387 protein-coding genes, 8 tRNA genes, 10 pseudogenes and 2 riboswitches (1 of these 407 only partly in view) are annotated in these 454,320 nt (G+C 71.9%); of the genes and pseudogenes, 155 read left to right on the forward strand and 250 right to left on the reverse strand.

Features of this window, described 5'->3' with window-relative positions:
* On the reverse strand, positions 1-518 hold the 5' portion of the coding sequence (gene recG / locus ACIPPS_RS00680; RefSeq protein ID WP_401425158.1) for an ATP-dependent DNA helicase RecG. 1,717 nt of this gene lie to the left of the window's left edge; the window shows 518 of its 2,235 coding nt (coding positions 1-518); it begins with the start codon at positions 516-518; its stop codon lies off the left edge, out of view.
* Between the two features lie 164 nt (positions 519-682).
* Here recG and ACIPPS_RS00685 point away from each other — a divergent pair, with 164 nt between their 5' ends.
* Together ACIPPS_RS00685 and ACIPPS_RS00690 are read left to right on the forward strand one after the other, a co-directional pair.
* On the forward strand, positions 683-2,494 hold the full coding sequence (locus ACIPPS_RS00685) for an HSP90 family protein (protein ID WP_401425160.1): 1,812 nt from the start codon (positions 683-685) through the stop codon (positions 2,492-2,494).
* Positions 2,491-5,628, forward strand: a complete 3,138-nt coding sequence (locus ACIPPS_RS00690) for a tetratricopeptide repeat protein (RefSeq protein ID WP_401425162.1) — start codon at positions 2,491-2,493, stop codon at positions 5,626-5,628. The genes ACIPPS_RS00685 and ACIPPS_RS00690 overlap by 4 nt, the downstream gene beginning before the upstream one ends.
* Positions 5,629-5,683: 55 nt before the next feature.
* Here ACIPPS_RS00690 and ACIPPS_RS00695 read toward each other — a convergent pair whose 3' ends face one another.
* A complete protein-coding gene (locus tag ACIPPS_RS00695; protein ID WP_401425164.1) occupies positions 5,684-7,264 on the reverse strand; it encodes a DAK2 domain-containing protein in 1,581 nt (526 codons plus the stop codon).
* A gap of 238 nt (positions 7,265-7,502) precedes the next feature.
* On the opposite strand from ACIPPS_RS00695, the gene rpmB reads away from it, so the two are divergent.
* Positions 7,503-7,688 (forward strand): 50S ribosomal protein L28, encoded by a 186-nt coding sequence (gene rpmB / locus ACIPPS_RS00700; protein ID WP_003957616.1) that lies wholly within the window; start codon positions 7,503-7,505, stop codon positions 7,686-7,688.
* 215 nt (positions 7,689-7,903) lie between these two features.
* On the opposite strand, the gene thiD is transcribed toward rpmB, so the two are convergent.
* Both thiD and ACIPPS_RS00710 read right to left on the reverse strand, forming a co-directional pair.
* Complete coding sequence (gene thiD, locus ACIPPS_RS00705) at positions 7,904-8,686, reverse strand: bifunctional hydroxymethylpyrimidine kinase/phosphomethylpyrimidine kinase (protein WP_401427137.1); 783 nt, start codon at positions 8,684-8,686, stop codon at positions 7,904-7,906.
* 59 nt (positions 8,687-8,745) lie between these two features.
* Positions 8,746-9,708, reverse strand: a complete 963-nt coding sequence (locus tag ACIPPS_RS00710; RefSeq protein ID WP_401425167.1) for a thiamine-phosphate kinase — start codon at positions 9,706-9,708, stop codon at positions 8,746-8,748.
* A 185-nt stretch (positions 9,709-9,893) separates the two neighbouring features.
* On the opposite strand from ACIPPS_RS00710, the gene ACIPPS_RS00715 reads away from it, so the two are divergent.
* Together ACIPPS_RS00715 and ACIPPS_RS00720 are read left to right on the forward strand one after the other, a co-directional pair.
* Positions 9,894-10,127 carry an Lrp/AsnC family transcriptional regulator gene (locus ACIPPS_RS00715; protein WP_017947604.1) on the forward strand — a complete coding sequence of 78 codons (234 nt, stop codon included), beginning with the start codon at positions 9,894-9,896 and terminating at the stop codon, positions 10,125-10,127.
* Between the two features lie 23 nt (positions 10,128-10,150).
* Positions 10,151-10,645, forward strand: coding sequence for a DUF3515 domain-containing protein (locus ACIPPS_RS00720; RefSeq protein ID WP_401427139.1), 495 nt, complete (start codon positions 10,151-10,153; stop codon positions 10,643-10,645).
* An 86-nt stretch (positions 10,646-10,731) separates the two neighbouring features.
* Here the strand turns inward: ACIPPS_RS00720 and ACIPPS_RS00725 are convergent, their stop codons facing one another.
* From ACIPPS_RS00725 to ACIPPS_RS00735, 3 genes are all read right to left on the reverse strand, one after another.
* Positions 10,732-11,871, reverse strand: coding sequence for a D-alanine--D-alanine ligase family protein (locus tag ACIPPS_RS00725; RefSeq protein WP_401425169.1), 1,140 nt, complete (start codon positions 11,869-11,871; stop codon positions 10,732-10,734).
* Positions 11,872-11,963: 92 nt separating this feature from the next.
* Positions 11,964-12,965 (reverse strand): NAD(P)H-dependent glycerol-3-phosphate dehydrogenase, encoded by a 1,002-nt coding sequence (locus ACIPPS_RS00730; RefSeq protein WP_401425172.1) that lies wholly within the window; start codon positions 12,963-12,965, stop codon positions 11,964-11,966.
* The gene (locus ACIPPS_RS00735) at positions 12,962-13,714 is read right to left on the reverse strand and encodes a lysophospholipid acyltransferase family protein (RefSeq protein ID WP_401425174.1); all 753 of its coding nucleotides are present in this window, start codon (positions 13,712-13,714) and stop codon (positions 12,962-12,964) included. The genes ACIPPS_RS00730 and ACIPPS_RS00735 overlap by 4 nt, the downstream gene beginning before the upstream one ends.
* Before the next feature lie 163 nt (positions 13,715-13,877).
* Between ACIPPS_RS00735 and cofC the strand changes: the two genes are divergently transcribed.
* Both cofC and ACIPPS_RS00745 read left to right on the forward strand, forming a co-directional pair.
* Complete coding sequence (gene cofC / locus ACIPPS_RS00740) at positions 13,878-14,540, forward strand: 2-phospho-L-lactate guanylyltransferase (protein WP_401425176.1); 663 nt, start codon at positions 13,878-13,880, stop codon at positions 14,538-14,540.
* Positions 14,541-14,550: 10 nt separating this feature from the next.
* A complete protein-coding gene (locus tag ACIPPS_RS00745) occupies positions 14,551-14,760 on the forward strand; it encodes a hypothetical protein (RefSeq protein ID WP_401425178.1) in 210 nt (69 codons plus the stop codon).
* Between the two features lie 162 nt (positions 14,761-14,922).
* Here ACIPPS_RS00745 and ACIPPS_RS00750 read toward each other — a convergent pair whose 3' ends face one another.
* The 4 genes from ACIPPS_RS00750 to leuC all read right to left on the reverse strand — a co-directional run bounded on the left by ACIPPS_RS00750 (position 14,923) and on the right by leuC (position 18,088).
* Entirely contained in the window at positions 14,923-15,588 is a 666-nt protein-coding gene (locus ACIPPS_RS00750; protein WP_401425180.1) for an HU family DNA-binding protein, read from the reverse strand.
* 143 nt (positions 15,589-15,731) lie between these two features.
* The gene (locus ACIPPS_RS00755; RefSeq protein WP_031013922.1) at positions 15,732-15,959 is read right to left on the reverse strand and encodes a hypothetical protein; all 228 of its coding nucleotides are present in this window, start codon (positions 15,957-15,959) and stop codon (positions 15,732-15,734) included.
* A 104-nt stretch (positions 15,960-16,063) separates the two neighbouring features.
* Positions 16,064-16,657 carry a 3-isopropylmalate dehydratase small subunit gene (gene leuD, locus ACIPPS_RS00760; protein ID WP_401425182.1) on the reverse strand — a complete coding sequence of 198 codons (594 nt, stop codon included), beginning with the start codon at positions 16,655-16,657 and terminating at the stop codon, positions 16,064-16,066.
* 6 nt (positions 16,658-16,663) lie between these two features.
* Positions 16,664-18,088: a 3-isopropylmalate dehydratase large subunit gene (leuC, locus tag ACIPPS_RS00765; protein WP_401425184.1), complete on the reverse strand. Its 1,425-nt coding sequence runs from the start codon at positions 18,086-18,088 to the stop codon at positions 16,664-16,666.
* A gap of 140 nt (positions 18,089-18,228) precedes the next feature.
* Here leuC and ndgR point away from each other — a divergent pair, with 140 nt between their 5' ends.
* Positions 18,229-18,945, forward strand: a complete 717-nt coding sequence (ndgR, locus tag ACIPPS_RS00770) for an IclR family transcriptional regulator NdgR (protein WP_366834024.1) — start codon at positions 18,229-18,231, stop codon at positions 18,943-18,945.
* Positions 18,946-19,079: 134 nt separating this feature from the next.
* On the opposite strand, the gene ACIPPS_RS00775 is transcribed toward ndgR, so the two are convergent.
* The 9 genes from ACIPPS_RS00775 to ACIPPS_RS00815 form a co-directional block, all read right to left on the reverse strand.
* Positions 19,080-19,152, reverse strand: a tRNA-Glu gene (locus tag ACIPPS_RS00775).
* Positions 19,153-19,195: 43 nt separating this feature from the next.
* Positions 19,196-19,267 (reverse strand) — tRNA-Gln (locus ACIPPS_RS00780).
* A gap of 30 nt (positions 19,268-19,297) precedes the next feature.
* Positions 19,298-19,370, reverse strand: a tRNA-Glu gene (locus tag ACIPPS_RS00785).
* A 61-nt stretch (positions 19,371-19,431) separates the two neighbouring features.
* Positions 19,432-19,504, reverse strand: a tRNA-Glu gene (locus tag ACIPPS_RS00790).
* 43 nt (positions 19,505-19,547) lie between these two features.
* Positions 19,548-19,619 (reverse strand) — tRNA-Gln (locus ACIPPS_RS00795).
* A gap of 94 nt (positions 19,620-19,713) precedes the next feature.
* Positions 19,714-20,436 carry an HAD family hydrolase gene (locus tag ACIPPS_RS00800; RefSeq protein ID WP_401425186.1) on the reverse strand — a complete coding sequence of 241 codons (723 nt, stop codon included), beginning with the start codon at positions 20,434-20,436 and terminating at the stop codon, positions 19,714-19,716.
* A gap of 116 nt (positions 20,437-20,552) precedes the next feature.
* Positions 20,553-22,025, reverse strand: a complete 1,473-nt coding sequence (gltX, locus tag ACIPPS_RS00805) for a glutamate--tRNA ligase (RefSeq protein ID WP_401425188.1) — start codon at positions 22,023-22,025, stop codon at positions 20,553-20,555.
* The gene (locus tag ACIPPS_RS00810) at positions 22,018-22,803 is read right to left on the reverse strand and encodes a fumarylacetoacetate hydrolase family protein (RefSeq protein WP_401425191.1); all 786 of its coding nucleotides are present in this window, start codon (positions 22,801-22,803) and stop codon (positions 22,018-22,020) included. The genes gltX and ACIPPS_RS00810 overlap by 8 nt, the downstream gene beginning before the upstream one ends.
* A 79-nt stretch (positions 22,804-22,882) precedes the next feature.
* Complete coding sequence (locus ACIPPS_RS00815) at positions 22,883-23,071, reverse strand: hypothetical protein (RefSeq protein ID WP_401425193.1); 189 nt, start codon at positions 23,069-23,071, stop codon at positions 22,883-22,885.
* Between the two features lie 538 nt (positions 23,072-23,609).
* Here ACIPPS_RS00815 and ACIPPS_RS00820 point away from each other — a divergent pair.
* The 8 genes from ACIPPS_RS00820 (at position 23,610) to ACIPPS_RS00855 (ending at position 34,093) form a co-directional block, all read left to right on the forward strand.
* Positions 23,610-27,350, forward strand: a complete 3,741-nt coding sequence (locus ACIPPS_RS00820) for a nitrate- and nitrite sensing domain-containing protein (protein ID WP_401425195.1) — start codon at positions 23,610-23,612, stop codon at positions 27,348-27,350.
* 9 nt (positions 27,351-27,359) lie between these two features.
* Positions 27,360-27,773: a roadblock/LC7 domain-containing protein gene (locus tag ACIPPS_RS00825; protein WP_030325548.1), complete on the forward strand. Its 414-nt coding sequence runs from the start codon at positions 27,360-27,362 to the stop codon at positions 27,771-27,773.
* A 141-nt stretch (positions 27,774-27,914) separates the two neighbouring features.
* A complete protein-coding gene (locus ACIPPS_RS00830) occupies positions 27,915-28,322 on the forward strand; it encodes a DUF742 domain-containing protein (RefSeq protein WP_401425197.1) in 408 nt (135 codons plus the stop codon).
* The gene (locus ACIPPS_RS00835; protein ID WP_401425199.1) at positions 28,303-28,884 is read left to right on the forward strand and encodes a GTP-binding protein; all 582 of its coding nucleotides are present in this window, start codon (positions 28,303-28,305) and stop codon (positions 28,882-28,884) included. The genes ACIPPS_RS00830 and ACIPPS_RS00835 overlap by 20 nt, the downstream gene beginning before the upstream one ends.
* A 341-nt stretch (positions 28,885-29,225) precedes the next feature.
* A complete protein-coding gene (locus ACIPPS_RS00840; RefSeq protein WP_401425201.1) occupies positions 29,226-32,465 on the forward strand; it encodes a nitrate- and nitrite sensing domain-containing protein in 3,240 nt (1,079 codons plus the stop codon).
* Positions 32,466-32,472: 7 nt separating this feature from the next.
* Complete coding sequence (locus ACIPPS_RS00845) at positions 32,473-32,886, forward strand: roadblock/LC7 domain-containing protein (RefSeq protein ID WP_005311461.1); 414 nt, start codon at positions 32,473-32,475, stop codon at positions 32,884-32,886.
* A gap of 93 nt (positions 32,887-32,979) precedes the next feature.
* Positions 32,980-33,531, forward strand: a complete 552-nt coding sequence (locus ACIPPS_RS00850) for a DUF742 domain-containing protein (RefSeq protein ID WP_401425203.1) — start codon at positions 32,980-32,982, stop codon at positions 33,529-33,531.
* Positions 33,512-34,093: an ATP/GTP-binding protein gene (locus ACIPPS_RS00855; protein WP_050791473.1), complete on the forward strand. Its 582-nt coding sequence runs from the start codon at positions 33,512-33,514 to the stop codon at positions 34,091-34,093. The genes ACIPPS_RS00850 and ACIPPS_RS00855 overlap by 20 nt, the downstream gene beginning before the upstream one ends.
* 186 nt (positions 34,094-34,279) lie before the next feature.
* Here the strand turns inward: ACIPPS_RS00855 and ACIPPS_RS00860 are convergent, their stop codons facing one another.
* The 3 genes from ACIPPS_RS00860 to ACIPPS_RS00870 all read right to left on the reverse strand — a co-directional run bounded on the left by ACIPPS_RS00860 (position 34,280) and on the right by ACIPPS_RS00870 (position 40,334).
* Positions 34,280-34,492, reverse strand: coding sequence for an acyl-CoA carboxylase subunit epsilon (locus ACIPPS_RS00860; RefSeq protein WP_401425206.1), 213 nt, complete (start codon positions 34,490-34,492; stop codon positions 34,280-34,282).
* Between the two features lie 14 nt (positions 34,493-34,506).
* Positions 34,507-36,090 (reverse strand): acyl-CoA carboxylase subunit beta, encoded by a 1,584-nt coding sequence (locus tag ACIPPS_RS00865; RefSeq protein ID WP_401425208.1) that lies wholly within the window; start codon positions 36,088-36,090, stop codon positions 34,507-34,509.
* Between the two features lie 401 nt (positions 36,091-36,491).
* Positions 36,492-40,334: an endo-alpha-N-acetylgalactosaminidase family protein gene (locus tag ACIPPS_RS00870; RefSeq protein ID WP_401425209.1), complete on the reverse strand. Its 3,843-nt coding sequence runs from the start codon at positions 40,332-40,334 to the stop codon at positions 36,492-36,494.
* A 220-nt stretch (positions 40,335-40,554) separates the two neighbouring features.
* On the opposite strand from ACIPPS_RS00870, the gene ACIPPS_RS00875 reads away from it, so the two are divergent.
* Both ACIPPS_RS00875 and dnaN read left to right on the forward strand, forming a co-directional pair.
* The gene (locus tag ACIPPS_RS00875; RefSeq protein WP_401425211.1) at positions 40,555-41,166 is read left to right on the forward strand and encodes a YceI family protein; all 612 of its coding nucleotides are present in this window, start codon (positions 40,555-40,557) and stop codon (positions 41,164-41,166) included.
* A 126-nt stretch (positions 41,167-41,292) separates the two neighbouring features.
* The gene (dnaN, locus tag ACIPPS_RS00880; protein WP_401425212.1) at positions 41,293-42,483 is read left to right on the forward strand and encodes a DNA polymerase III subunit beta; all 1,191 of its coding nucleotides are present in this window, start codon (positions 41,293-41,295) and stop codon (positions 42,481-42,483) included.
* A 162-nt stretch (positions 42,484-42,645) separates the two neighbouring features.
* Here the strand turns inward: dnaN and ACIPPS_RS00885 are convergent, their stop codons facing one another.
* Positions 42,646-43,986 (reverse strand): hypothetical protein, encoded by a 1,341-nt coding sequence (locus ACIPPS_RS00885; RefSeq protein ID WP_401425213.1) that lies wholly within the window; start codon positions 43,984-43,986, stop codon positions 42,646-42,648.
* An 84-nt stretch (positions 43,987-44,070) separates the two neighbouring features.
* Positions 44,071-45,687: a citramalate synthase gene (cimA, locus tag ACIPPS_RS00890; RefSeq protein WP_401425215.1), complete on the reverse strand. Its 1,617-nt coding sequence runs from the start codon at positions 45,685-45,687 to the stop codon at positions 44,071-44,073.
* Positions 45,688-46,198: 511 nt separating this feature from the next.
* On the opposite strand from cimA, the gene ACIPPS_RS00895 reads away from it, so the two are divergent.
* A complete protein-coding gene (locus tag ACIPPS_RS00895) occupies positions 46,199-46,909 on the forward strand; it encodes a hypothetical protein (RefSeq protein WP_401425218.1) in 711 nt (236 codons plus the stop codon).
* A gap of 29 nt (positions 46,910-46,938) precedes the next feature.
* Here the strand turns inward: ACIPPS_RS00895 and ACIPPS_RS00900 are convergent, their stop codons facing one another.
* Complete coding sequence (locus tag ACIPPS_RS00900) at positions 46,939-47,568, reverse strand: TetR/AcrR family transcriptional regulator (protein ID WP_401425221.1); 630 nt, start codon at positions 47,566-47,568, stop codon at positions 46,939-46,941.
* Between the two features lie 170 nt (positions 47,569-47,738).
* Between ACIPPS_RS00900 and ACIPPS_RS00905 the strand changes: the two genes are divergently transcribed.
* Positions 47,739-48,098, forward strand: a complete 360-nt coding sequence (locus ACIPPS_RS00905) for a hypothetical protein (RefSeq protein ID WP_401425224.1) — start codon at positions 47,739-47,741, stop codon at positions 48,096-48,098.
* 50 nt (positions 48,099-48,148) lie between these two features.
* Here the strand turns inward: ACIPPS_RS00905 and ACIPPS_RS00910 are convergent, their stop codons facing one another.
* Genes ACIPPS_RS00910 through ureA form a run of 3 tightly spaced genes read right to left on the reverse strand, consistent with a single transcriptional unit; the run spans position 48,149 to position 51,557 of the window.
* Positions 48,149-49,165, reverse strand: coding sequence for an agmatine/peptidylarginine deiminase (locus ACIPPS_RS00910; RefSeq protein WP_401425227.1), 1,017 nt, complete (start codon positions 49,163-49,165; stop codon positions 48,149-48,151).
* An 11-nt stretch (positions 49,166-49,176) separates the two neighbouring features.
* Positions 49,177-50,859: an urease subunit alpha gene (locus tag ACIPPS_RS00915; RefSeq protein ID WP_401425230.1), complete on the reverse strand. Its 1,683-nt coding sequence runs from the start codon at positions 50,857-50,859 to the stop codon at positions 49,177-49,179.
* On the reverse strand, positions 50,859-51,557 hold the full coding sequence (gene ureA, locus ACIPPS_RS00920) for an urease subunit gamma (protein WP_401425232.1): 699 nt from the start codon (positions 51,555-51,557) through the stop codon (positions 50,859-50,861). Before ureA ends, ACIPPS_RS00915 begins: the two co-directional genes overlap by 1 nt.
* Positions 51,558-51,693: 136 nt before the next feature.
* Between ureA and ACIPPS_RS00925 the strand changes: the two genes are divergently transcribed.
* On the forward strand, positions 51,694-53,115 hold the full coding sequence (locus ACIPPS_RS00925; RefSeq protein WP_401425234.1) for a cytosine permease: 1,422 nt from the start codon (positions 51,694-51,696) through the stop codon (positions 53,113-53,115).
* Between the two features lie 136 nt (positions 53,116-53,251).
* Here ACIPPS_RS00925 and ACIPPS_RS00930 read toward each other — a convergent pair whose 3' ends face one another.
* The 4 genes from ACIPPS_RS00930 to ACIPPS_RS00945 all read right to left on the reverse strand — a co-directional run bounded on the left by ACIPPS_RS00930 (position 53,252) and on the right by ACIPPS_RS00945 (position 56,677).
* Positions 53,252-54,358: a branched-chain amino acid aminotransferase gene (locus ACIPPS_RS00930; protein ID WP_401425236.1), complete on the reverse strand. Its 1,107-nt coding sequence runs from the start codon at positions 54,356-54,358 to the stop codon at positions 53,252-53,254.
* Between the two features lie 243 nt (positions 54,359-54,601).
* A complete protein-coding gene (locus ACIPPS_RS00935; protein WP_401425238.1) occupies positions 54,602-55,642 on the reverse strand; it encodes a 3-isopropylmalate dehydrogenase in 1,041 nt (346 codons plus the stop codon).
* A gap of 104 nt (positions 55,643-55,746) precedes the next feature.
* Entirely contained in the window at positions 55,747-55,881 is a 135-nt protein-coding gene (locus tag ACIPPS_RS00940; protein ID WP_401425240.1) for a hypothetical protein, read from the reverse strand.
* A gap of 253 nt (positions 55,882-56,134) precedes the next feature.
* Positions 56,135-56,677: a GNAT family N-acetyltransferase gene (locus ACIPPS_RS00945; RefSeq protein ID WP_401425242.1), complete on the reverse strand. Its 543-nt coding sequence runs from the start codon at positions 56,675-56,677 to the stop codon at positions 56,135-56,137.
* Positions 56,678-56,793: 116 nt separating this feature from the next.
* Between ACIPPS_RS00945 and ACIPPS_RS00950 the strand changes: the two genes are divergently transcribed.
* Positions 56,794-57,684, forward strand: a complete 891-nt coding sequence (locus tag ACIPPS_RS00950; protein WP_401425244.1) for an alpha/beta fold hydrolase — start codon at positions 56,794-56,796, stop codon at positions 57,682-57,684.
* Here the strand turns inward: ACIPPS_RS00950 and ACIPPS_RS00955 are convergent.
* The 3 genes from ACIPPS_RS00955 to ACIPPS_RS00965 all read right to left on the reverse strand — a co-directional run bounded on the left by ACIPPS_RS00955 (position 57,674) and on the right by ACIPPS_RS00965 (position 60,615).
* Positions 57,674-57,910: a hypothetical protein gene (locus ACIPPS_RS00955; protein WP_401425246.1), complete on the reverse strand. Its 237-nt coding sequence runs from the start codon at positions 57,908-57,910 to the stop codon at positions 57,674-57,676. The two genes, ACIPPS_RS00950 and ACIPPS_RS00955, sit on opposite strands and share 11 nt — an antisense overlap.
* 116 nt (positions 57,911-58,026) lie before the next feature.
* Positions 58,027-59,658 carry an L-glutamate gamma-semialdehyde dehydrogenase gene (pruA, locus tag ACIPPS_RS00960; protein ID WP_401425248.1) on the reverse strand — a complete coding sequence of 544 codons (1,632 nt, stop codon included), beginning with the start codon at positions 59,656-59,658 and terminating at the stop codon, positions 58,027-58,029.
* A gap of 30 nt (positions 59,659-59,688) precedes the next feature.
* Positions 59,689-60,615, reverse strand: coding sequence for a proline dehydrogenase family protein (locus ACIPPS_RS00965; RefSeq protein ID WP_401425251.1), 927 nt, complete (start codon positions 60,613-60,615; stop codon positions 59,689-59,691).
* Positions 60,616-60,798: 183 nt separating this feature from the next.
* Here ACIPPS_RS00965 and ACIPPS_RS00970 point away from each other — a divergent pair, with 183 nt between their 5' ends.
* From ACIPPS_RS00970 to ACIPPS_RS00980, 3 genes are read left to right on the forward strand one after another with little or no spacing between them, the layout of a single operon-like run.
* Entirely contained in the window at positions 60,799-61,911 is a 1,113-nt protein-coding gene (locus ACIPPS_RS00970; RefSeq protein ID WP_401425253.1) for a PucR family transcriptional regulator, read from the forward strand.
* A gap of 35 nt (positions 61,912-61,946) precedes the next feature.
* Positions 61,947-63,098 (forward strand): DUF1266 domain-containing protein, encoded by a 1,152-nt coding sequence (locus tag ACIPPS_RS00975; protein ID WP_401425255.1) that lies wholly within the window; start codon positions 61,947-61,949, stop codon positions 63,096-63,098.
* A complete protein-coding gene (locus ACIPPS_RS00980; RefSeq protein WP_401425257.1) occupies positions 63,095-64,267 on the forward strand; it encodes a DUF1266 domain-containing protein in 1,173 nt (390 codons plus the stop codon). Before ACIPPS_RS00975 ends, ACIPPS_RS00980 begins: the two co-directional genes overlap by 4 nt.
* 69 nt (positions 64,268-64,336) lie before the next feature.
* Here ACIPPS_RS00980 and ACIPPS_RS00985 read toward each other — a convergent pair.
* The 7 genes and pseudogenes from ACIPPS_RS00985 to ACIPPS_RS01015 form a co-directional block, all read right to left on the reverse strand.
* Positions 64,337-64,499 (reverse strand): annotated as a pseudogene (locus ACIPPS_RS00985) (helix-turn-helix domain-containing protein); the annotation flags it as partial.
* Positions 64,500-64,588: 89 nt separating this feature from the next.
* Positions 64,589-66,178: a phosphoglycerate dehydrogenase gene (gene serA / locus ACIPPS_RS00990; protein ID WP_401425259.1), complete on the reverse strand. Its 1,590-nt coding sequence runs from the start codon at positions 66,176-66,178 to the stop codon at positions 64,589-64,591.
* A 237-nt stretch (positions 66,179-66,415) separates the two neighbouring features.
* Complete coding sequence (ilvC, locus tag ACIPPS_RS00995; protein ID WP_401425261.1) at positions 66,416-67,417, reverse strand: ketol-acid reductoisomerase; 1,002 nt, start codon at positions 67,415-67,417, stop codon at positions 66,416-66,418.
* Positions 67,418-67,537: 120 nt separating this feature from the next.
* Complete coding sequence (gene ilvN / locus ACIPPS_RS01000) at positions 67,538-68,062, reverse strand: acetolactate synthase small subunit (RefSeq protein ID WP_215065241.1); 525 nt, start codon at positions 68,060-68,062, stop codon at positions 67,538-67,540.
* Positions 68,063-68,094: 32 nt separating this feature from the next.
* Entirely contained in the window at positions 68,095-69,945 is a 1,851-nt protein-coding gene (locus tag ACIPPS_RS01005; protein WP_401425263.1) for an acetolactate synthase large subunit, read from the reverse strand.
* Between the two features lie 217 nt (positions 69,946-70,162).
* Positions 70,163-73,063 (reverse strand): putative bifunctional diguanylate cyclase/phosphodiesterase, encoded by a 2,901-nt coding sequence (locus ACIPPS_RS01010; RefSeq protein ID WP_401427143.1) that lies wholly within the window; start codon positions 73,061-73,063, stop codon positions 70,163-70,165.
* Between the two features lie 481 nt (positions 73,064-73,544).
* Positions 73,545-74,507, reverse strand: a complete 963-nt coding sequence (locus ACIPPS_RS01015) for a 2-hydroxyacid dehydrogenase (RefSeq protein WP_401425265.1) — start codon at positions 74,505-74,507, stop codon at positions 73,545-73,547.
* Positions 74,508-74,582: 75 nt separating this feature from the next.
* Here ACIPPS_RS01015 and ACIPPS_RS01020 point away from each other — a divergent pair, with 75 nt between their 5' ends.
* Both ACIPPS_RS01020 and ACIPPS_RS01025 read left to right on the forward strand, forming a co-directional pair.
* Entirely contained in the window at positions 74,583-75,584 is a 1,002-nt protein-coding gene (locus ACIPPS_RS01020) for an aldo/keto reductase (protein ID WP_401425268.1), read from the forward strand.
* 280 nt (positions 75,585-75,864) lie between these two features.
* On the forward strand, positions 75,865-77,004 hold the full coding sequence (locus ACIPPS_RS01025; protein WP_401425270.1) for a PQQ-dependent sugar dehydrogenase: 1,140 nt from the start codon (positions 75,865-75,867) through the stop codon (positions 77,002-77,004).
* A 21-nt stretch (positions 77,005-77,025) separates the two neighbouring features.
* On the opposite strand, the gene ACIPPS_RS01030 is transcribed toward ACIPPS_RS01025, so the two are convergent.
* The 5 genes from ACIPPS_RS01030 to ACIPPS_RS01050 form a co-directional block, all read right to left on the reverse strand.
* Entirely contained in the window at positions 77,026-80,061 is a 3,036-nt protein-coding gene (locus tag ACIPPS_RS01030; protein WP_401427145.1) for an AAA family ATPase, read from the reverse strand.
* 32 nt (positions 80,062-80,093) lie between these two features.
* A complete protein-coding gene (locus tag ACIPPS_RS01035) occupies positions 80,094-80,273 on the reverse strand; it encodes a hypothetical protein (RefSeq protein ID WP_401425272.1) in 180 nt (59 codons plus the stop codon).
* 161 nt (positions 80,274-80,434) lie between these two features.
* Entirely contained in the window at positions 80,435-80,986 is a 552-nt protein-coding gene (locus ACIPPS_RS01040) for a hypothetical protein (protein ID WP_401425275.1), read from the reverse strand.
* Between the two features lie 66 nt (positions 80,987-81,052).
* Positions 81,053-83,311, reverse strand: a complete 2,259-nt coding sequence (locus tag ACIPPS_RS01045; protein WP_401425277.1) for an MMPL family transporter — start codon at positions 83,309-83,311, stop codon at positions 81,053-81,055.
* A gap of 192 nt (positions 83,312-83,503) precedes the next feature.
* Positions 83,504-85,582 carry a phosphocholine-specific phospholipase C gene (locus tag ACIPPS_RS01050; protein ID WP_401425279.1) on the reverse strand — a complete coding sequence of 693 codons (2,079 nt, stop codon included), beginning with the start codon at positions 85,580-85,582 and terminating at the stop codon, positions 83,504-83,506.
* Positions 85,583-85,873: 291 nt separating this feature from the next.
* On the opposite strand from ACIPPS_RS01050, the gene ACIPPS_RS01055 reads away from it, so the two are divergent.
* The 3 genes from ACIPPS_RS01055 to ACIPPS_RS01065 all read left to right on the forward strand — a co-directional run bounded on the left by ACIPPS_RS01055 (position 85,874) and on the right by ACIPPS_RS01065 (position 88,751).
* A complete protein-coding gene (locus tag ACIPPS_RS01055; protein WP_401425281.1) occupies positions 85,874-86,968 on the forward strand; it encodes a polyprenyl synthetase family protein in 1,095 nt (364 codons plus the stop codon).
* Positions 86,969-87,111: 143 nt separating this feature from the next.
* The gene (locus ACIPPS_RS01060; protein ID WP_401425283.1) at positions 87,112-87,975 is read left to right on the forward strand and encodes an ABC transporter ATP-binding protein; all 864 of its coding nucleotides are present in this window, start codon (positions 87,112-87,114) and stop codon (positions 87,973-87,975) included.
* Positions 87,972-88,751: an ABC transporter permease gene (locus ACIPPS_RS01065; protein ID WP_401425286.1), complete on the forward strand. Its 780-nt coding sequence runs from the start codon at positions 87,972-87,974 to the stop codon at positions 88,749-88,751. The genes ACIPPS_RS01060 and ACIPPS_RS01065 overlap by 4 nt, the downstream gene beginning before the upstream one ends.
* 111 nt (positions 88,752-88,862) lie before the next feature.
* Here ACIPPS_RS01065 and ACIPPS_RS01070 read toward each other — a convergent pair whose 3' ends face one another.
* From ACIPPS_RS01070 to ACIPPS_RS01120, 11 genes are all read right to left on the reverse strand, one after another.
* On the reverse strand, positions 88,863-89,114 hold the full coding sequence (locus ACIPPS_RS01070) for a hypothetical protein (protein WP_401425288.1): 252 nt from the start codon (positions 89,112-89,114) through the stop codon (positions 88,863-88,865).
* Positions 89,115-89,273: 159 nt separating this feature from the next.
* Complete coding sequence (locus ACIPPS_RS01075; RefSeq protein WP_401425290.1) at positions 89,274-90,344, reverse strand: hypothetical protein; 1,071 nt, start codon at positions 90,342-90,344, stop codon at positions 89,274-89,276.
* A gap of 247 nt (positions 90,345-90,591) precedes the next feature.
* Positions 90,592-92,103 (reverse strand): Asp-tRNA(Asn)/Glu-tRNA(Gln) amidotransferase subunit GatB, encoded by a 1,512-nt coding sequence (gatB, locus tag ACIPPS_RS01080; RefSeq protein ID WP_401425293.1) that lies wholly within the window; start codon positions 92,101-92,103, stop codon positions 90,592-90,594.
* A 16-nt stretch (positions 92,104-92,119) separates the two neighbouring features.
* A complete protein-coding gene (locus ACIPPS_RS01085) occupies positions 92,120-92,362 on the reverse strand; it encodes a hypothetical protein (protein WP_401425295.1) in 243 nt (80 codons plus the stop codon).
* Positions 92,359-93,852 (reverse strand): Asp-tRNA(Asn)/Glu-tRNA(Gln) amidotransferase subunit GatA, encoded by a 1,494-nt coding sequence (gene gatA, locus ACIPPS_RS01090; protein ID WP_401425297.1) that lies wholly within the window; start codon positions 93,850-93,852, stop codon positions 92,359-92,361. The genes ACIPPS_RS01085 and gatA overlap by 4 nt, the downstream gene beginning before the upstream one ends.
* A gap of 4 nt (positions 93,853-93,856) precedes the next feature.
* Complete coding sequence (gene gatC, locus ACIPPS_RS01095) at positions 93,857-94,153, reverse strand: Asp-tRNA(Asn)/Glu-tRNA(Gln) amidotransferase subunit GatC (protein WP_015036350.1); 297 nt, start codon at positions 94,151-94,153, stop codon at positions 93,857-93,859.
* 82 nt (positions 94,154-94,235) lie between these two features.
* Complete coding sequence (locus tag ACIPPS_RS01100) at positions 94,236-96,377, reverse strand: putative bifunctional diguanylate cyclase/phosphodiesterase (protein WP_401425299.1); 2,142 nt, start codon at positions 96,375-96,377, stop codon at positions 94,236-94,238.
* A gap of 249 nt (positions 96,378-96,626) precedes the next feature.
* Positions 96,627-98,807 carry an NAD-dependent DNA ligase LigA gene (gene ligA / locus ACIPPS_RS01105; protein ID WP_401425302.1) on the reverse strand — a complete coding sequence of 727 codons (2,181 nt, stop codon included), beginning with the start codon at positions 98,805-98,807 and terminating at the stop codon, positions 96,627-96,629.
* 32 nt (positions 98,808-98,839) lie between these two features.
* Complete coding sequence (locus ACIPPS_RS01110) at positions 98,840-99,853, reverse strand: methionine synthase (RefSeq protein WP_401425305.1); 1,014 nt, start codon at positions 99,851-99,853, stop codon at positions 98,840-98,842.
* A 27-nt stretch (positions 99,854-99,880) separates the two neighbouring features.
* Entirely contained in the window at positions 99,881-100,579 is a 699-nt protein-coding gene (locus ACIPPS_RS01115; RefSeq protein ID WP_401425307.1) for an SDR family oxidoreductase, read from the reverse strand.
* 7 nt (positions 100,580-100,586) lie between these two features.
* On the reverse strand, positions 100,587-101,150 hold the full coding sequence (locus ACIPPS_RS01120; RefSeq protein WP_401425309.1) for a TIGR00730 family Rossman fold protein: 564 nt from the start codon (positions 101,148-101,150) through the stop codon (positions 100,587-100,589).
* A gap of 125 nt (positions 101,151-101,275) precedes the next feature.
* Between ACIPPS_RS01120 and ACIPPS_RS01125 the strand changes: the two genes are divergently transcribed.
* Complete coding sequence (locus ACIPPS_RS01125) at positions 101,276-102,070, forward strand: alpha/beta fold hydrolase (protein WP_401425311.1); 795 nt, start codon at positions 101,276-101,278, stop codon at positions 102,068-102,070.
* Positions 102,071-102,103: 33 nt separating this feature from the next.
* On the opposite strand, the gene mnmA is transcribed toward ACIPPS_RS01125, so the two are convergent.
* Positions 102,104-103,231, reverse strand: coding sequence for a tRNA 2-thiouridine(34) synthase MnmA (gene mnmA, locus ACIPPS_RS01130; RefSeq protein ID WP_401425313.1), 1,128 nt, complete (start codon positions 103,229-103,231; stop codon positions 102,104-102,106).
* Positions 103,232-103,292: 61 nt separating this feature from the next.
* On the opposite strand from mnmA, the gene ACIPPS_RS01135 reads away from it, so the two are divergent.
* Positions 103,293-103,943, forward strand: a complete 651-nt coding sequence (locus tag ACIPPS_RS01135; protein WP_401425316.1) for an N-acetylmuramoyl-L-alanine amidase — start codon at positions 103,293-103,295, stop codon at positions 103,941-103,943.
* Positions 103,944-104,017: 74 nt separating this feature from the next.
* On the opposite strand, the gene ACIPPS_RS01140 is transcribed toward ACIPPS_RS01135, so the two are convergent.
* From ACIPPS_RS01140 to ACIPPS_RS01190, 11 genes are all read right to left on the reverse strand, one after another.
* Complete coding sequence (locus ACIPPS_RS01140) at positions 104,018-105,181, reverse strand: cysteine desulfurase family protein (RefSeq protein WP_401425319.1); 1,164 nt, start codon at positions 105,179-105,181, stop codon at positions 104,018-104,020.
* A 117-nt stretch (positions 105,182-105,298) separates the two neighbouring features.
* A complete protein-coding gene (locus ACIPPS_RS01145) occupies positions 105,299-106,147 on the reverse strand; it encodes a thioesterase family protein (protein ID WP_401425321.1) in 849 nt (282 codons plus the stop codon).
* A 23-nt stretch (positions 106,148-106,170) separates the two neighbouring features.
* Positions 106,171-106,848, reverse strand: a complete 678-nt coding sequence (locus ACIPPS_RS01150; RefSeq protein WP_401425323.1) for a trimeric intracellular cation channel family protein — start codon at positions 106,846-106,848, stop codon at positions 106,171-106,173.
* A 153-nt stretch (positions 106,849-107,001) separates the two neighbouring features.
* A complete protein-coding gene (locus tag ACIPPS_RS01155) occupies positions 107,002-108,192 on the reverse strand; it encodes an ABC transporter ATP-binding protein (RefSeq protein WP_401425325.1) in 1,191 nt (396 codons plus the stop codon).
* Entirely contained in the window at positions 108,189-109,292 is a 1,104-nt protein-coding gene (locus ACIPPS_RS01160; RefSeq protein ID WP_401425328.1) for an ABC transporter ATP-binding protein, read from the reverse strand. Before ACIPPS_RS01160 ends, ACIPPS_RS01155 begins: the two co-directional genes overlap by 4 nt.
* Entirely contained in the window at positions 109,289-110,287 is a 999-nt protein-coding gene (locus ACIPPS_RS01165) for an ABC transporter permease (protein ID WP_401425330.1), read from the reverse strand. Before ACIPPS_RS01165 ends, ACIPPS_RS01160 begins: the two co-directional genes overlap by 4 nt.
* Before the next feature lie 125 nt (positions 110,288-110,412).
* Positions 110,413-112,176 carry an ABC transporter substrate-binding protein gene (locus tag ACIPPS_RS01170; protein ID WP_401425333.1) on the reverse strand — a complete coding sequence of 588 codons (1,764 nt, stop codon included), beginning with the start codon at positions 112,174-112,176 and terminating at the stop codon, positions 110,413-110,415.
* Between the two features lie 105 nt (positions 112,177-112,281).
* Entirely contained in the window at positions 112,282-113,286 is a 1,005-nt protein-coding gene (locus ACIPPS_RS01175; RefSeq protein ID WP_401425336.1) for an ABC transporter permease, read from the reverse strand.
* 310 nt (positions 113,287-113,596) lie between these two features.
* The gene (locus ACIPPS_RS01180) at positions 113,597-114,385 is read right to left on the reverse strand and encodes an enhanced serine sensitivity protein SseB C-terminal domain-containing protein (protein ID WP_401425338.1); all 789 of its coding nucleotides are present in this window, start codon (positions 114,383-114,385) and stop codon (positions 113,597-113,599) included.
* A gap of 40 nt (positions 114,386-114,425) precedes the next feature.
* On the reverse strand, positions 114,426-115,166 hold the full coding sequence (locus tag ACIPPS_RS01185; protein ID WP_401425340.1) for an enhanced serine sensitivity protein SseB: 741 nt from the start codon (positions 115,164-115,166) through the stop codon (positions 114,426-114,428).
* A 105-nt stretch (positions 115,167-115,271) separates the two neighbouring features.
* The gene (locus ACIPPS_RS01190; protein ID WP_401425342.1) at positions 115,272-115,943 is read right to left on the reverse strand and encodes an AAA family ATPase; all 672 of its coding nucleotides are present in this window, start codon (positions 115,941-115,943) and stop codon (positions 115,272-115,274) included.
* A 141-nt stretch (positions 115,944-116,084) separates the two neighbouring features.
* A riboswitch (glycine riboswitch) is annotated at positions 116,085-116,187 on the forward strand.
* Positions 116,188-116,347: 160 nt separating this feature from the next.
* On the opposite strand from ACIPPS_RS01190, the gene gcvT reads away from it, so the two are divergent.
* The 4 genes from gcvT to ACIPPS_RS01210 all read left to right on the forward strand — a co-directional run bounded on the left by gcvT (position 116,348) and on the right by ACIPPS_RS01210 (position 120,763).
* Positions 116,348-117,490: a glycine cleavage system aminomethyltransferase GcvT gene (gene gcvT, locus ACIPPS_RS01195; RefSeq protein WP_401425345.1), complete on the forward strand. Its 1,143-nt coding sequence runs from the start codon at positions 116,348-116,350 to the stop codon at positions 117,488-117,490.
* Positions 117,491-117,578: 88 nt separating this feature from the next.
* Positions 117,579-117,956 carry a glycine cleavage system protein GcvH gene (gene gcvH, locus ACIPPS_RS01200; RefSeq protein WP_401425348.1) on the forward strand — a complete coding sequence of 126 codons (378 nt, stop codon included), beginning with the start codon at positions 117,579-117,581 and terminating at the stop codon, positions 117,954-117,956.
* A gap of 24 nt (positions 117,957-117,980) precedes the next feature.
* Complete coding sequence (gene glyA / locus ACIPPS_RS01205) at positions 117,981-119,240, forward strand: serine hydroxymethyltransferase (protein WP_401425350.1); 1,260 nt, start codon at positions 117,981-117,983, stop codon at positions 119,238-119,240.
* 152 nt (positions 119,241-119,392) lie between these two features.
* Entirely contained in the window at positions 119,393-120,763 is a 1,371-nt protein-coding gene (locus ACIPPS_RS01210) for an L-serine ammonia-lyase (RefSeq protein WP_401425352.1), read from the forward strand.
* Positions 120,764-121,305: 542 nt separating this feature from the next.
* Here ACIPPS_RS01210 and ACIPPS_RS01215 read toward each other — a convergent pair.
* From ACIPPS_RS01215 to ACIPPS_RS01245, 7 genes are all read right to left on the reverse strand, one after another.
* Positions 121,306-121,524, reverse strand: coding sequence for an EF-hand domain-containing protein (locus ACIPPS_RS01215; protein ID WP_401425354.1), 219 nt, complete (start codon positions 121,522-121,524; stop codon positions 121,306-121,308).
* Between the two features lie 119 nt (positions 121,525-121,643).
* Entirely contained in the window at positions 121,644-122,831 is a 1,188-nt protein-coding gene (locus ACIPPS_RS01220; RefSeq protein WP_401425356.1) for a YncE family protein, read from the reverse strand.
* Entirely contained in the window at positions 122,831-123,604 is a 774-nt protein-coding gene (locus tag ACIPPS_RS01225; RefSeq protein WP_401425358.1) for a polysaccharide deacetylase family protein, read from the reverse strand. The genes ACIPPS_RS01220 and ACIPPS_RS01225 overlap by 1 nt, the downstream gene beginning before the upstream one ends.
* 373 nt (positions 123,605-123,977) lie before the next feature.
* Complete coding sequence (locus ACIPPS_RS01230; protein WP_401425361.1) at positions 123,978-124,481, reverse strand: ATP-binding protein; 504 nt, start codon at positions 124,479-124,481, stop codon at positions 123,978-123,980.
* Between the two features lie 105 nt (positions 124,482-124,586).
* Complete coding sequence (locus ACIPPS_RS01235; RefSeq protein WP_401425363.1) at positions 124,587-125,354, reverse strand: enoyl-CoA hydratase/isomerase family protein; 768 nt, start codon at positions 125,352-125,354, stop codon at positions 124,587-124,589.
* A 77-nt stretch (positions 125,355-125,431) separates the two neighbouring features.
* Positions 125,432-126,676: an Ig-like domain-containing protein gene (locus ACIPPS_RS01240; RefSeq protein WP_401425366.1), complete on the reverse strand. Its 1,245-nt coding sequence runs from the start codon at positions 126,674-126,676 to the stop codon at positions 125,432-125,434.
* Positions 126,677-126,840: 164 nt separating this feature from the next.
* A complete protein-coding gene (locus tag ACIPPS_RS01245; protein WP_401427147.1) occupies positions 126,841-128,010 on the reverse strand; it encodes an Ig-like domain-containing protein in 1,170 nt (389 codons plus the stop codon).
* 217 nt (positions 128,011-128,227) lie between these two features.
* On the opposite strand from ACIPPS_RS01245, the gene glgX reads away from it, so the two are divergent.
* Positions 128,228-130,450, forward strand: coding sequence for a glycogen debranching protein GlgX (gene glgX / locus ACIPPS_RS01250; protein ID WP_401425368.1), 2,223 nt, complete (start codon positions 128,228-128,230; stop codon positions 130,448-130,450).
* Positions 130,451-130,530: 80 nt separating this feature from the next.
* On the opposite strand, the gene ACIPPS_RS01255 is transcribed toward glgX, so the two are convergent.
* Genes ACIPPS_RS01255 through ACIPPS_RS01270 form a run of 4 tightly spaced genes read right to left on the reverse strand, consistent with a single transcriptional unit; the run spans position 130,531 to position 134,221 of the window.
* Positions 130,531-131,196 carry a response regulator gene (locus ACIPPS_RS01255; RefSeq protein ID WP_401425370.1) on the reverse strand — a complete coding sequence of 222 codons (666 nt, stop codon included), beginning with the start codon at positions 131,194-131,196 and terminating at the stop codon, positions 130,531-130,533.
* Positions 131,189-132,547, reverse strand: coding sequence for a sensor histidine kinase (locus ACIPPS_RS01260; RefSeq protein WP_401425372.1), 1,359 nt, complete (start codon positions 132,545-132,547; stop codon positions 131,189-131,191). Before ACIPPS_RS01260 ends, ACIPPS_RS01255 begins: the two co-directional genes overlap by 8 nt.
* Positions 132,548-132,575: 28 nt before the next feature.
* A complete protein-coding gene (locus tag ACIPPS_RS01265; RefSeq protein WP_401425375.1) occupies positions 132,576-133,319 on the reverse strand; it encodes an ABC transporter permease in 744 nt (247 codons plus the stop codon).
* Complete coding sequence (locus tag ACIPPS_RS01270) at positions 133,316-134,221, reverse strand: ABC transporter ATP-binding protein (protein ID WP_401425377.1); 906 nt, start codon at positions 134,219-134,221, stop codon at positions 133,316-133,318. The genes ACIPPS_RS01265 and ACIPPS_RS01270 overlap by 4 nt, the downstream gene beginning before the upstream one ends.
* Positions 134,222-134,418: 197 nt before the next feature.
* On the opposite strand from ACIPPS_RS01270, the gene ACIPPS_RS01275 reads away from it, so the two are divergent.
* The 6 genes and pseudogenes from ACIPPS_RS01275 (at position 134,419) to ACIPPS_RS01300 (ending at position 142,056) form a co-directional block, all read left to right on the forward strand.
* The gene (locus tag ACIPPS_RS01275) at positions 134,419-136,191 is read left to right on the forward strand and encodes an ABC transporter ATP-binding protein (protein WP_401425379.1); all 1,773 of its coding nucleotides are present in this window, start codon (positions 134,419-134,421) and stop codon (positions 136,189-136,191) included.
* On the forward strand, positions 136,188-138,212 hold the full coding sequence (locus ACIPPS_RS01280; RefSeq protein ID WP_401425381.1) for an ATP-binding cassette domain-containing protein: 2,025 nt from the start codon (positions 136,188-136,190) through the stop codon (positions 138,210-138,212). Before ACIPPS_RS01275 ends, ACIPPS_RS01280 begins: the two co-directional genes overlap by 4 nt.
* A 568-nt stretch (positions 138,213-138,780) precedes the next feature.
* On the forward strand, positions 138,781-140,811 hold the full coding sequence (locus ACIPPS_RS01285; RefSeq protein WP_401425383.1) for a M4 family metallopeptidase: 2,031 nt from the start codon (positions 138,781-138,783) through the stop codon (positions 140,809-140,811).
* Positions 140,812-140,902: 91 nt separating this feature from the next.
* A pseudogene (locus ACIPPS_RS01290) lies at positions 140,903-141,093 on the forward strand (response regulator transcription factor); the annotation flags it as partial.
* Between the two features lie 23 nt (positions 141,094-141,116).
* Positions 141,117-141,185, forward strand: a pseudogene (locus tag ACIPPS_RS01295) (hypothetical protein); the annotation flags it as partial.
* A gap of 88 nt (positions 141,186-141,273) precedes the next feature.
* Positions 141,274-142,056: a sensor histidine kinase gene (locus ACIPPS_RS01300; protein ID WP_401425386.1), complete on the forward strand. Its 783-nt coding sequence runs from the start codon at positions 141,274-141,276 to the stop codon at positions 142,054-142,056.
* A gap of 78 nt (positions 142,057-142,134) precedes the next feature.
* Here the strand turns inward: ACIPPS_RS01300 and ACIPPS_RS01305 are convergent, their stop codons facing one another.
* From ACIPPS_RS01305 to ACIPPS_RS01335, 7 genes are all read right to left on the reverse strand, one after another.
* Positions 142,135-143,343: an alginate lyase family protein gene (locus ACIPPS_RS01305; protein WP_401425388.1), complete on the reverse strand. Its 1,209-nt coding sequence runs from the start codon at positions 143,341-143,343 to the stop codon at positions 142,135-142,137.
* Positions 143,344-143,458: 115 nt separating this feature from the next.
* Positions 143,459-146,053, reverse strand: a complete 2,595-nt coding sequence (gene glgP, locus ACIPPS_RS01310; RefSeq protein ID WP_401425390.1) for an alpha-glucan family phosphorylase — start codon at positions 146,051-146,053, stop codon at positions 143,459-143,461.
* A gap of 139 nt (positions 146,054-146,192) precedes the next feature.
* Complete coding sequence (locus ACIPPS_RS01315; RefSeq protein ID WP_401425393.1) at positions 146,193-147,527, reverse strand: FAD-dependent monooxygenase; 1,335 nt, start codon at positions 147,525-147,527, stop codon at positions 146,193-146,195.
* Positions 147,524-148,738 carry a monodechloroaminopyrrolnitrin synthase PrnB family protein gene (locus ACIPPS_RS01320; RefSeq protein WP_401425395.1) on the reverse strand — a complete coding sequence of 405 codons (1,215 nt, stop codon included), beginning with the start codon at positions 148,736-148,738 and terminating at the stop codon, positions 147,524-147,526. Before ACIPPS_RS01320 ends, ACIPPS_RS01315 begins: the two co-directional genes overlap by 4 nt.
* Positions 148,739-148,906: 168 nt before the next feature.
* Complete coding sequence (locus ACIPPS_RS01325) at positions 148,907-150,331, reverse strand: MFS transporter (protein ID WP_401425397.1); 1,425 nt, start codon at positions 150,329-150,331, stop codon at positions 148,907-148,909.
* 436 nt (positions 150,332-150,767) lie between these two features.
* Positions 150,768-152,180, reverse strand: coding sequence for a 4-hydroxyphenylacetate 3-hydroxylase family protein (locus tag ACIPPS_RS01330; protein WP_401425399.1), 1,413 nt, complete (start codon positions 152,178-152,180; stop codon positions 150,768-150,770).
* 144 nt (positions 152,181-152,324) lie between these two features.
* Positions 152,325-153,305 carry an AraC family transcriptional regulator gene (locus ACIPPS_RS01335; RefSeq protein ID WP_401425401.1) on the reverse strand — a complete coding sequence of 327 codons (981 nt, stop codon included), beginning with the start codon at positions 153,303-153,305 and terminating at the stop codon, positions 152,325-152,327.
* Between the two features lie 116 nt (positions 153,306-153,421).
* On the opposite strand from ACIPPS_RS01335, the gene ACIPPS_RS01340 reads away from it, so the two are divergent.
* The 5 genes from ACIPPS_RS01340 (at position 153,422) to glgB (ending at position 162,462) form a co-directional block, all read left to right on the forward strand.
* Positions 153,422-154,363 (forward strand): SDR family oxidoreductase, encoded by a 942-nt coding sequence (locus ACIPPS_RS01340; RefSeq protein ID WP_401425403.1) that lies wholly within the window; start codon positions 153,422-153,424, stop codon positions 154,361-154,363.
* A 328-nt stretch (positions 154,364-154,691) separates the two neighbouring features.
* Positions 154,692-156,677 carry an alpha-1,4-glucan--maltose-1-phosphate maltosyltransferase gene (locus ACIPPS_RS01345; RefSeq protein ID WP_401425405.1) on the forward strand — a complete coding sequence of 662 codons (1,986 nt, stop codon included), beginning with the start codon at positions 154,692-154,694 and terminating at the stop codon, positions 156,675-156,677.
* Complete coding sequence (treS, locus tag ACIPPS_RS01350) at positions 156,674-158,383, forward strand: maltose alpha-D-glucosyltransferase (RefSeq protein WP_401425407.1); 1,710 nt, start codon at positions 156,674-156,676, stop codon at positions 158,381-158,383. The genes ACIPPS_RS01345 and treS overlap by 4 nt, the downstream gene beginning before the upstream one ends.
* 241 nt (positions 158,384-158,624) lie before the next feature.
* Positions 158,625-159,968, forward strand: coding sequence for a maltokinase (locus ACIPPS_RS01355; protein WP_401425409.1), 1,344 nt, complete (start codon positions 158,625-158,627; stop codon positions 159,966-159,968).
* 223 nt (positions 159,969-160,191) lie between these two features.
* Positions 160,192-162,462, forward strand: coding sequence for a 1,4-alpha-glucan branching enzyme (gene glgB, locus ACIPPS_RS01360; protein WP_401425411.1), 2,271 nt, complete (start codon positions 160,192-160,194; stop codon positions 162,460-162,462).
* Positions 162,463-162,626: 164 nt separating this feature from the next.
* Here glgB and ACIPPS_RS01365 read toward each other — a convergent pair whose 3' ends face one another.
* A complete protein-coding gene (locus tag ACIPPS_RS01365; RefSeq protein ID WP_401425413.1) occupies positions 162,627-164,861 on the reverse strand; it encodes a HelD family protein in 2,235 nt (744 codons plus the stop codon).
* Positions 164,862-164,993: 132 nt separating this feature from the next.
* Between ACIPPS_RS01365 and ACIPPS_RS01370 the strand changes: the two genes are divergently transcribed.
* A complete protein-coding gene (locus tag ACIPPS_RS01370; RefSeq protein ID WP_401425415.1) occupies positions 164,994-165,611 on the forward strand; it encodes a DUF6817 domain-containing protein in 618 nt (205 codons plus the stop codon).
* 59 nt (positions 165,612-165,670) lie between these two features.
* Here the strand turns inward: ACIPPS_RS01370 and ACIPPS_RS01375 are convergent, their stop codons facing one another.
* The 3 genes from ACIPPS_RS01375 to ACIPPS_RS01385 form a co-directional block, all read right to left on the reverse strand.
* Positions 165,671-166,063, reverse strand: coding sequence for a thioredoxin family protein (locus tag ACIPPS_RS01375; protein ID WP_401425417.1), 393 nt, complete (start codon positions 166,061-166,063; stop codon positions 165,671-165,673).
* Positions 166,064-166,067: 4 nt separating this feature from the next.
* On the reverse strand, positions 166,068-166,460 hold the full coding sequence (locus ACIPPS_RS01380; protein ID WP_361434646.1) for a MerR family transcriptional regulator: 393 nt from the start codon (positions 166,458-166,460) through the stop codon (positions 166,068-166,070).
* A 69-nt stretch (positions 166,461-166,529) separates the two neighbouring features.
* Positions 166,530-167,063, reverse strand: a complete 534-nt coding sequence (locus tag ACIPPS_RS01385; RefSeq protein ID WP_401425420.1) for an Lrp/AsnC family transcriptional regulator — start codon at positions 167,061-167,063, stop codon at positions 166,530-166,532.
* Between the two features lie 44 nt (positions 167,064-167,107).
* Between ACIPPS_RS01385 and ACIPPS_RS01390 the strand changes: the two genes are divergently transcribed.
* The 3 genes from ACIPPS_RS01390 to ACIPPS_RS01400 all read left to right on the forward strand — a co-directional run bounded on the left by ACIPPS_RS01390 (position 167,108) and on the right by ACIPPS_RS01400 (position 170,684).
* Positions 167,108-168,001, forward strand: a complete 894-nt coding sequence (locus ACIPPS_RS01390) for an NAD-dependent epimerase/dehydratase family protein (RefSeq protein ID WP_401425422.1) — start codon at positions 167,108-167,110, stop codon at positions 167,999-168,001.
* On the forward strand, positions 168,001-169,032 hold the full coding sequence (locus ACIPPS_RS01395; RefSeq protein WP_401425425.1) for an aldo/keto reductase: 1,032 nt from the start codon (positions 168,001-168,003) through the stop codon (positions 169,030-169,032). Before ACIPPS_RS01390 ends, ACIPPS_RS01395 begins: the two co-directional genes overlap by 1 nt.
* 194 nt (positions 169,033-169,226) lie before the next feature.
* Positions 169,227-170,684: a glycoside hydrolase family 16 protein gene (locus ACIPPS_RS01400; protein WP_401425427.1), complete on the forward strand. Its 1,458-nt coding sequence runs from the start codon at positions 169,227-169,229 to the stop codon at positions 170,682-170,684.
* A 337-nt stretch (positions 170,685-171,021) separates the two neighbouring features.
* Here ACIPPS_RS01400 and ACIPPS_RS01405 read toward each other — a convergent pair whose 3' ends face one another.
* Positions 171,022-172,395: a cation:dicarboxylate symporter family transporter gene (locus tag ACIPPS_RS01405; RefSeq protein WP_401425429.1), complete on the reverse strand. Its 1,374-nt coding sequence runs from the start codon at positions 172,393-172,395 to the stop codon at positions 171,022-171,024.
* Between the two features lie 123 nt (positions 172,396-172,518).
* Between ACIPPS_RS01405 and ACIPPS_RS01410 the strand changes: the two genes are divergently transcribed.
* The 4 genes from ACIPPS_RS01410 to ACIPPS_RS01425 all read left to right on the forward strand — a co-directional run bounded on the left by ACIPPS_RS01410 (position 172,519) and on the right by ACIPPS_RS01425 (position 176,629).
* A complete protein-coding gene (locus tag ACIPPS_RS01410) occupies positions 172,519-174,294 on the forward strand; it encodes an ATP-binding protein (RefSeq protein ID WP_401425431.1) in 1,776 nt (591 codons plus the stop codon).
* On the forward strand, positions 174,291-174,989 hold the full coding sequence (locus tag ACIPPS_RS01415; RefSeq protein WP_401425433.1) for a response regulator: 699 nt from the start codon (positions 174,291-174,293) through the stop codon (positions 174,987-174,989). The genes ACIPPS_RS01410 and ACIPPS_RS01415 overlap by 4 nt, the downstream gene beginning before the upstream one ends.
* Before the next feature lie 216 nt (positions 174,990-175,205).
* Positions 175,206-175,814 (forward strand): helix-turn-helix domain-containing protein, encoded by a 609-nt coding sequence (locus tag ACIPPS_RS01420; RefSeq protein ID WP_401425435.1) that lies wholly within the window; start codon positions 175,206-175,208, stop codon positions 175,812-175,814.
* A 32-nt stretch (positions 175,815-175,846) separates the two neighbouring features.
* A complete protein-coding gene (locus tag ACIPPS_RS01425; protein WP_401425437.1) occupies positions 175,847-176,629 on the forward strand; it encodes a tyrosine-protein phosphatase in 783 nt (260 codons plus the stop codon).
* 81 nt (positions 176,630-176,710) lie between these two features.
* Here ACIPPS_RS01425 and ACIPPS_RS01430 read toward each other — a convergent pair whose 3' ends face one another.
* Together ACIPPS_RS01430 and ACIPPS_RS01435 are read right to left on the reverse strand one after the other, a co-directional pair.
* A complete protein-coding gene (locus ACIPPS_RS01430) occupies positions 176,711-177,550 on the reverse strand; it encodes an RICIN domain-containing protein (RefSeq protein ID WP_401425439.1) in 840 nt (279 codons plus the stop codon).
* Positions 177,551-177,777: 227 nt separating this feature from the next.
* Positions 177,778-178,803, reverse strand: a complete 1,026-nt coding sequence (locus ACIPPS_RS01435; protein ID WP_401425441.1) for an ATP-dependent 6-phosphofructokinase — start codon at positions 178,801-178,803, stop codon at positions 177,778-177,780.
* Positions 178,804-179,062: 259 nt separating this feature from the next.
* Here ACIPPS_RS01435 and pta point away from each other — a divergent pair, with 259 nt between their 5' ends.
* The 3 genes from pta to pyk all read left to right on the forward strand — a co-directional run bounded on the left by pta (position 179,063) and on the right by pyk (position 183,918).
* Positions 179,063-181,153, forward strand: coding sequence for a phosphate acetyltransferase (gene pta / locus ACIPPS_RS01440; protein ID WP_401425444.1), 2,091 nt, complete (start codon positions 179,063-179,065; stop codon positions 181,151-181,153).
* The gene (locus ACIPPS_RS01445; protein WP_401425447.1) at positions 181,150-182,373 is read left to right on the forward strand and encodes an acetate kinase; all 1,224 of its coding nucleotides are present in this window, start codon (positions 181,150-181,152) and stop codon (positions 182,371-182,373) included. The genes pta and ACIPPS_RS01445 overlap by 4 nt, the downstream gene beginning before the upstream one ends.
* Positions 182,374-182,487: 114 nt before the next feature.
* Positions 182,488-183,918 carry a pyruvate kinase gene (gene pyk, locus ACIPPS_RS01450; RefSeq protein ID WP_401425449.1) on the forward strand — a complete coding sequence of 477 codons (1,431 nt, stop codon included), beginning with the start codon at positions 182,488-182,490 and terminating at the stop codon, positions 183,916-183,918.
* Positions 183,919-184,061: 143 nt separating this feature from the next.
* On the opposite strand, the gene ACIPPS_RS01455 is transcribed toward pyk, so the two are convergent.
* From ACIPPS_RS01455 to ACIPPS_RS01470, 4 genes are all read right to left on the reverse strand, one after another.
* Positions 184,062-185,366, reverse strand: a complete 1,305-nt coding sequence (locus tag ACIPPS_RS01455) for a hypothetical protein (protein WP_401425452.1) — start codon at positions 185,364-185,366, stop codon at positions 184,062-184,064.
* Positions 185,356-185,958 (reverse strand): DUF6114 domain-containing protein, encoded by a 603-nt coding sequence (locus tag ACIPPS_RS01460; protein WP_401425454.1) that lies wholly within the window; start codon positions 185,956-185,958, stop codon positions 185,356-185,358. The genes ACIPPS_RS01455 and ACIPPS_RS01460 overlap by 11 nt, the downstream gene beginning before the upstream one ends.
* 110 nt (positions 185,959-186,068) lie before the next feature.
* On the reverse strand, positions 186,069-186,722 hold the full coding sequence (locus ACIPPS_RS01465; protein WP_401425456.1) for a DUF6230 family protein: 654 nt from the start codon (positions 186,720-186,722) through the stop codon (positions 186,069-186,071).
* Positions 186,723-187,305: 583 nt separating this feature from the next.
* Positions 187,306-188,280, reverse strand: coding sequence for a tetratricopeptide repeat protein (locus ACIPPS_RS01470; protein WP_401425459.1), 975 nt, complete (start codon positions 188,278-188,280; stop codon positions 187,306-187,308).
* A gap of 263 nt (positions 188,281-188,543) precedes the next feature.
* Here ACIPPS_RS01470 and ACIPPS_RS01475 point away from each other — a divergent pair, with 263 nt between their 5' ends.
* Complete coding sequence (locus tag ACIPPS_RS01475; protein ID WP_401425461.1) at positions 188,544-189,173, forward strand: TetR/AcrR family transcriptional regulator; 630 nt, start codon at positions 188,544-188,546, stop codon at positions 189,171-189,173.
* A gap of 45 nt (positions 189,174-189,218) precedes the next feature.
* The gene (locus ACIPPS_RS01480) at positions 189,219-189,632 is read left to right on the forward strand and encodes a PPOX class F420-dependent oxidoreductase (protein ID WP_401425464.1); all 414 of its coding nucleotides are present in this window, start codon (positions 189,219-189,221) and stop codon (positions 189,630-189,632) included.
* Positions 189,633-189,757: 125 nt separating this feature from the next.
* On the opposite strand, the gene ACIPPS_RS01485 is transcribed toward ACIPPS_RS01480, so the two are convergent.
* The 4 genes from ACIPPS_RS01485 to ACIPPS_RS01500 all read right to left on the reverse strand — a co-directional run bounded on the left by ACIPPS_RS01485 (position 189,758) and on the right by ACIPPS_RS01500 (position 192,608).
* On the reverse strand, positions 189,758-191,458 hold the full coding sequence (locus tag ACIPPS_RS01485) for a methylmalonyl-CoA mutase (RefSeq protein ID WP_401425466.1): 1,701 nt from the start codon (positions 191,456-191,458) through the stop codon (positions 189,758-189,760).
* 72 nt (positions 191,459-191,530) lie between these two features.
* Positions 191,531-191,863, reverse strand: coding sequence for a DUF3817 domain-containing protein (locus ACIPPS_RS01490; RefSeq protein WP_401425469.1), 333 nt, complete (start codon positions 191,861-191,863; stop codon positions 191,531-191,533).
* Between the two features lie 55 nt (positions 191,864-191,918).
* Positions 191,919-192,428, reverse strand: coding sequence for a MarR family winged helix-turn-helix transcriptional regulator (locus ACIPPS_RS01495; RefSeq protein ID WP_401425472.1), 510 nt, complete (start codon positions 192,426-192,428; stop codon positions 191,919-191,921).
* 9 nt (positions 192,429-192,437) lie between these two features.
* Positions 192,438-192,608, reverse strand: a complete 171-nt coding sequence (locus ACIPPS_RS01500) for a hypothetical protein (RefSeq protein ID WP_401427234.1) — start codon at positions 192,606-192,608, stop codon at positions 192,438-192,440.
* Positions 192,609-192,617: 9 nt separating this feature from the next.
* Here ACIPPS_RS01500 and ACIPPS_RS01505 point away from each other — a divergent pair.
* Positions 192,618-193,207 (forward strand): annotated as a pseudogene (locus tag ACIPPS_RS01505) (helix-turn-helix domain-containing protein); the annotation flags it as partial.
* 21 nt (positions 193,208-193,228) lie between these two features.
* On the forward strand, positions 193,229-194,248 hold the full coding sequence (locus ACIPPS_RS01510) for a glycoside hydrolase family 6 protein (RefSeq protein ID WP_401425474.1): 1,020 nt from the start codon (positions 193,229-193,231) through the stop codon (positions 194,246-194,248).
* Positions 194,249-194,475: 227 nt separating this feature from the next.
* Here ACIPPS_RS01510 and ACIPPS_RS01515 read toward each other — a convergent pair whose 3' ends face one another.
* The 5 genes from ACIPPS_RS01515 to ACIPPS_RS01535 all read right to left on the reverse strand — a co-directional run bounded on the left by ACIPPS_RS01515 (position 194,476) and on the right by ACIPPS_RS01535 (position 199,820).
* A complete protein-coding gene (locus ACIPPS_RS01515; protein WP_401425477.1) occupies positions 194,476-194,901 on the reverse strand; it encodes a hypothetical protein in 426 nt (141 codons plus the stop codon).
* A gap of 155 nt (positions 194,902-195,056) precedes the next feature.
* Positions 195,057-197,012, reverse strand: a complete 1,956-nt coding sequence (locus ACIPPS_RS01520; RefSeq protein WP_401425479.1) for a galactose oxidase-like domain-containing protein — start codon at positions 197,010-197,012, stop codon at positions 195,057-195,059.
* Between the two features lie 3 nt (positions 197,013-197,015).
* Positions 197,016-198,983, reverse strand: coding sequence for a glycosyltransferase family 2 protein (locus ACIPPS_RS01525; protein WP_401425481.1), 1,968 nt, complete (start codon positions 198,981-198,983; stop codon positions 197,016-197,018).
* A gap of 202 nt (positions 198,984-199,185) precedes the next feature.
* Complete coding sequence (locus tag ACIPPS_RS01530) at positions 199,186-199,479, reverse strand: MTH1187 family thiamine-binding protein (RefSeq protein WP_401425483.1); 294 nt, start codon at positions 199,477-199,479, stop codon at positions 199,186-199,188.
* Positions 199,476-199,820, reverse strand: coding sequence for a DUF3817 domain-containing protein (locus ACIPPS_RS01535; RefSeq protein ID WP_401425486.1), 345 nt, complete (start codon positions 199,818-199,820; stop codon positions 199,476-199,478). The genes ACIPPS_RS01530 and ACIPPS_RS01535 overlap by 4 nt, the downstream gene beginning before the upstream one ends.
* A gap of 121 nt (positions 199,821-199,941) precedes the next feature.
* Between ACIPPS_RS01535 and ACIPPS_RS01540 the strand changes: the two genes are divergently transcribed.
* The 4 genes from ACIPPS_RS01540 (at position 199,942) to ACIPPS_RS01555 (ending at position 202,611) form a co-directional block, all read left to right on the forward strand.
* Positions 199,942-200,580, forward strand: a complete 639-nt coding sequence (locus ACIPPS_RS01540) for an AIM24 family protein (protein ID WP_401425489.1) — start codon at positions 199,942-199,944, stop codon at positions 200,578-200,580.
* A complete protein-coding gene (locus tag ACIPPS_RS01545) occupies positions 200,580-201,230 on the forward strand; it encodes an AIM24 family protein (protein WP_401425492.1) in 651 nt (216 codons plus the stop codon). The genes ACIPPS_RS01540 and ACIPPS_RS01545 overlap by 1 nt, the downstream gene beginning before the upstream one ends.
* Complete coding sequence (locus ACIPPS_RS01550) at positions 201,227-202,015, forward strand: AIM24 family protein (RefSeq protein WP_401425494.1); 789 nt, start codon at positions 201,227-201,229, stop codon at positions 202,013-202,015. Before ACIPPS_RS01545 ends, ACIPPS_RS01550 begins: the two co-directional genes overlap by 4 nt.
* Before the next feature lie 119 nt (positions 202,016-202,134).
* A complete protein-coding gene (locus ACIPPS_RS01555; protein ID WP_401425496.1) occupies positions 202,135-202,611 on the forward strand; it encodes a MarR family winged helix-turn-helix transcriptional regulator in 477 nt (158 codons plus the stop codon).
* Between the two features lie 147 nt (positions 202,612-202,758).
* Here the strand turns inward: ACIPPS_RS01555 and ACIPPS_RS01560 are convergent, their stop codons facing one another.
* Positions 202,759-204,204 (reverse strand): ATP-binding protein, encoded by a 1,446-nt coding sequence (locus ACIPPS_RS01560; RefSeq protein ID WP_401425498.1) that lies wholly within the window; start codon positions 204,202-204,204, stop codon positions 202,759-202,761.
* Positions 204,201-204,869, reverse strand: coding sequence for a response regulator transcription factor (locus ACIPPS_RS01565; RefSeq protein WP_401425500.1), 669 nt, complete (start codon positions 204,867-204,869; stop codon positions 204,201-204,203). Before ACIPPS_RS01565 ends, ACIPPS_RS01560 begins: the two co-directional genes overlap by 4 nt.
* A gap of 122 nt (positions 204,870-204,991) precedes the next feature.
* Here ACIPPS_RS01565 and ACIPPS_RS01570 point away from each other — a divergent pair, with 122 nt between their 5' ends.
* Positions 204,992-205,738, forward strand: a complete 747-nt coding sequence (locus tag ACIPPS_RS01570; RefSeq protein ID WP_401425503.1) for a PepSY domain-containing protein — start codon at positions 204,992-204,994, stop codon at positions 205,736-205,738.
* Between the two features lie 63 nt (positions 205,739-205,801).
* On the opposite strand, the gene meaB is transcribed toward ACIPPS_RS01570, so the two are convergent.
* Both meaB and ACIPPS_RS01580 read right to left on the reverse strand, forming a co-directional pair.
* Positions 205,802-206,758, reverse strand: coding sequence for a methylmalonyl Co-A mutase-associated GTPase MeaB (gene meaB / locus ACIPPS_RS01575; RefSeq protein ID WP_401425506.1), 957 nt, complete (start codon positions 206,756-206,758; stop codon positions 205,802-205,804).
* Positions 206,759-206,784: 26 nt separating this feature from the next.
* Positions 206,785-207,987 (reverse strand): acetyl-CoA C-acetyltransferase, encoded by a 1,203-nt coding sequence (locus ACIPPS_RS01580; protein WP_401425508.1) that lies wholly within the window; start codon positions 207,985-207,987, stop codon positions 206,785-206,787.
* Between the two features lie 137 nt (positions 207,988-208,124).
* Between ACIPPS_RS01580 and mce the strand changes: the two genes are divergently transcribed.
* The 7 genes and pseudogenes from mce (at position 208,125) to ACIPPS_RS01615 (ending at position 218,062) form a co-directional block, all read left to right on the forward strand.
* Positions 208,125-208,565, forward strand: coding sequence for a methylmalonyl-CoA epimerase (gene mce / locus ACIPPS_RS01585; protein WP_401425510.1), 441 nt, complete (start codon positions 208,125-208,127; stop codon positions 208,563-208,565).
* 214 nt (positions 208,566-208,779) lie between these two features.
* Positions 208,780-213,105, forward strand: coding sequence for a polarized growth protein Scy (gene scy / locus ACIPPS_RS01590; protein ID WP_401425512.1), 4,326 nt, complete (start codon positions 208,780-208,782; stop codon positions 213,103-213,105).
* Between the two features lie 114 nt (positions 213,106-213,219).
* Positions 213,220-214,158 carry a cellulose-binding protein gene (locus ACIPPS_RS01595; protein ID WP_352191692.1) on the forward strand — a complete coding sequence of 313 codons (939 nt, stop codon included), beginning with the start codon at positions 213,220-213,222 and terminating at the stop codon, positions 214,156-214,158.
* Between the two features lie 90 nt (positions 214,159-214,248).
* Complete coding sequence (locus tag ACIPPS_RS01600; protein WP_401425516.1) at positions 214,249-215,214, forward strand: ABC transporter ATP-binding protein; 966 nt, start codon at positions 214,249-214,251, stop codon at positions 215,212-215,214.
* Between the two features lie 3 nt (positions 215,215-215,217).
* Complete coding sequence (locus ACIPPS_RS01605) at positions 215,218-215,997, forward strand: ABC transporter permease (protein ID WP_401425518.1); 780 nt, start codon at positions 215,218-215,220, stop codon at positions 215,995-215,997.
* A 122-nt stretch (positions 215,998-216,119) separates the two neighbouring features.
* Positions 216,120-217,252 (forward strand): annotated as a pseudogene (locus ACIPPS_RS01610) (ABC transporter ATP-binding protein); the annotation flags it as partial.
* Positions 217,253-217,282: 30 nt separating this feature from the next.
* Positions 217,283-218,062: an ABC transporter permease gene (locus tag ACIPPS_RS01615; protein ID WP_401427150.1), complete on the forward strand. Its 780-nt coding sequence runs from the start codon at positions 217,283-217,285 to the stop codon at positions 218,060-218,062.
* A gap of 98 nt (positions 218,063-218,160) precedes the next feature.
* On the opposite strand, the gene ACIPPS_RS01620 is transcribed toward ACIPPS_RS01615, so the two are convergent.
* Positions 218,161-218,487 carry an ATP/GTP-binding protein gene (locus tag ACIPPS_RS01620; protein ID WP_401425521.1) on the reverse strand — a complete coding sequence of 109 codons (327 nt, stop codon included), beginning with the start codon at positions 218,485-218,487 and terminating at the stop codon, positions 218,161-218,163.
* Positions 218,488-218,684: 197 nt separating this feature from the next.
* On the opposite strand from ACIPPS_RS01620, the gene ACIPPS_RS01625 reads away from it, so the two are divergent.
* Positions 218,685-219,719, forward strand: a complete 1,035-nt coding sequence (locus ACIPPS_RS01625) for an LLM class flavin-dependent oxidoreductase (RefSeq protein WP_401425523.1) — start codon at positions 218,685-218,687, stop codon at positions 219,717-219,719.
* Positions 219,720-219,824: 105 nt separating this feature from the next.
* Here the strand turns inward: ACIPPS_RS01625 and ACIPPS_RS01630 are convergent, their stop codons facing one another.
* Complete coding sequence (locus ACIPPS_RS01630) at positions 219,825-220,217, reverse strand: SCO5389 family protein (RefSeq protein ID WP_315892763.1); 393 nt, start codon at positions 220,215-220,217, stop codon at positions 219,825-219,827.
* Positions 220,218-220,445: 228 nt separating this feature from the next.
* Here ACIPPS_RS01630 and nucS point away from each other — a divergent pair, with 228 nt between their 5' ends.
* Positions 220,446-221,117: an endonuclease NucS gene (nucS, locus tag ACIPPS_RS01635; protein WP_401425525.1), complete on the forward strand. Its 672-nt coding sequence runs from the start codon at positions 220,446-220,448 to the stop codon at positions 221,115-221,117.
* Between the two features lie 80 nt (positions 221,118-221,197).
* On the opposite strand, the gene ACIPPS_RS01640 is transcribed toward nucS, so the two are convergent.
* The 3 genes from ACIPPS_RS01640 to ACIPPS_RS01650 all read right to left on the reverse strand — a co-directional run bounded on the left by ACIPPS_RS01640 (position 221,198) and on the right by ACIPPS_RS01650 (position 225,302).
* Positions 221,198-223,729, reverse strand: a complete 2,532-nt coding sequence (locus ACIPPS_RS01640; RefSeq protein ID WP_401425527.1) for an ATP-binding protein — start codon at positions 223,727-223,729, stop codon at positions 221,198-221,200.
* Positions 223,730-224,003: 274 nt separating this feature from the next.
* A complete protein-coding gene (locus ACIPPS_RS01645) occupies positions 224,004-224,327 on the reverse strand; it encodes an STAS domain-containing protein (RefSeq protein WP_401425529.1) in 324 nt (107 codons plus the stop codon).
* Between the two features lie 126 nt (positions 224,328-224,453).
* Positions 224,454-225,302 carry a 3-hydroxyacyl-CoA dehydrogenase family protein gene (locus ACIPPS_RS01650; RefSeq protein ID WP_401425532.1) on the reverse strand — a complete coding sequence of 283 codons (849 nt, stop codon included), beginning with the start codon at positions 225,300-225,302 and terminating at the stop codon, positions 224,454-224,456.
* 247 nt (positions 225,303-225,549) lie between these two features.
* Here ACIPPS_RS01650 and ACIPPS_RS01655 point away from each other — a divergent pair, with 247 nt between their 5' ends.
* On the forward strand, positions 225,550-226,122 hold the full coding sequence (locus ACIPPS_RS01655) for a cob(I)yrinic acid a,c-diamide adenosyltransferase (RefSeq protein WP_401425534.1): 573 nt from the start codon (positions 225,550-225,552) through the stop codon (positions 226,120-226,122).
* Here ACIPPS_RS01655 and ACIPPS_RS01660 read toward each other — a convergent pair.
* Positions 226,039-226,680 carry a hypothetical protein gene (locus tag ACIPPS_RS01660; RefSeq protein WP_401425537.1) on the reverse strand — a complete coding sequence of 214 codons (642 nt, stop codon included), beginning with the start codon at positions 226,678-226,680 and terminating at the stop codon, positions 226,039-226,041. The two genes, ACIPPS_RS01655 and ACIPPS_RS01660, sit on opposite strands and share 84 nt — an antisense overlap.
* A gap of 155 nt (positions 226,681-226,835) precedes the next feature.
* Between ACIPPS_RS01660 and ACIPPS_RS01665 the strand changes: the two genes are divergently transcribed.
* From ACIPPS_RS01665 to ACIPPS_RS01675, 3 genes are all read left to right on the forward strand, one after another.
* Positions 226,836-228,056, forward strand: a complete 1,221-nt coding sequence (locus ACIPPS_RS01665) for a sensor histidine kinase (protein ID WP_401425540.1) — start codon at positions 226,836-226,838, stop codon at positions 228,054-228,056.
* On the forward strand, positions 228,044-228,694 hold the full coding sequence (locus tag ACIPPS_RS01670; protein WP_401425542.1) for a response regulator: 651 nt from the start codon (positions 228,044-228,046) through the stop codon (positions 228,692-228,694). The genes ACIPPS_RS01665 and ACIPPS_RS01670 overlap by 13 nt, the downstream gene beginning before the upstream one ends.
* Positions 228,695-228,877: 183 nt before the next feature.
* Positions 228,878-230,728 carry a glycosyl hydrolase family 18 protein gene (locus tag ACIPPS_RS01675; protein WP_401425545.1) on the forward strand — a complete coding sequence of 617 codons (1,851 nt, stop codon included), beginning with the start codon at positions 228,878-228,880 and terminating at the stop codon, positions 230,726-230,728.
* A 66-nt stretch (positions 230,729-230,794) separates the two neighbouring features.
* Here the strand turns inward: ACIPPS_RS01675 and ACIPPS_RS01680 are convergent, their stop codons facing one another.
* The 25 genes from ACIPPS_RS01680 to ACIPPS_RS01800 all read right to left on the reverse strand — a co-directional run bounded on the left by ACIPPS_RS01680 (position 230,795) and on the right by ACIPPS_RS01800 (position 256,701).
* Positions 230,795-231,241 carry a DUF2550 domain-containing protein gene (locus tag ACIPPS_RS01680; RefSeq protein ID WP_401425547.1) on the reverse strand — a complete coding sequence of 149 codons (447 nt, stop codon included), beginning with the start codon at positions 231,239-231,241 and terminating at the stop codon, positions 230,795-230,797.
* Positions 231,242-231,385: 144 nt separating this feature from the next.
* Complete coding sequence (locus ACIPPS_RS01685; RefSeq protein WP_137993315.1) at positions 231,386-231,760, reverse strand: F0F1 ATP synthase subunit epsilon; 375 nt, start codon at positions 231,758-231,760, stop codon at positions 231,386-231,388.
* A 123-nt stretch (positions 231,761-231,883) separates the two neighbouring features.
* Complete coding sequence (atpD, locus tag ACIPPS_RS01690; protein WP_361959601.1) at positions 231,884-233,326, reverse strand: F0F1 ATP synthase subunit beta; 1,443 nt, start codon at positions 233,324-233,326, stop codon at positions 231,884-231,886.
* On the reverse strand, positions 233,326-234,243 hold the full coding sequence (locus ACIPPS_RS01695; protein WP_401425551.1) for a F0F1 ATP synthase subunit gamma: 918 nt from the start codon (positions 234,241-234,243) through the stop codon (positions 233,326-233,328). Before ACIPPS_RS01695 ends, atpD begins: the two co-directional genes overlap by 1 nt.
* 20 nt (positions 234,244-234,263) lie before the next feature.
* A complete protein-coding gene (gene atpA / locus ACIPPS_RS01700; protein ID WP_401425553.1) occupies positions 234,264-235,862 on the reverse strand; it encodes a F0F1 ATP synthase subunit alpha in 1,599 nt (532 codons plus the stop codon).
* Between the two features lie 132 nt (positions 235,863-235,994).
* Complete coding sequence (locus tag ACIPPS_RS01705) at positions 235,995-236,810, reverse strand: F0F1 ATP synthase subunit delta (protein WP_401425555.1); 816 nt, start codon at positions 236,808-236,810, stop codon at positions 235,995-235,997.
* A complete protein-coding gene (locus tag ACIPPS_RS01710) occupies positions 236,807-237,352 on the reverse strand; it encodes a F0F1 ATP synthase subunit B (protein WP_401425558.1) in 546 nt (181 codons plus the stop codon). The genes ACIPPS_RS01705 and ACIPPS_RS01710 overlap by 4 nt, the downstream gene beginning before the upstream one ends.
* A 41-nt stretch (positions 237,353-237,393) precedes the next feature.
* Positions 237,394-237,660 (reverse strand): ATP synthase F0 subunit C, encoded by a 267-nt coding sequence (gene atpE / locus ACIPPS_RS01715; RefSeq protein ID WP_401425560.1) that lies wholly within the window; start codon positions 237,658-237,660, stop codon positions 237,394-237,396.
* Between the two features lie 94 nt (positions 237,661-237,754).
* A complete protein-coding gene (gene atpB / locus ACIPPS_RS01720) occupies positions 237,755-238,564 on the reverse strand; it encodes a F0F1 ATP synthase subunit A (protein ID WP_401425563.1) in 810 nt (269 codons plus the stop codon).
* 225 nt (positions 238,565-238,789) lie between these two features.
* A complete protein-coding gene (locus ACIPPS_RS01725; RefSeq protein WP_401425566.1) occupies positions 238,790-239,206 on the reverse strand; it encodes a hypothetical protein in 417 nt (138 codons plus the stop codon).
* 265 nt (positions 239,207-239,471) lie between these two features.
* A complete protein-coding gene (locus ACIPPS_RS01730; RefSeq protein WP_401425568.1) occupies positions 239,472-240,797 on the reverse strand; it encodes an MraY family glycosyltransferase in 1,326 nt (441 codons plus the stop codon).
* A gap of 106 nt (positions 240,798-240,903) precedes the next feature.
* Positions 240,904-242,151 carry a serine hydroxymethyltransferase gene (gene glyA, locus ACIPPS_RS01735; protein WP_401425571.1) on the reverse strand — a complete coding sequence of 416 codons (1,248 nt, stop codon included), beginning with the start codon at positions 242,149-242,151 and terminating at the stop codon, positions 240,904-240,906.
* A gap of 120 nt (positions 242,152-242,271) precedes the next feature.
* Positions 242,272-242,916, reverse strand: a complete 645-nt coding sequence (locus ACIPPS_RS01740) for a protein-tyrosine-phosphatase (RefSeq protein WP_401425573.1) — start codon at positions 242,914-242,916, stop codon at positions 242,272-242,274.
* Positions 242,913-243,560: an L-threonylcarbamoyladenylate synthase gene (locus ACIPPS_RS01745; protein ID WP_401425576.1), complete on the reverse strand. Its 648-nt coding sequence runs from the start codon at positions 243,558-243,560 to the stop codon at positions 242,913-242,915. Before ACIPPS_RS01745 ends, ACIPPS_RS01740 begins: the two co-directional genes overlap by 4 nt.
* 74 nt (positions 243,561-243,634) lie before the next feature.
* Positions 243,635-244,480: a peptide chain release factor N(5)-glutamine methyltransferase gene (gene prmC / locus ACIPPS_RS01750; protein ID WP_401425578.1), complete on the reverse strand. Its 846-nt coding sequence runs from the start codon at positions 244,478-244,480 to the stop codon at positions 243,635-243,637.
* A 37-nt stretch (positions 244,481-244,517) separates the two neighbouring features.
* Positions 244,518-245,594 carry a peptide chain release factor 1 gene (gene prfA, locus ACIPPS_RS01755; RefSeq protein WP_401425580.1) on the reverse strand — a complete coding sequence of 359 codons (1,077 nt, stop codon included), beginning with the start codon at positions 245,592-245,594 and terminating at the stop codon, positions 244,518-244,520.
* A gap of 99 nt (positions 245,595-245,693) precedes the next feature.
* A complete protein-coding gene (gene rpmE, locus ACIPPS_RS01760) occupies positions 245,694-245,912 on the reverse strand; it encodes a 50S ribosomal protein L31 (protein WP_137993330.1) in 219 nt (72 codons plus the stop codon).
* A 165-nt stretch (positions 245,913-246,077) separates the two neighbouring features.
* Positions 246,078-247,169, reverse strand: coding sequence for an LCP family protein (locus ACIPPS_RS01765; RefSeq protein ID WP_401425583.1), 1,092 nt, complete (start codon positions 247,167-247,169; stop codon positions 246,078-246,080).
* A 205-nt stretch (positions 247,170-247,374) separates the two neighbouring features.
* Positions 247,375-249,411, reverse strand: a complete 2,037-nt coding sequence (gene rho, locus ACIPPS_RS01770; protein ID WP_401425585.1) for a transcription termination factor Rho — start codon at positions 249,409-249,411, stop codon at positions 247,375-247,377.
* A 383-nt stretch (positions 249,412-249,794) separates the two neighbouring features.
* Positions 249,795-250,712, reverse strand: a complete 918-nt coding sequence (gene thrB / locus ACIPPS_RS01775; RefSeq protein WP_362003829.1) for a homoserine kinase — start codon at positions 250,710-250,712, stop codon at positions 249,795-249,797.
* Between the two features lie 269 nt (positions 250,713-250,981).
* A complete protein-coding gene (thrC, locus tag ACIPPS_RS01780; protein WP_401425589.1) occupies positions 250,982-252,052 on the reverse strand; it encodes a threonine synthase in 1,071 nt (356 codons plus the stop codon).
* A 6-nt stretch (positions 252,053-252,058) separates the two neighbouring features.
* Positions 252,059-253,351 carry a homoserine dehydrogenase gene (locus tag ACIPPS_RS01785; protein WP_401425591.1) on the reverse strand — a complete coding sequence of 431 codons (1,293 nt, stop codon included), beginning with the start codon at positions 253,349-253,351 and terminating at the stop codon, positions 252,059-252,061.
* 132 nt (positions 253,352-253,483) lie between these two features.
* On the reverse strand, positions 253,484-254,875 hold the full coding sequence (gene lysA / locus ACIPPS_RS01790; protein WP_401425593.1) for a diaminopimelate decarboxylase: 1,392 nt from the start codon (positions 254,873-254,875) through the stop codon (positions 253,484-253,486).
* Positions 254,876-254,886: 11 nt separating this feature from the next.
* Positions 254,887-256,101, reverse strand: coding sequence for an ArgS-related anticodon-binding protein NrtL (nrtL, locus tag ACIPPS_RS01795; RefSeq protein WP_401425595.1), 1,215 nt, complete (start codon positions 256,099-256,101; stop codon positions 254,887-254,889).
* Between the two features lie 141 nt (positions 256,102-256,242).
* Positions 256,243-256,701: a response regulator gene (locus tag ACIPPS_RS01800; protein WP_401427152.1), complete on the reverse strand. Its 459-nt coding sequence runs from the start codon at positions 256,699-256,701 to the stop codon at positions 256,243-256,245.
* Between the two features lie 168 nt (positions 256,702-256,869).
* Between ACIPPS_RS01800 and ACIPPS_RS01805 the strand changes: the two genes are divergently transcribed.
* A tRNA-Arg gene (locus ACIPPS_RS01805) sits at positions 256,870-256,941 on the forward strand.
* Positions 256,942-257,597: 656 nt separating this feature from the next.
* Here the strand turns inward: ACIPPS_RS01805 and ACIPPS_RS01810 are convergent.
* From ACIPPS_RS01810 to ACIPPS_RS01870, 13 genes and pseudogenes are all read right to left on the reverse strand, one after another.
* Positions 257,598-258,970 (reverse strand): annotated as a pseudogene (locus ACIPPS_RS01810) (tyrosine-type recombinase/integrase).
* Entirely contained in the window at positions 258,967-259,137 is a 171-nt protein-coding gene (locus ACIPPS_RS01815; RefSeq protein ID WP_401427154.1) for a helix-turn-helix transcriptional regulator, read from the reverse strand. Before ACIPPS_RS01815 ends, ACIPPS_RS01810 begins: the two are co-directional and overlap by 4 nt.
* Positions 259,134-260,512: pseudogene (locus tag ACIPPS_RS01820) on the reverse strand (replication initiator). Before ACIPPS_RS01820 ends, ACIPPS_RS01815 begins: the two are co-directional and overlap by 4 nt.
* Before the next feature lie 108 nt (positions 260,513-260,620).
* A complete protein-coding gene (locus ACIPPS_RS01825) occupies positions 260,621-260,923 on the reverse strand; it encodes a SpdD-like protein (protein ID WP_401425597.1) in 303 nt (100 codons plus the stop codon).
* Between the two features lie 20 nt (positions 260,924-260,943).
* Positions 260,944-261,099 carry a hypothetical protein gene (locus tag ACIPPS_RS01830; RefSeq protein ID WP_401425599.1) on the reverse strand — a complete coding sequence of 52 codons (156 nt, stop codon included), beginning with the start codon at positions 261,097-261,099 and terminating at the stop codon, positions 260,944-260,946.
* Positions 261,100-261,114: 15 nt separating this feature from the next.
* Positions 261,115-261,294 carry a mobile element transfer protein gene (locus ACIPPS_RS01835; RefSeq protein WP_401425601.1) on the reverse strand — a complete coding sequence of 60 codons (180 nt, stop codon included), beginning with the start codon at positions 261,292-261,294 and terminating at the stop codon, positions 261,115-261,117.
* A gap of 13 nt (positions 261,295-261,307) precedes the next feature.
* Positions 261,308-262,015 carry a DUF2637 domain-containing protein gene (locus tag ACIPPS_RS01840; protein ID WP_401425603.1) on the reverse strand — a complete coding sequence of 236 codons (708 nt, stop codon included), beginning with the start codon at positions 262,013-262,015 and terminating at the stop codon, positions 261,308-261,310.
* A gap of 86 nt (positions 262,016-262,101) precedes the next feature.
* On the reverse strand, positions 262,102-263,469 hold the full coding sequence (locus ACIPPS_RS01845; protein ID WP_401425605.1) for an FtsK/SpoIIIE domain-containing protein: 1,368 nt from the start codon (positions 263,467-263,469) through the stop codon (positions 262,102-262,104).
* Between the two features lie 5 nt (positions 263,470-263,474).
* Positions 263,475-263,823: pseudogene (locus ACIPPS_RS01850) on the reverse strand (hypothetical protein).
* 185 nt (positions 263,824-264,008) lie between these two features.
* Entirely contained in the window at positions 264,009-264,830 is an 822-nt protein-coding gene (locus ACIPPS_RS01855) for an integrase (protein WP_401425607.1), read from the reverse strand.
* Positions 264,827-265,678 (reverse strand): sigma-70 family RNA polymerase sigma factor, encoded by an 852-nt coding sequence (locus ACIPPS_RS01860; RefSeq protein WP_401425609.1) that lies wholly within the window; start codon positions 265,676-265,678, stop codon positions 264,827-264,829. Before ACIPPS_RS01860 ends, ACIPPS_RS01855 begins: the two co-directional genes overlap by 4 nt.
* Before the next feature lie 175 nt (positions 265,679-265,853).
* On the reverse strand, positions 265,854-266,243 hold the full coding sequence (locus ACIPPS_RS01865; RefSeq protein WP_401425611.1) for an ATP-binding protein: 390 nt from the start codon (positions 266,241-266,243) through the stop codon (positions 265,854-265,856).
* A 96-nt stretch (positions 266,244-266,339) separates the two neighbouring features.
* On the reverse strand, positions 266,340-267,194 hold the full coding sequence (locus ACIPPS_RS01870; RefSeq protein WP_401425614.1) for a helix-turn-helix domain-containing protein: 855 nt from the start codon (positions 267,192-267,194) through the stop codon (positions 266,340-266,342).
* Positions 267,195-267,655: 461 nt separating this feature from the next.
* Between ACIPPS_RS01870 and ACIPPS_RS01875 the strand changes: the two genes are divergently transcribed.
* Together ACIPPS_RS01875 and ACIPPS_RS01880 are read left to right on the forward strand one after the other, a co-directional pair.
* Positions 267,656-268,231 (forward strand): hypothetical protein, encoded by a 576-nt coding sequence (locus ACIPPS_RS01875; RefSeq protein WP_401425616.1) that lies wholly within the window; start codon positions 267,656-267,658, stop codon positions 268,229-268,231.
* A 249-nt stretch (positions 268,232-268,480) separates the two neighbouring features.
* Positions 268,481-269,728 (forward strand): hypothetical protein, encoded by a 1,248-nt coding sequence (locus tag ACIPPS_RS01880; protein WP_401425618.1) that lies wholly within the window; start codon positions 268,481-268,483, stop codon positions 269,726-269,728.
* Between the two features lie 128 nt (positions 269,729-269,856).
* On the opposite strand, the gene ACIPPS_RS01885 is transcribed toward ACIPPS_RS01880, so the two are convergent.
* Positions 269,857-270,453: a hypothetical protein gene (locus ACIPPS_RS01885; RefSeq protein ID WP_401425621.1), complete on the reverse strand. Its 597-nt coding sequence runs from the start codon at positions 270,451-270,453 to the stop codon at positions 269,857-269,859.
* Positions 270,454-271,023: 570 nt separating this feature from the next.
* A complete protein-coding gene (locus ACIPPS_RS01890) occupies positions 271,024-271,971 on the reverse strand; it encodes a restriction endonuclease (RefSeq protein ID WP_401425623.1) in 948 nt (315 codons plus the stop codon).
* 338 nt (positions 271,972-272,309) lie between these two features.
* On the opposite strand from ACIPPS_RS01890, the gene ACIPPS_RS01895 reads away from it, so the two are divergent.
* Positions 272,310-272,807 (forward strand): hypothetical protein, encoded by a 498-nt coding sequence (locus ACIPPS_RS01895; RefSeq protein ID WP_401425626.1) that lies wholly within the window; start codon positions 272,310-272,312, stop codon positions 272,805-272,807.
* Positions 272,808-273,175: 368 nt separating this feature from the next.
* Positions 273,176-274,267, forward strand: a complete 1,092-nt coding sequence (locus tag ACIPPS_RS01900) for a hypothetical protein (protein WP_401425628.1) — start codon at positions 273,176-273,178, stop codon at positions 274,265-274,267.
* A gap of 59 nt (positions 274,268-274,326) precedes the next feature.
* On the opposite strand, the pseudogene ACIPPS_RS01905 reads toward ACIPPS_RS01900, so the two are convergent.
* The 11 genes and pseudogenes from ACIPPS_RS01905 to ACIPPS_RS01955 all read right to left on the reverse strand — a co-directional run.
* A pseudogene (locus ACIPPS_RS01905) lies at positions 274,327-274,738 on the reverse strand (site-specific integrase); the annotation flags it as partial.
* Between the two features lie 356 nt (positions 274,739-275,094).
* Complete coding sequence (locus tag ACIPPS_RS01910; protein ID WP_401425630.1) at positions 275,095-276,627, reverse strand: HNH endonuclease; 1,533 nt, start codon at positions 276,625-276,627, stop codon at positions 275,095-275,097.
* Between the two features lie 228 nt (positions 276,628-276,855).
* The gene (locus ACIPPS_RS01915; RefSeq protein WP_401425632.1) at positions 276,856-277,629 is read right to left on the reverse strand and encodes an NADase-type glycan-binding domain-containing protein; all 774 of its coding nucleotides are present in this window, start codon (positions 277,627-277,629) and stop codon (positions 276,856-276,858) included.
* Between the two features lie 633 nt (positions 277,630-278,262).
* Positions 278,263-278,823 (reverse strand): phage tail protein I, encoded by a 561-nt coding sequence (locus ACIPPS_RS01920; protein ID WP_401425634.1) that lies wholly within the window; start codon positions 278,821-278,823, stop codon positions 278,263-278,265.
* On the reverse strand, positions 278,820-280,784 hold the full coding sequence (locus tag ACIPPS_RS01925; RefSeq protein WP_401425636.1) for a putative baseplate assembly protein: 1,965 nt from the start codon (positions 280,782-280,784) through the stop codon (positions 278,820-278,822). The genes ACIPPS_RS01920 and ACIPPS_RS01925 overlap by 4 nt, the downstream gene beginning before the upstream one ends.
* Entirely contained in the window at positions 280,784-281,206 is a 423-nt protein-coding gene (locus ACIPPS_RS01930; protein ID WP_401425639.1) for a GPW/gp25 family protein, read from the reverse strand. Before ACIPPS_RS01930 ends, ACIPPS_RS01925 begins: the two co-directional genes overlap by 1 nt.
* Positions 281,203-281,514, reverse strand: coding sequence for a PAAR domain-containing protein (locus ACIPPS_RS01935; RefSeq protein ID WP_401425642.1), 312 nt, complete (start codon positions 281,512-281,514; stop codon positions 281,203-281,205). Before ACIPPS_RS01935 ends, ACIPPS_RS01930 begins: the two co-directional genes overlap by 4 nt.
* A 131-nt stretch (positions 281,515-281,645) precedes the next feature.
* Complete coding sequence (locus tag ACIPPS_RS01940; RefSeq protein ID WP_401425645.1) at positions 281,646-283,424, reverse strand: VgrG-related protein; 1,779 nt, start codon at positions 283,422-283,424, stop codon at positions 281,646-281,648.
* Positions 283,421-284,140, reverse strand: a complete 720-nt coding sequence (locus ACIPPS_RS01945) for a LysM peptidoglycan-binding domain-containing protein (RefSeq protein ID WP_401425647.1) — start codon at positions 284,138-284,140, stop codon at positions 283,421-283,423. The genes ACIPPS_RS01940 and ACIPPS_RS01945 overlap by 4 nt, the downstream gene beginning before the upstream one ends.
* 36 nt (positions 284,141-284,176) lie before the next feature.
* Positions 284,177-284,602, reverse strand: a complete 426-nt coding sequence (locus ACIPPS_RS01950; RefSeq protein ID WP_401425649.1) for a phage tail protein — start codon at positions 284,600-284,602, stop codon at positions 284,177-284,179.
* Between the two features lie 71 nt (positions 284,603-284,673).
* Positions 284,674-286,740: a hypothetical protein gene (locus tag ACIPPS_RS01955; RefSeq protein ID WP_401425651.1), complete on the reverse strand. Its 2,067-nt coding sequence runs from the start codon at positions 286,738-286,740 to the stop codon at positions 284,674-284,676.
* Between ACIPPS_RS01955 and ACIPPS_RS01960 the strand changes: the two genes are divergently transcribed.
* Positions 286,733-287,425, forward strand: coding sequence for a hypothetical protein (locus tag ACIPPS_RS01960; RefSeq protein ID WP_401425653.1), 693 nt, complete (start codon positions 286,733-286,735; stop codon positions 287,423-287,425). The genes ACIPPS_RS01955 and ACIPPS_RS01960 overlap by 8 nt on opposite strands.
* Before the next feature lie 675 nt (positions 287,426-288,100).
* Here the strand turns inward: ACIPPS_RS01960 and ACIPPS_RS01965 are convergent.
* The 8 genes from ACIPPS_RS01965 to ACIPPS_RS02000 all read right to left on the reverse strand — a co-directional run bounded on the left by ACIPPS_RS01965 (position 288,101) and on the right by ACIPPS_RS02000 (position 298,061).
* Positions 288,101-288,259: a DUF6760 family protein gene (locus ACIPPS_RS01965; protein ID WP_018492281.1), complete on the reverse strand. Its 159-nt coding sequence runs from the start codon at positions 288,257-288,259 to the stop codon at positions 288,101-288,103.
* On the reverse strand, positions 288,256-288,768 hold the full coding sequence (locus tag ACIPPS_RS01970; RefSeq protein WP_401425655.1) for a hypothetical protein: 513 nt from the start codon (positions 288,766-288,768) through the stop codon (positions 288,256-288,258). The genes ACIPPS_RS01965 and ACIPPS_RS01970 overlap by 4 nt, the downstream gene beginning before the upstream one ends.
* Positions 288,765-289,205, reverse strand: coding sequence for a phage tail protein (locus ACIPPS_RS01975; protein WP_401425658.1), 441 nt, complete (start codon positions 289,203-289,205; stop codon positions 288,765-288,767). The genes ACIPPS_RS01970 and ACIPPS_RS01975 overlap by 4 nt, the downstream gene beginning before the upstream one ends.
* 22 nt (positions 289,206-289,227) lie before the next feature.
* Positions 289,228-290,784: a phage tail sheath family protein gene (locus ACIPPS_RS01980; RefSeq protein ID WP_401425660.1), complete on the reverse strand. Its 1,557-nt coding sequence runs from the start codon at positions 290,782-290,784 to the stop codon at positions 289,228-289,230.
* 123 nt (positions 290,785-290,907) lie between these two features.
* The gene (locus tag ACIPPS_RS01985; protein WP_401427156.1) at positions 290,908-293,223 is read right to left on the reverse strand and encodes an AAA family ATPase; all 2,316 of its coding nucleotides are present in this window, start codon (positions 293,221-293,223) and stop codon (positions 290,908-290,910) included.
* A 59-nt stretch (positions 293,224-293,282) separates the two neighbouring features.
* Positions 293,283-294,035: a DUF4255 domain-containing protein gene (locus tag ACIPPS_RS01990; RefSeq protein ID WP_401425663.1), complete on the reverse strand. Its 753-nt coding sequence runs from the start codon at positions 294,033-294,035 to the stop codon at positions 293,283-293,285.
* Positions 294,032-297,214 carry a hypothetical protein gene (locus ACIPPS_RS01995; protein ID WP_401425666.1) on the reverse strand — a complete coding sequence of 1,061 codons (3,183 nt, stop codon included), beginning with the start codon at positions 297,212-297,214 and terminating at the stop codon, positions 294,032-294,034. The genes ACIPPS_RS01990 and ACIPPS_RS01995 overlap by 4 nt, the downstream gene beginning before the upstream one ends.
* Positions 297,215-297,416: 202 nt before the next feature.
* On the reverse strand, positions 297,417-298,061 hold the full coding sequence (locus ACIPPS_RS02000; RefSeq protein ID WP_401425669.1) for a response regulator transcription factor: 645 nt from the start codon (positions 298,059-298,061) through the stop codon (positions 297,417-297,419).
* A gap of 192 nt (positions 298,062-298,253) precedes the next feature.
* On the opposite strand from ACIPPS_RS02000, the gene ACIPPS_RS02005 reads away from it, so the two are divergent.
* Positions 298,254-299,591, forward strand: a complete 1,338-nt coding sequence (locus ACIPPS_RS02005) for a hydrolytic protein (RefSeq protein WP_401427159.1) — start codon at positions 298,254-298,256, stop codon at positions 299,589-299,591.
* Between the two features lie 227 nt (positions 299,592-299,818).
* Here the strand turns inward: ACIPPS_RS02005 and ACIPPS_RS02010 are convergent, their stop codons facing one another.
* Entirely contained in the window at positions 299,819-303,031 is a 3,213-nt protein-coding gene (locus ACIPPS_RS02010) for an AfsR/SARP family transcriptional regulator (RefSeq protein WP_401425671.1), read from the reverse strand.
* Positions 303,032-303,249: 218 nt separating this feature from the next.
* Between ACIPPS_RS02010 and ACIPPS_RS02015 the strand changes: the two genes are divergently transcribed.
* Positions 303,250-304,065: a hypothetical protein gene (locus ACIPPS_RS02015; RefSeq protein WP_401425673.1), complete on the forward strand. Its 816-nt coding sequence runs from the start codon at positions 303,250-303,252 to the stop codon at positions 304,063-304,065.
* A 94-nt stretch (positions 304,066-304,159) separates the two neighbouring features.
* Here the strand turns inward: ACIPPS_RS02015 and ACIPPS_RS02020 are convergent, their stop codons facing one another.
* Positions 304,160-305,269 carry a Ku protein gene (locus ACIPPS_RS02020; RefSeq protein WP_401425675.1) on the reverse strand — a complete coding sequence of 370 codons (1,110 nt, stop codon included), beginning with the start codon at positions 305,267-305,269 and terminating at the stop codon, positions 304,160-304,162.
* 69 nt (positions 305,270-305,338) lie between these two features.
* Here ACIPPS_RS02020 and ligD point away from each other — a divergent pair, with 69 nt between their 5' ends.
* The 7 genes from ligD (at position 305,339) to ACIPPS_RS02055 (ending at position 314,691) form a co-directional block, all read left to right on the forward strand.
* Entirely contained in the window at positions 305,339-306,223 is an 885-nt protein-coding gene (gene ligD, locus ACIPPS_RS02025; RefSeq protein WP_401425677.1) for a non-homologous end-joining DNA ligase, read from the forward strand.
* Entirely contained in the window at positions 306,220-307,146 is a 927-nt protein-coding gene (locus ACIPPS_RS02030) for a DNA ligase (RefSeq protein ID WP_401425679.1), read from the forward strand. Before ligD ends, ACIPPS_RS02030 begins: the two co-directional genes overlap by 4 nt.
* Before the next feature lie 184 nt (positions 307,147-307,330).
* Positions 307,331-309,427 (forward strand): PBS lyase, encoded by a 2,097-nt coding sequence (locus ACIPPS_RS02035; RefSeq protein ID WP_401425682.1) that lies wholly within the window; start codon positions 307,331-307,333, stop codon positions 309,425-309,427.
* Between the two features lie 269 nt (positions 309,428-309,696).
* Positions 309,697-310,497: a hypothetical protein gene (locus tag ACIPPS_RS02040; protein ID WP_401425684.1), complete on the forward strand. Its 801-nt coding sequence runs from the start codon at positions 309,697-309,699 to the stop codon at positions 310,495-310,497.
* Entirely contained in the window at positions 310,494-311,789 is a 1,296-nt protein-coding gene (locus ACIPPS_RS02045; RefSeq protein WP_401425686.1) for an ATP-binding protein, read from the forward strand. The genes ACIPPS_RS02040 and ACIPPS_RS02045 overlap by 4 nt, the downstream gene beginning before the upstream one ends.
* A 56-nt stretch (positions 311,790-311,845) precedes the next feature.
* Positions 311,846-313,225 carry an FtsW/RodA/SpoVE family cell cycle protein gene (locus tag ACIPPS_RS02050; RefSeq protein WP_401425688.1) on the forward strand — a complete coding sequence of 460 codons (1,380 nt, stop codon included), beginning with the start codon at positions 311,846-311,848 and terminating at the stop codon, positions 313,223-313,225.
* A complete protein-coding gene (locus ACIPPS_RS02055; RefSeq protein ID WP_401425690.1) occupies positions 313,222-314,691 on the forward strand; it encodes a penicillin-binding transpeptidase domain-containing protein in 1,470 nt (489 codons plus the stop codon). The genes ACIPPS_RS02050 and ACIPPS_RS02055 overlap by 4 nt, the downstream gene beginning before the upstream one ends.
* 110 nt (positions 314,692-314,801) lie before the next feature.
* Here the strand turns inward: ACIPPS_RS02055 and ACIPPS_RS02060 are convergent, their stop codons facing one another.
* Together ACIPPS_RS02060 and ACIPPS_RS02065 are read right to left on the reverse strand one after the other, a co-directional pair.
* On the reverse strand, positions 314,802-315,710 hold the full coding sequence (locus tag ACIPPS_RS02060) for a hypothetical protein (protein ID WP_401425692.1): 909 nt from the start codon (positions 315,708-315,710) through the stop codon (positions 314,802-314,804).
* Positions 315,711-315,788: 78 nt separating this feature from the next.
* Positions 315,789-316,898, reverse strand: coding sequence for a ferritin-like domain-containing protein (locus ACIPPS_RS02065; protein ID WP_401425694.1), 1,110 nt, complete (start codon positions 316,896-316,898; stop codon positions 315,789-315,791).
* Between the two features lie 190 nt (positions 316,899-317,088).
* Here ACIPPS_RS02065 and ACIPPS_RS02070 point away from each other — a divergent pair, with 190 nt between their 5' ends.
* From ACIPPS_RS02070 to ACIPPS_RS02085, 4 genes are all read left to right on the forward strand, one after another.
* Complete coding sequence (locus tag ACIPPS_RS02070; RefSeq protein WP_401425696.1) at positions 317,089-318,024, forward strand: diiron oxygenase; 936 nt, start codon at positions 317,089-317,091, stop codon at positions 318,022-318,024.
* 62 nt (positions 318,025-318,086) lie between these two features.
* On the forward strand, positions 318,087-318,809 hold the full coding sequence (locus ACIPPS_RS02075; protein WP_401425698.1) for a TetR/AcrR family transcriptional regulator: 723 nt from the start codon (positions 318,087-318,089) through the stop codon (positions 318,807-318,809).
* A 25-nt stretch (positions 318,810-318,834) separates the two neighbouring features.
* Positions 318,835-319,104 (forward strand): hypothetical protein, encoded by a 270-nt coding sequence (locus ACIPPS_RS02080; protein ID WP_401425700.1) that lies wholly within the window; start codon positions 318,835-318,837, stop codon positions 319,102-319,104.
* 78 nt (positions 319,105-319,182) lie between these two features.
* The gene (locus ACIPPS_RS02085) at positions 319,183-320,553 is read left to right on the forward strand and encodes an NlpC/P60 family protein (protein WP_401425702.1); all 1,371 of its coding nucleotides are present in this window, start codon (positions 319,183-319,185) and stop codon (positions 320,551-320,553) included.
* A 218-nt stretch (positions 320,554-320,771) separates the two neighbouring features.
* Here ACIPPS_RS02085 and ACIPPS_RS02090 read toward each other — a convergent pair whose 3' ends face one another.
* From ACIPPS_RS02090 to ACIPPS_RS02110, 5 genes are read right to left on the reverse strand one after another with little or no spacing between them, the layout of a single operon-like run.
* Positions 320,772-322,007, reverse strand: coding sequence for a styrene monooxygenase/indole monooxygenase family protein (locus ACIPPS_RS02090; protein ID WP_401425704.1), 1,236 nt, complete (start codon positions 322,005-322,007; stop codon positions 320,772-320,774).
* A gap of 49 nt (positions 322,008-322,056) precedes the next feature.
* On the reverse strand, positions 322,057-322,734 hold the full coding sequence (locus ACIPPS_RS02095) for a GTP-binding protein (protein WP_401425706.1): 678 nt from the start codon (positions 322,732-322,734) through the stop codon (positions 322,057-322,059).
* Positions 322,715-323,134, reverse strand: a complete 420-nt coding sequence (locus tag ACIPPS_RS02100; RefSeq protein ID WP_401427162.1) for a DUF742 domain-containing protein — start codon at positions 323,132-323,134, stop codon at positions 322,715-322,717. Before ACIPPS_RS02100 ends, ACIPPS_RS02095 begins: the two co-directional genes overlap by 20 nt.
* 5 nt (positions 323,135-323,139) lie before the next feature.
* The gene (locus ACIPPS_RS02105) at positions 323,140-323,637 is read right to left on the reverse strand and encodes a roadblock/LC7 domain-containing protein (protein ID WP_401425708.1); all 498 of its coding nucleotides are present in this window, start codon (positions 323,635-323,637) and stop codon (positions 323,140-323,142) included.
* Positions 323,634-326,771, reverse strand: a complete 3,138-nt coding sequence (locus ACIPPS_RS02110) for a nitrate- and nitrite sensing domain-containing protein (protein WP_401425710.1) — start codon at positions 326,769-326,771, stop codon at positions 323,634-323,636. The genes ACIPPS_RS02105 and ACIPPS_RS02110 overlap by 4 nt, the downstream gene beginning before the upstream one ends.
* Before the next feature lie 374 nt (positions 326,772-327,145).
* Between ACIPPS_RS02110 and ACIPPS_RS02115 the strand changes: the two genes are divergently transcribed.
* A complete protein-coding gene (locus ACIPPS_RS02115) occupies positions 327,146-327,919 on the forward strand; it encodes a hypothetical protein (protein ID WP_401425712.1) in 774 nt (257 codons plus the stop codon).
* 113 nt (positions 327,920-328,032) lie between these two features.
* Here ACIPPS_RS02115 and ACIPPS_RS02120 read toward each other — a convergent pair whose 3' ends face one another.
* Positions 328,033-328,527: a MarR family winged helix-turn-helix transcriptional regulator gene (locus ACIPPS_RS02120; protein ID WP_401425714.1), complete on the reverse strand. Its 495-nt coding sequence runs from the start codon at positions 328,525-328,527 to the stop codon at positions 328,033-328,035.
* Positions 328,528-328,737: 210 nt separating this feature from the next.
* Here ACIPPS_RS02120 and ACIPPS_RS02125 point away from each other — a divergent pair, with 210 nt between their 5' ends.
* Complete coding sequence (locus ACIPPS_RS02125; protein WP_401425716.1) at positions 328,738-329,565, forward strand: lysozyme; 828 nt, start codon at positions 328,738-328,740, stop codon at positions 329,563-329,565.
* 272 nt (positions 329,566-329,837) lie between these two features.
* On the forward strand, positions 329,838-330,722 hold the full coding sequence (locus ACIPPS_RS02130; protein ID WP_401425719.1) for a lytic polysaccharide monooxygenase: 885 nt from the start codon (positions 329,838-329,840) through the stop codon (positions 330,720-330,722).
* Positions 330,723-330,737: 15 nt separating this feature from the next.
* On the opposite strand, the gene ACIPPS_RS02135 is transcribed toward ACIPPS_RS02130, so the two are convergent.
* From ACIPPS_RS02135 to rph, 3 genes are all read right to left on the reverse strand, one after another.
* The gene (locus ACIPPS_RS02135; protein ID WP_401425721.1) at positions 330,738-331,382 is read right to left on the reverse strand and encodes a DUF5701 family protein; all 645 of its coding nucleotides are present in this window, start codon (positions 331,380-331,382) and stop codon (positions 330,738-330,740) included.
* 394 nt (positions 331,383-331,776) lie between these two features.
* Positions 331,777-334,185, reverse strand: coding sequence for an endopeptidase La (lon, locus tag ACIPPS_RS02140; protein ID WP_401425724.1), 2,409 nt, complete (start codon positions 334,183-334,185; stop codon positions 331,777-331,779).
* Positions 334,186-334,402: 217 nt separating this feature from the next.
* Complete coding sequence (gene rph / locus ACIPPS_RS02145) at positions 334,403-337,045, reverse strand: rifamycin-inactivating phosphotransferase (RefSeq protein WP_401425726.1); 2,643 nt, start codon at positions 337,043-337,045, stop codon at positions 334,403-334,405.
* 428 nt (positions 337,046-337,473) lie between these two features.
* On the opposite strand from rph, the gene ACIPPS_RS02150 reads away from it, so the two are divergent.
* From ACIPPS_RS02150 to ACIPPS_RS02200, 11 genes are all read left to right on the forward strand, one after another.
* On the forward strand, positions 337,474-338,115 hold the full coding sequence (locus ACIPPS_RS02150; protein WP_401425728.1) for a GNAT family N-acetyltransferase: 642 nt from the start codon (positions 337,474-337,476) through the stop codon (positions 338,113-338,115).
* A gap of 140 nt (positions 338,116-338,255) precedes the next feature.
* The gene (locus ACIPPS_RS02155; protein WP_401425731.1) at positions 338,256-338,819 is read left to right on the forward strand and encodes a hypothetical protein; all 564 of its coding nucleotides are present in this window, start codon (positions 338,256-338,258) and stop codon (positions 338,817-338,819) included.
* Between the two features lie 180 nt (positions 338,820-338,999).
* Complete coding sequence (locus ACIPPS_RS02160; protein WP_401425733.1) at positions 339,000-339,572, forward strand: RNA polymerase sigma factor; 573 nt, start codon at positions 339,000-339,002, stop codon at positions 339,570-339,572.
* Complete coding sequence (locus tag ACIPPS_RS02165; protein ID WP_401425735.1) at positions 339,569-340,687, forward strand: zf-HC2 domain-containing protein; 1,119 nt, start codon at positions 339,569-339,571, stop codon at positions 340,685-340,687. Before ACIPPS_RS02160 ends, ACIPPS_RS02165 begins: the two co-directional genes overlap by 4 nt.
* 59 nt (positions 340,688-340,746) lie before the next feature.
* Positions 340,747-341,526 (forward strand): ABC transporter ATP-binding protein, encoded by a 780-nt coding sequence (locus tag ACIPPS_RS02170; RefSeq protein ID WP_401427164.1) that lies wholly within the window; start codon positions 340,747-340,749, stop codon positions 341,524-341,526.
* Positions 341,523-342,845, forward strand: a complete 1,323-nt coding sequence (locus ACIPPS_RS02175) for a hypothetical protein (protein ID WP_401425737.1) — start codon at positions 341,523-341,525, stop codon at positions 342,843-342,845. The genes ACIPPS_RS02170 and ACIPPS_RS02175 overlap by 4 nt, the downstream gene beginning before the upstream one ends.
* Positions 342,842-343,468 (forward strand): hypothetical protein, encoded by a 627-nt coding sequence (locus ACIPPS_RS02180; protein WP_401425739.1) that lies wholly within the window; start codon positions 342,842-342,844, stop codon positions 343,466-343,468. The genes ACIPPS_RS02175 and ACIPPS_RS02180 overlap by 4 nt, the downstream gene beginning before the upstream one ends.
* Positions 343,469-343,725: 257 nt before the next feature.
* Positions 343,726-344,391, forward strand: coding sequence for a spermidine synthase (locus ACIPPS_RS02185; protein ID WP_401425741.1), 666 nt, complete (start codon positions 343,726-343,728; stop codon positions 344,389-344,391).
* A gap of 59 nt (positions 344,392-344,450) precedes the next feature.
* On the forward strand, positions 344,451-345,188 hold the full coding sequence (locus ACIPPS_RS02190; RefSeq protein WP_401425743.1) for a response regulator transcription factor: 738 nt from the start codon (positions 344,451-344,453) through the stop codon (positions 345,186-345,188).
* The gene (locus tag ACIPPS_RS02195; RefSeq protein WP_401425746.1) at positions 345,185-346,282 is read left to right on the forward strand and encodes an ATP-binding protein; all 1,098 of its coding nucleotides are present in this window, start codon (positions 345,185-345,187) and stop codon (positions 346,280-346,282) included. Before ACIPPS_RS02190 ends, ACIPPS_RS02195 begins: the two co-directional genes overlap by 4 nt.
* A gap of 280 nt (positions 346,283-346,562) precedes the next feature.
* Positions 346,563-350,399, forward strand: a complete 3,837-nt coding sequence (locus ACIPPS_RS02200) for a multifunctional oxoglutarate decarboxylase/oxoglutarate dehydrogenase thiamine pyrophosphate-binding subunit/dihydrolipoyllysine-residue succinyltransferase subunit (protein WP_401425748.1) — start codon at positions 346,563-346,565, stop codon at positions 350,397-350,399.
* An 86-nt stretch (positions 350,400-350,485) separates the two neighbouring features.
* On the opposite strand, the gene fxsT is transcribed toward ACIPPS_RS02200, so the two are convergent.
* The 7 genes from fxsT to ACIPPS_RS02235 form a co-directional block, all read right to left on the reverse strand.
* Positions 350,486-353,512 carry an FxSxx-COOH system tetratricopeptide repeat protein gene (gene fxsT, locus ACIPPS_RS02205; RefSeq protein WP_401425750.1) on the reverse strand — a complete coding sequence of 1,009 codons (3,027 nt, stop codon included), beginning with the start codon at positions 353,510-353,512 and terminating at the stop codon, positions 350,486-350,488.
* A 58-nt stretch (positions 353,513-353,570) separates the two neighbouring features.
* The gene (locus ACIPPS_RS02210; protein ID WP_401425752.1) at positions 353,571-354,848 is read right to left on the reverse strand and encodes an aKG-HExxH-type peptide beta-hydroxylase; all 1,278 of its coding nucleotides are present in this window, start codon (positions 354,846-354,848) and stop codon (positions 353,571-353,573) included.
* A 72-nt stretch (positions 354,849-354,920) separates the two neighbouring features.
* Entirely contained in the window at positions 354,921-355,124 is a 204-nt protein-coding gene (locus tag ACIPPS_RS02215) for a hypothetical protein (RefSeq protein ID WP_401425754.1), read from the reverse strand.
* Positions 355,125-355,289: 165 nt separating this feature from the next.
* Positions 355,290-358,520: an SAV_2336 N-terminal domain-related protein gene (locus ACIPPS_RS02220; protein ID WP_401425757.1), complete on the reverse strand. Its 3,231-nt coding sequence runs from the start codon at positions 358,518-358,520 to the stop codon at positions 355,290-355,292.
* A gap of 7 nt (positions 358,521-358,527) precedes the next feature.
* Entirely contained in the window at positions 358,528-359,535 is a 1,008-nt protein-coding gene (locus tag ACIPPS_RS02225) for an AAA family ATPase (RefSeq protein ID WP_401425759.1), read from the reverse strand.
* A gap of 112 nt (positions 359,536-359,647) precedes the next feature.
* On the reverse strand, positions 359,648-361,960 hold the full coding sequence (locus ACIPPS_RS02230) for a trypsin-like peptidase domain-containing protein (RefSeq protein WP_401425761.1): 2,313 nt from the start codon (positions 361,958-361,960) through the stop codon (positions 359,648-359,650).
* A complete protein-coding gene (locus ACIPPS_RS02235; protein WP_401425763.1) occupies positions 361,957-362,475 on the reverse strand; it encodes a CU044_2847 family protein in 519 nt (172 codons plus the stop codon). The genes ACIPPS_RS02230 and ACIPPS_RS02235 overlap by 4 nt, the downstream gene beginning before the upstream one ends.
* 96 nt (positions 362,476-362,571) lie before the next feature.
* Here ACIPPS_RS02235 and ACIPPS_RS02240 point away from each other — a divergent pair, with 96 nt between their 5' ends.
* On the forward strand, positions 362,572-362,763 hold the full coding sequence (locus ACIPPS_RS02240; protein ID WP_401425766.1) for a DUF6104 family protein: 192 nt from the start codon (positions 362,572-362,574) through the stop codon (positions 362,761-362,763).
* A 63-nt stretch (positions 362,764-362,826) separates the two neighbouring features.
* Here the strand turns inward: ACIPPS_RS02240 and ACIPPS_RS02245 are convergent, their stop codons facing one another.
* The gene (locus tag ACIPPS_RS02245; RefSeq protein ID WP_401425770.1) at positions 362,827-363,642 is read right to left on the reverse strand and encodes a hypothetical protein; all 816 of its coding nucleotides are present in this window, start codon (positions 363,640-363,642) and stop codon (positions 362,827-362,829) included.
* Between the two features lie 150 nt (positions 363,643-363,792).
* On the opposite strand from ACIPPS_RS02245, the gene ACIPPS_RS02250 reads away from it, so the two are divergent.
* Together ACIPPS_RS02250 and ACIPPS_RS02255 are read left to right on the forward strand one after the other, a co-directional pair.
* Positions 363,793-364,680, forward strand: coding sequence for a DUF4097 family beta strand repeat-containing protein (locus ACIPPS_RS02250; RefSeq protein WP_401425773.1), 888 nt, complete (start codon positions 363,793-363,795; stop codon positions 364,678-364,680).
* Position 364,681: 1 nt separating this feature from the next.
* Positions 364,682-365,704, forward strand: a complete 1,023-nt coding sequence (locus tag ACIPPS_RS02255) for a helix-turn-helix transcriptional regulator (protein ID WP_401425775.1) — start codon at positions 364,682-364,684, stop codon at positions 365,702-365,704.
* Positions 365,705-365,751: 47 nt separating this feature from the next.
* Here the strand turns inward: ACIPPS_RS02255 and ACIPPS_RS02260 are convergent, their stop codons facing one another.
* From ACIPPS_RS02260 to ACIPPS_RS02270, 3 genes are all read right to left on the reverse strand, one after another.
* A complete protein-coding gene (locus ACIPPS_RS02260) occupies positions 365,752-367,146 on the reverse strand; it encodes a cellulase family glycosylhydrolase (protein ID WP_401425777.1) in 1,395 nt (464 codons plus the stop codon).
* Between the two features lie 66 nt (positions 367,147-367,212).
* On the reverse strand, positions 367,213-368,178 hold the full coding sequence (locus ACIPPS_RS02265) for a zinc-binding dehydrogenase (protein ID WP_401425779.1): 966 nt from the start codon (positions 368,176-368,178) through the stop codon (positions 367,213-367,215).
* Between the two features lie 258 nt (positions 368,179-368,436).
* Complete coding sequence (locus ACIPPS_RS02270) at positions 368,437-369,645, reverse strand: NADP-dependent malic enzyme (RefSeq protein WP_401425781.1); 1,209 nt, start codon at positions 369,643-369,645, stop codon at positions 368,437-368,439.
* Between the two features lie 539 nt (positions 369,646-370,184).
* Here ACIPPS_RS02270 and ACIPPS_RS02275 point away from each other — a divergent pair.
* Genes ACIPPS_RS02275 through ACIPPS_RS02285 form a run of 3 tightly spaced genes read left to right on the forward strand, consistent with a single transcriptional unit; the run spans position 370,185 to position 372,882 of the window.
* A complete protein-coding gene (locus ACIPPS_RS02275) occupies positions 370,185-371,147 on the forward strand; it encodes an ABC transporter substrate-binding protein (protein WP_401425784.1) in 963 nt (320 codons plus the stop codon).
* Between the two features lie 29 nt (positions 371,148-371,176).
* Complete coding sequence (locus ACIPPS_RS02280; RefSeq protein WP_401425786.1) at positions 371,177-372,124, forward strand: amino acid ABC transporter permease; 948 nt, start codon at positions 371,177-371,179, stop codon at positions 372,122-372,124.
* The gene (locus ACIPPS_RS02285; protein ID WP_401425789.1) at positions 372,121-372,882 is read left to right on the forward strand and encodes an amino acid ABC transporter ATP-binding protein; all 762 of its coding nucleotides are present in this window, start codon (positions 372,121-372,123) and stop codon (positions 372,880-372,882) included. The genes ACIPPS_RS02280 and ACIPPS_RS02285 overlap by 4 nt, the downstream gene beginning before the upstream one ends.
* Before the next feature lie 65 nt (positions 372,883-372,947).
* Here ACIPPS_RS02285 and ACIPPS_RS02290 read toward each other — a convergent pair whose 3' ends face one another.
* Positions 372,948-373,712, reverse strand: coding sequence for a class I SAM-dependent methyltransferase (locus ACIPPS_RS02290; RefSeq protein WP_401425791.1), 765 nt, complete (start codon positions 373,710-373,712; stop codon positions 372,948-372,950).
* A gap of 94 nt (positions 373,713-373,806) precedes the next feature.
* Here ACIPPS_RS02290 and ACIPPS_RS02295 point away from each other — a divergent pair, with 94 nt between their 5' ends.
* A complete protein-coding gene (locus ACIPPS_RS02295) occupies positions 373,807-374,439 on the forward strand; it encodes a CGNR zinc finger domain-containing protein (protein WP_401425793.1) in 633 nt (210 codons plus the stop codon).
* Here the strand turns inward: ACIPPS_RS02295 and sodX are convergent.
* Positions 374,340-374,777 carry a nickel-type superoxide dismutase maturation protease gene (gene sodX, locus ACIPPS_RS02300; RefSeq protein WP_401425795.1) on the reverse strand — a complete coding sequence of 146 codons (438 nt, stop codon included), beginning with the start codon at positions 374,775-374,777 and terminating at the stop codon, positions 374,340-374,342. The two genes, ACIPPS_RS02295 and sodX, sit on opposite strands and share 100 nt — an antisense overlap.
* A gap of 152 nt (positions 374,778-374,929) precedes the next feature.
* On the opposite strand from sodX, the gene sodN reads away from it, so the two are divergent.
* Complete coding sequence (gene sodN, locus ACIPPS_RS02305; protein ID WP_401425797.1) at positions 374,930-375,325, forward strand: superoxide dismutase, Ni; 396 nt, start codon at positions 374,930-374,932, stop codon at positions 375,323-375,325.
* Between the two features lie 258 nt (positions 375,326-375,583).
* Here the strand turns inward: sodN and ACIPPS_RS02310 are convergent.
* A pseudogene (locus ACIPPS_RS02310) lies at positions 375,584-376,537 on the reverse strand (helix-turn-helix transcriptional regulator); the annotation flags it as partial.
* Positions 376,538-376,672: 135 nt separating this feature from the next.
* Here ACIPPS_RS02310 and ACIPPS_RS02315 point away from each other — a divergent pair.
* Complete coding sequence (locus ACIPPS_RS02315) at positions 376,673-377,068, forward strand: RidA family protein (protein WP_401427167.1); 396 nt, start codon at positions 376,673-376,675, stop codon at positions 377,066-377,068.
* Positions 377,065-377,217, forward strand: a complete 153-nt coding sequence (locus tag ACIPPS_RS02320) for a hypothetical protein (RefSeq protein WP_401425800.1) — start codon at positions 377,065-377,067, stop codon at positions 377,215-377,217. The genes ACIPPS_RS02315 and ACIPPS_RS02320 overlap by 4 nt, the downstream gene beginning before the upstream one ends.
* Before the next feature lie 83 nt (positions 377,218-377,300).
* Here the strand turns inward: ACIPPS_RS02320 and ACIPPS_RS02325 are convergent, their stop codons facing one another.
* Positions 377,301-377,954 (reverse strand): GNAT family N-acetyltransferase, encoded by a 654-nt coding sequence (locus tag ACIPPS_RS02325; protein WP_401425803.1) that lies wholly within the window; start codon positions 377,952-377,954, stop codon positions 377,301-377,303.
* A complete protein-coding gene (locus ACIPPS_RS02330; RefSeq protein ID WP_401425806.1) occupies positions 377,951-378,907 on the reverse strand; it encodes a LysR family transcriptional regulator in 957 nt (318 codons plus the stop codon). Before ACIPPS_RS02330 ends, ACIPPS_RS02325 begins: the two co-directional genes overlap by 4 nt.
* A gap of 226 nt (positions 378,908-379,133) precedes the next feature.
* Between ACIPPS_RS02330 and snpA the strand changes: the two genes are divergently transcribed.
* Positions 379,134-379,790, forward strand: coding sequence for a snapalysin (gene snpA / locus ACIPPS_RS02335; protein ID WP_401425809.1), 657 nt, complete (start codon positions 379,134-379,136; stop codon positions 379,788-379,790).
* 156 nt (positions 379,791-379,946) lie between these two features.
* The gene (locus tag ACIPPS_RS02340; protein WP_401425812.1) at positions 379,947-380,405 is read left to right on the forward strand and encodes a group II truncated hemoglobin; all 459 of its coding nucleotides are present in this window, start codon (positions 379,947-379,949) and stop codon (positions 380,403-380,405) included.
* Positions 380,406-380,446: 41 nt separating this feature from the next.
* Here ACIPPS_RS02340 and ACIPPS_RS02345 read toward each other — a convergent pair whose 3' ends face one another.
* Genes ACIPPS_RS02345 through ACIPPS_RS02355 form a run of 3 tightly spaced genes read right to left on the reverse strand, consistent with a single transcriptional unit; the run spans position 380,447 to position 381,887 of the window.
* Positions 380,447-380,866 (reverse strand): DUF6304 family protein, encoded by a 420-nt coding sequence (locus tag ACIPPS_RS02345; protein WP_401425815.1) that lies wholly within the window; start codon positions 380,864-380,866, stop codon positions 380,447-380,449.
* 43 nt (positions 380,867-380,909) lie between these two features.
* Positions 380,910-381,278: a hypothetical protein gene (locus tag ACIPPS_RS02350; RefSeq protein ID WP_401425817.1), complete on the reverse strand. Its 369-nt coding sequence runs from the start codon at positions 381,276-381,278 to the stop codon at positions 380,910-380,912.
* A gap of 27 nt (positions 381,279-381,305) precedes the next feature.
* Positions 381,306-381,887 carry a dihydrofolate reductase family protein gene (locus tag ACIPPS_RS02355; RefSeq protein WP_401425820.1) on the reverse strand — a complete coding sequence of 194 codons (582 nt, stop codon included), beginning with the start codon at positions 381,885-381,887 and terminating at the stop codon, positions 381,306-381,308.
* Positions 381,888-382,006: 119 nt separating this feature from the next.
* Between ACIPPS_RS02355 and ACIPPS_RS02360 the strand changes: the two genes are divergently transcribed.
* Positions 382,007-382,582: a TetR/AcrR family transcriptional regulator gene (locus tag ACIPPS_RS02360; protein ID WP_401425822.1), complete on the forward strand. Its 576-nt coding sequence runs from the start codon at positions 382,007-382,009 to the stop codon at positions 382,580-382,582.
* A 111-nt stretch (positions 382,583-382,693) separates the two neighbouring features.
* Here the strand turns inward: ACIPPS_RS02360 and ACIPPS_RS02365 are convergent, their stop codons facing one another.
* Complete coding sequence (locus ACIPPS_RS02365; protein ID WP_401425825.1) at positions 382,694-383,737, reverse strand: family 2 encapsulin nanocompartment cargo protein polyprenyl transferase; 1,044 nt, start codon at positions 383,735-383,737, stop codon at positions 382,694-382,696.
* Between the two features lie 100 nt (positions 383,738-383,837).
* A complete protein-coding gene (locus ACIPPS_RS02370) occupies positions 383,838-385,253 on the reverse strand; it encodes a family 2B encapsulin nanocompartment shell protein (protein WP_401425828.1) in 1,416 nt (471 codons plus the stop codon).
* 287 nt (positions 385,254-385,540) lie between these two features.
* On the opposite strand from ACIPPS_RS02370, the gene ACIPPS_RS02375 reads away from it, so the two are divergent.
* Together ACIPPS_RS02375 and ACIPPS_RS02380 are read left to right on the forward strand one after the other, a co-directional pair.
* A complete protein-coding gene (locus ACIPPS_RS02375) occupies positions 385,541-386,131 on the forward strand; it encodes an N-acetylmuramoyl-L-alanine amidase (protein WP_401425830.1) in 591 nt (196 codons plus the stop codon).
* Between the two features lie 82 nt (positions 386,132-386,213).
* Entirely contained in the window at positions 386,214-387,128 is a 915-nt protein-coding gene (locus ACIPPS_RS02380; protein ID WP_401425833.1) for a 1-aminocyclopropane-1-carboxylate deaminase/D-cysteine desulfhydrase, read from the forward strand.
* Positions 387,129-387,279: 151 nt separating this feature from the next.
* Here the strand turns inward: ACIPPS_RS02380 and ACIPPS_RS02385 are convergent, their stop codons facing one another.
* On the reverse strand, positions 387,280-388,875 hold the full coding sequence (locus ACIPPS_RS02385; RefSeq protein ID WP_401425836.1) for a Na+/H+ antiporter: 1,596 nt from the start codon (positions 388,873-388,875) through the stop codon (positions 387,280-387,282).
* Between the two features lie 47 nt (positions 388,876-388,922).
* On the opposite strand from ACIPPS_RS02385, the gene ACIPPS_RS02390 reads away from it, so the two are divergent.
* The 3 genes from ACIPPS_RS02390 to ACIPPS_RS02400 all read left to right on the forward strand — a co-directional run bounded on the left by ACIPPS_RS02390 (position 388,923) and on the right by ACIPPS_RS02400 (position 390,796).
* On the forward strand, positions 388,923-389,183 hold the full coding sequence (locus tag ACIPPS_RS02390; RefSeq protein ID WP_401425838.1) for a UBP-type zinc finger domain-containing protein: 261 nt from the start codon (positions 388,923-388,925) through the stop codon (positions 389,181-389,183).
* Positions 389,184-389,432: 249 nt separating this feature from the next.
* Positions 389,433-389,846: an anti-sigma regulatory factor gene (locus ACIPPS_RS02395; protein WP_401425841.1), complete on the forward strand. Its 414-nt coding sequence runs from the start codon at positions 389,433-389,435 to the stop codon at positions 389,844-389,846.
* Positions 389,843-390,796, forward strand: coding sequence for an RNA polymerase sigma factor SigF (locus ACIPPS_RS02400; protein ID WP_401425844.1), 954 nt, complete (start codon positions 389,843-389,845; stop codon positions 390,794-390,796). Before ACIPPS_RS02395 ends, ACIPPS_RS02400 begins: the two co-directional genes overlap by 4 nt.
* A gap of 161 nt (positions 390,797-390,957) precedes the next feature.
* Here the strand turns inward: ACIPPS_RS02400 and ACIPPS_RS02405 are convergent, their stop codons facing one another.
* Positions 390,958-391,371 carry a hypothetical protein gene (locus ACIPPS_RS02405; protein ID WP_401425846.1) on the reverse strand — a complete coding sequence of 138 codons (414 nt, stop codon included), beginning with the start codon at positions 391,369-391,371 and terminating at the stop codon, positions 390,958-390,960.
* A gap of 176 nt (positions 391,372-391,547) precedes the next feature.
* Between ACIPPS_RS02405 and ACIPPS_RS02410 the strand changes: the two genes are divergently transcribed.
* The gene (locus ACIPPS_RS02410; RefSeq protein WP_401425849.1) at positions 391,548-392,516 is read left to right on the forward strand and encodes a diacylglycerol/lipid kinase family protein; all 969 of its coding nucleotides are present in this window, start codon (positions 391,548-391,550) and stop codon (positions 392,514-392,516) included.
* 317 nt (positions 392,517-392,833) lie between these two features.
* Entirely contained in the window at positions 392,834-393,091 is a 258-nt protein-coding gene (locus ACIPPS_RS02415; protein ID WP_003953983.1) for a WhiB family transcriptional regulator, read from the forward strand.
* Between the two features lie 171 nt (positions 393,092-393,262).
* On the opposite strand, the gene ACIPPS_RS02420 is transcribed toward ACIPPS_RS02415, so the two are convergent.
* Positions 393,263-394,729, reverse strand: a complete 1,467-nt coding sequence (locus ACIPPS_RS02420; RefSeq protein WP_401427169.1) for a sensor histidine kinase — start codon at positions 394,727-394,729, stop codon at positions 393,263-393,265.
* 341 nt (positions 394,730-395,070) lie between these two features.
* On the reverse strand, positions 395,071-395,724 hold the full coding sequence (locus ACIPPS_RS02425; protein ID WP_401425851.1) for a TetR/AcrR family transcriptional regulator: 654 nt from the start codon (positions 395,722-395,724) through the stop codon (positions 395,071-395,073).
* 84 nt (positions 395,725-395,808) lie between these two features.
* Here ACIPPS_RS02425 and ACIPPS_RS02430 point away from each other — a divergent pair, with 84 nt between their 5' ends.
* Positions 395,809-396,567 (forward strand): SDR family oxidoreductase, encoded by a 759-nt coding sequence (locus ACIPPS_RS02430; RefSeq protein ID WP_401425853.1) that lies wholly within the window; start codon positions 395,809-395,811, stop codon positions 396,565-396,567.
* Between the two features lie 459 nt (positions 396,568-397,026).
* A complete protein-coding gene (gene nagB, locus ACIPPS_RS02435) occupies positions 397,027-397,812 on the forward strand; it encodes a glucosamine-6-phosphate deaminase (RefSeq protein ID WP_401425856.1) in 786 nt (261 codons plus the stop codon).
* Between the two features lie 85 nt (positions 397,813-397,897).
* Here nagB and ACIPPS_RS02440 read toward each other — a convergent pair whose 3' ends face one another.
* The 4 genes from ACIPPS_RS02440 to ACIPPS_RS02455 form a co-directional block, all read right to left on the reverse strand.
* On the reverse strand, positions 397,898-399,415 hold the full coding sequence (locus ACIPPS_RS02440; protein WP_401425858.1) for a glycoside hydrolase family 3 protein: 1,518 nt from the start codon (positions 399,413-399,415) through the stop codon (positions 397,898-397,900).
* A gap of 9 nt (positions 399,416-399,424) precedes the next feature.
* Positions 399,425-400,294 (reverse strand): carbohydrate ABC transporter permease, encoded by an 870-nt coding sequence (locus tag ACIPPS_RS02445; protein WP_401425861.1) that lies wholly within the window; start codon positions 400,292-400,294, stop codon positions 399,425-399,427.
* Positions 400,291-401,280, reverse strand: coding sequence for a carbohydrate ABC transporter permease (locus ACIPPS_RS02450; protein ID WP_401425863.1), 990 nt, complete (start codon positions 401,278-401,280; stop codon positions 400,291-400,293). Before ACIPPS_RS02450 ends, ACIPPS_RS02445 begins: the two co-directional genes overlap by 4 nt.
* A gap of 75 nt (positions 401,281-401,355) precedes the next feature.
* A complete protein-coding gene (locus ACIPPS_RS02455; RefSeq protein ID WP_401425866.1) occupies positions 401,356-402,636 on the reverse strand; it encodes an extracellular solute-binding protein in 1,281 nt (426 codons plus the stop codon).
* Positions 402,637-402,919: 283 nt separating this feature from the next.
* On the opposite strand from ACIPPS_RS02455, the gene ACIPPS_RS02460 reads away from it, so the two are divergent.
* The 6 genes from ACIPPS_RS02460 (at position 402,920) to ACIPPS_RS02485 (ending at position 410,018) form a co-directional block, all read left to right on the forward strand.
* Positions 402,920-403,684 carry a GntR family transcriptional regulator gene (locus tag ACIPPS_RS02460; protein ID WP_401427171.1) on the forward strand — a complete coding sequence of 255 codons (765 nt, stop codon included), beginning with the start codon at positions 402,920-402,922 and terminating at the stop codon, positions 403,682-403,684.
* Positions 403,685-403,798: 114 nt separating this feature from the next.
* Positions 403,799-404,053 (forward strand): DUF3311 domain-containing protein, encoded by a 255-nt coding sequence (locus tag ACIPPS_RS02465; RefSeq protein WP_401425868.1) that lies wholly within the window; start codon positions 403,799-403,801, stop codon positions 404,051-404,053.
* A complete protein-coding gene (gene mctP, locus ACIPPS_RS02470; protein WP_401425871.1) occupies positions 404,050-405,675 on the forward strand; it encodes a monocarboxylate uptake permease MctP in 1,626 nt (541 codons plus the stop codon). The genes ACIPPS_RS02465 and mctP overlap by 4 nt, the downstream gene beginning before the upstream one ends.
* A 104-nt stretch (positions 405,676-405,779) precedes the next feature.
* Positions 405,780-406,283 (forward strand): GNAT family N-acetyltransferase, encoded by a 504-nt coding sequence (locus ACIPPS_RS02475; protein ID WP_401425874.1) that lies wholly within the window; start codon positions 405,780-405,782, stop codon positions 406,281-406,283.
* 70 nt (positions 406,284-406,353) lie between these two features.
* Positions 406,354-406,492, forward strand: a riboswitch (cobalamin riboswitch).
* A 128-nt stretch (positions 406,493-406,620) separates the two neighbouring features.
* Complete coding sequence (locus ACIPPS_RS02480) at positions 406,621-408,999, forward strand: ribonucleoside-diphosphate reductase subunit alpha (RefSeq protein WP_401425876.1); 2,379 nt, start codon at positions 406,621-406,623, stop codon at positions 408,997-408,999.
* Positions 408,999-410,018, forward strand: coding sequence for a ribonucleotide-diphosphate reductase subunit beta (locus ACIPPS_RS02485; RefSeq protein WP_401425879.1), 1,020 nt, complete (start codon positions 408,999-409,001; stop codon positions 410,016-410,018). The genes ACIPPS_RS02480 and ACIPPS_RS02485 overlap by 1 nt, the downstream gene beginning before the upstream one ends.
* Before the next feature lie 102 nt (positions 410,019-410,120).
* Here the strand turns inward: ACIPPS_RS02485 and def are convergent, their stop codons facing one another.
* From def to ACIPPS_RS02525, 8 genes are all read right to left on the reverse strand, one after another.
* Entirely contained in the window at positions 410,121-410,750 is a 630-nt protein-coding gene (gene def, locus ACIPPS_RS02490) for a peptide deformylase (RefSeq protein WP_401425881.1), read from the reverse strand.
* 83 nt (positions 410,751-410,833) lie between these two features.
* On the reverse strand, positions 410,834-411,814 hold the full coding sequence (locus ACIPPS_RS02495; protein ID WP_215065589.1) for a hypothetical protein: 981 nt from the start codon (positions 411,812-411,814) through the stop codon (positions 410,834-410,836).
* Positions 411,815-411,893: 79 nt separating this feature from the next.
* Positions 411,894-413,216, reverse strand: coding sequence for a metal-dependent phosphohydrolase (locus ACIPPS_RS02500; protein ID WP_401425884.1), 1,323 nt, complete (start codon positions 413,214-413,216; stop codon positions 411,894-411,896).
* The gene (locus ACIPPS_RS02505; protein WP_401427173.1) at positions 413,213-414,841 is read right to left on the reverse strand and encodes an HD-GYP domain-containing protein; all 1,629 of its coding nucleotides are present in this window, start codon (positions 414,839-414,841) and stop codon (positions 413,213-413,215) included. Before ACIPPS_RS02505 ends, ACIPPS_RS02500 begins: the two co-directional genes overlap by 4 nt.
* 143 nt (positions 414,842-414,984) lie before the next feature.
* Positions 414,985-415,284 carry a mycothiol system anti-sigma-R factor gene (gene rsrA / locus ACIPPS_RS02510; protein WP_362429149.1) on the reverse strand — a complete coding sequence of 100 codons (300 nt, stop codon included), beginning with the start codon at positions 415,282-415,284 and terminating at the stop codon, positions 414,985-414,987.
* The gene (locus tag ACIPPS_RS02515) at positions 415,281-415,937 is read right to left on the reverse strand and encodes a sigma-70 family RNA polymerase sigma factor (protein WP_315891252.1); all 657 of its coding nucleotides are present in this window, start codon (positions 415,935-415,937) and stop codon (positions 415,281-415,283) included. The genes rsrA and ACIPPS_RS02515 overlap by 4 nt, the downstream gene beginning before the upstream one ends.
* A gap of 240 nt (positions 415,938-416,177) precedes the next feature.
* Entirely contained in the window at positions 416,178-416,813 is a 636-nt protein-coding gene (locus ACIPPS_RS02520) for an alpha/beta family hydrolase (RefSeq protein ID WP_401425888.1), read from the reverse strand.
* A gap of 155 nt (positions 416,814-416,968) precedes the next feature.
* On the reverse strand, positions 416,969-417,784 hold the full coding sequence (locus tag ACIPPS_RS02525; RefSeq protein ID WP_401425890.1) for an SOS response-associated peptidase: 816 nt from the start codon (positions 417,782-417,784) through the stop codon (positions 416,969-416,971).
* Positions 417,785-417,835: 51 nt separating this feature from the next.
* Between ACIPPS_RS02525 and ACIPPS_RS02530 the strand changes: the two genes are divergently transcribed.
* The 4 genes from ACIPPS_RS02530 (at position 417,836) to ACIPPS_RS02545 (ending at position 421,313) form a co-directional block, all read left to right on the forward strand.
* Positions 417,836-418,522, forward strand: coding sequence for a M50 family metallopeptidase (locus ACIPPS_RS02530; RefSeq protein WP_401425892.1), 687 nt, complete (start codon positions 417,836-417,838; stop codon positions 418,520-418,522).
* A 29-nt stretch (positions 418,523-418,551) separates the two neighbouring features.
* Complete coding sequence (gene aroA / locus ACIPPS_RS02535; protein ID WP_401425894.1) at positions 418,552-419,880, forward strand: 3-phosphoshikimate 1-carboxyvinyltransferase; 1,329 nt, start codon at positions 418,552-418,554, stop codon at positions 419,878-419,880.
* Positions 419,881-419,883: 3 nt separating this feature from the next.
* Entirely contained in the window at positions 419,884-420,897 is a 1,014-nt protein-coding gene (rsgA, locus tag ACIPPS_RS02540) for a ribosome small subunit-dependent GTPase A (RefSeq protein ID WP_401425897.1), read from the forward strand.
* 92 nt (positions 420,898-420,989) lie between these two features.
* Positions 420,990-421,313, forward strand: coding sequence for a DMT family transporter (locus tag ACIPPS_RS02545; protein ID WP_401425899.1), 324 nt, complete (start codon positions 420,990-420,992; stop codon positions 421,311-421,313).
* Here ACIPPS_RS02545 and ACIPPS_RS02550 read toward each other — a convergent pair.
* Complete coding sequence (locus ACIPPS_RS02550) at positions 421,205-421,879, reverse strand: TetR/AcrR family transcriptional regulator (protein ID WP_401425901.1); 675 nt, start codon at positions 421,877-421,879, stop codon at positions 421,205-421,207. The genes ACIPPS_RS02545 and ACIPPS_RS02550 overlap by 109 nt on opposite strands.
* Positions 421,880-421,985: 106 nt before the next feature.
* Here ACIPPS_RS02550 and hisN point away from each other — a divergent pair, with 106 nt between their 5' ends.
* From hisN to ACIPPS_RS02565, 3 genes are all read left to right on the forward strand, one after another.
* Positions 421,986-422,786 (forward strand): histidinol-phosphatase, encoded by an 801-nt coding sequence (gene hisN, locus ACIPPS_RS02555; RefSeq protein WP_401425904.1) that lies wholly within the window; start codon positions 421,986-421,988, stop codon positions 422,784-422,786.
* 163 nt (positions 422,787-422,949) lie between these two features.
* Positions 422,950-423,351 (forward strand): cyclic nucleotide-binding/CBS domain-containing protein, encoded by a 402-nt coding sequence (locus ACIPPS_RS02560; RefSeq protein WP_401425907.1) that lies wholly within the window; start codon positions 422,950-422,952, stop codon positions 423,349-423,351.
* A gap of 234 nt (positions 423,352-423,585) precedes the next feature.
* Positions 423,586-424,005, forward strand: a complete 420-nt coding sequence (locus tag ACIPPS_RS02565) for a Fur family transcriptional regulator (protein WP_401425909.1) — start codon at positions 423,586-423,588, stop codon at positions 424,003-424,005.
* Positions 424,006-424,126: 121 nt separating this feature from the next.
* Here the strand turns inward: ACIPPS_RS02565 and ACIPPS_RS02570 are convergent.
* The 4 genes from ACIPPS_RS02570 to ACIPPS_RS02585 form a co-directional block, all read right to left on the reverse strand.
* A tRNA-Met gene (locus tag ACIPPS_RS02570) sits at positions 424,127-424,200 on the reverse strand.
* Between the two features lie 60 nt (positions 424,201-424,260).
* Positions 424,261-426,105, reverse strand: coding sequence for a sel1 repeat family protein (locus tag ACIPPS_RS02575; RefSeq protein WP_401425911.1), 1,845 nt, complete (start codon positions 426,103-426,105; stop codon positions 424,261-424,263).
* A 205-nt stretch (positions 426,106-426,310) separates the two neighbouring features.
* Positions 426,311-426,384: transfer RNA gene (locus ACIPPS_RS02580), tRNA-Met, on the reverse strand.
* 52 nt (positions 426,385-426,436) lie between these two features.
* Positions 426,437-429,472 (reverse strand): UPF0182 family protein, encoded by a 3,036-nt coding sequence (locus ACIPPS_RS02585; RefSeq protein ID WP_401425914.1) that lies wholly within the window; start codon positions 429,470-429,472, stop codon positions 426,437-426,439.
* 135 nt (positions 429,473-429,607) lie between these two features.
* Between ACIPPS_RS02585 and ACIPPS_RS02590 the strand changes: the two genes are divergently transcribed.
* Complete coding sequence (locus tag ACIPPS_RS02590) at positions 429,608-430,162, forward strand: PPA1309 family protein (RefSeq protein WP_401425917.1); 555 nt, start codon at positions 429,608-429,610, stop codon at positions 430,160-430,162.
* Between the two features lie 120 nt (positions 430,163-430,282).
* On the opposite strand, the gene ACIPPS_RS02595 is transcribed toward ACIPPS_RS02590, so the two are convergent.
* From ACIPPS_RS02595 to ACIPPS_RS02610, 4 genes are all read right to left on the reverse strand, one after another.
* Complete coding sequence (locus ACIPPS_RS02595) at positions 430,283-431,371, reverse strand: PDZ domain-containing protein (protein WP_401425919.1); 1,089 nt, start codon at positions 431,369-431,371, stop codon at positions 430,283-430,285.
* Between the two features lie 72 nt (positions 431,372-431,443).
* Positions 431,444-431,674, reverse strand: a complete 231-nt coding sequence (locus ACIPPS_RS02600; protein WP_401425921.1) for a hypothetical protein — start codon at positions 431,672-431,674, stop codon at positions 431,444-431,446.
* A gap of 195 nt (positions 431,675-431,869) precedes the next feature.
* The gene (locus ACIPPS_RS02605; RefSeq protein ID WP_401425923.1) at positions 431,870-432,331 is read right to left on the reverse strand and encodes a molybdenum cofactor biosynthesis protein MoaE; all 462 of its coding nucleotides are present in this window, start codon (positions 432,329-432,331) and stop codon (positions 431,870-431,872) included.
* Positions 432,332-432,491: 160 nt separating this feature from the next.
* Complete coding sequence (locus ACIPPS_RS02610) at positions 432,492-433,601, reverse strand: SDR family oxidoreductase (protein WP_401425925.1); 1,110 nt, start codon at positions 433,599-433,601, stop codon at positions 432,492-432,494.
* Positions 433,602-433,811: 210 nt separating this feature from the next.
* On the opposite strand from ACIPPS_RS02610, the gene ACIPPS_RS02615 reads away from it, so the two are divergent.
* Entirely contained in the window at positions 433,812-435,263 is a 1,452-nt protein-coding gene (locus ACIPPS_RS02615; protein ID WP_401425928.1) for a zinc-dependent metalloprotease, read from the forward strand.
* Complete coding sequence (locus ACIPPS_RS02620; protein WP_401425931.1) at positions 435,260-435,781, forward strand: NUDIX hydrolase; 522 nt, start codon at positions 435,260-435,262, stop codon at positions 435,779-435,781. Before ACIPPS_RS02615 ends, ACIPPS_RS02620 begins: the two co-directional genes overlap by 4 nt.
* 136 nt (positions 435,782-435,917) lie before the next feature.
* Here ACIPPS_RS02620 and ACIPPS_RS02625 read toward each other — a convergent pair whose 3' ends face one another.
* The 4 genes from ACIPPS_RS02625 to ACIPPS_RS02640 form a co-directional block, all read right to left on the reverse strand.
* Positions 435,918-436,673, reverse strand: coding sequence for an AIM24 family protein (locus ACIPPS_RS02625; protein WP_401425933.1), 756 nt, complete (start codon positions 436,671-436,673; stop codon positions 435,918-435,920).
* 19 nt (positions 436,674-436,692) lie between these two features.
* Positions 436,693-437,373: an AIM24 family protein gene (locus ACIPPS_RS02630; protein WP_401425936.1), complete on the reverse strand. Its 681-nt coding sequence runs from the start codon at positions 437,371-437,373 to the stop codon at positions 436,693-436,695.
* A 13-nt stretch (positions 437,374-437,386) separates the two neighbouring features.
* Positions 437,387-439,015, reverse strand: coding sequence for a TerD family protein (locus ACIPPS_RS02635; RefSeq protein WP_401425938.1), 1,629 nt, complete (start codon positions 439,013-439,015; stop codon positions 437,387-437,389).
* 113 nt (positions 439,016-439,128) lie between these two features.
* Positions 439,129-439,704 carry a M48 family metallopeptidase gene (locus ACIPPS_RS02640; protein WP_401425940.1) on the reverse strand — a complete coding sequence of 192 codons (576 nt, stop codon included), beginning with the start codon at positions 439,702-439,704 and terminating at the stop codon, positions 439,129-439,131.
* Between the two features lie 214 nt (positions 439,705-439,918).
* Here ACIPPS_RS02640 and ACIPPS_RS02645 point away from each other — a divergent pair, with 214 nt between their 5' ends.
* Both ACIPPS_RS02645 and ACIPPS_RS02650 read left to right on the forward strand, forming a co-directional pair.
* Entirely contained in the window at positions 439,919-441,070 is a 1,152-nt protein-coding gene (locus tag ACIPPS_RS02645) for a TOMM precursor leader peptide-binding protein (protein WP_401425942.1), read from the forward strand.
* Positions 441,071-441,111: 41 nt separating this feature from the next.
* A complete protein-coding gene (locus ACIPPS_RS02650; protein ID WP_401425945.1) occupies positions 441,112-442,545 on the forward strand; it encodes an ABC1 kinase family protein in 1,434 nt (477 codons plus the stop codon).
* Between the two features lie 22 nt (positions 442,546-442,567).
* On the opposite strand, the gene ACIPPS_RS02655 is transcribed toward ACIPPS_RS02650, so the two are convergent.
* From ACIPPS_RS02655 to ACIPPS_RS02675, 5 genes are all read right to left on the reverse strand, one after another.
* A complete protein-coding gene (locus ACIPPS_RS02655; RefSeq protein WP_401425947.1) occupies positions 442,568-442,750 on the reverse strand; it encodes a hypothetical protein in 183 nt (60 codons plus the stop codon).
* 122 nt (positions 442,751-442,872) lie between these two features.
* Entirely contained in the window at positions 442,873-443,196 is a 324-nt protein-coding gene (locus tag ACIPPS_RS02660) for a hypothetical protein (protein WP_401425950.1), read from the reverse strand.
* Positions 443,193-443,561 carry a WhiB family transcriptional regulator gene (locus ACIPPS_RS02665; protein ID WP_401425952.1) on the reverse strand — a complete coding sequence of 123 codons (369 nt, stop codon included), beginning with the start codon at positions 443,559-443,561 and terminating at the stop codon, positions 443,193-443,195. The genes ACIPPS_RS02660 and ACIPPS_RS02665 overlap by 4 nt, the downstream gene beginning before the upstream one ends.
* 172 nt (positions 443,562-443,733) lie before the next feature.
* The gene (locus tag ACIPPS_RS02670) at positions 443,734-444,108 is read right to left on the reverse strand and encodes a hypothetical protein (protein WP_401425954.1); all 375 of its coding nucleotides are present in this window, start codon (positions 444,106-444,108) and stop codon (positions 443,734-443,736) included.
* Positions 444,109-444,279: 171 nt separating this feature from the next.
* Positions 444,280-446,487 (reverse strand): ATP-dependent DNA helicase UvrD2, encoded by a 2,208-nt coding sequence (locus ACIPPS_RS02675; protein ID WP_401425957.1) that lies wholly within the window; start codon positions 446,485-446,487, stop codon positions 444,280-444,282.
* Positions 446,488-446,632: 145 nt separating this feature from the next.
* Here ACIPPS_RS02675 and ACIPPS_RS02680 point away from each other — a divergent pair, with 145 nt between their 5' ends.
* Positions 446,633-446,875, forward strand: coding sequence for a mycoredoxin (locus ACIPPS_RS02680; RefSeq protein ID WP_149547526.1), 243 nt, complete (start codon positions 446,633-446,635; stop codon positions 446,873-446,875).
* Positions 446,876-446,997: 122 nt separating this feature from the next.
* Here the strand turns inward: ACIPPS_RS02680 and nudC are convergent, their stop codons facing one another.
* The 4 genes from nudC to ACIPPS_RS02700 all read right to left on the reverse strand — a co-directional run bounded on the left by nudC (position 446,998) and on the right by ACIPPS_RS02700 (position 454,223).
* Positions 446,998-447,945 (reverse strand): NAD(+) diphosphatase, encoded by a 948-nt coding sequence (nudC, locus tag ACIPPS_RS02685; protein ID WP_401425961.1) that lies wholly within the window; start codon positions 447,943-447,945, stop codon positions 446,998-447,000.
* A 35-nt stretch (positions 447,946-447,980) separates the two neighbouring features.
* Positions 447,981-449,414 (reverse strand): dipeptidase, encoded by a 1,434-nt coding sequence (locus ACIPPS_RS02690; RefSeq protein WP_401425964.1) that lies wholly within the window; start codon positions 449,412-449,414, stop codon positions 447,981-447,983.
* A gap of 10 nt (positions 449,415-449,424) precedes the next feature.
* Positions 449,425-453,204 carry a UvrD-helicase domain-containing protein gene (locus ACIPPS_RS02695; RefSeq protein WP_401425966.1) on the reverse strand — a complete coding sequence of 1,260 codons (3,780 nt, stop codon included), beginning with the start codon at positions 453,202-453,204 and terminating at the stop codon, positions 449,425-449,427.
* Positions 453,205-453,383: 179 nt separating this feature from the next.
* Entirely contained in the window at positions 453,384-454,223 is an 840-nt protein-coding gene (locus tag ACIPPS_RS02700; protein ID WP_401425969.1) for a hypothetical protein, read from the reverse strand.
* Between the last annotated feature and the right edge of the window lie 97 nt (positions 454,224-454,320).

Consider the following 454,320-nt stretch of genomic DNA (forward strand, 5'->3'; position numbering starts at 1 on the left):
ATGGTCCAGGACTCCAGCTGCTTGCAGGCGGGGTAGATCGGCAGGAGTTCGTTCGCGAACGCCTTGACCGTCTCGTCGCTGCTCTCGGCGTCCAACAGCTTGTACTCGGGGTGGGTGAGCTGGAGCTTGCGGTTGAAGACCCCGACCTTGCCGGCGAACATCCCGCGCCGGCCCGGCAGCAGCTCCTTCTGGTGGAAGTGGACGCCCCGGCCGAAGAAGACGAGCTGCATCCGGCCGCTGCCGTCGGTGATCGTGACCTCCAGGCGCTGGCCCTTGCCCCGGCCGCCCTTGTTGAACGTCAGCACGCGGGCGTCCGCCACCTGCGCGACCACCGTGACGTGCTCGTCCAGCGGCAGGTCGGCGAGGGCGGTGAGCTCGCCGCGCTCGGCGTACCGCCGGGGGTAGTGGTGGAGGAGGTCCCCGACCGTCCGCAGGTCGAGGTGGTCGGCCATCACCTTCGCGGTGGCGGCACCGAGGAGCTTCTTCAGGGGTTCGTCGAGCACTGGCACGCCTTCCATTGCACACCACCGCACTGACACCCGTCCCGCAGGCTGTGCAAATCCCCTGGTCACGTCGGCGCCGTGACGCCTAGGATGACGCCCACCCTCCCCGCTCCGCGATCACCGCCCGCCGGGATCGCCCGACCCGCGCCGTCGCTCGTCCCCCCACCGGCGCAGCGACGATGACTGCTGATCAGACACCGCACACCTTCCAGGTCGATCTGCGCGGACTCGTGGATCTCCTCTCCCACCACCTCTACTCGAGCCCGCGGGTCTACCTGCGCGAGCTGCTGCAGAACGCCGTCGACGCGATCACCGCGCGCCGCGCCGAGCAGCCCGACGCCCCCGCCCGGGTCCGGCTGTACGCCGACGGCGCGGGCCTGCGCGTCGAGGACAGCGGCATCGGGCTGACCGAGCGGGACGTGCACAGCCTGCTCGCCACGATCGGCCGCAGTTCGAAGCGGGCGGACGCGGCGGGCATCGCGAGCGCGCGGGCCGAGTTCCTCGGCCAGTTCGGCATCGGCCTGCTCGCCTGCTTCGTGGTCGCCGGCGAGATCCGGGTGGTCAGCCGCAGCGCCCGGACGCCCGCCGAGCCGCCGGTCGAGTGGACGGCCCGTGACGACGGTTCGTACACCGTCCGTACGCTCCCGGACGGCGCGCGTACCGAGCCGGGCACGACCGTGCACCTCACCGCGCGCCCGGGCTCCGGGGAGTGGCTGACCGAGGAGCGGGTGCTCGCGCTCGCCCGGACCTTCGGTTCCCTCCTCCCGTACGACGTACGGGTCGGGGACGAGCGGGTCACGGAGCTGCCGGCGCCCTGGGACCGGGCGTACCCGAGTCCGGCCGCCCGGCGGGTCGCGCTGGCCGGCCACTGCCGCGAGACGTTCGGCTTCACCCCGCTCGACTCGATCGACCTGGACCTGCCGCTGGCCGGGATCCGGGGCGTGGCGTACGTGCTGCCGTCGGCGGTCAGCCCCGCCCAGCGCGCCGGGCACCGGGTGCACCTGAAGGGCATGCTGCTCACGGAGCGGGCCGACGGGCTGCTGCCCGACTGGGCGTTCTTCGTCCGCTGCGTCCTCGACACGGACAGCCTGCGGCCGACGGCCTCGCGCGAGTCGCTGTACGAGGACGAGACGCTGGCCGGCGTACGGGACGCGCTGGGCGCGGCCGTACGGGAGTGGCTCGGCGGGCTCGCGGCGGGCTCCCCGGAGCGCCTGGAGGAGTTCCTGGCCGTGCACCACCTCGGGGTGAAGTCGCTGGCCCGGCACGACGGTGAGATGTTGCGGCTGATGCTCCCGTGGCTGCCGTTCGAGACGACGGACGGCCGGCTCTCCCTCGAGGAGTTCGCCCGCCGCCACCCGGTCGTGCACTACACCCGGAGCGTCGAGGAGTACCGGCAGGTCGCCGCGATCGCGACCGCGCAGGGCATCGGCGTGGTCAACGGCGGCTACACCTACGACACGGAGCTGGTCGAACGGCTCCCCGAGGTTCTTCGGGGCACCGCCGTCGCCGAACTGGACGCCGACACCGTCACCGCCCATCTCGACTCCGTCGACCCGGCGCAGGAACTGGCCCTGTCGGCGTTCCTGTCGGTGGCGCGCGCCACGCTGGATCCGCTGGGCTGCGACGTGTCGCTGCGCTCCTTCCACCCCCTGACGGTCCCGGCGCTGCACCTGGACGACCGCGCGGCCCGGCACGAGCAGGCCCGGGCGGAGGCCGAGGAGCGGGCGGACGACCTGTGGGCCGGGATCCTCGGCTCGCTGCGCGGCAGCGCGCCGAGGGCCCGGCTGGTGCTCAACCACCTGAATCCGGTGGTCCGCCGGATCGGCGCGCTCGACGACCGGGAGCTGGCCGGGACGGCGGTCGAGGCGCTGTACGGACAGGCGCTGCTGATGGCGCAGCGGCCGCTGCGGCCGGCCGACTCGGCGCTGCTCAACCGGGCGTTCGCGGGACTGCTCGCGTGGGCCACCCACCACGGGGAGAACGAGGCATGACCCTGACCTTCGAGGCGCTGCGTGAGGCCCTGCGGGAGAACGCCCAGCAGCCGGAGGGGCCGGCCCGCAACGCGCGCGCGGAGCGGCTGCTGGTGGAGGCGGAGCAGCTCGGCGAGCCGCTGGCCGTCATCGAGGCGCTCGGGCACCAGCTCCAGGCGTACAACTACAGCTCCGAGAAGGCGAAGATGTTCGTGCCCTTCTCGCGGCTGCTGCGGATGTGGGACGACAACCCCGCGGACTTCGACGCGTACGAGACGCACACCCTGCACTGGGTCTTCAAGTGGGTCTCCAGCGGCATGCTCGACCAGCCGCACATCCCGCTGGCGTCGATCGAGAAGTGGCTCGCCGAGATGGAGCACCGCTACCGGCTGGCGGGCCACTCCGAACGGGCTGTGCGGCAGGGCGAGTTCCGGGTGGCCCGGCACATCGGCGACCTGGCGCGCGCGGAGCGGGCGTACGGGGCGTGGCTGGCGGCCGACCGGGACCGGATGGCCGACTGCCACGCGTGCGAGCTGCACGGTCAGGGCGGGTGGGCGGCGGAGCGGGGCGAGGACGAGCAGGCCCTGCGGATCTGGGGGCCGGTGCTCGCGGGCGAGCACAGCTGCGCGCACGAACCGCACGCGGTCCTCGCCTCCTCGCTGCTGCCGCTGGTGCGGCTCGGACGGGGAGACGAGGCACGGGTGAACCACCTGCGCGGCTACCGTCTGGTGCGGCCGATGGAGAGCATGCGCGGCGCGGTGGCGGACCACATCGAGTTCTGCGCGCTGACCGGGAACGAGGCGCGGGGCATGGAGCTCCTGGCGGAGCGGCCGGCGTACTTCACCGACGGCGGCGACCCGGACAGCCGGCTGGACTTCCTGTCCGTGACGGCGCTGCTCATGGACCGGCTGGTCGCGCTGGGGCTCGGCGGGCAGTCGGTGCCGGGTCCCGCGCGGGAGACGGGCGAGGCGTGGACCGCCGCCGAACTGGGCGCCCACGCGCGCGTGGAGGCGCTGGCGCTCGCCCGGCGCTTCGACGAGCGCAACGGCACGGGGCGGGTGAGCGAGCGGGCGCGGGCCCGGATGGACGCGGCGCCGCTCCTCGACCGGCTGCCGCTGGGGGTACGGGCGGCGGGACCGGTCGCGGTGCCGGCGGCCTCCACGCGCGCGGTGGAGCCGCGCGACCTGCTGGCGGAGGCGCGGCGCCTGTCGGCTCGGCGGAACCCGGCGGCGCGCGCCGCGTGGGAGGCGGTGGCCGCGTCGGCGGACGTCGAACTGGACGTGCTCGGCCGCGCCGAACTGGACGACCACCGGGCCATGGCCATGGCACAGGGGCCGGCGGAGTCGGTCCGGCTGTTCCTGCGCGCGGCCGAGGGCTACGAGACGGCGGGCGCCCCCGGCGAGGCCCAGGCGGCCCGCGCGAGGGCCGCGTTCGCCCTCGCCCTGGACGACCACGCCTCGGAGGCCACGTCGACGCTGGAGGAGGCGATCACCCGCCTCCGCACCCTCCACACGGAGGGCGCGGCGACCCCGCGACAACTGGCGGGGGCACTGCTGACCCGGGTACGGCTGGGACTTCTGCGGCTTGAGGACGAGGACGCGGCGGCTGAGCGACGGGGAGAGGAGGCGGTGGCCGCCGAGCTTCGCGAGGAGGCCGTGGCTGCCGCGCGGGGCGAGAGGACGGACGCCGCCGCGCGGGGCGAGAGGGCGGACGCTGCCGAACCCGGCGAGGGGGCCGGTGCCGCCGAACCCGGCGGAGCGGCCTGGGCCGCCGGGCCCGGCGAGGGGACGGACGCTGCCGAACCCGGCGAGGGGGTCGGTGCCGCCGAACCCGGCGGAGAGGCCCGGGCCGCCGGGCCCGGCGAGGAGGCCGTGGCCGCCGGGCCCGGCGAGGAGGCCACCCCCGCCGGGCCCGGCGGGGGTGGCGCGGCTGTCGACGCCCTCGGGGACGCGCTCGACGCCTTGTTCGCGTTCGCCTCCGCGCACGGCGGGGATCCGCTGGTGACCGATCGGGTCGCCGAGGCCGAGTCCGTACGGGGTGACCTGGCCGCGCGCGCCGGGGACGCCGAGGAGGCTGCGCGCCGGTACGCGTACGCCGCCGAGCTGTACCACGGGGCCCAGCTGCCCTGGTTCGCCGTCGAGCCCGAGGCCCGGCTCTCCCGGATCGCCCTGCGGATCGGTGACCTGGAGACCGCCGAGCGCGCCGCGCGGGCCGCCCTCGACCACGGTGTGGACCACGCCGGGGCCGCCGGGCAGTCCCGCCTCCGCCTGCAGCTCGCCGAAGTACTCGGCTCGGTCGGGCGGTTCGGCGAGGCGGCCGACCACGCCCTGGAGGCCGCGCACTGGGCCGACGAGGCGGGCGAGAGCCGGGGCATCGGCGCGTACGCCCGGCACCAGCTGGGCGGGTGGCTTCTGCGCGAGTCCCGAGTCGAGGAGGCCGCGGCGGTCCTGGAGTCGGTGCTGCCCGACCTCTCCGTGGACGAGCACGGCGACGGCATGGTGGTGCAGACGCTGTGGTGGCTCGGCGAGTGCCTGGTGACCCTGAACGAGCCCCGTTCGGCGGCCGAGCAGTGGCTGCGGGCGGCGGAGCTGGCCAAGGAGTGGCCGGAGCAGCGGGACCACGCGATGCTCGCGAACCTGGCCGGTCAGGCGCTGCTCCAGGCGGAGCTGCGGCCGGAGGCGGCTTCGGCGTACGAGCGGGCGGGCGAGCTGTGGCGCGGACTGGGCGACACGGCCGCGTACGTCAGGACCCTGCGGGTCCGGGCCTGGATCGCCGGCGCGGGCGGTCCCGGGCGGGCGCTCATGGACGCGGCGGCGGAGGCGTGCGGCGCGGACGTGGCGGCGCGGGGGGACACGTACATCCAGGCGGCGGAGCTGCTCGGGGACGGGGAGGTGGACGCCGGGGAGCTGGGCGTCGCGCTGTCGTACGCGACGCGGGCGGCGGCGGAGTTCACCTCGGCCGGTCCGGAGTTCCGCGACCGCCGGACGGCGGCGGAGCTGCTCGCGGCGTGGCTCCATGTCCGCCGACAGGACGGGGCGGCGGCGGCCGAGCTGGCCCGGGGAGTGCTCGCGCAGTACGGCTCCGCTCCGGAGGACGAGGCGGCGGCGGAGCGGCGGGCCGAGGCGGAGGCGGTCCTGGAGCGCGTCGGTTCGTGACAGGTGGGTGGGGGACGAGGGCGACGTCCCCCACGCCCCGGTGGGTCGTCCGGGTCTACTCGACGCCGATCAGCAGCGCCGGCGCGCCCCTGCCCGCGCTGTAGGTCGTCGTGTCCACCGCCAGGTACGTGTCGCGGACGTGCCGTTCCAGGGCGGGCGCGAGGGTCGGCGGGGTGGCGTCCGAGACGATCAGGGTGACCAGTTCGCCGCCGGCCGAGAGCATCCGGTCCAGGACCGTGCGGGCCGTCGTCGTCAGGTCCTGGCCGATCACCGCGACGTCGCCCTCGATCAGGCCGAGGATGTCGCCGGCCTGGCAGACACCGGCCGAGGTGAAGGACTGGTGTTCGGCGACGGCCAGTTCGGCGTACCGGGTCGACCCCGCCGCCGCCGTCATCGCCACGACGTCCTCGTCGAAGCGCCGGTCCGGCTCGTGGACCGCCAGCGCCGCGATGCCCTGGACGGCCGCGCGGGTCGGGATCAGGGCGACCCGGACGCCCTCCGCGCGGGCCTGCTCGGCGGCGGCGCCCGCGGTGTGCCGCAGGTCGGTGTCGTTCGGCAGCAGGACGACCTCGCACGCGTGGGCCCGCCGGATCGCGTCCACGAGCTCCCCGCTGGCCGGCGGCTCCCCCGGCCTGGCCAGCACGGTCGTCGCGCCGGCCTCCGCGCAGAGGCCCGCGAGCCCCTCCCCCGGGACGACCGCCACGACCGCCCGCCGCAGCCGTTCCCGTACCTCCGGGGCACCGGCGAAGTGCGTGATGCGGATCCGGTGCGGACGGCCCGCCTCCACGCCGGCCTCGATCGCGGCGCCCGCGTCGTCGACGTGCACGTGCACGTTCCACAGCCCGTCGCCGCCCACGACGACCAGGGAGTCGCCGAGGGCGTCCAGCCGGGCGCGCAGCCGCTCCACGGCGGCGTCCTCCGCCTCCAGGAGGTAGATCACCTCGAAGGCCGGGCCGCCCTCGGGGGCGCAGTCCTCGGACGAGACCAGGGGGACGGAGACGGCGGCCGGCCGCACCTGCGCCTCCCCGGACACGGCTTCCACCAGCGCTCCGAGGACGGCCACCAGACCCCGTCCGCCCGCGTCCACGACGCCGGCGCGCTCCAGGACGGCCAGTTGTCCGGGGGTCGCCTCCAGGGCCGTCCTGGCCCCCTCGTACGCCCCCCTGGCCACCGCCACCAGGTTCCCGCCGCCCTCGCAGGCGCCGGCCGCCGCGCTCGCGACGGTCAGGATCGTTCCCTCCACCGGGTGCGCCACCGCCTCGCGCGCCGCGCGGGCGGCCGCTGCGAGCGCGCGGGCCAGGTGATCCCCGTCACGGCCGTCGGCGAGCACGGACGCCATGCCGCGCAGCAGCTGCGAGAGGATCGTCCCGGAGTTGCCCCGGGCCCCGATCAGGGCGCCGTGGGCCATGGCGCGCACGGCGTCCGCCGCGTCCGGGTCGTCCGCCGCGAAGACCGCCTCGACGGCCTGGGCGGCGGACTCGACCGTCAGGTAGAGGTTGGTGCCGGTGTCCCCGTCGGCGATCGGATAGACGTTGATCGCGTCGATCTCCTCGCGCTCCCGGCCGAGCGTCTCCAGCGCCCGTACGCACCAGGCTCGGACCGCTGCGGCGTCGAGGATCTGCGGGGCTTCCGGCAACGGGTGGTCCTCCTGCTAGCGGCGTCTGCGGTGGGCTCACCGCAGGGTAGACCCGGTCGTGACCTGGGGCGGGGGCGGGGGCCGCGGTGACCGTGGTAGTTTCGTTCTACGGGAGCAGCCGTTGTATGCTGCTTCGGTTGCCCGGCGAGAGTCGGGCCATTCCCCCGGCAAGCCACTTCAGAACTCTGATTCCGGTGCGCCGGATTTCACTGTAAATCTGAAGTCTTTGGAGTGACCCGTGGCTGCCAACTGCGACGTCTGCGGCAAGGGGCCGGGCTTCGGCAACAACATTTCGCACTCGCACCGCCGTACGTCTCGTCGCTGGAACCCGAACATCCAGCGTGTGCGTGCCGTGGTCGGTCGGACGCCGAAGCGGCTCAACGTCTGCACCTCGTGCATCAAGGCCGGCAAGGTCTCGCGCTAAGTGATGCTCCCCGCGTCAGCGGGGAAGATCCCGCCGACGCTTCGTCGTAGCGCAGCCCCTGCGGTTGCCTTGAAGGGCCGGTTCACCTCGGTGAACCGGCCCTTCGCCGTACCCGGACGCGGAAGGCCACAGGGCCTGACCCGAAGGACCGGCCCCTCACAAGCGCCTGCACCGAGGACCGGCCCCTCAAGGACCGGCCCCCGAAGCACCGGCTCCTAGCCGCGCAGCCGCCAGCCGTGGTCGACCGGGCCGATCCCCGCGCCGAGCGCGAAGCCGGCCGCGATCGCCCCCGTCACGTACTCCTTCGCCTCCCGCACCGCCTCCGGCACGGCCAGCCCCTTCGCGAGGCCCGAGGCCACCGCCGAGGCGAGCGTGCAGCCGGTGCCGTGCGTGTGCCGGTTGTCGAGGCGCGGCGCGCGCAGCCACAGCTCCTCGGTGCCGTCGGTCAGCAGATCGACCGCCTCGCCCTCGAGGTGCCCGCCCTTGATGAGGGCCCAGCGCGGCCCGTACGACAGGATCGCCGCCGCCGCCTCCCGCAGATCCGCCTCCGAGCCGACCCGTACGCCCGTGAGCTGCGCCACCTCGTCCAGGTTGGGTGTGGCCACCGTGGCGACCGGCAGCAGCTTCGTCCGTACGGAGTCGAGCGCCGAGGCCGCCAGCAGCGGGTCGCCGTGCTTGGAGACCCCGACCGGGTCCACGACGACGGGCGCCCCGGTCCCCGCGAGGAGTTCGGCGACCGTCTCCACCAGCGGGGCGGACGCGAGCATGCCGGTCTTCACCGCCTGCACGCCGATGTCGTCGACGACGGCGCGGTACTGGGCGCGTACCGCCTCCTCGGGCAGTTCCCAGGCGCCCCGTACGCCCAGCGAGTTCTGCGCGGTGACGGCGGTGATCACGCTCATGCCGTGGACGCCGAGGGCGAGCATCGTCTTCAGGTCGGCCTGGATCCCGGCGCCGCCGCCGGAGTCGGACCCGGCGACGGTCAGCACCAGGGGCAGCGGCGCGAACGGGGGCGCGGGCGGAGACGGGGGCGCGGGCGGGGGCGTCGGTCGCGGGCTCACTCGTGGCCGCCGAAGTGGTCCCAGCCGCCCTTGGTGTGCCAGGGCGCCCCGTCCACGGTCACCTGCGGCAGCGCGGAGGGGTTGAGGACCTCGCCGATGACCTTCCAGCGGGCCGGGAGCTTCACGTCGGGCGAGAAGGTGGCGACGATGGCGTGGTCCTCGCCCCCGGTCAGCACCCACTGCAGCGGGTCCACGCCCACGGCCTGGCCGATGTCGTGCATCTGCGTCGGGATGTCGATGAGCCCCGAGCGCAGGTCGATCCGGACCTTGCTGGCCTCCGCGATGTGCCCGAGGTCGGCGATGAGTCCGTCGCTGACGTCGCACATGGCGGTGGCGCCGAGCCCCGCCGCCGCGGGGCCCGCGTGGTACGGCGGCTCGGGCCGCCGGTGCGCCTCGACGAAGGCGCGCGGGGAACGGAAGCCGCGGGAGAGCACCGCGTAGCCGGCGGCGGACCAGCCGAGCCAGCCGGTGTACGCGACGACGTCGCCGGGCTGCGCCCCGCCCCGGGTCACCGGGTCGTGGTTGCGCAGGTCGCCGAGGGCGGTGATGGCGACGGTGATGGTGTCGCCGCGCACGACGTCACCGCCGACGACGGCCGCGCCCGCGACCTGGCACTCGTCCCGCAGGCCGTCCATCAGCTCGGTCGGCCAGGTGACCGGGAGTTCCGCCGGGACGACCAGGCCGAGCAGGAGCGCGGTGGGGACGGCGCCCATCGCGGCGATGTCGGCCAGGTTCTGCGCGGCCGCCTTGCGGCCGACGTCGTACGCCGTCGACCAGTCGCGGCGGAAGTGACGTCCTTCGAGGAGGATGTCCGTACTGGCCACCACGCGCCGGTCGGGCGCGGAGACGACCGCGGCGTCGTCGCCGGGTCCGATCCGTACCGCCGGGGTGGAGGTGAGCCGGGAGGTGAGCTCCCTGATGAGCCCGAACTCCCCCAGCTCTCCTACTGTGCCCTTCACCGCGTCTCACCTCGTGTTGTCGTGCGGTAACGTCGATCAGACCGTCGAGTGACCGTCAACTGTTGTCCTGACTACGCCACACTGTGGGCGCCTCGGGGCGCGCAGGTCTCCCCGCGGCCCGCGGCGACGCGGTACCGTGGCGTCCCTTTCTCCCACAAGATCCTCGTGGCCGCCCTGGAGGTTCCGTGGTACAGGCGTACATCCTCATCCAGACCGAGGTGGGCAAGGCGTCGACCGTCGCCGACACCATCTCCAAGATCCCGGGAGTGATCCAGGCGGAAGACGTGACGGGCCCGTACGACGTCATCGTCCGCGCCCAGGCAGACACGGTCGACGAACTGGGCCGCATGGTGGTCGCCAAGGTCCAGCAAGTGGACGGCATCACGCGGACCCTCACCTGCCCGGTCGTGCATCTGTAGCCCCCGTCTACCCTTGGCCGGTGATGTCTTCCCACCGGCCCTTCGGCCTGCCCGCCGCCGTCGCATCCGCCCTGGTGCTGCTGGCCGTCGCGGGCTGTTCCTCCACGGACGCCGAGGCCTCGGTCCCGGTTCCCAGCCCACCGGCCGGGGAAGCGGCCCTCTGCCAGGCCTTGGCGAAGGAGCTTCCCGACACGGTGGCGGGGCTGGAGCGCAGCGATCCTGAGCCGGACTCCGAGCTGACCGCCGCGTGGGGGGATGCCGCGATCGTACTGCGCTGCGGAGTCCCCCGGCCCGAAAAGATGAGCGATCCGCAGTCGCAGGGCGTCGCGGTGGGCGGTGTGCGCTGGATGCTGGAGCGGCCGGAGGGCGGCGGACCCCGGTTCACCTCGGTGTACCGCGAGACGTACGTCGAGGTGAGCCTGGCGGAGCGGTACGTCCATGACGCCGGCCCGCTCGCGGATCTCGCCGCCCCCGTGCTGAAGGCCGTTCCCTGCGCGCTCGACCCCGAGTGCGCGTAGGTCGTGTCCGGAAAGTATGGCCGTCCGCCCGCAGGGCGGGGCCAGACGTTCCGGACACGGCCTAGGGCTCGTCTCTGGCGCAGGACCTAGCGCAGGCCCGTGGAGCGGTTCAGCGCGGCCTGGATCAGCCGGTCGACCAGCTCGGGGTAGCTGACGCCGCTCTCCTGCCACATGCGCGGGTACATGGAGATCGGGGTGAAGCCCGGCATCGTGTTGATCTCGTTGATCACGAAGTCGCCGTCCTCGGTGAGGAAGAAGTCGGCGCGGACCAGACCCTCGCAGGAGACGGCCTCGTACGCGGCGACCGCGAGGCGCTGGACCTCGGCGGTGGCCTCGTCGCCGATCGGCGCGGGGACGATCCCGGATGCCGAGTCGATGTACTTGGCCTCGAAGTCGTAGAAGTCGTGGTCGGTGACGGGCGGGATCTCGGCCGGCACGCTGGCCCGCGGGCCGTCCTCGAACTCCAGGACGCCGCACTCGATCTCGCGGCCGCGCAGGAGCGACTCCACGAGGATCTTGGGGTCGTGGCGCCGCGCCTCCTCGATGGCCTCGTCCAGGCCGGAGAGGTCGTCGACCTTGGTGATGCCCATCGACGAGCCGCCGCGGGCGGGCTTCACGAAGAGCGGCCAGCCGTGGTCGGCGGCGAACTCGACGATCTTCTTGCGGGCGGCCGCGGGGTTCTGCTCCCACTCGCGCGGCCGGATGACCTCGTACGGGCCGACGGGCAGCCCGAAGGAGGTGAAGACCCGCTTCATGTACTCCTTGTCCTGGCCGACGGCGGAGGCGAGGACGCCCGCGCCGACGTAGGGGACGCCGGAGAGCTCCAGCAGGCCCTGGAGGGTGCCGTCCTCGCCGTACGGGCCGTGCAGCATCGGGAAGACGACGTCGACCTCGCCGAGGGCCTTGGGCACGGAGCCCGGCTCGGCGTACACGACCTCGCGGTTGGCCGGGTCGACGGAGAGGACGACGCCGCCCTGCTCGGACTCGGTGAGGTCGGCGACGGTCGGCAGGGAACGCTCGGCGATCGCCATCCGCTCCGGGGCGTCGGCGGTCAGCGCCCAGCGCCCGTCGGTGGTGATGCCGATGGGCAGCACGTCGTACTTGGTCCGGTCGATGGCGCTGAGGACGGCGCCGGCCGTGACGACGGAGATGGCGTGCTCGGAGCTGCGTCCGCCGAAGACGACGGCCACGCGCGGCTTGCGGGTGCTCTGGGTGTTCTCGCTCATAACGCGTTGAGCGTACCTTGCGTGTTCGACGCGGTTGAGAGCCCCGGCCGCCGCGCGCGCGTCCGGCGTAGTGCGCGCCCCGGCGGGGTCCGTCAGCGGCGCTCGGGCTTGGCGCTGCGCGACATCAGTTCCTTGAGGGCGACGATCGGCGGCTTGCCTTCGTGGACGATCGAGACGACCGTCTCGGTGATCGGCATGTCGACGCCGTGGCGGCGGGCCAGATCGAGCACGGACTCGCAGGACTTGACGCCCTCGGCGGTCTGCTTGGTGGCCGCGATGGTCTCCTCAAGGGTCATTCCGCGGCCCAGGTTGGTGCCGAAGGTGTTGTTCCGGGAGAGCGGCGAGGAGCAGGTGGCGACCAGGTCGCCGAGGCCCGCGAGACCGGCGAAGGTGAGCGGGTCGGCGCCCATGGCGAGGCCGAGCCGGGTCGTCTCGGCGAGGCCGCGGGTGATGAGGGTGGCCTTGGAGTTGTCGCCGAGCCCCATGCCGTTGGCGATGCCGACGGCGAGCCCGATGACGTTCTTCACCGCGCCGCCGAGTTCGCAGCCGACGACGTCGGTGCTGGTGTACGGGCGGAAGTACGGGGTCATGCAGGCGGCCTGGAGCCGCTGGGCGACCGATTCGTCGGCGCAGGCGACGACGGCGCCGGCGGGCTGCCGGCCGGCGATCTCCTTGGCCAGGTTGGGGCCGGTCAGGACGGCGACGCGCTCGGCGGGCACGTCGGCGACCTCGATGATGACCTCGCTCATCCGCTCGGCGGTGCCGAGTTCGACCCCCTTCATCAGGGAGACGAGGACGGTGTCGGGGGCGAGCTTGGGGGCCCACTCGGCGAGGTTGGCGCGCAGGGTCTGCGAGGGCACCACGAGGACGGTGAAGTCGGCGTCGCGGGCGGCCTCGGCGGGGTCGGTGGTGGCCCGCACGTTCGCGGGGAGTTCGACGCCCGGGAGGTAGTCGGGGTTGGTACGGGTGGTGTTGACGGCCTCGACGAGTTCGGCGCGGCGGCCCCAGAGGGTCACCTCGCACCCCGCGTCGGCGAGCACCATGCCGAAGGCGGTGCCCCATGATCCGGTTCCGAATACGGCTGCCTTGGTCACTTCATGCCCTCCCCGGCGGCCTTGCGCCGCTGTTCCAGCCGGGCCTTGCGGTGGTCGTACGGTTCGGCCGGCGCCTGCTCGCCGCGGACGTCCTCCAGGAGCGCGGTGATCGAGGCCATGATGACCTCCGTCGCCTCGCGCAGCACCTCGGGCGTGGGCTCCTGGTCGTAGAAACGTGCCAGGTCGACGGGCGGGCCGGCCTGCACGATCAGTGTCTTGCGGGGGAACAGGCTGAGCTTGTTCTCCTTGGCGTACGGCGGCATCGCGAGGTTGGCGCCCCACTGGGCGACCGGGATGACCGGGGCCCGGGTGAGCAGCGCGACGCGGGCGGCGCCGGTCTTGCCGGCCATCGGCCACATGTCGGGGTCGCGGGTGAGGGTTCCCTCGGGGTAGAAGGCGACGCACTCGCCGCGCTCGATGGCGTCGACGGCGGCCCGGAAGGCGTCCAGGGCGTTGGTCGTCTCGCGGTAGACGGGGATCTGTCCGGTGCCGCGCAGCATGGTGCCGACGAACGATCCCTTGAAGAGGCCGGCCTTGGCGAGAAAACGCGGGACCCGTCCGGTGTTGTACTGGTAATGCGCGTAGGACAGCGGGTCCAGATACGAGTTGTGATTGACGGCGGTGATGAATCCGCCGTCGGCCGGAATGTGTTCCGTTCCGCGCCAGTCCCGCTTGAACAGAACCACCAGGGGGGGTTTGGCGATGACCGCCGCCAGGCGGTACCAGAAGCCGATTCTGCGGCGGGACACTCGTGCACCTTCCTCTGGGACTGGCGTGCAGGGGGTCAAGTGTCGCCCCGTGCTCCTGGTCTGTCGAGGACACGGTACGCCCCCGGCCCGGCGGCGCCGTCGGGCACCGGACCTTTCGTTCCGCGGGACGCGGGGGCCTGCCGTCGGGTCACAATGGGCCGCGATGAACATCGATCCGGACGACGGCTGGTCCCTGATCGTCCCCCTGAAGCCCCTTGCGCGGGCGAAGAGCAGGCTCGCCGCGGTCGCCGGGGCGCTCCTGCGCCCGCGCCTCGCGCTGGCGTTCGCGCAGGACACGGTGGCCGCGGCGCTGGAATGCGGGCGGGTGCGCGATGTGGTGGTCGTCACGGACGATCCGGCGGCCGCGGCGGCGCTGGCCGCGCTGGGGGCGCGGATCGTTCCCGACTCCCCCGGCGCGGGGCTCAACGCGGCGCTGACGCACGGGGCGCGGACGGTACGGGAGGCCCGGCCGCACGCGCGCGTGGCGGCGCTCAACGCGGATCTGCCGGCGCTGCGCCCGCACGATCTCGCCCGGGTCCTGGAAGCGGCCGGACAATTCCCGCGCGCATTTCTCGCGGACGCCGCCGAAATAGGTACGACATTCCTCTCGGCGGGGCCGGGGGCGCAATTGACGCCCGCTTTCGGGGGCGCTTCGCGGCACCGGCATTTGTCGTCGGGCGCGGTGGAAATACGGTTGGCCGGGGTGGATTCCGTACGCCGGGACGTGGACACCGGTGAGGATCTGGCGGCGGCGCTCGCCCTGGGGGTGGGGCCGTGGACGGCCGCCCACTGGGACGGCACGGCCGGTGATCGCGCGGCCGGATAGGCTGCGGCCCATGCAGGCGACCGCGTACACGTACGACCCCGAGACCCGCAGCGGCAGTGTGCTGCTCGACGACGGCACCCCGGTGGAGTTCGGGGCCGAGGCCTTCGACGCCGGGGGGCTGCGGCTGCTGCGTCCGGGGCAGCGGGTGCGGATCGAGACGGCGCCCGGCGCCGGGGACGCGGGATTCACGATCACGCTGGTGACGCTGCAGACTCTCTGAACGAGCCGATTCGTCGGCCAACGGGCCGATGTGTTCGGGCCAACGGGCCGATTCGTACGGGCCGACTGGGCCGAACAGGGTGCGGACGCGCCGCGGGCCGGCCTCCCCGAGGGGAGCCCGGCCCGGCGTGTGAGTGGCCCTTGGCCCTTGTGCCGCTTACTCCTACTTCTTCGCGGCGGCCTTCTTGGCGGTGGTCTTGCGCGCCGTCGTCTTCTTGGCGGGCGCCTTCTTCGCCGTGGCCTTCTTCGCCGGCGCGGTCTTCTTGGCGACGGTCTTCTTGGCCGTGGTCGTCGTCTTCTTGGCCGGGGACACCTTCTTGGCCGTCGCCGAGGTCTTCTTGGCCGCGGCGGTGGTCTTCTTGACCGTGGCCTTCTTCGCGGCCGTGGTCTTCTTGACCGCGGTCTTCTTCGCGGGAGCGGTCTTCTTGGCCGCCGCCTTCTTGGCGGTGGTGGCCTTCTTGGCCGCGGCCTTCTTGACGGTCGCGGAAGCGCCGCCCGTGAGGCTGCCCTTGGGCGCCTTCTTGACGGAGACCTCGCCGCCCTTGGGGAGCTTCTTCGAGCCGCTGACCAGGTCCTTGAAGCCCTGACCGGCGCGGAAGCGCGGCACCGAGGTCTTCTTGACCCGGACGCGCTCACCCGTCTGCGGGTTGCGGGCGTACCGGGCGGGGCGGTCGACCTTCTCGAACGAGCCGAAGCCGGTGACCGAAACTCGGTCCCCGCCGACCACGGCACGCACGATCGCGTCCAGGACCGCGTCGACGGCGTCCGCGGCCTGCTGACGGCCGCCGACCTTGTCGGCAATCGCTTCTACGAGCTGCGCCTTGTTCACGTCTTCCCCTTCGGAGACATTGCCAGAACGAAAGTGTTCAAGCTTTTTCGCACGTTAGGCATGTATATACCGCAAATCAAACACGAAACGGGCTAATCACCCTAGTGCCGCAACGCAGAAGTGCCGTTGCGGAGTTCCTGGTGTCAGTCGTCTTCAGGGAATCGGCCCTCGTCGAGGTCCTTCATCAACCGGTCCAGACGCGTTGCCGCGTCCGCTAGATCGTGCTTCGCCGCTGCCGTGACGACCAGCAGCTTCCGGGACAGCGCCATCCTTACGCCCTCCGGGACTTGCAGTGCGCGCACCCTTGTGTGCGCTTCCTTCAATCGGGCGGCGACTGCCTCGTAGAGCTCGAGTTGGCTGTCGCGTTCCATGCACCGATTGTGCCATCTAGGGCGAGTTGTCGCCCGACGGGGTCTCAACAAGCGACTGCGCCCCCCACCGGAAGGTGGGGGGCGCAGTCGTGGAAAAGCGCTGCTCAGACCGTAATTGTACGGGGTTTGTGGGCCGGCCTGGCCGCCTCGTAGGCCGCGATGTCGGCTTCGTTCTGAAGGGTGAGGCTGATGTCGTCCAGCCCGTTCAGGAGCCGCCAGCGGGCGTTCTCGTCGAGCTCGAAGTCGGCGTCGATCCCGGCGGCGAGTACCTTGCGCTGCTCCAAGTCAACAGTGATTTCGGCCGTCGGGTCGGCCTCCGTCAGCTCCCAGAGCGCGTCGACGACCTTCTGGTCGATGACGACGGTCAGCAGACCGTTCTTCAGCGAGTTGCCGCGGAAGATGTCAGCGAAGCGGGAGGAAATGACGGTCTTGAAACCGAAGTTCTGGAGCGCCCAGACGGCGTGCTCGCGGGAGGAGCCCGTACCGAAGTCGGGACCGGCCACCAGGACCGAGGCTCCCTGCCGCTCGGGGCGGTTGAGCACGAACTCGGAGTCCTTGCGCCAGGCCTCGAAGAGCCCGTCCTCGAAGCCGTCGCGGGTGACCTTCTTCAGCCAGTGCGCGGGGATGATCTGGTCGGTGTCGACGTTGCTGCGGCGCAGCGGGACGGCCCGGCCGGTGTGCGTGGTGAAAGCTTCCATGGTTCCTCAGACCCCCGCGGGCGTAGCGACGTCGGACAGATCGGCCGGGGAGGCCAGATGGCCCAGTACGGCGGTGGCGGCGGCGACCTGGGGAGAGACCAGGTGGGTCCGGCCACCCTTGCCCTGCCGGCCCTCGAAGTTGCGGTTGGAGGTGGACGCGGAGCGCTCACCGGGCGCCAGTTGGTCGGGGTTCATGCCCAGGCACATCGAGCAGCCCGCGTGCCGCCATTCGGCGCCGGACTCCTTGAAGACCTTGTCCAGGCCCTCCTCGACGGCCTGCAGGGCGACCCGGACCGAGCCGGGAACGACCAGCATCCGCACCCCGTCGGCGACCTTGCGGCCCTCCAGCAGGGCGGCGGCGTTGCGCAGGTCCTCGATGCGGCCGTTGGTGCAGGAACCTACGAAGACGGTGTCGACCTTGATGTCGCGCAACGGCTGCCCGGCGGTCAACCCCATGTACTCCAGGGCCTTTTCGGCGGCCAGGCGCTCCGAAGCGTCTTCGTACGAAGCCGGGTCGGGGACGCTCGCCGAAAGCGGCGCGCCCTGGCCGGGGTTGGTGCCCCAGGTGACGAACGGCGCCAGGGAGGCGGCGTCGATGACGACCTCGGCGTCGAAGACCGCGTCCTCGTCGGACTTCAGGGTCTTCCAGTACGCGACGGCGGCGTCCCAGTCCTCGCCCTCGGGGGCGTGGGCGCGGCCCTTCAGGTACGCGAAGGTGGTCTCGTCGGGGGCGATCATGCCCGCGCGGGCGCCGGCCTCGATCGACATGTTGCAGATGGTCATCCGGGCCTCCATCGAGAGCTTCTCGATGGCGGAGCCGCGGTACTCCAGGATGTAGCCCTGGCCGCCGCCGGTGCCGATCTTGGCGATGATCGCCAGGATCAGGTCCTTGGCGGTGACGTCCTCGGGCAGCTCGCCGTCGACCGTGATCGCCATGGTCCTGGGGCGGGCCAGCGGGAGGGTCTGGGTGGCCAGGACGTGCTCGACCTGGCTGGTGCCGATGCCGAACGCCAGCGCGCCGAACGCGCCGTGCGTGGAGGTGTGCGAGTCGCCGCAGACCACCGTGGTGCCGGGCTGGGTCAGGCCCAGCTGGGGTCCCACGACGTGGACGACGCCCTGCTCCACGTCGCCCAGCGGGTGCAGGCGGACGCCGAACTCGGCACAGTTCTTGCGCAGGGTCTCCAACTGCGCGCGGGAGACGGGGTCGGCGATGGGCTTGTCGATGTCGAGGGTCGGGGTGTTGTGGTCCTCGGTGGCGATGGTGAGGTCGAGGCGCCGCACCGGCCGGCCGTTCTGGCGCAGGCCGTCGAACGCCTGGGGGCTGGTCACCTCGTGCAGCAGGTGCAGATCGATGAAGAGGAGGTCGGGCTCGCCCTCGGCGCGCCGGACGACGTGGTCGTCCCAGACCTTCTCCGCGAGTGTCCTACCCATCGCTTTCCCTCCGGCCGGCGTGATCGCCGACACAACTAGAGACCCGTTTCGCGAGCCGTTGTGCGGCCGCCTCACCAGAGTGACAAGTTCCGGGCGAAATTGAACTTGCGTTTCACAGAGTGAGACGTGAATATCGTTTCATGGACAACTCTAGCGGCGTAGGCGTTCTCGACAAGGCAGCCCTTGTCCTGGGCGCTCTGGAGTCCGGTCCGGCCACCCTCGCAGGTCTGGTCGCGGCGACGGGACTCGCACGACCCACGGCACATCGACTCGCCGTGGCACTGGAACACCACCGGATGGTGGCGCGGGACATGCAGGGCCGGTTCATCCTCGGACCGCGCCTGGCGGAGCTCGCCGCCGCGGCCGGTGAGGACCGCCTGCTCGCCACGGCGGGCCCGGTACTGACGCATCTGCGCGATGTCACCGGCGAGAGCGCGCAGCTCTACCGGCGCCAGGGCGACATGCGCATCTGTGTCGCGGCCGCCGAGCGGCTGTCCGGACTTCGGGACACCGTCCCGGTCGGCTCGACGCTGACGATGAAGGCCGGCTCCTCGGCGCAGATCCTGATGGCCTGGGAGGAGCCCGAGCGGCTTCACCGCGGCCTCCAGGGGGCCCGCTTCACGGCGACGGCCCTCTCGGGCGTACGGCGCCGCGGGTGGGCCCAGTCGATCGGCGAGCGGGAGCCGGGCGTGGCGTCCGTCTCCGCGCCCGTGCGCGGCCCGTCGAACCGCGTGGTGGCCGCCGTGTCGGTCTCCGGGCCGATCGAGCGCCTGACGCGCCACCCGGGCCGTATGCACGCCCAGGCGGTCATCGACGCGGCCGCCCGCCTCTCCGAGGCGCTGCGACGCACCGGCTGATCGCCCTGCCCCTCTGTTCCCCTGTTCGTCCCGGCCCACCGCTTCAACGCCGCAGCGGTGGGCCGGAGTTGTGTCCGGACGGCCGCGAACAGCGAAGAAGCCCTCCCCCGAAGGGAAGGGCTTCTTCGATCGTGTACCCCCGACCGGATTCGAACCGGCGCTACCGCCTTGAGAGGGCGGCGTGCTAGGCCGCTACACAACGGGGGCCTTGCGGATGAGATCCGCGGTACGTGCAGATGAGCTCTGCGAGCTGGCCTACCAGGACTCGAACCTAGAATGACGGTACCAGAAACCGTAGTGTTGCCAATTACACCATAGGCCATTGTGGTCTAGACCAAGAGGTTCAGACCAGTACCCCCGACCGGATTCGAACCGGCGCTACCGCCTTGAGAGGGCGGCGTGCTAGGCCGCTACACAACGGGGGCCCTAGCGATCCTGCATCGGGTTCACCGGGTGCGACCCAGGTGATCCCGCGGGAAGGATCTGTACCCCCGACCGGATTCGAACCGGCGCTACTGCCGTGAGAGGGCAGCGTGCTAGGCCGCTACACAACGGGGGCTTTGCGGATGAGATCCGCGGTACGTGCAGATGAGCTCTGCGAGCTGGCCTACCAGGACTCGAACCTAGACTAACGGAACCAGAAACCGTCGTGCTGCCAATTACACCATAGGCCATCAAAACGCGATCCCCCGCGAAGGGGATCTTGTTCCGGTGGTGCTCCGGAGGGTTTCTGCCTTTCGGCTTGCTCCCCTCGGCGCAGGAAGAACATTACCCGAAGGTGTCCGGCGCTCCAAAACGGGTATCGCCGCGCAGCAGGGCGGGCAGCTGGTGGAGGTCGGTGATCCGGGTCAGCTCGGGCCGGCCGCCGGCGCCGAGCCGGTCCAGCCAGATACCCCGCAGGCCCGCCCCGTCGGCGCCGGTGGCGTCGATGTCCGGATGATCTCCGACGTACGCCACCTCGCCGGGGAGCAGGCCGAGGGCGTCGCAGGCGGCGTGGAACGCCTCGGCGGCGGGCTTGGCCACCCCGAGTTCGGCCGCGCAGACGACCACCTCGAAGCGGTCCCGTACGCCGAGCACACGCAGCTTGCGGTCCTGGTTGTGGATCGAGGAGTTCGACAGGACGGCGTGACGGTACTCACGCGCGAGCAGGTCCAGCACGGGGACGGTGTCGGGGAAGAGCTCCCAGGCCGCCTCGTAGTGCGCGACGTACCGCCCGAACCAGGCGTCGGCCTCGCCGGCCGCGAGACCCGGCGCCCCGAGGAACTCCCGGACCCGCTCGCGTCGCTGCTCCTGGAAGTCCACGCCACCGGCCTCGAACCGCCGCCAGTGGACGACGGTGAGCTCCTGCCACCGCCGCAGCGCCTCCTCGACGGTGCCGAACCCCTCCACGAGCCCCTCGGCGGTGAGATGGCCCCGCATGCCGGTCAGATCGGCGCGTGCGTAGTCGAACAGCGTGTCGTCGACGTCCCAGAGCACCGCGCGGATGGCCATGGGCCCACGGTACGCGGCCGCGGCCCGGACGAGCAGGGAATGCGGCAGTCCTGCGGAGTCGACGATGCCCGGCACCCCTGAGGGGGGCCGGGCATCGATCGCGTACAGCAGATCCGTTACGCCGCCAGCTTCGCCAGGGCCGCGTCGATGCGGGTCAGGGACTTCTCCTTGCCCAGGATCTCCAGGGACTCGAAGAGGGGCAGGCCGATCGTGCGGCCGGTGACCGCCACGCGGACCGGGGCCTGGGCCTTGCCGAGCTTCAGGCCGTGCTCCTCGCCGGCCGCCAGGACCGCGTTCTTGAGCGACTCGGGGTCGTTCCAGTCGGCCGTCTCCAGCTTGGCGCGGGCGGTGGTCAGCAGGGCCGCCGGCTCGCCCTTCATGGCCTTGTCCCACGAGGGCTGGTCGAAGACCGGCTCGGGCAGGAAGAGGAAGTCCACGTTGGCCGTGATGTCGGAGAGGACCGTGACGCGGGTCTGGGCGTACGGGGCGATCCGCTCCCAGGCCGACGCGTCGAAGTCCTCCGGGGCCCAGTTGGCGTGCGGGGCCTGGAGCCAGGGCTCGCAGGCCGCGGCGAAGGCCTTCACGTCCAGCATGCGGATGTGGTCGGCGTTGATCGACTCGGCCTTCTTCAGGTCGAAGCGCGCCGGGTTCGCGTTGACGTCCGCGATGTCGAACTTCTCCACCATCTGCTCGATGGTGAAGATGTCCTCGTCCGCCGAGAACGACCAGCCCAGGAGGGAGAGGTAGTTCAGGAGGCCCTCGCGCAGGAAGCCGCGCTCCCGGTAGAGGTTGAGGGAGGCCTGCGGGTCGCGCTTGGAGAGCTTCTTGTTGCCCTCGCCCATCACGTACGGCAGGTGGCCGAAGGAGGGGATCTCCTTGGCGACGCCCAGCTCGATCAGCGCCTTGTAGAGCGCGATCTGGCGCGGGGTGGAGGAGAGCAGGTCCTCGCCGCGCAGGACGTGGGTGATCTCCATCAGGGCGTCGTCGACCGGGTTGACCAGGGTGTACAGCGGGGCGCCGTTGGCGCGCACGATGCCGTAGTCCGGGACGTTGTCCGGCGTGAAGGTGAGCTCGCCGCGGACCAGGTCGGTGAAGGTGATCGGCTCGTCGGGCATCCGGAAGCGGACGATCGACTCGCGGCCCTCGGCGCGGTAGCGCTCGATGCGCTCGGCGCTCAGGTTGCGGCAGGTGCCGTCGTAGCCGGAGGGCTTGCCGGCCAGGCGGGCGGCGTCACGGCGGGCCTCCAGCTCCACGGCGGTGCAGAAGCAGTGGTACGCGTGGCCGGCGGCGAGCAGCTTCTCCGCGACGTCCCGATAGAGGTCCATCCGCTGCGACTGGCGGTACGGCTCGTGGGGGCCGCCGATCTCCGGGCCCTCGTCCCAGTCGAGACCGAGCCAGCGCATCGAGTCGAGCAGCTGCTGGTACGACTCCTCCGAGTCGCGCGCCGCGTCGGTGTCCTCGATACGGAAGACCATGGTGCCCTGGTTGTGCCGGGCGAAGGCCCAGTTGAACAGGGCGGTGCGGACCAGGCCCACGTGGGGGTTGCCGGTCGGGGAGGGACAGAAACGGACGCGGATCGCGTTAGCCACGCTTGATCACCTTGTTGGTGAGAGTGCCGATGCCTTCGATGGTGACGGCGACCTCGTCGCCGACGTTGAGGGGGCCGACCCCGGCCGGAGTGCCGGTGAGGATGACGTCGCCCGGGAGCAGCGTCATGGCCTCGGTGATGTGGACGACCAGGTCCTCGATGGAGCGGACCATGTCGCTCGTCCGACCGAGCTGGCGCTGTTCGCCGTTGACCGTCGCCTGGATGGTGAGGTCGCTCGCGTCGAGGTCGGTCTCGACCCAGGGGCCCAGCGGACAGCTGGTGTCGAAGCCCTTGGCCCGGGCCCACTGCTTCTCGCGCTGCTGCGCGTCGCGCGCGGTGACGTCGTTGGCGCAGGTGTAGCCGAAGATGACGTCCTTGACCCGCTCGCGCGGAACCTCGCGGCACATACGGCCGATGACCACGGCCAGTTCGGCCTCGTGGTGCAGTTCGTTCGAGAAGGAGGGGTACTCGATGGCGTCGCCGGGGCCGATCACGGACGTGGTCGGCTTGAAGAAGGCGACGGGGACGTCCGGGACCTCGTGGCCGAGTTCGGCGGCGTGCTCCGCGTAGTTGCGGCCGATGGCCACGACCTTGTTGGGGAGCACGGGCGGCAGGAGCCGTACCTTGCTGAGCGGGACCTTCGTGCCGCTGAGCTCGAAGTCGGTGTACGGGATGCCCTTGATGATGTCGAGGACCAGGCCGCCGGACTCGACGGTTCCCTCGCCCTCGACGGCGCCGAAGGCGACATTGCCGTCGATGGAGAATCTGGCGATGCGCACGAGTGCTGTCGCCCCTCACTTGGTACTGGCTGGAGTCTGACGCTCCAGGCTAACGCGGTGAGGGGCGGCCGCCGTCGTATTACTGTGCGGCGGGGACGGCCTCGGGGGCGGTCATGAGAACCGTGCGGCGCGGGTTGGCCGTCTGCGTCGGGAGATCGAGCGCGTGCTCCGGCTGCGCGCCGCGGCCGAGCAGCTCGGCGTCCTCGAGGTGGGCGAGGGTGGTGCGGCGGGGGTTGGCCGTGGAGCGGAGCAGCATCGTCGTCTTCATCGGTCGCCTTTACAGAGCGGTCGGTTTGTAAAGCGTCAGGCTAAACGTGTCATTCCCTTCGAATGCATGGGGGAGGCATCGGTTCGTGTGTGAGTTTGCTCACGACTGCGCCGACATTCCCGGCATTACGGACCGCCATGGGGGGTCACGGAAACGGACAATGCACCACTGAATGCTGCATTCCGCTCCTGATCATCGCGACTGGGACACCCCGACCACGTGACTCTTTGGAGGTAATACGTCCGATTCCTCCATGATCATCTTCTACATGGGGTGACATGCTGTGCACGGGTTGTCATGCCGTTCGCGCCCCGACACGCGGCCCTTGTTGGAGATCCGGCACTGTGCTGGAATTCCACGCACCGCCGCGGTTTGGAGCCGGCGCGCAGGGGGCGCAACGCAGCGCCGGGTGAGCGGCGGGGAAGGGGGAACTGCGCCGGTCATCGACGACCACCACTGGGGCGCATTCGCGTCCCGAGACGCCGACACCGTCCTCCGTTCACGCGGAAGGGCGCCTGGTCCAGAGGTTGCGACGCTAGTGCAGGGACGATTCAAGAGGGACAGCGCTGCTGCCGAGCAGGAGCCTCGCGCCGGAACCGACCGCGCCCAGAATCCGGGCCAGGGTCCGGCGGGCGAAGGCGGTGACGCTTCCGCGCGCAACGGCGCCGCGAACGCCGCCTCCGAGTCCACCGCCCCGGCCGCCAAGAAGCCCCGGGGCGAGAACGAGGTCGGGCCGCGAATAGCCCTGCGCAACTGGCGCATCTCGACGCGTCTGGTCGCCCTGCTGACCCTCCCCGTGGTCGCGGCCACCAGTCTCGGCGGCATCCGCATCAGCGAGTCGCTCCAGGACATGGAGCAGCTCGACCACATGCAGCTGCTCACCAAGCTGACCGAAGAGGCCACCGACCTCGCCAAGGCCCTCCAGGCCGAGCGCGACCTGTCGGCCGGTCCCCTCGCCAACGGCAAGTCGGCCAACGACTACCAGGTCGCCAACCCGCGCAAGACCACGGACCGGGCCCAGAAGGCGTTCATGGACGCCACCTCGGAGATCCCGGCCACCGAGGGCGACGAGGCGCTGCAGAGCATCCGCCAGAACGTCAGCCAGATCGCCTCCCAGGTCGTCCAGATCGGCGGCATCCGCCAGGAGGCGTACAAGGCCGGCGTCGCGCACTCGGTGACGGTCGAGGCGTACAGCCGCCTCATCCGCTCGCTGCTCAGCCTCTCCCAGGACATGGCGCAGGCGACCAGCAACCCCGAGATGATCAAGCGGACCCGGGCGCTCGCCGCCTTCTCCTCCGCCAAGGAGTACGCCTCCGTCCAGCAGGCGATCATCGCCTCCGCGCTCCCCTCGAACGACAGCCGGGCCGGCAAGCTGGAACCGGGCGACCGCCTCTACGGCTACGCGGCCCAGCAGGGCGAGAAGGTCGAGCTCAAGCAGTTCCAGACCATCTTCGAGTCCGCCGGCGGCGACGCCGACCAGCTGACCAGCTCGCTGACGAGCGGCAACCCCTCCATCGACTCCGCGGACAAGTACGCGGACCGGGTGCTGTCCATCGACTCGGGCATGGCCGGCCGTGCCAAGCGCGGTCACCTGAACTTCACCGACGAGTACGGCACCAAGATCAACGCCATGACCGTCATCGAGGCCGACCTCCTCGACAAGATGGAGACCAAGGCCCGTGAGCTGCGCGCCGAGTCGCAGCGCGAAGCGATCATCAACGGTGCGCTGATCCTCATCGTCCTCGGCGTCTCCCTGGTCGGCGCCTTCGTCGTGGCCCGGTCCATGATCCGCTCGCTGCGCCGGCTCCAGGACACCGCCACCAAGGTCGCCCAGGACCGTCTGCCCGAGCTCGTCAAGCAGCTCTCCGAGTCGGACCCGCAGGACGTCGACACCTCCGTCGAGTCCGTCGGTGTGCACTCCCGGGACGAGATCGGCCAGGTGGCCGCGGCCTTCGACGACGTGCACCGCGAGGCCGTCCGCCTCGCCGCCGAGCAGGCCCTCCTCCGGGGCAACGTCAACGCCATGTTCACCAACCTCTCGCGCCGCTCGCAGGGCCTCATCCAGCGTCAGCTCTCGCTCATCTCCGAACTGGAGTCCCGCGAGGCCGACCCGGACCAGCTCTCCTCGCTCTTCAAGCTCGACCACCTCGCGACCCGCATGCGCCGTAACGGCGAGAACCTCCTCGTCCTCGCCGGTGAGGAGCCGGGCCGCCGGTGGACCCGGCCGGTCCCGCTGGTCGACGTGCTCCGTGCCGCCGCCTCCGAGGTGGAGCAGTACGAGCGGATCGAACTGGCCGCCGTGCCCGCGACCGAGGTCGCCGGCCGCGTGGTCAACGACCTCGTGCACCTCCTCGCCGAGCTGCTGGAGAACGCCACGTCGTTCTCCTCGCCGCAGACCAAGGTCCGGGTCACCGGTCACGCGCTGCCCGACGGCCGTGTGCTCGTCGAGATCCACGACACCGGCATCGGCCTCTCCCCCGAGGACCTCGCCGCGATCAACGAGCGGCTCGCCTCGCCGCCCACCGTGGACGTCTCCGTCTCCCGCCGCATGGGTCTGTTCGTGGTCGGCCGCCTGTCCCTGCGACACGGCATCCGCATCCAGCTGCGCCCGTCGGACTCCGGCGGCACCACCGCGCTCGTCATGCTCCCGGTCGACGTCGCCCAGGGCGGCAAGAAGCCCGCGCCCAAGCCGGGTGCCGGTGGCCAGGGCGCGATGCCGCAGGCTCCGTCCGCCCCGGGCGGCCGGCTGACCGGCGGTCCCGGCTCGGCCGGCGGCCCCGGAAGCGGTGCGCGTCCGGGCCTCGGCGGCGCGCCGACGGGGTCGGCCGCCGGCCGCCTCGCCGCGGGTGCGGGCCAGGCGCGCGGACAGGTCGGCGCGGGCAGCGGTCCGCGTGCGGCGCTGCCCGGCCGGGACGGCGTACCGCGTCAGAACGGTCCGCAGGACCGGTCGCAGGGCCAGACTCCGCAGCAGCCCCAGCCCCAGCAGCAGCCTCAGAACGCGCAGACCGCGCAGATGCCGCAGATATCCCAGGACCCGCAGCAGCAGCAGCGGCCGGGCCTCGGCGCCGGTGGCTTCGGCGGGGCGCAGAGCGCCATCCCGTCGCGTACGGACGTCTGGGGCGGCCAGCAGAGCCAGGGCCGAAACGCTCCGGGCCAGCACAACCCGGGCCAGGGCCAGCACCCGCAGCAGGGCCAGCAGCCGCAGCAGCAGCAGCAGCCCCAGGGCAACCAGGGCCAGGGCAACCAGGGCCAGCAGGGCGGCTTCCCGCGCGCCGAGCTGCCCGGGGGCAACCCGCAGCAGCGGACGCAGTCCACCAGCTGGGGCAACGACCAGGCGCAGCCGGCCCGCCGCCCGCAGCAGGACATGTCGCCCCTGGACGCCCCGCGCGGTCACGAGGAGCCGGAGAGCACGGGCCAGTTCTCCCGTCCGGGAGCGCCTCAGGGCCCCGGCTCCACGGGCCAGTTCCCCCGCCCGGACTTCGGTCAGCAGCAGGCCCCGCAGCCGTACCAGCCCGGAGCGCAGGACCCGGCGTCCACCGCCCCGTTCCCGCGCCCGGACTTCGGCCAGCCGCAGCAGGCCCCGCAGCAGCAGGCCCCCCAGCCGTACCAGCAGCAGGCCCCCCAGGCCCCGGCTCCGCGTCAGCGCGGCGGCGGCAACGGTGGCGACTACGGTGCGCCCCGCCCGGCCGGCAACCTGCCCCAGCAGCAGCCCCAGTCCCAGCAGCCCCAGCTCCAGCAGCCCCGCCAGCCGGAGGCGCTGCCGCCGGCCGGCAGCTCGGCCAACGCGCGTACCCCGCTGTACGACACGCTGGAGACCAACTGGTTCAACCAGACCCAGGGCGGCCAGGGTCAGGGCCAGGACGGCTACGGCCAGCAGGGTCAGGCCCCCCAGGGTCAGGCCCCGGCCGCACCGCAGCAGCCCGCTCCCCAGCGCCATCCCGCCCCGCAGGGCGGCGGCGCCGGTGGCCAACAGGGCGGGCCCGCCTCCTGGCGGACCTCGCCCAACGACGAGCTCGTGCGCCAGGCCGAGCGGGTCCGTAAGCCGGCGGCCGGGGGGATCACCACCTCCGGGCTGCCCAAGCGCGTTCCGCGCGCGAACCTCGTACCCGGGACCGCACAGGAGCAGGCCCACACGGCCGGCCCTCAGGTCTCGCGTGCACCCGATGACGTCCGTGGCCGGCTCACCAATCTGCGCCGCGGCATCCAGCAGGGCCGCCAGGCGGGCAACTCCACCACGGGCACCTTCCACACCGGCCCCACCCACCAGCAGGAGCGTTAGTTGAGCGCGATGAGCCAGGCGGCGCAGAATCTGAACTGGTTGATCACCAACTTCGTGGACAACACCCCAGGGGTGTCCCACACGGTGGTGGTCTCCGCCGACGGTCTGCTCCTTGCCATGTCGGAAGGATTTCCCCGCGACCGCGCCGACCAGCTGGCGGCGGTCGCGTCCGGACTGACCTCGCTGACCGCGGGAGCGTCCCGGATCTTCGAGGGCGGACCCGTCGCCCAGACGGTCGTGGAGATGGAGCGCGGCTTCCTCTTCCTGATGTCGGTCTCCGACGGTTCCTCGCTGGCCGTGCTCGCACACCCCGAGTGCGACATCGGCCTCGTGGGCTACGAGATGACGCTGCTGGTCGACCGGGCCGGCAGCGTCCTCACCCCGGATCTCCGCGCGGAGCTCCAGGGCAGCCTGCTGCACTAGACCCGTACCGTTGCACGTAGCGACAGGGCGGTACGCCCCTCCGTACCGCCCTGGGCACCAGAAACCGTCCGGCCGCCCCCTTCGGCCCCCCACCGGCCCCATCAGACGACATGAACGCGTGCCGTCACGCCCGGAGGATTCATGACCCCGCCCCCCGCCTCTCACGATCCGTACGGCGCCTCCCTCGACGAGTCGTACGGATATGAGGGCGACCAGCCGCTGGTCCGGCCCTACGCCATGACCGGCGGCCGGACCCGGCCGAGGTACCAACTCGCCATCGAGGCCCTGGTCAGCACCACGGCCGACCCGGCGCATCTCGCCACCCTGCTCCCCGAGCACCAGCGGATCTGCCACCTGTGCCGTGAGGTCAAGTCGGTGGCGGAGGTGTCGGCGCTCCTGTCGATGCCGCTCGGTGTGGCCCGCATCCTCGTCGCCGACCTGGCGGAGGCGGGCATGGTGGCGATCCACCAGCCGGGCAACGGAGAGGCCGGCGGCACGCCGGACGTGACACTGCTGGAAAGGGTGCTCAGTGGACTTCGCAAGCTCTAGCGGCGGTGCGGCCCGTTCGACCACCAGCGCGAAGATCGTGGTGGCGGGTGGCTTCGGCGTGGGCAAGACCACGTTCGTCGGCGCCGTCTCGGAGATCGACCCGCTGCGTACCGAGGCCGTCATGACGTCGGCATCGGCCGGTATCGACGACCTCACGCACACCGGGGACAAGACCACCACGACGGTGGCGATGGACTTCGGCCGTATCACCCTGGACCAGGACCTGATCCTGTACCTCTTCGGTACGCCGGGTCAGGACCGCTTCTGGTTCATGTGGGACGACCTGGTGCGCGGTGCGATCGGCGCCGTGGTCCTGGTCGATACGCGCCGTCTCGCCGACTGCTTCCCCGCGGTCGACTACTTCGAGAACAGCGGTCTGCCGTTCGTCATCGCCCTCAACGGCTTCGACGGCCACCAGCCGTACAACCCGGAGGAGGTCCGCGAGGCCCTCCAGATCGGCCCGGACGCCCCGATCATCACCACCGACGCCCGCCACCGCGCGGACGCCAAGAGCGCGCTGATCACGCTCGTGGAGCACGCGTTGATGGCACGTCTCAAGTAGGAGAACGCGTACGGAAGTTGTCGTACGGCCTTCGGGAGGCGGTCTGTGTCCTTTGCCACGGCCCGCCTCCGCGTTCATAACGTTTCGACAGAGAATTACGGCGCCACGGCCACCCGACGCATCCGATCGGTACCACTGCGCTCACATGAGCCCCGTCATTTGGCGGGGCTCGTTCTTTATGCCCGTTTTATCTGGCCCGTGGGCGGGTGGAACCGCATGCTCAGGGCTGTTTGGAAGGGAGCCCTTTCACGTGCTGCAATTCATGAACTCCCGAGTAGTACGGCCCTGAACGAAGAAACACGGCACAACGTAGGTGCCGACGCCGAGAGGTTGTTGGTCGAGTGAGGCGAAGCAAGGAAAGCTCCGCGGAGCAGCAGGCGCGAGGCAACTTCACGCCGCCTGCGCGCATGATGGCGTCGCCCGACGCCGCAGCGGTGCCCGCGACGCCGACGGCCGCGAGCGCCAAGGGGAGCTCCAGCAAGCTGTCGCCGCGCAACTGGCGGGTACCGACCAGGCTGAACGCCATCCTCCTCATACCCGTGCTGGTCGGCCTGGTCATGGGCGGGTTCCAGGTGAACGGGGCCATCAACACCTGGCAGGAGGCGCAGAACGCCGAGAAGACGGCGCTGATCGTGCGCGCCGCATCGGAGTACAGCCAGGCGCTGCTCGACGAGCGTGACCTCACCGCCGCTCCCCTGCTGACCGCCCGGTCCGCGGAGGACCGCAAGAGCGACGAGGTCACCCAGGCGTACGCCGCCACCGACGCCGCCAAGGTCAAGTTCGACCAGGCCGTCAAGAACATGCCGGAGGGCGAGGGCCTGGAGCGCCGTCTGCGGCTGTTCCAGGACGAGGAGCCCAAGCTCGAGAAGCTCCGCCAGGCCGCCTACACCGCGGCCCTGGACCCGGTGAACACCCAGCTCGGCTACACCTCCGTCCAGCACTACCTGATGGAGTTCTCCAACGAGCTCGGTCTCGGCACGACCAACGTCACCGCCTACGGCCGCACGCTCTACGCCATCCAGCTCGCCAAGGGCGCCGAGTCGCTCCAGCGCTCGATCGGCACCCAGCTGCTCGTCCGGCCCAGCCAGAAGGACGCGGTCTTCGCGCAGCAGTCGGTCGCGCTGAACTCGTACAACTACCTGGAGCAGATCGCCCTCGGCGAGTACAACTCCGGCGGCACCCAGGCGGACGTGGACCGGCTGAAGCAGGTCATGTCGGAGAAGGCCGCCGAGGGTGAGAAGAAGATGCAGGCGGCCGGCATCACCCTTCCCAAGGGCGCCGACGGGTCGGTCTTCACCGGGATGGCCAAGGAGATCGGTTCCGCCGAGGACGCCGACGCGATCAAGGACCTCCGGAAGAAGGGCATCACGCCCGAGACCTGGATGGCGGTGGCCACCGGCAAGTTCGACGGCTACACCGAGATCGAGAAGGAGCTCGTCGACAAGGCCGTGGCCGAGGCCGCCGACATCTCCTCGGACGCCCAGACCGACGCGTACGTCATCGGCGGCATCGTCGTCATCGCGCTCCTCGCCGCCTTCATCATCGCCGGCCTCATGGCCCGCCAGATGAGCCGCGCGATGCGCGAGCTGCGCACCGCCGCCTTCGCCGTCGCCGAGCAGCGCCTGCCGATGCTGGTCGACCAGCTCTCCCGGACCGAGCCGGGCCGCGTGGACACCCGCGTGCAGCCCATCCCGATCGACACCCAGGACGAGATCGGCGAGGTCGCCCGCGCCTTCGACCAGGTGCACCGCGAGGCCGTCCGGCTCGCCGCCGAGCAGGCCATGCTGCGAGGCAACGTCAACGCGATCTTCACCAACCTCTCGCGCCGCAACCAGTCGCTGATCGAGGGCCAGCTGACCCTCATCACCGACCTGGAGAACAACGAGGCCGACCCGGACCAGCTGGAGAACCTCTTCAAGCTGGACCACCTGGCCACCCGTATGCGCCGCAACGGCGAGAACCTCCTCGTCCTCGCCGGCGAGGAGCCGGGCCGCCGCTGGGACCAGCCGGTGCCGCTGGTCGACGTGATGCGTGCCGCCTCCTCCGAGGTGGAGCAGTACGAGCGCATCGAGCTGGCCGGTGTCCCGGAGGCCGAGATCCACGGCCAGGCCGTGACCGACCTCGTGCACCTGCTCGCCGAGCTCCTGGAGAACGCCACCACGTTCTCCTCCCCGCAGACCAAGGTCCGCGTCACCGCGACCCGGCTGCCCGACGGCCGCGTGATGGTCGAGATCCACGACAAGGGCATCGGCCTCACCGCCGAGGACTTCGCGGACATCAACCACAAGCTGGCCAACCCGCCGACCGTGGACGCCGCCGTCTCGCAGCGCATGGGCCTCTTCGTGGTCGGCCGCCTCGCGGACCGGCACGGCATCCGCGTCCAGCTGCGCCCCTCGGGCGAGCAGGCCGGTACGACCTCGCTGGTCATGCTGCCCGACGCGATCACCCACGGTGGCGGTGGCGAGCAGCTGCCCGAGAACGACTTCACGGTCTCGCAGATCATCCCGCAACAGCAGCAGCACGCCTTCGAGCCGGTGCAGCCGCAGATGCGCACCGCGGCCGAGCTCGGCTTCGACGACTCGCGCTACGAGGAGCCCGCGGACGACCGCCAGCTCGACCCGGTGAACCGTTCGCTGATGCGCGAGGAGCGCAGGGCGGCCCTGGAGTCGCAGGCGCAGGGCGGCGAGCGTCCGCTGTTCCGGGACGAGGTCGACCCCGCGCACCAGGGCTACGCCCAGCAGGAGCAGGGGTACGGGCAGCAGGAGTACGCCCCGCAGGAGCAGGAGTACACCCAGGAGTACGCGGGCGACTTCGGCCAGCCTCAGCAGGCCCAGCAGCACGAGGGTTACGACTACTCCCAGCAGGGCTACGACGGTTACGCCCAGCCCGCCGGCGGATACCCCGAGAACGGTTATGCGGAATCCGGCTATCCGGTCCAGGAGACCGAGCAGGCCTCGTACGAGCACGCCTACGAGCCCCAGGGCCAGCAGGCGGAGTGGCCGGGTCAGAGCACCTATCAGGGCGGCTACGAGCAGAGCTACGGAGCGGAAGCGGAATCTGCTCCCAGCGCTCCCGAAGCGGCCTCCGAGCGCGTAGGCTTCGACCGTCCGGGTTCGGCGTCGAACCCCACCCCGGACGCCGGCCACGCGCTGACCGACGCGGGTCTGCCGCGCCGCGGCAGCACCGCCGCGCAGGGCCCGCAGCCCACGCGGCAGACGGCCCAGCAGCCGGTCCAGCAGCCGGCGCAGCAGCCGGCGCAGGCGCAGCAGAACGAAGCCGACGGTTCCGACGCGTGGCGCTCGACCAACGACGAGCGCTGGCAGCGGGCCGAGAAGCTCCGCGACCCGAAGGCGGGCGGGGTCACCTCCTCCGGACTGCCGAAGCGGGTCCCCAAGGCCAATCTGGTCGAGGGCACGGCGGAGCAGACCCCTCAGGGCGGCCCCCAGGTCTCCCGCACTCCTGAGGACGTCCGGGGCAGGTTGAGCAACCTGCGCCGCGGTGTCCAGCAGGGACGCAGCGCGGGGACGGACACGAACGGATCGGGCCTCGGCCCGGGCAGTACCTACAACCAGGAGCGTTAGTGTGAGCATGAGCCAGGCGGCGCAGAATCTGAACTGGTTGATCACCAACTTCGTGGACAACACCCCCGGGGTGTCCCACACGGTGGTGGTCTCCGCCGACGGACTCCTGCTGGCGATGTCCGAGGGGTTCCCCCGGGACCGCGCCGACCAGCTGGCGGCCGTCGCCTCCGGACTGACCTCGCTGACCGCGGGCGCCTCCCGGATCTTCGAGGGCGGTGCGGTCAACCAGACGGTCGTGGAGATGGAGCGCGGCTTCCTCTTCATCATGTCGATCTCGGACGGCTCCTCGCTGGCCGTGCTCGCACACCCCGAGGCCGACATCGGTCTCGTGGGCTACGAGATGGCTCTGCTGGTGGATCGTGCGGGCAGTGTCCTGACGCCTGACCTCCGGGCGGAACTGCAGGGAAGTCTTCTCAACTAACAGACAGACAGTGCGTTTCACGCCACCGCCCCGTAAGGTGCGGTGGCGCGGCTCCACAGGGACATGGACCGCGAGGCAGTCGGAGGAGGAGACGTGGGGACACCCCCGGGCGGACACCCGTACAACGGTTTTGACGCGCATGCGCAGGGAGAAGGCGCGCAGAACCGGTTCAACTTCCCCTCTGCCCCCAGCAGCAGACAGGGCGCGCAGCAGCCCTACCAGCAGCCGCAGCAGCAGCAGCCGACGGGTGCGCCCGCGGCTCAGCGGAACCCGGGCGGCTCGGGCTCACGCCCGAGCGGGAACCACAACCCGCTCGTGCGCCCGTACGCCATGACCGGCGGCCGGACCCGGCCGCGTTACCAGCTCGCCATCGAGGCGCTGGTCAGTACGACGGCCGATCCGTCCCGGCTGCAGGGGCAGTTGCCCGAGCACCAGCGGATCTGCCGACTGTGCTTCGAGATCAAGTCGGTCGCTGAGATCTCGGCACTTCTCTCCATCCCCCTCGGCGTTGCCCGGATTCTCGTCGCCGACCTGGCCGAGGCCGGACTTGTCGCCATCCACCAGCCCGGCGGCGACGAGGCCGCCGGCGGTCAGCCAGACGTGACACTGCTCGAAAGGGTGCTCAGTGGACTTCGCAAGCTCTAGCGGCGGCGCGGCCCGTTCAACCACCAGCGCGAAGATCGTGGTGGCGGGTGGCTTCGGCGTGGGCAAGACCACGTTCGTCGGCGCCGTCTCGGAGATCAACCCGCTGCGTACCGAGGCCGTCATGACGTCTGCGTCCGCGGGCATCGACGACCTCACGCACACCGGCGACAAGACGACGACGACTGTCGCGATGGACTTCGGCCGTATCACCCTGGACCAGGACCTGATCCTGTACCTCTTCGGTACGCCGGGTCAGGACCGCTTCTGGTTCATGTGGGACGACCTGGTGCGCGGCGCCATCGGCGCCGTCGTGCTCGTGGACACCCGCCGTCTCGCCGACTGCTTCCCCGCGGTCGACTACTTCGAGAACAGCGGCCTGCCGTTCGTCATCGCCCTCAACGGCTTCGACGGCCACCAGCCGTACAACCCGGAGGAGGTCCGCGAGGCCCTCCAGATCGGCCCGGACACGCCGATCATCACCACCGACGCCCGCCACCGCGCGGACGCCAAGAGCGCGCTGATCACGCTCGTGGAGCACGCGCTGATGGCCCGCCTGCGGTAGGCGAGTCTCCCAGGGACTGTCCCGTACGAAAGGGCCCGCGGCACCGTCACGGTGCGGCGGGCCCTTCGTCGTACCGGGGCGGCGCGGGAGGCAGCACGAAGGCCCCGTCTCCGGGTGGAGACGGGGCCTTCGACGGGGCCTCGACGGCGGGGCCCTCGACGGCGGGGCCCTCGACGGCGCTGAGGGTCAGCCCTGCCAGGAGTGGGAGGGGCGGAAGCCCGACTGGCGCTCCAGGCGGCGCCAGCCGGCCGTGGAGCGGCCGTGGCGGGAGACCGAGGCGTCGTCGGCGGGCTGGGCGGCCGCGCGGGCCAGGAGGACCGCGGTGATGGCGGCCAGCTCCTCGGGGTCGGCGTGGCCCTTCTCGACGCGGAGAAGGTTCGCTGTGGCAGGTGTGGTCACGTCTGTGGCTCCTCTTACTGAGGCGGGTTGCCGTGCTTGCGGGACGGCAGGTCGGCGTGCTTGGTGCGGAGCATGGCGAGCGACCTGATGAGGATCTCCCGCGTCTCCGCGGGGTCGATCACGTCGTCGACCAGACCGCGCTCCGCGGCGTAGTACGGGTGCATCAGCTCGGCCTTGTACTCCTTGACCATGCGCGTCCGCATGGCGTCCGAGTCCTCGGCCTCCGCGATCTGCTTGCGGAAGATGACGTTGGCGGCGCCTTCGGCGCCCATCACCGCGATCTCGTTGGTGGGCCAGGCGTACGTCAGGTCGGCGCCGATGGACTGGGAGTCCATGACGATGTACGCGCCGCCGTACGCCTTGCGCAGGATCAGGCTGATCCGGGGCACGGTCGCGTTGCAGTACGCGTACAGCAGCTTCGCGCCGTGGCGGATGATTCCACCGTGCTCCTGGTCGACGCCCGGGAGGAAGCCGGGTACGTCCAAAAGGGTGACAATCGGAATATTGAAAGCATCGCACATCTGCACGAAACGGGCGGCCTTCTCCGAGGCCTCGATGTCCAGCACACCGGCCAGCGACTGTGGCTGGTTGGCGACGATGCCGACGACCTGGCCGTCCAGGCGGGCCAGCGCGCAGATGATGTTGCGGGCCCAGCGCTCGTGGATCTCCAGGTAGTCGCCCTCGTCGACGAGCTCCTCGATCACCTTGTGCATGTCGTACGGACGGTTGCCGTCCGCCGGTACGAGGTCGAGCAGGACGTCCGAGCGGCGGTCCGCCGGGTCCTCGGAGGCCGTGGTCGGCGGGTTCTCGCGGTTGTTCTGCGGCAGCATCGACAGGAGGTAGCGCACCTCGGCGATGCAGGTCTCCTCGTCGTCGTACGCGAAGTGCGCGACGCCGCTCGTCTCGGCGTGCACGTCCGCGCCGCCGAGGCCGTTCTGGGTGATCTCCTCGCCGGTGACCGCCTTGACGACGTCCGGACCGGTGATGAACATCTGCGAGGTCTCACGGACCATGAAGACGAAGTCGGTCAGCGCCGGGCTGTACGCGGCGCCACCGGCGCACGGGCCGAGCATCACCGAGATCTGCGGGATGACACCCGAGGCGCGCGTGTTGCGCTGGAAGATCCCGCCGTAGCCGGCGAGCGCCGAGACGCCCTCCTGGATCCGGGCGCCCGCGCCGTCGTTCAGGGAGACCAACGGCGCGCCCGAGGCGATCGCCATGTCCATGATCTTGTGGATCTTGGTGGCGTGGGCCTCGCCCAGCGCGCCGCCGAAGATCCGGAAGTCGTGGGCGTAGACGAAGACCGTGCGGCCCTCGACCGTGCCCCAGCCGGTGATGACACCGTCGGTGTACGGCTTCTTTGCCTCCAGGCCGAAGCCGGTGGCGCGGTGCCGACGGAGCTGCTCGACCTCGTTGAAGGAACCCGGGTCCACCAGCAGCTCGATGCGCTCACGAGCGGTGAGCTTGCCCTTGGCGTGCTGCGCCTCGGTCGCCCGGTCGCTCGGCCCGCGCCGGGCCTCCTCGCGCAGGGCGTGCAGTTCGGCCACGCGGCCTCGGGCGTCGGTCGGCTCGCTCGGGATCTGGTCCACAACGGTCATGTACCGACCCTACGAAGTCGAGCAAGCAAATCCCGCCGTTGACTCCGTACAGTCTCCCGCATCGAATCCTGGTGGAGTAAGACAGAACCATGTTCGAGTCGGGCCGAGTCGACAGCCGAAGACCCCCTGCTTTTGTCGGGTCCCCACATAGCCACCTGGCGGCGATGTATGGATCCCCGACGGTGGACCGAGCGGCGAGGGCGGCGACGACGGCGACGACGGACCGGCGCGCTCGCGCGGGGGCCGTGGCCATCAGGCGCCCCACCGTACCGGCTCGGCACCGTACCGGCTCGGCACCGTACCGGCTCGGCACCGGCGTCGTGGCCGGTGCCGAGCCTGGGCGCGCGGCGGTGCGGGGGCGGCGGCGGCCGTGATCAGGCGCGCCGCCTGCCCCCTTCCCCTCAACCGGCGCAGTGGAAGCGGGCGTTCCCCCAGTCCGCGTGGTCGTTGCCGTTGCCGTCGCCGCCGTCCGCCACCACCAGCTCGACCGAGGAGGCGCCGGTGACGTCGGCGGTGAGCGACCAGGCACGGTCCGACGCCTTCAGGACCGGCGACGCCACCTTCTCCGTACCGTCGGCGAGGACGCTGAACCGGACGGTGCCGCGGCTGGTCTGGACGTCGTCCACACCGACCTCGGCGGTGAAGGAGGTGCACTTCCCGCCCAGGTAGTAGCGGACCGTGGCCGGCGCGTGGGTGCCCAGGCCCTTGGCGTACGTCACTCCCCCGATCCTGAGCGGTGCGCCGTCGCCGGTGCCCGTCTCGCCGTTGGAGCCGTCGCGCTCGACCGGCCCCCAGCCGTTGGTGGCCGAGGTCCAGTCCAGGTCGCTCGCCCAGCTGTCGGCGGTGGGCGGCGGGGGCAGCGTACGGACCGTGGTGGTGGCGGTCAGTTTCCGCGCCTCTCCCCCGACGGTGTACGTGAGCGTGGAGCCGAGGGTGTACGGCCGGTAGGCCGCGTCCACCGGGGGCGTCACCTTCCAGGTGGCGGTCGCCTCGGCGCCCGCCGCGACCGTCCCGAGCGCCACGGGGGCGTCCGGTTCGGCGGTCCAGCCCTCCGGCAGCTCCAGGGCGGCCGTCGCACCGGGGACCGCGCTCGACTCGTCGTTGGCGAAGGTGGCCGTGACCTGGTTCGGGCGGCCCGGCTCCAGGGTCTCCGGGGCGGCCAGCGCGAGGGTGCCGCAGGCGGCCTTCTCGGAGGCCGGGCCCAGATCGGTGACGGTGAAGGCGTCCAGGACGAAGTCGGCGCCCTCGGGCGCGTCGGCGCGCTTGCGCAGTCCGGTCCAGGTGTCGCCGCAGCCGGCGGTCACGGTCTCGGAGAACTGCCCGGTGGTGCGCTGCTGCCCTAGGGGCGTACGCCGGGTCTCCACCGGGCTGCCGTTCGTCCGGTCGTAGCCGGTGACCCACTCGTAGGCGCCCGCGTGGCTGGACTGGTAGGCGTACGCGATCCGGTAGCTGTGTCCGTCCTTCAGGGGGACGGTCCAGGGCGCGGTGCGGTAGACCAGGCCGCTGTTCTCGTCGTGGGACTTCAGCGACTCGGCGCCGCCGATGACGTCGTCGATCAGCTTCCCGTTCCAGCCTGACTGGGTGTAGGGGGCGTGCAGCTGGGCGATGTGGGTGCGCGGGTCGGTCGTCCCGCCGGAGTCACCCTTCAGGAAGGGGCCCCAGCCCTGGTCGACGGCCTCGAAGTCCTCGTACACGAGGGCGCCGGCCCGGGTGGCGGGGTTGTTCGCGACGATCCGGACGTCGTCGATCCGGACCTTGGCGGTGGAGCCGCCCGCCGCCTCGACCTTCAGGGTCGTGGAGCCCGCGCGGGCGGTGAAGGTGACCTTGGCGCGCTGGAGGCGCGTGCCGTTCCAGTCGGAGGCGGCGACCTGGTCCTGGAGCGCCGAGCGGGCGACGGTGACGGACCGCCCGCCGACGGAGAGCGTGGTCGGGCGGGTCTTCCCCGGCTCGACCTCGATCAGCGCGGAGGCGGTGTAGCGGGTGCCGGGGGCGAGGCCGGTGATCCGCTGGCTCACGGACGTGGGGGCGGAGCCGGTGAGCGCGGCGCTGTTGCGGCCCTGCTCGTCCGTGTCGCGAGCGACCGTGCCGCTCTTCGACCAGGCCTCGAGCCGGGCGTCGTTGAAGCCGGGGTCGTCGACCGGCGTGCCCTGGCCCCAGCGCGGGTCGCGGGGCTCGGGGGCGCGGTCGGGGTAGAGGACGTAGGGCTGTCCGGCGACGGCGTCGAGCGTGACGGTGCCGCCGCTCGGCCGGACGGTCCCGGCCTTGACACGGCCGTTGTCGGTGAGCCGGTAGACGCTGTACGAACGAGCGCCGCCGGGCACGGCCCAACTCGTCGTCCCGCCGGTCTTGTTGTAGTGGTAGAGCTTCTTCCCGCCGTCCCAGGGCAGCAGGTAGTTGTCGCCGTCGAGGACCTTGCGGCCGTCCTCGTAGAACGTGCGCGTGCCGTTCTCGACGGTGCCGCGCACACCGCCGGTGAAGGCGATGTCGTTGCCGTTCCAGCGGGTGATGCGCTCCTGCTGGAGGTACTTGGCGGGCAGGTTCTTCTGCCAGATGTTGGCGTAGAAGTGGTTCCAGTCGGTCTCGCCGGTCCAGCCCTCGAAGTCCTCCAGGGCGGTCTGGCCGAGGACCGGGTGGTTGTTCCAGACGTCCTTCTCGCCGTTGCGGATGAAGCGGACGATCTGCGAGTTGAGGCCCTTGTTGGTGGCGCCGCCGTAGTTCAGGTCGTTGGCCCAGTGGGACCAGAGCGAGGCCCGCTCGAACTTCTCGGACCATTCGGTGGCGACGTTCCAGCCCTGGGACTGCACGGCCCGCATCGTCTTGTCGGCGATCCAGCCGTGCGTGTAGTAGACGTCGATGTAGAGCATCGACAGGTTCGGGTCGGTCTCGTCGCGGAGCTGCTGGAAGCGGCGGGCGAGGTCGCCGCTGTTGATGTCCCGGCGCTGGTCGATGTAGTAGCTCTGGTTCAGCCAGTTCCAGCCGGGCCTGCTCTTGTCGACGAGCGTCTCGCTGAAGTTCTTCGCCTCGGGGTACGACTCGGTGGCGTTGACGTGGACGCCGAAGCCCGCGCCCCACTTCCTGCCCTCCTTGAGGAGGGTGTTGAGGTCGGCGAGGCCGCCTGCCCGCTTGTTGTAGTTGCCGCCGTAGTCGGGGTGGGCCGAGTCGTGGCCCTCGGAGCCGTACCCCTTGAGCAGGGCGAACTGGCCGAGTCCGTCGGTGGCGAGGGAGATCCGCTTGACGTCGTCGAGGGTGCGCAGGAAGGGGTGGGTGGCGTGGGACGCGAAGTTGAAGGGGATGTGGGCGATCACCCGGTCCGGGGTCGCCTCGCTGCCCGGGGCCTTGATCCCGATGGCGGGGAAGGCGAGCGCGCCGTCCTGCCAGTCGGTCCTGCCGTCGGCGTTGGCGTCGGGGGTGACGACGACCTTGGCCCAGGGGAGGTCGGCGCCGCTCTCGGGGGCGGGGGCGCCCTCGCCCCGGTAGGTCCACTGGCCGGACCAGACGCCGACGCGGGTCTCGGTGCCGGCCTTGCGGGCCTGGTGCCAGAAACGGGCGCCGTCGCGGGCGCTCTGTCCCGAGGGCTTGTCGTACGAGGAGTTGGACTCGACGGCGGCGGCGAGGGAGGCGGTGTTGACCAGGGCGTAGCTCGCACCGGTGGGTGCCGCCTCCGCCGGGGTGGCGGCGGTGATGTCGGCGAAGACGTCCGCGGTCCGGGTGGAGTCGGGGTCGAGCCGGGTGAAGGCGGTCTCGGCGCCGGCCTCGGAGGAGCCGACGGAGACCAGGTCGTGCCCGGGTATGTCGATCGTGCCGACCCGGAAGGCCGCGGTGTCGCGGACGGCGGTCACCTGGAAGGTGGTGGTCCGGTCGCTGACGCCGAGCCGGGCGTCGATCTCGACGCCGGGCAGGCCGGGGAAGGCCAGCGTGTACGCGGCGGAGGAGGCGGTCAGGGCGGGGGCGCCGGTGGCGCGGACGGCGTGGGCGGTGCCGTTGAGGACGATCTCGGTGACCGGGGCCGTACTGCCGAGGAGGCGGGCGCCGGTGGCACGGTCCGTGTACGACAGGACGCGCGGGAAGTCCTGGGCCACGGCGACGGAGAGCCGGTCGGAGCGGATCAGGGCCTCGGCGGCGGCCTCGGCTCGCGCGGGCGCCTTCGTCTCGGCAAGGGCGGGACCCGGCAGGGCGAACACGGCGGACGAGGCGACGGCGATCGCGCAGGCGGCACGGATGCTTCGCGAGTTGGGGAGGGGCATGGGGACTAGTTGGGCCCCCGGGCGGCGCACCGTCAACGAGATCACCGGCCGGGGGCCCCGGCAGTCCAACAACCCCCTTCGGTTAGTCCAAGCGGGTGGACATCCGCCAGAGATGTTGAACATTGAACGGAATAGCGCTACGGTGGTTCTCGTTGAAGGTTCAACGAACTGGAACTCCACCCGGGGTTCCCTCCGGAACTCCGTCCCCAAGGAGCACGTCATGGGCATCTTCGGCCGCAAGAACACCGACTCCACCACCGCCGTCGCCACCCTCCCCGTCGACCCGGCGCTCGCCGCGCTGACCGGCGAGTACGCGATCGACCCGGCGCACAGCAGCATCGGCTTCACCGTCCGTCACGCCATGGTCACCAACGTGCGCGGCGGCTTCGCCGAGCACGAGGGCACCCTGAAGCTGGACGGCGAGAACCCGCACGCCTCCACCGCCTCGATCGACGTCACGATCGCCTCCATCGACACCGGCATCGCCGACCGTGACGGACACCTGCGCAGCGGTGACTTCTTCGACGCCGAGCAGTTCCCGCTCATGACCTTCCGCTCCACCGAGGCCGAGCAGCTGGGCGGCGACAAGTACCGGATCACCGGCGACCTCACGATCAAGGACGTGACGAAGCCGCTCTCCATCGACCTGGAGTTCAACGGCTCGGCCACGGACCCGTTCGGCAACGAGCGCGTCGGCTTCGAGGGCTCGGCCGAGATCCTGCGCTCCGACTGGGGCCTGACCTGGAACGCGGCGCTGGAGACCGGCGGCGTGATGGTCAGCGACAAGGTGAAGCTGACCTTCGACATCTCCGCGATCAAGGCAGCCGCCTGAGCCTGCGCGCGCCCTGCGCGACAGCGACGAAACGAGCGCGCCCGCCTCTCCGTTCCGACGGAGGGCGGGCGCTCGGCGTTCTGGTCGCGGGCGTCGTTGTCAGTGGTCGCCGCTAGCGTCGGCGGCATGGAATTTCGCATCGACAGCGGCGAGTTGGCCGACGCCGTCGCCTGGGCCGCCCGCGTCCTCCCCGCCCGCTCTCCAGTGCCCGTGCTCGGCGGGCTGCTCCTGGAGGCGTCGGACGGGCGCCTCCGCGTCTCCGGTCTGGACTACGAGGCCTCGGCCCGCATCGAGGTCGAGACGGAGACGGTACGGGAGGGCAGGGCGCTGGTCCTCGGGCGGCGGCTGCTCGACATCTGCAAGGTGCTGCCGCGAGGGCCGGTGGGGTGCGCGATCGAGGGGGCGCGGCTCTCGGTGACGGGCGGGGACGCCCGCTTCGGCCTCTCGCTGCTCCCGCTGGACGACTATCCGGCGCCGCCCGAGCTGCCCGCTTTCCGGGGCGTGGTGGACGCCGTGGCGTTCGCGGCGGCGGTCGGGCAGGTGGCTGTGGCGGCAGGCCGGGACGACTCGCTGCCGGTCCTGACGGGGGTACGGCTCGCCCTGGACGGCACGACGATGACGCTGGCCGCGACCGACCGGTACCGCTACGCGGTGCGGACGCTGGAGTGGAAGCCGGAGGACGAGGGCGACGCGGAAGTGGCCGGCGGGGGCGAGGGACCGGGCGTCGTCGGCGGGGGCGACGCGGACGTCGTCGGCGGGGGCGAGGGGGAGGCGACCGCCGGGAGCGCGGATGTCGTCGTGCCCGCGCGGCGCCTTGTCGAGATCGCCCGCTCGCTGACCTCGGCGGGACCGGTCCGGCTCGCCCTGGACGGCGGCTCGATCGGCTTCGAGAGCGAGGGCACCCGCACGACGACCCGGCTGCTCGACGGCCGGCTCCCCCGCCACGACAAGCTGTTCGCGCTCGGCGAGCACGCCGTCGCCGTGACGCCGCGAGCCCCGCTGGTGGAGGCCGTGAAGCGGGTCGCGGTGGTGGCGGAGGGCGACAGTCCGGTCCAGCTCGCCTTCACCGGGGACGCCGTGCACCTCCAGGCCGGGTACGAGGACGACGTGGCCTCGCAGCGGCTTCCGGCGGCCCTGGAGGGCGCCGAGGCGATGACGGTGGCGTTCAACCCGGGGTATCTGCTGGACGCGCTCGGCTCCTTCGGCACCGACACGGTCCGCTTCCACCTGCTGGGCGCGGGGCAGCGCGCACTGATCACGGACCGGGCGGACGGCGTCCACCAACACCTGCTGATGTCGGTGAAGCCGCTGGTGTAGCCCCGGCGTGCGGCCCGGGCCGCGGGTGGCTCCCGGGTGAGCCCCGGCCGCACCGATGGAGCTTCGCGCGCTTCGCGCGCTTCGCGCGCCCGGTCGCGCCGATCGAGGTTCGCTCGCGCGGTCGCGCCGATCGAGCTTCGACCGCGCGGCCGGGCGCGGCGGTCAGAACCCGCCACCGCCGAAGTCGCCGCCGCCGCCTCCGAAGTCCCCGAAGCCACCGCCCCCGTCCCCGCCGCCGAAGTCGCCGGAGTTGAAGTCGCCCCCGGAGAAGTCGCCGCCCTGGAACTCCCCGCCGCCGTACTCACCGGCGTAGGCAGGGGTGGCGAGCATCGAGCCGAGCATGGTGCCGACGAGCAGGCCGGGGAGCATGCCGCCGCCGAAGTAGCCGCCGGCCCAGGGGCCGTACGCCGGTCCCGCCTCCCAGTACGGGCGGCGGCCGGCGTCGGTCTCGACCGTACGGGCCAGCGGATCCTGCCCGTCGTCGAGGCGGGTGGCGTCGGCGGCGCAGACCGGGACCTCGCGGGCGGCGCCGCCGGACGGGGTCCAGGTCCGGTCCTCGACGGACGGGCCGTGCCGCGGGTCGAAGAAGCAGGGCGGCCGGCGCTCGGGCAGCCGGCGGGACTCGCGGCGGGCGGCGAGCACGGCGAGCGCGTAGCGGCCGTCCTCCAGGGCCTGGGTCACGCCCCGGACGTCGTGCGGGTGCGTGGCGGAGCCCATCAGCGACTTGGCCTTGTCGTACGAGTCGAGCGCGTGTTCGTAGTCGCCGCGCATCGCGTCGTCGGCGCCGGGCTCGGCGGGGTGGAAGTCGAGGCGTTCGAGCTCCTCGCCGAACGCGGTGATGTCCTCGTCGACGACCACGCGCAGCTTGTCGAGCGCGTCGCGCTGCTCGGCCTCCTTGCGGAGCCGGTTGCGGCGGACGATGGTGTACGCACCCGCGCCTCCGGCGGCGACGACCGCGCCGAGCGTGATCAGGCCGCCCACCGGGACGCCGTCGTCCGCGCCGGTCGAGCCCCAGGAGGAGGGGGCGCTCCCGCGCAGGGTCGGCAGGGCCTGGTCCACGAAGTTGTTCAGCTCGGTGGCGGTGTCGACCCCGGGCTGGCGCACGGAGGTGACCAGGTTGTCCACGGCGTCCGCGGACATCACCCGGCGGTCGGCGGCCGCGTCGAACCCGTCTCCGAGCCGGACCGCGTACAGCCCCGTCACCCCGGTCTGGGTGCGCAGGTTGCGCAGCAGGTTCTCGGGCGGGTACTCGCTGCTCGCGGGCAGCACCGCGATGAAGAGCGGCTTGTCCGCGTCCTCGATCTTCTGGGCGAGGGCGCTCGCCTGGGACGTCGAGAGCTGGTCACGCGCGCCCGGATCGACGTACACCGGCCCCTGCTTCAGGGCCGCCCCGGCGTCGGATATCCCGGTGGTCCCGGCCCCCGCGGAGGGGGCCAGGACCAGGAGCAGCAGCATGGCCAGCCCGGCGAGGGCCGACAGAAGGTGGAACGGCCTGGTCCTCATACCATCGAAAGTACCCCGAAAGGGTGTATGCGAGACATACAGCACCCCAGGTTGTGACGTGGAGGGACGTTCCCCGCTCGGGCTCTACTCGGCGGGGTCGATCCCCACCCGCAGCAGCCCGTACGTGTACGCGTCCTCCAGCGCCTGCCAGGACGCGGCGATCACGTTCTCCCCGACGCCGACCGTCGACCACTCCGCGTTGCCGTCGCTGGTGGTGATCAGGACACGGGTCGTGGACTCCGTGCCGTGACGGCCCTCCAGGATGCGGACCTTGTAGTCCACCAGCTCGAACTTGGCGAGCTGGGGGTAGATCCGCTCGAGACCGACCCGCATCGCGCGGTCGAGGGCGTTGACGGGGCCGTTGCCCTCGGCGGTGGCGACGATCCGCTCGCCCTTGGCCCAGAGCTTCACGGTCGCCTCGTTGGCGTGGGTGCCGTCGGGCCGGTCCTCGACGATCGCGCGCCAGGACTCCGTACGGAAGTAGCGGCGGGCCCGGCCCTCGGCCTCCTCGCGGAGCAGCAGCTCGAAGGAGGCGTCCGCGGCCTCGTAGGTGTAGCCCTTGAGCTCGCGCTCCTTGACCCGCTCGACGACCCGGCCGACGAGCGCGCGGTCGCCGCCGAGGTCGACGCCCAGCTCCTTGCCCTTCAGCTCGATGGAGGCACGGCCCGCCATGTCGGAGACGAGCATCCGCATGGTGTTGCCGACGAGCTCGGGGTCGATGTGCTGGTACAGGTCCGGGTCGACCTTGATCGCGGAGGCGTGCAGCCCGGCCTTGTGGGCGAAGGCCGAGACACCCACGTACGGCTGATGCGTGGAGGGCGTCAGGTTGACGACCTCGGCGATGGCGTGCGAGATCCGGGTCATCTCCTGGAGCGCGCCCTCGGGCAGCACCCGCTTGCCGTACTTGAGCTCCAGGGCGGCGACCACCGGGAAGAGGTTGGCGTTGCCGACGCGCTCGCCGTAGCCGTTGGCGGTGCACTGGACGTGCGTGGCGCCCGCGTCGACGGCGGCGAGCGTGTTGGCGACGGCGCAGCCGGTGTCGTCCTGGGCGTGGATGCCGAGCCGGGCGCCGGTGTCGGCGATGACGGTGGCGACGACGGCCTGGACCTGGGCGGGGAGCATGCCGCCGTTGGTGTCGCAGAGGATCACGACGTCGGCGCCGGCCTCGGCGGCGGCGCGGACGACGGCCTTGGCGTACCGCGGGTTGGCCTTGTAGCCGTCGAAGAAGTGCTCGCAGTCGACGAAGACGCGGCGGCCCTGGGCGCACAGGTGGGAGACGGTGTCGCGGACCATCTCCAGGTTCTCGTCCAGGGTGGTGCGCAGGGCCAGCTCGACGTGCCGGTCGTGCGCCTTGGCGACCAGGGTGATCACGGGGGCGCCGGAGTCGAGGAGTGCCTTGACCTGCGGGTCGTCGGCGGCGCTGCCCCCGGCCCGGCGGGTCGCGCCGAACGCGACGAGCTGCGCGTTCCTGAACGAGATCTCCTGCTGGGCGCGGGCGAAGAACTCCGTGTCGCGCGGGTTGGCGCCGGGCCAGCCGCCCTCGATGAATCCGACGCCGAAGTCGTCGAGGTGCCGCGCGATGGTCAGCTTGTCCGCGACGGTGAGGTTGATGCCTTCACGCTGCGCGCCGTCGCGCAGCGTCGTGTCGAAGACATGGAAGCTGTCGTCGAGGCGCGAGCTCTCGTCGGTCTCCGTGGTCATGGCTCTGATGGCTCCTGTCGGATGTGGCTCCGGAAGGTCTGGATCCACTTGCCCCCATTCTCACGCGCTGTCCGCTTCCGGCGGTGGTGGGGCCGGAAAACGAAAAAACCCCTCGCGGGTGCGAGAGGTCTGCGCGCGGGTCTGGGGCACGGTGTTCACTGCCGCGGGGGTGAAGGCGCGGTTCAGTGTCCACTGCGGACCGGCGCGCTGCTGCCGATAATCATCGTGTGAGCAAGCACGCGGGCAGTCTGCCACATCTGTACGGGTGACGGGATCGCGGTCTCAGGATGCGGGCGGTGGTCCGGTGGTAGGCCTCTTGCGTATGAGCACCTCACCCCCTTCCGGTCCACCGGCGGGACCACCTCGCGGGCCACTCGGCCCGGGTTCGGGGGGCGGCACCGTCCCGCCCGGCCCTCCCGGCCCCCCGGATCCTCCCGGCCCCGCCGACCGGCCCGAGCCCCCTCCCCGGGACTTCCGACGCCGCCGCACCCTCGTGCTCGCGGGGGCGGGCGTGGTCGTCGCCCTCGGCCTCGCGGTGGCGCTGGTGGCGCTGCTGCGCGGCGGTGACGGGGACGGCGGCGGGTCGGCGTCCTCGCCGCGCGTCAGCTCGCCGGGCGTGGCGGCGGAGGTCCCCGACGAAGCGGCCCGGGCGAAGGCCCAGACCCTCGCGGCCGGGGTGGCCATGGACGCCCCGGACTGGGGGCCCGGCTACGAGCGGGCGGAGCAGTACCAGAACGATCCCGCGCCGGAGTTGGAGGTCAAGTCGTCCTGCGAGATCTTCGACCAGACCGGCCGGAAGGGGACCCTGGCCGCGGTCCGCCGCTCGGTCCGGCAGCCGACGACCGGGCTGCTCCACCACACGGAGGTGCGGGTGTTCGCCGACGCGGCGACGGCGGAGTCGTACATGAGCGATGTGGAGAGCGGGACGCGGCGCTGTCAGGAGCAGACGAGCGGCAAGGTCCGCTTCGCCGACGTGCGCCAGGCCGGGGCGCCCGACGTGGCGGGGTACGACGCGATCGTCGCCGAGGACGGGCGGCAGGTCACCGACGAGAACGGCGCGAAGAGCGACTACCCGTACGTGCTGTACACGGGCCGCTCGGGCGCGGCCACCCTCTCCGTCTTCGCCTTCGGCGAGGCAGCCGCCGGCCAGGCGCCCCTCACCGAGCGGGCGACGGGCGCCCTCCAGAAGCTCCAGCGGCGCCTGGAGGCCGCCTCGCGGTGACCGGCCCGGGCGGCACGGGCGGCACGGGCCTACGGCTGCGGCGCCGCCAGCAGCGTCTGGGCCACGAACTCCCGTACGTGCGAGAGCACCTGCTCGCGCCCCGTGCCCGGGATGCCGACCGCCACATGGACGCTGAAGCCGTCGAGGAGGGCGCGCATCCGGGTCGCGTGGCGGTCGGGGTCGACGGGGCGGAACTCGCCCCGCGAGACCCCCTCGGCGATCAGCGCGACCAGGTCCCGGTGCCAGGCGCCCTCGATCGCGGCCTGGCGGGCGCGGGCGTCGTCGTCGGCGTTCTGGGACCGGTTCCAGACCTCCAGCCAGAGGGTCCAGTGGGGGTCGCGCGGGCCGCGCGGGACGTAGACGTCGATGTATCCGTGGAGCCGCTCGCGGGCGCTCCCGGGCCGGGAGAGCAGCGCGCTGCGCTCGGCGCCGAGCCGGCCCTCGCTCCACTCCAGGGTCTGCAGCAGCAGCTCGTCCTTGGTGCGGAAGTAGTAGAGCAGGTGCCCGCTGCTCATCCCGACCTGGCGCCCTAGCCCGGCCATGGTCAGCCCGTCGAGCCCGCGCTCGGCGATGGTGTCCATGGCGGCGGCGAGCAGCTCCTCGCGGGGAGGGGCCGCGTTGTTACGGCGGCGGGGAGGCGCCGGGTCGGTGCTGGTCACTCGTATGTTCTACCCGATCTCGGCTCGGACGGTCGCCGCAGTGTCCCGCGCGGTACGAAGCGGGTCACAGGCCGCGCCGTCCCATGATCCGAACACCCTTGCAGAAAACGGCACTTACCCGCTTATGATCACGGCGCAGCAGCTCGACGCAGCCAGTCACAGGGGGAATCATGAGCATCCGTAAGAAGGCCGCCACCACGGTCGGCGCGCTGGCGCTGGCCTTCGCCGGCGTCCTCGGCACCGCCGGTCAGTCCTTCGCCGGCGCCAATGGCCAGCAGCTGGTCTTCGCCGACGTGCGCGGCGACACCTACTCGGTCTACCTGGTCGGCACGAACCAGAACGGCCAGCGCGCCGACATCTGCTTCAACACCCCGGGCAGGACCACCTACGTCGGCGGCTGGTGGTGGAAGGGAACGGTCAGCTACATCGGCTGGGCGGGTGCCAACTGCGTCGGCGCCAGCCGTGGCTCGTTCAGCGCGACCATCCCCACCTACCAGACCGACACCGACTGGTACACGATCCACAACTGATCCGGCCGGGATCGGCCCCCGCCCACGGGCGGGGGCCGGTCCCGTCGTTCCTAGACCTTCGGCTGCTGCTGCGTGATGCAGTGGATGCCGCCGCCGCCCGCGAAGATCGCGCGGGCGTCGACCAGCGTCACGATGCGCTCCGGGAAGAGCCGGCGGAAGATGCCCGCCGCGATCTCGTCGTTCGGGTCGTCGAAGCCGCACAGGACCACTCCGCCGTTGCAGAGGTAGTGGTTGATGTACGAGTAGTCGACCCAGTCGCCCTCCTCGTCCTTCAGGACGGTCGGGGCCGGGATCTCCACGACCTCCAGCTGTCGTCCCCGGGCGTCCGTCGAGCGGCTGAGGATGTCGACGTACATCCGCGACCGCTCGTGGTCCGGGTGGGCCGGGTCCTGCTGGCTGTGGACGACGACGACACCGGGCCGGGCGAAGGCGGCGACGATGTCGACGTGGCCCTGGGTGCCGTAGAGGCCGTAGTCGCCGGTCAGGCCGTGCGGGAGCCAGATCGCCTTGGTCGTGCCGAGCTTGGCGTGGACCTCCGCCTCGACCTCCGCACGGCTCCACTCCGGGTTCCGGCCCGCGCCGAGCTGGACGGTGTCGGTCAGCAGGACCGTTCCCTCACCGTCGACGTGGATCGCGCCGCCCTCGTTGACCAGCGGGCTGCTCAGCACCGGGACGCCGACGAGGTCGGCGACATGGCGGGCGATCTTGGAGTCGTGCTCCCATCGGGCCCAGTCCTGGGCGCCCCAGCCGTTGAAGACCCAGTCCACGGCGGCCAGTCGCGTGCCGTCGGTGACGAAGGTCGGGCCGATGTCGCGCATCCAGGCGTCGTCCAGGTCGCGCTCGACCAGGTCGATGGCGTCGCCGAGCAGCGCCCGCGCGGAGTCCAGCTGGCCGGGGCCGGCCACCACGGTGACCGGCTCGAAGCGGCGTACGGCGCGGGCGACGGACGCCCACGCGGTGCGGGCCTCGGCCAGCTCCTCGTCGTTGGTGAACGTGGGGTTGGGGCCGGGCCAGGCCATCCACGTGCGCTCGTGCGGGGCCCACTCGGCCGGCATTCGGTAGGTCATGGGAGAGGTCCTCAGAGGAAGTAGAGACGGTTCAGGGAGATGGAGTCGGCCGGTTCGGAGCGGATCGGGTCGCCGTCCAGCGACACCAGTCCGGTCCGGCCGTCCACCCCCACCTGGCCGATGCGGCTGTTCAGGAGCAGGTCGCCGGGGCCGATGCCCCGGGTCCCGCGGACGGCGACGCGGCGGCGCCTGGTCGGCATCCGGTCGGAGCCGAGGTCGACGGCGGCCTGCGCGACGAAGGCGACCGAGATGTCGGCCGGGGCCGCTCCGTGGGCGCCGAAGAGCGGCCCGAGGACGAGCGGTTCGCAGGTGTCGGTGGCCGCGTTCGGATCGCCCACGACCCCCCACGCGGGGAAGCCGGACTTCAGCACCATCTGCGGCTTGGCACCGAAGTACTGCGGCCGCCACAGCACGATGTCGGCCATCTTGCCGACCTCGATCGAGCCGATCTCGTGGGCGAGGCCGTGGGCGATCGCCGGGTTGATGGTCAGCTTGGCCATGTAGCGGAGCACGCGCGCGTTGTCGTCGTGCTCGCCGTCGCCCTCCATGGGGCCCAGCTCGGCCTTCATCTTCCCGGCCATGGCGAAGGTCCGGCGTACGGTCTCGCCGGCCCTCCCCATCCCCTGCGCGTCGGACGAGGTGATCCCGATCGCGCCGAGGTCGTGCAGGACGTCCTCCGCCCCCATCGTCCCGGCCCTGATCCGGTCGCGCGCCATCGCGGCGTCGCCGGGCAGGTCGGTCTTCAGGTCGTGGACGGAGACGATCATCCCGTAGTGCTCCGCCACCGCGTCCCGGCCGAACGGCAGCGTGGGGTTGGTGGACGAGCCGATGACGTTCGGCACGCCCGCCATCTTCAGCACGTTCGGTACGTGTCCGCCGCCGCAGCCCTCGATGTGGAAGGCGTGGATCGTCCGGCCGTCGAGGACGTTCAACGTGTCCTCGACGGACAGGCACTCGTTCAGGCCGTCGCTGTGCAGCGCGACCTGGACGTCGTGCTCCTCGGCGACCCGGAGAGCGGTGTCCAGGGCCCGGGTGTGGGCGCCCATGTCCTCGTGCACCTTGAAGCCGGACGCGCCGCCCTCGGCGAGGGCCTCCACCAGCGGGGCGGGGTGCGAGGACGAGCCGCGCGCCAGGAAGCCGATGTTGACCGGCCACGCGTCGAACGCGCTGAAGGCGTGCCGGAGGGCCCATGGCGAGTTGACGCCAACCCCCCAGACAGGACCGAACTCCTGTCCGATGATGGTGGTGACACCAGAGGCGAGGGAGGCCTCCATGATGCGCGGGGACAGCAGGTGGACATGGGTGTCCACGGCACCGGCGGTGGCGATGAGCCCCTCGCCGGAGACGATCGACGTGCCGGTGCCGACGACGACGTCGACACCGTCGAGGGTGTCCGGGTTGCCGGCCCGCCCGATGGCGTGGATCCGGCCCTCGCGAATACCGATGGAGACCTTGCGGATGCCCTGGACGGCGTCGATGACGAGGACGTTGCTGATCACGACGTCACAGGTCTCGCGGACGGCCGCCGCCTTGAGGTGAAGCCCGTCACGGGCGGTCTTGCCGAAGCCCGCCAGGAACTCGTCGCCGGGCTTCTGCGAGTCCGACTCCACCCGGACGACGAGCCCGGAGTCACCGAGGACGACCCGGTCGCCCGCGCGCGGTCCGTGCACCGATGCGTACTCGTACGGGTCCATCACTCGCCCTCCTTCGTGAGCTGTACGCCCAGGTAGCCGCAGGCGGCGGCGCGCCGCAGGGCCTCGTCCTTCGCGCCGGGCGCGTCCAGCGGGCCGTCGACCAGGCCCGCGAAACCGATGGCGATCCGCTCGCCGCCGATCGGCACGAGACCGACCTCCGCCTCGCCGCCCGGGTCGAAGCGGAAGGAGGAGCCGGCGGGGACGGCGAGACGCATGCCGTAGGCGGCGGCGCGGTCGAAGTCCAGGCGCGGGTTGGCCTCGAAGAAATGGAAGTGGGAGGTGACACTGACCGGCACGGTCGCCGTGTTGCGGACCGGGAGGAGCAGCGCGGGGAGCGGCTCGTCCTCGGTGGGGCCCGGCAGCAGCGCGCCCGGGGCGGCGTCGCCCAGGGAGGGGCCGCCGATCGGGTCGGAGACGACCGCGAGCCGCGAGCCGTCGTCGAAAACGGCCTCGACATGCACTTCGGTGACGACATCGGCCACCCCCGGCAGCACGTCGTCGGGGCCCAGCACGGACCGGGCGGCGTCGATCGCCTCGGCGAGCCGTCGGCCGTCGCGGGCCGCCTCGCAGACCGTGTCCGCGATGAGGGCCGTCGCCTCCGGCACATTGAGCCGAAGGCCCCGGGCCCGGCGGGCCCGCGCGAGTTCGGCGGCGCCGAAGAGCAGCAGCCGGTCGCGTTCCGTGGGGGTCAGTCGCACGTCCACACACCTCCTGTTTGAGCGACACTCTAAACGTTGAATGCTGCGTATCCAAGCATTGACGTACGCGTCAGTAGTACGTCACATTGAGCGTCACTCTAAATCCTGTCCGCCCGCTTGCCCCGCAGGAGCACCTATGCCGATCGAACAGCGCGGAGTCGACACCATCCCCGAAGCGGAACGCACCAGCGGCCCGCGTGACCTTCTGGCGATCCTCCTCGGATCGAACCTCTGCCTCGGAGTCGTCGTCTTCGGCTGGCTGCCGGTCTCCTTCGGCCTCGGCCTGTGGGCGTCGGTGACCTCCGTGGTCGCCGGCACCCTCGTCGGTGTCGCCGTGACCGCCCCGCTCGCGCTGGTCTCGCTGCGCACCGCGACGAACCTCTCGACCTCCAGCGGCGCCTTCTTCGGCGTGCGCGGCCGGCTCGTCGGCTCGGTGGTGGGGCTGCTGCTCTCCCTCGGCTACACGGCCCTGACACTGTGGATCGGCGGGGACGTGGTGGTCGGCACGCTCGCCCGGCTGACCGGCCTGCCCTCCGGCGGGGCCACCCACGCGGTGGTCTACGCGGTGCTGGCCGCGTGCACGGTCGTCGGCGCGGTGTTCGGCTACGGTCTGCTGCTCCGGCTCAGCAAGGCGCTCGCGATCGGGATGACCCTGCTGCTCGGCCTGGGCCTGGTCGCCTACGGGGGCGACCTCACGGTGGCCCCGGTGGCCGACACCCCGTACCTGCTCGGCTCGTTCTGGCCGACGTGGGTGCTGGCGGCGGTGGCGGCCGGGCTCAGCGGCCCGGTCGCGTTCATCACGCTGCTCGGCGACTACACCCGCTACATATCCCCCGCGCGCCACAGCTCCAGGACCGTCTGGAGGACCACCTGTCTGGGGCTGGTCGCCGGCCTGCTGATCCCTCAGCTCTTCGGTACGTACACCGCGTTGGCCGCGCGGGGCGCCCTCGACTACGCGGGCCCGCTCGTCGCGGCCTCCCCCGCCTGGTACGTGGTGCCGCTGCTGCTCGCGGCGACCGCCGGCACGGTCGGCAACGCGGGCCTGATGCTGTACTCGATGGGCCTGGACCTGGACGCGATCCTGCCCCGGGTGTCCCGGGCCCGGGCCACGCTGGTGGTGGCGGCGGTGGCGACGGCCTTCGTCTTCCTCGGCCACTTCGCCTCGGACGCGCAGTCGGCGATGACCTCGTTCGTCCTGCTGCTGACGGCGATCGGTACGCCGTGGGCGGTGATCACGCTCATCGGGCATGCCCGCTGCAAGGGCGCGTACGACCCGGAGGCGCTCCAGGTCTACAACCGCCGGGCGCGGGGCGGCGCGTACTGGTTCACGGCCGGCTGGCACCCGCGCGCCACGGTGTGCTGGGTGCTCGGCGCGGCCACGGGCCTCGCCGCCGTGTCGACGCCGCTCTACGAGGGGCCGCTGCTCGCTCTCACCGGCGGGATCGACTGCAGCTTCGTGCTGTCGGGAGTGGTGGGCGGGCTGCTGTACGCGGTGCTGACGCCGCGCACGGCGACGGTGGCGGACGTGCGGCCGAAGCCGGAGGCGGTCGCTTCCTGACCCCTCCCGGTCGCCGGGCCCGGCGACCGGCGGACACGCGGCGGCCCCCGGGCGGAGCACCTGCTCGCACCCGGGGGCCCGAAAGCGCCTGGCACAACCGGCGTCTGGCCCAACCGGCGTCTGGCCCAACCGGCGACTAGCCCAGCTGGTGGGTCCAGCCGTGGACGTCCTCGGACTTGCCCGTCTGGATGGCGAGCAGCGCGTCGCGGAGCCTCATCGTGACGTCGCCGGGCCGGCCGTCCGACTGCTGCCACTCGCCGCGCGCCGACTTCACCGTGCCGACCGGCGTGATGACCGCGGCCGTGCCGCAGGCGAAGACCTCGGTGAGGGTGCCGTTCTCGGTGTCGGCCTTCCACTGGTCGATGGAGACCCGGCTCTCCTCCGACGCGTAGCCGAGGTCCTTGGCCAGCTGGAGGAGCGAGTCACGGGTGATGCCCGCGAGCAGGGAGCCGGTCAGCGTCGGCGTGACGATCTTCGGCTTCTCGTTGGCCTCGGCCCCGTAGACGAAGTACAGGTTCATGCCGCCGAGCTCCTCGACCCACTTGTGCTCCACGGCGTCGAGGTAGGCGACCTGGTCGCAGCCTCTCGCGGCCGCCTCGGCCTGGGCCAGCAGGGAGGCCGCGTAGTTGCCGCCGGTCTTGGCGTCGCCCATGCCGCCCGGGACGGCGCGGACGCGGTCCTCGGAGAGCCAGATCGAGACGGGCTTCACGCCACCGGGGAAGTACGGACCGGCCGGCGAGGCGATGACGACGAAGAGGTACTCGTTCGCCGGCCGCACCCCGAGGCCGATCTCGGTCGCGATCATGAACGGGCGCAGGTAGAGCGACTCCTCGCCACCGTGCGCCGGAACCCACGCCTTGTCCTGCTGGACGAGGACGTCGCAGGCCTCGATGAAGGTCTCCACGGGCAGCTCGGGCATGGCCAGCCGGTGCGCGGAGGCCTGGAAGCGCCGGGCGTTGGCGTCCGGGCGGAAGGTCGCGACGGTGCCGTCGGGACGGCGGTAGGCCTTCAGGCCCTCGAAGATCTCCTGCGCGTAGTGCAGGACGTTCGTGGCAGGGTCGAGCGAGAGCAAGCCGTACGGCACCAGCTGGCCGTCGTGCCAGCCCCGGCCCTCGGTCCAGCGGATGGTCACCATGTGGTCGGTGAAGTGGCGGCCGAATCCGGGGTTGGCCAGGATCGCCTCGCGCTCCGCGTCGGACAGCGGGCTGGAGGAGGGCTTGAGCTCGATCGTGGGCGTCGTCATGAGTGCTAGTCCTTCACCGGTTGTGTGTGACGGACCGCGCTCACGCCGCTATCAGTGCTCTGCTAGGACGTCCGAGCTTTACCGCATGCCGCGGCCCCACGTTCGATTATCGCCCGTGGGGACCTGTGCACGAAAACGGTGTGGTGCGGTCCAGGGTTTGATGGTGGCACCCTGCGACCGCATAGGTACAGCCGCCGGGTGTCTGATGCGACCCGGCGGCTGTGTGACGTTCAGTCGACGGGGTCAGCTCGCTACGCGTACCGCGAGCGCGTCGCCGATCTCTTCCGTCGTACGGACGGAGTCGCCGCGCTCGGTCAGGTCGGCCGCGACGGCGGCCTCGACGCGGGCGGCCTCGGCCTCGTGGCCGAGGTGGCGCAGGAGGAGGGCGACAGAGAGCACGGTGGCCGTGGGGTCGGCCTTGCCCTGGCCCGCGATGTCCGGCGCGGAGCCGTGCACGGGCTCGAACATGGACGGGAACTCGCCGCTCGGGTTGATGTTGCCGGAGGCGGCGACGCCGATGCCGCCGGAGACGGCCGCGGCGAGGTCGGTGATGATGTCGCCGAAGAGGTTGTCGGTGACGATCACGTCGAACCGCTCGGGCTGCGTGACGAGGAAGATCGTCGCCGCGTCCACGTGCAGGTAGTCGGTGGTGACCTCGGGGAACTCCTCGGCCACCTTGGTGAAGATGTTGGTCCAGAGGTGACCCGCGTACGCCAGGACGTTGTTCTTGTGGACCAGCGTCAGCTTCTTGCGCGGGCGGGCCTGGGCGCGGGCGAAGGCGTCGCGGACGACGCGCTCGACACCGAAGGCCGTGTTGACGGAGACCTCGGTGGCGACCTCGTGCGGGGTGCCGGTGCGGATCGAGCCGCCGTTGCCGGTGTACGGGCCCTCGGTGCCCTCGCGGACCACGATGAAGTCGATCTCGGGCTGGCCCTTGAGCGGGGTCGACACGCCGGGGAGCAGCTTCGAGGGACGCAGGTTGACGTGGTGGTCGAAGAGGAAGCGCAGCTTCAGCAGGAAGCCGCGCTCCAGCACGCCGGACGGGACCGACGGGTCGCCGATCGCGCCGAGCAGGATGGCGTCGTGCTGCTTGAGGGCTTCGACGTCGGCGTCGGTGAGGGTCTCACCGGTGGCGTGGTAACGCTTGGCGCCGAAGTCGTACTCCTTCGTCTCCAGCTTCACGTCCTGCGGAAGCGCGGCAGCGAGGACCTTGAGGCCCTGGGCCACGACCTCCTGGCCGATGCCGTCGCCGGGAATGACTGCGAGATCGATGCTGTGAGACATGTCGGCACCCTACTCCTCGTCCCAGCGACTGACATGCGACGTCCAGGATGTGGACCCGTTCGGCCGCTCCGGGGCGCCGACTCCTCGCCCCGGAGCCGCGGCTTCTAGTGTCCGGTCGATCCGCCGTTGTCACGGCGGTCGAGGGCGCGCTGGAGCGCGGCGGCGGCGTTCTTGCGAGCGTCGTCGGTGCTCGGGCGGGCGACGGAGTGGCGGACTCGGCGGGCGGTCTCAGCGGCCATGGGGGATCGACTCCTTGAGATCAGTGGTGATCGAAGGCGCCGGAAGGGGCGGGGAGCGGGCCCGCAGGGGTTGCCTGCACGGGGGCAGCGCGCTCACGACCGCCATTCGCTGATGGAGCGAGACGTTCGGCTCCTCCCAAGCTAGGACAGCCGGCCTCATCTGTCTCCACGATTACTCGGACTTCCTACTATCTGAGACGGCGCGCGGGTCGGACCGACCACCGGCCGGCCCGCGGCTCCCGCACCGGCCCCCTCAGAGCACGTCGCCGTCGCGCCAGTCGAAGACGAGCGCGACGGCGGGGGCCGGCAGGGTGCGGCCGCCCGCCGGTCGGACGTAGACCGAGCCCTCCTCCTCGGGCAGGTGGACCACCCCCGCGGGCGCGAGCGCCTCGATCCGCCCCTCCCAGGCACGCCAGCCGCGCGCCGTGTAGAGCGCGGCGCCGTCCTCGGAGGCGGAGAGCGCGCCGAACACGTACGCCCCGTCGATCACCCGCTCCAGCTCGGCCATGACGAGCCCACCCAGCCCCCGCCGACGCCGGTCGTCGCGCACGCCGACGCCCTCGACGTACCCGACGCGGTACGAACGCCCGTCGTGGAGCACCCGCCGCATGATGACGCTGCCGTGGGCGGCGACACCGCGCTCGTCCTCGATCCAGGCGTGGACGCCACCGAGGGCGTGGTCCCAGTCCTCGTCGGAGAAGCCGCCCCGGAAGGCGGCATCGAGCATCTCGCGCACGGCGCGCAGCCGCCCCGCGCCGAGTTCATGGGTGGGGGCGACACGCAGGGAGTCCGTCATGCGCCCCAGTCTGACGCACACCCCTCCTCCCTAACCCCTCAAGAAACATTGACAGGTTAGCCAGAGGCCTGCTTGACTCGCCGCATAACCAGTCAGTCGCACTCAAGGGGTTAGACATGACGATCAGGGCGCAGGTCCACCACCGCACCACCACCGTCCGGGGGCACGAGATCTTCTACCGGGAGGCGGGCCCCGTCGACGCGCCCGTCCTGCTCCTGCTGCACGGCTTCCCGACCAGTTCGCACATGTTCCGCGACCTGATCCCGCGCCTCGCCGACCGCTTCCGCCTCATCGCCCCCGACCACCTCGGCTTCGGCCGCAGCGCGGCGCCGCCGGCGTCCGCCTTCCCCTACACCTTCGCCGCACTGGCCGCCCTCACGGCGGAGTTCACCGAGGCCCTCGGCCTGGACCGGTTCGCCCTCTACGTCCAGGACTACGGCGCCCCCATCGGTCTGCGCCTCGCCCTCGCCCACCCCGAGCGCGTCACCGCGATCGTCACCCAGAACGGCAACGCGTACGAGGAGGGGCTCGGGGCCGAGGCCTGGGCGCCCGTCCTCGCGATGATCGCCGACCGCACTCCGGAGACCGAGAGGCCGGTCCGCGCGATCCGCTCCCTCGACGGCATCAGGTGGCAGTACGAGACGGGCGTCCCGGCCGCGTTCCGCGACCTGCTGAGCCCCGACGCCTGGCACCACGACGCCGCCCTGATGGCCCGCGAGGGTCAGGACGGCATCCAGCTGGACCTGATCGGCGACTACGGCTCCAACGTCGAGCTCTATCCCGCCTTCCAGGAGTACTTCCGCGCGACCCGCGTTCCCCTGCTCGCCGTCTGGGGCGAGGGCGACGAGATCTTCGTCCCGGCGGGCGCCCGGGCGTTCGGCCGCGACCTCCCCGACGCGGAGATCCACCTCCTGCCGACGGGCCACTTCGCCCTGGAGACGCACGCGCCCCGGATCGCCGAGCTGATCGGTGACTTCCTCGCGCGGCGCCTCCCCGTCAGGCCGTAGCCTTCTCCAGGTCGTCGGCCACTCGCCGCACCCAGTCGGTGAAGGCCTCCCGGGGGTGGTCCTCGCCCGCGCACAGGGCCGCGACCTGCGCGTCCGTGAGCCGCTCGGGCCCCGGCACGGTCAGCAGCCGCTGCAGCTCCTTCATCAGGGACGTCATCCGCAGCGCGTCGAGATGCTCGATCGCGTCGACCCCGTGCCCGGGGCCGAGAGTCGTCGAACCAGGCATGTCGTCCTCCTCGTCGAGCAGCCCCCTCCCAGCAGCGTAAGCCCCCCGCATGAGAACCGCCCCCGTCCTGGGTTGGGGGTCCAGGAGGAGGGCGGTGATCGGGGGGAGCTACGGCATCAGCCCATGTGCGGGTAGCCGTACTCGGTCGGCGGGACCAGGGTCTCCTTGATCGCGCGGGTCAGCGTCCAGCGCATCAGGTTCTGCGGGGCGCCGGCCTTGTCGTTCGTGCCGGAGGCGCGGCCGCCGCCGAAGGGCTGCTGGCCGACGACGGCGCCGGTCGACTTGTCGTTGATGTAGAAGTTGCCCGCGGCGAAGCGGAGCTTCTCCATCGCGTCGGCCGCGGCCGCACGGTCACCGGCGATGATCGAGCCGGTCAGCGCGTACGCCGACACCGACTCCATCTGCGCCAGCATCTCCTCGTACCTGTCGTCCTCGTAGACGTGGATCGCGAGGATCGGGCCGAAGTACTCGGTCGTGAAGACCTCGTTCTCCGGGTCGGTGCACGCGATGACCGTCGGACGGACGAAGTAGCCCTCGGAGTCGTCGTAGGTGCCACCGGCGACGATCGTGCAGGTCTCGTCGGCCTTCGCACGGTCGATCGCGGCCTTGTTCTTGGCGAACGAACGCTCGTCGATGACGGCGCCGACGAAGTTCGTCAGGTCGGTGACGTCACCCATCTTGATGCCGTCGACCTCGGCCGCGAACTCCTCCTTGAAGCCGTCGTTCCAGAGGGAGGCCGGGACGTACGCACGCGAGGACGCGGAGCACTTCTGGCCCTGGAACTCGAAGGAGCCGCGGGTCAGCGCGGTCTTCAGGATGGCGCGGTCGGCGCTCGGGTGGGCGACGACGAAGTCCTTGCCGCCGGTCTCGCCGACGATCCGCGGGTACGAGCGGTAGTTCTCGATGTTGTTGCCGACCGTCTTCCACAGGTGCTGGAAGGTCTTGGTCGAACCGGTGAAGTGGATGCCGGCCAGGTCGCGGTGGTTCAGGGCCACCTCGGAGACGGCGATGCCGTCGCCGGTCACCAGGTTGATGACACCCTTGGGCAGACCGGCCTCCTCCAGGAGCTCCATGAGGAGCACGGCGGAGTGGGTCTGGGTCGGGGACGGCTTCCAGACCACCACGTTGCCCATGAGGGCGGGGGCGGTGGGCAGGTTGCCCGCGATGGCCGTGAAGTTGAACGGCGTGATCGCGTAGACGAAGCCCTCCAGCGGGCGGTGGTCCAGTCGGTTCCACACGCCCGGGGAGTTCGCCGGCGGCTGCTCGGCGAGGATCTGCCGGGCGTAGGCGACGTTGAAGCGCCAGAAGTCGACGAGCTCGCAGGGGGTGTCGATCTCGGCCTGCTGCGCGGTCTTGGACTGGCCCAGCATGGTGGAGGCGGCCAGCGTCTCGCGCCAGGGGCCGGCGAGCAGCTCGGCGGCGCGCAGGATGATCGCGGCGCGGTCGTCGAAGGACATGCGCCGCCAGGCCGGGGCGGCGGCAAGCGCGGCGTCGATGGCGTCCTGGGCGTCCTGCTGGGTGGCACCGGCGAAGGTGCCGATGACGGACTTGTGGTTGTGCGGCTGCACGACGTCGACGCGCTCGCCGCCACCCATGCGCTTGACGCCACCGATGGTCATCGGCAGCTCGCGCGGGTTGTCGGCCAGCTCCTTGAGCTTCGCCTCAAGACGGGCGCGCTCGGCGGAACCGGGGGCGTAGCTGTGCACCGGCTCGTTGACCGGAGCGGGGACCTGGGTCACAGCGTCCATGAGTCTCGTAACTCCTTGTGAGGGGTGGGCTCAGCCCTTGGTGAGGATGGAGCGGGCGAAGAAGAGGAGGTTGGCCGGCTTCTCCGCGAGGCGCCGCATGAAGTAGCCGTACCAGTCGGTGCCGTACGCGGTGTACACACGCATCCGGTGGCCCTCGGCGGCGAGCCGGTTCTGCTCCTCGCTCCGGATGCCGTAGAGCATCTGGAACTCGTACTCGTCCAGCTTGCGCCCGGCGCGGCGGGCGAGCTCCTGACCGATGGAGATCAGGCGCGGGTCGTGGGAGCCGATCATCGGGTAGCCCTCGCCCTCCATCAGGATCTTCATGATCCGGACGTAGGCCTTGTCGATCTCGGGCTTGTCCTGGACGGCGACGGAGGCGGGCTCCTTGTAGGCGCCCTTCACGATCCGCACGCGGGAGCCGTTCGCGGCGAGGCGACGGGCGTCCTCCTCGGTGCGGAAGAGGTACGCCTGGATGACGCAGCCGGTCTGCGGGAAGTCCTTCCGGAGCTCCTCGTGGATGGCGAACATCGAGTCGAGGGTGGTGTGGTCCTCGGCGTCCAGGGTCACCGTGGTGCCGATCTCGGCGGCGGCCTCGACGACCGGGCGGACGTTGGCGAGGGCCAGCTCGTGGCCTCCGTCCAGCGCCTGGCCGAACATCGAGAGCTTCACGGACATCTCGGCGCGCTCGCCGAGGCCCAGCTCCTTGAGGCGGCCGATGAGCTCCAGGTACGCGTCGCGCGCGGCGTGGGACTGCTCGACGGTGGTGATGTCCTCGCCGACGACGTCGAGGGTGACCTCAAGACCGCGGCCGGTGATGTCCTGGACGATCGGGATGACGTGCTCGACCGTCTCGCCCGCGATGAACCGGTCGACGACCTGCTTGGTCCCGGGGGCTGCCGACACGAAACGGCGCATCTTGTCGCTGCGGGACGCGGCGAGGATCACGGGACCCAGCACGGGGACCTCCAGAAGGGCAGGGGTGACGAAGGGTGCCTACCCGATCTTTCGTATCCAATCGGGAACAGCACGGAGAACCACCGTGAAACCTAAGGATCGCTCCGATCCTGTGCCATCGACAGCTGTCACGCATCCGTGCGCGGCATCTCATACATATGTCTGAAGGGGTGCGAGAATGGCGCGGTGAAGGGCGATTACCAGGAACTGGTGGACGAGATCTCGGCGCTGCTCGGCGCCCCCGCGACGCTGGAGAACCGCGATTTCGGACTGATCGCCTTCGGCGCCCACGACAGCGACGACGACACGGCGATGGACCCCGTCCGGACGCGGTCGATCCTGACCCGGAAGTCGACCCCGGCGGTCCGCGCCTGGTTCGAGGGGTTCGGCATCACCCGCGCGACCGGCCCGGTCCGCATCCCGGCGGCCCCGGACGCCGGGGTGTTCCGGGACCGCGTCTGCCTGCCGGTACGCCATCGTGGCGTGGTCCTCGGGTACGTCTGGCTGCTCGACGCCGAGCCCGGGCCCACGCACGCCCAGCTCACCGCCGCGATGGAGGTCGCCACCCGGATCGGCGGCCTGCTCGCCGACGAGGAGCGCGCGGGCGCCGACCTCTCGCGCGAGCTGCGGGCCGCCCTGACGGCCGAGCGCGGCTGGCAGTACGACATGGCCCTGGCGGCGCTCCGGGCGGCTCTGGGGCCCAGTGCGGACGGTCTGCACACCGTGGTCTGCGTGACGCCCTGGCGGGGCGAGGCCCCCTCGATCCGGGGGGTCCCCGGCGCGGCGGCCGTCACCACCCTCCCGGAAGGCGAGACCCTCGCGGTCCTCGTACGCCTGCGCACGGCGGAGGACCTCTCCCCCGCCCATACGGCGGCGGAGCGGCTGCGCGCGAACACTCCGGCCGGTATCGCCACCCCCCGGCGGGGTCTCACGGAGCTCCCGGCGGCCTGGCGGGAAGCCAGCACCTCGGCCCGTGCGGCCGCGGCGCAGCCGAAGCTCGGCCCGGTCGCCGAATGGGCCGGGATCGGCCCGTACCGCCTCCTCGCCGCGCTGTATCACCCCGAGATCGACCCCGCCGTCGCGCCGCTGCTCGCACCCGCGCACGCCGAGCTGGCGCGCACAGCCGAGGTGTTCCTCGACCACGCCGGCCAGGCGGGCCGTACGGCGGCCGCTCTCGGCGTCCACCGCCAGACCCTCTACTACCGGCTGTCCCGGGTCGAAGAGCTCACGGGTCTGGACCTGGACGACGGCGAGGACCGCCTTCTGCTCCACATGTCCCTGAAGTCGGCCCGCCTCTAGTCGGGGCCGCCGGCTCCGGTTTATAGGATCTCCCCATGACCACGGGGAGTTGGGCTGCGCCGCCGACGTACACCGAGCAGCTGCTGTACGAGGCAGGGGCGCGCGGGGACCGGACGGCCGTCCTGGACGTCCTCGGGCAGGCCCGCCTCTACGTGCTCCTCCCGCGGCTGCACGCCGACGCGCCGGGCTACACCCCGCCCCTCCCCAGCCGCCGCGACAAGGCCGCACGGCGCACCGTCGTACCGGTGCTCACCGAGGGCATGCTGCCGCCGTGGCACCCGGACTGGGTGTTCAAGCAGACCACCCTGGACAAGCTCGCCGCCGCCTGGCCGCAGGACCGATGGTGGCTCGCGGTCAACCCGGACACCCCGTTCGCGGCCGCCGTGCCGGCCAAGGCCGCCGACCGGCGGGCCTGGCAGGAGTCGGCCGCGCAGGGCGGTGGGCCGGCGCGGCTACGCCTGCTCACCCACGCCGGTGAGCCGCTGCACGGCCCGGTCGCCCACGCCCTCGCGCTCGGCGCGCACCTCGCCGTGCTCAACGGCCTGGTGTGGAACCGGCTCGGCGCCCAGTACGAGGACTACGCCACGGATGTCGCCCGGCTGCGGTCGCCCTGGGCCGTCCACCACCGCGCGGACTTCCGCGACCGGCTGCGGACCCTGATCGCCACCCGGCTCGTCGGCCGGGTCCCGGAGGCCGTCCTGGGGATGCGGCGCCGTCTCACCGCACGCCTTGGCCACCCGCCGTCCGACGCGCAGTGGGCCTCGATGGTCACCGTCGACTTCGAGCGGGACGACCCCTACGGCGGGGACCTGGCCGAGGCCACGGAGTTCCTGCGCCGGATCACGCACTACGAGGGGCGGTTCCGCGTCGACGGCGTCCTCCCGCCGGGCGGCCGGGTCGACACCCTCGCCGCCTTCGACCACGGCCGCGCGGTGAACGTCGTACGGCTGGCGCTCGGCGCCCGCTACTGCGATCCGCAGGAGGCGGAGGACTCCCTGCTCCAGGTCCTCGAACCGGCCCGGCGGGCGTACGGCTCCTGGACCGACTTCTCGCTCGGCTATCTGCTGGCCCGGCTGATCCACTTCGACGAGGGCGACCCCGAGCCGATGTACCAGGAGTCCCTGGCCATCCACCGCGCCCTCACCCACGACCCGTCGAGCCCCTACCGGAACATCCCGTGGTCATGAACTTCCGCCGCAAGCCCGCGCCGCAGGGCGCCCCATGGATCCCGCCGTCCGAGACCGAGCAGTTGCTGCACGAGGCGGTGCTGAGCGGCGACCTCAGAGCGCAGCTGCGCGTCCTCGCAGGGGCCGAGCTCTTCATCGGCGCCCCCAGGGCGGAGGTGGACGCCCAGCCGGACACCGTCTGGTGGCGGCCCCAGCAGGCGCCGAAGGGGCTCCTCGTCCGGCCGGTCGTCACCCGCGGCATGCTGCCGCCCTGGCACCCGGACTGGGTCTTCCACCAGGTCACCCTCGGCTGGGCCGCCGAGTTCGGCTGGCGCGACCCCCGGGTCCTGCTCGCGGTCAACGGCGGCACCCCCGGGGAGCTGCTGCTGTCCGCCACACCGGAGCGGCGCGCGTGGTGGCTGCGCGCGTACGCCGAGGAGGAACGGGGTTCGGGCAACCGCTTCGTCGCCCTGCGGGGCGGCCCCCTGCACGGGCCGCTCGCCTTCGGCCTCGCCTGTGGCGTCCATCTGGCGTTCGGCAACGGCGTCCCGTGGAACGACGTCGGCTCGGTCTACACGGGGTACACCCACGAACTCGACTCGCTCCGCGACAGCTGGGGCGTCACCGACCGCGACGGCTGGCGCAAGCAGTTGGACGCGCTGCTCGACGGGCGCAACAGCCCGCCGGAGCCGGACTTCGTCCTGCGGGTCCGCGAGGAGCTGCGGGTCGCCCGGGGCGCCGTCCCGTCCCCCGACGTGTGGCGCGAGACGGCCGCCGGGCACGCCCAGGACATGGGCGCGAGCCCGGGGACGGTGCGTCACATCGAGGCGCTGGTACGGCGGGTCCTGCGCTACGAGTCCCGGTTCCGCGCCGAAGGGCTGCTGCCGCCGGACGGGCAGGTGCGCAAGACGGTCGCGTACGACTACGGCCGGGCGGTGAACATGGCCCGCTGGGGCCTGTCGGCCCGCTTCTGCGCGCCCCCGGAGGCCGAACAGGCGATCGTCCACGCGGGGGCGCTGGCCCGGTCGGCGTACGGGTCGTGGGAGGAGTACTCGGCCGGTTACGCGCTCGGGCGGGTGCTGCGTTTCGACGGGGAGGAGTACGGCCGGTTCCACGAGGAGAACGTGGCCGCGCACCGCGTCCTGACGGAGCACCAGGGCAGCCCCTGGCGCAACGTCCCCTGGCGCTGAGCCTCGGGGGCGGCGGAACCGGCTACCGCTCCCCCATCAGCACCTTGAGCCGGGTCGGCCGGCAGCGGCGAACACCTGCTGGAGCAGGGCGTCCTTGGAGCCGTGGTGGAAGCCGATCGAGGCGAGGTCGGTGCCCGAGGCGGCGACGATGTCGCGGGCCGTCGTGCGGGCGTACCCCTTCTCCGAGAGGCAGCGCTTGGCCCCGGTCGAGGAGGTCGTCCTTGTGTCCCATGACAGCACTGCACCCGGCCGCCGGACAGTCGTGTAAGACGCTTGTCCAGCGGCCGGGTACGTGAGGCTCCGGCTCCCGGGAGCCCGGGATCAGACCAGGTTGACCGAGCGGGCCGAGGCCGCGCCGATCTCCTCCGCGATCTCGGTGAGCACCACCGGCGGGACCGTGTCGTCCACGGTCAGCACGACGAGGGCCTCGCCGCCCTCCTCCGCGCGCGCCACCTGCATGCCCGCGATGTTCAGACCGGCCTCGCCGAGGATCCGGCCGACGGTGCCGACGACACCCGGGCGGTCCTCGTAGCGCAGCACCACCATGTGGTCGGCGAGGGCCACGTCCACGTCGTACTCGCCGACGGCGACGATCTTCTGGAGGTGCTTGGGGCCGGCCAGTGTGCCGGAGACCGCGACCTCCTCGCCGCTCGCGAGCGTGCCGCGCACGGTGACCACGTTGCGGTGGTCGGGCGACTCGCTGGAGGTCGTCAGCCGGACCTCGACCCCGCGCTCCTGCGCGAAGAGCGGGGCGTTGACGTACGACACGGTCTCGTCGACGACGTCCTCGAACACGCCCTTGAGCGCGGAGAGTTCGAGCACCTTCACGTCGTGCTGGGTGATCTCGCCGTACACCTCGACGTCGAGCCGCGCCGCGACCTCGCCCGCGAGCGCGGTGAAGATCCGGCCGAGCTTCTCGGCGAGCGGCAGACCGGGCTTGACGTCCTCGGCGATGACACCGCCCTGCACGTTGACCGCGTCCGGGACCAGCTCACCGGCGAGCGCGAGGCGCACCGAGCGGGCGACCGCGATGCCGGCCTTCTCCTGGGCCTCGTCCGTGGACGCGCCGAGGTGCGGGGTGCAGACGACCTGGTCGAGCTCGAAGAGCGGGGAGTCCGTGCAGGGCTCCTTCGCGTACACGTCGAGGCCCGCGCCGGCGACCCGGCCCTCCTTGAGCGCCGAGTACAGCGCCTCCTCGTCCACGATCCCGCCGCGCGCGGCGTTGACGATCCGGACGGACGGCTTGACCTTGTGGAGCGCCTCGTCGCCGATGAGACCGAGGGTCTCGGGGGTCTTCGGCAGGTGGACGGTGATGAAGTCGGCGACCTCGAGGAGCTCGTCCAGGGTCAGCAGCTTCACCCCCATCTGGGCGGCGCGGGCCGGCTGCACGTAGGGGTCGTACGCGACGATCTTCATGCCGAACGCGGACATCCGCTGGGCGACCAGGACGCCGATGCGGCCGAGGCCGACGACACCGAGGGTCTTCTCGCTGAGCTCGACGCCCGTGTACTTGGAGCGCTTCCACTCGCCGTTCTTCAGCGCGGTGTTGGCCTGCGGGATGTTGCGCGCGGTGGCGACCAGCAGACCGCAGGCGAGCTCGGCGGCGGTGACGATGTTGGAGGTCGGCGCGTTCACGACCATCACGCCCGCCTTGGTGGCGGAGGAGACGTCGACGTTGTCCAGACCGACACCGGCACGGGCCACGACGCGGAGCTTGTTGGCCGCGGCGATCGCCTCGGCGTCGACCTTGGTCGCGGAGCGGACCAGGATCGCGTCCACGTCGGCGATGGCCGGGATCAGCTCGGCGCGGTCCGCGCCGTTGCAGTGCCGGATCTCGAAGTCCGGGCCCAGGGCGTCGACGGTGGCGGGCGACAGCTCTTCAGCGATGAGTACGACGGGTTTCGAGCTCACGTGAGTCCTCACAGATCCAGTGCGGACGGCCGTCCCGACGGCCGCAGGCGGTGGAGGGGGCTTGCCGCGTGAAAGCGCACGACGCTGTGGGCCTGAACGCGAATGTTGTTGAGAGTGTAGTGCTGGTAAGGCGCTGTTCATGCGCCTCGTTGGAAGGATCACCCGTCCGTGGTTGGACGGGGTGTCCAACGATGTGGACGGGGGCCGGACGCTCTGTCCGGCCCCCGTCCCGAAGGCTTACGCCTCCTCGTCGTTCACCCAGCTCATGAGCTTGCGCAGCTCCTTGCCGGTGGTCTCCAGGAGGTGCTGCTCGTCCTGGGTCTTGTACTCGTTGTACTTCTTCAGACCGCCGTGGTACTCGTCCATCCAGTTCTTGGCGAAGGTGCCGTCCTGGATCTCGGTGAGGACCTTCTTCATCTCGGCCTTGGTGGCGTCGGTGATGATGCGCGGGCCGGTGACGTAGTCGCCCCACTCGGCGGTCTCCGAGACGGACCAGCGCATCTTCTCCAGGCCGCCCTCGTACATGAGGTCGACGATGAGCTTCAGCTCGTGCAGGCACTCGAAGTAGGCGATCTCCGGCTGGTAGCCGGCCTCGACCAGGGTCTCGAAGCCCGCCTTGACCAGCGCGCTGGCGCCACCGCAGAGGACGGCCTGCTCGCCGAAGAGGTCGGTCTCGGTCTCCTCGGTGAAGGTCGTCTTGATGACACCCGCACGCGTGCCGCCGATGGCCTTGGCGTAGGAGAGGGCCAGGGCGAAGGCGCTGCCCGTGGCGTCCTGCTCGACCGCGGCGATCGCGGGGACGCCGCGACCCTCCTCGTACTGACGGCGGACGAGGTGGCCCGGGCCCTTGGGGGCGACGAGCGCGACGTCGACGCCGGCCGGGGGCTTGATGAAGCCGAAGCGGACGTTGAAGCCGTGCGCGAAGAAGAGGGCGTCGCCGTCCTTCAGGTTCGGCGCGATCGACTCCTCGTAGACCTGGGCCTGGATCGGGTCCGGGATCAGGATCATGATGACGTCGGCCTCGGCGGCGGCCTCGGCGGGCGTGACCACGCGCAGACCCTGCTCCTCGGCCTTGGCCTTGGACTTGGAGCCCTCGTGCAGACCGACGCGGACGTCGACACCCGAGTCACGGAGCGACAGCGCGTGGGCGTGGCCCTGGCTGCCGTAACCGATCACCGCGACCTTGCGGCCCTGGATGATGGACAGGTCGGCGTCGTCGTCGTAGAACAGCTCGGCCACTGGGAATCTCCTTGATGTGCTGGTGTTGCGTCCCACCGTACGGCGGGGAGCGGGAGGAAGGTTTTCGGGTCTCGCCAGGCGGACCGCCGTCGTGGACGGACGGTCAGCCGGGGTCGACGGTCAGGCGCTGCGGTCGAGGGCCCGCAGGGAGCGGTCCGTGATGGACCGCGCACCACGCCCTATGGCGATCGTGCCGGACTGCACGAGCTCCTTGATGCCGAACTGCTCCAGCATCTTGAGCATCGCGTCGAGCTTGTCACTCGAACCGGTGGCCTCGATGGTGACGGCCTCGGGAGAGACGTCCACGGTCTTGGCGCGGAACAGCTGGACGATCTCGACGATCTGGGAGCGGGTCTCGTTGTCGGCGCGGACCTTCACCAGGACGAGCTCGCGCTGGATCGCGGCGCTGGGCTCGAGTTCGACGATCTTCAGGACGTTGACCAGCTTGTTGAGCTGCTTGGTCACCTGCTCCAGGGGCAGGTCCTCGACATTCACCACGATCGTGATGCGGGAGATGTCGGGGTGCTCGGTGACACCGACGGCGAGGGAGTCGATGTTGAACCCGCGGCGCGAGAAGAGCGCGGCGATCCGGGCGAGGATGCCAGGGGTGTTCTCCACCAGGACGGAGAGCGTGTGCCTAGTCATGTGCGTCGTTCCTCTTCCTACGGCTCTCGGTCTCAGTCGTCTTCGTTGTCGCCGAAGTCGGGGCGGACGCCCCGGGCGGCCATGACCTCGTCGTTGGAGGTGCCGGCGGCGACCATCGGCCAGACCTGGGCGTCCTCGTGGACGATGAAGTCGATCACGACCGGGCGGTCGTTGATGGCGTTGGCCTCTTCGATGACCTTGTCCAGGTCGGCCGGGTCCTCGCAGCGCAGCGCGACACAGCCCATGGCCTCGGACAGCTTGACGAAGTCGGGGACGCGGGTGCCCTTGTTCGCCTGGATGTCGTCGGGACCGGAGTGCAGGACGGTGTTGGAGTAACGCTGGTTGTAGAAGAGGGTCTGCCACTGGCGGACCATCCCGAGGGCGCCGTTGTTGATGATGGCGACCTTGATCGGGATGTTGTTGAGCGCGCAGGTGACCAGCTCCTGGTTGGTCATCTGGAAGCAGCCGTCGCCGTCGATCGCCCAGACCGGGCGGTCCGGCATGCCGGCCTTGGCGCCCATGGCGGCGGGGACCGCGTAGCCCATGGTTCCGGCGCCGCCGGAGTTCAGCCAGGTGGCCGGCTTCTCGTAGTCGATGAAGTGGGCGGCCCACATCTGGTGCTGGCCGACGCCGGCCGCGTAGATGGTGTCGGCGGGGGCGAGCTGGCCGATGCGCTGGATGACCTGCTGCGGCGAGAGGCTGCCGTCCTCCGGCATGTCGTAGCCGAGCGGGTAGGTCTCGCGCCAGCGGTTCAGGTCGCTCCACCAGGCGGTGTAGTCGCCCTTGTTGCCCTCGCTGTGCTCGGCCTGGACGGCCTGCACCAGGTCGGCGATGACCTCGCGGGCGTCACCGACGATCGGGACGTCGGCGGTGCGGTTCTTGCCGATCTCGGCCGGGTCGATGTCGGCGTGGACGATCTTGGCGAAGGGGGCGAAGCTGTCCAGCTTGCCGGTGACGCGGTCGTCGAAGCGGGCTCCGAGGGCGACGATCAGGTCGGCCTTCTGCAGCGCGGTGACGGCGGTGACCGCACCGTGCATGCCCGGCATTCCCACGTGCTGCGGGTGGCTGTCGGGGAACGCGCCCAGCGCCATCAGGGTGGTGGTGACGGGGGCGCCGGTGAGCTCGGCGAGGACCTTCAGCTCGGCGGTGGCGCCGGCCTTCAGGACGCCGCCGCCGACGTACAGGACCGGCCGCTTGGCGGCGTTGATGAGCTTGGCCGCCTCGCGGATCTGCTTGGCGTGCGGCTTGGTCACCGGGCGGTAGCCGGGCAGGTCGGTCTGCGGCGGCCAGCTGAAGACCGTCTTCGCCTGCAGGGCGTCCTTGGCGATGTCGACCAGGACGGGCCCGGGACGGCCGGTGGAGGCGATGTGGAAGGCCTCGGCGATCGTCCGCGGGATGTCGTCGGCCTTGGTGACCAGGAAGTTGTGCTTGGTGATCGGCATCGTGATGCCGCAGATGTCCGCCTCCTGGAAGGCGTCGGTGCCGATCGACTTCGACGCGACCTGGCCGGTGATCGCGACGATCGGGACGGAGTCCATGTGGGCGTCGGCGATCGGGGTGACCAGGTTGGTCGCGCCGGGACCGCTGGTCACCATGCAGACGCCGACCTTGCCGGTGGCCTGGGCGTAGCCGGTGGCGGCGTGGCCCGCGCCCTGCTCGTGGCGAACGAGGATGTGGCGCACCTTCTGCGAGTCCATCAGCGGGTCGTAGGCCGGGAGGATGCAGCCACCGGGGAGGCCGAAGATGGTGTCCGCCCCCACTTCCTCGAGAGAACGGATGAGGGACTGCGCACCCGTGACGTGCTCGACGGTGGTGGCGGACTGTCCGCCGTTACGGGTCCGCGGCTGCGGATGGTGCCCGGTGGCCTGCTCGGTCATCAGCATTCTCTTCTCGAGGCAGAGGGTTTTTGCGAGTGTTTTGCGAGGGTTTGGCGGGAGCCGGTGCAACAAAAAACCCCTCGTGCCGGGAGGCAAGCGAGGGGAGCGCGTCGGATGCGTTCAAAGCCGGGCTGTCGTGGCCCTGGCTTCAGCCGACGCGCTTTCCAAGTACGAGAATTCGGGTGCGCATGGCACTGACCCTCTCCCCGACGCACTACCAGTGTCAAGTGGGTGGGACAGGCGTCTCATTATTTGAGCGGATCGAGGGACGCGGCACGCCGTTGGCGAGCGTCGCGCCGCTGCCCAGCGTCGCGCCGTTGCCGACGGGAACCGCCGCGCCGCCGGGGAGCGGGTACTCGTCGCGGACCAGGGCGCGACGGAGCCGGTACTCGTCGAGCGGACCCGAGAAGGCCACGCCCTGGCCGTGGGTGCAGCCCATGGCGCGCAGGGCGAGGACCTGCTCGGGGACGTCCACCCCGTCGGCGACGGACTGGAGTCCGAGGTCGGAGGCGATGCGGAGCAGTCCGCTCGTGATCTTGCGGAGCCGGGCGGATTCGACCACCCCCTCGACGAGGCCCCGGTCCAGCTTCAGGACGTCGACGGGCAGGCGGCGCAGGGCGTTGATCGCCGCGTAGCCGCTGCCGAAGCCGTCCAGGGCGATCCGTACACCCAGGCGGCGCAGCGCGACCAGGCGCTGTTCCAGGTCGTCGAAGGAGACTCGGGGGTCATTGTCCGCCAGCTCGATCATCAGGGAGCCGGAGGGGAGCCCGTGGCGGGTCAGCAGCGCCTCCACGGAGCCGAGGGGCAGGGAGCGGTCGAGCAGCCGGCGGGCCGGGAGCCGGACGGAGACCGGTGTCCGGTGGCCGAGACCGGCGCGCTCGGCTGCCTGCTCGACGGCGTGCTCCAGGAGCCAGCGGCCGAGCTCGGCGATGCGGTCGCCGTCCTCGGCGACCCGCAGGAACTCGGCGGGGGTGAAGAGGATGCCCTGTGCGGAGCGCCAGCGGGCCTGGGCGGCGACGGCGGTGATCCGCCCGGTGGCGAGGTCCACCACGGGCTGGTGGAGCAGGGCGAACTCGCCGTCGTCCAGTGCGGTGCGCAGCCGGCTGGCCAGCTCGGTCCTGCGGACGATCTCGGCCTGCATCTGCGGGGCGTACATCTCGACGCGGTCCTTGCCCGCGGCCTTGGCCCGGTACATGGCCAGGTCGGCGTTGCGCAGCAGGTCCCCGGCGCTGATGCCGGGCTCGGCGAAGGCGACGCCGATGGAGGCGGCGACCCGCACCTCGTTCCCGCCCTCGACGCGGTACGGCTGGGAGAGCGTGAGGCGCAGCCGGTCGGCGATCTCGTGGACCTGGCACTCTCGGGCGACGCGGTCCCGCGAGCCGTCGCCCAGGATGAGCGCGGCGAACTCGTCGCCGCCGAGCCGGGCGGCGGTGTCCCCGGCCCGGACGGAGTCCTGGAGGCGGCGGGCGGCCTGGACGAGCAGTTCGTCCCCGGCCTGGTGGCCGAGGCGGTCGTTGACGGCTTTGAAGCCGTCCAGGTCGATGAAGAGCACGGCGGTGCCGGGGTCGGAGGCGCGGCGGCCGGCGAGGGCCTGGCGGACGCGCCGGGTGAACAGCGCGCGATTGGGCAGGTCGGTGAGCGGGTCGTGCTCCGCGTTGTGCTGCAACTGGGCCTGGAGGCGGACCCGTTCGGTGACGTCCCGGCTGTTGAAGATCAGCCCGCCCTGGTGCCGGTTGACGGTGGACTCGACGTTGAGCCAGTCGCCGCGGCCGGAGCGGAAGCGGCACTCGATCCGGGTGGTCGGCTCCTCCGAGGGGGGAGCGGCGAGGAAGCGGCGGACCTCGTGCACGACCCCGCCGAGGTCCTCGGGGTGGATGAGGGAGGCGAGCTCCTCGCCGATCAGGTCCTCGGCCTCGCGGCCGTAGACCCCCGAGGCGGCCGGGCTGACGTAGCGGAGTATGCCGGTCGGCGCGGCGATCATGATGACGTCGCTGGAGCCCTGCACCAGGGACCTGAAGTGGTTCTCCTTCTGGGCCAGTTCGTGGGTGAGGGCGATGTTGTCGAGGAGCATGATGCCCTGGCGCACGACCAGGGCGAGCACGACCGTGCAGCCGGTGAGGACGACGACGCGGTCCACCCGGCGGCCCTCGACCACGTTGTACAGGATGCCGAGGGTGCAGACGGCGGCGGCGAGGTACGGCGTGAGCGCGGCCAGCGAGCCCGCGACGGGGCGGCTGTGGTGGCGCTGGGCGCGCGCGGTGACGGCGCCCGGGACGGGGCGGCTCGCGCCCCAGGGGGCGTACGCGAGGAGCAGCGAGCCCGCGAACCAGCCAGCGTCGAGGAGCTGGCCCGAGGTGTAGTTCTCGCGGAGCAGCGGGGAGGTGAAGAGGGCGTCGCACAACACGGTGAGGGCGAGGGCGGCGATGGCCGTGTTCGTCGCGGAGCGGTTGAGCTGCGAGCGGCGGAAGTGCAGGGCCAGGACCATGCTGACGAGCACGATGTCGAGCAGCGGGTACGCCAGGGTGAGCGCGGCCCTGGCCACGCTCTCGCCCTGGAAGTGGGCGGTGTGCGCGAGGGCGAGGCTCCAGGAGAGCGTGAGCAGGGAGCCGCCGATGAGCCAGGCGTCGAGGGCGAGGCAGACCCAGCCGGCCCGGGTGACCGGCTTCTTGGCCAGGACCAGCAGGCCGACGATCGCGGGCGGGGCGAAGAGCAGGAAGAAGAGGTCGGCCAGGGACGGGCTGGGCACGTCCTCGCGGAGCACGACTTCGTACCAGCCCCAGATGGCGTTCCCGGCGGCGGCCATCCCGGAGGAGAAGGCGAAGAGCAGCCAGGCGGGGCGGAAGCGGTTCTCGTGCACGCGCGCGTAGAGGAAGCAGGAGACGGCGGCGGCGAAGGCGGCGGCGCTGAGGCCGAAGTCGCCCATGACCAGGGCGAGCCGCTCGGAGCCCCAGCCGAGAGCGGCGCCGGTCGCGTACCCCGCGCAGATCAGCCCGAGGACGACCTGGGTGACGATCGCGGGGATCCCGGAGCGCACGGGCCCGCGCCGGGCCTGCCCGGGCCCGGGGAGGGCACCGCCGCCGCCCGCGACGTGACCGCGCTCGATCAGCGCGCCGGGGGCGTTCACCGACCTCGCCGCCCTTCCGTGCGCGCGGTCACGGCCGGCTCCCCGTCCGGAGGTGCCGGGGGCGCCGCCCTGGGTCCCGTGCGCGTCGGCACCCGGGGGTCCCGTAACGCGATCGGTGCCCGGTTCCGCGTCGGCGCCGCGCCGGTCGGTCTGGGCGGGGAGGGCGGTCGCGCCCCTCTGCCCGCGGCGGCGGGCGCCCGGCGAGGGCGGCCCGGTGTCGTCGTCGCGCGCGAGGGTCGTCGACGGCGGTCCCGCCGCGTCGGATCGTCGGTCCATCGGCCGTACATCACCCGTCGCCCCCCTCGGAATCTGGTGACCCGTCACTTCGCTCCCCGGCGTCAGCTCGTACTCGACGCAAGTCCCCCGCTTCGGGACGATACACCAGGACCGTCACTCAGGGACAGGGTTGCTGTACTCTCCGTGACTGCCTGGGAGTTCACGGCGGGCGCACCGAGGGGGCGCGCGGGCCCGGCCCGGCGGTTCAGGTGGTCCGGACCACGTTCGCCGGCCGCTCCCCCGCCACGAAGCGGGTGAGTTGGGCGGCGATCAGCCGCTTGGCCCGGGGCATGAACGCCGAAGTGGAACCGCCGACATGGGGACTGACCAGAACACCGGGAGCGTGCCACAACGGGTGGCCCGACGGCAGCGGTTCGGGGTCGGTGACGTCGAGCGCGGCGGTGATCCGGCCGCTCTCGACCTCCTTGAGCAGAGCGGCGGTGTCCACCACCGGACCTCGGGCGACGTTCACCAGCAGGGCGCCGTCCCTCATCCGGGCGAGAAAGCCCGCGTCGGCGAGGTGCCGGGTCTCGGCGGTGAGCGGAGTGGAGAGCACGACCACGTCGGCCTGCGGCACCAGGGCGGCCAGCTCCGTGAGGGGCTGGACGGGACCGCGCTCCGTGGTGCGTGCGGAGCGCGCGACGCGCACCACCCGCGCGCACTCGAAGGGCGCGAGCCGGTCCTCGATGGCGGCGCCGATGGACCCGTACCCCACGATCAGGACGGACTTGTCGGCGAGCGCGGGGTAGAAACCGGCCCGCCACTCCTCCTTGTCCTGGCCGCGCACGAACCCGGGGATTCCCCGGAGCGAGGCGAGGATCAGGGCGAGGGTGAGCTCGGCGGTGCTGGCCTCGTGGACGCCCTTGGCGTTGCACAGGTCCACGCCCGGGCGCAGCGAGCCGAGCCCGGGCGTCACGTGGTCCGTGCCGGCCGAGAGCGTCTGCACGACACGGACCGCGCTCATCCCGGCGAGCGGGCGGACGGCGATCTCCGTGCCCTTCATGTACGGGACCACGTAGAAGACGCAGCGCGCCGGGTCGGCGGGAAAGTCCGGACCGCCGTCCCAGAAGCGGTAGTTCAGGCCGGACGCGCCCGGTTCGGGAAGCCCGTCGATCTCGTCGGCCGGAATCGGAAGCCACACGTCAGCGGTCGTCTCATCGAGTGTCATGACCGGGAGGCTATGCGAAGAATCCCGGCCGCCATTGGTTACTTTGGGGGACGGCACAGGGAGGGGTACCGGCAGGTGGAGCGCAGGACTATCGGGGCGGCGGCGCTCGACGTGGGCGCGGTCGGCCTGGGCTGTATGCCGATGAACTGGGCCTACAGCTGCTCACAGCAGCGCGGCGACCGGTCGCTGCGCACGGTGCACGCGGCGCTGGACGCCGGGGTGAGCCTGCTCGACACCGCCGACATGTACGGGCCGTTCACCAACGAGCTGCTGGTGGGGCGGGCCTTGAAGGGGCGCCGGGCGGAGGCGTTCGTCTCGACCAAGTGCGGTCTGCTGGTGGGCGATCAGCACGTGGTGGCCAACGGCCGTCCCGGGTATGTGCGCAGGGCCTGCGACGCGTCGCTGCGGCGGCTGCAGACGGACGTGATCGATCTCTACCAGCTGCACCGGGCCGATCCCGAGGTGCCGGTCGAGGAGACCTGGGGCGCGCTGGCCGACCTGGTGTCCGCGGGCAAGGTGCGGGCCCTCGGTTTCTGCGCGGTCGGGGCGCGGGCGGCCCGGCGCGGGACGGCGGTCGATGTGTTCGAGGGAACGATTCGGCAGCTGGAACGGATCCAGCAGGTGTTCCCGGTGAGCGCGGTGGAGGCCGAGCTGTCGGTCTGGTCGCCGGAGGCGCGGGCACGGCTGCTCCCGTGGTGCGAGGCGCGGGGCGTGGGGTTCCTGGCCGCGATGCCGCTGGGGAACGGGTTCCTGACCGGGACGCTGACGCCGGGTGGCGGTTTCGAGCCGGACGACCCGCGGGCCCGGCACCCCCGCTTCACCGCCGAGATGATGGCCGCGAACCAGCCGCTGGTGGCGGGGCTGCGGCGGGTGGCGGCGCGGCACGGGCAGGGCGTCACTCCGGCGCAGGTCGCGCTGGCGTGGGCGCTGGCGCAGGGGCCGCACGTGGTGCCGATCCCGGGCGCGAAGCGGGAGTGCTGGGCGGTGGAGAACGCGCGGGCGGCCGAGCTCGTGCTGACGGCCGCGGACCTGGCGGAGATCGCGGGGCTGCCGGGACCGCGCGGATCGTGGGACTGAGGGGCGGGCCGTAGGGCGGAGGCCGCAGGGCTGGAGGCGCGGGCCGCGGGGCGGAGACTGCGGGGCCGCGGCGATGAGAGGCGGGCCCGCGGGGCTGGAGGCGCGGGCCGCGGGGCTGGAGGCGCGGGCCGCGGGGCTGGAGGCGCGGGCCGCGGGGCCGCGGGACTGGAGGCCGCGGATCGGGGGGCTGCGGGCGCGGACGGGAACCTTCTCGGGCCCGGCGGTGTATCAAGGGTAGGGAGCGCCGCTTGAAGGGATCGGGACCGTGGGCCGAGCTTTCGTGGGAGCTGTGGGAGCCGCCGCCGTACTGGGGCTGCTGACCGGGTGTACGTCGGACGGGGGCGGGGGCGGGGCGTCACCGCCCTCCCCGTCCACCTCCGCCTCGGCGTCGGCGGAGGCGTCGGCGTCGGCGTCGGCGTCCGGGACGGGATCGGGGCCGCCGGGCGCGCCGGGCTCCGTGCGCGTCGCCGGGACGCTGACCGAGGACCTGGAGTCGCCGTGGGGCGTGGCCGCCCTGCCGGACGGTGACCTCCTCGTCGCCTCGCGCGACGAGCGCACGATCACCCGCGTCGACGCGCAGACCGGGCGGAAGACGCCGGTCGGCGAAGTGCCGGGGGTGGCCCCCGGCGGAGAGGGCGGGCTCCTGGGCCTCGCCGTGCGGGACGGCCAGGTCTACGCGTACCTGACGGCCGCGTCGGACAACCGCATCGTCCGCATGCCGTACGGAGGCGGGGCAGGGGACCGGCTCGGCGCGGCGCAGGTGGTCCTCTCGGGCATCCCGAAGGGGACCGTGCACAACGGCGGGCGGATCGCGTTCGGCCCGGACGGGATGCTCTACGCGGGGACGGGCGAGCGGGGCGAGACGGGGCTCGCGCAGGACCGCGGGTCGCTGGGCGGCAAGATCCTGCGGATGACGCCGGAGGGCCGGCCGGCGCCGGGCAATCCGTTCCCGGACTCGGTGGTCTATTCGTACGGGCACCGCAATGTGCAGGGCCTGGCCTGGGACGCGGACGGGCGGCTGTGGGCGGCCGAGTTCGGACAGAACACCTGGGACGAGCTGAACCGGATCGAGGCCGGGAAGAACTACGGCTGGCCGGCCGTGGAGGGCATCGCGAAGGAAGCCGGCTATGTGGACCCGGTGGCCCAGTGGCGGACGGACGAGGCCTCGCCGAGCGGCATCGCGTACGCGGAGGGCGCGATCTGGATGGCGGGGCTGAGGGGCGAGCGTCTGTGGCGGATCCCGGTGTCCGGAGCGGAACGCTCCGGGGATCCCGAGGCGTTCCTCGTGGAGGAGCACGGCCGGCTGCGCACGGTCCTGGCGGCGGGTGACGGCCGGCTCTGGCTGACGACGAGCGAGACCGACACCCGGGGCACGCCCGGACCCGGCGACGACAAGATCCTCCGGCTGGAGGTGCGGTAGGGGACGACGGGGCGGTGTCCCCTAAGGCGTCGGTTCCAGGAGGCGGAGGCGGTGGGTGAGGGCGGCGGCCTCGCCCCGGCCGGAGACGCCGAGCTTGGCCAGGATGTTGGAGACGTGGACGCTCGCCGTCTTCGGGGAGATGAAGAGCTCCTCGGCGATCTGGCGGTTGGTGCGCCCGGCGGCGACCAGGCGCAGGACGTCCTGTTCCCGGGGTGTCAGGCCGAAGGCGTCGTCGTCCGGCGCCGGTTCCGGGGCGCGGTCCGGGGGGTTGAGCGGGAGGCGGGCGCGGGCGGCCAGGAGCTCGACGTCCTCGCGCAGCGGGTGCGCGGCGAGGCGGACGGCGGTGGAGTGGGCCTCGCGGAGCAGTGCGGCGGCCTCGTCGCGCCGGCCGCCCTCGGCGAGCAGGGCGTCGGCGAGCCGGTGGCGGGCGAGGGCGAGGAGGTAGGGGCGGTCCAGGGGCTCGTAGGCGGCGACGGTCTCCGTCCAGCGGTCGACCCGGTGGCGGCCCTCGGCGCGGTCCAGCTCGGCGGAGGTGTGGCGGGAGTACGCCTCCCAGACGGGCGCCGGGGCCGCCAGGCCGCGCGCGCAGCGGCGGAGCAGGGCGAGGGTCTCGGCCCGGCCCTCCTCGGCGGCGGGCAGGCCGACCGCGTCGGCCTCGGCGGTGGCGGCGCTGAGGAGCAGCGGCCAGGCCTCGCGGTGGGTGCCGGGCGGGAAGCCGGTGTCGACGGCGGTGGCGAGCACGGTCCGTACGTCCTGGATCCGGCCTCCGGCGGCGGCGATGCTCAGTTCCACCTGTCGTCTCGGGACGACGTACTGCGGCATGGGGTCCGAGTCGCCCAGGTACTCACGGGCGACGTCCAGTTGGGCGGCGGCCGTGGTGAGCTCGCCCCGGGTGACGGCGAGTTGGGCGAGGCGGAGGGCCGCGGAGCCGCGCGGCTTGGAGCTGTTCCCGAAGCGCTCCAGCCACTCGCAGTTGCGCTGTGCCTCGTCCCAGAGCCCCAACGAGAGCTGGGACTCGGCCTGGTTGGCGCGGATCCAGCCCTGGCTGTCGAGCAGACCGTGGGTGCGGGCGAGGCGGAGGCCCTCCTCGGTGACGTCGACGGCCTCGCGGGAGCGGCCGAGGTTCTCCAGGACGTGGGAGAGGTTGACGTGGGCGCGGGAGCACTCGTGGAACAGGCCGAGGGCGCGGGTGCGGTCGCGGGTCTCGTACATGGTGGCGAGCCCGGCCTCGCGGTCGCCGGCGCTGACCTGGAGGGTGCCCAGGGTCAGGCGGGCGCCGAGTTCGATGGCCTCGTTCTTGACGAGCCGGGCGTACTCCACGGCCCGTTCGGCGGCGGCCAGGCTCTCGGGGCCGGGCCTGTGCAGCATGCCCCAGCCGGCGGCCACGACGAGGACGCGGGCGTGGACGGCGGACGGCGGGAGCCCCTTGACGAGTTCCTGGGCGGTGGCGATCTCGGCCCAGCCGTCGGAGCGGCCGAGGCCGGAGACGATGCGGGACCGCTCGCACCAGAACCAGGCGGCCCGCAGCGGGTCGCTCCCGCCGCCTTCCTCGGCGGAGTCGAGGAGCCGCAGCGCCATCTTGCCGATCTTCAGGGCGCGTTCGCGTGCGCCGGAGAAGCGGGCGGCGATCGCGGCCTCGGCGAGCAGGTCGAGATAGCTCAGCGGGGTGGTGGTGGGGTCGCAGCCGCACGCGGGGTAGGCCTCGACGTAGTCGATGGGCCGCAGCGAGTCGCGGACCGCGGTGGGGACCTCGTCCCACAGCTCCATGGCCCGCTCCAGCAGGCTCAGTTGCTCGGCGTGGGCGTAGCGCTTGCGCGTCTCGACGGAGGCGCGGAGCACGGCGGGCAGCGCCTTGGCGGGGTCGTGGGCGTGATACCAGTAGGTGGCGGTCCTGGTCACCCGTTCGTCGGCGCGGACCAGCGCGGGATCGGCCTCCAGGGCCTCGGCGTACCGCCGGTTGAGGCGGGAGCGCTCGCCGGGCAGCAGGTCGTCGCTGACGGCCTCGCGGACCAGGGAGTGCCGGAAGCGGTAGCCGTCGCCGTCGGGGACGGCGAGCAGGATGTTGGCGCCGACGGCGGCCCGGAGCGCCTCGATGAGGTCGTCCTCGGAGAGCCGGGCGACCGCAGCGAGCAGCGCGTACTCGACGGTGGAGCCGCCCTCGGCGACGATCCGGACGACCCGCTGGGCGTCCTCGGGCAGCGTCTCGACCCGGACGAGCAGCAGATCGCGCAGGGAGTCGCTGAGGGCGCCGGGGGCGCAGCCGGCCTCGTGGGAGACGACGAGCTCCTCGACGAAGAAGGCGTTGCCGTCGGAGCGGTCGAAGACCTCGTCGACGAGGCCGGCGTCCGGTTCGGCGGCGAGGATGCCGGTGAGCTGACGGCGTACCTCGGCGCGGGTGAAGCGGGCGAGTTCGATGCGGCGGATCGTCCGCAGCCGGTCGAGTTCGGCCAGCAGGGGGCGCATCGGGTGACGGCGGTGGATGTCGTCGGAGCGGTAGGTGGCGACGACGACGATGCTGCCCCGGCGCAGGGTGCGCAGCAGGTAGGTCAGGAGGTGCCGGGTGGACGCGTCGGCCCAGTGGAGGTCCTCCAGGACGAGCACGATCGTACGGTCGTGGGCGAGGCGCTCCAGGAGCCGTACGGTCAGCTCGAAGAGGCGGGCGGTGGAGTCCTCGTGGGACGGCTCGTGGCTGCCGACGTCGCCGAACTCCGGGAGGAGCCGGGCGAGTTCCCCCTCCTGGCCGGCCGCCGCCGCGGCCAGTTCGTCGGGGAGGCGGCGGCTCAGCGCGCGCAGGGCCGTGGAGAAGGGCGCGAACGGCAGCCCGTCCGCGCCGACCTCGACACAGCCGCCGACGGCGACGTACGCGCCCCGGTCGCAGGCCGCCGCCACGAACTCCTCGACGAGCCGCGTCTTGCCGACGCCGGCCTCGCCGCCGACGAGCAGCGCCTGGGGCTCGCCGGCGGTGGCGCGGGCGAGGGCGTCGGTCAGGGCGGCGATCTCACCGGCCCTGCCGACGAACACGGGACTGACTGACCTGGTCTCCACGGCGCCGAGCATCGCACAGCCGTCCGGTCCTGCGCCCGGAAGGGTCACGCGGCCCGGGCGAAGCGGCTGCGTACCGGCCCCACCCGCCCCTCCGTATCGTGATCGCCGGACCGGGCGGCCTCGGCGGCCCGCCGCGCCGTGACGGCCTGCCGGGTCAGGCGCTGGGCGGCGGCCTCACGGACGAGCTCGGCGTGGTGCAGGCGGTTCATCTCGTACGCGAACATGTCGTTCTCCCCTGGTGTCGGTATCGCTCCGTGCGATGCCTCCACTCTCGTGGGCCAGGGGGTACGACCACATCGGGCGAGTGCCGCATGTTCGGGGTACGGGGGTCCTTAGGGGGGCCGCGGCGGGGACCTAGGCGGACCCGGGGCTTCCCGCGGACGATCTAGGGTGCGGTCGGGAGGCTCAGGAAGAGGTCGAAGTACATCCCCGTCGACAGGAACACGCCGATCGCGCCCAGGACGGCACCGGCGACGGCCACGGCGCGGACCCAGGCCGGCCGCTGCGGGCGGACCAGGACGAGCACGGCGACGATCAGGGCGAGGAGTGCGAAGACGCCGTTGACGAGGGCGGTGGCGTGCCAGGCGTCGGCGTAGATCTCGTTGATCTGCTGGGCGGCCGTGCCGCCCTGGGCCTTGATCTGGCCGACGAGCGTCTCGCGCTCGCTGCTGACCTTGCCCACCCAGGTGCCGGTGAGGGCGGCGAGCCCGAGCCCGACGGAGACGACGGCGGCGGCACCCGCGCCGATCCCGTCCCCGGCGGCGACGGCCGGAACGTCCCCGGCCTCGTCCGGCTCGTCGGCGTCGTCGAGCTCGTCGTCCAGCTCGCCGTCCAGCTCCCTGTCCCGCGTCTCGTCCGACTCCTCGACCGGTTCCACGGTCTGCGCCGCGTCGGCCCGCTCGTCGGTCCCGTTGGTCTTCTCCGTCTTGATAGTCATGCGCCGCACGCTAGGTGCCGCGTATGAGAGGCGTCTTAAGACGGGGTATCCCACGGCCGGGACGCGTCAGGGCGTCTTCTCCTCCACGACCGTCACCGTGACGCGCTGAGCCGGTATGGCGGCCTCGGTCACGTCCACCGTCGTCGCCTCGTCGCGGGCGTCGGCGGCGGCCCTGCACTCGGGCGGTTCGATGCTGATGCGGGGCATACGGCGGTCGAGCCAGCGCGGCAGCCACCAGTTGGCGCCGCCGAGCAGGTGCATGAGGGCGGGGACGAGGAGGGTGCGCAGGACGAAGGCGTCCAGGGCGACGGCCGCCGCCAGGGCGATGCCGAACATCGCCACGACCCGGTCGCCGGAGAGCACGAAGGCGAGGAAGACGGAGATCATGATGACCGCCGCCGAGTTGATCACGCGGCTGGTCTCGGCGAGCCCGACCCGGACCGCCCGTCGGTTGTCGCCGGTCTCCAGCCACTCCTCGTACATCCGGCTGACCAGGAAGACCTGGTAGTCCATGGAGAGCCCGAAGAGCACGGACACCATGATCACCGGCAGGAAGGGTTCGATCGGTCCCGCGCTGCCGAGGCCGAGCAGCTCGCTCCCCCAGCCCCACTGGAAGATCGCGACGACGATGCCGAAGGCGGAGGCGACGGCGGCCACGTTCATCAGCGCGGCCTTCAGCGGGATGCCGATGGACCGGAAGGCGACCAGGAGCAGCAGACAGCCGAGGGCGACGACGACGCCGACGAAGAGCGGCAGCTTGCCCACGATGATCTCGGCGAAGTCGTCGTACGAGGCGGTGACCCCGCCGACGTGCACGTCGAGCGAGGTGCCCCGCTCGGCCGTGGGCAGCACGTCCGCGCGCAGCCGGTCGACCAGCTCGCTGGTGGCCTTGGACTGCGGTGAGGAGTCCGGTACGACGGTCAGGACGGCGGTGTCCCCCGCGCTGTTGTACGCGACCGGGGAGACCGACTCGACGCCCTTGGTGTTCGCCAGCGCGGTCGGCAGCTCGCCGAGCGCGACCCGGTCGTCGGCGCCGTCGATCTGGGCGACGAGGGTGAGCGGGCCGTTGACGCCGGGCCCGAAGCCGTCGGCGAGCAGGTCGTAGGCCTGCCGGGTGGTGGCGGTGGCCGGGCCGTTGCCCTGGTCGGAGGTGCCGAGGTGGAGCGCGAAGGTCGGTACCGCGAGGACGCCCATGACGATGGCGGCGACCAGGCCGAGCAGCTTGGGGTGGCGCTCCACGAAGGCGGACCAGCGGGCGGCGAAGCCGGTCGGCAGCTCGGGCTGCGGCCCGTGCTCGGCGAGCTGTCGGCGCTCGCGCCGCGACAGCGCCCGCATGCCGATGAGGGAGAGCAGCGCCGGGAGGAGGGTGACGGACGCGGCGACCGTGAGGACGACGGTCAGCGAGGCGGCGATGGCGACGCCGTTGAGGAAGCTGAGCCGCAGTATCAGCATGCCGAGCAGCGCGATACAGACGGTGGCGCCCGCGAAGAGGACGGCCCGGCCGGTGGTGGCGACGGCGATCCGCGCGGATTCGGGCACCGGGAGCCCGCGTTTGAGGCCCTTGCGGTGGCGGGTGACGATGAAGAGCGCGTAGTCGATGCCGACGCCGAGGCCGATGAGCATGCCGAGCATGGGGGCGAAGTCGGCGACGGTCATCACATGGCCGAGGAGCACGATCCCGGAGTACGCGATGCCGACGCTGACGAGCGCGGTGGCGATGGGGAGCGCGGAGGCGGCGAGCGAGCCGAAGGCCAGGAAGAGGACGAGGGCCGCCACCACGACGCCGACGGCCTCGGCGACATGGCCGCCGGAGGCCTCGGTGAGCGCGACGGCGCTGCCGCCCAGCTCGACCCGGACGTTCCCGTCGGCGGCGGAGCGGGCCGTGTCGACCAGGTCCTGCGCCTGGGACGCCGGGATGTCGTCGGCCTGCTCGTGGAAGGTGACGGCCGCGAAGGCGGTGTGCCCGTCGTCGCTGATCTGCGCCTGGCCGGCGGGCCCGGAGCCGTAGGGGGAGACGACGGAGGCGATGCCGGGCAGGTCGGCGACGTCCTGGAGCATCTCGGTCATGCGCGCTTCGACGCCGGCGGCCCGGACGCTGCCCCGGTCGGTGTGCCACACGATGGTGTTGCCGTCGCCGCCGGTGCCGGGGAAGCCCTGTTCGAGGAGGGTGGTGGCGCGGCCGGACTCGGTGCCGGGGGCCTCGTAGTCGTTGGAGTACGCGGAGCCCGCGAGCGACGCCCCGGCGGCGGCGCCGCCCAGCACGGTGAGCCAGAGCAGAACGGCGACGAGGCGGTGCTTGATGCACCACCGTGCGATGGCTGCCAAAGGACCTGCTCCCTGGTGATGGTTCGTGGATCTTTACCGGGAAACGGCCCGAAAAGAACGCATGACCTACAGGAATCAACTCTCGCAGCACAAAGAGATCAATAACCCCATTGGTGTCGATACTCACAGCGCCGCGCGGCAGCTCGGGACGTTGGACCCGGGCCCCACGCGGACGCCGCGGACGGTGGGTGATCAGCCGGAGACGCTCGCCCGCCCGTTCTCGATGTGTCCCATGAGCCGTCGGCGGAAGCCGCCCGGGGCGGTCACCTCGAGGTCGTACCAGCCGTGCGCGTCGGCGGCCGAGTGCACGAGGGTACGGCTCCGGCCGGGCTTCACCGTGACCGTGCGGGTCCAGTCGCGCAAGTCGTCCTCGTCGACGTAGCCGACCGGCCGGACGGTGAAGGTGACCCGCTGGGTGCCGGTGTTCCGGACCGTGAGATGCAGGTCGCGGTCGTGATGGTCGATGGAGGAGGCGAGGTCGGCGCCGCCCGCCGCCGGGCCCTCGAACTCGCGGCGGAAGCCGTTCGGGCCGGTGACCGTGAACCGGTAGTGATCACGCGTGAGGGGCACCGCCCACTGCGCCGCGCCCTTGACGTCCTGGTGCTGGGGGACGGCGAACTCACCGGCGTACGGGTAGAGCGCGAAGTGCGCGGAGCCCTTCCCGGAGTTCTTCAGGTCGACGGTGACCCGGCCCGCGCCGACCCGCGCCTGGGCGTCCGGCTGGTAAGGCAGCGGGCGGGCGGGGCGGGTGCCCGGCTCCTGGACCGGCATCTTCTGGACCGACGGGGGCTGCGGCCGCCAGCGGCCGGAGAACGGCGGGATCGGTCCTGGTTCCTCGACCGCCGGCTGCCGGTGGGCGCGCCGGAAGTCGAAGGCTGAGGTCAGATCACCGGTGACGGCGCGCCGCCACGGGGTGATGTTGGGCTCCTCGATGCCGGTGAGCCGCTCCAGGAAGCGGATCACCGAGGTGTGGTCGAAGGTCTCGGAGCAGACGTAGCCGCCGACCGACCAGGGCGAGACGACGAGCAGCGGGACCCGGATGCCGAGGCCGGTGGGCAGGCCCTGCCAGCGCTCGTCCGTGGTGCCGGCGGGCGGGACCGGCGGCGGCACGTGGTCGAAGAAGCCGTCGTTCTCGTCGTAGTTGATCAGCAGCACGGTGTGGCGCCAGACGTCCGGGTGCGAGCCGAGGGCGTCGAGCACCTTGTAGACGAGGGAGGCGGAGGCGATCGGCGAGGAGGAGCCGGGGTGCTCGGAGTCGACCGCGGACGGCACGAGGTAGGAGACCTCGGGCAGCGTCCCGGCGGCCACGTCGGCGCGGAAGGCGTCGGCGAGCTTCCCGGACTCGACGCGGCGCAGGCCCCGCTCGAAGAGCGAGCGCTCGGCCTTCGTGAGGGTGGCGACTCCGTCCTCCAGGGCGGCGAGCAGCCTGGCCCGCTCGGCGGCGTCCTCGGTGTCGCGGACGGCGGCGTAGAAGGACTCCATGAAGGTGTGGCCGCCGGTGGGGGCGAGGGCCTTGCGGGCGATCTTCTTGAAGGAGGTGAAGAACTCGATGTTGTTGTCGGTGAAGTTCTCCCACTCCGTGTACGTCTTCCAGCTCCGCCCGGCCGCTTCGAGGCGCTCGGCGTAGGTGGGCCAGGGGTAGCCGGGGTGGGTGCCCTCGGCGTACGCGGCGTTGGTGACGGCCCGGCTGCCGTCGGCCTCGTGCCCGGTCCAGCCGGACCAGAGGTGGTTGCGGTTGGGGCTCGTCGAGGTGTGGGTGGAGGAGTGGTAGGCGTCGCAGACGGTGAAGGTGTCGGCGAGCTCGTAGTGCAGGGGGATGTCCTGGCGGTCGTAGTACGCCATCGTCGCCGCGGTCTTGGCGGAGACCCAGCCGTCCATCCAGCCGTCGTGCCAGGCCTTGGCGCCACCGCTCCAGGAGTGGTCGAGGTCGCCGATGTACTGGAGGTCCTTCTTCTGGGTCTCGGCGGCGCCCCGGATCGGGAACGGCAGCACGGTCCGGCCGAGGGGGGCGGGCTGCTCGAAGACCGGCCTGCCGGAGGGCAGCTCGATCGCGTTGCGGTCGCCGAAGCCGCGGACACCGCGCAGCGTGCCGAAGTAGTGATCGAAGGAACGGTTCTCCTGCATGAGGATCACCACGTGCCGTACGGCCGACATGCCTCCGGCCGGCGGTCCCGCGGCGATCGCCTCCTGGAGCGACGGCGGGAGCAGCGAGCCCGCCGCGGCGGCGCCGAGCGCGCCTCCGCCCAGGGCGAGCACCTTGCGGCGGGACATCCGGGACTTCTCGGGGGACAAGACCGACCTCCAGTCGACGGCCCAATGGTTCGTCGTCGAGCCATTGGTGGTTCCCGGGGGACGGTAGTGAGGCCGGGTGACGCAGAGAAGACCTGACGCCGACGCGATGACGAACGTCCACGTACCGACCCCGAGGAGTCCCAGCGCGAGGCTCGGGCTGCGACGGGCGAAAATCCGCCGATCGGATCGACTCGATCACTACGGGTGATCTTCGCGTCGATTTGATCGCTGAGCGTGACAGACGCCAGTTCGCCTCGCTTAGCTGGTGCCATGCGATGCGAGCAGATGCACCTGGCCTCCGGCGGGCCGGCCGTGGTCGACACGGTGCCGCCGTCCCCGTCCGTCGAGTCCGTTCTCCGTGAGGCCCGTTCCCTCCTGGCTCCCGCCCTGCGGGACGCCATCGACGGCCTCCCGGGGCCGGAGGCCCGGATCGCGCGCTATCACCGGGGGTGGTGCGAGGCCGACGGGAGCGAGGTGCCGTCGTCCGGGGACGACGTGCGAGGCGGGAAGGCCGTACGGCCCGCGCTGGTGTTCCTGGCCGCCCGGGCGGTCGGCGGGCTGCCCGAGAGCGCCGTTCCGGGCGCCGTCGCCGTGGAGTTGGTCCACGACTTCTCCCTGCTGCACGACGACGTGATCGACGGCGACCCGTTGCGGCGCCACCGGCCGGCCGCCTGGACGGTGTACGGGGTCCCCTCGGCGGTGCTCGCCGGGGACGCCCTGCTCGTGCAGGCCCTGCGCGTTCTGGAGGCGGCGCCCGAGCCGCTCGCCGACGCGGCGGTGCGCGAGACGATGGCGATGCTCGCCGACCTGACGTTCGGGCAGAGCCAGGACGTGGCCTTCGAGAAGGTCGGCAGCGTCGGCGTGCGCCAGTACGTGGACATGGCGGCGGGCAAGACCGGCGCCTTGATGGGGTGCGCCTGCGCCCTGGGCGGGATTCTCGCGGGAGCCGACCGTGAACGCGTCGTCGGGCTGCGGGAGTTCGGCCGCTGCCTCGGGGTCGCCTTCCAGTGCGTGGACGACCTGCTGGGCATCTGGGGCGACAGCTCGCGCAGTGGCAAGCCGGTCGGAGCGGATCTGGCGGCACGGAAGAAGTCCCTGCCCGTCGTCGCCGCACTCGCCGACGAGCAGCACCCGGCGGGCCGGGGCCTCGCCGCCCTCTACGCGCAGCAGGCGCCGCTCAGCGAGGCGGAGATCACGCTCGCCGCCGACCTGGTCGAGGAGGCCGGCGGCCGGGAGGCGACCGAGCAGGAGGTGACGCGGCAGACGGCCGCCGCGATGCGGGCCCTGTCGCGCGCGCGGCCGACCGCCGAGGTCTACCGCCAGATGCACGAACTGGCCATGCTGCTGACGCGCCGCGACCGCTGAACGGCGTGACGGCGCCCGGGACACGGCCTCCTGACGGCACGGCAGAAGTACGCACCTCTGGGCGCATCGGGATTTTCCCAACAAAGGGCGATACCGGTACGTTCAGGCGAAGGTAGCGGCGCCGTGCGGACCGCCGGCGCTTCATGCGACATCACACGAGAGGGCGGGATGTGTCCGGGCCCCCAGCCGTCAGCGTGTACGGCCTGTACGTCACACGCGGCAAGCACACCCTGCTGCACGACATTTCGTTCACCGTGCCCCGAGGCGCCATCGTCGGCCTGCTGGGCCCCAGCGGCTGCGGGAAGACGACGCTGCTGCGCTCGGTGGTGGGCATCCAGCCGAGCTCGGGCGGGCACGTCCAGGTCCTGGGCTTCCCGGCCGGCTCACCCGCGCTGAGCTGCCGGGTCGGGTACGTGACCCAGGCGCCGTCGGTCTACCCGGACCTGACGGTCCTGGAGAACCTCCGGTACTTCTCCGCCGCGCTCGGGATGCGGGGCTGGCGGCGGGAGAACGCCGTGGTCCGGGTCGTGAAGGAGGTGGACCTCGCCGAGTACGCCGACAAGCCCGTCGCCCGCCTCTCCGGCGGCCAGTACTCCCGCGTCTCGCTGGCCGTGGCCCTGCTGGGCACGCCCGACCTGCTGGTCATGGACGAACCGACCGTGGGGCTCGACCCCCTGGTCCGCCGCGAACTGTGGGAAGCCTTCAAACGTCTCGCCGAGAACGGAACCACTTTGCTCGTCTCCAGCCACGTCATGGACGAGGCGGACCGCTGCGACCGGCTGCTGCTCATGCGCGGTGGCCGGCTGCTCGCCGCCGCGAAGCGCGAGGACCTGCTGAGGCACACCGGCTGCGTCGGTGTCGAAGAGGCCTTCATGCATCTGGTGACCACCGCCGCGCGGGCGGAGGCCGCCCCGCCCGCGCTCGTGGAGCGCATCCCCTCTCCCCTGATCAGCGACGTACAGCCCGACCCCGACCGCCCCTACTTCGCGACGGAGTCCCGCAGGTGAGCGCGGATCACCCCTCGGCGCCGCAGCTGCGGGGGCGCCCGCTGCCGTTCTCGCCGAGCATCACCGCCGCCACCGCCCAGCGCGTGCTCCAGCAGATCTCCCGCGACCGGGGCAGCGCCGCGCTCATGCTCGTCATCCCGTGCATGCTCATGGTGCTGCTCAAACTGATGTTCACGGACGCCGAGGAGTCCTTCGAACGCGTGGGGCCCCAGGTCTTCGGCATCTTCCCGGTCATCGTGATGTACCTGGTCGCCTCCGTGTCGACGCTGCGCGAACGGACCTCCGGGACCGCCGAACGGCTGCTGACGCTGCCGGTGCAGCGGCTCGACATCGTCTTCGGCTACAGCCTGGCCTTCGCGTTCCTCGCCCTGATCCAGGCGGTGCTCTCCACCCTCCTCGCCGTCGGCCCCCTGGGGCTCGACATCAAGGGGCCGGCCTACCTCCTGATGGTGATCGCCATGCTCGGCGCCCTGCTGGGGCTGGCGCTCGGCCTGCTCGTCAGCGCCTTCGCGCGCAACGAGTTCCAGGCGGTGCAGTTCCTCCCGGCGGGGGTCCTGCCCCAGTTCCTCGTGTGCGGACTCTTCGTACCGAGGGAGGAGATGCACGGCTCGCTCGACGCCCTGGCCCAGGTCATGCCGATGACGTACGCCGTCCAGGCGGCGACCGAGGCCGCCACGCACGAGGGCGTCACCGGCGTCTTCGTCCGCGACGCCGTCCTCATCCTGCTCTGCGTGGTGGGCGTCCTGGTCGCCAGCGCGGCGACGCTCAAGCGCTGAGAGGCGCACGCCCGGGGCGCGGGGCACGACGAACGACGGGTGGGGTACGGACCGAAGTCCGTACCCCACCCGTCGTTCGTCGCGAGGACCTCGTGCCGCCCCGGCGCGGGGTCAGAAGCCGCCGACGCCGCCACCGTTGGAGGTGTTCCAGCCGAAGCCCACGCTGCCCTGGCTCGGGATCGCGAACGGACCGAACTGGATCGGGCGGCCACCGCCGTGGCCGTGGCCGTAGTCGCCGTCGCCCACCGAGGCGGAGTGCGACGAGGGGGCGGACGGGGCGGCGTGGGCCGAGGCGGCGGCGCCTCCGGCGACGAGCGCGGAGGCGGCGACGGTCACGACCGCTGCGCGGCGCAGAATGGACATGAAATGACTCCGATGGAATGGAAGGGGGGTGGTCGATTCAATTCACCACCCTATCCACAGGACAGGGCGAAGAATCGATAAAGCCGGCCGAATTCCCCCCAAGGGGCCAGCGCAAATAACCTGATCGCCCCGTCGATAGGGGAATCTTTCATAGGCATTTCAGAGCAGATGGTCGTCCCACCACCAGGCGACGGAAGGCGCCTCGGAAAGGGGCCGGCCGCTGCCGTCGGCGGGGGCCGGCGCCCAGGCGAGCGGGGCCTCGTCCATGGGGTCCGGCACATGTCCGAGGCTCAGATAGCGCGGCACCCGAAGGCCCCACTCCGCGTTGCCGCGAATGCCGAAGCGCAGGCCCTGGAGGTAGCTGCTCAGCTCGACCCCGGCGCCCGGCCGCACCCGGTCGTGCAGCTGGAGGAACCGGGTCAGGACCCGGTCCCTGATACGGGTGGCGGCGTCCACGGCCTCCTGCAACGTCAGGTCCCGGTGGCGCATGAGCACCGTGTAGAGGTTCTGGTCGGCGTGGCCACGGGAGAGCTCCTTGCGCAGCGAGTGCCGGTCGTTGTCGAGGGCGGCCACCAGGATGGCCATCTCCGTCAGGGCGCGCACCGCCGGCCGGTTCAACTCCGCCTGCGGCACCTCAAGACCCGTCGCGAGCTCCAGCAGCGCGAACGTCGGCTCCCCGCCCGACGAGAGCAGCCGCATGGCCAGGTACTCGTCGAGGTCCGGCATACGGCCCGCCGCCTCGTTGCCGATCTGCCAGCACACCCCGGACAGCCACGCGCGGTGGGCCGCCGTGAACCGGCGCACCTGGGTGGGCGTGCCGAAGGACCGGAAGCGGCCGACGATGTCCTGCAACGGCGCGACGAACCGTTCGCCGCCGTCGGCCGCCGACGGCGCCTCCGCGGCCCGCTGCACGGCTCCGGCGAGCGCGTTGAACCGGTCGGGACGGCTGCTCAGCGGGCCGTTGTCGCAGCGGGCGTCGTCGAACGCGAATCCCCAGTACACCCAGAGCGACGTCGCGAGCAGCCGGTCGTCGTCGGCGACCGGCGCGAACCGGGCGAAGAAGTCGGTGCTGTGCGTCGCCACGACCCACGCCTCCTCCTCCCGCGAGGCGCACATGCCGCTGTCCCTGATCCACCGCACGGCCTGCGCGTCCACGGCGCGTACATGACGGTGGATCGCGGACTCCAGCGGACAGTAGAGATCGGGAAGAACGAGATCGGAAAGAGCCATGGGCACGGAGATCTCCTCGCAGTCGAATAGGGTTCGCCCCCTATGCTCTGCCGCCGCATCACGCAGCCATGATCCATCCACCCGTTTCCCTTACCGAAACCCTCGAACAAGGGAATAGCGGAATGCCGTTGACGGGAATACCGTCGGCGGAAACACCGTCGCACCGGGCGCGCGAACGACGCGAAAGGGCGGCGCCCCGAGTCGTAGGACCCGGGGCGCCGCCCTCGTACGCGTACGAGACGCCGGCTCAGCCCTCGCTGACGCCCAGCTTCTCCAGGATCAGGTCCTTGACGCGCGCCGCGTCCGCCTGACCGCGGGTGGCCTTCATGACCGCGCCGACCAGCGCGCCGACCGCCGCGACCTTGCCGCCGCGGATCTTGTCGGCGATGCCCGCGTTGGCCGCGATGGCCTCGTCGACCGCCGTGCCGAGCGCGCCCTCGTCGGAGACGACCTTCAGGCCGCGCTTCTCGACGACCTCGTCCGGACCGCCCTCACCGGCGAGCACGCCCTCGATGACCTGACGGGCCAGCTTGTCGGTCAGGTCGCCGGAGGCCACCAGCTCGGTCACCCGGGCGACCTGCGCCGGGGTGATCGGCAGCTCGTCCAGGGCCGTGCCCGACTCGTTGGCGGAACGGGCCAGCTCGCCCATCCACCACTTGCGGGCCTGGTCCGACGGAGCGCCCGCGTCCGTGGTCGCGACGATCAGGTCGACCGCGCCCGCGTTGAGGATCGACTGCATGTCGTGCTCCGACACGCCCCACTCCTCGCGGAGCCGGTTGCGGCGCACGCGCGGCAGCTCGGGCAGTCCGCCGCGCAGCTCCTCGACCCACGTACGGGCCGGGGCGACGGGGACGAGGTCGGGCTCCGGGAAGTACCGGTAGTCCTCGGCGTTGTCCTTGATCCGGCCGGAGGTGGTGGAGCCGTCGTCCTCGTGGAAGTGACGGGTCTCCTGCACGATCGTGCCGCCGGAGGTCAGTACGGCCGCGTGGCGCATGATCTCGTAGCGCGCCGCGCGCTCCACCGAACGGAGCGAGTTGACGTTCTTCGTCTCCGAGCGGGTGCCGAAGGTCGTGGTGCCGTGCGGGCGCAGCGACAGGTTCACGTCGCAGCGCATCTGGCCCTTGTCCATCCGCGCCTCGGAGACGTCCAGCGCGCGGATCAGCTCCCGCAGCTCGGCGACGTAGGCCTTGGCGACCTCGGGGGCCCGCTCGCCCGCGCCCTCGATGGGCTTGGTGACGATCTCGATGAGCGGGATGCCGGCCCGGTTGTAGTCGAGCAGCGAGTGCGAGGCGCCGTGGATCCGGCCCGTCGCGCCGCCGATGTGCGTCGACTTGCCGGTGTCCTCCTCCATGTGGGCGCGCTCGATCTCCACGCGGAAGATCTCCCCGTCCTCCAGCTGGACGTCCAGATAGCCGTTGAAGGCGATCGGCTCGTCGTACTGCGAGGTCTGGAAGTTCTTCGGCATGTCCGGATAGAAGTAGTTCTTCCGGGCGAAGCGGCACCACTCGGCGATCTCGCAGTTCAGCGCGAGACCGATCTTGATGGCCGACTCGACGCCGATCGCGTTGACGACCGGGAGCGAGCCGGGCAGACCGAGACAGGTGGGGCAGGTCTGCGAGTTGGGCTCGGCGCCCAGCTCGGTCGAGCAGCCGCAGAACATCTTGGTCTTCGTACCGAGTTCGACATGGACCTCCAGGCCCATGACGGGGTCGTACGCAGCGAGCGCCGCGTCGTACGACAGCAGTTCAGTGACGGTCACGGTGAGACTTTCCCTCTCAGCCCAGCAGGACGTCGTCGTCGCCCAGGCGCTTCAGCTCCCGGTAGAGGATCGCCAGGCCGGTGATGATGGCGGCGGCGGACACGGCGGAGTCGATCAGCCGCAGCATGTCGTTGTCGTTGCGGGCCATCCTGGCCTGCTTCGCGACGCTCACCGCACCGAAGGCGGTGGTGGCCAGCGAGACGTAGACGCCGGTCTTGGACTTCTTGAAGTTCTTGGCCTTCTTTGCCATGGCACTCATAGCGACGGAGCCTCCTCAAGCAGCGGGTGACCCCACTTTTCCACGAAGGCGGCCTCGACGGCGGCCCCGACCTTGTACAGCCGGTCGTCCTTCATGGCGGGGGCGATGATCTGCAGGCCGACCGGCAGGCCGTCCTCCGGCGCGAGACCGCAGGGCAGCGACATGGCGGCGTTGCCCGCCAGGTTGGTCGGGATGGTGCACAGGTCCGCGAGGTACATCGCCATCGGGTCGTCGGCGCGCTCGCCGATCGGGAAGGCGGTGGTGGGCGTCGTCGGGGAGACGATCACGTCCACCTGCTCGAAGGCCTGCTCGAACTCGCGGGTGATGAGCGTACGGACCTTCTGCGCCGAGCCGTAGTACGCGTCGTAGTAGCCGGAGCTGAGCGCGTACGTACCGAGGATGATGCGGCGCTTGACCTCGTCGCCGAAGCCGGCCTCACGGGTGAGGGCGGTGACGTCCTCGGCCGAACGGGTGCCGTCGTCGCCGACGCGCAGGCCGTAGCGCATGGCGTCGAAGCGGGCGAGGTTCGAGGAGCACTCGGACGGCGCGATCAGGTAGTAGGCCGAAAGAGCGAGGTCGAAGGTCGGGCAGTCCAGCTCGACGATCTCGGCGCCCAGCTCCTTGAGGAGCTCGACCGACTCGTCGAAGCGCTGCACGACACCGGCCTGGTAGCCCTCGCCGCGGAACTGCTTGACGACACCGACGCGCATGCCGGCGACGGAGCCGTTGCGGGCCGCCTCGACGACCGGCGGGACCGGGGCGTCGATGGAGGTCGAGTCCAGCGGGTCGTGCCCGGCGATGGCCTCGTGCAGCAGCGCCGCGTCCAGGACCGTACGGGCGCAGGGGCCGCCCTGGTCGAGGGAGGACGAGAAGGCCACCATGCCGAAGCGGGAGACGCCGCCGTAGGTCGGCTTGACGCCGACGGTGCCGGTGACGGCGGCGGGCTGGCGGATCGAGCCGCCGGTGTCCGTGCCGATGGCGAGGGGGGCCTCGTACGCGGCGAGGGCGGCGGAGGAGCCACCGCCGGAGCCACCGGGGATCCGGGTGAGGTCCCAGGGGTTGCCGGTGGGGCCGTAGGCGCTGTTCTCGGTGGAGGACCCCATGGCGAACTCGTCCATGTTGGTCTTGCCGAGGATGACGACGTCGGCGGCCTTCAGGTTCTTCACCAGGGTGGCGTCGTACGGCGGGATCCAGCCTTCGAGGATCTTCGAGCCGACGGTCGTCGGCATGCCGGAGGTGGTGAAGATGTCCTTGAGCGCGAGGGGCACACCGGCGAGCGGGCCGAGCTTCTCGCCCTTGGCGCGCTTCTCGTCCACGGCGCGGGCCTGGGCGAGGGCGCCGTCGCGGTCGACGTGCAGGAAGGCGTGGACCTTCTCGTCGACGGCCTCGATCCGCGCCAGGTGGGCCTCGGTCACCTCGACGGCGGTCAGCTCGCCGGAGGCGACCTTCGCGGCGATCTCGGCGGCCGTGAGCTTGATGATGTCCGTCATGTGATTAGTCCTCCCCCAGGATCTGCGGCACCTTGAAACGCTGCTGCTCCTGGGCCGGGGCGCCGGAGAGCGCCTGCTCGGGGGTGAGCGACGGACGGACCTCGTCCGCGCGCATGACGTTCGTCAGCGGCAGCGGGTGGGAGGTCGGCGGTACGTCTTGGTCGGCGACCTCGGAGACGCGGGCGACCGCGCCGATGATGTCGTCGAGCTGACCGGCGAAGTGATCGAGCTCTTCGCCCTTCAGCTCCAGACGCGCCAGCCGTGCGAGGTGGGCGACCTCCTCGCGCGTGATGCCAGGCATGCGATCCTCACGGGTGAGTTTGATGGTGTTGGCCCAATCCTATGGGGACCGCACCGCCACCCGTGAAACGGTCGGCCTCGCGCTACTGCACCACCTGGCCCGAGGGGTGGTCGAGGTCCACCGGCGCGGCCGCCTCGGCGGCCTCCAGGGCCGCCAGCTCGGAGGGACGGCGCCAGCCGTGCTCGCCGCGGGCGCGCAGCCAGGCCGTGGCCTCGGCCGGCGGCATCGCGGCGGCGACCAGCCAGCCCTGGACGGCGTCGCAGCCCAGGTCGCGCAGGCGCTCCCAGGTCTCGTCGTCCTCGACGCCCTCGGCGACCACGAGCAGGCCGAGCGAGTGCGCCAGGTCGAGCGTGCAGCGGACGATCTCCGCGTCTTCCGCGTCCACGGCGAGCCGGGCGACGAAGGAGCGGTCGATCTTCAGTTCGCTCACCGGCAGCCGCCGCAGGTGGACCAGGCTGGAGTACCCGGTGCCGAAGTCGTCCAGGGACATCTTGACGCCGTGGCCGGTCAGGCCGGCCATGGTGTCGGCGGCGCGCTGCGGGTCCTCCAGGAGCACGTGCTCCGTTATCTCCAGCTGGAGCGCTCCGGCCGGGACGCCGTGGCGCGCCAGGCGGGCGGCGACGGCTCCGGCGAAGCCGGGGGTGTGGACGTCTCGGGGCGAGACGTTGACGGCCACAGGAACGTTCAACCCCTGGGCGCGCCACCGGGCCACCTGCGCGAGCGCGGTCTCCAGGACGTACTCGGTCAGGTGGGGCATCAGGCCCGAGGACTCGGCGATGGCGATGAACTCGTCCGGGGGGACCCGGCCGCGCTCCGGGTGCACCCAGCGCACCAGGGCCTCCAGGCCGGCGACCTGTCCGTCGAAGCGGACCTTGGGCTGGTAGTGGAGCTCGACCTCGCCGGCGTCCAGGGCGCGGCGCAGGTCGCCGAGGAGTCCGAGCCGGTCGGGGGTGTTGGAGTCGCGCTTGGACTCGTACACCTCCACGCCCGTACGGTCCCGCTTCGCCTGGTACATCGCGACGTCGGCGCGGCGCAGCAGGCCCTCGGCGTCGAGCGCGTGGTCGGGGAAGACGGCGACACCGGCGCTGGCCTCCAGGACGAGGGTGAGCCCGTCGAGGTCGAGCGGCGAGGAGAGCTCGGCGACCAGGTGGCGGGCGACGCGCTGGGCGCTGGTGGTGGAGTCGGCGGTGGGGAGCAGGACGGCGAACTCGTCCCCGCCGAGCCGCGCGGCCTCCGCTCCGCGCGGCAGGGCGACCTTGAGCCGCTCGGCGATCTGGAGGAGGAGGCGGTCTCCGGCGAGGTGCCCGAGGGTGTCGTTGACCGATCGGAAGCGGTCCATGTCGATCAGGACGAGCGCGGAGCGGACGCCCTCGCCCTCGGCCTCCTCCAGGGCGGTCCAGGCCCGCTCCAGGAGCCACTGCCGGTTCGGCAGGCCGGTGAGCGGGTCCTTCAGCTGCTCCTCGGCCCGGGCGCGGGCGATCCAGAGCGTGGAGTCGAGGGCGATGAGCGGGACGGCGAAGAGCGGCAGCAGCAGCGGCTGGGAGACGGCGACGACGCAGATCAGCGGGGCGATGCCGAGCAGCGCGACGGCGATCAGGCCCTGCCGGAGCAGGGCGGTGCGGGCGACGGTGGGCAGCCCGCCGCCCTGCGGCGAGAGGGCGTACCAGAGCAGGAGCCGGGTGACCACGAGGTAGGTGCCGGCGGCGAGCGCGACTTCCGGGATGTCCGCGATCCCCCAGTCGGGGGGCTGCCAGGGCTGCTCGACGGTCGGCACGTCGCCGAAGGCGGCGAGGACCAGGGCGGCCCCGCCGACGCCGAGGACGTCCACGGAGCCGTGCAGGAGGCCCTGGCGCCAGCGGTGGCGGCGGGCGGCGCCGACGAGCAGGACGACGGCCATCGAGACGAGGCCGGCGGGCACCCAGCCGTGGAGGAGCAGGACGGCGAGGGTGAGGGCGGCGCCGGAGCCGGTACCGCCCCACCAGCGGTCCCGGCCGAGGGCGACCAGGTGGCCGACGATGAGCCCGGTGAGAACGGCGAGGGACCAGCCCTCGGCGCCGCCGGGGAAGAGTCCGTGTCCCGCGCTCACCGCCCGGTAGATCCCGGTGGCGAGCATGGCGGCGGCGAGGCCGACGGCGACGCCGGGCAGCCCGGCGGAGATCGCCCCGCGGGCCGCGCGGCCCCGTGCCCTGGAGAGCGGGGCGGCGGCACTCTCGGTCGGTTTCATTCCGTCCCTCTCACAGCCGGCGGTGCCGTCGCAACGCGATGGGCCGTTGTCATGCCGCCACGACCGGCAGAGCCCCGCGCAGCCGTGCGCGACAGACGCACGGTCTCAACACTAGGCCGCGGAGGGCTCCGACGGGCAGCGCTCTCCATGTCTTGCCCGAATGCGACCGGCCCACCCGTAACGATCTGGTATGCGCCGAACGGGTGACGCAGGAGGGGTCGGTGGGGCCCCTGCGCCGACCCCGTCCGCCTACCCCTCGATCGGGACGGCGACCTCCCGAGCGGCTTCGGGCCCTTGTTCGAGCAGGACCGTGAAGCCGTCCTCGTGCAGAACCGGAACCTTCAGCTGCATCGCCTTGTCGTACTTCGAGCCCGGGTTCTCGCCCACGACGACGAAGTCGGTCTTCTTCGAAACGGAACCGGTCACCTTCGCGCCGCGGCTCTGGAGGGACTCTTTTGCGCCATCCCTGGTGAAGTTCTCCAGCGTGCCGGTGACGACGACGGTGAGTCCTTCCAGCGGACGCGGGCCCTCGTCCTCGCCGGCGCCCTCCTCCTCCAGAGTGACCCCGGCCGCACGCCACTTGCGCACGATCTCGCGGTGCCACTCCTCGGCGAACCAGTCCTTCACGGCGGTGGCGATGATCCCGCCGACCCCGTCGGCCGCCGCCAGCTCCGCCTCGGTCGCCTGCTCGATCCGCTCCAGCGAGCGGAACTCGCGGGCGAGCGCCTGGGCGGCGACCGGGCCCACATGGCGGATGGAGAGGCCGTTGATGAACCGGGCCAGCGGACGGGACTTGGCCGCCTCGATGTTCGCCAGCATGGCAAGCGCGTTCTTCTTCGGCTCGCCCTTCTGGTTGGCGAAGACCGTGACGACCTTCTCCTCCCCGGACTTCGGGTCCCGCTTGGGCAGACCGCTGTCCGGGTCGAGGACGTACGCCTTGATGGGCAGCAGCTGGTCGATGGTGAGGTCGAAGAGATCGCCCTCGTCCACGAGCGGCGGGTCGGCGGGCTCCAGCGGGCGGGTGAGCGCGGCGGCGGCCACCGAGCCGAAGTTCTCGATGTCCAGGCACTCGCGGCCGGCCAGATAGAAGAGCCGCTCCCGCAGCTGGGCGGGACAGGTCCGCGCGTTCGGGCAGCGCAGATCGATGTCGCCCACCTTCATCGCCTTGAGCGGCGTCCCGCACTCGGGGCACTCGGCGGGCATCACGAACTCCCGCTCGCTGCCGTCCCGCAGGTCCGCGACCGGGCCGAGGATCTCCGGGATGACGTCACCGGCCTTGCGCAGCACCACCGTGTCGCCGATGAGCACGCCCTTGGCCTTCACCACCTCCTGGTTGTGCAGGGTGGCGAACTCGACCTCGGAGCCGGCCACGGTGACCGGCTCGACCTGGGCGTACGGAGTGACCCGGCCGGTCCGGCCCACGCCGACCTTGATGTCGATCAGCTTGGTGTTGACCTCCTCCGGCGCGTACTTCCACGCGATGGCCCAGCGCGGGGCGCGCGCGGTGGAGCCCAGCCTGCCCTGGAGCGGGATCTCGTCGAGCTTGACGACGACGCCGTCGATCTCGTGCTCCACGGAGTGCCGGTTCTCACCGAAGTACGCGATGAACTCCCGTACGCCCTCCAGGGAGTCGACCACCTTGTTGTGCCGGGCGGTCGGCAGGCCCCACTCGCGGAGCAGGTCGTACGCCTGGCTGAGGCGGTCGATGGCGAAGCCCTCGCGGGCGCCGATGCCGTGAACGACCATGCGCAGCGGGCGGGTCGCGGTGACCTTCGGGTCCTTCTGCCGCAGCGAACCGGCCGCCGCGTTGCGCGGGTTGGCGAAGGGCTTGTCGCCGGCCTCGACCAGCCGCGCGTTGAGCCCCTCGAACGCCTCCATCGGGAAGAAGACCTCGCCCCGGATCTCGACCAGCGCCGGGACGCGTTCGCCGCGCAGCCGGTCCGGGATGTCGGCGATCGTACGGACGTTGGGCGTGATGTCCTCGCCGGTGCGGCCGTCACCGCGGGTGGCGGCCCGGGTCAGCCGGCCGTCCTCGTACGTGAGGTTGACCGCCAGGCCGTCCACCTTCAGCTCGCACAGCAGGTGGTAGTCGGGGGTGCCGACGTCACGGGCGATCCGCTCGGCCCAGGCGGCCAGTTCCAGGTCGTCGAAGGCGTTGTCGAGGGAGAGCATGCGCTCCCGGTGCGCGACGGAGGTGAACTCCGTCTCGTACTGCCCGGCGACCTTCTGCGTGGGCGAGTCCGGCGTGCGCAGCTCGGGGTGCTCCTCCTCCAGCGCCTCCAGGGCACGCAGGAGCTTGTCGAACTCGCCGTCGCTGATGACCGGCTGGTCCTTCACGTAGTACCGGAAGCGGTGCTCCTCGATCTGCTCGGACAGATCCGCGTGCTTCTCCCGTGCCTCGGCGGGCAGGGCCCCCTGTTCGACTGCCACCGTTCCTCGTCCTCCCGTTGCCTCAGACCCCGTCACTCAGGGTTGTCCGCGAGCGATCTCGCCGCCCGGCCGCAGTGGGCGAGGGCCGCGCGGGCGTAGGCGGGCGAAGCGCCCGCGAGCCCGCACGTCGGGGTGACCACGACGGACTCGGCGAGAGTCCCCGGATTCAGCCCCAGCCTGCGCCACAGCGTCCTGACACCCATGACGCTACCGCCCGGGTCGGACAATGCCGTGTCGGTGGACGGCACCACGCCCACGAAGAGCTTGGTGCCGGACTCGACGGCCTCACCGATCTGCTCCTCGTCACGTTCGGTGAGCAGCCCGAAGTCGAACGAGACCGCGTCGACCCCGGTGCGCCGCAGGAGCCCGAACGGCACGTCGGGGGCGCAGGAGTGGACGGCGACCGGGCCGTCGTGGACCGCGATCACCTCGCGCAGGGCGCTCTCGACGACCTGCCGGTCGACGGCGCGGTAGGTGCGGTAGCCGCTGGCGGTACGGACGTGGCCGCGCAGGACGGCGGTCAGGGAGGGCTCGTCGAGCTGGAGGACGGGCCGGGCGCCGGGGATCCGCTTGCGGAGCTCGGCGAGGTGGACGCCGAGGCCCTCGGCGAGGGAGCCGACGAGGTCACGGCAGGCGCCGGGGTCGCCGAGGGCGGCCTCGCCACCGCGCAGTTCGAACGCCGCCGCGAGCGTCCAGGGGCCGACGACCTGGACCTTGAGCGGGCCTTCGTAGCCCTGCGTGAACTCCTCCAGGGCGTCCAGGTCCTCGCCGAGCCAGGACCGGGCGCGCCGGGTGTCCCGGCCGGGCCGGTCGCTGACCCGCCAGCCGCTCGGCTCCACGTGCGCGTACATGTCGACGAGCATCCCGAGGGTCCGGCCGATCATGTCGGCGCCAGGTCCGCGCGCGGGCAGCTCGGCGAGGAAGGGGAAGTCCTCGAAGGAGCCCGTGACGGTCCTGGCGGCCTCCCGGGCGTCACCCCCGGGCAGGGAGCCGACGCCGGTGGCGGGCCCCCAGGGGAACGTGGGCGTCTCGCTGGTCTCGGTCACGGTGCCTTCTTCCATGTCTGCGGTGTCCTACCGTCCCGGACGGACCGTCAGGTCGTTGATCTCCGCGTCGCGCGGCAGGTCGACGGCGGTGATCAGGGCGGTCGCGACCGACTCGGGGTCGATCCACCGGGAGGCGTCGTACTCCTTGCCCTCCTGGGCATGGACCTTCGCCTGCATCGGGCTGGCGGTGCGGCCCGGGTAGACCGAGGTGACCCGCACCCCGTTCGCGTGCTCCTCGTGGCGCAGCGAGTCGGCGAGCGCCTTCAGGCCGTGCTTGGAGGCGGCGTAGGCGCTCCACTCGGCGTGGGCGTTCAGCCCGGCGCCGGAGTTCACGAAGACGACGTGGCCCTGGGAGACCCGCAGCTGCGGCAGGAGGTGCCGGGTCAGCTCGGCGGGGGCGATCAGGTTGACGTTGAGCTGGTGGCGCCAGGTCTTGGGCGTGAGTTCGCCGACCGGTCCGAGGTCGACCACGCCCGCGATGTGCAGCAGCGTGTCGACCCGCTCGGGCAGGGTCTGGTGCGAGAACGCCCAGGAGAGCCGGTCGGGGTCGGCGAGATCCCCGACGAGGGTCCGGGCGCCGGGGAACTCGGCGGCGAGCTCCTTGGCCCGCCCGGCGTCGCGCGCGTGGAGCACGAGTTCGTCCCCGCGCGCGTGCAGCCGCCGGGCGACCGCAGCGCCGATGCCGGAACCTGCCCCGGTGATCACATGAGTAGCCATGGGCACCATGGTCCCATCACCGAGGGGCGGCGCCCGCGCCACCGGCCCCGGAGATCACATCCTCCAGGTGGGCCAGCGCGGACGCGGCGTCGTCCGCGAAGAAGACCAGGTCGGCGAGGGGAAGCGGCAGGAAGCCCTCCTCCTCCATGCGCCGGAACTGGAGCTTCAGGCCGTCGTAGAAGCCGGCCGTGTTCAGGAGGACCACCGGCTTGGTGTGCCTGCCGTGCTTGCGCAGCTCCAGGACGTCGGTGGCCTCGTCGAGGGTGCCGGTGCCGCCGACCATGATCACGACGGCGTCCGACTTGGCCAGCAGGAGGGCTTTGCGCTCGGCCAGGTCCTTGGCGAAGAGCATCTGGTCCGCGCCCTCGCGCGCCTTGCCGGCCAGGAAGTCGACGGAGACGCCGACGAGTCGGCCGCCCGCCTGCTGGACGCCGTCCGCGACGACCTTCATCAGCCCGGCGTCGGAGCCGCCCCACACCAGCGTGTGGCCCGCCTTGCCGAGGCGTTCGGCGAAGTCGCGGGCGGGGCCGGTGTAGCGCTCGTCGAGATCGGCCGCGGAGAGGAAGACGCAGATGTTCATGGCTCCCACCGTAGGGCAGCCACAGCGCCACCCTGACACCCTCCCTGACCTGGGATTTCAAGATTCTTTCCCGAACTTCCCCGCCGCGCCGATGAGTTCCGGGAGCGGTCGAGGTCAACACCCTCATGGACGAGACGAGCGGCACGCTGAGCAGGGTCCGGGGGCGGGTCAGGTCCGCGGACGGGACGGGAATCGCGTACGAGCGGCGCGGGGAGGGCACGCCGGTGATCCTGGTGAGCGGCGCGCTGTGCACGGGCGAGGCCGAGCGGCCGCTGGCCGACCTGCTCGCCTCGCGCTTCTCGGTGGTGACGTACGACCGGCGGGGGCGCGGGCGGAGCGGGGACACCGGACCGTACGGCGTGGAGCGGGAGATCGAGGATCTGGCCGCCCTGATCGGCGAGGTGGGCGGCCGGGCGTGCGTGCACGGCGTGTCGTCCGGTGGGGCGCTGGCGCTCGCCGCCGCCGAGGCCGGGCTGCCGCTGGAGCGGCTCTCGGTCTTCGAGCCGCCGTTCTCGGCGGAGGCCGGGGCCCGGGAGGCGTTCACGGCGCGGCGCCGGCGGCTGGCCGGTCTGCTGGAGCGGGGGCGGCGGGGTGCCGCCGTGGACCTGTTCCTGGCGGAGGCGGCCGACGTGGCCGAACCGGTGCGGGGGCTGCCGCGACTGGAGGCGGTCGCGCACACCCTCGCGTACGACCACGCGGTCCTCGGCGACGGGACCGTGCCGGCCGCGCGGCTCGGCCGGATCCACGCGCGCGTGCTGGTGGTCGACGGCGGTGCGAGCCCCGCCCGGACCCGGCGCGCGGCCCTCGCCGTCTCGACGGCCCTCCCCCGCGGCCGGCACCGCACCCTGACGGGCCAGACGCACCTGGTGGCCCCGCACGTCCTCGCGCCGGTCCTGGAGGACTTCTTCGAGGAGGAGTGAGCCGGGACGGCGCGGAGGGGGCCCGAACGGTCGCTACGCCGTCGCCGGCTCCGTGCGCCGTGCCGTCGTCGCGATCGTCGCCGAGCCCACCACGCGCGTGCCGTCGTACAGCACGATCGCCTGCCCCGGGGCGACACCCCGGACCGGCTCGTCGAAGGCGACCGTCAGCTCGCCGTTCTCCAGTGCCGCCGTGACCGGCGTCTCCCCGCCGTGGGCGCGCAGCTGGGCGGTGTAGCGGCCGGAGCCCTCGGGGGCCGTGCCGCACCAGCGGGGCTTGATCGCGGTCAGGCCGGTGACGTCGAGCGCCTCGACCGGGCCGACCGTGACCGTGTTGTTCACCGGTGAGATGTCCAGGACGTAGCGCGGCTTGCCGTCCGGCGCCGGGTGACCGATCCGCAGGCCCTTGCGCTGGCCGATGGTGAAGCCGTACGCACCCTCGTGGGTGCCCACCTTCTCCCCGGACTCGTCGACGATGTCGCCCTCCGCGCGGCCGAGCCGGGACGCCAGGAAGCCCTGGGTGTCCCCGTCGGCGATGAAGCAGATGTCGTGGCTGTCGGGCTTCTTCGCCACCGCGAGGCCGCGCCGCTCCGCCTCCGCCCGGATCTCGTCCTTGGTGGTGAGCGTGTCGCCGAGGGGGAACATCGCGTGCGCGAGCTGCTTCTCGTCCAGGACACCGAGCACGTACGACTGGTCCTTGGCCATGTCGGAGGCCCGGTGCAGCTCGCGCGTACCGTCCTCGTTCAGCTGGACCGTGGCGTAGTGGCCGGTGCAGACCGCGTCGAAGCCGAGCGCGAGCGCCTTGTCGAGCAGCGCCGCGAACTTGATCTTCTCGTTGCAGCGCAGGCACGGGTTGGGCGTGCGGCCCGCTTCGTACTCCGCGACGAAGTCGTCCACGACGTCCTCGCGGAAGCGCTCGGCGAGGTCCCAGACGTAGAAGGGGATGCCGATGACGTCGGCGGCCCGGCGGGCGTCGCGGGAGTCCTCGATGGTGCAGCAGCCGCGCGCACCGGTACGGAAGGACTGCGGGTTGGCCGAGAGCGCGAGGTGGACGCCGGTCACGTCGTGCCCCGCTTCGGCGGCGCGGGCGGCGGCGACGGCGGAGTCCACACCGCCGGACATGGCGGCGAGGACACGGAGGCGGCGGTGAGGAGTCTGAGTCATAGCCCTACCAGGGTAAGGGGCCACGGGAACCACGGTCGCGTGAGTAAGCGTTGTCCTGCACATGGGGAGCGAGAAGAAGCGGGGGGTGGGGCGGCGAGCCGTCCTGCTCGGGGGCGGCGCGGCCGTCCTCGGTACGGCGGCGCTGGCCCGCGACGAGCTGGCGCGCGTCTGGTGGCGGCTGCCTGGCACGGAGCGGGACCGCGTCGAGGGCGAGCTCGACCACAAGGGCGCGGACTGGTCGGCGGCCTCGCGGGCGAACTGGCGGCGGGCCGACCGGCCGGCCGACTTCACGATCGACCGCGTGGTGATCCACGTGGTGCAGGGCAGTTACGCGTCCGCCCTGAAGGTCTTCAAGAATCCGGGGCACGGCGCCGCCACGCACTACGTGGTCCGCGAGGACGGCCACGTGGCGCAGATGATCCGCGAGCTCGACGTGGCCTTCCACGCCGGGAACCGGGAGATGAACGAGCGGAGCGTCGGCATCGAGCACGAGGGCTTCGTCGACCGTCCGCAGGACTTCACGGCGGCGATGTACGCCTCGTCGGCGCGGCTGACGGCCGGGATCTGCGCCCGGTACGGCATCCCCGTCGACCGGGAGCACATCATCGGCCACGTCGAGGTGGAGGGGACCGACCACACGGACCCCGGCCCGCACTGGGACTGGGACAGGTACATGAAGCTGGTGCGGGAGGCGTCGAAGAAGCCGGTCTGAGGCTCGGAGGCTTCCGGGAGAAGCCGGTCTGAGGCTCGGAGGCTTCCGGGCCCCAGGACCGGGGGCCGGGTCGCCTACACCAGGCCCGCGGTCCTCGCCCGTTCCACGGCCGGGCCGATGGCCTGGGCGACGGCGGCCACGTCCTCCTTGGTGGAGGTGTGGCCGAGGGTGAAGCGCAGGGTGCCCCGGGCGAGGTCCGGGTCGGTGCCGGTGGCCAGCAGGACGTGGCTGGGCTGGGCGACTCCGGCCGTGCAGGCGGAGCCGGTCGAGCACTCGATGCCCTGCGCGTCGAGGAGCAGGAGCAGGGAGTCGCCCTCGCAGCCGGGGAAGGTGAAGTGGGCGTTGGCGGGGAGCCGGTCGACCGGGTCGCCGCCGAGGATCGCGTCGGGGACGGCGGCGCGGACGGCGGCCACCAGCTCGTCGCGGAGGGCGCCGACCTCACGGGCGTACTCCTCGCGGCGCTCGGCGGCGATCCGGCCGGCGACGGCGAAGGAGGCGATGGCGGGCGCGTCCAGGGTTCCGGAGCGGACGTGGCGCTCCTGGCCGCCGCCGTGCAGGACGGGTACGGGGCTGTACTCGCGGCCCAGGAGCAGCGCGCCGATGCCGTACGGGCCGCCGATCTTGTGGCCGGAGACGGTGAGGGCGGCGAGGCCGGAATCGGCGAAGGAGACGGGGATCTGGCCGAAGGCCTGGACCGCGTCGGAGTGCAGGGGGACGTCGAACTCGCTCGCCACGTCGGCGAGTTCGCGTACCGGCATGATCGTGCCGATCTCGTTGTTCGCCCACATGACGGTGGCGAGCGCGACGGTCTCCGGCTCGCGGGCGATCGCCTCGCGCAGCGCCTCGGGGTGGACGCGTCCGTACCGGTCGACGGGCAGGTACTCGACGGTGGCGCCCTCGTGCGTGGCCAGCCAGTCGACGGCGTCGAGGACGGCGTGGTGCTCGACAGGGCCGGCCAGCACCCTGGTGCGGGCGGGGTCGGCGGCGCGGCGGGCCCAGTACAGGCCCTTCACGGCGAGGTTGTCGGCCTCGGTGCCGCCGGAGGTGAAGACGACCTCGCTGGGCCGCGCGCCCAGGGCGGTGGCGAGGGTCTCACGGGCCTCCTCGACGGTCCGCCGGGCCCGCCGCCCGGCCGCGTGCAGGGAGGAGGCGTTGCCCGTGACGGCGAGGTGGGCGGTCAGCGCCTCGATCGCCTCGGGGAGCATGGGCGTGGTCGCGGCGTGGTCGAGGTAAGCCATGATTTCTTGATTCTACGAGGGCGCGGGGGCGCGACCGATGCGCGCCCCCTGGCGCCCACGCGTCGGCACCCTCTCGCGCCCCCACCGGGGGCCACCGGCTCCCGTCGGCGTCGGGGTTCAGGACCTCGGCGCACGGGCGAGTTGGCGGGACTGGGCGACCAGGCGGTCGGCGCTGTCCCAGACCTCGGCGTCCTCCTCCAGGAAGCCGCCGGCGAGGTTACGGGTGGTGATGGCGACCCGCAGCGGGCCCGGGGCGGGGCGGCAGCGGACGTGCGTCGTCAGCTCGACGGTAGGCGTCCAGCCCTTCAGGCCCAGCTCGAAGGAGGTCGGCGGCAGCGCGTCGACGGTGAGGAGCAGCGAGAGCGCGTCGGGCTCGCGGCCGTCGGCGAGGGCGAACCAGCCGCGCATCTCGCCCTTCCCCGACGGCGCGCCGATCGCCCAGCCGACGGTGGCCGGGTCGAGCTTGATGGCGAGGCGGTCGGTGATGGCGCTGGAGCCGGGGATCGGCGGCCGGGGGCCGTCGGAGGGGCCGAAGCACTGCTCGACGGGGGCGATGGCCGGCGGTGCGGCGGACGTCCGTACCTCGTCGGAGAGCGCGTCGAGGTCGCCGTAGGAGGCGAGGACGCGGATGCGCTCGACCTCGGTGCCGTCCTCGGCGTACTGGAAGAGGGAGGCCTGGCCGGTGGAGAGGGTGCGGCCGGTGCGGACGGTCTCGGTGCGGATGACCGCGGGGCCGGGCACGGACGGCGTGAGGTAGTGCGCCGAGATCGTGAACGGGTCGGGGTGCGGGAGGTGGTCGCCGAGGGCGCGGCCGAGCAGGGCGAGGAGGTAGCCGCCGTTGACGGCGCTGATGATCGTCCAGCCGGCGGAGAGGTCGGCGTCGTAGACGCCGGGGGCGCGGAGGGTGACGGCGGTGTCGCGGTCGAACTCGCTCGTTCCCGCGACCGTCTCGAGGCTCGTGCTCATGGTTCCGACGGTACAGCAGGAGGCTACTGAGCGGTAGCTTTTTCCGGCTCCTCGCGGGCGGAGGAACGGCGGTTCCAGGCGCGGGGGGCGCGCCAGTGGAAGCGCATGGCGAGGAGGCGGAGCACGAAGGCGGTGAGGACGGCGGCAGCGGTGGTGAACGTGTCGAGGGCGTCGAAGCGGATGCAGAGGACGACCATCGTGGCGCCGACGATGGCGGGCACGGCGTAGAGGTCGCGGTCCCAGCGCAGGAGGGAGGGGACCTCGTTGGCGAGCACGTCGCGCAGGACACCGCCGCCGACGGCGGTCGCGACGCCGAGGGCGGCCGAGGAGGTGAGGCCGAGGCCGTACTCGTACGCCTTGGTCGTGCCGGTCACGCAGAAGAGGCCGAGCCCGGCGGCGTCGAAGACGTTCACGGCGGCCTGGGTCCGCTCGACCTGCGGATGGAGGAAGAAGACGAGGACGGTGGCGACGAGCGGCATGAGGAAGTAGCCGAGATCGGCGAAGGCGGCCGGGGGCACGGCGCCGATGATCAGGTCGCGGAGGAGGCCGCCGCCGAGGGCGGTGACTTCGGCGAGGACGGCGATGCCGAAGACGTCGAAGTTCTTGCGGACGGCGAGCAGGGCGCCGGAGATGGCGAAGACGAAGATGCCGACGAGGTCGAGGGCGTGTTGAACGTCGGGGCTGAACAGATCGTGAACCACGGCGACCATTGTGACGGGTGAGGCGGGGGTCGACCGCCGGGCAGGGCGAGGCCCCGCGCGCGGCGCCGCGCCCCCGCCGGAAGGCCTACGGTTGGGTGCGGGTGGGGCCGGGGCTCTGCCCCGGCCCCCCGCGTGCGGCGGCCGCGCGCCGCGTCACTCCTTGGCCGCGCCGCCCTGCGACGGCGCCTCGCCGTCCGACGTCGCCTCGCCGTCCGACGTCGCCTCGCCCTCCGACGGCACGTCGCCCTCCTCGGCCGGGGCCTGGGCAGGCGCCGGTGCCGGTGCCGGCGACGGCTTCGTGATCGTCACCTCCACCGACTCCCTCGCCGACGGCACCGTCACGCCCTCCGCGTTCTCCGGGTGGTGGCACGCGACACGCTGGCCCGGGCGGAGTTCGACGAGCGGGGGTTCGGTGGTCTTGCAGAGCTCCGTCGCCTTCCAGCAGCGGGTGTGGAAGCGGCAGCCCGGGGGCGGGGCGATCGGCGAGGGGACGTCGCCCGTGAGCAGGATGCGCTCGCTCTTCGCACCCTTGCGGCGGGGGTCCGGGATCGGGACCGCCGACATCAGGGCGCGGGTGTACGGGTGCATCGGGGCCTCGTACAGGGACTTGCGGTCCGCCAGCTCGACGATCTTGCCGAGGTACATCACCGCGATCCGGTCCGAGACGTGCCGGATCACCGAGAGGTCGTGGGCGATGATCACGTACGTGAGGCCCAGCTCGTCCTGGAGGTCGTCCAGCAGGTTCACCACCTGCGCCTGGATCGAGACGTCCAGCGCCGAGACCGGCTCGTCCGCGACGACCAGCTTCGGCTTGAGGGCCAGGGCCCGCGCGATGCCGATGCGCTGGCGCTGGCCGCCCGAGAACTCGTGCGGGTAACGGTTGTAGTGCTCCGGGTTCAGGCCGACCAGGCCGAGGAGACGCTGGACCTCCTTCTTGACCCCGCCCTCCGGCTCCACGCCCTGGAGGCGGAACGGCGCCGAGACGATCGAGCCGACCGTGTGGCGGGGGTTCAGCGAGCCGTACGGGTCCTGGAAGATCATCTGGATGTCGCGGCGCAGCGGACGCATCTTGGCGACACCGAGGTGCGAGACGTCCACGCCCTCGAACTCGATCCTGCCGCCCGTCGGTTCGAGCAGCCGCGTGATCAGCCGGCCCATCGTCGACTTGCCGCAGCCCGACTCGCCGACCACGCCCAGCGTCTCGCCGGGGAACACCTCGAAGTCGATGCCGTCGACCGCCTTGACCGCCCCGGCCTGTCGCTGCAACAGCCCCTTCTTGATGGGGAAGTGCTTCACCAGGTTCTCGACCTTGAGAAGGGGCTCGGTGCTCTTGTTGTCGGTCACAGCTTCGGCGCAATCTCTTCGGTCCAGATCCGGGTCCGCTCCTCGCGCGACATGTGGCACGCGGAGTGGTGACGGCTGCCCGTCTCCTTCAGCTCGGGGCGCTCGGTGCGCGTGATGCCGCCCTTGGGCACGTCCGCGTACGGGCAGCGCGGGTTGAAGGCGCAGCCGTTGGGGACGTTGATCAGGCTGGGCGGGTTGCCCTTCACCGGGATGAGCCGCTCGGTCTGCTCCCGGTCGATCCGCGGCATCGAGCCGAGCAGCCCCCAGGTGTAGGGGTGCTGCGGCTCGTAGAAGACCGCCTCGGCCGGTCCGCGCTCCACGCACCGGCCGCCGTACATCACGAGGATGTCGTCGGCGACCTCGGCGACCACGCCGAGGTCGTGCGTGATGATGACGACCGCCGAGCCGAACTCCTTCTGCAGGTCCCGGATCAGGTCGAGGATCTGCGCCTGCACGGTCACGTCGAGCGCGGTGGTCGGCTCGTCCGCGATGAGCAGTTCGGGGTTGTTGACCAGCGCCATCGCGATCATCGCGCGCTGGCGCATACCGCCGGAGAACTCGTGCGGGTAGCTGGAGAAGCGCTTGGCCGGCTCGGGGATGCCGACCCGGTCGAGGAGTTCGACGGCCCGCCGCTTGGCGGTCTTCTTGTCGACCGGGTGGTGGACCCGGTACGCCTCCACGATCTGCGCGCCGACCGTGTAGTACGGGTGCATCGCGGAGAGCGGGTCCTGGAAGATCATCGCCATGTCGCGGCCGCGCAGCCTGCGGACCTCTTCGGGGTCGGCGGTGAGCAGCTCGCGCCCGTTCAGCCAGATCTCGCCGGAGATCCGGGCCCTCTGCCGGCCGTACTGGCCGACGGTGTGCAGGCCCATGATGCCGAGCGAGGTCACCGACTTGCCGGAGCCGGACTCGCCCACGATGCCGAGGGTCCTGCCCTTCTCCAACTGGAAGGAGAGCCCGTCGACGGACTTGACCAGGCCGTCGTCGGTCGGGAAGTGGATCTTCAGGTCGCGGACGTCGAGGAAGGCCGCGGACGGGGCGTTCCCGGCGGCGACCGGTTCGCCCAGGGCCGCGCCCGTCGTGGTCAGCTTGTCCGTCATGCGAGCCTCACTCGGGGGTCGATCACCGCGTACAGAAGGTCCACCACGAGGTTGGCGAGGACGACGGCGGCCGCGGTGATGAGCGTGACCGCCATGATCAGCGGAAGGTCACGCTCGGTGACTCCCTTGATCGCCATCTGGCCGAGGCCCTGGAGGTTGAACGCGGTCTCGGTGAGGACCGCGCCGCCGACGAGGGCGCCGAGGTCCATGCCGAAGATGGTCAGGATGGGGGTCATCGTGGAGCGCATGGCGTGCTTGCCGAGCACGACCCGCTCCGGCAGACCCTTGGCCCGTGCCGTACGGATGTAGTCCTCGCCGAGGACCTCCAGCATGGTGGCGCGGGTGAGCCGCGCGTACATCGCCGCGTACAGGAACGCGAGGGTGATCCAGGGCAGCAGCAGTCCGCCGAACCAGCTGCCGAAGGACTCGCCGATCGGGGTGTAGGAGGCGTTGAGCCAGCCCAGTTGGGTACGGAAGATCAGCATCGCCAGCATGGCGGTGAAGAAGATGGGGAGCGAGACACCGGCGAGGGCGGTGACCATCGCGGCGCGGTCGACGAGGGTGCCCCGCTTGAGCGCGGAGACCACACCGGTCGAGACGCCCATGACCAGCCACAGCACGGCGGCGCCGAGGACCATGGAGATGGTGACGGGGAACGCGTCGACCAGCATCGTCGAGACGTCCTGCTCGGTACGGAACGAGTACCCGAAGCAGGGTGCCTCGCAGTGGATGGTGCTGCCTCCGCCGGTGTAGTCGCGACCGACGAAGATTCCCGAGACGAAGTGCCAGAACTGCACCAGGATCGGCTCGTCCAGGCCCAGCTTCTGCCGGACCGCTTCGATGGAAGCCGGATCCGCCTGCTTGCCGACGAACATCACGGCAGGATCGCTGCCGGTCATCTTGGGGATGAGGAAGAAGATGCTGAGCGTCGTCAGGGTGACGACCAACAGCATCACTACGACGGCGAACAGCCGTCGGACGAGATATGCAAGCATGCGGTCGGCCGACCGGTGGCGGGGGATCCCGATCGGGATCCCCCGCCACCGTGAGCGGCCATCACCTGCCCTTCGGACCTAGCGGCGGGTGGTGCGCCGTTGGAGCGGGTGGATGGAGACGCGGGTTACTTCACGACGCCGAGCGACGCGTAGTCGTAACGGCCGTTGTACGCGTCGGCCGTGTAGACGTTGGTCAGTCGCGAGGAGCGCCAGATGATGTTCTTCTCGTGGGTGAAGGGCAGGTACACCGCGGCGTCCGAGACCTTCGTGTTGATCTGCTTGTAGAGCTCGCCGGCCTTGACCGGGTCGGTCTCCTTCAGCGCCTGGTCGAACAGGCCGTTGACGGCCGGGTCGTTCAGCTCCGAGAAGTTGTTGTTGCCGCTCTGGAGGATGAAGCGGCCGTCGACCAGCGGCTGCAGGAAGCCCTGGCCGGACGGGAAGTCGGCGCCCCAGCCCATGATGATGATGCCGTAGCCCTTGTCCTTGACGACCTTCGGCGAACCGATGATGCCGGAGGTCTGGGCGCCGTCGAACTGGTCGATCTGGGCGTCGATGCCGACGGCCTTCAGCGACTGCTGGAGGGACTCGGCGGTCGCGATCTCGATCTTCTTGTTGTTGCGGACCGCGATCGTGGTCTTGAAGCCGTTCGGCTTACCGCACTTGGCCAGCGCCTCCTTGGCCTTGGCCAGGTCCGGCTTGCCCGCCAGCTTGCCGTACGGGTCGGCCTTCGGGTCGGCACCCTTGATCGCCGGCGGCAGCATGTTGGTGGCGATGTCGCCACCGGCCTGCGGGCCACCACGGGCGGTCTGGAGGGACTTGGAGTCGGCCGCGTAGATGATCGCCTTGCGGCACTCGACGTTGTCGATGACCGTCTGCGGGAAGACCGCGTAGCGGATGAAGCCGGTCTGCGGGTTGTCCGCGTTCTCCTTGTGCTGCTGGAGCACCTTGGCGCGGGCCGCCGCGCCGACACCGGTGGCGTTGATGTCGAGGTCGTACTCGCCCTCGACCAGACGGTTGTCCATGTCGTCGGCGTTGGTGGTGAACTTGACGCTGATCTTGTCCGGCAGCGCCTTGCGGACGGTGTCCGTCTTGGCGTCCCACTTGTCGTTGCGGACCAGCAGCATCGACTTGTTGGGGGTGTACGACTGCCACTTGTACGGGCCGGAGGAGAAGGGCTTCAGGCCGTACTGGGCCTTGGTGTCCTTGTCCTGGCGGACCGGGGAGGCGGCGGGCATGGCCAGCATCTGGAGGAAGTCACCGTTGGCGACCGGCAGCTTGAAGATGATGGTCTTGTCGTCCGGGGTCTCGATCGCCTTCAGGCCGAGCTTGTCCGGGGTGGTGTCCTTGTAGGGACCCTTGTACTCCATCTTCGGGTCGAGGACCTGCTGGAGGTAGATCGGGCCGCCGGAGATGACGTCCTGGGCCCAGATGCGCTCGATGCCGTACTTGATGTCCTTGGAGGTGATCGACTTGCCGTCCTCCCAGGTGACCCCGTCCTTCAGGGTGAAGGTGTAGGTGAGGCCGTCGGCCGAGACCTTGCCGGTGTCGGTGGCGAGGTCGGACACCAGCTCGGTGGAGGCGGCGCCCGGCTCGGCCTTGAAGGTGACCAGCTGGCGCGTGTAGTAGCGCGCGAAGTCCCACACGAAGCCGTAGTAGCCGCGCTGCGGGTCCCACGAGTCCGCCTCCTGCGAGCCGATGAACTTCAGCTCGCCGCCCTTCTTGTCGGAGGGGTTGGCGACCTTGTTCACGGCGGCGTTGAAGCCGGGTGCGCCGGACTTGCTCTTGCCGTCGCCGCTGCCGCCGCCACACGCGGTGGTGACGACCATCGTGGCCGCGGCGAGCAGCGCGCCCGCGGCGATTCTGCGCCGCTGTGAGCTGTTCAGAGTCATGGTCTCGCAACCTCCGGAATAGTGGCGGCCGTTACGGCGGTCCGCCGGTGTTGATTGCCTCCTGTCAACAGCGGCAGGGGCGGGTCTGTGCGGGCTGGCAGGCGGTCAGCGAGCGGCCTTCGGGTCGAGCGCGTCCCGCACGCCGTCGCCGAAGAGGTTGAACGCCAGAACGGTGATGAAGATGGCGAGGCCGGGGATCACCATGAACAGGGGGTCCGACTCGTAGGTGGAGATGGCCGTCGACAGCATCTGGCCCCAGGACGCGGTGGGCGGCTTCACACCCGCGCCGAGGAAGCTGAGGGCCGCTTCGGTGAGGATGTTGGTGGGGATCATGAGGGTCGCGTAGACCATGATCGGGGCGATCAGGTTGGGCAGCAGCTCCCGGCGCAGGATGTAGAGGCGGCCGGCGCCCAGGGAGCGGGCGGCCTCCACGTACTCGCGGTTGCGCAGCGAGAGGGTCTGGCCGCGGACGATCCGGCCGACGTAGGGCCAGCCGAAGAAGCCGATCACCACGACCAGCGCGCCGATGCGGACGCCCGAACCGGAGAATCCGAGCATCTCGTTGGGGAGCACGGAGACCAGCGCGATGGTGAAGAGCAGCTGCGGGAAGGCGAGCATGACGTCCATGACGCGGCTGAGCGCCGCGTCGACCCAGCCGCCGAAGTAGCCGGCGACGACGCCGAGGATCGTGCCGAGGACGACCGCGAACATCGCCGAGAGGAAGGCGACGAGCAGCGAGATCCGGGCCCCGTAGACGATGCGGCTGAAGACGTCGCGGCCGTTGACCGGCTCGACCCCGAGCAGGAAGTCGGAGCTGATACCGCCGTAGGGGGCGATCGGGGTGCCGAAGAGCGGGTCGATCTGGTCCTCGTGGAACTCGTCCGGCGGGTGGCCGAGCAGGCCCACGATGACGGGCGCGAGGAGCGCGACGACGACCAGGAAGACCACGATCGCCCCGCCGGCCAGCGCGAGCTTGTCCCGCTTGAGCCTGGTCCAGGCGATCTGCCAGGGGGAACGCCCCTCGATCGTCTTGCCCGGCGGCGCCGGGGGCACGGCATCGACGGCGGCGGTCGACTCGGCCGCACTCGTCTCGTGCAGTGGTGCCGTCATCGTGCTGAGGACCCCTCTCGGCCGCCGGTAGCCGGCCCTTGCCCGCCGCGGGTAGCGGCTTGGTGGAACAACTGCGGGGCATCGGCCAGGAGGCCGAACGCCCGGTGTTCCGGGGAGTCTTCAATGTGGCCGCGATCACCCGCCAGACCTCACGGTGAATGTTTGCTCAACCGTGATGCGGTTCGTTGCCTTCCGTTATCCGGACTCTGTGATCGCGTCAGCGGACCATCTCGCCCACTATTCGGCCAGAACGGACATGTGCCCCAACCCCCCTGTGACAGGGGTGAATTGGGGGGACGGAGCGGACGTATCAGTACGTGCGGGGCACGGCCGGGGGGTAGCCGTAGCCGGGGGCCTGCGGGGTCGGCGCCACATGGGCGTCGCGGTCGTAGAACGGCCGCGTGTTGGCCCGCAGCCACATCGCGACGGGGTCGTACGGGTCCGACATCGCGACCGTCGAGACGGGCAGGCCGTCGGGGACGGCGGAGACCGTCTGGCGCATCATCGCGCGCACCGACTCCACGGAGGCGGTGGAGGTGTCGTACAGGTCGAGGCCGATGGCGAGGTACGGGGAGCCGAGCGCGGGCTGCACCCAGGCCCTGCGCAGCGCCCGTACGGACGGGGTGCGGTGGGCGTTCTGGGTCAGCAGGGCGTAGAACTGGGGGATCTCCAGGGCGGGTTCGGAGAGCCGCAGCGGTCCGGCCGGCATCCGGTCGAGACCGGTGGCGATCCGGCGGAGGTCGGCCCAGGGGATGCCGACGCCGCCGTTGGTGTCGTGCGGGTTGAGCCAGACGCCCACCCGGTCGGGGAAGAGGCCGCCGGCGATCTCGCGGCCGGTGACCACCTCGTGGGCGCGGTTCCAGCCGGAGGCGGCGAGCTCCTGGGCGGAGGTGACGCAGGGGGCGTACCCGAAGCCCTCGACGTCCATGTGGCCGTACTGGGCGTCGGGCGAGCCGGGCGTGCCCTGCCAGAGCAGCATCCAGACGCTGCCGTCGGCGAGGGCGTGCAGCAGCTGCTCGTACGCGTCGTAGCGCCCGGGTGCCACCTGGCGCAGCATGTGCTCGACCTGTCCGGCCGCAGCCGTGCCTGACGCGCTCACCCTGGTTCCCGCCCCTCTTCCGTCCACCGCACCAGCTTAATTACCGGGAGGCCCGCTGATAGAAGGGGCGCACCCGCTCCTGCATCCAGTCGCCGACCGGGTCCTGTGCCACGTCGAGCAGGATGAGGTTGACCGGCCAGGCCACCTCGACCCGGCCGAGGGCGCGGCCCAGCGCGTCCAGCGGGGCGTTCCGGTCGACGCCGTCCCAGGTCACGAGCTCGACGCCGATGAAGAGGGCCGGTTCGGTGCCCTCGACGCTGGCGAGGGCGCGGCGGGCGGAGAGGACGACGCCGGTGGCGTCGAACTCGGCGGCGGCGACGGTCAGGAAGTCGACCGGGTCGTCCTGCCAGTCGGGCTCGAAGAGCCGGACCCGGCCGCCGCTCGCGGGGCCGTCCAGCGGGGTGCGGCCGACCCGGCAGAGCTCGGCGACGGCCGGCGGGGGCAGGGGGGCGCCGACCGTGCCGCCGGGGTTCACGGCGATGCCGAGCTGCGGGGGCAGACCGCGGGCGAAGTCACGGGCGGGGGCGACGGTGAAGGACATGTGGCTGCCGACGCAGGCCATGAACTGCTGCTCGGAGCTGAAGACGGGGACGTACGGCAGCCCGTCGATCTCCAGCGTGGGCAGGTCGAGGTCCCGGCTCTCGGGGCTGCCGCCGTTGGGCAGCGGCACCCAGACGGGGCTCCGGCCGAGGACCTCGACGAGGCGGCCTCCGGCGGAGGGGTTGCCGAGCGAGGCCGCCAGGACCTCCTCGAGCTCGTTTCCCGGCCACGTCACGTCCACGGTTTCCGATTCCCCTGTCTCGCGGGCCCTGGTCACGGCAGCCTGGTCAGGCGCCCTCGGGGCAGAACCCTAACGCCGCCCCGAGGCCCCCGTGGCCAAAAGGGCTCAGTGGACGGATCGGAAGGCGATCGTCCGCAGAGCCCCGGCGGCGTCCCGGTCGAGCAGGGTCGCCGAGGCGCAGCCGCGGGGCAGACGGCCGGACTCCACCGAGCCGAGGAGCCGGCCGACGGCCCGGCGGTGGCGCGCGAAGGCGTACCCGGAGACGCCCCGGCCGCGCTCGCGCTGGCCCGCGCGGGCGGCGTCGGGGGTGACGTCGAGCAGGATCAGGTGCAGGGCGGTGCCCCGGCGGCGGGCCTCGCGGGCCAGCCAGTTCCGCACCCAGGACTGGGTGCCGCAGTCGTGGACGACGACGCTCCGCCCGGAGCGCAGCGCGCGCCGCAGCCCGGCGTAGTGGGCGAGCCGGGCCAGCGGGCGGTAGACCGCGTACGGCAGGAGGGCGGGGAGCCTGGTCTCCCAGCGCTCACGGGCGTCCTGGGAGTCGATGCCGAGGCCCTGGGCGGCGCGGCGCATCAGCGTCGACTTGCCGCTTCCGGGCAGCCCGGAGACCACCACGAGGTCCCCCGCGGTGAAGGCGAGCGTCCGGGGGCCGCGGCCGCCGCGCTCGCGCAGGTCCCGCAGCAGGGGCGCGGCGGTGCGACGCCGCCGGGTCCGGGCGCGGGCGCGCGGAGCCGGTATCCCCGTGCCCGTGGCATAGGCCCCGCTGTGCTGGATCGTCATGGTCTCTTCCCCCTGTCGGGTCCCGAGGACCCCTTCCCCACAAAGTGTAAAGAAGGGGTAATCAGTCACAAGCGATTTGCCGATCGGACCCCGCGTGCAATGATGTGCGCGCCAAGCGCACACAACCTCATACCGGCCGCTCGAATCCGCGCGGGAGAGTCCCGGAACCACCACGGTGGGCCCCGGGCGCCGAAGGAGCAAGACCCTCCCTTGAATCTCTCAGGCCCCGTACCGCGTGGATGAGGCAGATCTGAAAAGCGGGACGCCGTGTGGCGTTCCCACCCAAGGTGCAAGCCGATCTCTCGGTGACGAGATGCTCTCGGTGAACCTCTCAGGTTCCATGACAGATGGGGAGGACGTCCTCGCCCGTCATGTTTTCCGCCCTTGGGATCCGGGAGCCACCCATGAGCACGTCTGCCCCCCGTCTGACCGCCCTCGATGCGCTGCATCGCTCCCTGGGCGCGACCATGACCGACTTCGCCGGCTGGGACATGCCGCTGCGCTACGGCAGCGAGCGCGACGAGCACAACGCCGTCCGCACGAAGGCGGGCCTCTTCGACCTCTCCCACATGGGTGAGATCACCGTCACCGGTCCGCAGGCCGTCGAGCTGCTCGACTTCGCGCTGGTGGGCAACATCTCCACGGTGGGCGTGGGCCGCGCGCGCTACACGCACATCTGCCAGGAGGACGGCGGCATCCTCGACGACCTGATCGTCTACCGGCTCGGCGACACCGAGGCCGGGTCTCCTCACTACCTGGTCGTCGCCAACGCCTCCAACGCGCAGACCGTCCTCGACGCGCTGACCGCGCGGGCCGCCGGCTTCGACGCCGAGGTGCGCGACGACCGTGACGCGTACGCCCTGCTCGCCGTCCAGGGCCCGGAGTCCCCCGGCATCCTGAAGGCGCTGACCGACGCCGACCTGGACGGTCTGAAGTACTACGCCGGCCTCCCGGGCACGGTCGCCGGGGTCCCCGCGCTGATCGCCCGTACCGGCTACACCGGCGAGGACGGCTTCGAGCTGTTCCTGAAGCCGGAGCACGCCGAGGGTGTCTGGAAGGCGCTGACCGAGGCGGGCGCCCCGGTCGGGCTGATCCCCTGCGGCCTCTCCTGCCGTGACACGCTCCGCCTGGAGGCGGGCATGCCGCTGTACGGGCACGAGCTGACGACCTCGCTCACCCCGTTCGACGCGGGGCTCGGCCGGGTCGTGAAGTTCGAGAAGACGACCAACGAGGGCCGCTTCGTCGGGCGTGAGGCGCTGGAGAAGGCCGCCGAGCGTGCCGAGACCGCCCCGCCGCGCAAGCTCGTCGGCCTGGTCGCCGAGGGCCGCCGCGTCCCGCGCGCCGGCATGGCGGTCGTCGCCGACGGCCAGGTCGTCGGCGAGGTCACCTCCGGCGCGCCGTCGCCCACGCTCGGAAAGCCGATCGCGATGGCATACGTGGACGCGGCGCACGCCGAGCCCGGCACGCAGGGTGTAGGTGTGGACATCCGCGGCACCCACGAGCCGTACGAGGTCGTGGCGCTGCCCTTCTACAAGCGCCAGAAGTGACGTTTCCCACCCCTTCACGTCTCACCTCGCGTCTCATCCCGTAAGACCCGCGTACACCAGCACTCCCCCGATCCAGGAGAATCACGACATGAGCAACCCCCAGCAGCTTCGCTACAGCAAGGAGCACGAGTGGCTGTCGGACGTCGTCGACGGCGTCGCGACGGTCGGCATCACGGAGCACGCGGCGAACGCCCTCGGTGACGTCGTCTTCGTGCAGCTCCCGGAGGTCGGTGACACGGTGACCGCGGGCGAGTCCTGTGGCGAGCTGGAGTCCACCAAGTCCGTCAGCGACCTGTACGCGCCCGTGACCGGCGAGATCGTCGAGGCCAACCAGGACGTCGTGGACGACCCCTCCCTGGTGAACTCCGCCCCGTTCGAGGGTGGCTGGCTGTTCAAGGTGCGCATCACGGACGAGCCGGGCGACCTGCTCTCCGCCGACGAGTACACCGCCTTCACCGCCGGCTAACCGAGACCCCGTAGGGATCGATTCATGTCGCTTCTGAACACCCCTCTCCACGAGCTGGACCCCGACGTCGCCGCCGCCGTCGACGCCGAGCTCCACCGCCAGCAGTCCACCCTCGAGATGATCGCCTCGGAGAACTTCGCTCCGGTCGCGGTCATGGAGGCCCAGGGCTCGGTCCTCACCAACAAGTACGCCGAGGGCTACCCGGGCCGCCGCTACTACGGCGGCTGCGAGCACGTCGACGTGGCCGAGCAGATCGCCATCGACCGGATCAAGGACCTGTTCGGCGCCGAGTACGCCAACGTCCAGCCGCACTCCGGCGCCTCCGCGAACCAGGCCGCGCTCTTCGCGATCGCCCAGCCCGGCGACACGATCCTGGGCCTGGACCTGGCGCACGGCGGTCACCTGACCCACGGCATGCGCCTGAACTTCTCCGGCAAGCAGTTCAACGTGGTCGCGTACCACGTGGACGAGGCCGGTCTGGTCGACATGGCCGAGGTCGAGCGCCTCGCCAAGGAGCACCGCCCCAAGGTCATCATCGCGGGCTGGTCCGCCTACCCGCGTCAGCTGGACTTCGCCGAGTTCCGCCGGATCGCCGACGAGGTCGAGGCGTACCTGTGGGTCGACATGGCCCACTTCGCGGGCCTGGTCGCGGCCGGTCTGCACCCGAACCCGGTCGAGCACGCGGACGTGGTCACCTCGACCACGCACAAGACGCTCGGCGGCCCGCGCGGCGGCATCATCCTCGCGAAGAAGGAGTTCGCGAAGAAGCTGAACTCCTCGGTCTTCCCCGGTTTCCAGGGCGGCCCGCTGGAGCACGTGATCGCGGCCAAGGCCGTCTCCTTCAAGATCGCGGCCTCCGAGGAGTTCAAGGAGCGCCAGCAGCGCACGCTGGACGGCGCCCGGATCCTGGCCGAGCGCCTGGTCCAGGACGACGTCACCGCGCACGGCGTCTCGGTCCTGTCCGGCGGCACGGACGTGCACCTGGTCCTGGTGGACCTGCGCAACTCCGAGCTGGACGGCCAGCAGGCCGAGGACCGGCTGCACGAGGTCGGCATCACGGTCAACCGGAACGCGATCCCGAACGACCCGCGTCCCCCGATGGTCACCTCGGGTCTGCGCATCGGTACGCCGGCGCTGGCCACCCGCGGTTTCTCCACCGAGGACTTCGCCGAGGTCGCCGACGTCATCGCGGAGACCCTGAAGCCCGGCTTCGACGCCGACGCCCTGAAGGCCCGGGTCGTCGCGCTGGCCGAGAAGCACCCGCTGTACCCCGGCCTGAAGTAATTTCGTACGCTTTAGTTCCAGGTTCTGTTCGTACGAAAGCTCCGGGGCACCGCGCACACTGGACAGTGAGCGCGGTGCCCCACCCCCTTTTCCCGCTCAGCTCTGCACCACCCCGGCAGACAACGGCGTCAGCCCCCCACAAGGAGTTCTCCGTGGCCATCTCGGTCTTCGACCTGTTCTCGATCGGCATCGGCCCGTCCAGCTCCCACACCGTGGGCCCGATGCGCGCGGCCCGGATGTTCGCCCGCCGCCTGAAGAACGAGGGGCTGCTCGCCCACACCGCGTCGATACGGGCCGAGTTGTACGGCTCGCTCGGCGCGACCGGCCACGGCCACGGCACGCCGAAGGCCGTCCTGCTCGGCCTGGAGGGCGACTCCCCGCGCACGGTCGACGTCGAGGCGGCGGACGACAAGGTCGAGCGGATCAAGGCGAGCGGCCGGATCAACCTGCTCGGCGCGCACGAGATCCCCTTCGACTTCGACGAGGACCTGATCCTGCACCGCCGCAAGGCGCTGCCGTACCACGCCAACGGCATGACGATCTTCGCGTACGACGCGGCGGGCGCGCTGGTGCTGGAGAAGACGTACTACTCGGTCGGCGGCGGCTTCGTCGTGGACGAGGACGCCGTCCAGGGCGAGAACCCGATCGTTCCGGACGACACGGTCCTGAAGTACCCCTTCCGGACGGGCGACGAGCTGCTCCGTCTCGCGAAGGAGACCGGTCTGTCGATCTCCGCGATGATGATGGAGAACGAGAAGGCCTGGCGTACCGAGGACGAGATCCGCACGGGCCTGCTGGAGATCTGGCGGGTCATGCAGGCCTGCGTCTCGCGCGGCCTGTCCCGTGAGGGCATCCTGCCCGGCGGCCTGAAGGTCCGCCGCCGCGCCGCGAACACCGCCCGCAAGCTGCGCTCCGAGGGCGAGCCCGCGGCGCTGGCGATGGAGTGGATCACGCTCTACGCGATGGCCGTGAACGAGGAGAACGCGGCGGGCGGCCGCGTGGTCACCGCGCCGACGAACGGCGCGGCGGGCATCATCCCGGCGGTCCTGCACTACTACATGAACTTCGTGCCGGGCGCCGACGACGAGGGCGTGGTCCGCTTCCTGCTGGCGGCGGGCGCGGTCGGCATGCTCTTCAAGGAGAACGCCTCGATCTCCGGCGCCGAGGTCGGCTGCCAGGGCGAGGTCGGCTCGGCCTGCTCGATGGCGGCCGGCGCCCTCGCCGAGGTCATGGGCGGAAGCCCGGAACAGGTGGAGAACGCGGCCGAGATCGGCATGGAACACAACCTGGGCCTGACCTGCGACCCGGTCGGCGGCCTGGTCCAGATCCCGTGCATCGAGCGCAACGGCATGGCGGCGGTCAAGGCGGTCACGGCGGCGAAGATGGCCCTGCGCGGCGACGGCAGCCACCTGGTCTCGCTGGACAAGGTCATCAAGACGATGAAGGAGACCGGCGCGGACATGTCGGTCAAGTACAAGGAGACGGCGCGCGGCGGTCTCGCGGTGAACATCATCGAGTGCTGAGGCGGTAGGCCCTGACCAGCGCGTTTCGTTCCTTCGGCGCTGTCAGGGCCTTTCCTGCTTACGCGGCGGAAAGTCCCTGGGACAGACGTGAAGGTGTCCTTCGGGCACAGCGGATCGAACAACTGTGACCTCAGCCGTTCGGCAAGTCTGGCGTCACCGAGCCCGTCGGTGAATGGCTCCATGTCCCGGGAGCCCAGAGCGGGAACGTACAGCCATCGCTCGGGATCGTCCGCCCCCTCGTCCTCAAACCAAGTCTCCGGCTCGTCCGTGAACACCAGCCAATCGGGTCCGTCTGTCCACAGGTCGACCGGAATCGGGCACAGGAGGGGTATCCGCGCCTTCCGTGACCGTTCGCAGCCGGTGCGCAGAGCGCCGCGTTGCGGACCCCCCGCCCAGGAGACGCGGCGTCTCGCGGTGAACATCATCGAGGGCAGAGGACGCGCGGGCGCCTCGGTTCGTGGTCCGGTGCGGCGGGGTCCGGGCGGGCGGCTCGTCGTGTGCGTACGCACAAAGGACTCGCCGCCCGTCCCGTCACGGAGGGGTCAGGCCGCCTTGCTGAGGTGCGCCCAGAACTCGTCCCAGGACAGCTTGCCGTCGTTGTCGGCGTCCCGCTGGTTGATGAGCGCCTCGGCGACCGTCTCGGTGACGTTGAAGTCACCCAGCTGGGCCATGACGCTCTTGTACTCGGCAGCGGTGATGAGGCCGTCCCCGTCCATGTCGAACCGCTCGAACGCCTTGCGTGCCGACTCGATGTCCGCCACTGATTCCGCCCCTTCTCGATGCTTCGATGACGAGGGTCAGATTATCGGGCGGCCCGCCGCGGCCCGGCGCCGGGCCTTGACGGTTCGTCGCCGGCTGAGCGCCCCCGCCCGGGGATGGCTCAGCGGAAGACGCCCGTGTGGCCGAGGGAGTAGCGGCCCGGTTGGGGGTAGACCGCCAGGCCGTGCGGGCCGCCGCCGACCGGGATGCGGGCCAGTTGTTCGCCGGTCGTCGTGTCGATCGCGTACACCTCGGAGTCGTAGCGGCCGGAGAGCCACAGCACCTTGCCGTCGGCCGAGACGCCGCCCATGTCCGGGGAGCCGCCGTCCGGCAGCCGCCACTTCTTCGTCAGTCTGTCCTGCCCGAAGTCGAAGACCGAGACGGAGCCCTCGCCGCGGTTGGGGATGTACATCTCCTTGGAGTCGCGGGAGATGTAGAGGCCGTGGGCGCCCTTGCCGGTCGCCATCAGCCGCGGGGTGGTGAACTTCTCGCCGTCCAGGACCCACACGCCGTGGGCCATCATGTCGGCGATGTAGAACGTCTTGCCGTCCGGGGAGATCTTCACGTCCTGCGGCATCGCGCCCTCGAAGGGCAGCTTCTGCTGGCCGATGACCCGCATCTTCTCCGTGTCGACCTTGAGCAGCTCGCCGGAGAACTCGCAGGAGACGACGAAGTACCGGCCGTCGGCGGAGAAGTCCGCGTGGTTGACGCCGTAGCACGAGACCGGGACGGTCTTCCGCCGCTCCATCGTGTGCGGGTCGCGGAAGACCAGCTCGCGGTCGAGGGAGGCCATGACGACGGCGTACTTCCCGTTCGGCGTGAAGTACAGGTTGTACGGGTCGTGGACCTCGACGGGCTTGCCGGCGGCGCCGGTGGCCGGGTCGATCGGGGTGAGCGTGTGGCCGCGGTTGTTGTTGACCCAGAGGGTCTTCAGGTCCCAGGAGGGCACGACGTGCTGGGGCTGGTTGCCCACCCGGATCGTCTCGATCACCCGGTACGTGGCCGGGTCGATGACCGAGACGGTGTTGGAGTTGGTGTTGGGGACGTAGACCCGGCTGGGGAAGCCCTTGACGACGGGCGAGAGCTTCCCCGGCCGGTCGGCCGCGTAGATGTCGTTCGGGTCGAGGACCGGCGGCATGCCCGGCAGCCCGGCGGGCGTGGCCTTCTTCGGTACGGCGGGAAGCGCCGCCGCCTCCTCCCGGCCGCCGCCCCCGGCCTCGGGGGCCGGGTCGGCGGCGCCGCACCCGGCGAGCGCGGCGAGCAGCGCGGCGGCGAGGAGACTCTTCGTACGCGTGGTGAGGGACAGCATCAGGTCAGCAGCTCCGTGGTCGTCACCGCGCGCAGACCGCGGCGGTCGAGGTCGGCGAGGAGGGGCGGCAGCGCGGCGAGGGTGTCCGCGTAGCCGAAGTGCAGGCTCACCACGGAGCCGCCCCGGACCTGCCCGGCGACGTTGCGGACGACGGCCGGGGCGCCGGGCGAGGTGAAGTCGAGGGAGTCGACGTCGTACGAGAGGACGTGCGGGTACCCGGCCCGTCGCGCGGCCCGCCGGACGGCCTCGGTCGCGTGCTGGGTCTTCGAGGGCCGGAACCAGGTGCCGATGGAGCCGGTGAGGCGGCGCAGCCGGGTCGCGCAGGCGGCGATCTCGGCGTGTGCCTCGTCCTCGGTCATCGCGTTGACGTCGAGGTGGCGCTGGGTGTGGTTGCCGAGGTCGTGGCCGCCGTCGAGGACGCGGCGGGCGAGGTCGGGGTGGGCGTCGAGCCACTCGCCGACGGCGAGGACGGTGACCCGGGCCCCGCCCTTCTCCGCCTCGGTGAGCACGGCGCGGGCGAGGCCGGGGTCGCCGTGGCCGTGGAAGGTGAGGGCGACGCGGGGACGGTCGCGCGGGCCGCTGACGATCTCGGCGGGCAGCCCGGGGAAGCGGCGGGGCGCCGGGGCGTCCGGCGGCCTGGGGGCGGGCGCGGGACCGCGGGGCGCGGGGCGGGTCTCCGTGTCGCAGCCGGTGGTGAGGGCTCCCGCGGCGGCCCCCGCGAGGGCGGCCGCCGCACCTGCCCGGAGTGCGCCACGACGGTCGGTGAGGATCACACGCCCATTAAAATGGCGAACTGTCCGGAAAGTAATGATTGAGCCAATTCAGGACGTTTGCTGGTCTGTACCAGGTGTCCGACATGCGGACGCGGGCATCAAACAATCGATGAACGCCATACTTATTCACCATTTACAAGGTCGGTGCTGTACGTCACCAACGATTCATTGGTGAACTGTGGCGATTTGACCGATTTTGACCCGGTAGGGTCTTTTGGCGGCAAGGCCACCTGTCTGCCATAGTCGGAACCACGACCCCCATTGACCCGGGCCAGGTCGTCTTCGGCACCGTGGGTACACACCCCCCCGACCCGCGGCGCCCCATACACAGAAGCCCCCGCACGGGGGCTTCTGTGTTTTCCGGTGCCGGCCGTCAGCGGTCGGAGACGCGCATCTCGAACCAGGTGGTCTTGCCGCGCGGCTGCAGATCCACGCCCCAGCGGTCGGAGAGCTTGTCGACGAGGAAGAGGCCGCGGCCGCTGATGTCCATCTCCTGCACCGGCATCAGACAGGGCAGGCCGCGCGAGGGATCGCGGACCTCGACCCGGATCCAGCCCCGGCGGCGCAGCAGCCGGAGCGCGAAGACCCGCGCGCCGGTGTGCCGGACGGCGTTGCCGACGAGTTCCGAGACGAGGAGCACCGCGTGCTCGGCGATCTGCGGGGTCAGGCCCCACTGCCGGAGCACCACGCACTGGGTGAGCCTGCGGGCGACGGCGGCGGACTCGGGACGGGACGGCAGCCGGACGTCGTCCTCGGCTGGATTTCCGTACAACTCCAGCGCCTGGAGGGCCTGTTCGTCCTCGACTGTCGGTACCCACCGTGCGGCGGTCGCACCGCCGTGCTGCCGCGGTTGCTCCACACCCTCCAGGCCCGCCATGCCCCCATCATGGCCGCACGGACGGGGGCGCGTGGCCGTTCCGGAGGAATCCGTACCCCGGAAACGACAAATCCAGGGGATCCCTCCGGCATATGCCGGTGGCGATCAGACGAACTTCGCCTTGCCCGGGCCCTCCTCGACGAAGCTCCGCATCCCGCGCTCGCGGTCCTCGGTCGCGAACAGACCCGCGAACCAGGTGCGTTCGATCGCGAGGCCGGTGTCGATGTCGGCCTCCAGACCCTGGTCGACCGCCTCCTTCGCGGCGCGCAGGGCGAGGGCGGGGCCCTGGGCGAGCTTCGAGGCCCAGGCGTGCGCCTGCTCGTACACCTCGGCGGCCGGGACGACACGGTCCACCAGACCGAGTGACAGCGCCTCGTCGGCCTTGACCATCCGGCCGGTGAAGATGAGGTCCTTCGCCTTGGAGGGGCCGACCAGGCGGGAGAGCCGCTGGGTGCCGCCGGCGCCCGGGATGAGCCCGAGCAGGATCTCGGGCTGGCCGAGCTTGGCGTTGTCGGCGGCGATCCGGTAGTCGGCGCAGAGCGCCAACTCGCAGCCGCCGCCCAGGGCGTAACCGGTGATCGCGGCGACGACGGGCTTGGGGATCCGGGCGACCGCGGTGAAGGCCTCCTGGAGCGCGCGCGACCGCTTGACCATGGCCGCGTGGTCCATGACCTGCATCTCCTTGATGTCCGCACCGGCGGCGAAGACCTTCTCGCCGCCGTACAGGATCACCGCGCGCACGTCGTCGCGGTCGCCCGCCTCCTGGGCCAGCTCGCGCAGCCGGTCCTGGACGGCGATGTCGAGGGCGTTCATCGGGGGCCGGTCGAGGCGGATCGTGCCGACGCCTTCGACGACTTCGAGGTTCACAGTCATGAGGGCAGGTTAGCCGCCGTTAACGCGACGGGACCCGGTGCCGTTGGTCACAGCACCGGGTCCCGCGGGGGTGAGACCTACTTGATCCACTCCGACCAGGACATGTTCCAGCCGTTGAGGCCGTTGTCCGGCTGGATCTGCTTGTCCTTCGAGTTCTTCACGACGACCACGTCACCGATGAGCGAGCGGTCGTAGAACCAGGCCGCCGGGGTGGAGCCGTCGCCCGCGCCGCGCGCGTCGCGCAGACCGACGCAGCCGTGGCTGACGTTGGAGGAGCCGAAGGTCCCGGGCGAGGCCCAGTAGTTGCCGTGGACGAAGGTGCCCGAGGTGGACAGGCGCATCGCGTGCGGCACGTCCTTGATGTCGTACTCACCGCCGAAGCCGACCGTGGCGCCGTTCATCCGGGTCACCTTGTACTTCTCGCTGATGACCATCTGACCGTTGTACGTGGTCGTGGACGGCGCGCCCGCGGTGATCGGGATCGTCTTGATGATCTTGCCGTCGCGCTCGACCTTCATGGTCTTGGCGCTCGCGTCGACCGTGGAGACCTGGCGGCGGCCGATGGTGAAGGAGACCTTCTTCTTCTGCTTGCCGTAGACACCGGGGCGGCCCTCGACGCCGTCCAGGTTCAGCTCGACGGTCACCTTGGTGCCGGCGGCCCAGTACTCCTCCGGGCGGAAGTCCAGGCGGTCGTTGCCGAACCAGTGGCCCTCGATCTCGACCGCGGGAGTCGCGGTCACCTTGATGGCCTTCTCCACGGCCTCCGGGTCGGTGATGCCCCGGGTGAAGCGGATGGAGACCGGCATGCCGACGCCGACGGTCGAACCGTCCTCCGGCGTGTAGTGACCGATGAAGGTGTTCTTCGGGACCAGCGTGGTGAAGGTGGTGTCCTTGGCCGACTCACGGCCCTCGGCGTCCTTCGCGATCGCGTGGACCTTGTACTCCGTACCGGCGGCCAGGTGGCCGACGGGCTGCCAGCTGGCGCCGTCCGCCGCGATCTTGCCCTCGACCTCGGCGCCCTTGGTGTCCGCGACCGTGACCGTCGTCAGCTTGCCCTGCTCGGCCGTCACCTTCAGCGCGCCGCTGGTGGCGACCGACTCGGCGCCGTCCTTCGGGGCGATCGTCACGACCGCCTGCGACGCGGCGATCTCCTGCTTGCCGCCGCCGTCCTGGCCGGCCCCCTCGCCGCCCTTGCCGCCGGGGGCGTCACCACCGCCGCACGCGGTCAGCACCAGGAGCAGCGCTCCCGTCGCCAGCGCCCCGAGGCGGATGCCGCGGCGCCTGTGTCCGGTGGTCCCTCCGGATATCGGCTGCCCGTTCACTATGGTGTTCTCCCCTCGCACGACCCGGCATCGCCTGGGCCCCACCCCCGTGCACATCCTTACGCGCACACGGCGTTAGATAATCACACCGGAAGACACGAAAGTTCCACGCGAATGTCACCGTTCAGTCCCAGTTCGCACGGGGTGCGGGCAGCCGCTCGGGGTCACCTCAGGGTCGAACCCGCCTTCCACTCCTCCCAGTCCATGTTCCAGCCTCCGAGGCCGTTGTCGGGAGCGACCTTTCGGTCACGGGAGTTGACGACCTCGACCACGTCGCCGACCAGCGTACGGTCGAAGAACCAGCCCGCCGGGGAGTCGGGGCTGCCGCCCTTCTCGTCGCGCAGACCGACGCAGCCGTGGCTGACGTTGGCCGAGCCGAAGGTGGAGGGCGTGGCCCAGTAGTTGCCGTGCAGGAAGGTCCCCGACTCGGTGAGCCGCATCGCGTGCGGCACGTCCTTGATGTCGTACTCCCCGCCGAAGCCGACCGTCCGGCCGTCCATCCGCGTCACGTCGTACAGCTCCGTGACGACCATCTTCCCGTTGTACGTCGTGGTCTTCGGCGCCCCTGCCGTGATCGGCAGCGTCGCCAGCAGATCGCCGTCCCGGCGCACCTCCATGGTGTGCTCGGCCGCGTCGACGACGGAGACCTGGGAGCGGCCGACGGTGAACCCGACCCGCTTGCTCTGGATGCCGTACACCCCCGGAGCGCCCTCGACGTCCCGCAGGGCGAGGTCGACGGTCACCTTGGTGCCGGGGCGCCAGTACTCCGCCGGGCGGAAGTCGAGCCGCTCCCTGCCGAACCAGTGGCCGACGACCTCGACCGGCGGGTCGGAGGTGACCTTGATGGCCCGCTCGACGGCCTCGCGGTTCTGGACCGCGCGGTTGAAGGAGAAGGAGACGATCATGCCGGTGCCGACAGTGGAACGGTTCTCCGGCTTGAAGTAGCCGATGAAGCGGCGCTCGGGCACGACGGTGGTGAAGGTGGTGTGCCGGGCGGAGCGACGGCCGTGCCCGTCGAGCGCCACCGCGTCCACGCTGTACTTGGCCGCGAGGGCCAGCCGGGAGTCCGTCCTCGGCCGCCAGCGCAGCCCGTCCTCGCTGATCTCACCGGGCACCTCGGCCCGCTGGGCGTCCTCGACCTGGACGACGGTGACCCGTTCCAGCCGTCCGCTGTCGACCCTGACCTCGATCGGCCCCTCGGCCGGTACGCCCTTGCTGCCGTCCTCCGGGCTGACCCGGATGACGTCGCCCGGAGCCCGCGCCTTCCCGGGCAGGGAGAGGTCGATCCCACCGCCGCCTTCACCCGTGCCGGTGCAGCCCGCCACACCCGCCATCAGTGCCGCCACCACGAGGGCGCGGCCCGCCCGCTTCCATACAAGACTCACGCCCAGCCCAACGACGGCCACCCTCCGGGGGAAACGTGCGTGCGGGTCATGTTGGGAGTACGGCCGTACGGGCAGAACAGGTGGGAGGACTACGCGCGGGGACTCGCGGCCGGGACGCCGCGGGTCCGTGCCGCGCGGGCCCCGACGAGCCGCGGGAGGCCGACAGGTGTCGAGCGCAGCCGAGCAGGAGGCGCAGGCGGTACGGGACGAAGGGGCGCTCCTGCCTGCCCCGGAGCGAGCCCGGCCGGTGGTGTGGCCCGGTGCGCCCACCCCCTTGGGGGCGCGCTGCCGGATCGGGCCCGACGGGGTCGCGGGCACGAACTTCGCGCTGTGGGCCGGCGGGGCGGAGGCCGTCGAGCTCTGCCTCTTCGACGCGGGCGGGGCCGAACGGCGGCTGCCGCTGTCCGAGCTGACCCACGAGATCTGGCACGGTTTCGTGCCCGGGGTGGGCGCGGGGCAGCGGTACGGCTTCCGCGTCCACGGCCGCTGGGACCCGTGGACGGGGGCCCGCTGGAACCCGGCCAAGCTGCTCCTGGATCCGTACGCCCGCGCGGTCGACGGCGACTTCGCGCTGCCGGCGGAGGTCTACGGACACGTCCGCGACTGGCCGCAGCAGCATGTGGCCGACACCGTGCGGGACGACCGGGACTCGGCGCCGCACGTGCCGAAGGGGATCGTCGTCCTGGACGACGACGACTGGGCGGACGACCGCAGGCCGAAGACGCCGTGGCCGGACTCGGTCATCTACGAGCTGCACGTGAAGGGCTTCACCAAGCTCCACCCGGGCATCCCCGAGGAGCTGCGCGGCACGTACGCGGGGCTCGCGCACCCGGCGGCCGTCGAGCATCTCGTACGGCTCGGGGTGACGGCCGTGGAGCTGCTGCCGGTACACCAGTTCGCGCACGAGGACCATCTGCTGCGTCGCGGACTGCGCAACTACTGGGGGTACAACTCCATCGGCTACTTCGCCCCGCACGCCGGCTACTCCTCCTCGGGGACCACCGGGCAGCAGGTCGGCGAGTTCAAGCGGATGGTGCGGGCGCTGCACGCGGCCGGGATCGAGGTCATCCTCGACGTCGTCTACAACCACACGGCCGAGGCGGGCGAGCTGGGGCCGACGCTGTCGCTGAAGGGCATCGACAACCGGGGCTACTACCGGCTCCAGTCCGACGCCCGCCGGTACGCCGACTACACCGGCTGCGGCAACACCCTGCACGTCGTGCAGCCGCAGGTGCTGCGGCTGATCACCGACTCGCTGCGGTACTGGGTGACGGAGATGGGGGTCGACGGTTTCCGCTTCGACCTGGCGGCCGCGCTCGCCCGCTCGATGCACGACGTCGACATGCTCTCGCCCTTCCTCGCGGTCATCGCCCAGGACCCGGTGCTGCGCCGGGTGAAACTGATCGCCGAGCCGTGGGACGTCGGCAACGGCGGCTACCAGGTGGGCGCCTTCCCGCCGCTGTGGACGGAGTGGAACGACCGCTACCGCGACGCCGTACGGGACTTCTGGCGCGGCGCCCTGCCCGACGTACGGGACCTCGGCTACCGGCTCTCCGGATCGAGCGACCTCTACGCGTGGGGCGGGCGGCGGCCGTACGCCTCGGTCAACTTCGTCACCGCGCACGACGGCTTCACGCTGCGGGACCTGGTGACGTACGAGCGGAAGCACAACGAGGCCAACGGGGAGGGCAACCGGGACGGCACGAACGACAACCGGGCCTGGAACTGCGGGGCCGAGGGCGAGAGCGACGACGCCGAGCTGGGCGCGTTGCGGCTCCGGCAGCTGCGGAACCTGCTGACGACGCTGCTCCTGTCGACCGGGGTGCCGATGCTGGTGGCGGGCGACGAGATGGGGCGCACGCAGGGCGGCAACAACAACGCCTACTGCCAGGACAACGAGACGAGCTGGCTGGACTGGTCGCTGCCCGAGGACCCGGGGCGGCGCGAGCTGCTCGCCCTGACCCGGCGGCTGCTCGCGCTGCGTCACCGCCATCCGGTGCTGCGCCGTCGCGCGTTCTTCTCCGGCCGTCCGCAGGGCGCCGACGGGCTGCGGGACCTGGCGTGGTTCACGGCGGACGGCACGGAGATGACGGAGTCCGACTGGTACGCCCCTGCGGCCACGCTGGGCCTCTACCTCTCGGGCCGGGACATCCCGGGGCGGGACGAGCGGGGCGCGCAGGTCACCGACGACAGCTTCCTGGCGATCCTGCACGCGGGGCCGCGCCCGGCGGAGTACCGGCTGCCGGGCCCGCCCTGGGCGGAGTCGTACGAACTGGTCCTGGACACGGCCCTGGAGGACCAGACGCACCCCCCGGAGAGCGTGTACGCGGGTGGGGCGGGGGTGACGGTCGGGGCGCGGTCGGTGTGGCTGCTGCGGGTCAGGGGGTGAGGGGGCGGTCGGAGAAGTGAGGGGGCTATCGGGGGGTGAGGGACGGCCGGGGGTGAGGGACGGCCGGGGTCCGCCCGGCGTCAGGCGCGGCCCAGGATGCCGCGCTCGTACGCCACCGCGACGGCCGCCGCCCGGTCCTTGGCGTCCAACTTGGCGTAGATGTGCGTCAGATGGGTCTTCACCGTCGCCTCGCTGATGAACAGCTCGGCGGCGATGGCGCGGTTCGACGTGCCCTTGGCGACGAGTTCGAGGACCTCGCGCTCGCGGGCGGAGAGCGAGGTGTCGACGGGCGCGGCGGGGGTGCGGACACGCGAGACGAGCCGGGAGGCGACGGCCGGGGAGAGCACCGTACGGCCCTCGGCTGCCGCCCGGACCGCCGCGAACAGCTCCTCGCGGGGCGCGTCCTTGAGGAGGTAGCCGGTGGCGCCCGCCTCGATCGCGGGGAGGGTGTCCGTGTCGGTGTCGTACGTGGTGAGGACGAGGACCCGGGAGCGGGCGCCGCGCCGGGCCAGTTCGGCGATGGCGTCGACGCCGTTGCCGCCGGGCATCCGCAGGTCCATGAGGACGACGTCCGGGTCGAGGCGGAGGGCGAGTTCGACGCCCCGGACGCCGTCCGGTGCCTCGCCGAGGACCAGGAAACCGGCGTCGTCCCCGGTCGTGGCGGCGGTGAACATCCCGCGCAGCCCGTCCCGTACGACCGGATGGTCGTCGACGATCAGCAGCGTGATGGGGGTGCGGTCAGCCATGGTGCACCAACGGTACGCGGGCGGAGACGGCCGTGCCGTCTCCGGGTGCGGTCTCCACGGTGACGCAGCCCGCGAGGCGTTCGGCCCGGGCCCTCATCCCGGGGAGGCCGAAGCCGCCGTCGGCCGTGCGGGCCGGGACGGCGCCGGGGTCGAAGCCGTGCCCGTCGTCCCGTACGTCGAGCGTGATCTCGTCGCCCATGTACGAGAGGGTGACGCCGGCTCGGGAGGCCCCGGAGTGACGCTCGGCGTTGGCGAGGGCCTCCTGGGCGATCCGCAGCAGGGTGGCGGCGACCTCGTCGTGGAGCGGCTCCGCGGTGCCGGTGACGGTGAACCGGGTGGTGATGCCGGTCCGTTCGGACCAGGTGGCGACCGTGTGCTTCAGCGCCTCGGGGAGCGTGTCGTGCTCCAGGGCGACCGGGCTCAGGTTCCGCACCGAGCGGCGGGCCTCGCCGAGGCTGTGGCGGGCGAGGTCGGCGGCGCGCTGGACGTGGACGCGGGCGAGGGCCGGGTCGGGGGTGACGGTGACCACCTGCAGCTGGGCGATGATCCCGGTCAGGCCCTGGGCGATGGTGTCGTGGAGCTCGGCGGCGAGCCGGCGCCGCTCATGGGCGACGCCCGCCTCGCGGGCCTGGAGGAGGAGTTGCGCCTGCAGCGCGGCGTTCTCGGCGAGGGCCTGTTCGAGCCGGGCGTTGGTGCGGGCGAGTTCGGTGATGGTGGCGGCGCGCTCGGCGGCCTTCTCGGCCTCCTTCGTCCCGAGGTGGGAGAAGACCATGGCCAGGCAGGCGTTGAGGGCGAAGAGGCCGCCGAAGGCGAACCAGTTGAGGAGCGAGGCGGGCGGCAGGCCGCCGGACTGGGCGCCCGCCAGGATGGCGGCGGTGCACAGCAGCCCGACCCGGGCGAGCCGAGGGGGCAGGAGGTGCGGGGCGTCGAAGTAACCGAGGCAGGCGAAGACGGAGAAGAACGGGTTGAGCCAGGTGAGCGCGAAGGCGAGAGCGGTGCGCGAGGCGAAGTAGAGGACGGACGCGGTGCTGGGCGCCCCGGGGACGAACTGCGGCGGGGCGGGGGTGGTGGACGGGGTGGTGGACGGGGCGGTGGCGGTGGGCGAGGCGTCCTCGCGCGGTGCGGCCGCCTCGCGCGAGGCGTTCGCGTGGAGCGTGTGGTGGCGGTGCAGCTCCCAGGCCGTCTGGAGGGCGAGCACGGCCACGACGAGGACCGCGGCCACGACCGTCTCCGTACCGTCCATGAACAGGTCCGCCGCGCCGACGGCGAGGACCAGGGCCAGGGCCAGCAGGCCGTACGGGCCCCAGCGGAAGAACTGCTGCCAGCGTTCCTCGACCGTCTTCCCCGCCACCGCCACCGCCACCGTCTCCCCCGTACCGTCACTCCCAGCGGAACCACCGGGCCGCCGTGGCGGTGAGCAGCACCGTCCACAGAGCCATGATCCCGAGCGCCGCCCCGTCGGGCCACCCCCCGGCGGTCGCCGCGTCGAGGGCCGCCGAGGCCGCGCCGAACGGCGTCAGCTGGACGATGCGCTGCAACGCGTCGGGCATGGCCTGGACCGGGACCCAGACGCCGGCCGTGAACATCGCGGGGAAGGCGGCCGTCGCCCCGACGGCGGAGGCGATGCCCTGCGTACGCGAGACGGCGCAGACGGCGGCGCCGATGGCGAGACTGCCGGCGATCGCGAGCAGCAGCGCGAGGAGGTGGGCGGGAACGTTCTGGGGCAGCCGGACCCCGAAGGCCAGCCTGCCGACGAGCACGACGAGCACGGAGGAGACCAGCGCCGCCACGCCGTGCAGGGTGAGCTGGGCGGTGAGGAGCGCGGCCGGGCGGACCGGGGTGGTCGACATCCGGCGCAGGATGCCGCGTTCGCGGTAGCCGGCGAGGACCGGGGGCATGGCCTGGAGTCCGGCCATGATCATGGCGAAGAGGACCGCGACGGGGACGTAGAGGTCGATGACGCGACGGCCCCCGAGGTCCTCGGACACCTCGCGGAAGGACGGGATCAGACCGAGGACGACGAGCAGGACGGTGGGCGAGACCATCACCCAGAACAGCGTGCCCGGTTCGCGGGTGAAGAGCCGGGTCTCGGTCCTGAGGACCGTGGTGGTGGCGGCGCTCATCGGTGGTCGGCTCCTGTCAGGTCGAGGAAGGCGTCGTCGAGGGTGGCGTCGACGACCCGCAGCTGTCCGGCGGTGACGGCGCACTGCGCGAGCAGCCGGACGAAGGCGTCGACGGTCGCGTCGGTGCCGGTGACGACGGTCCGGCCGTCCTTCGTGTCGACGGAGGCCGCCTGCGGCAGGGCGCGGAGTGCGGCCGGGTCGAGCGGGGTCTCGGCGGCGAACGAGATCACCTTGGAGGCGGCGGCCCGGCCGATCAGCCCGGCCGGGGTGTCGAGCGCGGCGACGCGCCCCCGGTCGATCACGGCGATCCGGTCGCAGAGCCGCTGGGCCTCCTCCATGAAGTGGGTGACCAGCAGGACGGTGACGCCGCCGGCCCTGATGTCCTCGATGAGGGTCCAGGTGTCGCGCCGGGCCCGCGGGTCGAGGCCGGTGGTGAGCTCGTCGAGGACGACGGCGCGCGGGTTGCCGACCAGGGCGAGGGCGATGAAGAGCCGCTGCTTCTGACCGCCGGACAGCTTCCCGAACCGGGCCCGGAGATGGGCGTCGAGCCCGAGGCGCTCGGCGAGGGACCGCCAGTCGGCGGGCCGCTCGTAGAAGGAGGCGTACAGCTCCAGCGCCTCCCGTACGGTCAGTTTGGCCTGGAGCGCGCTCTCCTGGAGCTGCACCCCGAGGATCCGGGTGACGTCGTCGTGCCGGGCGACGGGGTCGTACCCGCCGACCCGCACGGTCCCGGCGTCGGGGGTCCGCAACCCCTCGACGCACTCGACGGTCGTGGTCTTGCCGGCTCCGTTGGGGCCGAGGATTCCGAAGATCTCCCCCTCGGCGACCTCGAACGAGACGCCGTCGACGACGGTCCTGTCGCCGTAGGCCTTGCGCAGGCCCTGAACTTCGATCATTGGCATGCCCCAAGGCTGGCCCCGGGGGCCGTCCGAGGGCATCGGCCATCCCGCTCGAAGCGCGGTCAACCGATCGGTTGACCGCCGGTACGACCCGGGGCGCGGCCCGGCACGACCCGGCACGGCCCGGCGCGGCACGGCCCGGCCCGGCACGTGGAAAACCACATGAGCGGTGTCAGTGGTGAACCGTAGGCTCGGTCGTGATGCCCGGAGAAGATGCACCCACCAAGAAGTCCGCCGTGCGCACCCTGCTGCGCCTGTGGCCCTACGTCCGCCCGGTACGGGGGCGGTTGGTCTCGGCCGCCGTCGTCGCGATCGTCGCCTCCTGCCTCTCGCTCGTCATCCCGCTCGTCCTGGAGTGGATGGTGGACGGTCCCGTCGCCGCCGGGGACCCCGGCGGGGTGTGGCTCGGCGCGGTGTACCTGCTGCTGCTCGGCATCGCGGAGGCGGTGCTCTTCGGCTTCCGCCGGTGGCTGGTCGCCCGGCCGCTGGCCGGGGTCGAGGCCCGCATGCGGGCCGATCTGTACGGCCGGGCACAGCGGCTGCCGATCGCCTTCCACGACCGGTGGGCGTCGGGCCAGCTGCTCTCGCGCGGCACGACCGACCTGATGCTCGTCCGGATGTTCCTCGCCTTCCCGCTGACCTTCCTCGTCGTGAACGGCGTGACGATCCTGGCCGGTTTCGTCCTGCTGCTCGGCCAGGACTGGACGCTCGGGCTGGTACTGCTCACCCCCGTCGTCCCGCTGGTGGTCCTCTGCTCGCTCTTCGAGACGAAGTACGCGGTCGTCGCGCGCCGCGCCCAGGACCAGGTCGGCGATCTGACGACCGTGGTCGAGGAGAGCGTCCTCGGCATCCGGATCGTGAAGGGCTTCGGTCGCCACCGCAGCCAGGCCCTCGCCTTCCGCGCGCTCGCCGAGCGCCTGCGCGGCACGGAGCTGGTCAAGGCGCGGCTGCTGGCCGGGATCTGGGCGCTCATCACGATCATCCCCGAGCTGGCGATCGGCGCCGCGCTCGTGCTCGGCACCGTCCAGGTCGCCGACGGGCGGCTGTCGGCGGGCACGCTCGTCGCCTTCCTGTCGACCGCGCTCGCGCTGCGCTGGCCGGTGGAGTCGATCGGCTTCCTGCTGGCGATGAGCCAGGAGGCGGCGACGGCGACGGAACGGTACTTCGAGGTGATGGACGAGCCGGAGGAGACGCCGGGCCCGCCCGCCGCGGGACCGGGATCCCGGGACGGGGTCCGGTTCGAGAACGTCACCTTCCGCTTCCCGGACGCGGCCCCGGACGCCCCTCCCGTGCTGGACCGCGTCGATCTCCACATCCGGCCCGGCGAGACCCTCGCCCTGGTCGGCGGGACCGGGTCCGGCAAGACGACCCTCACCGCCCTCGTACCGCGTCTGCACGAGGCGACCGGCGGACGCATCCTGCTCGACGGCGAGGACATCACGCGCATGGAGCGCGCACGGCTGCGGGAGCTCGTCGCGGTCGCCTTCGAGGAGCCGACCCTCTTCTCGGCGAGCGTCGGCGAGAACGTCCTGATGGGCGCCGCGGAAGGAGCCGGCGAACCCGAGCTGTGGCGCGCGCTCGCCGTGGCCCAGGCGGACGGCTTCGTCGCGGCGCTGCCCGAGGGGGCGGCCACCCAGGTCGGCGAGCAGGGGCTGAGCCTCTCCGGCGGCCAGCGCCAGCGCCTCGCCCTGGCTCGCGCGGTCGTCGGCAGGCCCCGCTTCCTGGTCCTCGACGACCCGCTCTCCGCCCTCGACGTCCACACCGAGGCCCTGGTGGAGGCCGCCCTGCGCGAGGTCCTGCGGGACACCACGGCCCTGGTCGTGGCCCACCGGCCGTCGACGGTGCTGCTCGCCGACCGGGTGGCGCTTCTGTCGGAGGGCCGCGTCGCGGCGGTGGGCACCCACCACGAACTGCTCCGGAGCAACGCCGAGTACGCCTGGCTGATGTCGGGCGAAGGGGCTGAGACACGATGACCGGTCCGAACCCGACCCCGGAGACCGGGCCCACCAAGACCGGGCCCACCGAGCCCGCCAAGACCGGGCCCACCGAGCCCGCCAAGACCGGGCCCACCGAGCCCGCCAAGGCCGGGCCCGTCGAGGCCGGTCCGGTCACCACCGCCAAGACCGGTCCGGTCACCACCGCCAAGACCGGCCCGGCCACCACCGCCAAGACCGGCCCGGCCACCACCGCCAAGGCCGGCGGCGACCCCTTCGACCAGGACGACCTGCCCACCGCCCCCGGCGCCACCGGGGCCCTGCTGCGCTCGCTGCTCGCCGCGCACCGGGCGCGGGTGGTCGTCGCCGCGCTCCTGCTGCTGCTCCAGCAGGCCGCCTTCCAGGCCGGGCCGTTGCTCGTCGCGTACGCCATCGACCGGGGTGTGCCGGCCTTCCGGGGCGGGGACCACGGGCCCGTCGTGGCCGTCGCCGCCGGGTACCTGGTCTGCGCGGTGGCCGGCGGGCTCCTCCAGTACCTCTTCCTGCGCGGGGCCGCCCGCGTCAACCAGGACGTCCTGCTCGATCTGCGCGGCCGGATCTTCCGGCACGCGCAGGTGCTCAGCGTCGACTTCCACGAGCGGTACACCTCCGGCCGGCTCATCTCGCGGTCGACCACCGACGTCGAGTCGCTGCGTGAGCTGCTCTCCGAGGGGCTCCAGGAGCTGATCGGTGTCGTCCTCGCCTTCGTGTACATCTCGGCGATGCTGCTCTGGCTCGACCTGGGCATCGGCGGGGTCGCCGTCGCCTCCTTCGTCCCGCTGTATCTGCTGGTACGGCTCTACCAGCGGCGCTCCGCCGTCGTCTTCGCCGAGCGGTCCACCGCCATCGCGGGCGTGATCGTGAAGTTCGCGGAGACGATGAACGGGATCCGGCCGGTACGGGCGTTCCGCCGGGAGCGGGCCAACGACGCCGAGTTCGGCGCGCTCAACCAGCGGCACGAGCGCTCCAACGGCGACGCGCTCCTGGAGATGGCCCGGTACGTCGTCGGCTCCCGGCTCGTCGCGAACACGGCCGTGGCGGGCATGTGCCTGTGGGGCGCGTACCGGGTGGCGGGCGGGACGCTGGAGCTGGGCGTGCTCGCGGCGGCGGTGCTGTACATGCGGCGGCTGTACGACCCGATCGACCGGCTGGGGATGTTCCTCAACTCGTACCAGTCGGCGGCCGCCTCCCTCGCCAAGATCGCGGGGCTGCTCGCGCAGGAGCCCGGTGTCCCGGAGGCCGTCGCGCCGAAGGAACTGCCCGCGGCCCGGGGCGGGCGCCCCGGCCGGGAGGTCGCCTTCGACGGGGTGCGGTTCGCGTACCGGACCGGGGGCGAGGTGCTCCCCCGCTTCGACCTGACCATCCCGGCGGGGCAGACGGTCGCGGTGGTCGGCTCCACGGGCGCCGGCAAGTCGACGCTGGCCAAGCTCCTCGCCCGTTTCTACGACCCCACGGAGGGGCGGGTGCTCCTCGACGGCGTCGACGTCCGCGAGCTGGCGACGCCGGACCTGCGGCGGGGGGTGGTGATGGTGACCCAGGAGGCGTTCCTGTTCTCCGGGACGGTCGCCGAGAACATCGCGATCGGGCGGCCGGACGCGAGCCGGGAGGAGATCGAGCGGGCCGCGAAGGCGATCGGCGCGCACGACTTCGTCGTGGGGCTCCCGGACGGCTACGACACCGACGTACGCAAGCGCGGCGGCCGGATCTCCGCCGGTCAGCGGCAGTTGGTGGCGTTCGCCCGCGCGCTGCTCGCCGACCCGGCGGTGCTGATCCTGGACGAGGCGACCAGCTCGCTGGACGTGCCGGGGGAACAGGCGGTGCAGCGGGCCATGGGCACCGTGCTCGCGGGCCGTACGGCGGTGGTGATCGCCCACCGGCTGTCGACGGTGGAGATCGCGGACCGGGTGCTCGTGATGGAGGCCGGCCGGATCGTCGAGGACGGCCTGCCGACGGACCTGGTCCGCGACGAGGGCCGCTTCGCGACCCTCCACCGGGCGTGGCGGGACAGCTTGGTGGGGTGAGCGGCGGACGGGTCGCGGGGCGGCCGGGTCGCGGGGCGGCCGGGTCGCGGGGCGGCCGGGGTGGGGCGGGTCGGGGTGGGGCGGGTCGGGGTGGGGCGGGTCGGGGGCGCCGTCCGCATCGATGTCCAAGGAGTGGCCATCGCCCACGCCCGGGAGCAGCCGGCGGGGCCGGGGGACCTCCGACGGCGGGTCGAGGGGGCGGAACGAGCCACGCCATGACGCGATCTCGGGCGGGGCGCCTCCCCCCTGCTCAGCGGTCCGCGCGGCGGCGCGGACGTCGAGCTCGACCTGGAGACGCTCGTCGGTTTCGGGCCGCTGGGAACGCTGGACGGCATCGCGGCCATGATCGACGAAACGTCCGGTTAACGAACCCCACGGTTCGGGCTCCGGACGATTTCCGGCCAACTTGTTGACGCGCTCCTGACAGGACCCCGTCACGACTGCCACTCTCTCCCCCGGCTCTTCGCACCGCAGTTCGGCGCTTCACCCGTACGTGCTCCACAGCTCTGTTTGCCCTGCCCGGACGTTCACCCAGCCGTCCGGTACCCCCCTCGCAAAAGGAGTCTGCGTGAGATCCACGCCCAGCCGTCGCCTCACCGCGACCGGCGCTCTGATCGCTGCCGCGGCCATGATCGCCGTCGGTGTCCAGTCCGGTACCGCCTCCGCCGACATCGGCTGGCCCGCCGCTCCGAAGGCCCAGGCCGCCGGCACGTCGGCCAACCCGGGCAAGCTGCCGGTGGACCTCTCCCCCGCCGAGCGGACCGCGCTGATACGCGCGGCCGACGCGGACAAGGCGGCCACCGCCAAGTCCCTCGGCCTCGGCGCCCAGGAGAAGCTCGTCGTCCGCGACGTGGTCCAGGACCGCGACGGCACGACCCACACGCGCTACGAGCGCACCTACGCCGGACTCCCCGTTCTCGGCGGCGACCTGGTCGTCCAGGAGAGCAAGGCCGGCGTCACGCAGGGGATCACCAAGGCCTCTCGCGCGGAGCTCAAGAACGTCGACACCACCGCCGACGTCGCCCCGGCCGCCGCCGAGAAGCAGGCGCTCGGCGCCGCCGCGGCGGAGGGCTCGAAGAAGACCGCCGCCGAGCGCGCCCCGCGCAAGGTCGTCTGGATGGCGCAGGGTTCGCCCGTCCTCGCGTACGAGACCGTCGTCGGCGGCCTCCAGCACGACGGCACCCCGAACGAGCTGCACGTCGTCACCGACGCCACCACCGGCAAGAAGCTGTACGAGTGGCAGGCCGTCCACACCGGTACCGGCAACACGCAGTACAGCGGCCAGGTGACGCTGGGCACCGCGCCCTCGTTCACGCTGACCGACACCGGTCGCGGCAACCACAAGACGTACAACCTCAACCGCGGCACGTCCGGCACCGGGACGCTCTTCTCCGGCGCCGACGACATCTGGGGCGACGGCACCGCCACCAACCCGGAGACCGCCGGCGCGGACGCGCACTTCGGTGCGGCCGTCACCTGGGACTACTTCAAGAACGTGCACGGCCGCTCCGGCATCCGCGGTGACGGCGTCGGCGCGTACTCCCGGGTCCACTACGGCAACGCGTACGTCAACGCCTTCTGGCAGGACTCCTGCTTCTGCATGACGTACGGCGACGGCGCGGGCAACACCAAGCCGCTCACCTCGATCGACGTGGCCGCGCACGAGATGTCCCACGGCGTCACGTCCAACACCGCCGGCCTGGTCTACAGCGGTGAGTCCGGCGGCCTGAACGAGGCGACCTCCGACATCTTCGCGGCGGCCGTCGAGTTCTACGCCAACAACGCCCAGGACAAGGGCGACTACTTCGTCGGCGAGAAGATCGACATCCGCGGCAACGGCACCCCGCTGCGGTACATGGACAAGCCGAGCAAGGACGGCTCGTCCAAGGACGCCTGGTACTCGGGCATCGGCGGCATCGACGTCCACTACTCCTCGGGCCCGGCGAACCACTGGTACTACCTGCTCTCCGAGGGCAGCGGCGCCAAGACCGTCAACGGCGTCAACTACGACTCGCCGACCTCCGACGGTCTGCCCGTCACCGGCATCGGCCGGGACAAGGCCTCGCTGATCTGGTTCAAGGCCCTCACCACGAAGTTCGCTTCCAACACGAACTACGCGGGTGCCCGCACCGGTACGGTCGCGGTCGCCACCGAGCTGTACGGCGCCGGCAGCCCCGAGGTCCTGGCCGTCGAGCACGCCTGGGCCGGCATCAACGTGGGCGCACGCCCCGGCGGCGGCAACCCGCAGCCCGGCAAGGTCTTCGAGAACGCGGCCGACGTGTCCATCCCGGACAACGGCGCCGCGGTGACCTCCACGGTCAACGTCACCGGCATCACCGGCAACGCCCCGTCGACGCTCAAGGTGGACGTGAACATCGTCCACACCTACCGCGGTGACCTCGTCGTCGACCTCCTCGCCCCCGACGGCTCGGTCTACAACCTGCACAACCGGGCCGGCGGCAGCGCCGACAACATCGTCCAGACCTTCACCGTGAACGCCTCCTCCGAGGTCGCCAACGGCGCCTGGAAGCTCCGTGTCCAGGACAAGGCCTCGGTCGACACCGGGTACATCAACAGCTTCAAGCTGACCTTCCCGTAAAGCCCCTGGTGGGATAGGCGGAAGACAGCCGGCGGACGCCCGGAGGGAACCTTCCCTCCGGGCGTCCGCGCGTCTGCGTAGGCTGACGCGCATGATCCGGGTGCTGCCGGCCGACGACGAGACGATGATCCGGGCCGGGTGCTGGCGATCCTCGCCGCCGATCCGGGGATCGAGGTGGTCGTGGAGGCCGGGGACGGCCGGGAGGCCGTCGAGCCGGCCCGGCGGCATCTGCCGGACGTGGTCCTGCTCAGGCGGCCGTCGCGGACCGGGAGCGGGTGCGCGAACGGTCGCGGATCGCGGGCGACATGCACGACTCGCTCGGCCACGACCTCGCCCTGATCGCGCTGCGGGCCGCCGCTCTGGAGGTCGACCCGGGGGTCGGCGCCCGGCAACAGGCGGCGGCCGGGGAGCTGCGGGTGGCCGCCGCCGGGGCGACGGCCCGGCTGCGGGGACATCATCGGCGTGCTGCGCGCGGACGAGGAGGGCGCCGGGGAGCCGGCCGCCCCGACGGCCCCGGTCGGGGAGACGGTCGAGGAGGTCGTGGAGCGGGCCCGGGCGTCCGGGCTGCGGGTGGAGCTGACGCGCCGGGGGCCGGACGGCGGGACCCCGGCGATGGCCGACCGCGCGGTGCACCGCCTGGTGGTGGAGTCCCTCACCAACGCGGCCGAGCACGCCCCGGGCGCCCCGGTCCGGGTCGCCCTGGAGCGCACGGCGTCGACGGTGACGGTGGCCGTCTCCAGCGGCCCGGCCGCGCGCCCGGCCGGAGGGGAGCCTCCCGCCCGGCCCGCCTCGGGAGGCACCGGTCTCGTCGGGCTGGACGAGCGGGTGCGGCTCGCCGGGGGGCGGTTGACGCACGGGGCGCGGGCGGACGGCGGGTTCGTCGTGCGGGCGGTGCTGCCGCTGGAGCCAGGGGCCCTCGCCCCGGAGGCCGTACGGCCCCCCGCGCCCACCTCCGTACGGGAACGGGACCGGGCGGCGCGGGAGGTGCGGCGGGGGCTCGCCCAGGCCGTCTGGATCCCCCTGGCGCTGGTCGCCGCGCTCGGTGTCGTCATGCTGGTCTTCGGGCTGTGGACGCAGTCCCGGTCCTTCCTTGACCGGGACGACTACGCCGGGCTGCGGGTCGGCGACGCGCTCTCGGCCGACGCCGAGCGGCTCCCGCCGCACCCCCTGGACGGGCCGCCCGCCGGTGCCCCGCCCCCGAGCCGCCCGGCATGGACCACTGCCTGTACTACCGGGCGGCGATGACGGCCTCGGTGCCCGTCTACCGGCTCTGTCTGGTGGACGGGCGCCTCGCCGACAAGGCGGTCGTCGGCTGAGCGGGCCTCAGTTCGGGTTCGCCGCGTGGGTCAGGGTCTCCCAGGAGACGAAGTAGGCGTCGGTGCCGGAGGGCCGGTGCCCCTCGGTGTAGGTCCTGGTGTGGGTCATGGCGATCCCCATGCGGCCGGCGAGCGCGTTGTAGCCGACCTCCGTCACGCGTCCGAGACCCTTCTTCACCGTGCCGCCGCAGAGCCAGGACGGCACCGCCGTGCCGTTCTCGTACCTCGTGTGGAAGCCGAGCGCGTGCCGCAGCCGCTCGGAGACCTGGGGGTAGAGGTCCGCGCCCTGGATCCGGCTGGTCTCGGCGGTGTGGACGGCGGCCGCGAGGCCCCAGCCGGTGTGGCCGAAGTCCCGGCAGGTCTCCTGGGTGATGCCGTCGGCGAAGGTGGACTGGCCCTGCCAGTACGCCACGATCTCGTCGCGGGTGTCGATGGCGCTGTTCGGCGGCGGCTTCGGCGTCGAGCCGTCCGAGGTCAGGTAGATGTACGCGGGGACCCGGCCGAGATAGGTCCTGACCGCCTTGTCGTAGGCCGCCCGGTCCTCCAGGTGGACCGCGATGCCGATCGCGGCCTCGGTCATGATGAGTTCCCAGTTGCCGTTCTTCGTCGCGGCGCCGTTGATCACCTCGGGCAGGTAGACGTCGCGCAGCATGGTCGCGAAGCGGCCGGAGCCGGCCCAGCCGCCGGTGTAGGTGTGCTTGATGATCTCGGCGGCGCGGGGCCAGGAGGAGCCCGCCCAGCCCGTCTGGAGGGGCGCGTTGGAGTTGGTGTGGTCCTTGATCACGGCCGACCAGGCGTCCATGATCTCGATCGCCTTCCTGGCGTGCCGCTCGTCCCGGGTGATGTACCAGGCCAGCGCCTGGGTGTACGCGGCGACCGCGTCCTGCCGCTCGTCCGTGCAGCCGTTGTCGGGGTTGGAGGACGAGCCGCACTCGACGACCGCGCGCGGCTTGGCGGCGCGGGTCAGGGAGGCGTAGGGGCTCGTGGTCATCTGGTCGTACGCGGCCTTCCAGGGCTGCGCGCCCGCCAGCACCTTCGCGCGTACGAAGTCGAGTTGGGGACGGGAGACGACGACGCCGGGGTGGGTGAACGTCGCGGGCGCGGCGGGGGCCGCCGCCGCCACGGCCTCGGCCGGGGCGGGCGCGGCGACCGTCGTGGCGGGTACGGAGACGGCGACGGCCGCCGCCAGGGTGAGGACCAGGGCTCTGAGGCGCATGTGGGGGGTGCCTTCCGTTCCCGTATGTGAACGCCGGACGGAGTAGTGAACTCCGCGTCGAACGAGGAACGTAAGGGCACCCCATGGACACGTCAAGGCCCCGGTCTCGGTCGGCTCACCTCAGGAGCACGCCCGCCCCCTTCCCCGTCGCCTCGGCCGGCAGGGTCACCAGGCCGAGTTCCGCCGCCGAGGCGAGCAGCGGATGGGCCGGCAGCACCCGGACGGTGCAGCCGAAGGAACCCGTGCGGTCCAGGACGAGGGCCCCCTCGAAGAGCAGGCTGCCCTCCAGGTCGGGGCCGCCCGCCGGCTTCAGCACGCAGACCCGGGTCTCCACGAGCGCGTCGTCGGGGGTGACCCGGCCGGCCACCGCCTGCACCTCCACGTCGTCCGGGCCCAGGTCGCCGAGCGCCACCCGCACCCGTACCGCCGTCGTCGCACCGAGCTCGGCGTCGGCCAGGTCCTCGCCGAGCTCCCCCACCTCGATGTGGTCGAGGGCGACCTTCGGCCAGCCGCCCCGCACCCGGGACTTCCACGCCGCCAGCTCCCGCGCGGCCGCCGGGGCCAACGCCCGGTGGGCCAGGGCGGCCGGGGCGTACAGCTTCTCGACGTACTCCCCCACCATGCGGTCGGCAAGCACCTTCGGGCCGAGGTCCCGCAGCGTCCGCCGGACCATCTCCGTCCAGCGGACCGGCACCCCGTCCGCGCCCCGGTCGTAGAAGCGGGGCGCCACCCGGCGCTCGATCAGCTCGTAGAGCGCGGCCGCCTCCAGGTCGTCCCGGCGCTCCTCGTCCGTCGCCGCCGCCCCGTCGGCCGTGGGGATCGCCCAGCCGAAGTCCGGCTCGAACCACTCGTCCCACCAGCCGTCCAGGACGGAGAGGTTGAGACAGCCGTTGAGGGCGGCCTTCATCCCGCTAGTGCCGCACGCCTCCAGCGGGCGCAGCGGGTTGTTCAGCCAGACGTCGCAGCCGGGGTAGAGCTTGCGCGCCATCGCCATGCCGTAGTCGGGCAGGAAGACGATCCGGTGCCGCACGCGCGGGTCGTCGGCGAACCGCACCAGCTCCTGCACCAGCCGCTTCCCGCCGTGGTCGGCCGGGTGCGCCTTGCCCGCCACCACGAGCTGCACGGGCCGCTCGGGGTGCAGCAGCAGCGCCCGCAGCCGGTCCGGGTCGCGCAGCATCAGCGTGAGCCGCTTGTACGAGGGGACCCGGCGGGCGAACCCGATGGTGAGCACGTCCGGGTCCAGGACCCCGTCGGTCCAGCCGAGTTCGGCCGCCCCGGCGCCGCGCTGGCGCCAGGAGGCCCGGACCCGTTCCCGTACCTCGGTCACGAGCTGTTCCCGCAGGGTCCGGCGCAGCTCCCACAGCTCCCGGTCGTCGGCCTCCTCGGCGCGGCGGCCGACCTCGGGAGCCGTCCAGGTCGGCGCGTGGACGCCGTTGGTGATCGAGCCGATCGGCACCTCCTCCGGGTCGAACCCCGACCACAGCCCGCCGAACATCGCGCGGCTGACGGAGCCGTGGAGGGTGGAGACGCCGTTGGCCCGCTGGGCGAGCCGCAGGCCCATGGCGGCCATGTTGAAGAGGCCGGGTTCGCCGCCGAGCGGGGTCTCGTCGCCGAGGGCGAGGATCCGGCCGACGTCGACGCCGGGCAGCTCGCCGTCCTCGCCCAGGTGACGGGCGACGAGGCTCCGCTCGAAGCGGTCGATGCCGGCGGGGACGGGCGTGTGGGTGGTGAACACCGTCCCGGCCCGGACGGTCTCCAGGGCCGCGTCGAAGGGGAGGCCGCCCCCCGCGAGTTCCCGGATGCGTTCGAGGCCGAGGAAGCCCGCGTGGCCCTCGTTGGTGTGGAAGACCTCGGGGGCGGGGGTGCCGGTGAGCCGGCAGTAGGTGCGCACGGCACGGACGCCGCCGATGCCGAGCAGCATCTCCTGGAGCAGCCGGTGCTCGCTGCCGCCGCCGTACAACCGGTCGGTGACCTCGCGTTCGGCGGGCGCGTTGCCCTCGACGTCGGAGTCGAGCATCAGCAGCGGTACGCGGCCCACCTGCGCGGTCCAGATGTGGGCGTGCAGCCCGCGGCCGCCGGGCAGCGCGAGGGTCACCCGGGCGGGGGTGCCGTCGCTCTCACGGAGCAGGGTGACGGGCAGCTCGCCCGGGTCCAGGACGGGGTAGTGCTCCTGCTGCCAGCCCTCACGGGAGAGCGACTGGCGGAAGTAGCCGTGCCGGTAGAGCAGGCCGACGCCGACGAGCGGGACGCCGAGGTCGCTGGCGGCCTTCAGATGGTCGCCGGCCAGGATGCCGAGACCGCCGGAGTACTGGGGCAGGGCCGCGGCGACCCCGAACTCGGGCGAGAAGTAGGCGACGCAGTCGGGCAGCCGCGCACCGCGCGCCCGCTGCTCCTGCTGCTCCTGGTACCAGCGGGGGGCGTTCAGATAGTGGTCGAGGTCGTCGGCCGCGGCGCGCAGCCGGTCGAGGAACTCCTGGTCGCCGGCGAGCGCGGTGAGCCGGGCGGCGGAGACGGAGCCGAGCAGCCGGACCGGGTCGAGGTCGTCGACGCGGCCGGCGGCCGCGCGGTCGGCGGGGTCGCCTTCGACGGAGCGGAAGAGCTCCCGGGTGGGGTCGTGCCAGGACCAGCGCAGGTTACGCGCCAGGTCGGTCAGGGGTCGCAGGGTGTCGGGGAGGACGGGACGCACGGTGAATCGACGGATTGCCTTCACGCGTTCCACCTTCGCAGGCGAGTACGGAGCGGAGCCGACGCACCACGCTGTGCAGCCGGTCGTTGCATCCACCGAAGGTAAGGCACCGCGCTCTCCCGGGCCACGGCGCGCGGGGTCGTGCCGCGGCCCGGGAGGGGCGTCAGCGCTCCGCGCCGACCGGCAGTTCCCCGGGCCGCACCTCGTACGGCGAGCCCTGGTTGACCTGGACCGGGTCGGCGGCGCCGGTGGCGGCGTAGCGCGCGGCGATGTCGGCCAGCTCGGCTGCGGGAATCACCTGGTGGATGTCGGTGAAGCCCTGCGGGGCCCGCTGGTGCGCCAGGTTGATGACGACCTCGGGACCGAAGCGCCGGTTGGCGCGCTGGAGTTCGGTGGTGACGGGCCTGCGGGCCGCTTCGTAGGCGGCGAGGGCCTCGGTGGGGTCGCGATGGAGCGCGAGGGAGTGCGCGAGGGCGCGCGCGTCGAGGATGGACTGCGAGGCGCCGTTGGAGCCGACCGGGTACATCGCGTGGGCCGCGTCGCCGATGAGCGTGGTCCGGCCGTGGGTCCAGCGTGCCAGGGGCTCGCGGTCGACCATCGGGTACTCGTGGGCGGTGGTGGCGGCCCGGAGCACCTCGGGGACGCTGACGCCGGCGAACTCCCAGCCCTCGTAATGGTGCAGGAACGTGTCCACAGGGACCGGCCGGTTCCAGTCGCCGAGGTGGCGCTCGTCCGCCGCCTCGGCCGGCCGGGCGAGGGCCCAGTTGACCAGGACCTCGCGGAACGGCCCGGAGGGCGGGCTCATCGGGTAGACGACGGCCTTCTGCCGGTCGTCGCCCGCGATCAGCATGAAACCGCCGACGGACCGGGCGGGCATCCGGGAGACCCCCCGCCAGATCAGCGTCCCGTTCCACGGCGGGGCGCCCTCGCCCGGGTTGAGCGACGCCCGAACGGCCGAGCGGATGCCGTCGGCGCCGACGAGCACGTCCGGTTCGAGGGACGCCCGGCCCCGGACGGCGCCGTCGCGGTGGACCAGCTGGATGCGCGGCCGGCCGTCGGGCAGCGGCTCCACCCCGGTCACCCGGACGCCGGTCACCAGGGCGGCGGCGCCGAGCCGTTCCCGTACCGCCTCGGCCAGGACCGCCTGGAGGTGGGCCCGGTGGATGGAGAGCTGGGGCCAGCGGTAGCCGGCGCCGAGACCCCGGGGTTGCCGGGAGATCAGGCCGCCGGAGCGGTGGTAGTAGCGCAGTTCGCGGGTGCGCAGCGCGCCGGCTTCCAGGCGGGGCAGCAGGCCCAGCGCGTCCAGTTCGCGGACGGCGGGCGGCATCAGGTTGAGCCCGGCGCCGACCGGGCGGCTCTCGCGGACGGACTCCACGACGGTGACGCGGTCGAATCCGGCGGCCTGCAGGGCGAGGGCGGCGGTCAGCCCGGCGATGCCGCCGCCGGCGACGACGATGTGGAGCGGTCCGGCGCCTGGGGAGGGGGTCGGGTCCGTCATCGGGATCCCCCTCGATGCGCCGGGGCGTGCGCCGGGACGTGCGCCTCGGCCGGGGCATGGACGTGCGCCCGGACGGAGGAGCGCACGTGCGCGCCGTGGGCCCCCGACGCGCCCTGCGCCGCGCGCCGCACCAGCGTCTCGTTGTCCCTGGTCAGGTCCAGTATCGAGCGCAGCAGGGCGACGGGCGCGCCGCCGCTGCCCTCCTCGTACAGCCGCACCTCGTCCGCGTAGGCCTTCCGGGCGATACCGATGTGGCGGGCGCGGAAGGTCTTGAGGATCTTCAGGACCCGGCCGAGCGCGAGGGCGGAGGCGGCCAGTTGCGGAGGCAGCCGGTGGCCGCTCTCCCAGCTGACGGCGGCCGAGAGCTTGCTGACGGCGGAGATCCCGCCCCGGTGCCGGGCGTGGAAGGCCCGCCACGACGGCAGGCTGTACGGGACGGACTCGTCGAGGAACGCGTCGTACGCCGGGTCGGACCGGTCGCACTGCCAGAGCGTCAGGTCCACCAGCCAGAGGGGGACCTGGGCGGCGGCCGGGCCGAGGTAGTCGCGCCCGGCGACCTCCACCTCCTCGAAGTACGGGCGCAGGGTCAGCGCGAAGTACTCCGGGCTGACGTGGGCGACGGTGAAGTCGATGGCGTCGACGATCGACTGGACGTGGTGGGCGATGCGGTCGAGGGCGACCGCGAAGCCGGGGTCGTACGGTTCGAGCGTCGCGAGCCGCCCACAGCTGTCCAGGGCCGCGACGAGGCCCGGGAACGCCATCCGGACGGCGTCCTGGAGCCGGGCCTCCATGGCGTCACCGGTGTACATGCGCTGGCGCGGGCCGAGCGGATTCCAGGTCGTGTAGTGGTGGACGGTGTCTCGCGGCACCATGTCCGTGCGCCGCCCGAGCAGTTCGAGGATCGGCAGCACCTCCGGCACGGCGGCCGTGGGCTGGGTGCCGTGCCGTTTCAGCGATCCGAGCAGGATGCCGAGGTCGCGCATCGCGGCGAGCGCGTCGATCACGCTCCACTCGGCGGCGAGCTCGCGTTCCGGGACGAGGGCTCGCAGGGCGACGGTCAGCGCGGCCACATCCTCGCGCTCGTTCATGCCGGGCAGTGCGGCGAGCAACGCGTCGGCGCCGAGCGGGTCGGCGGAGCGTATGTCGGCTATGCGGTAACGCGGGTCGCCGCGTTCCTCCAGCCGGGGCGCGACAAGGTCGTACAGGGCCAACGGAAATGCCCCCTCTTTTTCGGGGCTCGTTCACCTCCGGGCGCCTCGCGCGGACGTCGTCGGTCGCTCGTGCGGGGGTCCCGACGTTCCTCGGGACCTGCACGATCTTCCGGTTCGACACCCGCGGCGCCCTTCGGCTCACTCGCCGGGTCTACGTGGTCACCGTGCTCACCGTGGTTCGGTCACGCGTCCCTGGCGTGGCGGCGCCGGGGTGGGCGTGGGCAGGCGCAAGCGTAGGGAGGTCACCGCCGCGACGGCGGCGCAGGCCCCACCGACGAGCAGAGCGGCCCGGAAGCCGTCGGTCTGGGCGGCCGCTGTGGCCGATTCCGTACGGGTGGCGGCGACGGCCACCAGGACGGCCAGTCCGAGCACGGAGCCGAACTGCTGGGCGGTGTTGACCAGTCCGGAGGCGAGCCCGGTCTCCTCGGGGGCGGCGTCGGCGGTGGCGGCCACGTTGGTGGTGACCATGACCAGCGGCAGGGCCGCGCCGAGGAGCAGGCTGGGCGCGAGGACGGTGGTGAGGAACGTGCCGTCGGAGCGGAGCGCGAGGGCGAGCCACACCGTGCCGGCGCACAGCAGCGTGAAGCCGAGGGTCATGGTCCGGCGCAGGCCGACGCGGAAGATGAGCCGGCCGGTCTGCGGGGCGACCGCGACCACCACCAGGGAGAGCGGCAGCAGCCCGAGGCCGCCGCCGAGGGGCGCGTACCCGAGGACGCTCTGCAGATAGAGGCTCACCAGGAAGAACATCGGGAACAGCGTCATCTGGGCGAGGGCGCTGAGGACGTTGGCGAGGCGGAGCGCGGGGCGGGCGAGCACCGCGGGCGGCACGAGCGGCCGCGCGGCGCGGGTCTCGACCACGGCGAAGACCGCGAGGAGGAGGAGTCCGGCGCAGCCCGTGCCGAGCGTGGGCGCCGAGAGCCAGCCGTGCCCGGCGGCGCCGACGAGGGCGTACGCGACGAGGGCGAGACCGACGGTGACGGTGAGGGCGCCCGCGAGGTCGAAGCGGTGGCCGGCGTCGGTCTTCGGGGTACGCCCGTCCAGGAGGCGCAGCACGAGGACGCCGAGCAGCAGCGCGGCGAGGACGTTGAGCCAGAGGGTGGAGCGCCAGCCGAGGAGGTCGGTGAGGACGCCGCCGAGCACGGTACCGAGGACACCGCCCAGGCCGCCCATCGCGGCGAACGCGGCGAGCGCCCTGTGCCGCGCGGGCCCGTCGGGGAAGAGGACGAGCAGCAGGGCGAACGCGGCGGCCGCGGCGAACGCGGCCCCGACGCCCTGCGCGGCCCGGGCGGCGACCAGGACACCCGCGTCCGGCGCGAGGCCGCCGAGCGCGGAGGCGGCGGCGAGGAGCCCGAGCCCGGCGAGGAACACCCTGCGGTGTCCGAGCAGGTCGGCGGCGCGTCCGCCGAGGAGCAACAGCCCGCCGAAGGCGATGAGATAGGCGTTGGCCACCCAGGACAGCTCGGCGGAGCCCGCCCCGAGGTCCTTCCCGATGGAGGGCAGCGCGACGTTGACGATCGCGGTGTCGAGGATCAGCAGCAGCTGGGTCGCGGCGAGCAGTGGGAGGACGCCACGGGGTGCGCGCTCGCCGTTCACGCGACGCCCCCCACAGCCCTGGAGCCCCCGCCCGAACGGGCCCGGCGCCGACCCCAACCAGGGTCCGACTCCGCACGGCACACCACCGCACCCGAACCCGCCCGACACCGACCCCAACCAGGATCCGACTCCGCACGGCACACCACCGCACCCGAACCCGCCCGACACCGACCCCAGCCGGGGTCCAGGGCCCGCCGGTACGCCGCGGTGACGGAGCCGGAGCCGGTGCCGGTCGCACGGTGGCCGGTCGTCGGCCGGTCGGACGCGGACGGGGACGTGTTCCGCCTGCCCCCCGGCAGGCGGAACGCCCCGTGCCGGCCGATCACCCGGCACGCGCCCGGCACCGACGCGCGCGCTCCGGGCACCGCGGCCCGCTCCTCCTCGCCCCGGCCGGGCCCCGCGGCCCGCCCCGGCACGCCCGCCGCCCCGCGCCGCCTCACTTCGTCGTGCCCAGGTCGTAGCCGGCCAGGCAGGTGCGCGCCAGGTCCTCGCAGGCGTCGGCGCCGCCCGCCCAGGTCTGCATCGTCAGGTAGACGTGCGGGGCGCCCTGGTAGAAGCGTTCGTACTGTTCGTGCCGGCCCGCGAACTCCGAGCCGAGGGCGTCCCAGGCCAGCTTCAGGAGCTTGAGCCGGTCCTCCGCCGGGTCGCCGGGCGTGCGGACGTACCGGCGGAGCAGCGGGCCCAGTTCGGGGTGGAGCAGGTCCCGGCCGCTCGCCGGGGTCTGGACGATCGCGCCGCCCGCCAGCAGCTTGATGTCCGCGACCGCGCGCGGGTACAGCTCACCGGCCATGATGCGCTGCGCGAAGGAGATCTCCTGACCGGGCCGCACCCCGCCGCGACCGCCGCCGACCGGCTCCCAGGACGCCTCCGCGCCGAGGACGAACGCCTTGGCCTGGGCGACCGTCCCGAGCAGCCGTCCGATCGCCTGCGTGACCTGCGGGATCCGGTCCGTGCCCTGGGAGCGGGTGAGGAGGATCGCGAGGCCGGTGAGGAACTCCAGCTTGGTCCAGAAGCGCGTCGACGACTGGTGGGTGAAGTGCAGATAGGCCGGGGTCTCCCACCACATCGCGGCCGTCGCGGTCACGTCCCGGTAGGTCAGCACCCGATCCCACGGCACGAAGACGTCCTCGCAGACGAGCAGCGCGTCGTTCTCGTCGTACCGGGAGGAGAGCGGGTGGTCGAAGACGGACCGGGCGCGTTCCTCGTAGGAGGTACGGGAGATCAGCTTGACGCCGGGGGTGTCCACCCGTACGGAGAAGGAGACGGCCCGCTCGGTGTCCTCCGGCGCGAGCGGCTCGATCGTGCCGACCAGGATCTCGTCGGCGAAGACCGCCCCGGTGCCGATGGTCTTGGCGCCCCGCACGACGATCCCGCCGTCGCGCTCGGCCACCACCCGTACGCCCTCGCAGGCCGGGTCGGTGATGGTGAACGCGCCGTAGAGGCCGCCCTCCGCGAGCCTGCGGTGGTAGGCGAGGGCGTTCTCGGCGCCGTCGAAGCCGTCGGTGGTGAAGACCTCGGGAGCGGCGGCGAAGCCGGCCGCCCCTGACGCCATGTAGTCGGGGGTACGGCCCAGGAAGCCGTAACTCGCCTCCGCCCAGACCTTGTACGCCCGGCGGCGGGCGACCAGGTCCTCGTAGGAGCGGGGCACGGCGTACGCGCGGTGCACTCCGCCCGACACGAGCACCGGCGTGTGCGCGGAGTCGTGGGCGAGGTCGAAGAGTCCGGCGAAGGAGACCGCGGTGGCCCGGAAGGCGGGGTGCGCGGTGACGTCCTTGATCCGCTCCCCGTCGAGCCAGATCTCGCGCCCGTCGCGCAGCGCCTCCAGATACTCCTGCCCGGACCTCGTCACGGTGATATCGCCTCTCCTCGTACGTCATGGCTGGTTTGCCGGTCCTGAGCCTTCACGGCCAGGGACGCACGAGGCAATGAACGACCGTCCAGCGGTCCTTAAGAACCGGCCAGACATCTGCCGCCGACGCGGCTTTTGTACGGATCAGGCGGCGTGGCACATTCCGGCGCGGTACTCCCCCGGTGTCATCCCGAACCATTTGCGGAACGCGAGGTGGAATCCGACGGCGCTCTGGTAGCCGACCCGGGAGGGGACGGCGGACTGCGGCAGGGAGGTCTCGGAGAGCAGCCGGGCGGCCTCCTGCATCCGCCGCGAGGTGAGGTGGCGGGCCGGGGACTCGCCGACGAGCTCGCGGAACGCGGCGGTGAAAGCCGAGCGGGACATGCCGACCTCACGGGCGAGCGAGTCGATGGTCCAGGGCTGGGCGAAACGGGTGGCGATCATGACGACGGCCTGGCTGATGCCGGGGTGGCGCAGCAGCGGAAGCGACGTCGGGTTGTCGGCGAGGTCGCGCAGCAGCGGCCTCAGCGCGAGGACGAGAGCCATCTCGAAGGCACGCAGCGTGATGAGCCGGTCGCCGGGTCCGACGGGCCGGTCGGGCGAGGCGAGCAGTCGCAGGGTGTCGCGGAGCAGCGGTTCGCGGTCGACCTGGGCGCCGTCGAGGACGAGCGCCCAGGGCAGGGAGGTGTAGAGCCCGCTGGCGGCGCTGGCGTCGTAGTGGAGTCCGGCGCACAGCAGCCGGCTCACGGCGCCGGAGCCGTCGATACGGATCTCCCCGGAGGTGCCGGGCCTGCGCTCGGGCAGCACGGCGCGCAGCGGTACGCCCTGGCGCTCCGGCCGGTCGGAGAGCCGGTGGGCGCTGCCGGTCGGGAAGACGATCAGGTCGCCCGCGTTCAGCTCCAGCGGGGTGCGGCCGTCGCCGGTGATCCAGCAGCCCCCCTCGACGATGTAGTGCAGCACGGCGCAGCTCTGCTCGGCGTCGCCCTCGATCGCCCAGGGCGCGCGGACGTGCCACCGGCTGTCGAAGACGCCGGTGAGGCGAAGGGGTTTGAGCAGTTCGCTGAGGAGGTCCTCGGCCTCGTCTTCCTCACGCCGGTCGTCACGGTCGGTTGCCACGGTGTCCATGGACGATCCTTCAACTTCCGCCCCGGTTTGTTAATTGAACGGTGTGAGCCGCCGCCGCCAGCCTGAGAGAGACGTCACGGCAGCCACCACACCCTACCGAAGGGCCTCTACGACACATGTCCAGTCAGATTCCTATGAGGGTCGCGGTCGTGGGAGCGACCGGTTTCCAGGGGGGCGCGATCGCGCGTCTGCTCGTCGAGCGGCACCACCGGGTGCGCACGCTCACCCGGCGCCCCGCGGGCGACCGGCCGCCGCTGCCCGGTGCCCTGTTCGTGGCGGGCGACCTGGCCAGACCCGCGGACGTGCGGCGGCTCTTCGAGGGGACGACGCACGGAGTGGTGACGATGCCGCTGGTCTACGAGCCGGAGCGGATCCGCGCCTACGCGCGGAACGTGGCGTTCGCGGCCCTCGCGGCCGGAACCGTGCGCCTGGTCCTCAACACCAACACCCGGGTCCCGCACGGTCCGACCTCGGTGGCCGCGTTCGAGACCCGGCGGATCGCCGAGGAGGAGCTGCGGAACAGCGGCGTCCCGCTGGTCGTCGTACGCCCCCCGGTCTATCTGGACAACCTGTTCTCGCCGTGGAACGGCCCGGCGCTGGTGAACGAGGGCGTCCTGGCCTATCCGCTGCCGGCGTCCACGCCGACGGCCTGGCTGTCCCACCGGGACCTCGCGGAGGCGGTGCACGCGGCGCTGACCGTCGAGGGCCTGGAGGGCCGCACCTTCGACATCGGCGGGGCGCGCTCGCTGACGGGTGAGGAGCTGGCGGCGGCTTTCAGCCGCGGCCTCGGCCGGGCGGTGCGGTATCTCCAGCTGCCGCCGGAGGTGTTCGAGCGGGGGCTCGCCCAGCTGCTGGGTCCGGAGACCGCGGCGGGCGTCGCGGGGATCTACCACTACATGGCGACCGGCGCCGACCCGCTGCTGCTCGCGGCGGACGACGGGGTGTCGGCGGACGTGCTCGGGGCGCGGGCGGCGCCGGTGGAGGAGTGGGTGACCCGTCAGCCGTGGCAGATGTGGTCCGGCGACACGGAGGAACAGTCGCCGTCGCCCCAGGGCTGACTTTCCGCCAGAAGACGAGAACCGGTCTCGACCCGACAGGGACGGGGCCGGTTTGCTGTCTCCGGGCACATGTCCGTACTACGCACGAGTAGGTAACAAAGCGCCGGATTGCCCACCCGAAACAGGTGGAAGGCTCCCCCGGTACACCCCGAGACACCCCGTACGTACATCCCGTACGACCCCCGTACGTACACCCGTAGACCCGCCATCCGAGTGAACGCGGACAGGAGCGGCCATGCCCGCAACCCGCCAGCCGTCGACGGAGCTACAAAGAGCGCACCACCACCCGCACCCCCGTACCCCCTCAGGTGATGCTGTGAAACCGCTCATGGGACGCATTCCCGTACTGGACGTCCAACCGCTGGTCGACTGCGGCCGCCGCCCCGCGAAGGCGGTGGCAGGCGAGACCTTCGAGGTCACCGCCACCGTCTTCCGCGAAGGCCACGACGCCGTCGCCGCCAATGTGGTGCTGCGCGGCCCGTCCGGCCGTCCAGGCCCCTGGATCCCGATGCGTGAACTGGCCCCCGGTACCGACCGGTGGGGCGCCGAGGTCACGCCGGACGCCGAGGGGCTCTGGACGTACTCGGTCGAGGCGTGGAGCGATCCGCTCGCGACCTGGCGCCACACCGCGAAGATCAAGATCCCGGCGGGGATCGACTCCGAGCTCGTCCTCGCCGAGGGCGCGGAGCTGCACGAGCGTGCCGCGAAGGGCGTCCCGAAGAAGGGCGGCGGCCGGGAGGCCGTGCTGGCGGCGGCCGACGCGCTCCGGGACGAGTCCCGCGGCGCCGCGGCCCGGCTCGCGGCGGCTCTCGCCCCGCAGGTGACCGAGCCCCTCGACCGGTACCCGCTGCGCGAACTGGTGAGCGCCTCGCCGAAGTTGCCGCTCCGGGTGGAGCGCGAGCGGGCGCTGTTCGGCTCCTGGTACGAGTTCTTCCCGCGCTCGGAGGGCGTGAAGAAGGTCCGGGGGAAGACCGTCCCGGGGACGTTCCGCACCGCCGCCGAGCGGCTGCCGGCGATCGCCGCGATGGGCTTCGACGTCGTCTACCTCCCGCCGATCCACCCCATCGGCACCACGCACCGCAAGGGCCCCAACAATGCGCTGGTGGCCGGTCCGAACGACGTCGGTGTGCCGTGGGCGATCGGCTCCCCGGAGGGGGGCCACGACGCGGTCCACCCGGACCTGGGCACCATCGAGGACTTCGACGCCTTCGTGGCGCGCGCCCGGGAGCTGCGCCTGGAGATCGCGCTCGACTTCGCGCTCCAGTGCTCGCCCGACCACCCGTGGGTGGAGAAGCACCCGGAGTGGTTCCACCACCGCCCGGACGGCTCGATCGCCTACGCGGAGAACCCGCCGAAGAAGTACCAGGACATCTATCCGATCGCCTTCGACCAGGACATGAAGGGCATCGTCGCCGAGACCGTCCGGGTGCTGCGGCACTGGATGGACCACGGCGTACGGATCTTCCGCGTCGACAACCCGCACACCAAGCCGGTGGTGTTCTGGGAGCGGGTGATCGGCGAGATCAACGGCACCGACCCGGACGTGATCTTCCTGGCGGAGGCGTTCACCCGGCCCGCGATGATGCGCACCCTCGGCACGATCGGCTTCCAGCAGTCGTACACGTACTTCACCTGGCGCACCACCAAGGCGGAGCTCACCGACTACGTGACCGAGCTGTCCGGTGACGCGGCGGCCGCCATGCGGCCGAACTTCTTCGTGAACACCCCGGACATCCTGCACGCCTACCTCCAGCGGGGCGGCAGGCCGGCCTTCGAGGTGCGGGCGGTGCTCGCCGCCACGCTCTCGCCGACCTGGGGCGTCTACGCCGGCTACGAGCTGTGCGAGGCCACCGCGCTGCGCGACGGCAGCGAGGAGTACCTCGACTCGGAGAAGTACCAACTCCGGCCGCGCGACTGGGAGTCGGCGGAGCGTTCCGGCGCCACGATCGCGCCCCTGATCACCACGCTCAACCGGCTCAGGCGCCGCCACCCGGCGCTGCGGCGGCTGCGGAACGTCCACTTCCACGCGACCGACAACGACGCGGTGATCGCGTACAGCAAGCGCTCGGGTTCGAACACCGTTCTGGTGGTCGCCAACCTCGATCCGCACCACACCCAGGAGGCCACGGTCTCGTTGGACATGCCGGAACTCGGCCTCCACTGGCACGAGACCGTGCCGGTGCGCGACGAGCTCACCGGCGAGACCTATCACTGGGGCAGGGCCAACTACGTGCGCCTCGAGCCGGGCGTCACGCCCGCGCACGTCTTCGCCCTGCGACCGTCCCCGCCGACCGGAGGGTCACCCACATCATGACCGTCAACGAACCTGTCCCCGACACCTTCGAGGACACGCCCGCCAAGGACCGTGACCCGGACTGGTTCAAGAGGGCCGTCTTCTACGAAGTGCTCGTGCGCTCCTTCCAGGACAGCAACGGGGACGGCGTAGGCGACCTCAAGGGCATCACGTCCCGCCTCGACTACCTGCAGTGGCTGGGCGTCGACTGCCTCTGGCTGCCGCCGTTCTTCAAGTCCCCCCTGCGGGACGGCGGCTACGACGTCGCCGACTACACCTCCGTGCTGCCGGAGTTCGGCGACCTCGCCGACTTCGTGGAGTTCGTCGACGCGGCGCACCAGCGCGGCATGCGCGTGATCATCGACTTCGTCATGAACCACACGAGCGACGCGCACCCGTGGTTCCAGGAGTCACGGACCAACCCCGACGGGCCGTACGGCGACTACTACGTCTGGGCCGACGACGACAAGCAGTTCCAGGACGCCCGGATCATCTTCGTCGACACGGAGACCTCGAACTGGACCTTCGACCCGGTGCGCAAGCAGTACTACTGGCACCGGTTCTTCTCCCACCAGCCGGATCTCAACTACGAGAACCCGGCGGTGCAGGAGGAGATCCTCTCGGCGCTGAAGTTCTGGCTGGACCTCGGCATCGACGGCTTCCGGCTCGACGCGGTGCCCTACCTGTACCAGCAGGAGGGGACCAACTGCGAGAACCTCCCGGCCACCCACTCCTTCCTCAAGCGGGTCCGCAAGGAGATCGACGACCACTACCCGGACACGGTGCTCCTCGCCGAGGCGAACCAGTGGCCGGAGGACGTGGTCGACTACTTCGGGGACTTCACCTCGGGCGGCGACGAATGCCACATGGCGTTCCACTTCCCGGTGATGCCGCGGATCTTCATGGCGGTACGGCGGGAGTCGCGCACCCCGGTCTCCGAGATCCTGGCCAAGACCCCGGCGATCCCGGACGGCTGCCAGTGGGGCATCTTCCTGCGCAACCACGACGAGCTGACCCTCGAGATGGTCACGGACGAAGAGCGCGACTACATGTACGCGGAATATGCCAAGGATCCCCGGATGCGCGCGAACATCGGCATCCGACGGCGGCTCGCCCCGCTCCTCGACAACGACCGCAACCAGATGGAGCTGTTCACCGCGCTGCTCTTCTCGCTGCCCGGTTCGCCGGTGCTGTACTACGGCGACGAGATCGGGATGGGCGACAACATCTGGCTCGGCGACCGGGACGGCGTACGGACCCCGATGCAGTGGACGCCGGACCGTAACGCGGGCTTCTCGTCCTGCGATCCCGGTCGGCTCACGCTGCCGGCCATCATGGACCCGGTCCACGGCTACCAGGTGACGAACGTGGAGTCGGGGATGGCCTCGCCGTCCTCGCTGCTCCACTGGACGAAGCGGATGATCGAGATCCGTAAGCAGAACCGGGCCTTCGGGCTCGGCTCGTACACGGAACTGCCCTCGTCCAACCCGGCGGTGCTGGCCTTCCTCCGGGAGTCCGACGACGACCTGGTGCTCTGCGTGAACAACTTCTCGCGGTTCGCGCAGCCGACCGAGCTGGACCTGCGGCAGTTCGCCGGGATGAGCCCGGTGGAGCTGATCGGGCAGGTGCGGTTCCCGGCGATCGGGCAGTGGCCGTACCTGCTGACGCTGGCCGGTCACGGCTTCTACTGGTTCCGCCTGAAGAAGAGCCGATCGACGGGTTCCTGACACCGCGTCAGCCAACTGCCCGGGGTGGAGCGGGTTTCCCCCGCGCCACCCTGGGCACTGTGACCCACACACAGTCGATTCAGGTCCATACGGGCCTTCTTGTCGGGCCCATACGGATCTTCCCCATCCGACACGTCCCGCACATCCGGACAGCCGAAGCCGCCATCCGGGACACTCTGCGCATTTGAACTCGATTTCTGCGAACTCGAATGTGCGCCCCCCGGGGAAAGGACGCGTTGCCATGCCGGAGACCGCATCCACCACCCGGGCCCCGGCCGCCCTCCTCCCGTCTCTCGCTCCCCTGCTCCATGAATGGCTGCCTCGGCAGCGCTGGTTCGCGGGCAAGGGCCGCCGGGTCACCGGATTCACACTGGAGGCGGCCACCGAGCTGCTGCCGCTGGACGGCACGGGCCCCGGGCTGCTGCACCTGTTGGTCCGGGTCGAGCAACCGGGCCGCCCGACGGGCGCGCCCGCGGATTGCTATCAGATCCTGCTCGGCGTACGCACCCAACTGCCGCCCCGCCTCGCCCCCGCCCTGATCGGACGGATCCGGCAGGGGCCACTGGCCGGCCGGGCGCTCTACGAAGGGCTGCGCGACCCGCGGCTCGCCGGGCTGCTCTACGAGCGGCTGCGCACCCCGGGCCGGATCGGCCCGCTCACCTTCCAGGGCACGTCCGAGCTGCCCGCGTCCCTGGCCCCCCGGGTCCTGGACGCCGAGCAGTCCAACTCCTCGCTCGTGTACGGCGATACGTACATCCTGAAGATCTTCCGACGGGTCAGCCCCGGGGTGAACCCGGACCTGGAGCTGCCGCTCGCGCTCTCCCGCGCGGGGTGCGCCCGGGTACCGGCACCGGTGGCCTGGTTCGAGTCCGGCGCCAGCACCCTCGGCGTCCTCCAGCCGTATCTGGCCGACTCGCGCGACGGCTGGCGGCTCGCCCTGGACGCGCTGGCGGCGGGCCGGGAGTTCACGGACGAGGCCCACGCGCTGGGCCGGGCGACCGCGGAGGTGCACCTCGCGCTCGCGACGGCGCTGCCGACGGAGCGGCTGCGCCGGACGGAGAGCGAGCACCTGGCCGCCGAGATGGACCAGCGGCTGCACGCGGCCGCCCAGGCGGTGCCGGCGCTGCTGCCGTACGTGCCGGGGCTGCGGTCGGTCTTCGCGGCGGCCGGCGAGGGCTCCGGGCACCTCCAGCGCATCCACGGCGACCTCCACCTGGGGCAGACGCTCCGGGCCGCGGACGGCGGCTGGGCGGTGATCGACTTCGAGGGCGAGCCCGCGAAGCCGCTCGCCGAGCGCTGCCGGCCCCAGCCGGCGGTCCGCGACGTGGCGGGCATGCTCCGCTCCTTCGACTACGCGGCACGCACCCACCGCCCGTGGAACGCGGAGTGGGCGACGCGGTGCAGGGCGGCGTACTGCGAGGGCTACGCCTCGGCGTCGGGCACGGACCCCCGGTCGGACCCGGCGCTGCTGCGCGCCTACGAGACGGACAAGGCGGTCTACGAGGTCCTCTACGAGGCCCGCCACCGCCCGGACTGGCTCCCGGTCCCGATGTCGGCGATCGAACGCCTGGCGGGCAAGGAGTGACTCCGGCCCGCGCCCCGCTGGGGGGCGTCCCGCCGATCCGCCCGGACCGGAGAGCGGCGCCCCGGGCCGCCGGGTGCCCGGCACGCTCGACGAGGCGCCCCCCGGGGCGCGAGGCCCGTTCGGCCGAGTTTCCTGTGCGGGGGCAGCCGCGTTGCGGTTGCGTGGGAACCGGCGCATTTTCCTCCGCCCCTCACCTTCCGACACCCTTGCAGGAGGCATCCCCGTGACCGCCCGATCCGCTCGCAAGACGGCAGCGCCCCCGGCCAAGACGCCCGCCCCCCGGGCCGCCCAGGAGGCCGTACGCAAGGCGCCGGCGCTGGACCCCGGGGACCGCGCGCGGCTGCTCGCCGGCGAGCACCACGACCCGCACGCCCACCTCGGCGCGCACCCCGTCCGCGGCGGCGTCGCGATCCGGGTCCTGCGCCCGTACGCCCGCGAGGTCGCCGTGCTCGCCAAGGGCAGGCGCGTCGCCCTGCACGACGACGGCGACGGCTTCTTCTCCGGACTGCTGCCCCTGCTGCGCAAGATCCCGCCGTACGAGCTCCGGGTCCGCTACGACGGCGACGAGCTGCCCGTGGAGGACCCGTACCGCTTCCTGCCCGCCCTCGGCGACCTGGACCTGCATCTCATCGGCGAGGGCCGGCACGAGGAGCTGTGGAAGGCGCTGGGCGCCCGGCCGATGGTCCACCAGGGCGTCGCCGGCACCCGGTTCACGGTCTGGGCCCCCAACGCCCGGGGCGTACGCGTCACCGGTGACTTCACCCACTGGGACGGCACGGCCCTGCCGATGCGCTCGCTCGGCGCGACCGGCGTCTGGGAGCTCTTCGTGCCCGGGATCGGCGAGGGCGCGGTCTACAAGTTCGACATCACCCGCCCCGACGGCTCCCACACCCTGCGCGCCGACCCGATGGCCCGCCGCGCCGAGTGCCCGCCGAACACCGCCTCCGTGGTCACCGACTCGTACCACGAGTGGGACGACGCCCGGTGGATGGCGAGCCGCGGGGACCGCCCGCACCACGAGGCCCCGCTCTCCGTCTACGAGCTCCATCTCCCCTCCTGGCGCCCCGGGCTGACGTACCGCCAGCTCGCCGAGCAGCTTCCGGCGTACGTCCGCGATCTCGGCTTCACGCACGTGGAGTTCATGGCCGTCGCCGAGCACCCCTTCAGCGGCTCCTGGGGCTACCAGGTCACCGGCTACTTCGCCCCGACCTCCCGCCTCGGCACCCCCGACGACTTCAAGTACCTCGTCGACGCCCTGCACCGGGCCGGGATCGGCGTCCTGATGGACTGGGTGCCGGCGCACTTCCCGCGCGACGACTGGGCGCTCGCCGAGTTCGACGGCCGGCCGCTGTACGAGCACGAGGACCCGCGCCGCTCCGCCCACCCGGACTGGGGCACGCTGGAGTTCGACTACGGCCGCAAGGAGGTGCGGAACTTCCTGGTCGCCAACGCGGTGTACTGGTGCGAGGAGTTCCACATCGACGGCCTGCGCGTGGACGCGGTCGCCTCGATGCTCTACCTCGACTACTCCCGCGAGAACGGCGAGTGGCTGCCGAACGAGTTCGGCGGCCGGGAGAACCTGGACGCGGTCGCCTTCCTCCAGGAGATGAACGCGACGGTCTACCGGCGCTGCCCCGGCGTCATCACCTTCGCCGAGGAGTCGACGGCCTGGGACGGCGTGACCCGGGCGACCGACCAGGTCGGGCCCGGCGGCTTCGGCGGGCTCGGCTTCGGCATGAAGTGGAACATGGGCTGGATGCACGACTCCCTCGGCTATGTGGCGAAGGAGCCGGTGCACCGCAAGTACCACCACAACGAGATGACGTTCTCGATGGTGTACGCGTACAGCGAGAACTACATCCTGCCGATCTCCCACGACGAGGTCGTACACGGCAAGCAGGCGCTGGTGTCCAAGATGCCCGGCGACTGGTGGCAGCAGCGCGCCAACCACCGCGCCTACCTCGGCTTCATGTGGGCCCACCCCGGCAAGCAACTCCTCTTCATGGGGCAGGAGTTCGCCCAGGGCGCCGAGTGGTCCGCCGAGCACGGCCCGGACTGGTGGCTGCTCGACCCGGCCTACGGCGCGGCGGCCGACCACCGGGGCGTACGGGACCTGGTGCGCGACCTGAACACCGTGTACGGCGCGACCCCGGCGCTCTGGGAGCGCGACACCTCCCCCGAGGGTTTCCAGTGGGTGGTCGGCGACGCCGCCGAGGACAACGTCTTCGCCTTCCTCCGCTACGACGCCGAGGGCGCGCCGCTGCTCGCGGTCTGCAACTTCTCGCCCGTCGTCCGGCACGACTTCCGCCTCGGCGTCCCGGACACGTGCGCGGCCTGGGCGGAGGTCCTGAACACGGACGCGGCGCGGTACGGCGGCGGGGACGTGGTGAACACCGACCCGGTGAAGACCGAGTCGGTGCCGTCCCACGGCCGCTGCGCGAGCGTACGGCTGACGCTGCCGCCCCTGGCGACGGTCTGGCTCAGGCCGGCGTGACGCGGGGCTGAGTCCAGGCCTGGCCGGCTCAGGCGTGGACTCGGGGCGGTCCGGGCTCAGGCCTGGGCTCGGGCCCGCTCCACCGGGGCCTGGGCTCGGGGCCGTCCGCCTCAGGCCTGGGCTCGGGCCCGCTCCACCGGGGCCTGGGCTCGGGGCCGTCCGGCTCAGGCCTGGCTGATGATGCCCAGTCGCTGAGTGGCCCGGGTCAGTGCCACGTACAGGTCGTTGATCCCGTGCGTGGCGCCGGCCCGGATGCCGTCCGGGTCGACGACCAGGACCGTGTCGAACTCCAGCCCCTTGGCCTGCCGGGGGTCGAGCAGGACCACCGGCCGGGTCAGGTCGGGGGCGTCTCCCCAGGAGGCCTCCGGGAGCGCGGCGGTGAGCGCACCGTGCAGCTCCGGCGGGGCGATCACGGCGAGGCGGCCCTCCTCGCGGGTCTCGGCGGCGACCGCGTCGGCGGCCTCCTTCACCGGGTCGTCGACCGTCCGCCGCCAGGGCTCGACGCCCGTGGAGCGGACCGAGCGGGGCGGCTCGAAGCCCGGGTCGGCCTCGCGCCGGACGTCCGCGGCGACCGCCATGATCTCGGCGGGGGTGCGGTAGTTGACACCGAGCCGTACGAGCTCCCAGCGGTCCTGCACGTACGGCGTGAGGATCTCCTGCCACGCGCCGACGCCCGCCGCGTCGCCGGTCTGCGCCGGGTCGCCGACCAGGGTCATCGAGCGGGTCGGACTGCGCCGCATCAGCAGCCGCCAGGCCATCGCCGACAGCTCCTGCGCCTCGTCGACGATGATGTGGCCGAAGGCCCAGGTGCGGTCGGCGGCGGCGCGTTCGGCGGCGCTGCGGTGGTCGGTCTCCTCGTGCCGCTCGGCGAACCGCTCGGCGTCGATGATGTCGTGCGCGGCGAGGACCTCCGCGGCGTCCTTGTCCTGCTCCTCCTTGTCCTCGAACTCGTAGGTCCGTGAGGCGTACGAGACGTCGAGGACGCCCTGGGCGTACTGGATCCGCTTCTCCCGCTCGGCCTCCTCGGCGGCGCGGGCCGCCGAGTCGTCGACGCCGAGGAGTTCGGCGGCCTCGTCGAGCAGCGGGACGTCGGCGGGGGTCCAGGGGCCGTGCTCGCGCCGGATCGCGGTGGCGTCCGCCTCGTCGGCGAGGTGGGTCGGCCCGGCGAGGTAGTCGGCGAGGAAGGTCTCGGGTGTGAGGGCCGGCCAGAGGGTGTCGACGGCGGCGTGGACGTCGGCGTTGGCGGCGATGCCCTTGGCGAGCAGGGCGATGTCGTCGGGGCCGAGGAAGTTGGGGCCGCCGTAGGGGTCGGCGCCGATCCGGTCGGCGAGCTGCGCGGCCAGCGCGTCGAGGATGTGGAAGACGAAGTAGGGGCGGGCGAGATTGTGCGGCAGGGCCGTCTCGCGGGCCCTGTGGCGGGCCTCCAGGGCCATGTCCCAGTCGATGACGAGGTCGCCGTCGTCGTGCGGGACGACCAGCGGCTCGCCGCGCTCGGGGACCTGCTGCCGGTCGCGTACCGCGTGCGCGAGCGCCTCGGCCATGGCGGCGGCGCCCTTGACGGCGGCGGCGCGCGGGGTGTCCGTACCGGTGGCTCGGACGCCGGGGAAGAGTTCGGCGGGGGTCGCGAGCAGCACGCCGGTCTCGCCCAGCGAGGGCAGGACGTTGCCGATGTAGCCGAGGAAGGCGGGGTTGGGGCCGACGATCAGGACGGCGCGCTTGGCGAGCTGCTCGCGGTGGGCGTAGAGGAGGTACGCGGCGCGGTGCAGGGCCACCGCGGTCTTGCCGGTGCCGGGGCCGCCCTCGACGACGAGGACGCCGCGGTGCGGGGAGCGGATGATGCGGTCCTGCTCGGCCTGGATGGTCTGCACGATGTCGTGCATGCGGCCGGTGCGGGCGGCGTCGAGCGCGGCGAGGAGGACCTCGTCGGCGTCCCGGTTCTCGTGCCCGGTGCGGGTCCGGTCGCCGAGGTCGAGCACCTCGTCGTGCAGGGCGGTGACCGTCCGGCCCTGGGTGGTGATGTGCCGGCGGCGGCTGAGGCCCATCGGCTCGTAGCCGGTGGCGAGGTAGAAGGGCCGCGCGACCTCGGCGCGCCAGTCGACGACGAGCGGCGCGCGGTTCGGGTCGTCCTCGCGGATGCCGATCCGCCCGATGTGGTGGTCGCGCCCGTCCCGGAAGACGAGCCGCCCGAAGCAGAGCCCGGTCTCCCCCGCGTCGAGCGCGGCGAGCACCCCGCTCTGCTCGGCCACCAGGACGTCCCGTTCGAGGCGCCCCTGGTTGCCGACCCAGGGCGCCTTGAGCGCCCGGCCGACGGCGGCCTCGGCCCGGTCCCTCAGGTCGTCGAGTCGTGCGTAGAGCTGTGTGATGAATTGCTGCTCTTTCCGAAATTCCTCGGTTGACAATTCGACTCCCGACGCGATACAGTGCCTTTAGTGAACTTCTCCGTGTCTTTGTCGTGCGTACACACGGAACCTCTGAATATACGCGATGGATAACCCCGACTGTCAATTCTAGTCGGGGTATTTTTGTGTGCCATGGGGAGAGACGAGGCACGCGACCTGCTGATCGCCCGCGGCGCGGGAACGCTGGACCACCCGGGCGGCACACTCCTCGCCCACCTGGACCGCGTCGAGGCCCGGCTGACCGCCTGGGGCGCCCGGGACGAGCTGCGGCTCGCCGGACTGTGCCACGCCTTCTACGGTACGGACGGTTTCGCCGAAAAACTGCTGCCGCTGGAGCGGCGGGCGGAACTGGCGGCGGCGATCGGGGCCGAGGCGGAGGGGCTCGTCCATTTCTACGCGTCCTGCGACCGGGAATTCTCGTACCCCCGCCTGGCGGCACCGGACGGCCTCTTCCGGGACCGTTTCTCCGGGCGGACGTACATGCCGACGACCCGGCAGCGGGCGGACTTCGCCGAACTCACGGCGGCGAACGAACTCGACGTCCTGAACGAGAACCAGGACCTCCGTGCCCGCCACGGCGGCGCGCTGCTGCGGCTCTTCACCCGGTGGCGCGGGCTGCTCACGGAGGACGCCTGGCACGCGGCGCGCGAGGGCCTCGCCCTGAGGGGCCCGGAGCGCGCCGCGTATCTGCGCGGGCTCGCCCGCGGGGACGTCGTCCGCGGTGACGACCTGGACGGGCACGCCCCGTAGGAGGGCGCGCGCTCACGGTCGGGGCCACAGCGTCGACGTGACCAGCCGCCGGACACGACCTAGGCGCGGGCCGGGGGCAGTACGTCCTCCAGTTCCTGAAGGAGGCGGCGCTTCGGGCGGGCGCCTACCAGGGACTTCACCGGCTCGCCGGCGGTGAAGAGCATCAGGGTCGGGGTGGCGAGGACGCCGTAGCGGATCGTCGTCTCCGGGTTGTGGTCCACGTCGATCTGGACGATCTTCAGCCTGCCCCGCTCCTCCTCCGCGACGGCCTGGAGCACCGGCTTCAGCTGGCGGCACGGCCCGCACCAGTCCGCGGTGAACTTCACCAGGACCGGCAGCTCCGCGCCGAGGACCACGGTGTCGAAGTCCTGGTCGCTCACGTCCGCCACGCCCGTCACGTCCGTCACGTCCGCCACGCCCGTCACGTCCGTCACGTCCGTCACATCGGTCATTTCCTCAGCCTCCGAGTTCACATGTGGGTTCCGGGCCGCCGGGCAGCTCCGCCTCGGCCCGCAGCAACTGCGCCGCGACCTGTGCGCGTACCGCCTGGAGCTGGTCGACGAGGGCGTCCAGCTCCGCCAGCTTGCGGCGGTACACGTCGAGGGAGGCGGGACACGCGTCCCCCGCCGGGTGACCGGCCCGCAGGCACTCCACGAACGGCCGGGTCTCCTCCAGTTCGAACCCGAAGTCCTGCAGGGTCCTGATCTGCTGGAGGAGGCGCAGGTCGTCCTCGTCGTACGTGCGGTAGCCGTTCTCCGTGCGCCGGGCGGCCAGGAGACCTCGGGACTCGTAGTAGCGCAGCGTCCGCGTGGTCGTCCCGGCCCGCTCGGCCAGCTCCCCGATTCGCATGTCCTCGAACGTACGCCTTGACGCCGACGTCAAGGCAAGGCGCCTACGTGGCGGCGCTCGCGCCCCGGCTCATGACCCGCCGCCTTCTCCCGGGGGGAGAAGCGCTTTGCGCTCCACCGGGGACGACAGGACGATCGAGGTCGTCGTCCGGCCCAGCGCGGAGGTCTGCTCCAGGATCTCTTCGAGGTGGATGGTGTCCGTCACCGCGACCTTGAGGATCCAGCAGTCCTCGCCGACGACGTGGTGGACCTCCAGGATCTCCGGCCGGGCGGTCAGCTCCAGCGTCCTGGGGTGCTTGAGGGTGTAGCCGCCGTGCGGGCTGACGCGGATGAAGGCCTGGATGCCGTAACCGAGCCGGACCGGGGAGACATGGGCTCCGTAACCGGTGATCGCCCCGCAGGCCTCCAGTCTGCGCACCCGCTCGGTGACGGCCGCCGGGCTCAGCCGGACGCGCCGGCCCAGCTCGCTGAGCTTGATCCGGCCGTCCTCCTGGACGAGCCCCAGAATCTGCCGGTCGATGGCGTCGAAAGCCCCCACCAACGTTTCGTTGGCGGCAGAACGCAGATGCCGTGGTTCCTTCGGCGCAGCGACCGGGACTCCCATGTTTCCCCCTTCAACTGGCGAACGTTCAACGCGACCATGGTCGCATGGACATTCTGATCATCGGCGGAAACCGCTATTTCGGGAAGCGACTGACGACCCGTCTCCTGAATGCCGGCCACACCGTGACCCTGCTCAACCGGGGTTCTTCGGCTACGCCGGAGGGGGCAAGTCGTCTCGTCGCCGACCGGAACGACGAAGCCGCCCTGGAAATCGCGCTGGGTGTCCGGAATTTCGATGTCGTCGTCGACCAGGTCTGCTACACCCCGCGCCAAGCCGCCGTCGCACGGCGGGTTTTCGGCCGCCGCACCCGGCGTTATGTGATGACGTCGACGGTCGAGGTGTACGCGGACGAGGACTCGGCCGCGCCCGTACGCGAGGAGGCGGTCGATCCGCGTACCGTCGCCGTCGATCTCGATCTCCCCTGGGACGAACCGGAGTTCCTCGACGCGCACTACGGAGAGGGAAAGCGGCAGGCGGAGGCGGTCTTCGCGGCCGATCCGCCGTTCCCGTACACGGCGGTGCGGGTCGCCCACGTGCTGGGCGGCGCGGACGACTTCACCGGACGGGTCGAGCACTACGCGGAACGCGTCCGGGCGGGCGTGCCGATCGCCGTACCGGCGGTGAACCACCCGGCCACCTATGTGTACGTGGAGGAGATCGCGGAATTCCTGGCGTGGACGGTGGAGTCCGATTTCACCGGGCCGGTCAACGCGCATTCCCACGGCACGCTCACCACCGCCGAGATATGCGCCGAGATCGAGCGCCGGGTCGGCGGCCGTACCGAATTCCAGGTGGTGGACGCCGGCGAGGTCTCGCCCTTCTCCTTCGCCCGCTCGTACGGAATGGACAATGCGCGCGCCACGGCGCTCGGTTTCTCCTTCCGCCATTCCCGGGACTGGCTGGGCCAGGCCCTTTCCGAGACGCTGGAGGCGCGCTGATGCGGTACCGCATGATCGGGGACGTACGGGTCGGGGCGATCGGGCTCGGCGCCATGCCGCTCTCCATCGAGGGGCACCCGGACGAGGGCCGCGCCCTGGCGACCGTCCACGCGGCGCTCGACGCGGGCGTGACCCTGCTCGACACGGCGGACTCGTACCACCCGCCCGGCGGCGAGCCGGGTGCCGGCGAACTCCTGGTCGCGCGGGCCCTGGCCACGTACGGGGGTCGTGGCCGAGGCCGGGGGACCGACGACGTCCTGGTCGCGACGAAGGGCGGGCGCGGGCGGTCCTCCGACGGCGGCTGGACGGTCGACGGCCGGCCGGAGCACCTGCGGCGGGCGGCGCAGGCGTCGGCGCGACGGCTCGGGGTCGAGGCGATCGGGCTCTACCAGCTCCACAAGCCGGACCCGGCCGTGCCGTACGCGGAATCGCTGGGCGCGCTGGCCGAGCTGCTGGACGCGGGCACGATCCGGCTGGCCGGGATCTCGAACGTGGACGTCGATCAGATCCGGCTCGCCCGGGAGATCCTCGGCGCGCGACTGGTCTCCGTGCAGAACCGTTACTCCCCCGCCGTGCGGACGGCGGAGGCGGAGCTGAGGCTCTGCGCGGAGCTCGGGATCGCGTTCCTGCCGTGGAGCCCGCTGGGTGGGATCTCGCGGAGCTCGCTGGACGGGGTGTCACGGGGCTCGCTGGACGGGGTGTCGCGGAACGGGGCGCCGCAGGGCGGGGTGTCACGGGGCGGGGCTCGGCAGGGTGGGGATCGGCGGGGCGGGGTGTCACGGGGCGGGGCTCGGCAGGGCGGGGTGTCGGATCTGGTCGAGGACCCGGAGTTCGGGGCGTTCCACCGGGTGGCGCGGGCGCGGGGGGTGAGCCCGCAGCGGGTGGCGCTGGCGTGGCTGCTCGCGCGGTCGGAGACGGTGCTGCCGATCCCGGGGGCGAGCCGGGCGGAGACGGTACGGGATTCCGCCGGGGCGACCGAACTGGTGCTGGATACACGGGAGTTGGTCGAACTGGACGCTCGGCGGAGGTGAGGCTGGTCCTCGGCGGGGGCGTTCGGCGGGCGCGTTCGGCCGGCCTTCGACGGCCGCTCGGCAGGCGTTCGGCAGGCGTTCGGTAGTCGTTCGGTAGTCGAAGGCACCGAACCCATTGACGGGGTCGGTGTCTCCATCTACAAAAGCATGCTGAGAGCGCTCTCAGGCGCTCGTCCCCCACGGAGGTGTTCTCCTTGAGCCGCGTCCGACGCACCCCTCTCCTCGCCTCACTCCTCGCCGCCGCCCTCGCCGCCGGCGCCCTCGTCGGCCTGGGCGTGGCCGGCACCGCCAGCGGTGCCGTACCCCCCGCGCCCGGCTGGTCGCTCCAGTGGAGCGACGACTTCAACGGCCCCGACCGCGCCCTCCCGAACGCCGCCGAATGGCAGATCGACACCGGCCACGGCTATCCGGGCGGCCCCGGCAACTGGGGCACCGGAGAGATCCAGAACTACACGTCGAGCCCCGACAACGTGCGCCTCGACGGCACCGGGAACCTCCGCATCACCCCGCTCAAGGACGGTGCGGGGAACTGGACCTCGGGCCGGATCGAGACGAAGCGCGCCGACTTCAAGGCCCCCGCGGGCGGCACGCTGCGCATCGAGGGCCGGATTCAGATGCCGAACGTGACAGGTGCGCAGGCCGCCGGGTACTGGCCCGCCTTCTGGGCCCTCGGCGCGCCCTACCGGGGCAACTACTGGAACTGGCCCGCCATCGGCGAGTTCGACATCATGGAGAACGTCAACGGCCTCAACTCGGTCTGGGGCGTCCTGCACTGCGGCGTGAACCCCGGCGGGCCGTGCGGTGAGACCACCGGCATCGGCGCCAGCCGGGTCTGCCCGGGCGCGAGCTGCCAGTCCGCCTTCCACACGTACCGCTTCGAGTGGGACCGCTCGACCTCCCCCAACGAGCTGCGCTGGTACGTGGACGACCAGCTCTTCCACAGCGTGAACGAGACCCGCGTGGGCGCTCAGGCCTGGGCCGACATGACCAGCCACGCGGGCTACTTCCTGCTGCTCAACGTGGCGATGGGCGGCGCCTTCCCGGACGCCCTGGGCGGCCCGACCCCGACCGCCGCGACGGTGTCCGGCCGGCCGATGCTCGTCGACTACGTGGCGGTGTGGACCAAGGGCGGCGGCACGACCCCGCCGACGACTCCGCCGCCGACCACTCCCCCGCCCTCGGGCTCCTCGCAGCTGTACCTGCGGACGGGCGCCGGCGCCGGTGACGCCCAGGCGGCCGCCTCGACGGCGACCCTGGCCTCGGCCGGCGGCGGTAACCACGACGGCGCCCCGGCCAACCCGCAGGTCTTCACCTCGGGTCCGATCACGCGCACGTACAACGGCGGCGCGACACAGTTCGACCTCTTCGTGGACGCGGGATCGGTCATCGCCAACGGGCAGCAGGTGCGGGTGAGTTACGACCGGACCGGCGACGGGAGCTGGGAGCGCGTGGAGACGTACACGTACTTCGCGACCGATCCGGTACCGGGCTACGAGCACTACACGCAGGCACGCGGCCTGAAGTCGGCGACCGGCAGCCACGGCAACCTGTCGAACGGGCGGGTCCGCGTCGAGGTGTGGAACGCGATCGGCAACGGGCCGAGCACGGTCGGCGTGGGGAACCAGTCGGTGGTCCGGATCCCGTTCTCGTGATCCTGGATCCATGATCTCGGATCCGATATCCAATATCCCGGATCCGGATCCGGATCCGGATCCGTCAGTGACGCAGAAAGGGGCGCCCCCGGCCGCGCGTGCGGCCGGGGGCGGCCCCGTACCCCGGAGCCCGGATCCGGCTCAAGGCCCGGGAGCCGGGGCGGTCTTCGGATTTGACAGCTTGGATCCAATATCCATGATCCGGGATCCAATATCCGGTTCCAAGGCCCTGGATCCGGATATTGGATCCGAGATATCGGATCCACACGACCATGGATCCGGGATCATGGATCACGGACCATGGATCCGATATCCAACAGCCGGTCTCCGACGCGGCTCAGACGCTCGCGCCGGCCTTCTTCTCGTCGTCGTCCGACCGCTGGTCCGGCACGGGCGAGTCCTCGTCGGACTCGGGCAGCGGTCCGTGGTCGTCGACCAGGGTCTTCTCGTCGAAGGGCACCCGCCCGGCGAGCACCTCGGCGACCCGCTCCTTGTCGATCTCCTTGGTCCACGTGCCGACGAGGACGGTGGCGACGGCGTTGCCCGCGAAGTTCGTCAGGGCGCGGGCCTCGCTCATGAAGCGGTCGATGCCGACGATCAGGCCGACGCCGTCGACCAGTTCCGGCCGGTGCGACTGGAGGCCGCCCGCGAGGGTCGCCAGGCCGGCGCCGGTGACACCGGCGGCGCCCTTCGACGCGATGATCATGAAGACGAGGAGCGAGATCTGCTCGCCGACCGAGAGCGGGTTGCCCATGGCCTCGGCGACGAACAGGGAGGCCATCGTCAGGTAGATGGCGGTGCCGTCCAGGTTGAAGGAGTAGCCCGTGGGGACGGTGATGCCGACGACGGGCTTGCTGACGCCCATGTGCTCCATCTTCGCGATCAGCCGGGGCAGCGCGGACTCGGAGGACGAGGTGGAGAGGATCAGCAGGAACTCACGCCCCAGGTACTTCAGCAGCGCCAGGATGTTGACGCCCGCGACCAGCCGCAGCAGCGCGCCGAGCACCACGAAGACGAACAGGGCGCAGGTCACGTAGAAGCCGATCATGATGACCGCGAGCGACTTCAGGGCGTCGACTCCGGTCGCGCCGACGACCGCGGCCATGGCGCCGAACGCGCCGACCGGGGCGGCCCACATGATCATGGCGAGGATGCGGAAGACCAGCCGCTGGATGTGCCCGATCCCGCGCAGCACGGGCTCCCCCGCCCGCCCCATCGCCTGGAGCGCGAAGCCCGCGAGGAGGGCGACGAGCAGGGTCTGGAGGACTTCGCCCTCGGTGAAGGCGGAGACCAGCGTCTTGGGGATGATCCCGAGCAGGAAGTCCACCGTGGACTCGCTCGTCCCCTCCGCCTGCTGGGCGCCCGCCGCCGCGACCTCCTTCGTCAGGTGGAGGCTGGAGCCGGGCTCCAGGATGTTGCCGACGACCAGGCCGATGGCCAGGGCGACGGTCGACATCACGAGGAAGTACCCGAGCGCGAGCCCGCCGACGGCTCCGACCTTCGCCGCCTTGCGGACCGAACCGACGCCGAGCACGATCGTGCAGAAGATGATCGGCGAGATCATCATCTTGATCAGGTTGACGAAGCCGGTGCCCAGCGGCTTGAGCTCGACGGCGAAGTCCGGCGCCACGAAGCCGACCGTGACGCCGAGGATCACGGCTCCGATGACGGCGATGTACAGATAATGGGTGCGGTCCCGCTGTGCGGCCACGGGGTCCTCCTCGTGCTGATGGGTGTCCACGTCCCGGTGGATCCCCGCGACTATCCATCAGCCTGTGACCCGGGTCACGGTTACGTTCGTTTCGTTCACGACCGAACTGTCACACTGGCCCGCATGCGCATACCCGCCCCCCGGCCCCGCAGCCTCGCCGGCCAGCTCTTCGCGATGCAGGTCGTGCTGGTGGCGGCGATCGTGGCCGGGTGCGCGGTCTTCGCGTACCTCACCGACCGCGCGCAGGCCGAGGAGACCGCGCGCCGCCAGTCCACCGCGACCGCGACGGCCGTGGCGGCCTCCCCGTCCGTGCCCCGGGCGCTGCGCTCCCCGGACCCGACGGCGGTGCTCCAGCCGTACGCCGAGTCGGTACGGAAGCGGACCGGCGTCGCCTTCGTGGTGATCATGTCCCCGGACGGCACGCGCTGGTCGCATCCGGAGCCGGGCGAGATCGGGCGGACGTACCAGGGCCACACGGAGCAGGCGCTCCAGGGGCGGACCTTCTCCGAGACGCACAGGGGCGTGCTCGGGCGCTCGGTCCGTACGGTGGCGCCGGTGTACGAGGGCGGCCGGGTGGTCGCGCTCGTCAGCGCGGGCATCACCATCGAGAAGATCAGCGAGCAGGTACGGGAGCAGGTCACGGCCCTGCTGGGCATGGCGGGGGCGGCGCTCGCGCTCGGCGGAGCCGGTACGTACGTCATCAACGCGCGGCTGCGGCGGCACACGCACGGGATGAACGCGACCGAGCTGAGCCGGATGCACGACTACCACGAGGCCGCGCTGCACGCGGTGAGCGAGGGCCTGGTGATGCTGGACGGGCAGCGGCGGATCGCGCTGATCAACGACGGCGCGCGGGAGCTGCTGGGTCTGGACGCGGAGGTCGTGGGCCGGTCGGCGGCCGACCTCGGCCTGCCCGTCTCGCTGACCAGCGCGCTGCTCGCCTCGGAGCCCCGGGTGGACGAGCTGCATCTGACGGCGGAGCGGGTGCTCGTGGTGAACACCCGGCCGGTGGTCGGCGGGGAGCGCCGGGGAGCGGTGGTGACGCTCCGGGACCGTACCGAACTCCAGGCGTTGACAGGTGAGTTGACCTCCGAGCGGGGGTTCACGCAGGCGCTCCGCTCGCAGGCGCACGAGGCGGCGAACCGGCTGCACACGGTCGTCTCGCTGATCGAGCTGGGCCGGGTGGAGGAGGCGGTCGGCTTCGCCACGGCGGAGCTGGAGCTGGCCCAGGCGCTCACCGACCGGGTCGTGGACGCGGTCGGCGAGCCCGTTCTGGCGGCGCTGCTCCTCGGCAAGGCGGCGCAGGCCAACGAGCGGGGTGTGGAGCTGGTCCTGACCGAGGACAGCCGCATCGACGACGGTCTGCTGCCGCCGGAGATCCCGTCGCGCGACCTCGTGACGATCCTCGGCAACCTGATCGACAACGCGGTGGACGCGGCGAGCGGCACCCCGCACGCGCGCGTGGCGGTCACCGCCCGGACGTGCGACGGCGAGCTCCTCCTGCGGGTCTCGGACACCGGGCCCGGGATCGAGGCGGGCGACCGGGACGCGGTCTTCGACCGGGGCTGGTCCACCCGCGGCCCGGCCCGCGGCCTCGGCCTGGCCCTGGTCCGCCAGGCGGCCACCCGCGCCTCCGGCACGGTGACCCTGACGGACACCCCGGAGGGCGGCGCGGACTTCACCGTACGGCTGCCCCTGACACCTCCTGCCGACCCGGGGACCCCGTCGACCGACGCCGCGATCCCGTCGACCGACGCCGCGATCCCGTCGAGCGACGCCGCGATCCCACCGGCCGGACCCGCCGCCCCTGGTACCGAGCACGGCGCCGGGCCCCCCGCGCCCCGCCCCGCCCCCGCAGCCGAGCCCGCCCCCTCCCCCGCCCCGGAGGTCTCCCGATGAGCCAGAGCCAGAGTCAGGGCATCCGGGTGCTGGTCGTCGAGGACGACCCCGTCGCCGCCGACGCGCACGCCCTCTACGCCGGGCGCGTGTCCGGGTTCACCGTGGTCGGGATGGCGCACTCGCGGGCCGCCGCCGTACGGGTGCTCGACCGGACGCCCGTCGACCTCATCCTGCTCGACCTCTACCTCCCCGACGGCCACGGCCTCCAGCTGCTCCGCTCCCTGCGGGCCGGCGGGCACGCGGCCGACGTCATCGCGGTGACCTCGGCCCGCGATCTCGCGATCGTGCGCGAGGGGGTGTCCCTCGGGGTCGTCCAGTACGTGCTGAAGCCGTTCACGTTCGCGACGCTGCGTGACCGACTCTCCCGGTACGCGGAGTTCCGCGCCGCCGCCGGCGAGGCGTCCGGTCAGGACGAGGTGGACCGGGCCCTGGCCGCGCTGCGCGCCCCGCAGCCCGCCTCGCCCCCCAAGGGTCTGAGCGCGCCGACCCTGGAGGCGGTCACCCGTACCCTCAGGGATGCCCCCGACGGGATGACCGCGACCGAGGCCGCCACGGCCGTCGGCATCTCCCGGATCACCGCGCGCCGCTACCTGGAGCACCTGGTCACGGACGGCCGCGCCGCGCGGGCTCCGCAGTACGGTCAGGTCGGCCGGCCGGAGCTCCAGTACCGCTGGATCACGACGATCGTCCGCTGACCGGACGGCGCCGTCCGGTCACCGACCGATGAAAGATCATTACGGATGGTTACCGTCGGGTTCCCACGTTTCTACGACTTCTGGCCTTGGGTGAACACACCGTAGCCAATCGTCACGATACGCACCTACGGTGTCGGCGTGCACCACACCCCTCCCTCACCTCCTCCCCCTCCCTTCAACGCGCTCGCCGCACGCCGGCTCCGTGAGGGTCTCGGCATGGCCCCGGGTCATGTCGCCTATGGTCTCCGCGCGCAGTACGGACTCGCCGTCGCCCCCGAGACCGTCGTCGCCTGGGAGCGTGGACGCCTCACCCCGTCCACCCAGGAACTCACCGCGCTCGCGGGTGTCCTGTGGTGCGCCCCCGGCGAGCTGATCGCCGACGCCACCACCCTGCGCGAGCACCGGATCGCCCGGGGGATCTCGGCCGACGAGCTCGCCCGGCGGGTGAGCATCGACACCCCCGGCTATCTGCGGATGGAGGAGTCGGGCCGCTGGCGCGGCAACGAACGCCAGACCGCCGCCCTCGCCGAGGCCCTCGGCCTCGGCCCCCGGGAGCTCCTCCAGGTGACCGGCCGGGCCGACGAGCTGGCGGCGCTGCTGCGGGACGCCGCCACGACGCGCTGGCAGGCGTACGTCCGGCCCGTCGTGAAGCTGTTGCCCCTGCCCAAGCGCGTCCTTGAGCCCGCGCTCCAGCGGTTGCACACCGACTACCACGCCAAGATGGCGGCCACGAGCAGCTGGGGAGCCTCGGGCGGCAGCGGCGACGCGGGCCGCGAGTACCTGGACGGGATCGTCGCCCACTTCTGGGACGCCGTCGGCCCCTAGGGGCCCGGCCCGCCGCCCTCTAGGGTGGCGACGTGAGACGACACCTCCCCTTCGACCACCTCCACAACTTCCGTGACCTGGGCGGCTATCGGACCGCCGACGGCGCGACCGTCCGCTGGAACGTCCTCTACCGTTCCGACTCCCTGGCCAAGCTGCGCGGCCCCGACCTGGGCCGCTTCCGCGCGCTGGGCGTGAGGACCGTGATCGACCTGCGCTACCCGTGGGAGATCGACGCCAAGGGCCGGCTGCCCGAGGGCCCGGAGACCGACGGCACGGCCTGGCACAACCTGAGCATCGAGCACCGCCCGTACGACCAGGCGGAGATCGACCCCGCCCTCGACCCGTGGCGCTACCTCGCCGACCGGTTCGCCGAGGTCGCTGCCGACGGCGCGGCCGAGCTGCGCGAGGCCCTGGAGGTCGTCGCGGCGGCGGACGGCCCGCTCGTCTTCCACTGCGCCTCCGGCAAGGACCGTACGGGTCTGCTCGCCGCCCTGCTGCTCGGCCTGCTCGACGTCTCCGACGAGCAGATCCTCGACGACTTCGCCCTGACCGAGCTCGCCACCGCGCGCCTCGTCGCCGACTGGCACGCCGCCCACCCGGGACGGGAGCTGCGCTGGCCCGGGTACGGGCGCGCGCCCGCCGAGATCATGCGGCTCGTCCTCGCGGACCTGCGCGCCGGCTACGGATCGGTGTACGGGTACGTCACCGGGCACGTCGGGCTCGACCCGGCCGTGGTCGACGCGCTGCGCGAGCGTCTCCTGGAGCCCACGCCCGTCACGGCCGCCAGCGGAGCCCACGCCCGTCACGGCCGCTAGCGGAGCCCGCGCACGTCACGCCCGCTAGCGGCGGTCGCGCACGTCGCGCCCGCTAGCGGCGGTCGCGCACGTGACGGCCCGCTAACGGCGGTCGAAGCTGAAGAGCTGGCCGCCGCCGTCCGCGCGGCAGGGCGCCTGCGCCAGCTTCGCCCACGCGACGGCCCGGTCCCCGACGACGCTCACGCAGGAGTCCGGGGCGGCCGAGCGCACGGGGACGATGCGGTAGCCGGTGACCGGACTGCCGAAGGGCTCTAGACGGAACGTTTCGACGCGGCTCGGGTCGCCGCACTCGGAGTCCTCGAAGGCGGCGTCCGGGATCCGGCCGCCGGCGGGGATGCCCGAACAGCCGGGGCCGTGGTCCGGGTGGTCGGAAACGATTCGCCACGTCCCCGGGCCGCGCTCCTCGAGGGAGTAGCGCGGGACGTCCGCGCCCTCGCACGGACGCTGATGGATCTGGCCGCTGCGTCCGCCCCTGCGCTCGTTGAGGCAGAGGTCCGGGCCGATCACCCGTATCCGTACGTCCCCGGCGGCGGGCGCGGTGACGGCCCTCGGGCGGTCGGCGCTCCCGTCCCGCACCAGGGCGCCGACCACGCTGGAGGTGGCGAGGACGAGCCCGGCGACGGCGACGAGGGCGACGAGCGTCCGGCGCAGGCGGGAGTGCGGCCCGGGGGGCTCGCCATCGAACTCGGGATCGGAATCGAACTCGGAATCGTCAGGGGAATCGGGATCGAAACCGGGGCCGTAGCCGGGCCCGGGCCCGGTTCCGCGAACGAGGCCCCTCGCGCCGGCGTCCTGGGATCCGGAGGCCGACCCCGGCGCGGCCTCCGGCGCCGTCGGCCAGGCCGTGCCCGCCTCCCCGTCCGCGCACACGGCCTCGCGCGGGTCGGGTGCGCGGCCCCCGGCGGCGTGTCCCTCGGTCATGCGTCCTCCCCGACCCTCCCCCGGACGGGGTGGGGACATGTCCGGGACGGGCCCAAGCCTTGTTGATCCGGGTGTGCAACTCAAGAGTCGAATTCGGCAATTCCGGTCGGCGCAGCGGCCTCACCGCAAACGAGCGGGCGCCGACCGCCCACGAGGGACGATCGGGGCCCGCTCACCCCTCAGGACTGCTCAGGACTCATGCAGGACCGATGTCCCGCCCGGCCGGGTCAGAAGACCGACTCCGCCTCCGACATCCGAGCCGCCGGTACGGTCTTCAGCTGCGTCACGGCCTCCGCCAGCGGCACCATGTGGATGTCCGTGCCCCGCAGCGCCGTCATCCTGCCGAACTGGCCCCGGTGCGCGGCCTCCACCGCGTGCCAGCCGAAGCGGGTCGCGAGCACCCGGTCGTACGCCGTCGGCGTGCCGCCGCGCTGGACGTGACCGAGGATGACCGGCCGGGCCTCCTTGCCCAGGCGCCGCTCCAGCTCGACCGCGAGCCGGTTGCCGATGCCCTGGAAGCGCTCGTGACCGTACTGGTCGATCTCGCCCTTCTGGTACTCCATGGAGCCCTCGGCGGGGTGCGCGCCCTCGGCGACGCAGACGACGGCGAACTTCTTGCCGCGCGCGAAGCGCTCCTCGACCATCTTGACCAGGTCGTCGACCTGGAAGGGCCGCTCGGGCAGGCAGATGCCGTGGGCGCCGCCGGCCATGCCGGACTCCAGGGCGATCCAGCCGGCGTGGCGGCCCATCACCTCGACGACCATCACGCGCTGGTGCGACTCGGCGGTGGTCTTCAGACGGTCTATGGCCTCCGTCGCGACGCCCACGGCCGTGTCGAAGCCGAAGGTGCGGTCGGTGGAGGAGATGTCGTTGTCGATCGTCTTCGGTACGCCGACCACGGGCATCCCGGCGTCGGAGAGCAGCCGGGCGGCGGTCAGGGTGCCCTCGCCGCCGATCGGGATGAGGACGTCGATGCCGTACTTCTTCGCCAACTCCGGGGCGGACTCGGCCGCTTCGGCCAGCCGGTTGCGCTCCAGACGGGCCGAGCCGAGGATGGTGCCGCCGCGCGCGAGGATGCCGCTGACCGCGTTGAGATCGAGCGGGCGGACGTGCCCGTCCAGGAGACCCTTGAACCCGTCCTCGAAGCCGATGACTTCGTCGTTGTGGCCGGTGAGCGCCCGGTGCACGACCGACCGGATCACTGCGTTCAGGCCAGGGCAGTCGCCGCCTGCGGTGAGAACTCCGATGCGCATCGTGCTGTGTCTCCTGCTCGGTAGTGGTACATGTGAGCTCTGTCGATTCTCCCACGCCCGGCATGGCGCCCGCGCCCCCTGCGGCTCCGCGCGCCGGGGTTCTGGGGCCTTTCGTCCCCCCTTTTCCGGGCCGTTCGTCCGGCCTGCGCCCTATCCACCCCCAGAGGTATTGTCAAGGGGGTATTGCTACCCCTGCGGGGATTTTTGAACACACTCGGTTGACGAGACCGGGCGGACAGGACTGGACAGGAGCCACGGCGTGACGCGCAGCGTGTACGTGACCGGGATCGACCGCGGAGACGGCCGGCAGGTGGTCGAGCTGGGAGTCATGGAGCTCCTGACCCGCCAGGTGGACCGGGTGGGGGTGTTCCGGCCCCTGGTGCACGACGGCCCCGACCGTCTGTTCGATCTGCTGAGGGCCCGCTACCGCCTCTCCCAGGACGCGTCGACGGTCTACGGCATGGACTACCACGAGGCCTCGGCGCTCCAGGCCGAGCGGGGCACCGACGAGCTGGTCTCCCGACTCGTCGACCGCTTCCTCGCGGTGGCCCGCGACTACGAGGTCGTCCTCGTCCTCGGCACGGACTTCGCCGCCACCCAGCTCCCCGACGAGCTGGCTCTCAACGCGCGCCTCGCCAACGAGTTCGGCGCCTCGGTGATACCCGTGGTCGGCGGCAAGGACCAGACCGCCGAGTCCGTACGCGCCGAGGCCCGCAACGCCTTCCGGGCGTACGACGGGCTCGGCTGCGACGTCCTCGCGATGGTCGTCAACCGGGCCGCGGGCGAGGACCGGGCGATGATCGCCGAGCGACTCTCGGCCCGGCTCCCGGTGCCCTGCTACGTGCTCCCCGACGAGCCCGCGCTCGCCGCGCCCACGGTCGCCCAGATCACCCACCACCTCGGCGCCTCGGTCGTCCTCGGCGACGACGCGGGCCTGGCGCGCGACGCGCTCGACTTCGTCTTCGGCGGCGCCATGCTGCCGAACTTCCTGAACGCGCTGACCCCGGGCTGTCTGGTGGTCACCCCCGGGGACCGCGCCGACCTCGTCGTGGGCGCCCTCGCGGCGCACTCGGCAGGCACCCCGCCGATCGCCGGAGTGCTGCTCACCCTGAACGAGCGGCCCAGCGAGGAGATCCTGACCCTGGCCGCCCGGCTGGCGCCCGGCACGCCGGTCATCTCCGTCCCCGGCAACAGCTTCCCGACGGCCGCAGAACTCTTCTCCCTCGAAGGCAAGTTGAACGCGGCCACCCCCCGCAAGGCGGAGACCGCGCTCGGCCTCTTCGACCGGCACGTGGACACCGCCGATCTGCTGAAGCGGATCTCGCTGGCCCGCAGCGGCCGGGTCACGCCGATGATGTTCGAGCACGAACTCCTGGAGCAGGCCCGCGCCGACCGCCGGCGCGTGGTCCTCCCCGAGGGCACCGAGGAGCGCGTCCTGCGCGCCGCCGACGTGCTCCTGCGCCGCGACGTCTGCGACCTGACCCTGCTCGGTGACGTCGAGGTCATCCGGAAGAAGGCGGCCGACCTCGGCATCGACCTGTCCTCGCCGGCCACCCAGCTGATCGACCCGCAGACCTCCGAGCTCCGCGACGGCTTCGCCACGAAGTACGCCGAGCTGCGCGCGCACAAGGGCGTGACGGTGGAGCTGGCGTACGACGTCGTCTCGGACGTCAACTACTTCGGCACCCTGATGGTCGAGGAGGGCCTCGCCGACGGCATGGTCTCCGGCTCGGTGCACTCCACGGCAGCGACGATCCGCCCGGCCTTCGAGATCATCAAGACCAAGCCGGACGCGTCGATCGTCTCCTCCGTCTTCTTCATGTGCCTGGCCGACAAGGTGCTCGTCTACGGCGACTGCGCGGTCAACCCGGATCCGAACGCGGCGCAGCTGGCCGACATCGCCGTGCAGTCGGCGGCCACCGCGGCCCGCTTCGGTGTCGAGCCGCGGATCGCGATGCTCTCGTACTCCACCGGCACCTCGGGCTCCGGCGCGGACGTCGACAAGGTCCGCGAGGCGACGAAGCTGGTACGGGACGCCCACCCGGAGCTGCGGATCGAGGGGCCCATCCAGTACGACGCGGCGGTCGAGCCGTCCGTGGCCGCGACCAAGCTGCCCGGGTCGGAGGTGGCCGGTCAGGCGACCGTACTGATCTTCCCCGACCTCAACACCGGCAACAACACCTACAAGGCCGTGCAGCGCTCGGCCGGTGCGGTGGCGGTCGGCCCGGTCCTGCAGGGCCTGCGCAAGCCGGTGAACGATCTCTCGCGCGGCGCGCTCGTCAGCGACATCGTCAACACGGTCGCCATCACGGCGATCCAGTCCCAGGTCCCCCAGGAGCCCACCGCATGACCACCCCCACCTCCACCCCCACGCGCGTCCTCGTCCTCAACTCCGGCTCGTCGTCGGTGAAGTACCAGCTCCTCGACATGCGGGCCGGCTCCCGTCTGGCCCTCGGCCTGGTCGAGCGGATCGGCGAGGAGACCTCCCGCCTGGTCCACACCCCGCTCCTGGGCGGCGAGAGGCGCGAGAAGAGCGGGCCGATCTCCGACCACGCGGCGGCGCTCAAGGCGGTGGCCGAGGAGCTGGCGGCGGACGGCCTCGGGCTCGACTCCCCCGAGCTGGCCGCGATCGGCCACCGGGTGGTGCACGGCGGGCTCCGGTTCACCGCGCCGACCGTGATCGACGAGGAGGTGCTGGCCGAGATCGAACGGCTGGTGCCGGTCGCACCGCTGCACAACCCGGCGAACCTGACCGGCATCCGCACGGCGATGGCGCTCCGCCCCGACCTGCCGCAGGTCGCGGTCTTCGACACGGCGTTCCACACGACGATGCCGGAGTCCGCGGCCCGGTACGCGATCGACGTGGAGACGGCGGACGCGCACCGCATCCGCCGGTACGGCTTCCACGGCACCTCGCACGCCTATGTGTCGCGCGAGACGGCGAGGCTGCTCGGCAAGGAGCCGGAGCAGGTGAACGTGATCGTGCTGCACCTGGGCAACGGCGCCTCGGCCTCCGCCGTCCGGGGCGGTCGGTGCGTGGACACCTCCATGGGCCTGACCCCGCTGGAGGGCCTGGTCATGGGCACCCGCTCGGGCGACATCGACCCGGCGGTCACCTTCCACCTCAAGCGGGTGGCGGGCATGTCGGCGGACGAGATCGACGTCCTGCTCAACAAGAGGTCCGGGCTGGTCGGGCTCTGCGGCGACAACGACATGCGTGAGATCCGCCGGCGCGTCGACGAGGGCGACGAGCGGGCGGCGCTCGCCTTCGACATCTACGTCCACCGGCTGAAGAAGTACATCGGCGCCTACTACGCGGTACTCGGCCGGGTGGACGCGGTCGCGTTCACGGCGGGTGTCGGCGAGAACGCGGCCCCGGTACGGGAAGCTGCGATCGCGGGCCTGGAGGAGCTGGGCCTGGCGGTGGACGCCGACCTCAACGCCGTACGGTCCGACGAGGCCCGGATCATCTCGCCGGAGTACGCGCGGGTGGCGGTCGCCGTGGTGCCGACGGACGAGGAGCTCGAGATCGCGCGCCAGAGCTACGCCTTGGTGACGGCGGCCGCCTGAGAAACGGCTCCGATCAAGGCCTCGACACGTGAACGCTTGAGCGACCCCGCGCCCATTTGTACTTTCCACCAGACGGAATATTCCGCAGTGAAACAAACCGATAGGATCCGCCTCATGCGCCGTTCCAAAATCGTCTGCACGCTGGGCCCCGCCGTCGACTCGTACGAGCAGCTGAAAGCGCTCATCGAGGCCGGTATGAACGTGGCCCGATTCAACATGAGCCACGGGACCCAGGCCGAGCACCAGGAGCGGTACGACCGTCTCCGCAGGGCGGTGGCGGACACCGGCCGCGCCGTGGGCGTGCTCGCCGACCTCCAGGGCCCCAAGATCCGTCTGGAGACCTTCGCGGAGGGTCCCGTCGAGCTGGTGCGCGGTGACGAGTTCACCATCACCACCGAGGACGTCCCGGGTGACAAGTCCATCTGCGGGACCACGTACAAGGGCCTGCCGGGGGACGTCTCCAAGGGCGACCAGATCCTGATCAACGACGGCAACGTCGAGCTGCGGGTCGTCGAGGTCGAGGGCCCGCGGGTGAAGACCGTGGTCATCGAGGGCGGTGTCATCTCCGACCACAAGGGCATCAACCTGCCCGGCGCGGCGGTGAACGTCCCGGCCCTGTCCGAGAAGGACGTCGAGGACCTGCGGTTCGCCCTCCGGATGGGCTGCGACATGGTCGCCCTCTCCTTCGTCCGCAACGCCGACGACGTCAAGGACGTCCACAAGGTGATGGACGAGGAGGGGCGCCGGGTCCCGGTCATCGCCAAGGTGGAGAAGCCGCAGGCGGTCGAGAACATGGCGGCCGTGGTCGACGCCTTCGACGCGGTCATGGTGGCCCGTGGCGACCTCGCGGTGGAGTACCCGCTGGAGAAGGTCCCGATGGTGCAGAAGCGCCTCGTGGAGATGTGCCGCCGCAACGCCAAGCCGGTCATCGTCGCCACCCAGATGATGGAGTCGATGATCACCAACTCGCGCCCCACGCGCGCCGAGGCCTCCGACGTGGCCAACGCGATCCTGGACGGCGCGGACGCGGTCATGCTCTCCGCGGAGTCCTCCGTGGGCGCCTACCCGATCGAGACCGTGAAGACGATGTCGAAGATCGTCGCCGCGGCCGAGGAGGAGCTGCTCTCCAAGGGCCTGCAGCCGCTCGTGCCCGGCAAGAAGCCGCGTACGCAGGGCGGCTCGGTGGCCCGTGCGGCCTGCGAGATCGCCGACTTCCTGGGCGGCAAGGCGCTGATCGCCTTCACCCAGTCCGGCGACACCGCGCGCCGCCTGTCCCGCTACCGGACGATCCAGCCGATCCTGGCCTTCACCACGGACGAGTCCACCCGCAACCAGCTCACCCTGAGCTGGGGCGTGGAGTCCTTCCTGGTCCCGTTCGTGGAGACCACGGACGCGATGGTCGACATCGTGGACGCGGAGCTGCTGAAGCTCCAGCGCTACAACGAGGGCGACACCATGGTCATCACCGCCGGCTCGCCCCCCGGCGTCCCCGGCACCACGAACATGGTCCGCGTCCACCACCTGGGCGGCGGCGACAACGCCTGACGCTCCGCCCGCGCGCGCGTGCCTGTGTACGCACCCGGCATGACGAGGGCCCCCGTCCGGATCGGACGGGGGCCCTCGTCATGTGCGGCTCCCGGAAGGGTCGGGGCGAACGGCCGCTCGGGTCGAGCGGCCGGTCAGGTCGGTCAGTTCGGCTCGATCGTGTTGCGCAGGCCCGGGACCTTGAGGGTGCCGCCGAACTGGCCCGCCTGGATGACCTCCACGTTCGTGAAGAAGGCGAACGGGACGTCGAGCGGCGGCGGGGTCTGCGGGTTGAAGGTGATCGGGATCAGACCGAAGAGGTTGCCCTTCAGCTGCTCCGTGTACATGGTCACCGTGCCGTTGGTGATGGTCGACGTCGAGCCCTTGTCCGAGCGGACATGGCCCGTGCGGCCCTCCGAGTGCACCGTGAGCTGGTGCAGGTCCTTGATGTCGACCCCGCTCGCGGTGAACTTCAGCGCCTTCTTGACCTTGCCGCTGCCGGTCTTCACCTCGACGATGCCGTGGTACTTCAGCCCCTTCAGCGTGAGCAGGGAGCTCTCCAGCTTCCACGGGTCGTCCGGCAGGAGCGGGATGCCCGGCTCCAGCTCGGCCGCCGCGAGCGCCTCGGGGTCGGGCTCGGGGCAGGGGAAGCGCGGCTTGGCGCCGTCGGGTATGTCCTCGTCCTTCTTGGCGTCGAGGCCCTTGGCGTCCTCCGGCAGCTCCTCGACCTTGGCACCCACCTCGCCCGCGGCCTTCTCGATGGCGGCCTTGGTCCTGTCGACCGGGCCGTCCTCGTCCGTGGTCGCCTTGCCCGCCTTGTCGTCGGGCTGGGCGGTCGAGGGCTTGGTCGTCGACGGCTCCGACGGCTCCGCCGGCTTGGTGGCCGTGGTGGTCGGAGTCGGCGTCGGCGTGGGTGTCGCGGTCGGCGACGTGTCCGGCCCGTCGAAGAGGTCCTTGATCTTGTCGCCGAGACCCAGCGGGTCGAGCGGGTTGACGCTCTTCGTCGCCGTCGGGGTGGGCGTCGGTGCCGGGGACTTCTGCTCGGTGGCCGCGCGCTGCTCCGTCGTGGCCGTCGCCGAGGGGCTGGCGGTCGGCTCGGGCGACTCCGTCTCCCCGGTGGCCTCCGGCTTCGGGGACTCGGACGCGCCCGTGCTCTCGCTCGCGCTCGCCGTGGGCTTGGGCGTCTCGGCGGGCTTCGTCGTCTCCTCCGTCACCGGCTCGTCCGAGCGGGTGACGCACGGACCGGGCGCGAAGGGGATGTCCTTCTCGTCGGCGAGGGCGAGTCTGGGTGCCATACCCATGCCCATGAGGACCGCGGTCGGCATGGCGGCCAGGGCCATCGCCTTGCCCGCGGGTCCCTGGATCTTGTTCAGCAGCGACTTGCGCGGTGCCGCGTGCCGCGGACCCCTGCGAGCCACGGTGGCGCCGTCCGCAGCCGACTGCGCCGACTGTGTGTCGTCACCCCGCACTGTTCCTCCCGCCGTTGGCGTCGATCGTCGTTTCGGTCGCCCGCACACCCTCAGGGGCACGCTGCTCGGGGAACGGGCTCTTCCCGAAGTCGACCGCCTGGGTCTCCTCCGGCGCCTCGGCCCCCTGCGGCCGGCCGTCGTACTCGTGCTCGTACTCGCCCTCCAGGGCCTCCGGCTCGGCCTCGGCCCTCTCCTCCACCGGGGCGCCCGGCGCCCACGCGATCGACATCCCGCCGCCGATCAGGGAGAGCAGGAATCCGATGACGAAGCCACCGAAGTTCGAGACGGGGATGGAGACGAGCCCCAGCACGATCGCCGCGACACCCGCGAACACCCGGACGATGGGCTGGTACCACATCGTCAGACCCAGGGTGACGAGCAGGACGCCGATGATCAGCGCGCCGGCTCCGGCTGTCGTCGCGATGGCGATCGTCATGTTGCCGAGTCGCATGTCGCCGTACGGGAGATACGCGATCGGTACGCCGCCGAGGATGGTGAGGAGCCCCGCCCAGAAGGGGCGCGTGCCCCGCCAGGCGCGGAAACGGTTCCTGATCGGGCGGACTCCGCGGGAAGCAGTGGACTCGGCGCTCATGGAAAACAGCTCCCTGGAAGCGGTGTTGCGTAAGAAAGGTGGAGAACGGTCATACGGGACCGGGGTGGGTGGGGCCGCACGGGGCGGCCCCACCCACCGGGGCACACGTCCTACTCGGTGAAGCACTCCTTGGGAGCGCCCGTGTGCAGCTTCAGCTTCAGGTCGGGGAGCTTGAAGGTGGCGGCCGTGGTCGCCCATGCCTTCTGCTCGACATCCGTCAGCGTGGCGTTCTCGGCGCGCTGCGAGAAGCCGTACGGGTTGGCCGTGGTGCCGGGCTGGATGCCGGGCTTGCCGTCCTTCTTCGGGAGCGCACCCGCGGCCACACCGATGTCGATGTTGCCGAACTCGGCGTCCGCCTCCAGCGAGGAGACGTCGAGGTAGATGTCCTTCGCGTAGACCGGCTTGTTCTTCTCGGTACCGGCGCGCAGCTCCAGCGAGACGTTGCCGAGGAACGGCACGTTCGGCGTCACCACGGACTGGCACATGTCGGTGATCCAGGCCTCGGAGAAGCCCGAGACGCCGACCGGCTTGGCGAACGGCTTGCCTTCGAGGTCCTTGCCCGAGACGACATTGCCGTACTGGACGAAGTCCTTACCGACAAGGCTGTCGGCCTTAACCTTGAACTCCTGGCCGGAGATGCTGAAGGACGCGGCGAGCGCGCCCTGAGCCAGGCCGACACCGATCGCGGCCGTCGCGGCCACACTCGGCACCATGACGACGGCGAACCGCTTCCATCTGGTCCCGCCACGAACCTGGGACTTCATGAGAATCCTCCTTCTCGGACGTACATCTCCGGATGGGCCCAGGGCCCGTCCTGGGATGGGAGAAGTGCTACGTCCTCGGGAAGGAGCGCCGAACACCGGGCGCACGGAGCGTCCGACTTCACCGGCGATCACCCCCGAGCGACAACCACTGGCCACGCCTTGCGCGCAACCTCTTGGACAGGCCCTGCCGGTGAGGGCAGGAACCCCCCTGTCCACGGCCGGCGCCACTGTCGCCGACCCGCCCGGTGGGGACCCTCGCCGCTGACCCGGCTGGTTGCCGGGTGGTGCGGTATCGGACCGAGCGTCGCCGATCGTGGTCCATTCCCGGCGCCCGCACAAGGGGGTTCGTTACTCGCTAGTAACGGGTGGATAACCTCGCCACGACAGCGCGATGCCGCGCGGCCACACAGGGTGCAGCCCGCGGCAGCGGCAAAGCGGGATAGTCGTAGAGGAACCCGGACACAATCACGGGTTCGATTTACTGCAAGTAACAGCGGCCGCGATTACCAAGTTTTGGTAAAGCGCGGCCGCGTTATGTCACTGTGATGCCGAATCGGCGCCCTTCCCGGTGGGAAGGAACGGGTCAGAACAGCACCCGCGCGAGGGCCTGACGGGCCGTCGTGACCCGGGGGTCCTCCGGTCCGATGACCTCGAACAGCTCCAGGAGCCGCAGCCGCGCCGCGTCCCGCTCGTCACCGGCGGTCCGCCGCACGGCGTCCACGAGACGGCTGAAGGCGTCCTCGACATGACCGCCCACCAGGTCCAGATCGGCGGCCGCGATCTGCGCGGCCGCGTCGCCCGGGTTCTCGGCCGCGTTCTTACGGACCGCCTGGGGGTCCATGTCCTGCACCCGGGCGAGCAGTTCCGCCTGGGCCAGACCGAGCTTCGCCTCCGGGTGACCCGGGTCGTCGGCGAGCACGTTCTTGTACGCCTGGACCGCACCGGCCAGGTCTCCGGCGTCCAGCGCCACCATGGCCGCCTCGAGGAGGGCGTCGTACGGACCGGCCGGCACCGGGGCCTGGTCGGCGGCGACGTCGGCGTCGGCGTCCGGGTCGACGGCGATCCCCGTGAGGCCGAAGCGCTCCTCACCGACCTGGATCAGCTGGTCCAGGGTCTGACGGATCTGGGCCTCGGGCGCGGCGCCCTGGAAGAGCGGGAGCGCCTGGCCGGCGACCACCGCGAAAACGGCCGGAATTCCCTGGATGCCGAACTGCTGCATCAGCATCTGGTTGGCGTCGACGTCGACCTTGGCCAGCAGGAAGCGGCCTTTGTACTCGGCGGCGAGGCGCTCCAGCAGGGGGCCGAGCTGCTTGCAGGGCTCGCACCACTCGGCCCAGAAGTCGATGACGACCGGGACCTCGGCCGAGCGCTGGAGGACATCGCGCTCGAAGCCGGCCTCGTCGACATCGATCACCAGGGCAGAGGGGGCGACGGCCGACGGGCCACCCTGCCGGGCGGCCTCGGCACGTGCCTGCTCCGCCTTCGCCTTGGCCTCACCGGCCGCCTTCACCGCGGCGAGGTCGACGACGCCGCTCATGGACATGTTTCTGGGCTGCATGAGTACATCCTCCCCCTTCCGCGCGCGTCACCGGTACGTGATGGCCGAACCGTGCACCACGTGCGCGGTTCTCGTTCTGTCGCGCCGGGTCCCCACCTGGCGCATGTGGTCGTCGCTGGGGCGGACCGAGAAGGTCGATCACACCTTTCGCTACGGGTCGTAGCGTAACTGTCCCCGTCGGCCCAGGGGAAGGACTCTCCGGTGAACTGGCTCACATCGCACGCCTCTGGCGCACTACCTACCGGCGGGTATGGTCGACCTCCATGTGCAGCCGCCCCCGTCCCCGAAGCCGTACCGGACGCCCCCGCAGCGTCGAGGCCGATGCCGCGATCCTCGACGCGACGCGGGCGGCGCTGGTCGAGCTGGGCTGGTCGAAGCTGACGATGGGCGATGTGGCGGGCCGGGCGGGAGTCGCCAAGACCACCCTCTACCGGCGCTGGGCGAGCAAGAACGAACTCGTCGTGGACGCCGTCGCCGTCCTCTTCGACGAACTCGAACTGCCCGACCTGGGTTCCCTCCAGGCCGACATCGAGCACGTGGTCCTCCAGTTCGCCGCGCTGCTCCAGCGACCGGAGACCAAGACCGCGCTGATGGCGGTGGTCGCGGAGTCCACCCGGGACGAGCCGCTGCGCGAGCGCATCCGCGCCTCCATCGTCGACCGGCAGAAGCGGCTGGTCCTCGAAGGCCGCCAGCGCGCCCAGGAGCGCGGCGAACTTCCCTCCGACCGGGACCCGGAGTCCGTCGACTCCACGGACGACCTGATCTTCGACGTGATCGCCGGAGCGGTCGTCCACCGCGCCCTGGTGAGCGCGGAACCGGTCGACGCGGCCTGGGTCCAGCGCTTCACGGCCCTGCTGATCGGCGGTCTCGGCGCGGCGGCGGCCACGACCTGAGGCAACACCGCCGCCAAGGAGTGCGGTCACCCTAGGGTGGCGGGCGTGACGATCACTCTGAACAGCGCCGTGCGCGCGCTCCTGGACGCCCCCAACCCCGCGATCCTGGCCACCGTCCACCCCGACGGGTCCCCGCAGACCTCGGTGGTCTGGGTGTCGAGGGACGGCGACGACCTGCTGATCTCCTCCCAGGCCGGCCGCCGCAAGGTACGGAACATCCAGGCCGACCCCCGGGTCAGCCTGACCGTGTACGACCAGAAGGACCCGCAGCTGTACGCCGAGATACGGGGCACCGCCACGGTCACCGAGGACATCGGGCGGGCCATGGCCGTCGCGATCGAGGAGCAGTACGAGGGCCCCGGCTCGGGCCAGGGCTACCTGGACCTGCCGCCGGAGGTGGTGCGGGTGGTCGTCCGCGTCACGCCGACGAAGGTGGTCGGCACCGCGGCCCAGCGGTAGCCCGGGCGGCAGGGGCGGTACGGGGGAGGCGCTCCGCGAAGGGGCGGTACGAAAGGGCGGTACGCGTAGGGGCGGTACGGGAGGTTCCGTACCGCCCCTACGCGCGTCTGCCCGTGCGCGTGCGGCTAGAAGCCCGGGGGCTCCGTGTAGATGCCCCACTCCTCGCGCAGGACGTCGCAGATCTCGCCGAGCGTGGCCTCCGCCCGTACCGCGTCGAGCATCGGGCCGATCATGTTCGAGCCGTCGCGGGCCGCCGCCAGCATCGAGTCCAGCGCGGCGCGCACCCGAGCGTCGTCGCGGCGGCCCTTGCGCTCGCCGAGGACCCGGACCTGCTCCCACTCGACCTCGTGGCTGACCCGCAGGATCTCCAGGTCGCCGGTGACCGAGCCGTGGTGCACGTTGACGCCGACGACCCGCTTGTCGCCCTTCTCCAGGGACTGCTGGTACTGGAAGGCGGACTCGGCGATCTCGCCGGTGAACCAGCCGTCCTCGATGCCGCGCAGGATGCCGGAGGTGATCGGACCGATCGGGTGCCGCCCGTCCGGGTGGGCCCGGCGGCCGCGCTCCTTGATCTGGTCGAAGATCCTCTCGGCGTCGGCCTCGATGCGGTCGGTGAGCTGCTCGATGAACCAGGAGCCGCCGAGCGGGTCGGCCACGTTGGCTACGCCCGTCTCCTCCATCAGCACCTGCTGGGTGCGCAGCGCGATCTCGGCGGCCTGCTCGCTGGGCAGCGCGAGGGTCTCGTCGAGCGCGTTGGTGTGCAGCGAGTTGGTGCCGCCGAGGACGGCCGCGAGGGCCTCGACCGCGGTCCGTACGACGTTGTTGTACGGCTGCTGGGCGGTGAGGGAGACGCCGGCGGTCTGGGTGTGGAAGCGGAGCCACTGGGCCTTGTCGGTCTTGGCGCCGTAGACCTCCTTCATCCAGCGCGCCCAGATCCGGCGGGCGGCGCGGAACTTGGCGATCTCCTCGAAGAAGTCGAGGTGCGCGTCGAAGAAGAAGGAGAGGCCAGGAGCGAAGACGTCGACGTCCAGGCCGCGGGAGAGGCCGAGCTCCACGTAGCCGAAGCCGTCGGCGAGGGTGTACGCGAGCTCCTGCGCGGCCGTCGCCCCGGCCTCGCGGATGTGGTAGCCGGAGACGGAGAGCGGCTTGTAGGCGGGGATGCCCTGGGCGCAGTGCTCCATCAGGTCGCCGATGAGGCGCAGGTGCGGCTCGGGCTGGAAGAGCCACTCCTTCTGCGCGATGTACTCCTTGAAGATGTCGGTCTGGAGCGTCCCGTTGAGGACGGCCGGGTCGACACCCTGGCGCTCGGCGGCGACCAGGTACATGCAGAAGACGGGCACGGCGGGCCCGGAGATGGTCATCGAGGTGGTGACGTCGCCGAGCGGGATGTCCTTGAAGAGGACCTCCATGTCGGCGGCGGAGTCGATGGCGACCCCGCAGTGCCCGACCTCGCCGAGCGAGCGCGGGTCGTCCGAGTCGCGGCCCATCAGGGTCGGCATGTCGAAGGCGACCGAGAGCCCGCCACCACCGGCGGCCAGGATCATCTTGTACCGCTCGTTGGTCTGCTCGGCGTTGCCGAAGCCGGCGAACTGGCGGATGGTCCAGGTCCGGCCGCGGTACCCGGTGGGGTGCAGGCCGCGGGTGAAGGGGTACTCGCCGGGCCAGCCGATGCGCTCGAAGCCCTCGTAGGTGTCGCCCGGCCGGGGGCCGTAGACGGGCTCCACGGTGTCGCCGGAGAGCGTGGTGAAGTCCGCGTCGCGCTTGCGGGCCTTGTCGTACCGGGCCTGCCAGCGACGGCGGCCCTCTTCGATGGCGTCAGCGTCCATGCTTCGAATTTACTAGGACGTCCTAGTAAATGTCGATGGGAAACCTCCGCACATGTGTGCGGAGGTGGGGTGTCAGGCCTTGACCGGCTCCGGCCGCGCGCCGCTGACCAGCGGAAGCGTCTCGCGGACGACCTTGCGCTCGACGAAGAAGGCGGCGAACGGAATCGTGCCGGACAGCAGCACCCACAGGAGCTTGCCGAACGGCCACTTCGCCTTGGAGCCCAGGTCGAAGGCGAAGATCAGGTAGATGATGTAGAGGACACCGTGGGCCTGGGAGACCGCGAACGTCACGTCCTCGCCCATCTCGAACCCGTACTTGAAGATCATGCAGGTGCACAGCACGAGCAGCATGACGGCGGTCACGTACGCCATGACGCGGTAGCGGGTCAGCACGCTGGATTTCATGCCGTCGAGCGTAACGGCCCGTTCCGGGCGATCTTCGGGCGGGTCGGGCTCCCCGTCAGGACTCGTCGAAGTCCTCGGCCGAGACCCGCAGCGGGCGGAGCATCGCGAAGATCTCGGCGCACTCCTCGGCGTCGTAGGCCCCGAGTCCGAAGTCCATCGCCATCAGGTCCCGGGTGGCCGCCTCGACCACTTCGCGGCCCTTGCCGGTGATGGACGCGAGGGTGCCGCGGCCGTCGTTGGGGTTGGGCCGCTTGTCGACGAGACCGGACTTCACCAGCCGGTCGACGGTGTTGGTGACCGAGGTCGGGTGGACCATCAGCCGCTCACCGATCTTGGACATCGGCAGCTCACCGGCCTTCGAGAAGGTGAGCAGCACCAGCGCCTCGTACCGCGCGAAGGTCAGTCCGTACGGCTTGACGACGGCGTCGACCTCCGCGAGCAGGATCTGATGCGCGCGCATGATCGAGGTGATCGCGGCCATCGAGGGGACCGGCCCCCAGCGCTTCTGCCAGAGTTCGTCGGCGCGGGCGATGGGGTCGAAGGGGAGACTGAGCGGCTTCGGCACGCGTCGACCTTACCCACTGGTCACATGCCGGTCAGCCCCGTCTCGCACTTCGGTCGCCCGCACTCCCAGGAGGACGGCGCCGAGGCAGAGGGTGCCGAGGCAGAGGTTGCCGAGGATTCCCGTCGCGGCGACGACGAGGTGGACGGGGAGGAACTCGGCGGCGAGGCCGGCGGCGGCCATGCCGGCCCCCAGGCCGCCTGGGAGGCCCTGGTCGCGCCCGACTGGCCCCCGGCTGAGGGCGCTCCTGGAGGCCGATGGGGCCCACCATGCGCGCAGGCTCGCGGAGGGCGGCCTCGAGCGGCTGCTGGCTCCATCCCGGTTTCGGCTGGGGCGCCGACAGCGCGACACTCACCGTCGCGTACCCGGGCGAGCACGTCCGCGCGCTCGACGGCCAGGGGCTCGTCCTGATGCCGGTCTTCACCTGGCCCGACGTGGTGAGCGGCTTCGACCCGCCCTGGCAGCCGACCGTCGTCTGTCCGGCGCGCGGGATCGGCGGCCTGTGGAGCGAGGCCACCCGCGACCGGACCCCCGACGCCCTCGACCGGCTGCTCGGCCGGGCCCGCGCCGACGTGCTGTGCGCGCTCGACGATCCGGCAGGCACGACCGCGCTCGCACACCGGCTCGGCCTCGCCCCCTCCTCCGTCTCGGCGCACCTGTCCGTCCTGAAGGACGCCGGCCTGCTGACCTCCCGCCGCTACGGCCACCAGGTGCTCTACGAACGCACGCCGATCGGCATGGCCCTGACGGGCTCCCCGGTGTCGCACCCCACCCCCGGGTGACCGTTATGTCACGATGACGCGGTGTCCCGCCGCACCTCCACCGCAGCCACCCTGGCCCTCGTCACCGCGCTGCTCCTGACCGGATGCGGTGGTCCGGACGAGTCCGCCGGTACCCCTGCCGCAACGCCCACCGCGCGCGGCGAGGCGGCGCCGGCCGTCGGCGGCTCCCCCTTCTGGGTCGACCCGGACAGCGACGCGGCCCGGCAGGTGCGGGCGTACGAGGCGGAGGGCCGCACGGAGGACGCGCGGCTGATGCAGCGGATCGCGGAACGGCCGGTCGCGGACTGGCCGGCCGGCGACGATCCCGTACCGGACATCAGCAGGGCGGTGCGCGGGGCCGCCGCCGACCGGCGGACCGTGGTCCTCGTCGCGTACAACATCCCGCACCGGGACTGCGGGCTGTACTCGGCGGGCGGCTCGCACGACGGCCAGGCGTACCGCGCCTGGGTCGACTCCTTCGCCTCCGCGATCGGGGACGCGCCCGCGATCGTCGTCCTGGAGCCGGACGCGCTGCCGCACGTCGTGGACGGCTGCACGCCCGCCCAGCACCACGACGAGCGCTACCGGTTGCTCTCCGAGGCGATCGACCGGCTGAAGCGGCAGCCGGGCACCCGGGTCTACCTGGACGCGGGCAACCCGGCCTGGATCGACGACCCCGGCAAGCTGGTGGAGCCGTTGCGGCGGGCCGGGATCGCCCGGGCCGACGGCTTCTCGCTGAACGTCTCCAACTTCCAGACCGACGCCGCCGTGAAGGGCTTCGGTGCCACGCTCTCCGGCCTGCTCGGCGGAGCGCACTTCACCGTCGACACCAGCCGCAACGGCGACGGCCCCCTCCCGGGCGACAGGGAGGAGGCCTGGTGCAACCCCCCGGGCCGGGCCCTCGGCGTACCGCCCACCGACCGCACCGGCGACGCCCGCGTCGACGCCTACCTGTGGATCAAACGCCCCGGCGAATCGGACGGCCCCTGCCGAGGCGGCCCGGCGGCCGGCACCTGGTGGCCGGAGTACGCCCTGGGCCTCGCCCGCCGCGCGAAGGCGTAGAGGCTCACTCGTCCGCTGCTCGCCTCAGATCCGAGACGGCGAGGCGAACCGAGACCGAACTGCCAGGGTTCAGTCGGCGTCTCCCATGCCTACGGCCGCGCCGAGGGAGGAATCGGGGGACCTCCCCAGCGGGGTCGATCGGATCGACGGCGTACACCCAGGAACCCGGTTTGGCCGCCACCTCCGCACGTACCGCGTCGGTCACCGGCGGTACAGCCGTCTTTGGATCACTTGTCTCCGTGCCTCCTGCGTTGCTCGCTCAGATCGCTCTGCTCGACCACATAGGAGAGCCGTCCATGATCCGCAGTCGGCACACCGTCAAATATGTCGACGGTTGCCGGCCGACCGGACAGCGGCCATCGATGGGCCCGCCTGCCGCCGCCCATGTCCAAGGCCATCCTGCTGGGGTAGACGTCCCGGCACGCACCCTCGATCGCGGGCTTCAGCCCTTCGCGTTCCAGGTCGGTTCGCACGCGGGCCAAGGCCTCGAAGAAGTTCCACGCCGTGTGCTCCGACGCCTTTACCCCGTAGGTGATGCGGACGGTGTAGTCGGTGCCTGCGCACTCGCCGACGAGTCTCGCCACCGTGACATCCTCGTCGGAGGCAAGGACGATCTCTCTGTCGTACAACACTTCCGCGTACAACTCGCTCATCTACCGCCCCCCGGCGCATGCCGATCCTCGTGGGTCACGGGTCGCGCGCTCGGAGCGCGACGGCACGCACCGGAGGGCTCGTACACCCCGGCCGTCGAACAGCCCCCGGAATCATGCCATGTTGACCCCCTCCCCGTTCTGGCGTGTGTCCGGCGTCAGCCCACCCGGACCCACTTCGCCTCGGAGTAGGCGCCGTTCTCGTCCGTGACGAAGAGCATGTACCAGCCCGGCGGCAGCAGGGTGCGGTCGTCGGGGAGTTCCATCGTGACCGCGTCCTTCGTCCTCGTCAGGCCCAGGGCCACCGAGCGTTGTTCGACGTCGGTGGTGTGGGTGACCGCGCTGGGGCGCATCAGCCGGGCCGTGGTGATGCGGGGCGCGTCCTTGGTCCTGAACGTCAGCCGGCCGTTCTTGTCCGGTTCCTGCGGGCCCTCGCCCAGGGCGGGGCGGGCGGCGCCGGCCCGGAACAGGGCGGGTGGGGTGAAGATCTCGATCCGCTGCTCGAACGTGCCCAGCTTGGTGTTGGCCTTGTCGGCGTACAGCGGGTCGGAGCCGAAGGTGGCGACCCGGCCGTCGGGCAGCAGCAGCGCCTCGGAGTGGTAGTTGCGGCCGACCACCGGATCGGCGGCGGCCGTGAAGGCGTTGGCCCGGGGGTCGTAGAACTGCGACCTGAGGATGTCGCTGCCGCCCGCGCCCCGGTACTGCCTCGAGCCGCCGGTCGTGAAGACGGTGTCGTCGGGCATGAGGACGCTGCTGAGGTAGCGCGTGCCCTGCGGCAGCGCGGGGCCGTCCCTGAAGGCCGGGGTGCGCCGGGAGAGGTCGATGATCGAGGTGCGGGCGGTCGACTTCGCGGACTCGCCGACCCCGCCGCCGCCGAGCACCATCACCTTCTGGTCCTGGGCCGGCGGCAGCATCAGGGAGGCGGAGGTCTCCAGCTGGTCGGGGTCGGTGAGCCCGCCGAGCTTGGTGAAGGCGTTCGTCCTCAGGTCCCACAGCCCCGGCTCGCGGCCCTTCTCCGCCGGGCCGTAACCCGCGTTGGAGCCGGTGTACAGCAGCTTGCCGCCTTTGGTGAGGAAGAGGGCCGGGTAGGTCGGGAAGTAGCGGAACGGGCCCTTGGCCCACTTCTTGGTCGTCGGGTCGTAGATCTCGTTGTCGCCGGGGACGACGTCACCGACGTCGTTGAGTCCGGAGACGGCGAGGACCTTTCCGTCGTCGAGGGTGACCAGCGTCGGGTACCAGCGGGCGTCCTTCATCGGCGCGACGGGGATGTACCTCTCCGCCCGGGGGTCGAACTCGTACGCGCTCCTGATCCCCTGGAAGTCCTGCTTCTCGGTGGTGAGCCGCTGGGCGAGGCCGTAGACGTTGTCGGCGTCGGCGCCCTTGAGGCCGACGACCTCGTACTGCGCGGCCTGCGTGGTGAGCGCCTGCGGGCCCTCCTTCCTCGCCTCGACGAAGACCCGCGCCTCGGCGGCCGTCACCTTGGTCGTCCAGGGCTTCATCTGCCCGCTCGTGAAGTACGAGACCTCGAACTCGCGCGTGGCCTTGGGGACCGTGACGTCGAACTTCGACACGTACTCCACCCCGGACGGGGAGCGGAAGACGGTGCCCTTCCTGAGGGTGACGGCCTTGTCGGGGCTCTCGTTCTTGACCCGCATCCCGCCGCCGGCGCGCTTGACCTCTCCCTCGAGGATCTCGTAGCGGGCCGTGCCGCCGGCCACCAGGAGACGGCCGTCGGCGAGTTGGGTGTGGCCGGAGCAGAAGAAGTCCTCAGGGGTGGGGATCTTCTTGAAGGTGTTCTTCGCCGGGTCCCACAGGACGGTGTCGAAGGTGCCGGAGTCGAACTTCTTCTGATCGTTTCCGGAGCCGGCGATGAGCAGCACCTTGCCGGTGTGCAGCAGCGCCGCGTGGATGACGTTGACGCGGTACGGGGCGGGGACGTCGAGCGGCGCCCAGGAGCCGAACCGTTTCTTGTAGCCAGGCTGGGCGATCTTGTGCGCATGGTACTTCTCCTCGACGAAGGAGACCGCGGCGGGAGCGTTGAGCGCCACGAGGACCACGACGGCGCCGCCGCCGAGCAGCGTCTTCCTGCGGCTCTTCGCCGACCGGTGGACCATGACTCAGCTCCCTCCGCTCGTGGTGGGCGCGGGAGCCGTCGCCGCGGGCGGGTGCGCGGCGGTTGGGGCGGGGGCAGCCACGGTGGCGGTGACGGTGACGGCTGGGGCGGGGGCAGCCGGGGCAGGGGCGGCTGGTGCGGGGGCGGCCGCGGTGGCCGTGACAGAGACGGCTGGGGCGGGGGCGGTGACCGCCGGGACGGTGGTGGTGACGACGGGCTCCGTGACGACGGGCTCCGTGACGGCGGGCGCCGTGAGGGGGACGCGGGCGCGAGCCCGGGCCCGCCGACCGCGCCGGCCGCCCCGTTCGCGCAGCACCGTCCAGCTCCAGACGGCCATCGGGGAGAGGGCGACGGCCAGGGCCAGGACCGCCCAGACGCGCATCGCCGCGTGGGTGTGCCGGAAGAGGACGGAGACGAGCAGCGAGACGGTCAGGACCGACGCCCAGAAGATATGGATACGGAAGGTGAAGACCCGGTCGGGGCTGGCCTCGCCGCCCTTGGGGGTGACCACGAAGCTGCCGCGGGTGCGCAGCACCGCGGAGCCGAGGGACATCACATAGATCGGCGCGGAGAGCGCGGACATCGCCATGCCGGCCAGCCCGCCCGAGCCCTCGGGCTCGTGCGGTGAGACGTTGTGGCGCCGGTTCCAGAGGTAGAGCCCGATCTGGAGGGCGACCGCGTCGCTGTAGATCATCAGCCAGACCGAGGAGGAGACCTGGGTCCCGGACGCGCCGAACCAGAGGAAGAGGACGCAGCTGAGGATGCCGAGGAGCCAGTTGACGGCGGTCATCGGGTAGTAGACGAGCATCAGCGTGTAGTTGAGGAAGCGGCCCGGCGGGATCCGGAAGGGAGCCCTCCAGTACTGCTTGATCAGCGTCTCGTACGTGCCACGGGACCAGCGCAGCTGCTGGGTGAAGAAGTCGGTCCAGGAGGCCGGTCCCTCGCCGACGGCGAGCACGTCGGGGGTGTAGACCGAGCGCCAGAAGCGGCCGGTGTCGGGGTTCCTCCTCCGGTGCAGCTCGAAGCCGGTGGCCATGTCCTCGGTGACGGAGTCGTACAGTCCGCCGACCTGGAGGATGGCGGAGACCCGGGCGACGTTGTTGGTGCCGACGAACATGGGCGCGCGGTAGCGGTTGCCGGCCCGCTGGATCAGCGCGTGGAAGAGGAACTGCTGGGACTCGGCGGCCTTGGTGACGGGCGAGGTGTAGTTGCCGTACACCTGGGGTCCGACGACGAAGGCGACGTCGGGGTCGCGGAAGTAGCCGAGCATGCGCTCCAGGAAGTTCGGGAGCGGTACGTGGTCGGTGTCGACGGAGGCGAAGAAGTCGTACGCGTCCGCGTGCGTCGCGAGCCAGGCGTTGTAGTTGCCGTGCTTGGTGCGGGCCTTGTGGACGCCCTTCACCCGGTTCCACTCGGGGACGCCGGCCCGGGTGAAGTGGTGGACGCCCAGTTCGGCGCAGACCGCCTTGGCCCGCGCGTCGTCGCCCTCGTCCAGGAGCCAGACGTCGAGCCGGCCGTCGTGCCGGAGCCGTACGGCGCCTTCGAGGGTGCCGCGGACCATGGCGAGCGGTTCCTTGCCCGGGACGTACGTGGTGAGGAAGGCGACGCGCGTCCCCTTCTCCGGGTACACGGGTATGGGGTCGCGCGCGACCATCGTCGCGTGCGCGATCGAGGTGACGTTCACCAGCATGAAGAGGCAGATGAGCCCGATCGACACGAGCATCACGGCGTCGAGCCCGACGAGCCATCGGTCACCGCCCTCGCGGACGGTCCAGTGGCTGGGCCAGACGAGGTAGACGAGCAGCAGCGCGGAGAGCACCGGCGCCAGGCTCATGAGGAGGACGGCGCGGATGCGGTGCGGCTCCTTCGCGAGCAGGCTCCGGTACCGCACCGTGTAGGCCCCGGTGTCCGGCTCCGTCAGCGGACCGGCGAGTCGGCTGTAGGTGTCGTAGTCGTACCCTCCCGGCCCCACGGTGCCTCCCGCTGTCGTCGGACAGGTCGATACCCACGAGAAGGGAGGGGGACCGGCGTGTCGACCGGGGTCGTCCGACCGGGTTGTCCTCGCCGCGCGTACGGGTGAGCCCCCGGCCCGGAGAGGGTCGGGGGCTCGTCGGCGCGGTAGGGCGGCCCGGCCCGGAGGGAGTCGGGGGCTCGTCGGCGCGGTAGGGGCGCGGTCAGCCGTTCAGGTGCCGTTCGACGGTGGCGACCTTGGAGGCGAGGCCGTCCGTGACGCCGGGCCGGATGTCGGCCTTGAGCACGACGGAGACCCGGGGGGCGCGTGCCTCGACGGCGGCGACGGCGCGCTTGACGACGTCCATGACCTCGTCCCACTCGCCCTCGATGGAGGTGAACATCGCGTCGGTGCGGTTCGGCAGCCCCGACTCCCGCACGATGCGGACGGCGTCGGCGACGTACGCGCCGACCTCCTCGCCGACCCCGAGCGGCGTGACCGAGAAGGCGACGATCATGCCTTCACCGTGGCCTCGCGACGGGCGCGGGAGGCGATCACGGCGTCCGTGGCCTCGCGCTTGAGCTTGCGCTCGGCGAAGAAGCCGCCGAGCGGCAGCACGGAGAGCACGAAGTAGAGCGCGGCGGTCTTGAACTGCCACTTCGTGCGGTTCCAGGCGTCCAGCCAGAACAGCACGTACAGGATGAAGAGGACGCCGTGGATCGCGCCCATCACCGGCACGGCGTTGAAGTCCGTGGTGCGCTTGAGCACCGAGCAGACCAGCAGCAGCAGGAACGAGACGGCCTCCGGGGCGGAGACGAGTCGGAGGCGGTGGAGGGATGAGGCGGTCTTGATGTCCACGGGAGGGGTCACCTTCGTTCGATCCTGCGTACGTGATCTTGTGAACGGATGCACAAGGGCCCGTCCATTGTGCACGGCGACTTTGCTGTCTCTTTATCCGGGGGCCCCGTAATCTCGCTCCGTGGCTACGTTCCGACTCCAAGGCAGCAAAGTGCTCGCCGTCTCCATGACCGGCGACGGCGTCAAGGCGAAAAACGGCTCGATGGTCGCGTACGACGGCCAGATGGCCTTCAAGAAGATGTCCGGCGGAGGCGAGGGCCTGCGCGGCATGGTCACCCGCAGGCTCACCGGTGAGCAGATGGAGGTGATGGAGGTGAAGGGCCAGGGGACCTGCTGGTTCGCCGACCGCGCCTCCGAGATCAACCTCGTCTCGCTCCACGGCGACAAGCTCTTCGTCGAGTCGAGCAACCTGCTCTGCACGGACGCGGGGCTGCGCACCGGCACGAGCTTCACCGGTCTGCGCGGCGGCGCGACCGGCAACGGCCTCTTCACCACCACGGTCGAGGGCACCGGACAGGCGGCGATCATGTCCGACGGCCCGGCGGTGGTGCTGCGGGTGACTCCGCAGTACCCGCTCTCCGTCGACCCCGGCGCGTACGTCGCCCACCAGGGCAACCTCCAGCAGAGCTTCCAGTCCGGTGTGACGTTCCGCACGTTCCTCGGCGAGGGTGGCGGTGAGGCGTTCCAGATCCGCTTCGAGGGCGACGGGCTCGTCTACGTCCAGCCGAGCGAGCGGAACACGATCGGGGGCGACGTCTGATGCCGTTCCGCGAGATCAACTCGAAGATGGTCGAGGCCCAGCTGATCCCCGGGCAGCGTATGTTCAGCCAACGCGGCGCGATGCTGGCGTACCGCGGCGAGGTCACTTTCACGCCGAACATGACCGGCGGCCAGGGCGGCGTGATGTCGATGATCGGCCGCCGGGTGGCCGGCGAGGCGACGCCGCTGATGACGGTCGAGGGCAACGGCACGGTGATGTTCGGGCACGGCGGCCATCACATCCAGGTGATCCGGCTGACCGGCGACACCCTGTTCGTCGAGGCCGACCGGCTGCTCGCCTTCGACGGCACCCTGGAGCAGGGGACGATGTTCATGGGCTCCCAGGGAGGGGTCATGGGCATGGTGCGCGGCCAGGTGACCGGCCAGGGCCTGTTCACCACCACCCTGAAGGGCCATGGCGCGGTGGCGGTGATGGCGCACGGCGGGGTGATCGAGCTGCCGATCGCTCCCGGGCGCCCGGTCCATGTGGACCCGCAGGCGTACGTCGCGCACCACGGCGACGTACGGAACAAGCTGTCGACCGCGCTGGGCTGGCGCGACATGGTCGGGCGCGGCTCCGGCGAGGCGTTCCAGCTGGAGCTGAGCGGCAACGGTGTGGTGTACGTGCAGGCGTCGGAGGAGAAGCTGTGAGCGCGCCCGTGATCTTCGATCCCCAGTCGCTCCCCTCGGACGACAACGTCAATCCGTACACCTTCTGCGTGGAGCTCAAGGGCTCCCAGTGGTTCCTGCAGAAGGGCAAGATGATCGCCTACTACGGGCGGATCGACTTCAACGGCATCGGCCACGGGCGCCTGGACCGCCTGGTCCGTACGTCCTTCCACTCGCCGCTGCACGCGAGCGACTGGGTGGTGGCGGAGGGCAGCGGCAAGATGCTGCTCGCCGACCGGGCCTTCGACGTGAACTCGTTCGACCTGGACGAGGGCAATCTGACGATCCGCTCCGGCAACCTGCTGGCGTACCAGCCCACGCTGGCGCTGAAGCAGTCGATCGTGCCGGGGTTCGTGACGCTGATCGGCACGGGCAAGTTCGTGGCGGCGTCGAACGGCCCGGTGGTCTTCATGGAGCCGCCGATGCGGGTGGACCCGCAGGCGCTGGTCGGCTGGGCGGACTGCCCGTCCCCGTGCCACCACTACGACCACGGCTACATGACCGGTGTGATGGGCGGCGTCCGGGCACTGACCGGGATCGGCGGCACCTCGGGCGAGGAGCACCAGTTCGAGTTCGTGGGAGCGGGTACGGTACTGCTCCAGTCGACGGAGCTGCTGATGGCCGACCGGGCGATCGGTGCGGTGGGCGGGCAGCCCGGCGTCCCGGGCGGTGTCCCCGGGGCGCATGGTTCCGGCCAGGGGGCGCACGGTTCGGCACCGCGCCTTCCCGGACAGCTCGGAGACCTCCAGCGGCGCTTCGGGCTGTAGCCGGTAGTCTGCGGAGGGTGACGCCTTCGAACGTCTGCACCCCGTACGTCGGGCTCGGGTGCGCGGCGTCACACCTCCCGACTTCGTCCAGTATTCAACTTCTTAGGTAGAATCCATACATGGAGACCGAGACGGCCACCCCCTGGCTCACCGACGCCGAACAGTGCGCGTGGCGCACCTACCTGGACGTCTTCCGGATGCTGACGCACCAGCTGGAGAAGGACCTCCAGCCGTTCGGCCTGACCATGAACGACTACGAGATCCTGGTGAACCTCTCGGAGTCGGCCGAGCGACGGCTGCGGATGAGCGACCTCGCCACGGCGACCCTGCAGTCCAAGAGCCGCCTCTCGCACCAGATCACCCGCATGGAGAACGCGGGGCTCGTCCAGCGCGCCAACTGCGAGTCCGACCGGCGCGGGCTGTACGCGGTCCTCACCGACCTCGGCATGGACACGATGCGCAAGGTGGCGCCGCACCACGTGGAGTCCGTGCGCAAGCACTTCATCGACCAGCTGACCCCGGAGGCCCTCGGCGACCTCCACGAGTCCCTGAAGCCCGTCGCGGAGCAGCTGCGGGGCCGCCGGGGCAAGCCCTGACCCGCACGAATCACCAGGCACCGCCCAGGGGGTGTCCGGAAAGCACGGCCAGGCCAGACCTTCCGGACGCTGCCCAGGGAGTGTCCGGAAGGTCTGGCCGTCCGCCCGCAGGGCGCCGCGAGCCAGGCCAGACGTTCCGGCCACGACCTAGCCGTCCAGGGGCAGTCGCAGCTCGAACCGCGCGCCCCCGGACGGTTCCGCGGCCGTCGCGGTGAGCTCCCCGCCGTGCCGGCGGGCCACGTCACGGGCGATGGCGAGGCCGAGCCCCGCGCCGCCCTCGTCCCGCGTCCGGGCGTCGTCGAGGCGGACGAACCGCTCGAAGATCCGCTCGCGCTCGGCGGCGGGCACGCCCGCGCCGTCGTCCGAGACGGCCAGCAGCGCCCGCCCGCCGTCCTCGCGGACCGTCACGGTGATCCGGGACCGGGCGTGGCGCCGCGCGTTGTCCAGCAGGTTCGTCACCACCCGCGCCAACTGGCCCCGGGACCCGGCCACTTCGACGCCGTCCTCGGCCTCGACGCGTACCACGATCCGGTCACCGGGCCTGTCGCCTGGCCTGTCCCCTGACTGTTCGGCCACCGTCTCCCGCACGAGCGCCCCGAGCCCGATCCGTGTCCGTCCCGCCTGCTCCCCCGCGTCGAGCCGGGCGAGCAGCAGCAGATCGGTGGCGAGCCGCTGGAGGCGCACCGTGTCCTCGACCGCGCCCGGGACGTCGAGCAGCTCCGGATGGGCGGCGCCCACCTCCAGCTGGGTGCGCAGCGAGGCGATCGGGCTGCGCAGCTCGTGCGAGGCGTCGGCGACGAAACGCCGCTGCCGCTCCACGGAGGCCTCCAGGGCCGCGAGCGTCTCGTTGGTGGTCCGGGCCAGTCTGGCCACCTCGTCCCCCGTGCCGGGCTCCGGCACGCGGCGCCCCAGATCCTCGGAGGCCGTGATGGCGGCCATCTCCCGGCGGATGTCCTCGACCGGGCGCAGGGCCCGGCGGGTCACCAGCCAGGTCACACCGGCCACCACGAGCAGCAGCACCGGAAGTCCGATGAGCATGACCGTCGTCGCGGTCCTCACGGCGTCCCGCTGGGTCTCCAGGGGGGCGCCCGCGTGGACCACGACGGTCTCGCCCCGTGCGTCGGTGACCTCGACCTCGGCGAAGCGGTACGCGGCCTCGTCGCCGTCCATGGTGGCCCGGCCGGTGCTGTGCCGGGTGGCCTCGCCCAGCTCCCCGGTGCCGGGGTCGTCCGCGTCCGGCTCGTCGTCGCGGTCCGCCCCGGGCTCCGGGACCGGGGTGACACCGGGCGTGCCCGTGCCGCTGATCCGCTCCAGGTCCTCGCTCGCCGCGAGCACCCGCCCGTCCTCGTCGACGACCTGGACCGGGTGGTCGGAGCCGTCGGGGAGCTGGAGTCGCCGGTACGGCGTTCCGGCGGCGATCTGCGCGCCGATCTCGCGCACGGTGCCGTCGGCCTGGGCGTCCGCCTGGTCGGCGAGGTTGTCGCGCAGCGACAGCAGGACGGCGATGCCGGCGGCGACCAGGGCGACGGCCACGACCAGCGTGGCGCCGAGGGTGGCCTTGGCGCGGACCGAGGTGAGGCGCCGGCCGGTCACCGCGCCTCCAGGCGGTAGCCGGCGCCGCGCACGGTCCGGATCAGGGAGGCGCCGAGCTTGCGGCGGAGCGTACTGACGTACACCTCGACGATGTTCGGGTCGCCCTCGTAGGCGAAGTCCCAGACGTGTTCGAGGATCTCGGCCTTCGACACCACCTCGCCGGCGCGCAGCGCGAGCTGCTCCAGGACGGCGAACTCCCGGGTGGTCAGCGGGACCTCCTCCTCGTCCCGGTGCACCCGGTGGGCGGCCGTGTCCACGCGCAGCCCACCGAGGTCGAGGACCGGGGAGGCGGTGGCGCCCGCGCCGCGTCGGCGGCGCAGCAGCGCGCGGACCCTGGCGACCAGGACGACGTACGAGAACGGCTTCGTGAGGTAGTCGTCGGCGCCCGTGTCCAGGCCCTCGGCCTCGTCGTACTCGCCGTCCTTCGCGGTCAGCATCAGGATCGGCACGTCGTCGCCGGCGGCGCGCAGCGCGGAGCAGACGCGGTAGCCGTTCATGCCGGGCAGCATGATGTCGAGCACGATCAGGTCGTACGGCGCCTCGCCCGCCCGGTGCAGCCCTTCGAGGCCGTCGTGGACGACGTCCACGGCGTAGCCCTCGGCGGTCAGGCCCTTGGCCAGGGAGAGGGCCAGCCGCTTCTCGTCCTCCACGATCAGGATCCGCATGAGGACAAGGTTCGCGCATGGAACCTGAAGAAGCCTTCAGGTTGCTTCAGGGTGCCTTCAGGTCGGGTCGCGCACAGTGGTGCCCGTCGAACGAACCATCCACCGAACCGGAGGATTCCCTCATGAAGCGCACCCATGTCATCGCCACCGTCGCCGCGGCCGCCGTGGCCCTCGGGGCCGTCGGGGGAACGACGGTCGCCTTCGCGGACGACAGGCCCGGCGACGACACCGCCGCCGGCGGGAAGGCGACGGTGACGGCCGTTCAGGCGATCGACACGGCTCTCGAGGCGCGGCCCGGCACGGTGGTGTCCGCGGATCTCGACGGCGACGACGACCACGCGTGGGAGGTCGAGGTGCTCGGCAGGGGCACGACCGCGTACACGGTCCACGTGGACGCCACGACGGGCAAGGTCCTGAGCCGGGAGACCGAGGACGACGCCGACGACAACGACGAGCGGACCGCCCTGAAGGGCGCGACCGTGGACGCCCGCGAGGCCGCCGGGGCCGGCGGGGCGAAGGGCTTCGTCACGTCGGTGTCCCTGGACGACGATGACGACGACCGCGCGGCCGCCGCCTGGGACGTGGAGACGACCAAGGGCGACTGGCAGGTCGACCCGAAGACGGCCGCCGTCACGGCGGACCGGGACGACTCCGACGCCAGGACGGACGACGCCAGGACGGACGGCACCAGGACGGACGGCACCAAGGCGGACGACGACCGTACGGCCGAGGGCCGCGCGGACGGCGACCGTACGGCCGGGGACCGCGCGGACGACGACACGACGGACGACGACCACGCGAACGCCGGCAAGCCGGGCACCGACCACGCGGACGACGACCAGGCGGACGACGACCACGACGACGCCTGACCCTCCCGCGGCCACGTCACCGGGGCCCGGTCGTGGTCGCGCGACCACGACCGGGCCCCGGTGTCACGCGCCCGTCAAGCTCGCGACCAGCTCGTCGGAGGCCGCGTACGGGTCCAGTTCGCCCGCCACGATGCGCTCCGCCAGCGCGTCCAGGCGCCGGTCGCCGTGCAGGTCGCCGATGCGCTCGCGCAGCGCGGTGACGGCGATCGTCTCGACCTCGCGCGCCGACCGAGCCCGGCGCCGCTCCGCGAGCACGCCGCGCTCCTCCATCCACGCCCGGTGCTTCTCCAGCGCCTCGACGACCTCGTCGATGCCCTCGCCCCGCGCCGCGACCGTCTTGACGATCGGCGGCCGCCAGTCGCCCGGCCCGCGCGACTCGCCCAGGCCCAGCATGTGGTTCAGCTCGCGGGCCGTGGCGTCCGCGCCGTCCCGGTCCGCCTTGTTGACCACGTACACGTCGCCGATCTCCAGGATGCCCGCCTTCGCGGCCTGGATCCCGTCACCCATGCCCGGCGCCAGCAGCACCACGGACGTGTCGGCCTGGGAGGCGATCTCCACCTCCGACTGACCGACACCGACGGTCTCGACGACGATCACGTCGCAGCCGGCCGCGTCCAGGACGCGGATCGCCTGCGGCGCGGCCCAGGCGAGCCCGCCCAGATGGCCGCGGGTGGCCATCGAGCGGATGTAGACGCCCGGGTCCGACGCGTGCTCCGACATCCGGACCCGGTCGCCGAGCAGCGCGCCGCCGCTGAACGGGGAGGAGGGGTCGACGGCCAGGACGCCGACCCGCTTCCCCGTCCGGCGGTACGCCGCGACCAGCGCCGACGTCGAGGTGGACTTGCCCACACCGGGCGAACCGGTCAGGCCCACCACGTACGCGCCGCCGGTCAGCGGGGCCAGCGCCGCCATCACCTCGCGCAGCTGGGGGGACGCCCCCTCCACGAGCGAGATCAGCCGGGCCACCGCACGCGGGCGGCCCTCCCGTGCCTGGGCGACGAGTTCGGGGACGTCCACCATGTGCCGATGCTCCTTGCTCGACGGAACTACTTGCCGGGTACGCGAACGACGAGAGCGTCGCCCTGGCCACCGCCGCCGCACAGCGCCGCCACGCCGACACCGCCGCCGCGTCGCTTGAGCTCCAGGGCCAGGTGCAGCACGACACGGGCGCCGGACATGCCGATCGGGTGGCCGAGCGCGATCGCGCCGCCGTTGACGTTCACCTTTTCCGGGGTCACCCCGAGGTCCTTCATTGACTGGACGGCGACCGCCGCGAAGGCCTCGTTGATCTCGATCAGGTCGATCGCGTCGAGACCCAGTCCCTCCTTCTCCAGGGCGTGCCGGATCGCGTTGGAGGGCTGCGACTGGAGCGAGTTGTCCGGGCCCGCCACGTTGCCGTGGGCGCCGATCTCGGCGATCCACTCCAGGCCCAGCTCCTCCGCCTTCGCCTTGCTCATGACGACCACGGCGGCGGCGCCGTCGGAGATCTGCGAGGAGGTGCCGGCGGTGATCGTGCCGTCCTTGGCGAAGGCCGGGCGCAGCTTGCCGAGCGACTCGGCGGTGGTCTCGGGGCGGATGCCCTCGTCCTTGGCGAAGACGACCGGGTCGCCCTTGCGCTGCGGGATCTCGACCGGGGTGATCTCGGCCTCGAAGACGCCGTTCTTCTGCGCGGCGGCGGCGCGCTGGTGCGACAGCGCGGCGATCTCGTCCTGCTCGGCGCGCTGGATGCCGAGGCGGGTGTTGTGCTTCTCGGTCGACTCGCCCATGGCGATCTTCTCGAAGGGGTCGGTCAGACCGTCGTACGCCATGGCGTCGAGCATCTCGATCGCGCCGTACTTGTACCCCTCGCGGGACTTCGGGAGCAGGTGCGGGGCGTTGGTCATCGACTCCTGGCCACCGGCGACGACGATGTCGAACTCACCCGCGCGGATGAGCTGGTCGGCGAGGGCGATGGCGTCGAGACCGGAGAGACAGACCTTGTTGATGGTCAGGGCGGGCACGTTCATCGGGATGCCCGCCTTGACGGCGGCCTGGCGCGCGGGGATCTGCCCGGCACCCGCCTGGAGCACCTGCCCCATGATCACGTACTGCACCTGGTCGCCGTCGATGCCGGCCCGGTCGAGGGCGGCCTTGATGGCGAATCCGCCCAGGTCGGCGCCGGAGAAGGAGGTGAGCGAGCCGAGCAGACGGCCCATGGGCGTGCGGGCGCCCGCGACGATCACTGAGGTGGTACCGGTCGTTCCAGACATGAGGCGCAGCCCCTTGGGATGAGGAGTGAACGAGGGTTTACCTTCAATGTACTGAGCGGTACCGCGCACGGTCACCGGCCCGTCGGTGTGACGGCGCGCACGTTGCGTAACCACCGCTCCGGCGCTGCACTGGATGCATGCTGACGCGAATCGACCACATCGGGATCGCCTGCTTCGACCTCGACAAGACGGTGGAGTTCTACCGCGCGACCTACGGATTCGAGGTGTTCCACTCCGAGGTGAACGAGGAGCAGGGCGTCCGCGAGGCCATGCTCAAGATCAACGACACCTCCGACGGCGGCGCCTCGTACCTCCAGCTCCTGGAACCCACCCGGGAGGACTCCGCGGTGGGCAAGTGGCTGGCCAAGAACGGCGAGGGGGTGCACCACATAGCGTTCGGCACCGCCGATGTCGACGAGGACGCCGAGGCCATCCGCTCCAAGGGCGTCCGGGTCCTCTACGACGAGCCGAGGACCGGTTCCATGGGCTCCCGCATCACCTTCCTCCACCCCAAGGACTGCCACGGCGTACTGACCGAACTGGTCACCTCCGCCGACCCCTCCGCAGCGGAGCACTGACCTCCGGATTCCTGGCCCGGTAGAGTGGGCGACTCCGGGCCGGGGCCGGTCGGGGCCGCATGCCCATGCGGCGTCGAAGTCGGGGTATCCGATCTGCCACGATTCCCCGGGGGGCCGTTCTCCGGGGAACGGTTCTCGTTGGAGTGTTGCGACCAGGGTTGGGGTCTCCCCTGCTCGAACGCGTTGAGAGCTCGGGGAAGGATGGGACCGCGCAGTGCGGGGCTACGAACGCCAGGAGAGCCACCGAGCTGAAGACGACCATCTCTCGCGGTTCGAAGCCGAGATGGACCGGCTGAAGACCGAGCGGGAGAAGGCCGTCCAGCACGCCGAGGACCTCGGTTACCAGGTCGAGGTGTTGCGCGCCAAGCTCCACGAAGCGCGCCGCACCATCGCGTCCCGCCCCGCGTACGACAGCGCGGACATCGGCTACCAGGCCGAACAACTCCTGCGCAACGCGCAGGTCCAGGCCGAACAGCTGCGCCAGGACGCCGAGCGCGAGCTGCGTGACGCCCGCGCCCAGACCCAGCGCATCCTGCAGGAGCACGCCGAGCACCAGGCCCGGCTCCAGGCCGAGCTGCACGCCGAGGCCGTCCAGCGCAGGCAGCGTCTCGACCAGGAGCTCGCCGAGCGCCGGCAGACCGTCGAGGCGCACGTCAACGAGAACGTCGCCTGGGCCGAACAGCTGCGCGCCCGTACGGAGTCGCAGGCCCGCCGCCTCATGGAGGAGTCCCGCGCCGAGGCCGAGCAGGCGCTCGCCGGCGCCCGCGCCGAGGCCACCCGGCTCGCCGAGGAGACCCGCCAGCGGGTGGGGTCGGAGGCCGAGACGGCCCGTGCCGAGGCCGAAGCGATTCTGCTGCGCGCCCGCAAGGACGCCGAGCGTCTCCTCAACGCCGCGTCCACGCAGGCCCAGGAGGCCACCAGCCACGCCGAGCAGCTGCGTTCGTCGACCACGGCGGAGACCGAGCAGGCCCGGCAGCAGGCCACCGAACTCTCCCGCGCCGCCGAGCAGCGGATGCAGGAGGCCGAGCTCCGGCTCCGCGAGGCCCGCTCGGAGGCCGAGAAGGCGCTCGCCGAGGCCAAGGAGGCGGCCGCCCGGCAGCTGTCGTCGGCGGAGTCCGTCAACGAGCAGCGCACCCGTACGGCGAAGGCGGAGATCGCCCGGCTCGTCGCCGAGGCCACCAAGGAGGCCGAGAGCCTCAAGGGCGAGGCCGACGAGAAGCTGCGCGAGGCCACCGCCGAGGCCGAGAAGCTGGTCTCGGAGGCCGCCGACAAGGCCCGTACGGTCGCCGCCGAGGACTCGGCCGCCGCCCTCGCCAAGGCGGCGCGGACCGCCGAGGAGGTCCTGACCAAGGCGTCCGAGGCCGCCCAGGAGACCACCCGCAAGGCCTCCGAGGAGGCCGAGCGCATCCGCCGCGAGGCCGAGGCCGAGGCGGACCGGCTGCGCGACCAGGCCGAGGAGCAGGCCGACGAGCTGCTCGGTTCGGCCAAGGACGACACCAAGGAGTACCGCGCCAAGACCGTCGAGCTGCAGGAGGAGGCGCGCCGGCTGCGCGGCGAGGCCGAGCAGCTGCGGGCCGAGGCGATCGCCGAGGGCGAGAAGATCCGCGGCGAGGCCCGGCGCGAGGCCGTCGGCCAGATCGAGGAGGCGGCCAGCACCGCCGAGGAGCTGCTGACCAAGGCCCGTACGGACGCCGACGACCTGCGCGCGAGCGCGGGCGCCGAGGGCGAGCGGGTCCGCTCGGAGGCCATGGAGCGCGCGCAGACGCTGCGTACGCAGGCCGAGGAGACGCTGGAGCGCACCCGCGCCGAGGCCGAGCGGATGCGGGCGGAGGCCGAGGAGCAGGCCGAGTCGGTACGGGAGGCGGCCGAACGGGCCGCGACCGAGCTGCGCGAGGACGCCGAGCGCGCCGCCGCCGCCCGCCGCGAGGAGGCGGCCGAGGAACTGACCCGGCTGCACACCGAGGCCGAGACACGGGTGGAGAGCGCCGAGCAGGCGCTGACCGACGCCCGTGCCGAGAGCGAGCGGCTGCGGCGCGAGGCCGCCGAGGAGACCGAGCGGCTGCGCACCGAGGCCGCCGAGCGGATCCGTACGCTCCAGGCGCAGGCCGAGCAGGAGGCCGAGCGGCTGCGTACCGAGGCCGCGTCGGACGCGTCGACCGCGCGGGCCGAGGCGGAGGCGTCGGCCGTACGGCTGCGCACGGAGGCGTCGACGGAGGCCGAGCGGCTGAAGTCGGAGGCCCAGGAGACCGCCGACCGGCTGCGGGCCGAGGCCGCGGCCGCGGCCGAGCGGGTGGCCGCCGAGGCGGCCGAGGCGCTGGCCGCCGCGCAGGACGAGGCCAACCGGCGGCGCCGGGAGGCCGAGGAGACCCTCGAGTCGGCCCGTTCCGAGGCGGACCGGGAGCGCGAGCACGCCCGCGAGCAGTCCGAGGAGCTCCTCGCCTCCGCCCGTAAGCGGGTGGAGGAGGCGCAGACCGAGGCGCAGCGCCTGGTCGAGGAGGCGGACCGGCGGGCCACGGAGATGGTGTCCGCGGCCGAGCAGACGGCCAAGGAGGTACGCGACTCCGTCGCCGGTCTCCATGAGCAGGCCGAGGAGGAGATCGCCGGCCTGCGCAGCGCCGCCGAGCACGTGGCGGAGCGCACCCGCACGGAGGCGCAGGAGGAGGCGGACCGGGTCCGCGCCGACGCGTACGAGGAGCGGGAGCGGGCGACCGAGGACGCGAACCGGGTCCGCACGCGCGCCCAGGAGGAGTCGGAGGCCGCGAAGGCGCTGGCCGAGCGGACGGTCGCGGACGCGATCGCCGAGTCGGAGAAGCTGCGCACGGACACGGCCGAGTACGCCCAGCGGGTACGGACCGAGGCGTCGGACGCGCTGGGGTCGGCCGAGCAGGACGCGGCGAGGACCCGCGCGGACGCCCGCGAGGACGCCAACCGGATCCGTTCCGAGGCGGCGGCCGAGTCCGAGCGGCTCACCACCGAGGCGGAGGAGCTCGTCGCGCTCGCCCGCACGGAGGGCGAGCAGATCCTGGACGAGGCCCGCAAGGCGGCCGACAAGCGGCGCGCGGACGCCGCCGAGCAGGCGGACACGCTCATCACGGAGGCCGCGGGCGAGGCCGAGCGGCTGACGGCGGAGGCGGAGGCGCTGCGGGCCGAGGCCGCGCAGCTGAAGACGGACGGCGAGGCGCACGCGCAGGCGCTGCGGGTCGCCGCGCTCGCCGACGGCGAGCAGGTCCTGGACGAGGCGCGCAGGGCGGCCGACAAGCGGCGGTCGGACGCGGCCGAGCAGGCCGACGCGCTCATCGGCGAGGCCACGCGCGAGGCCGACCGGATCACCGCGGAGGCGGTGGCGCTCCTGGAGTCGACCGAGCAGGACGCGCAGCGGCTGCGGACCGAGGCCGAGCAGGTCAAGGCGGACGGCGAGGCGCAGGCGGAGGCGCTGCGGGCCGCCGCGCGCGCGGACGGCGAGCGGGTCCTCGACGAGGCCCGCAGGGCGGCCGACAAGCGGCGCGCGGACGCCGCCGAGCAGGCGGACACGCTCGTCCGCGAGGCCACGAGCGAGGCGGAGCGGATCACCGCGGAGGCGGCCGACGAGGCGGAGCGGCTGCGGGCCGAGGGCGCGGAGACCGTGGGGCAGGCCCAGCAGGCCGCCGAGCGGATCCGGGCGGAGGCCGAGCGGGTCAAGGCGGACGCCGAGGCCGCCGCGGAGCAGATGCGTTCCGAGGCGCGCGAGGAGGCCGACCGTACGCTCGACGAGGCGCGCGAGGCCGGCGCGAAGCGCCGTTCGGACGCGGCCGAGCAGGCCGACCAGTTGATGGCGAAGGCCCAGGAGGAGGCGCTGCGCGCCACCACCGAGGCCGAGGCGCAGGCGGACACGATGGTCGGCGCGGCCCGTCAGGAGGCCGACCGGATCGTGGCCGAGGCGACGGTCGAGGGCAACTCGCTGGTGGAGAAGGCCCGTACGGACGCGGACGAGCTCCTGGTGGGCGCGCGCAGCGACGCGACGGCCATAAGGGAGCGGGCGGAGGAGCTGCGGGTCCGTATCGAGGGCGAGATCGAGGAGCTGCACGAGCGGGCGCGGCGCGAGACGGCCGAGCAGATGAAGACGGCCGGCGAGCGGGTCGACAAGCTGGTGAAGGCCACGGAGGAGCAGCGGGCCGAGGCCGAGGCGAAGGCCAAGGAGCTGGTCTCGGACGCGAGTTCCGAGGCGAGCAAGGTCCGGATCGCCGCGGTGAAGAAGGCCGAGGCGCTCCTGAAGGAGGCCGAGCAGAAGAAGGCGTCGCTCGTCGCGGAGGCGGAGAAGCTCAAGGCGGAGGCCGAGAGCGAGGCCGAGGCGATGATCTCCGAGGGCAAGCGCGAGCTCGATGTGCTCGTGCGCCGTCGCGAGGACATCAATGCCGAGATCTCCCGTGTCCAGGACGTCCTCGAAGCGTTGGAGTCTTTCGAGGCACCGTCCACAGGGGCGAAGTCCGCCGGTGCGATGGACGCCAAGGCGGGTGTTGCGGCGGGGGCGACACGTTCGAGTGGCAAGTCGTCCGACGGCTAGCCACTCAAAAGGCTGGACATTCTCCAGATCAAACGGGCATCCGCTCGATGACACGCCGCTTCGGCCCCTAGGATTCCCCCTAACACCTCACCGGTCTCATTCGACAGGAACCCCATGAGCGACACTTCCTCCCCCTTCGGCTTCGAGCTCGTGCGGCGTGGTTACGACCGCGGTCAGGTGGACGACCGCATTACCAAGCTCGTCGCCGACCGTGACAGTGCTCTGGCCCGAATCACCTCTCTGGAAAAGCGCATCGAGGAACTCCACCTCGAGACGCAGAACGCCCAGGCCCAGGTCACCGACGCCGAGCCGTCGTACGCCGGGCTCGGTGCGCGCGTCGAGAAGATCCTCCGCCTCGCCGAGGAGGAGGCGAAGGACCTGCGCGAGGAGGCCCGTCGCGCCGCCGAGCAGCACCGCGAGCTGGCCGAGTCGGCCGCCCAGCAGGTGCGCAACGACGCCGAGTCGTTCGCGGCGGAGCGCAAGTCCAAGGCCGAGGACGAGGGCGTTCGGATCGTCGAGAAGGCGCAGGGCGAGGCCAACTCGCTGCGCGCCGAGGCGCAGAAGGACGCGCAGTCCAAGCGCGAGGAGGCGGACGCCCTCTTCGAGGAGACCCGCGCCAAGGCCGCCCAGGCCGCCGCGGACTTCGAGACCAACCTGGCCAAGCGCCGCGAGCAGTCGGAGCGCGACCTGGCTTCGCGTCAGGCCAAGGCCGAGAAGCGTCTCGCCGAGATCGAGCACCGCGCCGAGCAGCTCCGCCTGGAGGCCGAGAAGCTCCGTACGGACGCCGAGCGTCGGGCCCGTCAGACGGTGGAGACCGCGCAGCGCCAGGCCGAGGACATCGTGGCCGACGCGAACGCCAAGGCCGACCGGATCCGCTCGGAATCGGAGCGCGAGCTCGCGGCGCTGACGAACCGCCGCGACTCCATCAACGCCCAGCTGACCAACGTCCGCGAGATGCTGGCGACGCTGACCGGTGCCGCCGTGGCGGCCGCCGGTTCGCCGATCGACGACGAGCCGGCCACCCGTGGTGTCCCGGCCCAGCAGACCCGCTAGTCAGCCTTCTCGGTAACGAGTCGGCGACGCGTCGAGAAACCCTCCGTCATTCCGGTGGCGGAGGGTTTTTCGCGCCCGTAGGTTGTACGCATGATCGAGCTCGAGGCCCTGACGAAACGGTTCGGATCGAAGACGGCGGTCGACCATCTCTCCTTCCAGGTACGGCCGGGCATGATCACCGGCTTCCTCGGGCCCAACGGCGCGGGCAAGTCGACGACCATGCGGATGATGCTCGATCTGGACAACCCGACGAGCGGTACGGTCCGCATCGACGGCAAGCACTACCGCGAGCTCCAGGAGCCGCTGAAGTACATCGGGGCGCTCCTCGACGCGAAGGCCATGCACGGCGGCCGGTCGGCGTACAACAATCTGCTCTGCCTCGCCCAGTCGAACCGGATTCCGCGGAGCCGGGTCGGCGAGGTGCTCGACCTGGTCGGTCTGACGTCGGTCGCGAAGAAGAAGTCGAAGGGCTTCTCCCTCGGCATGGGCCAGCGGCTCGGAATCGCCTCGGCGCTGCTGGGTGATCCCGAGATCCTGATGTTCGACGAACCCGTCAATGGTCTGGACCCCGAGGGAATTCACTGGATCCGCAATCTGATGAAGGCGCTCGCCGCCGAGGGCCGGACGATCTTCGTTTCCAGTCATCTGATGAGTGAAATGGCACTGACGGCCGATCACCTGATCGTGATCGGGCAGGGAAAGCTGCTGGCCGACACCTCGATGGCGGATTTCATCCACCAGAATTCGCGGAGCTATGTCCGGCTGCGGTCGCCGCAGCAGGAACGGCTGCGGGACCTCCTGCACGCCAACGGCTACACGCCCGTCGAGGCGGGGAACGGCACGCTGGAGGTGGACGGCGCCACCACCGAGAAGGTCGGTGAACTGGCGGCCGAGCACCGGCTCGTCCTGCACGAGCTGAGTTCGCAGCGCGCCTCCCTGGAGGAGGCGTTCATGCAGATGACCGCCGGCGCGGTGGAGTACCACGCGCACGGCACGGACGTGCACGGGGCGGCCGCGCCCGGCCCCCGCTGGGGCGACACCACCAAGGGAGCCTGAACGATGGCAGCGGTATCGGCGGTCCTCCAGTCGGAGTGGACCAAGATCCGGACGGTCTCGTCGACGGTCTGGACCCTGGCGAGCGCGCTCCTGGTGACGGTGGCGATGGGCGCGGCCCTCAGCGCGCTGCTGAAGTCGACCTTCAGCGATCTCTCGGAGGCCGAGCAGGCGACCTTCGACCCGACCTTCGTCAGCTTCTCCGGGATGATCCTCGGCCAGCTGGCCATGGTGGTCTTCGGTGTCCTGGTGGTCGGCACGGAGTACAGCTCGGGCATGATCCGTACCTCGCTCGCGGCCGTGCCGCAGCGGGCGACCTTCATCTTCTCCAAGATCGCGGTGGCGGGTGCGCTCGCCCTGGGCGTCGGTCTGGCGACCAGCTTCCTGTCGTTCTTCCTGGGACAGGCCCTGCTCGGCGAGCACCGTACGACGCTCGGCGCGGACAACGTGCTGCGGGCGGTCGTCGGCGGCGGGCTCTACATGGGGCTGATCGCGATCTTCTCGATGGGTGTGGCGACGATGCTGCGCTCCTCGATGCTGTCGCTCGGCATCCTGGTGCCCTTCTTCTTCCTGGTCTCGCAGATCCTCTCGGCGGTCCCGAAGGCCAAGGAGGTCGCGCTCTACTTCCCCGACCAGGCGGGCTCCAAGATCATGCAGGTGGTGCCCGACGCCATGAACACGGAGGAGGCGCCGTACGGCCCCTGGGGCGGTCTCGGGATCATGCTGCTCTGGGTGGCCGCCGCGTTGCTGGGCGGCTACCTGGTCATGAAGAAGCGGGACGCGTAGCGCGTCCCTGACGATTTCCGCTTGGCCGGAACCGTCAACCCCTGGATAAGCTCCTAGCTCATACGGGGGCCAGGCCGTCGGCCGGCGGCCCCGACGACCTGACCTGTCGATGGGGCTGGAGAATGATCGAGGCAGTCGGCCTGACGAAGCGCTACGGCGCCAAGACGGCCGTGTACAACCTTTCCTTCCAGGTGAGGCCGGGTACCGTCACCGGCTTCCTCGGCCCCAACGGTTCCGGCAAGTCGACCACGATGCGCATGATCCTCGGGCTGGACCGGCCCACCTCGGGCCATGTCACGATCGGCGGCCACCCCTTCCGGCAGCTCCCGAACGCGCCCCGCCAGGTGGGTGCGCTGCTCGACGCCAAGGCCGTGCACGGCGGGCGGAGCGCCCGCAGCCATCTGCTGTCGCTCGCCCAGCTCGCCGGGATCCCCGCGCAGCGGGTCGACGAGGTGCTCGGGGTCGTCGGGCTCCAGGACGTGGCCAAGCGCCGCTCCAAGGGCTTCTCGCTGGGCATGGGGCAGCGTCTGGGCATCGCCGCCGCGCTGCTCGGTGACCCGCAGGTGCTGCTCTTCGACGAGCCGGTCAACGGTCTCGACCCCGAGGGCATCCTCTGGGTCCGCAACCTCATGAAGAAGCTCGCCGCCGAGGGGCGGACGGTCTTCGTCTCCAGCCACCTCATGAGCGAGATGGCGCTGACCGCCGACCACCTGATCGTGATCGGCCGGGGCCAGCTGCTGGCCGACATGAGCGTCAAGGACTTCATCTCGGCGAACTCCGCGGACTTCGCCCGGGTTCGCACCCCGCAGACGGAGCCGCAGCAGCGGGAGAAGCTGACGGCGACGCTGATCGAGGCCGGCGGCCGGGTGATGTCCGAGCCGGACGGCGCGCTGCGGGTGACCGGTCTGGCGCTGCCCCGGATCAGCGACCTGGCGCACGACGCGGACGTACGGCTCTGGGAGCTCTCCCCGCACCAGGCGTCGCTGGAGGAGGCGTACATGCGGATGACGCAGGGCGCCGTGGACTACCGCTCCACCGAGGACCAGCTGGCGCACCTCCAGCAGCCGCAGCCGCAGCACCTCCAGCAGCCGGCGCCGCCGGTGGTGCAGGACGTCCCGCAGCAGGGCTGGTACGCCCCGCCGCCGCCCGGACAGAACCCGTACGCGACGCAGAGCGAGCAGCCCGCCCAGAACGCCGAGGACGCCCGATGACCGCCCCCACTCCCCCTCCCGCTCCCACCGCGGCTCCCACTCCGCTGCCGTACTCGTACGTCTCCCCCATCCCGGTGCGCCGGGCGCACCTCGGGGACGCGCTGGCCTCGGAGTGGACCAAGATCCGCTCGCTGCGCTCCACGATGTGGACGCTGGGTGTGATGGTGCTGCTGATGCTGGTCGTCGGTCTCGGCGTCGCCGGGGTCGTGGCCACCGCCTCGGAGGTGCCCCCGCCGCAGGAGTCGGCGCTCGCGCTCGGCTTCTTCGGTGTGCTGCTCGGCTCGATCTGTGTGATCACGCTCGGGGTGCTGACCATCGCATCGGAGTACGGCACGGGCATGATCCGGACGACGCTGACCGCCTGCCCGAGCCGCGGCCGGGTGCTGACGGCCAAGGCGATCGTCTTCTTCCTGCTCGTCTTCACGATCACGACCGTCACGGCGACGGTGGTGGCCGTGGCACAGGTGGCGATGGTGCCCGCCGCCGCCGAGCCCACCTCGGGCGAGTGGCTGCGCGCGACGGTCGGCGTCGGCCTGTTCCTGGCGCTGCTCGGCCTGCTCTCGCTCGCCGTCGGCGCGATCATCCGGCACTCGGCGGGCGCGATCACGATCATGATCGGCGTGCTGCTGCTGCCGCTGGTGGCGGCCATGTTCATGTTCTCGGATTCGCTGGCCACGCTGCAGGACTGGCTGCTCGACTACGCGGTGCCGAGCCAGCTGATCGCGCTGTACGCGGGGAAGTCGGCGGTGGGCCAGTCCGGCCCCGCGGGATGGGACCCGGTGTGGATCATGGCGGTCATCGTGGCGGCGGTGATGGGCGGGGCGTACGCCCTGCTGAACAGCCGGGACGTCTGACCACCGCCGACACAGGATCCTGAATATCGGATCTCGGATACTGAATCTGGGATATCGGATCCTGGATATCGGATCCAATATCCCAGATTCAGTATCCGCTAGTACTTCGGCGCGTTACGGGACCGCTGCACCCTCGTGGTGCGGCGGTCCTTCGCGTTCCAGCAGGCCTTGTGCCAGTGGCGGCGGTCGTCCACTCCCCCGTACTCCGGCCAGGCCACCACGTGCGGCGCGCCGCCCGGGATCTCCTGGTCGCACCCGGGGCAGCGGTAGCGCTTGCCCGGGGAACTCGCGCCGGCCACGTGCCGGACGTACCACTCCTCGCCCTGCCAGGTCTCGCTGCGTTGTGAGCCGCCGTACCGGTCGTCCGCATCACCCTGACGATCGGGCTTCTCGCCGCCATGGGGGCGGTTGCGACGCGGGGACACCTGATCACCTCACGGGGCCGGGAACACAGAACGCTTTCTCCAGCCTACGGGCCGCGACGGAGTGACCTTCCCACCCGCCGAGCCGAGTTAGCGGAAAATCGCAACAACTTCCGTCATGCCCGTGCCTTTGGCACGTGTCAGACGTTGATGCCGGTACGAGGGGGAGAACCGCGTCGGCCGCAAGGAGGCAGAAGGCGATGCGCGTGGGTACGTTTGTTCTGGCCGCCCAGTTCCCGGGCCAGGGGCAGGGAGAGGCGCTGCACCGGGCGGTGCGGACCGCCGAGGTCGCCGAGGAGGCGGGGCTCGACTCCGTCTGGCTGGCCGAGCACCACTTCGTTCCGTACGGAGTCTGTCCGTCGGCCGTCACGCTGGCGGCGATGCTCCTGGGCCGCACCCGCCGGATCCGGGTCGGTACGGCGGTGAGCGTGCTGCCGACGGTCCATCCGGTCGCCCTGGGCGAGCAGGCCGCCCTGCTCCACCTGACCTCCGGAGGCCGCTTCACGCTCGGCGTGGGCAGAGGCGGACCGTGGGTCGACCTGGAGGTGTTCGGCGCGGGCCTGCGGGCGTACGACGAGGGCTTCCCCGAATCGCTCGACCTGCTGCTGCGCTGGCTGACCGAATGCCGGGTCTCCGCCGAGGGAGAACGATTCGCCTTCCGCGAGGTGGCCGTGGTCCCCCGCCCCGGCGAGCTGATCGGCGGGGACGCGTCGCCCGAGGTCGTGGTCGCCTGCACCTCCCCCAGGAGCGTCGAGCTGGCCGCCCGGCGCGGGCTGCCGATGCTGCTCGGGATGCACTGCGGCGACGAGGAGAAGGCCGAGATGGTGGCCGCGTGGGAACGTTTCTCCCGGGACGCCGGCCGCACTCCCGACGAGATCGCGCGGATCGGCGCGAACCATGTCTCGGCGGGCGTCGCCCAGCTCGCCGACGGTACGCGCGAGGCGTCCGAGGCGCTGGTGAAGGCGATGCCCGGCTGGCTGAAGCAGGGACTCGACGCCCATGTGACCGTGGACGGTCGGCACCGCTCGATGCGGGACCCCGTCGCGTACACGGAGCTGCTGTGCGGGCTGCACCCCGTGGGCACGCCGCGGCTCGCGGCCGACCGTCTCGCGGCGACCTCGGAGCGTACGGGCATCACCCGCTTCGCGCTGCTCGCCGAGGGCACGGGCGACCTCGCGGCCACCGAGGAGAACGTACGGCGGCTCGGAGCCGAAGTGCTCCCGCAGCTGGTCTGAGTCCATGGGACCGGGTCGTGCCGGGACGGGTGGCGATGCCGCCGCTCCGCATCTCTCGCATCGTTCGCGTCTCCCGCGATGCGCAGCGGCGGCACCCACCATGCCTCAGCAGTCGCGCAGTTCCGGCGACTGGTTGAGCAGCTGGCCCCGTACGGAGGTGAAGCGGGCGAGCCGCTCGTCCACCGCGGAGTCCAGCGGGAACACCGCGACGCGGTGGCAGTTCTGGAAGGCCAGACGCACCCCGAAGTGCCGCTGCAGCGCACCGCGGATGGCATCACTCGCGAGTGCACGCAGCAGCTGACCACGTGCCTGCTCGTTCGGCGGCGGCGTCTGGTTGTCGGCGAACTCGCCGCCGTCGACCTTCAGCTGGGCCACCAGAGAGCTGATCATCTCCCATGCGTAGGGCAGGGAGGTCCGGACGCAGTCGACGAAGTCGGCTTCGTCGACCTCGCCTCGCTCGGCCTGTTCCAACAGCGCCGGTGAGACGTCGAGCGACATGGGTTCTCCTCTCGCGACCCCGACGGGCGGGGTCTTACGGGCAGGGATGAAGGACCCCCGTGCGACACGCTGCGTGCACGGACGGCGACCTCCTGCTTCCACGGTAAGCGCGCGGTCCGGAGCGCACCAGGAGATTGGGAGCACAACCGGCCAATAAGTGACCCCCGTCCGGCGGGCGTTAAGAGCCGAATCGCGCGGAAGAGCGTGCGTCTTGTAGCGTTGCCGACCATGCGTCTCGTCATCGCCCGCTGTTCCGTGGACTACGCGGGCCGGCTCACGGCCCACCTGCCCTCCGCTCCCCGTCTGATCCTGGTCAAGGCAGACGGCAGCGTCTCCATCCACGCGGACGACCGGGCGTACAAACCGCTCAACTGGATGTCGCCGCCGTGCACCCTCAAGGAAGGGGTCGACGGTGAGACCGGCGTCTGGACCGTGGTGAACAAAGCGGGCGAGAAACTGATCATCACGATGGAGGAGATCCTCCACGATTCCTCGCACGAGCTGGGCGTGGACCCGGGCCTCATCAAGGACGGCGTGGAAGCGCACCTCCAGGAGCTCCTCGCGGACCGCATCGAGACCCTCGGCGAGGGCCACACCCTGATCCGCCGCGAGTACCCGACCGCCATCGGCCCGGTCGACATCCTGTGCCGGAACGCCGACGGTGCGACGGTCGCGGTGGAGATCAAGCGGCGCGGTGAGATCGACGGCGTGGAGCAGCTGACGCGCTATCTGGAGCTGCTGAACCGCGACCCGCACCTCGCGCCGGTGAAGGGCGTCTTCGCGGCCCAGGAGATCAAGCCGCAGGCGCGGGTGCTCGCGACGGACCGCGGCATCGACTGCGTGGTGCTGGACTACGACGCGATGCGCGGCATCGAGGACGACAAGCTGCGGCTGTTCTGACCCTTCGTACGGTCGTACGCGTACGGCCCCGGGTGCGGTGAGCGCGCCCGGGGCCGTCGTGTGTCGCCGTCGCGGCCGCGTCAGGCCGGGTTGCCGGTCGGGGTGTCGCCCGAGGCGGAGTTGCTGGCGGGCGGGTCCGGGGTCTCCGTGGTGGTCGGAGGCGTGGTGGTGGGCGTCGGGTCGGTCGGCGTCGGTGACGTCTTGGTCGGCGTCGGAGTCGGCTTGGGTGTCGTCGTCCGCGTCGGGCTCGTCGTCGGGCGCGGGGACGTCCTGGTCGGGCTCGGGTAGGCCGTAGTCGGCGCCGTCGTCGTGGGGGTGCCGGAGGTCGGCGTGGAGGGGGTGGCCGAGGTGGTGGCCCTGCCCGGGGAGGTGGAGACGGACGGGGTGGGCGAGGCGCTGCCGGAGGGACGGTCCGTCGCGTCCTCGGCCGGCTCCTCGGCCTCCAGGACGGGGTCGCCGGTCTCCTCGTCGGCCGTGCGGTCGGAGGTGACACGGCCGGTGCCCGGGTCCTCGGCGTCGCCGGAGGTGGCCCCGATGGTCACGACGGTGCCGAGCACGGCGGCCAGGAGCGCCCCGGTACTGACGGCGACGATGTTGCGGCGGGCCCCGGCGATGACGCCGGCGCGGCGGCCCCGCTTCGTGGCGCCGTCACTCGCGAGGGTGTCCGGGCGGGTGATGAGGGTCGGGCCCACGTCGGCGAAGTCCGGGAAGGCGGGGACGGGGGACGGTGTGGCGGCGGGCCGGGCGGCCGGCGGGGCGATGGCCTTCGGGACGCCGCGCGGCGGGGAGACGGGCCCGTCGGGGCGCGCGGCGGCAGGCGCGACGCCGTCGTGCGACGGGCCGCCGGCGCGGTCGGCGACCAGGGCGAGCGCCCGGCGGCCGGCGACGGTGCCGCGCTTGTCGGCGAGGACGCCGCGCATGCCGATCGACGCCTCCAGTTCGGCGCGGGCCCGCTCCAGGTTTCCGGCGCAGAGCGCGAGGACGCCCAACTCGTGGTGGAAGTAGGCCTCTTCGGCGACCTCACCGGCCAGCCGAGCGGCCTCCTGGCCGCCGCGCAGGACCCGCTCCCAGGCGCCCCAGTGGAGTCCGGCGGCGAAGGCGGGCGCGGCGCTGCGGGCGAGCAGGACGGCGGCGGCGGGGTGGTCGGGGTCGGCGCCGGGCACGAGCGCGGCCAGGGCGGCCAGCACGGCGTCGGCCTCGGCGACCGCGCGGGCCGGGGTGACGGAGGGGTGTCCGGCCCACCAGGCGTAGTGCTGGGCGACGGTGTGGGCGCGGGTGGTGGCGTCCTCGTCGTAGCCGTGGGCGAGGAGCTGGGTGAGGACGCCGGCGGCGAGGCGGTAGCGGGTGCCGACCGGGGAGAGCAGGCCGCAGGCCAGCAGCTCGCCGAGGGCCGCGTCCGCGTGGGTGTCGCCGACGAGCGCGGGCAGGTGGGCCTGGTGCGGCACCTCGCCGCCGAGGGCGACGGCGAACCGCAGGGTGTCCTGGGCGGAGCGGCTGAGCCGGGAGGCGAGCAGGGCCGCGGGGGCGGCGCCCTCGCCGAGGCTCGGCAGCGGTATCTCGCGCAGCTCGATGTCGGCGGGGTCCGGCGGGGAGGCGGCCTCGTCGGCCGGGCCGAAGGCGTCGTCGAGGGCGCCGAAGGCGTCGAACTCGGAGGGGACGGCGCCTTCGTGGGCGGCCGCCCCGAACGCGTCGAACTCGGCCGGGGTGACCCGGAGCCGGTCGCGCTGCCGGAGCAGGGCGCCCGCCTGGGCGAAGCGCAGCGGCAGGCCCTCGGACTCGAACCAGAGGTCGCCCGCCCAGTTGGCCTCGTCGTCGGTGAGCGGCCGGTCGACGGTGCGTTCCAGGAGTTCGAGGGACGCGGCGCGGCCGAGGCCGGCGAGGGCGAGCTCCTCGATGTGGGCGTCGGCCGACGGCGCCTGCACCTCGGGGGTGGCGGCCAGCAGGAAGGCGCACTCGGGCGCCGCGGTGAGCAGCTCGTCCAGGGGCGCGCCGCCGAACTCCAGGTCGTCGACGAGGACGACGGCGCCGATGTCGCGGACCAGGTCGAGCAGGCCCGGGCGGTCGGGCCGGTGGTCGGGAGTGTGCCGGACGGTGCTGAGGAGCTCGTACAGCAGCTCGGTGGGGGTGCGGTGGTGGCCGGAGAGGCGGACGACGCCGTCGGGCGCGAGGTCGGCGCAGTCGGCGGCGACCGCGTCGAGCAGGGCGGTGCGCCCGGAACCGGCGGGGCCGGTGAGCCGGACGGAGCGGCCGCGCGCGAGGAGCTGGACGAGCCGCTCGTGCTCCTCCTGCCGTTCGAGCAGCGGCAGCCGCGGGGCGGCGGGACCCGCCGGTACGGGCGGGGTGGCCGCGCGGGCGGCCTCGGCGCGCTCCTGCGCGGTGCGTCGGCGGGGCGGCTCGGGCTGCTCGCCGGGCGGACAGGTCTCGATCTCGCTGCCGTCGACGGGGTTGACGGTGAGCAGCAGGTCGCCGGAGACGAGGCGGGCGGTGCGGACGCGGGCGGCGGGTGCGGCGGCCGGTCCGCGGTCGGCGGCGGGGCCGCCGCGGCCGTCGCGGACGTCGTCGCCCTCGGTGTCGTGGCCGAAGTCTTCCGGCCCCCGGTTCATCGGGTCCATGGTCAAAGCCCCCCAAAAGCGGTGCGTGCGGAAGCCCCTCCGGCCTATCTGCACGCGCGCTGTCGCTTCTGGTCCGGTGCCCGCCGGGTGGGTTCGTCAATGGGCGGGCGACCGAACCCTAGACCTTCTTGGAGTATCCCGGAACATCCGGGGTGCCGCCCGGACCAAGACGTCACGGTCCGTCGAGGATTGGCCCGGGTCGCCGGTTTCGCACAGCGGCTTCACAACCGGTCCGGCGCGGACGCGCGGGTCCGAGGACGACGGGGGGGCGCCCTCAGACGCGGGGCAGCGAATCCGCCGCGAGTCCGCCCTCGATGGCGAGGATCCGGTGCAGCCGGGTCGCCACGAGGAGGCGCTGCATCTGGGGCGGCACCCCGCGCAGCACGAGCCGCCGTCCGCAGCGGCCCGCCCGCCGGTGTGCGCCCATGATGACCCCGAGTCCGGTGGCGTCCCAGGAGTCGAGACCGGTCAGGTCGAGCACGAGGTCGCCGACTCCGTCGTCGACGGCCGAGTGCAGGACCGTACGGGCGTCCGCCGCGCTACGGACGTCGAGGCGGCCCCCGACGACCAGCTCGACATGGTCGCCCCTGATGTGCATATGCGCTCCCCGGGAGTGCTCCGTCTTTGCAACAACTGACTGCCGTTGGCGCAGAAGCGTTGCGCCTTGTAAGCGAACTGATACCGAATTCACCCTGTGGGGTGATGGCCGCAGGGCCGTCGGTGATCAGTGCTCGTAGAAGCCCTGCCCGCTCTTGCGGCCGATGTCACCGGCGTCCACCATCCGGCGCATCAGCTCCGGCGGTGCGAACTTCTCGTCCTGCGACTCCGTGTAGATGTTGGAGGTCGCGTTCACGAGGATGTCGATGCCGGTGAGGTCCGCGGTGGCGAGCGGGCCCATGGCGTGACCGAAGCCCAGCTTGCAGGCGATGTCGATGTCCTCGGCGGTGGCGACGCCCGACTCGTACAGCTTCGCGGCCTCGACGACGAGCGCCGAGATGAGGCGCGTGGTGACGAAGCCGGCGACGTCGCGGTTGACGACGACGCAGGTCTTGCCGACCGACTCGGCGAACTCCCGCGCGGTGGCGAGGGTGGCGTCGCTGGTCTTGTAGCCCCGGACGAGCTCACAGAGCTGCATCATCGGGACCGGCGAGAAGAAGTGGGTGCCGACGACGGCCTCCGGACGCTCCGTCACCGCGGCGATCTTGGTGATCGGGATGGCGGAGGTGTTGGACGCGAGGACCGCGCCGTCCTTGGCGACCTTGTCGAGGGCGCGGAAGATCTCGTGCTTGACCTCGAGCTTCTCGAAGACGGCCTCCACGACGACGTCGGCGTCGGCCACCGCGTCGAGTTCGGTCGTGGCGGTGATCCGGCCGAGCGCCGCCTCCGCGTCCTCGGCGGCCAGCTTGCCCTTGGCGACGAAACGGTCGTACGACGCCTTGATGCCGTCGGTGCCGCGGGTCAGTGCGGCGTCGGTGACGTCACGCAGGACGACGTCCCAGCCCGCCTGGGCCGAGACCTGCGCGATTCCCGACCCCATGAGTCCGGCTCCGATGACGGCGAGCTTCCTGGCCACGTCTTCCACCCCTCCACACCTGTTCACTTCTGGCTCCTCGGCGGAGATTAGCGGGCGTAGGGCGGGAAGTGACCGTGAAGTAACGCGCGTCACGCCTGGTTTGACGGACGTCACACTCACGACAGGCCGGCTACCCCCGTACGGCGTACGTGAGGAGGGCGGCGGTGTCCGTGAGGAGGGCGGTGGTGTCCGTGACGGTCGGCACACGGACCCGTCCGGGGGCCGGGGCGTCACTAGGCTGGGTCCCATGGTCAATCTGACGCGTATCTACACCCGTACCGGCGACCAGGGCACCACCGCCCTGGGCGACATGAGCCGGACCGCCAAGACCGATCTGCGGATCTCGGCGTACGCCGACACGAACGAGGCCAATGCCGTCATCGGTACGGCCGTCGCCCTCGGGCAGCTCGACGAGGACGTCGTGACGGTCCTCGTCCGGGTCCAGAACGACCTGTTCGACGTCGGCGCCGACCTCTCCACCCCGGTCGTCGAGAACCCGAAGTACCCGCCGCTGCGGGTCGAGCAGAACTACGTGGACAAGCTGGAGGCGGACTGCGACCGCTTCCTGGAACGGCTCGACAAGCTGCGCTCCTTCATCCTGCCGGGCGGTACGCCCGGTGCGGCCCTGCTGCACCAGGCGTGCACGGTGGTCCGGCGCGCGGAGCGGTCCACCTGGGCGGCGCTGGAGGTCCACGGCGAGACCATGAACCCCCTGACGGCGACCTACCTCAACCGGCTATCGGACCTGCTCTTCATCCTTGCCCGGACGGCGAACAAGGCCGTCGGCGACGTGCTCTGGGTCCCGGGCGGGGAGCGCTGACTCCGGCCTGCGCTCCGCTTCGCCCGCCGGCGCCTTCTTCGGCCAGATCGCGTAGCTGAGCGCGATCAGGCCGTGGATGCCGGCCGTCCGCCAGGCGACGTGGATCCAGCCGCGCAGCGAGTCGGCGTTGCCGTCGTCGCCGACGTACCAGATCGCGAGCAGCAGCAGTCCGGAGGCCACCGCCGCCGCCGTCACCGAACCCAGCCAGACCTTGCCCTCGTGGCGGGCGCGCGCCATGCCGTGGCGCGGCGGCTTCACGGGCGGCGGTCCGCCGCCGAGACGGTGGGCGGCGTGCCCGTCGAGCCACTTCACGGTGCGGTGGCCGTGACCGACGGTGTAGCCGATGTACACCGCGGCGAGCCCGTGGCGCCAGCTCGGCTCGGCCCCGTCCTTGAGGTCCATCGCGGTGACGACGAACAGCAGGACCTCCAGGAGCGGCTCGCACAGCAGCAGGGCGAGACCCGTCCGGGGCATCTTCAGCAGATAGCGGGTGGCGAGACCGGCGGCGAGCAGGACCCAGAAGCCGACTTCGCAGATCACGATCAGCGTGACGATCACGGCGGCACTCCCTTTCGTACGACCCTTCCAGCCTCCCGTGGCGGCGGGCGCGGATCGTCGTCGCCAGTGACGACGTACGTCTACATCCTTCGGCGGAGGACCGGATCGGCCCGGGCGTCGAGGCCCGCGGGCTCCCTGGCGTGTTGGATGGACACGTGACACTCCCCCGCCCCCACCGTGACGACCTGCTGATCGCCGCGGGTGGTCTCGCCACAGGCCTGCTGATGTGGGGCTTCGGGCTGCACCTGCAGACCGGCCGCCTGATCGACGCACGGTGGGTGACGCTGATCCCGCTGTGCGTCATGGCCGCCATGGAGACCCTGCGCCGCTCGATGCCGCAGACCGCCCTGGTCGTCGGGACGCTCGCCCTCGTGGCGGACCAGTTCACCCCCGGCAGCCTCGTCACCGCGCTGATGTTCACGGACCTGGTCTACGCGGCGGTGGTCTACGGCACTCCGGCCTCCGCCCGGCGTATCCCGTACACGACCGGGCTCATCACCATCGGGGTGACGATCGGCTTCCTCGTCTGGTGGCAGAACGCCATCGCACTGCTCGTCGGCGTGATCTCGGGCATGGTGTCGTTCCTGCCCGCGATGACGGGCGCGGTCGTACGCAACCACCGCCAGGCCGCCGACGCCGCGCGGCTGCGTGCCGAACAGACCGCGCTGCTCGCCGAGATGGACCGTACGCACGCGGTGGTGGCCGAGCGGGCCCGGATGGCGCGGGAGTTGCACGACATGGTCGCCAACCACCTCTCCGCCATCGCGATCCACTCCACGGCCGCGCTGTCCCTGGACGACACGGCCACCACCCGGCAGGCGCTGACCGTGATCCGGGAGAACAGCGTGGAGGGGCTCGCGGAGATGCGCCGCCTCATCGGGCTGCTGCGGGACAGCAGCGGGGACGCCGAACCGACGGCCGCGCCGACCCTCGACGGCCTCGACGCGCTGGTCGGCCAGGCCAGGGCCAGCGGGGAGCCGAGCGGGCTGACGTTCACGCTGGGCGACGCCCGGTCGCGGGCGGGTGGTCCGCTGCCGGCGCCGGTCGAGCTGGCCGCGTACCGGATCGTGCAGGAGTCGCTGACCAACGCCCTGAAGCACGCGGCGCCGGGTGAGGTACGGGTGGAGCTCGACCGGCGTCGGGACGGGGCCCTGACCGTCGCGGTGACCAGCGCGCTCGGCGGACAGCGGCAGTCCGGGCCGCGGGCGCCCGGCTCGGGTGCGGGCCTTGTGGGGATGGAGGAGCGGGTGGCGCTGCTGGACGGCGAGTTCGAGGCCGGTCCCGTGACGGCGGACGACGGCCGGAGACAATGGCGGGTGCGGGCGGTCCTGCCCGTGGGGACGAGCGACAGGGAGCCGCAGGCATGGTTCGGGTGATCGTGGCCGAGGACCAGAGCGCGGTCCGGGCGGGACTCGTCCTGATCCTGGGCAGCGCGCCGGACATCGAGGTGGTCGGGGAGGCGGCGGACGGTGAGCGGGCGGTGGAGCTGGCCCGGGAGCTGCGCCCCGACCTGGTCCTGATGGACGTGCAGATGCCGCGGATGGACGGCGTGACGGCCACCCGGCGCGTGGTGGCGGAGGGTCTGGCCGACGTGCTCGTGCTGACCACCTTCGACCTGGACGAGTACGTCTTCGGGGCGCTGCGGGCCGGGGCAGCCGGCTTCCTGTTGAAGAACACCGAGGCGAAGGACCTGATCGAGGCGGTACGGACGGTGGCGCGCGGGGAGGGCCTGATCGCCCCGGCCGTGACCCGCCGGCTGATCGCCGAGTTCGCGTCCCCGCGCACCCCGGTGCGCCGGCCGGGCGCACCGGACCCGGCCGTGCTGGACGCGTTGACGCCCCGGGAGCGGGAGGTGCTCGCGGCGCTGGCGCAGGGTCTTTCGAACGCGGAGACCGCGGCGCTGCTCGACATGGCGGAGGCAACGGTGAAGACGCACGTCAGCAAGGTCCTGGGGAAGCTGGACGTCCGCAGCCGCGCGCAAGCGGCCGTACTGGCAAGGGAGTTGGGCGTCTGACGGGGCGTCTGACCCACCCGACGCCCACCGGCGGACCACCCGGCGCCCACTCCGCGCCCACGCACCGCCGACTTTGGTCTGGACCTCTTGACGATTGGTCCAGACCTTCCTAGTCTCGCGGAGCGCGCGCACGTTCACGGACCACCACCTCCGCATTGTCCGTCCGCAACTTGAGGAGCACCGTTGAGCACTCAAGCACCGACGCGCAGAACAGGGTTCAGACACCGGGCCGCAGCCGGTCTCACCGCCCTGATCCTGCCCCTGGCCGCCATGGTCGGCCTCGCCGCACCCGCCGAGGCCGCGACCGCGGCCACCGCCACGTACACCAAGGTCTCCGACTGGGGCTCCGGCTTCGAGGGCAAGTGGACGGTGAAGAACACCGGCACCACGTCGCTCTCCTCCTGGACCGTCGAGTGGGACTACCCCTCCGGCACCGCCGTCACCTCCGCCTGGGACGCCACCGTCACCAGCTCCGGCACCCACTGGACCGCGAAGAACGTCGGCTGGAACGGCACCCTCGCCCCCGGCGCCTCCGTCTCCTTCGGCTTCAACGGCTCCGGCTCCGGCGCCCCCAGCGGCTGCAAGATCAACGGTGCCTCGTGCGACGGCGGCAGCCAGCCCGGCGACAGCGCGCCGTCCGCTCCCGGCACGCCGGTCGCCTCCGACGTCACCAACACCTCGGTGAAGCTGACCTGGACCGCCGCCACCGACGACAAGGGCGTCAAGAACTACGACGTCAAGCGCGACGGCACCACCGTCGCCACGGTCACCGGGCTCACCTACACCAACAGCGGGCTGACCGCCGGCACCGACTACAGCTACACGGTCGTCGCCCGCGACACCGCCGACCAGACCGGCCCGGCCAGCGGCGCGGCGAGCGTCCGCACCACGGGAGGCGGCGGCGGCAACCCGCAGCCCGGCTCGACCGTGAAGCTCGGCTACTTCACCAACTGGGGCGTCTACGGCCGCAACTACCACGTCAAGAACCTGGTGACGTCGGGCTCCGCCCCCAAGATCACGCACATCAACTACGCCTTCGGCAACGTCCAGGGCGGCAAGTGCACCATCGGCGACGCCTACGCCGACTACGACAAGGCCTACACCGCCGACCAGTCCGTCGACGGCAAGGCCGACACCTGGGACCAGCCGCTGCGCGGCAACTTCAACCAGCTGCGCAAGCTCAAGGCCCAGTACCCGCACATCAAGGTGCTGTGGTCGTTCGGCGGCTGGACCTGGTCCGGCGGCTTCGGCCAGGCCGTGCAGAACCCGACCGCCTTCGCGCAGTCCTGCTACGACCTGGTGGAGGACCCGCGCTGGGCCGACGTCTTCGACGGCATCGACCTGGACTGGGAGTACCCGAACGCCTGCGGCCTCACCTGCGACACCAGCGGCCCGGCCTCCTTCAAGAACATGATGCAGGCCATGCGCGCCAAGTTCGGCACCACCAACCTGGTCACGGCGGCCGTCACGGCCGACGGGTCCTCCGGCGGCAAGATCGACGCCGCCGACTACGGGGGCGCCGCGCAGTACATGAACTGGTTCAACGTGATGACGTACGACTTCTTCGGTGCCTGGGCGGCGAAGGGTCCGACGGCCCCGCACTCCCCGCTGACCTCGTACCCCGGCATCCCGCAGGCGGGCTTCAACTCCGCCGACGCGATCGCCAAGTTCAAGGCGAAGGGCGTCCCGGCCAACAAGCTGCTGCTCGGCATCGGCTTCTACGGCCGCGGCTGGACGGGCGTCACCCAGTCCGCCCCGGGCGGCACGGCGACCGGCCCGGCGGCCGGCACGTACGAGCAGGGCATCGAGGACTACAAGGTCCTGAAGAACTCCTGCCCGGCCACCGGCACGATCGCCGGTACGGCCTACGCGCACTGCGGCTCCAACTGGTGGAGCTACGACACCCCGGCCACGGTCACGTCCAAGATGAGCTGGGCGAAGAACCAGGGCCTGGGCGGCGCGTTCTTCTGGGAGTTCAGCGGTGACACCAGCAACGGCGAGCTCGTCGGCGCCATCAACAGCGGCCTGAACTGACAGCGGGCCCGGAAAACGCGGCGGGGACGGTGCAGCACACCGTCCCCGCCGTCGTACGTGTTCGTGTCAGGCCACATTCACCCTCTGGCCGGGAGGCGCCGCCTCCAGCCAGGCGAGGAAGCCGGTCAGCGCGTCCTCGCTCATCGCCAGCTCCAGCCGGGTCCCCCGGTGCATACAGCCCTGGATCACGGCGTCGGAGAGGAGCGCGAGCTCCTCCTCGCCCTCGGGCATCCGCCGCTCCAGGACCTCGATGGCCGAGCGCTCCAGGACACGGCGGGGGCGGGGCGCGTACGAGAAGACGCGGAACCAGGCGATCTCGTCACCGCTGTAGCGGGCGACGCCGTACACCCAGCCCTTGCCGGCGGTGTCCGGCTCGTCCGGGACGTTCCAGCGCAGGGAGCAGTCGAAGGTGCCACCGGCACGCTGGATCAGCCTGCGGCGCAAGCCGAAGACGAAGAGCCCGATCACCACCAGTGCGACGACCAGTCCGCTCAGGAGCAGAGCGAGGAACATCTTCACCGACCTCCTCGCTGCGTCCCGTGACCGGCTTCGCCGGCGTAACCGAATACAACCTGCATCTGCATCGCCTCAGCCGCGACACGGTCTGGATGATTCCAGCCGTGCCGCGGCTGAGGGCACAACTCTCGGCGCGGTCCGCTAGCGAACCGCTACCGCGCGCAGACGGACGTCGGCGCGCCGCTCGGCGGCCGCGTCCGACTCCGACTTCGCGCGCTCCAGCGCACGCTCGGCGCGCTGGGCGTCGATCTCGTCCGCCAGCTCGGCGATCTCCGCGAGCAGAGACAGCTTGTCGTCGGCGAACGAGATGAATCCACCGTGGACGGCGGCGACGACGGTCGCGCCCTCACTGGTACGGATGGTCACCGGGCCCGACTCCAGCACACCGAGCAGCGGCTGGTGGCCGGGCATGACGCCGATGTCGCCGGAGGTGGTACGCGCGATGACCAGGGTGGCCTCGCCGGACCAGACACTCCGGTCCGCGGCGACCAGCTCGACGTGCAGCTCAGCAGCCAAGGGTGGCTCCTCGGGTCACCACCCGGCGGTACTGCCGGGTGTTGGGGTCAATTCTAATGGGCGTGAAGAGAGGGGCGGGACCGGCCCGCGCGGGACGGCCCGCCCCTCTCATGAGCACGGGGCTCAGGAGACGCCGAGCTCCTTGGCGTTCTTCTTGAGGTCCTCGAGCCCACCACACATGAAGAAGGCCTGCTCGGGGAAGTGGTCGTACTCACCGTCGCAGATCGCGTTGAACGCGGCGATCGACTCGTCGAGCGGAACGTCCGAACCGTCCACGCCGGTGAACTGCTTCGCCGCGTGGGTGTTCTGGGACAGGAAGCGCTCGACACGCCGGGCGCGGTGGACAACGAGCTTGTCCTCCTCGCTCAGCTCGTCGATACCGAGAATCGCGATGATGTCCTGGAGGTCCTTGTACTTCTGCAGGATTCCCTTGACGCGCGTGGCGGCGTCGTAGTGCTCCTGCGCGATGTAGCGCGGGTCCAGGATCCGGGACGTGGAGTCCAGCGGGTCCACGGCCGGGTAGATGCCCTTCTCGGAGATCGGACGGGAGAGAACCGTCGTCGCGTCGAGGTGGGCGAAGGTGGTGGCCGGAGCCGGGTCGGTCAGGTCGTCCGCGGGGACGTAGATCGCCTGCATCGAGGTGATCGAGTGACCACGGGTCGACGTGATGCGCTCCTGGAGGAGACCCATCTCGTCGGCCAGGTTCGGCTGGTAACCCACTGCGGAGGGCATGCGGCCGAGCAGCGTGGAGACCTCGGAACCGGCCTGGGTGAAGCGGAAGATGTTGTCGATGAAGAACAGCACGTCCTGCTTCTGCACATCGCGGAAGTACTCCGCCATGGTCAGACCGGCGAGGGCCACGCGCAGACGGGTGCCCGGGGGCTCGTCCATCTGGCCGAAGACCAGCGCGGTCTTGTCCAGAACGCCGGCCTCCTCCATCTCCACCATGAGGTCGTTGCCCTCACGGGTGCGCTCGCCGACGCCCGCGAAGACCGACACACCGTCGTGCAGCTTGGCCACACGGACGATCATTTCCTGGATCAGAACGGTCTTGCCGACACCGGCACCACCGAACAGACCGATCTTTCCACCCTTGACGTACGGGGTGAGAAGGTCGACGACCTTCAGGCCGGTCTCGAACATCTCGGTCTTCGACTCGAGCTGGTCGAACGCCGGGGCCTTGCGGTGGATCGTCCAGCGCGGGGCGTCCGCGACGGTGGAGGCGTCGTCGTTCAGCACCTGACCCAGCGTGTTGAACACGCGGCCCTTGGTGACATCGCCGACCGGCACGGTGATGCCGGCGCCGGTGTCCACCACGGGGGCCTGGCGGACCAGACCGTCGGTGGGCTGCATGGAGATGGTGCGGACGATGCCGTCACCGAGGTGCTGGGCGACCTCGAGGGTCAGCGTCTTGGTCGCGCCCTCCTCGGCCGGGTCCGGAACCTCGACGTTCAGCGCGTTGTAGATCTCCGGCATCGCGTCGACGGGGAACTCCACGTCGACGACCGGGCCGATGACCCGGGCGACGCGGCCCGTGGCGGCGGCCGTCTCAACAGTGGTCGTCATTACTTGTCACTCCCCGCGGTCGCGTCGGCCAGGGCTGCGGTGCCACCGACGATCTCGCTGATTTCCTGGGTGATTTCGGCCTGGCGGGCCGCGTTGGCAAGTCGGGAGAGGTTGTTGATCAAGTCTCCCGCGTTGTCGGTCGCCGACTTCATCGCACGGCGCGTGGCGGCGTGCTTGGAGGCAGCCGACTGGAGCAGCGCGTTGTAGATCCGGCTCTCGACGTAGCGCGGCAGCAGGGCGTCGAGGACGTCCTCCGCCGACGGCTCGAAGTCGTACAGCGGACGGAGCGTGTCCTGCTCGCCCGCCTCCTTCGCCACCTCGTCGAGGCTGAGGGGCAGCAGCCGGGCCTCGACCGCCGTCTGCGTCATCATCGAGACGAACTCGGTGTAGACGATGTGGAGCTCGTCCACGCCGCCCTCAGCGGTGTCCTTCTCGATCGCCTCGATCAGCGGAGCCGCGATCTTCTTGGCGTCCGCGTACTCCGGCTGGTCCGTGAAACCGGTCCACGAGTCGGTCAGCTTGCGCTCACGGAAGTTGTAGTGCGCGATGCCACGACGGCCGACGACGTAGATGTCGACCTCGCGTCCCTCGCTCTCCAGCTTCCTCGTCAGCGCTTCCGCCGCCTTGATGGCGTTGGAGTTGAAGGCGCCGGCCAGACCGCGGTCGCTCGACAGGAGCAGGACCGCGGCGCGGGTCGGGTTCTCCACCTCGGTGGTCAGCGAGTGCTTGTCGTTCGCACCCGTGGCGACCGCGGTGACCGCGCGGGTCAGCTCGGTCGCGTACGGGGTCGACGCCTGCACCTTGCGCTGCGCCTTGACGACGCGCGAGGCGGCGATCATCTCCATCGCCTTGGTGATCTTCTTCGTCGCGGTGACGGATTTGATGCGACGCTTGTAGACCCGGAGCTGCGCTCCCATGAGTCAGGTCCCTTCCGTCGTCACTTCGAGACGTTGACGGCAGCGGAAGCGTCGTCGCCCAGCAGCTTCCCGTCAGAGGTCTCGAACTGCTTCTTGAACTCCGCGATGGCGTCACCGACGGACTGCAGGGTGTCGTCCGACATCTTGCCGCCCTCACGGATGGAGCTCATGAGACCCGCGTGGTTCTGGCGCAGGTACGCGAGGAGCTCGGCCTCGAAGCGACGGATGTCGGCGACCGGGACGTCGTCCATCTTGCCGGTGGTGCCGGCCCAGACGGAGACGACCTGGTTCTCGGTGGGCATCGGCTGGTACTGAGCCTGCTTGAGCAGCTCGACCATGCGCTGTCCACGCTCCAGCTGCGCCTTCGACGCGGCGTCCAGGTCGGAACCGAAGGCGGCGAACGCCTCCAGCTCACGGAACTGGGCCAGGTCCACACGGAGGCGACCGGAGATCTGCTTCATCGCCTTGTGCTGGGCGGAGCCACCGACACGGGAGACCGAGATACCGACGTTCAGGGCCGGACGCTGGCCGGCGTTGAACAGGTCGGACTCCAGGAAGCACTGGCCGTCGGTGATGGAGATGACGTTGGTCGGGATGAACGCCGACACGTCGTTCGCCTTGGTCTCGACGATCGGAAGACCGGTCATCGAACCGGCACCCAGCTCGTCCGAGAGCTTCGCGCAGCGCTCGAGGAGACGCGAGTGCAGGTAGAAGACGTCACCCGGGTAGGCCTCACGGCCCGGCGGGCGGCGCAGCAGCAGCGACACGGCGCGGTAGGCGTCGGCCTGCTTCGACAGGTCGTCGAAGACGATCAGGACGTGCTTGCCCTGGTACATCCAGTGCTGACCGATGGCGGAGCCGGTGTACGGCGCCAGGTACTTGAAGCCGGCCGGGTCGGACGCCGGGGCGGCGACGATCGTCGTGTACTCGAGCGCGCCGGCCTCTTCCAGGGCGCCGCGAACGGACGCGATGGTCGAGCCCTTCTGACCGACGGCGACGTAGATGCAGCGGACCTGCTTGTTCACGTCGCCCGAGCGCCAGTTGTCACGCTGGTTGATGATCGTGTCGACGCACAGCGCGGTCTTGCCGGTCTGACGGTCGCCGATGATCAGCTGACGCTGGCCACGGCCGACCGGCGTCATGGCGTCGACGGCCTTGTAGCCGGTCTCCATCGGCTCGTGCACCGACTTACGGGCCATAACGCCCGGGGCCTGCAGCTCGAGGGCGCGGCGGCCCTCGGTCGCGATCTCGCCGAGGCCGTCGATCGGGTTGCCGAGCGGGTCGACGACGCGGCCGAGGTAGCCCTCGCCGACACCTACGGAGAGAACCTCACCGGTGCGCTGCACCGGCTGGCCCTCCTCGATACCGCTGAACTCGCCGAGGACGATCGCACCGATCTCGCGCTCCTCGAGGTTGAGGGCGAGACCGAGGGTGCCGTCCTCGAACTTCAGCAGCTCGTTCGCCATGGCCGAGGGAAGACCCTCCACCTTGGCGATGCCGTCGCCGGCCAGGCTGACCGTTCCGACCTCCTCGCGCGAGGCCGCGTCCGGCTGGTACGACTGGACGAAGTTCTCCAGCGCGTCCCGGATCTCCTCCGGCCGGATCGTGAGCTCCGCCATCTGGGTTCCCTGCTCTCCTTGTTGGGCCCGAAGTTTTCTTGGGGGTCTGGGGGCCGACCCCCAGGAATCTTCTGCGATGTGCACGGCCCAACCGGGCCGCTGATCATGCTTGTGTGTGGCTGGCAGCTGTCGTCAGCCGGCCAGTCGCCGGGACGCCTCGTCGAGGCGCTCCGCGATGGTTCCGTTGATGACCTCGTCACCGACCTGCACCGAGATCCCGCCGAGGACCGCGGGGTCCACGTCCAGGTTCAGGTGCATCTGGCGGCCGTACAGCTTGGCCAGAACGGCACCGAGGCGCTGCTTCTGCTGGTCCGACAGCGGCACCGCCGTGGTGACGACGGCGACCATCCGGTCCCGGCGCGCCGCGGCGAGCTTGGAGAGGGACTCGAGTCCCGCTTCCAGGCTACGTCCCCGGGGCTGGGTCACGAGACGGACGACCAGACGCTCGGTGACCGCGTTGGCCTTGCCGCCGAGCAGGCTGCGCAGCAGCTCGCTCTTGGCGCTCGCCGTCGCGGCCTTGTCCGTCAGCGCCGAGCGGAGCTCGGTGCTGGAGGAGACGATCCGGCCGAACCGGAACAGCTCGTCCTCGACGTCGTCCAGCGCGCCGGCCTTCTGCGCCGCGGTGAGGTCGGCGGTGTTCGCCAGCTCCTCGACCGAGTCGACCAGGTCCCGCGAGCGGGACCAGCGGGAACGCACCATGCCGGAGACCACGTCGGTGGTCTCTCCGCCCACCTGACCGCCGAGCAGCCGCTGGGCGAGCTCGGCCTTGGCCTCGCCCGCCTGCGCCGGGTCGGTCAGGACCCGACGCAGCGAAACCTCGCGGTCGAGCAGCGCGGTGACGGAGGCCAGCTCGCCCGCGAGCTTCGCCGCGTCGACCGAGGTGTTGTCGGTCAGCGCGTCGAGGGACTCCCGTGCGGCGGCCAGTGCTTCACGGCTCGCTCCGTTCATCGGACGGCCTCGGCCTTCTCCTCGAGCTCATCGAGGAAGCGGTCGATCGTGCGGCTCTGGCGGGCGTGGTCCTCGAGGGACTCGCCGACCAGCTTGCCGGCCAGGTCGGTGGCGAGCTTGCCCACGTCCTGACGCAGCGAGGTCGCCGCGGCCTTGCGGTCGGCCTCGATCTGCGTGTGGCCGGCCGCGATGATCTCCTCGCGCTGGCGCTGGCCTTCCGCCTTCATCTCCTGGATGATCGCGGTGCCCTGCTCCGTCGCCTCCTGGCGAAGACGCGCGGCCTCATGGCGGGCCTCGGCGAGCTGGGCCTTGTACTGCTCCAGCACACTCTGGGCCTCGATCTGGGCCGACTCGGCCTTCTCGATGCCACCCTCGATGGCCTGCCGACGCTCGTCCAGAACCTTGTTGATGTTCGGGAGGAGCTTCTTGGCGAGGAAGCCGAAGACGATGACGAAGGCGATCAGGCCGATGACGAGCTCGTCAAGATGCGGGATCAGAGGAGGCTGGGGCTCCTGACCCTGCGCAAGAAGCAGAGCGTTCACATCAGTGCCTTCCGTAAAAAGGTTTGGGCTGTCGGTCCGATTTACTGGTAGACGAAGCCCATGACGATGCCGATGAGGGCGAGCGCCTCACAGAAGGCGAAGCCCATGATCTGGTTGGTGCGGATCAGACCGGCGGCCTCGGGCTGGCGGGCGAGGGCCTGCGTGCCGTTACCGAAGATGATGCCGACGCCGACGCCGGGGCCGATCGCGGCGAGGCCGTAGCCGATGGAGGCGACGTTGCCGACGAGGGTGGTCTTGGCGCTGTCACCGGGGGCGGCGAGGTTGATCATTTCGAGAGCAGCGGACATGCCGTTACTTCCTTCTCTTTCAATTACCCGGTGGGGGTTGGCCACCGGACGACTGTTGGATTGGGGGTGCAGCTGATTCCCTTGCGGGAGTCACTCAGTGGTGCTCGGCGAGAGCGCCCTGGATGTAGCTGCAGGCCAGGAGGACGAAGACGTACGCCTGGACGGCCTGGATGAAGAGCTCGAAGGCCGTCATCACGAGGACCATCACGAACGAGGCGCCGGCGTAGACGAAGCCCAGGCCGTTCATGAGGTACCAGGTGGCCAGCGAGAACATCACGATCAGCAGGTGACCGGCGAACATGTTCGCGAACAGTCGCACCGCGTGCGTGAAGGGCCGGATGATCAGGTTCGAGAAGAACTCGAGGACGACGACCATCGGGAGGATCGCACCGAGGGACTTGTCGTAACCGACGATGTTCTTCCAGCCGCCGACGAAGCCGTGCTTCTTGAAGGTCAGCGAGATCCACATGACGTACACGATCAGCGCGAGACCGGCCGGGAAGGCGATCAGCGAGGTGACCGGGAACTGGGCGAGCGGAACGATCGACCAGAGGTTCATGATCCAGACGAAGAAGAACAACGACACCATGAAGGGGACGTACTTCTCGCCGTCCTTCCGGCCGATGATCTCGTAGACGATGCCGCGGCGGACGAAGTCGTAACCGGCCTCGCCGACCATCTGCATCTTGCCGGGGATCAGCTTGGGCTTGTTGAAGGCTGCCCAGAAGAACCCGACGACCACGATGGAGCCGAGGACGGCGAGCAGCATCGGCTTGGTGATGTCGATGCCCCCCACCGTGGCGACGGGCTCGTACATGAACGTGTGCAGGCCCGGCGCCGGGAAGCCGCATCCACTGAAGATGTGGCAATCCGGGTCGAAGGCAAGCGTCTGGTCAGCACTCACCGCGGGCTCCTTCAGCGTGGCGCATAGGTACGGCAACCTCGTTGTGTCGGCGCGGCACGCAGCCGCGGGTCGGCACTGGACTGGTCTTACGGATTAGGGGGCGGCGGTTCGGCGTAGAGCCTCGCGCTGGGACAGGCGTCAGCTCACATGCCCGCGCCCGCAGTGCCGCAGTTGGCACCGGACGATAGCAGGAAGCCGAACGAGCCTTTATCCCGGCCCTACCCTTCACTTCGACGACCCCGTGTTCTTGGGGTCGTCGATGTACATGATCTTGGCCTTCATGTAGGCACGCGCCTGCGCGGCGATCCAGACGAGGGTCACCGCGAGCGTGGTGAAGGCGAAGGCCTTGAAGTCGAAGAACGTCGTGTCCTTCAGCAGGAACATCAAGACGAAGAGGAACAGCAGCTGGGTCGTGTAGAGCAGAAGACCCATCGCCTGGAACAGGTGCGGGTACGACTTGGCCGTCCGCTGGAGCACCACGAGCCCGATCCCCATGAAGGCGATCACGACCGCGCAGCCGATGACGGCGCCGATCGCACCCTTCCCGCCGGCGACCACTCCACTGATGACCGCGGCGACGGCGCCGGTGGCTGCAGCGGGAAGGGCAGCTGACAGAAGGATGCGTGCGTCGTTGGACGGCATGGCGGTGTCTCCGCTTTTGCTTGGTGGGGGCGATGGTGTCGTCAGGGACGAGCGTAAGCCCGGTCCGAGGTGTGTCTCGGGGCCAACGGACCGTCGCACTACGGTCTTTCGGCTCTGTCGCCGGGTCTCGTGAACCGTATCACAAACTATTTGAATAGGTCTTTACCCTCATGGTGTGCTGACTGTCACACATGAGAGCTACAGCGCGCGTGTGTGCAGGACAACAGGGGGTTGTGTCTGCTAATGCGAGCCGATGTGGCATTCGTCAACTTGGCGTTCCGGCCTTCCGCCGGTCGGTGAACCGCGAACGGTGGCCGATCGCGGTGGCTCCGTTGACCCCGGCCGGCACCGGTACGCGCTCCTCCACCGGCTCCTCCGCGGCGGCGGACGCGACCGGGGCGAGGGCCTCCGGGGCGAGGGCCCTGCGGCGCCGGTAGCGCGGCGGGACGAAGGACTCCGCCCAGCGGGGCGCCCGCGGCGTGAAGCGGGGCAGCAGGAGCAGCACCAGGCCGATCGCGCTCAGGAAGACCACCCCGAGCACGATCCACATCGACGTCGAGTGCACCGAGTACGCCAGCGTCCCGAACGCGATCAGCGCCGACCAGAAGTACATGATCAGGACGGCCCGGCTGTGGGAGTGCCCGATCTCCAGGAGCCGGTGGTGCAGGTGCCCCCGGTCCGCCGCGAACGGCGACTGTCCGTTCCAGGTGCGGCGCACGATGGCGAGGACCAGGTCCGCCATCGGGATCGCGATGATCGTGAGCGGCAGCAGCAGCGGGATGAAGACCGGCAGCGCGGCGTGGGTCGCCTCACGGGTCGAACCCTCGAAGATCTTCAGTACGTCGGCGTCGACCTGGCCGGTGATCGAGATCGCCGAGGCGGCCAGGATCAGGCCGATCAGCATCGATCCGGAGTCGCCCATGAAGATTCTGGCGGGATGCATGTTGTGGGGCAGGAAGCCCAGGCACATGCCCATGAGGATCGCCGTGAAGAGCGTCGCCGGGGCCGCCGCCTCGATCGTGTAGCCGTACCAGAGCCGGTACGCGTACAGGAAGAAGGCCGCGGCGGCGATGCAGACCATGCCGGCCGCCAGGCCGTCCAGTCCGTCGACGAAGTTCACCGCGTTGATGGTGAGCACCACCAGGGCCACGGTCAGCAGCGTGCCCTGCCCCTTGGTGAGCGCGACCACGCCGACGCCGGGGATCGGCAGCCACAGGATCGTCAGGCCCTGGATCACCATCACACCGGCGGAGATCATCTGCGCGCCCAGCTTGATCAGCGCGTCCAGCTCGAACTTGTCGTCCAGGACACCGATCAGCCAGATCAGGGCCGCGCCCGAGAGCAGCGCGCGTGGCTCGTTGGAGAGCTCGAAGACGCTGTTCAGGTTCTGCAGGTGGTCCGCCACGAGCAGCCCGGTGCACAGGCCGAAGAACATGGCGATGCCACCGAGCCGCGGAGTCGGTTCTCGGTGTACGTCGCGGGCACGGATCTCCGGCATCGCCCCGGTCGCGATGGCGAACTTCCGCACCGGACCGGTCAGCAGATAGGTCACCGCGGCCGTGACACAGAGCGTCAGCAGGTAATCACGCACGGGCTGCCCCACAGGAATCGCTGGCCATCTCAGCCCCACACCCTAGCCGTGCTGTCCATGTGCTTGAGGACATACGAGCCGCCCGGATGGTTGCGGTCCGGCTTCGTCACCGGCCGTACGGGGGAAATCGCCCGGCAAGATCACGTACTTCCGCACGTACCCGGGCCGTCTCCTCCGCGTCGTCCCGGAGCGCGATCGTGAACCACGCGGCGATCCGCGCCATCTCCGCGGCGCCCATCCCCTGGGTGGTGACGGCGGCGGTGCCGAGGCGGATGCCACGCCCGTCCCCGTACGGCAGGGCGCACGTGTCCAGGACCATCCCGGCGGCCGCGAGAAGGGCCCGCGCGGTGCGGCCGTCGACCCCGAGAGGAGCCGGATCCGCCGTGATGAGGTGGGTGTCCGTGCCGCTCGTGGTGACGGCGAAGCCCTCCGCGGTGAGCGCGTCGGCGAGGACCCGGGCGTGCGCGACCACCTGATGGGCGTACGTCGTGAAGGCCGGCGTCGCCGCCTCCCCGAAGGCGACGGCCTTGGCCGCGATGGTGTGCATCTGGGCCCCGCCCTGGGTGAACGGGAAGACCGCCCGGTCGACGCGGCCGGCGAGCTCCTCGCCGCAGAGGATCATCCCGCCGCGCGGTCCGCGCAGCACCTTGTGCGTGGTGGCGCACACCACATCGGCGTACGGGACGGGGTTCGGGGCCGCTCCCCCGGCGACGAGACCCATGGGGTGCGCCGCGTCGGCGATCAGATAGGCGCCGACCTCGTCGGCGATCTCGCGGAAGATCGCGTAGTCGAGGTGGCGGGGGTAGGAGATCGAGCCGCAGACGATCGCCTTGGGGCGGTGGTGCCGGGCGAGGGCGGCCACCTGCTCGTAGTCGACGAGACCGGTCTCGGCGTCGACGCCGTAGGGCACGAAGTCGAACCAGCGGCCGGAGAAGTTGGCGGCCGAGCCGTGGGTGAGGTGGCCGCCGTGGGCGAGGCCCATGGCCAGGACGGTGTCTCCGGGCCTCAGAAGGGCCGCGTAGGCGGCCAGGACGGCCGAGGAGCCCGAGTGGGCCTGGACGTTCGCGTGCTCGGCTCCGAAGAGCGCCATGGCCCGTTCCACGGCGATCCGCTCGGCGGCGTCCGCGAACGCGCAGCCGCCGTGGTGACGGTCGCCGGGATAGCCCTCGGCGTACTTGTTGGCGAGCGGGGAGCCGAGGACGGCCAGGACGGCGGGCGAGGTGAAGTTCTCGGCGGCGATCAGCTGGAGGCTGTCGCTCTGCCGGCGCGCCTCGCCGAGCAGCACGTCGGCGACCTGCGGGTCCTGCCGGCGCAGGACGGCGAGATCCTCTTCGGGTGGAGCGGTGACCGGCATCTGTGGCTCCAGGCGCGTGGGCTGGCCTTCAGCTCCAATGTAGGCGCGCGGGAGGACGTCTGCCCGACGGTCACCCGCCGCCTGCTCCGACTGGCCCTACGGCCGCGCCCTGTCCGTCGCTCAACGGCGCGTGGGCACTCCCGTCAGCGCCGTCACCACGGGATCCAGGGCCGTGTTGATCTCCTCGCCGATGGAACGGAAGAACGTGATCGGAGCGCCGTACGGGTCGTGGACCTCGTCCGCCTCGGCGGTCGGGGCCAGCAGCCACCCGCGTAGAGCCGCCGCGGCACGCACCAGCGCACGCGCGCGTTCGACCATGCCGTCGCCCAGCGGGTCGGGCAGCGTCGCGGGATCTATGGCCCGCACGAGACGGGTGAACTCCTTGAGGGTGAAGGTGCGCAGACCCGCCGAGTGCCCCATCGAGATGACCTGCGCCCGGTGGTCCCGGGTCGCCGTCAGGACCAGGTCCGCGCGGATGACGTGCTCGTCGAGGAGCTCGCGGCCGACGAAGCCGCTGTAGTCCGCGCCGAAGTCGGCGAGGACCAGCTCCGCGTTGGCCTCCATCGGGGCCCCCTCGTGGCCCCAGGTGCCCGCGCTCTCCACGATCAGGCCGCCGCCCCGGGGGTCGCCCAGGCGGTCGCTCAGGGCATGGCGGGTCAGCCGCTCGGTGATCGGCGAGCGGCAGACGTTGCCGGTGCTGACGTGGAGGATGCGGAAGGAACTGCTCTCGTGCCCCGCTATGCCACGCCCCTCAGGGGCGGTCAATTGGCCACCTCGAGGTCGGGTACGACCTTCCGGAGCTCCTCCGGGGAGAGCGCGCCGGCCCGCAGCAGCACCGGCACCTTGCCCGTGACGTCCACGATCGAGGACGGCACGATGCCGGGCGTCGGGCCGCCGTCGAGGTAGACGGAGACGGAGTCGCCGAGCATGCCCTGGGCCGCGTCGCAGTCCTCCGGGGACGGGTGTCCCGTGAGGTTGGCCGAGGAGACCGCCATCGGGCCGACCTCGGTCAGCAGCTCGATCGCGACCGGGTGCAGCGGCATCCGGATCGCCACGGTGCCCCGGGTGTCGCCGAGGTCCCACTGGAGCGAGGGCTGGTGCTTGGCGACCAGCGTGAGCGCGCCCGGCCAGAAGGCGTCGACGAGCTCCCACGCCTGCTCGGAGAAGTCCGTGACGAGCCCGTGCAGCGTGTTCGGGGAGCCGATGAGGACGGGCGTGGGCATGTTGCGGCCCCGGCCCTTGGCGTCGAGCAGGTCCGAGACCGCCTCCGCGGAGAAGGCGTCCGCACCGATCCCGTACACGGTGTCGGTGGGCAGCACGACCAGCTCGCCGCGGCGCACGGCGGACGCGGCCTCGCGCAGACCGGTCACACGGTCGGTCGCCTCGTTGCAGTCGTATCGCCGAGCCATTTAGCGGGCCTCCTCGTACACAAGCGTGGTCAGGGCAGTGCGGGTCAGAGCGGTGCGGGTGAGGGCGGGGCGGCTCACGGCATCGCCTTGCGGGCGGTCGCGAACCGCGGGCGGTTGTTCAGGTCCGGGTGGTCGGCGGCGTCCGCCCAGCCCGACTCCTCGTTGAAGATCCACGGCACCTGGCCGCCCTGGGTGTCCGCGTGCTCGATCACGACGAGGCCGCCCGGGCGCAGCAGCCGGTGCGCGGTGCGCTCGATCCCGCGGATCGTGTCGAGGCCGTCCTCGCCGGAGAACAGCGCCATCTCCGGGTCGTGGTCGCGGGCCTCGGGAGCGACGTACTCCCACTCGGTGAGCGGGATGTACGGCGGGTTGGAGATGACCAGGTCGACCTGGCCGTCGAGCTCGGGGAGGGCGGTCAGCGCGTCGCCCTGATGGACGGTGACCCGTGAGCCCCGCGCGTTCTTGCGGGTCCACACCAGCGCGTCGTCGGAGAGCTCGACGGCGTGCACGCGCGAGCGCGGCACCTCCTGCGCCATGGCGAGCGCGATGGCGCCCGAGCCGGTGCACAGGTCGACGATCAGCGGCTCGACGACGTCCATGGCGCGCACGGCGTCTATGGCCCACCCGACGACCGACTCGGTCTCGGGCCGGGGCACGAAGACGCCCGGCCCGACCTGGAGCTCCAGATAGCGGAAGAACGCCCGGCCGGTGATGTGCTGGAGCGGCTCGCGGGCCTCGCGGCGGGCGACCGCCTCCCAGTAGCGGGCGTCGAAGTCCACGTCCTTGACGTTGTGCAGCTCCCCCCGCTTGACGCCGTGCACGAACGCGGCGAGCTCCTCCGCGTCGAAACGCGGAGAGGGAACGCCGGCGTCGGCCAGCCGCTGGGTGGCCTGGGCCACCTCGGCAAGCAGCAGGTTCACGCTGGTCCTCCGTGGTACGGGGTGGGGCTTACGGAACTTACGCCGCGGCGAGTTTGGCTGCAGAGTCGGCGTCGACGCAGGCCTGGATCATCGAGTCCAGGTCGCCGTCGAGCACCTGGTCCAAGTTGTACGCCTTGAAGCCGACGCGGTGGTCCGAGATCCGGTTTTCCGGGAAGTTGTACGTCCGGATCTTCTCGGACCGGTCGACGGTACGGACCTGGCTGCGACGGGCGTCGGCGGCCTTGGACTCGGCCTCCTCCTGCGCGGCGGCGAGCAGCCGGGAGCGCAGGATACGCATGGCCTGCTCCTTGTTCTGGAGCTGGCTCTTCTCGTTCTGGCAGGAGGCGACGATGCCGGTCGGCAGGTGCGTGATGCGGACCGCGGAGTCGGTCGTGTTGACGGACTGACCGCCGGGACCGGACGAGCGGTACACGTCGATGCGCAGGTCGTTGGCGTGGATCTCGACGTCGATCTCCTCGGCCTCGGGGGTCACGAGGACACCGGCCGCGGAGGTGTGGATCCGGCCGGCCGACTCGGTGGCGGGCACGCGCTGCACGCGGTGCACCCCGCCCTCGTACTTCAGCCGCGCCCAGACGCCCTGACCGGGCTCGGTCGCGCCGTTGCCGCCCTTGGTCTTCACGGCGACCTGGACGTCCTTGTAGCCGCCGAGCTCGGACTCGGTGGAGTCGATGATCTCGGTCTTCCAGCCCACGCGCTCGGCGTAGCGCAGGTACATCCGCAGCAGGTCGCCGGCGAACAGGGCGGACTCGTCGCCGCCCGCGCCGGCCTTGATCTCCAGGATGACGTCCTTGTCGTCGCTGGGGTCGCGCGGGACGAGCAGCAGCCGCAGCTTGTCGGTCAGCTCCTCGCGCTGCTTCTCCAGCTCCTTGACCTCGGCCGCGAAGTCGGGGTCGTCGTGCATCAGCTCGCGGGCGGTCTCGATGTCGTCACCGTTCTGCTTCCACGAACGGTAGACGGCGACGATCGGGGTCAGCTCGGCGTAACGCTTGTTCAGCTTGCGCGCGTTGGCCTGGTCCGCGTGGACCGAAGGGTCAGCGAGCTTCGTCTCGAGATCGGCGTGCTCACCGATCAGTTCCTCGACCGCCTCGAACATCGGGGGCTCCTGGTTTTCGTACGAACGGGCTGCGGGGACGGCAAAGCGCCGGTCCGGTAGCTCCCGGGGGGAGCGACCAAGGACCGGCGCAGTGACGTGCTACTTCTTGGCCGCAGCCTTGCCGAAGCGGGCCTCGAAGCGGGCGACGCGGCCGCCGGTGTCGAGGATCTTCTGCTTGCCCGTGTAGAACGGGTGGCACTCGGAGCAGACCTCGGCACGGATGGTGCCGTCGGTCAGCGTGCTACGAGTGGTGAACGACGCGCCACAGGTGCAGCTGACCTGGGTCTCGACGTACTCGGGGTGGATCTCGCGCTTCAAGGTGTCTCCTAGTTTCGGGAGGGCTCCGGGTCGCCGTGCGGGATGCACCTGCGTGAACCGGGGCCGACGTACCAGTCTGCCAGGACCGGCCGTATCTCCCAAAACCGGGTCCGTGGTGAAACTATTCCGGGCCGGGTACGGCGCCTGGCGCGGCCGGCCCGGGGGCTATCGCACGACGCCGTCGGCCTTGCCGGTGGCGGCGTCCTCGGTGGCGGCGGCCGGGATCGGCCTGTCGCCCTTGAGCGCCTGCCAGACCTGCTGGGACTGGGCCTGGAGCGGGAGGACGCGGTTCGGGTCGGCGGGGTCGTACCGGACCGGCATCGTGACCATGTGGACGTCCTCGGAGCCGAGCTTGCCGAGCCCCTGGGCGAAGCTCCTCAGTTCGTTGACCGAGTTGAGCTCGGAGTCGGTGGTGATCGCCTTGGTGGCGGTGTCCGCGACGTCGAGGAGCTTCTTCGGGTTGGTGAGGACGCCGATGTCCTTGACCTGGTCCATGAAGGCCTTCATGAACGCCTGTTGGAGCTGGATGCGGCCGAGGTCGCTGCCGTCGCCGACGCTCTTGCGGGTGCGGACCAGGCCGAGCGACTGCTCGCCGTCGAGGGTGTGCGTGCCCGGGGCGAGGTCCAAATGACTCTTGGTGTCCTTGATGGGCGCGGTCGTGGTGATCTCCACGCCGCCGAGCTTGTCGATCAGCTCCTTGAAGCCGGTGAAGTCGACCTCGATGTAGTGGTCCATGCGGATCCCGGACATCGACTCGACGGTCTTCACGGCGCAGGCCGGTCCGCCGACCTCGTACGCGGTGTTGAACATGGCCCGCTTGTCGGCGCGGACGGCGGCGCCGCGCTCGTCGGTGCAGGCGGGGCGGTCGACGAGGGTGTCGCGCGGGATGGAGACGACGCTGGCCTTCTGGTGACCCTCGTAGACGTGGACGACCATCGCGGTGTCCGAGCGGGCGCCGCCCTCGTCCTTGCCGTAGGCGCCGTTGTCGCCGGAGCGGGAGTCGGAGCCGAGCACCAGGATGTCCATCGAGCCGTTGTCGACGTTCTTGGGCCGGTCGGTGCCGAGCTGGGCGTTGATGTCCACGCTCTTCAGGTTGCCGTCGAGCTTGACGTAGGCGTAGCCGAGGCCGGAGCCGCCGACCACGACGATCGCGGCGGCGCTCCAGGCGGCGACGGTCACCGCGCGTCGGCCCTTGGCGGGCTGCTTGCGGCGGCGGCCGCTGCCCCGTATTCGGCCGCCCTTGTTCTGCTCGGTCATCTCGATACCCCAGGTCTATGGTTCACCTTCTGTGACGGCGAAGCACCCGAAAGGGTTGCATACGAACCTGAGAGGTTTCGCAGAGCGACGCTCCACAACGCATCGCGCCCACCGTGCGGGGCACGGTGGGCGCGATGGTTTGTCCAGGTCACGGCAGGGTCACGGCCCCGAGGCCGGTTCCGCGCCGTGTGACTGAGGTCTCGCCTCAGTCGTTGTTCCCGCCAGGAGTCGTCTTCTGGATCTGGAGCAGGAACTCACCGTTCGACTTCGTCTGCTTGAGCTTGTCGAGCAGCAGCTCGATCGCCTGCTGCTGGTCGAGGGCGTGCAGCACACGACGCAGCTTCCAGGTGACGGCGAGCTCGTCGCTGCCGAGCAGGATCTCTTCCTTACGCGTGCCCGAGGCGTCGACGTCGACGGCCGGGAAGATGCGCTTGTCGGCGAGCTTCCGGTCGAGCTTGAGCTCCATGTTGCCGGTGCCCTTGAACTCCTCGAAGATCACCTCGTCCATGCGCGAGCCGGTGTCGACCAGCGCGGTGGCCAGGATGGTCAGCGAGCCGCCGTCCTCGATGTTCCGCGCGGCACCGAAGAAGCGCTTCGGCGGGTAGAGCGCGGTCGAGTCGACACCACCGGACAGGATGCGGCCGGAGGCCGGGGCGGCGAGGTTGTACGCGCGGCCCAGACGGGTGATCGAGTCGAGCAGGACGACCACGTCGTGACCCAGCTCCACGAGGCGCTTGGCGCGCTCGATGGCCAGCTCGGCGACGGTGGTGTGGTCCTCGGCCGGACGGTCGAAGGTCGAGGAGATGACCTCGCCCTTGACCGACCGCTGCATGTCGGTGACCTCTTCCGGACGCTCGTCGACCAGGACGACCATCAGGTGGCACTCGGGGTTGTTGTGGGTGATCGCGTTGGCGATCGCCTGCATGATCATGGTCTTGCCGGTCTTCGGCGGGGCCACGATCAGGCCTCGCTGGCCCTTGCCGATCGGCGACACGAGGTCGATGATCCGCGTGGTCACCACACCCGGGTCGGTCTCCAGACGGAGCCGGTCCTGCGGGTAGAGCGGGGTCAGCTTGTTGAACTCGGGGCGACCGCGGCCGGAGTCGGCGGCCATGCCGTTCGAGGAGTCCAGGCGCACCAGCGCGTTGAACTTCTCGCGGCGCTCGCCCTCCTTCGGCTGGCGCACGGCGCCGGTGACGTGGTCACCCTTGCGCAGGCCGTTCTTGCGGACCTGGGCGAGCGAGACGTACACGTCGTTCGGGCCGGGCAGGTAGCCGGAGGTCCGGATGAACGCGTAGTTGTCGAGGATGTCGAGGATGCCCGCGACGGGGATCAGGACGTCGTCGTCGGCGACCTGCGGCTCGCCGGTCGCGAAGTCCTCACGGCCACGACGGCCACGACGGTCGCGGTAGCGGCCGCGACGGCCACGACGGCCGCCCTCGTCGTCGAAGTCGTCCTGCGGGCCGGTGTTCTGCTGCTGGCCGCCGCCCTGACGCTGCTGACGCTGGCCGCCCTGGCCACCGCCGCCCTGCTGGTCGTCGCCCTTGCCGCCACGCTCGCGGCGGTCGCGCTGACGCTCGCCGCGGTCACGGCGCTCGCCCCGCTCGCCGCGGTCACGGCGGCCGCGGCCCTCGGCGGTGTCGGCGGCGCTCTCGGCCTTGGCCTCGGCGGACGCGTCCGTACGGGACTCGGTTCGGGAGTCCGTCCGGGTGTCGGCCTTGGTGTCGGTCTTGACGGCCTGGGCGGTCTCGCCCTTGGCCTCGCCCTCGGGGCTGCCGGCGGGCGCGGTGGCGCGACGACGGCGGCGCTCACCGGCCGGCTGGTCGTCGGAGGCCGGCTGGCCGGGGATGTCGATCTGCTGCTGGGCGACGGCCTGCTCGGCCTTCTCCGCCTTGGGGGCAGCGGTCTCGGCGGCGCTCTCGGCCGTACGGGCCTTGGAGGTGGCGCGGCGCTTCGGCTTGGTCTCAGCCGTGTCGGCGGCGGCCTTGGCGGGGGCGGACGTACCGCCGCCGGCCTGCGCCTCCTTGATGACCTCGATCAGCTGGCTCTTGCGCATCCGCGCGGTGCCCCTGATGCCGAGGCCGGACGCGACCTGCTGCAGCTCGGCCAGGACCATGCCCTCGAGGCCGGTGCCGGAGCGGCGGCGCCGTGCGGTGGTGCCAGTGGCAGCACCTGCGGCGGGCGCGGAATTGTCGACGGTGTTGTCGGCAGTCACGCCCATCAGATCGGTGGTGTCGCTCACGAAGGGTCCTTCCCTGGAGCGGACGTCGGCCATCTGGCTCGGCGACCGGTTGTGCTGTCCGACAACGGTCCTGGCTTGTGGTCCGTGTCGGGGCGGTGGTCCCGCCGGGTACGGCGGAAGAGAAAAAACGTGCTTGGGTCCGGCCCGAGGCCCCCTGCTCGGCCCTCACACAGGATGAGCGAGGGGTGTCGTGCCGGTTCCGGAGCGTGCTCGAAACTGCTCAGGCAGGCTGCTCAGGCAGTTGGGGAGGCTCCCGGAAGAATCGGTGGTCCCGGATGGGGACACTCAGCACCGCGCCACAAAGGCGCCGGGTGCTGACTTGAGGTTAACACTACCGGCTCCAACAAACATTCCCCCTCTCCCTCACCGGCAATCACGTGTCCCTATGGCGCCAGCGGCAGGACACTCGCTCCGGACACATCGAGGTCGAGCCGGTTCGCGGCCCATCCCTCGCCCGCCAGTCGGGCGACCTTGTCGGCCGACCCGTGTTCGGCCAGCGCGAGCACCGTGGGTCCCGCGCCGGAGATGACCGCGGGGACTCCGTCCGCCCGCAGCCGGTTCACCAGGGCGATGCTCTCCGGCATCGCGGGGGCCCGGTACTCCTGGTGGAGCCGGTCCTCGGTGGCCGAGAGCAGCAGTTCGGGACGGCGGGTGAGCGCCTCCACGAGGAGCGCGGCGCGACCGGCGTTGGCGGCGGCGTCGACGTGCGGGACGGTGCGCGGCAGCAGGCCGCGGGCGGTCTCGGTCAGTACGGGCTTCCCGGGGACGAAAACCACCGGAACGATGGAATCGGAGGGGTCCATCCTGATCGCCCGCGCGGCGCCGGACTCGGTCCAGGCGAGCGTGAAGCCGCCGAGCAGACAGGCGGCGACATTGTCGGGGTGTCCCTCGATCTCGGTGGCGAGTTCGAGGAGGGCCGCCTCGTCGAGGCGGCTGTCGCCGCCTATCGTCACGGCGCGGGCGGCGACGATGCCGGCGCAGATGGCGGCGGAGGAGGAGCCGAGGCCGCGGCCGTGCGGGATGCGGTTGGCACAGACGACCTCGAGACCGCGCGGCTGTCCGCCGAGCAGGTCGAAGGCGGTACGCAGGGAGCGTACGAGCAGGTGGCTCTCGTCGCGCGGGAGCGTGTCGGCGCCCTCTCCGGCGATGTCGATGTGCAGCCCGGAGTCGGCGACCCGGACGACGACGTCGTCGTAGAGACCCAGCGACAGGCCGAAGGCGTCGAAGCCCGGACCGAGGTTGGCGCTGGTGGCGGGAACGCGCACCCTTACGGCGGCGGCGCGGAACGCGGGACCGGCCATCGCTCGATGACTCTCCTTGACTTGCGACTACGGGTTTTCAAGAGAAGTACACGGAAACCCGGGGGCCGCTTCTGCCTCGGGGGCGACAACGGCAACGACACCGCGCATATGCAACGGGGCGGGTTCGGTACAGCCTATCGAAGGAAGGTTCTGTGGCGACATAGGGCGCACAGGAGGCGCACGATGCGTGTCGCAAGCCTTCCTGTGCGCCTATGTACGTTCCTGATCGGGTTTCACCCCGATGGGAACCCCCGGGCGAGGGGGTCGGATCAGGCCAGGCCGAGGCGCTCGGCCGCGGCGGCCGCGTCGACCGGGACGGTGACCGGCTGCGGCGCGCCGGCGACGGCCCAGTCGGGGTCCTTCAGGCCGTTGCCGGTGACGGTGCAGACGATCCGCTGCCCCGGGTCGACCTTGCCCTGCTCGGCGGCCTTCAGCAGACCGGCGACGGACGCGGCGGAGGCGGGCTCGACGAAGACGCCCTCCTGCGCGGCCAACAGGCGGTAGGCGCGCAGGATCTCACGGTCCGTCACCTCGTCGATGAAGCCGCCCGACTCGTCGCGCGCGGCGATCGCGTAGTCCCACGAGGCCGGGTTGCCGATACGGATCGCGGTGGCGATCGTCGACGGGTCCTTGACGATCTCGCCGCGCACGAGCGGCGCGGAGCCGGAGGCCTGGAAGCCCCACATGCGCGGGGTGCGGGCGGCGAGGCCGTCGGCCGCGTACTCCCGGTACCCCTTCCAGTACGCCGTGATGTTGCCGGCGTTGCCGACGGGCAGGACGTGGATGTCGGGGGCGTCGCCCAGCATGTCCACGATCTCGAAGGCGGCGGTCTTCTGACCCTCGATACGGACCGGGTTGACGGAATTGACCAGCGCGACCGGGTAGTTGTCGGAGAGCGCGCGGGCCAGGTCGAGGCAGTCGTCGAAGTTGCCGTCGACCTGGAGGATCTTCGCGCCGTGCACGAGGGCCTGGCCCATCTTGCCGAGCGCGATCTTGCCCTGCGGGACGAGGACGGCGGACACCATGCCGGCGCGTACCGCGTAAGCCGCCGCGGACGCCGAGGTGTTGCCGGTGGAGGCGCAGATGACGGCCTGCGCGCCCTCCTCCTTGGCCTTGGAGATGGCCATCGTCATGCCGCGGTCCTTGAAGGAACCGGTGGGGTTGGCGCCCTCGACCTTGAGGTGCACCTCGCAGCCCGTGCGCTCGGAGAGGACCTGAGCGGGAACGAGCGGCGTGCCGCCCTCACGGAGCGTGACGACCGGCGTCGTGCCCGTGACCGGAAGACGGTCCCGGTACTCCTCGATGATGCCGCGCCACTGGTGGGTGCCCTTGCTGGTCATGGGTCCTTACTCCCCTTCAACACGCATGATGCTGGCGACACCGCGCACGGTGTCGAGCTTGCGCAGCGCCTCGACGGTCCCGGAGAGGGCGGCGTCGGGCGCGCGGTGGGTGACGACGACGAGGGAGGCCTCGCCGTCCTTGCCCTGCTGGCGCACCGTATCGATCGATACGCCGTGCTCGGCGAAGACCGTCGCGACCTGGGCGAGTACGCCAGGCTTGTCGGCCACGTCGAGGCTGATGTGGTACCGCGTCACCACGTCGCCCATGGGGCTCACGGGCAGCTGGGTGTACGCGGACTCCCCGGGGCCGGTGGCCCCGTCGAGCTTGTTGCGGCACACGGCGACCAGGTCGCCGAGGACGGCGGAGGCCGTCGGGGCGCCGCCGGCGCCGGGGCCGTAGAACATGAGCTGCCCGGCGGCCTCGGCCTCGACGAAGACCGCGTTGTAGGCCTCGCGGACGGAGGCGAGCGGGTGGCTCAGCGGGATCATCGCGGGGTGCACGCGCGCGGTGACGGACTCGCCGTCGGCGGCCCGCTCGCAGATCGCGAGCAGCTTGATGGTGCAGCCCATCTGCTTGGCCGAGGCGAAGTCGGCGGCGGTGACCTCGGTCATGCCCTCGCGGTAGACGTCGTCGAGACGTACGCGGGTGTGGAAGGCGATCCCGGCCAGGATGGCGGCCTTGGCGGCGGCGTCGAAGCCTTCGACGTCGGCGGTCGGGTCGGCTTCGGCGTACCCGAGCGCGGTGGCCTCGTCGAGGGCCTCGCTGTACCCGGCACCGTTCGAGTCCATCCGGTCGAGGATGAAGTTGGTGGTCCCGTTGACGATGCCCATGACGCGGTTGATCTTGTCGCCGGCGAGGGATTCGCGCAGCGGCCTGATCAGGGGAATCGCCCCGGCGACGGCGGCCTCGTAGTAGAGGTCCTCGCCGTGCTCCTCGGCGGCGGCGTAGAGGCTCGCGCCGTCCTGGGCGATGAGCGCCTTGTTGGCCGAGACGACGGAGGCGCCGTGCTCGAAGGCGGTGGTGATGAGCGTACGGGCGGGCTCGACGCCGCCGATGACCTCGACGACGACGTCGATGTCGCCCCGTTTGACCAGGGCGGTGGCGTCGGTGGTGATCAGCTCGGCGGGGATGCCCGCGCGGACCTTGTCGGGCCGGCGGACCGCGACGCCGGCGAGCTCGACCGGGGCGCCGATGCGCGCGGCGAGGTCGTCGGCGTGCGTCGTCATGATGCGCGCCACCTCTGAGCCGACCACTCCACAGCCCAGCAGCGCCACCTTCAGCGGACGCGTACGCATCATCCGACCTCGTTTCTCGTACTACTTCGTATCTCTACGGTGGGACCAGTCTCACTCACCGGACGAGGGTTTCTGTCCCTCGTCCGGATCCTGAGATATCTCGGGGGTTTGGGGTGCCCCTCCATAAAACCAGCATCACCCGACGTCGAGACGCAGGAGATCTTCCTCCGTCTCACGCCGGACGATGACGCGCGCCTCGCCGTCGCGGACGGCGACGACGGGCGGGCGGAGGGCGTGGTTGTAGTTGCTCGCCATGGACCGGCAGTACGCGCCGGTGGCCGGGACGGCGACCAGGTCGCCGGGCGCGATGTCGGCGGGCAGGAACGCGTCCCGTACGACGATGTCGCCGCTCTCGCAGTGCTTGCCGACGACGCGGACGAGCATCGGCGCCGCGTCGCTGACGCGCGAGACGAGGGCGACGCTGTACTCGGCGTCGTACAGCGCGGTGCGGATGTTGTCCGACATGCCGCCGTCGACGGAGACGTACGTACGCAGCCCTTCGAGGGGCTTGACGGTGCCGACCTCGTACAGCGTGAAGGCGGTCGGCCCGACGATGGCGCGGCCGGGCTCGACGGAGATGCGCGGGGTGGCGAGCCGGGCCGCGTCGCACTCGCGGGCGACGATCTCCTTGAGGGCCTTGGCGATGTGGTGGGGCTCGCGGGGGTCGTCGTCGGAGGTGTACGCGATGCCGAGGCCGCCACCGAGGTCGATCTCGGGGAGCTCGACGCCGTGCTCGTCGCGCACCTCGGCGAGCAGCTGGACCACACGCCTGGCGGAGACCTCGAAACCAGCCATGTCGAAGATCTGGGACCCGATGTGGGAGTGGATCCCGATGAGCTCGAGCCCGTCGAGGCTCAGCGCCCGGCGCACGGCCTCGGCGGCCTGCCCGCCGGCGAGGGCGATGCCGAACTTCTGGTCCTCGTGCGCGGTGGCGATGAACTCGTGGGTGTGCGCCTCGACGCCGACGGTCACCCGGATCTGGACGCGCTGGCGGACGCCGAGGGACTGGGCGACGTGGGCGACGCGGACGATCTCCTGGAAGGAGTCGAGCACGATCCGCCCGACGCCGACCTCGACGGCACGCCGGATCTCCTCCTCGGACTTGTTGTTCCCGTGGTAGGCGATGCGCTCGGCGGGCATGCCGGCGGAGAGGGCGGTGGAGAGCTCGCCGGCGGAGCAGACGTCGAGGTTGAGCCCCTCCTCGGTCAGCCAGCGGACGACGGCGCGGGAGAGGAAGGCCTTCCCGGCGTAGAACACGTCCGCCTCCTGGCCGAAGGCGTCGGCCCAGGCGCGGCAGCGGGCGCGGAAGTCGGCCTCGTCGAGGAAGTAGGCGGGGGTCCCGAACTCCTCGGCGAGCGCGGTCACGCTGAGCCCGCCGACGGTCGCCTGTCCTTCGTCGTTACGGCTCACGGTCCGAGCCCAGACCTTGGGATCGAGCGCGTTGAGATCGGCCGGCGGGGCGCTGTAGTGCCCTTCGGGGAGGACATCGGCGTGACGGGGCCCGGCGGGGTGGGCGGAACGGCTCATGTCTGCATCTTTCAAATCTGGTCGGGTGCGCTGATGCCGAGCAGGGAGAGGCCACCGGCGAGCACCACCCCGGCGGCTTCGGCGAGCGCGAGCCGGGAACGGTGGGCGGCCGAGGGTTTCTCGTCGCCGAGGGGCAGGACGGTGTGCTGGAAGTCGAGCAGCGCGTCGGCGACGACTTCGAGGTGCCGGGCGACCCGGTCGGGGGCGCGATGGCGGGCGGCGACCGCGAGCACGGCGGGGTGATCGCCGAGGGCACGGAGGAGGGGGTCGCCGAGGGGGTGGGGCGGGGTGTCGGCCGGGGGCTGGGGAGCGGGGTCGACCGAGGGGCCGGCCGGGGCCTCGGCCTGGGGAGCGGGGGGCGTCTGGGCCGGGAGCTCGGGCGGGGGCCCGGCCGGGTAGTCGGCCGGCGTCGCGGTGGGGGCTTCGGCCTGGTGGGCGCGGGGTTGCGGCGGCCGGCTTCCGAACCCCAACCGCGCGGCGTTCCGGGTCAGGCCGCGCGCGCGGGCGTGGGCGTACCGGACGCGGAAGAGGGGGTTGCTCTCGTGCTGCCGCAGGAGCAGGTCGTCGAGGGGGGCCCGATCGTGTGCGGCGGCGCAGAGCAGCCCCCAGCGGGCGGCGTCGCGCCCGAAACGCCGGAGGAGTTCGGTGGCGGTGTACGGGACGGGGAGCGGGGCGATGTCGGTGGCCAGGCGGCCCCGGGCGTCCTGTGCCTCGATCCGTACGCCGAGGTCGGCCCAGGCGGGGTCGGCGGCGTCCTCGCACGCGGTGCGCACGGCGTACCCCTGGCTCACCAGGATGCGCCGCACGGCGTCGGCGGTGACGGCGGCCCGGACGTCGGCGCGGTGGACGGGCTGGGCGACGTCACCGGTGGGCGCCAGGCGGCCGTACCGGTCGCCGCGCCGAAGGATCTCGCGCACGAGGTCGTGCCGGGCGTCGCGGCGCAGGGTGAAGTTGAGGAAACCGGGCCCGGTGATGTCGACGGCGGCGATCCCGGGGCTCGGGTGGAGCCGGTCGCGGAGGATCGCGGCGACGTCGAGGGGCGGCCGGTGGGCGGCGCGGGCGAGGGTGAGGGCGACGTTGCTGGCGTAGTCACCAAGGCCGCCGGGGCGAGGCCGCTCGACCCGGACGACGTCGGGCACCTGGTCGCCGGCGACCGTCAGCGCACCGTCATCGACCGCGCTGCGCACGGCGCGCAGCACGGTGAGGGAGAGGTCCGCGGGGGTCACGGGACAAGCGTAGGGGAGAAGGGGGGTCGGAACGCGAACCGGTTTCGCGATGCGGTCACCGCGGCCACTGGGGAGTGCCCGGAAAGTATGGCGGTCAGCCCGCAGGGCGTCGCGAGCCAGGCCAGACTTTCCGGACACGACCTAAGGGCAGGTGCCGGCGCGTCCGACCCCGTGTCTGCCATCGACCCCCGACGGCCCCTCCTGTCCGCCACGCCGCTGCCCGGGCTCCCGCCCGTCGCGGTGCATGAGCTTGCGTACGACGCGTACGAGCTCGGCCGGTTCGAAGGGCTTGGCGAGGAACGCGTCGACGCCGACGGCGACGCCGCTGTCCGTCTCGTACTGGGTGCAGGCACTGACGATGGCGACCGGCAGATGACGGGTACGCGGATCGGACCGCAGTCTCTCGGCGGTACGCAACCCGTCCAGCCGGGGCATGACGACGTCGAGGGTGACGACATCAGGCTGGACCTGATGCACGACATCCAGACACTCGGCACCATCGGCCGCGGTCACGACCTCGAAGCCCTCAAGCTCGAGATTGACCCTGATCAACTGCCGGATCACCCGGTTGTCATCGACAACGAGCACCCGACCGGACATGCCTGACACACCACGAGAGTAGGTCGCGGGGAGTGGCTGCGTCCGGGTTTTGCCCACTTCCGACCCGTGAGGGGGAACGAGGGCCCGGTGACGCCACGGAAATACCTGTTCACAGCCACGGCTCGGATGCTGGTAGGGTTCTACCCGTCGCCGCCGAACGCGGCGGACGCCCCCGTAGCTCAGGGGATAGAGCAACGGCCTCCGGAGCCGTGTGCGCAGGTTCGAATCCTGCCGGGGGCACTTCGCAGGAAGTGCCAAAAGACCCCGTGATCAGCGGAAACGCTGAATGCGGGGTCTTGTTGTGTGTGCAGGCGGGTGCAGCGCTGAGCGGCCGTATGTCGAGGTCTGTGGACGAGACGTGGACGGGATCTTGATGCATCGCCGCAGGTGAGAACGCGGAGGTGGCGACTGCCTAACATCGCCATGCGGCCAGCGAGCAGGGACGTCATGGATGCCGTCGATGCAGGCAATGCCGTCGCTCCGCAAAAGGCCACTCCTGCGAGGAAAGGATCTCAGGCGGAGCGGAGGAGACCGGCGTACGGACACGCGTGCGTCGGCAACTCGCTTGCGGCCTATGCCTGTTCGTCTGACCAAACGCCGAACTGGCAAGGTTCGCATCGTTAGACTCCCTCGCGACGGCGGCCAGCGACGGAGCATACGGAGGATATGGATGAGCGCGAGCGGGACCCGCACTTGCTCTTGGTGCGGCGAGGGAGGGCACGACAGGCGGTCGTGCGACGTCTCCCCCAACGCTGGGAAGTGCAGCGTGTGTGACTACCGCGGGCATGACAAGCGCAACTGCCCGCGCAAGTGAGGAAGCATCACCGCAGCTAAGGCTCGCAGCGAAGAAGGCCCCAGACGATATGCCTGGGGCCTTAGTGATGGGACGGAACGGCTTACTCGTATTCGCGGAGTAGTTCCTCGATGCGCCGGTTGGCGACGTCCTGACGACCATCGAGGCACTTCGCGTAGCGGGTCAGCAGCACCTCGACGCTGTTGCCGGCGCGCTCGGCCACCTCGGTGGGATCGACGCCCGCGTTGAGCCAAGTCGACAGCGCCGAGTGGCGAAGGTCGTACGGCCGGCTCGCAAGCGGAGAGGCCGCGGTGGCCGGCGGAAGCGCGAGGAACCGGGCTTCCTGCCACACACGGTAGTAGGTGGAAGACGGAACCACAGAGCCCTTCTCGCTGAAGAACAGGCGCCCGTCGGCCGCCGTTCCGAAGGTGCTCAGATGCTCGCGTAAGACGGCGACGAGGTGGGGCGGGATTGGCACCCGGCGGACGTCCTCGGTCGGTCGATTCTTCAACCCGCGGTCATCGTGGGTCTCCCCCGAGTCGGTCCACCGCCGACCCACGGAGGGGCGTGTCCGATGAAGCACAGCGGAGCCCCAACCTCGCCCGGGAAGAACCAAGTCGGTTTCGACCAGGCCGACCGCTTCAGCCGGCCGAAGGCCACCGAAGTACATGGCGGCAAAGAAGCCGACGAGTCGACGACCACGGGCACGCTGATACCCACCCACGTATGAGACAGCCGCCAGGAGGTTGCGAGCCTGCTCGGGATTGGCGACAACTCGAGGGTCGACCTGGTTGGACACCTTCGGCTTCTGCCAGCGAATGGCCGCGATCGGATTCTCACGCAGCTCCCCAAGGTCCACCGCGTAGCTCGCTGCATTCACAAGCGTTCGACGCTTGCGCCTCACGGTTTCCGCTGCCGCCGCAGTTCCGTCGAGCTTGAGTTTCAGAGCGTCGAGCACCGCCCGGGCGATGGCGGGTTCGGCCAGATCGGCGAGCGGCCGGGAAGCCTTGGACACCCAGTGAAGGACGTTGCGCACTTCGTCGGGTACCTCTCGACCATCTGGGCCCGGCATCACGAAGGCCCAGTTGCGCAGCGCTCGACGGATCAGCTCATCAGCCGGTCGGCCAGGGTGCTCAGTGAGAAGTTCCACTGTCACGCAGTGAGCGATTCGTTGATGCCGTCGCGCGTATTGGGGGCGGCATGTGGCCACTTCATCGCGAGGTACCTAAGAGCGAAGTCGTACCACGATACGACCGACTTCTTGTCCTCCATCGACCCCGGGAGACCGGACTCCGTGTCGAACTCCTCGCCATCCCTCATCGCGCGCATGAGCTTCGTACGGTAGTGATCGGCAAGCGCCTTGGTGCGGAAGGAATCCGAGAAGACGTCCCCCGCGACTGACCAGCGGACACCGTACGAAGGTGTCTTGGTATCACGCTTGCGGACACCCCACACCTTCACCGTGAGGGACTTCACGCCGCCACCTCCAGCCGCCGAAGCCACGAGGCGAAGTCGCTCCGCCAGACTCGGAGCTCTCCATTGGGGAGCTTGAACGCGGCCGGCCCCTGACCCAGCTCGCGCCAGCGGTAGAAGGTTCGCCGGGACACCCCGCCCAGCTCGGCGAGGATCTGCGGCACGGTCATGAGTTCGTCACGCCGACGGTCCACAGCGGGGCTCCTTTCGAGTGGTCGTACGACGCGTTCGCGAGACGTTGCATGCCATGGGCTAGGAGGTGCTCCGCGGACGTCCAGCCAGTGCCGGCGAAGCGCCAGTGGGAGAGGACCAGGACGGTGTCCGGGTCGGGCAGCGGGTGGCCCGCCTCGGCGGCACGTTCGCGCGTGAGCGCTTCGTTGTGGTCGGCGCGTTCCTTGCGGAGGGCGCCGAGGGTGACGGAGTAGGCGCGAGACTTGGTGGAGAAGTGGCCGCGGAAGCCGAGCATGTGGGCCCACCTGCGCAGACGCAGGTCTTCCAGCTCGGGACGCCCGCCGAGGCGCCAACAGGTGAGGATCATCCGGCGGGCGTGGTCGGTGACCTTGGTGCCGATCAGGTCCGTGACCGGGTTGCGGTGGGGCGGCCCAGGGTTCCGGCGGTCTCGGCGCCCTTGGTGGCGTACTTGGCAATGTACGCGGCGACGGCACGGCTGGAGAGTTCCGAGGTGCCCGTGAAGTCGGCGGAGCGGATGGGCCGGATGTCGAGCTGTTCGCCGAACCGAAAAGCGTGCGGACGGCCATCGAGGACCGGGCCGGGAGCCTCGGCGAGGCGGGCCGCCGAGCGGATCGCGTCGGTGAGGAGTCCGGCCGTCGCCCAGGCCGGTGGGGCGTCCTCGGCGCCGTCCGGGCCGTCCAGGCGGATCACGGCGTGGAAGTGGACGGCACCTCGCCGCTGATACTCGGCGACCTTGGCGTACGAGACCTTGAGGCAGTCGCGTAACGCGGAGCGGGCGACGCCGGCGCGGGAGGCGAGCTGCTGGCGCAGGTAGGTGGCGAACCGGCTCCAGAGCGCACCGGCGTGCGCGTTCCACAGGACGGCGGCGCGGTAGTCGTACCGCTCCGGGTCGAGCGGGGTACCCAGCACGGCATCCCCCTCCGGGTGGAATCGGCCGCAGCGGCACCGGCCACCGGCGGGCCGGTTGTGGACGGGACCGAAGGAAGGGGCGGTGAAGGTGGCGAAGACACGTGGGTGACCGGAGACGGCCGGACCGATGCCCTTGCCGCCGCTCAGCCCGGCGGTGACGAGGTGGAACGTGTCCCTGCGGTACGTCTCGGCGCAGGAGGCGCACCGGGTGACCCGGCGGTTGTTGCAGCGGATGAGGAGCTGACCGGCGGGAAGGCCACGACCGGTGATCTCACGGACGATCTCACCCGTGGCGGTCTGGACGTCGAGCCGGTGGCCCTCCATCCGTACCGGCCTCTCGCAGCCGCCGAGGCGCTGGATCTGCCGGGCGTAGCCGCCGAGATCACCGTGCCGGGCGAGGCTTGCCAGCTGGTGGATGGCTCCGGTCGGAGCCGTGGGACGCATGTGCGGGTTCCTCCTGACGTGGTCGGCTGTTCGGGATGGGACGTCCGGACCCTCACCTGTCGAGGGGGCTAGACAGTGAGGGCGGACCGGACGGACAGAGCCGGAGAATCAGCGCTGGTGGTGGAGAACGGAACGAGTGACGACGGCGCAGACGGCTACGGAGGCGGCCGTGACAGCAACGGCGAGGAGCATGGAGACCAGCACGACGCCGACCACCAGGACCGCGGCGGTGCCGGCGCCGACGACAGCGAGCGCAGCACCGGGGGTGAATCGGCCGGCCAGGCGGCCCGCGGGCACCGGAGTCGGCTGAGCTCGGGCGGCCGGGACGACGCCGGTTGGCTCGACGGGGGCGGTGAGGGGGGAGACCAGGCCGGTCGGCTGGGGCATGGTCGGGACCTTCGGACGGAACATGAACGGGGCTCCTTCCACGGCTACTTGACGAGGGAGTTGACGAGGGGGGCGAACAGGCTGTCTGCGAGGAGGTAGCCGCCGAGCAGCAGGGCAGCGACGAGCCACCAGGGCGGGCGGATGAGCTTGATGCCCAGGACCCCGACACAGAGCAGGGCGAGCCACAGCGGAACGTTCATGGCGGTGATCTCCTGTCAGGCGGAGCAGCGGTGGGTGCGAGCGGCCAGCTCGGCGGCGGCACGGCTGTCGTACTCGGCGGAGAAGTCGCAGCGGGGTGCGGTGCAGGCGGCCAGGTGGCGGTTCCTGCCGCGCTCAACGTAGGAGGCGACGTTCACGGGGCCGATCCGGCGGACGTTGCGGAAGCGCCGGTGCATGGTGGTGCTCCTCTCAGATGTGGGCGGCTACGGACGCGGTCATGGACGGGGGCAGGCCGAGACGGGCTCGTAAGGCATCGGGGTCGGCGGGGCGGCCGGTGGCCGAGCGGTGTTCCTCGGCCAGGGCCCGGACGCGGTCGACGAGGGCGGGCGGCAGGGCGACGGCGGGAGCCGGGGGCGGGGAGCTGACCTGTACGGCGGTGGCCGGCTTGGGGGCGGCCTCGGATTCGGCGGACGCTGCCGCAAGTGCGTCCCGGTCGGGTGCGTCGACGGCGGCCGGGTCGGGGCTCGGCTCCAAAGCCGCGTCCGCCGCCGCCATGGACGGAATCGCGGCCGTCTTCTCGCCGCGCGGCGCGTGGGCCAGGAGCGTGCCGCCGAAGAAGGCGACAGCAGGCCAGCCCGCGACCACGACGCGGAGTGAGTCGGGAACGTGCTCCAGGTCGAGGAGGCCGGCGGTGGCGACGTTGGCACCGAGCGACGCCGCCAGGGCTACCAGGAACCACAGCCGCGGTACCCCGGCAGCCTGCCCGGCCCGCTGCGCTTGGCGCATCCGACGCCAGGCCGCGACCAGCAGCAGGTCGACGCTGACGGGATAGGCCCACGCCTTCCACCCGCTCTGCCCGGCCGCGGCAGCGAGGTCGTGCAGGTGGGAGAAGGAGAGCGCACCCGCGATGACGGCTTGCACGATCACGGGGTCCACACGGGCCAAGGAGACTCGCATCGGCTCGGATTCCTTCCGGTTTCAGGCATGGGCGGGGTACGGACATGGCGCGAGGCGGTCACCCCGGCCGTGCGGGAGTGACGCGGCTACTCGGTCACCGGGCGAGCGGCGGGCGCGGTGGAGGCCGGAGAGGACGGCCCGGCGGACTCTGCGGCGACGACGGGCCGGAAGGAGTCGAGTCGGGGCAGTTCCGGTGCAAGGTCGGATGTGGCACGGCAGACGGCCGCCGCGTCGTCCAGGGTGAGACGAGGTGAGCGCACGCGGGACCAGCCGCCGGAGGAATCGCCGACGATCGCGACGCCGGGTCGTTCGGCCGGGATGGACGTGGCGGCCAGTGCGGCTTCGGGAGAGATGTCGGCCAGCGCCATGTTCGCCGAGGACTCGTCGTTGACCCGGTGGCAGACGCGGCCGGTCAGCTGGGCACGCAGCATGGTGGCGCCTTTGCCGAGTTCGGAGCCGAAGCGCTGCCCACACACCTCCAGGTAGATGCCGGCGGCGCGGCCGAGCTGGGCGAGGCGGATGAGCTTGGTGACCATGGCGTCCCTCCGCTTTTCGTCGTCCTTGTTGGCGGCAAGAAAGAGTTCCGCGACCTCGTCCACGACGACCACCACCGGCACCGGCCGTACAGCTTCCGGCAGCCCCCACACGTCCGAGGTGAGCACGGCATCCGGACCGACCCCGCCGCCGAGGCCGATGAGCCGGAAGCGAGCCTCCATCTCGTCCAGCAGCACGTCGAGGAGATCGTTCGCCCGGTCCGGAGTGTCGGCGAGCGCGGACAACCGGGCCGCGAACGGCGCCAGCTCGACGCCCCATTTGCAGTCGATGCCGACGAGCACGACCGGCTGCCGGGCCAGGCCGCACACCAGGTTGCGCAGGTAGACGGATTTGCCAGACTGTGTGGCACCCAGAATCAGCTCGTGAGGCACCGTCCGGAAGTCTCGTACGTGCCACTGGCCGTCCTCCCGCAGGGCCAGCGGCAGGCGGAGCGGATCGGTCACCAGGTGACGCCGAGCGGGCCGTACCTCGGCGAGCACGTCCCAGCCGACCAGCCGCAGTTCGAGGCGCCCCGGCTTCGTGGGCCGCACGTGGACGGCATGAGCACCCCAGGCGTGCCGTAGCCGGTCGGCCGAGGCGGCGAAGTCCTCGGGTGCCTGCCCGGCCGCCATGCGCAGCCGCATCACGAGCCCGGACCCGGTCGGCCGCGGTAACGACCGGCGAGGCGGTACGGGAGCCGCCTGCCGACCCACCATTCGGGCCGTGGCCCGGCGGATGGCAGAGGCCGGAACCGTCAGGCCGCAGGCGTCCATCGTCGTCCGGTACGAGACGAGCACCCGTAACGCGACGACCGGGTACCCGACGAGCCACCAGAACAGGACCGGCACCCGTCGGCGAACCACCAGCAGCACGACCGCGACCGCCAGGGCAGGGAGCAGCACCCGGATTGTGTCGGACATAGCGATCAACCCTGGACCGAGGCCGAGGCGTTGACCATGACCGCGTCCGCCCGGTAGGCGATGCCGTGACGGGTGCGCCCGCCGAACTCGCTGTCCCAGGGCCGTGCGACCAGGCCCGACAGGACGACCGGGGCACCCATGACCAGGCCCTCGCCGATGCCCTGTTCGGGAACGGTGACCTTGACCATGTCCGAGCCGCCGGCCGCGATGAAGACCAGTTCCAGGACCATGAGCCGCTGGTTGGTCACGGGGGTCGACGGCAACCTCGCCGGCCTGCCGGTCCCTCACCTTGACCTCGGGCAGCTTCGTGACGAGCAGCGTCGCGGCTGAGGTGTCCACGGGAATAACTCGCATTGTCTGTACCTCGCTTGGCTGTTGGCACCTTTGCAGTCCGGCGCCATCCGATCTGGATACCCCCCCTAGACAGCAAAGGGAGTAAACCGCCCCGACTGTCTAGGGGGGTTGACGGTAAAGGTAGCCGACGACCCATCAACTGTCTAGGGGGGTATACGACGACGGTTCAGAGCTGGCGCGAGTCGCTACGGCAGGGCCCAGTACAGGACGGTCGCGTCGTCGTGCGCCTTGCCGCGCGGCCAGCGCCGACCCTCAGGGTCACCGTCCTCGGCCTCACGCACACGGCGGATCAGCTCATCCGGACCGGATGATGCCACGAGGGTCAACGTCTCTCGCCAGTCGGCGAGTTCGAAGCGGTCGACCAAACGCGTGGCGCCGTCGCTCAGCAGGGTGGCGGAGGCCAGGGAGGCCACTGACACCACCCCGGTGAAGGCGTGTGCGGCTGCCTCCGGGTCGGGGCCGGCGATCCAGAAGCCGTCCGGCCGGTTGCGGAGGCCGGTCAGGACGTCGCGGTACTCGGCGAGCGCGGCGGAGTGCGCGGGTGAGCCGGTGGGCAACTGGTCGACCGGGCCGCGCAGCCGCTTGCCGACCTCGTCCAGGCGACGGTCTGTCACCACCCTCACTCCCCCGTCGCTGTGGCCGAGAAGAAGGGAGGAGTCACCGAGGACGAGGTACTCCAGGACTTCCCCGGCGATTCGCGCGGCGACGACCGTACTGGTCGGACTGGCCGGGTGCGCCAGATCGCAACTGTCTGCGTGCAGGGACCGGACGACGCCGATCGAGTCGGCCAGACAATCGGCCAGCGGCCGGGCAGGCTCCGCCGTGATGCTGCGGAGCAGCAGGCTGCCCAGCGTCCCGGAGAACCAGGCGACACCATGCCGGCACCCGGTCTCGGCCTCGCCTACGCCGGCGCCGTCGAGGAGCACGGCGGCTCCGGGAGCGGCGGCGGCGAAGTCCTCGTTCTCGCGTTCCGGGTCGGCGGGCAGCGTGGCGAGGGCAACCCTCACGCCGTCGTCTCCTCGTCGTGCCGGTAGAGCGGGCAGAGCAGTTCCGCGGACAAAGGTTCGCTGGTGTCAGGGTCGTACTCGACACCTACGAGCGTGGAGAAGCGGTGATCGCCCACCTGCCCCCACAGCGTGTTCAGGTCGTTGGCGAGCAGCTGCACGACGCCAAGGGAGCCTTGTGTGTGGATGCCGGCGATGGCGAGCAGCGAGCCTTCGCCGTCAGGGCGTGACAGCCTGCCGAGGTATCCGACGTCGTACGGCTGGGCCGGGTCGCTGTCCTGCCCCGACCGGTACACAGTGCCGGTCCGACGGTCCACCACCGTCCAGGGCCCGTCTTCGGCTTCCTCCCAGCTCAGCACCGGGTCCTGCGCGTACGTGTCCCACATTTCCTGGGACATGCGCGGTCCGCAGACGACGACCAGGCCGTCACGGTCGAGGTCGATCGCCCCGCTCACCGGTACGTGCTCCGAGGTGACGTCGATCCCGTACGACCGGGCCAGGTCCTCCAGCCTCTTGCCGGAACTGACGTCATCCACGGCGACGACCGTCCGACCCCGTTCGTCGTCTCGCCGCAGCGGGGTGGCGATGGTGACGGCACCCCGGCCGAGGAAGGCCCCTTCAGGGGCAGGCCCGGTGTGCCGGATCTGGTGGATCCGCCCGCGGCTCAGTCCGGCCTTGGTGGCGATCTGCGCGTACGACAGCCCTTGAGCGTGGAGGTCCTGCACCACTCGCCGGCGGAGGCGAGCCAGCTCCGTCACCTCTTGCTGCGCGTCGGCCAACCGTGTCGTGACCTCGCGCAGGAGCAGGTACGGATCATCGATCGACATGATCCGTCGCAACTCGTCCGACATGACCTCACCTCCAAGCAGTAGCCAGGAGTCTAGGGCCCTAGACGGAAGGGGCGGGAGGCGCCGTCCCGTACGAACACCGACCACGTAGAACAGGCTCCGCCTCCGAGGTACACCCCGAGGGCTCATCTACGGCCACCCGTACCGCGACCGCCGACCCTGGTCGAGCGTCGCGGGATCACACACCCTCCCGCGCCAGGTCGGCCCAGACGGAGCGCCTGTCGGGCCAGTTCTCCACTCCCCAGTCCTTGGCGCAACCCGCGATCAGCAGGAGGCCGCGGCCGCCCTCCTCTTGGTCGGTCACGTCACAGAGATGCGGCTCGCGGTCGCCGCCCTGGTCGATCACTTCGATCCGCACGAGATCGTCCTCGAAGCCGACGACCACGAGGAACCACCCGCCGAGCGCTCCGCTCAGCGAGTGCCGTACGGCATTGGTCGCCAGCTCACTTACGACCAGGACGGCATCGTCGACGGAGGCGTGGCCGGCGACGAGGGAGGCGACGAAGTGACGGGCTTGGGCCACTTCTCCGGCTACACCAGGGAAGGCACGGCACCACTCGGTACGCATGGAAGACTCCTTGTCGGCGTCTAGGGGGCTAGACATCACAAGGAAAGAGTATTCCTGCCCGGCGAGTCGATCCAGGCATCTTGAGGAATTATTCCTCTACGGATGAGATAGGCGCCCCAGATCGCGGAAGTCCTTCATCACCCGCAACAGGAGTTCCCTCGCCTCACCGCCGAAGACGGCCGCGTGCTCGAAGCGGCCGAACGTCTCTTCGTACTCGGCCACCTCGCCAGGCTCGCCCGAGACGCGCTCACTGTCGAACGTCTCGATCACCACGGATCGCTGATCGCACAGAGTGAATCCGTGCCGCGGCAGAAGCGGCACCGGCCGGCACCAAGGGATGACCCCGAGGCGGACCGTACTCAGGCTTTCGACGGCCAGAAGTCGGTCGAGCTGAGCAAGCATCAGCTCCGGGCTCCCCGGCCACGTCCGCAGGACGGCTTCCGTGATCACGAAGACCGACTCGCGCCCCGGCTCGTACAACAGGCTCTGACGTTCGACACGATCGGCGACAGCACGGCCAACTGCGTCCGGCGCCGCATCGGGTGCACTGGCGAAGACGTGACGGGCGTACTCCGCGCTCTGGAGCATGGCCGGCAGAACCACACACTGAAACGACCGCACCAAGCGAGCGGACCGCACAGCTTCATCGACGATCGCGCCGGACTGCGAGGCATCGCCGGCTGCCCGATCCGAGGAGTCCGCGGCGGCTTCGACCGCAACCAGGAGGTCACGCACTTCGCGGGCGGTCGCATCATCAAGGCCAAGAGCGCCGCACAACCGGTCCAGCACATCGAGGCTCGGAACCATGCGCCCGTTCTCGACCTTGGACACGGTCGGCTGCCCAACCCCAGCCCGCTGCGCCAGCACGGCACCTGTCATGCCAACCCCGGTACGCAGCCCCCGAAGGCGCATCCCGAGCACCTTCATCCGCTGCTGCCGCTCACTCCCCATACCCAGGGTTCTACACCACCGGTCCGGCAGGGACCGGGCGAGCGAGCCTCAATGATCACCTGAGACACAGAGCGTGATTCAAATTTTCTCTACTGGTTCAAGGCACTCGCCGCGCACGGCGCGGCGCGTGCGGCCCGTCGTCCGGGCCGCCGCTCCTGTCTTCGCCCCGCTCCGGCCCGGCCGCCGGCCGCACGCCTGACGGCTCGGGTTGATGGGTGGTGAACCCCTCTGTGGCTGGGGCGGTCGGCTCCACGGCTTTAGGCAGCCACTTTGGGGCGAGCCTCTAAGATCATGGCCCCAACGTCGTGCTTTACCGGGCAGGTCCGCAGACTGCCCGACGCGCCGGAAGCTTACGGGGCCATGATCACTCGCCCCAAAGCAGCTCCAGCCCAAAGCCGCTCCACCGACCGCGTGGTCCCGCTACCGTTCTGCGAACAGCGGCGCATCCAAGGGGCGGGGTCATGGAACACATCACAGCAACATTCATCGTCAAGCTGATGGATCACCCCACGTCAGAGCCCGATGAAGTCTGGATCCTCAGTGTCGACAGCTTCGAGATGGCTACCGAAGAAGTGATCAAGGAACTTCAGGCTTTGACGTGGCTTCCCGATGCCGAGTACCCGCTCATGAGCCACATCAGCGTGCGGCACGGGATCACTAACTGGGGTGCCTCCTCAACGTTCGCCGAATTCGTCCTGGAGATGGGTGCTGGCGGCCTCGGTGGAGTGGAGGCTGTAGCAGTCACAGCGGCCATCAGATCCCTCTACGGTAAGTTTCGAGGCCGTTCGCAGGGGGATCACTGGGGCGACATGATCCCTGAAGACACCGCCGCTGCGGAGGCGAAGAGGCGCATCGCCGCCCAATACGAGGTTGAGGCTGAAACCCTCACTCTGTCTCGCTCGGAAACTGATGCGGCGAACAAGACCTTCGATTTCACCTTTACCCATTCCGACGGCAGGTCATTTGGTGCCCAGGTGGGAGTCCTCAGAGACTCGCCCACCTGCATGCGCATATGGCGGCAAGCAACCAGCGACTGAGTACGCCTTGCCAGTCACTTTCCAGATCGGTCGGCGAACACCGACCAACGCCGGACATTCCCACCTCTGGAGGGGTGCGTCCAAGAGGGCGTTTGACCTAATCGAAAGCTTATGAGCGCAGGGGCGATCGGTGATTCCCAAGCTCAGAGCGCGGATTTCCCTCCGACCATGCAGCGAAGCAGACGTCCCCTGAATGCTGGCCGGCGGTCCCCGACGTAGCAACACGGGTCTCACAGGAGAGAAACACCCTTGAACGAGCAGACCTTCGCCGACATGGCTAGCGAACTCATGCGCTCCGCACTTGATTCCTGGCGAACGGGCAACCGCCGTTTCGCCGTCTTCCATGCTGGGCTGGGATGCGAGCACGCCCTCAAGGCCCTCCTGGCGCACCGCAGTCCCCTGCTGGTGGCCGACAGTCAGACGGACCAGGCGCTGCGATTCCGCGCTCTTGGCCTGGATGACAAGGACGGCGTCAAGCCATTGACCGAGGCGCGCACCATCAGCATGGAACGCGCCTTCAAGGACGCCACAATCTTTATGCAAGGGCGAATGCCGATCACCAAGCAGCAGTTCGACCCGCTCGTACAGTCCCGTAATGGACTAACTCACTTGGCGTGGTACAACACGAAGGTCACGAAGCAGGCCGTCACCGCCGGCATTGCCGTAGCCGAAGCTGTCCGCGCTGAACTCGAGATTCCGCCTGCCGCCTTCTGGGGTGACTACGAGACAGTATTTAACGACCTGGCCAGGGTAACTGCGATGCCCACCCCGGTCGCACCGATACCCACTCTGGAAGCCGCTGCCGAATCGCTTGCACAACAGGAAATGGAACATGCCCGCCGCGCAGTGACCACCGCAGCTATCGTCGCCCAGGACACGGTTAATTTCGGGTCCGCCAATCGATCCAGCGAAGAGCAGCTGGCCGCCGGTCAGGCCTCTGGCCGCACCGCCTTGTGGACCGCGCTCCAGACCACCGGAATGCGCGCCCAGGACCAGACGACCGCACTACTCGAAGCACACTGCATCCTCCCGCTCGCCCCTAGCTCTGATCAAATGAACGGGCAAAGCCCCGCTGTGTACGTTCGGGCACATGATGCTGTCGTTGTGAAAGCCCTTGTCTCCTCCTCGGTCTACAAGGCCTTCGCTGATGCCTGCGAGGAACACGAAGTCCTACGGGAGGCTTTGCCCAGCATCCTGAGCCGCAAGGGCCACACCGTCTTCCGCCCAAACCAGTGCGAAGACTTCTTGTACTGGGTGGAGTGTCATGCGTGCGAGAAGCTCGCGAACGTATACGGGCGCACAGTGCAGGACTTCTGCGGCTGCGACGACCCCAGCGTCTGGGAATTCATCGGCGGCGAGTGCCCTGACCACCCTGGCAGCATGATCAGCACTGATCAGGCAGAGCTGTACCACTGCCCCACCTGCTCCTTCACACTCACCCACGAAGACGAACTCAAGGAAGTCGGCATCCCCCTCTTCCTCGAACGAAACGCGTAGTTCGACGCTGCGGTGCAGAACCTCTTCCGCGTGCCAGCTGCGGGGAACCCGCCAGCTCCAGGGGCGGCCGGTGAAGACGGCGGACGTACTCGCGCCCGCAGCGCTGTGCGAGTCTGCCCCTGTCGCTGCTACCGGTTGCGCCGCCCTTCAGCCGCTTCCTCAAATGAAATACGGCGCACCTCTTCCGCGTACTCCCACGCCTCCTTGTAGCGCAGGTAGCGGCCATTTGGCTCCGGTAGTGCCACGTCGCAACGACGCCAAGCGAACACGCACTCAAGCAAGTGATGGATCGTCCCCTGCATGAGCCACTCGCGACTTCGTCGGTAGGGGCCGAGCTCGACCCACTCCCAATCATGAATCCAACCCAGACCATCGGTGAGCAACGTTCGTAATTGCTCATCTCGCACTTCGAGCGCGGCAACGCGCGCTGGCTCCAGATATTCCAGCAGTTCCTGCGCCCAAGATTGTTCAGCGGCGAGGAGCTGGTCGTACTCAGCCGAGGCGTAGTCATTCAATGCAGAGTCAGGCGGCATCTTTCGCACGTGGCCTAAAAGCGCAGTGAGTGCATGGGCGTTCGCTGCGACGGTGGCAATCCGCCCCGTCTCCTCTCGCACTAGGCGGGCGTCCTCAAGCTGTTGCTTCTGTGCCTGATGAGTCGAGAGGTATGAAGTTGCGGCGCCCACGAGTACGCCCACCAACCCTGTGAGAGGTGTAAGCCAGTCCATCCACTCAGTGTTGCCGACGCCTCACCGCGGCGAGAGGAGAACGGAACAGGACGCCTCAGCAGAGTAGCTCCAGCGGCTACCCCGCGAGCACGTCGCATTGAGGGGCAGTCAGCCGTACATTGCGTTCCTATCTGGTGGTGCCGCGCGTGCCAGATCTGTGCCAGGTCGAGCGGTCAGCCACGGTCACTGGAGGGCCACCGAGGTGGTAGCGCCCGTCGGCAGCCGTCGCAGCACGCAGGCTCGCTGAGCTGGGATGACGGCTGGGAGGTCGCTGCCAGGCGGTCGGGGCAGCAGAGCAGCACCCTTGAGCCTGCCCCGGAAGACCCGTCCGATCGAACTCCTAGAGCGGTGGTGGCCGGACCATTCGCCGTCCAAGGAAGGGTCGCCTCCCTGTGGAGGAGGGCCCAGAAGGCTGCGTGAAGCTCTTACGCAGCCATCCGTGTGACATTTAGGCAATCGACACTGGGCGGTGAGTCGCGTCCCAGGCCAGCGACCGGACAACACAAGCGGATGAAGGGCAGTGCTGCCACCTGCTCCTGGTGCCGTCCGGCCCGGCAAGATGCAGAATGCTCAGTCCGACTCAGAGAGCATCTTGGAGACGGGTAGGAAGCAGTGCCCTGTCTCGCTCGCGTGCCGCTTCTTGCGGCGCATCAGCTCGTCCAGGCGAACGCGTTGGTCAAGCACAGCCATGAAGTCGCCCCCATCCATCGTGATGAACGGCGTACTGAGGCTGTAGACAGCCAGGGCGTCCGAAGTGAAGTTACTCATGCTGACGTAGAGGCCCAGGGTGTTCTTGCCCTTGCGCTCAATGTTGCTTTTGAAGACGTCCAGCTCGCGGCGCCCGATGGCCTCCTTCCACCACTTGGCTTCGAGGACGTAGTGGTCAGTGTCGAAGGAGAAGGCACCATCGATCTGCTCATGCTCCAAGCTGTATGCCGCCCGCGGCTCCAGGTCGTACAGGGCGAAGAGCTCATTGAGGAAGTCCTCGAAGTCCCTCCCCCGCTGCTGCGGGTTGGCAGCCGAGTGCATCACGATGAACCGTTGCTTCAGCTCCTCATGAGCCTGGGCAAACGCTCGACCGTCCTGGGCCTGCTTGGCGCTCTCCGCGATGGCGACCGCGTGTGCCTCATGCTCCGCGATGACCTCACGCTGCTTCGCAGTCCAACGCCTCAACTCCGCTACAGCCGCAGTAGCTTTGGCAACCTTCTCCTCCGCATCTTGCTGAGAAGCCAGGTTAGGGAAGGTCTCCAGGTCGGCGATATCGAGCATGAGGGCGACTGTCAGGTCGAGGTACCGGGCTTCATTGGCTTGTAGCAGGTTGACCAACTGACCGGAGACTTCCCGTTTCGTGGACGACGGGAAGCTCAGCTGCGCCAGGAGCTCGCTGTGGTCCTTCAGCATTGCCCGGACGTACAGCTCAAAAGGGTCCTTGTTCCAGTAGATCGTGGTCAACGCCTCGACCAGTGCGGTGTATGCGGCCGGCCGGATGGCCTTACTGCGGTTGTTGGGCTGCGGCAACGTTCCCCTCCCCCTTACGCACAATGACCGACCCATCACGGTACCGCGCGATCAGTCGATGACCAGCCTGTATGACAGGGTTTGATCCGGGAGAGCTTCTACCCTGCGCCGGCGCCGCAGTGATCTTGGTCAGGCTGACATACACACGTGTCATCGAGGCACCGGACGCAGCACCCATGCCCGCCTCAGCACGTACCCCCGATCCATCAGGAACCCTGCCGGGCCACGCTCGATCGGACTTACCGAGGGATCCTCAAACTGGGTGTGCCCGAGGAACTTCCCAGCCTTCGTCGGCAAACTGAGCTCCTCGTCCGCCGGGGCGGGGAACGATGAGCACCATGACGAGCGATGACGACAGGGAAGCAGCGAAGCGCTTGGCTGGTCAGGCGAACGAAGTAGGGCGGGTGTCTGGGCAGAGGCACTGGCGCAAGATGTTGCGGCGGGTGAGCCGCGGCCGGCTTGGGCGGCGGAGTGGATGGACGAGCGTTCCAGAGTTAGACACCCCATGGCAGGACACGATCTCCGCTGAGCGGGGCGACGACTGGCGTCAGCGGGCAGCCAACCTGGATGGTGACTTCGCGTTCAGCGTCGACTATCAGGTCTGCCAGCGCTGTCGGCTTGGGTGGGTCGAGCAGCCCTACACGCTGCCGGAGTATCAGAGATGCGGTCTGGCTTCCGCCGGCCTCGCCGCGCTGCGGATCGAGCTTCCAGGCTTGTCATGGCACACCCTGGGTGGGCACCTACGCGATTCCAAGGGATTCTGGGCAGCCATAGGAGCCGACGTACCCGGTGGGTATCAGCAGCGCGGCCCCTGTGCCCACGTCACCACCGGGTGACGTCCTACAACGCCTGCCGCGAGGTGCGGCCTATTCGTGGACCGACAGGGCTTGGAATGCCACTCGTAGGTCGCTGACCTGCGGAGACTCGTGGGACGCACGGGGCCTCCGGAGCCGTGTGCGCAGGTTCGAATCCTGCCGGGGGCACTCCAGCTCAGACAGCGTGATCAACCCGCTGACCTGCTGAAGTGCCGAAGATGAAGGGCCGGACTCAATCTCACTGAGTCCGGCCCTTTGTCGTTGTCTGGCACTGGTCGTGCGTGAGTGGTGCGTGGATCACGCTCGCCGCGCAGCCGGCCCATGCCACGCATCTGCGTCAATGCCGAACCCCGGTGACAGAGTTGCCCATGAAGGGTCAGGATCTCCCCATGGCGCACCAGCAGGTTGAACCGTACGTGTGGCCCCGATGGCTTGGCAGGCCGGAGGCGGGGCTTCGGTTGGTCTACCTCGACCTGAACCACTGGATCAGCCTCGCCAAGGCCGCCACGGGCCACAAGGACGGGGACCGATACCGCGAGGCACTCAAAGTGGTGCGCGCTGCCGCGACTTCAGGTACCACCGTCTTCCCGCTGTCGTCGACCCACTACATGGAGATGTCCAACATCAAGGACCCCAGGCAGCGGGCCGACATCGCGATGGTCATGGAGGAGCTGTCAGGTTTCAGAACAATCCTTTCGCGAACCATCATTATGCGATTCGAGCTGGAAGAGGCCCTGCAGGACTACCCGCAAGTCCGGGGGCCACAGATGCAGCGCGTTCCACTGCTCAACTTCGGCGTGGGCCCCTCCCTGGGAATTCGCGGCGGGCTACAGATCCGTTCTTCTGACGGCACTGACGTCACAGCAACCACTCGGCAAAAGTGGCCCGGCGGCCCCTCAGCATTCGACGCCTGGAAAAGGGACGCCGAGCTGTATGCAGAGAGAGCTATCCTGCGTGGTCCTTCAGACGAAGAGGTCCCTGCACTGAAGGCCCGCGGATGGGACCCAACCGTGGCCCGCACGACCGCCGAGAAACGAGCGGAACAGGAACGCGATCAAGGACGCCGCTTGGATGCCGACCCTCGGTGGCGTAAGGGCCGCCTCCGCGACGTAGTGTCGGCACGCTACTTGCTGATTGAGTTGCGCAACGCCCTCAATGAGTCTCTTGGGGCCCGAGGAATCCAGATCGAGGACGCTTTCCCAAACAGGGAGTCCGCTCGACACTTTGTGGCGAAAATGCCGAGTGCGGACGTGGACGTCACCCTCACCACTGCCGCACACAGGAATCGCGACAAGAGTTGGAAAGTAAACGACATCTTCGATATCGACGCACTCAGTATCGCTGCCCCCTATTGCGATGTCGTAGCGACAGAGCGCCACGCATCCAGCGTCCTGAATGCGGCGAAAATCCCGGGCAAGGCTGGAACAAGAATTGTGCCCACCCTTTCAGATCTCGTCACGATCCTCAATGAGACATCATGAGAGCCGCCGAGCGTAGCCAGACCAGGACCCCGTTATGCACTTCGCCCGGGTGCGGTCATCTACCAGTCCATGGACTCCTCGATCTTGCGGTTGTTTAGCTGCTCGTGCCCGTCGATGCACCCTTCATATCGTCGGTGGATAACCTCGGGTGAGTTGCCCGCCCGTCGTGCCACCTCAGCAACCGGGACACCAGCATTCAACCAATTTGTGATGCAGGTGTGCCGCAAGTCGTACGGCCCGTGCGCCAGTGGGGAATTGACCTTGTCTGGTGGGAGAGCCACAGGACGAGCTTCCTGCCAGGCCCTCCAGTAGCTGGACGTCCCGAGGACACCACCGCGCTCGTTCGCGAAGAGTCGGCCATCCCTCGCCGTGCCGTACTCCGCTATGGGGCCCCCATCCGGTGTCGGGCAGGTAGCAGTCCTTCTCTATGAGCCCGACCGCTTCGGCCGGCCGCATCGCCGCGTAGAGCTTGATGGAGGATCAGGGCCTCTGCGCGACCGGATTCATCGCGTCAGGGCATGCCACCCCAGGTCCGAAAGGACCAGGTCGAGGACCGCTTCGCGTGCCCTCGCAATCCCACTTCTTGGCGGGCTGGAGGGCCGGCGCCATGGGACCCGGCGCTGCCGTCGGCCCTTGCCGAACAGGGCGTCCGCGCCACGCTCGTTCAGGTGACGGAGAAGCATGAGGGCGGCCGCCGAGGGCTGCTGCCCCTGCAGGCAGACCAGAGCGGGCCCCGCATCACGGAGGGGGCCGAAGATCTCTGGCTGACTTCCGCCATGCCGGAGGCGGCCATCGGGGAGCCAGGGGCGGCGCGCCCCTGGCCTTGCTCAGTCGTTCTTTCCGCAGAGCACCCTGTGGTACTCGACGTGCTCCGGTTCGATCCGATGCCGGGGGTGGAATCGCAGCTCGTACAGGAACTCGTCGTCCCTGGTACGGCGCACCTTCCATTCCGGATCTATGTAGATGGCGAGCCGATCGAACTGCCTGTGGTGGTTGGGGCACAGACACAGCATGTTGCTGAGCTGATCGGGACCGTCGTGCGGACTGCCGATGCCCTGGATGTGGGCGGCTTCGCTGTAGTGGCCGAAGAGGTCCTCCAACGGCTCCGAGCAGACCTGGCAGGTGTCCTGGTGCCACCGCTTGACCTGCCTGATCAACTCCGGGTTCCGTTCGGGGCGCATCCCCTTGGTCAGGCGGCGCTTCACCGGTCCGGCGACGCCTTCGGCCACATCGGTGGTGTCGTCCACGGGCTCCTCGATGTGCCCGCTGGCGCTGAGATAGCCGCCCAGCCCGACGCGATCAAGAACGAGTGGTCGAACCGCAGTCGGGAAGTACATCGAACTCAGCACCTTGACCGCCTCGGCCCGGATGCGTGCCTTACGCAGCCGGCGTGCGGCTTCGCTCACGAACCCTGCCTTGGCTCCCGCCATGCGAAGAGCCCCGGGGCCCGGATCCTTGATGCCGTCCGCGACACCGTGCACCTCCCAGACGCCGCTGCTGCGCAGGCGGGAGAACGGGTAATGAGGAGTCACCTGGGAGCCTTCGCCTCCGAACTCCGCGAGCAGAGCGCCGACCTCGCGCTCGAACACGTCCCAGGGCGCGAGCCTTTCCTCGCCGGCTGCCACGCGGCCGATGGACCAGAGCAGCGCCAGCGGCTTGTGCGGGGAGGGGCCATCCTGCGCGGTGTGCGTCCGCAGGGTGCGGAAGGCATGGAGGAGCGCTTGCCTCTCCAGCTTGGACTGCGGCTCGGTCTTCGGCTTCCGGGGTGCGGGCACCACGCCGGCCGTGGTCGGCGAGGACCACGGCGCACCGTGCTCGTTGATGAAGGCGAGGCGCCTCTCGGCGGATTCCAGGCGCAGACCACGCAACGCGCCGTTGATCCCGAAGGCAGCCAGCGCAGGCCTCGCGTCAACGTCGAATTCGACCACGTCTCCGAGAGCGATCATGTGCTCCCAGGTGGCGCCGTCCTCCTCGTCCTTGCCCCAGAGCGCTTCGGCGAGATGCGTGTTCCAGAACTTCGCCGTGATCGTGGCTCTCGCGATGAACTTCCACTGGTTGTAGAAGAGCACTTCGTCACCGACCCGGCAGCCCAGCAGCGCTCGCCCCTTGGCGTTCCCCTCGGACGCGGCAGGGGTCGCACCCCAGAACCGTGCGGCAGTGCCCTCCGGGAAGAGCTCTGTCAGCTTTGCCGCTTCCCCGCCCAGAACGTCCGCATAGTCCGCGAGCTTCACACCTACCTGGACCGTGTGCCGGAAGTGCGCGCGCCCGCCCTTCCGGATGCCTCGAGGCTGCAACAGCCACTGGATTCCGCCTGTTGCGGCCGCTCCCCCGTCGTACCGCCCCGCCCCGTTGATCGTCATGATGACGAGACTAATCGGGCGCGCTGACAACATCACCGGACTTGATCGATTCCTGCCAAATAGGAGTCAGGGAGGCCGATGCCGTCGCGGCGTCTGCCCGGTATCCACGTCTCGCCTTACTCTGCAGCGCGACCGGCCGCCCTCCAGTCGACGTCGCCGCTCTTCTCGATCCCCCATAGCGCAGGGTCGGCCACCCGGAGACGTCTGCGAAGGGCGCGAACTGGACGATCAGCTTCTCTTGAAGAACTCGACCTCCGCGACGGCTATGTGGCGGCCCTTCGAGAAGCCCGCTGTTTCGCGGGGGGTGAGTTGGATCGAGACGACGTCGCTGTAGCCCGTCTGGATCGTCTGGGGGCCTGGTTTGTCGGCCAGGGTGACGGTCTTTCTGTGGATCCTGCCGTCCGACGACGTCACCACCAGGTCCGCCTTCGTCGGGCGGGCCTGGTTGCGGAAGGTCTCCGGTTTCTTCGAGACGCCCGTGTGGATCACCACCGCCACCAGGCGGAACGGCGAGCGGAAGGTGAACGTCATCGAGTCGTCGAGTGCCGGCGCGCCCCAGTACGTGTTGCTCAGGCCGTCCGTCGCCAGTGCCGCCCCGTGGCCGGGTGCCGAGGCGTCGGCCGCGACCGACGTCGGGGTCGTCGGGGTCGCCTTGCCCAGCTTGTCGCGTACGTCCTCGTACACCCAGCGGCCCGCCGGGATCAGGAAGTAGCCGCCCACCACCAGGCCCACGAGGACCAGGACGATGATCAGGCGGCGCAGGAACTGCCCGGAGCCCGCCCGCACCTTGCGGCGGAACGGCCACACCGTTCGCCACCAGGGCAGGGGCGCCACCGGCGCCGCCTGGCTGAGCGGGGTCGCACACCGGCGGCAGAAGCGGCGGCCCCGGGCGTTCCGTGTGCCGCAGGACGGGCACGGCAGGCCGTCCTGCGGCTCCTCCGACGCCGTCGGCCGCACCTTCGGGCGCTGCGCCACCGGTTTCGCCGGCTGCACCGCCCCCACCGGGGATCGTTCCTCCGGGTCTTCCGCCGTCGGCTGTGGCGTCGGTCGCGGCAGGGGGCGTGGCGCCGTGGGGGTGCGGGGCGTGGGGGGCGTCGGTGGGGGCGTGGGGGGCGCCGTCGGCCTCGGTGGGGGCGTGGGCGGGTGGGCGCGCCTGCGCTCCGGCTCCTCCTCGGCGTTGTCCGGCTCCGTCTCCTGCGGGAGTGGGACCCGGACGTCGGGCAGTGCGTTCGCCGGGAGGTCCGGCAGTGCGTCCGTGGGGAGTTCCGACGTGAATCCCCTCAGCAAACCCCTCAGGAAGCCCGGCTGCGCCTCCTCCGGGAGCTCCCTCCGGAGGTCCGCAGGGACGTCCGGAGGTGCGTCCAGCGGGGCGTTCAGCGGTGTGTTCGGCGACGCGGCCAGGAGGGTGTTGAGGGGGGTGCTCGGGGGGAGTTCCGGGGGGGCCGGTGGGGGTGGTGGGCGGTGGTCGCCGCGTTCGGACGGAGGCTCGGAGGGGGCCTCGCGGGTTTCCCTCCGGGGGGACGTGGGGCTGCTGGGCGTCGGCTCGTCCGACCAGCCCACGTACGCGCCGCAGTTGCCGCAGAAGTCGTCCGTCGCGCCGTTCACCGTGCCGCAGTCGGGGCAGGTGCGCATGGGTCAGCTCCCTTCCTCGGGTGGGCCGGGGAGGATCTCCACCCGGCAGGTGAGGTGGACCGGGCAGGAGGACATGACCACCTCCAGGACCTGGTGTGCCGTGATCGTCCGGGAGTCCGTCGGCCAGGCCCTGACCAGGAGTTCGCCCGCCGGGGCCGGGGGGAGCTCCGAGTCCGGGGTGTTCGACCAGGTCGCTCCACCGCCGTCGACGATCTCCGCCTCCGCCCCCAGGCAGAGCCGCAGACGCTCCACCAGGCCTCGGCGGGTGCCGCGCCAGCGGTGGAGTTCCATCGCCCGGGCCACCACCGTGCGGGCCAGCTCCTCCGGCCACTCCTCGTCCAGGTCCACCCCGACCCAGGTCGCGAGCCAGTGCAGGAAGTCCGGGGGTGTCAGAGCCGGGTCGAAGTACGCCGGGAGGTTGTCCAGCGTCGACAGGACCGGGGCCAGGACCGTGTCCAGGCCCGCCGTGAAGCGTTGCGCGAGGTCGTCGTCCGCGTACAGGGCCGGCAGCAGGGCGCCGATCGGGTGGCGGCTCGGCAGGCCGGGGATCGCCGCTCTGGTCACGCGCCGCCGCCCAGGTCCCCGGGGGCCACGACCACCTGGTGCTGGTACGAGAAGACCAGGGCGTTGCGCGCCACGTCGATCCGCTCCACCGGGGTGCCCCGGCGGCCGGTCACCGGGTCGGCCGGGAAGAGCCGGACCTCCTCCACCAGGGCGTTGCGCGCGGCCCGTTGGAGGACCGCGAAGACCTCGCCGTACTGGACGGGCCTGCCGAAGGGCCAGCCCCTGCCGTCCGCCCCGCCGTGCAGCGGGTTCAGGTGGCGGAACAGCGCGTCCAGCGCGGCCTCCCGCACCCGGTCCACGTCCTGGGGCTCGGCGATCATCCGGGCGACCACCGTGACGCCCTGGTAGGCCGGCGGTTCCACGACCAGGCGCGTGCCGACCAGGCGGCGCTCGTCCAGCGTCGCCGTGATCGCCGACAGGACCTGGTCGGACGGGATCAGCTGCTCGAAGCGGAGGCGGTCGTCGCCCTCGTCCGCCACCGCGTCCGGGACGATCAGCACCCGTACCGCGCCGCCCTCCCCCGCCACGGCCGGCAGGCAGCGGACCCGCTTCACCGAGGGGGCCGCCTCCCGGGCGATGAACTCGTAGTCCTGGGCGGTCACCGCCCGGTCCCGTACCCGCAGCACGTGCGGGGCCCGTACCTTCGCGTTGTCGACGGTCTCGCCGTCCACCCCGCCGCGCGCCGCCTCCCGGTTCTCGACCCGGGCGATGTACGGGACGGAGCTGCGCAGCACCGAGATCGCGCCGCGCGCCACGTTGCCGGCCGCGCCGCCGCCCGTGCGGTAGCGCGGGACCCGCACCTGCGCGCCCTGGTCGGGGACCGCGCCGTAGGTGCGCAGGGTGCCGTCCGGTTCCCGCAGCGCGGGCGGGAAGGTGAACTCGCCCGTCGTGGCGTCGACGACCACGTGCCGGTCGGCCGGGGACGAGTCGCCGAAGTGGGCGACGGGGGTCCAGGTCTGCCAGCCGTCGGCCGAGGAGACCTCCACCACCGGCGGTTCGCCGTCGAGCAGGAGCGGCGGGCGGGGCAGCCGGAACCGCTGGCCGGCCACCCCGTCGGAGGCGCCCAGCAGGGTGTCGTGGACGGCCTCCGCGTGCTCCACCGTCATCGTGCCGCCGACGGTGAACACCTCCGCCTCGCGGACGGTCGGCGACTCCGAGTAGAACGGCTGGCCCTTCTCCGGGGCGATGACCCGGCAGCGCAGCCAGCCGGCCCGGTGGCCCGCGACCACGGAGGCGGTGTGCCCCGCCGGTACGTACACGATGATCTCGCCCGGCCGGTTGAGGCCGCCCGTGGTGTCCGGGCCCGTCTCGCACCGCACCCAGCGGGCGCCGTCCCAGGCCTCCCACACGAGCGGCGGCTGCCGGGGGTCGACGCCGACGCCCTCGACCTGGCTGTCGAGGCGGACGGCGACGATGCAGTGCGGCACGGCCGTCGGCAGGCCGAACAGCAGCGCGTCGCCGGGGGCCGGGGAGGCCTGGAAGCAGGGGATGTCCCGGCCCTCGCCGAGCGCGGTCGTCCGGTCGGTCTGCTCGCCGCCCGCCCAGGCGGTCACCAGGCGCACGAGGGAGCTGGGCACGATGGGCAGGTCGGCGACGGTGCCGAACACCACCGCGTCCTCCGTCTCGCTCCGTACGGTCGCCACCTCGATGCCCGCGCGCAGCATCACCGTGTCGGGCTGGGGCGCGGACAGCCAGAAGTCGACCTCCGCCGTCGCCGCCGTCGGCGGGAAGAGCGTGACGCCCAACAGGTCGAGGAAGGCCATGTAGTTCTTGTCCGGCACCCGGTTCAGCCGGTAGAGCAGCTGGTCGACCATGTACGCGAAGGTCTCGATCAGGGTGACCCCGGGGTCCGACACGTTGTGGTCGGTCCACTCGGGTGTCCGCTGCTGCACGTACCGCTTCGCCTCGTCGACCAGTTGCTGGAACCGTCGGTCGTCCAGGTGGGGTGAGGGCAGGGCCATCAGCGTCCTCCTGCCTCGTCGGAGCCCTCGGTGGAGGGGATGGAGTAGAAGGGGAAGACGAGGTTCCGCAGGTCGTTGGTGGACCGCACGGTGTACCGGACGTCGATGTAGAAGGTGCCCTCGTCGACGGCGTCGAACGCGACGACCACGTCCTCCACCTCGATCCTCGGCTCCCAGCGTTCCAGCGCGATCCGGACCTCGTGGCCGATCCGGCCGGCGGTCTCGCCGTCGCCGGGCGCGAAGACGTAGTCGTGGATCCCGCAGCCGAACTCGGGGCGCATCGGGCGCTCGCCCGGCGCGGTGCCGAGGACCAGCCGGATGGCCTCCTCGATCTCCCGGTCGCGCTCGACCATGCCGATGCCGCCGGTCGGGCTCACCCGGAGGGGGAAGCCCCAGCCCCGGCCGATGAACTGCTCGCTCACACCGGCCCCCCGATGACGACGTTGAACGCACCGGTCACGATCTGCGCCCCGCAGGTCGTCTGGTCCCGTGCGCAGGCCGCGGGCAGCCCGCCGATCAGTACCGCTCCGGTCACGGCGACGCGCGGGTTCGGCATGATCACGTTCCCCGGGCCGAGGTAGGCGTGCGCCGCACAGGCGTGCAGGCTTCCGGTCACCGCGGCCGGCTTGCCGCCGATGAGCACGGTGGGGACCATGACGGCGCCGGGCGGCGGGGTGCCGATGACACCGCCGTGGGCCGTGGGGTCTCCGACGCGGGCTGCGGGAGGCATTCGCTTTCTCCTTGCTGAGGGTGGCGCGGTCGTGGTGGGTGGGGGCCGCGGTGGGAGCGGGACGTGCTTCGTACGGGCGGGTGATCGCGGGACGTGCTTCGTACGGGCGGGTGATCGCGGTCGCTGTCACGTCAGTTGAGGCGGATCATCCTTGCCTTGATCGTCGCCAGCAGTCCGCCGTCGACCGTGACCCCCGTCTTGCCGTTGATGTTCACCGACCTGCCGTTCAGGTCGATCGTCCCCGTGCCCGCGTCGAGCGTGATGCCCCGCGGCGTCAGCGTCACCGAGCTCAACGCCCGTCTGCCGCCCGGTCCGAACACCGTGAGCTCGATCTGGTGGAGGCGTTCGTCGAGCTTCACCTCGAGTCGTTTGTCGCCACTGGCCAGGCGTACCCCGGACGTGCCGCGAGGGGTGTCGAGCAGTTCGAGGCGGTGGCCCGAACGGGAGACCAGCGAGCGGCGTTGGACCTTGCCGCTCGTCCTGTCGACCAGCGGGACGTCGTGCGGGGACGGCTTGTCCACGCCGTTGTAGAGGCCGCCGAGGACGTACGGGCTGTCGAGGAGGCCCTGCTCGAAGCCGACGAGCACCTCGTCGTTGACCTCCGGGCTGAACACCCCTCCCCCGCCCTGGCCGCCCCACTGGACGGTCCGTACCCAGTCCGTCACGTACGTCGCGTCGAGCCAGGGGAACCGCAGCTTCACCCAGCCGCGCTGGCCGCCGCCCGTCTCGCGGATGTCGGTGACCACGCCGATCGCCAGACCCGGCATGCGCGGCCCGCGCGCGGGCGCGTTCCCGCCGGTGGCGAGGCCGGTGACCGAGCGGTCGGGCGAGGAGCTGACGACGACGGTCGTGCGGTAGCCGCCCTGCGGCTCCAGGACGTGGTGGGCCGAGGTCGCCGTGTACCGCCCGGAGAACTCCTTGCCCACGTTGCCCAGGGCGACCGGCTTGCCGGCCCGCAGCTTGGGGTTGCCCTCGGCGACGGCCTCGATCTCACCGAACCCGGCGCTCACCGACGCGGCGACCGAACCGGCCACGGCCGTCGTCTCCGCCTGCGTACGGTACGGGGTGTCGGTGACCGTGACCTTGGCGGACGGGCCGAACTTCGACGCCACCGAGGGGCTCATGCCGGGGGTGACGGTGGTGGAGCGGACGGCCGGCCGGGTGGCCACCAGCGGGGTCTTGGTGGTGACGTTCCAACCGCGCACCTCGACGTTGCCCGCCCCGTCGGCGCCCGTCAGGACGGCCCGCAGGGCCAGCAGGTTGCGGCCGTACTCCAGGACCATCGGGCTGCGGGTCGCCGGAGTGGACGGGGCGGGGGCCGACGCGGCCGGCGTCGGCTTGACGAACTGGAGCAGCCCCTTCTCGTCGACCCGCACATGGGCGCCGCTCTCCCCCGCCAGGTACTGGAGGAAGTCCCAGTCGGAGACGTTGGGCTGGGACAGCTGCTGGTGCGTGACGGGCGCGGCCTCGATCGTGCCGCAGGCCAGCCCCGCCCCGGCGGCGACCTTCCGGACGATGTCCGCCGTCGTCATGTTCCGGTACGCGACGACCTTGCGGCCCCGCTGGAGCCGGTGCGCCTTGGAGTACGCCCGGATCACGGTGAACGAGCCCGTGGTGTCGGTGTCCAGCTCCAGGGCCGTCACCTCGCCGGTGAACAGCCGCTCCCTGGCCTTGCCCTGGACGGTCACGACCGAGATCTTGAGGGGCGTGCCGATGGTGATGCCGGTGGCGGTGAGCAGTTCGTGGTTCGGGTCGCGGTAGGTCAGCAGCGCGGTGTCCGGCAGTCCGACGTTCTCGTCGACCACGCAGCTCACCAGCTGTGCGATCCAGGCGGGCGGCAGCTCGGCGGGCGCCTCGACGATCGGGTCCGCCGCGAACGACCGGCCGCCCCGCTCCTCCGTGGAGTTCATCGCTCCTCCTCCGCTGTCCCGTCGGCGGTGCCGGGCACGATCAGTTCCGAACCGGGTACGAGCACCATGGGGTCGTCGATGCCGTTGGCCTCGGCGATGGCGCGCCAGGCGGTGGCGTCGCCGTACTCCCGCCAGGCGAGCAGCGGCAGACTGTCGCCGGCGACGACACGGTGCGTACGGCGTGCCTCGCGCGAGCCCGACGTCGGGTTCTGGCCCGGGGCGTCGACGCTCGCCTCCTCGATGGAGAGCGAGCAGGTGGCGCGCAGCGGCTTCCCGTCGACGTCGAACAGGGTGTAGTTGACGGACAGGTTGGACAGCACGCCGTCGAACGAGGTCGTCTTCGACGTGCCCCACTCGAACCGCACCCAGGGGCTGGCCGGGGTCTTGCGGGCGAGGCTGGCCTTGGTGGGCACACAGGCCACCATCATCTGCTGCACGGCCTTCTCGACGGAGTTGTCGTGCTTGGCCGTCCCGTCGAGGAAGACCTCCAGGGAGAGCGAGCGCGGTCCGCTGCCGACGAACTCGGGCAGGGCCGACTGGCCGGCCATCCGGGAGGGCGTACGGCGCCACTCGGTGGTCTTGCTCAGGGACAGGCTCGACGGGTTGAACTGCAGCTTGACGCGGGCGAGGGTGCCGCCCGGCTTGGCGCCGACCTTCGCGGGCGGCTCCATGATCGTCAGCTGGGCTCGGGCGCGACTGGCTCGGGCGGGTGCCATCTCGTACGTACCTCCTCTCGTGGACGGTGCCGGATGTCAGGACGGGCGCAGGCCCTCGTGGGCGATCTCCAGCGTCTCGATCGCGGCCTGCGAGTTGGCCGGGTCGAAGGACGGGCCCTGCCAGCGCACCGGGACGATGCCGAGCACCTGCCAGCTGACGATCCGGCTGAGGTCGGGCCTGAGCGCGACGATCTCGCCGTCCTTGGGCTCGACGCGCTGGATGATCTCGTCGAGCCAGCGGGCGATCTTGGCCGTGTCCGCGGTGACCGGGCGGGACAGGGTGATGTTGGACCAGGTGATCCGGCCGGGCAGCTGCCAGGTGAAGCCGTTGTTGCCGCCCTCCGCGTACTGCTCCATCTCCACCTCGGCGCCCAGACCCGAGCAGGTGTGGAAGGCGCCCAGGTCGTTGCCGCCGATCGCGAGCCGGAAGAACACGCTCGTCGCGACGATGCTGTCCGTCATCTCTCTCTCCTTGCCCCCGAGGGGGCGCGTTCTGTGTGCCGGGTGTGGTGCGGGTGGCGGCTCGGGGTGGGTCAGCGGCGGTTGTCGTAGGGGCGGCCGGTGCGTTCCCGTCCGCGGCGCATCTCGGCCCGGAGCAGTCGGGCCACCGGGTCGATCAACTGCCGGGCGAGTTCGTCGAGTTCACGGCCACCCTTCGGGGAGGTGGTGGGCGTGTCGGTGGACGGGGCGTTCTTGGCGGGGGCGTGGGCGGTGCCGGCGGCCTGGGCCGGGGAGGCGGAGCGGGCCACCGGGGTCACCGGGACGCCCTGCAGGCCCGCGTCGGCCATCCGCTGGACGGCCTTGGCCTGGAGCCGCTCGGGGGCGGCGGGGCGCGCGACGACCGGGGGCGCGGGCGGCTCGGCGACGGCCCCGGCGCCCCGCGTGTACGTCAGCGGCTGGGCGGCCAGGCGCTGTACCGGGGCGGTGGCCCGACCCGCGGCCGGGACGCCGGTCGACGAGGACGCGCTCTGGTCGAGGCGTACGACGGGGACGGCCGGGGTGGTCCGGGCGGTCGGGGCCGTCGGGGTGGACGGGGTGGTCGGGGTGGTTCGGGCGCTGCCGGCTCCGGGGGGTGCCGAAGCTGCTGCCGGGTCCGGCGCGGTGGCGCGTTGGACCGGCGGGAGGGACCCCGGGGCCGACCGCACGGCGTGCGGGGAAACGACGGAGGGCGCCGGCCGCAGCCGGGCGAGCAGGCCGCGCCCGGGCGGTGTCGGGCCCCCGGCGGCCCCGGTCGGGCGCGGGGCACGGGCGGCGCGCTGGACGGCCGGCTGCGGCGCGGGAGGCGCCGGGGAGGCGGGAGCGGGGGCCGCCACCGGGTCGGGCGGGAGGTCCCTGCGCCAGGTGGCCGCGACCACCGGGCGGGCGGGGGCCCCGGACGCCGAGGGCGTGGGCGCCGACGCCGAGAAACCGGCGGGGGCTCCCGTACCGACGACCAGCGGTCGGTCGGCGAGAAGGCTGCGCGTGCGCTGGACGAGGGGGACGACGGGGGCGCTCGCGCGGGCCGCCGGGGTACGGGACGTGGAGTCGGCCCGGTCGGCGGGGCCGGGGGCGGGGGTCCGCTCGACGGTCGGTCCGGACGACGCGTCCCCCGACGACGAACCGCCGGACGAGGGGGCCGAACCCTTCTCGACCGCACGCGACACCGGGATCAGCGGCTCGGATCGCGCCGTCGAAGGAGCCGCGAGCGGAACCCTCGGAGCGGCCGAACGCTCCTCCGCCGCACGGGAGTCGGTGCCGGTCGACGGTCCCTGTGCCCGGGTCCCGGTGGTGGGTCCACCGGCGGGGCCGGGTGTCCCCTCCATCGCGCGGGACACGGTCAGCGGCTCCGGGTGGGCGTCCGCCGGATGCGCGAGCGGGACGGGGGTGGAACGCGGCGACGGGGCCACCGCGTCGGGTGCCCGCTGCACCGCCGGGGTGCCCGAGGGCGCGGGGGTCGATCCGGTCGAGGAGGGCTCCGGGGCGCCGGGGGTCGGGCCGGTCGCCGTCTGCTCGGCGGGGCGGGAGCCGGCCACCAGAGGGTGCGGGCGGGCGTCCGGACCCGTGTCCGGGGTGCCGAAGCGGGGGCGTACCGGCGCCGTGGTGTCCACGGACGGGGGCGTGGGCGCGCCGGCCCGGTTCGGGAGCGTGCGGCGCTGGACGGCTGCCGGGCCGCCGAGCAGGGGGGCCGCCGTCGGGGGGAGTTCGCGGAGCGGGGCGCCGAGGCCGGAGCGGGCCGGCCGGGGCGGGGCGGTCTTCGTCGGCGTCTCGGGCGGCGCGGGCGCGGGCTCGGGCTCGGGCTCGGGCTCGGCCATCCTGCGCATGACCGGCATCGCCTGCGCCTCGCCGCCCGCCCCTGCCGGGGTCGGGGTGGCCGGAGTCGGGGCGGTCGGGGTCGGGGGCGACGTGGTGCCGGCGCCGATCCGCCGTGCCGTGGCGGGCAGTTCGCCGATCGGTTCGCCGAGGCCCGGGCGGACCGGGGGGCGCGGGGCCGGGGCCGCCGAGGCCGGGGCCGCCGAGGCCGCCGGGGCCGGCTTCTTCTGTACGGGGCTCCCGCCGGGAGACGGAGAGGTCGCCCGGTCGGCGGCCGGGGCCGGTGTGCGCGGCGGTACCGCGGTGAGCACACGCGGTGCCATGGCCGGGCGGCGGGCCACGACCAACGGGGCGGCGACCGGGCGCGGGCGGACAGGCGCCGGCCGGGTCCGCCGAGGGGTGGCGGACGATGCGGAGGGGCGGGGCGAGGAGTCCGTGGCGGAGCCGCCCGGATCGGACGGCCGCGCTGCCGCGCCGACGACGGGCAGCGCGCCGGACGCGGGGCTCGCGGGCGTCACCGGGGTCGCGGACGAGGCCGGTGTCTCGGACCCCGTACGACGGGACACGACCAACGGGTCGGACACCGACGGCGTGACGGACGGCAGGACCGACGGCGTACCGGACGGACCGTTCCCGCCCGTGCCCGGCCCGGACGCCGCCGGGCCGCCGGAACCCGCACCCAGAACGGGCGCGGCCGGCGTGGGCGTCACGGGGGTCACAGGCGTCACCGGGGTCGCGGATGAGCCCGGCGCCTCGGAGCCCGTACGACGGGACACGACCAACGGGTCGGACACCGACGGCGTGACGGACGGCAGGACCGACGGCGTACCGGACGGACCGTTCCCGTCCGTCCTCGGCCGGGCTCCGTCCGGGCCCGGGCCCCGACCCGCGCCCAGGACGGGCGCGGTCGGCGCGGGGCCGCCGGGTTCCGCCGGGGCGGGAGGCGGCGCCGCCTGCCGTGGGCCGCCGGACGGCGTCGGTGTCTCGGGTCCCTGACCGGCCGTACGACGGGAGACGACCAGCGGATCGGCGGTCTCGGGCCGGGCACCCGCCGCCGGTGCGGCGGATCGCCGGACCGGCGCGGCGGATCTCTGGACCGGACGCCCGGAGCCCGCCCCCGGGCCGCTCGGACCCGTGCCGGCCGGACCGCTCGGGCCTGCGTCCGGGCGGCCCGCCTCCGGTTCCGCGTCCCCGCCCACCGCGCGCAGCAGCAGCGGGCCGCCGCCCTCGACCGGTGTCGGGCGCGAGGCGCTCGCCGGGCGGGCGACGCCGTGGATGAGGCCGGCGGGCGCGGACGGCATGAGGCCGTGGCCGAGCTCCGACGTGAGCGTGGGGTTCTGCCACGCGGAGAGCCCCGAGCGGAACCGGAGGCCGTCGCTCACGCCCAGGGTCGAGCGGGCGATGGTGAGGGGCGGCGAGGCGACCTCGCGCCAGCCCCCGTCCCAGTCCGGCCGTCCGGCCGGGGCCTCGGGCGAGGCGGCCCGAGCGGACTCCCGTACCACCGCGTCCCGGGCGGCGGACCCGGACGCCGAAGCCGAGGCGGACGCCGACGCAGACGCCGACGCCGACGCGGACGCCGACGCCGAGGCGGACGCCGAAGCCGACCCGGAAGCGGACGCCGATGCGTCGTCGTCCCGCCGGAACCTGTCCCAGAAGCCCATGGCCCTCACCTCACCCGCCCTCGTTCACCCGTGTGTTGATCCGCGCGATCTCCCTCACCCACTGCTGTCGTTCCGCGTGGGTGAGGTCGAGGATGTCCTCGCGCTGCCAGTGGAAGTGGTAGGCGACGTACGCGATCTCCTCCCGCAGCCGGGGAAGGGCGTACGTCACGATTCCCCCAGGCGCCCGCCGGAGAGGTCCACCTCGAACGAGTCGTGGCAGTGCGGGCAGGTCACCGCGGCGTGCGTGTGGCCCTCGCTGTTGATCCGCCGGTAGAAGTCCTGGAGGAAGGCGACGTCCGTCGCGTACATGCGCTCCACGACCCCGGCGTGCACGTCGGTGATCGTGCCCAGCTGGGTGATCACCTGGCTGAGCAGCACCACGCTCAGGTACGCCGGGTTCTCCTTCACCCGCAGGTCGATCTGCGGACGCAGCTCGTCCCGGGCGGTCGCCAGGCGCATCGAGCCCGTGCGGTGGACCGTGCCCTCGTCGTCGACGTACCCGCGCGGCAGCTCGAAGGTGAACTCCGTGCGGAGCTCCTCGCGTTGCCTCGAGGGCGCCGAGGCGGGCGGCGGGGCCGCGGCCGGGGCGGCCGCCGGAGCGGCCGCCGCGCGTTCCGCGGCCGCGGCGGCTTCGAGGAGTTCCTCCAGGCCGCCCGAGGTGACCGTCCTGCGCCTCATTCGATCACGATCTCCTCGAACGTGATGGTCACCGTCTCGGTGGCGGCGCTGGACTCGCCGGCCTTGAGCGAGGGGCCTTCCCACTTGCTCGCCCAGCCCTGCATCAGCTGGATGCGCCGGACGGTCTCGCCGGCCGCGTCCTTGATCTCGATCGTGAGGTTCTGCCGGGCGCTGTCGACGGCGCCGTTGTCCAGCGTCTCCTTGATCCACTTGGTGAACTCGGTGCTCTTGTCCATGCCGCGGGTGATCGTCACCTCACCGGCCTGTCGGGCACCGGGCTGCTTGCGGATCAGGAGCTTGCCGTCGGGGGTCACCTGCCGGACCTCGACCACATCCTCCTCCATGGTCATCCCGCTGATCTCCTGGATGGACTCGACCATGTAGCCGCCCAGCTGGACGCCGAAGATATGAGTGGAAAGAGCGTCGCCCTCTGCCATGACTGCTTGTCACCTTTTCCTGTTACTCGTTGACGAGGCTGGTGCTGTCGGAGAACTGCGAGAGCCGGAAGATCACGAACTCGGCGGGCTTCACCGGAGCCACCCCGATCTCGCAGATCACCTGGCCGAGGTCGACCGACTCCGGCGGGTTGTTGTCCCGGTCGCACTTGACGTAGAACGCCTCCGACGCGGTGCTCCCGAAGAGCGCGCCCCGACGCCACTCCTCGCTGAGGAAGGCGGTGACGTTCCGCCGGATGCTGGACCAGAGCCGGTCGTCGTTCGGCTCGAAGACCACCCACTGGGTGCCCAGGAGGATCGACTCCTCCAGGTAGTTGAAGAGCCGGCGGACGTTCAGGTAGCGCCAGGCCGGGTCCGAGGAGAGGGTGCGGGCGCCCCAGATGCGGATGCCGCGGCCCGGGAAGGCGCGCACGCAGTTCACACCGATCGGGTTGAGCAGGTCCTGCTCGCCCTTGCTGAGACGGATCTCCAGGTCGACCGCGCCGCGGATGACCTCGTTGGCCGGGGCCTTGTGCACACCGCGCTCGCCGTCGCTGCGCGCCCAGACACCCGCGACGTGGCCGCTGGGCGGGACGGTGGTGTTGCGGCCGGTGGCCGGGTCGAAGACCGAGATCCAGGGGTAGTACAGGGTGGCGTAGCGCGAGTCGTAGCCCGCCTCGTCCTGGCGCCAGGTGCGGATCTTCTGCGCGTTCATGTTCGGCGGGGAGTCCAGGACCGCGACCCGGTCGCCCATCTGCTCGCAGTGCGAGATGACGGCGAGCTGCACGGTCCTGACGCCCTCGGCGTCGATGTCGCCGCGCTGGTGGGCGCTCATCAGGTCCGGCACCGCGACCATGGTGATCTCGTCGATGGCCTCCAGACCGGCGAAGCCGGTGCGGGCGGAGGCGTCTCCGACGTACTCGTTCGGGTCGAGCCGGCCGACACCCCCGCCGGGGGTCTGGGTGGCCGGGGCCGCGGCCGGGGCGGCCCGCAGCGTGAAGGTCTGCTTCTCGGGCCGGGTCTGGGCCGTGCCGGGCTGCTCGGCGACCTCGATGAGCTTCGACTCGCGCACCTGGTTGAGCAGGTAGCCCTTGACGTTCTTGCGGACGGAGACCTCATACGTCTCCGCCACCTTGCCGCCCTGGCGGACCAGCAGCTTGAAGCGGTCCTCCGGCGGGTTCTCGCCGTCGGCGTCGGCGATCTCGACCGAGACCTCCGCTCCGGCACCGGCGCGGGCCGACACCAGGAAGCCGCCGATGGCGGTGGGCGCGGGCGACGGGAGGGCGGCGGGCGTGGTGCCGTCGGCCTGGTCGGCCGCCGGGCCGCCGACGCGGACGACGTACGCCGTACCGCCGCCGTTGGCGAAGTAGCCGTAGACGGAGTGGGCGAGGTAGGTGCCCTCCGTGAAGCCGCCGAACGTCTGGACGTACTGGTCCCAGTTGGTCACCAGCGTCGGACGGTGGAAAGGCCCCTGCTCCGCGAACCCGACGAAGGCGGCAACCGCGGTGCCCACACCTTCGATCGGCCGCGCACCGGACTGCACCTCCTCCACGTACACGCCCGGGGTCAGGTACGACGGCATACTCGCTCCTTCAAGTGGCCACTGGGTCACCAACGAGTCTCACTGCCGTGATGTGCCTGGTCATAGGCCCGGAGGTCCCCGCCGAAGGGCAAGGGCGCTGCCTGAACGGGCAGGTGGGCTGCCTCAGCCGATCACCGCCGCGCGGTCGCTGTGCAGCCAGGGTCCGAACTCGCTCTCCAGGACCAGCCGGCCGAGCTTGCGGTACTCCTGGAGCACCGCGGAGACGACCTGCGCCATCCCCAGAGGCCTACCCGCCTCGGCCGCGAGATACGCCGCCGTGACCGCACAGGCTCGGATCGAACCGCCGGCGAGCTCGAAGCGGTCGGCGCAGAAGGCCAGATCGAGGTTGTCGTCCCGGGGCATCTCGGGACCCAGGCAGCGGTCCCAGAGCGCGAGCCGCTGCCGCGCGTCGGGGATGGGGAAGTCGGCGATGACGTCGATCCGGCGGGTGAACGCCTCGTCCAGGTTGGCCCGGAGGTTGGTGGTGAGGACGGCGATACCGTCGAAGGACTCCATCCGCTGGAGCAGGTACGCCGATTCGATGTTGGCGTTGCGGTCGTGCGCGTCCTTCACCTCGGAGCGCTTGCCGAAGATCGCGTCCGCCTCGTCGAAGAGCAGGACGCCGTTGACCTCGGAGGCCTCGACGAAGATCCTTTCCAGGTTCTTCTCCGTCTCGCCGATGTACTTGTCGACGACCGTGGAGAGGTCCACCACGTAGAGCTCCATGCCGAGTTCGGCGGCGACGACCTCCGCCGACATCGTCTTGCCGGTGCCGGACTCGCCCGCGAACAGGGCGATCACTCCGCGTCCGCGCCCGCCGCCGGGGCGCATCCGCCACTGGCCGAGCACCTGGTCGCGGTGGCGGGCGCGCAGGGCGAGTTCGCCGAGCTGGCGGCGGGTGGGCGGGGGCAGCACGAGGTCGTCCCAGCCGACGCCGGGTTCGATGCGGCGGGCGAGGCGTTCGAGGCCGGCGCCGTTCTGGCCGCGGACGGCGGCCCGCAGGTCCTGCGGGCCGACCGGGCGGCGCTCCGCCGCCGCCGCGCGGACGGCGACCGTGGCGGCCTTGCGCACCTGCTCGGCGTCGAGACGGTACGAGGCGACGGCCGGGCCGAGGTCGTCCTCGGCCGGCACGGCGACGGGCGTACGGACCGTCCGGGCGGCCTCGGTGAGCGCGTGGCGCCACTGGGCGACCCGGCGGTCACCGGTGGGCGGGCCGACGGTGAAGGGGACGGGGCTCTCGCGCGACCACAGGGGGTCCCAGTTCTTGGACCCGTGGGTGATCAGCGGCACGCCGGTCGTGGTCGCGCACAGGTCGCGCAACCAGCGTGCCCGCTCGGGGCGTTCGGGTTCGAGCGCCTCGATCGGGCCGACGACGACTCCGCCGCCGGACAGCCGGGCCTCGGTCGCGAGGAGCTGCGGCACCCGGGCGGCGTCGGCGTCCATGGCGAGCGCCGACACGTCGAGGACCAGCGGCCGGCGACCGGCGGCGGCGAGCGCCTCGACGGCGACCCGGCCTGCGTCCCCGCCCCTCGCCCGGACATGGACCGGGCCGCGGCCGGTGGTGGCGGCCCGGGCGACCCGCAGCGCCGTGGTCTCGTACGGTCCCGGGCCGGCGGAGCCGGTGTCGAGGAGACCGGCGAGCCGGGCGTCCGGCTCGTCGTCGCCGAGCAGATGGGCGGCGACGCGGTCGGGGACCCGGAGCGTCCTGGAGAGGAACGGCCGGTCGGGCTCCGTGATCTCCAGGAGACCGCCCGCGACGAGGGGCGCGGTGGCGGAGAAGCGGAACCGTCCCCGGCCCGCGACGGGCAGCCCGCACAGGTCGAGGGCGAGGCCGATCGTCGGGCGCCGCCGGGTGAGGTCGTCGTTGAGGTAGCCGTACAGCGCCTCGAAGCGGGCGTCGACGTCGGGGGCGAGGGCGACGAGGAGCAGCTCCTCGTCCACCGGGGAGAGCGCGAAGGCCTCGGCGAGCCGGCGCAGCCGGGAGCCGGGGGCCGCGGGCGTCTCCCCGCCGGCCGCCGCGAACGGGTCCGCCGGGTCGCCCCTGTCGGCCGGGCGGGTCCCGCCCACCCGGCCGACGCCGGAGACGGAACCGGCGTCGGAGACGGAATTGGCGTCGGGGGCCGAGTCGGCGCCGCGCGGCGGGTCAGCCGGCTCCACGCCGGAGACGGAACCGGCGTCGGGGACGGAACCGGCACCGGACCCGGCGTCGGGGACGGAACCGGCACCGGACCCGGCGGCCCGGTCGGTCGCGGGCAGGTAGGCGGCCGGCGCGCGCAGGATCCGTTCCGCGCCTTCCGGGGTGAGGTACTGGCCCCGGTAGGGGTCGTCGGGGGTCGGGTCGGTCGCGTGGCGGGCCGCCACCGCGTCGCGGACCCGCAGCTCCACGCGGGCCAGCCGCTGCCAGAGATACGTAAGCCCGGCCGGGTCCCCGTCCACCACGTCCGCGTCCCCGTTCCCCTCACGCGTCACGTCCACGTACGTCCGTACGTCGTCCTGGATCACCGCACCGGCCCCCGACGGCGGCGGGCGGCCTCCGAGCTGCCGGCGCGCTCGGTGGTGGCGCCCCGCTCGGGCCGCTCGGCCGGGTCGGGCCGGTCGCGGCGGGCCGCGAAGCCGTGTGTGCCGGGGTCGGAGACGCCGTCGTAGCGCAGTCGGCGGTCCGGCTCGGCCGTCGTCGTGTCGGTCGTGCCGGCGGTCCGTACGACCAGACCGTCGGTCACCGGCGGTGCGGCGGCCACGCGTTCGCCGGCCATCGGCGCCAGGACCCTCAGGTCGATCGAGGCCTTGAGCTCGCCGCCGAGGGCCGACCACACGTCACCGGCCGAGCGGCCCTGCTGGGCGCCGCCGGCCACCTCGATGGGCACCGCGAGCCCCATCTGGACCAGGGTCCCGGTGTGCAGCCGGGAGGGCAGCACGTCCGTGCGGGCCAGGCAGCGGAGCACCTCGGAGAGCAGCCGGTGCTCGTCCTGCGGCCGGTTGGTCCAGGCCGTCACCAAGTAGGTGAGGTCGAACCAGCGGGGCGGGGTGCGGCGGGCCACCGTCATGCCGTGCTCGTCGTACTCGTCCACCGTGCCGGTCCGCCGCCTGCCGACGTCCTCCCTGATGTCGTAGAGGAAGACGCTGATCGTGGGGGCGTTGCGGCGCGCCGCCCACTCCCGGGTGGGCGGGTCGAAGACCAGGTCGACCCCGCTCTCCGTGAGGCCCGACTCGGTGAGCAGCAGGCGGACCCCCTCGTCGATCTCGTGGATCACCGGCGCGCCACCTCGTCCGGCGGGGCGACGTTGCCGGTGACCACCAGGAAGGGTGTGGTGACCGGGGAGAACCCGGCTCCCTTCGCGGTGATGATCCGCGGTCCGGTCTGGTCCTTGGCGAGGATCAGCAGCTGGGCGATGAAGGTCCCGTCGGCGCGGGGGACGGTGGGCACGGCCGCCGCGGTGATGCCCGGCTTCCAGCTGAGCGTCACCGGTGTGCCGGGCGGGAAGTCCTTGCCGCGCACGGAGGTCACGAAGCCCGGCTTGCCGATGGGCGGGACGGCGATGATCTTCGGCTGGAGGATCCGGATCCGCCGGGTGGCGGTGTTGTCGGAGAGGTCGGCGTCCGTGCCGGAGGTGGTGATCCGGCCGTTGACGGTGGCCGTCAGCGCCTTGTCCGGGGACAGCACGATCGTCACGACGGTGGAGGCTCCGGGCGCGAGGTCGCCGAGGGCGCACACACCGTCGACGCAGCCGGCGGGCGCCTTCCCGGCCGGGATGGTGCCGGGCAGGCCGAGCCGCAGGGACAGGCCGGTGGCGAGCGCCTCACGGCCGTTGCGGACGGTGTACGTGACGACCACCCGGCCGCCGACGTAGCCCGGTTCGGGCTGGGCGGTGACGGTGAGCCCCGGGCCGGCCTTCGGCGCGGGCGGCGGCGGGGTGGGCTTCGGCGGCGCGGGGGTCGGCGTGGTCGGCGGGGTCGGTGTCGGCGTGGTCGGGGTCGGCGTCGGCGTCGGGGGCAGCGGGGCCTCCTCGACGGGGACGAGGGTCCGGGTCGCGTTGTCGTCCGGGCTGCGGTCGATGACGGCGCCCGTGACGGACCAGTCGAGGGCCTGTTCGCCGGGGGTGAGGCCGGTCAGCCGCACGGTGATGGTGACGTTCTCGCCGGGGGCGAGGGCACCGAGGTCGCACTGGGGCGAGCCGGGCTCGCACCGGCCCTTCGACGGGGTCATCCCGTCGAGGCGCACGCCGGGGGGCACGACCGCGGTGAAGGTGGTGCCGGGGGCGGCGGACGGGCCCTGGTTGGTGACGGTCACGGTCACGGTGCCGGTCTCGCCCTCGGTTACCGGGTCGGCCGTGGGCGGCGCGGTCACCGTGAGGTTCACGGACTGCTGGTACGCGGGCTCCTTCTGACGGCCCGGCAGGGCGGTGGTCAGCGGGGTGACCGCGCCCGTCGCCACCTCGACGGTGGACAGGGACTCCGGCGAGTTGGCCGCGAGGGCCCGGCGGGAGCTGAAGACGAGCCGGCTCGCGTCCGGCGACCAGGCCACGTCACGCGCCTGGAAGGGGCCGGTGGCGGAGGTGTCGGGGACCTCCCGGCGGCAGCCGTCCGGGTCTCCGCTCCGGCCGGTCGGCAGGAGGACCTGGCAGGCGCCGTCGCCCAGGTCGGTCAGCAGGACGCTGTTGCGCTCGTTGACGCGGCCGCCGCCGTCCTTGCGGTTGAAGGCGAGGCGCTTGCCGTCGGGCGAGAACGCGGGGCTGTCGTCGATCACCTGGCAGGTGCCCGGGCAGAGTTCGGCGCTCAGGTTCCGCTGCCGACCGAGGTCGTTCACCGGCACGGTCCAGATGTGCTTGTTGCCGCCGACGCCGTCGATCACCTGGTTACGGGTGAAGGCGAGGGTCGTGCCGTCCGAGGACCAGGTCGGCTGGGCGTCGCCACCGGTCTGGCCCGCGGGCGGGCGGACCTCGTCGACGAGGTCGCCGGTCGTGGCGTCCGCGATGAGGATGCGGCCGGGTCCGGACGCGCTGCCGACACCACCGGGCGAGGTGCGGGTGAAGGCGAGGAGCTTGCCGTCGGGTGAGAAGGTGGGGTCGGTGTCCCAGTCCTTCTCGCCGCGTCCGGCGAGCGGCACGCGGGTGGGGGCGGAGCCGTCGGCGCCGGTCAGATGGATCTGCTCGATCCGGCCGGTCTCGGGGTCGCCGTCGAAGCGGGTGACGACGATCCGCCGGCCGTCGGGGGTGTAGTTCTGCCGCTCGGTCCACGGGTCGTAGCCCGCGGCCGGGTTGAAGAGCGGGTCGGCCGCCGGGTCGGTGTTCGTGCGGGCGGCCGGGTCCTCCCGGAGGACCTTGAACCCCAGGTCGCGCGGGTCGGAGCCGTCCGGCCGCACGTCCTGGAGGTGGACGTGGGAGCGGGCCTCGGGGGTGATGCGGGTGACGACGACGGAGCCGCCGTTCTGGGGGCCGAGCCAGGTCGGGGAGTCGACGAGGCGGTCCTCGTAGAGGACGACCTGCGCCGTGGTCGTGGAGTGGGCGACGGCCCGGTAGACGGTGTCGTACGGATTGGTGCAGCCGCAGGGCCCGTTGATGCTGAGGAAGAGGATGGTGTCGCCGTCGGGCTGCCAGGCGGCGGCCCTGGTGTTCCAGCCGCCCTGCTCGCCCGAGAGGAGCGGGCCGTCGGCGCCCTGGCCGGACGTCACCCGCAGCCGGGGTCCGCTCTCCGCGCCGCCCGGCGCCAGGGTGAGGGTGTAGGCGACGAGGTCGCGGTTGACGGTGTCGTCGACGGGGTTCCACGCGGGGTCGTCGGCGTCGCCGGCCGGGCCGTCGCTGATCCGCTCGGCACTTCCGCCGTCCAGCTGGCGCCGGAAGATCTGCCGGCCCCGCAGCGGGTCGGCGTCGCTCGCGTACGCGATCCTGGCGCCGTCCGGCGAGACGGTCGGCGCGGTCTCGTTCACGGGGGTCTCGGTGAGGGGGCGCGCCCCGTTCCCGTCGGTGCCCACGATCCACAGGTCGCGCTGGGTGCCGCCGAGACCGGGTTCGGCGGAGTCGAACACCACGAACCGGCCGTCCGGGGTGAGTTCGGGGTTGGCCGCGTCGCGGTCGGAGGTCAGCTTGCGGATGCCGCCGGCGGCGTCCCGCAGGTACACCTGGGGACGCACGCCGTCGCGCAGACTGGTGAAGACGACCTGGTCCCCGCGGGCGGAGGCCTCGGTGTCGTAGTGGGCCGGGCCGGGGCCGAGCAGCGGTTCGCTGGTGGCCGGCGCGGTCCCGGTGACCCGCCCCATGGAGCGGTGCTCGGTGCCCGCGTAGGCGATGCGGCCGATGTCGTCCGCGGCCTCCGCCGCGCGGGCGGGGGTCGCGGCCTGCGGCGAACTCACCGCGAGCAGGGGCACCATCACCGCCAGGGCGACGGCCAGTCGGCCCACCCGGATACGGCCCGCCGGGCGTGGGGTGCCGGTCACGTCCACCTCGCAGTATGAGAACAGTTCACCGTGGTCGAGCGTCACAGTCCCCGGCGGGCGGCGACAGGCCGCGAGTACCCGCACCGGGGGAAGCGTCCGCTGCTCTTTCGGGCACTCGTACGGGCCCGGGGGCTCGTACGAGTCCGGGCCGGCGTCCCCCGGGTCCGGGCCGGCGCCGCGGCGGGCGTCCGGGGCGGTCGCGTCATATGAGCCCGTGGCGCATCGCGTAGCCCACCGCGTGGGCGCGGTTGCGCAGTTGGAGCCGCGTGGTGACCTCGTGCAGCACGTTCTTGACGGTGCGTTCGGAGTACGAGGTCTTCTGCGCGATCTCCACGGTGTCGAAACCCTCGGACACCAGCCGGAGCATGTCCGCCTCACGGGTCGTCAGGGTCGACAGGGTAAGCCCGCGCGGGTCGAGCACCGTCCGCTGCAGGCTGCTGACATGGGCGAGCAGCTTGCCCAGCAGGTCGCCGGGGAGCACACCCTCGCCCTTCGCCAGCGCCGTGACCAGGTGGACCAGCCGGTCCTGGTCGGCCTCGGCGCGGCGCAGCACGGCAGCCACCGAGCACTCGATCATCGTCTGCAGGGCCCCGGCCTCGAACTTCCCCACGACGAGCCCGGTGCTCGTGGAGGTGTTGCGCTGGAGGCGGCGCAGCAGTTGCACGGTCGAGTCGTCGACGGTGTCGACCACGACCAGGGTGGCCCTGGCCTTGTCGGCGTCCGCCTCGGGCAGCAGCTCCACCTCGGGGCGCCGCCGCAGCTGCTCGATGATTCCCGCTTGCAGGATCAGGTCCTCGGCGTAGACCGAGACCGACACCCTGGCATCGCACTGATCACTGTTCGTCATGTGTTCCACCCGTTTCTCGGAGTCCGCCGGCCGGTAGGTGTGCGGCCGGCGGGTGTTTCAGTTGGGGCGCTCGGCTGTGCGCCGATGGTCCTCGGGGGCATCGGGGCTGCCCGGTCGTTGTCCCCCGCGCCCCTCGTGCGGGGCGCGGTCGCGGCCTAGGTTCCCGGGGTGACCACTTCTGCCGAACTCGTAATGCCGACCGTGACGGTCTCGCCCGGCGGCGAGGCGACGACCACCCTGAACGTCCGCAACGACAGCGACATCGTCGAGGCGTACACGTTCACGGTGGTCGGTGAATGCGCCGCGTGGAGCACCGTCGAACCGGCCCGTGTCTCGCTGTATCCCGGCACCTCGGAGACGGTCACGGTGCGGCTCGCGCCGCCCCGCTCCTCCGAGGTCCGTGCCGGGGAGAAGCCGCTCGGCGTGCGTGTCCTGCCCGTGGAGCACCCCGAGAACGTCGTGGTCCCGGAGACCACGGTGACCGTGGAGGCGTTCCACGAGATACGCCGGGAGCTGGAGCCCCGCCGGCGGCGCGGCTGGCTCGGCGCGCGCTACCGGATCGCCCTGCGCAACCAGGGCAACACCCCGGTCTCGCTCGCGCTCTCCAGCCGCCAGGCCGGCGAGGAACTGACCCTGCGCACCACCCCGCAGCGGCGGCGCCTCGAACCCGGCGAGTCCGCCGAGGTCGGCCTGAAGGCACGGGTCCGCTCGCTGGTCTGGTTCGGCGAGCCCGTGAGTTGGCCGTTCGAGATCGAGGTCGCCGACGCGGCCGAGGCCGAGGCCGAGCAGGTGGCCGACGCCGGCGCCGGGGAGTCGCCGAAGAGCGACGAGCCTCCGGTCGCGCGGTCGGCCGTGCAGCCCGCCCCTGCCGGGGTGGTCGAGGGCGAGTTCGTCCAGCTGCCCCTCCTGCCGAAGTGGCTGCTGATCCTGCTCGCGCTGATCCTGGCGCTGCTGGTCGCCTGGTTCGCGCTGGTCCGGCCCGCGGTGCGCAGCGCCGCGAAGGAGGCCGCCACCACCGCGCAGCGGGAGGAGGCCGCGAAGCAGGAGGAGCAGGCCAGGCAGGAGGAGCAGGCCAAGCCCAAGCCCAGCGAGAACCCCGGTGGTCAGGGCGAGGGTTCCGGCGGGCAGGGCGACGGCGGCAGCGGTACGGGACCGGGCGGCACCGGGCGGGGCGAGCAGAGCTCGGCGACGATCGACGTGCTGACGGGCGCCGGCGGCAAGAAGGCCGGGACGTACAAGGTGCCCGAGGGCAAGGTGTTCGGGATCACCGACATGGTCGTGGCGAACTTCCAGGGCGACGAGGGTGTCATCACGATCTCGTTCGGAGAGCGGAAGATCACCACCATCGCGCTGGAGACGTTCCGCAATCAGGACTACCACTGGGTCACCCCCATCGACATCCCCGAGAACTCGACCGTCACCGCCGAGGTGACCTGTGCGAAGCCGGGCACGCCGGCCACCGGGCAGCAGGCCTCCGGCTGCCACGAAGTGCTGAACGTCAGCGGTGTGCTCCGCGACCTCCGACCGTAGAAACGGAACGCAGGGCAGTTTTGTTCGACGAATCGGGGACAGAATGCCCTGATCTGCGGAGTCGTCCGGAAAGCATCGAACAAATCGGTCTTCCGGCACCCGCATCGGAGAACGCCGTGGCTGGTTCCTTTCGCCGGCCACGGCACCTCCCCCCTGCTTCCCCGATCGGTACGAAGCAGCAGGGTAGGCAGGGCCCAGTGCCGAAAAAGTGACGTCCGCCCGATGCCTCAACGGGGGCCTCCGGACGGGCCGTCGACGGCTGCTGGAGACGCCGGACGCGCGAGCCGTTCCCGCACCTGGCGGGCGTCGGGGTGGCCCAGGTGCTCGAAGAGTTCGGCCGCTTCGCGCCAGGCGACGGCAGCGGCCTCCGGGTCGCCCGCGCCCGCGTGGCTGTCGCCGATGTGCGTGAGCGTGTCGGCCTGGAGACTGAGGTCACCGATGTCCCGGTAGAGGGCGAGCGCCTTCCCGTACCCCGCGAGGGCCTCGCGGTACTCCCCCCGGTGGTGCCGGGCGTAGCCGAGGCTGTCCCAGGCGGCCGCCTCGCCGTTGCGGTTGCCGTTCCGCCGGTGCAGGACGACGGCCCTACCGCAGTCGTCCAGCGCCTGTTCGTAGGCGCCGGTCAGGATGTGGGTCCAGCCGATCTCGTTGAGGACGGCCGCCGCGCCCGTGCGGTGCCCGGACCCCGCGTACAGCTCGGACGCCAGCCGGTAGTGCTCCAGCGCCTGCGCGTGGCCTCCGGTGGAGTTGCTGAGAAAGGCCAGATTCCGGTGGGCGGTGGCCCGCAGGTCCGGCTCGCCCGCGGCGGTGAAGCCGTCCAGGGCCCGCGACAGCGTCTCGTGGGACTCCTCGTACCGGCCCAGCCGGCAGTACGCGAACCCCAGCGCGCGCAACGCGTACGCCTCGCCCAGGGAGTCGCCGGCCGACCGGGCGGCCCGCAGGGCACGTTCCTGGATCTCCCGCTGCTCGTCCCAGCGGCCGGCCCGGTCGAGGAAGAGCTCCAGGGTCGCGGCGAGACGCCAGCAGAGCCCGTCGCGGTCGCGGTCGGCCCTGTCCTGTGCGTCGCGTTCGCCTGCGCGGTCGCCCTCGCGCCCGGCCCTGCCCTCGCCGTCGCGCCCGGCCCGGCGCTCGCCGTTGCCGTCGCCCTCGCAGCCGTGCTCGCGCTCGGTGTCCGCGGCGGCCCGCTCGACGGCGGCCAGCAGCACCTGGCGCTGTCGGTGCAGCCACTGCGCCGCCTGCCGCTCCCGGGTCAGCTCCTCCGGCACGACACCCTCGCCCGGAGGCGGCAGCGGGACGCGGTCGCGGTACGGGGCGAGGAGGGCGTCGGCCGCCTGGGCACTGTGCAGATGGTGCTCGACCAGACGGCGCCGGGCCCGCGCCCGGGCCCGCTCGTCGTCCCGGACGAGGCTCAGCTCCTTGGCGTACGTCCGCAGCAGCTCGTGGCAGGAGAAGCGGCCGGGCGCGTCCTCCGACAGCAGGTGGCTGTCGACGAGTTCGCCGATCTGACGGCGGGCGTCCCTGACCGGCACGCCGGCGAGGCTCGCGGCGGCGTGGACGGAGAGCTCCGGACCCGAGTGCGCGCCGCCGAGCAGCCGGAACAGCCGGGCGGCGGCGGGGCTGAGCGCGCGGTAGGACCAGGAGAAGACGCTACGCGCGTCACCCCTTGCGTCGCTGCTGGTGAAGGCGTCCAGGGTGCCCCGGGTCGCGCGCAGTTCCTCGGCCATGTCCTCCAGCGCGAACCGGGGGTTGATCAGGGCGCGCGCGCCGACGATGGCGAGGGCGAGCGGCAGGTGTCCGCACAGCTCGATGATGTCCTCGGCCGCCGCGGGCTCGGCCGCGACCCGTGCCTCGCCGAGGCGCCGGGTCAGGAACTCGATGCCCTCCGCGCGGGAGAGCACCTCCAGCCCGATGAAGCGGACGGTGTGGGTGACGACGAGGCCGTCGAGGCGGTGCCGGCTGGTGATGAGCGTCAGACAGCCGGCCGCGCCGGGGAGCAGGGGTCGTACCTGCTCGGAGTCGCGCGCGTTGTCCAGCAGGATCAGGAGCCTGCGGGGTGCGAGCAGGCTGCGGTAGAAGGCAGGGAGCGCCTCGGGGCGGTCGGGAACCCGCTGCGGCGGGACGCCGAGCGCGGAGATGACCTCGCGCATGACGTCGGGGGCGGCGAGCGGCGCCATGGTCGGGTGGAAGCCGCGGAGGTTGACGTAGAGCTGGCCGTCGGGGAAGCGGTGCGCCACCTGGTGGGCCCAGTGGACGGCGAGCGTGGTCTTGCCGACGCCGGCCATGCCGCTGATCGCGACGATGGAGGCGGGGGCGGCGGTCGCCTCGGGGGCGGCGTCAGTGTCGACGAGGGTACGGGAGAGCTCCAGTTCGCCGGCCCGCCCGGCGAAGGTGGCGATGTCGGCGGGCAGTTGGGCCGGCAGGACCGGGGGAGCGACGTCCGCCAGGGGCCCGACCGCCGCGTCCCGCTCCCCCACGGTCGCGCCATCGGCGCCTTCGGAGCCTTCGGCGGGCACGGCGGGGAGGGACGGCGCGGGCATCGTGACCGGCCGGGCGGGCACGGCCGGCGCGGTGGGCGCGGTGGGCGCGCCGGTCACGCTGGACGCACCGGTCACGCTGGACGCACCGGGCGCGCCAGGCGCACCGGACGCACCAGGCCCATCGGACACCACCGACGGTCCGACCACCGGCACCGCCTGTCGTAGGACCCGGTCGTGCGCCGCGCGCAGTTCGGGGCCCGGGTCGACGCCGAGTTCCCGCGCCAGTCGGGAGCGGACCGACGCGTGGACCGTCAGGGCCTCCGCCTGCCGGCCGAGCGCGGCGAGCACGGTGATCAGCCGGGCGTGCAGCGCCTCGTCGAACGGGTAGTGGTGCGCCGCCTGGTGGAGCAGCGACAGGACCCGTTCGCCGTGGCGGTGGTCCGTCGCCAGGGCCACGTCGGCGGCCTCCTTGACCGCGGCCAGGTACTCGTGGTTGAGCGCGGTGAAGAGCGGGTGCGCGGCCACCCTCGGGGCCAGTCCGGTGCCCGCGAGCCCGCCCCACATCCCGAGCGCGTCGACGAGGAGGCCCACGCCCCTCGCCCGGTCGCCGCCCGTGATGGCTCGCCGGGCGTCCTCGCGCAGGGACCGGAAGTGCAGCAGGTCCAGCTCGCCGGCGTCGACCCGCAGGCGGTAGCCGCCGGCTCCGCGCAGCAGGCGGCGGGCGTCCGCCCTGCTGGGCAGCTCCGGCTCCAGGAGCCTGCGGAGCGCCCCGACATGGCGGTGGATCACGTTGACCGCGCTCCCCGGCGGCTCCTCCCACAGGGCGTCGATCATCTCCTGCGGAGTCAGGAGCCGGCCCGCCCGCGCCAACAGCAGCGCCAATAAGGCCTGTTGCTTGGGAGGCCCCAAGGGCAGCTCGGTGTCCCCCCGCCAGACCCGCACCGGCCCCAGGATCCGGTAATGCATGCTGTCGCCTCTCTCAGCGATGCCGACGGCCGCGACGGGGCCCCCGTGGCACCGGTCACGCAACCTGTCGGACCCGGTCGCGAAAGAACGCTGGTCGCACCGGTGTTCGCCTACGCTACGCGGCGGATCGGCCTCCTCCGCAACGGGGCGCGACCATGGCGTTTCCGTCACGTAACCTTTTGCCCTCCGGCCCCCCGGAGAAGAGAGAGACCTCACACATGGGCACGCTGCTTTACGTCACCGACCTCGGCTACCAGGCGCGCGGCAGGCGGTACTGCGACGAGGACATCTGGCTCTCGGGGCGGTTGCGCGAGGAGTTCGACGTGGCGCTCTGCCATCCGCTCGACGCGGCCGCGTTGATGCACCGCTTCGACGCGGTCGTCGTCCGCAACAGCGGGCCCGTCCTGCACTACCAGGAGGCGTACGACGCGTTCACCCGCGCGGCCCGGGAGAGCGGTGTGCGGGTGTTCAACTCGCTGACGGGCAAGGGTGACATGGCCGGCAAGGACTACCTCCTGACCCTGTCGAGGGAGGGGTTTCCGGTCATTCCCACGGCCGGCCGCCGTGAGGAGTTCGACCGGCTGCCGGATGCGGCGCAGTACGTCGTGAAGCCGCTGCTGGGCGCGGATTCGGTGGGCCTGCGGTTCGTGGAGCGGGAGCGGCTCGCCGAGGTGGACCCGGCCGGGATGCTCGTACAGCCGCGCATCGACTTCGCGTACGAGGTCTCGTTCTACTTCGTCGGGGACGCCTTCCAGTACGCGCTGTACGCCCCCGACCCGGAGGCGCGCTGGATCCTCGAACGGTACGAACCGACCGACGCGGACCTGGAGTTCGCGCGGCGGTTCGTGGAGTGGAACGACCTCGCGTACGGCATCCAGCGGGTGGACGCCTGCCGGGCGCCGGGCGGGGAGCTGCTGCTCGTGGAGCTGGAGGACCTCAATCCGTACCTCTCGCTCGACCTTGCCGGGGAGGCGGAGCGGGAGGCGTTCGTCGACGCGATGACGTCGTCCCTGCGGGAGCTGCTGAAGGCGTAGGGGTGCGCCCGGCGCCCGGCAACGGGCAACCGGTGCCCCGACGCCCGGCACCCCGCACCCGGCCGCCGACCGCCGGGCACCCCCCGCTCGCCCGCTACGCCGACCGCTTGCGCGGTGTCGCCTTCCTGGCCGACGCCGTGGCCTTCTTCTCGGTCGCCTTCGCGGTCGTCTTCTTCGCCGTGGTCTTCTTGGCGGCGGCGGTCTTGGCGGTGGACTTCGTCGTGGCCTTCTTCGCCGTCGCCTTCTTCTCGCCCTCCTTGGCGCCCGCCCCGGCCGTCCTGGACGTCGACTTGCGGGCCGGGGCGGTCGTCTTCCTGGCCGCCGTCTTCGCCGTGGACTTCCGCGCGCCCGTCTCCTTCGGGGCGCGCGGCGCGCTCTTGCGCGACGTCAGCTCGGTGACCTCGGCGACATCTGCGCCCTCCCCACGGGCCTCCTTCGCGGCGCGGACGCTGCTCTCCAGGGCCGCCATCAGGTCGATGACCTGGCCGCCGCCCGCCGCCTCGGGCTCCGGGGGCGCCACCGCCGCGCCGCCCTCCGCCTTGGCCGCGATCATCTGCTCGACCGCCTCCCGGTAGTCGTCGTGCAGGGTATTGATGTCGACCTCGCCGAGGGTGGCCATCAGGGCGTCCGCCAGGTCGAGTTCGGCCTCCCGCACCGCGACGGGGTTCTCCGGGGCCACCCCTTCGGGCGCCCGGATCTCGTCCGGCCAGAGCAGTCCGTGCATGGCGATCACGTCGTCCACGACCCGGAGCATCCCGAGCCGCTCCCGCCCGCGCAGCGCGTACTTGGCGACGGCCACCTTGTCGCTCCGCTTGAGCGCCTCGCGCAGCAGCGTGTACGGCTTGGCGGCCGGCACCCCGCTCGCCGAGAGGTAGTACGCGGTGTCCATCTGGAGCGGGTCGATCTCGCCGGCCGGCACGAAGGCCACGATCTCGATCGTCTTGGCCGTCGGCAGCGGCAGCGCCGCCAGGTCCTCGTCCGTGATCGGGATCATGGTCCCGTCGGACTCCTCGTACGCCTTGCCGATCTCCGCCTGGGAGACCTCCTCGCCGTCCAGCTCGCACACCTTGCGGTAGCGGATGCGGCCGCCGTCGGTCTGATGGACCTGGCGGAAGGAGACGGACCGGCTCTCGGTGGCGTTGACGAGCTTGATCGGGATGCTGACCAGGCCGAAGGATATGGCGCCGTTCCAAATGGATCGCACGGTTCATCCCTTTCCAAGGTCTTTGTCGCACTACGTATGCGTTTGCCGGATTCGTGGGATTCTCATGGTATGACGCCGATCACGGAGGTGGAGGGGCGGCGCCTCCCGCTGAGCAATCTGGACAAGGTCCTCCACCCGGCCACCGGCACCACCAAGGGCGAGCTGCTCCACTACTACGCCACCGTCGGGGCGGCGATCCTGCCCCATCTGCGCGACCGGCCGGTGTCCTTCCTGCGCTATCCGGACGGCCCCGAAGGGCAACTCTTCTTCACCAAGAACCCCCCGCCCGGCACACCCGCCTGGGTGAAGACCACCCCGGTCCCCCGCTCCGACGACCCCCGCGCCCGGCAGGTGATGATCCAGGACCTCGCGTCGCTGATGTGGGCGGCCAACCTGGTGGTGGAGTTCCACACCCCCCAGTGGCGGGCCGACACCCCCGCCGTCGCCGACCGCCTCGTCCTCGACCTCGACCCCGGGCCGCCCGCGACCGTCGTGGAGTGCTGCCGGGTGGCGACCTGGCTGCGCGAGCAGCTCGCGGCGGACGGCCTGGAGGCCTTCGCGAAGACCTCCGGCTCCAAGGGTCTGCACCTGCTCGTCCCGCTGGAGCCGACCCCGTCCGAGCAGGTCTCGGCGTACGCGAAGGAGCTGGCCGTCCGGGCCGAGGCGGACCACCCCACGCTGGTCGTCCACCGGATGGCCCGGGCGCTGCGGCCGGGCAAGGTCTTCGTCGACTTCAGCCAGAACGCGGCCGCCAAGACCACCGCCACCCCCTACACCCTGCGTGCCCGCACCCGGCCCGCCGTCTCCGCGCCGGTGACGTGGGAGGAGGTCGAGGCGTGCGACGCGCCCGAACGGCTCGTCCTTCTGATGGACGACATCGCGCCACGTCTGGAGCGGTACGGGGATCTGCTCGGGCCGCTCCTCGACCCGGACCGGGCCGGGGTCCTGCCGTGACCCCGGCCCCCGTGACCGGCTCCGGCGGCCCCGCCGACGGCCCCGTCCTGCGCCCGCCCGTCGACGTGATGCGCCCCCGCCCGGCGGACGAGATCCCCGCGCAGGGGACCACGCCCGGAGGGTTCCAGTACTCCCTCAAGCTGGACGGATTCCGCGCCCTCGCCTTCGTCCTGGAGGGGGGCAGGGTGGTGCTCCAGTCGCGCTCGCACCGGGACCTCGCCCCGGAGTTCCCCGAGATCGCTGCCCATCTGGGCGCCCACCTGCCGGTCGGGACGGTCCTGGACGGGGAGCTGTGCGCCTACCGGGACGGGCGGCTGAGCTTCACCGACCTGCTCCGCTCGGCCGGCGACCGCAGGCGGTCGGGCGTCCCGGTCTCGTACATCGCCTTCGACGTCCTCGCGGTCCCCGGGCGGGACGTCCGGGCCCTGCCGCTCGCCGAGCGCTGGCGGCTGCTCGGAGCCGTCCTCGCGGAGATCGCGCCGCCCGTGCAGCGCGTCCTCGCGACGCCGGACGAGGAGACCGCCCGGGGCTGGTTCCGCGATCTGCGGCCCGTGGGCGTCGAGGGGATCGTGGCGAAGGCGCTGCGCTCGCCGTACCGGGCGGGCGAGACCTGGTCCTGGCGGAAGGTGCGCCACACGGACACCCTCGACGGCACGCTCCTCGCGCTGGTCGGCCCGGTGGACCGGCCCCGGGCCCTGGTCGTACGCCTTCCCGACGACCGTACGGTGACCACCTCGCCCAAGCTCACCCCGGCGCAGGCCCGCGAGGTCGGCGGGCTCGCGGCGGGCCGCCTCGGGGAGCCCGTGAACGACCCCGAGCACGGTCCGGTGACCCTGCTCGCCGAGCCGCTGCCGGTGGAGCTGCTCCAGCTGTCGGGCCGGCAGGAGACCGCCCGTTTCGTGCGCGTACGGTCCGACGGCTAGGCGGTCGGACGAGTCCCTCCGCCCCGCCGGACGGACCAACTCCGGGCCCCGTTCCCGTGGATGGCGCAAAGCGAGCGGCCCGAGGGCCCTTCGGAGACCGCGTCCGCTCAGCGGGTCCTGGTTCACGGTGCGGTGGTGCACACTTGCTGCCTGGTACAGCGCTCACGGGGAAGGCGGCGGCCGCATGCTGACGGGGATCGAGGAGGTCGACTGGGCCTCGCTGGGGCATGCCTACGGCCCGGCCGACGATGTACCGGGGATGCTGCGCGGACTCGCCTCGTCCGACCCGGCCGAACGGGAACTCGCCCTCGACGGGATGTACGGCGCGGTGCACCACCAGGGCGACGTGTACGACTCGACGCTCGCCTGCATCCCCTTCCTGCTCGAACTCGTCGCCGACCCGGCGGTCCAGGACCGGGGCGGCATCGTGGAGTTGCTGACCAGCGTCGGCGGGATCGACCTGAGCGGCGAGGAGGAGCTGGACGAGCTCGACACCGACGACGAGGAGTGCATCCCCGCCGCGAACTACGCGATGGCCGCCGCCGCCGTCGCGGCCGGCGCCGACGTCTTCCTCGGCCTCGTCGGCGACCCGGACCCGGAGGTCCGCCTCGCCGCCCCCTGCGCGCTCGCCTCGCTCCACCCCGACCCGGCCCGCGTGCTGACCCTGCTGCGGGAGCGGCTGACCGTCGAGCGCGACACGGAGGTGCGGCTCGCCCTGGTGGAGGCGGTGGGGCGGATCGCGCGGCGGCACGAGTCGCTGCGGGACGAGACCGTCGACTGGCTGGGCTGGCTGACGCGGGCGGCCCAGGCGCCCGGGCTGCGGCTCGCGGCCCTCGCGCAGCTGGCCCGGTGCGCCCCCGGCGAGGTCCCGGACGACGTGGTGGAGCGGGTGACGCGGCTCCTGGACGAGGTGCGGACCGCGCCGCCCGAGCCCGACGCCCGGCAGCTGGGCGGGCCCGGCGCCGCCGGGCAGGTGCGCGAGCTCTTCGAGGAGCGCTCCACCGGCCGCCCGACGCCGTGGACCGACGAGCTGATGCGGACCCTGCACACCGCGCTCGACGACCGGGTCGAGGAGCGGACCGCGCTGATCCTCGCCCAGCTGCGCAGCCCCGACCGGTGCCAGCGGCTGGACGCGATCTGGCTGTGCGGGGGGCTGATACGGGTCTGGCGCGGCCGGTACGAAGAGGTGGTGCGGCTGGTCGGGGCGCAGCTCGCCGACCCCGAGCCGAGACTCCGCGAGGCCGCCACCGCCTTCCTCGAAGGCCTCTTCGAGCTGACCGGACCCGCCACGGACGCGCTCGCGGCACGGCTGGCGCGCCGGCCGGAGAGACCCGAGCGGCCCGAGTGGGCCGAACGGCCGGAGGGCGCGCCCGGCGCGCCGGACGGTCGCGCCAGGGCGCTGCTCGCCCTCGCCCGCTCCGGGGACGCCCGGGCCGTGCCGCTGCTCGCCCGCGCCCTGGTGGAGCCGGACGTGCGTCGGGATCTGCTCTACGCCGTGCCCACCCTCGGCCCTGCCGCCGCGCCGCTCGCGCCGCTGCTGCGCCGCAGGCTCGCCCGGGTCGAGCTGGACGACCGGTTGTACGAGCACGCGGCGCCGCTGCTCTTCGCCCTGGCGTCGGTCCGGGGTGTGCAGGCGGTGCCGGAGGTCCTGCGGGTGCTGCGCGGGGCGCCGCCGAACCGGCGGGACTGGGTGCAGGAGGCGGCGCTGACGACCCTGGCCGCCTTCGGGCCCGCCGCGCGGGCGGTGATCCCGGACGCGCGGGCGCTGCTGGAGAGCGAGGCGGCGGCGGTCTCCGCGCAGGCCGCGCTCACGCTCTGGTCGGTCGAGGGCGACCGGGAGGCCGTGCTGCCGACGCTGGTGGCCTGGCTGGGTCCGGACGCGACGGCGCCCGACCGGTGCGCGGCGGCCCGGGCGCTGGGCGCGATCGGCCCGGCGGCGGCGCCCGGCGCGGCCGGCCTGTTCCCCGGGCTCGCCTCGCGCGACCTGTGGGTGCGGGTGCGCAGCGCGGCGTCCCTGTGGCGGGTGTCCGGGGACACGGAGGCGTCGCTCCCGGTGCTGCTCGCGGCCTGGGAGGAGAACCGGCACGCGCGTGTGGACATCGCGGAGTGCCTGGCGGAGATGGGCCCCGCGGCGGCGTCGGCGCGCTGGGTGATCCGTACGGAACTGGACCGGCGGCGGCGGCACAACGTGCGCGAGAGCGGCTACAGCAGCCATGACGTCCACGAGGACGAGAAGCTGCTGACCTTCTGCCGAGCGGCGCTCGACCGGATGGACCGCTAGGGGTGTCCGGCGCCGGACCGGTGCTGTGACGGATTCGTCGCGGCGTCTACGGCTTCCTGTTACAAGGCCGCAATAGCGGACATTTACCGTCGAACCCATCAGCTGACGACGGCCGCCTTCGGGGTCCGCGCGATCCAGCAGGTCGACAAAAAGGACTTCCCTGCGAATAAGGTCTAGGGGAAGACCGGCCGCCCCGAGCCGTGCCTGATCCCTCCTCGCCGACCTCGCGCGACAGTCGGTCGCGGGGAGCGCACCACCCGAGGAGCAGAGTGAGGAAGCGCGGACTGCCGTTCGTCGCCGCCGTGGCCCTGGCCGTGGCGGCGCCGTTCGCGCTGTCCGGCTGCGGCACCGAGGGCGAGCTGCAGAGCGCCGGAGCCACGCCCACCGCCGTCGGGCCCGTCCGCCTCTGGCCCGGCCTGCCGCCCGCGACCGCGCCGCCGCTCGACTACGGCGAGACCGACACCGAATCCGTCCCCGGGATCGACGTCCCCGGCAACGACGTCCGCAGGGTCGACGCCGTCGCCGTGGTCGAGGCCGAGGTGCGGGCCCACCCCGACACGTACTCCGGCGCCGACGGCATGTACCAGGAGACCGCCCGGCAGATCTCCCGGTGCGCCGAGGAGCCGGCGAAGTGCCCGGTCATGCGGCCGTACTACCGCGACCTGACCGGCAACGGCCGCGACGAGCTGATCGTCGGCATCACGATGCCCGACCAGCAGGTCGGCGTGCGGGTCTACCTCGCCGAGAACGGCGGGCTCACCCGGATCATGTCCACCGTGGACCAGGTGATCAGCGTGGAGCTGGCCGGCCGCGACCTGATCGTGCGGGCAGCCTCGGCGGGCATTCCCGGGTACGAGTACCGCACGGCCTGGTCCTGGGACGAGCAGCAGGGCGCGATGCTGCCGACCCGGGACGAGATCGTCCGCGTCAAGCCCGTGGGGCCGTCCGCCTCCCCGGCGCCCGAGCCCCGGCTCGTGAAGCCCTCGGCCGAGCCGCCGCCGCCGGGCTCCTCGCCCACGCCCGCGCCCGCCCCCTCAGCCTCCGACGACCCGTTCGTGGAACCCTCGTGACGGCGCGGCGCGCGCGCCGACGGCCCCGCCTGCCGGCCTGGACCGCCACGCTCACCTGGAAGTCGGCGGTCTTCATCACCGTCATGTGCTGCGCCCTGGCGGCGCTGCTCGGCGTCCTCGTCCATGTCTCCGTCGCGGGCCAGACGGTCGACGACTTCCGCGAGCGGGCGCTGACCCGGCTCACCACCGCCTCCCGCGCCTACGAGGCCGGCGACCCGCTCCCCCGGGGCGCCGGGATCGACCCCGAGGGACTGCCCGAGGAGCTGCGCGCGCTGGCCCTGCGCGGCCAGCGGGGCACGGTCGTCGAGGACCACCGGGGCCGGCCGACGATGTGGGCGGCGGGCCCGGCCGACAGCCGCGCGCTCGCCGTGCGGGTGGACTACTCCACGGGCTCGGAGATCATCGACGGCCTCGACCGGTCGATCCTCGGCTCCTCGGTCCTCGCGATCGGGGCGACCCTGCTGGTGGGCGCGTTCGCGGTCACCCGGGTCACCCGGCGGCTGCATCTGACCGCCCAGGTGGCCCGGCGGATCAGCGCGGGCGACCTCGACGCGCGGGTCGACGATCCCCGTACGAAGGACCCCGCCCGCCCGCAGGACGAGGTGGCCACGGTCTCGGGGGCGCTCGACACGATGGCCTCCTCGCTCCAGCGCAAGCTCCAGACCGAGCAGCGCTTCACGGCGGACGTCGCGCACGAGCTGCGGACCCCGCTGACCGGTCTGTCGGCGGCGGCCGAACTCCTGCCGGAGGGGCGGCCGTCGGAGCTGGTGCGGGACCGGGTCAAGGCGATGCGCTCGCTGACCGAGGACCTCCTGGAGATCTCCCGGCTGGACGCCCGCAACGAGACCGTGGATCTGGCGGTGCACGACCTCGGCGCGATCGTCGAGCGGGTGGTGCGGGTGTCCGGCACCGCGACGGAGGTGCGGATCGTGCGGGACACGACGGTCGAGACCGACCGGCGCCGCCTGGAACGGGTGCTCGGCAACCTCGTCGCCAACGCGCACCGGCACGGCGCCCCGCCGGTGGTCCTGACCGTGGACGGCGCCCTCGTCACCGTACGGGACCACGGCCCTGGCTATCCCGAGTACCTGCTGGCGAGCGGCCCGCAGCGGTTCCGTACCGAGAGCGGCGGCAAGGGCCACGGACTCGGGTTGACGATCGCGGTCGGCCAGGCCGAAGTGATCGGCGCGCGGCTGGTCTTCGCCGGGGCGCCGGACGGCGGCGCCGAGGCGCGGCTGACGCTGCCGGAGTACGTGCGGTTGGCCGAGCCGGGCGAGGATCCGGAGGCGTGACGGCACACCGTCACACATAAGGGATATAAGCCATATCGCTTGCTACGTTGCGACCCATGACCGCAACGACGGCGGACGCTCGCCCGCCCGGGCTACGCGTCCCGAAGCGCCGCGGCGTGGAACTCTCCCTCCTCCTCTGCGCCGTCCTCATCTCCGTCCTCGGCTACGTCGACGTCGGCCTGGCCCGCAGCGGCGCGGTGCCGCCGGACGCGCTGCGCTACGGGGCCGGTCTCGGCGGTCTCGCGCTCCTGGCCCATCTCGCCGTACGGTTCCGGGCGCCGTACGCCGATCCGCTGCTGCTGCCGATCGCGGTCCTGCTCAACGGCCTCGGCCTGGTGCTGATCTACCGGCTCGACCTGGAGACGCCGAAGGACCAGGCGGCCCTCCCGCAGTTGGTCTGGTCGGCGCTCGGGGTGGCGCTCTTCGGCGCGGTCGTGGTGCTGCTGCGCGACCACCGGGTGCTCCAGCGGTACGCGTACCTGTCCATGGCCACCGCCCTGTTCCTGATGCTCGTGCCGATCTTCTTCCCGGCGGTCAACGGGGCGAAGATCTGGATCCGACTCGGCGGACTCTCCTTCCAGCCGGGCGAGTTCGCCAAGATCCTGCTGGCCGTCTTCTTCGCCGCCTACCTGGCGGCCAACCGCAACGCCCTCGCGTACACCGGCCGCAGGATCTGGCGGCTCCAGCTGCCCACCGGCCGGGTGCTGGGGCCGATCGCGGCGATCTGGCTGCTGAGCGTCGGTGTCCTGATCCTGGAGCGGGACCTCGGCACCTCGCTGCTCTTCTTCGGCCTCTTCGTGATCATGCTGTACGTGGCGACGGGCCGGACCGGCTGGATCGCGGTCGGGCTGCTCCTGGCGGGCGTCGGGGCGTTCGCGGTCGGCTCGCTCGAACCGCATGTCCACAGCCGCGTCGAGGACTGGCTGAATCCTTACGCCTCCATCGAGGCGGGCGACGGGCCGAGCCAGCTCGCGCAGTCGCTGTTCGCCTTCGCGGCCGGCGGGATGCTCGGCACCGGCCTCGGCCTCGGCCACTCCGTCCTCATCGGCTTCGCCGCCAAGTCCGACTTCATCCTCGCGACGGCGGGCGAGGAGCTGGGCCTTCTCGGACTGACCGCCCTGTTCCTGCTCTACGGGCTGCTCGTCGCGCGCGGCTACCGGGCCGGGCTCGCCCTGCGCGACCCCTTCGGGCGGCTGCTCGCGATCGGCCTCGCCTCCATCCTGGCCCTCCAGGTCTTCGTCATCGCCGGCGGGGTGATGGGCCTGATCCCGCTGACCGGCATGGCGATGCCGTTCCTCGCGCAGGGCGGCTCCTCCGTCGTCACCAACTGGATCATCGTGGCGCTGCTGATCCGGGTCAGCGACTCGGCCCGCACGCCCCGCCCGGAGCTCGTCGAGACCGGGATCATCGCGCCGATCGTGGAGGACGCCCGGTGATCCCGTACATCCGGCGCGCGGCCGGGCTCTGCCTGGTCCTGCTGGCGGCCCTGCTGGTCAACGCGGCCCGGGTGATGATCTTCCAGGCCGAGTCGCTGGACGAGAACCCGGCCAACCGGCGGGTGGCGATCGCCCGTTGGGGCGAACCGCGCGGCGAGATCGTGGTCGGCGGCCGGCCGGTGACCGGCTCGCGGGACAGCGGACAGCAGCTGCGCTACGAACGGACCTACACCCAGGGCCCGTTGTACGCGCCGGTGACCGGCTTCGCCTCGCAGACGTACGGCACGACCTTCGTGGAGCACGCCGAGGACGGTGTCCTCGCCGGCACGGACCCGATGCTGGCGCCGTTCCCGTTCTGGAGCGACCTCACCCGGGGGCGGCTCGCCGGCGGCGACGTGGTGACGACGATCCGGGCGTCGATGCAGGAGGCCGCGTACCGGGGCCTGAACGGCAAGCGCGGCGCGGTGGCGGCGGTCGAGCCGTCCAGCGGGCGGATCCTGGCGCTCGTCTCCTCCCCCTCGTACGACCCGGGCGAACTGTCCGGGACGGGCGCCGGGGTCAAGGGCTCCTGGGCCCGGCTCACCGCCTCGCCGCACCAGCCGATGTTGAACCGGGCGATCCGGCAGACGTATCCGCCCGGCTCCACGTTCAAGATCGTGACGGCGGCGGCCGCGCTCGACGCGGGCGTGGTGCGGGACGTCGAGGCGCCCACGGACACCCCCGACCCGTTCGTCCTGCCCGGGACCCGCCAGACGCTCCCGAACGCGGCCACCGGGTGCGCGAACGCGTCCCTCGCGTACGCGCTCCAGTGGTCCTGCAACACGGTGATGGCGGGGCTCGGGGTGGACGTCGGGCTCACCTCGATGACGGAGGCGGTCGAGAGGTTCGGCTTCAACGACACCGGTCTGACGATCCCGACGTGGGTGGCCAGGTCGAACTTCGACCACGAGATGAGCGACGACCAGCTGGCGCTCTCCTCGATCGGCCAGTTCGACACGACGGCGACGCCGCTGCAGATGGCGCTGGTGGCGGCGGCGGTCGCCAACAACGGGGAGATCGCGCACCCGTACCTGGTCGAGCGGACGACGACGGCCGGCGGCACGACGGTCGACACGACCGGCCGGCGCAGCTACCGGCAGGCGATGCGCCCCTCGACCGCGACCCAGCTCCAGCGGCTGATGGTCCGGGCGGTCGAGGAGGGCACGGGCACCAACGCGGCGATCCCGGGGGCGACCGTCGGCGGCAAGACGGGCACGGCCCAGCACGGCCTGGGCAACACGGGCACCCCGTACGCCTGGTTCATCGCCTGGGCGCAGGCGTCGGACGCGGCCCAGCCGGCGGTGGCGGTCGCGGTCGTCGTCGAGGACGCCGAGGCCAGACGTACGGAGATCAGCGGCGGCGGCAGCGCGGCGCCGATCGCCCGGGCGGTGATGGAGGAGGCGCTGCGCCCGAAGGAGCAGCCGTAGCGGCGCTCCCGGCCCGACCGGCGGCCGATCGGCTCGCGGCCGGAGCGGGTCTCACGGCTCGCCCACCGGCCGATCGCCTCGCGGCCGCAGCGGCGCTCGTGACCCCGCCGCTAGCCGATCGGCTTGCGCATCTCCGCGCGGACCTTGGCCGTCGTCTCGGCCAGCTCGGCCAGGTCGACGTCCTGCGGGTCGGCGGTGGCCGACTCGGGGGTGACGACGGCGACGAAGGAGGCCGTGTTGTCGTCGCCCCAGGCGCACATGGGCAGGGTCGCGGTCCCGGTGGCGTCCTTGGTGGTGGTGACCTGGCAGCTGACGGTGACGCCGTGCCCGGCCGGCTCGAAGTCCTTCGGCGGGACCGCGACGGTGGTGCCCTTGTCCTTCGCGGCGCCGCTGAGGATGGACGCGCGGGTGGCGGCCGGGTCCTTGAGCCTGCCGTGGAAGCCGGAGACGACGAGAACCGCGCTGTCCTTGCCGGTGTACTGCGCGATGGCCGCCTTGACGTCCCTGACCGACGGGTCGAAGGTGTCCTCGACCTCCTTGCCCTCGGTCTTGGAGGCATCGTTGGTCAGTGTGAACGTGCCGTCCAGGAGGGTCTTGGGCACGACGAGCCGGTGCGTCGCCTCCGGGAACTCGCCGGTGACCCCGGCCCCGTCGAGGACGAGCTTCCCGGCGTAGCCGAGGCCCGCGACGACGGCCAGGGAGCCGACGACGATCCCGACGATCAGCCCGGTCCGCTTCTTCTTCGGCGGCTGCCCCATCGACGGCTGCCCCCAGCCACCGGCGCCGGGGGCGCCGTACTGCTGGGGTCCGCCGTACTGCTGAGGTCCGCCGTACTGCTGGGGGACACCGGGCTGCTGCGGGTGGCCGGGCTGTTGCGGGACACCGGGCTGCTGGGCGTAGCCGGGCTGCTGCGGGTACCCCTGCGGCGGCGCGCCGTACGGGCCGGGCTGCTGCGGGGGCGGTACGGGACCGCCGTACGGGTGGTGGGGCGGCTGGTTCGGTGGTGGCGGCATGCTCATGCCGCGCACGGTACGTCACCCGTATGACGGCCGGGAGTCCCAGGGGCCGTTCCCGGCCCCGCGCCGGCCTCCCCCGCGCTACGCCTCCCCCGCGCCCTGCTCGATCGCCTCCGTCACCTCCGCCACCCGCTCCCGCTCCTCCGCCGCGAACCGCTCCCGGTCCAGCGCCTCCGCGATCTCCTCGTCCTGGGTCATGAGCAGGTCCAGGTTCGAGTCGCCGAGGTCGAAGACGCCCATGTCCAGATAGGCCTTCTGCAGGCGTTCGCCCCAGAGACCGATGTCCTTGACACAGGGGACGATCCGGCTGAACAGCAGCTTGCGGAAGAGGTGCAGGAACTCGTTCTGCTCGCTGAACTCCTCCGCCTCCTTCCGCCCGATGCCGAAGTTCTCCAGGACCTCCACCCCGCGCAGCCGGTCGCGCATCAGGTAGCAGCCCTCGATCACGAACTCCTCGCGCTCGCGCAGTTCCGCGTCCGACAGCTGCTTGTAGTAGTCGCGCAGCGCCATCCGGCCGAAGGCCACGTGCCGGGCCTCGTCCTGCATCACGTACGCCAGGATCTGTTTGGGGAGCGGCTTGTCGGTGGTGTCGCGGATCATCCCGAAGGCGGCGAGGGCCAGGCCCTCGATGAGGACCTGCATCCCGAGGTAGGGCATGTCCCAGCGGGAGTCGCGCAGGGTGTCGCCGAGCAGGCCCTGGAGGTTGTCGTTGATCGGGTAGAGCATCCCGATCTTCTCGTGCAGGAAGCGGCCGTAGACCTCCGCGTGCCGGGCCTCGTCCATGGTCTGGGTCGCCGAGTAGAACTTGGCGTCGAGGTCGGGGACGGACTCGACGATCCGCGCGGCGCAGATCATCGCGCCCTGCTCGCCGTGGAGGAACTGGCTGAACTGCCAGGAGGCGTAGTGCCGGCGCAGGTCACCCTTGTCCTTCTCGGTCATCTTCGCCCAGTGGCGCGTGCCGTGGAGGGTGAGGACGTCGTCCGGGGTGCCGAGCGGGTCGTACGGATCGACCTCGAGGTCCCAGTCGATGCGCCTGGCACCGTCCCACTGCTTGTCCTTGCCCTTCTGGTAGAGGGCGAGGAGGCGTTCGCGGCCGTCGTCGTAGTCCCAGCTGAAGCGGGCCGAACCGGTGGCGGGGACCTGCCAGACGGGGTCTCCGGTGGCTTTCGTGTAGAGGTCGTGCGTCGACACTGACGACTCCTTGCTCTCACGGGGCGTGCTCCTCCGGGCAGGCTGACACCTTGGTAGACATCTGGTCAACAAGTCGCGCACAAGGGATTGACGGGCTTGCTGACGAGCAGTCTCATAAAGGCGAGCGCCGGTGACCGCGACCGCCGGTACCGGTAACCCGACCGCGAGCACAGCGAGGTGCCTCACCGTCATGACCACCCGTACCGAGCAGGACTTCACTCTCCTCCGGGACGCGCTCGGCCCGCTCCGCGACCGGGAACAGGTCGCCGCGCGGCTCCTGGAGTCCTCCCTGAAGCACTCCTTCGACCCCGAGACCGAGCTCGACTGGGCCGCGCCCCTCGAGGACGGCAAGTGGTTCTGGCCGCCGGAGCTGGTCTCCCTCTACGACACCCCGATGTGGCGGCGGATGTCCGAGGAGCAGCGGATGGACCTCGCCCGGCACGAGGCCGCCTCGCTCGCCTCGCTGGGCATCTGGTTCGAGATCATCCTGATGCAGCTGCTCGTCCGGCACATCTACGACAAGTCCCTGACCAGCGACCACGTGCGGTACGCGCTCACCGAGATCGCCGACGAGTGCCGGCACTCGATGATGTTCGCCCGCATGATCCAGAAGGGCGGCGCGCCCGCCTACCCCGTACCGCGGATCTACCACAACCTGGCGCGCGTCCTGAAGACCGTCTCCACCACCCCCGGCTCGTTCGCGGCCACCCTGCTCGGCGAGGAGATCCTGGACTGGATGCAGCGGCTGACCTTCCCGGACGAGCGGGTCCAGACGCTGGTACGCGGCGTCACCCGCATCCACGTCGTCGAGGAGGCCCGGCACGTCCGCTACGCCCGCGAGGAGCTGCGCCGCCAGATGGCGACCGCGCCGCGCTGGGAGCAGGAGTTCACCCGGCTGAGCTGCGGCGAGGCCGCCCGGGTCTTCTCCACGTGCTTCGTCAACCCGCAGGTGTACGACAACGTGGGCCTGGACCGCCGCCAGGCGGTCGCCCAGGTCCGGGCGAGCGGGCACCGCCGGGAGGTCATGCAGTCCGGCGCCCGACGGCTGACCGACTTCCTCGACGACATCGGCGTGCTCCGCGGACCGGGCCGCCGCCTCTGGAAGTCCTCCGGGCTGCTGGCCTAGGGAGACACTCCGGCCTGGGCGGGCACCCCACGGTGTCACCCCGCGGAGCTACCCTGCGGTCCATGACCAGTGCCGCTTCGCCCGCGTACCGCCGGCTCAGCGTCGAGGAGCGACGGGGGCAGCTCCTCGCCGCCGCCCTGACGCTCTTCGCGCACCGGGCGCCCGACGAGGTCTCCCTCGACGACGTCGCCGAGGCGGCGGGCGTCTCGCGGCCGCTCGTCTACCGCTACTTCCCCGGCGGCAAGCAGCAGCTGTACGAGGCGGCCCTGCGCTCCTCCGCGGACGCGCTGGAGCGCTGCTTCGCCGAGCCGCCGGCCGGTCCGCCGACCGAGCGGCTCGGCCGGGTCCTGGACCGGTATCTGACCTTCGTGGACGGGCACGACACCGGGTTCAGCGCCCTGCTCCAGGGCGGCAGCGTCGCCGAGACCTCCCGGACGAGCGCCATCGTCGACGAGGTCCGGCGGGCGGCGGCGGAGCAGATCCTCGTCCACCTGGGGGTGGACGCGCCCGGGCCCCGGCTGCGGATGATGGTCCGCACCTGGATCGCGGCGGTGGAGGCGGCCTCGCTGATCTGGCTCGACGAGGGCAAGCAGCCCGCCGCGGGTGAGCTGCGGGACTGGCTGGTCGACCACCTGGTGGCGCTGCTCGCGGCCACGGCGGCGACGGACGAGGAGACGGCGGCGGTCGTCCCACGGCTCCTCGCCCAGGAGACCCCCGAGGGGCCGGTGGGGACGCTGGCGCGACGGGTGACCCCGGTGGTGAGCGAGGCCGCGCACCTCCTGTGAGACCGGCGTGTACGAGACTGGTCCCGTGAGAAGCGAGAACACCCCCTTCCGAGGCGGCCCCCTGGACGGCCAGGTCCTGCCGGTCCTCGTCGGCCCGACCGGACATCCGCCGAAGTGGTACGAAGTGCCGGTACCGGACGCGGACGGCGGCCCGCCCACCGTCCACGCCTACCGCCGCGATCCGGCCGGCCACACCAAGCGGCTCGGGCTGCCGCGCGGCTGGGTCTACGAGTACGTCCCCGAGGGCCGCGAGCGGTTCGCGCCGAAGTGGCCCTGGACCAAGCCGAACGGGTGAGGCCGTTGGGCCGGTTCGCCCCTTTGTGAGCTCATCCGACCGCACGGTCCCGTCATCATCTCCGCAGGAGGTGATGGCGTGTCAGGAAGGCTGCTGCGCACGGTCTGCACGGGGGTGCTCGCCGCGTCGACGGCGCTGGCGGGAGTCCCGACGGCGACGGCGGACGACCCGGCGGACTCCGCGGTGGAGACCCCGGCGGAAGCTCCCACGCCCGTCGAGGGCGAGGAGTCGACACAGAGGGCGGAGACCTCGACGGACCGCGCGGACCCAACGGGCCCGACGGACCCGACGGACCCGACGGACCCGACGGACCCGACGGACCCGACCAACCCCGCGGACCCGACGGACCCGAGCGGGACGGGAAGCACCGACGACGCGGCGCCCGACGACGCGGCCGCGCTCCCGCCCTCCGGTGGGACCTCGGTGTCCGGGCTGCTCACCCGCCTGCGGACCCTGTACCGCCAGGCCGAGCAGGCCACCGAGGCGTTCAACGCCACCGATGAGGCGTTGCGCCTCCAGACCGCCGACACCAAGAAGGTCACCGAGGCCCTCACCCGCGCCCGCGAGCGCCTCGCCCAGGGGCGGGACGCGGCCGGGCGGCTCGCGCGGGAGCAGTACCAGGGGCGGGCCACGTCCTCGGCCTTCTCCCCGTACCTGCGGCTGCTCCTCGCGGACGACCCCCAGCAGGCCCTGGACCAGAGCCGCCTGATGGCCCGCGCGACGCGCGACCGGGCGGGGACCGTCGCGCGGCTCACGGCGGACGAGCGGAAGGCCGACGAGCTGGCCGCCGCGTCCCGCGAGGCCCTGGAACGGAAGCAGACCCTCGCCACGCGCCGCCACAAGCAGCGCGACGACGTCCAGAAGCGGCTCACGGAGGTCCAGAAGCTGCTCGCCTCGCTCCCGCCCGACCGGCTCGCGCGGCTGACGTCACTGGAACGGACCCAGACCGCCGGCGCCCAGCGGGAGCTGCTCGACTCCGGCGTCCTGGACGGCGACCGCGCCCCCTCACGGGAGGGCGGCGAGGCGCTCCGGTACGCGGTACGGCAGATCGGCAAACCGTACGTGTGGGGCGCGGAGGGACCGGAGTCGTACGACTGCTCGGGACTGACCTCCCAGGCCTGGGCGAGCGCCGGCCGGGAGATCCCACGCACCAGCCAGGAACAGTGGCGCACCCTCCCGAGAGTGCCGCTGAGCGACCTGCGCCCCGGCGACCTGGTGGTCTACTTCCCCGAGGCCACCCATGTGGCGATCTACCTCGGCGACGGCCTGGTCGTCCACGCGCCCCGCCCGGGCGCGAGGGTCAAGGTCTCCCCGATCGCCGCCAACCCCCTCCTGGGCGCGGTCCGCCCCGACCCGACCGCCGAGCCCCTGACGACGTACACACCCCCCGAACTCCCGACGGGAGCTACGGACGGCACGGACGAGGGGTTCGACCGGGGTGCGGCCTGAGCACCCTTCGCCCGGCGAGGGCCGGCATACGGGGGCGCGGTCGAGATCCGGCGCGGGCCACCCCGGCCAGTGCCTCGAGGTGGCGGGCTGGAGTACGCAGCCGGCCGCCCGCGCGCGGCTGTGGGACTGCCACGGCGGCGCCAACCAGGGCCTCCGCCGGGTGTGACCCCCGGGCGGGTGCCGGGCACCCGCCCGGCGACCGCCCTCTTCCGTGACCGTCAGGCCCCGGCGACCGACGTCAGGTAGGCCGAGGTCTTCTCCGGGTCGTAGAAGAAGTTCTCGAAGTCGGACGGGTCGTTGAAGCCGTTCGCGAAGCGGTCGGCGACCGGCTGGAGTTGGCCCGCCGCGCCGATCAGGTTCAGGACGTGCTCCGGCGGGACGCCGAGCATCGCGTTCGTCCACTTGGTGACGTGCTGCGCGGTGTCCCAGTAGCGGTCGAACGTCGACTGCATCCAGCCCTCGTCGAAGGGCTTGTCGCCGTGCTCGACGATCGCCGCGAGGTAGGCCGCGGCGCACTTGGACGCCGAGTTCGAGCCCTGTCCGGTGATCGGGTCGTTGGCGACGACGACGTCCGCGACGCCCAGGGCCAGACCCCCGCCGGGGAGCCGGCCGATCGGATTGCGGACGGTGGGGGCGTAACGGCCGGCCAGCGTGCCGCCCGCGTCGGTCAGTTCGACCTTGGTGGCCCGCGCGTACTCCCAGGGCGTGAACCGCTCCATCAGCTCCAGGGTCAGCGACAGGTGCTCGGCGGGGTCCTTGACGCCCTGGAAGGCGTCGAGCGGGCCGCCGGGCACGCCCTCCCAGAAGAGGATGTCGGCGCGGCCGGAGGTGGTCAGGGTCGGCATGACGAAGAGCTCGCCGACGCCCGGGACCAGGTTGCAGCGGACCGCGTCGAAGTCGGGGTGCTCGGGGCGCGGGCCGAGGCCGTGGACGTACGCGACGGCCAGCGCGCGCTGCGGCTCGGCGTAAGGGGAGCGGGCAGCGTCCCGGCCGAACATGGAGACCAGCTCGCCCTTGCCGGCGGAGACCAGCACCAGGTCGTACGTACGGGAGAAGTAGTCCAGGTCGGAGACGGCGGCGCCGTGGATGACGAGCTGGCCGCCGCGCTGGGCGAACGTCTCCATCCAGCCGGCCATCTTCACCCGCTGGTCGACGGACTGGGCGTGGCCCGTCAGCTTCCCGACCCAGTCGATGGCACGGCCGCCGTCCGGGGCGGCGACGGAGACGCCGAGGCCCTCGATCCGCGGGGCCTGCGACTCCCAGAAGTTGATGCCGAGATCGCGCTCGTGCTGGAGCGCGGTGTCGAACATGCACTGGGTGGACATGACCCGGCCGGACCGGATCTCGTCCGCCGTGCGGTTGGACATGAGGGTGACCTCGTACCCCTGCGACTGGAGTCCGAGGGCGAGCTGGAGACCGGACTGGCCGGCTCCGACGATGAGTATCTTCCGCATGGCGGGTGTTCCTATCGAGTCAATCAGGCTGTTCGGGGACGGCGGCGGCCTATTCGGGGGCGGCGTCGAGCGCGTGCGTGACCGTCGCGAGCAGCGTCTCCACCACGCTGTAGCGCTTGCGCGCGTCCATGATCACGACCGGTACGGCCGGGGGCACGGTGAGCGCCTCGCGGACGTCCTCGGGCTCGAACCGCTCGGTGCCCTCGAAGTGGTTGACGGCGACGATGTACGGCAGCCCGCAGCTCTCGAAGTAGTCGAGAGCGGGGAAGCAGTCGGTCAGCCGACGGGTGTCGGCGAGCACGATCGCACCGATCGCGCCGCGCACCAGGTCGTCCCACATGAACCAGAAGCGCTGCTGGCCGGGCGTGCCGAAGACGTACAGCACGAGGTCGTCGTCCAGGGTGATCCGGCCGAAGTCCATCGCCACGGTCGTCGTGAGCTTGTCGGGCGTCGCGGTCAGGTCGTCGGTCTCCTGGCTGGCCCGGGTCATCAGGGCCTCGGTCTGGAGAGGGGTGATCTCCGAGACGGCCCGGACGAACGTCGTCTTGCCGACGCCGAAGCCCCCCGCGACGACGACCTTCGTCGCGATGGGGGCCCGGGTGTGGTCGAGCTGCCAGTCCTGGGCGCCGTCTTCGGTGCCTATGTCCTGGCGTTCGGGAACCGGCTCGGGCTGGACGGGGATTCCGGCGAGGGCCGGGGCAGCGGCTTCAGAGACGGCGGAGTCCACTCAGCACCCTTTCGAGGAGCGCGCGGTCGGGCTGCCCGGTGCCGTGACCGGTCCCGTACACACGGATCTTTCCCTGGTCGGCCAAGTCGCTGAGCAGCACTCGGACGACACCCAACGGCATCTTCAGGAGCGCCGAGATCTCCGCGACGGTACGCATCCGGCGGCAGATCTCGACGATCGCCCGCATCTCCGGCATGAGCCCCCGGGCGGCCGGCCCGCCGTCCGTCAGTTCCTTGCGCTCGGGCCCCGCCTCCAGCGCCGCGACGAAGGTCTCGACGAGCAGGACGTGGCCGAAGCGGGTGCGGCCGCCGGTGAGCGAGTACGGGCGTACGCGCGCGGGGCGGCGCCCGTCACCCCGTACCGGCAGCCGCAGAGAAGGGGCGGTGTGCCCCGCAGACAGGGACGTCACTGGGCACTCTCCATCGATTTGCGCAGCTCGCTGCGGAGTTCGGGGGTGAGGACGTGTCCGGCGCGGCCGACGAAGAGGGCCATGTGGTACGCGACGACGCTCATGTCGCAGTCCGGCTCGGCGTGCACGCCGAGCAGTGAGCCGTCGCTGATGGACATGACGAAGACGCTGCCCTCCTCCATGGCCACCATCGTCTGCTTGACCCCGCCGCCGTCCATCAGCCGGGCGGCGCCGATGGTGAGGCTGCCGATGCCGGAGACGATCGTGGCGAGGTCGGCGCTGGACCCCCGCGGCCCGGCCGGGCGGTCCGGTGCGGGCGCGGTCTCCTGCGCCGCCGGGTCGGACGAGAGCAGCAGCAGTCCGTCGGAGGAGACGACGGCGACCGAGCGGACCCCGGGCACCTCCTCGACGAGGTTGCCCAGCAGCCAGTGCAGGTTGCGGGCTTCCGTGCTCAGTCCGAACGTTCCGGTCTCAGGTGTTCCGGTCGCAGTCAACCGCGTGCCTCCTCGACGTTCTCCCCCGCCTTCTCCTCGGTACGTGCTTCCATCTCGGCCTCGACGTCCCTGCGGCCCTCCTCGGCTCCTCGGTGGAAGCCGCCGAGCCTGCGGCGCAGGGCCTCCGGGTCCACGCCGCCGGCGCGCGGCGCGGGTACGGCCCCGGCCTGCGCGACGATCTTCGGCGTGCGCTTGGGGAGGCCCTTGTCGGTGAGGCGCGGGGCGGCCGACTGCTCGGTCTCCTCCGGGGCGCGCTCGTGCGTGTCGGGCTCGGGGGGCGGCGCGGGCAGCCGGACCTGGAGCGTGGTCTCGGCGACCGAACCGGCCTCCGACGACCGGGTGCTCTCGGGCTCCACGGGGGCCTCGGACTCCAGGTTGGCCTCGGACCCCACGGGGGCCTCGGACCCCAGGGTTGCCTCGGACCCCAGGGTTGCCTCGGACCCCAGGGTGGCCTCGGCCTCCGAAGGAGCCTCGGACTCCGGCGGGGACGCGGGGCGCTCGGGGGCGGCCTGGGGCTGCGCCCGCGGTGCTTGGGCTTCCGCGGCGGGGGCCTGGGTCTGGGTCTCCGTCGCGGGGGTCTGGGCCTCCGTCGCGGGCGCCCGGGCGGCCTGGGGCTCAGCCTGAGGGGCCTGCGCGGCCCGGGGCTCAGCCTGAGGGGCCTGCGCGGCCCGGGGTTCCTGGGCCGCCGCCTCGATGGCGCGTTCCGCCGCCTCCACGAGGGGGTCGCGGGTACGGGACGGGAGAGTGTTGGAGTTGGCCTCCGCCACCGACCCGGGCAGGTTCAGGGTGGGCGTCGCGCCGCCGACCGGGACGGCCGGCGGGCCCGCGACCGGCGGGGCCGTCGGCAGCAGCGGCAGCGGCAGGACGACGACCGCCGCGATGCCGCCCTGCTTCTGCTCACGCAGCTGCACCCGCACCCCGTGGCGGGCGGCCAGCAGCGCGGTGACGCGGATGCCGAGCCCCTCGCCCTCCACGTCGGCCGGGTCGGCCTCGGCGAGCCGCGCGTTGAGCTCGGTGAGCCGGGACTCGGTCATGCCGATGCCCTCGTCCTGGACGGAGAGCATGACCTCGCCGCTCTCCAGGAGCCAGCCGGAGAGCTGGACCTGGGCGTCGGGCGGCGAGAACGAGGTCGCGTTCTCCAGGAGTTCGGCGATCAGGTGGCTGAGGTCGTCCGCGGCGAAGCCGGCGATCTGGGCGTGCGGCGGCAGGGACTGGAGGGTGACCCGCTCGTACCGCTCGATCTCGCTGACGGCCGCGCGCAACACGTCCACCAGCGGGACGGGCCCGGGGTGGCCGTGCACGTGCTCGTGCCCGGCGAGGACGAGGAGGTTCTCGCTGTGGCGGCGCATCACGGTCGCCATGTGGTCGAGCTTGAAGAGGGTGGCGAGCCGGTCCGGGTCCTGCTCGCGCTCCTCCAGCTTCTCGATGACGCCGAGCTGCCGCTCCACGAGCCCGAGGCTGCGCAGCGAGAGGTTGACGAAGGTGTGGTGGACGCTGTGCCGGAGCCGTTCAAGCTCGGCGGTGAGGAGGGCGGTGTGGCCCTGGAGCTCGGCGCGCTGGGCGGCCAGTTCGGCGCCGAGCGCCTCGCGGGCCCCGGCCAGGTCGGCCCGCTCGCTGTCGAGCCGCCCGGCGCGCCGGCCGAGGTCGGCCAGCTTGCCGTGGAGGGTGTTGAGGGACCGTACGACCTGGGCGAACTCGTCGTTGCGGCCGGTGAAGCGGATCGGCTCCTCGGCCTCCGTCTCGGGGGCCGCGGCGAGCCGCGCGGCGCCGATGCGCACGACGGCCAGGGGCCGGGTGAGGGTGCGGGCGACGTAGGTCGAGATGCCGATGGCGATCAGCAGACAGCCGCCGAGGAACGCGATGCGCACTTCGAGCGCGGTGACGTCGTCGTCGCGGAGCTGGGAGAGGCGCTCGACCCGGGTGGCGGAGAGGGAGGACTCGACGCCGCGCATCTGCTCGATACGGGCGGAGAGCGCGGCCTCCAGCTGTTCGGGGTCGGTCCTGCGCTCGGAGTTGGTCAGCGTCGGCTGGTCGGTGAGCTTGGCGAGCAGGCTCTCGGCCTTCTTGACGTCGGGGCCGGTGACCGTGGCGGCGAGGCGGTCGCGTCCGGTGGAGCTGGCGGCCTGGTCGAAGTCGGCGAGGGCGGCCAGTTCGCGGACCCGGGCCTGCTGGGCGGCGGCGGTCAGGGTGTTGCGGGTCCGGTCGGCCTCGGCGGCGCCCTCCGCCTCGACGGGGACGTAGGTGCCGGTGACGGGGTCGTACTCGACGCGGTCGGACTCGGGCCGCGGTACGGCGAGGGCGGCCAGCAGCAGACCGCGGGCGGCCGAGGCCTGTTCGACGGCGCGGCCGAGTTCGGCGGGGGCCTTGGAGGCGTCGGCGGCGCGGGCCGGGGTCTGGTCGGCGAGCTCGTCGGCGAGGGCCTGGAGCTTGGCGATGACGTCCGTGTACGCGCGGTGGGCCTCGAGGGCGGTGCCCTTGCCGGTGAGCGCGGTACGGCGGATGGACGGCAGACCCGCGAGGTCGCGGCGCAGCTCGGCGGGGGCGGCGGGCCGGATCTCGTCGACCTGACGGTCGACACGGGTGGAACGCGTGCTGGTGACCTGGCGCTTGTCCTCCGCGTCGGCCGACTGCTCGTCGCGGCCCGCGGCGATGTACGCGACGACCTCGTCGCGCTCGTCGGCCAGGGAGTGGGCGAGGGTGACGGCCTGCCGGTCCAGCTCGGCGAGGGTGACCAGGCGCTGGGAGTCGGTCAGTTCGCCGGAGGTGGTGAGGATCGCGGGCGCGCCGGCGGCGAGGACGGTGACACCGACGAGGGCGACACCGGCGACGAGGCGGTTGCGGACGCGCTTGGGGCGCCCGGTGCGGGCGGGCGGAGTGCTCGCGGACGGGCTGCTCACGGGCGGGGTGCTCGCGGCTCCGGTGGGCGTGGGGCTCCCAGGGCCGGTGGGCGTGGTTCCCGTGGCTCCGGTGGGCGTGGCTCCGGTGGGCATGGTGCTCCCGGGCCCGGTAGGCATGGCGCTCCCGGGCGCGGCTCCGGGGCCCGCGGCGCTCCCCGTGCTCAGCGGGTCACCGGGGGCCTGGCTCCGCGTGCCGTTGTTGCTCCGAGGCCGCTTCTTCTGCACCGGTGCTCGCATTCTCGACTCGTCCGCCCATGAAGCAGAGGTGACGACCGGTCACGTGTTAGAGCGCCCCCACCCCTGGTACGGCTTCCGACCATTCCAGCGCTTCTGGGAAGGGGACGCGCATCGGCCGCTCCGCCACCCGAACGAGTGAACAACACTCCTGAGTTGGCGAACAACTCCGCGCGGGACCGTCCGCGCGTCCGTGCGGGGTGCCGGTTGGATCTTCCGCGCGGGCTTTGGCAGGATGCCCGCCCGCAGCTTCCCGGAGGTTCCGCTTCCGCCTCTCGTAGGGGCTTCGAAGGCTTGGTACATGCCATGTTCGGCCGTTTGGAGACGCTGTGAAGGAGTGCCGTCGCCCGCGGCGTCACGGGGGCAGACTGGGGATCATGCGCAGCGAGATCGTCACCCTTCCCGGCAGTACCGAACGCCCCAACGAGGACTGGGCGGCCGCGGCTCTACCCGCGTCCGGCGGGGGCGGGGCGGTCGTGGTGCTCGACGGGGTGACGCCGCCGGTCGGTGATGACGGTTGTGTGCACGACGTGCCCTGGTTCACCGCCCGCCTGGGCGGCTCCCTGACCGAACTGTCCGCTTCGCGGGGCGATCTGACGCTGCCGGAGGTCCTGGCGGAGGCAATCCGGCGCACCGCGGACGCCCACCGGGGAACCTGTGACCTTTCTCACGTCCGTACGCCCCAGGCGACCGTCGCGATGGCGCGTTGGGACGCGACGCACGTCGAACACCTCGTCCTGTCCGACGCGGTGCTCCTCCTGGAGGCCCGGGACGGCTCGGTGACGGCGGTGCTCGACGACCGCCTCGACCGGGTCCCGGACGAGGTCCGCCGCTCGCTGACCGCGACGGACCGGCTGCGGAACCGGGAGGGCGGCTTCTTCACGGCGGCGGCGGACCCGGACGTGGCGCGGCGCGCGGTGACGGGGACGACGCCCCGGGCGGACGTCCGGGCGCTGGCGGCGCTCACGGACGGGGCGTCGCGCTGGGTGGAGTTGTTCGGCGAGGGCGACTGGGCGGACTGCTTCGGGGTGCTCCGCGAGGAGGGCGCGCACGGGCTGCTGACGCGTGTCCGCGCGCTGGAGGTGGCGGGCGCCGCCGTGCACCGCTGGAAGCGCCACGACGACGCGACGGCGGCCTACGCGCTCCTCTGAGACCTCGGCGCGTGCTCCGTCGGTCCGACGACCCCGGTACGAGCTCCCCGGCATGGGCTCCCCCGGAACGGCTCCCCGGTGGCTCACGCGCGGCCCCGCCCCCCGATCGCCCCTCAGCTCTCGGCGCGCTCGTTCAGCTGGTGGAGCAGGCGGGCCAGTTCGGCGACCTCGGCGCGGTCCCAGTCGGCGAGCTTGCGGACGTACCGTCCGCGCCGTGCGTCCCGTACCCGCCGGAAACGGAGCCGACCCTCCGCCGTCAGCCGGACGAGCGAGGCGCGTCCGTCCGCGGGGTCGGGGTCGCGGGCGACGAGACCGAGGTCCTCCAGGGTGCGCAGCTGACGGCTCATGGTCGCCTTGCCGACGCCGAAGTAGCCGGCGAGTTCGGTGGCGCGCTGCGGCCCGGTGTCGTCGAGCCGTACGAAGAGTCCGTACGCGGAGGACTCCAGCTCGGGGTGGACCTCGCGGGCCATCTCGCCCGACTGGGCGCGGGCCCGGCGCAGAAAGACCGCCAGCTCCCTCTCCAGCGCCAGGAATTCCTGGTCCACACCACTCCCCCCGAGCGATCTCCCGGTGGGGTCGCCTTCACTCCCCGTACCGCTTCCGTGCACGTCAGCACCCCTCGCGCGCTTTCCGGTCGCTGAAAGTTTCTTTCAGTCGCGGCCATCGCCGCAGCTCCCCCAGTATTTCGCAGGAGTAGACCAACGGCAGCACCCGGCCCCTCTTCCGCCGGACGGGTCTACGTGCGTAGCGTCAGTCGTGACATGTCCATACCAGGACTGGTCGACTCGTCCCCCCACCGAGCCTTTCGGAGGCACGCAATGCCCGTGCACAGATCCGGAACGACCCTCGCCGGCGCCGCGCTCGCGGCCCTGGCCCTGCTGCTGCCCCTCGCCCTCTCCGGCCCGGCGAGCGCCGCCGGCCCCGACGCCGAGGCCGTCCCCGCGCGCGGCTCCGCCCACATGGGCATGGGCGTCCTCGCGCACGACGGCTCGGCCGGTACGCCGGGCGCGCCCCGCGCCGCCCAGACCGAGGGTGTGGACGTCTCCAGCCACCAGGGGAACGTGGCCTGGTCGACCCTGTGGAACAGCGGGGTGAAGTGGGCCTACGTCAAGGCGACGGAAGGCACCTACTACAAGAACCCCTACTTCGCGCAGCAGTACAACGGCTCCTACAACGTGGGCATGATCCGCGGCGCGTACCACTTCGCCACCCCCGACACGACGACGGGCGCGGCCCAGGCCGACTACTTCGTGAACAACGGCGGCGGCTGGTCCAGGGACGGCCGGACGCTGCCGGGCGTGCTCGACATCGAGTGGAACCCGTACGGAGCGACCTGCTACGGCAAGTCGCAGTCCGCGATGGTCACGTGGATCCGCGACTTCCTGAACCGCTACAAGGCGCGTACGGGCCGGGACGCGGTGATCTACACCGCGACGAGCTGGTGGACGCAGTGCACCGGCAACTACGCGGGCTTCGGCGCGACCAACCCGCTCTGGGTCGCGCGGTACGCGACGGCGGTCGGCGAACTCCCGGCGGGCTGGGGGTACTACACGATGTGGCAGTACACCTCGACCGGCCCGACGGTCGGCGACCACAACCGCTTCAACGGCGACCTCTCGCGCGTCCAGGCGCTGGCCAACGGCTGAGCGCCGTCGCCGGGCCCGGCGACGACACTCCGGCACGACGACACTCCGGCACGACGGCCCTCCGGTACGACGGCCCTCCGGTACGGCGGCTCCCCGGTCGCGCGGCGGCGCGCCCGGGGGGCCGCTCCGACTTTCCCGGCCCTCCCCCTTGCCGATTGGTATGGACCAATGCGAGGCTCGGGCGGGCACGAGACGGGTGCCGCACCCAACTCCCGTCCGTGCGCCGCTCGTTGCTCGTTCCGTCCTCCCCCACGCACGAGAGAGAGCCCCGCATGCCGTCGTCGTACCGCCGCACCGCCACGGCCGTCACCCTGTCCGCCGCCGCGCTGATCCCCCTGACCCCCTCCTCGGCCTCCGCGCACGGCGCGGTCTTCAACCCGGTGAGCCGGGTGGCGGCCTGTTACGCGGAGGGCCCGGAGACGCCGAAGTCGCAGGTGTGCAAGGACCTCGTCGCCGACTCCGGCACGCAGCCGCTCTACGACTGGAACGAGGTGAACATCGCCAACGCGAACGGGCAGCACCAGGTGGTCATCCCGGACGGCAAGCTCTGCTCCGCCAACCGCGAGAAGTACCGGGCGCTGGACTGGGCCCGGACGGACTGGCCGTCGACGGCCGTGGCGGCGGGCTCCTTCGACTTCAAGGTCCGGGTCACCGCGGCCCACCAGGGCACGATGACGGTCTACATCACCAAGCCGGGCTTCGACCCGACCCAGCCGCTCAAGTGGTCCGACCTCGACGCGACCCCGGTGGCCACCTATGCCACCCCGCGCGCCTCGACGGACGGCTACTACCACTTCACCGGATCCCTGCCCGCGCGCACCGGCCGCCACGTCGTCTACAAGGTCTGGCAGCGCAGCGACAGCCCGGAGGCGTTCTACAGCTGCTCGGACGTCACCTTCGGCGGTACGGCCAAGGCCGCGTCGGCCTCGACCGCCTCCACGGCAGCGGCGCCCAGCGAGGCGAGGATCGCGGCGGGCGCGGACCGCTCGACGGTGAGCCACGCGGGCCACGGCGGCGACGAGCACGCCCCCGCCCTCTCCTCGGAAGCGGCGCCGACCGCCCCCTCCCCGCTCCCCCTGGCCCTCGGCGCGGCCGGCGCGCTGGCCGCCTTCGGCGCGGGCAGCCTGCTCCTGACGCGGCGCCGGAACGCCTCGTAGGGGCGGCCCGTCAGCTCACGCCGCCGGTCGGGTGCCGTCCCGGCCGGTGGTCGAGCCGAAACCGAGCCAGGTGTGACGGTTGCCCCACCAGCACCAGCCGACCTTCGGGGCGTCGCGCCGCTCCCGGCCGTCCCGGCCGGTGCCGTTGCTGATCCAGATCGCGGGCGTACGGGCGTCCAGGGAGCCGTTCGCCTTGCGCAGCCGGGAGCCGATGGTCATGAAGCAGCGGTTGCGCTCCAGGACCTCCGGCGCCTGGAGCAGCCAGTGGATGCCCTCGGTGAGCAGCAGCGGGGTGCGGGCGTCCTTGGCGAGCGCGGGGAGCGCCTCCTCCGGGCTCCAGTTGGCCATGTGGTCGCCGCGGTCGAGCCCCTCGACGAGGTAGAGCGGCGCGTCGGGCACCTCGATGCCACAGGGCGTGAAGTCGTCGACGTCGGGCATGTCGACGACGACGAACCCGGGCTTGTCCTCGCGGCGGAGCAGCGGCGCGAGCGCGGAGGCGGGGGCGCGGTCCGGGTGCACGGCGAGCAGCACGTCGACCCGCTCGCCTCCGGCCTCCCGCGCGAAGGCCCGCACGTCGTCGGCGGTCAGCCCCGCGATCTCGTGCACGCCGAGCTCGACGAGACGCTCGGCCTGGATGACGAGGGACGGCAAGGGGGACATGGGTACTCCTCGGTTCACGGCGGCGGGGTGCGAGGCGGGTCGCGTGGGAACGAAGCGGCTGAGCCGGAAGACGGTCGGCCGGTCCGCGCGCCCGCAGAACCGGTCCACTCGCAGCGACGCCACGTCGGTGGGCGGGTCCGCTGCGCGAAGCCGACGGAGGTGGGCGTGGAACGCCGCCTCGTCGCGGGTCTCGAAGACCGCCTCCCAGCTGCCCCCCGCGGATCCGACGCCCACGTCGTCCCGCCGTGTCGCCTCCCGCTGCCGGCGAAGCGACACCCGCCTTCCCACCTGGCCCCCCTAGGTCGTTGATCATGATAAGGAAACACGCCCACGACCGGAAGTGGGCCGCCCCTACCAGGGGCGGCCCACCTCGCACGACGGGCGATTCGACGCGCTACGCCGCCGCGCCCACCGCCACCCGCGCCGGGGCGAGGGCGATCTCCAGGACCTGCCGGACGTCCGTCACCGGGTGGACCTCCAGCTTCTCCAGGATCTCAGCCGGGACGTCGTCCAGGTCGGCCTCGTTCCGCTTCGGGATCACGACCGTCGTGATGCCCGCCCGGTGAGCCGCCAGGAGCTTCTGCTTCAGGCCGCCGATCGGCAGGACCCGGCCGGTCAGCGAGACCTCACCGGTCATCGCCACGTCCGTCCGGACCAGCCGGCCGGAGAGCAGCGAGGCCAGGGCCGTCGTCATCGTGATGCCCGCGCTCGGCCCGTCCTTCGGGACCGCGCCCGCCGGGAAGTGGATGTGCACGCCCCGGTCCTTCAGACCGGACACGGACAGCTCCAGCTCCGCGCCGTGCGACCGCAGGAAGGAGAGCGCGATCTGCGCGGACTCCTTCATCACGTCGCCCAGCTGACCGGTCAGGGTCAGCCCCGCGGCGCCCGTCTCGGGATCGGCGAGGGACGCCTCCACGAAGAGGACGTCACCGCCCGCGCCCGTGACGGCGAGCCCGGTCGCCACGCCCGGTACGGACGTCCGGCGCTCGGCCGGGTCCTGGGCGGACTCCGGGATGTGGTGCGGCCGTCCGATCAGCCCGCGCAGATCGTCGACGCCGACCGTGAACGGCAGCTCCCGGTCGCCCAGTTCGTGCTGGGCCGCGACCTTCCGCAGCAGCCGCGCGAGGGACCGCTCCAGGTTCCGTACGCCCGCCTCACGGGTGTACTCGCCCGCGAGCTTCCGCAGCGAGCCGTCCTCCAGGACGACCTCGCCGGGTTCGAGGCCCGTGCGCTCGAGCTGCCGGGGCAGCAGGTGGTCACGGGCGATGACGACCTTCTCGTCCTCCGTGTACCCGTCGAGCCTGACCAGCTCCATCCGGTCGAGCAGGGCCTCGGGGATGGCCTCCAGGACGTTCGCCGTCGCCAGGAAGACGACGTCGGAGAGGTCGAGTTCGACCTCCAGGTAGTGGTCGCGGAAGGTGTGGTTCTGCGCCGGGTCGAGGACTTCGAGGAGCGCGGCCGCCGGGTCGCCCCGGTAGTCCGAGCCGACCTTGTCGATCTCGTCGAGGAGCACCACCGGGTTCATCGACCCGGCCTCCTTGATCGCCCGGACGATCCGGCCGGGCAGGGCGCCGACGTACGTACGACGGTGGCCGCGGATCTCCGCCTCGTCCCGGACGCCGCCGAGGGCGACCCGGACGAACTTCCGCCCCATGGCGTGCGCGACGGACTCCCCGAGCGAGGTCTTGCCGACGCCGGGCGGGCCGACGAGGGCGAGGACCGCGCCGCCGCGACGGCCGCCGACCACGCCGAGACCGCGCTCGGCGCGCCGCTTGCGGACCGCCAGGTACTCGGTGATCCGCTCCTTCACGTCCTCCAGGCCCGCGTGCTCGGCGTCGAGGACGTCCTTGGCGCCCTGGATGTCGTACCGGTCCTCGGACCGCTCGTTCCACGGCAGTTCGAGGACGGTGTCGAGCCAGGTGCGGATCCAGGAGCCCTCCGGGGACTGGTCGCTGGACCGCTCCAGCTTCTCGACCTCCTTGAGCGCCGCCTCCCGCACGTTCTCGGGGAGGTCCGCGGCCTCGACGCGGGCGCGGTAGTCGTCGGACTCGTCACCCTCCGACTCGCCGTTGAGGTCGCGCAGCTCCTTGCGTACGGCGTCCAACTGGCGCCGCAGCAGGAACTCGCGCTGCTGCTTGTCGACGCCCTCCTGGACGTCCTTCGCGATGGACTCGGCCACGTCCTGCTCGGCCAGGTGCTCGCGGAGCTGGGCGGTGGCGAGCTTGAGGCGGGCGACCGGGTCGGCGGTCTCCAGGAGTTCGACCTTCTGCTCGACGGTGAGGAAGGGCGAGTAGCCGGAGTTGTCGGCGAGCGCGGAGACGCCGTCGATCTGCTGGACGCGGTCCACGACCTGCCAGGCGCCGCGCTTCTTCAGCCAGCTGGTGGCCAGCGCCTTGTACTCCTTGACCAGCTCGGTCACGGAGCCGGGCAGCGGCTCGGGCACGCTCTCCTCGACGGCGGTGCCCTCGATCCAGAGGGCGGCGCCGGGCCCGGTCGTACCGGCGCCGATCCTGACGCGGCCGAGGCCGCGGATGAGGGCGCCGGGGTCGCCGTCGGACAGCCGCCCGACCTGCTCGACGGTGCCGAGCACACCGGTCGCGGCGTACGTGCCGTCGATCCGCGGCACGAGCAGCACCCGCGGCTTCCCGGTCCCGTTCTCGGACCGGGCAGCGGCCTGAGCGGCCTCGACCGCGGCACGCACGTCGTTGTCGGACAGGTCCAGCGGCACCACCATTCCGGGCAGCACGACCTCGTCGTCGAGCGGCAGCACGGGCAGAGTGAGCGGTGAGGTCGTCGAAGCCATGATCTCCCCTTCGGCAGTCAAGTTGAGCTATGTCGACTCAATGCACCTGAGCCTGGGGATGTTCCCCGACGCCTGTTCGCTCTGAGCGATCACCTCGATACCGCCAGGTCACGGCCTGTCCGTCCGTCCGGCCGCCCGCCCGTCATGGGCCAGGTCGCCGCCCGTAAGCCCGTCGCGGGCCGGGTCACCGCCCGTCCGCGCGTCCGCCGGTCGCCCGTCACGGCAGGATCTCGACGTACCCGTCTGTTCCGTGCACGCGGATCCGCTGGCCGTCCCGGATCAGCCGGGTCGCCTGCTCCACGCCCACGACGGCCGGCAGGCCGTACTCCCGGGCGATCACCGCGCCATGGGTCATCAGGCCGCCCACCTCCGTCACCAGGCCCGCGATCCCGACGAAGAGCGGCGACCAGCTCGGGTCCGTGAAGGTCGTGACCAGGATGTCGCCCGCTTCGAGATCGGCCTCCGCCATGTCCAGGACGACACGGGCCCTGCCCTCGACGGTCCCGGCGGAGACCGCCAGGCCGGTCAGGGCGCCGGCGGGCACGTCGTCGCGCCGGTACGACCCGGTGACGGCCTCGCCGTCCGAGGTGAGCACCCGGGGCGGCGTGAGCGCGTGGTACGCGCGGAACGCCTCCTTGCGCCGCTGGATGAGCGGGGCGTCCACCCGGTGCGAGCGCACGACGTCGCGGAGCTCCTCGAAGGTGAGGTAGAAGGCGTCCTCCCGCTCCCGCAGCACGTCGGCCCGCACGAGGCGCTCGGCCTCCGCGAGCAGGGCCCGCTTGTAGACGAAGTAGCGGCTGACGATGCCGTACTTGGGGTACTCCCGGTACCCGATGAAGGTTCTGACCCGGTCGATCATCCGCTTGGCGTCTTCGGCCTTCCGGTCCCCGTCCGGCAGGTTCCGCAGGCGTGACAGCACTTCCGCCTCCTTCGCCCGGGCCTTCCGCCGCCCTTCCTCGAAGCGCCGCGCGGCGGCGCCCGGCTCGAAGTTCCTGACGTTGTCCAGGATCACGGGCACGAGCGTGCTGGGGCGTTCGGCCCAGCGGGGCCTGGTGATGTCGATCTCGCCCACGCAGCGCATGCCGTACCGGTCGAGGTAGCCCTCGATGGCGGCGCGCGCCTCGGCCCCGCCCGGGAGCTTCGCCAGCTCGTCCAGGAAGCCCTCGTCCTCGACGCCCCGCAGGAACGCCACCACCTCCGGCAGCGGGCGGATCACGTCCGCGACGTCGAGGAGCGCCAGGCCCATCTCGGAGGTGACGTTGTCGGGCGCGGACAGCGTGAGCGTGTCGGCCGCGTTCTTCTCGCCCAGCCACTCCCCCAGCCTGTCGTTGAGCCACCAGGTGGCGTCCATCCCCGCCATGATCGCCTGCATGCTGAGAGGGTCCCCGAGGACCCGCCTGTGCTCCTGGAAGGCCTCGACGAGGAAGTCGAAGAGCGCCGGTCCGGTCTTCGACCGGATGTCGCGCTCCAGGGCGGCGACGGACGCACGGCTGCGCTCGATCAGCTCGGCGACGAGGGCCGGATCGGTCTCGATCGGAGCGGGCGCGGACGCGGCGGACGCCGCGGCAGGGGACGGGCTACCGGGCTGCGGACCGGCGGGTTGCGGACCGGCGGGAGCAGCGTCCGGGAGCGTCGGGACGAAGTCGTCCCGGTCGAGCACGGTCTGCAGAGCGTCCCTCATCAGTGGATCGCCCTTCCCCAGGAGGTCCAGAAGGCCGGCGCGGCCGGTGGGCGTGGCCAGGCGCGCGGTGACGTCGACGAACAGCCTCCCGCCCGCCTCGTGCATCGGCACCATGGCCGTCAGCTGCCACATGGAGTACCCCAGCGGCTTCATGGGGTCGGTCATCATCTGCCCGTGCCCGACGGAGGCGTAGACGTGATTGCCCTGGTCGCCGCGGTCGGGAACGGGGAACAGGGTCGTGATCGGCCGGCTCTGGACGATCTGGAAGCCGTCGTCGACCAGGCACCATTCGACGTCCTGCGGGCAGCCGAAGTGCGCCTCGATCCGCCGCCCGATCCGCACCAGCCGGACGACCTGCGCGTCCGTCAGCGCCGGCTGCTCCTGCCGCTGCGCTTCGACCGCCACCTCCCGCGTCCCACCGGCCGGCAGGGCGTGCACGGCACGCTGCTTGGCGGCGATCGTCCTGGCGACGACCTCGCCGTCGCGGACGGCGAAGACGTCCGGGTTCACCAGGCCGGAGACCAGGGCCTCGCCGAGGCCGAAGCCGGCGTCCACGGTGGCGACCTTCCGGTTGCCCGTGACGGGGTCGGCCGTGAACAGGATGCCGGACGCCTGCGGGAGGACCATCTGCTGGACGACCACCGCCATGTGGACCGTACGGTGGTCGATGCCGGCCCGTCGGCGGTAGGTCACGGCCCGCTCGGTGAACAGCGAGGCCCAGCACCGGCTGATGTGCCGGAGGATCTCCGTCGGTCCCACGACGTTCAGGTAGGTGTCCTGCTGGCCCGCGAAGGAGGCCGTCGGGAGGTCCTCGGCCGTCGCGCTGGACCGGACGGCATAGGCGGCCTGCTCGCCGTGGACGGCGAGCGCGCGGATGATCTCCGCCTCCAGATCGCCCGGGATCGCGATCCCTTCGACGGTCCGTCGGATCTCCGCGCCGAGCGTGCGGACCGCCTCCCGGTCGTCCGGGTCCACGCGCGCCAGCCGAGCGAGCCGGTCGTCGAGCGACGGCTCCTGCGCCATGGTCCGCCGGAAGGCGGCCGTCGTCACGCAGAAGCCACCCGGCACCCGGATGCCGTCGATCCGCGAAAGCCCGCCCAGGTGCGCGCCCTTGCCGCCGACGACCGCGACCCGCGTCTCGTCGACCTCGTGCAGTCCCAGCACGTACGGCTCGTTCATCGCGACACCTCCGAGACGGCCGCCGTGCTCCGTCGCCCCGCACCGGCCGGTCGCATCACCGGAGCCCCCGCTTCCGTCGAACCCCCGCCCGGCCCCCGACACGGACCGCCGCCCGAACCCCCGCCCGGCCCCCGACACGGACCGCCGCCAGAACCCCCGCCCGGCCCCCCGCTCGGCCCGCCGTCCAGACCGCCGCTCGGCCCGCCGCCCTCGCGTCCCGCGTACCTCGACACCCACACATGCACGTCGTGCCCTCATTTCCGCAGGTTGTGGCCTCGGCCGACGATTCTGCGCCGTGACCGGGGCCTTGCGGCAAGCCCCCCGCCGAGCTATACCTTGAGAGTGGCAAGGAGACCTCTCCTTGCCCTTTGTCATTTCTGGGCCTCCGCGCTCTGGCGCGAAGCGGGCCGATGGCGTGTAATACCTCAATGGATACAGCGTCTATTACTTCCGCCTGGGTGGCGGGTTGGACCGTCTCGCGGGGGACGGCGCCCGCCGTCGTCGAACCCTGGGGGTGGCGGATCGACGTCGGACTGCCGACGCACGTCTTCCGGCACGTCCTGCCCGCGCCGGACGCGATCTCCGTGGGGAAGCTCTGCGAGGAGATCGCGGTGCCGGGCGCGTGGCTGAAGATCATGGCCGGGCCCGAGGAGGCGGCCGGGTGGATCACCCCGGGGTGGAGCGTCCCGGACGACCCCGGCTACATGATGAGCAAGACCCTCGACCCGGGGGCGCGCCCGCCCGCGCCGGAGGGGTACGCGCGGACGACGGAGACCCGGGACGGTGTGATCCGGGTTCGGATCGTGGCCCCGGACGGCACACTCGCCGCGCGCGGTCAGATCGCCCCGACGGGGGTGACGGCCGTGGCCGACCAGATCGAGACGCACCCCGACCACCGCCGCCGCGGCCTCGGCGCGAACGTGATGCGCACCCTGGAGGCCGCCGCCGCCAAGGCGGGCGCGACCACGGGCGTCCTCTCGGCGACCCGCGACGGCCTGGCCCTCTACGACACCCTGGGCTGGCGCTACGAGTGCCCGCTGACGGGGATCGTGCGGGACGGCGTCGCGTAACGGACGCGGGAGAGGGCGGGCGCGGGGGGGCGTCCGGAGGTCGGCCGGACGCGGCGGGCCGCACGGTTCCCGCCTGGACGCCCCGCACGCGGCTTGCGCGGCCCTGGTCAACGGAATCGGGTGAGGGCATGCTCGGGACCATGGTGCGCAGGAGAACGAGATGGACCGCGTCGGCGGTGGCGGTACTGGTCCCGCTGCTGGCGGTGGCCGGATGCGGCGACCGGGACGGCGCGCCGGCGCCGGTGGCGACCCACGGCGAATCCTCGACGCGGCCCCCCACGGCCCCCACCGGCATCGTCCCCGCGCCACCCGTGCCCACCGGGACGGACGGCACCGTGAAGAACGACCACGAGCCCGGCCCCCGCGAGGTCCTCGTCGAGGTGGTCGTCAACGGCGGCCTGGCAGGCGTCCGCAACCAGCTGATCGTCCACTACGACGGCGGCTACACCTCCCGCTCCGGTACGGAGTCACCACGCGGCGGGCGGATGACCGGCGCGGAAGTGGCCGAACTGCGCGCGGCGTTGGAGGACCCGGCCTACGCGAAGGTGCCCGCGCGTCCGAGCGGTCCGCCGGTGGCCGACGGCTTCCAGTACGTCTTCACCCACCGCTACCGCGTCGTGGTCGCCGGGGACGGCGCACGCCCGCCGGCGCTCCAACGCGTCTTCGAGGCCCTGCCCGACGGCGGCCCCCCGACCAGCCCCTGACCCAGGCCACCGCCCAGCCCCTGACCCAGGCCCCCGCCCAGCCCCGGCCGCCCTGGCCCGTACCGCCCTTGCCGTCCGTCCGTCCCTGACCCGCGACACCGCGACCCACGCCCGCTCCGGCCTCCGCGTCTCGTCGGCCGCCACGTGAACCGTCGACCGTCCACCGAGCGATAGAGGGGCGTGAGACTGTTGCGCCCCGAACGGGGAGAAGAGCGGGACGACGCCGCGCTGTTGCGCGCGGTCGCCCGGGGGGACGCCGAGGCGCTGGCCGTGCTCTACGACCGGCACGCCGGGTGGCTGCACGCCCGGCTGGCCCGGCGATGCGCGGACGAGGAGACCGTACGCGAGGTCCTCCAGGACACCTTCGTCACCGTCTGGCGCTCCGCCGGTTCCCACCGGGGCCGGGGCGAGGCCGGGGGCTGGCTCTGGGTGGTGGCCGCACGCCGCCTGGTCGACGCCCAGCGCGTCCGGGCCCGCGCCGAGCGCGCCGCACCCGAACCGCTCGCCCCCGCCCCCTCGGCGGAGGACCGGGTCCTCGCGGATCTCGCGTACGGAGACGTCGGCGCCGCTCTCGACCGGATCTCGCCCGAGCTGCGCGAGGTCCTGCGGGCCACCGTCGTCGACGGCCTGACCACCCGTGAGACGGCCCGGCTGCTCGGGATACCGGAGGGCACCGTGAAGACCCGAGCGCTGCGGGCCCGCCGCGAACTGCGCGCCGCCCTCGGACCGCACCCGCTGGGAGGCACCGCATGACCGCGCCGTGGCACGTGAGCGACGGGCTGGCCGCCCGCTATGCGTCGGGCTCGGCGCCGGAGCCCGACGCCTGGTCCCTGGAGAAGCACGTCGAGGTGTGCGGCGGCTGCGCCGCCCGTGTCTCGGCGGCGGTCCGCGCGGGAGCCTCGGGTCCGGCTCTCGCCGATGTCCGGGCGGCGCTGCTGGACACCGTACGCACGGAGGTGGCCGCCCCGCACCGGCGCCTGGGCCGGAGGCCGGCCCTGACGCTGGGACGGGGGCCGGCCCGGGAGACGGCCCGGGCAGCGCCGACGCCCCACCCCACGCCCCCGCCGGCGCCCCACCCCGCGCATCCGCCCACGCCCCACCCCGCGCCCGCGCCGACGGCCCCGACCGCGGTCCCACACCCGTTCTCGCACCCGCCGACGCCCCCGCCCGCGGTCCCAGACCCGTTCTCGCCCACGCCCCCACCCACGACCCGGCCCCCGTTCCCGTCCCCGCCACCGTCCCGGCTCTCGCCCGCCTCCCGCTGGGCGCGGGTGCTCTGGGCCGCCGGTCCCGCGCTGCGGGGGTCGTGGCTGGTGGCGGTGCTCGTCGTGGTCGCCGCCGCCGTGGCGCTCGCGTACGGCGCCGGGTTCCGCGAGGCGCGGCCGGTGCTGCTCGCCCTCGCCCCGGTACTGCCCCTCGCCGGGGTGGCCGTCTCGTACGGACGTCACGCCGACCCGATGTACGAGATCGGCGTGGCGACGCCCTCCGGCGGGCTGCGCCTGCTGCTCACCCGGGCGGCGGCCGTACTCGGTGTGTGCGTACCGGTGCTGACCTCGGCCGGGGCGCTGCTGCCCCCGGTCACCGGTGTCCCGGGCGCCGCCGCCTGGCTGCTGCCCGGCCTGGCGCTGACGCTGGCGGCCCTGGCCCTCGGCTCGTTCGTGGGCTGCCGGGCCGCCGCGCTGACGCTCATCGGCGGCTGGCTGCTCGCGGTGACCGGGCCGGTGCTCGGACGGCCGGGGGCCGGTGCCGAGCTGGCCCGGTTCCTCTCGGGCCCGGCCGCACAGGGCGGCTGGGCCGCCGCCGCCGTCGCGTGTGCGGGGCTGCTCGCCCTGCGCCGCCGTTCCTTCGACCACCTGGAGACCCGGTGACCACCCGGACCACGTACAGCTCCCGTCGCGCGCCGGGCGCCCCGCCCGGCAGCGTCTCGGTGGCGGGCCTGACCGTCCGGCACCGCCGGACCGTCGCGCTCGACCGTCTCGACCTGGACCTCGGCCCCGGGGTCCACGGCCTGCTCGGCCCGAACGGTGCCGGGAAGACCTCCCTGATCCGGGTGCTCGCGACCGTGGCCGCCCCGTCGGACGGCCGGGTGGAGCTCCTGGGCCGGGACGCCGGAGCCCACCGCGAGCGGTCGGAGATCCGTCGTCGACTGGGCTATCTGCCGCAGGAGTTCGGCTTCTATCCGGGCTTCACTGTCCGCGAGTTCGTGGCGTACGTGGCCTGGCTCAAGGAGATGCCCGCCGACCGCGCCGGGGGCGCCGTGGAGCGTGCCGTGGAACGGGTGGGGCTGGCCGACCGCATCGACGCCCGGCTGAAGACCCTGTCCGGGGGCATGGTCCGGCGGGCCGGGATCGCGCAGGCGATCGTGAACGAACCGGAGCTGCTCCTCCTCGACGAGCCGACGGCGGGCCTCGACCCGGAGCAGCGGGTCGAGTTCCGGACGCTCCTCAAGGAGATCGGCGCCTCGTCCACGGTGATCGTCTCCACGCATCTGGTGGAGGACGTGGCGGCGGCCTGCACGGAGGTCACCCTGATCGAGGCGGGCCGCGTCGCCTTCCGGGGCACGACCGCGGAACTGACCGCTCTGGGCGAGGAGTCGGCGGCGCCGGGCGGCGCCGAAGGCGCGGCGGGCGCGATCGAGCGCGGCTACACGACGGCGCTGCGCGCCCACCGCGCTCCGTCGGGCGCCGTCGCGGAGGGCCTCCGGTGACCGCCCTCGACACCCCGACCCGCGAGGCCGCGTCCGGCCCGCCCCGTACGTCCGTCCTGCGGACCGAGCTGCGACGGGGGACGGGCCCCTGGTCGGGCGCCGCCGTCGCGGTCACGACCCTCGTCACCCTGTACGCCAAGGCGCCCGGCTGGCAGTCGCGCTGGACCGACGCGACCGACATGCTGCACATCGTCGTCGGCCTGCTCCTCGGCCCTCTCGTGCTCGCCGTCGGCTGCTGGCAGGGCGGACGCGACCGGCGGAACGGAACGCGGGAGCTGCTGGGCTCCGTGCCGCGCGGCCCCCTGCGCCGCGCCTTCCTCGCCGTCGCGCCCACGGCGCTGTGGCCTGTCGCCGGGTACCTGTCCGCCGCCGCCGTGTGCCTGCTCGCGACCTGGCCGTACGTCGACGGCGGCCGGCGTCCGTTCCTCGAACTCGTCGCCGCCGACGCGGTCACCCTGGCCGCGCTCGGCACGCTCGGTCATCTCGTCGGGCGGCTCGTGCCGTGGCGTCTGACGGCGCCGCTGCTCGCGGTGACGGGCTACGTGGTGTTCGGGGTGGCCGCCGCGCGGACCGAGGCGGCCGGCTCCTGGCTCAACCCGGCCGTCGAGCACTTCTACGCCTGGGACAGGCCGGTGGGGTGGTTCGCGCCGGCCTGGGTCGTGTGGTGCGCCGGCCTCGCCCTGGCCGCGCTCCTCGCCCAGGCGGCGGGCACCGCCCGGCTCCGGCTGCTCGCGCTGGTACCGCTCACCGCCGCGGTGGCCGCCGCCGTGCCGATCGCCCGGCTGCCGCTGGACGGCCCGTGGCGCCCGGATCCGGCGGCCGCGCGCCTGGTCTGCGACGGTGGCGCGCCGCCGGTCTGCCTGCCGGCCGTCGACCGCGCCCTGCTGCCGGACATCTCCGCGGCCCTCGCGCCGCTCAACGAGCGGCTGCGCGGTCTGCCGGGCGCGCCGACCCGCTGGGTCGGCGGACCGTCGGTGGGAGCCGGTGAGACGGCGCTCCCGAGCCCGGACCTCGACGCGGTCCGGGGCGAGCTGTCGCACCCCGACCTGTACCTGAACTCGGCGGTCCAGTTCCTCTTCGCCGAGACCTGCCGCTCCGAGGACTTCTCCGGACCCGAGGTGGAGCGACTCGGCGCGATCCATCTCGCCGTGTCCGAGTGGCTGGCGCCCACCCCGGCGGGCTACGGGGTCCCGGTGGGCCCGGCCGGGCAACGGTACCTCGACGCTCTGCGCGCCAAGTCCCCGGCCGCCCAACGCGACTACCTCGCCCGGTACATGGCGGCCGACGGGTGCCGACCGGAAGAGGTGCCGGTCCCGTGAGCGCCGTTCGGCCCGGGCCCGGTCTCTCGCTCTACCTCCGTTCACGCACGCTGCCCGGCACGGTCGGCGCTCTGCTCGGCACGGCCGTCGCGGCCGCCTGGTGCGCGTCCTGGCTGCAGTCCCAGCCGGGCCTCGACCACACCTCCCGGGTGCCGGTCGTCGTCCTCGGCCCGCTGCTGGCCGCTTCCGCGATCGGGACGAGCCTGTACGCGGCGAGCGACGAGCTGGACCGGACGGCGACCCGCCCGTGGCCGCCGCGCCGCACCGCGCACCTGCTCGTGCTGACCGCCCTGGCCGTGGCCCTCCTGACGCTCGCGGTGCCGGGGCATCCGGAGGGGTTCGGGGCGCCGGCGATCGTCCGCAACGCCCTGGGCTCGGTGGGCGTGACGGCCGCCGGGGCGGCGCTGATCGGCGCCCGGCAGAGCTGGCTGCCGATGACGGCGTACATCGGGTCGGTCTACGTCTCGGCACCCGCCGCGCCGGGGGGCGCCGCGGCGCTGTGGGCCTGGCCGATGCAGCCGGGCCCGCAGGCGGGCGCGTGGGCGGTGGCGCTGGGGGCGTTCGCCGGGGGCGCGGCGCTCTACGCGTGGCGCGGCGCCCGCCCTCCCGTACGGCAGGGGTGAGCGGCACCGCCGGCGCCCGCCCTCCCGTACGACAGGGGTGACCGGCACCGCCGGCGCCCGCCCTCCGTACGACAGGGGTGACCGGCACCCCGTACGGCAGCCGTGCCCCGAGGTGATCGTGGGGCTGGTCGAGTCCGGCCGGATCCCCGAGGCCCGCGTCGTCGCCGCCCCAACACCCCCGCGACCCGCTTGTCCCGGCCCTCCCCACCCGGCGAGGATGGCCGGGACAGCCGTCTGCCGACCCCGGGAGTGTGCTCATGTCCAGCCCCGTCACCCTCGACCGCCGCGAGGGCCCGTACGGAGAGGTCGTGCTGCGGCGGCGCGGCGAGCACTTCGAGATCATCTCCAACGGCACCTTCCTCATGGACACCTCCGACGGACGTTCGGAGCGACGGCTGGTCGACGCCGCGATGGACGCCCTCGGCGGGCGCACCGGACTGTCGGTCCTGATCGGCGGCCTCGGCGTCGGTTTCTCCCTCGCCCACGCCGCCGCGGACCCCCGCTGGGCCCGGATCGCGGTGGTCGAGCGGGAGCAGGCGATCATCGACTGGCACCGCGAAGGACCGCTGGCCGCGATCTCGGGAGCGGCGCTGGCCGATCCGCGCAACGTGATCCTGCACACGGACCTGGTGACGTACCTCCACGACTCCCCGGACACGTACGACGCACTCTGTCTGGACATCGACAACGGCCCCGACTGGACCGTCACCGACGGCAACCAAAGCCTGTACTCCGCCGAGGGGTTGGCGTCCTGCGCGGGGCACCTGAATCCGGGTGGGATCCTTGCCGTATGGTCGGCCCGACCGTCCGCCGATTTCGAAGAGTCCTTGCGGAATGCCGGATTCAGCGGGGTACGGACGGAAGAGATCCACGTTGCCCGGGGCGTCCCTGACGTGGTGCACCTCGGCGTCCGGCCTGCGTAGCCGGGATGCCGCCGGTGCCTCTAGGCTGCTGGCCGACACCAGCGATGCGAGGCGGGGCAATGGAGCAGACACACACCACTCACCACGGTGCGGCGGCCACTCCCGGTGCGCAGCGGCGGGTGCTGGTCGTCGAGGACGACACGACGATCGTGGATGCGATCGCCGCGCGGCTGCGGGCGGAAGGATTCCTCGTCCAGACGGCGACGGACGGTCCGGCTGCGGTCGACGCGGCCGAGGCCTGGCAGCCCGACCTGATGGTCCTCGACATCATGCTGCCCGGCTTCGACGGCCTGGAGGTCTGCCGCCGGGTCCAGGCACAGCGCCCCGTACCGGTCCTGATGCTGACCGCGCGGGACGACGAGACCGACATGCTGGTCGGCCTCGGCGTCGGCGCCGACGACTACATGACCAAGCCGTTCTCCATGCGCGAGCTGGCCGCGCGCGTGCACGTCCTGCTGCGCCGGGTGGAGCGGGCCGCGCTGGCGGCCGTCACCCCGCGGAGCGGGATCCTGCGCCTCGGCGAGCTGGAGATCGACCACGCGCAGCGCCGCGTGCGGGTCCGCAACGACGACGTGCACCTGACGCCGACCGAGTTCGACCTGCTGGTCTGCCTGGCGAACACCCCCCGCGCGGTCCTCTCCCGCGAGCAGCTGCTCGCCGAGGTGTGGGACTGGGCGGACGCCTCCGGCACGCGCACGGTCGACAGCCACATCAAGGCGCTGCGCCGGAAGATCGGGGCCGAGCGGATCCGTACGGTCCACGGCGTCGGGTACGCGCTGGAGACGCCGGCGTCATGAACCGCCGGGGGCAGCGCCCCGGGACCCGGAGGAGGCACCGGATCGTGATCTCGATCAAGACCAAGCTGGGCACGCTCGTCGTCGGCGCGGTCCTGCTGACCTCGGGGCTCGCGCTGGTGGCGATCCGGACCTCCACGGAGTTCCGGTACATCACGATCTTCGCGATGATCGCGACGCTGTTGATCACCCAGTTCGTGGCGCAGTCCCTGACGGCGCCGCTGGACGAGATGAACACGGTGGCGGGGTCGATCTCGCGCGGGGACTTCAGCCGGCGGGTGCGCGGCGCGGACCGCCGCGACGAGCTGGGCGACCTGGCCTCGACGATCAACCGCATGGCGGACGACCTGGAGTCGGTGGAGCGGCACCGCAAGGAGCTGGTGGCGAATGTCTCGCACGAGCTGCGCACCCCCATCGCCGCCCTCCGCGCTGTCCTGGAGAACGTCGTCGACGGCGTCTCCGAGGCCGATCCGGAGACCATGCGGACGGCCCTGAAGCAGACCGAGCGACTCGGCCGGCTGGTGGAGACCCTGCTCGATCTGTCACGTCTCGACAACGGTGTCGTCACGCTCAAGGCACGCCGCTTCGAGGTCTGGCCGTATCTGTCGGGCGTGCTCCGCGAGGCCAATCTGGCCGCGTCCCAGCGCGGCCTGTCCTCCACGTCCGGCCTGCACAACCGTACGGACGTCCATCTGCACCTCGACGTCTCGCCGCCCGAGCTGACCGCCCACGCGGACGCGGAGCGGCTGCACCAGGTGATGGCGAACCTGATCGACAACGCGGTGAAGCACTCGCCGCCGCACGGCCGGGTGACCGTACGGGCGCGGCGCGGGGCGTGGCCGGACTCGCTGGCCCTGGAGGTCGAGGACGAGGGCCCCGGTATCCCGGAGGCGCTGCGGCACACGGTCTTCGAGCGGTTCAACCGGGGACAGGCACGGGCCCAGACGGGTCCGGGCAGCGACGGCGGTACGGGACTGGGGCTCGCGATCGCCCGCTGGGCGGTGGATCTGCACGGCGGCGAGATCGGTGTGGCCGAATCGTCACGCGGCTGCCGAATCCAGGTCACTCTTCCGGGAAGTCTTCCGGCACGGGATTGACGTAGGGTCGAACCGGAAGCACATGTTCTGCGTTTAGGTGTTCAGGACATGGTCAGTACGTGGTCAGGGATGCGCGCCGCACGGGCCGTGACCCGGGTCTCTCGTACCCGCGAGAGGGCAGAACCACGCTTGTTTCCCGCCATTCCCTGCCCTGAAACGCCGCGTCAAGTGTGACTTGCGCGACGTTGGTAGTGCCCGGCCTGCACCTCTTGGCCAGGGAGGCGTAGCCTTTATTTCCGCTGTCCATCACCTTGTGAAGCGGAAGAGGGCGGTTACCGCCGTGTCGTCTCAGTCCCCCAGTACCCCGAGTACCTCCACCGGCCAAGACGGGCAGGGAAAGAACCCTGCTACCGCCTTCGGCGCCAATGAGTGGCTCGTCGACGAGATTTACCAGCAGTACCTCCAGGACCCGAATTCGGTCGATCGCGCCTGGTGGGACTTCTTCGCCGACTACAAGCCCGGCGCCACGGAGACCCCGGCCGCGCCGCAGGTGAGCCCCGCACAGGCCGCACCTGCCGCGCCCGCCGCTCCGGCGCCCGCGCAGGCCGCCCCGGCCACCCCGGCTCCGGCCGCCGCTGCCCCGGCGGCCTCCGCACCGGCGCAGGCAGCTCCGGCGCAGGCCGCTCCGGCCCCGGCCAAGGCCGCGCCCGCCGCCAAGGCCCCCGCGGCTCCGGCCGCCGCCGCGAAGCCGGCCGCCGCGAAGCCCGCCGCCGCCCCGGCGGCCGAGGCGCCCGCCGGCCCGGAGCTGGTCACGCTGCGCGGCCCCGCCGCCGCGGTCGCGAAGAACATGAACGCCTCGCTGGAGGTGCCGACGGCCACGTCCGTCCGCGCCGTCCCGGTGAAGCTGCTCTTCGACAACCGGATCGTGATCAACAACCACCTGAAGCGCGCCCGGGGCGGGAAGATCTCCTTCACGCACCTCATCGGGTACGCGATGGTGCAGGCGATCAAGGCCATGCCGACGATGAACCACTCCTTCGCGGAGAAGGACGGCAAGCCGACGCTGGTCAAGCCGGAGCACGTGAACTTCGGCCTCGCGATCGACCTGGTGAAGCCCAACGGCGACCGCCAGCTCGTCGTCGCGGGCATCAAGAAGGCCGAGACGCTGAACTTCTTCGAGTTCTGGCAGGCCTACGAGGACATCGTCAAGCGCGCCCGCGTCGGCAAGCTGACGATGGAGGACTTCTCCGGCGTCACGGTCTCGCTGACCAACCCCGGCGGCCTCGGCACCGTCCACTCCGTGCCGCGTCTGATGCCCGGACAGTCCGTGATCATGGGCGTCGGCTCGATGGACTACCCCGCCGAGTTCCAGGGCACCTCCCAGGACACCCTGAACAAGCTGGGCATCTCCAAGGTCATGACGCTGACCTCGACCTACGACCACCGGGTCATCCAGGGCGCCGCCTCCGGCGAGTTCCTGCGGGTCGTCGCGAACTTCCTCCTCGGCGAGGAGGGCTTCTACGACGACATCTTCAAGGCCCTGCGCATCCCCTACGAGCCGGTCCGCTGGCTCAAGGACATCGACGCCTCGCACGACGACGACGTCACCAAGGCCGCGCGCGTCTTCGAGCTGATCCACTCCTACCGGGTCCGCGGCCACGTCATGGCCGACACCGACCCGCTGGAGTACCGCCAGCGCAAGCACCCCGACCTGGACATCACCGAGCACGGGCTGACGCTCTGGGACCTGGAGCGCGAGTTCGCGGTCGGTGGGTTCTCGGGCAAGTCGATGATGAAGCTCCGCGACATCCTCGGCGTGCTGCGTGACTCGTACTGCCGCACCACCGGCGTCGAGTTCATGCACATCCAGGACCCGAAGCAGCGCAAGTGGATCCAGGACCGTGTCGAGCGCTCGCACTCCAAGCCGGAGCGCGAGGAGCAGCTGCGGATCCTGCGCCGGCTGAACGCGGCCGAGGCGTTCGAGACCTTCCTGCAGACCAAGTACGTCGGCCAGAAGCGGTTCTCCCTGGAGGGCGGCGAGTCCGTCATCCCGCTGCTCGACGCGGTCATCGACTCCGCCGCCGAGTCCCGCCTGGACGAGGTCGTCATCGGCATGGCCCACCGCGGCCGCCTGAACGTCCTCGCGAACATCGTGGGCAAGTCGTACGCGCAGATCTTCCGCGAGTTCGAGGGCAACCTCGACCCGAAGTCGATGCACGGCTCCGGCGACGTGAAGTACCACCTGGGCGCCGAGGGCACCTTCACCGGCCTGGACGGCGAGCAGATCAAGGTCTCGCTGGCCGCCAACCCCTCGCACCTGGAGGCGGTCGACCCGGTCCTGGAGGGTGTCGTCCGCGCCAAGCAGGACGTCATCAACAAGGGCGGCACGGACTTCACCGTCCTGCCGGTCGCCCTGCACGGTGACGCGGCCTTCGCCGGCCAGGGCGTGGTCGCGGAGACGCTGAACATGTCGCAGCTGCGCGGCTACCGCACCGGCGGCACGGTCCACATCGTCATCAACAACCAGGTCGGCTTCACCGCCGCCCCGGAGTCCTCGCGTTCCTCGATGTACGCGACCGACGTGGCCCGCATGATCGAGGCGCCGATCTTCCACGTGAACGGCGACGACCCGGAGGCCGTGGTCCGCGTCGCGCGGCTCGCCTTCGAGTTCCGCCAGACGTTCAACAAGGACGTCGTGATCGACCTCATCTGCTACCGCCGCCGCGGTCACAACGAGGGCGACAACCCGCAGTTCACCAACCCGCAGATGTACAACCTGATCGACAAGAAGCGTTCGGTGCGCAAGCTGTACACCGAGTCGCTGATCGGTCGCGGTGACATCACGCTGGAAGAGGCGGAGCAGGCGCTCCAGGACTTCCAGGGCCAGCTGGAGAAGGTCTTCGCGGAGGTCCGCGAGGCCACCTCGGCGCCGGCTCCGACGCACGTGCCGGACCCGCAGCCGGAGTTCCCGGTCGCCGTCACCACCGCGGTCTCCCAGGAGGTCGTGAAGCGGATCGCCGAGTCGCAGGTCACCATCCCGGAGCGGATCACCGTCCACCCGCGTCTGATGCCGCAGATGCAGCGTCGCGCGGCCTCCATCGACGACGGCACGATCGACTGGGGCTTCGGCGAGACCCTCGCCATCGGCTCGCTGCTGATGGAGGGCACCCCGGTCCGGCTGTCCGGCCAGGACACCCGCCGTGGCACCTTCGGTCAGCGGCACGCGGTCCTGGTGGACCAGGAGACCGGCGAGGACTACACGCCGCTGCTCTACCTGGCCGAGGACCAGGCCCACTACAACGTCTACGACTCGCTGCTCAGCGAGTACGCGGCGATGGGCTTCGAGTACGGCTACTCGCTGGCCCGCCCGGACTCCCTGGTCATCTGGGAGGCCCAGTTCGGTGACTTCGTCAACGGCGCGCAGACCGTCGTCGACGAGTTCATCTCCTCGGCCGAGCAGAAGTGGGGCCAGACCTCCGGCGTCACGCTGCTCCTGCCGCACGGCTACGAGGGCCAGGGCCCGGACCACTCGTCCGCGCGCCCGGAGCGCTTCCTCCAGATGTGCGCGCAGGACAACATGACGATCGCCATGCCGACCCTGCCGTCGAACTACTTCCACCTGCTGCGGTGGCAGGTCCACAACCCGCACCACAAGCCGCTCATCGTCTTCACCCCGAAGTCGATGCTGCGTCTGAAGGCGGCGGCGTCGAAGGTGGAGGAGTTCACCACCGGCGGCTTCCGCCCGGTCATCGGCGACTCCGCCGTCGAGGCGGGGACGACGAACGCGGCCGACGTCCGCAAGGTCGTCTTCTGCGCCGGCAAGGTCTACTACGACCTGGAGGCCGAGCGTCAGAAGCGCGGTGTCACGGACACGGCGATCATCCGTCTGGAGCGCCTGTACCCGCTGCCGGGTGCCGAGCTGCAGGCCGAGATCGCCAAGTACCCGAACGCCGAGAAGTACCTGTGGGCGCAGGAGGAGCCGGCGAACCAGGGTGCGTGGCCGTTCATCGCGCTGAACCTGATCGACCACCTGGACCTGGCGGTCGGCGCCGACATCCCGCACGGCGAGCGCCTGCGCCGGATCTCCCGCCCGCACTCCTCGTCCCCGGCGGTCGGTTCGGCCAAGCGCCACCAGGCCGAGCAGCAGCAGCTGGTCAACGAGGTCTTCGACGCCTGATCCGCTGCCGTACCGATACCGGTACGGGTACGTCGAGAGGCCCGGCACCCCGCGAGGGGGGCCGGGCCTCCGGCGTTGCGTCGGGGCTATCCGAGGTTGGCCTCGAAGTCCCAGTACGGGCGGTTGCGGTGGCGTGCCGAGAGCGTGTGCGGGTGCTGGGCGCCGAGCGTGCGGGTGAGGGAGAGCAGGGCGGCCTCCTCCAGCTTCCCGGCCTCCTCGACCTCACGCAGCCCGCGCAGGTCGGTGGCGAGCGCGATCTGCGCGGAGAGCGTGAGCGGGTGCTCGTGGCCCAGGGCGTGCCGGGCGCGGCGCAGGGTCTCCCGGCTGAGTTCGGCGGCGTCGGCGACCCGCCCGTTGAAGTTGCGGGCGGCGGTGGCGTTGAGCGCGCAGCCGAGGACCCAGGGATGGTCGGGTCCCAGCGAGGCGGTGAGTCCGGCCAGGGCGCCTTCCAGCATCGCCAGGGCGTCGGCGCGCTCGCCGGCGGCCTGCATGACGAGGGCGGTGTTGGCGAGCACACCGGTGGCGACGGGGTGGGCGGGGCCGAGGAGGGAGCGGTAGGCGGCCTCGGCCTCGGTGACCAGCTCCCTTGCGTGGTCGAGGTCGCCGTGCTCGCGCAGGTAGTTGGCGTAGTTGTTGATGGCGGCGAGGGTGATGTAGTGGCCGCGTCCGTGCACCTGCTCCAGCTGTTCGAGCAGGCTGGCCATCGTGGCACCCAGGTCCTGCTGGAACCCGCCCTCGCGGCGCCGGCAGAGGGCCAGCTGGGTGCGGGCGTACAGGGTCTGCAGGTGCTGCGGGCCGAGGACCTGGACGTGCACCCGGACGTTGGCCTCCTGGCGGGCCAGTGCCTCGCGGTACTGGCCGAGGAGCCGGAGGTCGTGCGCGAGGGCGTTGCCCGCGCCGAGGGTGTGGGCGTGGCGGGTGCGCAGTACGGTCTCGCAGCGGACCAGGGACTCCGCGTCGAGGTCGTACGCCTCCTGGTAGCGGCCGAGCATGCGCAGGACGACGCCCAGGTTGTGGCGGGCGACGAAGGTGGAGAACTCGGTGTCGCCGAGGAGGCGTTCCGCCTCGGCGAGCACCTGGCGCTGGAGCCGCTCCGACTCCTGGTACTGGCCGAGGAAGCGCAGGTCGCTGGCGATCGCGCTGCCGGAGAGCAGCGAGCCGAGCTCGTTGGGGGGTGAGGCGGCGCCGAGCCGCTCGCGCTGGGCGAGGTCGAGGTCGTACGCCTCGCGGAACCGGCCGAAGGAGCGCAGGACGTTGCCCTGTTGGGTGGTCAGGTCCAGCATGGGCTGGTCCAGCGGGTCCATGAAGGTGGACCAGGCGTCCCTGATCCGCTCGGCGAGCTGGGCGCCGGCCCTGAACTCGCCGCTGCGGTAGCAGTAGCGCAGGCAGTTGAGGACGGCGGTCTGGACGCGGGGGTTGCGGCTGGCCAGAGCGCCGGACGGGCCGATGTGCGGCAGGAGTTCGGCGTACCGGGGCCAGTTGCGGCTGTCCATCGGGTTGCCGGGGTCCGCCTCGGCGAGCAGCGAGCGGACGGCCTTGCGGTGGGCTTCGCGGTTCTCGCCGTCGGTCAGCCGGGCGACGATGTCGTGGACGAGTCGGTGCATGTGCACGGACTCCTGGTGCGGCCCCACCTCGACGTTGGTGGCGGGGCCGCGGGTCTCGCGGGTGAGCACCGAGTAGTTGACGAGGGTGTCCAGGGCGCGGGTCCAGGCGGGCAGGTCGGTGGCCATCCAGCGCAGGTCCTCGGGCAGTTCGGCCTGGGGGTAGGCGCGGACGAGCCCGAGGGGGATGCGGCCGGGCGCGAAGGAGGCGCACAGGCTGAGGACGTCGATGGCCTGCGGCTGGGCGCGTCGGAGCCGGTTGATCAGTATCGACCAGGAGGTGAGGGACGCGTGGGGGTAGCCGTCACCGGGCGAGCCCTCCTCCACGGTGGACAGGCGCCCTTCCCTGACCATGCGCAGGTACTCGGGGACCTCCATGCCCGACTCGCCGAGCCAGGCGGCGGCCTGGACGAGCGGCAGGGGTACGTCGCCGAACTCGGCGGCGACCTCGTCGGCCTGGGGTGCGGTGATGTGCGAGGCGCGGCGCATCAGGTAGCCGGTGGACTCGGCGCGGTCGAAGCTGGGGACTTCGAGGACGTCGGTGTGGTCGCCCCAGCCGCGGTTGCGGGAGGTGATCAGGACGTGGCCGGGCCCGTGGGGCAGCAGGACCTGGGCGCCGTCGGTGTCGTCCCAGCCGTCGAAGATGACGAGCCAGCGGGCGTGGGGGTCGCCGCGGCGCAGCGCCTCCCGTACGGCGCGGATGCGCTCGCCCGGTTCGTTGCCGCTGGGCAGGCGGAGTTCGGCGGCGAGTTCACCGAAGCGGTCGCGCTGGACGTTGCGGTCGTCGGAGTTGACCCACCAGACGACGTCGTAGTCGGGGCTGAAGCGGTGGGCGTACTCGGCGGCGATCTGGGTCTTGCCGATGCCGGACATGCCGAGCAGGGTGCAGGCCGCGTTGCCGCGGTCGGCGTCCATGAGGCGTTCCTGGAGTTCGGTGAGGAGGTCGTCGCGGCCGGTGAACCGCGGGTTGCGGCGCGGGATCTCGCCCCAGATCTCGGGTGGGGTGTCGGGATAGCGGACGGAGGCACCGGGTGGGATCCGGCGGCCGCCGGAGCGCCGGGGTTCGATGGCGAGGCGGCTCAGGAGCCGTGCTTCGGCCTCCTCCTCGCCGACGCCCCAGAGGCTGACGGGTTCGAGGACGGCGGTGGCCGGGAGCAGCGGCCGGTTGGTGAGGTTGACGGCGGCGAACCTGTCGGCCTGGGAGGCGACGAAGCCGCGCAGGACGTCGTTCCACTCTCCGGCGGGTCGGGGGCCGAGCTGGAAGAACCAGTCGTTGAGCACGAGGAGGACCTGCCCGCTGGCGAGCAGGAGGTCGCTGAGGGAGTCCTCCAGCGGGACCTCGCGCGGCGGGTCCCAGCGCTGGAGGGTGGCGCGCACGCCGTGGGCTTCGAGGCGCTGGTTGATCCAGGCCGCCCACGGCCGGTGGTAGCCGGGGAAGACCACGAGGACATGCTCGGGTGCGCCCCTGCCGCCGTCGTCCGCAGCCCCGCCGCCCGACCGCTGTTCCGCCATCTGTACGTCTCCCGTCCCGCTCACGCGCAACGCAGTGTCATCTGCCGTCGGCACAGTGTTACCCAGCTGCCCGAGGGGCCGCGCCGAGGCTCGCGTGGTGCCGCCTCATTTGCTGGGCGAACTCCCGCCCCTCATTGGTCAGTTCATCGGATTCAAGCAGGATCGTCAGCGCCTCGCCCACCTGATCGTGCATATGGTCGAACTGTTGCCCGGCGCTGGACCGCCAGGGCCGGGGCACGGTCCGGGCGGTGGCCGCGCGCCGCCAGAGGTCGGTGAGGGCCAGGTGCGCGTAGGCGCCCTGGAGCACCCCGCCGATGGGCCGGGCGTCGGGCCGCCAGCCCACCCGGTGCACGGCGGCCCGGCCCTGCCGGTACAGCGGGACGAGCTCGTGCAGGGTGGCGAGCTTGCTGTGGTGGAGCTCGTGGACGAGCGTCTCGGCCAGGTCCTGCGCCCCGGCCGGCAAGGAGGTCAGGACGGCTCCCGGAGCGGCTCGCAGCGTCGCCCCGAGGGACCGGGGACCGTGCGGCACCAGCGGCACGACCGCGCGCAGGGCGCCCCGGATCTCGGCGGCCCGTCCGGGGTCGGTGTGGGCGAGCAGGCTCTGCGCGGCTCGCCAGTGGGCGGACCAGACGGCGGGGTCGGTGTCGTCGGGGTCGCCCGCGGTACGGGCCGGGGTGCCGACCCCGCCGGGCGGCACCCGGTAGGGGTCGAGGTCGTCGAGCCGGGCGGTGGAGCCGGGCAGGGTGTGCAGGCCGCGCCAGCCGGGCCCCCGGCCGACGAGGGTGCCGGTGCGCCGGTCGGTGAGCAGCAGGACGGTGGGTTCGCCGGGTGACGGGCCGTCGGGACGGATCCGGGCGACCCGGGCCCCGGCCCTGACGCGGACGCGCCCGGGGGCGGCGCTCTGGCGGCCCACTCCGGGCAGCGACAGGATCCCGCCAGGGGCTTCGACCGTGACGTCGAGGGGGCAGTCGGCGCGGAGGGCGGCGGTGACGGCGACGGTTTCCAGCCGTGTGAGGTGCCGGCCGAGACCCGGGCCCACGGGCTCGGCGAGCGCGGCCGCCAGCCATGCGCCGGTCATGGGGTAGTCGAGCACGTCACGGACGACGTGCGGGTTGCGGCCCTCGGCGCGTTCGAGCAGGTGCCAGGCCGCTTCGAAGCGGAGGAACGCGGCGCTGTCGATCGCCTCGCGGTACCGGTGGACGCGGACGAGGAGGGCCTTGAGCAGCAGCAGCCGGCGCGCGTGCAGCGCGGAGTGCAGCAGGGCCGCGTCGGCGGGTGCGGAGCGGGTCCGGGCGAGCTCGGCGAAGACCCCGGCGGACAGCGGCGCGAAGTTCATTCCCGCCTCCCTCGGCAGACCCTCGGTCGGCGCGCAGATCCGGCCGGAAACAGACGGTCGACCCGCCACGGGTCAGGCGGCTCTGTCCCCCGCCCCCTCGCACCAGGCGTCGACCAGCTCGGGCGAGCGCAGCAGGACCCGCTCGATCGCGGCCGCCAGTGCGGGATCGTCCATGGCGCGGAGGGTCCGCAGGTCCACTGCGGCAAGATCGGGCAGGTGCGCGGGCCGTCCGTCGGCACGGTCGACACCGGTCGCCCACTCCTTGTGCTCCGACACCCTCGGCTCCTCCCCACCGACGCCAGTCCCCCACGGTCGTAGCGGCGCAGCGGTTCTTCCCGACGCCAGGAAGGCAGAAACCCGTTCGACTCAACTGCGCCCATTCGCGCCCCCGTTATTCAGCCGTTGTCCGTATCCGCTCTCCGCATCGGCTTCGGCCGCGGCCTACGCGGCCGCTTCGCTCCACGCCCACCACGGTGGCGCGATCCGGCGGCGGTCCTCGGCGGAGAGCGGTGCGCGGTACGGGTCCCGGTCCGCGCTCACCTCCGCCAGGAGCGTCCTCGTCCGTTCGACGTCGCTCCAGTCCACGTCCGCCAGCGCGGACGTCAGCCCGCGCCACCGCTCGGCCGCCGCGCGCAGGGCGGTGCGGGCCCGGCCGTTGCTGCCCATCAGGTACAGGACGGCCCCCTGGGCGTGCAGGGCGCGGGCGCCGGTGATCGACCCGGGGGTGTCGCCGTGTGCCGTACGGGCGTCCTCCTCGGACCGTTCGAACGCCGTGAGCGCGTCGCCCAGGACGCCGACCCGGGCCGACTCGCTCAACTCCAGTCTCACCCGACCCAGTTGCAGCCACACCTCGGAGCGCAGGCCGATGTCCCGCGTGGTGCGCGCCGCCTGCTCCAGGAGGTGGCGGCTCTCGAAGAGGTCGGGCAGGAACCCGGCCCGATGGAACCGCAGAGCCAGCACGCTGCCGATGAGGATCCCGGCCCTGGCCCGCTCCGGGGCGCCGGCCGGGAGGCTCGTGAGGGCCTCGCGCAGGACGCCCTCGGCCCGGTCGACGGGGGCCTGGCCCGGGGTGGTCGCGGCGCGGCGCATCAGGGACTCGCCCCAGGTCATCAGGGTCCGGCCGCGCTGCCCGCTGTCGGCGGGGGCCAGCAGGCTGGCCTCCTCGTACGCGATGTCGGCGGCCGGCCCGTCGCCCGCCGCGTCGTGCAGCCGGGCGCGGGCGGCCGTCCAGCGCAGCCGCAGGGCGTCGCCGTCGCCGAGGAGCTCCCCGGCCCGGTCGAGGACGGGGGCGGCCTCGGCCGGGCCGGCGCCGGAGAGGTGCAGGGCGTCGGCGAGGTCCAGGAGCGCCGGGGCGCTCTCCCGGAGTGAGAGCGCGGTGGTGAGTTCGTTCGCCGCGGCGGCTCCGTCGCCACGCGCGAGGAGCAGCCGCCCCCGGCGCAGGTGCAGCGTGTGGTGGTGGGCCTCGGGCCAGTCCGGCACGTCGCCGAAGAGCGCGTCGAGCGCGTCGTCCAGGTGCCGGGGGTCGGCCGTGTGGCGCCACAGCCCGTGGTGCGCGACGGCCTGTTCGAGCCGCGCCTCGGCCCACTGCGGACCACCCGGTTCGGCGAGGCCGCCGGCCCGCTGAAGTTCGGCCAGCGCGCGGCTCAGCAGCTCCCGCCGCCGCTCGGTGCCCTGGACGGCGGCGGTGCCGGACTCCGCGTACAGCACCCGCCCGAGCAGGATCCCGGCCTCGACGGGATGCTCCGGCAGCGCGGCCTCGGCCTGCCGTCGGGCCCGGGCCAGGAGCGAGGAGTCGGACTGGCCGAGCCACTGCTCGAAGAGACGGCGGGCGGCGGGCAGCGGATCGGGGGTGATCAGGTCGGGGTGGTAGAAGCGGAGCACGCGCGCGGGGATGCGGGCGAAGAGTTCGGGTTCCGTGCCGACCGGTCCGGTGGGCTCGTCGGTCCCCTCGACCGTGCCGGGCGCGGCCGGCGGGTCCTCGTCGGTGCCCTGGCCCGCGAGCCGGGCGGCCGCGAGCGCCGGGAAGTTGCGCATGCCCTGCCCGAAGTTGCGCTCCACGTACTCGGAGCAGTGCTTGAGCACGAGCGCGGCCGCGCCCCGGTCCAGGGAGCCGAGGAGGTGCTGCTGGACGCGTGGCGGATAGGTGAAGCACGGATACGGGGAGGGCCCGGGCAGTTGCCGCAGGAGCCCGCTCAGCAGGACCTCGGCGAGCTCCATGGGGCCGGTGTCGGGCAGCATCGCGCGCTGCACGAGCTGCATGACGGGAAGGGCGAGCGGGGCGGCCGCGAGATGGACGGCGAGCCGCAGCGCGCCGGGCGAGGCGCCCGCGGTGAACGCCCGCAGCAACTCCTCGTCGCCGCGCGGGGTACCGCGCGGGCCCCGAGGCCCGGCAGGAGGCGCGGCATGGGGCGCGGGCGGTGCGGCATGGGGCGCGGGCGGTGCCGGGCTCCTCGGGGCCTCGGGGGCGATCAGGGCCGCCCAGCCCCGGACCGCGCCCGGGCCGTGGCCGGCGTGGAGCCGCGCCCAGGAGCCGAACGCCTCCGGCGTGGGCGTGAGCACGGGCACCGCGCGGGTGTCCGGGGCGAGCGGCTCCCAGGGCTCCTCGTCGGGCTGGAACCCGGTGTGTCCGCCCGGGGACACCGGGCGGATCAACAGGCCGGGCTCCACCGACAGCGCGGTCCGCGGCCAGAGCCGTGGCGGCAGCGGCTGGACGAGGGCGAGCGGGGACTGGCGCGGCCACTGGTGGATCAGCCGTTGCGCCGCGCCGCGCTGCCACAGCGGGCCGACGCAGTCGCTGACGATCAGGGTGAGCCGCCGGCCGGTGGGGTCGTGGAGCTGGTCGCCGGGGCGCAGCCGGGGCCGGCCGTCGGCGCCCGAGGTGGTGGTGACCAGGGGCGCGCCCTCACCGGTGTCGTAGAGCCGGTGCACCTGGACGTCGCGGAAGGCGCCGGACTGCTGGCAGGCCTGGCGGAGCTCCTCGACCATGCGGGTCCAGACGACCATCGCGGGGCCGGTGTCCATGAGCAGCTGGATGTCCGGACGGCGGCCCGCCGCGGGGCGCAGCACGGGGGTCAGGATGCCCGCCGCGGCGCTGCGTTCGGCGGTCGCCTCCTCGTCCAGGAGCCCCTCGCCGGGCCGGAGCGGGAAGTGGGCGTAGTGACGCAGGGGTCGGAGGGCCTTCTGCAGGCCGAGGAGGCCGGGCAGGGCGTTGGCGCCGGGCGCGCGGACGGGGAGGGCCCGGCCTCTCCCCACCGGCCGGGCGATGCCGGCGGTGGCGCCGATGAACGGCCGGATGTCGACGGTGTCGGTGGTCCGGGCGGGCCGGTCCCCGTCGTCGGGGTCGGCGCCGGGCCGGGCGCCGTCGCCCGGCGCGCGGTCGCCGTCGCCTCCTGTGCCCGGCGCCGCCTCCGTACCCGTACGGGAGGAAGGGTCGTCGTCGCCGTCACCCCGCTCGCCGCCCTCGCCGGTGGCCGGATCCCGTCCCTCCCCCGAAGTCCCGGGAGCCGCCACCTGGTTCTCCGCCGTGCCGTCCCCGGGGCCGTCCGACGGGTGGGGGGCGGGCGTCGGGAGCCACTGGGCGAGCCAGACGGCGTCCGCGACCTCCTCGGCCGTGGGTTCCTGGCCACCGGCCCGCAGTCTGCGGGTGAGCTCTTCCAGATGCATCCGGTGCATCCGGCCATCACCTCGGCTGATCGAGCGGCTGCATGAGCATGTCCGCGATGCGTTCCCGGGTCACCCGCTCGGTGCGCGGGGCGTGCTGGGTCAGATAGATCGCGTTCAGGAGCTGGTCGGTGGCGATGACCTCGCCGGGTTCGCGGTTGAGGAAGCGGCTGACCAGGCCCTCTTCGCCGGCCGCCGCGTCGGGCCCGAGGTGTGCCTCGATCATGGCGCCGAGCTGCTCCTCGCCGGGCGGCTCCAGCTCCAGGCGGATGCAGCGGCGCAGCAGGGGGGCGGGGAAGTCCCGTTCACCGTTGGAGGTGAGCACGATGAACGGGAACGTGGAGCAGCGGATCCGCCCGCCCTGGACCGGGACCTTGCGTCCGTCGTCCGTCAGGACCTGGACCACGGGCTCGCGATCGGCCAGCCGCTCCAGCTCCGGGATGGCGAACTCGCCCTCCTCCAGCGCGTTCAGCAGGTCGTTCGGCAGGTCCAGGTCGCTCTTGTCGAGCTCGTCGATGAGCAGGACGCGGGGCTGCTCGGAGGGGAGCAGGGCGGTACCGAGGGGCCCGAGCCTGATGTACGAGCCGATGCCCGCCGGGGTCGCGGCGGGCACCGTCGAACCGGCCTGGGCGCGTTCCAGTTGAACGTCCTGGAGGCGGCCGATGGCGTCGTAGCGGTAGAGCCCGTCCTGGAGGGTGGTCCGGGAGACGATCGGCCACCGAAGGACCCGGCCCAGGCCCAGCTCGTGGGCGACGGCGTGGGCGAGCGTGGACTTTCCGGTGCCGGGGTTGCCGGTGACCAGGAGCGGCCGGCGCAGATAGAGCGCCGCGTTGACGGCGTCGGTCTCGGCGGGCCGGGGGTGGTGGTTCTGGACCAGGCGGCGGCGCACGCCGAGCCGTCGGTCGGAGCCGGCCAGCGTGTCGTCCGCGCCCCCGGTGGAGAAGTCCCGCCACGGCGGCGGGGCGGGCAACCGCCGTATCTCGTCGTGCGGGTGGCCGGCACCACGGTAGATCCGCCAATCGTTCACGATGAACTCCTCCTGGCTGGTGCGGTGTCGTGGCCCGGCCCGTCGAACGTACCGCCCGGCCGCCCCCGCTGCCGATGCGCGAACCGGACCGATTGCCCGGGTGCCGGCGGGCTCACCACTCCTCCTCGCCGAGCATCGGCGGACCCTGGAGTGGATCTTCGTGCGGCGGCCGGTCCGGGGGGTCGAACAGGACGGCGAGGTTCTCGGCCCAGGCGTGCTCGGAGCGGACGGGCGACCGCCCACCGTCCCCCACGGCACCGACGTCCGGGTCCGGGTCCGGTTGCGTCAACAGGTCCGCGTCCAGGTCCGGGAGGCGATCCTGCATCGCGTACGGATCCAGGTCCGGCAGGCGATCCTGCGTCGCGTACGGATCCAGGTCCGGCAGGCGATCCTGCGTCGCGTACGGATCCGGGTCCGGCAGGCGATCCTGCGTCGCGTACGGATCCAGGTCCGGGAACGGGTCCGCGTCCCCGAACAGGTCCGCGTCCGCGGACACCCGCTTGCGCAGGGAGATGACCGGCCCGTGCAGCCCCTCGGCCCGGCCCGCCTCGGCGAGCAGCCGGTCGGCCCGCTCGTGGAACTCGGCGCAGTTCGTACGGTCGTGTTCGTGGGCGCCCGTGCGCCACAGGGCGATGGGGTGGCCGGCGGCGAGCGCGGCGGCCATCGCCTTGAGTCCGTCGCCGCTGCCCACGGGGCCGCAATACACCGGAATCGAACCGTCCGCGGCCTCGGAGAGCCGTACCCAGGTCTGCCGGGTCGACTCCCGGCGGATCCGGTGCGCCGCCTGGCCGTTCCCCGCAGCGGCGAGCGTCTCGGCACGCAGCGGTACCGCCCGCAACGGCCCCAGGCCGGCCGTCCGCCAGCGGGTGCGCCACTCGGGAGCGGGCGGGCGGGCATGGCGGCTCGCGTCCCGGATGACGACGATCCGGCGGTGGCCGAGGGGCAGCGAGCGTTCGTCGAAGAGCTCGTCGTCGGGCGAGAGCCGCCAGGTGTCCAGGGGTTCGTCGAAGAGCTCGCGCGGCAACAGCGCCTCGACGGCCGCCAGATGCTCACCCCGGTCGCCCCGAGCCAGCGCGTCCGCGAGCGGCTCGCGCAGGGTCTCCCGGAGCCGTTCGCGCTCGACGCCCTCGTCGTCCCCGTGCAGCGGGGTGATCGTGTGGCCGTCGAAGAGCAGCTTCACCCGCCACGGGAACTTGCGGTCGTAGACCGGCGTGCCGATCTCGACGAGGACGTCCGCCCGCGCCCCGGGGTCCCGTGGGGCGCGGCCGCCGAGGGGACGGCCGCCGACGGAGCGGTCGGCCGCGAGGGCGTCGGCGATCGCCTTGCGGGTACGCAGCGGCATCTCCGCCGCGGCCTCGGTGATCCAGGTGGCCAGGCTCCGGGTCGCGGCGCCGTCCCCGTACCGCTCCTTGACGTGCCGGGCGACCTTCGCCGCGTAGACGAACACGGCGTTCGGGCCGAGGTCGGCCGCCGACTCCTGGTCCGGCTCGTGGAGTTCGTGGAGGAGGCCGACGCCCTCGCGCCAGGTCCGCGGGGCGACTTCGAGCAAGGGGCGCAGGTCGTGGCCGACCGTCACCCGCCGGGCCTCGTCGACGAGGTGCAGCACGTCCCCGGGTCCGGTGGGCGACGGCAGTTCGGCGAGCCGGCCGTACAGATGGATCCGGCGGGCCGGGTCGAGGCCCCGGGCGGTGGGCGATCGGAGGCGGAGCTGCGCCCTGGTCCAGTCGGCCTCGTCGGAGGGCACGTGGAAGCGGGCGAGGTGGTGCCGGTCGTGGTCCCGCATCACCTCGGAGAGCACCTCGCCGCCCCGCTCGCGGTGGAGCCGGCGCAGGGAGGTGATGGGGACGGCGGCGCCCTCGTCCGCGCCGCGCCCCTTGTTGAGGCCGATGACGACCGCGCGGTTCAGGTCGACGACCGGTCCGCCGGAGAGTCCCTCCACGGGCTGGGTGCCGCTCAGCAGCAGGGCCTCACCGTCGACGCCGTGGACCTTGCCGACGGCGTCGCGGACGGCGAGCCGGCCGGTCACCCGGGACCAGCCGTACAGCGCGACCGGGACCGGTTCGGCGATGACGGGCGGGCGCTCACTGAGGCGTACGCAGCTGGCGTCCCGGGCGTCGGGCACGCGGACGAGCGCGAGGTCCGGGAAGTCCCAGCGGTCGAGGACCTGTGCGGGCTCGGCGGGGCGCGGGCTGGCGAGGACGACCTCTCCGGTCGTCACTCCGCCGTCCCAGACGATGCCGACGGCCCGCTCGCCTTTCCACACCGCGCTTCCCCCCTTTGCCACCACATGGGCGCAGGTCAGCACCCAGCCGGGGGCGATGAAGAAGCCGGTGCCCCAGTACCGGTCGCCGAGCGGGTCATACCCGTCACCGGGAGCCGCGATGCGTACCAGTGCGGGGCGCACGAGTGATTCGAAGGCGCTCATACGGCGCCATCGGCCGCCGGCCGGTGCGATGACCCGATGTCGGGCGCCGGCGCGGGGCCGGGGACGGAGCCGGGCGCGCCGCCGGAGCCGGGCGCGCCGCCGGGCGCGGGCACCGGGTCGGTGGCGGACGTCGGGTCCGTGGCGGGCGCCTCTTCCCTGGCCGGCGTCGGCCCGGCGGTGGGGGCGGGGCCCGGTTCGGTCCAGGTGAGGGAGACCGCGATCGAGGCCGTGCCGCCGGCCTCCGCGAGGACGCTGATCACCTTGCCCGCCTGTGCGGTCAGTTCGATGCCGAAGCTGACGGAGACCTCGACCGGCGACTGCGGGTCGAGCCCGCCCCGCAGGGAACCGACGACCCCGCGCACGACGTCGGTGAGGCCCTCCGTCATGGAGAGGACCCGGTCGCCGATGCCGGTGTCCGTGAAGCCGCCGCCCCGGCGGAGTTCCTCCGGCTCGCTGATGCGGGCCCAGACGGGTGTGCCGTCGTCCAGTCGTACCCGAGCGATCCCGTGCGTCACAGCGGCCCCCCGCTCCCCGAAACGATGATGAAGCAGGCTAGTCCCTGCCGCTGACGAGCGCGATAGGCCGTGCCGGCCACGACCTATCCTGATCGCATGTACTTCACTGACCGTGGCATCGAGGAACTGGAGAAGCGGCGCGGCGAGGAGGAGGTCTCCTTCGAGTGGCTCGCCGAGCAGCTTCGTACGTTCGTCGATCTCAACCCCGACTTCGAGGTGCCGGTCGAGCGCCTCGCGACCTGGCTGGCCCGTCTCGACGACGAGGACGAGGACGAGGACGACGAGTAGGACGCCCCGGGCCCACCCCGGGGCGGACGTCTCTGGCGTCCCCCGGGTGACCCCCTTCGGGGGTCACGGGGCGCGCAGGCGGTCGTAGAGGAGTCCCGTCGCGCCGTGCGCGACGAGCAGCGCTCCCGCCGTCGTCCAGCCTCCGCTGCGGCGGCCGACGCCCCAGACGAGCAGCGGCAGTCCCGCCCCCAGTTGGGCCGCGCCGAGCAGCCGGGCCTTCGGCCCGCGCAGGTACGGGCCGAAGGGGCCGCCCTCCACCGCGTCGAGTTCGGCGCGTACGGCGTCGCGCCAGCCGGACCATTCGAGCTGCTCCGCCCCCTGCGCCAGGGCGACCGAGCGGAGAAGGTCGGCGCTCTCGCCGGGGGTGATCCCGGTGGGCAGGGCGAGCCCGACGCGGGCGAGGACGGCGGTCAGGCCGATGAGCCGGGCGTGCGCGTCGGCGTCGCCGTCGGGCCGGGTGAGCGCCTCCAGGGCCTGGACGTCGAGGACGGGGTCGAGGGCGAGTCGGGCCGCGAAGGTGCGCATGGCCTCGTCCTCACCGACCGGGGTGCCGTCCGCCAGCCAGATGTAGCCGACGGTACGGCGGAAGCCCGCGGCGAGGATGAGGCCCGCCCGGTCCGCGTCCCACCAGAGCGCGAGGACGGGCCAGGTGGCGGCGGAGACCGCCAGCGCGGTGGCCCAGCCGGTGACGACCCGTTCGACGGGTTCGCCGCCGTGCAGCCAGGGCTTCCCCTCCGGGACGACGACGCTCCATTCGGATCCGGCCGGGGCGAGGAGCAGTTGTTCGCGCAGCAGCTGGGCCGGCGGGCGGACCGCCGCGGGCTCCGCACGGCAGAGCAGCAGCGCCCCGGCGGGGCGCGATCCGGATGTCGCGTTCATGGGGCCTTACGCTAGGCCAATTTGTCCTGATCCGTGTGCGAATGCCTTCCCGCGCCCTCGGCGAAACGGGGGTTGACTTCCCCGTAGCGCGATATATCGTGTCTAGAGAGAGACGCGATATGTTGCGTCACCGAACGGGAGGTCAGCACGATGACAGAGTGGTCCGTGTCCGAGCCGACGAAACTCACGCTGACCGACCCCGTCACCTGCCTCCAGGTCCGCGTCGTCAACGGCACGGTGAACGTGGTGGGCACCGACGAGAGCACCGCGCGCCTGGAGATCTCCGAGATCAAGGGCCCGCCGCTCGTGGTGACGCAGGAGGGCCCGACCCTCACCGTCACCTACGAGGACCTGCACTGGCAGGGCTTCCTCAAGTGGTTCGACCGCAAGGGCCTGCGCCGCCGGGCCGTCGTCTCCGTGGCCGTCCCGGCGGGCGCCGACGTCGAGGTGGGCGTGGTCGGCGCCGGAGCGGTGGTCTCCGGCATCAAGGGGCGTACGGACGTCCGGGGCGTCACGGGTGACACCGCCCTCGTCGGGCTCTCCGGCCCGGTCCGCGGGGAGAGCGTCTCCGGCTCCTTCGAGGCCCAGTCCGTCACGGGCGCCCTGCGGGTCACCACGGTGACCGGCGATCTGACCCTCGTCGACGGCTCGGGCTCCTCCGTGAAGGCCGACACGGTCAGCGGGGACATGGTGATCGACCTCGACGCCGGCGCGCCCGCCGGGCCGCCCGCCGACATCCGTCTGAGCAGCGTCTCGGGCGAGATCGCGATCCGGATCCCGCACCCGACGGACGCCGAGGTCGAGGCCAGCACCACGAGCGGTTCCGTCTCCAACGCCTTCGACGACCTGCGGGTGAGCGGGCAGTGGGGCGCGAAGAGCATCACCGGCACGCTCGGCGACGGCCGCGGCACGCTCAAGGCCACGACGGTCTCCGGCTCGATCGCCCTTCTGCGCCGCCCGGACCGGGCCGGCTCCGACGACGTCGACGCACCCGCGTCGGCCACGCCCCCGTCCTCGCCCTCCGGAAAGGTGCTGTGACATGCCGCCCGTCTTCGCCCACGGCCGCCTGCGTCTCTATCTGCTCAAGCTTCTCGACGAGGCCCCCCGCCACGGCTACGAGGTGATCCGGCTCCTGGAGGAGCGGTTCCAGGGCTTGTACGCGCCCTCGGCCGGCACGGTCTATCCCCGGCTCGCCAAGCTGGAGGCCGAGGGGCTCGTCACGCACGCCACCGAGGGCGGCCGCAAGGTGTACTCCCTCACCGACGCGGGCCGCGCGGAGCTGGCGGGGCGCGCCGGCGAACTGGACGACCTGGAGCAGGAGATCCGCGAGTCGGTCTCCGAGCTCGCCGCCGAGATCCGCGACGACGTGCGCGGGGCGGCGGGCAAGCTCCGCAGCGAGATGCGCGCGGCCGCGAGCGAGAACCGGCAGAAGGGCTCCTCGTTCACCGACGCCCGGGAGGAGCTGCGGCGCGCCAAGCAGGAGTGGCGGGAGCAGACCCGGCAGGCCCGCGAGGAGGCCCAGTCGGCGCGCCGGCAGGCCAAGGAGTTCCAGCGGATCGCCAAGCAGGTCCAGGACGAGGTCCAGGACCGCTTCTCGCGCGGCGACTGGCCGACGGGCGTCTGGGAGGGCATCTCGGACATCACCGCCCAGCTGGGCGGCCTGGTCACGGGCACGACGCACCCCAAGGCGGCGAGCCGCACCACCGCCCCGGAGCAGCCCGCCCCGGAGCAGCCCGCCGCGGAGCAGCCCGCCCCGGAGGCGCCCGCCCCGAAGCAGCCCGCCCCGGAGGCGCCCGCCCCGGAGGAGACCGCCCAGGAGGCGCCCGCCCCGGAGCAGCTCGCCCAGGAGCAGGTCGCCTCGGAGGCGTCCGCCTCGGACTGGGCCCGGACGGTGGAGTCCACCGGTGACGCGGCCCGCGACCTGGACCGGCTCCTGGACCGCTTCCGCGACGACATCCGTGACGCCGCCAGGGACCACGGCGTGACGGCGGCCCAGCTGACCGAGGCCCGCCGCCAGCTCTCGACGGCGGCGGACCGCATCACGTCCCTGCTGCGCCCCTAAGGAGTGTCCGGAAAGTATGGTCGTCCGCCAGACTTTTCGGACACCACCTAGGGGGTTTCCCGGGTGGCGGTCACCGTCACCCGGGCGCCCGGCGCCGCGAGGACCCAGGCGGAGCCGCCGGCCCGGTCCGTGCGGAGCACGATCGCCTTCCCCCGGGCGGTCACCTGCCAGGTGCCAGAGGGAAGGGACAGCTCGGTGACCCGGGAGCCCCGGCGCGAGGCGGCGTACTCCAGGCGGTAGACGCCCGCCCCGGAGTCGTACACGGCGGAGGCCACCGTGCCCGCGACGGCCTCCGCGTAGGGCTCGGCGGTCAGCTCCTTGTTCGTACGGAAGGTCCCGGCGCCGTCCACCGCGCAGTACCCGCCGCCGTAGCACCACACATAGCCGGCCCAGCCGCTGCCGTAGCGGCCGAGGGAGGCCATCGCCTCGCGGTAGAAGCGGTCCATGTTCGGCAGGGAGTTGTTGAGCGGCCCCCACTCCCCCACGACGACCGGGACCTTGTACTGCCGGGGGTACCGCGTCACCGCCCGCTCGTAGGTCTCGATCCAGCCGGCCGCCGGGTCGTAGTCGGCGCCCGCCTCCATGGCGGTGTTGTAGAAGTGCGGGGCGTAGACGACCTTCGGGTCGTCGATCCGGCCGAGGCCCGTCGGCACGCCCTCGCCGACGATCGGGGTCGGCTCGACGAAGACCCAGGTGTCCCGGTCCACCGAACGGACCGCGTCCGCGAGCCGGTTGTACATCGGGGTCAGCTGATCCCGCTCGATGCGCCGGGCGGCCGTCGGCAGGTCCTCGCCCTCGCGCAGCTCCCCCATGGGCTCGTTGATCAGGTCGTAGCCGAGGACCGCCGGATGGTCCTCGAAGCGGTCGGCGAGCAGCCGCCACATGTCGGCCTGGGCGCGCCGCAGATCCTCGTCCTCGTAGAGATGAGTGAAGGCGCGCTGCACGGCCGGCTCGAAGTACTCGGCGAACCAGTCGTCCGGATGCGGGGTGAAGGGCAGCCCGTCCGTCCTGGTCGCCCACGCGGGGACGCCCCGGTGGCCGAAGGCGGGCCCGAAGACGTCCTGGTGGGCGTCGATGAGGACGTGGACGTCGTGCTTCTCCGCCCAGTCCAGGATGCGCTGGATCGTGCGCAGATAGCGCTGGCTGTACTGGCCGCGCTGCGGCTCCAGGTCGTCCCAGAAGACGAGCAGCCGGGCGAAGTTGAAGCCCTGGGCGCGCATGTCCCGGAAGTGCCGCTCGGTGACGGCGGAGAGGGCCTGCTCGCCGCGGTGGGTCTTGTCCTCGACGTTCCAGCCCCGCAGCGTGAGGGCGCGGCCCCGGTCGTCGGTGAGGACGGGTATGCCGCCGGGGCCTGCGCCACCGGGACTCCCGGCGTGGGCGGCGCCGGTCGGGGCGAGGAGCGCGGCGACGACGGCGCCTGCGGCAAGGGTCGTTCGTAACAAGGGAAACCTCCGGCACGACGGTGTGGGCGCGGTGCCGGAGATCCCATCAGCAGATCTGACGATCCATCAAGAGGTAGTCAGGACGATCTTCCCGAAGAGGTCGCCCGAGGCCATCTTCTCGAAGCCCTCACGCGCCCGGTCCAGCGGCAGCACCTCGTCGATCACGGGCCGCAGCCCCGTACCGGCGCAGAACGCCAGCAGGTCCTCCAGCTCGTCCTTCGTTCCCATCGTCGAGCCGACGACCTTCAGCTCCAGGAAGAAGATCCGGGTGAGTTCGGCGTGCGAGGGCCGGTCGCCGCTGGTGGCGCCCGAGATCACCAGGGTGCCGCCGGGGCGCAGCGACTTGACCGAGTGCGACCAGGTGGCGGCGCCGACGGTCTCGATGACGGCGTCCACCCGCTTGGGCAGCCGGGCGCCCGGCTCGTACGCCTCCACGGCGCCCAGCTCGACGGCCCGCTTCCGCTTGGCCTCGTCCCGGCTGGTGGCGAAGACCCGCAGCCCCGCGGCGGCGCCGAGGGCGATGGCGGCCGTGGCGACGCCGCCGCCCGCGCCCTGGACCAGGACGGAGTCGCCGGGGCGCACGTCCGCGTTGGTGAAGAGCATGCGGTACGCGGTGAGCCAGGCGGTCGGGAGGCAGGCGGCCTCCTCGAAGGAGAGCTCCTTGGGCTTGGGGAGCACGTTCCAGCTGGGCACGGTGACCCGCTCCGCGAAGGTCCCCTGGTAGCGCTCGGTCAGGATCGAGCGCGGCTCGTCGGGGCCGACCCCGTGGCCGGTCTGGCCGATGACCGAGTGGAGGACGACCTCGTCGCCGTTCTCGTCGATGCCCGCGGCGTCGCAGCCGAGGATCATCGGCAGCCTCTCCTCGGGCAGTCCGACCCCGCGCAGCGACCAGAGGTCGTGGTGGTTGAGGGAGGCGGCCCTGACGGTGACGGTGGTCCACCCGGGACGTACCTCGGGCTCGGGCCGTTCCCCCAGCTCAAGGCCGTTCAGCGGCTGGTCGCGGTCGATTCGGGCGGCGTAGGCAGCGAACATGGCCCGAGACTAGGGGCCGACGGGGAGGTCGCGGAACCACGCACCTGTGTGACGCACGTCCCTCGCCCCCGACCGGATCCCTGGCCGACCGGACCCTTCGCCCCCGACCGGACCCCTGGCGCCCGACCGGACCACCCGACCGCACCGCCGGGCCCGACGCCCGATGCGCCGAGAGCGGCGAAGGGCCCCCTGCGCCGAGAACGGCGAAGGGCCCCGTCCTGAGTCGTCAGGACGGGGCCCGGGGCCTCACTCACCGCGTCAGCGGCGCGCCACGCCCTCGGCGCGGGCCGCGGCGGCGACGGCGGTCGCGACGGCGGGGGCCACGCGCTCGTCGAACGGCGACGGGATCACGCAGTCGGCGGCGAGCTGGTCGCCGACCACGTCCGCGATGGCGTTCGCCGCGGCGATCTTCATGCCCTCGGTGATCCGGGAGGCCCGGACCTGGAGGGCGCCCGCGAAGATGCCCGGGAAGGCGAGCACGTTGTTGATCTGGTTCGGGTAGTCCGAACGGCCGGTCGCCACGACGGCCGCGTACTTGTGCGCGACGTCGGGGTGGACCTCGGGGTTCGGGTTGGCCATGGCGAACACGAACGCGTTCGGCGCCATGGACGCGACCGCGGCCTCCGGGACCGTACCGCCGGAGACGCCGATGAAGACGTCCGCTCCGGCCAGGGCGGTCTCCAGGGAGCCGGAGATCCCGGCCTTGTTCGTCAGCTCGGCGATCTCGCGCTTGACGTCGGTGAGGTCCTGCCGGTCCCGGCTGACGATGCCCTTGCGGTCCGCCACGGCCACGTCGCCGAGCCCGGCCTCCAGGAGGAACTTGGCGATGGCGACACCGGCCGCGCCGGCGCCGGAGATGACCGCGCGCAGCTCGCCGAGGGACCGGTCGGTCAGCTTCGCCGCGTTACGGAGGGCGGCGAGGGTGACGATCGCGGTGCCGTGCTGGTCGTCGTGGAAGACGGGGATGTCCAGGCGCTCCTGGAGCTTGCGCTCGATCTCGAAGCACCGGGGGGCCGAGATGTCCTCCAGGTTCACGCCACCGAAGGAGGGCGCGAGCCGGACGACGGTCTCGACGATCTCGTCGGTGTCGGTGGTGGCGAGCGCGATCGGCACCGCGTCCACGCCGCCGAACTGCTTGAAGAGGATCGCTTTCCCCTCCATGACCGGAAGCGAGGCCTCCGGGCCGATGTCGCCGAGTCCGAGCACCGCCGTACCGTCGGTCACGACCGCGACGACCTGGGACTTCCAGGTGTAGTCGTGGACCAGCTCCGGCTGCTCGGCAATCGCGGTGCACACCTTGGCGACGCCGGGCGTGTACGCGAGGGACAGGTCGTCCTTGTCGCGCAGCGGCACCGTGGCCGAGATGGCCATCTTGCCGCCGCGGTGCAGCGCGAAGGCCGGATCGAAGGGCTCCTGAGCCTCTTCCGTGCCGCTCTCGCTGCGAGGATTGACGATCTCCGCTGCCATTGGGTTGACCCCTTAAGTCTTCTTCATTTGAGGGTGGCCACTCCTTGTTGAGGAGGGGTGGGTTGGGTCCCGCGGTCGCCGTGTCTGGCAACCGCGCGGGCGCGCCGCACAACGCGCCCTGAGCCCCGGATGAGGGGTGTAAGGATCCTTCTTACCGGACGTACATCACCGTAGACGAGTCCATTGCGGAGCGGTGATGCGGCTCATACGGACGCAATGGCGCCTTGCGCGGAGTGGGCGCGTCATCCCATGTCAGGAAACGTTCTCCTGTAGACCGGATCGTGGCCTTCGTGTCGTCCGGATCGCGAGATCAACCGGAGATTTTCCGGCCCCGACGGACATTCCCCGGAAGAGGTCCGGCCCGTGTCCCTGGGGTCTCTGAGGTTCGGGGGTCACCCGTTACCCGATTTTGACATGCGTGGCCGTCTGAATGACGCCGTCCGAATGGCAAGATGCGCGTAATCACACGAGGTCGCGACACCCGAAGGTGCGTGCGCGCGGCCTATGGCAACTCCCTCACCCGCCGGAGGAACCCGACCATGACCGCACGCTCCACGCGCTGTACGACCGCCAAGACCCGCACCTCCCGTCTTGCCGCGGTCGCCGCCATCGCGGTCGCCGGCTCGATGCTGCTGACCGCCTGTGGCGACCAGACCGAGGGTGGCTCGACCCCCGAGGGCGGCAAGACCGGCGCCGTCTCCAACGCCCCCCTCTTCTCCAAGCTGCCCGCCGAGATCCAGAAGGCGGGTGTCGTCAAGGTCGGCACGGACGCCTCCTACGCCCCGATGGAGTTCACCGAGGGCGGGAAGATCGTCGGCGTCGACCCCGACATCGCCGAGGCCCTCTCCAAGCAGCTCGGCGTGAAGTTCCAGTTCACCTCGGGCACCTTCGACGGCCTGATCACCTCGCTGGAGACCGGCCGCCAGGACCTGATCATGTCCTCGATGACGGACAACAAGAAGCGGCAGGAGGGGCTGGACGACGCCGGTAAGAAGATCGGCACGGGCGTCGACTTCGTCGACTACTTCAGCTCCGGCGTCTCGCTCCTCGTCAAGAAGGGCAACCCGCAGGGCATCAACTCCCTCGACGACCTGTGCGGCAAGACGGTCGCCGTCCAGCGCGGCACCATCTACGAGGACACCTTCAAGGCGCAGGCCACGAAGTGTGGCGCGAACAAGCTCACGATCCAGGCGTTCGACACCGACGCCGAGGCGCAGACCCGCGTCAAGGCCGGCGGCGCGGTCGCCGACCTGAACGACTACCCGGTCGCCGCGTACATCGCGAAGACCTCGGGCGGCGGCAACGACTTCGAGGTCGTCGGCAGCCAGAGCGACGTCGGCCTCTTCGGCATCGGTGTCTCCAAGGAGAACACGCAGCTGCGTGACGCCGTGAAGGAAGCCCTCGACGCCATCATCAAGGACGGCTCGTACGAGAAGGTCCTGGAGAAGTGGGACGTCAAGGACAGCGCCGTCAAGCAGGCCACCGTCAACGCCGGCAAGTGACCTCCGCGCTCCGCTGAAGGGCAGTCGTTGTGACTGACAAGATCGACAAGGGTCCGGCCGACACGCCGGCCGGACCCGGCGCCTCGGGTGTTCCGTACGAGGCGATCAAGGCAATCCCCGTAAGGCACGTCGGCCGCTGGATCAGCGCCGTCGTGGTCGTCGTACTCCTCGGCTGGCTCGTCTACGCCTTCTCCCAGGGCAACATCATCTGGGCGACGGTCTGGGACAAGCTGTTCGACACCTCGGTCCTCGAAGGCCTGGGGAACACGATCATCATCAGCGTCGCCTCCATGGCGCTGGGCCTCGTGCTCGGCGTCGTGTTCGCGGTGATGCGGCTCTCCAGGAACCCGGTGACCGGTGCGGTCGCCTGGCTCTACATCTGGTTCTTCCGCGGCACGCCGGTCTACGTCCAGCTGCTCGTCTGGTTCAACCTCTCGCTGATCTTCGAGTACATCAACCTCGGGCCGATCTACAAGAACGAGACCGTGGACGTCATGACGCCGTTCATGGTCGCGCTCCTGGGTCTCGGCCTCAACGAGGGCGCGTACATGGCGGAGATCGTCCGGGCCGGCATCCAGTCGGTCGACGAGGGCCAGTCCGAGGCCGCGCACGCGCTCGGCATGTCGCAGACGAAGACCATGCGCCGGATCGTTCTTCCGCAGGCGATGCGGGTGATCGTGCCGCCCACGGGCAACGAGTTCATCAACCTGCTGAAGACCTCGTCGCTGGTCTCGGCGGTGCAGTACACCGAGCTCCTGCGGGCCTCGACGAACATCGGCAGTACCGCCGGCGCCGTGATGGAGATGCTGTTCGTGGCCTCCATCTGGTACCTGGCCCTGACCAGTGTGTTCAGCGTCGGCCAGTACTACCTGGAGCGGCACTTCGCCCGCGGCTCGCTGCGCGCGCTGCCGCCCACCCCCTGGCAGCGGATCCGCACCAACCTCACCATGTTCAAGCGTTCGGAGGTGTCGGGATGACCGCCATGGTCAAGGCCGAGGGCGTCCACAAGTCCTACGGCGCCGCCCACATCCTCCGGGGCATCGACCTCGAGGTCGCCCCCCGCGAGGTCTTCTGCCTGGTCGGCCCGTCCGGCTCCGGCAAGTCCACCTTCCTGCGGTGCATCAACCACCTGGAGCGGGTCGACGGCGGACGGCTGTCCGTCGACGGCCAGCTGGTGGGCTACCGGCAGAAGGGCGACAAGCTCTACGAGCTGAAGGACAGCGAGGTCGCGGCGCAGCGCCGGGACATCGGCATGGTCTTCCAGCGCTTCAACCTGTTCCCGCACATGACGGCCCTGGGCAATGTCATGGAGGCGCCGATCCAGGTGAAGGGCGAGTCCCGTGCGGTGGCCCGCGAGCGGGCCGAGCGGCTGCTCGACCGGGTCGGCCTGGCCGACAAGGCCGGGAACTACCCCTCGCAGCTCTCCGGCGGCCAGCAGCAGCGTGTCGCCATCGCCCGCGCGCTGGCGATGGAGCCGAAGCTGATGCTCTTCGACGAGCCGACCTCGGCTCTCGACCCGGAGCTGGTCGGTGACGTCCTCGACGTCATGCGCGACCTGGCCGAGTCGGGCATGACGATGATCGTCGTGACCCACGAGATGGGCTTCGCCCGCGAGGTGGGCGACAACCTGGTCTTCATGGACGGCGGTGTGGTGGTCGAGTCCGGCCACCCGCGCGACGTCCTGACCAACCCGCAGCACGACCGGACGAAGGCGTTCCTGTCCAAGGTGCTGTAGCGGCGACCGGTACGGACAGGGGCGGTACGGAGACTCTTCGTACCGCCCCTTCCGCATGACGCGGGCTACTTCAGCGCGAGCAGGAGCGTGTCCGAGGGCGAGGACCAGACGGCGCGGGCCTCGTCGAAGCCGGCGGCGCGCAGGATCTCGGCGTGGCGGCGGGCGGAGGGCATGTCGCCGTCGGCGTGCTCGCCGTAGATCTCGAAGCGGCGGGCGGTCGGCTCGGCGAGGACCGGGTCCTGGGCGGCCACGGCCCACCAGGCGGCCCAGTCGAGCGCGCCGGCGGACCTGGCCCGGTCCATGGTGGCGTGCCGGTGGGCGCGCTCGGCGGCGTTGATGCGCGGGGTGGTCTCGTCGATCATGTGGTCGGCGTTCATGAGGACGCCGCCGTCCCGGACGAGGCCGGCGAGCTGACCGTAGAGCGCGGTGAGGGGCTCGGTGTGCAGCCAGTGGAGCGCGGTGGCGGTGAGCACGGCGTCGTACGTGTCGTACGGCAGCCGGGTCACCCACGTGGGGTCCTTGAGATCGGCGGTGACGAGGGAGACGCGCTCGTCGCCGGCGAAGTATCCCTTGGCGATCGCGAGCAGGGCGGGGTCGAGGTCGACGCCGACGCTGGTCGCCTTCGGGAACCGCTTGAGGAGCCGATCCGTAATACTCCCCGTACCGCACGCCAGGTCGAGGACGCGGGGCTGCGGCCCCACCACGGCCTCGACCATGTCGAGCATCACGCGGAACCGCTCCTCGCGGTCCGGCATGTACCACTCCTGCTGGCGGTCCCAGCTCTCCTGCCAGGCCACCCAGTCGGTTCCGGTGGCAGCCGCGTCCGTCATGCCCTTCCTCCACCCTCTTCGTAATACCCTCGAAGGGGAACCATCCATTACCCCCTCGGGACCCGACCCTAGACCTCCGCCGTAAGGACTACAAGTGGAACTGGCCTATTACTCGGATTACGCCGTCCGTCTGGTCAACACCGAGGAGCCGGCCCGTGGCAAGGACTCCCTGACGTCGGTGGAGGCGGTCCGGGAGCTCTTCGGCTCGGCCTCCCAGATGGCCCGGCGGGCCACGGACTCCGACGTGACCCGCTTCCGTGCGGTACGCACCCGGCTGCGGGCGGTCTTCACCGCGGCGGACGAGGGCGAGCACACCCGGGCGGTGGACCTGCTGAACTCGCTGCTCCTGGAGTTCCCCGTGAGCCCGCAGATCTCGGGCCACGACCTCCTGGACGACGAGGGGCATCCGCGCTGGCACATGCACCTCGCCGACCACCCTTCGAACGCGACGGCGGGCTTCGCGGCGATCGCGGCGATGGGGCTGGCCTTCCACCTCACGGAGTTCGGCGCCGACCGGCTGGGCCTCTGCCAAGCGCCGCCGTGCCGCAACGCCTACCTCGACACCTCGACCAACCGCTCCCGCCGCTACTGCTCGGACCGCTGCGCGACCCGCGCCAACGTGGCCGCCTACCGGGCGCGCAAGCGCCTGGAGGCCGAACGGACGGACGAGGAGACGGGCCTGACGGCGGAGAACAGCCAGGAGAGCACCACACCGGCCGACCGCTGACGCCCGGGGGTGACGGGCCGGTAGCGCGCCCGCACGCGCCCGAGCACCAGCTCGGCGGGTACGGCGCCGAAGACCCGGCTGTCGCCCTCGGCGTCCAGGTTGTCCCCGAGCACCCACCAGCCGCCGTCCTGTCGCTCGATCAGACGCTTCACGATGAGCAGATCCTGCTGGAGCGGGTGCCGCAGCACGGCCACGTTCCCGGGCCGCAGCGGCGCCCCGTAGTGCACGAGGAGCTGATCGCCGTGGAGCAGCGTGGGCACCATGGACACCCCCGTCACCTCGGCGATCCCGAACGAGGGTCCGGCCCCCCGCCTCGACTCACGCCCCGCGTCCGCCATCCGACACCTCCCGATCCGACCTGATCCGATCGTCCACGAGTCCCATGGTGACCCTGGACTTTTGTCCTAAGCCCCTGGGGGCGCTCGCGAAAACCACCTTCTCGGGGAGTAATCTCCCACCTGAGAAGACGATCACGAGGAAGGACAGCTGCATGCTCTCCCGCCTGTTTGCCCCCAAGGTGAAGGTCAGCGCCCACTGCGACCTCCCCTGCGGTGTCTACGACCCGGCCCAGGCCCGCATCGAGGCCGAGTCGGTCAAGGCCGTTCAGGAGAAGTACCAGGCCAACGAGGACGCGCACTTCCGCGCCCGCGCCACGGTCATCAAGGAACAGCGCGCGGAGCTCGCGAAGCACCACATCTCCGTGCTGTGGAGCGACTACTTCAAGCCGCCGCACTTCGAGAAGTACCCCGAGCTCCACCAGCTCATCAACGACACGCTGAAGGCCCTGTCGGCCGCGAAGGGCTCGACGGACCCGAAGACGGGCGAGAAGGCGCTGGAGCTCATCGCCGAGGTCGACCGCATCTTCTGGGAGACCAAGAAGGCCTGACCTTCCTCCCGCTGCGCACCGCCCGAAGGGCCCGACCGGTGATCCCGGTCGGGCCCTTCGGCCGTCGTGGGCGTCGGCGACTCAGGTCCCGGGGGGACGGTCGCCTGCGCGGGTTCCGGGCGGGCGGTCGCCGACGCGGGCTCCGGGCGGACGGTCGCCTGCGCGGGTTCCGGGCGGGCGGTCGCCGTGGGGCTCGGTGCGCGGAGCCAGTCCGCTGTCGCGGTCGCCGGGGGGCTCGGTGCGCGGAGCCACGACGGGCGTGTCGGCGTAGCGGGTGGCGAGCGCGGTGGCGCGGTCGCGCAGGGCGGTCCGCAACGACTGCGGGGCGAGGGCCTCCCCGTCCGTGCCGAGCTGCCACAGCGCCCATTCGGCGTGCCGTGCGTCCTGGAAGGTCACCTCCAGGCGCAGTCGGCCGTCCGCGTCGGGTTCCTCCGCGCGGACGGCGAGCGCGGTGTCCAGCAACTCCCCCCGCCGCGCCGGGTCCACCCGTACCAGCACGGTGAGATGGGCGCCGCCGGAGAGGAACCGCGCCGAACGTTCCCGCCAGATCCGGTTCGGCCGCTCCGCCCTTTCGGGGAGTTCCTCGGCCGCCAGCACCCGCGCCAGCCGGTAGGTGCGGTCCGCGCCGGACCGGGTGGCCAGCAGGTAGGCCCGGTCGCGCACGGTGACCAGGCCGATCGGGTCGACCGTACGCCACCGGGGAGCTTGGCCCGAGGCCGCGTAGTGGATGCGCAACTTGCGTCCGGCGAGCACCGCGCGCCGGACCTCGACCATGGTGGTGCCGGAGACCTCCTCGGTGACCAGGCGGCGTGAGAGCAGGTCGGTCTCCGGTTCGACGAGGAAGCGCTGGGCCGCGTCGCTCGCGGTGGCCCGGTGGGTCTCGGGCAGCGCGTCCACCACCTTCCGCATGGCCGAGGCGAGTGCCGAGCCGAGGCCGAACGCCTGCTCACCGCGGACCGATCCGGCGGTCAGCACGGCGAGGGCCTCGTCGTGGTTGAGTCCGGTGAGCTCGGTCCGGAAGCCGGGCGACAGGGCGAACCCGCCGTGCCGGCCGCGTTCGGCGTAGACCGGGACGCCGGCCGCGGACAGCGCCTCGATGTCGCGCAGCACGGTGCGGGTGGACACCTCCAGCTCGCGGGCCAGGGTGTCCGCGGTCAGTCGACCGCGCTGACGCAGCAACAGGACCAGCGAGACCAGACGGTCGGCGCGCATGCGCGAACGTTATCGAAATACATGACCAAGGGTGTCGTGATTCGTTGCGAAGCTCGTCCCCACGACGTCGAAGCCGGTGGCCACCGAAGCGAGGGACGTCCGTACTCCCTGCGATCGAATGGAGCTGACGTGGCGATGGAACGCACGGCGATCAACCCGGTGACGTGGTCGGTGGAGAAGGGGTTCAACCAGGGCGAGGTGGTGTCGGGGCACACCCGCACCCTGTACATCTCGGGGCAGACCGCGATGGACGGCGACGGCACGCCCCGACACGAGGGCGACATGGCAGCGCAGTTGACGCTCTGCGTCGACAACCTGGCGGCGGTCCTCGACGAGGCCGGCATGTCCCCCGCGGACCTCGTCCGGCTCAACGTCTACACGACCGACGTCGACCTGCTCTTCCGGCACTACGGAGTGCTGGCGGCGTGGTTGGGCGCCGCCGGGGCGGCCCCGACGAGCACGATGCTCGGGGTGACACGACTGGCGATCCCCGGCCAGCTGGTCGAGCTGGAGGGGACCGCCGTGGCGTGACCCGTCCGGGCCGGGCGGCGGAGCGGCTGCCCGACGGGGCGCGGCCGGGCCGAGCGGCCGAGCGGCTGGGCGCCCGGCTGTGGCAGCCGAGCGGCTGGGCGCCCGGCTGTGGCGGCCGGTGGGTCTACGGTGAGCCGCCGATGGGCTGACGATGGGTCGCCGGTGGGCTCCGGGGGGGCCGCCGGTGGGTTGTTGGTGGGCCGGGTGGGTCGCCGGTGGGCCGCCGGTGACGTCAGCCCACCGGCGGCTCCACCGGCGGCTCCACCGGCAGGGTGTAGCGGAGTTTCTGCTTCGACGTCGCGTCCAGGCGGTCGTAGAAGCGGATCGCGCCCTCGTTCCAGGTCGGGGTCTGCCACTGGATGGTCGTCAGACCGAGCGCCCGTGCCTCCTCGCGCAGGGCCGCGATGAAGAGCGGGCCCAGGCCCAGACCCCGTTCGGTCGCCGCGAGGTAGAGGCAGTCCATGTGGAGGTACTCGGCGCCGGCCCACGTGGAGAGCTCCGGGGCGCACGTGGCGTAGCCGGCCAGGCGCCCGTCGGGCAGCTCCGCCACCAGACAGCGCAGCCGGGGCCGTGCCCCGAGGAGCAGGGCCTCCAGACGGGTCGCCAGTCCCGGGGCGGGCGGCGTCGCCTTCTCGTACGCAGCGTGCTCGGCGGCCATTTCGGCGACCCGGCCGAGGTCCTCCAGCCGCGCGTGGCGGATCCGAGCGGCGGACTCGGCGGACTCGGCGGGCCGGGCCGACACAGTGGGCTCCGCAGACACGGCGGGCTCCGCAGCAGCCCGGGTGCGCGCCTCGGCGGACTCGGCGGACTCGGCGGACTCGGCGGACGCGGTGGACGCGGCGGACTCGGCGGACTCGGCGGACTCAGGCTCGGTGCGATCCGTCATACCGTCATCATGCCCGGCCCCACCGACATCCCGTTCTGGTGAAGCCACTGCCGGTACGGCGCCGCCCGGAGCGCCGCCTCCCAGTAGGCCGCCGCCAGCTCCTCGTACAGCGGGTCGAGCGCGGCCCCCTCGCGCGCGTACAGCAGCAGCCGTACCGCCAGCGGGTCGTCCCGCAGGGGCCGGATCGCCAGATCCTCGCGCGGCAACGATGTCGGCTGGCAGGGCGCCACCGCCTCGCCGGAGACGATCAGGGACGCCGCCGTGTGGTAGTCGCCGTGCAGCAGCGGCGGGTCGATGCCGGCCGCGCTCAGGACGCGACGGAGCCCGTCCCACTCGCCGTCCACCGTCGGGTCGACCATCCAGCGGTCCTCGGCGAGGTCGGCCAGCGCCACCACCGGCTGCCGTGCCGCCGGGTGGTCCGGCGCCAGCGAGACGAACTGCGGCTCCCGTTCGACCAGGATCCGCTCCTGAAGCCCCTCCGGCACCCGCAGCGGGCACCCCTCCACCTCGTGGACGAAGGCCACGTCCAACTGGCCCGTCGCGACGGACCGCACCAGCGCGTTGGCGGAGACGTCCATGTGCAGCGCGATGTCCGTGCCGGGGAACCCCTGGCGCAGTCGGCGCAGCCAGCCCGCGAGGGCCCTGCTCGCCGTCGAACCGACCCGCAGCCGGGGCCCGTCGGTGCGCGCCGCCTCGGCCCTGGTCTCGGTGATCAGCGTCGCCATCTGGTCGACCAGCGGCCGGGCCCTGCTGAGCACCGAGCGGCCGAGCGGGGTGGGTCGGCACCCGGTGCGGCCGCGCGAGAACAGCTCCGCGCCCAGGCAGTTCTCGATCCGGCGCAGCTGTGTGGTCAACGAGGGCTGGCTCATGCCCAGTTGCCGCGCCGCCTTGTGCAGACTGCCCGTCTCCGCGATGGCGCAGAGCGCGCGCAGATGCCTCACCTCCAGCTCCATGCCCAGAGAGTAGGGCGGCACCGGGGGCCGCACCAGACACCCAAGTCGCACCAATTCCCGTTGATTGCAGGGAAGTTCAGACAGAATGAACGCACCAGGAAGGAACGGCCCGACCGGTCGGCCGACGGATCGGTGGTGATGCGTTCGCGCTATCGCCTGCTGCCATCATCCGCACCCACCCCGGCTCCCCCGACACTCTCTCCAACCGACCCAGGAGGAGCCCCCCATGCGACACCCCAAGGTCCTCACCGCCTCCCTCGCCGCGACCCTCGGCCTCGGCGTCGCCGCCGCGCTCGGCGCCGCTCCGGTGGCCGCCGCCGCACCCGCCGCCCCGTCCTCGGCGTCCGCCGGGTACGCGGCCTACGCCGGATCCGCCGAGGACGCCAAGGCGACCAAGGCCTTCCACGAGGCCGTCATGAAGTCCGTGGCGAAGAAGCGGGCCGCCAACCCGGGCGCAGCCGCCGTCACCGTGGTCTACAGCGCCGCCAACGCGCCGAGCTTCCGCACGCAGATCGCGCGGAGCACCCAGATATGGAACAGCTCGGTCGTCAACGTACGGCTGGTGGAGGGCAGCAACGCCGACTTCACCTACCGCGAGGGCAACGACTCGCGCGGCTCGTACGCCAGCACGGACGGGCACGGCCGCGGCTACATCTTCCTCGACTACCGACAGAACCAGCAGTACAACTCCACCCGCGTCACCGCCCACGAGACCGGGCACGTCCTCGGCCTCCCCGACCACTACTCCGGCCCGTGCAGCGAGCTGATGTCCGGCGGCGGCCCGGGCACCTCCTGCCAGAACGCCACGCCCAACGCGCAGGAGCGGGCGCGCGTCGACCAGCTGTGGCGCTACGGCCTCGCCTCGGCCGCCAAGACCTTCTGATCCCCCGACGCTTCGCCCCTCTCTCTGAGTCTCCCCGCGCGGGGCGGACGGCTGCGGCCGTCCGCCCCGTCACGCGCGTCGCGGGCGAACCTCCTTGGTTTCAGGCCCGGTTGAGTGAATGCTGGGGTGACTGATCCCGGATCCCGGAGGCGTCGCGTGACCGCCGAGCGCACGAACACCCTGTACGAGGCCGTGGGCGGCGCCGACGCGCTGCGCCGGCTCTCCGACACCTTCTACGAGGCGGTGCTTGCCGACCCGCTCCTCGCCCCCGTCTTCGCCGACTTCAACCGCGCCCACGTCGAGCACGTCGCCGTCTGGCTGGCCGAGGTCTTCTCCGGGCCCGCCGCGTTCACGGCGGAACTGGGCGGGCACCAGGCCCTGCTCCGCGCCCACCTCGGGCTCGCCATCACCGAGGGACAGCGGCTGCGCTGGATGGAGCTGATGACGGAGGCGGTGGAGAAGGAGCTGCCGGACGACGCCCTGCTGCGCCGCCGGGTGGTGGAGTACTTCGACTGGGGGACGCGGATCGCCGAGGACGTCTCGGCCTCGGCACCGGGCACGGACCTCGGCGAACCCGGCCCCACCCCGCGCTGGGGCTGGAACGGCCTCGCCTGACCGCCGTACGTGAGGTGGCACCGCACGGCCCGCGTCGGGCGTCAGGCCGTCTGGAGAAGCCGGCGGCCGAACGCCGCCCCCGCCGGGAGCTGCCGCCTCACCCGGTCCAGCGCCTCCTCGAAGTCGCCGCCGGCGATGCCCGATTCGTACGCCGTGCCGCCGTAGTGCAGCGTCAGGCTGAGGTCCGCCCGCTCGCCGAGCGTCAGCAGACAGCTGAGGGTGGCCTGCTGGGCGACGCCGTCCAGGACGACCGGAAGCGGCAGGTCCCATTCCAGGACGCACCCGGTGAGGGCCTCCCCGTCCTGCTCCGCGGCGCGCAGGGCGTCGAAGCTCGCGCCCGTGTACGCGACTCCCCTGATGCGGGCGGACACCTGCCGTCCGTCCACAGTGATCGCGATCGCTTCCGCGCCGCTGCGGTCCCGGTACCAGCCGGTCCAGACTTCCGTCGACTCCGATGACATGCGCGGACTGTAGCGGGCGGAACGGCTCCTTCGCGCGGCCCGGTCACCCTGTGGCCGGACTTCTCCCGATCTCGCCGTTCTTGCCGGTCACCTGCGGGGTAGCGGTCTCGGCGCCGCTGTCGGGAGGGACGTCCGGACCGCCCGCGGGAGCGGACACCGCGGCCCCGGCTCCGCCGGGCGTGTCGGAGGTCCCTGCCGGGCCGTCGCCCTCGCCCTCGCCCTCATCGTCGACGGGGGCGGGATCGATGTAGCGCGCACACGCCGGGTTACGGCACGGCTGCACTTCCCACTCCGGCACCCAGGCCCCCAGGACCTTGTGCCGCTTCGCGACGATACCGACGGGGCGACCGCAGGCCAGGCACGTGGGCTTGGCCTGCGGGTCCCGTACCGTACGCGGGGTCTCGCTGCCCATACCTCCCAGGGTAGGGCGCGCCCCCGGTCACCGCTTCCTGGTGTACGTGCGGACGAGCACGCCGTTGTCGAAGGTGCGCACCTCGCCCAGCTCGAAGTCGCGGGGCGCGAAGTCGGCGCCGAACATCGGCATGCCGGAGCCGTAGACCTGCGGGTACGTCTTGATGACCAGCTCGTCGATCTCCTCGACCAGCGCGCCCGCCACCTGGGAACCACCGCAGAGCCAGATGCCGAGCGGGCTGTCCTCGGCCTTGAGCGCGCGGACCCGGCCGACCAGGTCGTCGGCGATGAGCTCGACGTTCGGGTCGGGCGACTCGGTGAGCGAGCGGGTCGCGACGATCTCCCGCAGGTGGGCGTAGGGGCTGGTGACGCCGATGTCGAGGGCGAGCTGGTACGAGTTCAGGCCCTGGATGACGGTGTCGAAGCGCTTGTTGTCGGCGTCGACGCCGAGGGGACCACGGCCCTGCACCGGGATGGTCTCCGGGTACTCGCCGACCATGAATTCCATGTACGTCCCGGTCGAGAACGCGAACATGGACGAGGCGTCGCCGTCGGGGTCACCGATGAAGCCGTCGATGGAGCAGGCGATGTAATAGGTGAGCTTGCGCAAACCATTCCTTTTCGTCTTCGTGAAGCGGGCTGCGGTCGCAACCACGACGGCTATAGTGCTTCACCTGTAGTGGTTGCGCAAGAGCTATCTTCCGACGAGAAGTGGAATCAGGAGGTCCGGTGGCCAGGAACCCGGAACGGCGTACGGCCCTGCTCGACGCGGCGATCGAGGTACTGGGGGACGAAGGTGCCCGTGGGCTCACCTTCCGGGCCGTCGACGGCCGGGCGGGCGTCCCCACGGGCACGGCGTCCAACTACTTCACCGACCGGGACCAGCTGCTCTCCCAGGTCGCGGACCGGATCTTCGTCCGGATGACCCCGGAGCCGGACTCCCTGGCCTCGGCCTTCCGGCCCGAGCCCAGCCGGGAGCTCGTCGTCGAGCTGATGCGCTGGCTCGCCCGGCGGATGGCCGCCGAACGCACCTGCTTCCTGGGTCTGTTCGAGCTCCGGCTGGAGGCCACGCGGCGCCCGGAGCTGCGGACGCAGCTCACCAAGGTGCTGCGCTCGGACCTCGACTTCAACATCCGCTCGCATGTCGAGGCCGGCATGCCGGGTGACGCGGACACGGTCCGGCTGCTCTACTTCGCCCTCACCGGGCTGCTCTTCGACCATTTCACGGTCCCCGGCCTCCATGAGGACCGCGACCTGGACGACCTCATCGAGACCGTGGTCCACCGCATCGTCCCGGAGACCTGACAGGCGATCCCTCTCATACTCCGGAGACCTGACCGGCCGCCCCCCGTCAGCTCCCGGAGACCTGACCGACTGCCCCCCGCCAGCTCCCGGAGACCTGACCGACCGCCCCCCTCACCGGGTCCGGCGCGTGACGAACTCCGCCAGGGCGAGCAGGTCCCCGGCCGCCGCCAGGTCCGGTACCGCCCGGGACAGGTGCTGGACGGCGCGGGCCATCCGGTCCGCCGCCTGGATCTGCGCCCAGTCGCGGCCGCCCGCCCGCTCGACCGCGTCCGCCGCCGCCCGTACCGCCGCCGCGTCCAGCTCCGGACGGGCGTACAGCTCGGCCAGCTCCTCCCCCGCCGCCGTACCCGAGGTGAGCGCCGCGACCACCGGCAGCGACTTCTTGTGGGCGACGAGATCCGCGCCCGCGGGCTTGCCCGTGCGCTCCGGGTCGCCCCAGATGCCGATCAGGTCGTCGATCAGCTGGAAGGCGAGCCCGGCCTCCCTGCCGAACGCGTCCAGCGCCACGACCTCCTCGTCCCCCGCCCCCGCGTACAGCGCGCCGATGGCGCAGGAGGCGCCGAGCAGGGCGCCGGTCTTGGCGGTGGCCATCGCCACGCACTCGTCCAGGGTCACCTCGTGGGGGCCCCGGTGCTCCAGGGCGCAGTCCGCCTGCTGCCCGGCGCAGAGCTCGATGACGCAGGCGGCGAGCCGGGTCGACGCGCCGGCCGACGCCGGGTGGCCGTCCTCGGCGAGCAGCCGCAGCGCCAGCGCGAGCATGGCGTCGCCCGCGATCAGCGCGTCGGGGATGCCGAACACCGTCCAGGCCGTGGGCCGGTGCCGGCGGGTCGAGTCCTCGTCCACGATGTCGTCGTGGAGCAGCGTGAAGTTGTGCGCGAGCTCCACGGCTGCGGCGGCCCGCACGGCGGGCGCCGGGTCACCGCCGAGTGCGCGGGTGGCGGCGAGCACCAGCGCGGGCCGGATCGCCTTGCCCGTCTGCCCGGCGTCCGGGGAGCCGTCGGCCTGCTCCCAGCCGAAGTGGTACATCGCGACGCGCCGTATGGATCCCGGCAACGACTCGATGGTCGTGCGCAGTTGGGGATTGACGACGCTCCGTGTCTGGTCGAGGAGCGCCACGGCGCCCTGGGTGTCGCCCACGGCATCCGCCCGGGTCATGGTCACACTTCCCCCTCTTTACGTTGAGTCGCTTGGCGTCTGGGGTCGTGGTGGGGGGCCGGTCGGCGCGGCCCCCCGCCACGGTCACCGGGCCGACGCGTCAGCGCCAGCGGCTGACCTCCACGTTCTCCAGGACTCCGAGCGCGTCGGGCACGAGGATCGCCGCCGAGTAGTACGCCGTGACCAGGTAGGAGATGATCGCCTGCTCGTCGATGCCCATGAAGCGCACGGAGAGGCTGGGCTCGATCTCGTCCGGGATGCCCGTCTGGTGCAGACCGATCACGCCCTGGTCGGCCTCGCCCGTACGCATGCAGATGATGGACGTGGTGCGGGCGTCCGAGATCGGGATCTTGTTGCTCGGGAAGATCGGGACACCGCGCCAGGTCGGGATGCGGTTGCCGTTGATCTCGATGGACTCGGGGACCAGGCCCCGGCGGTTGCACTCGCGCCCGAAGGCGGCGATGGCGCGCGGGTGGGCGATGAACATCTTCGAGCCCCGGCGCCGGGAGAGGAGCTCGTCCATGTCGTCGGGGCTGGGCACGCCGTCGTGCGGCTGGAGGCGCTGGCCGTAGTCGCAGTTGGAGAGCAGACCGAACTCGCGGTTGTTGATCAGCTCGTGCTCCTGGCGCTCGCGCAGCGCCTCGACCGTGAGCCGCAACTGCTGCTCGGTCTGGTTCATCGGCTGGTTGTAGAGGTCCGCGACGCGGCTGTGGACCTTCAGGACCGTCTGCGCCACCGACAGTTCGTACTCGCGCGGCGAGGCGTCGTAGTCGACGTAGGTGTGCGGGACGACCGCCTCGCCGACGTGGCCGGCGGAGAGGTCGATCGCGGCCTCGCCGAACTTGTTGGTGCGCTGGTGGGGCAGTGCGGCGACGCTCGCGAGGTGATCGGCGAGGGAGGTGGCCCGCTCGGCCAGGTTCCGCACGTCGTCGCGGGTCAGTTCGAGGACGGTGCAGGTGGTGGCCGCGCGGGCGGTCCACTCCCACGTGCTGTCCTCGTGGGTCAGGGCGCTGTCACCGAAGTACGCGCCGTCGGCGAGGACTCCGAGGACCGCTTCGTCGCCGTACGGCCCCTCGCCGATCTGCTCGACCCTGCCGTGCGCCAGGAGGTGCACGCGGTCGGCGGCCTCGCCCTCGGCCGCGATCACCTCTCCCGGCGCGTACTCGCGCTGGCGGCACCGCGACGCGAGCTCCGCGAGGGCCTCCTCGTCGTCGTAGCCACGCAGCGCGGGGAGTTCACCGAGCTCCGCGGGGATGACCGCGACTCGCTCACCGGTCTGGACGAAGGTGACGCGACCGTCCCCCACGGAGTAGCTGAGCCTCCGGTTCACCCGGTAGGTACCGCCCTGGACCTGCACCCACGGCAGCATCCGCAGCAGCCACCGGGAGGTGATCTCCTGCATCTGCGGCGCCGACTTGGTGGTGGTCGCCAGGTTCCGCGCGGCGGCGGTACCGAGACTCTGCTGCGGCGTCGCCTGATCCGCGCGGACCTCGTCGCCAACCGAACCAACGGACATGGAACTCCCTCTCGATGTGAATGACCTGCGAGAGGAAGCCTTTCAGCACGGAGAGTGCGGGCGCCATTACACAAATGAGTGGGAGTGATCGGCTCCCGGCTGGGCATGTCACTCGCTTTCCACTCGAACAGCGCAGCCCCGTGCGCCTCGTGGCGCGGTGTCCGGATCGGCTCGCACAGGGCCCGAACGGATAGCGCGGAGCCGTTCCCTCCGGTACTCCGATGACGGGGTGCCCGGCTCCCCGTCCCGTTCCGCTTCGTTGTCCCGCTACCCCGAAGGAGCTGGTCATGGCCCCACCCATGTCCGCGAGCAGGTTCCTCGACGCCCTGCGCGACGAGGGCCTCTCGGTCGTCCAGGTCGGCGACTGGCGCACCCACAACCGCAACCACAAGGGCCCCTGGGGCCCCGTCCACGGCGTGATGATCCACCACACGGTCACGCGCGGCACCGCCCACACCGTGGCGCTCTGCCGGGACGGTCACAGCGCCCTGCCCGGGCCGCTCTGCCACGGCGTGATCGCCAAGGACGGCACCGTCCACCTGGTCGGCTACGGCCGGGCCAACCACGCGGGCGCCGGCGACGACGAGGTGCTGCGGGCGGTCATCGCCGAGCGGAGCCTCCCACCGGACAACGAGGCCACGACGGACGGCAACCGGCACTTCTACGGCTTCGAGTGCGAGAACCTCGGCAACGGTTCCGATCCCTGGCCCAAGGTGCAGCTGGAGGCCATCGAGAAGGCGGCCGCGGCGGTGTGCCGGGTACACGGCTGGAACCAGCGGTCGGTGATCGGCCACCTGGAGTGGCAGCCGGGGAAGGTCGACCCGCGCGGCTTCACCATGGCCTCGATGCGCGCGCGGATCGCCGAACGCCTGCGGTAGCCGCGCTCCGTCCACGGGCACGGCACGCGGCCCACAGGCGCAGCGCCCCTGCTCACAGGCCGTGCCCGTGGACAATGGCCGGGTGAACGCGTTCGACCTCGCCCGCCTGCGCCCCCGGCTCCCGTCCCCCCTGGAGCCGGTCGAGGACGAACGTTTCACCCGCCGCGGTCTGCGGCTGCTGCTGAAGCGCGACGACCTGATCCATCCGGACCTGCCGGGCAACAAGTGGCGGAAACTGGCACTGAATCTGCGCGCGGCGGACGGCCGCCCGGTGCTCACGTTCGGCGGCGCGTACTCCAACCACCTGCGCGCGACGGCCGCGGCGGGCCGGCTGCTCGGCTTCGCCACGATCGGTGTCGTCCGGGGCCAGGAGCTGGCCGACCGTCCCCTGAACCCGTCGTTGGCGCGGTGCGCGGCGGACGGGATGCGGCTGGTGTTCGTGGACCGTGCCACCTACCGGGCGAAGGCCGACCCGGAGGTCCTGGCCGAGCTGCTCGCCCGGTCCCCCTCGGGGACGTACGTCGTCCCCGAGGGCGGCAGCAACGCCCTCGCCGTCGAGGGCTGCGTGGAGCTCGGCCGCGAACTGCGCGGCGCCGCGGAGCTGGTGGCCGTCGCCTGCGGCACCGGTGGCACCCTGGCGGGCCTGGCGGCCGGTCTGGGCCCCGGACAGCGGGCGCTCGGCGTCCCGGTCCTCAGAGGCGGCTTCCTGGGCGACGAGGTACGCGCCCTGCAGCGCGCCGCGTTCGGGGGCCCCCAGGGCGACTGGAGCCTCGACGAGCGCTTCCACGGCGGCGGTTACGCGCGGACGAACCCTGCCCTCGACGCGTTCGCCGAGGACTTCGAGGCGCGGCATGGACTCGCCATCGAGCGGCTGTATGTCGCCAAAATGCTCTACGGACTTGTCGTCCTCGCCGAGGAGGGCGCGTTCGCCCCGGGCACGGGGATCGCGGCGGTGGTGACGGGCGCCCCCGACACCACCGGCCGCGCCCCCTCCTGAGACCGGACGCGCCGCCTCCTGAGACCAGACGCGCCCCCTCCTGAGACCGGACGCGCCGCCTCCTGAGGCCGGAGACCCCTCGCCGCTGCTGGAAGCGCCCTTCCGGAGTCCGGACACGCCGCCGCCTCCTGAGGCCCGAACCCGCCCGGCGTCAGCCGGTCTCCTCGCGGTAGGCCGCCGCCTCCTCGAGGTCCAGCCGGCGCAGCAGCGTGCGCAGCATCTCGTCGTCGATGCGGCGCTGGTCCCGCAGCTGGACGAACACCTCGCGCTCGGCCTCGATCATCTCGCGGGAGAGCCGTCGGTAGGTGTCGTCGACGCTCTCGCCGGTGACCTCGTTCACCGTGCCGAGGCGCTCCCAGACCGCGTTGCGGCGCCGTTCCAGGACCGTGCGGAGCCGCTCGGCCAGCGGCTGAGGCAGCGCGTTGCGCTCGTCGGCCAGCAGGGCGTCGAGGCGCTCCTCCGCCGCCCGGGACGCCTCGCTCTGGGCCTGCGCCTCGGCGAGCGTCTCCTGGTAGGTGTCGCGGCCGGGGAGCTTCAGGAGCCGGATCAGCGGCGGCAGGGTGAGGCCCTGGACCACCAGGGTCCCGATGACGGTGGTGAAGGTGAGGAAGAGGACGAGGTTGCGGGCGGGGAACTCCACCCCGTCGGCCATCACCGGGATGGAGAAGGCGATGGCGAGCGAGACCACGCCCCGCATGCCGGCCCAGCCGACGACCAGCGGCGCCCTCCAGTCCACCCCCGGCTCCCGCTCCCTGATCCGCTCCGACAACCAGCGCGGCAGGAAGGTCGCCGGGTAGACCCAGACGAAGCGGACGACGACCACGGCCACGAAGACCCCGACGGCGTACCCGATCGCGTCGCCGATCCCGTACCGCCCGAGGCCTTGGACGACGTACGGCAGCTGCAGGCCGATGAGGGCGAAGACGGCGGACTCCAGGACGAAGGCGACCATCTTCCACACCGCCTCCTCCTGGAGGCGGGTCGCGAAGTCCACCTGCCAGTTGCGGTGTCCGAGGAAGAGGCCGACGACGACCACGGCGAGGACACCGGAGGCGCCGACCTCCTCGGCCGCCGCGTAGGCGACGAAGGGGATCAGCAGCGAGAGGGTGTTCTGGAGCAGGGCCTCGCCGAGGTGGAGGCGCAGCCAGTGGATCGGGACCATCAGGACAAGGCCGACGCCGATCCCGCCGACAGCCGCGAGCGCGAACTCGCCGACGCCGCCCGCCCAGCTGATGCCCTCGCCCACCGCGGCGGCGAGCGCGACCTTGAAGGCGGTGATGGCGGTGGCGTCGTTCACCAGGGACTCGCCCTGGAGGATGGTGGTGATCCGGTTCGGCAGGCCCAGCTTCCGGGCGATCGCCGTCGCGGCGACCGCGTCCGGCGGCGCGACGACCGCGCCGAGCACGAGCGCCGCGGTCAGCGGCAGGTCCGGGACGAGGACGTAGGCGAGCCAGCCGACCGCCACGGTGGCGAAGAGGACGTACCCCACCGAGAGCAGGGCGACGGGCCGGATGTTGGCCCGCAGATCGAGGTACGAGGAGTCCACCGCCGCCGTGTAGAGGAGCGGGGGCAGGATGAGCGGCAGGATGATGTGCGGGTCGAGCGTGTAGTCCGGGATGCCAGGCACGTACGAAGCGGCGAGGCCGGCGGTCACCAGGAGCAGCGGCGCCGGTACCGGTGTCCTGCGGGCCACGCCCGCCACCGCGGCACTCCCCGCGACGAGTCCCACCAGCTGCAGTGCGTCCATCCTTCGGTCCCCGTCCCCGGCTCGATCCACCACGTAACCTGGCCATCATGAGCGAGTGCCCGCACGTTGCCGTAATGCCGCGCCCCGAACCGGCGCCGCTGACCGACACCTGTCCTGAATGTCTGACCGACGGCACGCACCCCGTCCAGCTGCGGCTCTGCCTCAGCTGTGGGCACGTCGGCTGCTGCGACTCATCGGCGGGCCGGCACGCCACCGGGCACTTCTCGACCACCGGCCACCCGGTGATGCGGACCTTCGAGCCGAACGAGCGCTGGCGGTGGTGCTTCGTGGACGGTTCGATCGTCTGACGGTTGGGTACGACAATCCTCCGCCGGTCGCTCACAATTGGGCCCCGCAGACCTCTAGCCACTGTGCGTACTCATGGCCTTACCATGAGTGACATACGGGGGCGAGGTCCCGACCGGGGCCCACGGCGACACGGCGGCATGGATCGCGATAGCGTCACGGCGGATCGCGCAACCGACTGCGTACCGCCCGGTTCGGGGGGCTTTCTCCCCTCGGGCCCCGAATGAGCTTGTGCCACCTTGGAGGTGAGGGTGTCCCAGATCGCAGGCGAGCCCGGGTCCCAGGACTTCGTGGAAGTCCGGCTGCCCGCTGCGGGTGCCTACCTGTCCGTGCTGCGTACGGCCACGGCCGGCCTCGCGGCGCGCTTGGACTTCACCCTCGACGAGATCGAGGACTTGCGGATCGCGGTCGACGAGGCGTGCGCCATCCTGCTCCAGCAGGCCGTCCCGGGTTCCGTCCTGAGCTGTGTCTTCCAGCTGGTCGACGACTCGCTCGACGTGACGGTCTCGGCCCCCACGACGGACGGCCGGGCTCCGGAGCGGGACACCTTCGCGTGGACCGTGCTCTCCGCGCTGGCCGGGAAGGTCGAGTCGTCCGTCGCGGACGACAAGACGGTCTCCATCAGCCTGTACAAACAGCGCGGCGCGGGGCCAGGCCCGGCGTGAGGAGCGGGGACGCGACGGCCGGCATCCCTGAGCAGCAGGCGCGGCCGCATCCGGAGGTCGAGATCGAGGTCGCTACGGAGCAGGCGGTCCAGATGAGCGAGCACGAGCAGCACAACGAGGTCCCGAAGGACGCCGAGCCACAGAAGGCCGAGGACGTTCCCGAGGTTCCGCACGCCCCGCGGGAGGCTCCGGACCCGCACGACCGGAGCGGGGCGCGCGCGCTCTTCGTCGAGCTGCGCGACCTCCCCGAGGGCTCCCCGCAGAAGGCCGAGCTGCGCAATCAGCTGGTACGGATGCACCTGCCGCTGGTCGAGCACCTGGCCCGGCGGTTCCGCAACCGGGGCGAGCCGCTGGACGACCTGACGCAGGTCGCGACGATCGGCCTGATCAAGTCGGTGGACCGCTTCGACCCGGAGCGTGGCGTCGAGTTCTCGACGTACGCGACGCCCACGGTCGTCGGCGAGATCAAGCGCCACTTCCGGGACAAGGGCTGGGCGGTGCGCGTGCCGCGCCGACTCCAGGAGCTGCGGCTCTCGCTCACGACGGCGACGGCGGAGCTGTCCCAGCTGCACGGCCGCTCCCCGACGGTGCACGAGCTCGCGGAGCGGCTCGGTATCTCCGAGGAGGAGGTCCTGGAGGGCCTGGAGTCGGCGAACGCCTACTCGACGCTCTCCCTGGACGTGCCGGACACGGACGACGAGTCCCCGGCGGTCGCGGACACCCTCGGCGCGGAGGACGAGGCGCTGGAGGGGGTCGAGTACCGGGAGTCGCTCAAGCCGCTCCTGGAGGACCTGCCGCCCCGGGAGAAGCGGATCCTGCTGCTTCGCTTCTTCGGCAACATGACCCAGTCGCAGATCGCGCAGGAGGTCGGCATCTCGCAGATGCACGTCTCCCGTCTGCTGGCACGCACGCTGGCCCAGCTACGGGAGAAGCTCCTCGTCGAGGAGTAGCGGGACCGCGGGAGGGGCATCGCGGGAGCGGTAGGCGCCGCGCGGCATCGCCGGACGGGAAGCGCCGCAGCGGGCACAGCCGTGGGGCGGCGCGCGGTGGCGCCCTTACGTCACGCCGCTACGACGTCACGCCGCCCCTGCCACGTCCCTCCTCGCCGACCTCACGCCTCGCCGCGGCGGCCGATGCCCAGCGCCTCGGTCGTCGCGGGGTTCACGAGCAGTACCAGCCCGCTGACGGCGAGGACGGCGAGGGCGATGCCGCCCGGGATCAGGGCGCTGTTCGCCTGGAGGAGCTGCCAGGCGACCGGCAGGGCCAGGATCTGGGTGATGATCGCCGGCCCCCGGCTCCAGGCGCGGCGCAGCAGGAGGCCGCGCGCGGCGGCGCCCGGGATGAGGCCGAGTGCGATCAGGGTCGCCCCGCCCATGACCGCCTGCGCCAGGCCGTCGGGGTCTCCGGTGAGCGCGGTCACGAGCACGTACACGCCCCCGATCATCAGCGCGAGGGCTTCGGTTCCGGCCACCGCGGCCGCCGCGGTCAACCGGACAGGGCGGGGAGTCTGCTCCGTACTGCTCATACCTGGCAGGGTAGCCGGGCCCCGGGGGCCGCCCTCGGGTCAGGGCCGTCCTCGGGTCACGAGCCACCCCCTGGCCAGGGGCCACCCCCGGGTCACGAGCCACCCCCTGGCCAGGGGACGTCCGGCAGGTGGCCACGACTGGGAATCAGTACCGCCGGGTAGGTACCCTGGCGGCCATGCGCGCACTTCTCGTGGTCAATCCGGCAGCCACCACCACCAGTGCCCGCACCCGTGACGTCCTCATCCACGCCCTCGCGAGCGAGATGAAGCTGGAGGCCGTCACCACCGAGTACCGGGGCCACGCCCGTGACCTCGGCCGCCGGGCCGCCGAGTCCGAGGACATCGAGATGGTCGTCGCCCTCGGTGGCGACGGGACGGTGAACGAGGTCGTCAACGGCCTCCTGCACAACGGTCCGGATCCGGACCGGCTGCCGGGGCTCGCGATCGTGCCCGGCGGGTCCACCAATGTCTTCGCCCGCGCGCTCGGTCTGCCCAACGACGCGGTCGAGGCGACGGGCGCGCTCCTCGACGCGCTCCGTGAGCGCCGTGCACGCACCGTGAGCCTCGGGCTCGCGTCCGGCACGCCGGGCACCGATGACGAGGCCGTCCCGTCCCGCTGGTTCACGTTCTGCGCGGGATTCGGATTCGACGCCAGTGTCATCGGGCGAGTCGAACAGCAGCGGGAGCGCGGCAAGAGATCGACGCACGCGCTCTACCTCCGGCAGGTGGTCCGCCAGTTCCTGGAGGAGCCGAACCGCCGGCACGGAACGATCACCCTGGAGCGACCCGGCGAGGCCCCGGTCGAGGAGCTGGTCCTCTCCATAATCTGCAACACCTCCCCCTGGACCTACCTGGGCAATCGTCCGGTGTACGCGTCCCCGGAGGCATCCTTCGAGACCGCGCTCGACGTCCTCGGACTGAGCCGCCTCTCGACCCCGGCGGTGGCCCGGTACGCCACCCAACTGCTCACTTCGAGCCCCGAGCGCGGCCCGCACGGCAAGCACGCACTGTCTCTGCACGATCTGACGGACTTCACCTTGCATTCGAAGGTTCCGCTCCCGCTGCAGATGGACGGAGACCACCTAGGACTGCGTACGAGCGTGACGTTCACAGGCGTTCGCCGTGCACTGCGTGTGATTGTGTGAGTGGAAGGGCCGAAAGTCCTTTCACTCGAACGTTTAGGCTGCCATCCACCCCTTAGAAGTACGGCTGTGACCTAGCCGACACCGAGGAATCAAAAAAAACTTTCCGGAAGGGGTTGTATCCGGTGCCGAGGTTTGCGAGTCTCTTCTTGGCGATCGGGACGGCCCGCAAGACCGGCCTCCACTGAGAGCCAGAACCCCTCCTCAATCCAAGGACCACGCCAGTTCATCTGGCAGTCGGCCCTTCCCTTGCGGGGGGATTCGTGAAAGCGTTCACATTCACAAGCAACCTGCACGTAATACCAAGAGAGGTAGCAGCCATGGACTGGCGTCACAACGCCGTTTGTCGTGAGGAAGACCCCGAGCTGTTCTTCCCCATCGGCAACACCGGTCCTGCGCTGCTGCAGATCGAGGAAGCCAAGGCCGTCTGCCGCCGCTGCCCCGTCATGGAGCAGTGCCTGCAGTGGGCGCTCGAGTCCGGCCAGGACTCCGGCGTCTGGGGTGGCCTCAGCGAGGACGAGCGCCGCGCGATGAAGCGCCGTGCCGCTCGCAACCGGGCGCGCAACGCCAGCGCCTGAGCACCCTGACAGCCTGAGGCAAGCGGCGCGTACATCGCGTACGCAATCACCGCCCCCGAGCCGCAGCGCGCAGCAGTAACCCACAGCATTCGAGCCCCGGACCGATCTTCTTCGGTCCGGGGCTCGCTGCTCTGTGCGGCCGGGCGACCGGCCGGTCAGCCGTTCACGCGTTCACTTCTGGGGCTGTACGGGGATGTCGAGGACGACCTTGGTTCCGCGCCGACCGCCCGGCAGCATGTCGAACGTGCCGCCCAACTCCCCCTCCACCAGGGTCCGTACGATCTGCAGGCCCAGGTTGCCCGCGCGCTGCGGGTCGAAGCCCTCGGGCAGACCGCGGCCGTCGTCCTGGACCGTGATCAGCAGCCGTGCGTCCGCGCGGGGTTCGCCGCGGACGGCGGTGACCTCGACCGTGCCCTGCTCCCCCTGCGCGAAGGCGTGTTCCAGGGCGTTCTGGAGAATCTCGGTGAGGACCATGGAGAGCGGGGTGGCGACCTCGGCGTCGAGGATGCCGAACCGGCCGTTGCGCCGGCAGGTCACCTTGCCCGGGGAGATCTCGGCGACCATCGCGATCACCCGGTCGGCGATCTCGTCGAACTCGACCCGCTCGTCCAGGTTCTGGGAGAGCGTCTCGTGCACGATGGCGATCGAACCGACCCTGCGCACCGCCTCGTTGAGGGCCTCGCGGCCCTGGTCGGAGTCCATCCGGCGGGCCTGCAGCCGCAGCAGCGCGGCCACGGTCTGGAGGTTGTTCTTCACCCGGTGGTGGATCTCCCGGATGGTGGCGTCCTTGGTGATCAACTCGCGCTCACGGCGCCGCAGTTCGGTGACGTCACGGAGCAGGACGAGGGAACCGATGCGGGTGCCCTTGGGCTTGAGCGGGATCGCCCGGAGCTGGATGACACCGCCGTTGCCCTCGACCTCCGCCTCGCGCGGGGCGTAGCCGGAGGCCAGTTTGACCAGGGCCTCGTCGACCGGGCCGCGGGAGGGGGCGAGTTCGGCGGTGATCTGGCCGAGGTGCTGGCCGACGAGGTCGGCGGCGAGGCCGAGCCGGTGGTACGCGGAGAGGGCGTTGGGCGAGGCGTACTGGACGATGCCGTCGGCGTCGAGGCGGATGAGACCGTCGCCGGCGCGCGGCGAGGAGTCCATGTCGACGGCCTCGCCGGGGAAGGGGAACGTTCCGGCGGCGATCATCTGGGCCAGGTCGGAGGCGGACTGGAGGTAGGTCAGCTCCAGGCGGGAGGGGGTCCGCACGGTGAGCAGGTTGGTGTTACGGGCGATGACACCGAGGACACGGCCCTCGCGGCGCACGGGGATGGACTCGACCCGTACGGGAACCTCCTCGCGCCACTCCGGGTCGCCCTCGCGCACGATCCGCCCCTCGTCCAGGGCGGCGTCGAGCAGGGGGCGGCGGCCGCGCGGGACCAGGTGGCCGATCATGTCGTCCTGGTAGGAGGTCGGCCCGGTGTTCGGCCGCATCTGCGCGACGGAGACATAGCGGGTGCCGTCCAGGGTAGGGACCCACAGCACGAGGTCGGCGAAGGACAGGTCGGAGAGCAGCTGCCACTCCGAGACCAGCAGATGGAGCCACTCGAGGTCGGACTCACTCAGAGCGGTGTGCTGGCGGACGAGGTCGTTCATGGAGGGCACAGAGGCGAGCGTACCTGCGGAATCGGCAGGCGATGAACCTGGATCTCACGGCGTTCGTGTTGGAGGATGGGCCGGGAACGCGGCCTTGCCGATGGATGGACAGACGAGAATGGTCTAGTCCACAATGGCGGAGCAGCATCCTGCGAAAGACCTCCGCCCTCCCCGCACAGGAGGGCGGACGAGGTGATCGACGCTCTCTGCCCTGACTGCGTCGAGACCTCCCCATACGGCCGTGGACCGCACATCCTCGGCCGGGTAACTCCGGGCTGCGGTGCCGGACGGGTTGAGGGTCCCGTCGGGCGCCGTAGCCCGCGGGTGTTTTCCGGGGGCTTTCAGCTCGCCGTCCCGGCCGGCCCCGGCGTGGACGCGGACCGGGGCGTCGGCTCGGACGCGGACGAGGGCCAGGACAGCATCGCCGCCTCCGCGACCGCCTCCAGCTCCGCCCTGGTGGCCCCGTCGCGCGCCTGCTGGGACATGCCCTGGAGGACCGCGCCGTAGAGCCGGGCCAGGGTGTGGGGGTCCGCGCCGTCGGGCACCTCCCCGGCGTCGACGCCCCGGCGGATCCGCTCCTCGAACGCCGCCAGGTTGAGCGCACGGCGGTCCCGCAGCGCCTGCTCGACCTCGGTGTTCGAGCAGTTGGTCGCGGCGGAGATCATCAGGCAGCCGCGCGGGTGGGACGGGTCGGTGAAGACGTCCGCCGCCTCCCTCAGCATCCGGGCGAGCGCGCCGCGCGCCGTCGGCTCCTCCGAGAAGGCCCGCCCGCCGTACGCGCCGTAACTGACGGCGTAGGCCTCCACGACCTCCTCGAACAGGGCCTTCTTGTCGCCGAAGGCGGCGTAGAGGCTCGGGGCGCTGATGCCCATGGCGCGGGTGAGGTCGGCGACCGAGGTCGTTTCGTACCCGTGCTCCCAGAACGCCATCGTGGCCTGCTCCAGCGCCGTGAGGCGGTCGAACGAGCGGGGGCGGCCGCGCTGTCCTGTCGTCATGACGCCAATTCTATAGCGGGCGCTACGGAAGGGGTGCTACGGTCATTTCTGTAACGACCACTACAGAAGTGAGGGGGGCGTCCCATGGGAGCGCTCGCAGGGAAAACGGCACTGGTCACGGGCGGCAGCAGGGGCATCGGGCGGGGTATCGCCGAGCGGCTGGGCCGGGACGGCGCACGGGTCGCGGTGCACTACGGGACCAACGAGACGGCCGCGAAGGAGACCGTCGCGGCGATCGAGGCGACGGGCGGCGAGGCCTTCGCGATCGGCCAGGAGCTCGGGACCGAGGGGGACGCGGCGGCGCTCTGGGAGCGGTTCGACGAGCGGGTGGGCGGGGCCGGGCTCGACATCCTCGTGAACAACGCGGGCATCGCGGCCTCGCAGCCGTTCGCGACGATCGACGAGGCGGAGTACGACCGGGTCTTCGCGGTGAACACGAAGGCGCCGTTCTTCCTCGCACAGCAGGGGGCGGAGCGGCTGCGCGACGGCGGCCGGATCATCAACGTCTCCACCGGCCTGAGCCACGCCGCGATGATGCCCGAGCTGATCGCGTACGCGATGTCCAAGAGCGCCCTGGACACCTTCACGCGCTATCTGTCGAAGGTGCTGGGCGCGCGGGGCATCACGGTCAACGCGGTGGCGCCCGGGATCGTGGACACGGACATCAACGCGAGCTGGCTGCGCGGGAACGACGAGGCCTGGGCGGGAGCCGCGGCGCTCTCGACGCTCGGCAGGGTCGGGACACCGGAGGACATAGCCGACGTGGTGGCCTTCCTGGCCTCGCACGACGGACGCTGGGTGACGGGGCAGTGGATCGACGCGACGGGGGGTTCGATCGCCTGACGGACGGGGCGGGGGCCGGAGATTCAGGGAGAGGGCAGGAGCGCGAGAAGCACGGGGCGGGAGGAGCTGAGACCGGGGCCCGGAGGGGCCGAGGCTCGGGGGGCTTGAGGGGCCGAGGCTCGGGGGGCTTGAGGGGCCGAGGCTCGGGGGGCTTGAGAGGCCGAGGCTCGGGGGGCTTGAGAGGCCGAGGCTCGGGGGGCTTGAGGGGCCGAGGCTCGGGGGCTTGAGAGCCTTCCGGGGCCGGGGGCCGGAGGAGCCCAAGCCGGAGCGCCGGAGGGGCGAGGCCCCGGGGCCCAGGGCTCCGGTGGCTGTGGGGGGCGTCCCGTTCGACCATGGGGAGGGCAGCGTTCGACGGCTGGAAGGGCCTGAGCGGACGGCCTCCGCTCTGCTAGATTGAGCTTTGATTGGTCTATACCACCAGGCCCCTCACCAGCCCCTCACCAGATCGGCAGGCACAGCGTGGAAGTTGTCATCGTCCCGGACGCCACGGCGGGCGGAGAGCTCATCGCGGACGGCATCGCCGGCCTCCTGCGCCGCAAGCCCGACGCGCTGCTCGGCGTTGCCACCGGCTCGACTCCGCTGCCCATCTACGAGGCCCTGATCGCCCAGGTCAAGGCCGGTTCCGTGGACGCCTCGCGCGCCCGGATCGCTCAGCTGGACGAGTACGTCGGGCTGCCCACCGGGCACCCGGAGTCGTACCGCTCCACCGTGCTGCGTCAGGTCGTGGAGCCGCTCGGGCTCTCGCAGGACGCCTTCATGGGCCCCGACGGCTCGGCCGAGGACGTCCAGGCGGCCTGCGAGGCCTACGACCTGGCCCTGCGTGAGGCCGGCGGTGTCGACCTCCAGATCCTCGGCATCGGGACGGACGGGCACATCGGCTTCAACGAGCCGTGCTCCTCGCTCGCCTCCCGGACGCGGATCAAGACGCTCACCGAGCAGACCCGCGTCGACAACGCGCGCTTCTTCGACAACGACATCGAGCAGGTGCCGCACCACGTCATCACCCAGGGCATCGGCACCATCCTGGAGGCCCGTCACCTGGTGCTCCTCGCCACCGGCGAGGGCAAGGCCGACGCCGTGGCCCAGACCGTCGAGGGCCCGGTCGCCGCGGTCGTGCCGGCCTCCGCGCTGCAGCTGCACCCGCACGCCACGGTCGTCGTGGACGAGGCCGCCGCCTCCAAGCTGAAGCTCGCGGACTACTTCCGCCACACCTTCGCCAACAAGCCCGCCTGGCAGGGCATCTAGCATCCACGCGTTCACGGACGCGCCTCGGACGACGAAGGGGCCCGGCACCTGGTTCAGGTGCCGGGCCCCTTCGTCGTACCGGTTCTCAGATCCCGACGATGGCCTCTGCCGCCGCGCGCCCGCAGACGCGGGCCGCGCCGTGCGTGGCGATGTGCAGGGCGCCGCGGGGCGTGGCCTGGTTCAGACCCATCTCCACGACGACGGTGTCCGGCCGGGCCGCGAGCAGGACGTCGAGGGCCTCGGTCATCCACGGGTGCCGGTGGGCGTCCCGGACGACCGCGACGATCCGCCGTTCCTTCGCTGCGGCGAGCACGGCGTCCACCGACGGCTCGTCGAACGCACCGGTCTCGGTGCCGGGCATCAGCCGCTCCAGCTCGGCCGCCACACCCCAGGGCGTCTCGTCACCCACGGCGATGTTGGCGACCGGGGTGAAGGCGGCGACGTACGGGGCGTCGGTGATCGGGGTGTAGGGCAGCTCCCCCGGCGTGAGGGCCACGGCCCGGCGGGCCGCGACGAGCCCGATCTCGGTGCCGGGCGCGGTCCCCTCCTGCACTGCCGCGCCCGGCCCCGATTCAGCCCCCCTGGCCCGGTGCGCCTGGGTCCAGGCCGCCAGGGCCCGTACCCGCGCCGCGGCGTCGGCCAGCCGCTCCTCGGGCAGTTCACCGGTCCGTACCGCCGCGACCAGCGCGTCGCGCAGCCGCAGCACGGTGTCCTCGTCGGCCAGCCCGCCGCCGACGCAGATGGCGTCGGCGCCCGCGGCGATCGCGAGGACGGATCCGCGCTCGATGCCGTACGTCGACGCGATGGCCTGCATCTCCATGCCGTCGGTCACGATCAGCCCGTCGAAGCCCAGCTCCTGGCGGAGCAGACCGGTCAGGATCTGCGGGCTCAGGGTCGCCGGGCGCTCGGGGTCGAGTGCGGAGAGCAGGATATGCGCGCTCATGACCGCTTTGGTATCCGCGGCGATCGCCGCCCGGAAAGGTGCCAGCTCACGGGCGTGCAGTGTGGCGAGGTCCACATCGATGCGGGGCATCGCGTGGTGCGAGTCCACGTTGGTGTCGCCGTGCCCGGGGAAGTGCTTGGTGCAGGCGGCGACGCCGACGGCCTGGAGGCCCTCGACGTACGCCACGGTGTGCCGGGCGACGAGGTCGGGGCCGGCGCCGAAGGACCGGACGCCGATGACCGGGTTGTCGGCGTTGGAGTTCACGTCGGCCGAGGGCGCCCAGTTGAGGTCGACGCCGCAGGCGGCGAGCCGACGGCCGAGTTCCTCGGCGACGGCCCGGGTGAGGTCGACGTCGTCGACCGCGCCGAGCGCGTAGTTGCCGGGGAAGGAGGAGCCGTGCCGGACCTCCAGGCGGGTGACGTCGCCGCCCTCCTCGTCGATCGCGACGAGGACGTCGTCCCGCTCGGCCCGCAACTGCGCGGTGAGCGCGGCGAGCTGCGCGGGGGTGGCGATGTTCCGGCCGAACAGGCCGACGGAGGAGAGACCCTCACCGATCCTGCGGAGCAGCCAGTCGGGCGCGGTCGTGCCGACGAAGCCGGGCTGGAGGACCGTGAGCGCGTCACGGGTCAGGGTGTCCGAGGCGCTTACGAGTGTGGTCATGAGGCGGCGTTATCCCTTCACCGCACCGGCCGTCAGGCCCGCGGCCATCTTGCGCTGGACGAGGAGGAAGAGGATCACGATCGGCACGGCCATCATCGTGGAGCCCGCCATCATCGGGGCGTACTCGGTGCCGTTCTTCGTGATGAAGTTGCCGAGCCAGACGGTGGCCGTCTGGTTCTGCTGGCTCATCAGCATCAGCGCGTACAGGTACTCGTTCCACGCCTGGATGAAGCCGTAGACGGAGGTGGCGACCATGCCGGGGGCGAGCAGCGGGAAGACGACCCGGATGAACGCGCCGGTACGGGTGCAGCCGTCGACCTGGGCGGCCTCCTCCAGCTCCTTCGGGATGTTGACGATGAATCCGCGCAGCGTCCACACCGTGAAGGGCAGGATGAAGGTCAGGTACGTGATGATCAGCCCGGTGATCTTGTCGTACTGACCCAGGTCGTTGAGCATCAGGAAGACCGGGATGATCATCGCGACGAGCGGGACCATCTGGACGGCGAGGATGCCGACGATGACGATCTTGCGGCCCCGGAAGGCGAACCGGGAGATGGCGAGCGCCGCCAGCATGCCGACGATGATGCCGATGACGACGACCACCGAGGAGACGATGAGGCTGCGGGTGACCGGGCCCCAGAAGTCCGCGATCTCCAGAGCACGCTTGAAGTTCTCCAGCGTGAAGGTGGTGGGGAAGAAGTGCGGGTTCGGGTCGATGGCGTCCTTGGCCGGCTTGAAGGCCGTGTTGACCATCCAGTAGACCGGGAAGCCGATCGTCACGAAGACGAGGAGCCCGACGAGGTTCCAGCCGAGCTTGGACTTGCGGCGACGGGTCGCGGCGGGGCGGGTGACGGCGGGGGCCGCGGTGTTCGTGGTCACTCCACCTCTCCGATCTTCAGCATCTGACGCATGTACACGGCGACCACGCCGAGCAGCAGCAGGACCGTGACGAGCGCGATCGCGGAGCCGGTGCCGTAGTCGTTGACGACGAACGCCTTGTCGAACGAGTACGTGGTGAGCAGCTGGAACTCGGCCTCGGGGTGGCCGTTGCGCATCACGTAGACCTGCGGGAAGACGCCCATGTCCCAGATGACCGAGAGCGTCGTCAGCATGACGATGATCGGCTTGAGGATGGGCAGGGTGACGAAGCGGAAGACGCCCCAGGCTCCGGCGCCGTCGAGGCGGGCGGCCTCCTCCAGCTCCTTGGGGACCTGGGTCAGGCCGGCGCTCAGCGTGATGACGACGAAGGGCACCGCGCCCCAGACGACGAGCAGCATGATGACGGCGAGGCCCTGGGGGCCGCTGGCGAACCAGTTGTGGCCGATCATGTCGACGCCCGGGATCTTGCTGAGCACGAAGTTGAGGACGCCGTAGTCGGCGTCGAAGAGCCATTTGAAGATGGCGGTGGCGACGATGATGGGCATGCCCCAGCTCGCCACGAGCACGATGTTGATGAGCGCCTTGACCCAGCCGGAGACCCGCTGGAGGAGCAGCGCGATCATCATGCCGATGACCATGGTGGAGACCACGGCGCCGCCGGCGAAGATGACGGTGCGCAGGACGACGGCCCAGAACTCGCCGTCACCGAGGATCTTGGTGAAGTTGTCGAAGCCGGCCCACTCCGCCTCCTGGAAGCCCCAGAGCTGGGGCTGTCCGAAGTACTGGAAGGAGAGGGTGACCAGGCGCACCAGCGGATAGCCGAGCACCAGCAGGAGGATGAGCAGGCAGGGCGCGAGCAGCATCCAGGGGATCCCACCCCCACCCCCGGGCTTCTTCCCCGGCTTCGGGATACCGGCCGCGGGGCCGGATGGTGGCGATTGCCGCACCGGCGGCACCTTCGCGGTGGTTGTGTCTGCGGCACTCATCCCGTGCTCCTCAGCGATCCCTCTCGTGGTACGGGAAGCAGGGCCCCGTCGTCGTGACGGGGCCCTGCCCATAGGTCACTTGGTGTTGATGACCTTGTCGATCGCGGCGTCCGCGTCCTTCGCGGCGGCGTCGACCGACTTCTTGCCGTTGGCGATCTCGATGAGCATCGTCTTGAGGATCTGGGCCTTCTCGACCTGACCCCAGCCCGGAGCGGTCGGGACGAACCAGCTGGACTCGGCGGCGGTGGCCGCGACCGTGGTGGCCGGGTCGGCCTTCAGCGGCGCGAGGTCGGCCTTGTTGTTGGGCAGGTTGCCCTTGGCGACGAGGCCCTTCTGGCCCTCGGCGCCGGTGAAGGCGGCGATCCACTCGGCCGCGACGCCCTGCGCCTTGGACTTGACCGGGATGGCCAGGTCCGAGCCGCCGAGGAAGACGGGGAGGTTCTTGCCGGACGGGCCGGGCATCACGAAGTTCTCGAGCTTGTCCGCCAGCCCGCCGACCTTGTCGGTCTTGGGGTCGGCCGCGGTGGCGCCCTCCCAGCCGGCGGCGAACATCGTCGCGGCGTTGCCCTGGCCGAAGACGACCGGACGGTCGGACTCGTCCTTCGTCTTGTCGCCGTGCATGTACTTGTCGACGATGTTCTTGTACTCGGTGAGGCCCTTGACGGACTCCGGCGAGGAGAGGTTCGCCTTCCAGGTCTCGCCCTCCTGCTTGGCGATGGAGCCGCCGGCCTCGAAGACGAAGGACATCGCGGCGTACCAGTCCGGCGAAGGCTGGTACCAGGCGCTGAACTTGGCGCCCTTCTTCTTCTGGATGGCGTCGAGCGCGGCGGTCAGCTCGGCCCAGGTCTTCGGGGCGGCCTTGACGCCGACCTCGGCGGCGATGTCCTTGCGCCAGGTGCCCACACGGCCACCGGCGTAGTAGGGGACACCGTAGGTCTTGCCGTTGTAGGTGACCGAGTCCTTGAGGGCGTCGAGCCACTTGTCCGAGTTCTCGAACTTGGCGGCGTCGACCTCGGCGAAGGCACCCTTGGCCATGTAGCTGATCATCTCGGAGTTGCCCATCTCGACAACGTCCGGGGCCTTGTCCGTGGCGAGCACCGCGTCGAGCTTGGTGTTCTTGTCCGGCCAGCCGTAGTACTCGTGCTTGATCTTGATGCCCGGGTGCTTCTTGGTGACCGCGTCGTCCGCGGCCTTGACCAGCTCGGGCCAGTTGTTCTGGGCGTCGACCGTCAGCCAGACGGTCAGCTCCTTGGCGTCTCCGCCGGCGTTGTCCCCGCTCTTGTCGGAACCGCCACATGCCGCGACGCCGACCATGATGCCCGCGACGCCGATCGCCGCGATGAGCTTGCGCTTCACGCCACCCTCCTCAGGGATGCCTGCAACCCCCCCACCGCGCGAAGACATACGTCGAGTAGTGCTCGTGGGGCTGGGACCTGGTCTTTAATGGTTTAGACCAGTACCGGGAGCTTGGCCTAGACCTTTAGGGGTGTCAAGGGTGTATAAGAAGGGCAGTCGCGTCCGTTATCGGACCGACACCTGAGGGAGGGCGACGACCCGTGACCGGTCCGTGCCACCATGTGAGCCGCTACAGACGGAGGAGCCGGTGACGGCAGCAGCACAGGAGTCGGGAAGGCAGGCCATGGCCACGGACGCGGGCGGCACGGAGAAAGAGGGCGGGGTCGCCACCCGCACCGCGCGCGTGCCCAAGTACTACCGACTGAAGCGCCACTTGCTCGACATGACGGAGACGCTGCCGCCCGGCACCCCCGTCCCGCCCGAGCGCACCCTGGCCGCCGAGTTCGACACCTCGCGCACCACCGTGCGCCAGGCCCTCCAGGAGCTGGTCGTCGAGGGCCGGCTGGAGCGGATCCAGGGCAAGGGCACGTTCGTCGCCAAGCCCAAGGTCTCGCAGGCGCTCCAGCTCACCTCCTACACCGAGGACATGCGCGCCCAGGGCCTGGAGCCCACCTCGCAGTTGCTCGACATCGGCTACGTGACGGCCGACGACACCCTCGCCGGGCTGCTCGACATCTCCCCCGGCGGGCGCGTGCTGCGGATCGAGCGGCTGCGGCTCGCGAGCGGTGAGCCGATGGCGATCGAGACCACGCACCTGTCGGCCAAGCGCTTCCCGGCGCTGCGCCGTTCGCTGGTGAAGTACACCTCCCTCTACACCGCGCTCGCGGAGGTGTACGACGTGCACCTCGCCGAGGCCGAGGAGACCATCGAGACCTCGCTGGCCACCCCGCGCGAAGCCGGGCTGCTCGGTACGGACGTGGGCCTGCCGATGCTGATGCTCTCCCGTCACTCGTTGGACGCCCAGGGCGAGCCCGTCGAGTGGGTGCGTTCGGTGTACCGCGGCGACCGATACAAGTTCGTTGCACGGCTCAAGCGCCCCAACGGCTGACAAAAGACCGCACACCCCCTGTCCGTTATCCGGACAGGGGTTCCATACGGCGAACCCGTCCCCTAGATTTCCTGCGCATTACAACAGGTGATCAGCGAGGGGACGGCCCGCCGTATGTCGCAGGAGACGCAGGGAAGACAACCAACCGTCACACCCCTACGGGTCGTCGTGGCGATCTGTCTGGGCGCCCCGTTCGTGGCGATGCTCTGGGTGAGCTCGTACGCGAAGGTCGAGCCGACCTTCATCGGTATCCCGTTCTTCTACTGGTACCAGATGGCGTGGGTGGTCATCTCGACCGCGCTGACGATGATCGCGTACAAGCTCTGGCAGCGTGACCAGCGCGCCCGGAAGGCAGGTGCGTCGCGATGAACGACGGCGTGAACGGCGTCGCACTCGCCGTCTTCATATTCTTCTTCCTGGCCGTCACGGTCATGGGCTTCCTCGCCTCGCGCTGGCGCAGGGCGGAGAACGAGCAGAGCCTCGACGAGTGGGGCCTCGGCGGCCGTTCGTTCGGCACCTGGGTCACCTGGTTCCTGCTCGGCGGCGACCTCTACACCGCGTACACCTTCGTCGCCGTCCCCGCGGCGATCTACGCGGCGGGCGCGGCCGGCTTCTTCGCCGTGCCGTACACGATCCTGGTCTACCCGCTGATCTTCACCTTCCTGCCCCGCCTCTGGTCGGTGTCGCACAAGCACGGGTACGTCACCACCTCGGACTTCGTCCGCGGCCGCTTCGGCTCCAAGAGCCTGTCGCTCGCGGTCGCCGTCACCGGCATCCTCGCCACCATGCCGTACATCGCGCTCCAGCTGGTCGGCATCCAGGCCGTCCTGGACGTGATGGGCGTCGGCGGCGGCGAGAACACGCACTGGTTCATCAAGGACCTGCCGCTGCTCATCGCCTTCGGTGTCCTCGCGGCGTACACCTACTCCTCGGGTCTGCGCGCCCCGGCGCTCATCGCCTTCGTCAAGGACACCCTGATCTACATCGTCATCGCGGTGGCGATCATCTACATCCCGATCAAGCTGGGCGGCTTCGACGAGATCTTCGCGAAGGCCGGCGAGGCGTACGCGACGGTCAACCCGGCGACCGACAAGCCGCGCGGCGCGCTGGTGCCGGACGAGATGGGCCAGTGGGGCTACGCGACGCTCGCGCTCGGCTCGGCGCTCGCGCTCTTCATGTACCCGCACTCGATCACGGCGACGCTCTCCTCGCGCAGCCGTGACGTGATCCGCCGCAACACCACGATCCTGCCGCTGTACTCGCTGATGCTGGGGCTGCTCGCGCTGCTCGGGTTCATGGCGATCGCCGCCGGGGTCAAGGTCTCCAACGGCCAGCTGGCGATCCCGCAGCTGTTCGAGAACATGTTCCCGGACTGGTTCGCGGGCGTGGCGTTCGCCGCCATCGGCATCGGCGCGCTGGTGCCGGCCGCGATCATGTCGATCGCCGCCGCCAACCTCTTCACCCGCAACATCTACAAGGACTTCCTGAAGCCGGACGCCACTCCGGAGCAGGAGACCAAGGTGTCCAAGCTGGTGTCGCTGCTGGTGAAGGTGGGCGCGCTGGCCTTCGTCCTCACCATGGACAAGACCGTCGCGATCAACTTCCAGCTGCTCGGCGGCATCTGGATCCTGCAGACCCTCCCGGCCCTGGTCGGCGGTCTGTTCACCCGCTGGTTCCACCGCTGGGCACTCCTCGCCGGCTGGGCCGTGGGCATGGTCTACGGCACGGCGGCGGCCTACGGCGTGGCGAGCCCGACCCAGAAGCACTTCGGCGGTTCGTCCGCCGAGATCCCGGGCATCGGCGAGATCGGCTACATCGGCCTCACCGCCTTCGTGATCAACATGGTCGTCACCGTCGTCCTCACCTTCGTCCTGAAGGCCCTGAAGGCGCCCGAGGGCGTGGACGAGACCTCGCCGTCGGACTACACGGCGGACGCGGGCGACCCGGGTGTCGACAAGGAGATGCCGAAGGTCACCGCCGACACGCACTGACGCCGTCGACGCACCCGACGCGGTACCCGCACCACGCGAGGGCCCGGGGTTTCCACCAGGAAACCCCGGGCCCTTCGCCGTCCCCCTCGGGCAGACTGCCTGCCATGGACATCACGATCAGGGCGGTACGGCCCGACGAGTACGAGACGCTCGGCGCGCTGACGGCCGGGACCTACCTGGACGACGGGCTGCTCTTCCTCGGCGCGGACGACCCGTACCTGCCCGTCCTCGCCGACGTGGCCGGGCGGGCCGCGGAGGCCGAGGTGCTCGTCGCCGACGACGGGACGGGCCGGATCCTCGGCGGTGTGACCTTCGTGCCGGGCGGCACCCGGTGGGCGGACGTGGCGCAGGCCCACGAGGCCGAGTTCCGGATGCTGGTGGTCGCCCCGGAGGCGCGCGGCCGGGGCACCGGCGAGGCGCTCGTCCGGTTCTGCGTGGAGCGGGCACGGGCGATCCCCGGCTGCGCCCGGGTGGTGCTGTCGACCGACCCGGGGATGGTCGCCGCGCACCGGATATACGAGCGGATGGGGTTCGTACGGACCCCGGAGCGGGACTGGTCGCCGATTCCGGACCTCCATCCGCTGCTCACCTACGCGCTGGAGCTCTGATCCCGGAGTATTCCCGGATTCCCGGACGAATTCGCGGGCGACACAACATGTGGGGGGTGCCACGAGCGGCGCCCCCCACATGTATGCTCGTGCTCGCTGTCGCCGCAGGGGAATCCGGTGCGAATCCGGAACTGTCCCGCAACGGTGTGCTTTTGATGGCTTCGTCCGCCTGGTGAGTCCGAAGACCTGCCGACAGCGCGCCCGGTCCTTCCGTTCCGGGTGCCACAGACGTCCGGGCCTCGCGGAGTGGGCCGTGGCGCGGCCTTGCCCTGCGTACGGGGAGGGCCGCCGCCCGCCTCCACCCGCCGGCCCCGAGCCGAGCGAGGGAGAGCCCCACGTGACCATCGCGCCCGCCGATCCGGCCGCAGCGATCGAGAGCGACGGTAACGAGAGCGACGGACCCGGGACCGTGCTTCTGCGGACCCTGACCCACCTCACCGCCGACCTCCCCGACACCGACCCCGGCAGGGTCGCCGCCGCCGCGCTGCGCGGCCGCAACGCCGGTTCGGACGAGGCGGAGTTGCGCGAGCTGGCCACCGAGGCGGCCGCGGCCCTCATCGCCGAGGACCCCGCCTACTCCCGGCTCGCCGCCCGGCTGCTCACGATCACGGTCGCGGACGAGGCGGCCTCCCAGGGTTCGGTCCGCTTCTCCGCATCGGTCGCCGTCGGGCACCGCGAGGGCCTGATCGCCGACCGCACCGCCGACTTCGTGACGCTGCACGCCGAGCGCCTCGACGCGCTCGTCGACGGCGCCGCGGACGACCGCTTCGGCTACTTCGGTCTGCGCACCCTCTACTCGCGCTACCTCCTGCGCCACCCGATCACCCGCAAGGTGATCGAGACCCCGCAGCACTTCATGCTCCGCGTCGCCGCGGGTCTCGCCGAGGACGACAGCGTCCGCGCCCTCGACGAGGTCGCCGCGCTGTACAGGCTGATGAGCCGGCTCGACTACCTGCCCTCCTCCCCCACGCTCTTCAACTCCGGCACCCGCCACCCGCAGATGTCCTCCTGCTACCTGCTGGACTCCCCGCAGGACGAGCTGGACTCCATCTACGACCGGTACCACCAGGTCGCGCGGCTCTCGAAGCACGCGGGCGGCATCGGCCTCTCGTACTCCCGCATCCGCGCCCGCGGTTCGCTGATCCGCGGCACCAACGGCCACTCCAACGGCATCGTGCCGTTCCTGAAGACGCTGGACGCCTCGGTGGCGGCCGTGAACCAGGGCGGGCGGCGCAAGGGCGCGGCCGCGGTCTACCTGGAGACCTGGCACGCGGACATCGAGGAGTTCCTCGAACTGCGCGACAACACCGGTGAGGACGCCCGGCGTACGCACAACCTGAACCTCGCGCACTGGATCCCGGACGAGTTCATGCGCCGGGTCAACGCCGACGCCGAGTGGTCGCTGTTCTCCCCTGCGGACGTGCCCGAGCTGGTCGACCTGTGGGGCGACGAGTTCGACGCCGCGTACCGCGCCGCCGAGGCGAAGGGCCTGGCCCGCAAGACCATGCCGGCCCGTGACCTGTACGGCCGGATGATGCGGACCCTGGCCCAGACCGGCAACGGCTGGATGACCTTCAAGGACGCCTCGAACCGTACGGCCAACCAGACCGCCGAGCCGGGCCACACGGTCCACTCCTCCAACCTCTGCACGGAGATCCTGGAGGTCACGGACGACGGCGAGACCGCGGTCTGCAACCTGGGTTCGGTCAACCTGGGCGCCTTCGTCACCGGCGGGGACATCGACTGGGACCGGCTGGACGAGACGGTCCGCACGGCCGTCACCTTCCTCGACCGGGTCGTCGACATCAACTTCTACCCGACCGAGCAGGCGGGCCGCTCCAACGCCCGCTGGCGCCCGGTGGGCCTGGGCGCGATGGGCCTCCAGGACGTCTTCTTCCAGCTGAAGCTGCCGTTCGACTCCCCCGAGGCGCGCGCGCTGTCCACCCGGATCGCCGAGCGCATCATGCTCGCCGCGTACGAGGCGTCCACCGACCTCGCCGAGCGCAACGGCCCGGTGCCGGCCTGGGAGAAGACCCGCGCGGCGCGCGGTGTCCTGCACCCCGACCACTACGACGTCGAGCTCAACTGGCCCGAGCGCTGGGCCGCGCTGCGCGAGCGGATCGCCGCCGTCGGCATGCGCAACAGCCTGCTGCTCGCCATCGCGCCGACGGCGACGATCGCCTCGATCGCCGGCGTGTACGAGTGCATCGAGCCGCAGGTCTCCAACCTGTTCAAGCGCGAGACGCTGTCGGGCGAGTTCCTCCAGGTCAACTCGTACCTGGTGCAGGAGCTGAAGCGGCTCGGCGTCTGGGACGCGCAGACCCGTGAGGCGCTGCGCGAGTCCAACGGCTCGGTGGCCGGCTTCACCTGGGTCCCGGCCGAGGTGCGCGAGCTGTACCGGACGGCGTGGGAGATCCCGCAGCGCGGCCTGATCGACATGGCGGCGGCCCGCACCCCGTTCCTGGACCAGTCGCAGTCGCTGAACCTGTTCCTGGAGACGCCGACGATCGGCAAGCTGTCGTCGATGTACGCGTACGCCTGGAAGCAGGGCCTGAAGACGACGTACTACCTGCGCTCCCGTCCCGCGACGCGGATCGCCCGCGCGGCCCAGGCCTCGACGGCCGCCACCGCCCCCATCCCCCTCCAGCAGGCCACCGACCCCGACGCGGTCGCCTGCTCCCTGGAAAACCCCGAGTCCTGCGAGGCCTGCCAGTAATGTCCACCCCGAACACCGAGAAGAACCTGCTCGACCCGGGCTTCGAGCTGACCCTCCGCCCCATGCGCTACCCGGACTTCTACGAGCGCTACCGGGACGCGATCAAGAACACCTGGACCGTGGAGGAGGTCGACCTCCACTCGGACGTCGCCGACCTCGCCAAGCTGACCCCGGCCGAGCAGCACATGATCGGCCGTCTGGTCGCGTTCTTCGCGACGGGCGACTCGATCGTCTCGAACAACCTGGTCCTGACGCTCTACAAGCACATCAACTCGCCCGAGGCGCGCCTCTACCTGTCGCGGCAGCTGTTCGAGGAGGCCGTGCACGTCCAGTTCTATCTGACGCTGCTCGACACCTACCTGCCCGACCCGGACGACCGCGCCGCGGCCTTCGACGCGGTCGAGGAGATCCCCTCCATCCGCGAGAAGGCGCAGTTCTGCTTCAGGTGGATGGACTCCGTCGAGAAGATCGACCGCCTGGAGACGGCGGCCGACCGCCGCCGCTTCCTGCTGAACCTGATCTGCTTCGCGGCGTGCATCGAGGGCCTGTTCTTCTACGGCGCCTTCGCCTACGTGTACTGGTTCCGGTCGCGCGGTCTGCTGCACGGTCTCGCGACCGGCACCAACTGGGTGTTCCGCGACGAGACGATGCACATGAACTTCGCCTTCGAGGTCGTGGACACCGTCCGCAAGGAGGAGCCGGAGCTCTTCGACGACGCGCTCCGGCAGCAGGTCACCGACATGCTGAAGGAGGCCGTGGAGGCGGAGCTCCAGTTCGGCCGCGACCTGTGCGGCGACGGCCTGCCGGGCATGAACACCGAGTCGATGCGCGAGTACCTCCAGTGCGTCGCCGACCAGCGCCTGGTCCGCCTCGGCTTCGCCCCGGTCTACGGCTCCGAGAACCCCTTCGGGTTCATGGAGCTCCAGGGCGTCCAGGAGCTGACGAACTTCTTCGAGCGCCGGCCGTCCGCCTACCAGGTGGCGGTCGAGGGCTCGGTGGACCTGGACGAGGACTTCTAGCTCCGGGTCGTACGCGACGAAGGGCCCCGCTCGGGGGAGCGGGGCCCTTCGTCGTACGCGCGCGGGTACGGGACAGCGGGTACGGGATCAGCGCGTACGGGATCAGTCGTTCGCGACGGTCTCGTAGCGCGGAGTGCCCTCCTCCATCTGGCGCAGGGCGTCCTTGCGGTCCCGCTTGGAGAGCTTGTCGATGTACAGGAAGCCGTACAGGTGGTCCGTCTCGTGCTGGAGGCAGCGGGCGAAGTAGCCGGTGCCCCGGACCTTGATCGCGTTGCCCTGGGCGTCCTGGCCGTGCACCTCGGCGAAGTCCGGGCGGGCCAGCGAGGCGTACGCGGTCGGGACGGAGAGGCAGCCCTCGTTGGAGTCGTCCAGGTTGCGGCGCTCGGCCGGCAGGTCCTGGAGCACCGGGTTGACGACGACGCCGGTGTGCCGGACGCCCTCGTCGTCGGGGCAGTCGTAGACGAAGACCTTGAGGTCGACACCGATCTGGTTCGCGGCCAGGCCCACGCCCTCGGCGGCCTTCTGGCTGGCGAACATGTCGTCGATCAGCGCGGCGAGCTTGTCGTCGAACTCGGTGACGTCCTTGCACTCCCGGTGCAGCACCGGATTGCCGACGACGGTGATCGGTCGCGCCGTGCCGCGCTCGCGGTACGCGAGCTCACGCGCCTCGCAGTCCTCCGTGTCGACGACGAAACCGTCGTTGATCTGCTCGTCAGTCTCCTGCTGCGCCATTTCCGCCGCACGCCTTCCTCAGAACCCCAGTCAATGGTCCCGTACAGCCTAAGGGCAGGATCTGGGCGGAATCAGCAGAAGGATCAGCAGACCTCTTCGAGATCGCGCCACTCCCGGCTGTCCGGGCTGTCGGCCACCCAGCCGTCGAGCAGCCCACGGACCAGGCCCACGGGCGCGGCGATCCCGCACTCCCGCTCGGGGACCCAGAGCTCGCCGGGCGAGCGGTGGCCGAGCGGACCGGGGTGCCCCGGCTCGCTGTGGTCGTGCGGGTCCAGGTGCTCGCCCTCGCCCTCGGCGCTGGGCATCGTCGACTCGGAACAGGCCCGGCAGAGCAGCCGCACCGACGAGGACCAGTCCTCGGCGGCGAACCCGGCGTCGGCCGCGAGCTGCTCCAGGGCGTCCCGGTCGGCCTCGGTGGCGGCCTCCAGGAGGACCACCCAGGTGGGGACCGGCGAGGGGGCCCACAGCTCGATCTCGTCGAAGACGGGGTACGAGGGCCCGGCGGTGGTCGTGCGCTCGCCGTTGGGCACGCCGTCGTGCAGGACGACCTCGCCCCAGCGGCGGCCGGAGGACGGCAGCGGGATGGAGAGCACCTCGATCCGCGCGGGGTCGAGCCTGCGCCCCCACACGACCTCGGCCTCGCCCTCGGGCGAGAGCCGGACGGCGGCGCTGCCCAGCTCCATCCCGGCGGGCTCGCCGGTGCCCGCGGAGGCCCCGGGCACCTTCAGTCCGTACGCCTGCCAGGCCCGGCGGGCCAGCGGCCAGTCCTGGAGCGCGGTGGCGGCGATGCCGACGTTCCACCAGTCGGGAGCGCCGGTCTCCTTGTCGAGCAGCGCGACGGCGCGCAGCCCGGCGGCCCTGGCCTGTTCCCAGTCGTGCCGGAACTTGTGCAGCAGCGCCAGGTTGAACCAGGACTCCGAGAGCCAGGGCTCCAGATCCGCCGCGCGCGTGAGCAGCGCGCCCGCGTCCTCGTACCGGCCGTCGCCGATCAGCGTGAACGCGCGGTCGGTGGCCTGCCGCCACGAGGCGGAGGGCCGATGCCGTACCTTCCCGAAGATCCTCACGATTCCCGCCTGCCGGTCGCTTCACCCTCTTGTTCGCATCCAACCATGCCCGGTTGGACGCGCGCTCATTACCCATGGGTTACCCAGGAGGGACGGGGGCGATGCCCCCGGTCACACCGCCCCTCGCCAGGACTCGGGCGAGGGATTCCACCACCTCCGGATGGTGGTCGCGGGCGGTGGAGAGCCGGAGCCGTTCGAGGGCGGTCAGCGCCCCGCCGGCACCGGCGCCCGCGAGGTCGTCGTAGGCGTTGACGGTGCGGACGATCCGGGCGGGCAGCGGCTGGTCGCGGTACGGGTCGGCCTGCCGCTCCACGACGACGGCCACGGCGGCGGGGACGCCGGTCTGCCGCACGACGGCGCCGCCGAGGAGCGCGATCCGGCGCTGTTCCTCGGCCGGGAGGAGGGCGGTGGCGCCGTCGGGGACGGGGTCGACGAGGGAGAGCTGCCCGATGTCGTGCATGAAGGCGGCGTACTCCAGGACGGTCAGGTCGGGCCCGGAGAGGCCCAGCTCGCGCCCGACGGCGGCGCTGAGCGCGGCGACGCGGTGGGCGTGGCCGGGCGGGGTGCAGCCGGCGATCTCGGTGGCGCGGGCGAGCGAGGCGATGGTCTGCCGGTTGGTGGTGCGCACCGCCGCGTACCGCCGGAAGGAGACCTGGGTGAGCAGCAGCGGTACGCAGAAGACGGGCAGCGCCCAGAGGCCGGCGGCGGCCACGCCGAGGGCCATGACGGCGCCGGTGGCGCAGACGGCTGAGCCGATGCCGAGCAGGGCCCGCAGCTCGTCGCGGAGGAGGGGGCCGTACGGAACGGGGGTGCTGCCCCTGCCTTCGCCGGGGCCGCCCCCGCCCGGGCGCCGCAGGGCGCTGCGGGGGGCGGTGCGGGCGCGGAGCATGAGGGCGGCGAGGACGGCGTCGCACAGGGCGGTGAGAACGAGGAGGAGGACCAGGAAGAGGGCGTAGGCGGGGCCGCGGCCGAGGCGGTCGGCGACCTCGCCGGAGTTGTACAGCGGCTGGAAGCAGAGGGCGGCGAAGCCGACGGTGAGGATGCGGCGGGCCTGGTGGTCGAGGTCGGGCCCCACGCCTCTGGCGATGTGCGGCACCATCCCGACGAGGCCGCCGGCCACGACGACGGCGATGATCTGGAGCACGCCGTGGGTGGTCGTGTTCCCCGCCTGCTCGCCGAGCAGGGCGTACGCGAGGGCTCCCGCGGTGGCGAGCGGCGCGGGTTCCCGGTCCCCGGGCAGGGCGCCCCAGCGGGCGAGCTCGCCGAGCGCGATGAGCACGCCGAACGCGAGCGCGTTCCCGGGCTCGCTCACCCCGCTCCACAGCGTGGCCCCGAACCCGGCGACGGTGAGCGCGAGGGCGGTTCCGCGGACGACCCCGACGATCGGGGCACCGGCCCTCACGCGCGGCCCCCGGGCGGGACGTGCGCGCGGGGCGCGGCGGGCCGGGCGGCCGGCGCACGCGCGCCGACGGGGGCGGGGGCGTCGGCGTCGGTCGGGGGCGGGCCGGCGGACGCACGGGGCGCCTGGACGGCGGCCGGCGGCGCGGAGGGGGCCGAAGGGGCGGAGGGGGCCGCTGGTGCGGAGGGGGCCGAAGGTGCCGCCGGAGCCGAAGGGGCCGCTGAGGGTGCCGCCGGAGCCGAAGGGGCCCCTGGTGCGGGGACGCGCGGGGCGCCCGAGGCGCCGGGCTCACGCCCCCTTGTGGGGGCCGTTCCGGGCGGGCAGGGCTCGTCCGCCGTCACCGCCGTCTGCCAGCCGTGCCGGTCCAGTGCCTGGACGAGGGCGGCCACCATCCGGGGGTCGAAGTGGCTGCCCGCGCACCGCTCCAGCTCCGCCACCGCCACCGCCACCGGCCGGCCCCGGCTGTAGGAGCGGGTCGAGGTCATCGCGTCGAAGGCGTCGGCGACCGCCACCACCCGGGCGAATTCGGGGATCTGCTCCCCGCTGAGCCCGTACGGGTAGCCGCTGCCGTCCAGCTTCTCGTGGTGGTGCAGGATCGCCGCCCGCGCCTCCCCGAGGAAACCGATCCCCCGAACCATCTCGTGTCCGTACTCGGGGTGCAGCTCGATGATCCGGCGCTCCTCCGGCGTCAGCGGCCCGTCCTTCCGCAGGATCCTGGTCGGCACGCCGAGCTTGCCCACGTCGTGCAGGATCCCCGCGAAGCGGAGGATCTCCAGGCGCTCCTCCGCCATGCCGAGCTCATGGGCGATCAGCACCGAGGCGCGGCCCACCCGTTCGCTGTGCCCGCGCGTGTACCGGTCCTTGATGTCGACGGCCTGCACGAGCGCGCGGATCGTCGCCTGGTGCGCGGCGCGCTCGCGGTGGTACTGGGCGAAGACCCAGCAGGAGATGTACATCGGCAGCAGGACGAAGAGCGCGGCGACGGGCCCGTACGTGCTCCGCCAGAGCACCGCCATCATCAGCCCGGCGAGGCCGTGCACCGCGTGCGGGGCGAGCGTCCGGCCGAGGGTCCCGCGCCAGGCGGTGCCCGGCGGGATCCGCTCGGCGGCGACCCGGATCCCGCCGTCGAGGGCCGTCAGGACCAGGCAGAAGGTGAGCGCGGAGGCGGCCGCCGGGAGCAGGGCGTACGGGAAGTCGGGGGCGTGCGCCCCGTGGCCGAGGGCCTCGCGGCTCCCCAGGGCGCCGGCGGCCAGTGCGGCGGCCGGGACGGCGATCAGCAGCTGGGCCGTCCGCCAGGCCCGGCGTACACCCGCCGGCCGTTGCTCCACCCGGGCGAGGAGGGCCCCGGGCAGCGCGGTGAGGGCGGCGGCGGAGGGCGGGAGGAGGAGGGCGGAGGCGAGCAGGACGGGGAAGAAGGAACCGGCCCTCATGGGCGCCGAGCCGCCGAGCACCCGGTCGAGGACCCGGCAGCGGGCGGGCAGCTCGCAGAGCGCGTAGAGGCCGGCGAGGAGCGCGACGGTGCCCCAGGGGGTGTCCGCGCCGGGGCGGAGAGCGGGGGCGACGCACGCGGCGGCGGTGAGAAGGGCGCAGCCGATGGAGACACGTGCCGCCGGTGGAATCGCCTTCACGCCCATCACGGCTGTCACGCTAGCGAGTTGAGCAGGGTGAGCGGGCCCGCGACAGCCGATTCGCACCATCGGGTGATACAAGCTGATGTATGCGTGAGGGCCGCCGCGAACGCGTCGCGGCGGCCCTTCGTCTGCCGACGGGGTTACTCCTGGGCGGTCGCCGTGATGTCCTGCTCGGGCACCAGCTCACCCGAACGGATCAGGTCGATCCGGCCCATCACCTTGGCCCGCAGGTCGGTGGGGACGTCGTCACTGCCGCAGCAGCGCTTGACGAGCTTCTTCACCGCCTGCTCCAGGCCGTACTTCTCCAGGCACGGGGAGCACTCCTCGAAGTGCACCTCGAACTTGGTGCAGTCACTGTCGGGCATCTCTCTGTCGAGGAACTCGTAGAGATGATCCAGGACCTCTGAGCAGTCCGTCTCGTGCGGCTCTCCGCAGCTCATGAGCCCGAGCCTTTCCGATCGTTCGACGACTCTCCGGCGCCCGCGGGCACCAGCCCGCGGTCGCGGGCGTAGTCCTCGAGCATGCCGCGCAACTGACGGCGTCCCCGGTGCAGTCGGGACATCACCGTACCGATGGGTGTCCCCATGATGTCCGCGATCTCCTTGTACGCAAAGCCCTCGACATCGGCGAGATAGACCGCGATGCGGAATTCCTCGGGGATCGCCTGGAGCGCCGCCTTGACGTCGGAGTCCGGCAGGTGGTCGAGGGCCTGGGACTCGGCGGACCGCAGTCCGGTCGACATGTGCGACTCGGCGCGGGCGAGCTGCCAGTCCTCGATCTCCTCGGCGGCGCTGCGCTGGGGCTCACGCTGCTTCTTGCGGTACGAGTTGATGAAGGTGTTGGTGAGGATGCGGTACAGCCAGGCCTTCAGATTCGTACCCTCGCGGAACTGGTGGAACGAGCCGTACGCCTTGGCGTACGTCTCCTGCACCAGGTCCTCGGCGTCCGCGGGGTTACGCGTCATGCGCAGCGCGGCGGAGTACATCTGGTCGAGGTAGCCGAGAGCGTCCCGCTCGAAGCGCGCGTTGCGCTCCGCGGTCGTCTCCTCGGGGCCGTCGTCGGTCCCTGTGTCGGTCCCAGTGACCGGACCCACCTCCTCCAACGCTGCGGCGAATCCGAAGGCGGACCCGCTCGATTCGGAGGATAGACGAGGAACCGCTCCGCCCGCCGCCCGAATAGGGCCGCTCTTCGGAGCCGGCAGCACTGTCCAGTCGAGGTCAGCGGCCTGCACACGCTCCGGGCAGATGGTCGAACCCATGCGACGGACTCCCTCTTCCTTGCTCTCACACCGACATGCCTCACAACCGTCGTCGCGTGCCCCGCATTCCCGGGCTCAGGAGCGGAGTGACGCGATCCACGCGGAGACCTCCCGGACGATGAGACCGAGGGTCTCGTCCGGGGTGACGGGGGCGCGCTTGGCGACGGCGAAGCCGTGGTCGCCGAACGGCACCTCGACGAGGCGGTACGCCCCTTCGGGGAACTCCTCGGGCTTCCCGAAGGAGTCGTTGCCGCCCTGGACGACGAGGGTGGGCAGGCCGGTGCCGAGCAGTTCGTCGGCCCGGCTCTTCTCGGGCCTGCCCGGCGGGTGGAGCGGGAAGCCCAGGGCGAGGACGGCGGCGGCGCCGAGCTCCTCGCCGGTCCGGCAGGCGACCCGGGCCCCCGCGCTGCGGCCTCCGGCGATCACCGGCAGACCGGGCTCGGCGAGCGCCGGCCAGAGCCCGCGCCAGCCGGCGTCCAGGGTCTTCGGCGCGGGGGCGACCTTCTTCCCGGCGACCCGCCACGGCTGCTCCACCAGGGCGACGGTCACCCCCTGCGCGGGCAACGCACCGGCCAGTGCCTGGAGGTCCCGCGCCTCGATCCCGCCCCCGGCCCCGTGCGACAGGGCCAGCACACCCCAGGCCTTCTCGCCGGGATACCAATGGATCCGGGCATCCCCGGCCTCGGTCACCACGTCTTCGCTACGCGTCATACCGCCATGGTGCGGTCCCCCCACGACACGACGAAGCCCCCACGCTCACGGAGCCGCACAGCCAGGGCTCTCCCGCTCCCGACCACCGCGCTCGACGGCTCCCGCCCCGGCGGGGTCTCGGCAAGGGCCGGGGCGGCGGCGAGAGGCCCCCGGCCTCAGAACAGCGTCGCCAGCTCCGGGCCCTCCAGCTCCGCGAGCAGCTCCGGGCCGTTGTTGCGGACGTTGCTGACCGCCGTCGCCACCGGGTACGCCCGCATCAGCCCCTCCGGCGGCGCCGTCAGCAGGCCCTGGAGTTCGTCCACGTCCGTGCGGCGCGGGTCCAGCCACGCGTCCCAGCGGTCCGGGGTGAGCATCAACGGCATCCGGGGGTGGATCTCCGCCAGCGAGCCGGGCCCCTCCTCCGGGGCGACCCCCAGCGGCCCCGCCTCCGCCTCCGTCGTGACGACCGAACACGTCACCCACCACGCCGCCGGATGGTCGTCCGGCAGGGTCCGGTCGCGCCAGAACTCGTACAGCCCGGCCATCGCGAAGACCGACCCGTCCGCCGGGGTCACGAAGTACGGCTGCTTCCGCGCCCGTTTCCTCCTCCCCTCGACCTCCAGCTCCCGCTCCCCGGCGCCCGTCACCCACTCGTAGTAACCGTCGGCCGGCAGGAGGCACCGCCGCGCGGCGAAGGCGCTCTTGAAGGACGGCTTCTCCGCCAGCGTCTCGGCGCGCGCGTTGATCATCCGGGCCGCGCCCTCCGGGCTCTTCGCCCACGACGGCACGAGGCCCCATCTCAGTCTCCGCAGCTGGCGAACCGGCCGCCGTGATTCCGCGTCTTTCAGAGGACGCTCCAGAACCGCGTAGACCTCCTTCGTCGGGGCCACGTTCCAGTCCTGGGCCAGGGTCTCCTCGGGCTCCCACTTCTCGACCCCGAAGGCCTCCACGAGGTCCTCGGGCCTCCGACTCGCTGCAAACCGTCCGCACATACGTGCCACACTGCCACGGTCCACGACCCACCCGAGGAGACCGTCCACACCATGACCGAAGTCCTCGGCACCCAGCCCGCCCCCGACGAGTGGCTGGTGATCGCCACCGCCGTCGCCGCGCTCGCCGTCACCCTCCCCCGCGCGATATGGCGACTGTCCCGCAACGCCGTCACCATCGCCCACGAGGGCGGTCACGGCCTCGTCGCCCTCGTCACCGGCCGCCGTCTGCAGTCCATCCGGCTGCACTCGGACACCAGCGGCCTCACCGTCTCGCGCGGTCGCCCGACCGGCATCGGCATGATCCTCACCGCCACCGCCGGCTACACCGCCGCCCCGCTGCTCGGCCTGGGTGGCGCCTGGCTGCTCGCCGACCACCGGATCACGCTCCTGCTGTGGCTCGCGACCGCGCTGCTGCTCGCCATGCTGGTGATGGTCCGGAACGCGTACGGGATCTTCACCGTGCTGCTCACGGGCGCCGCGTTCCTGCTGGTCTCCTGGCTCACCGGCCCGCAGGTGCAGGCCGCCTTCGCGTACGCCGTCGTCTGGTTCCTGCTCCTCGGCGGGGTGCGCCCGGTCTTCGAGCTCCAGGCCAAGCGACGGCACGGCGGGGCGCCGGACTCGGACGCCGACCAGCTCGCCCGCCTCACCCATGTCCCCCCGGCGCTCTGGCTCTTCTTCTTCCACGCGGTCTCGATCTGCTCCCTGATCGGCGGAGGCCGCTGGCTGCTCGGGCTGTAGCGCCCGCGTGCCCCACTAAAGTGAGGGGCATGACCGATACCTCCTCGCACGCCGACCCGCACACCGATCTCTGGCCCGCGCCGCTCGCCGGCGGTGCCGTCGACGCCACCGTCACCGTGCCCGGATCGAAGTCGGTCACCAACCGCGGTCTGGTCCTCGCCGCGCTCGCCGCCGAGCCGGGCTGGCTGCGCCGCCCGCTGCGCTCCCGTGACACGCTCCTGATGGCCGAGGCCCTGCGCACGCTGGGCGTGAAGATCGAGGAAGGCGTCGGCCCGGACGGCACGGGCGAGGCCTGGCGGATCATCCCGGCCGGGCTGCGCGGCCCGGCGGCCGTGGACGTCGGCAACGCCGGAACGGTCATGCGGTTCCTGCCGCCGGTGGCGGCCCTCGCCGACGGCCCGGTGGACTTCGACGGTGACGCCCGGTCCCACGAACGCCCGCTGCACGGCGTGATCGACGCGCTGCGCGCACTCGGCGCCCGGATCGACGACGACGGGCGCGGCGCGCTGCCGATGACCGTGCACGGCGCCGGGGCGCTCGAAGGCGGCCCGGTGGAGATCGACGCCTCCTCGTCCTCCCAGTTCGTCAGCGCCCTGCTGCTCTCGGCGCCCCGCTTCAACCAGGGGGTGGAGGTACGCCACGTGGGCACGAAGCTGCCCTCCATGCCGCACATCCGGATGACGGTCGACATGCTCCGCCAGGTCGGCGCCCAGGTCGACGAGCCGGAGACCGGCGGCGAGCCGAACGTCTGGCGCGTCTCGCCGTCCGCGCTGCTCGGCCGGGACCTGACGGTCGAGCCGGACCTGTCGAACGCCCAGCCGTTCCTGGCCGCGGCCCTGGTCACCGGCGGCCGGGTGACGGTCCCCGACTGGCCGGCCAGGACCACCCAGCCCGGTGACGCGCTGCGGGAGATCTTCACCGAGATGGGTGGCTCCTGCGAGCTGACCGAGGCGGGTCTCACCTTCACCGGCACCGGCCGGATCCACGGCATCGACGTGGACCTGAGCGAGGTCGGCGAGCTGACCCCCGGCATCGCGGCGGTCGCGGCGCTCGCCGACTCGCCGTCGACGCTGCGCGGCGTCGCCCATCTGCGACTGCACGAGACGGACCGACTCGCCGCGCTCACCAAGGAGATCAACGAGCTCGGCGGCGACGTGACCGAGACCGAGGACGGGCTGGTCATCCGCCCGCGCCCGCTGCACGGCGGGGCCTTCCACACGTACCACGACCACCGGATGGCGACGGCCGGCGCGATCATCGGCCTCGCGGTCGAGGGCGTGGAGATCGAGAACGTGGCGACGACGGCCAAGACCTTGCCCGACTTCCCCAGGATGTGGACCGAAATGCTCGGAGCCTGAGCCATGCGGCGTTACGGCAAGCACACCGACGAGGACGACATCCGCCAGCGGCCCAACCGCAAGGGCAACCGTCCCCGCACCAGCATCCGTCCCAAGCACGAGGACGCGGTCGAGGGCATGGTCCTGACCGTGGACCGGGGCCGGCTCACGGTCCTCCTCGACGACCGGATCGTCCTGGCGATGAAGGCGCGCGAGCTGGGCCGCAAGGCCGCGGTCGTCGGCGACCGGGTCTCGCTCGTGGGCGATCTGTCCGGCGAGAAGGACACGCTGGCCCGGATCGTGCGGATCGGTGAACGCAGCTCCGTGCTCCGCCGTACGGCCGACGACGACGACCCGTTCGAGCGGGTGGTCGTCGCCAACGCCGACCAGCTGGCGATCGTCACCGCGCTCGCCGACCCCGAGCCGCGCCCCCGGCTGATCGACCGCTGTCTGGTCGCCGCGTACGACGGCGGCCTGACCCCGCTCCTCGTCCTGACCAAGTCGGACCTGGCCGAGCCCGACGAGCTCCTGGAGATGTACGGCGCGCTGGGCGTGCCGTACGTCGTCACGACGCGCGACGAGTTCGTGGACGGCGTCGCCGCCGAGCGGGTCCACGAGCACCTCAAGGGCCGCACCACCGCCTTCGTCGGCCACTCCGGCGTCGGCAAGACGACCCTGGTCAACGCCTTGGTCCCGGAGGACCGGCGGCGGAGCACCGGCCATGTGAACGCGGTGACGGGTCGCGGTAGGCACACCACCACCTCGGCGCTCGCCCTCCCGCTCGACGACAAGGAGGGCGGCTGGGTGATCGACACTCCCGGCGTGCGCTCCTTCGGCCTCCACCACGTGGACCCGTCGCGGGTGATCCTGGCCTTCCCCGATCTCGTGCCCGGCACGGAGAACTGTCCGCGGGCCTGCAGCCACGACGAGCCGGAGTGCGCGCTGGACGCCTGGGTCGCCGAGGGGCACGCCGATCCGGCGCGGCTGTATTCGCTGCGGCGCCTGCTCGCCACGCGGGAGCGACGCGAGGGCGACTGAGTCGCGCACGTTTGCGCCCCGCGCGTACCGGCACGTGCATAATCGCACCAAGTGCGACGAAGCAGTCACCAACGGCGTGGGAGGCACTGACGATGGCCTGGCTGCTGGTGGTGGTCGCCGGATTCCTGGAGACGGGGTTCGCGGTCTGCCTCAAGCTCTCGCACGGATTCACCCGCCTCTGGCCGACGATCGCCTTCGCCTGTTTCGCCCTCGGCAGCTTCGGGCTCCTGACGCTCGCCCTGCGCAAGCTCGACGTGGGCCCGGCGTACGCGGTGTGGACCGGCATCGGCGCGGCCGGGACGGCGATCTACGGAATGATCTTCCTCGGTGACGTGGTGTCCACGCTGAAGATCGTGTCGATCACGCTGGTGATCGCCGGGGTCATCGGGCTCCAGCTCTCGGGGTCGGCCCACTGACCCTCCGCCGTACCGGGCGGGGACACCACGGGCATCGGGGCGACGACGTACGAGAGCGCGACCCGCAGGACGACCTCGCAGGAACGCCGTACGTCCCCCTCGTCACCGTGCAGCGCCCGCGCGGCCCGGTCGCGGGCGAGCCCGAGCAGGTCGGCGGGGGACGGCACGCCCGCGTCGGCGCGGCGCTGGGCCGGGACCGCGGAGGCCCGGGCACCGGCCCGCGCGGGGCGGGGCGTGGGGAGCCGCTCGCCCCAGCAGCCGGTGAGCAGGGCCCGCAGGACGGGGCGGGTGAAGGCCTGGGAGACGGTCCACTCGGCGACGGCGGCGAGGTTCCGGTGGAGCGGGGCGGGCGCGGCGAGGACCCGCTCGACGCCCTGGAGGTACGCGTCGGCCTCGCGCCGTACGAGCGCCCTGGCCAGGCCCTCCTTGCTGCCGAACTCGTTGTAGAGGGTCTGCCGGGAGACGCCCGCGGCGGAGGCGACGTCGACCATCCGGACGGCGGACCAGGGCAGCCCCGTGAGGGCCGCGAGGGTGGCGTTCAACAGGGCCTCACGGGCAGTCGGCATCGTCGCCTCCCGGCCAGAACGGTTCTGCGCTCAGAGTTGACGGGTCGCCACGCACTGTCAAGGCCTCCCGTGGGGCCACGCCCCTTCGAGGGATAGAGTTTCGACCATGGTCGATTACCACGATGATCTACGTCTCGCCCATGTCCTCGCGGACGCCGCCGACGCGGCCACCATGGACCGGTTCAAGGCCCTCGACCTGAAGGTCGAGACCAAGCCGGACATGACGCCGGTGAGCGAGGCGGACAAGGCCGCGGAGGAGCTGATCCGCGGCCAGCTGCAGCGGGCGCGGCCGCGTGACGCGATCCTCGGCGAGGAGTACGGCGTGGAGGGCACGGGCCCGCGCCGCTGGGTGATCGACCCGATCGACGGCACGAAGAACTACGTGCGCGGGGTGCCGGTCTGGGCGACCCTGATCGCGCTGATGGAGGCCGGTGAGACCGGGTTCCAGCCGGTGGTGGGCGTGGTCTCGGCGCCGGCGCTCGGTCGGCGCTGGTGGGCGGCGAAGGGCTCGGGCGCGTACACGGGCCGCAGCCTCACCTCGGCGACGCGGATCCACGTCTCGAAGGTCGGCGAGCTGGGCGACGCCTCGTTCGCGTACTCCTCGCTGAGCGGCTGGGAGGAGCGGGGCAGCCTCGACGGCTTCCTCGATCTCACGCGCGCGTGCTGGCGGACCCGGGCGTACGGCGACTTCTGGCCGTACATGCTGGTCGCCGAGGGTGCGGTGGACCTGTGCGCCGAGCCCGAGCTGTCGCTCTGGGACATGGCGGCGACGGCGATCGTGGTCCAGGAGGCGGGCGGCACGTTCACCGGCCTCGACGGACGGCACGGCCCGCACAGCGGCAACGCGGCCGCCTCGAACGGCCTGCTCCACGGCGAACTGCTGAGCTACCTGAACCAGGAGAGCTGACAGGCGCCACCCAGGGCGCATCGCGCGCCCCCGGGAGGCGCCTCGCGCGCCCTCTTGTCGCACTCCCCACCTGCTGCCACTCTGAGAGTCCCCCCACTTGTGAACTTGTGAATTCGTTCTCGTTGAAGACGGGAACGAACCCACGAAGGAGGTGGCTCCTTTCATGCTCGTCCGTGACGCCATGAGCACGGTGGTCCTCACCATCGGCCCCGCCCACACCCTCCGCCAGGCCGCCCGGCTGATGTCGGCGCGCCGCATCGGCGCGGCCGTCGTCCACGACACCGACGCCGGCGGCTTCGGCATCCTCACCGAGCGCGACATCCTCAACTCGATCGGCGCCGACCAGAACCCCGACCACGAGACCGCGAGTGCGCACACCACCACCGACGTCGTCTTCGCCGCGCCCACCTGGACCCTGGAGGAGGCGGCCGCGGCCATGACCCACGGCGGCTTCCGCCATCTCGTCGTGCTGGACGGACACGGGCCGGTCGGCATCGTCTCCGTACGGGACATCATCCGCTGCTGGACCCCGACGCACCGGCCCGCGGCGACGCTGGCGGGCTGACACCGACACCGGCGGGCCGACACCGGAGCGGGCCGGGTTTCCGTACGGGCGTACGGAAACCCGGCCCGCCCCTTCTCCCCGGCAAGCGCCCTCGGCCGCGCAGGGCCTGGACCGCGGCCTCCAGCTGCTCACCGAAGCCACCTCGACCCTACACTGGACAATGTCCAAATCAAGGTGTCATCCAAAGTCACACCTGTTCGGGACCTCGGCCCCCTCGCTGTTAGGCTGGTCCTTATGAGTGACCTGTTGGAACGACTGCGCGGCCGCGGCTGGCGAATGACCGCGCAGCGGCGCGTCGTGGCCGAGGTGCTCGACGGAGACCACGTCCACCTGACCGCCGACGAGGTGCACGCCCGCGCGGTGGACCGGCTGCCGGAGATCTCCCGGGCGACGGTCTACAACACGCTGGGCGAGATGGTCACGCTCGGTGAGGTCATGGAGGTGGCGACGGACGGCCGCGCCAAGCGGTACGACCCGAACGCCCACCGCCCCCACCAGCACCTGGTCTGCGGCGGCTGCGGAGCGATCCGTGACGTCCACCCGGCCGGGAACCCGCTGTCGGACCTGCCGGACTCGGAGCGCTTCGGTTTCACGATCTCCGGCGTCGAGGTCACGTACCGGGGCATCTGCCCGAACTGCGCGGCGACGGCCTGAGCGTCTTAGCACGAGAAAGGCCCCCACCTCGGTGGGGGCCTTTCTCGTACGCCAGCCCGGGCGCGCAGTACGACGAAGGCCCGGATCCATGAACTGGATCCGGGCCTTCGTTGCTACTGAGTAGCGGGGACAGGATTTGAACCTGCGACCTCTGGGTTATGAGCCCAGCGAGCTACCGAGCTGCTCCACCCCGCGTCGGTGAACCCAACCTTACGGGACGCCCACGACCAGCGCAAATCGCTTCCCCACCGCCCGCTAGGCGGTCAGTTCCTGGTGCAGCGCCTCGCTCAGCCGCGCGGCTCGCTCGGCCACCTCCGCCGGCCCGAGCTCCACGGCCCGGGCGCACCAGCGCCGCCCCTCGGTCAGCTCGCCGCGCCGCGCCGCGAGCAGCGCGAGCCGCAGCGCGGCGCGGCCGTGCCCGGCGCGGGCGGCGCGGGTCCACCAGAGGGCGGCCTCGCGCTCGCTGCCCTCGCGGGCCAGGAGCAGGCCGAGGTTGAAGGCGCCGTTACGGCTGCCCGCCTCCGCGGCCTCCCGGTACCAGTGGGCCGCCTCCGCCACGTCTCCGCGAGCGGCGGCCAGCATGCCCACCCGCACCTGGGCGCGCCGGTGCCCCTGCTCGGCGGCGCGCTCGTACCACTCCTCGCACTCGCTCTTCTCCTCGCGCGGGGCGCCGAGCGCCGGCGGGCCGGGCTCGGGGCGGCGCGCGTCGAGGACGGTCGCCAGCCGGAACGCCGCCTCGGCGCTGCCGCCGCCCGCCGCGCACCGCAGGTGGCGCTCGGCGGACTGCTCGTCGCCGTCGCGGAGGCCGGCGATGCCGACCTGGAGGGCGGCCTCGGTGTGCCCGGCGGCCGCCGCGCGCTCGTACCAGGTGAGCGCGGAGCGGTCGTCGTCGCGACCCGCGTAGAGGATGCCGAGGTTGAAGGCCGCGTCGACGCTGCCGGCCTCGGCGGCCTTGGAGAACCAGGGCTCGGCGCCGTTCGCGTCACCGGCCTGCAGGAGCAGCACGGCGAGCGCGTTGGCGGCCTCGCGGTGCCCGGCGTAGGCGGCGCGGCGGTACCACTGCTCGGCCTGCTGGTTGCGGTCCTGGGCGGCACAGAGCAGCCCGAGGTTGTACGCCCCGTTGACGTCACCCGCGTCCATGGCGGCGCGGTACCAGCGCTCGGCGGTCTGCTGCTCGCCCCGGGCGGCGTGCAGGGCGCCGAGCGCGTTGGCGGCGTTGCCGTCGCCGTCCTGGGCGGCTCGCAGCCACCACACGGCGGCGCTCTCCTCGTCCCCTGCGTCGCGCAGCAGGAAGCCGAGCGCGCAGGCGGCCTTGGCCTCGCCCTCCTTTGCGGAGCTCAGGTACCAGCGGCCGGCCTCCTTGAGCTCGCCGCGCTTCTCCAGGATCGCGCCGAGGTGCAGCGCGGCCCGGCGGTGACCGCGCGCGGCGGCCTGCCGGAACCACTGCTCGGCCTCGCCCGGCTCCCCGTCGGGCGTCTGGGTCGCGCGCCGCTCCAGGGCCAGGGCCAGGCGGTACGCGGCCTCGCGGTGGCCCTGCTCGGCGGCGGCACGGAGCCAGCGCTCGGCGCCGACGTCGCTGCGGTGCTCCAGCAGATCGGCGAGGGCGTACGCGCCCAGGGCGTGGCCCTGCTCGGCGGACTGCCGCAGCCAGTACTCGGCGGCGGGCTCGTCGCCGTGCTCGCGGTGGTACCGGCCGAGGGCGTGCGCGGCGGGCGCGGAGCCCGCGACGGCGGCGACCCGCCACCAGCCGGCGGCCTCGTCGGCGTACCCCCGCTGGTGCAGCAGGACGCCCAGGTTGTTGGCGGCGGCGCGGTCGCCCTCGGCGGTGGCGCCGCGCAGATACGGCTCGGCTCCGTCCAGGTCGCCGCGGCGCAGCAGCAGCGCGCCGAGCAGGCTCATCGACGACGTGTCGCCGTTCTCGGCGGCGCGCCGGTGACGTGCCTCGGTCTCGGTCTCCGTCTCGCTCTCGGCGGTGGTGGTGTCGACGGCCGCATCGACGGCCTCCGCGGCCTCGATGATGTCATCCGCGGCCCGCCGGGCGTGCCGCTGCACAAACCGCCCTGTCTCCAACAGAGTTGCCCTGTCCCCCATAAAAACCATCGTCGCACCACCCGCAACGCGCGTACACCTGGTATACCGCAGCCAGTGAGGTCACTTCAGCGTTTTGTCGACATGCCCACAGAGAGATAAGTCAAACACGTTCCGCCCCAACTCGCCCCATCCCGACCGGTCTTCGGGGCGTCGCGCGATGGGTGAAACAACGACAAGGGCCCGGATCCTGAAGGATCCGGGCCCTTGTCTTCAGTAGCGGGGACAGGATTTGAACCTGCGACCTCTGGGTTATGAGCCCAGCGAGCTACCGAGCTGCTCCACCCCGCGTCGTTGTGTCTTTAAGGTATCACGACGCGGGGCGGGGTCTTGACCAGCCCGTTCAGCCGCCCGGTGGGGAGGCGCTCGTGGACGGGGTCGCCCCCGGCTTCGGGGTCTCGCCGCCCGGCTTCGGATCCGTCGGCTGGTCGCCCGGCTTCTGGTCGGCCGGCTTCTGGTCGGCCGGCTTCTGGTCCGCCGGCTTCTGGTCGGCCGGTGGCGTCAGCTTCGCGCCCGCGTCCGCAGCCCGCTGGAGGGCGTCCTGCAGGGCTTCCTGGGACTTGCCGTAGGCCGTCCAGTCACCCTTCTGCAGAGCCGCCTCACCGTCGTCGTACGCCTTCTGCGCGTCCGCGATGGCCTGCTTCAGCGCCGCGTCGTTCGTCGTCGGCGTCGGCGGCTTGGTGCCCGGCTGCTCCGGCTGCTGGGGAGGCGTCGCGCCCTCCACCCCGAAGACGGCGTTCAGCGCGTCGGTGAGGTTGTCCTTGAACACCGTGGTGTCCTTGGTCGTGTCACCCTCCGGCTGGTCCGCGTCCACGTAGGACACGGCCACCTTCTTCAGCAGCGGGTAGAGCGCGTTGCGGCCCTGGGCGTAGACCGGCTCGACGTAGAGGAAGCCGCCGTCGAGCGGGACCGTGAGCAGGTTTCCGTACTGGATGTCGGAGTCCGCGCCCTTCATGTCCCGGACGAACTGGGCCACGTCCGGGAGGCCGTTGAGCTTGCTCTGCACCTGCGCGGGACCGGGTACGTCGGAGGTCACGCGCAGCAGCTCTATGCGGCCGTAGTCCTTGCTCTTGGCGTCGGCGTCGACCGCCATGAAGCCGCCCAGGTTGGGCCGCCCGTTCGGGGTGAACGTCGTCGTCAGCGAGAACCGCTGCTGCGCGTCCCCGGGCATCTTCAGACTCAGGTAGTACGGCGGAACGGCGTTGCCGTCCTTGTTCGTCGGGTCGTCCGGCACCTGCCAGGCGTCCGAACCGCTGTAGAACTGCGCCGGGTTGGTGACGTGGTACCGGGTCAGCAGCTCCCGCTGGACCTTGAACATGTCCTGCGGGTACCGCAGGTGCTGCATGAGGCTGTCCTTGATCGCCGAACGCGGCTCCACGGTGTCCGGGAACGCCTTCATCCACGTCTTGAGGACCGGGTCCTTGGTGTCCCACTCGTAGAGCTTCACCGTGCCGTCGTAGGCGTCGACGGTGGCCTTCACCGAGTTGCGGATGTAGTTGACCTGGTTCTGCTGGGCGACCACCGCACGCTGCTGGTTGCCGACCGTCAGCGCGTCGGCCGTGGTCTCCCCCAGCGTGGTGCGCGAGGCGTACGGGTACCCGTTGGTGGTCGTGTACGCGTCCACGATCCACTGGATCCGGCCGTCGACGACCGCCGGGTAGGCGTCGCCGTCGATGGTCAGCCAGGGTGCGACCGCCTCGACGCGCTCCTTGGGCGTGCGGTTGTAGAGGATCCGCGAGCCCTCGCCGATGGCCCCCGAGTAGAGGATCTGCGGCTCGCTGAACGCGACGGCGTAGGCGGCGCGGTTGAAGGTGTTGGAGAGGTTGACCCCGCTCTTGCCTTCGTAGCTGGTGGTCTTCTCGCCGTTGTCCTCGTAGTCCAGCTCCTTCTGCGGCCCGCCGACGATCGAGTACTGGTCGGTCTTCTCGCCGTAGTAGATCCGCTGCTGGTACGGGCCGAGCTGACCCGTGGTCGGCAGGCCGGCCTCGGTGAAGATCGGCGAGCCGTTGGCGTCCGTCTGCGTGCCCGTGGCCATGATCGCGCCATAGCCGTGGGTGTACGTGAAGTGGTCGTTGATCCAGTTCCGCTTCGGGATGCCCTTGATGTTGAGCTCACGCAGGCCGACCACGGTGTCCTTGCCGCTGTAGCGGTCGACATCGAGGGTCGTCGGGAACTGGTAGTACTTCCGCTTCTGCTCCAGCTGCTGGAACGTCGGCGACACGATGTTCGGGTCGAGCAGGCGGTAGCTGGCCGCCGTGTCCGAGTCGGTGCGCAGCGTGTCCTTGTTCTTCGTCGTCGACTTGCCGGAGTAGTTCTCCGGCTTGGTCGAGTCGATGGCGTACGCCTGGCGGGTCGCGTCGATGTTCTTCTGGATGTACGGCGCTTCCTTGGCCTGCTCGTTCGGCTGGACCTGGAACTTCTGCACGATGGCCGGGTACAGGCCGCCGATCAGGATCGCCGACAGGACCATGAGACCGAAGCCGATCACCGGCAGCTGCCAGGTGCGGCGCCAGAGCGTCGCGAAGAACAGCACGGCACAGATCGCGGCGATGCAGAAAAGGATCGTCTTCGCCGGCAGGTACGCGTTGGCGTCGACGTACCGCAGGCCCGTCCAGTTCCCGGCCGCCTTGAAGTCGCTGGACTTCACGGCGAGGCCGTACCGGTCGAGCCAGTACGCCACGGCCTTCAGGGAGACGAAGATGCCGAGGAGCACCGAGAGGTGGCCCGTCGCGGCGGCGGTGGCGCGGGCACCGGGACTGGTGACGCGCAGTCCGCCGTAGAGGTAGTGCGTCAGGGCCGCGGCGATCAGCGACAGGACCATGGCGGCGAAGCCGAAGGCCAGCAGGAAGCGGTACCAGGGCAGGTCGAAGGCGTAGAACGCCACGTCCAGCTGGAACTGGGGGTCCTTCTGGCCGAACGGCACACCGTTGACCCACATGAGCCAGGTCCGCCACTGGCCGGAGGCCGAGGCGCCCGCGATCAGGCCCACCAGGGCGGTGATCGCGAGGAGGACCCACTTCTTGTAGGGCGCCAGGCCCATCCGGTACCGGTCGAGGCTCTGCTGCTCCAGCGACATCGCGCTCAGCGGCGGCCTGAGCCGGTGCGCGAGCCAGATGTTCAGCCCGACGGCGAGCGCCATCAGCAGACCGAAGACGGCGAAGAGGCCGATCTTCGTCCACAGCGTGGTGGTGAACACGGACGAGTAGTGGACCGAGCGGTACCAGAGCCAGTCCGTCCAGAACCCGGCGAACATGACGAACACCATGGCCAGGACGGCCAGCACACCCAGGGTCATGAGCAGCGTGCGGGCCCGCCGGGACGGCCGGCCGACTCTGATCCTTGGCCCGGACGGGCCTCCGCCGCCTCCGCGGTCCGGCATCTGGAAAGCCAACGTGCGCCCCTCGAGGTTGATGCGTCGATATGCAGGCCCCGCGATCGTAGAGCCCACTGATGCAACTTACTGAGGCTTTACCTAGTTCCCGTCTTCGGGGGGAGAGGAGGCAGGATGTTGTCCATGTCCAACGTTTCCCCCTCCGGCACCCCCATGGCCGCGAGCCCCCTCACCCGCGCGGTGCTCGAGATCGACGAGTACGCCTCCGGTCTCGGCTGGGACCGCCCGGCCCGGCTCTTCGCCCTCGTCGACACCGCCCGCCTGCGTGCCCAGGAGCCGGGACTCGCCTCCCAGCTCGGCCTCGAAGGCGCGGAGGCCGCCGCCTACACCCCCATCGAGCAGGAGGAACTGCCGAAGGGAAAGCCCCTCGACGAGTTCCTCGGCACCATCGCCTGGCCCGACGCCGTGGCCGGCTGCGCGCTGACCGTGGAGCGCCTGATGCTCCCGCCGTCGGCCGAGGCCTCCGTGCCCGAGGGCCTGAGCGAGGCCGCTCTGGCGAAGTGGGTGGCCCGCCATCCCGACCGCCAGGAGGTCCGGATGACCGTGGCCGTGCTCCGTAACGGCGCGCGGGAGGCGGCGATCCGGCTGCGCGAGAAGGACTCGCCGAACGAGGTGCTGACCGGGTCGGACCTGGTGCCGGGCCTCGCGGACGCCCTGGCCGCGACCTTCGAGTCCTGAGAGGCGTACGCACCGCTGACGCGGGAAGGGGGCGCCCCGGTCCGATGACCGGGGCGCCCCCTTCACGCGCGCGTGCGCCTTGCTCCAGCTCTTCGAGCAGCCCCCCGGTGGGCGCGGGCTCTAGCTCTTCGAGCAGCTGGGCAGGTTCTTCGTGTCGCCCTTGCGGAGCTTCTCCAGCGACTTCGTCGCGTCGTCGATGGTGTTCACCTTGACGAGGGTGAGGCCGTCGGGGATGTCGGAGGCGGCGGCCTCGCAGTTGTCGGCGGGGGTGAGGAAGTACGTGGCGCCGGCGTTGCGGGCGCCGACGAGCTTCATCTCGATTCCGCCGATCGGGCCGACCTTGCCCTTCTCGTCGATGGTTCCGGTGCCGGCGATGAACCTGCCGTCGGTGAGGCTCTCCGGGTTCAGCTTGTCGACGATGCCGAGCGCGAACATCAGTCCCGCGCTGGGGCCGCCGACGTCGGCGAGCTTGATGTCGACCGTGAACGGGAAGACGTGGTCGGTGCCCGCCTGGATGCCGACGATCGCCCGGTCGCCCTCCGGGGACTTCACGGTCGTGATGCCGACCTTCTCGGTGACGGTGGGCTCCTTGCCGGCCTTCTCGGCCGCGGTCGCCTCCTTGGTGGGGACGATCGTGAACTCGACCTTCTCGCCCGGCTTGTGCGTGGTGACCTGCTTGGCGACGTCGCCGGGCTCCTTGACCGGGACGCCGTCCACCGCCTTGATCACGTCCCCGGCGTGCAGCTCGCCCTGGGCGGGGCTGTCCTTGACGACGGAGGCCACGACGACGCGGCTGGTCACCGGGATGCCCAGCTCACCGAGGGCGGCGACCTTGGCGCTCTCCTGGGACTGGCTGAACTCCTCGGCGTTCTCCTGGGTCGACTGTTCCTCGGTCTTGCCGTCCGGGTAGAGCGTCTCCTTGGGGACGACCACGTTGTCGTGCGCCAGCCAGCCGTAGACCGCCTCGACCACGTTCATCCGGTAGTCCGCGCTGGTGACGCGGACGGTCGTCATGTTGAGGTGACCGTCGGTGGGGTACGTCTTGCGCCCGGAGATCTGCAGCACGGGTTCGCCGGCCGCGTCCCCGAGGGTGTTGACCGTCGGGCCGGGGCTCATCTCCGCGTACGGGACCGGGACCAGGACGCCCACACAGAGCAGGGTGATCAGGACCAGGGTGGAGGCGAGCATCGTCGCGGTGCGGCGTGGCATGGAACGACAGTACGGGACCGGTCTGTGAGTGCACCCGTGGGGCGGGTCCGTACGAGGCGGCCGGCGGGGGCCTCAGCCGGAGACGTGGCTACTGCGTACGGCGGACGTGGACGCGGCCGGGGCAATCTCGCGAGCGGCACCGTCGATGCCGGCGTGGGTCCGCTCCATGGCGTCCCTGAACCGTGCGTAGCCGGCGAGCTCGGCCACGTCTCCGGTGGTCTTGTTCCTCTGGGTCCAGCTTCCCCATATCGCCGCACCAACCACCGCGAAAAGCGGAATCAGCAACCACGCGAGCGCTGCCATCCCGACCTCCCATCCCCATGAGCGACCGCAACCGACCGGAACCGGTCGATCAGCAGAGTAACGATCTGCAGCAACAACGCTGCTGCCAGGGGCCTGGTTACGCAAATCGGGGCGTTCGACTACGACACGTCGGCGCGGCGCCTTGCCACCCGCCGGTTCGGGACCTAGTGACGCCCGGTCACGGAGCGCCCCCTCCTAGCAGGCGCCGACCCACTCCTCCGTACCGTCGGAGAAGCGCTGGTGCTTCCAGATCGGGACCTCGTGCTTGAGGTCGTCGATCAGCTTGCGGCTGGCCTCGAAGGCCTCGCCGCGGTGGGGGCAGGAGACCGCGACGACGACCGCGAGATCGCCGACCTGGAGATCGCCCACACGGTGAACGGCGGCCAGGGCGCGCACCGGGTAGTCGGCGACGACCTTCTCGGCGACCTTGCGCAGCTCGTCCAGGGCCGAGGGGTGGCAGCTGTACCCCAGCTCGTCGACGTCGGCGCCGCCGTCGTGGTTGCGCACCGTGCCCACGAAGAGCGTCGTGCCGCCTGCCGCGTCGTCGCCGACGGCCTGGAAGACCTCGTCGAGCGAGAGCGGGGTGTCACGGATCGCCAACAGCTTGATCGGGTCCGCCGCTGTCTGCTCACCGGGGTGGTCGAGGGTGCGTGCCATGCAGCCCATGGTGCCGTACCGCACGGACATCGCGGAATAGCGTTTTCGACCGGTGGACCCGACCCTCCGTAGGAGGGTCCTACAGCCCCGGTGGCTCCGCGCCGTCTCGGGGCCCGGGCCGAGCCCGGCCGCACACCGTGCCGGCCCCATGTCGAGCCGGCTACATACCGCGCCGCTTGCGCATCTGGCGCACCAGTGCCGCCGTGCCGAGCAGCGCCACCGTCGCGCCGGCCGCTCCCGCCGCCGTGGCGTCCTTGCGGCCGAGCCTGCGGCCCACGACGGTGTGCCGGCCCTCGACCTCCTCCAGAAGCGCGGCGAGCACCTCCTCGTTGGTCCACTTCGGCCGCCAGCCCGCGTCGTGCAGCCGTCCGACGCTGACCACCCAGGGATGCATCGTGTAGGCGAGGTCCCCGGCCGGGGAGGGCGTGAGCCCGATCCGGTGCAGCCGGGCCGCCGCGCCGAGGGCCACGGCGGACGGCAGCTCCATGCGGCGGATCCCGGACAGCTCCTCGACCTCCTCCTGCTCCAGCCAGCCCTCGCAGCCGACCGCGAACTCGCCCTCGACCTTCTCCAGGGCCGCGTACTCCAGGGCGCTGACCAGGTCCTCGACGTGGCAGAACTGCCAGGTGGGGCGGGAGCCGGCCACGACGAGCAGGCGGGGCGACTCGAAGTACCGGGTCAGGGCCGTGTCCGTACCGCCCACCAGGACCGCGGGTCGGACGACGGTGACGTGCAGACCGGGGTGGGCGCGCGGCGCGCGGCGGCCCAGCCGCTCGATCTCCAGCATGTCGCCGACGCCGGTGGCCTCGGCGGTCGCCCGCAGCTCGGCGTCCTCGGAGAGCGGGATGTCGTTGTCGGGCAGCGCGCCGTAGACCATCGCGGAGGTGCAGAGCACCACGCGGTGCACGCCCGCGGCCGCGGCGGCCGTCAGGACGGTCTGCGCGCCGCGCACGTTGTAGGCCGTTCGGGCGGCGGCGTCCGACTCGAGGTCGAGGTCGACGGCCAGGTGCACGACCACGTCGGCGCCGCGCAGCTTCTCCGCGATGGCCGGATCGCGGACGTCGAGGATGTGCCACTGCGCCTCGGACACCTCGCCCCGGCGCTCGTCGATGGCGATGACCTGCTTGATCTCCTCGGACGCGGCGAGGCGTCGGGTCAGCAGGTCGCCGACGCCTGAGGCGGCACCGGTGACCGCGACGACGGGGCCGCGCCCGGCGGACCGGGCTGAGGTGTTTCGCGCTGCGCGAACCTGAGGATCTGGGGAACTCACCGGGCGTCTCCAGCGGTTGTCTTCAGTACGTACCCGAATGACGCGTACGTACCAGGTGGCGTCCATCCTGCCGCAGGCCACGGCCCGGCGGAGCACCGAGCCCAGATCCGGCCCGGATGTCTACGCTGGTGGTGTGGAGTCGGGCATCGAGCCGCGCCAGGAAAGCCGCCGTCGGCAGGAAGCCGGCGGCCCTACGAGCCGAGGAAACCTGTGAGTGACACCCCATTCGGATTCGGCCCTTCGCCTGAGGAGCCGGAGAACGGCGACGAGGGCAAGAAGAAGGACCCCGCCGGAGGTGGCCAGGGGTCCGGTGACCAGGGCGGCGGCAACCCGTTCGGTGCCAATCCGTTCGGCTTCGGCGGTCTGCCGGGGATGGGCGGGCCCGGTGGCGCGGACAATCCCTTCGCCGCGATGTTCGGCTCCCTGAACCCCAACGACCTGGGCGCCGCCTTCCAGCAGCTCGGCCAGATGCTCTCGTACGAGGGCGGTCCGGTGAACTGGGACATGGCCAAGCAGATCGCCCGCCAGGTGGTCGCGCAGGGCACGTCCGACGGCACCAAGGACGCCAGCGTGGGTCCGGCGGAGAAGGCCGCGGTCGGGGAGGCCCTGCGCCTGGCCGACCTGTGGCTGGACGGCGTCACCTCCCTGCCCTCGGGAGCGAGCACGGCCGTGGCGTGGAGCCGCGCGGAGTGGGTCGAGGCGACGCTGCCCGCGTGGCAGCAGCTGGTCGACCCGGTCGCGGAGCGGGTCGGCACGGCGATGGGCGATGTGCTGCCCGAGGAGATGCAGGCCATGGCGGGCCCGCTGATCGGCATGATGCGGTCGATGGGCGGCGCCATGTTCGGCCAGCAGATCGGCCAGGCCGTCGGCGCGCTCGCGGGTGAGGTCGTGGGGTCGACGGACGTCGGTCTGCCGCTGGGCCCGGCCGGCAAGGCGGCCCTGCTGCCGCTGAACATCGAGACCTTCGGCAAGGACCTCGGCGTCCCCAAGGACGAGGTGCGGCTCTACCTGGCCCTGCGGGAGGCCGCCCACCAGCGGCTCTTCGCCCATGTGCCGTGGCTGCGCTCGCACCTGTTCGGCGCCGTCGAGGGGTACGCGCGCGGGATCAAGGTCGACACCTCGAAGCTGGAGGAGGCCGTCGGTCAGCTCGACCCGACGCACCCGGAGCAGCTGCAGGAGGCGCTCCAGCAGGGCATGTTCCAGCCCGAGGACACGCCGGAGCAGAAGGCCGCGCTGGCCCGTCTGGAGACGGCGCTCGCGCTGGTCGAGGGCTGGGTGGACGCGGTGGTCCACGAGGCCGCGAAGTCCCGGCTGACCTCGGCGGACGCGCTGCGCGAGACGCTGCGCCGGCGCCGGGCGAGCGGCGGTCCCGCCGAGCAGACCTTCGCCACGCTGATCGGTCTCGAGCTGCGTCCGCGCCGGCTGCGGGACGCCTCGCGGCTGTGGGCCTCGCTCACGGACGCGCGCGGTGTGGACGGCCGCGACCACCTGTGGGAGCACCCGGACATGCTGCCGACGGCGTCCGACCTGGACGACCCGGACGGCTTCGTCCACCGCGAGCAGCTGGACTTCTCGGAGATCGACAAGATGCTCGGCGAGGCGGCCGGCGGCTCGAAGCCGGACGCCGACCGCGGTGACGACGAGGGCGACGGCGAGAAGTGAGCCTGCACGACGACGCGGTCCTCGTACTGAAGACGTACGAAGGCCAGGACGAGCTGCGCGGGATCTATCTGGACCATCTCGCCGCGCACGAGGACGGGATGTGGAAGGCCTGCGAGGCCGGGCATCTGACGGCCAGCGCGCTGGTGGTGGACCCGGAGCGCGGGCGGGTGCTGCTGACGCTGCACAAGAAGCTGGGCATGTGGTTGCAGATGGGCGGCCACTGCGAGCCCGGTGACACGACGCTGGCCGAGGCGGCGCTGCGGGAGGCGACGGAGGAGTCCGGGATCCCCGGCCTGATGCTGCTGCCGGGCGGCCCGGTGCGGCTCGACCGGCATCCGATCCCGGCCCCGTGCCACTGGCACCTGGACGTGCAGTACGCGGCGCTGGCTCCGACCGGCGCCGTGGAGGCGATCAGCGAGGAGTCGCTGGACCTGCGCTGGTACGCGTACGACGAGGTGGCGGCGGTGGCCGACGCCTCGGTGGCGCGTCTGGTGGAGGGCGTACGGGAGCGGCTGTAGGCGGCCGGTTCGATCATGCGTAAGGGGCGGTCTCCAGGGAGACCGCCCCTTACGCATGCCGTGCGACGCATGCCGTGCGACGCATGCCGCGTGGCACCCGGCGCCTGGCGCCGGGCGTCGGGCGCCGGGCGTCCGCTCAGTTCCAGGCGTTGTTCTGGTTCTGGGCGTGCGAGCCGTGCTGACCGGCGCCGAACTGGGCGGCGAGGCCCTGTCCGATGGCGGCGTTCTGCGGCGGCATGACCTCGCTGGGCTGGACCAGGACGAAGCCCTGGCCGAGGAAGCTCAGCTCCCAGCCCTCGCCCGTGCTGCCGCGCCGCCGGCGCACGCTGGAGTTCGTCGTCTGCGCCTGCATCTGCACCCGCAGCCCGGTGGACCAGGCGACGATCGCGTCCGCGTCGACGTTGACATACTTGTCCGGCGTGACGTGCATCATCAGCGGCTGACCCGAGGTCATCAGGGCGACCTTGCCCCGGCCGGAGATGTTGAGCTGGTACTTGCCGGAGCCGGAGACGCCGTACTGGCTGTCCACGGCGATGACCTCGGTGTGCAGGGTCGAGTCGAGCGCCAGGACGTAGGCGCTGTCGACGGTCATGCCCTCCTGCTCGACCTCCACGACGTGGATGTACTGCGCGAGGTTGGCGAAGTAGACCGTGCCCTGGCCGGAGCAGCGCATGAGGTCGAGGCCCTCACCGGTGCGTGCCTGGGCACGGCGCTGGCTGGACGTCTGGTACTCGCCGTCGAAGTCGACGAGCCCCTGGTAGGCGACCATGGCGCCCTTGCGGGCGAGGATGTCGTCCGACCCCGTGAGGGAGATCCGCAGCAGCTGCGGGTTCTGGATGACGTACCGTTCCTGGCTCTGCTGCTCGGCGTAGTTGAAAAGCGGGCTCTGCATGGTGTGTTCTCGCTCCCCCTCAGCCCCGGACCCGCAGGCGGTCGGTGCTGTCCTCGCTCGGCTGTACGACGACGATGCCCTGGCCGGAGAAGGCCATCTGGTACGCCTCGCCGCTGCCCCGCCCGATCAGGGAGGAGGCCTTGAAGCTGCGCTTGCCCTTGACCTTGAGCGCCGGCGACCAGGCCACGAGCGCGTCCGGGTCGACGTACGTCTCGTCCTCGCCGCGGCCGCAGTCGACGACGATCGGCGTGCCGCGCGAGGTCAGGGCGACCCAGCCGGTGCCCGAGATCTCGACGTTGAACAGGCCCTGTCCGGCGAACTTGGCGAGGCCCTTGACCCGCTCCACGCCCCACTGGAGGTGGGCGTCGAAGGCGAGGAGGTTGGTGCCGTTGACGGAGATCGAGTCGTTCTGGAGGTTGATCACGACCACGTCGGCGCCGTAGTCGGCGAGGTAGAGCAGTCCGTCGCCGGAGCACTTCATGATGGGCGTGCCCTCACCGGTCGCCCACTGCTGCGCGACCTGGCGGGCGGCGGGCGGGTTGGGCTCGTAGGTGATGAAGCCCTCGTAGGAGACCATCGAGCCGGTGCGCGCGTAGAGGTCCTGGCCGGAGGCCATGGCGACCTTGAGCATCGCGCGGCCGTGGTTCTCCATCCGGGCCGTCATCGGGGTCGGGGCGAAGCCCGCGAGTTGCTGGTTCATTCTTCGGGCTCCCTCAGACCTCGTACGGCTGGACGACGATGAAGTTGCCGGGGGCGCCCCGGAACTGGAGGTTGACGGTCTCTCCGCTGTGGCCCGGGTACGCGTTGCGGCGCAGCCTGACCTGGCTGGAGAGGATCACCTGGGACGCGGACGACCAGGCGACGACCGCGTTGCAGTCGGCGAAGGTGGTCGGCGTGACGGGCAGCACGACCGGGACGCCGTGCGTCTTGACGACGACGGTGCCGGTGCCCTGGAACTGCATCGTGAACAGGGCGCCGCCGGGGATGCCGTGACCCTCGATCCTCCGTACCTCGTACTGGAGGGACTCGTCGAAGGCGAGCACGTTCTCCGCGGAGACGCAGATGCCGTCGCCCTGGAGCTCGATCGGGTGCAGGTGCGCGCCTTCCTCGGCGAGGAAGACCTGGCCGCGACCGGAGCAGCGCATCAGCTGCATCTCCTGGCCGGTGGCGTTGCCCACGATCCGGCCGGTGAACCCGGCGCCCTTGTGACTGAAGTCGACCTTGCCCTGGTACATCACCATGCTGCCCTGACGGGCGAGGACGGGGTTGCCGCCCATCTGCAGGTCGACCCGCATGAGCTGCTGGTTCTGCGGGGTCCAACGGGAGCCGGTCGGCGTCTCCTTGTACGGCTGGAGCGCCGCGGCGAGCCCCGCGCCGGTGGCCGGTACGCCCTGGGGGACGCCCTGCGGGGCGCCGCCCGGCTGGCCGGGGTACTGCCCCGGGACCTGGCCGTACTGGAGCTGCTGCGGCTGCCCGTACTGCGGCTGCTGCGGCTGGCCGTACGGCGACTGGCCGGGGGGCTGGCCCGGAACCTGCCCGAACTGCGGGGCCTGCGGCGGCTGGCCGTACGGCGAGGGCGCCGGGGCGGGCGCGGGCGGCGCCATCGGGGCAGCCATGGTGGGCGCCGCGTGCATCGGCTGGACCGGTGCCTGCGGGGCCGGGGCCGGCGCGGGGGCGGCCGGCGGGGCGCCGAACTGTGGGGCGGGCTGGGGCGCCTGGGGTGCGGCGGGCGCGCCGAACGCGGGCGGCGCCGCGGCCTGCGGCGGCGGGGCGAAGCCGGGGGCGGCCTGCGGGGGCTGCGCGGCGGGCTGCTCCTCGGCGACCTCGCCGCCGAAGTTCTTCAGCAGCGCGTCGAGGCCGCCGTCGAAGCCCTGGCCGATGGCGGCGAACCGCCAGACGTCCTTGAGGTAGAAGTCGCCCAGCATGACCGCGCGCTCGGTGGTGAACTCCGCGCCCGTGAACGGATAGCGGACGACCTCTTCGCCGCCCGCGACGATCCGGATGTAGCCGGGGCCGATCTGCGACATCTGGCCCGCGCCGTCGATGGTCGCGGTGAACGACAGCTTGTGGATGTTGGCCGGGACGCGGTCCAGGGTGACCCGGAAGGACTCGGTGTCGCCCGACTGCGCGCCGAGCAGCTGGATGGACTCCTCCGGCGACTTCGGCTGGTTGAAGAAGATGAAGTACCGGTCGTCGGAGAGCTGCTCGTTCGCGTCGAGGCCGAAGCAGCTGATGTCGAAGGTCAATCCGGGCGCGTTGATCTGCACACCCACGTACAGATCGGTCCCCGGTGTCAGGTCACTGATCTTGGCCTTGTGGCCGCGTTGGAATTCCCTGGCCATGCGTAACGACCGTCCCCCATCCCGAAAGGTGAATCCGTCGCGTCAGGCTAACGGCTGTGTGCGACATTGAGCCAAGCCGGTACGAATTCGGTACAGGATCGGGCCAGGTGTCGCTACTCTCCGCGTGCGGCCGGGAGGTGGGGCAGCCGCTCCGCGGCGACGACCCCTTCGAGGTAGCCCCGGGCCCGCTCGGTGCGCGGGTAGGCCTCCAGGAGGCGCCAGAACCGGGGCCCGTGGCCGGGGACCAGGAGATGCGCCAGCTCGTGGGCGAGGACGTAGTCGACCACGTACTCGGGCATTCCCTGGAGCCGGTGGGAGAGGCGGATGCTGCCCTCGGAGGGGGTGCAGGAGCCCCAGCGGGTGTTCTGGTTGGTCACCCAGCGGACGGACGTCGGCCGTGCCCGGCCGCCGAAGTACTGGTCCGACAAGCGCTCCGCGCGCTCGGTGAGTTCGCTGTCGCCGAGGACCCGCTTGCTCTCCTGGGCGGCGAGTTTGTCCAGCATGACCGTCACCCAGCGTTGCTCCTCGGCCTCGGACATCCGGGCCGGGATGAGCACGATGGTCCGGTCGCCCTCGCGGTAGGCGGAGACGGTTCGCCTCCGCCGGGAGCTTCTGCGGACCTCGACCGCACTCGTCCCCGAACCGCGGGGCGGCTTCCTTGTCACGCTGCGCTGTGGGTCGGCGGGCACGGCCCCGACGTTACCCGCTGTCAGCGGGGGAAGTCCTGCCTCCGGGACGGTTCGGCGGCGATCCGGTCACACCGTGCACCATTTGAATGATTAATACCCCGCCCCTGTGGACAACTTTTCCCGTCCGCTTCGCCGTCCGGGCAATCTGACGAACGAGCGAGATCGAGGGAGATCGAGCGAATGTGTCGATGATCAAGATCACGGGGGGCCGGAAATGCATCCGATGCTGAAACCCGCGCTGCGCCGAGCCTGGCGCGATCTGCGAAGCGTGCAGTTCGGGGCCACGTCCGCGCACGCGGTGGTGGTGGGACCGCTCGACACGACCACCGGCAGTCTGCTCGGCCTGCTCGACGGCACCCGCGGCATCGAGCTGCTGCGGGCGGAGGCCGGAGCCCTCGGGCTGCGGGACGGGCTGCTGGAGGAGCTGCTCGGCCGGCTCGCCCGCGCCGGGCTGCTCGCGGACGCCGCGGCGGGCAGGCCCGGCAGGGCGCCTTCCGCGGCGGCCCCGGACGACGCGCTCGATCCTCTCCGCGCGGACCTCGCCTCACTCTCCGTGGCCCACCCCGAGCCGGACGGGGCGTTACGGCGCGTGGCCGCGCGGCGGGCTGCCCGGGTTCAGGTCCGGGGCGCGGGGCGGGTCGGCGCCATGATCGCCGCGCTACTGTCGGCCTCGGGCGTGGGCAGGGTGGACGTGCTGGACTCCGGATCGGTGGCGCCCTGGGAGGTGGCGCCGGGCGGGCTGCCGGCGGAGGCGGTGGGCGAACGCCGGGCGGCGGCGGCACACCGGCTCGTGGCACGGTCGGCGCCCGGCGGTCGCCCGCCCCGGGCACCGCGACGGGCGACGGGTGAACTCGGCCGGGATCCCGGGCTCTCCCTCGTCCTGGTGACACCGCGGGACGGCCTCGCCGCCTACCTCCCCGACCCGATCCCGGCGGAGGGCTGGATCGCGACCGGCACACCTCATCTGTACGCCGGGGTGGTGGAGGCCACCGGCGTCGTCGGACCGCTGGTGCTGCCTGGCGGGACGGCCTGCGCGCGGTGTGCGCAGGAGGAGCGGACGGACCGCGAGCCGGTCTGGCCCCGCATGCTGGCGCAGTGGCGCTCGGGTCCGGCCACGGAGGTGCCGCCCTGCGACCTGGGTCTCGCGGCGACGGTCGCCGGGCTGGCCGTGAGCCACGCGTTGGCCTTCCTGGACGGCGAGCTGCCGTCGAGCACGGGAGCCCGCTGGGAGGTGTCGCTCCCGCTGCTTGAGTGGCGCGTGGAGCGGATGAGACCGCACCCGGCGTGTCCGTGCGGTGCCGGACGCCGCGGAGAGGGGGAGCATGCCTCGGGGGTCGGAACCCCGCAGGACACAATGGCGGGGTAACGGTCGTGTGCGGCACGGCAGTCTGGGAATTGGAGGGGCTCATGTCTGATCTTCCCCGGAAGGCGGTCACCCGGACCGCCAGGTTGGCCGCGTTGCCCCTCGGCTTCGCCGGACGTGCCACCTGGGGCCTGGGCAAGCGGATCGGCGGCAAGTCCGCCGAGATCGTCGCCAGAGAACTGCAACAGCGCACGGCCGATCAGCTGTTCAAGGTGCTCGGGGAGCTCAAGGGCGGGGCGATGAAGTTCGGGCAGGCGCTGTCCGTCTTCGAGTCGGCCCTCCCCGAGGAGGTCGCCGGTCCCTACCGGGCGGCGCTGACCAAGCTCCAGGACGCGGCTCCCCCGATGCCGACCCGCACGGTCCACGCGGTCCTGGAGGAGCGACTCGGCGAGGAGTGGCGCGAGCTGTTCCTGGAGTTCGAGGACAAGCCCGCGGCGGCCGCCTCCATCGGCCAGGTGCACCGCGCGGTGTGGCACGACGGCCGTGAGGTCGCGGTGAAGGTGCAGTACCCGGGCGCGGGCGAGGCGCTACTCTCGGACCTGACGCAGCTCAGCCGGTTCGCCCGGTTGCTGGGCCCGCTCATCCCCGGCATGGACATCAAGCCCCTGATCACGGAGATGCGCGACCGGGTCTCCGAGGAGCTGGACTACGCCCTGGAGGCGCACGCCCAGCAGGAGCACGCGGAGGTGTTCGCGGACGATCCCGATGTCGTGGTGCCACGGGTGGTGCACCAGAGCGATCAGGTGCTCGTGACGGAGTGGATCGACGGGATCCCCCTGTCGGAGGTGATCGCGGAGGGGACGCGGGAGCAGCGGGACCGGGCCGGTCAGCTTCTCGCCCGCTTCCTCTTCTCCGGGCCGGCCCGCACCGGTCTGCTGCACGCCGATCCGCATCCGGGCAACTTCCGACTGCTGCCGGGCAGCGGCGAGGCGGAGGAGGACGGTCCGGAGAGCTGGCGGCTCGGGGTGCTCGACTTCGGGACGGTGGACCGGCTGCCGGGCGGGCTGCCGGAGACGATCGGCACCTGTCTGCGGCTGACCCTGGAGGGCGACGCCGAGACGGTCTACGAGCTGCTGCGCGAGGACGGCTTCGTCAAGGAGTCCGTCGACCTCGCCCCGGACGCGGTCCTGGAGTATCTGCAGCCGATCATCGAGCCGGCCGAGGTCGCGTCGTTCGGCTTCACGCGCGGCTGGATGCGGAACCAGGCCGCCCGGATCGCCGACCCCCGCTCCCCCGCGCACCAGCTGGGCCGGCAGCTCAACCTGCCGCCGTCGTATCTGCTGATACACCGTGTGACCTTGAGCACGATCGGGGTGCTCTGTCAGCTCAACGCCACGGTGCGGCTGCGCGACGAGCTGGAGGAGTGGCTGCCGGGGTTCGTCGAAGCCGAGGACCAGGGCGAGGGCGAGGAAGAGCGCGAGAGGGCAGCGGGCGACGGCGCCGACGAGGCCGACGACAGGGACCGCGCCGTGGAGTGAGGCCGAGGGGGCGCTCGGACCGTCACCACCAGGCGGAGTCGAGCCGGCCCTCGATGGAGCGGATGTTCTCGCGGGCGCAGCGGTCACAGATGTACTGGCGGCTGCCGTTCTCCACCGAGCAGGTCCAGGTCACCGGGAGCGTCTCGGCGGTCGTGCCGCAGCGGACGCAGACGAGGGGCTCCTCGGGATGCCGGGCGTCGTTCACCCTCCGACGATAGTCCGACGCGGGCCGGGTCGCGCCGCAACGCACCGTGGGGGCCGGTCCGTTCGGACCGGCCCCCACGGGGTTCTGTCAGCTCATGGCCTTACGGCCGGGTGTCTGACAGGTCAGTGCATGACGGCCATGGCCAGCGCACGACGGGCGCGCAGGGACACGCGCTCGGCGCGCCGCTGCATGCGCCGAGCGGCGACCAGGCGAAGGGCCTGGCGTTCCGCGTCGGCTTCCCGTCGGCGGTCGTGCATATGCGCACGAGCCAGGGCTTCTGGGATGAGTTGCATCTCTCGGGTCCTGTTCTGACGCGAGGCGTTCGCGCCGGTGATGGTGGTGTCTGTGGTCGCGGAGCCGGAGGGCTCGCTGGTGGAGGAGGTCATCGGGGCCAGCTTCTGGGGATCGTGCGTGAGGGGTCGGTCGATGGTTCCGGTGACGTTCATGCCGCGACCGGGTTCTTGCGCGGACGGCCACGCGGCCGCTTGCGGGCGACGACCACGCCCTGGACGAACAGCTCTCCGCCCCAGACGCCCCACGGCTCACGCCGCTCCTGCGCACCCGCGAGGCAGGCCTCCATCAGCGGGCAGGTGCGGCAGAGGGCCTTGGCGTACTCGACGTCGGCCGGGGACTCGGCGAAGAAGACCTCCGGGTCGTACGAGCGGCAGGGGACGGGTACGCCGAGGTTCTCGATGGCGTCGTCGAGCGCGGTGAGCGCGGTGAGGGGGGTCAAGGTGGAGTCCTCCGTGAGGCCGGGCGGCGGGATCGTTTCGGAAGGCGGTACGGACGGGGCGTGCGCTTCGAGTTGCACGGTTTTTGTTCCTCGTCTGGTCGTTCCGGCCTGGTGGGCCGGGGTTTCGGCTGGTACCGGGTGGTGCTGGTTCCGAGGCCCCTTCGCTCCGTCGTCCCCGTTCGGGGACAAACAGAAGGGCCGCGGATCCCGGGTGGGGTTCCGCGGCCCTGAAGGCGCCGGCCTGATCAGATCAGGCTGGATCACTCCAGGGTTCGAGCCCACGGAAGGCCCACATCATGTGGTGGTGCTGCGTCTGCTTCGTCTGGTTTCCGGCACCGGTCGCCGCGAAGGCATAGGCCTTGGCCTTGCCAGCCGCTACTCCTGCTTCCAGTGCCTCGGTCGGTCGCTCGTCGCGCTCCATGGCGGGAATGCCCGCCAGGTCGGCCGCCGGTCGCAGGGAAGCGACGGGGGCCAGACCGGCGCCGGACAGACCGGTGCCAGGAAGAGCACTGCCAAGGAGCGCAGAGCGGGAGAGGCCGAGCGAGCAGGTGGAGACGACCGAGCGATCGGTCATTTTGTCGGTGCTGACGAAGCTGACGGTGGTGCTGTTGATGTTGCTGATCACTGGAATCGCCTCCTCTCGGCGTCTCGGAGGGCTCGGTGTGAGCCGGACCCTCATGTTCACTTGGACAAGTACAGCACGAAAGCAGGGCTTCGAAGAAGCCGCTGTTTCCGTGGTTAAGAACCTATGGGGCTTGACGGGGCGGGCGCAAACTATTTTTCCGACGAGTTTTCCTCAGCTCTCCTCGTCGTCCTCTCCACCCGTCCCACCTGGGGCTTCGCCCGCGCAGAGGGCGAGAACGTCGGCGCCGAAGCGGCCCAGCTTGCGCGCGCCGACGCCGGAGATTCCGACGAGCTCGCCGTCGGTCGTGGGCACCCGCTCGGCGATGGCCATCAGCGTCTTGTCGGTGAAGACGCAGTACGCCGGCTGACCGAGCAGGCCGGCCTGCTCGGCGCGCCAGTCGCGGAGCCGTTCGTAGAGCGCCTCGTCCATGTCGGAGGGGCAGTCCTCGCAGCGCATCAGCTTCATCTCACCGGCCTCGGTGAGCGTCGCGCCGCAGACGCGGCAGCGGACCGGCCCCCGCTGCCTGCGCCGCGCGCCGCCCTCCGCCGCGCCGCCGAGCCCGCGCTCGACCGAGCCACCGGCCAGGGCGCCGCCGCCCGCGCCGAGGCCTCCGGAGCCGGGGCGCAGCCCCTTGAGGAAGCGGGTGGGGCGGCGGGAGGCGCGGCCGCCGGGCGCACGGGAGAGCGCCCAGGAGAGCGAGAGGTGGAGCCGGGCGCGGGTGACGCCGACGTACAGCAGGCGCCGCTCCTCCTCGACCTGCTCGTCGGTCTTGGCGTAGGTGATCGGCATCATGCCCTCGGTGAGGCCGACCAGGAAGACGGCGTCCCACTCCAGACCCTTCGCGGCGTGCAGGGAGGCCAGGGTCACGCCCTGCACGGTCGGGGCGTGCTGGGCGGCGGCCCGCTCGTCCAGCTCGGCGACCAGGTCGGAGAGGGTGGCGCCGGACCTGGCGCGGGCGAAGTCCTCGGCGAGCCGGACCAGCGCGGCCAGCGACTCCCAGCGGTCGCGGACGGCACCGGAGCCGGCGGGCGGCTCGGCGGTCCATCCCTTGGTGGAGAGCACGGCGCGGACCTGGGCGGGCAGGTCCTCGACGTCGTCGAGCAGGGAGTCGTTCCCGCCGGCGCGGGCGGCGCCGCGCAGGGCGATGCCGGCCTCCCGTACCTCCTGGCGCTCGAAGAAGCGCTCGGCGCCGCGCAGCTGGTAGGGCACGCCGGCGTCGGCGAGCGCCTGTTCGTAGACCTCGGACTGGGCGTTGATCCGGTAGAGCACGGCGATCTCGCCGGCCGGGACACCGGCGGCGATCAGGTCGCGGATGCGGCGGGCGGTGCCCTCGGCCTCTGCGGGTTCGTCGCCGTACTCCGTGTAGGCGGGCTCGGGGCCCGGGTCGCGCTGGGAGATCAGCTCGAGGCGGTGCTCGGCGGCCCGGCCGCGGGCCTGGCTGAGGAGCCCGTTGGCGAGGTGCACGACCTGGGGGGTGGAGCGGTAGTCACGGACCAGCTTGACGACCGTGGCGCCGGGGTGCCGGGCGCGGAAGTTCAGCAGGTGGTCGGGGGTGGCGCCGGTGAAGGAGTAGATCGTCTGGCTGGCGTCACCGACGACACAGAGGCTGTCGCGGTCGCCGAGCCACAGGTCGAGGAGGCGCTGCTGGAGCGGGGAGACGTCCTGGTACTCGTCGACCACGAAGTGGTGGTACTGGCGGCGGATCTGGTCGGCGATGTCGTGCCGGTCCTGGAGGATGGCGACCGTGAGCAGCAGCACGTCCTCGAAGTCGATCACCGCGCGCTCGCGCTTCAGCTGCTCGTACATCCCGTAGATCTGGCCGATCTCGGCCGGGTCGCGCGGGGCCTCGCGGACGGACTTGGCGACGACGGCGGGATAGTCGGCGGGGACGGTCTGGGTGACCTTGGCCCACTCGATCTCGCTGGTGACGTCCCGCAGCTCGTTCCGGTCGAGCCGGACGCGGCAGCGCGCGGCGGCCTCGGCGACGAGCTGGACCTTGCGCTCCAGGAGCCGGGGAAGATCTCCACCGACGGCTTTCGGCCAGAAGTACTGGAGCTGGCGGAGGGCCGCGGAGTGGAACGTGCGGGCCTGGACGCCGCCCGCGCCGAGCTGCCGGAGCCGGCCGCGCATCTCGCCGGCGGCCCGGTTGGTGAACGTGACGGCCAGCACACCGCCGGGCTGCAGGATGCCCGCCCGCACGCCATAGGCGATGCGGTGCGTGATCGCCCGGGTCTTGCCCGTGCCGGCTCCTGCCAGCACGCACACCGGACCGTGCAGGGCCAGGGCGACCTCGCGCTGCTCGGGGTCGAGCCCGTCGAGCACCGCGTCGGCCGACTCGGGGACCTGCGGGAAGAGAGTGGAGTGCGTTGCTGCTGTCACTCCGCCATGCTGCCAGGTCCGTGGGGGTCGGTGCGGCGCGTTGTCCACAGGCCCGGGGCACTGGTCGTACGAATGCGGGAATGGCGGCGGCGGCCGTTACGTTCTTCTCCTCGGCACCCACCCCGCGAACAGAGGAGCGCCAGGCATGCAGGGCACTGTGACGATGTACAGCACCACGTGGTGCGGCTACTGCCGTCGGCTGAAGAGCCAGATGGACCGCGAGGGCATCGCGTACACGGAGATCAACATCGAGCAGGACCCCGAGTCGGCCGCCTTCGTGGAGAAGGCCAACGGGGGCAACCAGACCGTGCCGACCGTCCTCTTCGCCGACGGCTCGACGCTGACGAACCCGTCGCTCGCGCAGGTCAAGCAGAAGGTCGGCGTCTGAGCGTCCGGGCCTCTCGGCGCCCCAGCCCGCCTGGCTGAAAACAGCCCCCGTCCGGTGACCCCGGACGGGGGCTGTTCGCTGTCTTCGAGAACCCCAGCTTCTCGGGACCTCCCGGGAAGGCGTCAGACGACGTCGCCGGGCTTCGGGAGCGGCTTGCCGTACCAGAGCTCGATCAGCCGGGAGGCGATCGAGATGCCGTACGGGGGCAGCACCTCGCCCGACTCGAAGCCGGCGGCCAGCTCCTCGCGGGAGAACCAGCGGGCCTCGTGGATCTCCTCGCCGTCCACGTTTATCTCCGAGGAGGTGGCGTGCGCGAAGAAGCCCAGCATCAGGCTGGACGGGAAGGGCCAGGGCTGGCTGGCGACGTACTCGACCTCGCCGACGGTGACACCGGCCTCCTCGAAGACCTCCCGCGCCACCGACTGCTCGATGGACTCACCGGGCTCGACGAAGCCCGCGAGGGTCGAGAAGCGCCCCTCCGGCCAGTGCACCTGGCGGCCGAGGAGGGCGCGGTCCTGGTCGTCCGTGACCAGCATGATCACGGCGGGGTCGGTCCGCGGGTAGTGCTCGGCGCCGCAGGCCTGGCAGCGACGGATGTGTCCGGCGGCCGCGATGACCGTGCGCTCGCCGCAGCGGGAGCAGAAGCGGTGCAGCCGCTGCCAGTTCTCCAGCGCGACGGCGTGCACCATGAGGCCGGCGTCGCGCGGCGAGAGCAGCAGGCCCGCCTCGCGCAGCCCGGCCGGGCGGGCGGACTGGTCCATGCGGCCGGGCAGGGAGTCCTTCTGGAGGGCGAAGTACGAGACGCCGTCGGCGTCGGTGCCCAGGAAGTAGCGGTGCGTCTCGGTGACCGGGGCCTCGAAGGCCGGGGTCATGACGAGCTCGGTCCGTCCGTCGGGGGTGTCGTCGATCAGCACCTGGCCGCCCGACACCACGAAGACCCGGGTCGTCGGGTGGCTCCAGGCCGCCGCGAGCCAGGCCTCGTCGAGACGGTGGTGAGCCGCGCGGTCGAGGCCGCTCGGGGCGGTGAGCGAGATCGGCCGGTCCGCGAACTGGCTGTTCAAGGTGGACACAGGTACTTCCAACTCCCCCGGATCGTTGTGTGGGTTCATCGCGCGGCGGTGTGGAGGGCGGCGGGCAGGTCCCCCCACAGGTGGGCGGTGGTCTCGACGCCCTTCAGGAGGAGATCGAGCTCGATCTTCTCGTTGGGGGCGTGCCAGCCGTCGGACGGCACCGAGATGCCGAGGAACAGCACCGGCGCGCCCAGGACGTCCTGGAGGTCGGCGGCGGGGCCCGAGCCGCCCTCACGGGTGTAGCGGACCTTCGCGCCGTCGAAGGCCCGGCTCATCGCGCCCGCGACCGCCGTGAGGGCCGGGTGGTCGAGCGGGGTGAGGCAGGGCCGGGTCGGGGCGCCGAAGACGATCTCGTACCGGATGCCGGCGGGGACACGGGCGGCGAGCCAGTCGCGTACGGCCCGTTCGATCTTGTCCGGGTCCTGCCCCGCGACCAGCCGGAAGGAGAGCTTCAGCTGGGCGGAGGCGGGGACGATCGTCTTGCCGCCGGGGCCCTGGTAGCCGCCGCCGATGCCGTTGACCTCGGCGGTGGGGCGCGCCCAGACGCGCTCCAGGGTGGAGTAGCCCGCCTCGCCGAGGGTGCCGTGCGACCTGGCGGTGGTCAGCCAGGCCGCCTCGTCGAAGGGCAGCTCGGCGACGAGGGCCCGCTCGGTGTCGGAGAGCTCGGTGACCCCGTCGTAGAAGCCGGGGATGGCGACCCGCTCGTGCTCGTCGTGCAGGGCGGCGACCAGGCGGCCGGCGACGGTGACCGGGTTCGGCACGGCGCCGCCGAAGGAACCGGAGTGGATGTCCTGGTCGGGGCCGTACAGCTCGATCTCGCAGTCCGCGACGCCGCGCATGCCGGTGCAGACCGTCGGGGTGTCCTCGGACCACATGCCCGTGTCGGAGACGATCACCGCGTCGGCGGCGAGCCGGTCCGCGTGCGCCTCGACGAGCTCCCGGAAGTGCGGCGAGCCGGACTCCTCCTCGCCCTCGACCAGCAGCTTGAGGTTGACGGCGGGGGCGGTGCGGCCGGTCGCGGCGAGATGGGCGCGGACGCCGAGGGTGTGGAAGAACACCTGCCCTTTGTCGTCGGCCGCCCCGCGCGCGTACATCCGGCCGTCGGTGACGTGCGGCTCGAACGGGTCGGTGTGCCAGCCGTCCTCGCGGGCGGCGGGCTGGACGTCGTGGTGCCCGTAGACGAGGACGGTGGGGGCGTCCGGGTCGCCCGAGGGCCACTCGGCGAAGACGGCGGGCGCACCGGCCGTCTCCCAGACCTCGGCCGTCGTGAACCCCGTCTCCGACAGCTTCTGCGCCAGCCACCGCGCACTGCGCCGTACGTCCTCGGCGTGCGCGGGCTGCGCCGACACCGAGGGGATACGCAGCCAGGCGACGAGGTCGTCGAGGAAGGCGGCACGGTGCTGCTCGATGTACGCACGCACTGCCTGGGTTCCTACGGTCTGGACGACGCTGTCCGGGGTCTCGCTCATGCTCCTGAGCCTATCCGGCGCCCGGAGTGCCCCCGCCCAGCAGGATCCCCTCCAGCTCCGTGCGGCCCGGGAGCGACCTGGGCCGTACGACCTCACCCGTACGGACGTAGACGAAGGCGGCGGCCACGTCGTCGGGGTCGAGGCCGTGCTGCTCGGCCCAGGCCAGGCGGTAGATCGCCAGCTGGAGGGGGTCCGCGGTGCGGAGGTGGCTGGTCTTCCAGTCGACGATCTCGTACGCGCCGGTGCCCGGGTCGCGATAGACGGCGTCGATCCTGCCCCGGATCACCCGGCCCGCGAGGGAGAGATGGACGGGGGCCTCGACGCGGTACGGGGAGCGGTGGGCGTACGGGGTGAGGGCGAAGGCGTCCTTGAGGGCGTCGAGGTCCCGCTCGTCCGCGATCTCCGGTTCGCCGGCGAACTCCTCGCCGCCGGGGAGTTCGTCCGGGCCGAGCATGGGGAGCGGCAGCTCCTCGAACTGCGACTCCACCCACGCGTGGAACCGCGTCCCGCGCCGGGCCGCGGGCTGCGGGGGCCGGGGCATGGGCCGGGCGAGGTCCTGGGCGAAGCCCTCGGGATCGGCGGCGAGACGGAGGACCTGGGAGGCGGAGAGGTAGGCGGGCAGGAGGACGTCTCGGGTGGTGGCGCGGGCGCGGCGGAGTTCGGTGGTGAGGGAGGTGAGGTCGCGGTCCCAGGAGGCGAGGGTCTTCCGGTCCTCGGGGGTGAGCGTCGCTTCCGGTGTCCGGGGCGCGGGAATCCCTTCGGACGGACGCTCGCCGGCGGGGTGCGCGTGGTCGGCGGGGTGCGCGTGGTCCGAGGGGTGCTCGTCGCCGACGGGGTGCGCGTGGTCCGAGGGGTGCTCGTCGCCGACGGGGTGCGCGTGGTCCGAGGGGTGCTCGTCGCCGACGGGGTGCGCGTGGTCCGAGAGGTGCGCGTTGCCGAGGCGGGGCGCGGCGCTCGCGGTGTGCCGGCCCTCCGCCGGGGCTTGGTGGCCCGCCGGGTGCACGTCGTCCGCCCGAGGGTGAGCGCCCGGCGGGGGTTGAGCGCCCGCCGGGAGTTCGTCGTCCGACGGAGGTTCGTCGTCCCACGGGGGCTCTTCGTCCCAGAGGGGGTCCTCGTCGGGCCAGAGGTCGTCGGGGGCCTGGGGTGCGGGCTCGTGCGCGGGCAGCACGTCCGTGGCGTGGTGCCCGCGCGTTCCGCCCTGCGGACCGAGGGACCGCAGGGCTGCTTCGACGGCCGCCGCCGCCCTGCGGCGCCGTACGAACGACTCGGGGTCGAGGGGCAGCGGCCATGACGTGTGCGGGCGGTTCTCGTCGAGGGTCGGATTCTCCGTGTGGGCTTCCGGTGCGTCCGCCCAGACCTCGATCTCGCCGAAACCCGCCGCGCAGTGGTCGTACAGGGCGTGGAGGAAGGCCGAGGGGCCGCGCGGCTTCTTCTGGGACGGGCCCCACCAGTGGGCGGAGGCCAGGAGGAGGGAGCGGGGGCGGGTGAAGGTCACGTAGCCGAGGCGGAGCTCCTCGGTGTTCTGGTGCTCGCGCATCGCCTCCTTGAAGCCCTTCAGGGAGGCCGCGTCCCAGCTGTCGATGGCCGGCAGCGTCGCCGCGTCGCCGCGCAGGGCGTGCGGCAGGACCTGCGGCTGGGAGATCCACGACTCGCGGGACCTGGCGCTCGGGAACTGGGAGGTCACCAGGCCGGGCACCGCCACGACGTCCCACTCCAGGCCCTTGGACTTGTGCGCGGTGAGGACCTTGACCGTGTTCTCGCCGCCCGGGAGGGCGTTGTCGAGGCCCTTCTCGTACTGCGCGGCGGTGCGCAGGAATCCGAGGAAGGCGAGGAGGGTCGCCTCTCCGTCGAGGGAGGCGAACCCGGCCGCTATGTCGAGGAAGTTCGACAGGGTCTCGCGGCGGCGGGCGGCGAGCGCGTGCGGGGAGGCGGAGAGTTCGACCTCCAGGCCCGTGGTGGCGAGCACCCGGTGGAGGACGTCCATGAGGGGGTCGGCGAGCGAGGAGCGCAGCGCGCGCAGCTCGACGGCGAGGCGCGCGAAGCGGACGCGGGCCTCCGCCGAGAACGGCAGCCCGTCGTCCTCGCCACCGGAGTCCAGGAAGGTGTCGAGCGCGTCGGCGAGCGAGACGACCTCGGCCGGGTCGACTCCCTCGACCGCCGCCGCGAGCCGCTCGTCGGCGTCGGCGCCGTCGTCCCCGGCGCGCTCGCGGTGGACGAGCAGCCGGGCGCGGCGGCCCAGGAGCGCGAGGTCGCGGGGGCCGATGCGCCAGCGGGGCCCGGTCAGGAGGCGGACCAGGGAGGCGTTGGCGCCCGGGTCCTGGAGGACCTCGCAGACGGCGACCAGGTCGGCGATCTCGGGGAGGTGGAGCAGTCCGGAGAGGCCGACGACCTCGACCGGCACGTCCCGGGCGACGAGCGCGGCCTGGATGGCGGGGAAGTCGGTGGCCGTCCGGCACAGGACCGCGATCTCACCGGGCTCCCTGCCCGTGCGCACGAGGTGGGCGAGGGAGTCGGCGAGCCAGTCGATCTCCTCGGCGTGGGTGGGCAGCAGGGCGATCCGTACCGAGCCGTCGCGCTCCGCGCCGGGCGCCGGGCGCAGCGCCTCCACGCCCGCGTGCATGGCGCGCAGCGGCGTGGCGAGCCCGTTGGCGAGGTCGAGGAGCCGGCCGCCGCTGCGCCGGTTCTCGGAGAGCGCGTGGCGGGTGGCGGGGGTGCCGTCCTCGTACGGGAAGTGGGCGGGGAAGTCGTCCAGGTTGGCGACTGAGGCACCGCGCCAGCCGTAGATCGCCTGGCAGGGGTCGCCGACGGCGGTCACGGCATGGCCCGTGCCCCCGCCGAAGAGGCCGGAGAGCAGCAGCCGTTGGGCGACGGACGTGTCCTGGTACTCGTCCAGGAGCACCACCCGGAACTCGTCGCGCAGGATCGCCCCGACCTCCGCGCGCGTGGTGGCGAGCTCGGCGGAGAGGGCGATCTGGTCGCCGAAGTCGAGCAGGTCGCGGGAGCGTTTGGCGGCGCGGTAGCGGACGACGAGGTCGAGCAGTTCGCGGCGGGCGCCGGCCGCCTCGGGGACCTTGCGGAGGTCGGCGTTGGTGAGCTTGGCGCGGGAGAGCGTGTCGAGGAGCTCGGAGTCGTACGCCCGCAGCTCCTCGGGGCGTACGAGGTGTTCGGCGAGCTCGGCGTCGAGGGCGAGCAGATCGCTGACGAGGGTCGGGAAGGACTTGGTGAGCGCGGGGTACGGTCCGGGCGCCTCGCGCAGCACGCGCGCGGCGAGCTGGTAGCGGGTGGCGTCGGCGAGGAGGCGGGAGGTGGGCTCCAGGCCGATGCGCAGGCCGTGGTCGGTCAGGAGCTGGCCGGCGAAGGCGTGGTACGTGGAGATGCGGGGCTCGCCCGGCGCGTAGTACGGGTCGGCGGGCACCGCCGTCGCCGGCGCGTAGTACGGGTCGGCGGGCACCGCCGTCGCCGAGGGGCGGTGGGCGGGCGACGGGTGGTACGGCTCGATGGGGTCCGGGTCGGTCACCCCGGCCCGGACGAGGGCGGTGCGGACGCGTTCGGCGAGCTCGCCGGCGGCCTTGTTGGTGAAGGTCAGGCCGAGGACCTGCTCGGGCGCGACCTGGCCCGTGCCGACCAGCCACACCACCCGGGCGGCCATCACCGTCGTCTTGCCGGAACCGGCTCCGGCCACGATGACCTGCGGGGCGGGCGGCGCGATGATGCAGGCCGTCTGCTCCGGGGTGAACGGGATGCCGAGGAGCTCCTTGAGCTGCTCGGGGTCGGTGATGCGTGCGGTCACCTCAGAGAGGCTAACCGCGACCACTGACAGCACCGAACGCGCGCGACGCCCTCAGGCCTGGGTTTCCGGGCCCGGCTTGCCGTCAGGCCTGGGTGCCGGGGGCCGCCCAGCTCGCCCTCAGGCCTGGGTGCCCGGCTCTGGGGCTTGCCCTCAGGCCTGGGTGCCGGGGCAGCTTGCCCTCAGGCCTGGGTGCCGGGGTCCAGCTTGGTCAGGTCGACCGTCTCGTCCGCGGGCGGAACGACGACCCTGACCGGCTTGTCGAAGTCGGAGAGCTCGACGGTGCCCGGTTCCTCACCGCCCGCCCTGACCATCCGGAGGATGTGGGGCGGGCCCTCCCGCGCGACGGAGACGGTGGTCGTCTCACCACCGGGCCTCTGCTTCACGAGGGTCGCGACGGGCGTCCCGTCGACCTCGGCGTCCGGCCCCCGGGTCAGCCCCTGGCGGTCGACCTCGTCGTCGCCCAGGTCCGCGAGGAGCGCGTCGAGGTCGCAGACGCCGCTCGGATCGCTGCTGCCCGCCTGGCCGGGCGTGATCTTCAGCCAGCGCCCCTCGACGAGTTCGATCGTGGCGTCGATCTGGGACGGAGGCACGCCCTGGGAGGTCATGGAAGCGCGCCAGAACTCCGCGTCACCCTTCAGGTACGTGATCCGGTCGGCCTGGCGCAGCTCGCCGGTGCCACCGTCGACCTTCATGAGCCCGGTGCAGTTGTCCCGGTCGTCGAGTGCGAGGTCGAGGTCGAGTGCCTGCCCCTCGGACATGACCCGGCCGGTCATGCGCAGGGAGGTCGCGGCCTGGGTGGCGTCGACGGCCCGGTCGGCGATCGCGGCGGGGGTGAGGTTCCGGAAGGGGTCGGGGGTGGGGGCGGCGGCGGCTACCGCTGCCGGAATGGCCGGGGTGCCTGGGGTGGCGGCCTGCGCCCAGGCGGCCGGGGCGGCGAGACCGACGGTCGCGATCGTCGCCGCCGCGCAGAGGGCCGTCGCCGTTGCTCGGGGCTTGCGGTGGGTGGAAGACGGCGCCATGGCGAGCCTCCTCGCGGATTCCCCGTTCACCCACCAGGGTGAACCTGGGGGCGGGTGCCCGCGACTCAGCGCGGGGGCCCGGAGCGCGGGGGGGGCG

Source organism: Streptomyces sp. NPDC090127 (assembly GCF_044746945.1).
GTDB lineage: Bacteria > Actinomycetota > Actinomycetes > Streptomycetales > Streptomycetaceae > Streptomyces.

What these genes read in the sequence shown, in the direction of transcription:
- ACIPPS_RS00685 (WP_401425160.1), top strand. Translation starts at nt 683, where the DNA reads ATGACTGCTGATCAGACACCGCACACCTTCCAGGTCGATCTGCGCGGA.
- ACIPPS_RS00690 (WP_401425162.1), top strand. Translation starts at nt 2,491, where the DNA reads ATGACCCTGACCTTCGAGGCGCTGCGTGAGGCCCTGCGGGAGAACGCC.
- ACIPPS_RS00720 (WP_401427139.1), top strand. Translation starts at nt 10,151, where the DNA reads ATGTCTTCCCACCGGCCCTTCGGCCTGCCCGCCGCCGTCGCATCCGCC.
- ACIPPS_RS00725 (WP_401425169.1), bottom strand. Translation starts at nt 11,871, where the DNA reads ATGAGCGAGAACACCCAGAGCACCCGCAAGCCGCGCGTGGCCGTCGTC.
- cofC (WP_401425176.1), top strand. Translation starts at nt 13,878, where the DNA reads ATGAACATCGATCCGGACGACGGCTGGTCCCTGATCGTCCCCCTGAAG.
- ACIPPS_RS00745 (WP_401425178.1), top strand. Translation starts at nt 14,551, where the DNA reads ATGCAGGCGACCGCGTACACGTACGACCCCGAGACCCGCAGCGGCAGT.
- ACIPPS_RS00755 (WP_031013922.1), bottom strand. Translation starts at nt 15,959, where the DNA reads ATGGAACGCGACAGCCAACTCGAGCTCTACGAGGCAGTCGCCGCCCGA.
- leuD (WP_401425182.1), bottom strand. Translation starts at nt 16,657, where the DNA reads ATGGAAGCTTTCACCACGCACACCGGCCGGGCCGTCCCGCTGCGCCGC.
- leuC (WP_401425184.1), bottom strand. Translation starts at nt 18,088, where the DNA reads ATGGGTAGGACACTCGCGGAGAAGGTCTGGGACGACCACGTCGTCCGG.
- ndgR (WP_366834024.1), top strand. Translation starts at nt 18,229, where the DNA reads ATGGACAACTCTAGCGGCGTAGGCGTTCTCGACAAGGCAGCCCTTGTC.
- ACIPPS_RS00800 (WP_401425186.1), bottom strand. Translation starts at nt 20,436, where the DNA reads ATGGCCATCCGCGCGGTGCTCTGGGACGTCGACGACACGCTGTTCGAC.
- ACIPPS_RS00815 (WP_401425193.1), bottom strand. Translation starts at nt 23,071, where the DNA reads ATGAAGACGACGATGCTGCTCCGCTCCACGGCCAACCCCCGCCGCACC.
- ACIPPS_RS00825 (WP_030325548.1), top strand. Translation starts at nt 27,360, where the DNA reads ATGAGCCAGGCGGCGCAGAATCTGAACTGGTTGATCACCAACTTCGTG.
- ACIPPS_RS00830 (WP_401425197.1), top strand. Translation starts at nt 27,915, where the DNA reads ATGACCCCGCCCCCCGCCTCTCACGATCCGTACGGCGCCTCCCTCGAC.
- ACIPPS_RS00845 (WP_005311461.1), top strand. Translation starts at nt 32,473, where the DNA reads ATGAGCCAGGCGGCGCAGAATCTGAACTGGTTGATCACCAACTTCGTG.
- ACIPPS_RS00865 (WP_401425208.1), bottom strand. Translation starts at nt 36,090, where the DNA reads ATGACCGTTGTGGACCAGATCCCGAGCGAGCCGACCGACGCCCGAGGC.
- ACIPPS_RS00870 (WP_401425209.1), bottom strand. Translation starts at nt 40,334, where the DNA reads ATGCCCCTCCCCAACTCGCGAAGCATCCGTGCCGCCTGCGCGATCGCC.
- ACIPPS_RS00875 (WP_401425211.1), top strand. Translation starts at nt 40,555, where the DNA reads ATGGGCATCTTCGGCCGCAAGAACACCGACTCCACCACCGCCGTCGCC.
- dnaN (WP_401425212.1), top strand. Translation starts at nt 41,293, where the DNA reads ATGGAATTTCGCATCGACAGCGGCGAGTTGGCCGACGCCGTCGCCTGG.
- ACIPPS_RS00885 (WP_401425213.1), bottom strand. Translation starts at nt 43,986, where the DNA reads ATGAGGACCAGGCCGTTCCACCTTCTGTCGGCCCTCGCCGGGCTGGCC.
- cimA (WP_401425215.1), bottom strand. Translation starts at nt 45,687, where the DNA reads ATGACCACGGAGACCGACGAGAGCTCGCGCCTCGACGACAGCTTCCAT.
- ACIPPS_RS00905 (WP_401425224.1), top strand. Translation starts at nt 47,739, where the DNA reads ATGAGCATCCGTAAGAAGGCCGCCACCACGGTCGGCGCGCTGGCGCTG.
- ACIPPS_RS00910 (WP_401425227.1), bottom strand. Translation starts at nt 49,165, where the DNA reads ATGACCTACCGAATGCCGGCCGAGTGGGCCCCGCACGAGCGCACGTGG.
- ACIPPS_RS00915 (WP_401425230.1), bottom strand. Translation starts at nt 50,859, where the DNA reads ATGGACCCGTACGAGTACGCATCGGTGCACGGACCGCGCGCGGGCGAC.
- ACIPPS_RS00925 (WP_401425234.1), top strand. Translation starts at nt 51,694, where the DNA reads ATGCCGATCGAACAGCGCGGAGTCGACACCATCCCCGAAGCGGAACGC.
- ACIPPS_RS00930 (WP_401425236.1), bottom strand. Translation starts at nt 54,358, where the DNA reads ATGACGACGCCCACGATCGAGCTCAAGCCCTCCTCCAGCCCGCTGTCC.
- ACIPPS_RS00935 (WP_401425238.1), bottom strand. Translation starts at nt 55,642, where the DNA reads ATGTCTCACAGCATCGATCTCGCAGTCATTCCCGGCGACGGCATCGGC.
- ACIPPS_RS00940 (WP_401425240.1), bottom strand. Translation starts at nt 55,881, where the DNA reads ATGGCCGCTGAGACCGCCCGCCGAGTCCGCCACTCCGTCGCCCGCCCG.
- ACIPPS_RS00945 (WP_401425242.1), bottom strand. Translation starts at nt 56,677, where the DNA reads ATGACGGACTCCCTGCGTGTCGCCCCCACCCATGAACTCGGCGCGGGG.
- ACIPPS_RS00950 (WP_401425244.1), top strand. Translation starts at nt 56,794, where the DNA reads ATGACGATCAGGGCGCAGGTCCACCACCGCACCACCACCGTCCGGGGG.
- ACIPPS_RS00955 (WP_401425246.1), bottom strand. Translation starts at nt 57,910, where the DNA reads ATGCCTGGTTCGACGACTCTCGGCCCCGGGCACGGGGTCGACGCGATC.
- pruA (WP_401425248.1), bottom strand. Translation starts at nt 59,658, where the DNA reads ATGGACGCTGTGACCCAGGTCCCCGCTCCGGTCAACGAGCCGGTGCAC.
- ACIPPS_RS00975 (WP_401425255.1), top strand. Translation starts at nt 61,947, where the DNA reads ATGACCACGGGGAGTTGGGCTGCGCCGCCGACGTACACCGAGCAGCTG.
- ACIPPS_RS00980 (WP_401425257.1), top strand. Translation starts at nt 63,095, where the DNA reads ATGAACTTCCGCCGCAAGCCCGCGCCGCAGGGCGCCCCATGGATCCCG.
- ilvN (WP_215065241.1), bottom strand. Translation starts at nt 68,062, where the DNA reads ATGACTAGGCACACGCTCTCCGTCCTGGTGGAGAACACCCCTGGCATC.
- ACIPPS_RS01005 (WP_401425263.1), bottom strand. Translation starts at nt 69,945, where the DNA reads ATGCTGATGACCGAGCAGGCCACCGGGCACCATCCGCAGCCGCGGACC.
- ACIPPS_RS01015 (WP_401425265.1), bottom strand. Translation starts at nt 74,507, where the DNA reads ATGACACTCGATGAGACGACCGCTGACGTGTGGCTTCCGATTCCGGCC.
- ACIPPS_RS01030 (WP_401427145.1), bottom strand. Translation starts at nt 80,061, where the DNA reads ATGCTCGGCGCCGTGGAGACCAGGTCAGTCAGTCCCGTGTTCGTCGGC.
- ACIPPS_RS01035 (WP_401425272.1), bottom strand. Translation starts at nt 80,273, where the DNA reads ATGTTCGCGTACGAGATGAACCGCCTGCACCACGCCGAGCTCGTCCGT.
- ACIPPS_RS01040 (WP_401425275.1), bottom strand. Translation starts at nt 80,986, where the DNA reads ATGACTATCAAGACGGAGAAGACCAACGGGACCGACGAGCGGGCCGAC.
- ACIPPS_RS01050 (WP_401425279.1), bottom strand. Translation starts at nt 85,582, where the DNA reads ATGTCCCGCCGCAAGGTGCTCGCCCTGGGCGGAGGCGCGCTCGGCGCC.
- ACIPPS_RS01055 (WP_401425281.1), top strand. Translation starts at nt 85,874, where the DNA reads ATGCGATGCGAGCAGATGCACCTGGCCTCCGGCGGGCCGGCCGTGGTC.
- ACIPPS_RS01060 (WP_401425283.1), top strand. Translation starts at nt 87,112, where the DNA reads ATGCGACATCACACGAGAGGGCGGGATGTGTCCGGGCCCCCAGCCGTC.
- ACIPPS_RS01070 (WP_401425288.1), bottom strand. Translation starts at nt 89,114, where the DNA reads ATGTCCATTCTGCGCCGCGCAGCGGTCGTGACCGTCGCCGCCTCCGCG.
- ACIPPS_RS01075 (WP_401425290.1), bottom strand. Translation starts at nt 90,344, where the DNA reads ATGGCTCTTTCCGATCTCGTTCTTCCCGATCTCTACTGTCCGCTGGAG.
- ACIPPS_RS01085 (WP_401425295.1), bottom strand. Translation starts at nt 92,362, where the DNA reads ATGAGTGCCATGGCAAAGAAGGCCAAGAACTTCAAGAAGTCCAAGACC.
- gatA (WP_401425297.1), bottom strand. Translation starts at nt 93,852, where the DNA reads ATGACGGACATCATCAAGCTCACGGCCGCCGAGATCGCCGCGAAGGTC.
- gatC (WP_015036350.1), bottom strand. Translation starts at nt 94,153, where the DNA reads ATGCCTGGCATCACGCGCGAGGAGGTCGCCCACCTCGCACGGCTGGCG.
- ACIPPS_RS01100 (WP_401425299.1), bottom strand. Translation starts at nt 96,377, where the DNA reads ATGAAACCGACCGAGAGTGCCGCCGCCCCGCTCTCCAGGGCACGGGGC.
- ACIPPS_RS01115 (WP_401425307.1), bottom strand. Translation starts at nt 100,579, where the DNA reads ATGGTGCCCATGGCTACTCATGTGATCACCGGGGCAGGTTCCGGCATC.
- ACIPPS_RS01120 (WP_401425309.1), bottom strand. Translation starts at nt 101,150, where the DNA reads ATGAACATCTGCGTCTTCCTCTCCGCGGCCGATCTCGACGAGCGCTAC.
- ACIPPS_RS01125 (WP_401425311.1), top strand. Translation starts at nt 101,276, where the DNA reads ATGGACGAGACGAGCGGCACGCTGAGCAGGGTCCGGGGGCGGGTCAGG.
- mnmA (WP_401425313.1), bottom strand. Translation starts at nt 103,231, where the DNA reads ATGACTCAGACTCCTCACCGCCGCCTCCGTGTCCTCGCCGCCATGTCC.
- ACIPPS_RS01135 (WP_401425316.1), top strand. Translation starts at nt 103,293, where the DNA reads ATGGGGAGCGAGAAGAAGCGGGGGGTGGGGCGGCGAGCCGTCCTGCTC.
- ACIPPS_RS01140 (WP_401425319.1), bottom strand. Translation starts at nt 105,181, where the DNA reads ATGGCTTACCTCGACCACGCCGCGACCACGCCCATGCTCCCCGAGGCG.
- ACIPPS_RS01145 (WP_401425321.1), bottom strand. Translation starts at nt 106,147, where the DNA reads ATGAGCACGAGCCTCGAGACGGTCGCGGGAACGAGCGAGTTCGACCGC.
- ACIPPS_RS01160 (WP_401425328.1), bottom strand. Translation starts at nt 109,292, where the DNA reads ATGACGGACAAGCTGACCACGACGGGCGCGGCCCTGGGCGAACCGGTC.
- ACIPPS_RS01165 (WP_401425330.1), bottom strand. Translation starts at nt 110,287, where the DNA reads ATGCTTGCATATCTCGTCCGACGGCTGTTCGCCGTCGTAGTGATGCTG.
- ACIPPS_RS01170 (WP_401425333.1), bottom strand. Translation starts at nt 112,176, where the DNA reads ATGACTCTGAACAGCTCACAGCGGCGCAGAATCGCCGCGGGCGCGCTG.
- ACIPPS_RS01175 (WP_401425336.1), bottom strand. Translation starts at nt 113,286, where the DNA reads ATGACGGCACCACTGCACGAGACGAGTGCGGCCGAGTCGACCGCCGCC.
- ACIPPS_RS01190 (WP_401425342.1), bottom strand. Translation starts at nt 115,943, where the DNA reads ATGACGATCCAGCACAGCGGGGCCTATGCCACGGGCACGGGGATACCG.
- gcvT (WP_401425345.1), top strand. Translation starts at nt 116,348, where the DNA reads ATGAGCACGTCTGCCCCCCGTCTGACCGCCCTCGATGCGCTGCATCGC.
- gcvH (WP_401425348.1), top strand. Translation starts at nt 117,579, where the DNA reads ATGAGCAACCCCCAGCAGCTTCGCTACAGCAAGGAGCACGAGTGGCTG.
- glyA (WP_401425350.1), top strand. Translation starts at nt 117,981, where the DNA reads ATGTCGCTTCTGAACACCCCTCTCCACGAGCTGGACCCCGACGTCGCC.
- ACIPPS_RS01220 (WP_401425356.1), bottom strand. Translation starts at nt 122,831, where the DNA reads ATGCTGTCCCTCACCACGCGTACGAAGAGTCTCCTCGCCGCCGCGCTG.
- ACIPPS_RS01230 (WP_401425361.1), bottom strand. Translation starts at nt 124,481, where the DNA reads ATGGCGGGCCTGGAGGGTGTGGAGCAACCGCGGCAGCACGGCGGTGCG.
- ACIPPS_RS01235 (WP_401425363.1), bottom strand. Translation starts at nt 125,354, where the DNA reads ATGACTGTGAACCTCGAAGTCGTCGAAGGCGTCGGCACGATCCGCCTC.
- ACIPPS_RS01245 (WP_401427147.1), bottom strand. Translation starts at nt 128,010, where the DNA reads ATGGCGGGTGTGGCGGGCTGCACCGGCACGGGTGAAGGCGGCGGTGGG.
- ACIPPS_RS01255 (WP_401425370.1), bottom strand. Translation starts at nt 131,196, where the DNA reads ATGGCTGACCGCACCCCCATCACGCTGCTGATCGTCGACGACCATCCG.
- ACIPPS_RS01265 (WP_401425375.1), bottom strand. Translation starts at nt 133,319, where the DNA reads ATGAGCGCCGCCACCACCACGGTCCTCAGGACCGAGACCCGGCTCTTC.
- ACIPPS_RS01270 (WP_401425377.1), bottom strand. Translation starts at nt 134,221, where the DNA reads ATGCCAATGATCGAAGTTCAGGGCCTGCGCAAGGCCTACGGCGACAGG.
- ACIPPS_RS01275 (WP_401425379.1), top strand. Translation starts at nt 134,419, where the DNA reads ATGCCCGGAGAAGATGCACCCACCAAGAAGTCCGCCGTGCGCACCCTG.
- ACIPPS_RS01280 (WP_401425381.1), top strand. Translation starts at nt 136,188, where the DNA reads ATGACCGGTCCGAACCCGACCCCGGAGACCGGGCCCACCAAGACCGGG.
- ACIPPS_RS01305 (WP_401425388.1), bottom strand. Translation starts at nt 143,343, where the DNA reads ATGCGCCTCAGAGCCCTGGTCCTCACCCTGGCGGCGGCCGTCGCCGTC.
- ACIPPS_RS01315 (WP_401425393.1), bottom strand. Translation starts at nt 147,527, where the DNA reads ATGACGGACCCGACCCCCTCCCCAGGCGCCGGACCGCTCCACATCGTC.
- ACIPPS_RS01335 (WP_401425401.1), bottom strand. Translation starts at nt 153,305, where the DNA reads ATGGACACCGTGGCAACCGACCGTGACGACCGGCGTGAGGAAGACGAG.
- ACIPPS_RS01340 (WP_401425403.1), top strand. Translation starts at nt 153,422, where the DNA reads ATGTCCAGTCAGATTCCTATGAGGGTCGCGGTCGTGGGAGCGACCGGT.
- ACIPPS_RS01345 (WP_401425405.1), top strand. Translation starts at nt 154,692, where the DNA reads ATGGGACGCATTCCCGTACTGGACGTCCAACCGCTGGTCGACTGCGGC.
- treS (WP_401425407.1), top strand. Translation starts at nt 156,674, where the DNA reads ATGACCGTCAACGAACCTGTCCCCGACACCTTCGAGGACACGCCCGCC.
- ACIPPS_RS01355 (WP_401425409.1), top strand. Translation starts at nt 158,625, where the DNA reads ATGCCGGAGACCGCATCCACCACCCGGGCCCCGGCCGCCCTCCTCCCG.
- ACIPPS_RS01370 (WP_401425415.1), top strand. Translation starts at nt 164,994, where the DNA reads ATGGGGAGAGACGAGGCACGCGACCTGCTGATCGCCCGCGGCGCGGGA.
- ACIPPS_RS01375 (WP_401425417.1), bottom strand. Translation starts at nt 166,063, where the DNA reads ATGACCGATGTGACGGACGTGACGGACGTGACGGGCGTGGCGGACGTG.
- ACIPPS_RS01380 (WP_361434646.1), bottom strand. Translation starts at nt 166,460, where the DNA reads ATGCGAATCGGGGAGCTGGCCGAGCGGGCCGGGACGACCACGCGGACG.
- ACIPPS_RS01385 (WP_401425420.1), bottom strand. Translation starts at nt 167,063, where the DNA reads ATGGGAGTCCCGGTCGCTGCGCCGAAGGAACCACGGCATCTGCGTTCT.
- ACIPPS_RS01390 (WP_401425422.1), top strand. Translation starts at nt 167,108, where the DNA reads ATGGACATTCTGATCATCGGCGGAAACCGCTATTTCGGGAAGCGACTG.
- ACIPPS_RS01395 (WP_401425425.1), top strand. Translation starts at nt 168,001, where the DNA reads ATGCGGTACCGCATGATCGGGGACGTACGGGTCGGGGCGATCGGGCTC.
- ACIPPS_RS01410 (WP_401425431.1), top strand. Translation starts at nt 172,519, where the DNA reads ATGCGCATACCCGCCCCCCGGCCCCGCAGCCTCGCCGGCCAGCTCTTC.
- ACIPPS_RS01415 (WP_401425433.1), top strand. Translation starts at nt 174,291, where the DNA reads ATGAGCCAGAGCCAGAGTCAGGGCATCCGGGTGCTGGTCGTCGAGGAC.
- ACIPPS_RS01420 (WP_401425435.1), top strand. Translation starts at nt 175,206, where the DNA reads ATGGCCCCGGGTCATGTCGCCTATGGTCTCCGCGCGCAGTACGGACTC.
- ACIPPS_RS01430 (WP_401425439.1), bottom strand. Translation starts at nt 177,550, where the DNA reads ATGACCGAGGGACACGCCGCCGGGGGCCGCGCACCCGACCCGCGCGAG.
- ACIPPS_RS01435 (WP_401425441.1), bottom strand. Translation starts at nt 178,803, where the DNA reads ATGCGCATCGGAGTTCTCACCGCAGGCGGCGACTGCCCTGGCCTGAAC.
- ACIPPS_RS01445 (WP_401425447.1), top strand. Translation starts at nt 181,150, where the DNA reads ATGACCACCCCCACCTCCACCCCCACGCGCGTCCTCGTCCTCAACTCC.
- pyk (WP_401425449.1), top strand. Translation starts at nt 182,488, where the DNA reads ATGCGCCGTTCCAAAATCGTCTGCACGCTGGGCCCCGCCGTCGACTCG.
- ACIPPS_RS01460 (WP_401425454.1), bottom strand. Translation starts at nt 185,958, where the DNA reads ATGAGCGCCGAGTCCACTGCTTCCCGCGGAGTCCGCCCGATCAGGAAC.
- ACIPPS_RS01465 (WP_401425456.1), bottom strand. Translation starts at nt 186,722, where the DNA reads ATGAAGTCCCAGGTTCGTGGCGGGACCAGATGGAAGCGGTTCGCCGTC.
- ACIPPS_RS01470 (WP_401425459.1), bottom strand. Translation starts at nt 188,280, where the DNA reads ATGCAGCCCAGAAACATGTCCATGAGCGGCGTCGTCGACCTCGCCGCG.
- ACIPPS_RS01475 (WP_401425461.1), top strand. Translation starts at nt 188,544, where the DNA reads ATGTGCAGCCGCCCCCGTCCCCGAAGCCGTACCGGACGCCCCCGCAGC.
- ACIPPS_RS01485 (WP_401425466.1), bottom strand. Translation starts at nt 191,458, where the DNA reads ATGGACGCTGACGCCATCGAAGAGGGCCGCCGTCGCTGGCAGGCCCGG.
- ACIPPS_RS01490 (WP_401425469.1), bottom strand. Translation starts at nt 191,863, where the DNA reads ATGAAATCCAGCGTGCTGACCCGCTACCGCGTCATGGCGTACGTGACC.
- ACIPPS_RS01500 (WP_401427234.1), bottom strand. Translation starts at nt 192,608, where the DNA reads ATGGCCGCCGCCGGCCTCGCCGCCGAGTTCCTCCCCGTCCACCTCGTC.
- ACIPPS_RS01515 (WP_401425477.1), bottom strand. Translation starts at nt 194,901, where the DNA reads ATGAGCGAGTTGTACGCGGAAGTGTTGTACGACAGAGAGATCGTCCTT.
- ACIPPS_RS01520 (WP_401425479.1), bottom strand. Translation starts at nt 197,012, where the DNA reads ATGGTCCACCGGTCGGCGAAGAGCCGCAGGAAGACGCTGCTCGGCGGC.
- ACIPPS_RS01530 (WP_401425483.1), bottom strand. Translation starts at nt 199,479, where the DNA reads ATGATCGTCGCCTTCTCGGTCACGCCGCTCGGGGTCGGCGAGGAGGTC.
- ACIPPS_RS01545 (WP_401425492.1), top strand. Translation starts at nt 200,580, where the DNA reads ATGCCGTTCCGCGAGATCAACTCGAAGATGGTCGAGGCCCAGCTGATC.
- ACIPPS_RS01555 (WP_401425496.1), top strand. Translation starts at nt 202,135, where the DNA reads ATGGAGACCGAGACGGCCACCCCCTGGCTCACCGACGCCGAACAGTGC.
- ACIPPS_RS01565 (WP_401425500.1), bottom strand. Translation starts at nt 204,869, where the DNA reads ATGCGGATCCTGATCGTGGAGGACGAGAAGCGGCTGGCCCTCTCCCTG.
- ACIPPS_RS01570 (WP_401425503.1), top strand. Translation starts at nt 204,992, where the DNA reads ATGAAGCGCACCCATGTCATCGCCACCGTCGCCGCGGCCGCCGTGGCC.
- meaB (WP_401425506.1), bottom strand. Translation starts at nt 206,758, where the DNA reads ATGGTGGACGTCCCCGAACTCGTCGCCCAGGCACGGGAGGGCCGCCCG.
- ACIPPS_RS01580 (WP_401425508.1), bottom strand. Translation starts at nt 207,987, where the DNA reads ATGTCTGGAACGACCGGTACCACCTCAGTGATCGTCGCGGGCGCCCGC.
- mce (WP_401425510.1), top strand. Translation starts at nt 208,125, where the DNA reads ATGCTGACGCGAATCGACCACATCGGGATCGCCTGCTTCGACCTCGAC.
- ACIPPS_RS01595 (WP_352191692.1), top strand. Translation starts at nt 213,220, where the DNA reads ATGAGCGACACTTCCTCCCCCTTCGGCTTCGAGCTCGTGCGGCGTGGT.
- ACIPPS_RS01600 (WP_401425516.1), top strand. Translation starts at nt 214,249, where the DNA reads ATGATCGAGCTCGAGGCCCTGACGAAACGGTTCGGATCGAAGACGGCG.
- ACIPPS_RS01605 (WP_401425518.1), top strand. Translation starts at nt 215,218, where the DNA reads ATGGCAGCGGTATCGGCGGTCCTCCAGTCGGAGTGGACCAAGATCCGG.
- ACIPPS_RS01625 (WP_401425523.1), top strand. Translation starts at nt 218,685, where the DNA reads ATGCGCGTGGGTACGTTTGTTCTGGCCGCCCAGTTCCCGGGCCAGGGG.
- ACIPPS_RS01630 (WP_315892763.1), bottom strand. Translation starts at nt 220,217, where the DNA reads ATGTCGCTCGACGTCTCACCGGCGCTGTTGGAACAGGCCGAGCGAGGC.
- nucS (WP_401425525.1), top strand. Translation starts at nt 220,446, where the DNA reads ATGCGTCTCGTCATCGCCCGCTGTTCCGTGGACTACGCGGGCCGGCTC.
- ACIPPS_RS01640 (WP_401425527.1), bottom strand. Translation starts at nt 223,729, where the DNA reads ATGGACCCGATGAACCGGGGGCCGGAAGACTTCGGCCACGACACCGAG.
- ACIPPS_RS01645 (WP_401425529.1), bottom strand. Translation starts at nt 224,327, where the DNA reads ATGCACATCAGGGGCGACCATGTCGAGCTGGTCGTCGGGGGCCGCCTC.
- ACIPPS_RS01655 (WP_401425534.1), top strand. Translation starts at nt 225,550, where the DNA reads ATGGTCAATCTGACGCGTATCTACACCCGTACCGGCGACCAGGGCACC.
- ACIPPS_RS01670 (WP_401425542.1), top strand. Translation starts at nt 228,044, where the DNA reads ATGGTTCGGGTGATCGTGGCCGAGGACCAGAGCGCGGTCCGGGCGGGA.
- ACIPPS_RS01680 (WP_401425547.1), bottom strand. Translation starts at nt 231,241, where the DNA reads ATGTTCCTCGCTCTGCTCCTGAGCGGACTGGTCGTCGCACTGGTGGTG.
- atpD (WP_361959601.1), bottom strand. Translation starts at nt 233,326, where the DNA reads ATGACGACCACTGTTGAGACGGCCGCCGCCACGGGCCGCGTCGCCCGG.
- ACIPPS_RS01695 (WP_401425551.1), bottom strand. Translation starts at nt 234,243, where the DNA reads ATGGGAGCGCAGCTCCGGGTCTACAAGCGTCGCATCAAATCCGTCACC.
- atpA (WP_401425553.1), bottom strand. Translation starts at nt 235,862, where the DNA reads ATGGCGGAGCTCACGATCCGGCCGGAGGAGATCCGGGACGCGCTGGAG.
- ACIPPS_RS01705 (WP_401425555.1), bottom strand. Translation starts at nt 236,810, where the DNA reads ATGAACGGAGCGAGCCGTGAAGCACTGGCCGCCGCACGGGAGTCCCTC.
- atpE (WP_401425560.1), bottom strand. Translation starts at nt 237,660, where the DNA reads ATGTCCGCTGCTCTCGAAATGATCAACCTCGCCGCCCCCGGTGACAGC.
- ACIPPS_RS01725 (WP_401425566.1), bottom strand. Translation starts at nt 239,206, where the DNA reads ATGCCGTCCAACGACGCACGCATCCTTCTGTCAGCTGCCCTTCCCGCT.
- glyA (WP_401425571.1), bottom strand. Translation starts at nt 242,151, where the DNA reads ATGCCGGTCACCGCTCCACCCGAAGAGGATCTCGCCGTCCTGCGCCGG.
- ACIPPS_RS01745 (WP_401425576.1), bottom strand. Translation starts at nt 243,560, where the DNA reads ATGGCTCGGCGATACGACTGCAACGAGGCGACCGACCGTGTGACCGGT.
- prfA (WP_401425580.1), bottom strand. Translation starts at nt 245,594, where the DNA reads ATGTTCGAGGCGGTCGAGGAACTGATCGGTGAGCACGCCGATCTCGAG.
- ACIPPS_RS01765 (WP_401425583.1), bottom strand. Translation starts at nt 247,169, where the DNA reads ATGACCGAGCAGAACAAGGGCGGCCGAATACGGGGCAGCGGCCGCCGC.
- thrB (WP_362003829.1), bottom strand. Translation starts at nt 250,712, where the DNA reads ATGGCCGGTCCCGCGTTCCGCGCCGCCGCCGTAAGGGTGCGCGTTCCC.
- thrC (WP_401425589.1), bottom strand. Translation starts at nt 252,052, where the DNA reads ATGACCAGCAAGGGCACCCACCAGTGGCGCGGCATCATCGAGGAGTAC.
- ACIPPS_RS01785 (WP_401425591.1), bottom strand. Translation starts at nt 253,351, where the DNA reads ATGATGCGTACGCGTCCGCTGAAGGTGGCGCTGCTGGGCTGTGGAGTG.
- lysA (WP_401425593.1), bottom strand. Translation starts at nt 254,875, where the DNA reads ATGAGCCGTTCCGCCCACCCCGCCGGGCCCCGTCACGCCGATGTCCTC.
- ACIPPS_RS01800 (WP_401427152.1), bottom strand. Translation starts at nt 256,701, where the DNA reads ATGTCCGGTCGGGTGCTCGTTGTCGATGACAACCGGGTGATCCGGCAG.
- ACIPPS_RS01815 (WP_401427154.1), bottom strand. Translation starts at nt 259,137, where the DNA reads ATGACCGTGCCGCAGATCCTCGCCGAGCTGGGCGGGGTGTCCCGGCGA.
- ACIPPS_RS01825 (WP_401425597.1), bottom strand. Translation starts at nt 260,923, where the DNA reads ATGTTCCGTCCGAAGGTCCCGACCATGCCCCAGCCGACCGGCCTGGTC.
- ACIPPS_RS01830 (WP_401425599.1), bottom strand. Translation starts at nt 261,099, where the DNA reads ATGAACGTTCCGCTGTGGCTCGCCCTGCTCTGTGTCGGGGTCCTGGGC.
- ACIPPS_RS01835 (WP_401425601.1), bottom strand. Translation starts at nt 261,294, where the DNA reads ATGCACCGGCGCTTCCGCAACGTCCGCCGGATCGGCCCCGTGAACGTC.
- ACIPPS_RS01840 (WP_401425603.1), bottom strand. Translation starts at nt 262,015, where the DNA reads ATGCGAGTCTCCTTGGCCCGTGTGGACCCCGTGATCGTGCAAGCCGTC.
- ACIPPS_RS01845 (WP_401425605.1), bottom strand. Translation starts at nt 263,469, where the DNA reads ATGTCCGACACAATCCGGGTGCTGCTCCCTGCCCTGGCGGTCGCGGTC.
- ACIPPS_RS01860 (WP_401425609.1), bottom strand. Translation starts at nt 265,678, where the DNA reads ATGTCGGACGAGTTGCGACGGATCATGTCGATCGATGATCCGTACCTG.
- ACIPPS_RS01865 (WP_401425611.1), bottom strand. Translation starts at nt 266,243, where the DNA reads ATGCGTACCGAGTGGTGCCGTGCCTTCCCTGGTGTAGCCGGAGAAGTG.
- ACIPPS_RS01870 (WP_401425614.1), bottom strand. Translation starts at nt 267,194, where the DNA reads ATGGGGAGTGAGCGGCAGCAGCGGATGAAGGTGCTCGGGATGCGCCTT.
- ACIPPS_RS01875 (WP_401425616.1), top strand. Translation starts at nt 267,656, where the DNA reads ATGGAACACATCACAGCAACATTCATCGTCAAGCTGATGGATCACCCC.
- ACIPPS_RS01885 (WP_401425621.1), bottom strand. Translation starts at nt 270,453, where the DNA reads ATGGACTGGCTTACACCTCTCACAGGGTTGGTGGGCGTACTCGTGGGC.
- ACIPPS_RS01895 (WP_401425626.1), top strand. Translation starts at nt 272,310, where the DNA reads ATGACGAGCGATGACGACAGGGAAGCAGCGAAGCGCTTGGCTGGTCAG.
- ACIPPS_RS01900 (WP_401425628.1), top strand. Translation starts at nt 273,176, where the DNA reads ATGGCGCACCAGCAGGTTGAACCGTACGTGTGGCCCCGATGGCTTGGC.
- ACIPPS_RS01910 (WP_401425630.1), bottom strand. Translation starts at nt 276,627, where the DNA reads ATGACGATCAACGGGGCGGGGCGGTACGACGGGGGAGCGGCCGCAACA.
- ACIPPS_RS01925 (WP_401425636.1), bottom strand. Translation starts at nt 280,784, where the DNA reads ATGGCCCTGCCCTCACCCCACCTGGACGACCGACGGTTCCAGCAACTG.
- ACIPPS_RS01935 (WP_401425642.1), bottom strand. Translation starts at nt 281,514, where the DNA reads ATGCCTCCCGCAGCCCGCGTCGGAGACCCCACGGCCCACGGCGGTGTC.
- ACIPPS_RS01940 (WP_401425645.1), bottom strand. Translation starts at nt 283,424, where the DNA reads ATGAACTCCACGGAGGAGCGGGGCGGCCGGTCGTTCGCGGCGGACCCG.
- ACIPPS_RS01945 (WP_401425647.1), bottom strand. Translation starts at nt 284,140, where the DNA reads ATGGCACCCGCCCGAGCCAGTCGCGCCCGAGCCCAGCTGACGATCATG.
- ACIPPS_RS01950 (WP_401425649.1), bottom strand. Translation starts at nt 284,602, where the DNA reads ATGACGGACAGCATCGTCGCGACGAGCGTGTTCTTCCGGCTCGCGATC.
- ACIPPS_RS01970 (WP_401425655.1), bottom strand. Translation starts at nt 288,768, where the DNA reads ATGAGGCGCAGGACGGTCACCTCGGGCGGCCTGGAGGAACTCCTCGAA.
- ACIPPS_RS01975 (WP_401425658.1), bottom strand. Translation starts at nt 289,205, where the DNA reads ATGGCAGAGGGCGACGCTCTTTCCACTCATATCTTCGGCGTCCAGCTG.
- ACIPPS_RS01980 (WP_401425660.1), bottom strand. Translation starts at nt 290,784, where the DNA reads ATGCCGTCGTACCTGACCCCGGGCGTGTACGTGGAGGAGGTGCAGTCC.
- ACIPPS_RS02000 (WP_401425669.1), bottom strand. Translation starts at nt 298,061, where the DNA reads ATGACGAACAGTGATCAGTGCGATGCCAGGGTGTCGGTCTCGGTCTAC.
- ACIPPS_RS02005 (WP_401427159.1), top strand. Translation starts at nt 298,254, where the DNA reads ATGCCGACCGTGACGGTCTCGCCCGGCGGCGAGGCGACGACCACCCTG.
- ACIPPS_RS02010 (WP_401425671.1), bottom strand. Translation starts at nt 303,031, where the DNA reads ATGCATTACCGGATCCTGGGGCCGGTGCGGGTCTGGCGGGGGGACACC.
- ACIPPS_RS02015 (WP_401425673.1), top strand. Translation starts at nt 303,250, where the DNA reads ATGGGCACGCTGCTTTACGTCACCGACCTCGGCTACCAGGCGCGCGGC.
- ligD (WP_401425677.1), top strand. Translation starts at nt 305,339, where the DNA reads ATGACGCCGATCACGGAGGTGGAGGGGCGGCGCCTCCCGCTGAGCAAT.
- ACIPPS_RS02035 (WP_401425682.1), top strand. Translation starts at nt 307,331, where the DNA reads ATGCTGACGGGGATCGAGGAGGTCGACTGGGCCTCGCTGGGGCATGCC.
- ACIPPS_RS02050 (WP_401425688.1), top strand. Translation starts at nt 311,846, where the DNA reads ATGACCGCAACGACGGCGGACGCTCGCCCGCCCGGGCTACGCGTCCCG.
- ACIPPS_RS02060 (WP_401425692.1), bottom strand. Translation starts at nt 315,710, where the DNA reads ATGAGCATGCCGCCACCACCGAACCAGCCGCCCCACCACCCGTACGGC.
- ACIPPS_RS02070 (WP_401425696.1), top strand. Translation starts at nt 317,089, where the DNA reads ATGACCACCCGTACCGAGCAGGACTTCACTCTCCTCCGGGACGCGCTC.
- ACIPPS_RS02075 (WP_401425698.1), top strand. Translation starts at nt 318,087, where the DNA reads ATGACCAGTGCCGCTTCGCCCGCGTACCGCCGGCTCAGCGTCGAGGAG.
- ACIPPS_RS02090 (WP_401425704.1), bottom strand. Translation starts at nt 322,007, where the DNA reads ATGCGGAAGATACTCATCGTCGGAGCCGGCCAGTCCGGTCTCCAGCTC.
- ACIPPS_RS02110 (WP_401425710.1), bottom strand. Translation starts at nt 326,771, where the DNA reads ATGCGAGCACCGGTGCAGAAGAAGCGGCCTCGGAGCAACAACGGCACG.
- ACIPPS_RS02115 (WP_401425712.1), top strand. Translation starts at nt 327,146, where the DNA reads ATGCGCAGCGAGATCGTCACCCTTCCCGGCAGTACCGAACGCCCCAAC.
- ACIPPS_RS02125 (WP_401425716.1), top strand. Translation starts at nt 328,738, where the DNA reads ATGCCCGTGCACAGATCCGGAACGACCCTCGCCGGCGCCGCGCTCGCG.
- ACIPPS_RS02130 (WP_401425719.1), top strand. Translation starts at nt 329,838, where the DNA reads ATGCCGTCGTCGTACCGCCGCACCGCCACGGCCGTCACCCTGTCCGCC.
- ACIPPS_RS02135 (WP_401425721.1), bottom strand. Translation starts at nt 331,382, where the DNA reads ATGTCCCCCTTGCCGTCCCTCGTCATCCAGGCCGAGCGTCTCGTCGAG.
- lon (WP_401425724.1), bottom strand. Translation starts at nt 334,185, where the DNA reads ATGGCTTCGACGACCTCACCGCTCACTCTGCCCGTGCTGCCGCTCGAC.
- rph (WP_401425726.1), bottom strand. Translation starts at nt 337,045, where the DNA reads ATGAACGAGCCGTACGTGCTGGGACTGCACGAGGTCGACGAGACGCGG.
- ACIPPS_RS02150 (WP_401425728.1), top strand. Translation starts at nt 337,474, where the DNA reads ATGGATACAGCGTCTATTACTTCCGCCTGGGTGGCGGGTTGGACCGTC.
- ACIPPS_RS02155 (WP_401425731.1), top strand. Translation starts at nt 338,256, where the DNA reads ATGGTGCGCAGGAGAACGAGATGGACCGCGTCGGCGGTGGCGGTACTG.
- ACIPPS_RS02165 (WP_401425735.1), top strand. Translation starts at nt 339,569, where the DNA reads ATGACCGCGCCGTGGCACGTGAGCGACGGGCTGGCCGCCCGCTATGCG.
- ACIPPS_RS02185 (WP_401425741.1), top strand. Translation starts at nt 343,726, where the DNA reads ATGTCCAGCCCCGTCACCCTCGACCGCCGCGAGGGCCCGTACGGAGAG.
- ACIPPS_RS02190 (WP_401425743.1), top strand. Translation starts at nt 344,451, where the DNA reads ATGGAGCAGACACACACCACTCACCACGGTGCGGCGGCCACTCCCGGT.
- ACIPPS_RS02195 (WP_401425746.1), top strand. Translation starts at nt 345,185, where the DNA reads ATGAACCGCCGGGGGCAGCGCCCCGGGACCCGGAGGAGGCACCGGATC.
- fxsT (WP_401425750.1), bottom strand. Translation starts at nt 353,512, where the DNA reads ATGGCGGAACAGCGGTCGGGCGGCGGGGCTGCGGACGACGGCGGCAGG.
- ACIPPS_RS02210 (WP_401425752.1), bottom strand. Translation starts at nt 354,848, where the DNA reads ATGAACTTCGCGCCGCTGTCCGCCGGGGTCTTCGCCGAGCTCGCCCGG.
- ACIPPS_RS02220 (WP_401425757.1), bottom strand. Translation starts at nt 358,520, where the DNA reads ATGCACCGGATGCATCTGGAAGAGCTCACCCGCAGACTGCGGGCCGGT.
- ACIPPS_RS02230 (WP_401425761.1), bottom strand. Translation starts at nt 361,960, where the DNA reads ATGAGCGCCTTCGAATCACTCGTGCGCCCCGCACTGGTACGCATCGCG.
- ACIPPS_RS02240 (WP_401425766.1), top strand. Translation starts at nt 362,572, where the DNA reads ATGTACTTCACTGACCGTGGCATCGAGGAACTGGAGAAGCGGCGCGGC.
- ACIPPS_RS02245 (WP_401425770.1), bottom strand. Translation starts at nt 363,642, where the DNA reads ATGAACGCGACATCCGGATCGCGCCCCGCCGGGGCGCTGCTGCTCTGC.
- ACIPPS_RS02250 (WP_401425773.1), top strand. Translation starts at nt 363,793, where the DNA reads ATGACAGAGTGGTCCGTGTCCGAGCCGACGAAACTCACGCTGACCGAC.
- ACIPPS_RS02255 (WP_401425775.1), top strand. Translation starts at nt 364,682, where the DNA reads ATGCCGCCCGTCTTCGCCCACGGCCGCCTGCGTCTCTATCTGCTCAAG.
- ACIPPS_RS02265 (WP_401425779.1), bottom strand. Translation starts at nt 368,178, where the DNA reads ATGTTCGCTGCCTACGCCGCCCGAATCGACCGCGACCAGCCGCTGAAC.
- ACIPPS_RS02270 (WP_401425781.1), bottom strand. Translation starts at nt 369,645, where the DNA reads ATGGCAGCGGAGATCGTCAATCCTCGCAGCGAGAGCGGCACGGAAGAG.
- ACIPPS_RS02275 (WP_401425784.1), top strand. Translation starts at nt 370,185, where the DNA reads ATGACCGCACGCTCCACGCGCTGTACGACCGCCAAGACCCGCACCTCC.
- ACIPPS_RS02285 (WP_401425789.1), top strand. Translation starts at nt 372,121, where the DNA reads ATGACCGCCATGGTCAAGGCCGAGGGCGTCCACAAGTCCTACGGCGCC.
- ACIPPS_RS02290 (WP_401425791.1), bottom strand. Translation starts at nt 373,712, where the DNA reads ATGACGGACGCGGCTGCCACCGGAACCGACTGGGTGGCCTGGCAGGAG.
- sodX (WP_401425795.1), bottom strand. Translation starts at nt 374,777, where the DNA reads ATGGCGGACGCGGGGCGTGAGTCGAGGCGGGGGGCCGGACCCTCGTTC.
- sodN (WP_401425797.1), top strand. Translation starts at nt 374,930, where the DNA reads ATGCTCTCCCGCCTGTTTGCCCCCAAGGTGAAGGTCAGCGCCCACTGC.
- ACIPPS_RS02315 (WP_401427167.1), top strand. Translation starts at nt 376,673, where the DNA reads ATGGAACGCACGGCGATCAACCCGGTGACGTGGTCGGTGGAGAAGGGG.
- ACIPPS_RS02325 (WP_401425803.1), bottom strand. Translation starts at nt 377,954, where the DNA reads ATGACGGATCGCACCGAGCCTGAGTCCGCCGAGTCCGCCGAGTCCGCC.
- ACIPPS_RS02330 (WP_401425806.1), bottom strand. Translation starts at nt 378,907, where the DNA reads ATGGAGCTGGAGGTGAGGCATCTGCGCGCGCTCTGCGCCATCGCGGAG.
- snpA (WP_401425809.1), top strand. Translation starts at nt 379,134, where the DNA reads ATGCGACACCCCAAGGTCCTCACCGCCTCCCTCGCCGCGACCCTCGGC.
- ACIPPS_RS02345 (WP_401425815.1), bottom strand. Translation starts at nt 380,866, where the DNA reads ATGTCATCGGAGTCGACGGAAGTCTGGACCGGCTGGTACCGGGACCGC.
- ACIPPS_RS02350 (WP_401425817.1), bottom strand. Translation starts at nt 381,278, where the DNA reads ATGGGCAGCGAGACCCCGCGTACGGTACGGGACCCGCAGGCCAAGCCC.
- ACIPPS_RS02365 (WP_401425825.1), bottom strand. Translation starts at nt 383,737, where the DNA reads ATGACCCGGGCGGATGCCGTGGGCGACACCCAGGGCGCCGTGGCGCTC.
- ACIPPS_RS02370 (WP_401425828.1), bottom strand. Translation starts at nt 385,253, where the DNA reads ATGTCCGTTGGTTCGGTTGGCGACGAGGTCCGCGCGGATCAGGCGACG.
- ACIPPS_RS02375 (WP_401425830.1), top strand. Translation starts at nt 385,541, where the DNA reads ATGGCCCCACCCATGTCCGCGAGCAGGTTCCTCGACGCCCTGCGCGAC.
- ACIPPS_RS02385 (WP_401425836.1), bottom strand. Translation starts at nt 388,875, where the DNA reads ATGGACGCACTGCAGCTGGTGGGACTCGTCGCGGGGAGTGCCGCGGTG.
- ACIPPS_RS02390 (WP_401425838.1), top strand. Translation starts at nt 388,923, where the DNA reads ATGAGCGAGTGCCCGCACGTTGCCGTAATGCCGCGCCCCGAACCGGCG.
- ACIPPS_RS02405 (WP_401425846.1), bottom strand. Translation starts at nt 391,371, where the DNA reads ATGAGCAGTACGGAGCAGACTCCCCGCCCTGTCCGGTTGACCGCGGCG.
- ACIPPS_RS02410 (WP_401425849.1), top strand. Translation starts at nt 391,548, where the DNA reads ATGCGCGCACTTCTCGTGGTCAATCCGGCAGCCACCACCACCAGTGCC.
- ACIPPS_RS02415 (WP_003953983.1), top strand. Translation starts at nt 392,834, where the DNA reads ATGGACTGGCGTCACAACGCCGTTTGTCGTGAGGAAGACCCCGAGCTG.
- ACIPPS_RS02420 (WP_401427169.1), bottom strand. Translation starts at nt 394,729, where the DNA reads ATGAACGACCTCGTCCGCCAGCACACCGCTCTGAGTGAGTCCGACCTC.
- ACIPPS_RS02425 (WP_401425851.1), bottom strand. Translation starts at nt 395,724, where the DNA reads ATGACGACAGGACAGCGCGGCCGCCCCCGCTCGTTCGACCGCCTCACG.
- ACIPPS_RS02430 (WP_401425853.1), top strand. Translation starts at nt 395,809, where the DNA reads ATGGGAGCGCTCGCAGGGAAAACGGCACTGGTCACGGGCGGCAGCAGG.
- ACIPPS_RS02440 (WP_401425858.1), bottom strand. Translation starts at nt 399,415, where the DNA reads ATGACCACACTCGTAAGCGCCTCGGACACCCTGACCCGTGACGCGCTC.
- ACIPPS_RS02450 (WP_401425863.1), bottom strand. Translation starts at nt 401,280, where the DNA reads ATGAGTGCCGCAGACACAACCACCGCGAAGGTGCCGCCGGTGCGGCAA.
- ACIPPS_RS02460 (WP_401427171.1), top strand. Translation starts at nt 402,920, where the DNA reads ATGGCCACGGACGCGGGCGGCACGGAGAAAGAGGGCGGGGTCGCCACC.
- ACIPPS_RS02465 (WP_401425868.1), top strand. Translation starts at nt 403,799, where the DNA reads ATGTCGCAGGAGACGCAGGGAAGACAACCAACCGTCACACCCCTACGG.
- mctP (WP_401425871.1), top strand. Translation starts at nt 404,050, where the DNA reads ATGAACGACGGCGTGAACGGCGTCGCACTCGCCGTCTTCATATTCTTC.
- ACIPPS_RS02475 (WP_401425874.1), top strand. Translation starts at nt 405,780, where the DNA reads ATGGACATCACGATCAGGGCGGTACGGCCCGACGAGTACGAGACGCTC.
- ACIPPS_RS02485 (WP_401425879.1), top strand. Translation starts at nt 408,999, where the DNA reads ATGTCCACCCCGAACACCGAGAAGAACCTGCTCGACCCGGGCTTCGAG.
- def (WP_401425881.1), bottom strand. Translation starts at nt 410,750, where the DNA reads ATGGCGCAGCAGGAGACTGACGAGCAGATCAACGACGGTTTCGTCGTC.
- rsrA (WP_362429149.1), bottom strand. Translation starts at nt 415,284, where the DNA reads ATGAGCTGCGGAGAGCCGCACGAGACGGACTGCTCAGAGGTCCTGGAT.
- ACIPPS_RS02520 (WP_401425888.1), bottom strand. Translation starts at nt 416,813, where the DNA reads ATGACGCGTAGCGAAGACGTGGTGACCGAGGCCGGGGATGCCCGGATC.
- ACIPPS_RS02525 (WP_401425890.1), bottom strand. Translation starts at nt 417,784, where the DNA reads ATGTGCGGACGGTTTGCAGCGAGTCGGAGGCCCGAGGACCTCGTGGAG.
- ACIPPS_RS02530 (WP_401425892.1), top strand. Translation starts at nt 417,836, where the DNA reads ATGACCGAAGTCCTCGGCACCCAGCCCGCCCCCGACGAGTGGCTGGTG.
- aroA (WP_401425894.1), top strand. Translation starts at nt 418,552, where the DNA reads ATGACCGATACCTCCTCGCACGCCGACCCGCACACCGATCTCTGGCCC.
- rsgA (WP_401425897.1), top strand. Translation starts at nt 419,884, where the DNA reads ATGCGGCGTTACGGCAAGCACACCGACGAGGACGACATCCGCCAGCGG.
- ACIPPS_RS02545 (WP_401425899.1), top strand. Translation starts at nt 420,990, where the DNA reads ATGGCCTGGCTGCTGGTGGTGGTCGCCGGATTCCTGGAGACGGGGTTC.
- ACIPPS_RS02550 (WP_401425901.1), bottom strand. Translation starts at nt 421,879, where the DNA reads ATGCCGACTGCCCGTGAGGCCCTGTTGAACGCCACCCTCGCGGCCCTC.
- hisN (WP_401425904.1), top strand. Translation starts at nt 421,986, where the DNA reads ATGGTCGATTACCACGATGATCTACGTCTCGCCCATGTCCTCGCGGAC.
- ACIPPS_RS02560 (WP_401425907.1), top strand. Translation starts at nt 422,950, where the DNA reads ATGCTCGTCCGTGACGCCATGAGCACGGTGGTCCTCACCATCGGCCCC.
- ACIPPS_RS02565 (WP_401425909.1), top strand. Translation starts at nt 423,586, where the DNA reads ATGAGTGACCTGTTGGAACGACTGCGCGGCCGCGGCTGGCGAATGACC.
- ACIPPS_RS02575 (WP_401425911.1), bottom strand. Translation starts at nt 426,105, where the DNA reads ATGGTTTTTATGGGGGACAGGGCAACTCTGTTGGAGACAGGGCGGTTT.
- ACIPPS_RS02585 (WP_401425914.1), bottom strand. Translation starts at nt 429,472, where the DNA reads ATGCCGGACCGCGGAGGCGGCGGAGGCCCGTCCGGGCCAAGGATCAGA.
- ACIPPS_RS02590 (WP_401425917.1), top strand. Translation starts at nt 429,608, where the DNA reads ATGTCCAACGTTTCCCCCTCCGGCACCCCCATGGCCGCGAGCCCCCTC.
- ACIPPS_RS02595 (WP_401425919.1), bottom strand. Translation starts at nt 431,371, where the DNA reads ATGCCACGCCGCACCGCGACGATGCTCGCCTCCACCCTGGTCCTGATC.
- ACIPPS_RS02600 (WP_401425921.1), bottom strand. Translation starts at nt 431,674, where the DNA reads ATGGCAGCGCTCGCGTGGTTGCTGATTCCGCTTTTCGCGGTGGTTGGT.
- ACIPPS_RS02605 (WP_401425923.1), bottom strand. Translation starts at nt 432,331, where the DNA reads ATGGCACGCACCCTCGACCACCCCGGTGAGCAGACAGCGGCGGACCCG.
- ACIPPS_RS02625 (WP_401425933.1), bottom strand. Translation starts at nt 436,673, where the DNA reads ATGCAGAGCCCGCTTTTCAACTACGCCGAGCAGCAGAGCCAGGAACGG.
- ACIPPS_RS02630 (WP_401425936.1), bottom strand. Translation starts at nt 437,373, where the DNA reads ATGAACCAGCAACTCGCGGGCTTCGCCCCGACCCCGATGACGGCCCGG.
- ACIPPS_RS02635 (WP_401425938.1), bottom strand. Translation starts at nt 439,015, where the DNA reads ATGGCCAGGGAATTCCAACGCGGCCACAAGGCCAAGATCAGTGACCTG.
- ACIPPS_RS02645 (WP_401425942.1), top strand. Translation starts at nt 439,919, where the DNA reads ATGCATCCGATGCTGAAACCCGCGCTGCGCCGAGCCTGGCGCGATCTG.
- ACIPPS_RS02650 (WP_401425945.1), top strand. Translation starts at nt 441,112, where the DNA reads ATGTCTGATCTTCCCCGGAAGGCGGTCACCCGGACCGCCAGGTTGGCC.
- ACIPPS_RS02660 (WP_401425950.1), bottom strand. Translation starts at nt 443,196, where the DNA reads ATGAACGTCACCGGAACCATCGACCGACCCCTCACGCACGATCCCCAG.
- ACIPPS_RS02680 (WP_149547526.1), top strand. Translation starts at nt 446,633, where the DNA reads ATGCAGGGCACTGTGACGATGTACAGCACCACGTGGTGCGGCTACTGC.
- ACIPPS_RS02690 (WP_401425964.1), bottom strand. Translation starts at nt 449,414, where the DNA reads ATGAGCGAGACCCCGGACAGCGTCGTCCAGACCGTAGGAACCCAGGCA.
- ACIPPS_RS02700 (WP_401425969.1), bottom strand. Translation starts at nt 454,223, where the DNA reads ATGGCGCCGTCTTCCACCCACCGCAAGCCCCGAGCAACGGCGACGGCC.